The organism is Streptomyces sp. TOM-9, from assembly GCF_056858595.1.
The window spans coordinates 3504555-3962136 of the sequence record NZ_JBXEQB010000001.1 but is presented as its reverse complement, the minus strand read 5'-3'; the positions used below and the strand labels follow the sequence as shown (position 1 = coordinate 3962136).

General features: G+C 72.7%; 388 protein-coding genes, 14 tRNA genes and 4 pseudogenes (1 of these 406 running past the window's edge). 213 read left to right on the top strand and 193 right to left on the bottom strand.

The genetic code is table 11. The features are described from left to right. The 3 genes from AC1VWI_RS18465 to AC1VWI_RS18455 all read left to right on the top strand — a co-directional run. A protein-coding gene (locus tag AC1VWI_RS18465) for a UvrD-helicase domain-containing protein (RefSeq protein WP_499512118.1) crosses the window boundary here: on the top strand, nt 1-1770 show its 3' portion. The gene continues 504 nt to the left of window position 1, outside the view; the window shows 1770 of its 2274 coding nt (coding positions 505-2274); its start codon lies off the left edge, out of view; it ends in the stop codon at nt 1768-1770. Between the two features lie 354 nt (nt 1771-2124). Next, nucleotides 2125-3546, top strand: coding sequence for an NAD-dependent malic enzyme (locus AC1VWI_RS18460; RefSeq protein WP_499512117.1), 1422 nt, complete (start codon nt 2125-2127; stop codon nt 3544-3546). A 198-nt stretch (nt 3547-3744) separates the two neighbouring features. Further along, the gene (locus AC1VWI_RS18455) at nt 3745-4026 is read left to right on the top strand and encodes an HU family DNA-binding protein (RefSeq protein ID WP_018564081.1); all 282 of its coding nucleotides are present in this window, start codon (nt 3745-3747) and stop codon (nt 4024-4026) included. 88 nt (nt 4027-4114) lie between these two features. Here the strand turns inward: AC1VWI_RS18455 and murA are convergent, their stop codons facing one another. Beyond that, on the bottom strand, nt 4115-5449 hold the full coding sequence (gene murA, locus AC1VWI_RS18450; RefSeq protein WP_499512116.1) for a UDP-N-acetylglucosamine 1-carboxyvinyltransferase: 1335 nt from the start codon (nt 5447-5449) through the stop codon (nt 4115-4117). A gap of 252 nt (nt 5450-5701) precedes the next feature. Between murA and AC1VWI_RS18445 the strand changes: the two genes are divergently transcribed. The 8 genes from AC1VWI_RS18445 (at nt 5702) to AC1VWI_RS18410 (ending at nt 15182) form a co-directional block, all read left to right on the top strand. Next, nucleotides 5702-6280 carry a YqgE/AlgH family protein gene (locus tag AC1VWI_RS18445; RefSeq protein WP_499512115.1) on the top strand — a complete coding sequence of 193 codons (579 nt, stop codon included), beginning with the start codon at nt 5702-5704 and terminating at the stop codon, nt 6278-6280. An 11-nt stretch (nt 6281-6291) separates the two neighbouring features. Next, complete coding sequence (locus AC1VWI_RS18440; RefSeq protein WP_499512114.1) at nt 6292-6579, top strand: DUF3039 domain-containing protein; 288 nt, start codon at nt 6292-6294, stop codon at nt 6577-6579. 67 nt (nt 6580-6646) lie between these two features. Beyond that, complete coding sequence (locus AC1VWI_RS18435; protein WP_499512113.1) at nt 6647-7810, top strand: hypothetical protein; 1164 nt, start codon at nt 6647-6649, stop codon at nt 7808-7810. Between the two features lie 83 nt (nt 7811-7893). Beyond that, nucleotides 7894-9525: a beta-N-acetylhexosaminidase gene (locus AC1VWI_RS18430; RefSeq protein ID WP_499512112.1), complete on the top strand. Its 1632-nt coding sequence runs from the start codon at nt 7894-7896 to the stop codon at nt 9523-9525. Between the two features lie 261 nt (nt 9526-9786). Continuing rightward, complete coding sequence (locus tag AC1VWI_RS18425) at nt 9787-10680, top strand: FAD binding domain-containing protein (protein WP_499512111.1); 894 nt, start codon at nt 9787-9789, stop codon at nt 10678-10680. Next, complete coding sequence (locus AC1VWI_RS18420; protein WP_499512110.1) at nt 10677-12005, top strand: (2Fe-2S)-binding protein; 1329 nt, start codon at nt 10677-10679, stop codon at nt 12003-12005. Before AC1VWI_RS18425 ends, AC1VWI_RS18420 begins: the two co-directional genes overlap by 4 nt. A 61-nt stretch (nt 12006-12066) precedes the next feature. Next, entirely contained in the window at nt 12067-14403 is a 2337-nt protein-coding gene (locus AC1VWI_RS18415) for a xanthine dehydrogenase family protein molybdopterin-binding subunit (protein ID WP_499512109.1), read from the top strand. Between the two features lie 197 nt (nt 14404-14600). Further along, a complete protein-coding gene (locus AC1VWI_RS18410; RefSeq protein ID WP_499512108.1) occupies nt 14601-15182 on the top strand; it encodes a dihydrofolate reductase family protein in 582 nt (193 codons plus the stop codon). 29 nt (nt 15183-15211) lie between these two features. Here the strand turns inward: AC1VWI_RS18410 and AC1VWI_RS18405 are convergent. Then, nucleotides 15212-15283: transfer RNA gene (locus tag AC1VWI_RS18405), tRNA-Cys, on the bottom strand. A 91-nt stretch (nt 15284-15374) separates the two neighbouring features. Next, the gene (locus tag AC1VWI_RS18400; RefSeq protein WP_499512107.1) at nt 15375-16235 is read right to left on the bottom strand and encodes an alpha/beta fold hydrolase; all 861 of its coding nucleotides are present in this window, start codon (nt 16233-16235) and stop codon (nt 15375-15377) included. A gap of 145 nt (nt 16236-16380) precedes the next feature. Between AC1VWI_RS18400 and AC1VWI_RS18395 the strand changes: the two genes are divergently transcribed. The 5 genes from AC1VWI_RS18395 to AC1VWI_RS18375 all read left to right on the top strand — a co-directional run bounded on the left by AC1VWI_RS18395 (nt 16381) and on the right by AC1VWI_RS18375 (nt 22375). Beyond that, nucleotides 16381-17748 carry an MFS transporter gene (locus tag AC1VWI_RS18395; RefSeq protein WP_499516846.1) on the top strand — a complete coding sequence of 456 codons (1368 nt, stop codon included), beginning with the start codon at nt 16381-16383 and terminating at the stop codon, nt 17746-17748. Between the two features lie 31 nt (nt 17749-17779). Next, nucleotides 17780-17980: a hypothetical protein gene (locus tag AC1VWI_RS18390; RefSeq protein WP_499512106.1), complete on the top strand. Its 201-nt coding sequence runs from the start codon at nt 17780-17782 to the stop codon at nt 17978-17980. Between the two features lie 736 nt (nt 17981-18716). Further along, nucleotides 18717-20525 (top strand): DEAD/DEAH box helicase, encoded by a 1809-nt coding sequence (locus tag AC1VWI_RS18385; protein WP_499512105.1) that lies wholly within the window; start codon nt 18717-18719, stop codon nt 20523-20525. A gap of 328 nt (nt 20526-20853) precedes the next feature. Then, complete coding sequence (locus tag AC1VWI_RS18380; RefSeq protein ID WP_499512104.1) at nt 20854-21519, top strand: IclR family transcriptional regulator; 666 nt, start codon at nt 20854-20856, stop codon at nt 21517-21519. Between the two features lie 67 nt (nt 21520-21586). Beyond that, nucleotides 21587-22375: a S16 family serine protease gene (locus tag AC1VWI_RS18375; protein ID WP_499512103.1), complete on the top strand. Its 789-nt coding sequence runs from the start codon at nt 21587-21589 to the stop codon at nt 22373-22375. Nucleotides 22376-22382: 7 nt separating this feature from the next. On the opposite strand, the gene AC1VWI_RS18370 is transcribed toward AC1VWI_RS18375, so the two are convergent. From AC1VWI_RS18370 to AC1VWI_RS18340, 7 genes are all read right to left on the bottom strand, one after another. Beyond that, entirely contained in the window at nt 22383-23672 is a 1290-nt protein-coding gene (locus AC1VWI_RS18370; RefSeq protein WP_499512102.1) for an MFS transporter, read from the bottom strand. A gap of 24 nt (nt 23673-23696) precedes the next feature. After that, on the bottom strand, nt 23697-24314 hold the full coding sequence (locus tag AC1VWI_RS18365) for an ArsR/SmtB family transcription factor (RefSeq protein WP_499512101.1): 618 nt from the start codon (nt 24312-24314) through the stop codon (nt 23697-23699). 79 nt (nt 24315-24393) lie between these two features. Next, complete coding sequence (locus AC1VWI_RS18360) at nt 24394-25368, bottom strand: glycine betaine ABC transporter substrate-binding protein (RefSeq protein WP_499512100.1); 975 nt, start codon at nt 25366-25368, stop codon at nt 24394-24396. Beyond that, nucleotides 25368-26279 (bottom strand): ABC transporter permease, encoded by a 912-nt coding sequence (locus AC1VWI_RS18355; protein ID WP_499512099.1) that lies wholly within the window; start codon nt 26277-26279, stop codon nt 25368-25370. Before AC1VWI_RS18355 ends, AC1VWI_RS18360 begins: the two co-directional genes overlap by 1 nt. Continuing rightward, nucleotides 26276-27517: a betaine/proline/choline family ABC transporter ATP-binding protein gene (locus AC1VWI_RS18350; protein ID WP_499512098.1), complete on the bottom strand. Its 1242-nt coding sequence runs from the start codon at nt 27515-27517 to the stop codon at nt 26276-26278. Before AC1VWI_RS18350 ends, AC1VWI_RS18355 begins: the two co-directional genes overlap by 4 nt. Next, on the bottom strand, nt 27510-28157 hold the full coding sequence (locus AC1VWI_RS18345; RefSeq protein ID WP_499512097.1) for an ABC transporter permease: 648 nt from the start codon (nt 28155-28157) through the stop codon (nt 27510-27512). Before AC1VWI_RS18345 ends, AC1VWI_RS18350 begins: the two co-directional genes overlap by 8 nt. 26 nt (nt 28158-28183) lie before the next feature. Further along, a complete protein-coding gene (locus AC1VWI_RS18340; protein ID WP_499512096.1) occupies nt 28184-28660 on the bottom strand; it encodes an Lrp/AsnC family transcriptional regulator in 477 nt (158 codons plus the stop codon). A gap of 133 nt (nt 28661-28793) precedes the next feature. Between AC1VWI_RS18340 and hppD the strand changes: the two genes are divergently transcribed. Further along, entirely contained in the window at nt 28794-29939 is a 1146-nt protein-coding gene (hppD, locus tag AC1VWI_RS18335; protein WP_326575744.1) for a 4-hydroxyphenylpyruvate dioxygenase, read from the top strand. Between the two features lie 71 nt (nt 29940-30010). Here hppD and AC1VWI_RS18330 read toward each other — a convergent pair whose 3' ends face one another. Beyond that, nucleotides 30011-30400, bottom strand: a complete 390-nt coding sequence (locus AC1VWI_RS18330; protein ID WP_499512095.1) for a hypothetical protein — start codon at nt 30398-30400, stop codon at nt 30011-30013. A 118-nt stretch (nt 30401-30518) separates the two neighbouring features. On the opposite strand from AC1VWI_RS18330, the gene AC1VWI_RS18325 reads away from it, so the two are divergent. Further along, complete coding sequence (locus AC1VWI_RS18325; RefSeq protein ID WP_499512094.1) at nt 30519-31886, top strand: FAD-binding oxidoreductase; 1368 nt, start codon at nt 30519-30521, stop codon at nt 31884-31886. A gap of 38 nt (nt 31887-31924) precedes the next feature. Here AC1VWI_RS18325 and AC1VWI_RS18320 read toward each other — a convergent pair whose 3' ends face one another. Next, nucleotides 31925-32410 (bottom strand): SsgA family sporulation/cell division regulator, encoded by a 486-nt coding sequence (locus tag AC1VWI_RS18320; RefSeq protein ID WP_499512093.1) that lies wholly within the window; start codon nt 32408-32410, stop codon nt 31925-31927. Nucleotides 32411-32869: 459 nt separating this feature from the next. On the opposite strand from AC1VWI_RS18320, the gene AC1VWI_RS18315 reads away from it, so the two are divergent. From AC1VWI_RS18315 to AC1VWI_RS18305, 3 genes are all read left to right on the top strand, one after another. Further along, the gene (locus tag AC1VWI_RS18315; protein WP_499512092.1) at nt 32870-34168 is read left to right on the top strand and encodes an RDD family protein; all 1299 of its coding nucleotides are present in this window, start codon (nt 32870-32872) and stop codon (nt 34166-34168) included. A 56-nt stretch (nt 34169-34224) separates the two neighbouring features. After that, nucleotides 34225-34911: an RDD family protein gene (locus AC1VWI_RS18310; RefSeq protein ID WP_499512091.1), complete on the top strand. Its 687-nt coding sequence runs from the start codon at nt 34225-34227 to the stop codon at nt 34909-34911. 80 nt (nt 34912-34991) lie between these two features. Continuing rightward, nucleotides 34992-35627 carry an RDD family protein gene (locus AC1VWI_RS18305; protein ID WP_499512090.1) on the top strand — a complete coding sequence of 212 codons (636 nt, stop codon included), beginning with the start codon at nt 34992-34994 and terminating at the stop codon, nt 35625-35627. 75 nt (nt 35628-35702) lie between these two features. Here the strand turns inward: AC1VWI_RS18305 and AC1VWI_RS18300 are convergent, their stop codons facing one another. After that, nucleotides 35703-35984, bottom strand: a complete 282-nt coding sequence (locus AC1VWI_RS18300; protein ID WP_499512089.1) for a hypothetical protein — start codon at nt 35982-35984, stop codon at nt 35703-35705. A 356-nt stretch (nt 35985-36340) separates the two neighbouring features. On the opposite strand from AC1VWI_RS18300, the gene AC1VWI_RS18295 reads away from it, so the two are divergent. Beyond that, the gene (locus AC1VWI_RS18295) at nt 36341-38662 is read left to right on the top strand and encodes an immune inhibitor A domain-containing protein (protein WP_499512088.1); all 2322 of its coding nucleotides are present in this window, start codon (nt 36341-36343) and stop codon (nt 38660-38662) included. Between the two features lie 75 nt (nt 38663-38737). After that, complete coding sequence (locus tag AC1VWI_RS18290) at nt 38738-39055, top strand: hypothetical protein (RefSeq protein ID WP_499512087.1); 318 nt, start codon at nt 38738-38740, stop codon at nt 39053-39055. A gap of 43 nt (nt 39056-39098) precedes the next feature. On the opposite strand, the gene AC1VWI_RS18285 is transcribed toward AC1VWI_RS18290, so the two are convergent. Beyond that, nucleotides 39099-39695 carry an isochorismatase family protein gene (locus AC1VWI_RS18285; RefSeq protein ID WP_499512086.1) on the bottom strand — a complete coding sequence of 199 codons (597 nt, stop codon included), beginning with the start codon at nt 39693-39695 and terminating at the stop codon, nt 39099-39101. Nucleotides 39696-39773: 78 nt separating this feature from the next. Beyond that, nucleotides 39774-41108 carry a nicotinate phosphoribosyltransferase gene (locus tag AC1VWI_RS18280; protein ID WP_499512085.1) on the bottom strand — a complete coding sequence of 445 codons (1335 nt, stop codon included), beginning with the start codon at nt 41106-41108 and terminating at the stop codon, nt 39774-39776. Between the two features lie 84 nt (nt 41109-41192). Between AC1VWI_RS18280 and clpS the strand changes: the two genes are divergently transcribed. From clpS to AC1VWI_RS18240, 8 genes are all read left to right on the top strand, one after another. Then, the gene (gene clpS / locus AC1VWI_RS18275; protein WP_499512084.1) at nt 41193-41504 is read left to right on the top strand and encodes an ATP-dependent Clp protease adapter ClpS; all 312 of its coding nucleotides are present in this window, start codon (nt 41193-41195) and stop codon (nt 41502-41504) included. Between the two features lie 55 nt (nt 41505-41559). Further along, nucleotides 41560-42126 (top strand): DUF2017 domain-containing protein, encoded by a 567-nt coding sequence (locus AC1VWI_RS18270; RefSeq protein WP_499512083.1) that lies wholly within the window; start codon nt 41560-41562, stop codon nt 42124-42126. Between the two features lie 303 nt (nt 42127-42429). Continuing rightward, a complete protein-coding gene (locus tag AC1VWI_RS18265) occupies nt 42430-43866 on the top strand; it encodes an amino acid permease (RefSeq protein ID WP_499512082.1) in 1437 nt (478 codons plus the stop codon). A 72-nt stretch (nt 43867-43938) separates the two neighbouring features. Next, nucleotides 43939-44364: a M67 family metallopeptidase gene (locus AC1VWI_RS18260; RefSeq protein WP_499512081.1), complete on the top strand. Its 426-nt coding sequence runs from the start codon at nt 43939-43941 to the stop codon at nt 44362-44364. Nucleotides 44365-44430: 66 nt separating this feature from the next. Further along, nucleotides 44431-44535 carry a putative leader peptide gene (locus tag AC1VWI_RS18255; RefSeq protein ID WP_499512080.1) on the top strand — a complete coding sequence of 35 codons (105 nt, stop codon included), beginning with the start codon at nt 44431-44433 and terminating at the stop codon, nt 44533-44535. 61 nt (nt 44536-44596) lie between these two features. After that, nucleotides 44597-44902 carry a MoaD/ThiS family protein gene (locus tag AC1VWI_RS18250; protein WP_499512079.1) on the top strand — a complete coding sequence of 102 codons (306 nt, stop codon included), beginning with the start codon at nt 44597-44599 and terminating at the stop codon, nt 44900-44902. Next, nucleotides 44902-45852 (top strand): PLP-dependent cysteine synthase family protein, encoded by a 951-nt coding sequence (locus AC1VWI_RS18245; protein ID WP_499512078.1) that lies wholly within the window; start codon nt 44902-44904, stop codon nt 45850-45852. Before AC1VWI_RS18250 ends, AC1VWI_RS18245 begins: the two co-directional genes overlap by 1 nt. Nucleotides 45853-46080: 228 nt before the next feature. Continuing rightward, the gene (locus AC1VWI_RS18240; RefSeq protein WP_499512077.1) at nt 46081-46833 is read left to right on the top strand and encodes an MBL fold metallo-hydrolase; all 753 of its coding nucleotides are present in this window, start codon (nt 46081-46083) and stop codon (nt 46831-46833) included. 80 nt (nt 46834-46913) lie between these two features. Here the strand turns inward: AC1VWI_RS18240 and AC1VWI_RS18235 are convergent, their stop codons facing one another. Together AC1VWI_RS18235 and AC1VWI_RS18230 are read right to left on the bottom strand one after the other, a co-directional pair. Then, entirely contained in the window at nt 46914-48167 is a 1254-nt protein-coding gene (locus AC1VWI_RS18235) for a PTS transporter subunit EIIC (RefSeq protein ID WP_499512076.1), read from the bottom strand. Nucleotides 48168-48287: 120 nt separating this feature from the next. Next, entirely contained in the window at nt 48288-49619 is a 1332-nt protein-coding gene (locus AC1VWI_RS18230; RefSeq protein WP_499512075.1) for a PTS transporter subunit EIIC, read from the bottom strand. 139 nt (nt 49620-49758) lie between these two features. Between AC1VWI_RS18230 and AC1VWI_RS18225 the strand changes: the two genes are divergently transcribed. From AC1VWI_RS18225 to rdgB, 4 genes are all read left to right on the top strand, one after another. Next, the gene (locus AC1VWI_RS18225; protein ID WP_499512074.1) at nt 49759-49992 is read left to right on the top strand and encodes a PTS sugar transporter subunit IIB; all 234 of its coding nucleotides are present in this window, start codon (nt 49759-49761) and stop codon (nt 49990-49992) included. A 99-nt stretch (nt 49993-50091) separates the two neighbouring features. Next, nucleotides 50092-50838 carry a ribonuclease PH gene (gene rph / locus AC1VWI_RS18220; protein ID WP_499512073.1) on the top strand — a complete coding sequence of 249 codons (747 nt, stop codon included), beginning with the start codon at nt 50092-50094 and terminating at the stop codon, nt 50836-50838. Between the two features lie 56 nt (nt 50839-50894). Continuing rightward, nucleotides 50895-51290, top strand: coding sequence for a hypothetical protein (locus tag AC1VWI_RS18215; protein WP_499512072.1), 396 nt, complete (start codon nt 50895-50897; stop codon nt 51288-51290). A 15-nt stretch (nt 51291-51305) separates the two neighbouring features. After that, complete coding sequence (rdgB, locus tag AC1VWI_RS18210) at nt 51306-51914, top strand: RdgB/HAM1 family non-canonical purine NTP pyrophosphatase (protein WP_499512071.1); 609 nt, start codon at nt 51306-51308, stop codon at nt 51912-51914. A 48-nt stretch (nt 51915-51962) separates the two neighbouring features. Here the strand turns inward: rdgB and AC1VWI_RS18205 are convergent. The 8 genes from AC1VWI_RS18205 to AC1VWI_RS18170 all read right to left on the bottom strand — a co-directional run bounded on the left by AC1VWI_RS18205 (nt 51963) and on the right by AC1VWI_RS18170 (nt 57949). Then, nucleotides 51963-52045 (bottom strand) — tRNA-Leu (locus AC1VWI_RS18205). Between the two features lie 51 nt (nt 52046-52096). Further along, a complete protein-coding gene (locus AC1VWI_RS18200; protein WP_499512070.1) occupies nt 52097-52900 on the bottom strand; it encodes an HNH endonuclease signature motif containing protein in 804 nt (267 codons plus the stop codon). Between the two features lie 81 nt (nt 52901-52981). Then, entirely contained in the window at nt 52982-53614 is a 633-nt protein-coding gene (locus tag AC1VWI_RS18195) for an HNH endonuclease (RefSeq protein ID WP_499512069.1), read from the bottom strand. A gap of 132 nt (nt 53615-53746) precedes the next feature. Continuing rightward, entirely contained in the window at nt 53747-54604 is an 858-nt protein-coding gene (locus AC1VWI_RS18190) for a fumarylacetoacetate hydrolase family protein (protein WP_499512068.1), read from the bottom strand. A 69-nt stretch (nt 54605-54673) separates the two neighbouring features. Next, nucleotides 54674-55345: a YidC/Oxa1 family membrane protein insertase gene (locus tag AC1VWI_RS18185; protein WP_499512067.1), complete on the bottom strand. Its 672-nt coding sequence runs from the start codon at nt 55343-55345 to the stop codon at nt 54674-54676. A gap of 101 nt (nt 55346-55446) precedes the next feature. After that, on the bottom strand, nt 55447-55755 hold the full coding sequence (locus AC1VWI_RS18180) for a DUF6412 domain-containing protein (protein WP_499516845.1): 309 nt from the start codon (nt 55753-55755) through the stop codon (nt 55447-55449). 50 nt (nt 55756-55805) lie between these two features. Next, entirely contained in the window at nt 55806-56567 is a 762-nt protein-coding gene (locus AC1VWI_RS18175; RefSeq protein ID WP_499512066.1) for a class E sortase, read from the bottom strand. Between the two features lie 74 nt (nt 56568-56641). Then, on the bottom strand, nt 56642-57949 hold the full coding sequence (locus AC1VWI_RS18170; RefSeq protein WP_499512065.1) for a DUF445 domain-containing protein: 1308 nt from the start codon (nt 57947-57949) through the stop codon (nt 56642-56644). A 173-nt stretch (nt 57950-58122) separates the two neighbouring features. Between AC1VWI_RS18170 and AC1VWI_RS18165 the strand changes: the two genes are divergently transcribed. The 3 genes from AC1VWI_RS18165 (at nt 58123) to AC1VWI_RS18155 (ending at nt 63343) form a co-directional block, all read left to right on the top strand. Next, entirely contained in the window at nt 58123-59448 is a 1326-nt protein-coding gene (locus AC1VWI_RS18165; protein WP_499512064.1) for an SGNH/GDSL hydrolase family protein, read from the top strand. A 25-nt stretch (nt 59449-59473) separates the two neighbouring features. Further along, the gene (locus tag AC1VWI_RS18160; protein WP_499512063.1) at nt 59474-60586 is read left to right on the top strand and encodes an aminotransferase class V-fold PLP-dependent enzyme; all 1113 of its coding nucleotides are present in this window, start codon (nt 59474-59476) and stop codon (nt 60584-60586) included. A 525-nt stretch (nt 60587-61111) separates the two neighbouring features. Continuing rightward, the gene (locus AC1VWI_RS18155; RefSeq protein ID WP_499512062.1) at nt 61112-63343 is read left to right on the top strand and encodes a transglycosylase domain-containing protein; all 2232 of its coding nucleotides are present in this window, start codon (nt 61112-61114) and stop codon (nt 63341-63343) included. A gap of 75 nt (nt 63344-63418) precedes the next feature. Here the strand turns inward: AC1VWI_RS18155 and AC1VWI_RS18150 are convergent, their stop codons facing one another. The 3 genes from AC1VWI_RS18150 to AC1VWI_RS18140 all read right to left on the bottom strand — a co-directional run bounded on the left by AC1VWI_RS18150 (nt 63419) and on the right by AC1VWI_RS18140 (nt 64512). After that, the gene (locus AC1VWI_RS18150) at nt 63419-63739 is read right to left on the bottom strand and encodes a DMT family transporter (RefSeq protein WP_089225959.1); all 321 of its coding nucleotides are present in this window, start codon (nt 63737-63739) and stop codon (nt 63419-63421) included. Nucleotides 63740-63839: 100 nt separating this feature from the next. After that, the gene (locus tag AC1VWI_RS18145) at nt 63840-64178 is read right to left on the bottom strand and encodes a GroES family chaperonin (protein ID WP_026251892.1); all 339 of its coding nucleotides are present in this window, start codon (nt 64176-64178) and stop codon (nt 63840-63842) included. A 10-nt stretch (nt 64179-64188) separates the two neighbouring features. Beyond that, nucleotides 64189-64512, bottom strand: coding sequence for a DUF3618 domain-containing protein (locus AC1VWI_RS18140; protein WP_361801395.1), 324 nt, complete (start codon nt 64510-64512; stop codon nt 64189-64191). Between the two features lie 100 nt (nt 64513-64612). Here AC1VWI_RS18140 and bcp point away from each other — a divergent pair, with 100 nt between their 5' ends. Beyond that, nucleotides 64613-65080 carry a thioredoxin-dependent thiol peroxidase gene (bcp, locus tag AC1VWI_RS18135; RefSeq protein WP_499512061.1) on the top strand — a complete coding sequence of 156 codons (468 nt, stop codon included), beginning with the start codon at nt 64613-64615 and terminating at the stop codon, nt 65078-65080. A gap of 22 nt (nt 65081-65102) precedes the next feature. Here bcp and AC1VWI_RS18130 read toward each other — a convergent pair whose 3' ends face one another. Beyond that, a complete protein-coding gene (locus AC1VWI_RS18130; protein WP_499512060.1) occupies nt 65103-65750 on the bottom strand; it encodes a class F sortase in 648 nt (215 codons plus the stop codon). 4 nt (nt 65751-65754) lie between these two features. Then, nucleotides 65755-66753 (bottom strand): hypothetical protein, encoded by a 999-nt coding sequence (locus AC1VWI_RS18125; RefSeq protein ID WP_499512059.1) that lies wholly within the window; start codon nt 66751-66753, stop codon nt 65755-65757. Nucleotides 66754-66945: 192 nt separating this feature from the next. Between AC1VWI_RS18125 and AC1VWI_RS18120 the strand changes: the two genes are divergently transcribed. Further along, complete coding sequence (locus AC1VWI_RS18120) at nt 66946-67725, top strand: HAD-IIA family hydrolase (protein ID WP_499512058.1); 780 nt, start codon at nt 66946-66948, stop codon at nt 67723-67725. A 197-nt stretch (nt 67726-67922) separates the two neighbouring features. Then, a complete protein-coding gene (locus AC1VWI_RS18115; protein WP_499512057.1) occupies nt 67923-69329 on the top strand; it encodes a hypothetical protein in 1407 nt (468 codons plus the stop codon). Here AC1VWI_RS18115 and AC1VWI_RS18110 read toward each other — a convergent pair. Then, entirely contained in the window at nt 69313-70278 is a 966-nt protein-coding gene (locus AC1VWI_RS18110; RefSeq protein ID WP_499512056.1) for a hypothetical protein, read from the bottom strand. The genes AC1VWI_RS18115 and AC1VWI_RS18110 overlap by 17 nt on opposite strands. A 56-nt stretch (nt 70279-70334) precedes the next feature. Then, a complete protein-coding gene (locus AC1VWI_RS18105; RefSeq protein WP_499512055.1) occupies nt 70335-71495 on the bottom strand; it encodes an ROK family transcriptional regulator in 1161 nt (386 codons plus the stop codon). Between the two features lie 47 nt (nt 71496-71542). Here AC1VWI_RS18105 and AC1VWI_RS18100 point away from each other — a divergent pair, with 47 nt between their 5' ends. Beyond that, on the top strand, nt 71543-72613 hold the full coding sequence (locus AC1VWI_RS18100) for a Gfo/Idh/MocA family oxidoreductase (protein WP_499512054.1): 1071 nt from the start codon (nt 71543-71545) through the stop codon (nt 72611-72613). 488 nt (nt 72614-73101) lie between these two features. Here AC1VWI_RS18100 and AC1VWI_RS18095 read toward each other — a convergent pair whose 3' ends face one another. Both AC1VWI_RS18095 and AC1VWI_RS18090 read right to left on the bottom strand, forming a co-directional pair. Further along, nucleotides 73102-73455 carry an STAS domain-containing protein gene (locus AC1VWI_RS18095; RefSeq protein ID WP_499512053.1) on the bottom strand — a complete coding sequence of 118 codons (354 nt, stop codon included), beginning with the start codon at nt 73453-73455 and terminating at the stop codon, nt 73102-73104. Between the two features lie 150 nt (nt 73456-73605). Then, nucleotides 73606-74346, bottom strand: a complete 741-nt coding sequence (locus AC1VWI_RS18090; protein WP_499512052.1) for a GAF and ANTAR domain-containing protein — start codon at nt 74344-74346, stop codon at nt 73606-73608. 172 nt (nt 74347-74518) lie between these two features. On the opposite strand from AC1VWI_RS18090, the gene AC1VWI_RS18085 reads away from it, so the two are divergent. Further along, nucleotides 74519-75550 carry a glycoside hydrolase family 6 protein gene (locus tag AC1VWI_RS18085; protein ID WP_499512051.1) on the top strand — a complete coding sequence of 344 codons (1032 nt, stop codon included), beginning with the start codon at nt 74519-74521 and terminating at the stop codon, nt 75548-75550. A 21-nt stretch (nt 75551-75571) separates the two neighbouring features. Here AC1VWI_RS18085 and glxA read toward each other — a convergent pair whose 3' ends face one another. The 5 genes from glxA to AC1VWI_RS18060 all read right to left on the bottom strand — a co-directional run bounded on the left by glxA (nt 75572) and on the right by AC1VWI_RS18060 (nt 82197). Next, nucleotides 75572-77500 (bottom strand): radical copper oxidase GlxA, encoded by a 1929-nt coding sequence (gene glxA / locus AC1VWI_RS18080; protein ID WP_499512050.1) that lies wholly within the window; start codon nt 77498-77500, stop codon nt 75572-75574. Next, nucleotides 77497-79299, bottom strand: a complete 1803-nt coding sequence (locus AC1VWI_RS18075) for a glycosyltransferase family 2 protein (RefSeq protein WP_499512049.1) — start codon at nt 79297-79299, stop codon at nt 77497-77499. The genes glxA and AC1VWI_RS18075 overlap by 4 nt, the downstream gene beginning before the upstream one ends. Nucleotides 79300-79675: 376 nt before the next feature. After that, nucleotides 79676-81790, bottom strand: coding sequence for a SpoIIE family protein phosphatase (locus AC1VWI_RS18070; protein WP_499512048.1), 2115 nt, complete (start codon nt 81788-81790; stop codon nt 79676-79678). A 135-nt stretch (nt 81791-81925) separates the two neighbouring features. Further along, nucleotides 81926-81998, bottom strand: a tRNA-Lys gene (locus tag AC1VWI_RS18065). Continuing rightward, on the bottom strand, nt 81961-82197 hold the full coding sequence (locus AC1VWI_RS18060; RefSeq protein ID WP_499516844.1) for a hypothetical protein: 237 nt from the start codon (nt 82195-82197) through the stop codon (nt 81961-81963). The genes AC1VWI_RS18065 and AC1VWI_RS18060 overlap by 38 nt, the downstream gene beginning before the upstream one ends. Here AC1VWI_RS18060 and AC1VWI_RS18055 point away from each other — a divergent pair. From AC1VWI_RS18055 to AC1VWI_RS18040, 4 genes are all read left to right on the top strand, one after another. Then, a complete protein-coding gene (locus AC1VWI_RS18055; protein ID WP_499512047.1) occupies nt 82196-82546 on the top strand; it encodes a hypothetical protein in 351 nt (116 codons plus the stop codon). The genes AC1VWI_RS18060 and AC1VWI_RS18055 overlap by 2 nt on opposite strands. Further along, on the top strand, nt 82504-82953 hold the full coding sequence (locus tag AC1VWI_RS18050) for a hypothetical protein (protein WP_499512046.1): 450 nt from the start codon (nt 82504-82506) through the stop codon (nt 82951-82953). Before AC1VWI_RS18055 ends, AC1VWI_RS18050 begins: the two co-directional genes overlap by 43 nt. A gap of 713 nt (nt 82954-83666) precedes the next feature. After that, entirely contained in the window at nt 83667-87356 is a 3690-nt protein-coding gene (locus AC1VWI_RS18045; protein WP_499512045.1) for a S8 family peptidase, read from the top strand. Between the two features lie 70 nt (nt 87357-87426). After that, a tRNA-Lys gene (locus AC1VWI_RS18040) sits at nt 87427-87499 on the top strand. A gap of 88 nt (nt 87500-87587) precedes the next feature. Here AC1VWI_RS18040 and AC1VWI_RS18035 read toward each other — a convergent pair. The 5 genes from AC1VWI_RS18035 to ehuB form a co-directional block, all read right to left on the bottom strand. Then, complete coding sequence (locus AC1VWI_RS18035; protein ID WP_499512044.1) at nt 87588-88343, bottom strand: IclR family transcriptional regulator; 756 nt, start codon at nt 88341-88343, stop codon at nt 87588-87590. A 213-nt stretch (nt 88344-88556) separates the two neighbouring features. Next, entirely contained in the window at nt 88557-89366 is an 810-nt protein-coding gene (ehuA, locus tag AC1VWI_RS18030; RefSeq protein ID WP_499512043.1) for an ectoine/hydroxyectoine ABC transporter ATP-binding protein EhuA, read from the bottom strand. Further along, nucleotides 89356-89991 (bottom strand): ectoine/hydroxyectoine ABC transporter permease subunit EhuD, encoded by a 636-nt coding sequence (gene ehuD / locus AC1VWI_RS18025; protein WP_499512042.1) that lies wholly within the window; start codon nt 89989-89991, stop codon nt 89356-89358. Before ehuD ends, ehuA begins: the two co-directional genes overlap by 11 nt. Further along, on the bottom strand, nt 89991-90668 hold the full coding sequence (ehuC, locus tag AC1VWI_RS18020) for an ectoine/hydroxyectoine ABC transporter permease subunit EhuC (RefSeq protein ID WP_499516843.1): 678 nt from the start codon (nt 90666-90668) through the stop codon (nt 89991-89993). Before ehuC ends, ehuD begins: the two co-directional genes overlap by 1 nt. A 54-nt stretch (nt 90669-90722) precedes the next feature. After that, nucleotides 90723-91640 carry an ectoine/hydroxyectoine ABC transporter substrate-binding protein EhuB gene (ehuB, locus tag AC1VWI_RS18015; protein ID WP_499512041.1) on the bottom strand — a complete coding sequence of 306 codons (918 nt, stop codon included), beginning with the start codon at nt 91638-91640 and terminating at the stop codon, nt 90723-90725. Nucleotides 91641-91781: 141 nt separating this feature from the next. Here ehuB and AC1VWI_RS18010 point away from each other — a divergent pair, with 141 nt between their 5' ends. After that, the gene (locus tag AC1VWI_RS18010) at nt 91782-93266 is read left to right on the top strand and encodes an NAD-dependent succinate-semialdehyde dehydrogenase (RefSeq protein WP_499512040.1); all 1485 of its coding nucleotides are present in this window, start codon (nt 91782-91784) and stop codon (nt 93264-93266) included. Nucleotides 93267-93284: 18 nt separating this feature from the next. On the opposite strand, the gene AC1VWI_RS18005 is transcribed toward AC1VWI_RS18010, so the two are convergent. Both AC1VWI_RS18005 and AC1VWI_RS18000 read right to left on the bottom strand, forming a co-directional pair. Beyond that, nucleotides 93285-94379, bottom strand: a complete 1095-nt coding sequence (locus tag AC1VWI_RS18005) for an LLM class flavin-dependent oxidoreductase (protein ID WP_499512039.1) — start codon at nt 94377-94379, stop codon at nt 93285-93287. 67 nt (nt 94380-94446) lie between these two features. Then, complete coding sequence (locus AC1VWI_RS18000; RefSeq protein WP_499512038.1) at nt 94447-96321, bottom strand: putative bifunctional diguanylate cyclase/phosphodiesterase; 1875 nt, start codon at nt 96319-96321, stop codon at nt 94447-94449. 315 nt (nt 96322-96636) lie between these two features. On the opposite strand from AC1VWI_RS18000, the gene AC1VWI_RS17995 reads away from it, so the two are divergent. Both AC1VWI_RS17995 and AC1VWI_RS17990 read left to right on the top strand, forming a co-directional pair. Beyond that, nucleotides 96637-97887, top strand: coding sequence for a M6 family metalloprotease domain-containing protein (locus tag AC1VWI_RS17995; RefSeq protein ID WP_499516842.1), 1251 nt, complete (start codon nt 96637-96639; stop codon nt 97885-97887). Nucleotides 97888-97891: 4 nt separating this feature from the next. Further along, nucleotides 97892-99124 carry a M6 family metalloprotease domain-containing protein gene (locus tag AC1VWI_RS17990; protein WP_499512037.1) on the top strand — a complete coding sequence of 411 codons (1233 nt, stop codon included), beginning with the start codon at nt 97892-97894 and terminating at the stop codon, nt 99122-99124. Between the two features lie 71 nt (nt 99125-99195). On the opposite strand, the gene AC1VWI_RS17985 is transcribed toward AC1VWI_RS17990, so the two are convergent. The 7 genes from AC1VWI_RS17985 to AC1VWI_RS17955 form a co-directional block, all read right to left on the bottom strand. Continuing rightward, nucleotides 99196-99268 (bottom strand) — tRNA-Lys (locus tag AC1VWI_RS17985). Nucleotides 99269-99321: 53 nt separating this feature from the next. Next, entirely contained in the window at nt 99322-99870 is a 549-nt protein-coding gene (locus AC1VWI_RS17980) for a bifunctional DNA primase/polymerase (protein WP_499512036.1), read from the bottom strand. Nucleotides 99871-99982: 112 nt separating this feature from the next. Then, on the bottom strand, nt 99983-100354 hold the full coding sequence (locus AC1VWI_RS17975; protein WP_499512035.1) for a DUF8844 domain-containing protein: 372 nt from the start codon (nt 100352-100354) through the stop codon (nt 99983-99985). A 76-nt stretch (nt 100355-100430) separates the two neighbouring features. After that, on the bottom strand, nt 100431-101756 hold the full coding sequence (locus AC1VWI_RS17970; RefSeq protein WP_499512034.1) for an AAA domain-containing protein: 1326 nt from the start codon (nt 101754-101756) through the stop codon (nt 100431-100433). Next, nucleotides 101753-103342, bottom strand: a complete 1590-nt coding sequence (locus AC1VWI_RS17965; RefSeq protein ID WP_499512033.1) for a hypothetical protein — start codon at nt 103340-103342, stop codon at nt 101753-101755. The genes AC1VWI_RS17970 and AC1VWI_RS17965 overlap by 4 nt, the downstream gene beginning before the upstream one ends. Beyond that, nucleotides 103333-104427: a hypothetical protein gene (locus AC1VWI_RS17960; RefSeq protein ID WP_499512032.1), complete on the bottom strand. Its 1095-nt coding sequence runs from the start codon at nt 104425-104427 to the stop codon at nt 103333-103335. The genes AC1VWI_RS17965 and AC1VWI_RS17960 overlap by 10 nt, the downstream gene beginning before the upstream one ends. Nucleotides 104428-104505: 78 nt before the next feature. Continuing rightward, nucleotides 104506-105390: a phosphatase PAP2 family protein gene (locus AC1VWI_RS17955; protein WP_499512031.1), complete on the bottom strand. Its 885-nt coding sequence runs from the start codon at nt 105388-105390 to the stop codon at nt 104506-104508. A 259-nt stretch (nt 105391-105649) separates the two neighbouring features. Between AC1VWI_RS17955 and AC1VWI_RS17950 the strand changes: the two genes are divergently transcribed. After that, nucleotides 105650-106333, top strand: a complete 684-nt coding sequence (locus tag AC1VWI_RS17950; protein ID WP_499512030.1) for a TetR/AcrR family transcriptional regulator — start codon at nt 105650-105652, stop codon at nt 106331-106333. A gap of 94 nt (nt 106334-106427) precedes the next feature. Here AC1VWI_RS17950 and AC1VWI_RS17945 read toward each other — a convergent pair whose 3' ends face one another. Next, a complete protein-coding gene (locus AC1VWI_RS17945; RefSeq protein WP_499512029.1) occupies nt 106428-107930 on the bottom strand; it encodes a cellulose binding domain-containing protein in 1503 nt (500 codons plus the stop codon). A 338-nt stretch (nt 107931-108268) separates the two neighbouring features. On the opposite strand from AC1VWI_RS17945, the gene AC1VWI_RS17940 reads away from it, so the two are divergent. Next, entirely contained in the window at nt 108269-108508 is a 240-nt protein-coding gene (locus tag AC1VWI_RS17940) for a hypothetical protein (RefSeq protein WP_499512028.1), read from the top strand. Nucleotides 108509-108577: 69 nt separating this feature from the next. Here AC1VWI_RS17940 and AC1VWI_RS17935 read toward each other — a convergent pair whose 3' ends face one another. Both AC1VWI_RS17935 and AC1VWI_RS17930 read right to left on the bottom strand, forming a co-directional pair. Next, nucleotides 108578-109966, bottom strand: a complete 1389-nt coding sequence (locus AC1VWI_RS17935) for a sensor histidine kinase (RefSeq protein ID WP_499512027.1) — start codon at nt 109964-109966, stop codon at nt 108578-108580. Next, entirely contained in the window at nt 109963-110640 is a 678-nt protein-coding gene (locus AC1VWI_RS17930) for a response regulator transcription factor (RefSeq protein WP_499512026.1), read from the bottom strand. Before AC1VWI_RS17930 ends, AC1VWI_RS17935 begins: the two co-directional genes overlap by 4 nt. A gap of 108 nt (nt 110641-110748) precedes the next feature. On the opposite strand from AC1VWI_RS17930, the gene AC1VWI_RS17925 reads away from it, so the two are divergent. After that, entirely contained in the window at nt 110749-111303 is a 555-nt protein-coding gene (locus AC1VWI_RS17925) for a hypothetical protein (protein ID WP_499512025.1), read from the top strand. Here AC1VWI_RS17925 and AC1VWI_RS17920 read toward each other — a convergent pair. Together AC1VWI_RS17920 and AC1VWI_RS17915 are read right to left on the bottom strand one after the other, a co-directional pair. After that, complete coding sequence (locus AC1VWI_RS17920) at nt 111300-112163, bottom strand: spermidine synthase (protein WP_499512024.1); 864 nt, start codon at nt 112161-112163, stop codon at nt 111300-111302. The two genes, AC1VWI_RS17925 and AC1VWI_RS17920, sit on opposite strands and share 4 nt — an antisense overlap. 33 nt (nt 112164-112196) lie before the next feature. Continuing rightward, nucleotides 112197-112595 (bottom strand): hypothetical protein, encoded by a 399-nt coding sequence (locus tag AC1VWI_RS17915; RefSeq protein WP_499512023.1) that lies wholly within the window; start codon nt 112593-112595, stop codon nt 112197-112199. A gap of 177 nt (nt 112596-112772) precedes the next feature. Here AC1VWI_RS17915 and AC1VWI_RS17910 point away from each other — a divergent pair, with 177 nt between their 5' ends. Further along, nucleotides 112773-114095, top strand: coding sequence for an NsdA family TPR-like regulatory protein (locus AC1VWI_RS17910; protein WP_499512022.1), 1323 nt, complete (start codon nt 112773-112775; stop codon nt 114093-114095). A gap of 31 nt (nt 114096-114126) precedes the next feature. Here AC1VWI_RS17910 and AC1VWI_RS17905 read toward each other — a convergent pair whose 3' ends face one another. The 6 genes from AC1VWI_RS17905 to AC1VWI_RS17880 form a co-directional block, all read right to left on the bottom strand. After that, entirely contained in the window at nt 114127-114645 is a 519-nt protein-coding gene (locus AC1VWI_RS17905) for an SUKH-3 domain-containing protein (protein ID WP_499512021.1), read from the bottom strand. A gap of 2 nt (nt 114646-114647) precedes the next feature. Then, a complete protein-coding gene (locus AC1VWI_RS17900; protein ID WP_499512020.1) occupies nt 114648-116618 on the bottom strand; it encodes a hypothetical protein in 1971 nt (656 codons plus the stop codon). Between the two features lie 5 nt (nt 116619-116623). Beyond that, nucleotides 116624-117436: a nucleic acid/nucleotide deaminase domain-containing protein gene (locus AC1VWI_RS17895; RefSeq protein ID WP_499512019.1), complete on the bottom strand. Its 813-nt coding sequence runs from the start codon at nt 117434-117436 to the stop codon at nt 116624-116626. 43 nt (nt 117437-117479) lie between these two features. Next, nucleotides 117480-118043, bottom strand: a complete 564-nt coding sequence (locus AC1VWI_RS17890; RefSeq protein ID WP_499512018.1) for an SUKH-4 family immunity protein — start codon at nt 118041-118043, stop codon at nt 117480-117482. Nucleotides 118044-118118: 75 nt separating this feature from the next. Next, entirely contained in the window at nt 118119-119819 is a 1701-nt protein-coding gene (locus tag AC1VWI_RS17885) for a nucleic acid/nucleotide deaminase domain-containing protein (RefSeq protein WP_499512017.1), read from the bottom strand. 72 nt (nt 119820-119891) lie between these two features. Beyond that, complete coding sequence (locus AC1VWI_RS17880; protein WP_499512016.1) at nt 119892-120644, bottom strand: hypothetical protein; 753 nt, start codon at nt 120642-120644, stop codon at nt 119892-119894. 37 nt (nt 120645-120681) lie between these two features. Here AC1VWI_RS17880 and AC1VWI_RS17875 point away from each other — a divergent pair, with 37 nt between their 5' ends. The 3 genes from AC1VWI_RS17875 to AC1VWI_RS17865 are packed head-to-tail and all read left to right on the top strand — an operon-like array spanning nt 120682 to nt 122507. After that, entirely contained in the window at nt 120682-121443 is a 762-nt protein-coding gene (locus AC1VWI_RS17875) for a GNAT family N-acetyltransferase (RefSeq protein ID WP_499512015.1), read from the top strand. A 51-nt stretch (nt 121444-121494) separates the two neighbouring features. Beyond that, the gene (locus AC1VWI_RS17870) at nt 121495-122310 is read left to right on the top strand and encodes a helix-turn-helix domain-containing protein (protein WP_499512014.1); all 816 of its coding nucleotides are present in this window, start codon (nt 121495-121497) and stop codon (nt 122308-122310) included. After that, nucleotides 122307-122507, top strand: a complete 201-nt coding sequence (locus AC1VWI_RS17865; RefSeq protein WP_499512013.1) for a DUF397 domain-containing protein — start codon at nt 122307-122309, stop codon at nt 122505-122507. Before AC1VWI_RS17870 ends, AC1VWI_RS17865 begins: the two co-directional genes overlap by 4 nt. 22 nt (nt 122508-122529) lie before the next feature. Here the strand turns inward: AC1VWI_RS17865 and AC1VWI_RS17860 are convergent, their stop codons facing one another. From AC1VWI_RS17860 to AC1VWI_RS17845, 4 genes are all read right to left on the bottom strand, one after another. Further along, nucleotides 122530-124002 carry a GH1 family beta-glucosidase gene (locus tag AC1VWI_RS17860; RefSeq protein WP_499512012.1) on the bottom strand — a complete coding sequence of 491 codons (1473 nt, stop codon included), beginning with the start codon at nt 124000-124002 and terminating at the stop codon, nt 122530-122532. A gap of 76 nt (nt 124003-124078) precedes the next feature. Beyond that, the gene (locus tag AC1VWI_RS17855) at nt 124079-124996 is read right to left on the bottom strand and encodes a carbohydrate ABC transporter permease (RefSeq protein ID WP_499512011.1); all 918 of its coding nucleotides are present in this window, start codon (nt 124994-124996) and stop codon (nt 124079-124081) included. Between the two features lie 5 nt (nt 124997-125001). Further along, nucleotides 125002-126033: a carbohydrate ABC transporter permease gene (locus AC1VWI_RS17850; RefSeq protein ID WP_499512010.1), complete on the bottom strand. Its 1032-nt coding sequence runs from the start codon at nt 126031-126033 to the stop codon at nt 125002-125004. A 5-nt stretch (nt 126034-126038) separates the two neighbouring features. Further along, nucleotides 126039-127385, bottom strand: coding sequence for an ABC transporter substrate-binding protein (locus AC1VWI_RS17845; RefSeq protein ID WP_499512009.1), 1347 nt, complete (start codon nt 127383-127385; stop codon nt 126039-126041). Between the two features lie 158 nt (nt 127386-127543). On the opposite strand from AC1VWI_RS17845, the gene AC1VWI_RS17840 reads away from it, so the two are divergent. The 3 genes from AC1VWI_RS17840 (at nt 127544) to AC1VWI_RS17830 (ending at nt 129484) form a co-directional block, all read left to right on the top strand. After that, a complete protein-coding gene (locus tag AC1VWI_RS17840; protein WP_499512008.1) occupies nt 127544-128572 on the top strand; it encodes a LacI family DNA-binding transcriptional regulator in 1029 nt (342 codons plus the stop codon). Between the two features lie 164 nt (nt 128573-128736). Then, complete coding sequence (locus AC1VWI_RS17835; RefSeq protein ID WP_499512007.1) at nt 128737-128925, top strand: hypothetical protein; 189 nt, start codon at nt 128737-128739, stop codon at nt 128923-128925. 55 nt (nt 128926-128980) lie between these two features. Beyond that, nucleotides 128981-129484 carry a pyridoxamine 5'-phosphate oxidase family protein gene (locus tag AC1VWI_RS17830; protein WP_499512006.1) on the top strand — a complete coding sequence of 168 codons (504 nt, stop codon included), beginning with the start codon at nt 128981-128983 and terminating at the stop codon, nt 129482-129484. Nucleotides 129485-129491: 7 nt separating this feature from the next. Here the strand turns inward: AC1VWI_RS17830 and AC1VWI_RS17825 are convergent, their stop codons facing one another. Then, nucleotides 129492-130268 carry an isocitrate lyase/PEP mutase family protein gene (locus AC1VWI_RS17825; protein ID WP_499512005.1) on the bottom strand — a complete coding sequence of 259 codons (777 nt, stop codon included), beginning with the start codon at nt 130266-130268 and terminating at the stop codon, nt 129492-129494. A gap of 108 nt (nt 130269-130376) precedes the next feature. Here AC1VWI_RS17825 and AC1VWI_RS17820 point away from each other — a divergent pair, with 108 nt between their 5' ends. Both AC1VWI_RS17820 and AC1VWI_RS17815 read left to right on the top strand, forming a co-directional pair. After that, nucleotides 130377-130586, top strand: a complete 210-nt coding sequence (locus AC1VWI_RS17820; RefSeq protein ID WP_499512004.1) for a hypothetical protein — start codon at nt 130377-130379, stop codon at nt 130584-130586. Nucleotides 130587-130653: 67 nt separating this feature from the next. Further along, nucleotides 130654-131163, top strand: a complete 510-nt coding sequence (locus AC1VWI_RS17815) for a flavoprotein (protein ID WP_499512003.1) — start codon at nt 130654-130656, stop codon at nt 131161-131163. A gap of 78 nt (nt 131164-131241) precedes the next feature. On the opposite strand, the gene AC1VWI_RS17810 is transcribed toward AC1VWI_RS17815, so the two are convergent. The 3 genes from AC1VWI_RS17810 to AC1VWI_RS17800 all read right to left on the bottom strand — a co-directional run bounded on the left by AC1VWI_RS17810 (nt 131242) and on the right by AC1VWI_RS17800 (nt 133549). Further along, nucleotides 131242-131314, bottom strand: a tRNA-His gene (locus AC1VWI_RS17810). A gap of 91 nt (nt 131315-131405) precedes the next feature. Beyond that, a complete protein-coding gene (orn, locus tag AC1VWI_RS17805; RefSeq protein WP_499512002.1) occupies nt 131406-132017 on the bottom strand; it encodes an oligoribonuclease in 612 nt (203 codons plus the stop codon). A 5-nt stretch (nt 132018-132022) separates the two neighbouring features. Continuing rightward, nucleotides 132023-133549, bottom strand: coding sequence for a helix-turn-helix domain-containing protein (locus AC1VWI_RS17800; protein WP_499512001.1), 1527 nt, complete (start codon nt 133547-133549; stop codon nt 132023-132025). Nucleotides 133550-134263: 714 nt separating this feature from the next. On the opposite strand from AC1VWI_RS17800, the gene AC1VWI_RS17795 reads away from it, so the two are divergent. Together AC1VWI_RS17795 and AC1VWI_RS17790 are read left to right on the top strand one after the other, a co-directional pair. Beyond that, on the top strand, nt 134264-134785 hold the full coding sequence (locus AC1VWI_RS17795; RefSeq protein ID WP_499512000.1) for a universal stress protein: 522 nt from the start codon (nt 134264-134266) through the stop codon (nt 134783-134785). A gap of 107 nt (nt 134786-134892) precedes the next feature. Next, nucleotides 134893-135489 (top strand): acetate uptake transporter, encoded by a 597-nt coding sequence (locus tag AC1VWI_RS17790; protein WP_499511999.1) that lies wholly within the window; start codon nt 134893-134895, stop codon nt 135487-135489. Nucleotides 135490-135562: 73 nt separating this feature from the next. Here the strand turns inward: AC1VWI_RS17790 and glmS are convergent, their stop codons facing one another. From glmS to AC1VWI_RS17760, 6 genes are all read right to left on the bottom strand, one after another. After that, the gene (glmS, locus tag AC1VWI_RS17785) at nt 135563-137377 is read right to left on the bottom strand and encodes a glutamine--fructose-6-phosphate transaminase (isomerizing) (protein WP_499511998.1); all 1815 of its coding nucleotides are present in this window, start codon (nt 137375-137377) and stop codon (nt 135563-135565) included. A gap of 43 nt (nt 137378-137420) precedes the next feature. Next, nucleotides 137421-137696: a hypothetical protein gene (locus AC1VWI_RS17780; protein ID WP_499511997.1), complete on the bottom strand. Its 276-nt coding sequence runs from the start codon at nt 137694-137696 to the stop codon at nt 137421-137423. A gap of 73 nt (nt 137697-137769) precedes the next feature. Further along, on the bottom strand, nt 137770-138936 hold the full coding sequence (locus AC1VWI_RS17775; RefSeq protein WP_499511996.1) for an acyl-CoA dehydrogenase family protein: 1167 nt from the start codon (nt 138934-138936) through the stop codon (nt 137770-137772). A gap of 8 nt (nt 138937-138944) precedes the next feature. Beyond that, nucleotides 138945-139898 carry a hydroxymethylglutaryl-CoA lyase gene (locus tag AC1VWI_RS17770; RefSeq protein WP_499511995.1) on the bottom strand — a complete coding sequence of 318 codons (954 nt, stop codon included), beginning with the start codon at nt 139896-139898 and terminating at the stop codon, nt 138945-138947. Beyond that, nucleotides 139898-141898, bottom strand: coding sequence for an acetyl/propionyl/methylcrotonyl-CoA carboxylase subunit alpha (locus AC1VWI_RS17765; protein WP_499516841.1), 2001 nt, complete (start codon nt 141896-141898; stop codon nt 139898-139900). Before AC1VWI_RS17765 ends, AC1VWI_RS17770 begins: the two co-directional genes overlap by 1 nt. 22 nt (nt 141899-141920) lie before the next feature. Beyond that, nucleotides 141921-143549: a carboxyl transferase domain-containing protein gene (locus tag AC1VWI_RS17760; protein WP_499511994.1), complete on the bottom strand. Its 1629-nt coding sequence runs from the start codon at nt 143547-143549 to the stop codon at nt 141921-141923. A 141-nt stretch (nt 143550-143690) separates the two neighbouring features. Here AC1VWI_RS17760 and AC1VWI_RS17755 point away from each other — a divergent pair, with 141 nt between their 5' ends. From AC1VWI_RS17755 to AC1VWI_RS17745, 3 genes are read left to right on the top strand one after another with little or no spacing between them, the layout of a single operon-like run. Then, the gene (locus AC1VWI_RS17755) at nt 143691-144314 is read left to right on the top strand and encodes an SACE_7040 family transcriptional regulator (RefSeq protein ID WP_499511993.1); all 624 of its coding nucleotides are present in this window, start codon (nt 143691-143693) and stop codon (nt 144312-144314) included. 38 nt (nt 144315-144352) lie between these two features. Then, a complete protein-coding gene (locus AC1VWI_RS17750) occupies nt 144353-145510 on the top strand; it encodes an acyl-CoA dehydrogenase family protein (protein WP_499511992.1) in 1158 nt (385 codons plus the stop codon). A 31-nt stretch (nt 145511-145541) separates the two neighbouring features. Continuing rightward, on the top strand, nt 145542-146423 hold the full coding sequence (locus AC1VWI_RS17745) for an acyl-CoA thioesterase (RefSeq protein ID WP_499511991.1): 882 nt from the start codon (nt 145542-145544) through the stop codon (nt 146421-146423). Between the two features lie 17 nt (nt 146424-146440). Here the strand turns inward: AC1VWI_RS17745 and AC1VWI_RS17740 are convergent, their stop codons facing one another. The 4 genes from AC1VWI_RS17740 to AC1VWI_RS17725 all read right to left on the bottom strand — a co-directional run bounded on the left by AC1VWI_RS17740 (nt 146441) and on the right by AC1VWI_RS17725 (nt 151044). Beyond that, entirely contained in the window at nt 146441-147625 is a 1185-nt protein-coding gene (locus tag AC1VWI_RS17740; protein ID WP_499511990.1) for a sensor histidine kinase, read from the bottom strand. Then, entirely contained in the window at nt 147622-148284 is a 663-nt protein-coding gene (locus tag AC1VWI_RS17735; RefSeq protein ID WP_499511989.1) for a response regulator, read from the bottom strand. Before AC1VWI_RS17735 ends, AC1VWI_RS17740 begins: the two co-directional genes overlap by 4 nt. Nucleotides 148285-148634: 350 nt before the next feature. Further along, nucleotides 148635-149444, bottom strand: a complete 810-nt coding sequence (locus tag AC1VWI_RS17730; RefSeq protein WP_499511988.1) for a phosphatase — start codon at nt 149442-149444, stop codon at nt 148635-148637. Nucleotides 149445-149547: 103 nt separating this feature from the next. Then, on the bottom strand, nt 149548-151044 hold the full coding sequence (locus AC1VWI_RS17725; RefSeq protein ID WP_499511987.1) for a PucR family transcriptional regulator: 1497 nt from the start codon (nt 151042-151044) through the stop codon (nt 149548-149550). Between the two features lie 128 nt (nt 151045-151172). Between AC1VWI_RS17725 and AC1VWI_RS17720 the strand changes: the two genes are divergently transcribed. The 5 genes from AC1VWI_RS17720 to AC1VWI_RS17700 all read left to right on the top strand — a co-directional run bounded on the left by AC1VWI_RS17720 (nt 151173) and on the right by AC1VWI_RS17700 (nt 160975). Beyond that, nucleotides 151173-152645 carry a sodium:solute symporter family protein gene (locus AC1VWI_RS17720; RefSeq protein ID WP_499511986.1) on the top strand — a complete coding sequence of 491 codons (1473 nt, stop codon included), beginning with the start codon at nt 151173-151175 and terminating at the stop codon, nt 152643-152645. A 52-nt stretch (nt 152646-152697) separates the two neighbouring features. Further along, nucleotides 152698-153660, top strand: a complete 963-nt coding sequence (speB, locus tag AC1VWI_RS17715; RefSeq protein ID WP_499511985.1) for an agmatinase — start codon at nt 152698-152700, stop codon at nt 153658-153660. Beyond that, nucleotides 153657-155264 (top strand): thiamine pyrophosphate-binding protein, encoded by a 1608-nt coding sequence (locus tag AC1VWI_RS17710; protein ID WP_499511984.1) that lies wholly within the window; start codon nt 153657-153659, stop codon nt 155262-155264. Before speB ends, AC1VWI_RS17710 begins: the two co-directional genes overlap by 4 nt. A 257-nt stretch (nt 155265-155521) precedes the next feature. After that, nucleotides 155522-159301: an ABC transporter ATP-binding protein gene (locus tag AC1VWI_RS17705; RefSeq protein ID WP_499516840.1), complete on the top strand. Its 3780-nt coding sequence runs from the start codon at nt 155522-155524 to the stop codon at nt 159299-159301. Nucleotides 159302-159436: 135 nt separating this feature from the next. Then, nucleotides 159437-160975 carry a S28 family serine protease gene (locus AC1VWI_RS17700; protein WP_499511983.1) on the top strand — a complete coding sequence of 513 codons (1539 nt, stop codon included), beginning with the start codon at nt 159437-159439 and terminating at the stop codon, nt 160973-160975. Nucleotides 160976-161516: 541 nt separating this feature from the next. Here the strand turns inward: AC1VWI_RS17700 and AC1VWI_RS17695 are convergent. The 3 genes from AC1VWI_RS17695 to AC1VWI_RS17685 all read right to left on the bottom strand — a co-directional run bounded on the left by AC1VWI_RS17695 (nt 161517) and on the right by AC1VWI_RS17685 (nt 165349). Then, complete coding sequence (locus AC1VWI_RS17695) at nt 161517-163310, bottom strand: glycoside hydrolase family 3 protein (protein ID WP_499511982.1); 1794 nt, start codon at nt 163308-163310, stop codon at nt 161517-161519. A 79-nt stretch (nt 163311-163389) separates the two neighbouring features. After that, nucleotides 163390-164382 carry a hypothetical protein gene (locus AC1VWI_RS17690; RefSeq protein WP_499511981.1) on the bottom strand — a complete coding sequence of 331 codons (993 nt, stop codon included), beginning with the start codon at nt 164380-164382 and terminating at the stop codon, nt 163390-163392. 61 nt (nt 164383-164443) lie between these two features. Continuing rightward, complete coding sequence (locus AC1VWI_RS17685; protein ID WP_499511980.1) at nt 164444-165349, bottom strand: LysR family transcriptional regulator; 906 nt, start codon at nt 165347-165349, stop codon at nt 164444-164446. Between the two features lie 111 nt (nt 165350-165460). On the opposite strand from AC1VWI_RS17685, the gene AC1VWI_RS17680 reads away from it, so the two are divergent. Further along, a complete protein-coding gene (locus AC1VWI_RS17680) occupies nt 165461-166471 on the top strand; it encodes an EamA family transporter (protein WP_499511979.1) in 1011 nt (336 codons plus the stop codon). Between the two features lie 13 nt (nt 166472-166484). Here AC1VWI_RS17680 and AC1VWI_RS17675 read toward each other — a convergent pair. The 3 genes and pseudogenes from AC1VWI_RS17675 to AC1VWI_RS17665 all read right to left on the bottom strand — a co-directional run. Further along, nucleotides 166485-167048: pseudogene (locus tag AC1VWI_RS17675) on the bottom strand (sugar phosphate isomerase/epimerase family protein); the annotation flags it as partial. A 97-nt stretch (nt 167049-167145) separates the two neighbouring features. After that, on the bottom strand, nt 167146-168057 hold the full coding sequence (locus AC1VWI_RS17670) for a bifunctional helix-turn-helix transcriptional regulator/GNAT family N-acetyltransferase (RefSeq protein ID WP_499511978.1): 912 nt from the start codon (nt 168055-168057) through the stop codon (nt 167146-167148). A gap of 105 nt (nt 168058-168162) precedes the next feature. Further along, nucleotides 168163-169269, bottom strand: coding sequence for a LacI family DNA-binding transcriptional regulator (locus tag AC1VWI_RS17665; protein ID WP_499511977.1), 1107 nt, complete (start codon nt 169267-169269; stop codon nt 168163-168165). A gap of 608 nt (nt 169270-169877) precedes the next feature. Between AC1VWI_RS17665 and AC1VWI_RS17660 the strand changes: the two genes are divergently transcribed. The 3 genes from AC1VWI_RS17660 to AC1VWI_RS17650 are packed head-to-tail and all read left to right on the top strand — an operon-like array spanning nt 169878 to nt 173094. Further along, nucleotides 169878-171035: a Gfo/Idh/MocA family protein gene (locus AC1VWI_RS17660; RefSeq protein WP_499511976.1), complete on the top strand. Its 1158-nt coding sequence runs from the start codon at nt 169878-169880 to the stop codon at nt 171033-171035. Nucleotides 171036-171037: 2 nt separating this feature from the next. Beyond that, a complete protein-coding gene (locus tag AC1VWI_RS17655; RefSeq protein WP_499511975.1) occupies nt 171038-172240 on the top strand; it encodes a dihydrodipicolinate synthase family protein in 1203 nt (400 codons plus the stop codon). Nucleotides 172241-172242: 2 nt separating this feature from the next. Continuing rightward, on the top strand, nt 172243-173094 hold the full coding sequence (locus AC1VWI_RS17650) for a sugar phosphate isomerase/epimerase family protein (RefSeq protein WP_499511974.1): 852 nt from the start codon (nt 172243-172245) through the stop codon (nt 173092-173094). Between the two features lie 254 nt (nt 173095-173348). Here the strand turns inward: AC1VWI_RS17650 and AC1VWI_RS17645 are convergent, their stop codons facing one another. From AC1VWI_RS17645 to AC1VWI_RS17615, 7 genes and pseudogenes are all read right to left on the bottom strand, one after another. Then, on the bottom strand, nt 173349-173792 hold the full coding sequence (locus tag AC1VWI_RS17645) for a DUF937 domain-containing protein (protein ID WP_499511973.1): 444 nt from the start codon (nt 173790-173792) through the stop codon (nt 173349-173351). 64 nt (nt 173793-173856) lie between these two features. Continuing rightward, on the bottom strand, nt 173857-174246 hold the full coding sequence (gene rbsD / locus AC1VWI_RS17640) for a D-ribose pyranase (RefSeq protein ID WP_499511972.1): 390 nt from the start codon (nt 174244-174246) through the stop codon (nt 173857-173859). Continuing rightward, nucleotides 174243-175145 carry a ribokinase gene (gene rbsK / locus AC1VWI_RS17635; protein ID WP_499511971.1) on the bottom strand — a complete coding sequence of 301 codons (903 nt, stop codon included), beginning with the start codon at nt 175143-175145 and terminating at the stop codon, nt 174243-174245. The genes rbsD and rbsK overlap by 4 nt, the downstream gene beginning before the upstream one ends. 43 nt (nt 175146-175188) lie before the next feature. Beyond that, nucleotides 175189-176055 (bottom strand): annotated as a pseudogene (locus AC1VWI_RS17630) (D-ribose ABC transporter substrate-binding protein); the annotation flags it as partial. Between the two features lie 131 nt (nt 176056-176186). Next, nucleotides 176187-177158 (bottom strand): annotated as a pseudogene (locus AC1VWI_RS17625) (ABC transporter permease); the annotation flags it as partial. Next, entirely contained in the window at nt 177148-178668 is a 1521-nt protein-coding gene (locus tag AC1VWI_RS17620) for a sugar ABC transporter ATP-binding protein (RefSeq protein ID WP_499516839.1), read from the bottom strand. The pseudogene AC1VWI_RS17625 and the gene AC1VWI_RS17620, both read right to left, overlap by 11 nt. 26 nt (nt 178669-178694) lie before the next feature. Further along, nucleotides 178695-179708 (bottom strand): LacI family DNA-binding transcriptional regulator, encoded by a 1014-nt coding sequence (locus tag AC1VWI_RS17615; RefSeq protein ID WP_499511970.1) that lies wholly within the window; start codon nt 179706-179708, stop codon nt 178695-178697. Between the two features lie 192 nt (nt 179709-179900). On the opposite strand from AC1VWI_RS17615, the gene recD2 reads away from it, so the two are divergent. The 4 genes from recD2 to AC1VWI_RS17595 all read left to right on the top strand — a co-directional run bounded on the left by recD2 (nt 179901) and on the right by AC1VWI_RS17595 (nt 185670). Continuing rightward, the gene (gene recD2 / locus AC1VWI_RS17610) at nt 179901-182120 is read left to right on the top strand and encodes an SF1B family DNA helicase RecD2 (RefSeq protein WP_499511969.1); all 2220 of its coding nucleotides are present in this window, start codon (nt 179901-179903) and stop codon (nt 182118-182120) included. Nucleotides 182121-182251: 131 nt separating this feature from the next. Beyond that, entirely contained in the window at nt 182252-183541 is a 1290-nt protein-coding gene (locus AC1VWI_RS17605) for a citrate synthase (protein ID WP_499511968.1), read from the top strand. 424 nt (nt 183542-183965) lie between these two features. Continuing rightward, nucleotides 183966-184712: an SDR family NAD(P)-dependent oxidoreductase gene (locus tag AC1VWI_RS17600; RefSeq protein WP_499511967.1), complete on the top strand. Its 747-nt coding sequence runs from the start codon at nt 183966-183968 to the stop codon at nt 184710-184712. 220 nt (nt 184713-184932) lie between these two features. Next, the gene (locus AC1VWI_RS17595; protein WP_499511966.1) at nt 184933-185670 is read left to right on the top strand and encodes a DedA family protein; all 738 of its coding nucleotides are present in this window, start codon (nt 184933-184935) and stop codon (nt 185668-185670) included. 47 nt (nt 185671-185717) lie between these two features. Here the strand turns inward: AC1VWI_RS17595 and AC1VWI_RS17590 are convergent, their stop codons facing one another. Further along, the gene (locus tag AC1VWI_RS17590) at nt 185718-186380 is read right to left on the bottom strand and encodes a TetR/AcrR family transcriptional regulator (protein WP_499511965.1); all 663 of its coding nucleotides are present in this window, start codon (nt 186378-186380) and stop codon (nt 185718-185720) included. Nucleotides 186381-186499: 119 nt separating this feature from the next. Here AC1VWI_RS17590 and AC1VWI_RS17585 point away from each other — a divergent pair, with 119 nt between their 5' ends. Next, entirely contained in the window at nt 186500-188779 is a 2280-nt protein-coding gene (locus tag AC1VWI_RS17585) for an MMPL family transporter (RefSeq protein ID WP_499511964.1), read from the top strand. Nucleotides 188780-188797: 18 nt separating this feature from the next. Here the strand turns inward: AC1VWI_RS17585 and AC1VWI_RS17580 are convergent, their stop codons facing one another. Together AC1VWI_RS17580 and AC1VWI_RS17575 are read right to left on the bottom strand one after the other, a co-directional pair. Further along, nucleotides 188798-189001: a MarR family transcriptional regulator gene (locus AC1VWI_RS17580; protein WP_499511963.1), complete on the bottom strand. Its 204-nt coding sequence runs from the start codon at nt 188999-189001 to the stop codon at nt 188798-188800. A gap of 192 nt (nt 189002-189193) precedes the next feature. Further along, the gene (locus AC1VWI_RS17575; protein ID WP_499511962.1) at nt 189194-189862 is read right to left on the bottom strand and encodes a TetR/AcrR family transcriptional regulator; all 669 of its coding nucleotides are present in this window, start codon (nt 189860-189862) and stop codon (nt 189194-189196) included. A gap of 59 nt (nt 189863-189921) precedes the next feature. On the opposite strand from AC1VWI_RS17575, the gene AC1VWI_RS17570 reads away from it, so the two are divergent. The 15 genes from AC1VWI_RS17570 to AC1VWI_RS17500 all read left to right on the top strand — a co-directional run bounded on the left by AC1VWI_RS17570 (nt 189922) and on the right by AC1VWI_RS17500 (nt 210034). Then, a complete protein-coding gene (locus tag AC1VWI_RS17570) occupies nt 189922-191943 on the top strand; it encodes a M3 family metallopeptidase (RefSeq protein ID WP_499511961.1) in 2022 nt (673 codons plus the stop codon). 348 nt (nt 191944-192291) lie between these two features. Beyond that, nucleotides 192292-192810, top strand: a complete 519-nt coding sequence (locus AC1VWI_RS17565) for an FxLYD domain-containing protein (protein WP_499511960.1) — start codon at nt 192292-192294, stop codon at nt 192808-192810. A gap of 651 nt (nt 192811-193461) precedes the next feature. Continuing rightward, entirely contained in the window at nt 193462-194181 is a 720-nt protein-coding gene (locus tag AC1VWI_RS17560) for a hypothetical protein (protein ID WP_499511959.1), read from the top strand. Next, on the top strand, nt 194178-195206 hold the full coding sequence (pstC, locus tag AC1VWI_RS17555) for a phosphate ABC transporter permease subunit PstC (protein ID WP_499511958.1): 1029 nt from the start codon (nt 194178-194180) through the stop codon (nt 195204-195206). The genes AC1VWI_RS17560 and pstC overlap by 4 nt, the downstream gene beginning before the upstream one ends. Nucleotides 195207-195538: 332 nt before the next feature. Further along, nucleotides 195539-196423, top strand: a complete 885-nt coding sequence (gene pstA, locus AC1VWI_RS17550) for a phosphate ABC transporter permease PstA (RefSeq protein WP_499511957.1) — start codon at nt 195539-195541, stop codon at nt 196421-196423. A 56-nt stretch (nt 196424-196479) separates the two neighbouring features. Continuing rightward, nucleotides 196480-198171, top strand: a complete 1692-nt coding sequence (gene pstS / locus AC1VWI_RS17545) for a phosphate ABC transporter substrate-binding protein PstS (RefSeq protein ID WP_499511956.1) — start codon at nt 196480-196482, stop codon at nt 198169-198171. Then, nucleotides 198168-200645: a hypothetical protein gene (locus AC1VWI_RS17540; protein WP_499511955.1), complete on the top strand. Its 2478-nt coding sequence runs from the start codon at nt 198168-198170 to the stop codon at nt 200643-200645. The genes pstS and AC1VWI_RS17540 overlap by 4 nt, the downstream gene beginning before the upstream one ends. 100 nt (nt 200646-200745) lie before the next feature. Next, entirely contained in the window at nt 200746-201735 is a 990-nt protein-coding gene (locus AC1VWI_RS17535; protein ID WP_499511954.1) for a hypothetical protein, read from the top strand. Between the two features lie 56 nt (nt 201736-201791). After that, the gene (locus AC1VWI_RS17530) at nt 201792-203366 is read left to right on the top strand and encodes an Ig-like domain-containing protein (protein ID WP_499511953.1); all 1575 of its coding nucleotides are present in this window, start codon (nt 201792-201794) and stop codon (nt 203364-203366) included. Between the two features lie 128 nt (nt 203367-203494). After that, nucleotides 203495-205399 carry a hypothetical protein gene (locus AC1VWI_RS17525; protein ID WP_499511952.1) on the top strand — a complete coding sequence of 635 codons (1905 nt, stop codon included), beginning with the start codon at nt 203495-203497 and terminating at the stop codon, nt 205397-205399. A 49-nt stretch (nt 205400-205448) separates the two neighbouring features. Then, nucleotides 205449-206306, top strand: coding sequence for a hypothetical protein (locus AC1VWI_RS17520; protein ID WP_499511951.1), 858 nt, complete (start codon nt 205449-205451; stop codon nt 206304-206306). Nucleotides 206307-206323: 17 nt separating this feature from the next. After that, a complete protein-coding gene (locus AC1VWI_RS17515) occupies nt 206324-207631 on the top strand; it encodes an Ig-like domain-containing protein (protein WP_499511950.1) in 1308 nt (435 codons plus the stop codon). Continuing rightward, on the top strand, nt 207628-208602 hold the full coding sequence (locus tag AC1VWI_RS17510; RefSeq protein WP_499511949.1) for a sortase domain-containing protein: 975 nt from the start codon (nt 207628-207630) through the stop codon (nt 208600-208602). Before AC1VWI_RS17515 ends, AC1VWI_RS17510 begins: the two co-directional genes overlap by 4 nt. Before the next feature lie 70 nt (nt 208603-208672). After that, nucleotides 208673-209437 (top strand): phosphate ABC transporter ATP-binding protein, encoded by a 765-nt coding sequence (locus AC1VWI_RS17505; protein ID WP_499516838.1) that lies wholly within the window; start codon nt 208673-208675, stop codon nt 209435-209437. A gap of 9 nt (nt 209438-209446) precedes the next feature. Beyond that, nucleotides 209447-210034: a flavoprotein gene (locus AC1VWI_RS17500; protein WP_499511948.1), complete on the top strand. Its 588-nt coding sequence runs from the start codon at nt 209447-209449 to the stop codon at nt 210032-210034. 305 nt (nt 210035-210339) lie between these two features. On the opposite strand, the gene AC1VWI_RS17495 is transcribed toward AC1VWI_RS17500, so the two are convergent. After that, nucleotides 210340-210412 (bottom strand) — tRNA-Arg (locus AC1VWI_RS17495). A 304-nt stretch (nt 210413-210716) separates the two neighbouring features. Between AC1VWI_RS17495 and AC1VWI_RS17490 the strand changes: the two genes are divergently transcribed. The 4 genes from AC1VWI_RS17490 (at nt 210717) to AC1VWI_RS17475 (ending at nt 216192) form a co-directional block, all read left to right on the top strand. Further along, nucleotides 210717-212384, top strand: coding sequence for a dynamin family protein (locus AC1VWI_RS17490; protein ID WP_499511947.1), 1668 nt, complete (start codon nt 210717-210719; stop codon nt 212382-212384). A 4-nt stretch (nt 212385-212388) separates the two neighbouring features. Beyond that, entirely contained in the window at nt 212389-213987 is a 1599-nt protein-coding gene (locus tag AC1VWI_RS17485; protein ID WP_499511946.1) for a GTPase, read from the top strand. A 115-nt stretch (nt 213988-214102) separates the two neighbouring features. Beyond that, a complete protein-coding gene (gene ssb, locus AC1VWI_RS17480; protein ID WP_499511945.1) occupies nt 214103-214546 on the top strand; it encodes a single-stranded DNA-binding protein in 444 nt (147 codons plus the stop codon). A gap of 233 nt (nt 214547-214779) precedes the next feature. Then, nucleotides 214780-216192 carry an LAETG motif-containing sortase-dependent surface protein gene (locus AC1VWI_RS17475; RefSeq protein WP_499511944.1) on the top strand — a complete coding sequence of 471 codons (1413 nt, stop codon included), beginning with the start codon at nt 214780-214782 and terminating at the stop codon, nt 216190-216192. Between the two features lie 191 nt (nt 216193-216383). On the opposite strand, the gene AC1VWI_RS17470 is transcribed toward AC1VWI_RS17475, so the two are convergent. After that, nucleotides 216384-217400: a DNA-directed RNA polymerase subunit alpha gene (locus AC1VWI_RS17470; protein WP_499511943.1), complete on the bottom strand. Its 1017-nt coding sequence runs from the start codon at nt 217398-217400 to the stop codon at nt 216384-216386. A gap of 206 nt (nt 217401-217606) precedes the next feature. Here AC1VWI_RS17470 and AC1VWI_RS17465 point away from each other — a divergent pair, with 206 nt between their 5' ends. Together AC1VWI_RS17465 and AC1VWI_RS17460 are read left to right on the top strand one after the other, a co-directional pair. Then, nucleotides 217607-217828, top strand: coding sequence for a hypothetical protein (locus AC1VWI_RS17465; RefSeq protein ID WP_499511942.1), 222 nt, complete (start codon nt 217607-217609; stop codon nt 217826-217828). 125 nt (nt 217829-217953) lie between these two features. Beyond that, the gene (locus tag AC1VWI_RS17460) at nt 217954-218079 is read left to right on the top strand and encodes a hypothetical protein (RefSeq protein WP_499511941.1); all 126 of its coding nucleotides are present in this window, start codon (nt 217954-217956) and stop codon (nt 218077-218079) included. A 63-nt stretch (nt 218080-218142) separates the two neighbouring features. Here the strand turns inward: AC1VWI_RS17460 and AC1VWI_RS17455 are convergent, their stop codons facing one another. Then, nucleotides 218143-218943, bottom strand: a complete 801-nt coding sequence (locus AC1VWI_RS17455) for an SDR family NAD(P)-dependent oxidoreductase (RefSeq protein ID WP_499511940.1) — start codon at nt 218941-218943, stop codon at nt 218143-218145. 210 nt (nt 218944-219153) lie between these two features. Here AC1VWI_RS17455 and ettA point away from each other — a divergent pair, with 210 nt between their 5' ends. Genes ettA through AC1VWI_RS17440 form a run of 3 tightly spaced genes read left to right on the top strand, consistent with a single transcriptional unit; the run spans nt 219154 to nt 221967 of the window. Continuing rightward, entirely contained in the window at nt 219154-220818 is a 1665-nt protein-coding gene (gene ettA, locus AC1VWI_RS17450; protein WP_499511939.1) for an energy-dependent translational throttle protein EttA, read from the top strand. Between the two features lie 7 nt (nt 220819-220825). Beyond that, the gene (locus AC1VWI_RS17445; protein WP_499511938.1) at nt 220826-221278 is read left to right on the top strand and encodes an acyl-CoA thioesterase; all 453 of its coding nucleotides are present in this window, start codon (nt 220826-220828) and stop codon (nt 221276-221278) included. Continuing rightward, nucleotides 221275-221967: a DUF8010 domain-containing protein gene (locus AC1VWI_RS17440; protein ID WP_499511937.1), complete on the top strand. Its 693-nt coding sequence runs from the start codon at nt 221275-221277 to the stop codon at nt 221965-221967. The genes AC1VWI_RS17445 and AC1VWI_RS17440 overlap by 4 nt, the downstream gene beginning before the upstream one ends. Here the strand turns inward: AC1VWI_RS17440 and AC1VWI_RS17435 are convergent, their stop codons facing one another. Further along, on the bottom strand, nt 221968-222372 hold the full coding sequence (locus tag AC1VWI_RS17435) for a globin (protein WP_499511936.1): 405 nt from the start codon (nt 222370-222372) through the stop codon (nt 221968-221970). It abuts the gene before it with no gap. 62 nt (nt 222373-222434) lie between these two features. Between AC1VWI_RS17435 and AC1VWI_RS17430 the strand changes: the two genes are divergently transcribed. Next, nucleotides 222435-223586: a methyltransferase domain-containing protein gene (locus AC1VWI_RS17430; protein WP_499511935.1), complete on the top strand. Its 1152-nt coding sequence runs from the start codon at nt 222435-222437 to the stop codon at nt 223584-223586. On the opposite strand, the gene AC1VWI_RS17425 is transcribed toward AC1VWI_RS17430, so the two are convergent. The 14 genes from AC1VWI_RS17425 to AC1VWI_RS17360 all read right to left on the bottom strand — a co-directional run bounded on the left by AC1VWI_RS17425 (nt 223567) and on the right by AC1VWI_RS17360 (nt 241888). Next, nucleotides 223567-224535 (bottom strand): FHA domain-containing protein, encoded by a 969-nt coding sequence (locus tag AC1VWI_RS17425; protein WP_499511934.1) that lies wholly within the window; start codon nt 224533-224535, stop codon nt 223567-223569. The two genes, AC1VWI_RS17430 and AC1VWI_RS17425, sit on opposite strands and share 20 nt — an antisense overlap. A gap of 39 nt (nt 224536-224574) precedes the next feature. Further along, nucleotides 224575-225924, bottom strand: a complete 1350-nt coding sequence (locus AC1VWI_RS17420) for a vWA domain-containing protein (protein WP_499511933.1) — start codon at nt 225922-225924, stop codon at nt 224575-224577. Nucleotides 225925-225977: 53 nt separating this feature from the next. After that, nucleotides 225978-227165: a protein phosphatase 2C domain-containing protein gene (locus AC1VWI_RS17415; protein WP_499511932.1), complete on the bottom strand. Its 1188-nt coding sequence runs from the start codon at nt 227163-227165 to the stop codon at nt 225978-225980. A gap of 5 nt (nt 227166-227170) precedes the next feature. Continuing rightward, entirely contained in the window at nt 227171-229789 is a 2619-nt protein-coding gene (locus tag AC1VWI_RS17410) for a serine/threonine-protein kinase (protein ID WP_499511931.1), read from the bottom strand. Further along, a complete protein-coding gene (locus AC1VWI_RS17405; protein ID WP_499511930.1) occupies nt 229786-231072 on the bottom strand; it encodes a hypothetical protein in 1287 nt (428 codons plus the stop codon). Before AC1VWI_RS17405 ends, AC1VWI_RS17410 begins: the two co-directional genes overlap by 4 nt. A gap of 39 nt (nt 231073-231111) precedes the next feature. After that, a complete protein-coding gene (locus tag AC1VWI_RS17400) occupies nt 231112-232134 on the bottom strand; it encodes a glutamate ABC transporter substrate-binding protein (protein ID WP_499511929.1) in 1023 nt (340 codons plus the stop codon). A gap of 17 nt (nt 232135-232151) precedes the next feature. Beyond that, nucleotides 232152-233540 carry a GlnX family signal transduction membrane protein gene (locus tag AC1VWI_RS17395; RefSeq protein WP_499516837.1) on the bottom strand — a complete coding sequence of 463 codons (1389 nt, stop codon included), beginning with the start codon at nt 233538-233540 and terminating at the stop codon, nt 232152-232154. Nucleotides 233541-233769: 229 nt separating this feature from the next. After that, nucleotides 233770-234786 (bottom strand): N-acetylglucosamine kinase, encoded by a 1017-nt coding sequence (locus tag AC1VWI_RS17390; RefSeq protein WP_499511928.1) that lies wholly within the window; start codon nt 234784-234786, stop codon nt 233770-233772. Beyond that, entirely contained in the window at nt 234777-236039 is a 1263-nt protein-coding gene (locus AC1VWI_RS17385) for a 6-phospho-beta-glucosidase (protein WP_499511927.1), read from the bottom strand. The genes AC1VWI_RS17390 and AC1VWI_RS17385 overlap by 10 nt, the downstream gene beginning before the upstream one ends. Beyond that, the gene (locus AC1VWI_RS17380; protein WP_499511926.1) at nt 236036-236941 is read right to left on the bottom strand and encodes a carbohydrate ABC transporter permease; all 906 of its coding nucleotides are present in this window, start codon (nt 236939-236941) and stop codon (nt 236036-236038) included. The genes AC1VWI_RS17385 and AC1VWI_RS17380 overlap by 4 nt, the downstream gene beginning before the upstream one ends. A gap of 5 nt (nt 236942-236946) precedes the next feature. Continuing rightward, nucleotides 236947-237894 (bottom strand): carbohydrate ABC transporter permease, encoded by a 948-nt coding sequence (locus AC1VWI_RS17375; RefSeq protein WP_499511925.1) that lies wholly within the window; start codon nt 237892-237894, stop codon nt 236947-236949. Continuing rightward, nucleotides 237894-239231 carry an ABC transporter substrate-binding protein gene (locus AC1VWI_RS17370; protein ID WP_499511924.1) on the bottom strand — a complete coding sequence of 446 codons (1338 nt, stop codon included), beginning with the start codon at nt 239229-239231 and terminating at the stop codon, nt 237894-237896. Before AC1VWI_RS17370 ends, AC1VWI_RS17375 begins: the two co-directional genes overlap by 1 nt. Before the next feature lie 109 nt (nt 239232-239340). Next, on the bottom strand, nt 239341-240507 hold the full coding sequence (locus AC1VWI_RS17365) for an ROK family transcriptional regulator (RefSeq protein WP_499511923.1): 1167 nt from the start codon (nt 240505-240507) through the stop codon (nt 239341-239343). Nucleotides 240508-240829: 322 nt separating this feature from the next. After that, nucleotides 240830-241888 (bottom strand): mechanosensitive ion channel family protein, encoded by a 1059-nt coding sequence (locus AC1VWI_RS17360; RefSeq protein ID WP_499511922.1) that lies wholly within the window; start codon nt 241886-241888, stop codon nt 240830-240832. A 234-nt stretch (nt 241889-242122) separates the two neighbouring features. On the opposite strand from AC1VWI_RS17360, the gene AC1VWI_RS17355 reads away from it, so the two are divergent. After that, nucleotides 242123-242659: an HNH endonuclease gene (locus AC1VWI_RS17355; RefSeq protein WP_499511921.1), complete on the top strand. Its 537-nt coding sequence runs from the start codon at nt 242123-242125 to the stop codon at nt 242657-242659. Between the two features lie 102 nt (nt 242660-242761). On the opposite strand, the gene AC1VWI_RS17350 is transcribed toward AC1VWI_RS17355, so the two are convergent. The 4 genes from AC1VWI_RS17350 to AC1VWI_RS17335 form a co-directional block, all read right to left on the bottom strand. Beyond that, nucleotides 242762-244150, bottom strand: coding sequence for an FtsX-like permease family protein (locus AC1VWI_RS17350; RefSeq protein WP_499511920.1), 1389 nt, complete (start codon nt 244148-244150; stop codon nt 242762-242764). Further along, nucleotides 244147-244857 (bottom strand): ABC transporter ATP-binding protein, encoded by a 711-nt coding sequence (locus AC1VWI_RS17345; RefSeq protein WP_499511919.1) that lies wholly within the window; start codon nt 244855-244857, stop codon nt 244147-244149. The genes AC1VWI_RS17350 and AC1VWI_RS17345 overlap by 4 nt, the downstream gene beginning before the upstream one ends. After that, entirely contained in the window at nt 244854-245393 is a 540-nt protein-coding gene (locus tag AC1VWI_RS17340) for a PadR family transcriptional regulator (RefSeq protein ID WP_499511918.1), read from the bottom strand. Before AC1VWI_RS17340 ends, AC1VWI_RS17345 begins: the two co-directional genes overlap by 4 nt. Nucleotides 245394-245531: 138 nt before the next feature. Further along, nucleotides 245532-248942, bottom strand: a complete 3411-nt coding sequence (locus AC1VWI_RS17335) for a beta-N-acetylglucosaminidase domain-containing protein (protein WP_499511917.1) — start codon at nt 248940-248942, stop codon at nt 245532-245534. A 195-nt stretch (nt 248943-249137) separates the two neighbouring features. Between AC1VWI_RS17335 and pepN (AC1VWI_RS17330) the strand changes: the two genes are divergently transcribed. After that, complete coding sequence (pepN, locus tag AC1VWI_RS17330; protein ID WP_499511916.1) at nt 249138-251708, top strand: aminopeptidase N; 2571 nt, start codon at nt 249138-249140, stop codon at nt 251706-251708. 336 nt (nt 251709-252044) lie between these two features. Here pepN (AC1VWI_RS17330) and AC1VWI_RS17325 read toward each other — a convergent pair whose 3' ends face one another. From AC1VWI_RS17325 to AC1VWI_RS17315, 3 genes are all read right to left on the bottom strand, one after another. Continuing rightward, complete coding sequence (locus AC1VWI_RS17325; RefSeq protein ID WP_499517072.1) at nt 252045-252281, bottom strand: hypothetical protein; 237 nt, start codon at nt 252279-252281, stop codon at nt 252045-252047. Between the two features lie 48 nt (nt 252282-252329). After that, nucleotides 252330-254414, bottom strand: coding sequence for a 4-alpha-glucanotransferase (malQ, locus tag AC1VWI_RS17320; protein ID WP_499511915.1), 2085 nt, complete (start codon nt 254412-254414; stop codon nt 252330-252332). Nucleotides 254415-254854: 440 nt separating this feature from the next. Beyond that, nucleotides 254855-256279 (bottom strand): amidase, encoded by a 1425-nt coding sequence (locus AC1VWI_RS17315; protein WP_499511914.1) that lies wholly within the window; start codon nt 256277-256279, stop codon nt 254855-254857. A 116-nt stretch (nt 256280-256395) separates the two neighbouring features. Here AC1VWI_RS17315 and AC1VWI_RS17310 point away from each other — a divergent pair, with 116 nt between their 5' ends. The 3 genes from AC1VWI_RS17310 to AC1VWI_RS17300 are packed head-to-tail and all read left to right on the top strand — an operon-like array spanning nt 256396 to nt 258103. Next, a complete protein-coding gene (locus tag AC1VWI_RS17310; RefSeq protein WP_499516836.1) occupies nt 256396-256920 on the top strand; it encodes a sigma-70 family RNA polymerase sigma factor in 525 nt (174 codons plus the stop codon). Continuing rightward, nucleotides 256917-257633 (top strand): hypothetical protein, encoded by a 717-nt coding sequence (locus tag AC1VWI_RS17305; protein WP_499511913.1) that lies wholly within the window; start codon nt 256917-256919, stop codon nt 257631-257633. Before AC1VWI_RS17310 ends, AC1VWI_RS17305 begins: the two co-directional genes overlap by 4 nt. Before the next feature lie 14 nt (nt 257634-257647). Beyond that, a complete protein-coding gene (locus AC1VWI_RS17300; RefSeq protein ID WP_499511912.1) occupies nt 257648-258103 on the top strand; it encodes a hypothetical protein in 456 nt (151 codons plus the stop codon). A gap of 61 nt (nt 258104-258164) precedes the next feature. On the opposite strand, the gene AC1VWI_RS17295 is transcribed toward AC1VWI_RS17300, so the two are convergent. Next, nucleotides 258165-261476, bottom strand: coding sequence for a S8 family serine peptidase (locus tag AC1VWI_RS17295; RefSeq protein WP_499511911.1), 3312 nt, complete (start codon nt 261474-261476; stop codon nt 258165-258167). 405 nt (nt 261477-261881) lie between these two features. Between AC1VWI_RS17295 and AC1VWI_RS17290 the strand changes: the two genes are divergently transcribed. Then, nucleotides 261882-263624 (top strand): TIGR03767 family metallophosphoesterase, encoded by a 1743-nt coding sequence (locus tag AC1VWI_RS17290; protein WP_499511910.1) that lies wholly within the window; start codon nt 261882-261884, stop codon nt 263622-263624. 9 nt (nt 263625-263633) lie between these two features. Here AC1VWI_RS17290 and AC1VWI_RS17285 read toward each other — a convergent pair whose 3' ends face one another. Further along, nucleotides 263634-264608, bottom strand: a complete 975-nt coding sequence (locus AC1VWI_RS17285; RefSeq protein ID WP_499511909.1) for a hypothetical protein — start codon at nt 264606-264608, stop codon at nt 263634-263636. Between the two features lie 247 nt (nt 264609-264855). Beyond that, on the bottom strand, nt 264856-267435 hold the full coding sequence (pepN, locus tag AC1VWI_RS17280) for an aminopeptidase N (RefSeq protein WP_499511908.1): 2580 nt from the start codon (nt 267433-267435) through the stop codon (nt 264856-264858). Between the two features lie 160 nt (nt 267436-267595). Between pepN (AC1VWI_RS17280) and AC1VWI_RS17275 the strand changes: the two genes are divergently transcribed. Beyond that, nucleotides 267596-268237: a mycothiol-dependent nitroreductase Rv2466c family protein gene (locus tag AC1VWI_RS17275; protein WP_499511907.1), complete on the top strand. Its 642-nt coding sequence runs from the start codon at nt 267596-267598 to the stop codon at nt 268235-268237. Between the two features lie 15 nt (nt 268238-268252). Here AC1VWI_RS17275 and AC1VWI_RS17270 read toward each other — a convergent pair whose 3' ends face one another. Continuing rightward, a complete protein-coding gene (locus AC1VWI_RS17270; protein ID WP_499511906.1) occupies nt 268253-268954 on the bottom strand; it encodes an HAD family hydrolase in 702 nt (233 codons plus the stop codon). 51 nt (nt 268955-269005) lie between these two features. Then, complete coding sequence (locus tag AC1VWI_RS17265; protein WP_499511905.1) at nt 269006-269935, bottom strand: carbohydrate kinase family protein; 930 nt, start codon at nt 269933-269935, stop codon at nt 269006-269008. Nucleotides 269936-270198: 263 nt separating this feature from the next. Here AC1VWI_RS17265 and AC1VWI_RS17260 point away from each other — a divergent pair, with 263 nt between their 5' ends. Next, on the top strand, nt 270199-270792 hold the full coding sequence (locus AC1VWI_RS17260; protein WP_499511904.1) for a biotin transporter BioY: 594 nt from the start codon (nt 270199-270201) through the stop codon (nt 270790-270792). Nucleotides 270793-270858: 66 nt separating this feature from the next. Here the strand turns inward: AC1VWI_RS17260 and AC1VWI_RS17255 are convergent, their stop codons facing one another. Beyond that, the gene (locus AC1VWI_RS17255) at nt 270859-271449 is read right to left on the bottom strand and encodes a hypothetical protein (protein WP_499511903.1); all 591 of its coding nucleotides are present in this window, start codon (nt 271447-271449) and stop codon (nt 270859-270861) included. A 336-nt stretch (nt 271450-271785) separates the two neighbouring features. Here AC1VWI_RS17255 and AC1VWI_RS17250 point away from each other — a divergent pair, with 336 nt between their 5' ends. After that, entirely contained in the window at nt 271786-273501 is a 1716-nt protein-coding gene (locus AC1VWI_RS17250; RefSeq protein WP_499511902.1) for a serine/threonine-protein kinase, read from the top strand. Here AC1VWI_RS17250 and AC1VWI_RS17245 read toward each other — a convergent pair. Further along, nucleotides 273465-274928, bottom strand: a complete 1464-nt coding sequence (locus tag AC1VWI_RS17245) for an amino acid permease (protein ID WP_499511901.1) — start codon at nt 274926-274928, stop codon at nt 273465-273467. The genes AC1VWI_RS17250 and AC1VWI_RS17245 overlap by 37 nt on opposite strands. Before the next feature lie 141 nt (nt 274929-275069). On the opposite strand from AC1VWI_RS17245, the gene AC1VWI_RS17240 reads away from it, so the two are divergent. Together AC1VWI_RS17240 and AC1VWI_RS17235 are read left to right on the top strand one after the other, a co-directional pair. Continuing rightward, on the top strand, nt 275070-275558 hold the full coding sequence (locus AC1VWI_RS17240; protein ID WP_499511900.1) for a ribose-5-phosphate isomerase: 489 nt from the start codon (nt 275070-275072) through the stop codon (nt 275556-275558). Nucleotides 275559-275565: 7 nt separating this feature from the next. Continuing rightward, nucleotides 275566-276381 (top strand): Fpg/Nei family DNA glycosylase, encoded by an 816-nt coding sequence (locus AC1VWI_RS17235; RefSeq protein WP_499511899.1) that lies wholly within the window; start codon nt 275566-275568, stop codon nt 276379-276381. Between the two features lie 80 nt (nt 276382-276461). Here the strand turns inward: AC1VWI_RS17235 and AC1VWI_RS17230 are convergent, their stop codons facing one another. Next, on the bottom strand, nt 276462-277691 hold the full coding sequence (locus tag AC1VWI_RS17230; RefSeq protein ID WP_499511898.1) for a GNAT family N-acetyltransferase: 1230 nt from the start codon (nt 277689-277691) through the stop codon (nt 276462-276464). Between the two features lie 128 nt (nt 277692-277819). On the opposite strand from AC1VWI_RS17230, the gene AC1VWI_RS17225 reads away from it, so the two are divergent. After that, on the top strand, nt 277820-278962 hold the full coding sequence (locus AC1VWI_RS17225; protein ID WP_499511897.1) for a PP2C family protein-serine/threonine phosphatase: 1143 nt from the start codon (nt 277820-277822) through the stop codon (nt 278960-278962). Here the strand turns inward: AC1VWI_RS17225 and AC1VWI_RS17220 are convergent. Next, complete coding sequence (locus tag AC1VWI_RS17220) at nt 278943-280109, bottom strand: acyltransferase family protein (RefSeq protein WP_499511896.1); 1167 nt, start codon at nt 280107-280109, stop codon at nt 278943-278945. The genes AC1VWI_RS17225 and AC1VWI_RS17220 overlap by 20 nt on opposite strands. A gap of 450 nt (nt 280110-280559) precedes the next feature. Here AC1VWI_RS17220 and AC1VWI_RS17215 point away from each other — a divergent pair, with 450 nt between their 5' ends. Continuing rightward, entirely contained in the window at nt 280560-280754 is a 195-nt protein-coding gene (locus tag AC1VWI_RS17215; protein WP_361795409.1) for a hypothetical protein, read from the top strand. 67 nt (nt 280755-280821) lie between these two features. Here AC1VWI_RS17215 and AC1VWI_RS17210 read toward each other — a convergent pair whose 3' ends face one another. After that, nucleotides 280822-281826 (bottom strand): asparaginase, encoded by a 1005-nt coding sequence (locus tag AC1VWI_RS17210; RefSeq protein ID WP_499511895.1) that lies wholly within the window; start codon nt 281824-281826, stop codon nt 280822-280824. Nucleotides 281827-281943: 117 nt separating this feature from the next. On the opposite strand from AC1VWI_RS17210, the gene AC1VWI_RS17205 reads away from it, so the two are divergent. Together AC1VWI_RS17205 and AC1VWI_RS17200 are read left to right on the top strand one after the other, a co-directional pair. Continuing rightward, entirely contained in the window at nt 281944-282396 is a 453-nt protein-coding gene (locus AC1VWI_RS17205; protein ID WP_499511894.1) for an Lrp/AsnC family transcriptional regulator, read from the top strand. Nucleotides 282397-282477: 81 nt separating this feature from the next. Continuing rightward, the gene (locus AC1VWI_RS17200; protein WP_499511893.1) at nt 282478-283389 is read left to right on the top strand and encodes a glutaminase; all 912 of its coding nucleotides are present in this window, start codon (nt 282478-282480) and stop codon (nt 283387-283389) included. On the opposite strand, the gene AC1VWI_RS17195 is transcribed toward AC1VWI_RS17200, so the two are convergent. Then, entirely contained in the window at nt 283386-283760 is a 375-nt protein-coding gene (locus tag AC1VWI_RS17195) for an arsenate reductase family protein (RefSeq protein ID WP_499511892.1), read from the bottom strand. The genes AC1VWI_RS17200 and AC1VWI_RS17195 overlap by 4 nt on opposite strands. Before the next feature lie 21 nt (nt 283761-283781). Continuing rightward, the gene (locus AC1VWI_RS17190) at nt 283782-284747 is read right to left on the bottom strand and encodes a magnesium transporter CorA family protein (RefSeq protein ID WP_499511891.1); all 966 of its coding nucleotides are present in this window, start codon (nt 284745-284747) and stop codon (nt 283782-283784) included. A 323-nt stretch (nt 284748-285070) separates the two neighbouring features. On the opposite strand from AC1VWI_RS17190, the gene AC1VWI_RS17185 reads away from it, so the two are divergent. Then, entirely contained in the window at nt 285071-285433 is a 363-nt protein-coding gene (locus tag AC1VWI_RS17185) for a hypothetical protein (protein ID WP_499511890.1), read from the top strand. 543 nt (nt 285434-285976) lie between these two features. On the opposite strand, the gene AC1VWI_RS17180 is transcribed toward AC1VWI_RS17185, so the two are convergent. The 4 genes from AC1VWI_RS17180 to AC1VWI_RS17165 all read right to left on the bottom strand — a co-directional run bounded on the left by AC1VWI_RS17180 (nt 285977) and on the right by AC1VWI_RS17165 (nt 289781). Continuing rightward, complete coding sequence (locus tag AC1VWI_RS17180; protein WP_499511889.1) at nt 285977-287461, bottom strand: FG-GAP and VCBS repeat-containing protein; 1485 nt, start codon at nt 287459-287461, stop codon at nt 285977-285979. A 59-nt stretch (nt 287462-287520) separates the two neighbouring features. Next, a complete protein-coding gene (locus AC1VWI_RS17175) occupies nt 287521-287670 on the bottom strand; it encodes a hypothetical protein (RefSeq protein WP_499511888.1) in 150 nt (49 codons plus the stop codon). A gap of 661 nt (nt 287671-288331) precedes the next feature. After that, nucleotides 288332-288904 (bottom strand): hypothetical protein, encoded by a 573-nt coding sequence (locus AC1VWI_RS17170; RefSeq protein WP_499511887.1) that lies wholly within the window; start codon nt 288902-288904, stop codon nt 288332-288334. Nucleotides 288905-289013: 109 nt separating this feature from the next. Further along, complete coding sequence (locus AC1VWI_RS17165; protein ID WP_499511886.1) at nt 289014-289781, bottom strand: GntR family transcriptional regulator; 768 nt, start codon at nt 289779-289781, stop codon at nt 289014-289016. Nucleotides 289782-290014: 233 nt separating this feature from the next. On the opposite strand from AC1VWI_RS17165, the gene AC1VWI_RS17160 reads away from it, so the two are divergent. The 4 genes from AC1VWI_RS17160 to AC1VWI_RS17145 are packed head-to-tail and all read left to right on the top strand — an operon-like array spanning nt 290015 to nt 293089. Then, the gene (locus AC1VWI_RS17160) at nt 290015-290344 is read left to right on the top strand and encodes a hypothetical protein (protein WP_499511885.1); all 330 of its coding nucleotides are present in this window, start codon (nt 290015-290017) and stop codon (nt 290342-290344) included. Between the two features lie 26 nt (nt 290345-290370). After that, complete coding sequence (gene repSA, locus AC1VWI_RS17155; RefSeq protein ID WP_499511884.1) at nt 290371-291768, top strand: replication initiator protein RepSA; 1398 nt, start codon at nt 290371-290373, stop codon at nt 291766-291768. After that, complete coding sequence (locus AC1VWI_RS17150) at nt 291762-291977, top strand: helix-turn-helix domain-containing protein (protein ID WP_499511883.1); 216 nt, start codon at nt 291762-291764, stop codon at nt 291975-291977. Before repSA ends, AC1VWI_RS17150 begins: the two co-directional genes overlap by 7 nt. Beyond that, complete coding sequence (locus AC1VWI_RS17145; RefSeq protein ID WP_499511882.1) at nt 291977-293089, top strand: tyrosine-type recombinase/integrase; 1113 nt, start codon at nt 291977-291979, stop codon at nt 293087-293089. Before AC1VWI_RS17150 ends, AC1VWI_RS17145 begins: the two co-directional genes overlap by 1 nt. Nucleotides 293090-293190: 101 nt before the next feature. On the opposite strand, the gene AC1VWI_RS17140 is transcribed toward AC1VWI_RS17145, so the two are convergent. Then, nucleotides 293191-293261: transfer RNA gene (locus tag AC1VWI_RS17140), tRNA-Gly, on the bottom strand. Nucleotides 293262-293372: 111 nt separating this feature from the next. Between AC1VWI_RS17140 and AC1VWI_RS17135 the strand changes: the two genes are divergently transcribed. The 5 genes from AC1VWI_RS17135 to clpX all read left to right on the top strand — a co-directional run bounded on the left by AC1VWI_RS17135 (nt 293373) and on the right by clpX (nt 298049). After that, a tRNA-Pro gene (locus tag AC1VWI_RS17135) sits at nt 293373-293449 on the top strand. A gap of 165 nt (nt 293450-293614) precedes the next feature. Then, complete coding sequence (gene tig / locus AC1VWI_RS17130) at nt 293615-295009, top strand: trigger factor (protein ID WP_499511881.1); 1395 nt, start codon at nt 293615-293617, stop codon at nt 295007-295009. A gap of 241 nt (nt 295010-295250) precedes the next feature. Continuing rightward, nucleotides 295251-295853 (top strand): ATP-dependent Clp protease proteolytic subunit, encoded by a 603-nt coding sequence (locus AC1VWI_RS17125; RefSeq protein ID WP_319156002.1) that lies wholly within the window; start codon nt 295251-295253, stop codon nt 295851-295853. A gap of 99 nt (nt 295854-295952) precedes the next feature. After that, nucleotides 295953-296588, top strand: coding sequence for an ATP-dependent Clp protease proteolytic subunit (locus AC1VWI_RS17120; protein WP_499516835.1), 636 nt, complete (start codon nt 295953-295955; stop codon nt 296586-296588). Nucleotides 296589-296762: 174 nt separating this feature from the next. Beyond that, nucleotides 296763-298049 (top strand): ATP-dependent Clp protease ATP-binding subunit ClpX, encoded by a 1287-nt coding sequence (gene clpX, locus AC1VWI_RS17115; RefSeq protein WP_329187895.1) that lies wholly within the window; start codon nt 296763-296765, stop codon nt 298047-298049. A gap of 67 nt (nt 298050-298116) precedes the next feature. On the opposite strand, the gene AC1VWI_RS17110 is transcribed toward clpX, so the two are convergent. Continuing rightward, the gene (locus AC1VWI_RS17110) at nt 298117-298989 is read right to left on the bottom strand and encodes a hypothetical protein (protein ID WP_499511880.1); all 873 of its coding nucleotides are present in this window, start codon (nt 298987-298989) and stop codon (nt 298117-298119) included. Nucleotides 298990-299396: 407 nt separating this feature from the next. On the opposite strand from AC1VWI_RS17110, the gene AC1VWI_RS17105 reads away from it, so the two are divergent. From AC1VWI_RS17105 to obgE, 17 genes are all read left to right on the top strand, one after another. Next, the gene (locus AC1VWI_RS17105) at nt 299397-302033 is read left to right on the top strand and encodes a valine--tRNA ligase (protein WP_499511879.1); all 2637 of its coding nucleotides are present in this window, start codon (nt 299397-299399) and stop codon (nt 302031-302033) included. A 127-nt stretch (nt 302034-302160) separates the two neighbouring features. Continuing rightward, on the top strand, nt 302161-303645 hold the full coding sequence (folC, locus tag AC1VWI_RS17100) for a bifunctional tetrahydrofolate synthase/dihydrofolate synthase (RefSeq protein WP_499516834.1): 1485 nt from the start codon (nt 302161-302163) through the stop codon (nt 303643-303645). A 24-nt stretch (nt 303646-303669) separates the two neighbouring features. Then, nucleotides 303670-304005, top strand: a complete 336-nt coding sequence (locus AC1VWI_RS17095) for a DUF4233 domain-containing protein (protein WP_499511878.1) — start codon at nt 303670-303672, stop codon at nt 304003-304005. A gap of 95 nt (nt 304006-304100) precedes the next feature. After that, on the top strand, nt 304101-304514 hold the full coding sequence (ndk, locus tag AC1VWI_RS17090) for a nucleoside-diphosphate kinase (RefSeq protein ID WP_499511877.1): 414 nt from the start codon (nt 304101-304103) through the stop codon (nt 304512-304514). A 315-nt stretch (nt 304515-304829) separates the two neighbouring features. Continuing rightward, on the top strand, nt 304830-305849 hold the full coding sequence (locus AC1VWI_RS17085) for a rod shape-determining protein (protein ID WP_499516833.1): 1020 nt from the start codon (nt 304830-304832) through the stop codon (nt 305847-305849). A gap of 122 nt (nt 305850-305971) precedes the next feature. Beyond that, the gene (mreC, locus tag AC1VWI_RS17080; protein ID WP_499511876.1) at nt 305972-306919 is read left to right on the top strand and encodes a rod shape-determining protein MreC; all 948 of its coding nucleotides are present in this window, start codon (nt 305972-305974) and stop codon (nt 306917-306919) included. After that, the gene (gene mreD, locus AC1VWI_RS17075; RefSeq protein WP_499511875.1) at nt 306916-307524 is read left to right on the top strand and encodes a rod shape-determining protein MreD; all 609 of its coding nucleotides are present in this window, start codon (nt 306916-306918) and stop codon (nt 307522-307524) included. Before mreC ends, mreD begins: the two co-directional genes overlap by 4 nt. A gap of 85 nt (nt 307525-307609) precedes the next feature. After that, nucleotides 307610-309820: a penicillin-binding protein 2 gene (gene mrdA, locus AC1VWI_RS17070; protein WP_499511874.1), complete on the top strand. Its 2211-nt coding sequence runs from the start codon at nt 307610-307612 to the stop codon at nt 309818-309820. Next, complete coding sequence (gene rodA / locus AC1VWI_RS17065) at nt 309817-311013, top strand: rod shape-determining protein RodA (RefSeq protein ID WP_499511873.1); 1197 nt, start codon at nt 309817-309819, stop codon at nt 311011-311013. The genes mrdA and rodA overlap by 4 nt, the downstream gene beginning before the upstream one ends. A gap of 60 nt (nt 311014-311073) precedes the next feature. Continuing rightward, entirely contained in the window at nt 311074-312609 is a 1536-nt protein-coding gene (locus tag AC1VWI_RS17060) for a CYTH and CHAD domain-containing protein (protein ID WP_499511872.1), read from the top strand. A 148-nt stretch (nt 312610-312757) separates the two neighbouring features. Continuing rightward, on the top strand, nt 312758-314683 hold the full coding sequence (locus AC1VWI_RS17055) for a TIGR03960 family B12-binding radical SAM protein (RefSeq protein WP_499511871.1): 1926 nt from the start codon (nt 312758-312760) through the stop codon (nt 314681-314683). A 155-nt stretch (nt 314684-314838) separates the two neighbouring features. Continuing rightward, nucleotides 314839-315315 (top strand): hypothetical protein, encoded by a 477-nt coding sequence (locus tag AC1VWI_RS17050; protein ID WP_499511870.1) that lies wholly within the window; start codon nt 314839-314841, stop codon nt 315313-315315. Between the two features lie 529 nt (nt 315316-315844). Continuing rightward, nucleotides 315845-316618, top strand: a complete 774-nt coding sequence (locus AC1VWI_RS17045) for a TIGR03936 family radical SAM-associated protein (RefSeq protein ID WP_499511869.1) — start codon at nt 315845-315847, stop codon at nt 316616-316618. A gap of 218 nt (nt 316619-316836) precedes the next feature. Next, nucleotides 316837-320958 carry an Rne/Rng family ribonuclease gene (locus AC1VWI_RS17040; protein ID WP_499511868.1) on the top strand — a complete coding sequence of 1374 codons (4122 nt, stop codon included), beginning with the start codon at nt 316837-316839 and terminating at the stop codon, nt 320956-320958. 232 nt (nt 320959-321190) lie between these two features. After that, nucleotides 321191-321511, top strand: coding sequence for a 50S ribosomal protein L21 (gene rplU / locus AC1VWI_RS17035; protein WP_018556584.1), 321 nt, complete (start codon nt 321191-321193; stop codon nt 321509-321511). A 14-nt stretch (nt 321512-321525) separates the two neighbouring features. Continuing rightward, the gene (gene rpmA, locus AC1VWI_RS17030) at nt 321526-321780 is read left to right on the top strand and encodes a 50S ribosomal protein L27 (protein ID WP_449706282.1); all 255 of its coding nucleotides are present in this window, start codon (nt 321526-321528) and stop codon (nt 321778-321780) included. A gap of 115 nt (nt 321781-321895) precedes the next feature. After that, nucleotides 321896-323335 (top strand): GTPase ObgE, encoded by a 1440-nt coding sequence (gene obgE / locus AC1VWI_RS17025; protein ID WP_499511867.1) that lies wholly within the window; start codon nt 321896-321898, stop codon nt 323333-323335. Between the two features lie 98 nt (nt 323336-323433). Here the strand turns inward: obgE and AC1VWI_RS17020 are convergent, their stop codons facing one another. Further along, a complete protein-coding gene (locus tag AC1VWI_RS17020) occupies nt 323434-324450 on the bottom strand; it encodes a CDP-alcohol phosphatidyltransferase family protein (protein ID WP_499511866.1) in 1017 nt (338 codons plus the stop codon). Nucleotides 324451-324910: 460 nt separating this feature from the next. Between AC1VWI_RS17020 and AC1VWI_RS17015 the strand changes: the two genes are divergently transcribed. After that, entirely contained in the window at nt 324911-326557 is a 1647-nt protein-coding gene (locus AC1VWI_RS17015) for a glycosyltransferase family 2 protein (protein WP_499511865.1), read from the top strand. A gap of 116 nt (nt 326558-326673) precedes the next feature. On the opposite strand, the gene AC1VWI_RS17010 is transcribed toward AC1VWI_RS17015, so the two are convergent. Continuing rightward, complete coding sequence (locus tag AC1VWI_RS17010) at nt 326674-330237, bottom strand: bifunctional glycosyltransferase/CDP-glycerol:glycerophosphate glycerophosphotransferase (protein ID WP_499511864.1); 3564 nt, start codon at nt 330235-330237, stop codon at nt 326674-326676. 120 nt (nt 330238-330357) lie between these two features. Between AC1VWI_RS17010 and galE the strand changes: the two genes are divergently transcribed. Further along, nucleotides 330358-331341, top strand: a complete 984-nt coding sequence (gene galE, locus AC1VWI_RS17005; RefSeq protein ID WP_499511863.1) for a UDP-glucose 4-epimerase GalE — start codon at nt 330358-330360, stop codon at nt 331339-331341. Between the two features lie 85 nt (nt 331342-331426). On the opposite strand, the gene AC1VWI_RS17000 is transcribed toward galE, so the two are convergent. Further along, nucleotides 331427-333460 (bottom strand): hypothetical protein, encoded by a 2034-nt coding sequence (locus AC1VWI_RS17000; protein ID WP_499511862.1) that lies wholly within the window; start codon nt 333458-333460, stop codon nt 331427-331429. 373 nt (nt 333461-333833) lie between these two features. Between AC1VWI_RS17000 and proB the strand changes: the two genes are divergently transcribed. The 5 genes from proB to AC1VWI_RS16975 all read left to right on the top strand — a co-directional run bounded on the left by proB (nt 333834) and on the right by AC1VWI_RS16975 (nt 338709). After that, nucleotides 333834-334952 (top strand): glutamate 5-kinase, encoded by a 1119-nt coding sequence (proB, locus tag AC1VWI_RS16995; RefSeq protein ID WP_499516832.1) that lies wholly within the window; start codon nt 333834-333836, stop codon nt 334950-334952. 126 nt (nt 334953-335078) lie between these two features. Beyond that, nucleotides 335079-335525 (top strand): DUF8830 family protein, encoded by a 447-nt coding sequence (locus AC1VWI_RS16990; RefSeq protein WP_499511861.1) that lies wholly within the window; start codon nt 335079-335081, stop codon nt 335523-335525. A gap of 90 nt (nt 335526-335615) precedes the next feature. Further along, the gene (locus AC1VWI_RS16985) at nt 335616-336941 is read left to right on the top strand and encodes a glutamate-5-semialdehyde dehydrogenase (protein ID WP_499511860.1); all 1326 of its coding nucleotides are present in this window, start codon (nt 335616-335618) and stop codon (nt 336939-336941) included. Nucleotides 336942-337012: 71 nt separating this feature from the next. Continuing rightward, nucleotides 337013-337501 (top strand): SCO2584 family spore wall biosynthesis protein, encoded by a 489-nt coding sequence (locus tag AC1VWI_RS16980; protein ID WP_499511859.1) that lies wholly within the window; start codon nt 337013-337015, stop codon nt 337499-337501. A gap of 65 nt (nt 337502-337566) precedes the next feature. After that, the gene (locus AC1VWI_RS16975) at nt 337567-338709 is read left to right on the top strand and encodes an SCO2583 family membrane protein (RefSeq protein ID WP_499511858.1); all 1143 of its coding nucleotides are present in this window, start codon (nt 337567-337569) and stop codon (nt 338707-338709) included. On the opposite strand, the gene AC1VWI_RS16970 is transcribed toward AC1VWI_RS16975, so the two are convergent. After that, nucleotides 338630-339751 (bottom strand): M48 family metallopeptidase, encoded by a 1122-nt coding sequence (locus AC1VWI_RS16970; RefSeq protein WP_499511857.1) that lies wholly within the window; start codon nt 339749-339751, stop codon nt 338630-338632. The genes AC1VWI_RS16975 and AC1VWI_RS16970 overlap by 80 nt on opposite strands. A gap of 141 nt (nt 339752-339892) precedes the next feature. On the opposite strand from AC1VWI_RS16970, the gene AC1VWI_RS16965 reads away from it, so the two are divergent. From AC1VWI_RS16965 to AC1VWI_RS16935, 7 genes are all read left to right on the top strand, one after another. Then, nucleotides 339893-340051, top strand: a complete 159-nt coding sequence (locus tag AC1VWI_RS16965) for a hypothetical protein (RefSeq protein ID WP_018556595.1) — start codon at nt 339893-339895, stop codon at nt 340049-340051. A 34-nt stretch (nt 340052-340085) separates the two neighbouring features. Beyond that, the gene (nadD, locus tag AC1VWI_RS16960; protein WP_499511856.1) at nt 340086-340667 is read left to right on the top strand and encodes a nicotinate-nucleotide adenylyltransferase; all 582 of its coding nucleotides are present in this window, start codon (nt 340086-340088) and stop codon (nt 340665-340667) included. Between the two features lie 37 nt (nt 340668-340704). Further along, entirely contained in the window at nt 340705-342471 is a 1767-nt protein-coding gene (locus tag AC1VWI_RS16955) for an LCP family protein (RefSeq protein ID WP_499511855.1), read from the top strand. Nucleotides 342472-342557: 86 nt separating this feature from the next. Continuing rightward, nucleotides 342558-342995 (top strand): ribosome silencing factor, encoded by a 438-nt coding sequence (rsfS, locus tag AC1VWI_RS16950; protein WP_499511854.1) that lies wholly within the window; start codon nt 342558-342560, stop codon nt 342993-342995. Next, a complete protein-coding gene (locus AC1VWI_RS16945) occupies nt 342992-343645 on the top strand; it encodes a histidine phosphatase family protein (protein WP_499516831.1) in 654 nt (217 codons plus the stop codon). The genes rsfS and AC1VWI_RS16945 overlap by 4 nt, the downstream gene beginning before the upstream one ends. A 105-nt stretch (nt 343646-343750) precedes the next feature. Beyond that, nucleotides 343751-343823 (top strand) — tRNA-Ala (locus AC1VWI_RS16940). A gap of 34 nt (nt 343824-343857) precedes the next feature. Then, the gene (locus AC1VWI_RS16935; RefSeq protein ID WP_499511853.1) at nt 343858-345327 is read left to right on the top strand and encodes an MFS transporter; all 1470 of its coding nucleotides are present in this window, start codon (nt 343858-343860) and stop codon (nt 345325-345327) included. Nucleotides 345328-345334: 7 nt separating this feature from the next. Here AC1VWI_RS16935 and AC1VWI_RS16930 read toward each other — a convergent pair whose 3' ends face one another. Next, nucleotides 345335-346618, bottom strand: a complete 1284-nt coding sequence (locus tag AC1VWI_RS16930; RefSeq protein ID WP_499511852.1) for a glycosyltransferase 87 family protein — start codon at nt 346616-346618, stop codon at nt 345335-345337. A gap of 147 nt (nt 346619-346765) precedes the next feature. On the opposite strand from AC1VWI_RS16930, the gene AC1VWI_RS16925 reads away from it, so the two are divergent. Then, nucleotides 346766-346838 (top strand) — tRNA-Ala (locus AC1VWI_RS16925). A gap of 134 nt (nt 346839-346972) precedes the next feature. Here the strand turns inward: AC1VWI_RS16925 and AC1VWI_RS16920 are convergent. Both AC1VWI_RS16920 and AC1VWI_RS16915 read right to left on the bottom strand, forming a co-directional pair. Further along, a complete protein-coding gene (locus AC1VWI_RS16920; RefSeq protein ID WP_499511851.1) occupies nt 346973-348553 on the bottom strand; it encodes an NADH-ubiquinone oxidoreductase-F iron-sulfur binding region domain-containing protein in 1581 nt (526 codons plus the stop codon). Further along, nucleotides 348550-349698 carry a hypothetical protein gene (locus AC1VWI_RS16915; RefSeq protein ID WP_499511850.1) on the bottom strand — a complete coding sequence of 383 codons (1149 nt, stop codon included), beginning with the start codon at nt 349696-349698 and terminating at the stop codon, nt 348550-348552. Before AC1VWI_RS16915 ends, AC1VWI_RS16920 begins: the two co-directional genes overlap by 4 nt. Before the next feature lie 336 nt (nt 349699-350034). Here AC1VWI_RS16915 and AC1VWI_RS16910 point away from each other — a divergent pair, with 336 nt between their 5' ends. The 6 genes from AC1VWI_RS16910 to AC1VWI_RS16885 all read left to right on the top strand — a co-directional run bounded on the left by AC1VWI_RS16910 (nt 350035) and on the right by AC1VWI_RS16885 (nt 360616). Next, nucleotides 350035-351996 carry a S53 family peptidase gene (locus AC1VWI_RS16910; RefSeq protein ID WP_499511849.1) on the top strand — a complete coding sequence of 654 codons (1962 nt, stop codon included), beginning with the start codon at nt 350035-350037 and terminating at the stop codon, nt 351994-351996. A 266-nt stretch (nt 351997-352262) separates the two neighbouring features. Further along, entirely contained in the window at nt 352263-355118 is a 2856-nt protein-coding gene (gene leuS, locus AC1VWI_RS16905) for a leucine--tRNA ligase (RefSeq protein WP_499511848.1), read from the top strand. 212 nt (nt 355119-355330) lie between these two features. Continuing rightward, on the top strand, nt 355331-355975 hold the full coding sequence (locus AC1VWI_RS16900) for a hypothetical protein (RefSeq protein WP_499511847.1): 645 nt from the start codon (nt 355331-355333) through the stop codon (nt 355973-355975). A gap of 102 nt (nt 355976-356077) precedes the next feature. Continuing rightward, nucleotides 356078-356923, top strand: coding sequence for a DegV family protein (locus AC1VWI_RS16895; RefSeq protein WP_499511846.1), 846 nt, complete (start codon nt 356078-356080; stop codon nt 356921-356923). A gap of 316 nt (nt 356924-357239) precedes the next feature. Further along, a complete protein-coding gene (locus AC1VWI_RS16890) occupies nt 357240-358001 on the top strand; it encodes a ComEA family DNA-binding protein (RefSeq protein ID WP_499511845.1) in 762 nt (253 codons plus the stop codon). Continuing rightward, entirely contained in the window at nt 357998-360616 is a 2619-nt protein-coding gene (locus tag AC1VWI_RS16885) for a ComEC/Rec2 family competence protein (RefSeq protein ID WP_499511844.1), read from the top strand. The genes AC1VWI_RS16890 and AC1VWI_RS16885 overlap by 4 nt, the downstream gene beginning before the upstream one ends. Here the strand turns inward: AC1VWI_RS16885 and AC1VWI_RS16880 are convergent. Together AC1VWI_RS16880 and AC1VWI_RS16875 are read right to left on the bottom strand one after the other, a co-directional pair. Beyond that, nucleotides 360541-361962 carry an APC family permease gene (locus AC1VWI_RS16880; RefSeq protein WP_499511843.1) on the bottom strand — a complete coding sequence of 474 codons (1422 nt, stop codon included), beginning with the start codon at nt 361960-361962 and terminating at the stop codon, nt 360541-360543. The two genes, AC1VWI_RS16885 and AC1VWI_RS16880, sit on opposite strands and share 76 nt — an antisense overlap. Nucleotides 361963-362177: 215 nt before the next feature. Further along, entirely contained in the window at nt 362178-362621 is a 444-nt protein-coding gene (locus tag AC1VWI_RS16875) for a pyridoxamine 5'-phosphate oxidase family protein (RefSeq protein ID WP_499511842.1), read from the bottom strand. Between the two features lie 56 nt (nt 362622-362677). Here AC1VWI_RS16875 and AC1VWI_RS16870 point away from each other — a divergent pair, with 56 nt between their 5' ends. After that, on the top strand, nt 362678-363454 hold the full coding sequence (locus AC1VWI_RS16870; protein WP_499511841.1) for an arylamine N-acetyltransferase family protein: 777 nt from the start codon (nt 362678-362680) through the stop codon (nt 363452-363454). Between the two features lie 70 nt (nt 363455-363524). Next, nucleotides 363525-364961 carry an ATP-binding protein gene (locus tag AC1VWI_RS16865; protein ID WP_499511840.1) on the top strand — a complete coding sequence of 479 codons (1437 nt, stop codon included), beginning with the start codon at nt 363525-363527 and terminating at the stop codon, nt 364959-364961. Between the two features lie 15 nt (nt 364962-364976). On the opposite strand, the gene AC1VWI_RS16860 is transcribed toward AC1VWI_RS16865, so the two are convergent. Next, nucleotides 364977-365375, bottom strand: a complete 399-nt coding sequence (locus AC1VWI_RS16860; protein ID WP_499511839.1) for a RidA family protein — start codon at nt 365373-365375, stop codon at nt 364977-364979. 201 nt (nt 365376-365576) lie between these two features. Here AC1VWI_RS16860 and AC1VWI_RS16855 point away from each other — a divergent pair, with 201 nt between their 5' ends. Continuing rightward, the gene (locus tag AC1VWI_RS16855) at nt 365577-365843 is read left to right on the top strand and encodes a GlsB/YeaQ/YmgE family stress response membrane protein (RefSeq protein WP_499511838.1); all 267 of its coding nucleotides are present in this window, start codon (nt 365577-365579) and stop codon (nt 365841-365843) included. On the opposite strand, the gene AC1VWI_RS16850 is transcribed toward AC1VWI_RS16855, so the two are convergent. Further along, a complete protein-coding gene (locus AC1VWI_RS16850; RefSeq protein ID WP_499511837.1) occupies nt 365806-367242 on the bottom strand; it encodes a hypothetical protein in 1437 nt (478 codons plus the stop codon). The genes AC1VWI_RS16855 and AC1VWI_RS16850 overlap by 38 nt on opposite strands. Before the next feature lie 3 nt (nt 367243-367245). Then, nucleotides 367246-367491: a hypothetical protein gene (locus AC1VWI_RS16845; protein ID WP_499511836.1), complete on the bottom strand. Its 246-nt coding sequence runs from the start codon at nt 367489-367491 to the stop codon at nt 367246-367248. Between the two features lie 40 nt (nt 367492-367531). Between AC1VWI_RS16845 and holA the strand changes: the two genes are divergently transcribed. Next, the gene (holA, locus tag AC1VWI_RS16840) at nt 367532-368515 is read left to right on the top strand and encodes a DNA polymerase III subunit delta (protein WP_499511835.1); all 984 of its coding nucleotides are present in this window, start codon (nt 367532-367534) and stop codon (nt 368513-368515) included. A 181-nt stretch (nt 368516-368696) separates the two neighbouring features. Here holA and rpsT read toward each other — a convergent pair whose 3' ends face one another. Further along, nucleotides 368697-368963, bottom strand: coding sequence for a 30S ribosomal protein S20 (gene rpsT / locus AC1VWI_RS16835; RefSeq protein ID WP_018556617.1), 267 nt, complete (start codon nt 368961-368963; stop codon nt 368697-368699). A 237-nt stretch (nt 368964-369200) separates the two neighbouring features. Here rpsT and lepA point away from each other — a divergent pair, with 237 nt between their 5' ends. The 3 genes from lepA (at nt 369201) to AC1VWI_RS16820 (ending at nt 373637) form a co-directional block, all read left to right on the top strand. Further along, complete coding sequence (lepA, locus tag AC1VWI_RS16830) at nt 369201-371066, top strand: translation elongation factor 4 (protein ID WP_499511834.1); 1866 nt, start codon at nt 369201-369203, stop codon at nt 371064-371066. A gap of 201 nt (nt 371067-371267) precedes the next feature. Continuing rightward, complete coding sequence (locus tag AC1VWI_RS16825; RefSeq protein WP_361797151.1) at nt 371268-371525, top strand: hypothetical protein; 258 nt, start codon at nt 371268-371270, stop codon at nt 371523-371525. Nucleotides 371526-371759: 234 nt separating this feature from the next. Then, nucleotides 371760-373637 (top strand): AMP-dependent synthetase/ligase, encoded by a 1878-nt coding sequence (locus tag AC1VWI_RS16820; RefSeq protein WP_499511833.1) that lies wholly within the window; start codon nt 371760-371762, stop codon nt 373635-373637. A 5-nt stretch (nt 373638-373642) separates the two neighbouring features. Here AC1VWI_RS16820 and AC1VWI_RS16815 read toward each other — a convergent pair whose 3' ends face one another. Continuing rightward, entirely contained in the window at nt 373643-374182 is a 540-nt protein-coding gene (locus AC1VWI_RS16815; RefSeq protein WP_499516830.1) for a response regulator, read from the bottom strand. A gap of 56 nt (nt 374183-374238) precedes the next feature. Continuing rightward, a complete protein-coding gene (locus AC1VWI_RS16810) occupies nt 374239-378300 on the bottom strand; it encodes a hybrid sensor histidine kinase/response regulator (RefSeq protein ID WP_499516829.1) in 4062 nt (1353 codons plus the stop codon). Nucleotides 378301-378539: 239 nt separating this feature from the next. On the opposite strand from AC1VWI_RS16810, the gene AC1VWI_RS16805 reads away from it, so the two are divergent. Beyond that, a complete protein-coding gene (locus AC1VWI_RS16805; RefSeq protein ID WP_499511832.1) occupies nt 378540-380417 on the top strand; it encodes a SpoIIE family protein phosphatase in 1878 nt (625 codons plus the stop codon). Between the two features lie 412 nt (nt 380418-380829). Next, a complete protein-coding gene (gene hemW, locus AC1VWI_RS16800; RefSeq protein ID WP_499511831.1) occupies nt 380830-382062 on the top strand; it encodes a radical SAM family heme chaperone HemW in 1233 nt (410 codons plus the stop codon). Between the two features lies 1 nt (nt 382063). On the opposite strand, the gene AC1VWI_RS16795 is transcribed toward hemW, so the two are convergent. After that, nucleotides 382064-382894, bottom strand: a complete 831-nt coding sequence (locus AC1VWI_RS16795; protein ID WP_499511830.1) for a DUF3097 domain-containing protein — start codon at nt 382892-382894, stop codon at nt 382064-382066. Between the two features lie 30 nt (nt 382895-382924). Further along, nucleotides 382925-383659: an MBL fold metallo-hydrolase gene (locus tag AC1VWI_RS16790; protein ID WP_499511829.1), complete on the bottom strand. Its 735-nt coding sequence runs from the start codon at nt 383657-383659 to the stop codon at nt 382925-382927. Nucleotides 383660-383866: 207 nt separating this feature from the next. Between AC1VWI_RS16790 and hrcA the strand changes: the two genes are divergently transcribed. From hrcA to AC1VWI_RS16750, 8 genes are all read left to right on the top strand, one after another. Beyond that, a complete protein-coding gene (gene hrcA / locus AC1VWI_RS16785; protein ID WP_499511828.1) occupies nt 383867-384883 on the top strand; it encodes a heat-inducible transcriptional repressor HrcA in 1017 nt (338 codons plus the stop codon). After that, nucleotides 384883-386022, top strand: coding sequence for a molecular chaperone DnaJ (gene dnaJ, locus AC1VWI_RS16780; RefSeq protein ID WP_499511827.1), 1140 nt, complete (start codon nt 384883-384885; stop codon nt 386020-386022). The genes hrcA and dnaJ overlap by 1 nt, the downstream gene beginning before the upstream one ends. A gap of 140 nt (nt 386023-386162) precedes the next feature. After that, on the top strand, nt 386163-386900 hold the full coding sequence (locus AC1VWI_RS16775) for a 16S rRNA (uracil(1498)-N(3))-methyltransferase (RefSeq protein WP_499511826.1): 738 nt from the start codon (nt 386163-386165) through the stop codon (nt 386898-386900). Nucleotides 386901-386986: 86 nt separating this feature from the next. Further along, nucleotides 386987-390262 carry a S41 family peptidase gene (locus tag AC1VWI_RS16770; RefSeq protein ID WP_499511825.1) on the top strand — a complete coding sequence of 1092 codons (3276 nt, stop codon included), beginning with the start codon at nt 386987-386989 and terminating at the stop codon, nt 390260-390262. A gap of 113 nt (nt 390263-390375) precedes the next feature. After that, complete coding sequence (locus tag AC1VWI_RS16765; RefSeq protein WP_499511824.1) at nt 390376-390735, top strand: histidine triad nucleotide-binding protein; 360 nt, start codon at nt 390376-390378, stop codon at nt 390733-390735. A gap of 6 nt (nt 390736-390741) precedes the next feature. Beyond that, the gene (locus AC1VWI_RS16760; RefSeq protein ID WP_499511823.1) at nt 390742-391656 is read left to right on the top strand and encodes a ribonuclease Z; all 915 of its coding nucleotides are present in this window, start codon (nt 390742-390744) and stop codon (nt 391654-391656) included. Nucleotides 391657-391696: 40 nt separating this feature from the next. Continuing rightward, nucleotides 391697-392686, top strand: a complete 990-nt coding sequence (locus tag AC1VWI_RS16755; protein ID WP_499511822.1) for an adenosine deaminase — start codon at nt 391697-391699, stop codon at nt 392684-392686. Between the two features lie 104 nt (nt 392687-392790). Continuing rightward, nucleotides 392791-393285: a hypothetical protein gene (locus AC1VWI_RS16750; protein WP_499511821.1), complete on the top strand. Its 495-nt coding sequence runs from the start codon at nt 392791-392793 to the stop codon at nt 393283-393285. Here the strand turns inward: AC1VWI_RS16750 and AC1VWI_RS16745 are convergent. Together AC1VWI_RS16745 and AC1VWI_RS16740 are read right to left on the bottom strand one after the other, a co-directional pair. After that, nucleotides 393273-394088, bottom strand: coding sequence for an HAD family acid phosphatase (locus AC1VWI_RS16745; RefSeq protein ID WP_499511820.1), 816 nt, complete (start codon nt 394086-394088; stop codon nt 393273-393275). The two genes, AC1VWI_RS16750 and AC1VWI_RS16745, sit on opposite strands and share 13 nt — an antisense overlap. Before the next feature lie 264 nt (nt 394089-394352). Further along, nucleotides 394353-395225, bottom strand: a complete 873-nt coding sequence (locus AC1VWI_RS16740; RefSeq protein ID WP_499511819.1) for an FHA domain-containing protein — start codon at nt 395223-395225, stop codon at nt 394353-394355. Between the two features lie 127 nt (nt 395226-395352). Between AC1VWI_RS16740 and AC1VWI_RS16735 the strand changes: the two genes are divergently transcribed. Further along, entirely contained in the window at nt 395353-396450 is a 1098-nt protein-coding gene (locus AC1VWI_RS16735; RefSeq protein WP_499511818.1) for a carbohydrate kinase family protein, read from the top strand. Between the two features lie 11 nt (nt 396451-396461). Here the strand turns inward: AC1VWI_RS16735 and AC1VWI_RS16730 are convergent, their stop codons facing one another. Continuing rightward, the gene (locus AC1VWI_RS16730) at nt 396462-396689 is read right to left on the bottom strand and encodes a FitA-like ribbon-helix-helix domain-containing protein (RefSeq protein ID WP_499511817.1); all 228 of its coding nucleotides are present in this window, start codon (nt 396687-396689) and stop codon (nt 396462-396464) included. A gap of 29 nt (nt 396690-396718) precedes the next feature. Further along, complete coding sequence (locus AC1VWI_RS16725) at nt 396719-397234, bottom strand: GNAT family N-acetyltransferase (RefSeq protein WP_499511816.1); 516 nt, start codon at nt 397232-397234, stop codon at nt 396719-396721. 136 nt (nt 397235-397370) lie between these two features. Here AC1VWI_RS16725 and AC1VWI_RS16720 point away from each other — a divergent pair, with 136 nt between their 5' ends. From AC1VWI_RS16720 to AC1VWI_RS16710, 3 genes are read left to right on the top strand one after another with little or no spacing between them, the layout of a single operon-like run. Continuing rightward, complete coding sequence (locus tag AC1VWI_RS16720) at nt 397371-398384, top strand: PhoH family protein (protein WP_499511815.1); 1014 nt, start codon at nt 397371-397373, stop codon at nt 398382-398384. Between the two features lie 13 nt (nt 398385-398397). After that, a complete protein-coding gene (gene ybeY, locus AC1VWI_RS16715; RefSeq protein WP_499511814.1) occupies nt 398398-398895 on the top strand; it encodes an rRNA maturation RNase YbeY in 498 nt (165 codons plus the stop codon). A gap of 5 nt (nt 398896-398900) precedes the next feature. Then, on the top strand, nt 398901-400232 hold the full coding sequence (locus AC1VWI_RS16710) for a hemolysin family protein (protein WP_499511813.1): 1332 nt from the start codon (nt 398901-398903) through the stop codon (nt 400230-400232). A 6-nt stretch (nt 400233-400238) separates the two neighbouring features. Here AC1VWI_RS16710 and AC1VWI_RS16705 read toward each other — a convergent pair whose 3' ends face one another. Further along, nucleotides 400239-400796 (bottom strand): hypothetical protein, encoded by a 558-nt coding sequence (locus AC1VWI_RS16705; protein ID WP_499511812.1) that lies wholly within the window; start codon nt 400794-400796, stop codon nt 400239-400241. Between the two features lie 62 nt (nt 400797-400858). Between AC1VWI_RS16705 and AC1VWI_RS16700 the strand changes: the two genes are divergently transcribed. Beyond that, nucleotides 400859-401206 (top strand): cytidine deaminase-like protein, encoded by a 348-nt coding sequence (locus AC1VWI_RS16700; RefSeq protein WP_499511811.1) that lies wholly within the window; start codon nt 400859-400861, stop codon nt 401204-401206. A 21-nt stretch (nt 401207-401227) separates the two neighbouring features. On the opposite strand, the pseudogene AC1VWI_RS16695 reads toward AC1VWI_RS16700, so the two are convergent. Then, nucleotides 401228-401494: pseudogene (locus AC1VWI_RS16695) on the bottom strand (LysR family transcriptional regulator); the annotation flags it as partial. 141 nt (nt 401495-401635) lie between these two features. Between AC1VWI_RS16695 and era the strand changes: the two are divergent. Further along, nucleotides 401636-402589, top strand: a complete 954-nt coding sequence (gene era, locus AC1VWI_RS16690) for a GTPase Era (protein ID WP_499511810.1) — start codon at nt 401636-401638, stop codon at nt 402587-402589. 25 nt (nt 402590-402614) lie between these two features. Here era and AC1VWI_RS16685 read toward each other — a convergent pair whose 3' ends face one another. The 3 genes from AC1VWI_RS16685 to AC1VWI_RS16675 are packed head-to-tail and all read right to left on the bottom strand — an operon-like array spanning nt 402615 to nt 405440. Further along, nucleotides 402615-404042: a carotenoid oxygenase family protein gene (locus tag AC1VWI_RS16685; RefSeq protein WP_499511809.1), complete on the bottom strand. Its 1428-nt coding sequence runs from the start codon at nt 404040-404042 to the stop codon at nt 402615-402617. Nucleotides 404043-404045: 3 nt separating this feature from the next. Beyond that, nucleotides 404046-404312, bottom strand: a complete 267-nt coding sequence (locus tag AC1VWI_RS16680; protein ID WP_499511808.1) for a protealysin inhibitor emfourin — start codon at nt 404310-404312, stop codon at nt 404046-404048. A 9-nt stretch (nt 404313-404321) separates the two neighbouring features. Beyond that, entirely contained in the window at nt 404322-405440 is a 1119-nt protein-coding gene (locus AC1VWI_RS16675; protein ID WP_499511807.1) for a M4 family metallopeptidase, read from the bottom strand. Nucleotides 405441-405746: 306 nt separating this feature from the next. On the opposite strand from AC1VWI_RS16675, the gene leuA reads away from it, so the two are divergent. The 5 genes from leuA (at nt 405747) to AC1VWI_RS16650 (ending at nt 412722) form a co-directional block, all read left to right on the top strand. Then, nucleotides 405747-407516, top strand: a complete 1770-nt coding sequence (gene leuA, locus AC1VWI_RS16670) for a 2-isopropylmalate synthase (RefSeq protein ID WP_499511806.1) — start codon at nt 405747-405749, stop codon at nt 407514-407516. Between the two features lie 180 nt (nt 407517-407696). Then, nucleotides 407697-408434 carry a TerB family tellurite resistance protein gene (locus AC1VWI_RS16665; RefSeq protein WP_499511805.1) on the top strand — a complete coding sequence of 246 codons (738 nt, stop codon included), beginning with the start codon at nt 407697-407699 and terminating at the stop codon, nt 408432-408434. Nucleotides 408435-408600: 166 nt separating this feature from the next. Then, nucleotides 408601-410700, top strand: a complete 2100-nt coding sequence (locus AC1VWI_RS16660) for an MMPL family transporter (RefSeq protein WP_499516828.1) — start codon at nt 408601-408603, stop codon at nt 410698-410700. Between the two features lie 55 nt (nt 410701-410755). Continuing rightward, the gene (locus AC1VWI_RS16655) at nt 410756-412036 is read left to right on the top strand and encodes a sensor histidine kinase (protein ID WP_499511804.1); all 1281 of its coding nucleotides are present in this window, start codon (nt 410756-410758) and stop codon (nt 412034-412036) included. After that, nucleotides 412033-412722 (top strand): response regulator transcription factor, encoded by a 690-nt coding sequence (locus AC1VWI_RS16650; protein ID WP_499511803.1) that lies wholly within the window; start codon nt 412033-412035, stop codon nt 412720-412722. The genes AC1VWI_RS16655 and AC1VWI_RS16650 overlap by 4 nt, the downstream gene beginning before the upstream one ends. Here AC1VWI_RS16650 and AC1VWI_RS16645 read toward each other — a convergent pair. Together AC1VWI_RS16645 and AC1VWI_RS16640 are read right to left on the bottom strand one after the other, a co-directional pair. Continuing rightward, the gene (locus AC1VWI_RS16645; RefSeq protein WP_499511802.1) at nt 412712-412882 is read right to left on the bottom strand and encodes a hypothetical protein; all 171 of its coding nucleotides are present in this window, start codon (nt 412880-412882) and stop codon (nt 412712-412714) included. The genes AC1VWI_RS16650 and AC1VWI_RS16645 overlap by 11 nt on opposite strands. Then, nucleotides 412882-413244, bottom strand: coding sequence for a DUF1304 domain-containing protein (locus AC1VWI_RS16640; protein WP_499511801.1), 363 nt, complete (start codon nt 413242-413244; stop codon nt 412882-412884). Before AC1VWI_RS16640 ends, AC1VWI_RS16645 begins: the two co-directional genes overlap by 1 nt. Nucleotides 413245-413300: 56 nt before the next feature. Between AC1VWI_RS16640 and recO the strand changes: the two genes are divergently transcribed. Together recO and AC1VWI_RS16630 are read left to right on the top strand one after the other, a co-directional pair. Beyond that, nucleotides 413301-414047 carry a DNA repair protein RecO gene (recO, locus tag AC1VWI_RS16635; RefSeq protein ID WP_499511800.1) on the top strand — a complete coding sequence of 249 codons (747 nt, stop codon included), beginning with the start codon at nt 413301-413303 and terminating at the stop codon, nt 414045-414047. A gap of 60 nt (nt 414048-414107) precedes the next feature. Then, nucleotides 414108-414947 carry an isoprenyl transferase gene (locus AC1VWI_RS16630; RefSeq protein WP_499511799.1) on the top strand — a complete coding sequence of 280 codons (840 nt, stop codon included), beginning with the start codon at nt 414108-414110 and terminating at the stop codon, nt 414945-414947. A 72-nt stretch (nt 414948-415019) separates the two neighbouring features. Here the strand turns inward: AC1VWI_RS16630 and AC1VWI_RS16625 are convergent, their stop codons facing one another. The 4 genes from AC1VWI_RS16625 to AC1VWI_RS16610 are packed head-to-tail and all read right to left on the bottom strand — an operon-like array spanning nt 415020 to nt 418140. After that, nucleotides 415020-415445: a Fur family transcriptional regulator gene (locus tag AC1VWI_RS16625; RefSeq protein ID WP_499511798.1), complete on the bottom strand. Its 426-nt coding sequence runs from the start codon at nt 415443-415445 to the stop codon at nt 415020-415022. 52 nt (nt 415446-415497) lie between these two features. Further along, a complete protein-coding gene (locus AC1VWI_RS16620; protein WP_499511797.1) occupies nt 415498-416391 on the bottom strand; it encodes a metal ABC transporter permease in 894 nt (297 codons plus the stop codon). Further along, nucleotides 416391-417152, bottom strand: a complete 762-nt coding sequence (locus AC1VWI_RS16615; RefSeq protein ID WP_499511796.1) for a metal ABC transporter ATP-binding protein — start codon at nt 417150-417152, stop codon at nt 416391-416393. The genes AC1VWI_RS16620 and AC1VWI_RS16615 overlap by 1 nt, the downstream gene beginning before the upstream one ends. A gap of 34 nt (nt 417153-417186) precedes the next feature. Beyond that, the gene (locus AC1VWI_RS16610; RefSeq protein ID WP_499511795.1) at nt 417187-418140 is read right to left on the bottom strand and encodes a metal ABC transporter solute-binding protein, Zn/Mn family; all 954 of its coding nucleotides are present in this window, start codon (nt 418138-418140) and stop codon (nt 417187-417189) included. Between the two features lie 185 nt (nt 418141-418325). On the opposite strand from AC1VWI_RS16610, the gene AC1VWI_RS16605 reads away from it, so the two are divergent. Then, nucleotides 418326-419708: a glycine--tRNA ligase gene (locus tag AC1VWI_RS16605; protein WP_499511794.1), complete on the top strand. Its 1383-nt coding sequence runs from the start codon at nt 418326-418328 to the stop codon at nt 419706-419708. Between the two features lie 85 nt (nt 419709-419793). Here the strand turns inward: AC1VWI_RS16605 and AC1VWI_RS16600 are convergent, their stop codons facing one another. The 3 genes from AC1VWI_RS16600 to AC1VWI_RS16590 form a co-directional block, all read right to left on the bottom strand. Then, nucleotides 419794-420378, bottom strand: a complete 585-nt coding sequence (locus AC1VWI_RS16600) for a TetR/AcrR family transcriptional regulator (protein WP_499511793.1) — start codon at nt 420376-420378, stop codon at nt 419794-419796. Nucleotides 420379-420412: 34 nt separating this feature from the next. After that, nucleotides 420413-421423 carry an aldo/keto reductase gene (locus tag AC1VWI_RS16595; RefSeq protein WP_499511792.1) on the bottom strand — a complete coding sequence of 337 codons (1011 nt, stop codon included), beginning with the start codon at nt 421421-421423 and terminating at the stop codon, nt 420413-420415. A 139-nt stretch (nt 421424-421562) separates the two neighbouring features. Beyond that, nucleotides 421563-422915 (bottom strand): MFS transporter, encoded by a 1353-nt coding sequence (locus AC1VWI_RS16590; RefSeq protein ID WP_499516827.1) that lies wholly within the window; start codon nt 422913-422915, stop codon nt 421563-421565. Between the two features lie 281 nt (nt 422916-423196). On the opposite strand from AC1VWI_RS16590, the gene AC1VWI_RS16585 reads away from it, so the two are divergent. Then, on the top strand, nt 423197-424063 hold the full coding sequence (locus AC1VWI_RS16585) for a helix-turn-helix transcriptional regulator (protein WP_499511791.1): 867 nt from the start codon (nt 423197-423199) through the stop codon (nt 424061-424063). On the opposite strand, the gene ybiA is transcribed toward AC1VWI_RS16585, so the two are convergent. Genes ybiA through AC1VWI_RS16570 form a run of 3 tightly spaced genes read right to left on the bottom strand, consistent with a single transcriptional unit; the run spans nt 424044 to nt 426513 of the window. Further along, complete coding sequence (gene ybiA / locus AC1VWI_RS16580; protein ID WP_499511790.1) at nt 424044-424631, bottom strand: riboflavin biosynthesis intermediates N-glycosidase; 588 nt, start codon at nt 424629-424631, stop codon at nt 424044-424046. The two genes, AC1VWI_RS16585 and ybiA, sit on opposite strands and share 20 nt — an antisense overlap. 50 nt (nt 424632-424681) lie before the next feature. Beyond that, the gene (locus AC1VWI_RS16575; RefSeq protein ID WP_499511789.1) at nt 424682-425104 is read right to left on the bottom strand and encodes a MarR family winged helix-turn-helix transcriptional regulator; all 423 of its coding nucleotides are present in this window, start codon (nt 425102-425104) and stop codon (nt 424682-424684) included. Continuing rightward, entirely contained in the window at nt 425101-426513 is a 1413-nt protein-coding gene (locus AC1VWI_RS16570) for an MFS transporter (protein WP_499511788.1), read from the bottom strand. Before AC1VWI_RS16570 ends, AC1VWI_RS16575 begins: the two co-directional genes overlap by 4 nt. Before the next feature lie 108 nt (nt 426514-426621). Here AC1VWI_RS16570 and dusB point away from each other — a divergent pair, with 108 nt between their 5' ends. Then, nucleotides 426622-427770 (top strand): tRNA dihydrouridine synthase DusB, encoded by a 1149-nt coding sequence (gene dusB / locus AC1VWI_RS16565; RefSeq protein ID WP_499511787.1) that lies wholly within the window; start codon nt 426622-426624, stop codon nt 427768-427770. 349 nt (nt 427771-428119) lie between these two features. Next, nucleotides 428120-430885, top strand: a complete 2766-nt coding sequence (ppdK, locus tag AC1VWI_RS16560; RefSeq protein ID WP_499511786.1) for a pyruvate, phosphate dikinase — start codon at nt 428120-428122, stop codon at nt 430883-430885. An 83-nt stretch (nt 430886-430968) separates the two neighbouring features. Here the strand turns inward: ppdK and AC1VWI_RS16555 are convergent, their stop codons facing one another. The 10 genes from AC1VWI_RS16555 to AC1VWI_RS16510 all read right to left on the bottom strand — a co-directional run bounded on the left by AC1VWI_RS16555 (nt 430969) and on the right by AC1VWI_RS16510 (nt 443182). Further along, nucleotides 430969-432126: an alkaline phosphatase PhoX gene (locus AC1VWI_RS16555; protein ID WP_499511785.1), complete on the bottom strand. Its 1158-nt coding sequence runs from the start codon at nt 432124-432126 to the stop codon at nt 430969-430971. 167 nt (nt 432127-432293) lie between these two features. Continuing rightward, nucleotides 432294-433220, bottom strand: coding sequence for an oxidoreductase (locus AC1VWI_RS16550; RefSeq protein ID WP_499511784.1), 927 nt, complete (start codon nt 433218-433220; stop codon nt 432294-432296). Nucleotides 433221-433280: 60 nt separating this feature from the next. Next, complete coding sequence (locus AC1VWI_RS16545; protein ID WP_499511783.1) at nt 433281-433487, bottom strand: antitoxin; 207 nt, start codon at nt 433485-433487, stop codon at nt 433281-433283. 818 nt (nt 433488-434305) lie between these two features. Beyond that, on the bottom strand, nt 434306-434953 hold the full coding sequence (locus AC1VWI_RS16540; RefSeq protein ID WP_499511782.1) for a PhzF family phenazine biosynthesis protein: 648 nt from the start codon (nt 434951-434953) through the stop codon (nt 434306-434308). A gap of 28 nt (nt 434954-434981) precedes the next feature. Next, nucleotides 434982-435314, bottom strand: a complete 333-nt coding sequence (gene nirD, locus AC1VWI_RS16535) for a nitrite reductase small subunit NirD (protein ID WP_499511781.1) — start codon at nt 435312-435314, stop codon at nt 434982-434984. Beyond that, nucleotides 435311-437896 carry a nitrite reductase large subunit NirB gene (gene nirB, locus AC1VWI_RS16530; RefSeq protein WP_499511780.1) on the bottom strand — a complete coding sequence of 862 codons (2586 nt, stop codon included), beginning with the start codon at nt 437894-437896 and terminating at the stop codon, nt 435311-435313. Before nirB ends, nirD begins: the two co-directional genes overlap by 4 nt. A 1-nt stretch (nt 437897) precedes the next feature. After that, entirely contained in the window at nt 437898-439142 is a 1245-nt protein-coding gene (locus AC1VWI_RS16525; RefSeq protein ID WP_499516826.1) for an NAD(P)/FAD-dependent oxidoreductase, read from the bottom strand. 137 nt (nt 439143-439279) lie between these two features. Further along, nucleotides 439280-439453 (bottom strand): hypothetical protein, encoded by a 174-nt coding sequence (locus tag AC1VWI_RS16520; protein ID WP_499516825.1) that lies wholly within the window; start codon nt 439451-439453, stop codon nt 439280-439282. A gap of 95 nt (nt 439454-439548) precedes the next feature. Next, on the bottom strand, nt 439549-441666 hold the full coding sequence (locus AC1VWI_RS16515) for a molybdopterin oxidoreductase family protein (protein WP_499511779.1): 2118 nt from the start codon (nt 441664-441666) through the stop codon (nt 439549-439551). A gap of 811 nt (nt 441667-442477) precedes the next feature. Then, the gene (locus AC1VWI_RS16510; protein ID WP_499511778.1) at nt 442478-443182 is read right to left on the bottom strand and encodes a SanA/YdcF family protein; all 705 of its coding nucleotides are present in this window, start codon (nt 443180-443182) and stop codon (nt 442478-442480) included. A gap of 83 nt (nt 443183-443265) precedes the next feature. Between AC1VWI_RS16510 and AC1VWI_RS16505 the strand changes: the two genes are divergently transcribed. From AC1VWI_RS16505 to AC1VWI_RS16475, 7 genes are all read left to right on the top strand, one after another. Further along, the gene (locus tag AC1VWI_RS16505; RefSeq protein ID WP_499511777.1) at nt 443266-443688 is read left to right on the top strand and encodes a gamma-glutamylcyclotransferase family protein; all 423 of its coding nucleotides are present in this window, start codon (nt 443266-443268) and stop codon (nt 443686-443688) included. Nucleotides 443689-443800: 112 nt separating this feature from the next. Next, nucleotides 443801-444679 (top strand): sirohydrochlorin chelatase, encoded by an 879-nt coding sequence (locus tag AC1VWI_RS16500; RefSeq protein WP_499511776.1) that lies wholly within the window; start codon nt 443801-443803, stop codon nt 444677-444679. A 36-nt stretch (nt 444680-444715) separates the two neighbouring features. After that, nucleotides 444716-446023 (top strand): deoxyguanosinetriphosphate triphosphohydrolase, encoded by a 1308-nt coding sequence (locus AC1VWI_RS16495; protein ID WP_499511775.1) that lies wholly within the window; start codon nt 444716-444718, stop codon nt 446021-446023. 160 nt (nt 446024-446183) lie between these two features. Continuing rightward, nucleotides 446184-447446 carry an NAD(P)/FAD-dependent oxidoreductase gene (locus tag AC1VWI_RS16490; RefSeq protein WP_499511774.1) on the top strand — a complete coding sequence of 421 codons (1263 nt, stop codon included), beginning with the start codon at nt 446184-446186 and terminating at the stop codon, nt 447444-447446. Nucleotides 447447-447476: 30 nt separating this feature from the next. Further along, a complete protein-coding gene (locus AC1VWI_RS16485; RefSeq protein ID WP_499511773.1) occupies nt 447477-447926 on the top strand; it encodes a GNAT family N-acetyltransferase in 450 nt (149 codons plus the stop codon). A 31-nt stretch (nt 447927-447957) separates the two neighbouring features. Then, nucleotides 447958-449874: a DNA primase gene (gene dnaG / locus AC1VWI_RS16480; RefSeq protein ID WP_499511772.1), complete on the top strand. Its 1917-nt coding sequence runs from the start codon at nt 447958-447960 to the stop codon at nt 449872-449874. A 131-nt stretch (nt 449875-450005) separates the two neighbouring features. Continuing rightward, entirely contained in the window at nt 450006-451301 is a 1296-nt protein-coding gene (locus AC1VWI_RS16475) for an RNA polymerase sigma factor (RefSeq protein WP_499511771.1), read from the top strand. A 90-nt stretch (nt 451302-451391) separates the two neighbouring features. On the opposite strand, the gene AC1VWI_RS16470 is transcribed toward AC1VWI_RS16475, so the two are convergent. From AC1VWI_RS16470 to AC1VWI_RS16455, 4 genes are all read right to left on the bottom strand, one after another. After that, nucleotides 451392-453347: an ABC transporter ATP-binding protein gene (locus AC1VWI_RS16470; RefSeq protein WP_499511770.1), complete on the bottom strand. Its 1956-nt coding sequence runs from the start codon at nt 453345-453347 to the stop codon at nt 451392-451394. Further along, on the bottom strand, nt 453344-455092 hold the full coding sequence (locus AC1VWI_RS16465) for an ABC transporter ATP-binding protein (protein ID WP_499511769.1): 1749 nt from the start codon (nt 455090-455092) through the stop codon (nt 453344-453346). The genes AC1VWI_RS16470 and AC1VWI_RS16465 overlap by 4 nt, the downstream gene beginning before the upstream one ends. A gap of 69 nt (nt 455093-455161) precedes the next feature. After that, the gene (locus AC1VWI_RS16460) at nt 455162-456616 is read right to left on the bottom strand and encodes an FGGY family carbohydrate kinase (protein WP_499511768.1); all 1455 of its coding nucleotides are present in this window, start codon (nt 456614-456616) and stop codon (nt 455162-455164) included. 81 nt (nt 456617-456697) lie between these two features. Then, nucleotides 456698-456997 carry a YtxH domain-containing protein gene (locus AC1VWI_RS16455; protein ID WP_499511767.1) on the bottom strand — a complete coding sequence of 100 codons (300 nt, stop codon included), beginning with the start codon at nt 456995-456997 and terminating at the stop codon, nt 456698-456700. A gap of 177 nt (nt 456998-457174) precedes the next feature. Here AC1VWI_RS16455 and AC1VWI_RS16450 point away from each other — a divergent pair. The 3 genes from AC1VWI_RS16450 to AC1VWI_RS16440 all read left to right on the top strand — a co-directional run bounded on the left by AC1VWI_RS16450 (nt 457175) and on the right by AC1VWI_RS16440 (nt 457579). Further along, a tRNA-Asn gene (locus AC1VWI_RS16450) sits at nt 457175-457247 on the top strand. A gap of 14 nt (nt 457248-457261) precedes the next feature. Beyond that, nucleotides 457262-457334 (top strand) — tRNA-Asn (locus AC1VWI_RS16445). Nucleotides 457335-457502: 168 nt separating this feature from the next. Further along, a tRNA-Ile gene (locus AC1VWI_RS16440) sits at nt 457503-457579 on the top strand. Nucleotides 457580-457582 lie beyond the last annotated feature (3 nt).

Here is a 457582-nt window from a genome sequence, read left to right as displayed (position 1 = left end):
GGCGTCGAGGACGACCTGCTGCGCCCGGAGCTGAGGACGGGGCTGCCGGTGGTGGGCGACGGCGCGCTGATGGCCGCGCTGGGCCAGGCGCGCAGCCACACGATGCGGGACATCGTCTCCAGCATCCAGGCGGAGCAGGACGTGGTGATCAGGGCCCCCGCAGCCTCCGTCACGGAGGTGACCGGCGGGCCCGGCACGGGGAAGACGGCCGTGGCCCTGCACCGGGCGGCGTACCTGCTGTACCAGGACCGGCGCCGGTACGCGGGCGGGATCCTGGTGGTCAGCCCGACGCCGCTGCTGGTGGCGTACACCGAGGGCGTGCTGCCCTCGCTGGGCGAGGAGGGGCAGGTCGCGATCCGCGCTGTGGGCTCGCTCGTGGACGGTGCCGAGGCGACCACGTACGACGATCCGGCGGTCGCCCGGATCAAGGGCTCGCTGCGGATGCTGAGGGTGCTGCGCAAGGCGGCCCGGGGCGTGCTGGAGCACGGGTCCGGGCAGGGGCGGTGCCCGGACCGGCTGCGGGTGGTGGCGTTCGGGCGGCGGCTGGAGCTGGACGCCGAGGAGCTGTCCGGGATCCGGCACGCCGTGCTGAGCGGCACGGCGCCGGTGAACCTGCTGCGGCCCCGGGCCCGCCGTCTGCTGCTGGACGCGCTGTGGCGCAAGGCCGGGCGCCGGTTCGAGGACCCGGAGCTGGCCGCCGAGGAGCGGCAGGGCTTCGACGAGGACGTCTCCACCGAGCAGGAGTTCGTGGACTTCCTGGCCGCCTGGTGGCCGGTGCTGACCCCGCGCGGGGTGCTGGCGGCGCTCTCCGACGAGAAGCGGCTGGGACGCTGGGCGCGGCGGGTCCTGACGCCGCCCGAGGTGCGCCGGGTGGCGCGCTCGCTGCGCCGGCTGGACCTCGCGGGCAACGGGGCGCTGTCCGTGCACGACGTCGCGATGCTGGACGAGCTGGAGGCCTTGCTGGGCCCGCCGCCGAAGGTGCGCACCCGGGAGGCGGACCCGCTGGACCAGCTGACCGGTCTGGAGGAGGTCACCACCTTCGCCGACCGGATGGCGGCCGGGCGGCGCAGCCGGCAGGACCGGCTGGACGCGGAGCGCACGGAGTACGCGCACGTGATCGTCGACGAGGCGCAGGACCTCACCCCGATGCAGTGGCGCATGGTGGGCCGCCGGGGCCGTGCCGCGACCTGGACGGTGGTCGGCGACCCCGCGCAGAGTTCGTGGACCGACCCGGACGAGGCGGCCCTGGCCCGTGACGAGGCCCTGGGGACGCGTCCGCGCCGCCGTTTCACCCTCACCGTGAACTACCGCAACCCGGCCGAGATCGCGGACCTGGCGGCGAAGGTGCTGGCGCTGGCCATGCCGGGCAGCGAGTCGCCGCGCGCGGTGCGTTCGACGGGGCTGGTGCCCCGGTTCGCGGTGACCGCCGACGGCGGCACGGGCGAGGCGGTGCGCGCGGAGGCGGAGCGGCTGCTGGACGAGGTCGAGGGCACGGTGGGCGTGGTCGTGGCCATGGGCCGCCGTGAGGAGGCCCGGGGCTGGCTGGCGGGGCTGGGCGAGCGCGTCGTGGCGCTGGGCAGCCTGGAGGCCAAGGGGCTGGAGTACGACGCGACGCTGGTCGTCTCGCCCGCGGAGATCGCAGACGAGTCCCCGGCGGGGCTGCGGGTGCTGTACGTGGCGCTGACCCGGGCCACGCAGCGGCTGACGGTGCTCTCCGGCGCCCGCGACCTGCCGGACGGCGCCGGCGTCCCGGACCTGCTGCGGGACTGAACCGTCCTCATGACGACGGCGGGGCGCCCCTCTCGGAGGGGCGCCCCGCCGGACGCATGTGACACCGACCCGCCATGCTCGCCTCGCGGCAAGTGGGCGCTCGAAGCGCCTATGGTTGGGCCCGGGGGCTTGGATCGAGCCGGTGCCTCACCCAGGCTAACAAACGATCCGGGATTGTCATTCCGTCCGTGTGCGCCGTTCCGGTGGCGGGTGGGGGAACATTAAGCACACAAGCTTCCGTTGACCCCCCTCGCTACTCGACATTCTGTTGTGGGGCCCCCGGGTTTACGCGTACCCACCAGTAGGTGGCAGCATCGAGGGCGCACAACCAGCGACAGCGGAGGAACAGCGGCCATGGCAACGGCGCCGAGCGTCTCGTACTCAATCACGGTGCGGCTGGAGGTACCCGCGAGCGGATCCGCGGTCAGCCAGCTCACCACGGCCGTGGAAGCCTCTGGTGGCGCAGTCCACGGCCTCGACGTGACCGCTTCCGGCCACGAGAAGCTGCGGATCGACGTGACCATCGCGGCCACCTCGACGGCCCACGCGGACGAGATCGTCGCCAAGCTGGCGCAGATCGAGGGCGTCGCGATCGGCAAGGTCTCCGACCGCACGTTCCTGATGCACCTCGGCGGCAAGATCGAGATGGCGTCGAAGCACCCCATCCGCAACCGTGACGACCTCTCCATGGTCTACACCCCCGGTGTGGCCCGGGTCTGCATGGCGATCGCCAAGAACCCCGAGGACGCCCGCCGGCTGACCATCAAGCGCAACAGCGTCGCGGTGGTCACCGACGGCTCGGCCGTGCTGGGCCTGGGCAACATCGGGCCGAAGGCCGCGCTGCCGGTCATGGAGGGCAAGGCGGCCCTGTTCAAGCGCTTCGCGGGCATCGACGCCTGGCCGATCTGCCTGGACACCCAGGACACCGACGCGATCGTGGAGATCGTCAAGGCGATCGCCCCCGGCTTCGCCGGCATCAACCTGGAGGACATCTCGGCGCCCCGCTGCTTCGAGATCGAGGCCCGGCTGCGCGAGGCCCTGGACATCCCGGTCTTCCACGACGACCAGCACGGCACCGCCATCGTGGTGCTCGCGGCGCTGACCAACGCGCTGCGCGTGGTCGGCAAGCAGATCGGCGACGTACGGGTCGTCATGTCGGGTGCGGGCGCCGCCGGCACGGCCATCCTCAAGCTGCTGCTCGCGGCGGGCGTCAAGCACGCCGTCGTGGCGGACATCCACGGCGTCGTGCACAGCGGCCGGGAGGACCTGGTCGCCGCCGGCCCCGGGACGGCGCTGCGCTGGATCGCCGACAACACCAACCCGGAGGAGATCACCGGGACCCTGAAGGAGGCCGTGCGCGGCGCGGACGTCTTCATCGGCGTCTCCGCCCCCAACGTCCTGGACGGCGGGGACGTCGCGGCCATGGCCGACGGCGCCATCGTCTTCGCCCTGGCCAACCCCGACCCCGAGGTGGACCCGGCGGTCGCCCGGGAGACCGCCTCGGTGGTCGCCACGGGCCGCAGCGACTTCCCGAACCAGATCAACAACGTGCTGGTCTTCCCGGGCGTCTTCCGCGGCCTGCTGGACGCCCAGAGCCGCACGGTGAACACCGAGATGATGCTCGCGGCGGCGACCGCCCTCGCGGACGTCGTCACCGAGGACGAGCTCAACCCGAACTACATCATCCCGAGCGTCTTCAACGACAAGGTCGCGGGCGCCGTCGCCGGTGCCGTCCGCGAGGCCGCCAAGTCGCAGGGCCTCACCGCGACGCCGTAACGACGGAGCGTCATCGAGCCGCACACGTCCCGCTTTTTGTGTGACTCTCCCGGGTGCCGGATTGGCGTTTCCCCCAGAAATAGGGGCAGGATGCGTACCTGGGCGGTGAGGGCCGCACCGCAGAAGCGCGATGAGCGTCTTCACAATGCGTCTTCCCCGACGGTCGACGTTGGGGGTTTCCATGCAAGGAGTACTTAGATGAACCGCAGTGAGCTGGTGGCCGCGCTGTCCGAGCGCGCCGAGGTGACCCGCAAGGACGCCGACGCCGTTCTGGCCGCGTTCGCCGAGGTCGTCGGCGAGATCGTCGCCAAGGGCGACGAGAAGGTCACCATCCCCGGCTTCCTCACCTTCGAGCGCAGCCACCGCGCCGCGCGCACCGCGCGCAACCCGCAGACCGGTGACCCGATCCAGATCCCGGCCGGCTACAGCGTGAAGGTCTCCGCGGGCTCGAAGCTCAAGGAAGCCGCCAAGGGCAAGTAGTTCCGCGCCTACCGCGACAACCGAAAGGGCGGCCTCCCCGCGGGGAGGCCGCCCTTCGTGTGTTCCGGGCGGTGGGCCGGGCGCCGGGTCAGTCCGCGGCGGGCAGCTCGACCTTCGCGCCGAGCTTCTCCAGCTTGCCCATGAAGTTCTCGTAGCCGCGGTTGATCAGGTCGATGCCGTGCACCCGGGAGGTGCCCTGCGCCGCCAGGGCCGCGATGAGGTACGAGAAGCCGCCTCGCAGGTCGGGGATGACCAGGTCGGCGCCCTGCAGCCGGGTGGGGCCGCTGACGACCGCGGAGTGCAGGAAGTTGCGCTGTCCGAAGCGGCAGGGGGTGCCGCCCAGGCACTCGCGGTAGAGCTGGATGTGGGCGCCCATCTGGTTGAGCGCCGAGGTGAAGCCCAGCCGGGACTCGTACACCGTCTCGTGGACGATGGACAGGCCCGAGGCCTGCGTGAGGGCCACGACCAGGGGCTGCTGCCAGTCGGTCTGGAAGCCGGGGTGGACGTCGGTCTCCAGGGCGATGGCGTTCAGCGGGCCGCCGGGGTGCCAGAAGCGGATGCCGTGGTCGTCGACCTCGAAGGCCCCGCCCACCTTGCGGAAGACGTTGAGGAAGGTCATCATCTCGCGCTGGCTGGCGCCGCGGACGTAGACGTTGCCCTCGGTGGCCAGGGCCGCGCAGGCCCAGGAGGCGGCCTCCAGGCGGTCCGGGAGGGCGCGGTGGTTGTAGCCGCCGAGCTTGTCCACGCCGGTGATGTGGATGGTCCGGTTGGTGCCCATCGTGATGATGGCGCCCATCTTCTGCAGGACGCAGATGAGGTCCTCGATCTCCGGCTCGATCGCGGCGTTGCTCAGCTCGGTGACGCCCTCGGCCAGGACGGCCGTCAGCAGCACCTGCTCGGTCGCGCCGACCGACGGGTACGGGAGCTCGATCTTGCAGCCGCGCAGCCGCTGCGGGGCCTCCAGGTACTGGCCCTCGGGGCGCTTCTCGATGACGGCGCCGAACTTGCGCAGCACGTCGAAGTGGAAGTCGATCGGCCGGCCGCCGATGTCGCAGCCGCCCAGGCCCGGGATGAAGGCGTGGCCGAGGCGGTGCAGCAGGGGGCCGCAGAACAGGATCGGGATCCGCGAGGAGCCCGCGTGCGCGTCGATGTCGGCGACGTTCGCGCTCTCCACCTTGGACGGGTCGAGCACCAGTTCCCCGGGCTCCTCACCGGCCTGCACCGTCACCCCGTGCAGCTGGAGCAGGCCCCGCACCACGCGCACGTCGCGGATGTCGGGCACGTTGCGCAGCCGGCTGGGTTCGCTGCCCAGCAGCGCGGCCACCATCGCCTTCGGCACGAGGTTCTTCGCGCCGCGGACATGGATCTCCCCCTCGAGGGGGGTGCCGCCGTGGACGAGCAGTACGTCGTTAAGGCCGGTCATTGCTCTCGCGTTCCTGGAGACGGGCAGAAAGGAAGCTAGGTCCCCGCAGGCACCAAGGGGAAATGGTAATCGGCCTTCCGGCGCCGGGGAGAGGCCTGTGAGGTCCCACTCATGTAATGGCTTCGCTACAGCACCCTGTGCGGTCGCGCGCCTCCGGAGGGTCGCCGGCGGGGCGCCCCGTGCGCCGGGCCCGGTCCGGAAAGGGCGCCGTTGCCACCCCGCGCGGCGGCGGAATGCGGGATCATGTTGACCATGACCGAAGTGTCATCGCTCACCGGCAGACTGCTCGTCGCGACGCCCGCGCTCGCGGACCCGAACTTCGACCGGGCGGTGGTGCTCCTCCTCGACCACGACGAGGAGGGGTCCCTCGGCGTCGTCCTCAACCGCCCCACGCCCGTCGGGGTCGGCGACGTCCTGGAGACCTGGGCCGGTCTGGCGGGCGCGCCCCCGGTCGTCTTCCAGGGAGGGCCGGTCTCGCTGGACTCCGCGCTGGGCCTGGCCGTGGTGCCCGGGGAGCCGCGGGACGGCGAGGACGGGGAGCCGCTCGGCTGGCGCCGGGTGTACGGCGCGATCGGCCTGGTCGACCTGGAGGCGCCGCCGGAGCTCCTCGCGGCCGAGCTGGGTTCCCTGCGTATCTTCGCCGGGTACGCCGGATGGGGGCCCGGACAGCTGGAGGACGAGCTCGTCGAGGGCGCCTGGTACGTGGTGGAGTCCGAACCGGGGGACGTCTTCTCCCCGGACCCCGAGCAGCTGTGGCGCTCCGTGCTGCGCAGGCAGCGCAGCGAACTCGCGATGGTCGCGACGTATCCGGACGATCCGTCTCTGAATTAGGCTTGCGTGCCATGAGCACTCTCGAGCCCGAGCGCGGGGCGGGCACCGGCACCCTCGTCGAACCGACCCCGCAGGTGTCGAACGGCGATGGCGACCACGAGCGCTTCGCGCACTACGTTCAGAAGGACAAGATCATGGAGAGCGCGCTCTCCGGATCGCCGGTGGTCGCGCTCTGCGGCAAGGTCTGGGTGCCCGGCCGGGACCCCAAGAAGTACCCGGTCTGCCCGATGTGCAAGGAGATCTTCGAATCCATGCCCACCGGTGGCGGGGACAAGGACAAGGACAAGAGCGGCAAGTAGCGGCCGCCACGGCACCCGGCAGGTACGGCCGCGGCACGGCGGCCGTACTTCGCGCGTTCGGGGGGACATGGCGCAGGACGACGCCGTCACGGCGGACCGGGTCTTCGGGCTGTGCGAGCGGGGGCGCTTCGAGATGGCGCACTCGCTCGTCGACGACGCCTTCGTCGCCCGCAACGGCAGCTTCGGCTACCTCGTACGGGCCAGGGTCTTCGCGTACGAGCGGCGGGCCGACCGGGCCCGGGAGGCCGTCGACTGGGCGCTGGCGCACGCGGAGCGCGGCGACCCCGACCCGCCGCTGCTGGCCGGGCTCGTCCTGCTGATGCTCGGCGACGCGCACGCCGCCCTCGGGCTCGGGAGGCGGGTCGTCGCCGCCGACCCCCGCGAATGGCGTGCCCAGGTGCTGGTGGCCGACTCCTGCCGGATGCTCTCCCGTGGCCCCGAGGCGGTCGCCGCCGCCCGGCGGGCGGTCCTGATCGCGCCCCGCGAGGCCGAGGCCCAGGTCGCGCTCGCACGGGCGCTGGACCTCTCCGTCCGCCCCGCCGCCCAGGCCGAACGCCGCACCGTGGTGGCCCGCGCCCTGGAGCTCGGTGCCGCGCCCGCGGACGTGGCGGGGCGGCGCCGGTGGCCGCGGCTCGTGCCCGTGCTGCTGGTGGCCGCGCTGGTGCTGTTCGCCGAACCGGAGGTGCTGGCCGGCGGGGTGGGCGTGCTGGCGGCGCTGGCGGGCGCGCTGTGGCTGCTGCAGGCCCGTCGTTCCGGCAGCACCGGCCTGGGGCGGTTGCAGACCGTACGTGCTTTGGCCCGCGCCGAGTTGAACGGGGACCCGGCCCGCGCCCGGGCCGTGGCCCTGACCGTGGCGGCCCACCTGGCCGTGCTGCCCATCGCCGCCACCGGCCTGGCGGCGGCCGCCGCAGCCGACGGCACCCCGTGGCCGCTTCCGGCCGTCCTGGGCGTCGCGGCGGGCGCCGTGGTGGTGCTGCTGGGGGCCGCCCGCGCGGTGCGCTGGTGGTACGGCGACACCTTCCTGCAGCGCGACGTGCTGCCCAGCCGGCACGTCGTCCTCCAACTGACCGCCGTCGTCGCCCTCATCGGCACCGTCGTGGCCCTCTCCGTGGCGCAGGCGACCTCCGCGGCGCTGTGGTCCGCGGTGACCGTGAGCCACCTCCTGTGGTGCGTCGTCGGCATGCTGATCCCCGTCCTCGCGCTGAACCGGGACCGCCGGGCCCGCGGCTGACGGCTCCCCGCGTCCGGCCGGAGCGGGCCGGGAATCGGCGATTGGTCTATTCCAGTTGCCGCGGGCGCGGCAGGATGGGCGCCATGGACCTCATCCCGGCGCCCGTCGAGGCGCACCGGCACGCCGACGGCGGTCACGTCGACCTGGGCCCCGGCACCACCCTGGACGCCGGCCCCGGCACGGAAGGGACCGCGCACTGGCTGCGCGCCACGGTCGGCGCCGCCACCGGGCTCCCGCTGCCGCCGCCGCCCGCGGGCACGCCCGGCACCATCACGCTCCGCCTCGACCCCGACGTGACCGGGCGCCTCGGCGCGGAGGGCCACCGCCTGACGGTGTCCGCCGGGGACGGCGTCCGCATCGCCGGCGGGGGAGCGGCGGGGGTGTTCTGGGGCGCCCAGACCGTACGGCAGCTGCTCGGGGCCGACGCCTTCCGCCGCGCGCCGCTGCCGGGGCGCGACTGGCGCCTGCCGCACTGCACGGTCGAGGACGCCCCGCGGTTCGCGTGGCGCGGCGTACTGCTGGACGTGGCACGGCACTTCATGCCCAAGGACGTCGTCCTGCGCTACGTCGACCTGCTGGCAGCGCACAAGCTGAACGTGCTCCACCTGCACCTGACCGACGACCAGGGCTGGCGGGTGGAGATCCGCCGCCACCCGCGCCTGACCGAGGTCGGTGCCTGGCGCGGCCGGACCAAGGTGGGGCTGCGGGAGTCCCCGTTGTGGGACGAACGCCCGCACGGCGGTTACTACACGCAGGACGACCTCCGCGAGATCGTGGCGTACGCGGCCGAGCGGCACGTGACGGTCGTGCCGGAGATCGACGTCCCCGGCCACTCGCAGGCCGCCATCGCCGCCTACCCGGAACTCGGCAACACCGACGTGGTGGACACCGGCGCCCTGCCGGTGCTGACCAGTTGGGGCATCAACCCGAACGTGCTGGCGCCCACCGAGGCCACCGTGCGCTTCTACGAGGACGTGCTCACCGAGCTCCTGGAGGTCTTCCCCTCGGAGTTCGTCCACATCGGCGGCGACGAGTGCCCCAAGGACCAGTGGCGCGCCTCCGCCACCGTCCAGGCCCGCATCAAGGAGCTGGGGCTGCGCGACGAGGACGAGTTGCAGAGCTGGTTCGTCCGGCACTTCGACACCTGGCTGAGCGCGCGCGGCCGCCGGCTGATCGGCTGGGACGAGATCCTGGAGGGCGGACTGGCCGAGGGCGCCGCCGTCTCCTCCTGGCGCGGCTACGCGGGCGGGATCGCGGCGGCCCGGGCCGGCCACGACGTCGTGATGTGCCCGGAGAGCCAGGTCTACCTGGACTGGCGGCAGTCGGACGGCGAGGACGAGCCGGTGCCCATCGCGCACGTCCGCACCCTGGAGGACGTCTACCGCTTCGAGCCCGTCCCGGACGGCCTCACCGCCGGGGAGGCCGCCCACGTCATCGGCGCGCAGGCCAACATCTGGACGGAGACGATGGATTCGGTCCGCGCGGTGGACTACATGGCCTTCCCGCGGCTCGCCGCCTTCGCCGAGACGGTCTGGAGCCGGCTGCCCCGGCCCGCCGCCCGCGACCACGAGGGCTTCGCCGCGCGAATGACCACCCACTACGGGCGACTTGACGCACTGGGGGTCGAATACCGTCCGCCGGGCGGTCCGCTGCCGTGGCAGCGGCGTCCGGGCGTCATCGGACGCCCGATCGAGGGGCCGCCCCCGATCGTGTGAGGCCTGCCACAACCCGGGGCCGGTCGACGCGGGAAATGGCAAGGTGGTCTGGCCAATCACGGCAAGGCGCATGAAGGAGGCCATTCCCGTCGCAACCTGGAGAAAGACGCATACCGGACGGGGTGCCATCCGGAAGGCGGGTTCTCCTTTGCGACCCTCGCGTTGATCACCCCGGAAGATGTGCCAGAGTTGCCACGTCCGGGCTGTCAGCACGTACCGTACGGCTACCGCACCGCGGACAGCCGGGGAAGGGGCAGCTGCGTGAGCACGTACGCACGGCAGGCAGCGCGCAATGTGGCGTTGCCGACCTCGCTCGACGAGGCCGTGGCGGCCTTGGCCGCCACGCCCACAGCCGTGCCCGTCGCCGGAGGCACCGACCTCATGGCGGCCGTGAACTCCGGGCTGCTGCGCCCCGCGGGACTGGTCGGGCTCGGGCGGATCAGCGAGATCCGCGGGTGGCAGTACGCGGACGGCGCGGCGCTGCTCGGCGCCGGCCTCACCCACGCCCGCATGGGCCGCCCGGACTTCGCCGCGCTCATCCCCGCCCTGGCCGCCGCCGCCCGCGCCGCCGGACCCCCGCAGATCCGCAACGCGGGCACGCTCGGCGGCAACATCGCCGGCGCCGCCCCCACCGGCGACTCGCTGCCCGTGCTGGCCGCCCTGGAGGCTTCCGTCCTCGTCGCCGGCCCGGACGGCAACCGCGAGCTGCCGGTCAGCCACCTGCTCACCGCCATGGACCCGCTGCGGCCGGGCGAGGTCCTGGCGTACGTCCGGGTCCCGCTGCTGCACGCGCCGCAGACGTTCCTCAAGGCCACCGGCCGCACCGGGCCGGGCCGCGCCATCGCGTCCGTCGCCGTCGTCCTCGACCCCGCCCGCCGGGGCGTACGCTGCGCGGTGGGAGCTGTCGCACCGGTGCCGCTGCGGCCGCTCGAGGCCGAACGCTGGGTCGCCGGGCTGATCGACTGGGACGGCGAGCGGACGCTGGCACCGGAGGCCCTCACGGCCTTCGGCGAGTACGTCGCCGCCGCCTGCATCCCCGACCCCCTGCCGGCCCCGGACGGCACCACGGCCCCCGAACTGCCCCCCGCGGCCGTCCAGCTGCGGCGTACGGTGGCCGCACTGGCCCGCCGCGCGCTGGGGAGGGCACTGGCATGAGTGACGACGTGTACGACGACAGGACACCGGACGGGCGCATGACCGACCAGCCGCAGGCGGGGTCCCCCCTGCCGCACGGCGGGGGATTCACCCCTGGGCACGGGGTGTGGGAGCCCCTGCCCCACGGCGAGTACGACGCCGACCAGACCATGCAGGTGTCCTTCGCGGCGCAGCTGTCCATGACCGAGCCCGGAGCCGACCCGCTCGCCGCCCCGGGCCACGGCTACGCGCCCGAGCCGACCGGCGTGCCGATAACGGTCGCCCCCGCGGAGGCGCCCGGCGGCCCGGCCGCCGGCGAGGACGCGGCCACCACGTGGGCGATCCCCGTCGTGCGCGAGGACGCCACCGCCGACGACTCCGGCGAGTACTCGGTGGGCGCCTTCGTGCCCACCCCCGACCCGTCGCGGCCCTGGACCGCCCCCGCCGCCCCGCACGCGCCTCCGCTGCCGCGCCCCGGCGTCGCAGCGGACGGCGGCTGGGCGCTCCCCGCGGACGCCACGGGCCAGTGGACGCTGCCCCTCACCCCGGACGGCGCCGCCGGCGAGTCCGGTGAGTACGGCTTCCCGCCCGTCTCCGCCCCCGCGCCGGACGGCGCCGCCGAGGAGTTCCGGTCCGAGCCCGCCCCCGGCGAGGACACCGCGCACCCGCAGGAGCCCGCGGCCGACCTCGGCGCGGACCTCGCCGCCGAAGAGCCCCCGGCGGGGGAGGAGGCGGCCGAGGAGCCCGGCGACGGGCCCGACGCCGACGCGCACAGCGAGCACCCGGTGGACTCCTACGTCCTCAACGTCAACGGCACCGACCGGCCCGTCACCGACGCCTGGCTCGGCGAGTCCCTGCTGTACGTGCTGCGCGAGCGCCTCGGCCTCGCCGGTGCCAAGGACGGCTGCGAGCAGGGCGAGTGCGGCGCGTGCTCGGTCAAGGTCGACGGCCGCCTCGTCGCCTCCTGCCTCGTGCCCGCCGCGACCGCCGCGGGCAGCGACATCCGCACCGTCGAGGGGCTGTCCGCCGACGGCGGGCCCTCGGACGTCCAGCGCGCGCTGGCCGAGTGCGGGGCCGTGCAGTGCGGTTTCTGCATCCCCGGCATGGCGATGACCGTGCACGACCTGCTCGAGGGCAACCACAGCCCGACCGAGCTGGAGACCCGGCAGGCCATCAGCGGCAACCTCTGCCGCTGCTCCGGGTACCAGGGCGTCCTGGAGGCCGTGCGCCAGGTCGTGGCCGAGCGCGAGGAGACCGCGGAGGGCGCCGCGGACGACACCGCCGGCGACCCGGCAGACGGCATCCGCGTCCCGCACCCGCGCCCCTCCTCCGGAGGCCCGGCGTGAGCACCCCGGACCTCCTGAACCGGCACCACCTCCCCCCTCGCGGCAGCGAAAGGTACGCGCGATGACGGGCCCCGACGCCGCGACGGCCACCCCGGCCGTGGGCACCCCCGCGACGGTCGCGACCGGCGCCGCCGAACAGCAGTCCCCACCGCAGGGCATCGGCGCGTCCCTGCCCGCCACCGACGGGATGGCCAAGGCCCAGGGGACGTACCCCTACGCCGCCGACCTGTGGGCCGAGGGCCTGCTGTGGGCGGCCGTGCTGCGCTCCCCGCACCCGCACGCCCGCATCCTGTCCATCGACACCTCCGAGGCCGTCGCGCTGCCCGGCGTACGGGCCGTGGTGACCCACGAGGACGTCCCCGGCGACGCGATGCACGGCCGGCGGGTCGCCGACCGTCCGGTCTTCGCCAAGGACACCGTCCGGCACCACGGCGAGGCCATCGCCGCCGTGGCCGCCGACCACCCCGACACCGCCCGGCTGGCCGCCGCCGCCATCCAGGTCGAGTACGAGGTCCTGGAGCCCGTCATCGACCCCGAGCGGGCCTTCTCGGCGCCCCCGCTGCACCCCGACGGCAATCTGATCCGGCACATCCCGCTGCAGTTCGGCGACCCGGACGCGGTCGGCGAGGTCGTCGTCGAGGGCCTGTACCGGGTCGGCCGCCAGGACCCGGCCCCGGTCGGCGCCGAGGCCGGACTCGCCGTGCCCCGCCCCGACGGCGGCGTCGAGCTGTACGTCGCCTCCACCGACCCGCACACCGACCGCGACCTGGCCGCCGCCTGCTTCGGCCTGGAGCAGGACCGCGTCAAGGTCGTCGTCACCGGCGTGCCCGGTGCGATGGGCGACCGCGAGGACTCCGGCGTGCAGATCCCGCTCGGGCTGCTGGCGCTGAAGACCGGCTGCCCGGTGAAGTTCGTGGCCACCCGCGAGGAGTCCTTCCTCAGCCACAGCCACCGCCACCCCACGCTGCTGCGCTACCGCCACCACGCGGACGCCGAGGGACGGCTGGTCAAGGTCGAGGCCCAGGTGCTGCTGGACGCCGGCGCGTACGCCGACACCTCCGCCGACGCCCTGGCCGCGGCCGTCGCCTTCGCCGCCGGCCCCTACGTCGTGCCGCACGTCTTCGTCGAGGGCTGGGCGGTGCGCACCAACAACCCGCCCTCGGGCCACGTCCGGGGCGAGGGGGCGATGCAGGTCTGCGCGGCCTACGAGGGCCAGATGGACAAGCTCGCCGCCAAACTCGGCCTGGACCCGGCCGAGATCCGCATGCGCAACGTCATGGCCACCGGCGACCTGCTGCCCACCGGCCAGACGGTCACCTGCCCGGCGCCCGTCGGCGAACTGCTCAAGGCCGTGCGCGACACCGACCTGCCGCCGCTGCCCATGGACGACGACGAGTCCGAATGGCTGCTCCCCGGCGGCCTGGAGGGCGCCGGCGAGCCGGGCGCGGTGCGCCGCGGCGTGGGCTACGCGCTCGGCATGGTCCACATGCTCGGCGCCGAGGGCACCGACGAGGTCTCCACCGCCACCGTGCGCGTCCACGACGGCGCCGCCACCGTCATCTGCGCCGCCGTCGACACCGGCCAGGGCTTCGCCACCCTCGCCCGGCAGATCGTGCAGGAGGTGCTCGGCGTCGAGGACGTCCGCGTCCTGCCGTCCGACACCGACCAGCCCCCGGCCGGCGCCGCCGCGCGCGGCCGCCACACCTGGGTCTCCGGCGGCGCCGTCGAGCGCGCCGCCAAGATGGTGCGCACCCAGCTGCTGCAGCCGCTCGCCGGGAAGTTCGGCATGTCGGCGGAGCTGCTCTCCATCGCCGACGGCAAGATCACCTCGTACGACGGGGTGCTCTCCACCACCGTCGAGGAGGAGCTGGCCGGCAAGGAGCTGTGGGCCACCGCCCAGTGCCGCCCGCACCCCACCGAGGGGCTCGACGACACCGGCCAGGGCGACGCCTTCGTGGGCCTCGCCTTCTGCGCCGTGCGCGCCGTGGTCGACGTCGACATCGAACTCGGCGCGATCCGGGTCGTGGAGATGGCCGTCGCCCAGGACGTCGGCCGGATCCTCAACCCCGCGCAGCTGTTGGCCCGCATCGAGGCCGGGGTCACCCAGGGCGTCGGCATGGCCCTCATGGAGGACCTCCGCGCGCCGCGCGGCGTCATCAAGCGGCCCAGCCTGACCGGCTATTCGCTGCCCACGGCGCTCGACGCGCCCGCGATCCGCGTGGTCCGGCTCGTCGAGGAACGCGACGTGCTCGCCCCCTTCGGCGCCAAGGCCGCCAGTGCGGTCCCCGTCGTCGTCTCCCCGGCCGCCGTCGCCTCAGCCGTCCGCGCGGCCACCGGCCGCCCGGTCAGCCGGCTGCCCATCCGCCCCCAGCACGCGGTGGCCCGCCCCCTGGGCTGACGCCCCGCCATCCACGATCAAGGGCCCGGTCCGTGCGGACCGGGCCCTTCATGTGGAGGTCGTGGCCGTTCTCGGAGCGGGGTGTGCAGTGGCTCGTGGACGAGTGCGAACCACGGTGTGGGCAAAGTGCCCCGGCCACGCGAGCGACAGCTCACAACACGCTAATTTGGGGCACCCCCAAGGCAGAGGAGAGCCCCGTGGGCAAGGTGGTCATGTACAGCTCGGTGTCGGTGGACGGCTTCGTCGCGGACGAGAATGACCAGCCCGGACCGCTGTTCGACTGGCTGTCCAGCGGTGACGTCCCGTTGGACGAGAGCGGCGTGCTGAAGGTGTCGCAGACGTCCTACGACTACACCCGGCCGTACTGGGACCGGATCGGAGTCACGATCGTCGGCCGCCACGTCTTCGACCTGACGGACGGCTGGGACGGGAAGCCGCCGGGCGGGATCGACCACGTGGTCGTCGTGACGCACCGGCCGGCGCCCGAGGGCTGGGACCCCGAGGCACCGTTTCACTTCGTCGACGGCGTCGGGGCAGCCGTGGCCAAGGCGCAGGAGCTTGCGGGTGACCGCATGGTCGAGGTCGCCGCCGGCGACGTCGGTGGCCAGGTGCTTGCCGCGGGCCTGATCGACGAGGTGCGCATGGACGTCGTACCCGTCGTGTTCGGGTCCGGCAAGCGCTACTTCGGGTCGGTCCACGCGCAGCACCTGTTGGAGGATCCTGACGTGGCGATCCAGGGCAACCGGGTGCTTCACCTGCGCTATCGGGTGCGCCGTTGACCGTTTCCTTTCCCTGGTCAAGGCAGAAGAGGCCGTGGCGGGAATCGAACCCACGTAACTCGATTTGCAGTCGAGCCCCTGAACCACTCGGGCACACGGCCTTGCGTCGTCGACGTGACTCGACCATAGACGCGGCCCCCGGGAAGGGGTCAACGGTTCCCGGGGGCCTGCAACAGGACTGCCACACGCCGTTCACGAACCGCCGGGCGACGCGAGGAACTCCTCCACCACCGGGCGGAACAGCCCGGGTTCGTCCACCCACGGGAAGTGCCCGACGGCGTGCAGCGGACGCAGGCGGGCGTGCGGGAAGCAGGCCGCGACGACCTCGCCCGCGCGCATCCCGGTGATGGCGTCACGGTCGCCGGTGAGGACCAGCACCGGGCAGGTCACCTCGCGCAGCCGGGCCAGGACAGCGAGCCGGGCCGGTTCGTCGATGCCCTGCCAGAAACCGGCGCGGGGGACCGGGTGCAACTGGCCGCCCTCGGCGGCGGCGTGGACGCGCTGGGGCTCGTCCCAGTGGCCGTACGCCATCGGCGCGACCTGCAGAAGCAGCGTACGGACCCGGTCGAGGTCGTCGGCGGTCTCCAGCTCGGCGAGGGCGGCGACCGCCTCCGGCCACCAGGGTTCGCGCACGCGGCTCTCGAAGATCTCGCGGGCGTCGTCGGGCAGCTCGCCCTGCAGCCGGGAGCCCGGGGTGACCAGCACGAGGTGCGTCAGCCGCTCCGGGTAGGCGGCGGCGTACACCTGCGCGGTCGCGGCGGCCGCGTCGTGCGCGAGCAGCGCGAAGCGCTCCAGGCCCAGGTGCGCGCGGAGCGCCTCCAGGTCCTGGGCGAGCCGAGGGAAGGAGTAGGCGAGCGGGTCGCCGGCCGGCGGGCTGCCGCCGGTGCCCCGGCTGTCCGGGACCACCAGGCGCCTGCCCCGGTCCAGGCCGCCCAGGTCGCCCAGGTAGGCGGCGTCCCGCCCCGGGCCGCCGGCGAGCGCGAGCAGTACGGGCCCCTCGCCCCGGTCCTGGTAGGCGAGCTCGGTTCCGTCGTACGAGGTGTAGTGCGGCATGGCCTACGCCTTCCCGGCCCGGGCCCGCTTCTCCCGGCCCTAGGCCGAAAGGCCGACCCGGGTGCCAGGGGCAACGAGCCGGTTGACCCCTTACCCTGTCGTGGTGACCACCGCAGACACCGAGCCGGTATCCGGCCACGCAGGCATGCCCCTCGCCGGGCCGGACACCGGGGCCGACACCGTCCTGGGCAGCCGCTACCGCGCGCTGACCCTCGCGATGGTCTCCGTCGTCCTGCTCATCGCCTTCGAGGCCACCGCCATCGGCACCGCCATGCCCATCGCCGCCCGCGAGCTGGACGGGCTGCCGCTGTACGCGTTCGCCTTCTCCGGCTACTTCACCACCTCGCTCTTCGCGATGGTCGTCAGCGGCCAGTGGTGCGACCGCACCGGGCCGCTGGCGCCGCTCGTCACCGGCATCGGCGCCTTCGCGGCCGGCCTGGTCGTCTCCGGCACCGCCCAGTCCATGTGGCCGTTCGTGCTCGGCCGCGCCGTGCAGGGCATCGGCGGCGGGCTCGTCATCGTCGCCCTGTACGTCGTCGTCGGCCTCGCCTACCCCGAACGCCTGCGGCCCGCGGTGATGGCGGCCTTCGCCGCGTCCTGGGTGCTGCCCTCCATCGTCGGCCCGCTCGTGGCCGGCACGGTCACCGAGCAGTTCGGCTGGCGCTGGGTCTTCCTCGCCATCCCCCTGCTCGTCGTGCTCCCGCTCCTCACCGGCCTGCCCGCGCTGCGCCGCGCCTCCCTCCAGCGGCCCCCGGACGACCGCGCGGCCCCCGACGGCCGCCGGCTGCGCCTCGCGCTCGCCGTCTCCGCCGGCGCCGGGCTGCTCCAGTACGCCGGGCAGGACCTGAGGCCGCTGTCGCTGCTCTTCGCCGTGGCGGGCGCCGCGCTCGTCGTCCCGGCCGCGCTGCGGCTGCTGCCCCGCGGCACCTTCCGCGCGGCCCGCGGACTGCCGTCCGTGGTGCTGCTGCGCGGTGTGGCGTCCGGCACGTTCCTCGGCGCCGAGAGCTTCGTCCCGCTCATGCTCGTCACGCAGCGGCACATGTCCCCGACCCTCGCCGGGCTCTCCCTGGCCAGCGGCGGCGTCACCTGGGGCATCGGCTCCTGGATCCAGGGCCGCCCCCGCCTCGAACCCCACCGCGAACGCCTCGTCGTCCTCGGCATGTTCCTCATGGCCGCCGCGATCGCCGGCGCCGCCCTGCCGCTCCTGGACGCCGCCCCCGCCTGGAGCGCCGCCGCCGCGTGGGGCGTGGGCGGCCTCGGCGCGGGCCTGGTCATCTCGTCCCTGAGCGTCATCCTCTTCAAGCTCTCGCCCCCCTCCGAGGCCGGCGCGAACTCCGCCGCCCTCCAGGTCTCCGACGCGCTCTCCAGCGTCGTCCTGGTCGCCGCCGCGGGCACCGTCTTCGCCGCCCTCGGCGGGGCGGCGGGCGCCTTCACGGCCGTCCTCCTCCCCATGTCCGTCCTCGCCCTCGCGGGCGTCGCCGTCGCGGTCCGCCTCCGCCCGAAAACCGGGTGAGACGGGCGCGCCCGGGGATTACCGTCCCGGTGTGGAAAAGCTGACCCTCGTCTTCACCGACGCCGAGTGGGAGTCCCTGGGCGACCTCGCCGACGCGCACGGCGTGCCCGTCGCGGAGGGCGTGCGCACGGCGGTGCGGGCGTACGAGGCGGCCGAGGCCGCGCGCGTCCGCACCACGGGGGAGGCGTACGCCGCCGCCCACGCGGACCTGCTGCGCAGGCCGGGGGAGTGACGTGAGCGTGCGCCAGCTCACACTCGCCGAGGTCACCGACCTCGCCCGCCTCGCCTGCGGCGGCCAACCGCCCGCGGGCGCGGATGCGGGTGCCCCTTGAGGCCGGTGGTTGCGTGCGGGTGCGTTGCGCCCGCGGGGGGCATCCCCCGCCCTCCCGCCCTCCCCCAGCCTTCGGCCGGGGGGACCCCCATCCGGCGCGGTCAGTGACCGCCTCGCTGCGTTCGTTGTGGGGTCGGTGCCGCGCCGGGGTACGCCCCCAGCCTTCGGCCGGGGGCGTACCCCGCCACACCCCCTTCGGTCGTGTGGGCGACTAACGGCCGGATGGGGTGAGAAGGCGGTCCGGGGTTGCCGGAAGTGCCTTACTTACCCCCACCGGCCGTCAGTCGCCCCAACACACGGGAGGGGGTGTGGCGGGGTGCGCCCATGGGGGTCCCCCCGGCCGAAGGCTGGGGGGAGACGAGCGGCGGACCCGGGCGCCGAACGATGTGGACGTACACCGCGAGCGCTGTGGGGGTCCCCCCGGCCGAAGGCTGGGGGAGGGCGCCGGCGCGGCCCCGACCCCAACCCAACGGAGCGCAGGCCCGCACTGACCGCGCCGGGCCATCGGGAGGGTGGCGGGGAAACCCCCAACCGCAACCACAGCCGCGCCGCACACGACAACGGGCCGCAACCACGAGCCCGCGCCGCGCGCCAGTAGGCTGTGACGGTTGTCGTACCCGACCCGTCACCGGAGACCGTGACTACCACCGCCCCGCACAGCGCAAGCAGCTCGCACTCGCACCACCTGTCGCCCGCCTTCCCCGGCCGCGCCCCCTGGGGCACGGCCGGCAAGCTGCGCGCCTGGCAGCAAGGTGCCCTGGACCGTTACGTCGCGACGCAGCCGCGTGACTTCCTGGCCGTCGCGACGCCCGGCGCAGGCAAGACGACGTTCGCGCTCACCCTGGCTTCGTACCTGCTGCACAACCACCTCGTGCAGCAGATCACCGTCGTCGCCCCCACCGAGCACCTGAAGAAGCAGTGGGCGGAGGCGGCGGCCCGGATAGGCATCAAGCTGGACCCGGAGTACAGCGCGGGGCCGGTCGGCAAGGAGTACCACGGGGTCGCGGTGACCTACGCGGGCGTCGGCGTGCGCCCGATGCTGCACCGCAACCGCTGTGAGCAGCGCAAGACGCTGGTGATCCTGGACGAGATCCACCACGCGGGCGACAGCCGGTCCTGGGGCGAGGCGTGCCTGGAGGCGTTCGAGCCGGCGGCCAGGCGGCTGGCGCTGACCGGGACGCCGTTCCGGTCGGACACGAACCCGATCCCGTTCGTGACGTACGAGGAGGGCAACGACGGCATCCGCCGGTCCTCCGCCGACTACACCTACGGCTACGGCAACGCGCTCGCCGACCACGTCGTGCGCCCTGTGATCTTCCTCTCCTACAGCGGCAACATGCGCTGGCGCACGAAGGCCGGCGACGAGATCTCCGCGCGGCTCGGCGAGCCGATGACCAGGGACGCGATCGGCCAGGCCTGGCGGACCGCGCTGGCGCCGACCGGCGAGTGGATCCCGAACGTGCTGCGCGCCGCCGACCAGCGGCTGACGGAGGTCCGCAAGTCCATCCCGGACGCCGGCGCCCTGGTGATCGCCACCGACCAGGACTCGGCCCGCGCGTACGCCAAGCTGATCCGGGAGATCACCGGGCACAAGGCGACCGTGGTGCTCTCCGACGACACCGGGGCGTCCTCACGGATCGAGGAGTTCAGCGCGAGCGACGACCGCTGGATGGTGGCGGTCCGCATGGTGTCGGAGGGCGTGGACGTCCCGCGGCTGGCCGTCGGGGTCTACGCGACGACGATCTCCACCCCGTTGTTCTTCGCACAGGCGGTGGGCCGCTTCGTGCGGTCGCGCCGGCGCGGCGAGACGGCCTCGGTCTTCCTGCCGACCATCCCCATGCTGCTGGAATTCGCGGGCGAGATGGAGGTGGAGCGGGACCACGCCCTCGACAAGCCCAAGAAGGAGGGCGAGGAGGACCCGTACGCGGAGTCCGAGAAGGAGCTGGAGGAGGCCGAGAAGCAACAGGACGAGGACACCGGCGAGCAGGACATGCTGCCCTTCGAGGCGCTGGAGTCCGACGCCGTCTTCGACCGGGTGCTGTACGACGGCGCCGAGTTCGGCATGCAGGCGCACCCGGGCAGCGAGGAGGAGCAGGACTACCTGGGCATTCCGGGCCTCCTCGAGCCGGACCAGGTGGAGTTGCTGCTGCAGAAGCGGCAGGCCCGGCAGATCGCGCACAGCCGGAAGAAGCCGGACAGCGAGGCGGACCTGCTGGAACTGCCCGCCGAGCGGCGGCCGATCGTCACGCACAAGGAGCTGCTGGAGCTGCGGAAGCGGCTGAACACGATGGTCGCCGCGTACAACCACCAGAGCGGCAAGCCGCACGGCGTCATCCACAACGAGCTGCGCCGGGTGTGCGGCGGACCGCCGAGCGCGGAGGCGACGGCGGGGCAGCTCAACGAACGCATCAAGAAGGTCCAGGAGTGGGCGACGCGGATGCGCTGAGCGGCGGTCGTCCGCTCATCCGCGGTGCCCGCGCCGGGTGCTGATGGTACGTCAGTGGCGCTGTGAATCTTGCGGTGCGAGAGGTGATTCAACGGAAGATTTACGTCGTGCGCCCCCGCTACCCCCGTCACGTGACCGGATTGTGGACGAAGTCTTCCGCTGAGCGGTACGCATCGCTACCGTTCCGGTCACGCAACGCGCCGTGGCAGAGCAGCCTCGGGGCGCCAGCCGGTACCGCCAGACCGGTGGCCTCTCCGCGCTCTGCCGCGGGACCGGCAGTGCTCCCGCCGTGAGAGATGAGCCGCCACTCACACGAGAAGGGGGCGTCGTGACCGCGGAGACCTCTCAGACGCTCGATCGGGGCCTGCGGGTCCTGAAGCTGTTGGCCGACACCGACCACGGACTGACCGTCACGGAGCTGGCGGTGAAGCTGGGCGTCAACCGTACGGTGGTCTACCGCCTCCTGGCCACGCTGGAGCAGCACTCCCTGGTCCGCCGGGACCTCGGCGGCCGCGCCCGGGTCGGGCTCGGCGTGCTGCGGCTGGCGCACCAGGTGCACCCGCTGCTGCGCGAGGCCGCGCTCCCCGCCCTGCGCTCCCTCGCCGAGGACATCGGCGCCACCGCCCACCTCACGCTGGTCGACGGCACCGAGGCGCTGGCCGTGGCCGTCGTCGAGCCGAGCTGGACCGACTACCACGTCGCCTACCGCACCGGTTTCCGGCACTCCCTCGACCGCGGCGCCGCGGGCCGGGCGATCCTCGCCGGACGCAGCGTGCAGCCGTACGAGCCCGATCCACGGTGTTCCGAGGGTCCCGGGTACGTGCTGACCCACGGCGAGCTGGAGGCCGGGGCGAGCGGTGCGGCGGCCCCGCTGGTGGGCGTGCCGGGCATCGAGGGCAGCGTGGGCGTGGTGATGCTCGCCGACGCGATACCCGAACGGGTGGGTCCCCGGGTCGTCGAGGCGGCGCTGGAGGTCGCCGACGCCCTGCGCTAGCGGCCCCGGCGCCCCGGCGCCCCGGGCCCCGGCACGCCGGGCCGCCGCCGTGAACTACATTCACCCCATGCCTTTCGTCTCCGCCCGGAACCGGATCCTCGCCGTCTGCGCCGCGCTCGTGGCCGCGCTGCTGGCGGTGGCCCTGTTCGCGCCGCTGCCGATCTCGATCGTCGTGCCGGGGCTGACGGCCGACGTCCTCGGCGACGACCAGGGCAAGCCGGTGATCACGATCTCCGGGACCGGGACCCGCGACACCTCGGGGCAGCTGCGGATGACGACCATCGGCGCGACGAACCCGGACGCGGCCGTCCGCTTCGGTGACGTCCTCAAGGCCTGGTTCGCCACGGACCAGGCCGTGATGCCGCGCGACGCGGTCTACCCGACCGGCGGCACCGTCAAGGAGATCGAGCGGCACAACCAGGCGGAGATGACCGAGTCCCAGCAGGACGCCACCGCCGCGGCCCTGCGGCAGCTGCGGCTGTCCCCCTCGGACGTCAAGGTCACCCTCCACCTCGCGGACGTCGGCGGGCCCAGCGCGGGGCTGATGTTCAGCCTGGGCATCATCGACAAGATCGAGGGCAACGGCCGCGGCGGCGACCTCACCGGCGGCCGCAGGATCGCCGGTACGGGGACGATCACCGCCGGCGGCAAGGTCGGCCCGGTCGGCGGCGTCCCGCTCAAGGAGCAGGCCGCCCGGCGTGACGGCGCGACCGTCTTCCTCGTCCCGAAGGCCGAGTGCGCCGACGCCAGGGCCGAACTCCCCAAGGGGCTGCGCCTGGTGCCCGTCACCACCCTGGACGGCGCGATCGACGCCCTGGACGCCCTCGACAGCGGCGGCAAGGTCCCCAGCTGTTAGTGCGAGGTCATGTGCCCCGCCGGGTGTCCATGTGGCGCCAGGAGGGGAAGACCAGCGGGCACAGCGTCGCCAGGAAGTACGCCCCGCCGGTCAGCAGCAGCGCGCCGGCCAGGCCGATGCCGTCCACCAGGTAGCCCGCGGCGAGGCCGCCCACGGGGGTGGTGAGCAGCACCCCGGCGCCCAGGGTGCCCAGGGCGCGGGTGCGCAGCTCGTCCGGGATGTTCTCGAAGGTCACCGTCGCCAGGATCGGGTTGAGCGCCCCCGCCGCGATGCCGCCGGCCACCATGGTCACCGCCAGGGCACCCCATCCGGGTACCCACGCGGCGACCAGGAACCGGGGCGCGCCGCACAGCAGGAAGCACACCGTGTAGACCGGCCATCGCGGCAGGCGGTGGCCCACCGCTCCGTACAGCAGCGCACCGGCGAGCGCGCCGGCCCCGAAGAGCCCCGACAACAGGCCGAGTTGGACGGAGCCGCCGAGTTCCCGGTCGGCGTGCACGGGCAGCAGCACCGAACTCCAGCCCGCGTCCAGGCCGTTGGTGACCATGACCATCAAGGTGATGGCGAGCAGCAGCCGGGTGCGGATCAGGAAGGCGTAGCCCTCGCGCAGTTCGGCCCGGTACGTGCGCAGGGAGACCGGTGCCGCGTCCTTGGCGGGTTCGGCGCCGGGCAGTCCGCGGACGCCGAAGGCGATCAGCAGCGCGGAGACGGCGAAGGTCGCCGCGTCCAGCAGCAGCACCGCCTCCGCGCCCAGGACGGCGATGAGCACGCCGCCGGCCGAGGCGCCGAGCATTCGGGCGCCGCGTGAGGCGCCGTCGAAGTAGCCCGCGGCGCGCCCCAGTGGCGTCCCGGCCCGCTCGGCCAGCACGGGCAGCAGGACCTCGCGCGCGGTCTCGCCGGGGGCGTGGAAGAGCCCGCTGACGGCCATCAGCGCGCACAGCTGCCAGAAGCGCAGCACGCCCGCGAAGTGGAGCAGCGGGATCGCCACGACGGCCACCGCGCACACCGCGTCCGACAGGACCGAGGACCTGCGCCGTCCGAAGCGGTCGATGACCGGCCCGCCGACGAGCGCGGAGACCACGACCGGCAGGGTCGCGCAGAAGGCCGCCAGGCCCGCGCGGGCGGCGCTGCCGGTGGTCTGCAGCACGAACCACGGTACGGCGAGCACGGTGAGCGAATTGCCGCTGATCGACACGACGTTGGCGGCCAGCACGAGCCGCAGCGGCCGCGGATCGGGTGCCGGCACAGGCCCGGTGGCCCGCTCGGTGCCGTCGGATATGCCGGTGCCGGTCTCCATGTGTGTCCCCCGTGGTCGGTGCGGTCAGTCCGCGGTGCGCGGAAAGGTGTGCAGGTGGACGCGGACGGGCACGGCGTCCCCGGTGTCCTCGCGGTCCGAGGGGTGCTGCCCTTCCGAGGTGCGGTAGCGCTCCAGCACGGCGTGGAGTTCGTCGCGCAGGGCGCGGGCCCCGGCCGGGGTGAGCCGCAGGGCGAAGTCGCTGAGGTCGAAGCTGCGGCGCCACTCCGCGGGCCAGTCGCCGACGGTGGCGAGCCAGGTCTCCAGCTCCGCGGCGTGGTGCGCGGCGACCTCGCGCCCGAACAGCCCGATGGCGGCGCGCACTTCGGGGTCGGCGTGGCCGAGGAAGCCCCCGGCGTCGAAGTGCGTGCCGCGGTGCGCGGCCCTCCACCAGCGCTCGCGCGCGGTGCCGCGGTCCGGTTCCTCCTCGACGAAGCCGTACGCCGCCAGTTGCCGCAGGTGGTAGCTGGTGGCGCCGCTGGACTCGCCGAGCCGGGCCGCCAGGCCGGAGGCGGTGGCGGGGCCGTACTCGCGCAGCGCGGCGAGCAGCCGGATGCGCAGCGGGTGCGCGAGGCCGCGCAGGGTGCGCGGGTCGAGGCGGATGACGCCGGGGTCGGTCGCGTCGGCGGTGGGGTCGTCTGGCACGGTCCCACCGTAGAGGTTGCAAAGACTCCTTTGCAATGCTTTCTTTGCATGCATCGTCCGACGCACGCGGCCCGCGCGCTCACCCCGCCCTGATGAAGCCCTCCTTCACCAGCCACTCCTTGGCGACCTCGTGCGGGTCCTCGCCCTCCACGTCCACCTTGGCGTTGAGCTCGCGGCCGACGTCGGTGGTCAGCTTCTCCGACAGCGGGTCGAGCAGGGAGCGGATGGCCGGCCAGCGCTCCAGGGCCTCGCTGTTGACGACGGGGGCGGCGTCGTAGTTGGGGAAGAAGCGTTTGTCGTCCTCCATGACCTGCAGGTCCAGGGAGGCGATCCGGCCGTCGGTCGTGTAGACCTCGCCGAGCAGGCAGGAGCCGGGCTTGGCGATCTGGGTGTAGATGATCCCGGTGTCCATCTTGCGGATGTTGGCGGAGGGCAGGTCCATGCCGTACGCCTTCTCCATGCCGGGCAGGCCGTCGTCCCGCGAGGCGAACTCGTTCTCCACGCAGAGGGTGACCGCCTTGGGGTCCCTCCGCGACAGTGCGGCGACGTCGGACAGGGTCCGCAGCCCGTACGGACGGTTCTTGTCCCGGCTGATGGCGAGGGCGTAGGTGTTGTCCAGGGTGGACGGCCGTAGCCAGGTGATGCCGTTGCGCAGGTCGGCGTCGCGGACGGCCCGCCACTGCTCCATGGGGTCGGCGATGGGCTCGTCGTGGCCGAGGTAGGTGATCCAGGCGGTGCCCGTGTACTCGTACATGGCGTCCGCGGCACCGGACTTGACCGCCTCCCGCGCCCCGATGGAGCCCTGGATGTTGGTGCGGTCCAGCACCTCGGCGCCAGCCGCCTTGAAGACCAGGCCGATCATCGAGCCCAGGATGATCTGCTCGCTGAAGCTCTTGGACGTCACCGTCAGGGAGGCGCCCTTGAGCGGGAGCCCCTGTCCCAGGGAGCCGGGGCGCACGTCGTCGACGAGCGGGCTGCCGCTCTTGAGCCCGCAGCCCGGGGCGCAGGCGAGCAGCACCAGGAGGCCCGCGGCGGCCAGGGCCCGGCGGCGCATCAGCCCGTGTCCAGACCGTGCGGCCGCAGCAGCTGCTCGGCCAGCGACGCCAGCCAGTCCACCAGCAGGGCCAGCACCACGGTGAGCACCGAACCCAGCACGAGCACCGGCATGCGCTGGGTGACGATCCCGGTGGTGATGATGTCGCCGAGGCCGCCGCCGCCGACGAAGGTGGCGAGCGTGGCGGTGCCCACGTTGAGCACGAGCGCGGTGCGGACGCCGGCCAGGATCAGCGGTACCGCCAGCGGCAGTTCGATCCGGGACAGCGTCCCGGCCGCCGACATCCCGATGCCGCGCGAGGCCTCGATCAGAGTGGGGTCGATGGCCCTCAGCCCCGCCATGGTGTTGGACAGCACCGGCAGCACCGCGTAGACCACCATGCCGATCAGCGCCGTGCGCGGCCCGATGCCCAGCCAGATGACCAGCAGCGCCAGCATCCCGATGGCGGGCGTCGCCTGCCCGATGTTGGCGATCGCCGTGACCACCGGCGCGGCGGGGCGCAGCCGCCGCCGGGTCAGTGCGATGCCGAGCGGGACGGCGATGACCAGCACCCAGAAGGTGGAGATCGCGGTCAGCTTGACGTGCTGCCACAGCCGCACCCTGACGGTGTCGCCGACGAGGGCGTTCTCGGCGATGGAGTCGAGGGTGATGCCGGTGATCCACAGATAGGTGGCGAGCAGGACGAGGGCCAGCACGAACGGGGTGACCAGCAGTCTCCGCCAGGTCAGCCGCCGGGCCGGCGGTCGGGCGGCGGGCCCGGGGGGCCGGTCGCCGAGGCCCTCGCCGCCCGTGGGTTCCTCCGGACCGGCCGGGCCCTGCCCGGCCCCGGGAGCCGTCGCGGGCCCGCCCGGCCCGCCCGGTCCTCCCGTCCCGTCCGTCCCGCCCGGCGGTACGCCGGTGGCGGGGCTCATGCCCGCGCCCCCGGTTCGTGGTCGGCGCCCTCCTGCTCCGCCCGGGTCTGCGGGGCGCGCAGCTCCTCCAGTTCGTGACGGTGTTCCAGGGCCGCCAGCCGGTCCTCCTCCAGCAGCTCGTGCACGGAGTTGAGCAGCGTCTCCATGTCCACCACCCCGGTGAACTCGCCGCGCCGGCCGGTCACCGCGACCCGTCCGCTGCTGTCGGTGAGCACCGCCTCCAGGGCGTCCCGCAGGGTCGCGTCCCGGGTCACCGTGTCGCCCACCAGCGTCCCGGCGCGGGCGAGCGAGCCCTTGGCGCGCAGCAGGTCGCCGCGCCGCAGCCACTTGTAGGGGCGGCCCCTGCGGTCCAGCAGCAGCAGTTCGTTGGTCGTGGTCACCTCCCGCAGCCGGTCGAAGATCGACTGGAGGGGGTCGTCCAGGCGCACCGTCGGGAAGTCGGCGACGCCCACGTCCCGCACCCGGGTCAGGTTGAGCCGCTTCAGGGCGGCCCCGGCGCCCACGAACCCGGAGACGAAGTCGTCGGCCGGATTGGTCAGGATCGCCTCAGGGGTGTCGAACTGGGCGATGTGCGAGCGCTCCCGCAGCACCGCGATGCGGTCCCCGAGCTTGATCGCCTCGTCGAAGTCATGGGTGACGAAGACGATCGTCTTGTGCAGTTCGTGCTGCAGCCTGATCAGTTCGTCCTGGAGGTGGTCACGGGTGATCGGGTCGACGGCGCCGAAGGGCTCGTCCATCAGCAGCACCGGGGGATCGGCCGCCAGCGCCCGCGCCACCCCGACGCGCTGCTGCTGACCGCCCGACAGCTGGCGCGGGTAGCGGCTGCGGAACTCCCTCGGGTCCAGCCCGACCAGGTCCAGCATCTCCTCGACGCGGTCCCGGACCCGCGCCCTGGACCAGCCCACCATCCGGGGGACGAGCCCGATGTTCTCGGCCACCGTCATGTGCGGGAACAGCCCGGAGGACTGGATCGCGTAGCCGATCTTGCGGCGCAGCTTCACCGGGTCCATGTGGGTGACGTCCTCGCCGCCGATGCGGATGCGGCCCGAGGTCGGCTCGATCAGCCGGTTGATCATCTTCAGGGTGGTGGACTTCCCGCACCCGGAGGGCCCGACGAAGATCACCGTCTCGCCGGCCCCGATCTCCATGCTCACGCCGTCCACGGCCGGCTCCGCGCTGCCCGGGTACCGCTTGGTCAGCTGCTCCAGCTCGATGGTCGCGCCCGACGCCTCAGCCACGGATCCCCCGGGGGACGGTGAGCCGCCCGAGCAGCACGTAGCAGGCGTCGAAGAGCAGCGCCAGGACGACGATGCCGACCGTCCCGGCCAGCACCTGGTTGAGGGCGTTGGCGCCGCCCAGGGAGGCGATCCCGCGGAAGATCTCGTTGCCGAGCCCCGGTCCGGAGGCGTACGCCGCGATCGCCGCGATGCCCATCAGCATCTGCGTCGCCACCCTGATGCCGGTCAGGATCGGCGGCCACGCCAGCGGCAGCTCGACCCGCGCCAGGGCGGCCGTTCGCGACATACCGATGCCGCGGGCCGCGTCGACCAGCGCCGGGTCGACCCCGCGCAGCCCCACGATCGCGTTGCGGACCACCGGCAGCAGCCCGTACAGCGTCAGGGCCGTCACCGTCGGGGGGACGCCGAGCCCCAGCCAGGGGATCAGCAGGCCGATCAGGGCCAGGGAGGGGATGGTGAGGATCGTCGCGGTGGAGGTGACGGCCAGGGCCGCGGCCCAGTCGCGCCGGTAGGACAGGACCCCGATCGCCACCCCGATCGCGGTCGCCAGCACCATGCACTGGAAGACCAGGCTGGCCTGCTGGTACGCGTCGATCAGCAGCTGCTCGTGACGGCTGGCGAGGTACTCCCAGAAGCTCACCGGGCATCACCCCTGCCGTCCCTCGGCTACGTGTCCGCGTCCTGTGCCGCCTGCTCGACCAGCGGGATGATCCGCAACGGGACCGGGTTCTCCATGACGATCGCCGTGGAGGCCCGCACGATGCCATCAAAGCCCACAACCCGGTCGATCACACGTTGGAGATCGGCGTTCGAGCGGGCCACCAGCCGGCACAGCATGTCCCCCTGCCCGGTCGTGGTGTGCAGCTCCAGGACCTCCGGGACGCCGGCCAAATGCGCCCGCACGTCCGGGCCTTGCCCCTGCTTGATCTCCAGCGTGGCGAACGCCGTCACCGGATAGCCCAGCGCGGCCGGGTCGACCTGCGGTCCGAAGCCGCGGATCACCCCATTGGCCTGAAGGCGGTCCAGCCGTGCCTGCACGGTCCCGCGCGCCACTCCCAGGCGCCGCGAGGCCTCCAGCACGCCGATCCGCGGTTCCTCGGCGAGCAGCTTGATCAGCCGTCCGTCCAGCCGGTCGATCCCCATGACACCCCAGTCCCTCCTGTGACGGTGGTCACCGTGCACAGAATGCCGCCCGATTTCCGTCGACCGCTGTACAGCTTGTCCAGTCGTTCTGCGAACTATTGCGCACCTTGAGGTGCCGGGCGAGGCTGCTGCCATGACTGAGACCCTGGATCACACTTCCCCCACCCCCGGCGACGCGGACCCGTTCCCGGTCAAGGGAATGGACGCGGTCGTCTTCGCGGTGGGCAACGCCAAGCAGGCCGCCCACTACTACTCGACCGCGTTCGGCATGAAGCGCGTGGCCTACTCCGGACCGGAGAACGGCAGCCGCGAGACCGCGTCCTACGTCCTGGAGTCCGGCAGCGCCCGCTTCGTCTTCACCTCCGTCGTCAGGGCCGCCACCGACCACGGCCGCTTCCTGGAGGAGCACGTCGCAGCCCACGGTGACGGCGTCGTGGACCTGGCCCTGGAGGTGCCGGACGTCCGCGCCGCCTACGACTACGCCCTCGCCCACGGCGCCACCGGCCTGGAGGAGCCCCACGAGGCCGGCGACGAGTACGGCACCGTGGTGCTGGCCGCCATCGCCACCTACGGCCAGACCCGCCACACCCTGGTCGAGCGCGGCGCCTACAAGGGCCCGTACCTGCCCGGCTACGTCGCCGCCGAGCCGATCGTGGAGCCGCCGGCCAAGCGGTTCTTCCAGGCGATCGACCACTGCGTCGGCAACGTCGAGCTCGGCAGGATGAACGACTGGGTGACCTTCTACAACCGCGTCATGGGCTTCACCAACATGAAGGAGTTCGTCGGTGACGACATCGCCACCGAGTACTCGGCCCTGATGTCCAAGGTCGTCGCGGACGGCACGCTGAAGGTCAAGTTCCCCATCAACGAGCCCGCGATCGCCAAGAAGAAGTCCCAGATCGACGAGTACCTGGAGTTCTACGGCGGCCCGGGCGTCCAGCACATCGCCCTCGCCACCAACGACATCGTCGCCTCGGTCCGCGCCATGCGCGCCGCGGGCGTCGAATTCCTCGACACGCCCGACTCCTACTACGACACCCTCGGCGAGTGGGTCGGCGACACCCGCGTCCCGATCGACACCCTGCGGGAGTTGAAGATCCTGGCAGACCGGGACGAAGACGGCTACCTGCTGCAGATCTTCACCAAGCCTGTCCAGGATCGCCCGACCGTCTTCTTCGAAATGATCGAGCGACACGGTTCGATGGGCTTCGGCAAGGGCAACTTCAAGGCGCTCTTCGAAGCGATCGAGCGCGAGCAGGAGCGCCGCGGCAACCTCTGATCGCCACCGCCGCCGACTCCGGCGCCGGACCGTGCCCCCGCGGGGGAGGGCGCGGCCGGCGCCGGTCGCCGTCAGAAGACGATCGTGAAGTGGCGCAGGGCCGACAGGAACGCGTACGCGCCGAACCCCCACAACGCCAGCGCCCCCAGCACCGCCCCCGTCGCGGCCCACAGCCCCGTGCGCGGCGGCCGCCGCAGCGCCCCGGCGAGGGCACCGACCACCACCCCGGCGGCCGGCAGGCCCGCGATGAGCAGGGCGGCGTTCTCCAGGGCGACCTTGGCGCGGTGGTTGCCCACCCAGTCCGTGGGGCTCTGGTGCTGCGCCGCGTCCGCCGCGCCCATGATCCACAGCACCACCGGCGGGGCGAGCAGCACGACCGCCCACACGCAGCGCACCGCGATCCTCCGCCCGTGGCGTCGCCGCGCCTGTGCCGTGCCCCCGGGGTCCGTCGTATCCGTCACGGCGGTCATCCTCGCCGCGCCCCCGCCCGCGCCACCATCCGTACGGATACTCAGAAAGCCGTGAGCCGCGCGGTGACGTGATCTTCCCCGGGCGGCGGCGCGGTGCGAAGCTGGACGCATGGGCGATCTCATCGACCGGCTGCGCGCCGGACTCCCCGACGGGGCCATCCTCGCCGATCCCGACGTCACCGCCTCGTACGCCAACGACATGGCCAGCTTCTGCCCGGCCGGGGCGCCCGCGGTGGTCGTCCTGCCGCGCACCGTGGAGCAGGTCCAGCACGTCATGCGGACCGCCACGGCGCTGCGGGTGCCCGTCGTGCCGCAGGGGGCCCGCACCGGCCTGTCGGGCGCCGCCAACGCCTCCGACGGCTGCATCGTGCTCTCCCTGACCAGGATGGACCGCATCCTGGAGATCGACCCCGTCGACCGGGTCGCCGTCGTCGAGCCGGGCGTCGTCAACGCCGCCCTCTCCCGTGCCGTGGCCGAGCGGGGCCTGTACTACCCGCCGGACCCCTCCAGCTGGGAGCAGTGCACCATCGGCGGCAACATCGGCACCGGCTCCGGCGGCCTGTGCTGCGTGAAGTACGGGGTCACCGCCGAGTACGTGCTCGGCCTGGAGGTCGTCCTGGCCGACGGACGGCTGCTGCGCACCGGCCGGCGCACCGCCAAGGGCGTCGCCGGCTACGACCTGACCCGGCTGTTCGTCGGCTCCGAGGGCAGCCTCGGCGTCGTCGTGCGGGCCGTGCTGGCCCTCAAGCCCGCGCCGCCCGCCCAGTTGGCGCTGGTGGCCGAGTTCCCCTCGGCCGAGGCGGCCTGCGCGGCGGTCTGCGACATCATGACCGGCGGCCACGTGCCCTCGCTGCTGGAGCTGATGGACGGTACGACCGTGCGCGCGGTCAACGACATGACCAGCATGGGGTTGCCCGAGTCGACCGAGGCATTGCTGCTCGCCGCCTTCGACACCCCCGACCCGGCCGCCGACCTGGCCGCGGTGGGGGCGCTGTGCGCGGCCGCCGGGGCGACGCAGGTGGTGCCCGCCGAGGACGCGGCGGAGTCCGAAATGCTGCTGCAGGCACGGCGGATGGCGCTGCCCGCACTGGAGCGGGTCTCCACGGCCACGATGATCGACGACGTGTGCGTGCCGCGCGGCAGGCTCGCCGCGATGCTCGACGGGGTCGCGGCGATCGCCCGCAAGCACGACCTGACGATCGGCGTGTGCGCGCACGCCGGGGACGGCAACACCCACCCCGTGGTGTGCTTCGACGCCGCCGATCCCGAGGAGTCCGGCCGGGCCCGCGAGTCCTTCGACGAGATCATGGCGCTCGGCCTGGAGCTCGGCGGCACGATCACCGGGGAGCACGGCGTCGGCGTCCTGAAGAAGGAGTGGCTGGCCCGCGAACTCGGCCCGGTGGGCGTGGAGATGCAACGCGGCGTCAAGGCCGTCTTCGACCCGCTCGGCATCCTCAACCCCGGCAAGGTGTTCTGAGCCCACGGCCGCGGCCACCCGGCCCGCGGGCCGTCGCCCTACGCGTCCGGCGGTTCGTCGGCGCCGTGCCAGGGGTCGGGCGTGCGGCGCTCGTCGCGCGTGCCCTCCCCGGCGGCCGGGGCCAGCAGCTCGTCCAGCCGCTCGTCCATGGCCAGGTGGTCCAGCTCCGTCCCCGGCGGCACCGCCCGCAGCGTGCGCTCCAGCCACGCCGCCACCGGGTGCGAGGACGCCTCCAGCAGGGCGGTGCCGTCCGGCGAGCTGAGGGCCATGCAGATCACGCTCCGCCCGTCCGTCTTGGTCGGCCAGATCCGTACGTCACCGTGTCCGCTCGGCCGGAACACCCCCTCGACCAGCAGCTCCCGGGCGAAGGTCCAGTTGACGGGGCAGTCGGAGCCGATGTGGAAGGTGATATGCACGGCGAAGGGATCCTCCGCCCGGTAGGACAGCTTGGCCGGGACGGCGATGCTGCGCTCGGGCGACAGCACCAGGTGCATCTCCAGTTCCCGTTCGACCACGGTGTGCATCTCGTCGTCCTTTCCTCGGCGCGAAGGCCCCTGGCGGTGCTGCGCGGCGGATGCTGCGCGGGGCCCGCACCGGGAGAGAGCGCATACGGCCTTCACCATTACGCGGGTTCCGGGGATCGGGAGGACTTTCCCCGAAGGCCCGGCAGACGCGAGATGGATGCGGTACACACGGAACGTCGCCGTCCGCACCGTCCCGGGTGCGTCCGGCCGTACGACGGCCCTCCCGTTACCGCCCCCGCCGCGCCCACGGCTCCGCGGCGCGCACGTCCCCGTCCGTCCGAGGCGGTGTCAGTTCGGAAGCGTATCGGTTCGGTCGACGGGATTTGCCCCGGAATACCGATCCTCGCCCAAGGATCGTTTCTTTCGTCCGCCCGCCGCGTTCTTCGTTAGTGTCGTCCCTTGCACGCCGGGGACGGCGGGCTGGTCCGAGCGTGTCGGTCGTGAGGGGAGTTGTCTCGGATGACCTCCGGTAGCAGCGGCGGGAGTCTGCCCGGTCCCGGGTACTACCCGGACCCGTCCATCCCGGGATACATCCGGTACTGGAACGGGTCCTCCTGGGTGCCCGGTACGAGCCGCCCCGCCCCGCAGCCCGGGGAGGACCTCGCGCCGCCGTCCGGTGCGGCCGTGGCAGCGGCCGGCCCCGCGCTGGCACCGCCGCCCGCGCCCCCGGTGCCGCAGACCCCGGCGGCGACGCCGTGGACCCCCGCGCTGGAGGAGTCCGGGCCGATGTTCCTGGACGAGGACCCGCTGGCGCCGAGGGTCGAACGCGGACCCGGCACCGGCACCTTCACCGGGCTGCAGGCACAGGCGCAGCCGCAGCCGCGCCCCGCGGAGCAGCCGCGGCGGGAGTCCCGTCCGGAACCCGCCCCGGAGCGGGCGTGGGCCGCCGACCCGGCCCGGCAGGACCCCGTGCCCCGCGTGTCGTGGGGCACCCCCGAGCGTGCGGAGCAGCCCGCCGCACCCGACCGGGTCCAGGCCCCCGCCCCGGCCCCCCTGCGGACCCCCGCCCCCGCCCCCGCCCCCGCCCCGGCCGCGCCTTCGCCGGCCCCGGCTCCCGCGCCCGCGGCCGCACGGGCGGCCGCGGGCGCGGCCGGGGCCACGGCGTCCGCTCCGACCGAGAGCGCCGTGCCCGGGCAGCAGGTGCCCGCTCCCGTCCCGTGGGCGCAGCAGGTGCACGACCTGGCCCGTCAGGTCCCGCCGCAGGGCGGGGAGGCCGCCCCCGCGTCATGGCGGCCGGGGGCCGACGACCCGTCGGCCCCCGCGCGGCGGCAGGCGCGCCCCGCGTCGCCGGGGAGGCGCCTGGTGGCCCGGCTGATCGACAGCGCGGTGGTGGGCGCGGTCGTCGCGGCCGCCGCTCTGCCGCTGGGCACGGCGGCGTACGAGCACCTGCGCGACAAGGTGGACGCCGCCCGGCTGACCGGCGAGGAGGCGACGGTCTGGCTGATCGACGGCACGACGGGCGTGCAACTGGGCGTCCTCGCCGCCGTCGCGCTTGTCACCGGACTGCTGTACGAGGTGCTGCCCACCGCCAAGTGGGGCCGCACCCTGGGCAAGAAGCTGCTCGGCCTGCGCGTGGTGGACGTCGAGAGCCGGTACGAGCCCGGCTTCGGGCAGGCGCTGCTGCGCTGGCTCACCCACACGGTGCTGGACGCGCTCGTGATCGGCTTCCTCGGGCTGGCGTGGTGCCTGTTCGACCGGCCGTGGCGGCAGTGCTGGCACGACAAGGCGGCACGTACCTTCGTGGCCCGCGACAGCTGACACCCGAACGGCCCCCGCCGGAGGCGCGGCCGAATCGTCCGGGTTTCACTCGGGGCATGAGCACCGACCAGCCCGAGGACCCGTTCGCCAAGCCGCCCCGGGAGCCGTCCGGGCCCGCGCAGCCGCCGCCCGGGCAGTCACCGCCGCCCGCGGAGCAGTCGCCGCCCGGGCAGCAGCCTTACCCGCCGCCCCCGTACCAGCCCCCGCCCGGTGGCGGCTCGCCCTACGACCAGCCGCCCCCGGGCTACGGCGGCGGCGACCCCTACGCCGGTGGCCCGTACGGCGCGGGCGAGCCCGATCCCCTGGCCGGGATGCCCCCGCTGGCGCACCGGGGGCGCAGGCTGCTCGCGCGCATCGTCGACGGGCTGATCATCGGCATCCCGGTCTACGGCCTCACCGGGCTGATCTGGGACTACGACTACAACGCCACCGGCGCGGTGTTCTCCCAGGGCGTCATCTACGCCGTGATCTACCTGGCCTACCAGGTGTTCATGCTCGCCAGGTCCGGGCAGAGCCTCGGCAAGAAGCTGCTCAAGGTGCGCGTGGGCATGCTCGCCGACGGCACCAATCCGACGACCCCGGCGGCGCTGAAGCGGGAGTCGGTCTACTCCCTGGTGCCGATCATCCCGTGCTGTGGTGAGATCTTCTGGATCATCGAAGTGCTCTGGTGCACCTGGGACAAGCCGTACCGTCAGTGCCTGCACGACAAAGCGGGGCAAACCGTGGTGGTTTCGGTGGAGTAAGGCACGCTGTGGGGTGATCGTCGCAGGGCCGTGACCATCACCGTCTATGCGCCGTCATGCCCGGCTGATTTACTCACTGCATGAGTTCGAATCAACCGCCCGGCTACGGTTACCCGCAGGGCGGCTCGGGGGGCCAGGACCCGTACGGGCAGAACCCGTACGGACAGCAGCCGCACCCCCAGGGCCAGAACCCTTACGACCAGCAGCCGTTCCCGCAGCAGCAGTCGCCCTACGCCTATCCGCAGCAGGGGCCCGGTTACGGCCAGATGCCGACGGACCCGGCCCTGGCGGGCATGCCCCCGCTGGCCGGCAGCGGCCAGCGCTTCCTCGCCCGGCTCATCGACGGCGGCATCTTCCTCGTCGCGCTCATCATCCTGATGGTCGCCACGAGCACCTCCTTCACGGACACCGGCGCGTTCCTCGGCATCGAGCTGCTCGTCTTCGCGGGCGCGTTCGCGTACGAGGGCCTGATGCTCCAGTCGACGGGTCAGACCATCGGCAAGAAGGTCATGAAGATCCGCGTCGCCAAGCTGGCCGACGGCAGCCCGCCCGGCAGTGCCGCCTGGGGCCGCGCGGCGGTCTACTCCTTCATCGGCATCGTGCCGTGCGTGGGCTCCATCCTGTCGCTGCTCAACGTCCTGTGGCACCTGTGGGACAAGCCGTACCGCCAGTGCTGGCACGACAAGGCGGCCAAGACCGTCGTCGTCCAGGCCTGACACCCGCACTGACGAAGACGACGGCCCCGGAGCGGATGCTCCGGGGCCGTCGGCGTGATCTGCGGGGGTGCGGGTTCAGCGCCGCAGCGAGTGCTCCCCCAGCCGGGGTTCGGCGGCGCCGCGGACGCGGGGTCGTGGCACCGGCTGCTGTACGGCGGGCAGTTCGCGCCTCGTGCGGCGCGTGCCGGCCGGGATCGCCGCCGTCACGGCGACCAGGACACCGAGCGTCAGTCCTGCCGCGGCGATGACCGCCACCGCGACGCCCGATCTCGCCTCGGAGAGCAGCAGCATCGCGAGGGTGGAGAGCACCACGGTCGCGGAACCGTAGGTCAGCTGGGCGGGGGTGGGACGTGGCATGGCTGATCCGTCCTCATATACGACGATTGTGGCGGAGCGTCGGCCAGGGCCGTCTTCCCGGTGGTTCAGACGTGGCACGCCAACCACCGACTCTACGGTGCGAGATGCCCGCACGGAACGCCCGGTAAGCGTGACCTAACCCACGGTGCGGAAGCACGGGGGGCGCACGGGGTCGCATCGCGATCTTCCCCGGGACGCAACGAACCTGCGGCGAAATGGAGTTGCGCAGGCCGATGTGTCCGCTATGCGCAACGGATCGGTCGCTCACCGTACTTGTCGGTCATGGCCAAGTCAAGATCTGTCTTTTCATCCGTCACTCCGGTGCAATGGCTTCACCCTAGGGAGGTCAATACATCGTGATAAGCCAACGACGGACCATCAGATCCGCCGCTCTGGCCGTGGCGATCGCCGCAATAGGCGCCACCGCCTTCCCCGTCGCGGCAGCCCAGGCCGACCCGCAGGCCGGTCGCGTCGTGCGGCACGACCCGGCGAAGGCGGAGCGCGTCGAGCACGATCTGAAGGGCCCGCTGAGCGAGCGCCAGTCCGCCCAGCGCCAGCAGGCGATCGAGCAGGTCATCTCGGGCAAGTCCAAGGTCGAGGACCGCGGTGCCTCGGACGTGGTCAAGCTCGGCAAGAACAAGTACGTCGAACTCGGGCGCGAGAAGACCGACAAGATCTTCGTGATCCTCGCCGAGTTCGGGACCAAGACCGACCCGCAGTACGGCGGTACGACCGGTCCCGCGCACAACCAGATAGCCAAGCCCGACCGCCGCAAGGACAACAGCACGGCGTGGCAGGCGGACTACAACAAGCAGCACTTCCAGGACCTGTACTTCTCCAAGGCCTCCGGCAAGGAGTCGATGGCGAAGTACTACGAGAAGCAGTCCTCCGGCCGCTACTCGGTCGCCGGCGAGGTCGCCGACTGGGTCAAGGTCGACTGGAACGAGGCCCGGTACGGCAGCAACAAGTGCGACACCTGCACCTGGAACCTCGTCGCGGACGCGGTGAACAAGTGGGTCGACGCGCGCAAGGCCGCCGGTGACTCCGCCGCCACGATCAAGGCGAAGCTGGCCGAGTACGACCAGTGGGACCGCTACGACTACGACGGCGACGGCAACTTCAACGAGTCCGACGGCTACATCGACCACTTCCAGATCGTGCACGCCGGTGAGGACGAGTCCGCCGGCGGCGGCGCCCAGGGCGAGGACGCGATCTGGGCCCACCGCTGGTACGCGTTCGGCACGGACGCCGGCGCCACCGGCCCGGCGGGCAACCTGCTCGGTGGTACCCAGATCGGCGACACCGGCGTCTGGGTCGGCGACTACACCGTCCAGCCGGAGAACGGCGGCCTCGGGGTCTTCGCCCACGAGTTCGGTCACGACCTCGGTCTGCCGGACCACTACGACACCACCAACACCGCCGAGAACTCCACCGGCTTCTGGACGCTGATGTCGTCCGGTTCCTGGCTCGGCACCGGCAAGGACACCATCGGCGACCTGCCCGGCGACATGACCGCCTGGGACAAGCTGCAGCTGGGCTGGCTGAACTACAGCACCGCCAAGGCCGGCAAGGTCGGGATCAGCACCCTCGGCGTCGCGGAGTACAACACCGCGAGGAAGCAGGGCCTGGTCGTCACGCTGCCGAAGAAGACCGTGACCACCGAGCTGGCGACCCCGGCCGAGGGCGCGAAGCAGTGGTGGAGCGGCAGCGGTGACAACCTGAGCAACACCCTCACCCGTGACGTCGACCTCACGGGCAAGACCTCGGCGAGCCTGTCCCTCAAGGGCTGGTACGACATCGAGGAGAACTACGACTACCTCTACACCGAGGTGTCCACCGACGGCGGCGCCAACTGGACCGCGATCGACGGCACCATCGGCGGCGCCCCGCTCCCGCGCGACGCCAGCGACAAGCCGGCCCTGACCGGCACCGCGGCCTCCTACCAGGACATGGTGCTCCCGCTGGACGCCTACGCGGGCACGTCGGTCAAGCTCCGCTTCCGCTACCAGTCCGACGGTGGCGTGGCCCAGAAGGGCTTCCTCGCCGACGCGATCACCCTGACCGCCGACGGGGCGACCCTGCTCAGCGACGGCGCCGAAGCCGGTGACAACGGCTGGACCGCGAACGGCTTCACGGTCAAGGGCTCCACGTTCTCCGAGGACTACGCGCAGTACTACATCGCGGAGAACCGGCAGTACGTCTCGTACGACACGACCCTGAAGGTCGGCCCCTACAACTTCGGCTGGGGCACCACCAAGGAGAACTGGGTCGAGCACTACGCGTACCAGAACGGCCTGCTGATCTGGCTGTGGGACACCTCGATGAACGACAACAACGTCAGCGCGCACCCGGGCGCCGGTCGGATCCTGCCGATCGACGCCCACCCCAAGGCGCTGAAGTGGAGCGACGGCACGCTGCAGCGCAACCGCGTGCAGTCCTACGACTCCACGTTCACCAAGGCCCGCACCGACGCCATCACCCTGCACAAGAACGGCGTCGCCACCAAGCTCCCGAGCCTGCCCGGCAACACGGTCTTCGACGACAAGAACTCCTACTGGTCCTCGGAGAACCCCACGGGCAGCGTGAAGGTGGCCCCGAGCAACACCAGCATCACGATCCTCCACGAGGCCCGGGACGGCAGCACCATCACCGTCCGGGTGGGTCCCTCCAAGAAGTGATCACGCTCCGCACGAAGTGACCTGATCGGCCCCCGTCCCCTGGTGGACGGGGGCCGATCTGCCGATCATGTGCTTATGGCCAGCGGCGGTTTCACCAGGCTTCCGAGCGGCGACGTCGTCGTGGCCCTCCGGTTGCCCTCGCCCGGCGGGGCCCCGGACGAGTACATCAGGGTCCTCGTCGTCTCGGCCAACCGCCAGCGCGCACTGACCCGCCTGCGGAACCTGGGCTTCCGGACCGTCCGTCTCGTCGGCAACATGGAGCCCCCCACGTCCGACGAGATCAACGCCGTCCTCCACCACCCCGACGGCCTCGTCTGGCGCCGCATCCCCTCGGCCCCCGCCGCCCCCTGGCAGTCCATCGCGGCGCTGCTGGGCCCGACGGTGCGCCGCTGAACCCGGGGTGCGGCCCCGGGGGCCGTCCTCCCGCCACCGGCCGTCAGGCCTGTCCGCGGACGACCGGCTTTCCGGACAGTTCGGCGCCGGCGGCGCGCAGCTCGTCCAGCGCCGACTCGGTCGTCCTCGCCATGACGCCCGCCGTCAGGTCGAGCAGCACCCGGGTGCGGAAGCCCTCCCGCACGGCGTCCAGCGCGGTCGCCCGCACGCAGTGGTCGGTGGCGATGCCGACCACGTCGACCTCCGCCACCCCGCGCTCGCGCAGCCACCGGGCCAGCCCGGTGCCGTTCTCGTCGGCACCCTCGAAGCCGCTGTACGCACCCGCGTACGCGCCCTTGTCGAAGACCGCCTCCACCGCGCCCGAGGCGACCGCCGGAGCGAAGTTGGGGTGGAAGCCGACGCCCTCGGTGCCGGCGGCGCAGTGCACCGGCCAGGTGTGGACGTAGTCGGGGTGGTCGGAGAAGTGGCCGCCGGGGGAGACGTGGTGGTCGCGAGTGGCCACGACGTGCCGGTAGCCGGCCGTGGCGTCCCCGATGAGGTCGGTGATGGCGGCGGCGACCTCGGAGCCGCCGGCGACCGCCAGGCTGCCGCCCTCGCAGAAGTCGTTCTGCACGTCCACGACGATCAGTGCGCGGTGCATGGTGGTCGGTCCCTTCCGGTCGCTGTCGCTTCGACTGTAGTGAGCGGCGGCCCTGCCGCGGCAGGGTGCCCCGGCCGATCAGTGGGTGATGTACTCGGTGTGCAGCGCCGGCTCGCCGCGCGACAGCTGGGTCGCGGACAGCGGCAGGGCGGCGCGCGCCTCGATGTGGCGGGTGCGGGCCGCGTCCAGCGGCTCCCGGTGCACGGTCTCGCCGCCCAGCACCAGCGGCACCAGCAACTGCCGGTCCGCCAGCGGTCCCGGGACCGGTCCGGTGCCGATCACCTCGGCCTCGGCGACCCCGTCGGCGTCCAGCCGCCGGGCCGCCCACTTGCGTCCGCCGATGCTGGTCTTGCCGCCCATGGACTTCTTGGCGACGGGCACCAGGGGCGCGCCCGGGTCGTCGGAGGTGGCCCGGGCGACCAGCTTGTAGACCATCGAGCAGGTCGGCTGCCCGCTGCCGGTCACCAGGGAGGTGCCGACCCCGTACGCGTCGACCGGCGCCGCGGCCAGCGAGGCGATCGCGTACTCGTCCAGGTCCGAGGTCACCACGATCCGGGTGTCCTTCGCCCCCAGGTCGTCCAGCTGCTGCCGCACCCGGTGGGCGAGCAGCAGCAGGTCCCCGGAGTCGATGCGCACCGCGCCGAGCTCGGGCCCGGCGATCTCCACGGCGGCCCGGACGGCCGTCGCCACGTCGAAGGTGTCGACCAGCAAGGTGGTGCCCCGGCCGAGCGACTCGACCTGGGCGGTGAAGGCGTCCCGCTCGTCGTCGTGGAGCAGGGTGAAGGCGTGCGCGCTGGTGCCGATGGTCGGCAGGCCGTAGCGGAACCCTGCGGCGAGGTTGCTGGAGGAGGCGAAGCCCCCGACGTAGGCGGCGCGGGAGGCCGCCACCGCCGCCAGTTCGTGGGTGCGGCGGGCGCCCATCTCCATCAGCGGGCGGCCCCCGGCGGCCACGGCCATCCGGGAGGCGGCGGCCGCGATCGCGGAGTCGTGGTTGAGGATCGACAGCACCACCGTCTCCAGCAGCACCGCCTCGGCGAAGGTGCCCTCGATCCGCATGACCGGCGAGCCGGGGAAGTACACCTCGCCCTCGGGGTAGCCGAGGACGTCGCCGCGGAAGCGGTAGCCGGCCAGCCATTCCAGGGTGGGCGCGTCCACGACGCGCTCCCGTTCCAGGAAGGCCAGGATGCGGTCGTCGAAGCGGAAGTTCTCCACGGCGTCCAGTACCCGTCCGGTGCCGCACACCACCCCGTACCGGCGCCCCTCGGGCAGCCGGCGGGTGAACACCTCGAACACCGAACGACGGTGGGCGGCGCCGCTGCGCAGCGCGGCCTGCAGCATGGTCAGCTCGTACCGGTCGGTGAACAGCGCGGTGGAGGGGACGGTGACGGGCAGCCCCAGGTCTGCAGTGCTCATGTCCGAGGATGCTACCCCCAACTCTCGTCAGAGTGACGATTTCTCGGAGGGCCGGTTTCCCTGTCGGCACGGTCTGGTGACAGCATGGGTCCCGTGAGTGTCGCCCCCGCAGAGATCGAACGGACCGAGTCGAGCGAGGCCCCCTTCGAGGTGCCGTCCCCGGACGTTCCCTGGGTGACTGTCGTCCACAACGACCCGGTCAATCTGATGAGCTACGTGACCTACGTCTTCCAGGCGTACTTCGGTTATCCGAAGGACAAGGCCACCAAACTCATGCTCGACGTGCACCACAAGGGCCGCGCCGTGGTCTCCAGCGGCACCCGCGAGGAGATGGAGCGCGACGTGCAGGCCATGCACGGCTACGGGCTGTGGGCCACCCTGACGCAGGACCGCTGAGGCCGCGAGACCACCGAGAAGACCACCGAGCCCCTGAGGGACGGCTGATACCGACATGCCCGGCTACTTCCAGACCGCTGCCGCAGGCGGCGCCGCCGTCGCGCTCGACGAGGTCGAGATCTCCATCCTGCGCAGCCTGGCCGTGCAGCTCCTGGAGCTGATCGGCCCCGGCGACGCCGCCGACGGCGCCGAACCGGCCGACCCGCTGGCCGAGCTGTTCGCCGAGGGCCCCACCCGGCCCCCGCAGGACCCGGCGCTCGCCCGGCTCTTCCCCGACGCCTACGAGGAGGAGGCGGACTCCTCGGACTTCCGCCGCTACACCGAGAACGACCTGCGCACCCGCAAGCGCGGCGACGCGCTCGCCGTCGTCCGCAGCCTCGACGCGCTGACCCCCGGCGGCGACGGGGGAGCGGTGCTCAGCCTCGACGCGGAGCAGGCGCGCCGGTGGCTCGGCACCCTCAACGACCTGCGGCTGACCATGGGGACCCGGCTGGAGGTCAGCGAGGACGAGGACAGCGAGCTGTACCGGCTGCCCGACTCCGACCCGCGCAAGCCGCTCGTCATGGCCTACCTCTGGCTCGGGGCGCTCCAGGAGAGCCTCGTGGAGACCCTCATGCCGTGATCCGGGCGGCGTCCGTTCGCTCAGACGACGCTCAATTCCGGATAACGATCACGTCACCGCAGCGGACCGCATTCCCATTCGGCGCACCTTTTGTCCGCTTCTTCCTGTGCCATGTGCCACATTTGCGCTGCGTGCCCGGCGCACACCCCGTGATACGAATCCTCGACCACCGGCCGTGACGCCACCCCTGTCACGGTCGGTCGCGTGGCCGGCTGACCCCGGCGTGCACCTCCACCATCCGGGGGGATCGGAACCCGATCCGGGCCGTCGCGGCCGGACGGGCATGGAGAAAGGCACAGCACCATGACCTCGACGCAGGTCGAGCAGTACGAATCCGGCGGCGGCGCCACGGGGGCCGCGCCGGAAGAGGGCTACAAGCGGGGACTCAGCGCCCGTCAGGTCCAGATGATCGCCATCGGCGGCGCCATCGGCACCGGCCTGTTCTACGGCTCCAGCAAGGGCATCGCCGCCATCGGGCCCAGCCTGATCGCCTGTTACACGGCCGCCGGCATCGTGATCTTCTTCATCATGCGGGCCCTCGGCGAGCTCCTCACCTACCGCCCCACCTCCGGCAGCTTCGCCGACTACGCCCGTGAGTTCTTCGGGCCGTTCGCCGGCTTCGCCACCGGCTGGTCGTACTGGGCCCTGTGGGTCACCGCCTGCATGTCCGAGGTCACCGTCGCGGGCGCCTACATCAACTTCTGGTGGCCGTCGGTCCCCGTCTGGTCCACCGCCGCGGTCGCCCTCGTGGTGCTCTTCGTCGGCAACCTCGTCTCGGTCAAGATCTTCGGCGAGCTGGAGTTCTGGTTCTCCACGATCAAGGTCACCGCGATCGTCGCGATGATCGTCATCGGCGTCGGCATCCTGACCTTCGGCTTCTCCTCCGCCGGCGACACCGCGTCCGTCACCCACCTGTGGGCCGACGGCGGCTTCGCCCCCAACGGCGCCTGGCAGGCCATGCTCGCCATGCAGGGCGTGATCTTCGCCTACCTCGGCGTCGAACTGGTCGGCATCACCGCGGGCGAGGCCGAGAACCCCAAGCAGACCCTGCGCAAGGCGATCAACACCCTGCCGGTCCGCATCGGCATCTTCTACGTCGGCACGCTGATCGTGCTGCTGTCGGTCTTCTCCTGGACCAAGTACACCTCGGGCGTCAGCCCCTTCGTCCAGGTCTTCGCCCAGGTGGGCATCCCCGGCGCCGCCGGGATCATGAACTTCGTGGTCCTCACCGCCGCCCTGTCCTCCTGCAACTCCGGCATCTACTCCACCGGCCGCATGCTGCGCGGCCTGGCCGTCAACGGCGAGGCGCCCAAGGCCGTGGCCAAGCTCAGCGACCGGCAACTCCCGCTGCCCGCGCTCGTGATGTCCACCCTCTTCATGGGCATCGGCGTCATCGTCAACGTCGTCTCCCCGGACAAGGCGTTCGTCTACATCACCTCCGTCGCGACCTGCGCCGGCCTGTGGACCTGGATCGTGATCCTCGCCGCGCACCTGCGCTACCGCGCCAAGGTCCGCGCCGGGCTGCTGCCCGCCGCCGACTTCCGGATGCCGGGCGCCCCGGTCACCAACTGGATCGCCATCGTGGCACTGCTCTCCGTCGTCGTCCTCATGGCGACCGACGCCGACACCCGCCTCGGCCTGTACGTCTGGCTCGTCTGGTCGGCCCTGCTCGGCATCGGCTACGTGGCCCTCAAGCGGCGCATCCCCCGCGACCCCGCCCTGGCCCTCGCCCAGGAGTAGTCCCGGGCCCGGCGTCTCAGCAGGTGGCCGCCGTACAGCCGTACGGCGGCCACCTTCTCTATCCTGACGACCATGCTGACCATCACCCGTGCCCTGCACGACGCACTCGTCGCCCACGCCCGCGCCGACCACCCCGACGAGGCCTGCGGCGTGATCGCGGGTCCGGCCGGCAGCGGCCGGCCCGAGCGGCACATCCCGATGCTCAACGCGGCCCGCTCGCCCACGTTCTACGAGTTCGACTCCACCGACCTGCTCAAGCTCTACCGGGAACTCGACGACCGCGACGAGGAGCCGGTGGTCATCTACCACTCCCACACCGCCACCGAGGCCTACCCCTCGCGCACCGACATCTCCTACGCCAACGAGCCCGGCGCCCACTACGTGCTGGTCTCCACCGCCGACACCGACGGCGCCGGCCCCTTCCAGTTCCGCTCGTTCCGCATCGTGGACGGCGAGGTCAGCGAGGAGCCGGTCGAGATCGTCGACCCCTCCGTCTGAGACGCGACGGTCCGCATCCTGGGACACCCGTCTCTGGGGCCCGGGGGGAATCGATACGATGAGCCCATGGTTTCCCACGACGTGAGCGACACGGCGCCGGGCACGCTGCTCGTGGCGCGGCTGCACGTCGACCTGTGCCGCCTCGCCAGCGCGGCATGTACGTGCGCCTGAGCGCCGTCAGCCCGCGCAACCCCGCTTCCCGCCGTACTCACGCACCCACTGGAGCCGACGCATGGCCATCGAGGTCCGCATCCCGACCATCCTCCGCACGTACACCGACGGCGCCAAGGCCGTCGAAGGCAGCGGCAGCACCGTCGACGAACTCCTCGCCGACCTCGACACCCGCCACACCGGCATCCGCGAGCGCATCGTCGACGGCGGCGAGCTGCGGCGCTTCGTCAACGTCTACCTCAACGACGAGGACGTCCGCTTCCTGGACGGCATCGCCACCAAGCTCACCGACGGCGACAGCGTGACGATCCTCCCCGCGGTCGCCGGCGGCAGCGGCCTGCCGGCCGACCGCGTCGGCGGGCGCTGATGCGGTACGACAGCCCGCTGGCAGCCGTCGGCAACACCCCGCTGGTACGACTGCCGCGCCTGTCCCCCTCCGGCGAGGTCTCCGTCTGGGCCAAGCTGGAGGACCGCAACCCCACCGGCTCGGTCAAGGACCGCCCGGCACTGCACATGATCGAGCAGGCCGAGCGCGCCGGCCGGCTCACCCCCGGCTGCACGATCCTCGAACCCACCTCCGGCAACACCGGCATCTCGCTCGCCATGGCGGCCCGGCTCAAGGGCTACCGCATGGTCTGCGTCATGCCCGAGAACACCTCGTCCGAGCGGCGCGAACTGCTCACGATGTGGGGCGCCGAGATCATCCCCTCCCCGGCCGCCGGCGGCTCCAACACCGCCGTCCGCGTCGCCAAGGAACTGGCCGCCGAGCACCCCGACTGGGTGATGCTCTACCAGTACGGCAACCCGGACAACGCCGGCGCCCACTACGCCACGACCGGCCCGGAGATCCTGACCGACCTCCCCTCCGTCACCCACTTCGTCGCCGGGCTCGGCACCACCGGCACCCTCATGGGCGTCGGCCGCTACCTGCGCGAGAAGGTCCCCGGCGTGCAGATCGTCGCCGCCGAGCCCCGCTACGACGACCTCGTCTACGGACTGCGCAACCTCGACGAGGGCTTCATCCCCGAGCTCTACGACGAGTCCGTCCTCACCACCCGCTTCTCCGTTGGCTCCGAGGACGCCGTCCGCCGCACCCGCGAACTGCTCCAGCAGGAGGGCATCTTCGCCGGCGTCTCCACCGGAGCCGCCCTCCACGCCGCCCTCGGCGTGGCCCGCAAGGCCGAACGCGCCGGGGAGCGCGCCGACATCGTGTTCGTCGTCGCCGACGGCGGCTGGAAGTACCTGTCGACCGGCATCTACACCGCCGCGTCCACCGAGGCGGCCGTCGCCGCCCTGCACGGCCAGCTCTGGGCCTGATCCTCCCCCCACGGCGCCCTCGCCCCGCCGGACTTCCGGCGACGAGGGCGCCGTACTGGTGATTCCGCCCACAACGGGGCTCCGCAGAGGAGCACGCGCACGCCGTGCGCCTTACGCTCAAGAGCACATGGCGGGTCGCTCCCGCCCCTCCCCCCTCCCCCTGCGGAGCGGGGGCGTCGTGGCGCGCCAACGCAAGACCCCCGGAACAATCCACGGAGGTTTCTGCACATGAAGCTCACCGTCGTCGGCTGCTCGGGGTCGTTCCCGTCCGCGGAATCGGCCTGCTCGAGCTACCTCATCGAGGCCGACGGCTTCCGGCTGCTCCTCGACATGGGCAACGGCGCCCTCGGCGAGCTGCAGCGCCACTGCGGTCTGTACGACCTCGACGCCATCCTGCTGAGCCATCTGCACGCCGACCACTGCATCGACATGTGCGCCTACTTCGTCGCGCGCTACTACCGCCACGAGGGCGGCCCCGCCCACGCCATCCCCGTCTACGGGCCCGAGGGCACCGAACGGCGGCTGGCCAGCGCGTACGGGGACGTGCCAGACGAGAAGTGCATGAGCGAGGTCTTCGACTTCCGCACCCTCGAACCCGGCACCTTCCGCCTCGGCCCCTTCACCATCACCGCGGACGTCGTCAGCCACCCCGTCGAGGCGTACGGCTTCCGTGTCGAGCACGCCGGTCGCACCATCACCTATTCGGGGGACACCGGTCCCTGCGACGCGCTGCTGACCCTCAGCGAGGGCACCGACCTCCTCCTGTGCGAGGCCTCCTTCACGCACGGCAAGGAGGACATCCCCGACCTGCACCTCAACGGCCGCGAGGCCGGCCAGTACGCGGACCGCGCGGGGGCCGGGCGACTGCTGCTCACCCACATCCCGCCGTGGACCGACCCGCGGACCAACCTCGAGCACGCCCGCGAGGTCTACGACGGCCCGGTCGAGGTGGCGAAGGCCGGCGCGGTCTACGAGGTCTGAGCGCCCCCGCCCGAAGCAGCACGAAGCCCCCGGAACCAGACCTTCGGTTCCGGGGGCTTCGTCGTGTGCCGCGCCGGGCGCTACGCCTTGACGAGGTCCTCGTTCTCCTCCTCGGGCTCGCGGCCCGGGGTGGGGAGGTTGAACTTGGTGATCGCGAAGCGGAAGACCACGTAGTAGATCACCGAGAAGACGAGTCCGATCGGGATGATCAGCCACGGCTTGGTCGACAGGTTCCAGTTGAGCAGGTAGTCGATGGCGCCGGCCGAGAACGTGAAGCCCGCATGGACACCGAAGGCCCAGGTCACGGCCATGGACAGCGCGGTGAGCACCGCGTGGATCGCGTAGAGCAGCGGTGCGATGAACATGAAGGAGAACTCGATCGGCTCGGTGACACCGGTGACGAAGGAGGTCAGCGCGAGCGAGATCATCATGCCCATGACGGCCTTGCGGCGCTCCGGACGGGCCGTGTGCGCGATGGCCAGGGCGGCGGCCGGGAGGCCGAACATCATGATCGGGAAGAAGCCGGTCATGAACTGCCCGGCACCGGGGTCGCCGGCGAAGAAGCGGCTCAGGTCGCCGTGGACGACGGTGCCCGCGGAGTTGGTGAAGTCACCCAGCTGGAACCAGGCCACCGAGTTCACGAACTGGTGCATGCCGATCGGGATCAGCGCACGGTTGATCAGACCGAACAGCGCGGCGCCGACCGAGCCGAGACCGGTCATCCACTCGCCGAAGTTGCTGATGACCTCGCCGATGGGCTCCCAGACCAGACCGAAGAACACACCGACCAGGACGCCGACGAAGGCCATGATGATGGGCACGAGGCGGCGGCCGTTGAAGAAGCCGAGCCAGTCCACCAGCTTCTTGCGGTGGTAGCGCTGCCACAGGACGGCAGCGAGCAGACCCATGATGATGCCGCCGAGCACACCGGGGTTGTTGTAGGTGGCGGGGATGTCCGCGCCGGCCTGGATCTTGGCCTCGGTGACCGGGAAGGCCTTCAGGACGTTGCTGTAGACCAGGAAGCCGACCAGTGCGGCGAGGGCGGTCGAGCCGTCGGCCTTCTTGGCGAAGCCGATGGCGACGCCGATGCAGAACAGCAGCGGCAGGTTGTCGAACACGGCGCCGCCGGCGGTGGCGAACACCGAGGCGACCTTGTCCCAGCCGAGGCCGTCCGCGCCGAAGACGTCGGGCTGGCCGAGACGGAGCAGAATGCCCGCCGCCGGCAGGACGGCGATCGGCAGCTGCAGGCTGCGGCCGACCTTCTGCAGGCCTTGGAAAAGGCCGGAGCCCCGCTTCTTCGCTGCGGGGGCCGCCGATGCGGTGGCGGTTGTCATGGGGGGTCCTCCTGGTCTAAACCACCGAATGGTGTAGACCAGTATTAACATGTAAGCGACGCGTCAAGGAAAGGCTCCTCCGGTGTGGTCTAGACCACACTCCTGAGCGTGGTGCCCCCGCTACGCCTTGACGTTGCCCTGCTCCATCTCCTCCGCGACCTCCTCAGGCTCACGCCCCGGCGTCGCCAGGTCGAACCTGGTGATCACGAAGCGGAAGAGCACGTAGTACACCGCCGCGAAGACCAGCCCGATCGGGACGATCAACCAGGGCTTCGTCGCCAGGTGCCAGTTGATGACGTAGTCGATCAGCCCCGCCGAGAAGCTGAAGCCGTCGTGCACGCCCAGCGCCCACGTCACCGCCATCGACACCCCCGTCAGCACCGCGTGGACCGCGTACAGCGCCGGCGCGATGAAGAGGAACGAGTACTCGATCGGCTCGGTGATGCCCGTCACGAACGAGGTCAGCGCCACCGACAGCATCAGGCCCCCGACCTCCTTGCGGCGGCCCGGGCGGGCGCAGTGCGTGATCGCCAGCGCGGCGGCCGGCAGGGCGAACATCATGATCGGGAAGAAGCCCGAGGTGAACTGCCCGGCCGTCGGGTCACCCGCCAGGAAACGCGTGATGTCCCCGTGCACCACCGTCCCGTCCGGCTTGGTGAAACTGCCGAACTGGAACCACACGAAGACGTTGAGGAACTGGTGCAGCCCCACCGTCAGCAGCGCCCGGTTCGCCACGCCGAAGATCCCCGCCCCGTACGAGCCCAGGTCCGTGAGCCACTGGCTGAAGGCGGTGAGCCCGGCACCGACCGGCGGCCAGACGAACACGCACAGCACCGCGAAGACGATCGCGACGAACGCCATGACGATCGGCACCAGCCGGCGCCCGTTGAAGAAGCCCAGCCAGTCCACCAGCCTCGTGCGGTGGTAGCGCTGCCAGAAGAACGCCGTCAGCAGCCCGATCACGATCCCGCCGAACACCCCCGGGTTCTGGTACGCCGCCGGAGCCGCCGCCGACGGCGTCCCCGGGGGGATGCACGCCCCGCTGATGGTGCTCGTCGCCAGGAACTCCGTCCCCGGCGGGCAGTCCTGCGGGAACTGGTGCAGCACCCCGTAGTAGACGAGGAAACCCGCGACCGCCGCCAGCGCCGTCGAACCGTCCGACTTCTTCGCCATCCCGATCGCGACACCCACCGCGAACAGCAGCGGCAGCCCCAGCGAACCGTCCAGCAGCGCCCCGCCCGCGCCGTCGAAGACCCTCGCCACGTTGTCCCAGCCCAGGCCCTTCGGGCCGAAGACGTCGTCCTGGCCCAGCCGGTTCAGGATGCCCGCCGCCGGCAGCACCGCGATCGGCAGCTGCAGACTCCGTCCCATCTTCTGCAGGCCCTGGAACAGGACACCGCTCCACTTCCGGCTCGGACGCGGGGCGGCTGCGGCGGCGGCGTCCGGACCCATGGGACTACCTCCCGGCAGGTAATGTGGTGTAGACCAGTTGCGGCACGGCTGCGTCACCCATGCATCCCCGCAAAAGCGGTCCGCCACTGCATTACGGTGTGAAATCGGACCGAACGGCCGAGACCAACCAGGAGTACAGATGGCCAGCAAGGCAGAGAAGATCGTCGCCGGGCTCGGCGGACTCGACAACATCGAAGAAGTCGAGGGCTGCATCACCCGTCTCCGCACCGAGGTCAAGGACGCCTCGCTCGTCGACGACGCCGCGCTCAAGGCCGCCGGAGCGCACGGCGTCGTCAAGATGGGCAACGCGATCCAGGTCGTCATCGGCACCGACGCCGACCCCATCGCCGCCGACATCGAGGACATGATGTGACCCGGCGCTGACCGCCGGGGCCACCCCCACCTCACCCGCAAGGGGCCCGTTCCCGGACCGGCACGGGCCCCGGGCCGCGCTACGACTAGGCTCGACGCCATGTCTCGTATCGACGGCCGCACCCCCGAAGAGCTCCGCCCCGTCACCATCCAGCGCGGCTGGAGCAAGCACGCCGAAGGATCCGTCCTCGTCTCCTTCGGCGACACCAAGGTCCTCTGCACCGCATCCGTCACCGAGGGCGTCCCCCGCTGGCGCAAGGGCAGCGGCGAAGGCTGGGTCACCGCCGAGTACGCCATGCTGCCCCGCGCCACCAACACCCGAGGCGACCGCGAGTCCGTCCGCGGCAAGATCGGCGGCCGCACCCACGAGATCTCCCGCCTCATCGGCCGCTCCCTGCGCGCCGTCATCGACTACAAGGCGCTCGGAGAGAACACCGTCGTCCTCGACTGCGACGTCCTCCAGGCCGACGGCGGCACCCGCACCGCCGCCATCACCGGCGCCTACGTCGCCCTCGCCGACGCCGTCACCTGGATGCACGGCCGCAAGATCCTCCGCGCCAAGGCCCAGCCCCTCAACGGCACCGTCAGCGCCGTCAGCGTCGGCATCATCGACGGCGTCCCCATGCTCGACCTCTGCTACGAGGAGGACGTCCGAGCCGAGACCGACATGAACGTCGTCTGCACCGGCGACGGCCGCTTCGTCGAGGTCCAGGGCACCGCCGAAGGCCAGCCCTTCGACCGCAAGGAACTCAACAGCCTCCTCGACCTCGCCGTCGCCGGCTGCGCCGAACTCGACGCGCTCCAGCGCGCCGCCCTCGCCGACCTCGAACAGATCACCAAGAACTGACAAAGAGCACGTCTGCAAAACGCAACCCGAGGACGGCGCGGTGCGTATGTAAAGGTATGCACCCACGCACCCGCCGCCTCGCGGCGCTCGCCACCGCGGCCGCCCTCGGCACCACCGTCCTCATCGGCTGCAGCGCCGTCGACGCCGTCGACAAGGCGCTCGACTGCGCCAACGTCGCAGCCCAGGTCGCCACCGACGTCCAGAACCTGCAGAACGCCGTCAGCAACGCCGGCAACAGCCCACAGGACGCCGCCAACGCCCTCGACCAGATCGCCGACGACCTCGCCGACCTCGGCGACAAGACCGGCAACGCCGACGTCAACACCGCCGTGGGCAACCTCCAGCAGGCCGTCGAGAACGCACAGAAGGCCGCCGAGAACGGAGACGTCCCCGACATCACCCCCGTCGCCGACGCCGCATCCGAACTCTCCAAGGTCTGCACCCCCGGCTGACGGGATAATCGGACCATGCCGCACACCCGCCTGGTCCTCGCCACCCGCAACGCCCACAAGGTCGCCGAACTCCACGCCATCCTGGCCGACGCCGGACTCGGCGTGGAGCTCGTCGGCGCCGACGCCTACCCCGAGATCCCCGACGTCCGCGAAACCGGCGTCACCTTCGCCGAGAACGCCCTCCTCAAGGCCCACGCCCTCGCCCAGGCCACCGGCCTCCCCGCCGTCGCCGACGACTCCGGCCTCTGCGTCGACGTCCTCGGCGGCGCCCCCGGCATCTTCTCCGCCCGCTGGGCCGGCAAGCACGGCGACGACCGCGCCAACCTCGAACTCCTCCTCGCCCAGCTCTCCGACATCGACACCCCCCACCGCGCCGCCCACTTCATGTGCGCCGCCGCCCTCGCCCTCCCCGACGGCACCGAACGCGTCGTCGAGGGCCGCCTCCTCGGCACGCTGCGCTTCGAACCCCACGGCGCGAACGGCTTCGGCTACGACCCGATCCTCCAGCCGCTCGGCGAGTCCCGGACCTGCGCCGAACTCACCGCGGAGGAGAAGAACGCCATCAGTCACCGCGGCCTGGCCTTCCGGGGCCTGGTGCCGGTGGTGCGGGAGCTGGTGGGGTGACATGACGAAGGGGCCACGCCGGGATGACCGACGTGGCCCCTCGGGAGGTGTGGCCGGTGGGATTCGAACCCACACGAGCGAAGCTCACCCGGATCTAAACCGGCGCGCGTCTGCCATTCCGCCACGGCCACTGGACGCCTACATCGTACTGTCTCGGCGTCCCCGCGAACGTGCCCTTGACCTCACACCTGCCGGTCGGCCTGCGCCGGTAAGGCGGCCCGGATGTCCCGGCCGGCGAAGGTGCCGGTCTGGCTATGGCACGAGGGGCACAGATACCGGAGATTGCCGATCCGGTTGTCGAGCCGGTCGCCGTTGATGTGATCGATCTCGAGCGTGATTGGCAGCCCTTGCCACACTGGCCCCGTGCCGCAGGCGCCGCACAAGTAGGGCATGCCCTTCTCCTGGAGCGCCCGGTGCAGCATACGACGACTGCTTCGCGGACTGCCGGGGGCGAGGATGCGCAAGATCTCGTCCGCCGTCTTGCGCCTGGGGGACGGAGCGCCACGGGCGTGTGCCTGCCCGGTGAAATGTCCGGTGGACAGCCCTTGTTCGGCGACAGCCCGCACGATCCGCCGTCTGGACGTCCCGTTGTCAGGCATCCCGAGGCACCGAATGACCCCCGCCAGGCTCGTCGACCGGTCCACTGCGGCCCGGAGTTCCCGTGCGTCGACGGTCCGGGGCCTGCCGGTGACGCTGGTAACCGGCTCGGTGAAATGGGAGGTGTCCACGCCGAAATGGGCCAGCCTGCGGGCGATGTGCCGGTAGGCGCTGTCGTACGGCGGCACGTCCAGGTGCTCCAGGATCTCCCGGACGGAGCCACAACGGGATGCGGCGTCCTCCAGGGTCTCCTTGGTGTACCTCCGGGGTGACCTGCGCGGCAGCGGATCCTCGACGAAGTGGCCCGTGTCGATGCCGTAGTGCTTCAGTCGCTCCTTCAAATAGCCCAGCGGGCCGCTGCCAAGGGGCTGGCCGAGGCGCGCGAGCATGTCCACGAGACTGCGGGACTGGGCAGCGCAGGCCGTGAGGGATGCCCGGGTGTACCCCGGGCTGTCGTAGAGACGGGACATCTAGCGCACCGCCCCGCGGCGTTTGCGGCCCCGGTACGTGTCGGTGGCCGCGTGGCAGTTCGGACAGAACAGCCGCAGGTTTTCGGGGCGGTTGTCCCACCAGTCCCCGTTGATGTGGTCGACCTCCAGGCGCAGTGGCGCACCGTTCCACACCGGTCCGGTGCCGCACATAGCGCACAGGTCCCGGATCCCTTGGCGGAGCAGATGCCTGCGCAGCCGGTCGCTCGGGATCCGCCCGTCGTCGGGTGTGCCGAGTACCAGTCGGTCGTTCAGGGACCGCCTGGGGCGGTGCGAGACGGTGTTGGGCGCGAAATGCGAGATGTCGATGCCCAGTCGCGCGATGCGGCGGCCGATGTGCGCCTGGTTACCGCCGACCGGGTTGATGCCCAGCCGACGTACGACCTCCGCGATGCTGGTCGACTCGCGAACGACGGCACGCAACCGGCGTTCGGTGTGACGGATTCCCTCCCGCTCGAAGTGCGAGCAGTCGACGCCCCAGGCGCTGATGAGCTTGCGCAGGTAGGCGCGGCTGCCGTTGGTGGGCGTACCCCCGAGCCTGGTGATCACGTCGGAGAGCGACGTGCACTGGGCGGCGGCCTCTTCGACGAGTTCGCGCGTGTATCTCGCGGTCACATATCCCCCATGCGATCGTGTGTTGCACTTTCGCACGTTTTAACGACCCGCTTGTACGACGGTTACGCCGACCGGGATACGCCGAAGGGCGCCCGGAACGACACGTCGGGCGCCCTTCGGCGGGGAGGTGGGCTACGCGTCCTTGAGGACCTGGCGCTGGTGGCCGAGGCCGTCGATCTCGAGCTCGACGACGTCGCCGGCCCGGAGGTAGGGCTTGGGCTCGGGGCGGCCGAGGGCGACGCCGGCAGGAGTGCCGGTGTTGATGACGTCGCCGGGGTAGAGGGTCATGAACTGGCTGACGTAGCGGACGACTTCGGCGACCGGGAAGATCTGGTCGGCGGTGCTGCCGTCCTGCTTGAGGTCGCCGTTGACCCACAGCCGCAGGCCCAGGGCCTGGGGGTCGGGGATCTCGTCGGCGGTGACGAGCCAGGGGCCGAGGGGGTTGAAGGTCTCGCAGTTCTTGCCCTTGTCCCACTGGCCGCCGCGTTCGATCTGGAAGGCGCGTTCGGAGACGTCGTGGGCGACCGCGTAGCCCGCGACGGCGGCGAGGGCTTCGGTGCCGTCGGCCGCGTAGCGCAGTTCGCGGCCGATGACGACGGCGAGTTCGACCTCCCAGTCGGCCTTGAGGCTGCCGCGGGGGACGAGGACGGTGTCGTCGGGGCCGACGACGGTGTCGGGGGCCTTCATGAACAGGATGGGCTCGTCGGGGACGGCGGCGCCGGTCTCGCGGGCGTGGTCGTGGTAGTTGAGGCCGATGCAGACGATCTTGCCGATGCGGCTGAGCGGGGGGCCGACGCGCAGGTCCTCGGGGTCGAGGGCGGGGAGGGTGGCGTCGGCGGCCGCGGTGCGGATGCGGGCGAGGGCGTCCGCGTCGGCGAGCAGGGGGCCGTCGATGTCGGGGGTGAGGGAGGACAGGTCGCGCAGGGTGCCGTCCTGGTCGAGCAGGGCCGGGCGTTCGGCTCCGGCGGGGCCGACTCGCAGCAGCTTCACAAGACTCTCCGGGTGTGGTCGGGGGGTGGTGGTCGTGGCCGAAGGTCGTGGCCGAGGTCATGTCCGGGGTCATGTCCGATGGGGGCGGTCATCGGAGGTCTTGGTTGATCCTCCAGCGGCGGGGGTGGCGTCCGCAACCCCTTGACCACGGTGTGGACGGTGCAGCCAGGCGCGTTCGGCGGCGGTCCAGGCGGTCGAGGTGGCGATGTAGAGCCCGGCGGCCGGGGGGACGATCGCGGCGGTGACGAGGGTGCCGAAGGAGAGCAGCGGCAGGTGCTTGGCGAGGCCCTGGGCGTCGGGGGCGGCCTTGCGGGCGCGGCGGTAGGACCAGTAGGCGACGGCGGCGACCACGAGGAGGATCGCGGCGTGGAGGGCGCCGGCGCGGTCGTCGCCGATCCGGGCGGCGGAGGAGGCGTGGTAGAGCACGAAGAAGGCGGGGAGTTGGAGGAGCGTGGGGAGCATGCCGGCGAAGGGGGAGGAGCCCTCGTCCGCGTAGAGGTCGGTCAGTGCGCGCCGGAGTTTCTGCGGGTCGCGCCCGTGCTTGTGGCGCAGTTCGGCGACGCGTGGGGCGAGGGCGGCGCGGGTCTTCTCGCCGCGGGCGGCGGCGCGGGCGAGCGGGTGGAGGGCGAGCCTGACGAGGACGGTGAACAGGACGATCGCGGCGGCTGGTGCGGCGGCGGGTCCGGTGAGGGGGGTGAGGGCGTGGGTGAGGCTGAGCAGGAGGTGCGTGAACACGGACATGGGGGTGGGACCCTCCGCGGGTGTCGTCGTGCCGGTCGGGGTGGGCGCGGCGTGACGGGGCGCGGTGGGGCAGCGGGTGCCGGGGTGCGGTGGCGTTGCCCCTAGGCGGCCGTCGGGAGGGGGCGGCCGGGGGCCCTGGGGCGTGGGCGGCCGGAGGCGTCGGGGTCGCGCTGGGGGAGGAAGGCGGTGCGGTGTTGCCGGTCGCGCAGCGCGGTGCGGACGCGTCCGCGGGGTACGGGTGGTGCCGTGGCCGTGAGGCGGAGGGCGCTGCGGAGCAGGAGGGCGACGGCGGCGGTGGTCGCGGCGGCGGCGACGGTGGCGGTGAGGCCGGTGTGGGTGAGCAGCAGTGCGGTGAGGAGGAGCAGGAGTGCGGCGCCGTGCAGGCGTGCGGCCGCGGCGGTCCTGCGGATCACGTGGGCTGCTCCTTCCGTTCGTTTCGCAGGGGATGACGAACGGGGGGTCAGCGTGGTTCCGCGGCGGCGAGTCCGCCCCAGACGACGAGGCGGTAGGCGGAGGTGAACTCGGGGGTGCAGGTGGTGAGGGTGATGTAGCGGCCGGGTCCGGTCATGTGCCGGCGGGGGTGGACGGTGCTGTGGGGGACGGGGGCGATGACGGTGCCGTCGGAGGGGGTGGTGCGGGGGACGGTCTGCTGGACGACGTAGGTGTAGCGGGTGGTGGCGGTCTCGACGAGGAGGGTGTCGCCGGGGCGGAGCCGGTCGATGCGGCGGAAGGGTTCGCCGTGGGTGTTGCGGTGGCCGGCGAGGGCGAAGTTGCCGGGCTGTCCGGGCCCGGCGGTGTGCGGGTAGTGGCCGGCGTATCCGTGGTTGAGGACCTTGGCGCGGCTGATGCCTTCGGCGATGGGGGCGGTGACGCCGATGCGGGGGATGCGGAGGACGGCGTAGGCCTGGGAGGGGCGCGGGCCGGCGGTGGGGTTGCCGGTGCGGGTGGCGGTGCCGTTGCTCAGGGAGCGGCTTGTGGGTGCGGTGCCGGCGGCGACGGAGGCGGTGGATTCCTCCGATGTATCGGAGGTGTGGGCGTCGTCCCACTGCCGTTCCAGGGCGGTCACCCGGTGTGCGGCGGCGGATTGCGCCCGCAGGTTGGTCCACCACAGTTGGTGGGCGACGAGCAGCAGGAGGACGGCGCCGAGGGTGAGGGCGGCTTCGCCGGCGCCCCACAGCGCGCGTCCCTGCCAGCGCAGCGGGGCGTGGGCGCGGGTGGGCATGCGGGCACCGTAGATGACGTCGCGTCAGATTCCCAGGGTCGCGGCCCTGCCCGCTGCCCCGCCCGCGGGCCTCGTCACCCGGCCAGGAGCCGGGACACGCTGTAGATGGCCAGGCCCGCCAGGGCGCCCACGACGGTGCCGTTGATCCGGATGAACTGCAGGTCGCGCCCGACGTTGGCCTCGATCTTGCGGGTGGTCTGCTCGGGGTCCCAGCCGGCGATGGTGTCGGTGATCAGTGCGGTGATCTCGTCGCGGTAGGTGGTGACCACGTACGTGGCGGCGTCCTCCAGCCAGCCGTCGATCTTGGCGGTCAGCCGGGGGTCCTCGGTCATCCGCGCACCCAGCGACAGCAGTGAGGCCCGGGCGCGCAGCCGCAGCTCGCTGCGCTCGTCCTCGGCGGCGGCGACGATCATGCCGCGGACCGAGCCCCACGCGGACTCGATGAGGTCCTGGACCTCGTTGCGGGCGATCAGGTCCTTCTTGAGCCGTTCGACGCGGGCCCGGGTGTCCGGGTCGGACTGCAGCTCGAAGGCGAAGTCGGCCAGGAAGCGGTCGATGGCGCCGCGGGCGGGGTGCTCGGGCATGTCCCGCATCTCGGCGGTGAAGCGCACGAGTTCCTTGTAGACGCGTTCACCGACGCGGCGGTCCACGAAGCGCGGTGTCCAGCCGGGGGCGCCCTCCTGGACCGCGTGCATCACCGAGTCGGAGTGCTCGACCAGCCAGTCGTGGGCCCGGACGCAGACCAGGTCGACCACCCGCCGGTGCCCGCCGTCGGCGACGACGCGCTCCAGCATCTTCCCTATCCCCGGGGCGATCTCCTGGGCATCGGCGCGGCGGGTGATGGCCTCGCCGACCACCGCCTGGACGTCGGAGTCGCGCAGCACGGTGAGGGCGCCGCGCAGCGCCGCGGCGCCCTGCTCGGTGACGCGGTCGGCGTGTTCGGGGTGCTCCAGCCAGGCGCCGAGCCGCCGTGCGATGCCGACCTTGCGCAGCCGGGTGCGGACGACCTGCGGGGACAGGAAGTTCTCACCGACGAAGTCGCCGAGGGTGCGGCCGAGCGCGTCCTTCTTGGTGGGGATGATCGCGGTGTGCGGGATGGGCAGGCCGAGCGGCCTGCGGAAGAGCGCGGTCACCGCGAACCAGTCGGCGAGGGCACCGACCATGCCGGCCTCGGCGGCGGCCGCGACGTAGCCGGACCATCCGCCGGCTCCCGCCGACTCCGCCCACTTGGCCAGCGCGTAGACCGCGGTGGCCACCAGCAGCAGGCCGGTGGCGATCACCTTCATGCGTCGTACGCCCCGCCGCCGGCCCTCGTCGGCGGGGCTGTATGAGAACGCCGGAGTCGGGTCTTGGTCCGATCCGGTCACCGGGGCCGTTTCCATCCGTCGTATCCACTCCTTCCGCGTATCGTCCACACCACACTCTTCGAGTGGAACGAACAACGAGTTCCCGGCGTCCGACAATGCAGACGGGCAGGCCCGACGTCTCCATGGGATCATGGCGGCAGCGGATCGCGCCGGTTTCCCGCCCTTTGATCCCAGGAGTGAAGCACCGCATGGCCAGATCGACGGGTTATGCACTGCTCGCCGGAATTGTCGCGCTGGTCGCGGTCATCTCCGCCGCGATCTTCGTCACCGTCAGCCGTGCCGACGGCTCCGGCCGCTCCGGGCAGGACACGGTGGGGGCCGGACTCCCGGGTGTCCCCAACCAGGCCGCGCCCGCGGCGTCGGGTGCGTGGGTGGGCACCTGGTCGACGTCTCCCGTCGGGGGCGAGCCGAACAGGCCTGACGGCTACGCCGGGTGGTCGATCCGCAACGTCGTGCACACCAGTGTCGGCGGCACCTCGGCGCGCGTCCACCTCTCCAACCTCTTCGGCCGGTCGCCGCTGCTGATCGGCCGGTCGACGGTCGCCGTCGCGGCGGACCCGGGGTCGCCTGCCGCGGCGGACGGCACGATGCGGTCGCTGACCTTCGGCGGGCGGACGTCGGTGCGGATCCCCGCGGGGGGCGAGGTCGTCAGCGATCCCGTCCAACTGGCCGTGCCGCACGCGGCGGACCTGCTCGTCACGACGTACACGCCGAAGGCCTCTGGCCCGGTGACGTACCACCCGCGGGCGCAGCAGACCTCGTTCATGGCGGCCGGTGAGCGCACCGCGCGGACCGACGGTTCCGGGTACACCACCTTGACCCCGTACTGGCGCTACGTCACGGGGGTCGACGTTTTCACGCGGCAGGCGGCCGGGTCGGTGGTGCTGTTCGGCGACTCGATCACCGACGGCATCACCTCCACCTCCGGCGCGAACCACCGCTGGCCGGACCGCCTTGCGACGCGGCTGCGCGGCTCCGGAGACCGGGGGCTGCGGCTGGGCGTCCTCAACCAGGGGATCAGCGGCAACCGGGTGCTGCGCGACGGCGAGAACGGCGGCAATCCCAGCGGCCTGAGCCGCCTCGACCGCGACGCGCTCTCCCAGACCGGCGTCCGCACGCTCGTCGTCGAGCTGGGCATCAACGACGTCATGCGACCGCCGCAGCGGACCGGCGCGGAGGAGATCCTCTCCGGGCTGCGGGAGATCGTGGCGCGCGGTCATGAGCGCGGGCTGCGGGTGCTGGGTGCGACGCTGACCCCGTGCGGTGGCCACCCCGGCTCCAACACGCACACCGAGGCGGTGCGGCAGCAGGTGAACGCCGCGATCCGGGCGGGCACGGTCTTCGACGAGGTGATCGACTTCGACCGGGCGCTGCGCGACCCCGACCGTCCCTCCGCGCTGCTGCCCGCCTACGACTCCGGCGACCATCTGCACCCCAGTGACGCCGGCTACCTGCGCATGGCGGAAACTGTGGAGTTGTCGCTGCTCAAGGGCGGCGCGGCGGCCAAGGTGTGACGAGTACGGACGGACGGCGACACCCATGACGGAGCACGCGGGCGGTCTGCCCGGCTACGCGGAGCACTTCAGCGAGCCCGAGGGCTACCTGGACTTCGCCCGCTACGGTCCGCCCTCGCGGGACGTCCTCGACGCCACGGCGGCCGCGCTGGCGGCCTCCGCCGAGGCCGACCACACCACCGTCAACGACCTGATGCGGGCCGAGCCGCGCGCCCGGGCCGCGGCGGCCCGGCTGGCGGGTACGGACACCGGGCACGTGGCGCTGCTGCCCAACGCCTCCATCGGGATCTTCCACGCCGCCTTCGGCGTGCCCGGCGGCGCCGTCCTGGTGCCCTCGGCCGACTTCCCGGCCAACCACTACCCGTGGCGGCGCACGGCCGCCCTCGGCCGGGCGGTGCCGCGCTGGCTGGACGGCGCGCCGACCCCGGACGCGGTGCGCGAGGCGCTGACGGACGACGTGGTGGCGGTCTCGATCAGCGCCGTGGACTTCCGCACCGGCTACCGGGCCGACCTCGCGGCGCTGCGCGAGGTGATCGGCGACCGGCTGCTCGTGGTGGACGCGATGCAGGCGTTCGGCGTCGTCGAGCAGCCGTGGCAGGCGGCGGACGTGGTTGTGGCGGGCGGCCAGAAGTGGCTGCGGGCCAGCTGGGCGACCGGGTTCGCGGCGCTGTCGGACCGGGCCCTGGAGCGGCTTGAGCCCACGCTGACGGGGTGGACCGGGGTCGAGGACGTCGCCGTCTTCGACGACACCGAGCACCCGGTCGCGCCGGACGCGCTGCGCTGGAGCATCACCAATCTGAGCCCGGTGACGGCCGCGGCCTTCGCTGCGGCGCTGGAGCTGGTCGAGGGCGTGGGGGTGGCCGCCGTCGAGGCGCACGTCGCGCGCCGGGTCGACGAGCTGATCGACGTGGTCCGCTCGGCCGGCGGGAAGGTGCTGTCCCCGGTGGCCCGCGCCGAGCGGGCGGGCATCGTGTCCTTCGCGCTGCCCGACGTGGACCCGGAGCGGATCGCCAAGGCGCTGCACGCGCACGGGGTCACCCCTTCGGTGCGGGCGGACTCCGTCCGGCTGTCGGCCCACGCGTCGACCACGACGGGCGCCGTGGAGCGCGTGCGCGCCGCGCTGGCCTCGCTGCGCTGACCGGCCGCGCCGCGGTGGGGCGGGGCAGGTGAGGGCGGACCTCGCGAACAGTGCCTGGCCGGTGCGGACGTACGTCAACGTCATGGACCGGTCGTAGCCCCCCTGGTGGGGGCGTTCGTGCCGGAGGGCGCGGTAGGTGTATGCGGTGATGGAGCCGAAGGCGGTGTGTCGGTGAGGACGCCGGCCGCGGGGGCCACCCAGTAGGTGGCGTGGCGCCGGAGGCCGCTCGCCGCCACGGTCGCGTACCGGTGCGTGGTCCCTCCTCCCGGTGCGGGGAACGGCTCCACCCGTTCGCGCGCAAGCGCCCGGCCTTGCTCGTGGTGACCGCCGGGTGCCGCGGAGTTTCACCCGCCGGGGTGGTGGGCGTCACGCTTTCGGCCTGTCACAGGCTTGTCACGGATGCGCCGCGATGACCCCATTTGTCCCGATGGTGGGAGAGTGTCCGGCGGGTCGTACGGCACGATTGACCCAAGATGTTCCGCCGGCGGCACAACCCTCGGCGGCCGCGGAGGAGTCAGTACAGACATGAGCAGCAGCAACGCTTCCCCCGGCGGCTGGGAGAACCGGCCTTCCGGCAAGAAGCCGAAGCGCACCGGTGCCCGCAGACTGATCCCGAGCTGGCGCGCGGTGCTCGGCGCGTTCCTGTTGGTCGTGCTGGCGTGCGCGGGGGCGTTCATCATCGGCTACCAGCTGGTCGACATCCCCAAGGCGAACGCGGGTGCGGTCGCGCAGAGCAACGTCTACCTGTACTCCGACGGCACCCAGCTCGCCCGGGACGGTGCGGTCAACCGCGAGAACGTGGGCCTGGACCAGGTGTCCGAGGTCGCCCAGCACGCCACGCTGGCCGCCGAGGACCGCAACTTCTACCACGAGTCCGCGATCAGTCCGAAGGCGATGCTGCGCGCGGCGTGGAACACCGTCACCGGCAAGGGCAAGCAGTCCGGTTCGACCATCACCCAGCAGTACGTCAAGAACTACTACCTCAACCAGGAGCAGACGGCGGTCCGCAAGGCCAAGGAGTTCTTCATCGCGATCAAGCTGGACCGCGAGAAGACCAAGGAGGAGATCCTCGAGGGCTACCTCAACACCAGCTACTACGGCCGCAACGCCTACGGCATCCAGGCCGCCGCCCAGGCCTACTTCGGCAAGGACGCCGACGAACTCGACGCCGCCGAGGGCGCGTACCTGGCGACCCTGCTCAACGCGCCCAGCGAGTACGACATCGTGGCCCACCCGGAGAACAAGGCCAAGGCTCAGGCGCGCTGGGACTACGTGCTGGACGGCATGGTCAAGGAGGGCTGGCTGAGCGAGGGCGAGCGCGCCGGGCTGAAGTTCCCGACCCCGCAGAAGGCCAAGGCCGCCACCGGGATGTCCGGTCAGCGCGGCTACCTGGTCGAGGCCGTCAAGGACTACCTGTACGGGGCCGGGATCCTGGACGAGGAGACGCTGCGCTCCGGCGGTTACCGCATCACCACCACCATCGACCGCAAGAAGGAGAAGGCCTTCGTCAAGGCGGCCGAGGAGCAACTCCTGGACAAGCTCGACCCGAAGAAGCACCCGGTGGACAAGTTCGTGCGGGTCGGCGGCGCGTCCATCGACCCGGCCACGGGCAAGGTCGTCGCGATGTACGGCGGCGTCGACTACACCAAGCAGTTCGTCAACAACGCGACCCGCGCCGACTACCAGGTGGGCTCCACCTTCAAGCCGTTCATCTTCGCCTCCGCCGTCCAGAACGACTCCACCACCCAGAGCGGCCGGCGCATCACCCCGTACACCGTGTACGACGGCCGGAACAAGCGCGAGGTCATCGGGCCGGACGGCCCCACCGGCTACGCCCCGGGGAACGAGGACGGCGTCTCCTACGGGCCGATCACCGTCACCAATGCCATGGACAAGTCCGTGAACTCGGTTTACGCCCAGATGGCGCAGGACGTCGGCCCGGGCAAGGTCAACGACACGGTGCGGGCGCTGGGCATGCCGGAGAAGGTGAAGCTGGTGACCACCCCGGCGATGGCGCTCGGCACGATGACGGCGAGCCCGCTGGACATGGCGCAGACCTACGCGACGCTCGCCAACCACGGCCGCTACGTCCCGTACACCATGGTGGTGAAGATCACCAAGAACGGGCACGACGTCCAGCTGCCCACGCGCCGGCCCACGCAGGCCGTCCACCGCGAGGCCGCCGACACCACGACCTCCATCCTGCGTTCGGTGGTCCGGGGCGGCACCGCCACCGCGGCGCAGGCCGCGGGCCGGCCCGCCGCGGGCAAGACCGGCACGGCGGAGGAGGACAGGGCCGCCTGGTTCGCCGGCTACACCCCGGACCTGGCCACCGTCGTCGCCGTGATGGGCCAGGACTCCCAGACCGGCGCCCAGAAGAAGCTCTACAACGTCACGGGACTGCCCCGGGTCAATGGCGGCGGCTACCCCACGCAGATCTGGGCCCAATACACGGCCGACGCGCTGGAGGGGACGCCGGAGAAGAGCTTCAAGCTGCGGCTGGAGCCCGGGGCCCAGGCCCCGCCGACCTCCGCCCCGCCGGCCACCTCCGCCCCGCCCACCACTTCGGCCCCGCCGACGGCCTCGGCCCCGCCGGAGCCCTCCGAGCCGCCCGGCACGGAGGAACCGCCCACCAGCGAGACGCCGACCGAGCCCAGCGGCCCGGCCAGCCCCGGCGAGGACGGCGGCACCGAGGGCGGCGGACTGCCCATCGGCGGCCTGGACGGCGACCCCGGCGGCGGGGACGATTTCGGGTAGGCACAGGGCCGGGCGCCGCCGGGGTTCCCCCGACGGCGCCCGGTGCGGCCCAGCGCGGGCCTGGGTCAGCGCAGGTCAGTGCCCCGAGGTCGCCTTCAGGCCGACCACGGACACCAGCAGCAGGCAGATGAAGAAGATCCGGGCGGCGGTCGCCGGCTCACCCAGCACGACGATGCCGAGCACCGCCGCGCCGGCCGCCCCGATCCCGACCCACACCCCGTAGGCGGTGCCGATCGGCAGCGTCCTGGCCGCGTACGACAGCAGCAGCATGCTCGCCACGATGCCGAGCCCCGTGCCGACGCTGGGCCACAGCCGGGTGAAGCCGTCGGTGTACTTCATGCCGATCGACCAGCCGACCTCGAGCAGGCCGGCGGCACACAACAGGACCCATGCCACGACGGGCACCTCCACGATCCTCAAGGGGTCAGGGGGCGTCGTCTTTGCATGGGCCCTGGTACGGCGCGTCTCGTCAGGGGACGAACACGACGATAACAAATCAGAGGTAGAGGCCGGTGGAGTCCTCCGAGCCCTGCAGCCGCTCCGCCGCCACGGCGTGCAGGTCCCGCTCACGCATCAGCACGTACGCCGTGCCGCGCACCTCGACCTCGGCCCGGTCCTCCGGGTCGAAGAGCACCCGGTCGCCGACCTCCACGGTCCGTACGTTCTGTCCCACCGCGACCACCTCGGCCCAGGCGAGCCGCTTGCCGACGGCCGCCGTGGCGGGGATCAGGATGCCGCCGCCGGAGCGCCGCTCACCCTCGGGGACGTCGGAGCGCACCAGCACGCGGTCGTGCAGCATGCGGATGGGCAGCTTGTCATGCGTATTCGAACTCACAGGTACGACGTTACCGGCGTCGCCGGCGCAGTGAGAGCCCGGCCACCACGGCGACCAGCGCCACCGCCGCCACCGCGACCGGCACGATGCGCTCCACGCGCGGCGCGCCGTCCTCCGCCACGAAGTGGCCCCGCAGCTCCGTCACACCCCGGTTGACCGCCACGTACGCACGGCCCGCGGTGCGGTCCACCGCGGAGGCGACCTTCGCCTTGGCGTCCGCCGCGATCGTGCTGGGGTGCACCCGCACCGCGATCTCGTCCAGCGTCGCGGCGAGCGCCTGCCGCTTGAGGGCGATGTCCGCCTCGATCTGAGCAGGGCTCCTGCCATCCGACACTGCTCCGCCTCCATCGTCCTTGTCGACCGGTACCGTGCAGACAGTCTGTCAGCCCGTCCGTGCCGATGCCCGTCGGCACCCCGAATCGGAGAACTGCACCATGAGCGAGCGCCTCCAGCCCGGCGACACCGCCCCCGCCTTCACCCTTCCCGACGCCGACGGCAACGAGGTCTCCCTCGCCGGCCACGCGGGCCGCAAGGTCGTCGTGTACTTCTACCCGGCCGCCCTCACGCCCGGTTGCACCAAGCAGGCCTGCGACTTCACCGACAACCTCGACCTGCTCGCGGGCGCCGGCTACGACGTCATCGGGATCTCGCCCGACAAGCCGGAGAAGCTGGCCAAGTTCCGCGAGAAGGAGTCCCTGAAGGTCACCCTGCTCGCCGACCCCGACAAGTCGGTGCTGGAGGCGTACGGCGCCTTCGGCGAGAAGAAGCTGTACGGCAAGGTGGTGACCGGGGTGATCCGCTCCACCGTCGTCGTCGACGAGCAGGGCAAGGTCGAGCACGCCTGGTACAACGTCAAGGCCACCGGCCACGTCGCCAAGCTCATCCGCGACCTGGGCATCTGACGCCCCGTCGGGCCGGGGCCGGTCACGCCCGGGTGTGCGAGCCGGTCAGCGCCGCGTACACCACGACGTTCGCCGAGTAGGACTGGGTGGCGTGGTCGAAGGTGCCGCCGCAGGTGATCAGCCGCAGTTCGGGGCGGACCCCGGAGCCGTACACCCGGTCCGGGCGGAAGCCCGTCTTGTCGACGATCTCCACGCCCTCGACGGCGAACTCGGCGACCGAGCCGTCCGAGCGGGTGACCTCCACCAGGTCGCCCTGGGTGACCGTGCTCAGGGCGTAGAAGACCGCCGCCTTGGTGCGGGTGTCGACGTGCCCGACGATCAGCGCCGCCCCCGCGTCCCCGGGGGCGGGACCGCGCCCGTACCAGCCGGCCACGTTCGGCGTGGTGAACGGCGGCGGGTCCACCGCGCCGTCGGCGGTGAGCCCCCGTTCCACCAGCTTGGCGTGGATGCCGGCCGAGGGGATGTCGATCCGCAGGGGGCGCGCCGGGGACAGCGGCGTGTGCGCCGCGTAGACCTGGGCGGGCCGCCCCGCGGCTCCGGCGTCCGCGGTCGCGGCGGGCGCGGGGGCGCCCGACCCGGAGCCCGGCAGGCCCGGGTGGACGTACCCCCTCAGCCACGCCGCGCCGAGCACCACGATGGTCGCGAGGGTCGCGACCGTACGTCCCTGCACCGGGTCAGTCCCGGGTGCGGCGACGGTGCACGACCAGTCCCGCGGCCCCTGCCACGGCCAGGACCCCGGCCGCCACGATGCCGGGCACGCCCGGCTGCTGCTGCTGCTGCTCCGCCGCGGCCGGGTGCGCCGCCATGGCGCCGCCGCCCGCGGGGACCGGAGCGGACGGGAAGCCGGAGGCGGCCTCGGTGACCTCCAGCGTGCCCTCGTGGGATTTGCCGTCGCAGGTGATGGAGACCCGGTAGGAGCCCGGGGTCAGCCCGGAGCGGACCACGGCGGAGGCGTACATCCCGCCGTCGCTGGCCGGGGCGAGTGTGACCGGGGTGACGAACGCGGAGGAGCTGACGGTGCCGGTCTTGGCGCGGTCGCACTGGTCGGTGCGGACGTCGACGTCGCCGCCGGGGCCGGCCGTACCGGGGGTGATCTTCACCGGGCCGCTGGCGACGCCCCCGACGCCCCCGACACCGCCGACGCCCCCAGTGCCGCCGGTCCCGCCGATGCCTCCAGTGCCGCCGATCCCGCCGATCCCGCCGGTGCCGCCGGTGCCGCCGTCGTTGTCCGGGCCGTTGTCCGAGCCGTTGTCCCCGCGGTCGTTGTCCTCCTGGCCGGAGTCGTCGCGTCCGGAGTCGTCCCGGCCGCCGTTGTCGCGGCCCGAGTCCTCGTGGTCGTTGTCGCTGTTGTTGTCGCCGTTGCCGCGCCCGCTGTCGTCGTCATCGTCATCGTCGTTGTTGTTGTTGTTGTTCTGCCGGCCGTTGTCCTGGCCGTCGTCGTCGCCCTTGTTGCCGAACTGCAGGAGGGGGTTGTTGCTGCCGCCGTCCTGGTCCCCGTCACCCCCGCCTCCGCCACCTCCGCCACCTCCGCCGCCTCCGCCGAACTGGAACGAGGTCCCGCTGGAGTCGTCCGGTCCGTCGTCGGCCACGGCGGCGGGACCGCACAGCGCGATCAGCGTCGCCGCCGCGGCGGCACACAAGGGAACGCGGGCGGCTCCCATGACAGAGCCCATGATCACAACCTCCACTCAACCGGGCTCACGTCGTCGGATTGGTCGGCCCCGGTGTTTCGAAGGTCCCTTCCCGCGCGGGCCCCCGCATGCGGTGGTGGTCCGGACGGGTCGGGGGGTCGCCCGGACCGGGGACAAGGGGCGGACGCCGCGCGCATGTGCACAGGTCACCCGGCCGGACTAGAGTCCGCAGCCATGACAGCGCGCAAGCCCATCGAATCCTGGCTCACCGACATGGACGGCGTCCTGATGCACGAGGGCATCCCGGTGCCCGGCGCGGACGCCTTTATCAAGCGGCTGCGGGACTCGGGCCGCCCGTTCCTCGTCCTGACGAACAACTCGATCTACACCCCCCGCGACCTGGCGGCGCGGCTCAGCCGCATCGGCCTGGACGTGCCGGCCGAGAACATCTGGACCTCCGCGCTGGCCACGGCCCGCTTCCTGGACGACCAGCACCCCGGCGGGACGGCGTACGTCATCGGCGAGGCCGGCCTCACCACGGCCCTGCACGACGCGGGCTACGTGCTGACCGACCACGAACCCGACTTCGTGATCCTCGGCGAGACGCGGACCTACTCCTTCGAGGCCCTCACCAAGGCCATCCGCCTGATCAACGCGGGGTCCCGGTTCATCGCCACCAACCCCGACAACACCGGACCCTCGCCCGAGGGGGCGCTGCCCGCCACCGGCTCGGTCGCCGCCCTGATCACCAAGGCGACGGGGAAGGACCCGTACTTCGTCGGCAAGCCGAACCCGCTGATGATGCGCACCGGCCTCAACACCATCGGCGCGCACTCGGAGACCTCCGCCATGATCGGCGACCGCATGGACACCGACGTGCTGGCGGGCCTGGAGGCCGGGATGCAGACCTTCCTGGTGCTGACCGGCCTGACCAAGGCGGGCGACATCGACCGCTTCCCCTACCGGCCGACCACCGTCGTGGACTCCATCGCGGACCTCGTCGACCTCGTCTGACCTCGGCTGACGACGGCACCGCCCCCGGCCGCGACCGGCCGGGGGCGGGTGGCACCCTCCACGATCCGGGGCGGCCGCACGGTGACGCCGCGCCGCGGGACGTTCACCGGATGATCATCCGCCGGGCGGCGGGAGTTGGGGGCGGCGGAGCATGCTCTCCCCGCATTTCCCCAGCGATCTTGGAAGGGCGTCCACCGATGCTGTCCCGCACCCGCACGGCCACCCTCGTCCCCGGCGCGGTCGCCACCGTGCTCGCCGCCACGATGGTGCCACTCCTCGGCACCCCGGCGGGCGCCGCCTCGTACGGCACCCCGACGATCTCCCTGTCCGCCTCGTACCTCTCCGGCGCGGTCGGTGCCACCGCCGACCCGACCGTCACGGTCACCGTCGCGCAGAGCGGCGCGGACGCCTCGGCGCTCACCGTCGCCGCCTCCGCCAGCACCAAGACCTCGGTCGCCGGCACCGGCGACGTGACCGTCACCGGCACGGGCGGCAGCCGCACCCTGGCGGTCGCCCCCCGCGCCCGCGGCTACGCCGACCTGACGGTCAAGGTGACCGGCCTCGGCGGCAAGACCGCCACCAAGACGCTGCACTTCGCCGCCTCCGCCGCCGTCACCCACGCCGCCGACACCCGGTACACCACCGGCTCCAGCGACGCCTCCGCCGCCGTGGACGTCGGCGGCGGCTACATGGTCGTCGCCGACGACGAGAGCAACGTGCTGCGGCTGTACCGGCGCGACGGCTCCGGCGCCCCCGTGCGCACCTGGGACGTCGGCTCCAAGGCCGGCGCCTCCTCCGAGATCGACATCGAGGCCGGCACCCGGGCGGGCGACACCATCTACTGGACCGGCTCCATGGGCAACAACAAGGACGGCGAGGTGAAGGCCGACCGCTCCACGCTCTTCGCCACCACCGTCACCGGCAGCGGCGCCGACACCCAGCTGACCGTCTCCGGCTACTACGAGGGCCTGCGCGCCGACCTGATCGCCTGGGACAAGGCGGCCGGCAACCGCTACGGCTTCGCCGCGGGCGCCGCCTCCGGTGAGATACCCAAGGCCATCGACGGCTTCAACGCCGAGGGCATGGAGTTCGCCCCCGGCTCGACCAGCACCGCGTACATCGGTTTCCGCGCCCCGCTGGTGCCCCCGGCCTCCGGCGGGAATGCGCTGCTGGTGCCGGTCACCAACCTCGACAAGCTGGTCGGCGGCAAGCCCAACACCTCCGTCCACGCCGCCTTCGGCACCCCGGTCACGCTCGACCTCGGCGGCCTCAGCGTCCGTGACATCCGCCGCAACGCCGCCGGGCAGTACCTGATCCTGGCCGGTTCCTGGGCCGCCGACGACAACAGCGACCCGTACGCCCTCTACTCCTGGGACGGCAACGCCGGCAGCGCGCCCGTCAAGCTGCTCGACCTGCCCACCTCCGACCCGGGCGCCTGGGAGGCCATCGTGGACGTCCCGGACCTGACCGCGGCCGGTGCCCGGGCGCAGCTGATGACCGACAACGGCGCCGCCGACCTCTACGGGGACGGCAAGGAGGCCAAGGACCTCAGCCACCCCGAGTGGCAGAAGTCCCGCAGCAGCTGGTTCACCCTCGGCGGCTGAACCGCAGGGCCGCACCGCCCATGACCAGCAGCACCCCGGCGCCCGTGAGCATCAGCGCGGGCGCCCGGTGCTGTTCGCCCGTGGCGGCCAGACGCGGTGGGGTGTCCGGTGCGCTGCCCGGGGCGGTCTCGTCGCCCTTGCCCGGTACGGGTGCCGGCCCGGATCCCGTACCGGGACCCGTACCCGGTCCGGTGCCGGGACCGGGGCCCGGTCCGGCGCCCACGGAGGGATCCGGTGCCGGGGACCCGCCCGGGCGCGTGCCCGGCCCGTCACCCGGTCCGGTGTCCTCGCCGCCGTCCCCGCCTTCGCCGCCGTCCGGCTGCCCCTCTTCTCCCGGCCGGCCGGGGCGCGGGGACTGCGGCCCGGCCGTGGCGTCCCGGTGGGGGACGACGTCGAAGTCGTAGCCGGCGGACTCCCCGACCCAGTCGCCGTCCGTGCCCCGGCGCTCCATGATCGTGGCCGACGCCGTGACCGGTCCCGCGGGCGTGGGCGCGGTGAAGCGCAGCCGCAGTGCGATCGCCACCTTGCGGCGCGACGGCAGTGTGGTGCCCGGCCCGTCCTTGCCGCCCACCACGGCGATGTTCTCGTCGTTGTCCGTGCGCTCGACGGCCACCGGCCGCCACGAGCGGTCCCGTGCGCTCCCCGGTCCCGCGACGGGGGCCGGCGCCCGGTACTCCAGGCGGATCTGATCGGGCGCCAGCTTCCGTCCGCGGTCGACGAAGACGAGGACCGGGTGCACGTCGCGCAGCGGCCCGTTCGACGTGTTCTCCAGTTCCACCCGGAACTCCTCGGGCCCGGCCCCCGCCGTGTAGGTGTGGGGACCGCCCAGCAGCCGGGCGGTGACCGGGAAGGGCTCCGCGGCCGACTGGGGGGCCGCCGCCACGACCGCTGCCGCCGCGACGGCCAGAGCGCTGCACCACCTCATGGGCAGCGAAGCTCTCACGGTCATCCGCTGATATCACCGCGCGACGCGGCGACGGCCCGCCCCCGCACCCGTACGGGCGGCTAGCCGACCGCCGTCTGGCCGAAGAGCGGCGCCAGCGCCAGCAGCGCGGCCCCTTCGGCGACCACGCGCCGCCCGGCCGCGGCGACGGTGACGGGCACCGTGCGGCCGGCCGCCCGCAGGGTGCGCGGATCCATGGCGGCGGCCACCTCGCGCGCGAAGAGCACGGGGTCCGCCAGCACGGTGCGGCCGCCGAGCACGACCCGGTCGATGTCCAGCAGGGAGACCAGGTTGGCGGCGCCCACGCCGAGCAGCCGCGCGGCCTGCGCCGTGTCGCCGCAGCCGACGGCGGCCAGGCACAGCGCCTCCAGGCAGCCCCGGTTGCCGCAGGCGCACACCGGCCCGTCCAGGGCGACCGCCTGGTGGCCGAACTCTCCCGCGCCGGTGCGGGCGCCGCGGTGCAGGGTGCCGTCGAGCACGAGGCCGGCACCGAGGCCGGTCCCCAGGTGCAGATAGCCGAACGAGTCCCCGGCACCCAGGCCCGCCCCCGCGCCGTCCCCGTCCCCGTTCCCGTTCCCGCCGGGCGGGAGCACGGCGAGGGCCGCCGCGTTGGTGTCCTTGTCCAGCACGACGGGCAGCCCGAGGCGTTCGGCCAGCGCGTCGCGCAGCGGGTAGCCGTCCCATCCCGGCAGGCCCGTGACGCGGTGCAGCACCCCCGCGGTGTGGTCGAGGGGGCCCGGGCAGGCGAGCCCGGCGCCGAGCACCGCCCCGTCCGCGCCGGGCGTGGCGCCGACGGTCTCCCTGACCAGTCCCGCCACCGCCTCCAGCACCTCCCCGGCCGGGCGGCGCAGGTCCAGGGGGACGGTCCTGGCATCCACCACGCCGCCCGCCAGGTCGGCGAGCACCACCGTCAACTCGTCGCGGTCCAGGTGCACCCCCACGGCGTACCGGGCGCGGCGCGCCAGCCGCAGCAGGGTGCGCGGCTTGCCGCCGGTGGGGGCGCCGCGCCCCGCCTCGTCGACCAGGCCGTCGGCCCGCAGCCGTGCGGTGATCTTGCTGACGGCCTGGGGGGTGAGCCCGGTGCGCTCGGCCAGTTCCAGGCGGCTGATGCCGGCGCCCTCGCCCACGGTCGCCGTCCGCAGCAGGCCCAGGACGAGGGCGGCGTTGTGACTGCGCAGCGCGGGCAGGTTGGCCCCGGAGATTCCCCTGTTCACATCTCCCATTGTCAGGTTCGCTTGCGCTTTGGCAACAGCGTTGCTTAAGTGGTGCCATGGCTCCCGCACCTCTTCGCGTCGGGCTGGTCGGCTACGGTCTGGCCGGCTCGGTCTTCCACGCCCCGCTGATCTCCACCACCGACGGCCTCGTCCTGGACACCGTCGTCACCGGCAACCCGGAGCGCCAGGCGCAGGCGCGCGCCGAGCACCCGGACGTCCGCATCGCCGGCCACCCGGACGAGCTGTGGAAGCGCGCCGGCGAGCTCGACCTGATCGTCCTGGCCTCGCCGAACAAGACCCACGTCCCGTTCGCGACCGCCGCACTGGAGGCCTCACTCGCGGTCGTCGTCGACAAGCCGGTCGCCGGCACCGCGGCCGAGGCGCGCGCCCTCGCGGACCTCGCCGACGAGCGCGGCCTGCTGCTCTCGGTCTTCCAGAACCGCCGCTGGGACAACGACTTCCTCACCCTGCGCGGGCTGCTGGAGCGCGGTGAACTGGGCGAGGTGTGGCGCTTCGAGTCCCGCTTCGAGCGGTGGCGGCCGAGCCTGAAGGGCGGCTGGCGCGAGTCCGGCGACCCCGCCGAGATCGGCGGCCTGCTCTACGACCTCGGCAGCCACCTCGTCGACCAGGCGCTGACCCTCTTCGGGCCCGCCGTCAGTGTGTACGGCGAGCTGGACGTGCGCCGGCCCGGCGCCCAGGTGGACGACGACGCCTTCGTGGCCCTGACCCACGCCGGGGGCGTCCGCTCCCATCTGTGGATGAGCGCCACCACCGCGCAGCTCGGCCCCCGCTTCCGGGTGCTCGGCAGCGCCGCCGGATACGTCAAGCACGGCCTGGACCCGCAGGAGGCCGCGCTGCGCGACGGTGCCCGCCCCGCCCCCGGCGCCGTGTGGGGCACCGAACCGGAGGCCGAGTGGGGCACGCTGGGCGCCGGTGACGAGGTGCGCCCCGTGCCGACCGTGCCGGGCGACTACCCGGCGTACTACGCCGCCGTCGCCGCCGCCCTGCGGGACGGCACCGCGCCGCCGGTCACCGCCCGCGAGGCCGCCGACGCGCTCACGGTCATCGAGGCGGCCGCCGTCTCGGCCCGCGAGGGACGGACCGTGCAGCTCACGCCGAAGGCCTGACCCCAGGCTCTTCCCCGGGGCGTACAGCGCCCGGCCCGCGGTCCGCTCCTCCCGGAGCCGCCGGCCGGGCGCTCCTCACCCTCGGGCGCCGGGACCGCGGGAGTGGTCCGGTGCGTCAGGGGAGAGACGGCGCACCCGCACCCCGTCCGGCGGCTCCGGAGGCACGCCGGCGGACACGGTGGGCGCGAGGACGCAGCAGCGGGCGACCCCGACCGCCGCGGCCACCCGTGTCGCCGATGTGCCGTACGGCAGGACTTCCAGCACCGCCGCACGCCCCAGGGACAAGGTCCATGAGGCGTCGGGTGCGGATCTTCGCGGATCGGACAGGGACAGTCGTGAGGAGGCCGCGAGCTTGGCCATGGCCGGACCACGTCCTGGAGGCGTAGGAAACACTTCCGGCGACCGGGGTCCTGGGCCGTCCTGTCAGGCTAGAACACCTGAATGCGGCCGGGCTAGGGCGTGTTGGGGGCGCGCGTACGGGACGCGTGTCAGTTCGTGGGCTCCGGCCAGTCCGGCAGGATCGTGAAGCACCGGGTCAGCCGGGTCGCCCGCAGCGTGCGCAGCGTGAACTCGTCCCGGCACACCAGCCGTACCCGCCCGGAGTGCTCCTCGGCGCGGCGCCGGGCGCGCACCAGTGCCGACAGGCCGCTGCAGTCGATGAACTCCACCGGCCGCAGGTCCACCACGATGTCCGGGCGGTCGGCCCCGGTCAGCGCGTCGAGGGCGGCGGACACCCCGGGCGCGGTGAGCGCGTCCACCTCGCCGCCGAGCGTCACCAGGGTGCTGGACCCGTCGGTGCGCCGGTCGATCCGGGGCATGGTGTTCGTGGCGTCGTCGGACATGGGACGTCTCCGGGGACGGGAGCCTGGCGCCTGCGGCACGGGGACGGGAACGGGACGCCACCGGGGTCCGGGGTGGTGGGCCCAGCCTATGCCCGACGCGCCGTCACCGGCCCGGCCGAGGGCGAACCCGTGACGTCCCCCGCCGGTGGGTCAGTCGCCGGCCCTCCGCAGCGCGTCGGAGTCCGCCGTGCCCGTCACGACACCCCGGGCCAGTTCCGCGAGCCGCACCCGGTGCGTCCGCGCGTACCGCCGCAGCGCCGTGAACGCCTCGTCGACGCCGACGCCCCAGCGCTCCGCCAGCACGCCCTTGGCCTGTTCCAGGACGACCCGGCTGTCCAGCGCGGCCTGCAACTGGGCGGCCAGCGCCTCCTGCCGCTGCCGGGCCCGTTCCTGGAGTATCCCGATGGCGGCGGCGTCCGCGAAGGCCCGGGCCAGCGCCACGTCACCGCCCGGGGGATCGCCGGGCACCCCGCGGAACAGGTTCAGCGCGCCGATCACCTCGGCCCGGCGCCGCAGCGGCACGGCGTACGTCGCGTGGAAGCCCCGGTCGCGGGCGAGCGGGGCGAAGCGCGGCCAGCGGTCGTCGCAGCGCGCGAGGTCCGGGGCGGTGACCACGTCCGAACCCCGGTAGCAGTCCAGACAGGGTCCCTCCTCCCGCTGCCGGCGCAGGAGTTCGCCCGCGCCGCCGCAGCCGGCCGCGGTCCGCAGCTCGCCGCGCCCGTCGTCCAGCAGCAGTCCGGCCGCCGTGACGTCCAGCAGCTCCACGCAGCGGTCGGCCACCCGCTCCAGGAAGACGCCCACGTCGAAGTCGCCGTCCAGGGTGTCGGCGAGGTCCACGAAGACCTCGGCGAGCCGCAGCTCGCGCACACGGTGCGTCGGGTGCTCTGTCACGTCCGGCTCCAGCCCTCGGCGGACACGGCTTCGCCGGGGGATTCTGCCATGGGGAGCAGACGCGGCATTCGACGGGAAAGGCACCGACTGCCCTGATCTGAGGGCCCCTTGACGGTTCGGTATGTCAGGATTGGCGGCGACCGGTCTCGTCCCGCCATCCAAGGGGGAGTGGATGTTCGGCACCAACACCGGCCCGCTGCGCAGGGCGGCCTGCGCCGTGTCCGCCGCCGGACTGCTCTCCATGGCGCTGGGCGGCTGCTTCGGCACCGGCAAGCCCGGGGGGAACCAGGACAAGGGCGGCGGCAGCAGCCCCGGGAGCACCGCCGGGGCGCCGTTCTGGGTCAACCCGGACACGGCCGCGGCCCGTCAGGCGGCGCAGTGGCGCCAGGAAGGCCGGGAGGCCGACGCCGCACTGCTGGAACGGATCGCGGGCCGGCCCGTCGCCGAGTGGATCGGCCAGGACGACGCACAGGACCGGGCCAGGGGCTACACCGAGGCCGCCGCCCGCGACGGCCGGACACCCGTGCTCGTGCTCTACAACATCCCGCACCGCGACTGCGGTCAGTACTCCCAGGGGGGCGCCGCCGACGGCGCCGCCTACCGCGCCTGGGTCGACGCGGTCGCCGCCGGCATCGGTGAGCGCGAGGCGCTGGTGGTGCTCGAACCGGACGCCCTCACCCACATCGTCGACGGCTGCACGCCCCGCGAGTTCCAGAAGGAGCGCTACGCCCTGCTGACCCACGCCGTGGACACCCTGGGCGCGCTGCCCCGCGTGCGGGTCTACCTCGACGCCGGCAACGCCGGCTGGGTCAGCGACCCCGCCCGCCTGGCCGGCCCGCTGCGGGCGGCCGGCGTCGCCGCGGCGGACGGCTTCGCCCTCAACACCTCGAACTTCTACAGCACCGCCGCGAACACCGCGTACGGCAGGAAGCTGTCCGCGCGGCTCGGCGGCAAGCACTTCGTCATCGACACCAGCCGCAACGGCCGTGGCCCCCTCGACGGCGCCCACGACGAGGCCTGGTGCAACCCGCCCGGCCGCGGCCTGGGCACCCCGCCCACCACCGACACCGGTGACGAACTCGTCGACGCCTACCTGTGGATCAAGCGTCCCGGCGACTCCGACGGCACCTGCAAGGGCGGCCCGCGGGCGGGTGACTGGTGGCCCGAGTACGCCCTGGGACTGGCCCGGCGCGCGGCCTCCTGACCGCCCGCCGGGCCCCTCCCGTCAGGTCACCCGCACCCAGCGCGCCTGCGACGGCGTGCCCTCGTCGTCGGTGACGACCAGCATGTACCAGCCTGGCGGCACGATCGACGGGTCCTCGGGGACGGTCACGCTCACCGACCCCTCGCCGCGCTCCACGTCCAGCGCGATCGACCGCTGCTCCACGTCGGTGGCGTGGGTGACCGCGCTCGGCCGCATCAGCCGTGCCGCCTCGATGCGCTCCGCGTGCGCGGCCCGGAAGGTGGCCGTGCCGCCGCGCCGGAGGGCTTGCGGGCCCGCGCCGAGCGAGGGCCGGGAGCCCCGGTAGCGGTACGCCGGGGTGTAGACCTCGATCCTCTGCTCGAAGAAGCCCGGCTTGGTGTCGGCCGGGTCCCCGAAGAGCGGGTTGGACCCGAAGACCGCCACCCGGCCGTCGGGCAGCAGCAGCGCCTCGGAGTGGTAGTTGCGGCCCACCGACGGGTCGGCGGCCTCCCGGAAGGTGTCGTCCGCCGGGTCGTAGATCTGCGCCCGCAGGACGTCGCTGCCGCCGCGGCCCCGGTAGTCACGGGAGCCGCCGGTGGTGAACACGGTGTCGTCCGGCAGGATCACCGTGTTCAGGTAGCGGGTGGGCTCGGGCAGGTCGGGGCCCGTCGTGTACCGCGGGTCCGCGGCGTCCAGGTCCACCACGGCGGTGCGGGTGGTCGAGGAGTGCGACTCGCCGACCCCGCCGCCGCCCAGCACCATCACCTTCTGGTCCTGCGCGGGCGGCAGCAGCACCGAGCCGGCCGTCTCCAGGTCCTCGGCGTCCTCCAGCCCGGGGACCTCGGTGAAGCGGTTGGTGCGCAGGTCCCACACGCCCGGGACACGGCCCTCGTCCGCCGGCCCGTACCCCGCGTTGGCGCCCGAGTAGAAGATCTTCCCGCCCTTCATCAGGAAGAGCGCGGGGTAGGTGGGGAAGTAGCGCTCGCCGGTGTACGCCCACGTCCGGGTCTTCGGGTCGTAGACCTCGTTCTTGCCCGGGACGACCTGGCCGATGTCGTCCAGCCCCGAGACGGAGAGCACCCGCCCGTCGGCGAGGGTGACCAGCGTCGGGTACCAGCGGGCCTCGTTCATCGGGTCGACCGGGACGTAGGCCTCGGCCACCGGGTCGAACTCGTACGCGTTCTTGATCCCCTGGAAGTCCTTCTTGTCCAGGCCGAGCTTGGTGGCCAGCCCGTAGAAGTTCTCCCGGTCCTCGCCCTCCAGGCCACGGATCCCGTACTGCGCCGCGGTGTTGACGATGCCCTTCTCGCCCTTGACCAGCGACTGCACGAACACCCGTGCCTCGCTCGCGGTCACGGTGACCTTGCCGGTCCTGGCGTCGACGGTCTTCTTGGCGCGGGGCACGTTGACGGGGAACTCCGACCGGAAGGCCCGGCCGTTCTCGTCGTTGACGAAGACCGTGCCCTCGGGGAAGGTCCGCGGCTTGTCCGGGTCCTCGTTCTTGATGAGCATCGCGCCGCCCGCCCGGTCCACGGCCTCCTTGAGCTTCTCGTAGCGGGCGGTGCCGCCGGCCACCAGCAGCGTGCCGTCGGCCAGCTGGGTGTGCCCGGCGCAGAACATGTCCTTGGGGGTGCCGATCTCCTTGAAGGTGTTCTCCACCGGGTCCCAGAGCACGCTCTTGAAGGACTTGGCCTTGAAGTTCCGCTCGTCGTTGCCGGAACCGGCGATCAGCAGCACCTTCCCGGTGTGCAGCAGCGCCGCGTGGATGGCGTTGACGCGGAACTCCTCGGGCACCTCGACCATGTCCCAGTGGCCGTACGCGGCCTTGTACCCGGGCTGGTTGATCTTGTAGTCGTGGTACTTCTCCGCCGAGTAGCCGTAGATCGCGGGCGCGTTCATCCCGGCGAGCACCCCCACGGCCGTGCTCCCGACGGCGATCTTCCGCAGTCTGCGGCTGGGTCGGTAGCTCATCGGGCGGCGCTCCTGGAACGGACGAGGGACAGGGACCAGACGGCGATCGGTGCCAGGGTCAGGACGAGGGCCAGCGTTGCCCACGTGCGCATCGCCACGTGGGTGTGGCCGTTGAAGAAGCTGGCGGCGAGCGAGCCGCCGAAGACGAGCAGCCAGAACAGGTGGACGCGGAAGGTGGACAGCAGCCGGTCCGGGCTCGCGGAGTCCCCCTTGGGGGTGACCACGAACCTGCTCTTGCGCCGCAGCACCGCGTCCATCAGCGAGCGGGCGTAGATCGGCGCGGACAGCGCCGACATCACCATGCCCGCCGCGCCCGAGGAGCCCTCCGGCTCGTGGGGGCTGACGTTGTGCCGCCGGTTCCACACGTACAGGCCGATCTGGAGCGCGGCGGCGTCGCTGTAGAGCATCATCCAGACCTCGGAGTCGATCTGGATGCCCGAGGCGCCGAGCCCGAGGAACAGCGCGCAGCTGAGGCCGCCCAGGAGCCAGTTGACCGCCGTCATCGGGTAGTAGACGACCATCAGCGTGTAGTTGAGCAGGCGGCCGGGGGAGAGGGTGAACGGCACCTTCCAGAACTGCTTGATGAGCGTCTCGTAGGTGCCGCGGCTCCAGCGCAGCTGCTGGGTGAAGAAGTCGGTCCAGGAGGACGGTCCCTCGCCGACGGCGAGGACGTCCGGGGTGTAGACCGAGCGCCACTTGCGGCCGGTGGCGGGGTTGCGGTGCCGGTGCAGTTCCAGGCCGGTGGCCATGTCCTCGGTGATGGAGTCGTACAGCCCGCCGATGCTTCTGATGGCGCTGATGCGCACCGCGTTGTTGGTCCCGACGAACATGGGGGAGCCGTAGGCGTTGCCGGCCCGCTGGATGAGCGCGTGGAAGAGGAACTGCTGGCTCTCGGCGGCCTTGGTCACCGCGCTGTCGTAGTTGCCGTAGACCTGCGGGCCGACGACGAAGGCGACGTCCGGGTCCCGGAAGTAACCGAGCATGCGCTCCAGGAAGTTGGGGAGCGGGACGTGGTCGGTGTCGACGGAGGCGAAGACGTCGTAGTCGTCGCCGTGGGCGTCGAGCCAGGCGTTGTAGTTGCCGTGCTTGGTGCGGGCGCGGAAGGGGCCGGTGGGCCGGTTCCACCGCTCCACGCCCTTGCGGGTGAAGTGGCGTACGTTCAGGCGCTCGCACAGGCTCTTGACGTCGGGGTCGTCGCCCTCGTCCAGGAGCCAGATGTGCAACGTGCCGCGGTGGCGCAGGCGGACCGCGGCCTCCAGGGTCGCCCGCACCATCGCCAGGGGCTCCTTGCCCGGGACGAAGGTGGTCACGAAGGCGACCTTGCTGCCCTTCTCGGGTACGACGGGTACCGGATCGCGCGCGACGAGCGTCGCATGGGCGTTGGACGTCACGTTGATCAGCCGGAAGAGCTCGATCAGGCCGATGGATATGAGCATCACGGCGTCGGCGGCGACCAGCCAGCCCGGCGCGTGTTCCCGGCGGGTCCAGTGGGCCGGCTGCATCAGCCAGGCGAGCAGCACCGCCGAGAGCACCGGGGCCGCGCCGAGCAGCAGCGCCGCGCGGATCCGGTGGGGTTCCTCCGCGAGCAGGCTGCGGTACTTCACCCGGTACGGGACTCCGGGTTCCGGCTCGGTGAGCGGGCCGGCGAGCCTGCTGTAGTGCTCGTAGTCGTACCGGGGCGCCGCTGCGCCGGATTCCGGCCGGGACGGGCCGGGGCGGGAGCGCCGGGGTATGACGGGCACGGGCGTGCCGGCCCGAGGGTCGGTCGTGTACTGCTGGGCGCCGGATGTCGGCGGCATGTGGATGCTCCCCCCGAAGCATGTCGCGCCGCTGTCGCGGCGGTGTTGGCGCCCCGGGCGCTGCGGCCCCCCGCCCCCGGGGCATGCGTGGGCGTTCTGTGGCCTCCGGGTCGCGTGAGGCCGGCTATGACTCGTCAACGACCGGACCACCGTGAGGTAACGCCTGAATCCACCCCTCTCGCCCCGGGGCCCTCCCCTGGGCCCGTACACGGAAAAGCCGCCGGAATCCGACCCGTTGGCTCACCGGTGAGGGCGCATGTGTCCGGTTGGCGCATGGATGTCCCGCGGATCCAGCGTCCCGGAATGCCCGTCTTGATGGCAAGGCGCGAAACGAGTTGTTAACAGGTCGTATGAGCGATTTGGTCCGGTTGTCGGCTCACAGCTCGACGGAGGCCTCGTCCTCGGTCACGTGCGTCCCCATCCGGGCCAGCAGCAGGGCGACGTCGTCGTCGGGGGACTGCAGCTGCGCGCCCAGCACGACGTCGCAGGTGTCCTCCAGCGAGCGGCGGCGGCTCTTGAGCTTGAGGACGCGCATCAGGGTGCGCAGCCCCACGTCGATCGACTGCCGCCGGTCCTCGACCAGCCCGTCGGTGAACAGCGCCAGCAAGGTGCCCTCGGCGAGCTTCCGCTCCACCGTGTGGAAACGGATCCCTCCGACGCCCAGCGGCACCGCGTTGGGCAGGTCGATCAGCTCGGCGCGGCCGCCGGGCGGCACCAGCACCGGCGGCAGGTGCCCGGCGGTGGAGAACTGGCAGCGGCCCGTCGCGGGGTCGCAGACGGCGTAGACGCAGGTGGCGATGAAGTCGCCCTCGGCGCTGCCGGTGATGTTGTCGAGGTGCGCCAGCACCTCGTCCGGCGGCAGGTCGAGCCGGGCGAAGGCCCGGGTCGCCGTGCGCAGCTGGCCCATGATCGCCGCCGCGTGCAGGCCCTTGCCCATCACGTCCCCGACGATCAGCCCGACCTTGCCGTCCCGCAGCTGCAGGACGTCGTACCAGTCCCCGCCGACCTCCCGGACGGCGGGGATGTAGCGGGCGGAGATCTCCATCCCGTCCACGCGTGGCGGCTCGTGCGGCAGCAGGCTGCGCTGGAGGGTGAGCGCGGCGTTGCGCTCACCCGCGTAGAGCCGCGCGTTGTCGATGGATATCGCGGCCCGGGCGGCCAGCTCCACCGCCAGCGTGCGGTCCTCGTCGTCGAAGGGCTTCTGGTTGCGGGTGCGGAACATCCCGACCGCCCCCAGCACCTCGCCGCGGGCGATGAGCGGCGCGGCGAGGTACGAGTGCGCGCCCGCCCGCTTCAGCTGGGCGGCGGCCCGGTCGTCGCGGGCTATGCGGCGCAGCATGCGGCTGCTCACCCGGTGCACGACCACCGGCTGGCCCTCCCGCACGGCCTTGGTGATCAGCCGGTCGTCGGCGTACCGGGCCAGCTCCCCGACCGGGTCGACGGCGCCGATCGCCTCGCTGGACTCGGCGGCCGCGACCGCCAGCGCCCGGAACTCGGCCGACTGCTGGGCGCGCACCTTGGGCACCGGGCCGCCGCGCAGCACCTCGTCCAGGACGTCGACGGTGGCGATGTCGGCGAGCGTGGGCACCACCACCGAGGCCAGTTCCCGGGCGGTCTGCTGCAGGTCCAGCGTGGTGCCGATCCGGGTCCCTGCCTCGGCGATCACCGCGAGCCGGCCGCGGGCCTCGGCGATCTCCTCGGCCGCCTGGTGGCGCTCGGTGAAGTCCGCGATCGACGCGGCCAGGCCCAGCACCCGCCCGGTGGGGTCCTGGATCCGGTAGTACGAGATCGACCAGGCGTGGTCGTGCTCCTGGTCGGCGTACGTCCTGACCACGGTGTCCAGGTCCAGCAGCGGCTCCCCGGTCTCCAGCACCTGCCGCATCCGGGCCTCGATCGCCCGGAACTCCGCCCCTGGCGAGATCTCGCGCACCCGGCGCCCCAGCATGGCCGCTGCGGGCAGGCCGTGCAACTCCTCCATGGCCCGGTTGACGCGCACGATCCGCAGGTCCGTGTCGAAGACGGCCAGCCCGATCGGGGACTGGTCGACGAGGCTGCTGGACAGCGCCATGTCCGTCTCCACGCGCCGCACGGTGGACAGGTCGGCGCCCAGGCCCAGCGCGTAGACGCCGCCGTCCACGTCGTGCATCCGCATGTTGCGGAACTCCACGTCACGGGTCGTGCCGTCGGCGTGCACGATCGGGAACACGCCCTGCCAGATGGCACCCGCCCTGACCTGCTTGAACAGCTCGGTGACCAGCTCCAGCTTGTCGGGCGCGACCAGCAGCAGGCCGGCGTTCTGGCCCAGGGCCTCTTCCGCCGAGTAGCCGAACAGGCGTTCGGCCTCCGGGCTCCACAGCACGATGTGACCGGTGCGGTCCAGCACCATCGCCGCCACCTGCAGCAGGTCGAGCAGGCCTCCGGGCGAGGCGGCCCCTGGACTCGGCCGGGCCTCCCTGCCCGTGCCGGGCGGCGGCGGATCGTGCTCGCGCATGGCCTCCTCGTGAGCCCCCGTAGAGCTCTCACATCATCGTTAGGGGATATTTTCGCACTGAGTCACCCTGGGCGCCGCCCTTCCCCCACAAACGAGCGAGGGCGCCCTTCCCGAAGGAAGGACGCCCTCACATTGTGCGCCGCCAGGGACTCGAACCCCGAACCCGCTGATTAAGAGTCAGCTGCTCTGCCAGTTGAGCTAGCGGCGCTCACCGACAGAGAGGATCCTACCTGACCAGTGGCGGTGCTCCCGACCACCTCGTCCAGGAGCGCGGGGTCGTCGTCCAGCCAGCCGAGGCGGACCATCTTCACCCCCGCCTGGAACCGGCTGTCGGCCCCTATCTGCTGCATCAGCTCGGCCACTATCCGCCGCACCGTCCGGTCGGACAGGCCCAGCTTGCGGCCGATGGCCTCGTCCGTCAGCCCCGAGGCGAGCAGCCGGACGACCTCCCGGTGCCGTGCGGCGGGCGCGGCGCCGACGTCGTCGGTGAACAGGTCCGAGGCGGCCGCCCAGCAGTGCTCGAACATCTGGCGCAGCACGGCCACCATGGCGGGGCTGCGCAGGACCATGGCGGAGCCGGAGCCGCCCTCGCCGGCGCCCTCGTCGAGCCCCAGCGCCGGCACGACGGCGAGGGTGTGGTCCACGATGATCATCTTCATGGGCAGCGTCGCGGTCGTGCGCACCTCGCCGCCGTCGTTGACGAAGGTCCTCAGATGCGTGCGGATGTTCGGAACGGCCGCCGCGGTCGCCAGGTAGATGGACCGCTGGCGGACCCCGCGGCCGAGGGCCTCGCGATTGCGGGTGTCGCCGAGGTGCTCCTCCTGCACGCTGGCGTGCATCGAGAGGATCTCGGTGGTGACGGTGCTGGCCGCCTCGTCCAGGATGGCCGCGATCTGCGCGGGCTGTGCCGCCACCTCGATGCGCGCCTCGGCGAGCTGACGCATGTGCACGGGCTGGAACTCGGCCGCCACGCGGCTCAGCGCGGTGTGGGCGTTCGTGATCGTCTGGACCAGTTCCTCGGTGCGTCGCCGGCTGCCCTCGATCAGCTGGGCCATCGCCGTCGCGGGGGAGTGGACCGACCAGCCGCTGCGGGAGGAGGGGAACTGCGCGGCAAGACCCAGATCCGCCAGGCAGCGCACCGCCGCGTCCAGTTCCCCGTGTGACCATCCGGTGAGGGCACAGACGCTTTCGGGCGCCCAGTCGGCGTCGGCGAGCGCCAGGGCGTAGAGTTCCTGCGCCCGGGCGCGCAGAAGGTCGTCGGTCACTGCTCGCACCCCCAATGCTTCACGTCACCCCCGGCTTCGATCAGGTTAAGGGGCGGGGCTCGTGTATGGACCCTTCGGGGCCCATCCGGTCCCATGTGTCCGCATAGGGCCATGTCCGAATCCGGAACGCGAAAACTACAGACCAGCGGCTTGGCGTCCGACAGAATTCAGTCAGTCGTACGGTTCCCCCAGACCGGACCGGCACCCCCGAACAGCAACACCCCAGCTCACACCCCCAGGACAGGTCTGCCATGTCATCGATTCGTCGCAACGCCCTCCGTGTAGTTCTGGGCGTCGTCGCCGCCATCTCGTTGGGGCTGATCGGCGCGACCACTGCTTCTGCGCAGCCCGCTGCGCAAGGCGACATCGTCTGGGCGGCTCCCAACGACATCGTCTGGTAGCCAACCGGCGGGCAGTACCCCCAAAGACAACAGCACCCCCCAAATAGCCACACCCCCTCCCCCCACGCTGATGGGCCCGGCATACCTCCCCCCTCTTGCCGGGCCCCTCAGCATGCCCGCGTGCAGGAGGAGGCGGGTATCCGCCACGGCGGATTCACGCCGCACGGAAGCGGTGCGCAAGCGGTTGCGGCACCGGTAGACCTCCTGTGCATGACATTCGCCCACCCCCCAAGTGCCCGAGACGCACGACCCGTTCGGGCTGCCCGTCATGCCCTGCTGACCGCGACCGCCACCGCGTGCGCGCTGGTCGGCGGCACCCTCGTGCTGCCCGCCACGACCGCCGCGGCGGCCCCGGTCAAGGACCCGGCCGCGTCCGTGCCGCGCGCCACCGCCCACGACATCACCCTCGTCACCGGTGACGTCGTGCACTTCACCGACCGGCCCGGTACCGCGCAGGACACCGTCACCGTGGACCGCCCCGAGGGCGCGACCGGGGGCGTGAAGATCCAGCAGAGCGGCGGCCGCCTCTCGGTGGTCCCCGACGAGGCCGAGGCCCTGCTGACCGCGGGCCGGCTCGACCGCCGGCTGTTCGACGTGACCGCGCTGGTGGCGATGGGGTACGACGACACCCGCACCGGCGGGGTCCCGCTGATCGCCACCTACCGGGGCGGCGTGACGGCACCCGCGGGCAGCACGGTCGAGCGCCGGCTGCCCAGCATCGACGGTGCCGCGCTGCGGGCCGCCAAGGCCACCGCCCGCACCTTCTGGAAGGACGTGGCCGGTACCGCGCCCCGGGCCCGGTCGCTGGACGGGGGCGTCGAGAAGCTGTGGCTGGACGGCCGGGTGGAGGCCGACCTCGCCGAGTCCGTGCCGCAGATCAACGCCCCGCAGGCGTGGGCGGAGGGCTACGACGGCACCGGGCGGAAGGTCGCCGTGCTCGACACCGGCGTGGACGACACCCACCCGGACCTCAAGGGGCGGATAGCCGCCGAGCGGAGCTTCGTACCGGACCAGGCGGTCGCCGACGGCAACGGCCACGGCACGCACGTCGCGTCCACGGTCGCGGGCGACGGCGCGACCTACCGGGGCGTCGCGCCCGGCGCCGAACTGCTGGTGGGCAAGGTGCTCTCCGACGAGGGCTACGGCGAGGACTCCTGGATCATCGCGGGCATGGAGTGGGCGAAGGCCCAGGGCGCCGACGTGGTGAGCATGAGCCTCGGCTCCCAGGTGCCGGACGACGGGACCAGCCCCATGGCCCGGGCAGTCGACACGCTGTCCGCCGACGGCGGGCCGCTCTTCGTCATCGCGGCGGGCAACTCCTACGGGGAGTTCACCATCGGGGCGCCCGGCTCGGCCGCGTCCGCCCTGACGGTCGCCTCCGTCACCAAGTCCGACGAGCGCTCGGACTTCTCCAGCATGGGCCCGCTGACCGGCAGTTACGGACTCAAGCCGGACATCTCCGCGCCCGGTTCCGACATCACCGCCGCCAAGCCCGGCGGCGGCTACCAGACGATGTCCGGGACCTCCATGGCCACCCCGCACGTCGCCGGGGCGGCGGCCGTCCTCAAGCAGCGCCACCCCGACTGGTCCGGGCGGCAGCTGAAGGACGCGCTGATGAGCTCGTCCACGCCGCTCACCGGCTACACCCCCTACCAGCAGGGCACCGGCCGGGTGGACGTGCTGAAGGCCGTCGACGGCACGGTCCAGGCCACCGGTTCCGTCGCGACCGCCTTCTACGACTGGCCGCACGGCGCCGACGACCCGGTCGCCACCCGCACCGTCACCTACCGCAACACCGGCACGGAGGGCGTCACCCTCGACCTGGCGACCGACGCCGACGCGGCCGCCTACACGCTCTCGTCGCCGTCCGTCACCGTTCCCGCCGGGGGTACCGCCGACGTCACGCTGCGCCTCGACCCGTCCGCGGTGGAGCCCGCCACGACCTTCTCCGGCCAGGTCCTGGCCACCGACCGGGCCACCGGGACCCTCGTGGCGCACACCGGTTTCGCCCTGGTCAAGGAGCAGGAACTCTACGACTACACGGTCGAGCTGAAGGACCGGGACGGCAAGCCCGCCTCCGGCACGGTGTACCTGGGCGTCGAGAACGACTTCTACCAGTACCAGTACGCCGTCGACGGCCGGCGCACCCTGCGCCTGCCCCCGGGCACGTACACCGCGTACACCTACATGGACGTCCCCGGCGACGAGCCGGACTCGCTGGGCCTGGCCTTCCTGTCCGCGCCGCGTACGGTGCTGGACGAGCCGGCCACCGTCTCGCTCGATGCGAGCAGGGCGCGGAGGATCAGCGCGTCCGTGCCCAAGGACACGGCGGACACGCAGCGGCAGATGGACTTCGCGGTGGTCTCCGCCGCCGGCGGGGTCGTCCGCAGCGGCTACCAGGTGCCCCTGAAGTACGACACGCTGTGGGCCCAGCCGACCGGCAAGGTCACCGGCGCCTCCATGAGCTTCTCCACCCGCTGGCGGCTGGCCGAGAAGGAGGTCGCCGTCGACTCCGTGGACGACCTCGTCGTCCAGGCCGGCAGCACCCTGCGGGAGGGGAGAAGCGAGCTCGCCACGGTGTACGCGGGCCACGGCGCGGCCGCCGACTACGCCGGTCTGGGCGCGAAGGGCAAGGCCGTCGTGGTGGACCGCTCCGACGCCGTCGCCCCGGCCGACCGCGCGGCCGCGGCGGTGGCCGCCGGTGCCGCCCTGCTGATCGTCGTCAACGACGGCGACGGCAGGCTCAGCGAGTACTACGGCGAGGGCGCCGGGCTGCCCGTCGTCTCCGCCATGCGCCGCGACCGCGAGCGCGTCCTGCGAAAGAGGGTCACCGTCACCCAGCGCGCCCAAGGCCGCTTCCTGTACGACCTGGTCTCCCAGCACGACGGCGCCATCCCGGACCGCTCCCTGGCCTACGCCCCGGACCCGGACCGCGACCTCGCCCGGGTCGACGCCACCTACTACGGCCGGACGAAGGCCCCGGGCGGCGGCTTCCGCTACAACATCCCCGCCTACGGCCCCGGCTTCGGCTTCGGCGAGCGTGAGAGCTACCCCTCACTGCGCACCGAGTGGCTGACCCCGCTGCGCGGCGCGGCCTTCTGGTACGAGGACCACTCCGTCCTCGGCCCGCAGGACGAGACCCTGCAGGAGATGCGCAGCGGCAACGACCGCGTGACGGCCGGCCGTCACTACCGCACCGAGTGGTTCGCCCCCGTCCAGCGTCCGCGCCTCGGCCAGGGCTTCTGGGGCCCCAGCCGTGACGCCGCCGGTGGCCTGCAGTTCAACATCACGCCGTGGACGGACTCGGGCGCCGGACACTCCGGCTCCATGCCCAACGACGAGTACGACACCGGCACCATCGCGCTCTACCAGGGCGGCACGCTGCTGCGGAAGTCCGCCGGCCGGGCGCTGTACCTCTTCGACCCGGTCCCGGCGCAGACCCTGCCGTACCGCCTCGTCCTGGACGCATCGCGCGACGCCGACCGCTGGCGCACCTCGGTGCGCAGCCGTACGGAGTGGGGCTTCCGCTCCGGCGCGGTCCCGGACGGCGTCTGGCAGCAGGACATCGAGCTGCTCCAGCTGGACTACGACGTCACCACGGACCTCGCCGGCGACGTGCCGGCCGGCGCCAAGGTGCCGCTCGGCCTGTCCGCCGCCACCCAGGAGTGGCTCGACGACGTGACGCGGGCCACGTCCGCGACGCTGTCCGTGTCGTACGACGACGGGAGGACCTGGCGGCCCGTGCCCCTGCGGCGTGCCGCCGGCGGCACCGGCCACTGGTCGGCCGAGCTGCGGACTCCCCGCACCCCGGGCGGGTTCGTGTCCCTGCGGGCCACGGCCTCCGACGGCCGGGGCGGCACGGTGGAGCAGGAGGTCGTCCGGGCGTTCGGCCTGAGCTGATCCGGTCCGGTACGGGGTCGGAGGGAGCGGTCATGAGCACCCCCTCCGACCCCGTATGATTGTCCTGCACGCGCCGCTAGCTCAACTGGCAGAGCAGCTGACTCTTAATCAGCGGGTTCGGGGTTCGAGTCCCTGGCGGCGCACAGCGAGAGGGCGCCCCTCCTTCGGGAGGGGCGCCCTTCGTCGTCTTCCGGTGGGCGTCGTGCGTCGTGCGCCGGACGGCCTCGGGCCTCAGATGGCCAGTGACAGCAGCACCGGCGCCGCGCGTTCGTTGAGGGTGTCGGCCGCGCCCTTGAGGCGGTGGGCCTGGGTGACGGGGAGGGAGAGGGCGAGGCAGCCGACCGTCCTGCCGACGGTGATCGGGATGGCGGCGCAGACCGTGCCGATCGCGTACTCCTGCAGGTCCAGGGTGGGGACGCTGGCCGGCTGGCTCTCCAGCTTGGTCAGCAGCACCTTCTCGCTGATCGTGGTCTTGGACGTGAGCCGTACCGTCTTGTGCCGGGACAGGTGGTCGCGGCGCCCGTTGTGGTCGAGCTGGGTGAGCAGGCACTTGCCGACCGCGCTGGCGTGGGCGGCGAAGCGGAAGTCCACCCACTCGTTGACCTTGGGTGCTTCCGGGCCGTCCGCGAAGTCGACGATCTTGACCTCGCCGTCGTCGTAACGGCTGAAGTAGACGGCGGCGCCGACCTCGTCGCGCAGCGCCGTCAGGATCTTCTTGATCTTCTCGCCGAGCGCCAGGTCGCGACTGGCGCTGCCGAGCAGGACCAGCGACTCGCCGACGGCGTAGCCGCCGCCGGGCAGGGCGTTGAGGTAGCGCTCGCGGTTGAGCATGGCGAGGAGTTGACCGAGATAGCCGATGGGCACTCCGATCTCACGGGCGAGCTGCTCGGCGGTGACGCCGTTCCTGTGCTTGTCCACGGTCTCCAGCACGCGCAGCGCGTGCTGGACCGCGTAGACCGGCGCGACCTGTCGGTGCTCAAGCGCCACGGTGTCCCCCTACAGGTGTGACCGTTTGCGTCCTTGCTGTAGCTACTGGTCACGGCTGCCGGGCACGACAGCAGCCCGGCAGCTGGGCCGGATTCCACGATAGCCTCAATGCGGTTTGCAGTAGAGCCCGTTGAAGCTTTATGTGGGCGGCCGCAGGCGTATACGCAGGAACGGGCCACTCTGGCATATGCCAACGGCACGGCCCACTTTTCCTCAGAGCACCGCACCGAGGAATTCCCGGGTCCTGTGGTGCTCCGGGGAGCCGAAAATGCGCTCCGGCGGACCCGACTCGACGACCCGTCCGCCGTCGAACATCAGTACGCGGTCCGAGACGTCCCGGGCGAACCCCATCTCGTGGGTGACGCAGAGCAGGGTGATGTCCGTGCTGCGGGCGACGTCCCTGAGCACGTCCAGCACCCCGGCCACCAGTTCGGGGTCGAGCGCCGAGGTCACCTCGTCCAGCAGCAGGATGTCGGGCCGCATCGCCAGCGCGCGGGCGATGGCCACCCGCTGCTGCTGGCCGCCGGAGAGCCGGGTTGGGTGGGCGTCCTGCTTGTCGGCCAGGCCCACCAGCTCCAGCAGCCCGCGGGCGCGCTCGGCGGCCTCGTCGCGGTCCAGGCCGAGGACGTGCACCGGGGCCTCGGTGACGTTGTCCAGCACCTTCATGTTCGGGAAGAGGTTGAAGTGCTGGAACACCATGCCGATCCGGCGGCGCGTGCCGCGCAGGTGCCTCTCGTCGGCCGGCACGAGCCGGCCGCCGCGGCCCGGCATGTGCGAGAAGGGCTCGCCGTCCACGTGGATGACGCCCTCGGTGGGCCGCTCCAGGGTCATCAGCAGCCGCAGGATGGTCGTCTTGCCCGAACCGCTCGGGCCGATCAGGGTGACGCGCTCACCGCGCCGGACCTCCAGGTCGAGGTGGTCCAGCACGGTGTTGTCCCCGTACCGCTTGACCACCTGGTCGAAGCGGACGGCGGGCGCCGCCGGGCCGGACTTGGCGGGGGTGGGGGACTCGTCAGTGAGCAAGGCGCTTCTCCAGCTTCCGCATGAGGACCGAGGTGGGGCAGCTCGCGACCAGGAAGATCATGGCGGCGATGGTGAACGCCTCCAGGTAGGCGAAGTGGTCACTGCCGAAACGGTTCGCCTCGTGCACCATCTCGTCGACGGTGATGACCGACAGGAACGGTGTCTCCTTGAACATCGAGATCACGTAGTTGCCGAGGGCCGGCACGATCTTCCGCACCGCCTGCGGCAGCACCACGGCGCACCAGGTGCGCGCCCGCGGCAGCGACAGCGCGACCGCAGCCTCCCACTGCCCCCTCGGCACCGCCTCGATGCCCGCCCGGTACACCTCCGAGGTGTACGTCGCGTAGTGCACGCCCAGCACGGTGATGCCGATCACCAGCGGGTCCAGTCCCGGGACCAGCACCCACACCGCGAAGAGCTGGATCATCACCGGAGTGGAGCGCACGAACTCCACGGCCGCCCGCAGCGGCAGCGTCACCCAGCGGCTGGGCGTGCGCCGCAGCACCGCGATGCCCAGGCCCAGCGTGACGGCGAGCAGCGAACCGAGCAGCGTGGCCAGCAGGGTGATCCCGAAACCGTGCAGGATCAGCGGCAGGCCCTCGCGGGCCGTCTCCCAGTCCCACATCAGGCCCGACCTCCCGCCGGCTGTCCGAGCCGCGCCTTGGCCACGGCCTCCAGGCCGTTCATGGCCAGTGTCAGCGCGTACGCGAGGACGAAGTAGATCGCCAGGAGCAGCAGGTATGCCGTCGCGGTGTCGCCCGTCGTCGAACGGAGCTGGTCCATCTGGAAGGTGACGTCCGAAATGGTGATCAGCGACATCAGCGGGGTGCACTTCAGCAGCTGGATCAGCAGGTTGTTGAACGGCGGGATCATCTGCGGCCAGGCCTGCGGCAGGACGACCAGGCGCATCCGCTGCCACGGCGTCATGCTCAGCGCGACGGCCGCCTCCCGCTGCCCGCGGGGCACGGCGTCCAGGGCGCCCCGGACGACCTCCGAGCCGTACGCCCCGTAGTTGAGCCCGAAGGCGACCACGGCGCAGGCGAGCGGCACGAGCTTGAAGCCGAGGATCGGCAGCGCGAAGAACAGCCAGAACAGCTGGACGTACAGCGAGGTGCCGCGGAAGAACTCCACGACCACCCGGGAGGTCCCGCGCACGGGCATCCGCCGTGAGCGCGCCATGAAGCCGAGGACGAAGGCGATCAGCAGCGCGAGCGCCGCGCCGAGGACGGTGGCCTGCACGGTGACCCACAGACCCGCGCCCACACCGGGCAGCGAGTGCGTGAACTCCGTGAAGCCGGACATGGATTCACCGGCGAGGTCGCCGGCGCCGATGGGGTACGAGGACAAGGCGCCGCCTCACGCCGCGCACAGCTGCGCCGTGCGCAGCGTCGCCGGCGGGACCTCCGCCTTGGTGAAGCCGTACTTCCCGATGAGGGACGTGTAGCGGCCGGGGTCGGTGGTGATCTTCTTGAGTTCCTTGTTGAACGCGTCGCGCAGGCCCGTCGCGTCCTGCCGGAACACCGCGCCGCCCGGGCTGTACTGCTTGCGGCCGCCGACCACCGGCAGGAAGGGGTCGAGCACCTCCACCGCGGCGCCCTTGTTGGTGCGGGCCAGCCAGCGCAGCGAGATCCCGGTCAGTGCGAAGGCGTCGATCCGGCCGGCGAGCAGCGCGTCCACCCCGTCCTGCTGCTTGGCCAGGGACTTCACCGAGGTCAGCGGCACCCCTGCGGCATCCGCGTAGTCCGCCTCGACCGCCGCGCTCAGCACGCCGACGGTGACCTTCCCGCGGGCGCAGGACACCAGGTCGCTCAGCCCCTCGGGGTTGCCCGCGCGGACCATCAGGGCGGTCGGCGAGACGAACTCGGGCTCCGAGAAGATCACCTTCTGGCAGCGGTCGGGCGTGATCGCCATCCCGGCGCTGACCACGTCGAAGCGGTCGGCCGTCAGGCCCGGTATGAGCGCGCCGAAGTCGGTGAGCGTGGGCCGCAGTTCCGGCACCCCGAGCGCCGTGAAGATCTCCCGGTGGAGGGTGGGCGCCTCGCCGGCCAGCTCGTCGCCGTCCCGGTACCCGTACGGCGCCTCGCCCGCGAAGCCGACCCGCACGTACCCCTGCTTCCTCAGCTTGGCCAGCAGGTCCCCGTCGCCGGTGGGCGCGCCGGTGCCGGCCTGCGTACGGCTGCACGCCGCCAGCAGCCCGGGGACCGCCACGAGACCGCCGACGCCTGCGGTACGGGAGAGGAAACCCCTGCGGGACAGGGGACTGCGCTCGGACATGGACCAGACCTCCGGTAGTTCGCTTCCGTGCGGTGCGGTGACCACACGAGGGCCGCGCCTACCCCGGCGCACAGGGGGCATTCATGCGAATCTGGTGGGGTACCCGATGTACGGAACGTCCGCGGGAGGCAGGGAGCTGCCATGAGCGACAGCACCGAAGGGAACGGCAAGCGCGAGCAACTGGTCGTGGAGCGGGTGCCGAAGGCACTGCTCGTCGGCGGCCGCTGGCGGCCGGCGAGCGACGGGCGCGAGTACGAGGTGGAGGACCCGTCCACCGCGCGACCGCTGTGCGCCGTGCCGGACGCCGGGGCCGAGGACGCCAAGGCCGCGATGGACGCCGCGGCCGCCGCGCAGGAGGGATGGGCGGCCACGGCGCCGCGTGAGCGCGGGGAGATCCTGCGGCGGGCCTTCGAGCTCATCGTGGAGCGGCAGCAGGAACTCGCCCTCCTGATGACCCTGGAGATGGGCAAGCCGGTCGCCGAGTCCCGCAGCGAGATCCTCTACGCCGCCGAGTTCTTCCGCTGGTTCTCCGAGGAGGCGGTGCGCATCGAGGGCGGCTGGCGCACCGCGCCCGACGGCAACGGCCGGATCTGGGTGATGCGCCAGCCCGTGGGCCCGGCGCTGCTGATCACCCCGTGGAACTTCCCCATGGCGATGGGCACCCGCAAGATCGGCCCCGCCGTCGCCGCCGGCTGCACCATGATCGTCAAGCCGGCCCACCAGACGCCGCTGTCCATGCTCGCCCTCGCCGAGATCCTCGGCCAGGCCGGGCTGCCGGACGGCGTGCTCAACGTCCTCACCACCGCGCACCCCGCGGAGATCAGCGGCCCCCTGACGGAGGACCCGCGGCTGCGCAAGCTCTCGTTCACCGGTTCCACGGGCGTCGGGCAGAAGCTCATCGAGCTCAGCGCGCGGCAGGTGCTGCGGACCTCCATGGAGCTGGGCGGCAACGCCCCCCTCGTCGTCTGCCGGGACGCGGACCTGGAGAAGGCCGTGGAGGGCGCGGCCGTCGCCAAGATGCGCAACATCGGGGAGGCCTGCACGGCGGCCAACCGGATCTACGTCCACCGCGACCTGGCCGAGGCCTTCACCGGGCGCCTCGCCGAGAAGCTGGGCTCCATGGTCGTCGGCCGCGGCACCGAGCCCGGCACCCAGGTCGGCCCGCTCATCGACGGCGCGGGCCTGGACAAGGTGGACCGCCTGGTGCAGGACGCCGTCTCGGCCGGGGCCCGCGCGGTCACCGGCGGCGCCCCGCTCTCGGACCGCCCCGGGTACTTCTACCCGCCCACCGTGCTGGCCGACGTGCCGCCGGACGCGGCGATGCTCCGGGAGGAGATCTTCGGGCCGGTCGCGCCGGTCGTCACCTTCGAGGACGACGACGAGGCGATCCGGCTGGCCAACGACACCGTGTACGGCCTGGTCGGCTACGTCTTCACGGAGAGCCTGCGGCGCGGCATCCGCTACGCCGAGGAACTGGAGACGGGCATGCTCGGCCTGAACAAGGGCGTCGTCTCCACCCCCGCGGCGCCCTTCGGCGGCGTCAAGCAGTCCGGGACCGGCCGCGAGGGCGGCGCCGTGGGGATCGAGGAGTACCTGGAGATGAAGTACGTGGCGGTGGACGTCTAGGGCCCGGACCCCGCGGGGTCAGGCGCCGCCGGGCAGGCCGTACGCGTCGGCGATGAGCTCGTAGGACCGCAGCCGCGCGGCGGGGGTGTGGGCGTTGGCCGTGATCATCAGCTCCTGCGCACCCGTGCGGTGCACCAGCGCGTCCAGGCCGTCCCGGACCGCGTCCGGCGTGCCGTGCACCACGTTGCCGAGCCAGGCGTCCACGAAGTCCCGCTCGGCCGGGCTGAACTCGTACGCCTCCGCCTCCTCCGGGGTGGGCACCAGGCCGGGGCGTCCCATGCGCAGCCGCAGCATGGCCAGGGCGCCGCTGAGGACCTGCCGGCGGGCGTCCTTCTCCTCGTTCGCCGCCAGCGCCGCGACGCCGATCAGCGCGTACGGCTCGTCCAGCACCTCCGAGGGCCGGAAGGACCTGCGGTACAGCTCCAGCGCCGGTTCGGTGTTCGCCGCGGAGAAGTGGTGCGCGAAGGCGAAGGGCAGCCCGAGGACCGCGGCCATCCGGGCGCTGAAGGTGCTGGAGCCGAGCAGCCAGATCGACGGCCGCGCGGCGGACTGCACGCCGCCCGGGACGGTGCCCTGCACGGGACCGGGGATGGCGTGGATCCGGGCGTAGGGGTGGCCGTCGGGGAAGTCGTCGTCCAGGAAGCGGATGAGCTCGGACAGCTGCTGCGGGAACTCGTCGGCGCCCTCGTTCAGCCGGTCGGTGCGGCGCAGCGCGGCGGCGGTGGCGCCGTCCGTGCCCGGGGCGCGGCCGAGGCCGAGGTCGATCCGGCCCGGCGCCAGGGCCTCCAGGGTGCCGAACTGCTCGGCGATGACCAGCGGCGCGTGGTTGGGCAGCATGACGCCGCCGGAGCCGAGGCGTATGCGCTCGGTGTGCGCGGCGAGGTGGGCGAGGATCACGGCGGGGGAGGAGGACGCGACCCCGGGCATCGAATGGTGCTCGGCGACCCAGTAGCGGTGGTAGCCGCGGGCCTCGGCGAGCCGGGCCAGCGCGACACCGGCGGCGAGGGCGTCCCTCGCGGTCAGTCCGCTGCCGACGCCCGCCAGGTCGAGGACGGAGAGCGGGACGGGTGCGCTGCCGAGGGTGGTGCCTCGTACCGGGTCGTTCGTGTCCACGTTCCTGCGTCGCCTCCTGCGGCCGGTTCCTCGTCTACGGCAACGAGCAACCGGAGACCGGCTGCGGCTATTCCCCGGGGCCGGCGCCGGGGGCGGCGGCCGGCCCGTAGCCGCGCAGCGCGGCGATCCCCTCGGGTGGCACGGGCCGCGAGTACAGCCAGCCCTGCCCGGTGTCGCAGCCGATCCGGCGCAGCCGCTCCGCCTGCTCGGCGTTCTCCACGCACTCGGCGGTGACCGTCAGGCCGAGCCGGTGGGCGAGCTGCACCAGCGCCTCGACGATCGTCTCGTCGGCCGGGTTGGGGTGCAGGCCGTCGCGGAAGCCGTGCACGAAGCTGCCGTCGAGCTTGAGCGCGGAGACCGGCAGCCGGCTGAGGTAGGCGAGGTTGGAGTAGCCGGTGCCGAAGTCGTCGATGGCGATGCGCACGCCCATCTCCTGCAGGGCGTGCAGCGCCTGCAGGGGCCGTCCGGCCGAGCCCATCACCGCCGACTCGGTCAGCTCCAGTTGCAGCAGCCCGGCCGGCAGCCCGGTGTCGTCGAGGATCTCCGCGACGTCGGCGACCAGGTCGGAGTCCCAGACCTGGCGCACGGCGACGTTGACGCTGACGAAGATCGGGTCGTCGGGCCAGTCCTTCTGCCACTGCCGCGCCTGGCGGCACGATTCGGCGAGCACCCAGCGGCCGAGCTGGACGATGGAGCCGTTCTCCTCCGCCAGCGGGATGAACCGGTTCGGCCCGAGCAGCCCGAAGTGCGGGTGCTGCCAGCGCACCAGGGCCTCCACCCCGCGCAGGCTGCCGCTGCCGAGTTCCACCAGGGGCTGGTACTCCAGCGTGAACTCCCCGCGCTCCACGGCCTGCCGCAGGGTGCTGGACAGCGCCTGCTTGGTCATCCGGTGGGCGTTGCGCTCGGGGTCGAAGAGCGTCCAGCGGGCCTTGCCGTCCGCCTTGGCCCAGTACAGCGTGGTGTCGGCGGCCTGCATGATGCCCGTGGCGGTGGCCCCGGCGGCCTCGCGCTCGACGACGCCGATGCTCGCCGAGACCGCCAGCCGCTGCCCGGCGAGGTCGAACGGCAGCTGCAGCGCGGTGAGTACGGATTCGGCGAGCCCGGTGGCCTGCCCGGTGCCGGTGGAGTCCTCGACGAGGACGGCGAACTCGTCGCCGCCCAGCCGGGCGACGAGCGTCCCGCTGCGCCCGAGCCGGCCCGCGCAGTCCGACAGCCGGGCGGCGACGGCCTTGAGCAGCCGGTCGCCGACCCGGTGGCCGAGGGTGTCGTTGATGGCCTTGAAGCCGTCGAGGTCGAGGTAGCACAGGCCGATCCGGCCGGTGCGGCTGTCGGCGCCCTCCAGCGCGGTGGCGAGGCGCTCGAAGAACAACTGCCGGTTGGGGAGCCGGGTGACCGGGTCGTGCATCCGCAAGTGGCGCAGCTGCTCGCGCAGTTCGCGGGTCTCGCCCAGGTCCTCGACGGACATCAGGACTCCGCCGGGCACGGGCACCACGACGACCTCGGCCCAGACCGTGCTCCCGTCCGGTCCGCGGACGGGTCTGGTGCGGCGCAACTCCCCGCGCCGGCCGGTCAGCACGTCCTCGTACTCGGCGTACTCCGGGCTCTCCCCGAGCGGGGGGACCTCGCCGCCGGAGCCGGTGAGGCCGACCAGCTCCGCCGCGGTGCGGGCGGTGAGCAGCACCGGGTCCGCGCCGAGCAGCGCGCCGAGCGCCGGATTGGCCTCGCGCACCCGGCCGTCGGGACCGACCAGTGCCATCGGCAGCCGGGCGACGTTGAAGGCGGCGCGGTAGTCGCGCACCTCCGACGCCGGACGTTCCGAGGCCGGACGTTCCGGGGCTGACCGTTCCGGGGCCGGAGCGTGACGTTGAGTGACCGTCGTGGCCGCCGCCTCGGGCTCGAGGTCCGGGCTTCCCGAGGGTCCGCCCACCGCTGGCTCCCGCATAGGTGTCGTCTCGCACACATGGTCGTGGAGGAATCGAATGACCGCCAAGAGGCGGCGTTCGGCCTGGAAATGTGCCGATCATAGACGTTGGGGAATTGCCGCGGCCACCGCCGTCGTGGTGATTCTCGGCACGTGGGATGCGATCTTGATCATTTGTGATTGGCCCCTGAATTCCATTGATCGATTTTCGTCACTCATTACGCACTGTAGTGATCGGACGGTAACCCGGGCGGCGCAGCACAACAGGGCAAAACATAGCAAACCGTAGCAGCGTGATGTGGGTGTCCCGACCCCGTACGGGAGGTCCACGTGCCGCTGTCAGGGCTACCCATACGTGCGCATCGGCGCCTCCGCCGGAGCGTCCGCGGGCATGCCCCCGACGGGCTCCGGGCGGCCATCGCCGCCGTCAGCGTCTTCGCGGCCGTCGTCGCGTGGACGCTGGTCACCGGCCCCGCGGCCGGGGGCTCCGACTCCTCGCTGTGCGCCCTGCCGCGGACCAGGGCACACCACTCCGAGGGCGTCAGCGCCTGGAACACCGCCTACCCGCGGGCCCGTGGCGACGTTGACGCGCTGATGGTGTTCCTGGCGTTCCCGGACGCCGCCCCCACCATCAGCCCCGGCGAACTGGCGGCCGATCACTTCCCGGCCACCGCCGACTTCTTCGCCCGGGCCTCGTACGGCACCTTCCGGCTGCGGCCGCGCATCCTGCCGCACTGGCTGCGCATGCCCGCGGCGTCCACGGCGTACGGCATCGGCCGGGACTGGAGCCCCGCCCTGCGCGCCCGCTACCTGCGGGACGCCGTGGTGGCGGCCGACCGGGAGGTGGACTTCTCCCGGTACGGCGTCGTCTACCTGGTGGCCGACCCCGACGCGCCCGGCGTCGACCCGGACGCCACCAAGGTGGTCAACCTGGGCAGCCCGGTCCGTGTCGACGGTGCGGACCTGCACCGCTTCGTCACCGTCTTCGAGGGCCACCCGCCGGACGTCAACGTGCTCGCCCACGAGACCGGGCACGCCTTCGACCTGCCCGACCTCTACTACCGGCCGCCCCAGGGCAGCAACGCCGACTGGGACACCCACGTCGGCGACTGGGACCTCATGGGCAGTCAGTTCGGCCTGGCCCCGGACTTCTTCGCCTGGCACAAGTGGAAGCTGGGCTGGCTCGGGCGCTCGCAGGTCCGCTGCGTCACCGAGGGCGGCACCCACACCTTCCGCCTGAGCCCCGTCGAGCAGCGCGGCGGCACCAAGCTGCTGGTGCTGCCCGCGGGCCTGGACGGAGCCGTCGCCATCGAGGCCCGCGCCGCCCTCGGTAACGACCGCCTCACCTGCGGCCAGGGCGTCCTGATGTACCGCGTCCGGGCCGACGTGTCGTCAGGCGACGGCCCCGTGGACGTCATCGACGGCCACCCGGGCAGCGGCGACTGCTGGGAGTCCTCGGTGTACCCGCCGCTCGCCGACGCGCCACTGCGCAGCGGGGAGACGTACGCCCTCGGCCGCTCGGCGCACATCCGCGTCGCCGACCGGCACTCCGACGGGTCCTGGACCGTCCAGGTCACCCAGGGCTGAGCCGATGCGAGGACCCCGGGCGCTCGCGGTCCTGGCATCGGTGCTCCTCTTCGCGGCCGGCAGCACCGTCGCCACCGGGGGCGCACCCGCCGCGGCGCCGCCGGCCGACCGTCCCTGCGCGCTGCGCGCCGCGCCGGGCGTCACGATGTCCGAGGGGTTCGGGGGCGCGGACGGCCGCGAGTTCGCCCGCGCCACCGGCGAGGTGCGGGCGCTCACCCTGCTCGTCGACTTCCCGGACAAGCCCGCCCCGTACAGCGCCGCCGAGCGCTACCGCGAATTCTTCCCCGCCGTGCGGCACTGGTTCTACCGCGCCTCGTACGGGAAGCTGCGCTACGTCTCCACGCCCGTGCTGCGCTACATCCGCATGCCGAAGCCCTTCACGTCGTACGGGATAGGGCGCGGCTACGGCTGGCGCACGCACACGGCCATGATGCGGGACCTGCTGCGCGTCGCCGACCGGAAGATCGACTTCTCCGGGTACGACCTGGTCAACGTCCTCGTCACGCCCAACGCCGGGCCGCCCGCCGAACAGGCCGTCCTCTCGGTGACCTGGACCGGCGCCTCGGCCGCCACCACCGACGACGGCACGAGCCTGGACCGGGTCTCCCTGGTCTACGGCCACGACCAGTCCGGCGCGCGGGTGCTCAGCCACGAGAACGGCCATGCCTTCGGGCTGCCCGACCTGTACTCCGTCGAGGACTTCGGGCACACCGACACCCTCGCGGGCCAGTGGGACGGCATGTCCCTGGACTGGGGGCTGCAGGGCGACCTCTTCGCCTGGCACAAGTGGCGCCTGGGCTGGCTCGACGACTGGCAGGTCGTCTGCGTCCGCGACCCGGGCGCGCGCTCGGTGCACCTCACGCCGGTCGAGGTGCCCGGCGGCCGCAAGGTGGCCGTCATCCCCCTCGGCCGGACCCGCGCGTACGTCATCGAGGCGCGCGCCGCCCGCGGCAACGACAGCGAGGCCTGCCGCGAAGGGGTGCTGATCTACCAGGTGCGCACCGACGTCGACTCGGGACACGGACCCGTCACCGTCGAGGACGCCCATCCGCGCACCACCGCCTGCGAGTACAGCAGCGCCACCTTCAACGCGCTCAACGACGCGCCGTTCTCCTCCGGCGGACGCTTCACCGACCGCGGCCGCGGCCTCACCGTCGAGGTCCTCGGCCGGGACCCGGACGACGAGGGCTGGACCGTGCGGATCACCACCTCGCGCCCCCTGTGGGACGGCCCCTAGGGCCACGGCCCGACATGACAAAAGGCGCCCTCCCGATGGGAGAGCGCCCAGGTCAACGGCTGTGCCGTGAGTGCGCCGCCAGGGACTCGAACCCCGAACCCGCTGATTAAGAGTCAGCTGCTCTGCCAGTTGAGCTAGCGGCGCTCGCTGACGTCGTAGAGATTAGCATCCGCTTGCGGGCGGGTGAAAATCGATAATCAACCGGCCTCCGCGCGGGCTGCCCGGACGCAGGCCCACAGCAGGACGTCGGCCCCGGGGAGCCAGGGGCGGCGCGTGTCGGGGGCGACCAGCCAGCGGGAGCGCCCGTGGCCGGTGTCGCCGTACGGCGGGGGCAGCGCCACCGAGTCCCCCTCGCCGTGACAGAACACCGGCGGCACCCTCAGCCCCCACTCCTCCCAGGTCAGCAGCCCGGGGAGGCGTGCGGCGGTGCCCGGCTCGGCGAGCAGCAGCACCCTGCCGCGGAGCGTGGCGGCCGGGCCCGAGCCGGGGCCCGAGGACCACAGCTGCTCCAGGACCCGGCGTCCGAACAGGGCCGGCAGGTTCACCGCGTCGAAGGCCGTCCCGCAGGGCAGCACGCTGGGCGCCGTGGGCCGTGCGGACCACAGCGCCCGCACGCTGCGCGGGAAGGCGCTGGCGGAGGCCAGCCAGTCGGCCCCGTCGGGGGTGGGGTACTGCGCGTCCGGATATGGGTGGGAGGCGGACTCCGGCACGCCCCCCGGCCATGTGTGCCACTGCCAATCACTCATGACCCATACAACTACCGTGAGTGAACGTTTCGCTACGCGACATCGCCCGAAGGCCGGACACGCCCGCCATGTGTCGGGTACCTTGCCCCGAACGCATATGCCAGGTGCGTCGTCAGGACAGCGCTGCGTCCCCGCCCCGCATCAGGCCCTCGCCGAACTCGATCATCCGCTTGGCGTAGTCCTCCGACCAGCCCGCCTGCGCACCGATGGCGGCGGGGGTCAGCCGGTCGAACCGCTTGGGGTCGGCGAGCTGGGCCGCTGCTATGGCCTGGAACTCCGTCGCCCGGTCCGCGGCCGCGCGGAAGGCGAGGGTGAGCTCCGTGGAACGGGCCAGCAGCTCCCGGGGGTCCTCGATGGACTCCAGGTCGAAGAAGTGCTCCTCGTCCTCGGCCAGGGCGGCGGGCTCGAACAGCAGCTGGGCGGGTTTCAGACGGGGTGCGGGCTGCTTGCCCGCCGCGCTGTGAGCCGACTGCGGCTCGGACATGAACGTACCTCCAGGATCGTCAGCGCCTTCCATTGTCCCGCCCCGCGCAAGAGTGCCCCGGGCGACGGCCGGCGCGCTACGGCCGCCAGGCCACGCGGTGCTCGGACAGGTGGGCCAGCACGGCGTGGTTGGCCTCCCAGCCGTCCGGGAACTTCACGGTCACCCCGAGCTGGACCGGCTCCGTCGAGGGGTGCTCGTCCAGCAGCTCCGAGACCCCGGCGCGGCACACCACGATGCACGCGTGCCGGTGGCGCGAGGCCAGCACGCACAGCCGCCCCGTCTCCAGGTGGAACGCGGTCGCGTCGGGACGCCCCGACAGCGGATGGAGCACCACGGTGACGTCGAACTCGCGGCCCTGCAGCCGGTTGGCGGTGTCCACGGTGACCCCGGTCACGCCCAGGTCCGCCAGCGCCGCGCGGACCGCCGCCGCCTGGTCGCGGTGGGCGGTGCCCACGGCGATCCGGTCCGGGCCCACCGGGGCGGTGCCCCGCTCGGAGACCGCCACGCCGCCGCGGTCCAGCAGCCGCCGTACGACCACTGCGACCGCGCGGACCGCCTCGGGGTCGGTCCGCGGGGTGCGCCGCGCGGGCAGCTCCAGCAGGCCCCAGCCGGACGCCGCGGCCTCGTCCACCACCCGGTCGGGGCCCGAGCCGTCACCGGGCACGCCGAAGGAGAGCCGCCGGTCACCGTGGTCGGTGCCGCTGCGGAACGGGGTGTACGGGTAGAAGGCGTCGGAGACCAGCGGCGCGGCGGAGGCCGGCAGCCGCCAGGAGACCGGCAGCCGGTGCTGCGGCAGCCCCGGGTTGTGGGCCAGCAGGGTGACCACCGCGCTCGCCGACGGGTCGTAGCTCAGCCCCGCCCACTGCTCGGCGCCGACCACGCTGAACGGATCCAGCTGACCCGGGTCGCCGACGAACAGCGCCCGCTCGAACAACCCCGCCACCTGCAGCAGCGCGTCCGAGCGCATCTGGTAGGCCTCGTCGACGATGGCGTGCCGCCAGGGCTCGGTGTCCTTCACGAAGGCCCACTTCGCGGCGGTCGCGATCACCACCTTGGCCCCGGTGAGGTCGGCCGCCTTGCTCGACTTGAGCACGGCCTCGTGGCGGTCGAGCACCGGGTCCGGGGGAGAGTCGCTGCCGTGCAGCCGGCCGATCGGCAGTCCGGGTTCGGCGGTGGCCAGCCGGTCCACCAGGTCGTCCACCTGGGCGTTCGTCTGGGCGACCACCATCAGGGTCTCGCCCGCCGCGACCAGCTCACGGGCGGCACGCACCACCAGCGTGGACTTGCCCGCGCCGGGCGGCGAGTCCACCACGACGCCGCGGTGCGTCCCGTGCAGGGTGTCGTGCAGGATCCGCTCGGTCGCGGTGCCGGCCGCCCGGGCGGCGTCGCTCACCGGGCTCACAGATAGTCCTCCGTGGTCGCGGGGTCAGGGCTCTCGGCGACGGCGGCCGCGGTCGGGCCCGCGGTCGTGCCGGCGGTCACGCTCGCGGCCGCGGTGCCCGGGGGCCCGCCGTGCGTCCACGGGGTGTCCTCGCGCTCCGGCAGCCCCGCGCCGCCACGCGGCGCGTGTTCGAACAACGTCCAGCACACCTCGTCCCCTTCCTCCGGCACCGTGCCGGGCTCGGGGACCTTGCCGCGGCCCATGCCGTTCACCACCCGCAGGAGCACCGCGCCGGGCCCGGCCCACTCCACGAACTGCGCCTGCTGCGTACGGCCGTCCGGCAGCGCCCGGTAGAGCTTCGCGTCCTCGTCCAGATGCGGCCGGTCCTGTGTGAGGACCGTCACCAGCGGGCGCGGCTTGGGCACCTTGCCCTCGCTCATCGTCATCTCCACCCGGTCCACCCGGCCCGCGAAGGCCTCCCCGGCCAGTCGCCGCCCGGCCATCACCAGCGGGTCGTCCAGCGCTTCCTGGGCTTCCAGCCGCACCTGGGCGGTCTCCCGGCCGGCGAGCTTCTGCGCCGCCGACACGGCGTCGTCACGGCGGGGCTGCGGCGGCTCCCCGGCGCGCACGCGGTCCCGGTGGGAGGTGTACGACCAGCGGTCCCGTTTCCAGCGGTCCGCGACGCGGGCGCCCTCGGGCAGCTCGCGCAGCAGGTCCAGTGACCGCCACACCGCGTCCCAGGTGGGGCGCATCTGGCCGGCCAGCAGGCGGGCGATGTCCTCGCCGGCCCCGGTGATCCCGGCGTCGTAGCGGGCGGTGGCCGGGGCGAGCACCGTGTTGTCGAAGACCGGGTCCGTCGCGGGGCCGGCCGGCGGGAACGTCAGCAGGCCGTCCGGGCCGCGGTGGGACTCCGCGCGGCGGGCCGCATCCATGCCCGTCATGCCGTCGGTGGGTTCGATCCAGGCCAGCAGGGCGCCCAGGTGCTGGTCCTCGAGGTTGCTCTGGCCGGTCGCCCAGTGCCGGGTGAGCAGTTCGGTCGCGGACAGCAGCAGCGCGGAGCCGGGGGTGCGGGCGCGTTCCCCGTAGTGGGTGAGCCAGCGGCCGAGCAGCGGCACCCGGGCGGGGACCGGGTGCGGCTCGTCGGGGTCGTCCTCGGCGGTGCGGCGGAAGCGGGTGGAGCGGCCGAGCAGACGCACGTACTCCACCGCGGGGGTGTTCGCGACCACGATCTGGGGTGCGTCGGTGCAGACCTCCGACTCTCCCCCGGCCTGGTGGCCGGGTGATGCGCCCGCCCGGTTGCGGGTCGCCGGCTCGGTCTCCGTGTCGTCCGCGTAGGACTCCAGGTAGGGCAGCACGACCTGCGCCAGCTCGGCCAGGAAGGCGAAGCGCAGATCGCGGTCGCGCGGCTGCGGCACCGCCAGCAGCCGGGGCTCGTCCCGGTCCGTGCCGACCAGGGCGCCCAGCGGGGCGCCGACCTCGCCCGCGGTGGTCAGCGGGACGAGGACCAGCGGCCGGTCCGACAGATGGCGGTGGCGCACCGTCGCGAGCGGGGTCGCCCGGCCGGTCGCCATGGCCTCCGCACGGGCCAGCACCGAGATCAGCGACATCCCAGCGCCTCCGCCCGCAGGGCCTGCGCCCGCCGCAGCGCGGCGACCGCGGGATCCGCCGGATCGCCCTCGGTGCCCAGCGCGGCCGCCAGCACCTGCTCCACTTCGGTCAGGGCGCCCAGTTCACCGCGCACGCCGCGGCCGAGGACCTCCACCGCGCCGCAGGCCCGGGCCTGGTCGCGGCAGTGGAAGGACAGCTCGCAACTGGCCAGGCACTCGGGCGCGTACGCCGCGGGCAGCCGGTCCACCGCATCGGAGAGCTCCGCGGCGGGGCGGGTCGCCGTCCGTCCGTCGTCGGTGAGCCTCAGGTCGAAGGTCGTGCCCTCGGGGAGGGCGGCGGCGATCTCCTCGATCCGGGTCAGCCGGGCCAGCTGCCGCCGGGTGACCGACAGTTGCTTGCGCACGTCGACGAACTCGGCGGCGGGCAGGTTGGAGAAGTCCTTCGGGCACACCAGCAGCACCCGGTGCTCCGGGGTGCCGAACCCCAGCCGCTCCAGCGCCAGGACGTACACCGCGGCCTGGCGGGCCGCCGCGCCGACCTTCACGGCGTCCGCGGAACCGTCAAGGATCGGGAAGGACTTGACCTCCACCACCGTCCACGAGCCGTCCGGCCGCACGGCGATGGCGTCCGGTTCGAGGTAGACCGGGGCGTCGGCGACCTCGAGCACGAGCAGGGGGTGGTCGAGCAGCGTCCACCGGCCCGCCGCGGTCGCCTCCTTGAGCGCGAGGCGGGTACGGGCCACCCGGCCCTCGGGGCCCGGGGCGGACAGATCGGGCAGCACGGCGTCCGCGGTCTCGGGCGCGCCCAGCAGGCGCAGCAGCTCGGCGCACCCCGCGGCCTTCACCCGGGCCTCGAAGGCATGGCCCCGTACGAACGCGAACTGCGACTGCCCGAAGGGCGCGGGATTGCCCAGGACGCGCGCCACCGCCGCCTTGTCCACCCCGGCGGCGTCCAGCAGCGCCCGGCGGCGGCATCCGGGGTTCGCGGCGAGCGCCGCCAGGGCGCGCGCGTCCATCGGGCGCGGCACGGTCGTGGGGCCGCGCAACGCGGCCAGCCGCTCTCGCAGATCGTGCGTAGTGCTCACCCGGGCAAGTCTCGCACCCCCCACCGACAACGCGGGCCACAATGCGGAGGCCGCGGGTCCGCGGCCTCCGCCGGAGCGTCAGCGCCGCGGTTCCACCGTGGTTCCCGGCAGGAACCCCACGTCCGCCGGGGCGACGTCGCGGGAGGTCGCGACGACGGTGGAGGAGGCGGGCCGCGGCGTCGCGAACCGGGTGCGCGCCCCGGCGCGTATGAGGTCCACCACACGCAGCGCGGGCCGCGCCAGCAGGAAGCCGATCCCCATCACGGCGATCCCGGCGAGGGCGTCCAGCAGGTAGTGGTTGGCGGTGCCCATGACCACGAGGGTCGTGCCGAGGGGGTAGAGGACGCCCAGGGCGCGGACGAAGGGCGTGCGGCCGTGGCGCCAGAGCATGATGCCGCACCACAGGGACCAGCCGACGTGCAGGCTCGGCATGGCCGCGTACTGGTTGGTCATCCCGCCCAGCCCGCGCGGCGCGCTCGCCTCCGCGCCCCACCAGCCGTACGAACCGTACTGCGCCATGGTGTCGACGAAGCCGTGACCTGCGGCCAGCAGCCGCGGCGGCGCGGTGGGCATGAGCGTGAAGCCGATCAGCCCGACGAGGGTGGACATCAGCAGCCATGTGCGCGCGAAGCGGTAGACGGTCGGCCGCCGGCGCCACAGCCAGACCAGCACCAGCGGTGTGACCAGGTAGTGGAGCGAGGCGTACCAGAAGTCGGCGGGAACACCGAGCGACCGGTAGCGGCTGAAGAGGGAGTTGAGCGAGCGCTCGGGGTCGATGCTGAGCGCGCGTTCCAGGTGGAGTATGGCGATGCCGTGGTCGACTGCCCGGCCCACGTCGCCGCGTACGAGGAGGCGGCCCGCGGTGTAGAGGCCGTAGACCACCGCGATCAGCGGCAGCTCGGTCCACCAGCGGAGCCCGCCCCGGTAGGCGGACGCCCGTGGGGCGGTGGTGCTCATCGTCATCCGGCCGTTCTCCCCCCATCTCTCCCTGTGAGAGTCGCTTCGATCTACCGTACGACGTACGCTAGGCAACCCGGGCAGCGCCCCCGACTATTCCCTTCACCACCGATTCGTCCTGGATTCACGGAGCCGTGCTCGGGAAGACGTGCGAAAAGACGCCCCGCTTCCTCCCCGGGTTGCCCGGGAACGCGGGAGAATCAAGGAAACCGCTCGACCTTCCGACCGCTCGCGCACGATTCCCCCGACCGGACACGCATCCCTCATGACTGTCACCCCGCCGGCCCGCTCCCCACGGCGCCGCGTCCCCCGCAACACCCTCAACCCCGACCGCATCCTCGACGCCGCGGTCGGGCTCCTCGACCGCCACGGGCCCGAGGCCTTCACCATGCGCGTGCTCGCCCAGGAGCTCGGCGTCGCGACCATGGCCGTCTACTCCCACTTCAAGGGCAAGGACGAGATCATCGACGCGGTCAACGAACGGCTGCTCGCCGAGATCGAGATGCCCCCCGGCTCCGGCGTGCCGCGCGAGCAGCTTATTGAACTCTGTGTCGGTGTGTACCGGCTTTTCAGTGAGCATCCCTCCGCGCTCCAACTGCTGACGAGCCGCCCGCTCCGCGGCGACGAGGCCATCGCCGTCATCGACCGGATGCTCTGCCTGCTGATCACGGCGGGACTGGACCCGCCCGCCGCCGCGCGCGCCCAGGTGGCGCTGATGCAGTACACGGTCGGCGCCGCGCTGTGGGTGGTGCGGCGCAAACGCGCGGAGTGCGAGGAGGCCGAGGCCGGGCTGCGCGAGAGGATCCGCAGCCGGCTCGCGGACCTGCCGCCGGACAGCTACCCCTCGCTCGTGGGGCTGGCCCCCGAACTCGTCGCGGCGCAGCAGTCCGGCCGCGCGCAGTACGAGGCCGGGCTGTCCGCGCTGCTGGACGGTCTGCTCCGCTCCTGAGCGCGGCGCACACGGGAGCGCCCCGGCCGGGGCGGGGTGCTGAACTGCCGGCCGGGGCGCCCGTGTGGGGGGAGGGGGATGGTCGCGTGCGGCCTCAGCCGCCGTAGGCCGCGAGGGCCTTGGAGAAGGCGCCCGCCTCCTGGAGGATCGAACTGCACGTCGCGTCGGCGACGTTCTTGGCACCCCCGGGGCACTGCTTGTCCCGCGTGCCCGACCACATCGACAGCCAGCCCAGGCCCTTGGACCGGGCGAAGGTCACCAGCTGCGTCGCGTCGTCGACCCTGAAGACCTCCGTGGTGACGTCGTTCACGCCGATCATCGGGGTGACCGCGACGGTCTTCCAGGCCGCGGCGTCCGACAGCCCCAGCACGCCCCGCAGCTGTCCCTGGGTGGCGGTGGCGGCGTCGATCGCGTAGCCGCCCATGTCGCCGCTGAAGGAGGCGCCGTAGTCCATCGCCATGATGTTGACCGCGGTGATCCGCACACCGTGGGACCTGGCGTCCGCCAGCAGGCCGACACCGTCCTGGGTGAGGCCGGTCGGCATCACCGGCAGGGTGTAGGAGACCTCCAGGCCGCTGTGGCTCGCCTGGAGCTGCGAGATGGCCTGCGCCCGGCGGGTGTTGGCGGCCGTGTCGGCGATGGCGCCGCCCTCGACGTCGAAGTCCACCTTGGTGAGCTTGTAGGTGTCGACGACCTTGGCGTACGCCGCGGTCAGCGCGGGGACCGAGGAGCAGGTCGTCGCCAGCTCCGAGCCGGACGCGCCGCCGAAGGAGACCCGGACGTCACCGCCCGCCTTGCGCAGGTCGCCGATCTGGGCCGCGACGCCGTCGTTCGCCAGGTCGCTGACCCCGCCCCACTTGGGCGTGCAGCCGCCGCCGTCGGTGACGAAGGCCAGGTTGTACTGCTTGACGCCGGTCGCCCGGGAGTGGGCGAGCAGGTCGAAGGCCGGGTAGAGCGAGGTGTCGACGTACGGCGCGAAGCCCGCGGAGGACGGTGAGCCGGTGCCCGAGGTCGGACTCGCGGTCGCGGTCGGGACCGGGGTCGCGGTGGCCGTGGGCGAGGAGGTCTTCGTGGGGGTGGCGGTCGGCGTCCTGGTGGGGGTGGCGGTCGCCGTCGGGCTCACGGTGGTGGTGGGGCGCCCGCTGGGGGAGGCGGTCGCGCCGTCGTCGACGGAGCACTTCACGTCGTTGATCCGGCAGTTGACCGGATCGCCCGCCTTCGCCGCGGACTTCGTCACGAAGCCGACCTCGGCCGTCTTCCCCGCGGCGATGTCCTTGTTCCAGCTCGCGGGGCGCACGGTCACGTGCTGCCCGGACGCCGTGTAAGTGGCGTCCCAGAGCGAGCTGATGCTCGTGCCCGCGGGCAGGTCGAACGTCAGAGTCCAGTCGGACAGTGTCCCGTTCGAGGAATTGGTGATCTCGTACCGGCCGGTGTACCCGGTGCTCCAGTCGCTGGTCTTGCTGTACGCGGCACCGACGGTGGCGGCCTGGGCCGAGCCCGCGAGCGCGAAGGCTCCGGCCGCGACGACCGCGCCCGCGGTCACGCCCCCGAGGAGGGCGACCTTGCGGGTGGGACGACGACGATGTGAGTTCCTCATGAGGCCGCACGCTAGCGATGCCGATTCGGACAAATGCCCAGATCCGTGCGGGCGTTCGACTTCTTATGGCGCGCTTAAGGGAGCCATCGGGGCCGGTTAAAGGTTCAGACCTCTGCGGGCGGCGCGGTGCTGCCCGTGGCGGGTCGGTCGGCCGGTCCCCGCCGCCCGGGGCCGGCGGCCATTGTCAAGCCCCGAAATCCAGGGGCATGACGCGGGGCACGTGGCCGGGGTTAATGGAGACATGGGTTCACGCAGGGCCGGGAATTCGCAGTGAAATTCCGGACAGGACCGTTCGCCGTACATACCTCCCCGTAATTCCTCACGCAAGGAGAACCCCGATGACTCGCACACGACGTCTGGTAGTCCTCACCGCTTCCGCCGCGCTGGCCGCGGGAGGTGCCCTGATCCCGACCACGGCGTTCGCCGCCCCGGCCTCGGCGCAGGCCGGCTCCGCGGTGACGCAGACCTCCCAGCAGCGGGCCGGCGCCGTCAGCGGCTACGTCAGTGACGACTACTGCTATTCCGGGGAGGACGCATACTATTACTACTACGAGGCCTGCGACATTTATTGGGGTTGAACGGACCGGATATCGCGGGATCCGATCCGAATACCGGCCGGGTGGCGAGAGCCATCCGGCCTCGGTCGTTCAGGGCCCCGTGGCCGCGGCGGTCCGCTTCAGCCGCCTGCGGCGCACCACGCGGTGGTTCCGCTTGCCGCCCGCGGCGAGCGGCCGCAGCGCGATCCACACCCGGATCTCCGCGCCGCCCAGCATCGAGGAGCCGAGCCGGACGTCGCCCCCGGTGGATTCCGCGAGGCGCCGTACGATGTCCAGCCCGAGGCCCGTGGAACCGTCGCCGCCCGCGCCCTGGCCGCGTCGCAGTGCGGCCGCCGGGTCCTTGATGCCCGGGCCTGCGTCGGAGACCAGCACGATCACCGCCTCCTGGCTGCTGTGCACGTCCACCGCGAAGGCCGTGCCCTCGGGGGTGTGCCGGAAGACGTTGCCGAGCATAGCGTCCAGCGACGCCACCAGTTCGGCCCGCGCCACCGGTACCCGCACCGGGCGTTCGACGCCCGCGGTGCTCACCTCGCGGCCCTGGTCCTCGGCGAGCGCCGACCAGAAGGCCATCCGCTCCCGGATCACCTCGGCCGCGTCGCAGCCCACCGCGACCGGCTGGCTCTGCGCCTGCTGGGCCCGTGCGGTGCGGATGATCTGGTCCACCTCGCGCTCCAGCTGCGCCACCGCGTGCCGGGTCTGCTCCCCGGCGGGGCCGTCGCCGAGCGAGGCCGCGTTGAGCCGCAGCACGGTCAGCGGGGTCCGCAGCCGGTGTGACAGGTCGGCGGCCAGCTCCCGCTCGTTGGCGAGCAGTTGCACCACCTGGTCCGCCATCGCGTTGAACGCCACGGCGGCGGAGCGCAGTTCGGCCGGGCCGTCCTCCGGGACGCGTACGGTCAGGTCCCCGCGCCCCAGGCCGTGCGCGGCCTCCGCGAGCCGCTCGGCCGGACGCACCAGGCGCGTGCCGAGCCGGTCCGCCACGGCCACCGCGCCGACGATCAGGCCCACGCCGACCAGCGCCAGCACCGCCCAGGCGGCGGTGACCCCGCGGCTGACCTCGCCGTCCGGCACGAACACCTCGACCACCGCAACCGAGCCAGAACCGACCGCGGTCGGCTGGAGCAGGGCGTAGCCCCCGGTCACCGGGACGGTGGAGGCCCGGCCCAGTTCCGACGCCCGGTCCAGGTCGGCGTCCGGGGCGTGCGGGTCGCCGATCTCCACCCCCGCCGTGCCCTCCGTCGCCGGCACCCGCACCGCGATCCGGCCGTCTGCGCCCGCCTGCGTCGAGGCCACCGCCCGCTCCAGCTGGGTGCGGTCGGTGGTGATCGCCAGCGCCGGCCCTATGGCCGCGGCCTGCCGCTCCGCGTTGCCGAGCGCCCGGTCCCGGGCCATCTCCTTGACAGTGAGCGCCAGCGGCACCGCGAAGGCGACGACGACCATGGCCGTCACCGCGACGCAGACCTTGACCAGCGCCCACCTCACCGCGGTGGCTCCAGCTTCACGCCCACCCCGCGCAGGGTGTGCAGGTAGCGCGGCCGGGCCGCCGTCTCCCCCAGCTTGCGCCGCAGCCACGACAGATGGACGTCGATGGTCTGGTCGTCGCCGTACGACTGCTGCCACACCTCCGACAGCAGCTCGCGCCGTGCCACCACCACGCCCGGCCGGGCCGCCAGGAAGGACAGCAGGTCGAACTCACGGCGGGTCAGGTCCAGCGGCGCCCCGTCCAGGAGGGCCTGGCGGCGCAGGACGTCGATCTGCAGCCCGCCCACCCGCAGCACGCGGTCCGCCTCCGCCGACCGCGAGCGGCGCAGCACCGCCGCCATGCGCGCCGACAGGTGCTCGACCGAGAACGGCTTGATGAGGTAGTCGTCGGCACCCGCGTTGAGCAGCCGCACGATCTCCGACTCGTCGTCCCGCGCCGTCGCGATGATCACCGGCACGTCCGTGATGCCGCGCAGCATCTTCAGCGCCTCGGCCCCGTCCAGGTCCGGCAGGCCGAGGTCCAGGATCACCACGTCGAAGCCGACCTGCGCGACCTCCCGCAGCGCCTCCAGGGCCGTGCCCACGCTCCGTACGGTGTGCGCGGCCTCGGTGAGGTGCCGGATGAGGGCGGAGCGCACGAACTGGTCGTCCTCGACCACGAGCACACTTGCCATGGCCCGCAACTTAGCCCATGAGGGGGATGCCGGGTGGGCGCGAGCACGTCAGAACGTGAAGCGCAACCCCCGGCTCCTTCCGGCGGGTGCGTCCGGCACTATGGGCGGATGCGAAAAGGACTGGCGCACGCCGGAGCGTGGACGCTCGCCACGAGCGCCGCCGTCGCACTGTCGTGGTTCGGCGTCCACCACGTGCTGGCGGGCACGGCCTACGACCCGCCGCGGGCCCTGCCGATCTCCGAGCCGGTCTCCGACAAGGTCCCCGCCCCCACGCAGTCCCCGGACGGCGGAGCCACCCACCGCGCGGCCGGGCCCACGGCCACCGGCCCGGCCAGGACCGCCCCCGCCACGCCGCGCACCCCCGCCTCCGCCCCGGCCCGGCCGCCCGGTTCGGCCACCCCCGCCACCACCTCCTCCGCCGACACCGGCAACGTGCACGGCTACACGGTCGAGGGCGGACGGGTCGTGCTCGACCTGGGCGAGACCTCCGCGACCCTGGTCTCGGCGACGCCCGACTCCGGCTGGGAGATGAAGGTCTGGAAGCAACCGGAGTGGATCCGCGTCGACTTCGTCTCGGCCACCACGACCTCGTCGCTCTTCTGCACCTGGAACGGGCATCCGCCCACGGTCGACACGTACAAGGCGCAGAACACGGGCGGTTAGCGGAACACCGACTCCGGGGGAGCGGGCGAGGCCGCCGCCGTGGCGTCGGTGACCGGCGCCGCGCCGCCCGCGAAGGCGTCCAGCTCCCGGCCGTGCTCGACCCGTCCCGGATGCGGGTCCGAGGCCACCCGCCGGGTGAACTCCGCCACGGGCAGTTCGCCGTCCGCGGCCACCAGGATGACGTTGCCGAAGCGCCGCCCCCGCAGGACCGCGGGATCCGCCGCCAGGCACGCGTGCGGGAAGCAGGCCCGCACCGTCGCGATCTGCGTCCGCAGGAACTCCAGCCGTCCGCCGTCCGCCACATTGGCGGCGTAGAGCCCCCCGGGCGTCAGCGTGCGCCGCACCTGCGCGAGGAACTCCGTACTGGTCAGGTGGGCGGGCGTACGGGCCCCGCCGAAGACGTCCGTGATGACCAGGTCCGCCCAGCCCTCCGGGACCTTCGCCAGGCCCTCGCGGGCGTCGCCGCCGCGCACCTTGATGCGCCAGGTGCGGTCCCAGGGCAGTTCCCGCCGCACCAGCTCGACCAGCGCGGTGTCCAGCTCCACCACCTGCTGCGTCGAGCGCGGCCGGGTCGCCGCGGTGTAGCGGGCCAGGGTCAGCGCGCCGCCGCCCAGGTGCAGCACGCGCAGCGGGCGGCCGGGCGGCGCGGCGAGGTCGACGACGTGGCCGAGCCTGCGCTGGTAGGAGAAGTCCAGGTACTCCGGGTCGCCGAGGTCGACGTGCGACTGCGGCGCCCCGTCGATCAGCAGCGACCAGCCCCGCGGCCGGTCCCGGTCCGGCACGAGCTCGGCGAGACCCCCGCCGACCTGCTCGCGTATGCCGTCCGGTGCCTTCGTCGTCCTCGTCCTGCGCGGTGCCATGCACCCCAGTATGGGCGGCAGGCGTCGCGGGGCTCAGAGCCGGTCGGCCAGCTCGATCATCCGGGCGGCCTCGCCCAGCGCGTCACGCAGCACCGCCGGGTCCGTCACGGCGCTGTCGTCGTGCGGGGGCACCAGCCAGCCGGTGCCCGCCACCGGCGGCTCCCGCAGCTCGCCGGGGACGGTGAAGCCGCCGCCCTCGGTCTGCGTGCAGGCGCTGCCCGGCATGTCCCAGCCGTCGGCCGTGCCCGGCGGCACCAGGAAGCCGAGGCTGTGACCGGAGCTGTCGTGCAGCACGGGTCCGAGACCGGTCCGCATGCGCAGGATGTCCACGGCCTCCAGTCCCTGCCGGGCCGGGACGGTGACCAGATCCCATGGTTCGTCCAACAAGGCGAATCCTCCTTGGGGTCGGACGGTGGGTTGCACGGTGTCCAACGCGCGCGGACGTCAACGGCTACGCCCGCTTGACGCCGACAGGGGTGGCGTTTCATGGCGAATGGAGGGTGAGATATCCCTTTTGTAGCCAAACCCACGGTACTCGGGCTCTCACAGCGAGTACGGTCGTCGCGCCGCCAACCGGCACCGCACCGACCGTCCAACGGGAGCCCGGCGATGCATTCGTCACCTTCCACCCCCAACACAGCCTTCCGGCGCCTGCGCGGAGACCGGTCCCCCGGTGAGTTCGCCGCCGCCGTGCGCCGCGCGGGGCGGGACATCGGCGAACAGGTCAGCTGCGACGCCCGCTACATCGGCCGCGTGGAGTCGGGGGAGATCCGCTGCCCCAACTACGCCTACGAGCGGGTCTTCCGGCACATGTTCCCCGGCCGCGACCTCGCCGACATGGGCTTCGAGCCGCGTGAGCTGGTCCGCGGCCGGCGCGGCACGGCGGTCCCGGCCCCCCGGCCGGCCCCGTACGAGACCGAGACCGACGAGGAGAGCGACGTGCTGCGTCGCGCGTTCATGACCGGCGGCCCGGCCGCCATCGCCACGACCCTGATGCTGGGGCCCGCCGCCGCGGCGGAGCCGGTGCACAAGGTCGGCAGACCCCAGGCCCGGGCCGTCCGCGCGGCCGTCCGCGAGATCCGCCTGCACGACGACCGGCACGGCGCCGGCGCGCTCTACCGCCAGGCCGGCCACTCCCTCGGGGCCGCCTACCGCCTCCTCGACGAGGGCACCTACAGCCAGGCCGTCGCCGAGGACCTGATGGGCGGCGCCGGTGAACTCGCCATCTCCGTGGGCTGGCTGGCCCACGACTCCGGGCGCCTCGCCGACGCCCGCTCCTTCTACGGCGAGGCCCTCGCCACCGCCCGCATGGCCGGCGACCGCGCCCTGGAGGCGCACGCCTTCTGCAACGCCTCCTTCCTCGCCCGCGATGCCGGGCGCCCCCGCGAGGCCGTCCGCGCGGCCCAGGCCGCCCAGCAGGCCGCCCGCCACCTCGGCTCGCCGCGCCTGCTCTCGCTGCTCGCCCTCCGCGAGGCGGGCGGGTGGGCCGGTCTCGGCGACCGCCCCGGCTGTGAACGCGCCCTCGCCCGTGCCCAGACCCTGTTCGGCAGCGGCCCCCGCGCCGCGGACCCCGAGTGGATGACCTTCTACGGCGAGGCCGAACTCGCCGGGCTGGAGGCCCAGTCCTGGTCCGCCCTCGGCGACCACCACCGCGCCGTCGAGCACGCGCGGCGCGCGGTCGGCCTGCAGGCGCCGCACTTCACGCGCAACGCCGCGCTGTACACCGCGGAACTCGCCGACAACCTCGCCTCCGCCCGCCTCGTCGACGAGGCCACGGACGCCGGCATCCGCGTCCTGGACCTCCTGGGCCGCGTCCAGTCCCCGCGCGTGCGGGGCATGCTCTCCTCCACCGCCCAGACCCTCCAGCCGTACTCCCGGCGCAAGGACGTCGCCGAATTCCTGCGCAGGCAGGCGCAGTCGCGGCCGGCGTGAACCGGCGCGCTCCGCGGTGCCGGTGGCCGCGTCAGACGTGGAAGTCCTCCGCGTCCGGCAGAACGCTCCCGGAAAGGCGGCGGGCGAAGGCCTCGTAGGCGTCGTGGCCCAGGAAGTACGGCCCGGTGGGGTGCTGGCAGAACACCCGGCCCAGGTCGTCGACCAGCACGATCCCGCCTTCCGAGGTCTCGTACCCGACGGGGAGCACCGGCCGGCGCAGGTTGCCGCCGAGCTCGGCGAAATCCTCGGCGTCGCCCTCGTAACCGACGTCCGGGCGGACGACGAGAGCGATCTCTGGTGCCTTCGGGTACGGCAGGCGGAGCAGCCCGTACGTGTGCAGGAAGCGCAGTGCGGCGGCGGACGCGGTGAGCGGGAAGCCCTGGCGCTCGGCGTCACGCAGCCGGAAGGCGAGGTGACCGGCGATCGGGTCCCGAACGTCCCGCCCGGCGTACCAGCCGTGCTCTTCCAGCCACCGCCGGACGGTCCCCTCGTGCGTCGAACCGCCGCTGCCCTCGTGGCGTCGAGCAGATGGGTCTCCTGCTCCTCGCACCGCTACGCCCACAGCCGGTCGAGGTGGAGCCGGAGGCCGTACGTACCGCCGGGGCCGGTGACCGTGAGGGCGCCGTCGGGGGCGAGGGCGATGGCGTCCGCGCGGTGCAGCAGCGGAAGAGGGTGGACGCGGGCGTCGAGCAGGTTCCAGACGCTCGCGCGGCCGTCGGCCCAGGCGGCGACGGCGACCGGGCCGTGGGCGGGGGTGTCCGCGGCGGCCAGGGCGGTGATGACGGAGTCGCGCCGCTCCACGGGGTCCGGCATCGGTTCGTCCGAGGTCGCCCACAGGCGCAGGGTGCCGTCCAGCCCGCCGCTGAGGCAGAACGACAGGTCGTGCAGGGCCGAGTGGACGTGCGCGACCGCGGAGACGGGGGCCTGGTGCAGGGGGCGGCTCACGGGCCCGGGGTCGTATGCGGGGGAGCGCCACACGTGGACGCGGCCCTCGGCGTCACCGACGACCAGGAGACCGGAGGAGGGCACCGAGGCCAGGGCCGAGGGGACGTCCGGGTTGTGGCGGTGGGCGGCCTCACCGAAGGCGACCGTGCCGGGCGGGAAGGCGTGCAGAAGCTGGTCGCGGTCGAGGAGCAGCAGGCCGTCGCCGAGGGCCGCCAGGGCTACGGGCCGTACCTCGGTGGGGGAGGGCACCCTGCGCAGGTCCGCACCCGTGACGGGGTCGAGGGAGTGCAGCCGGCCGAGGGGATCGGCCGCGAGCAGCTCCCCCTCGACCGTGCCGGGGCCGAGGGCGGTGAAGGACTCGCCGGGGCGGAACCACTCGGCGGTCCAGGTGTGCCGGTCGGCGATGGGGCGCAGCAGCGCGGCCATCTGGGGTGCGTCGGCGAGCGCGGCGGCGTGCAGGACGGCGGCGCGCTCGGGGTCGCTCATGCCGGGGGTCGTCAGCACGGGCGCCGCGCGGCGCCACACGGGGGCCAGCACCGCGGGGGCCGCGGCCGCGGTGTCCGGGTCGGAGAGGGCCGCCGTCACGGCCGTCGCGGAGCCGTGGACGAGGAAGCCCGCGTCGCGCAGCAGCCGGTCCGCCGTACCGGCGGCGACGGCGTGGCCGAGCACGTGCTCGCGGGCGTAGGAGCTGGTCAGGGCACGGGACTTGAGGACGTCGACGATGCGTTCGTCCAGGCCCGCGGCGACGGGCCCGCCGGGCGGCACCTCGTACCCGGACCCCTCGGGCAGGCGCTCCACGGCGGCAGCGACGGCCTCCGACGCCGACGGGTCGCCCGTCAGGTGCGCGTGCAGCAACTCCCACACGTCCCGGGGGACCGGGCCGTGCAGCGCGGCCAGCGTGTGCAGCGCGGGGCGGGCCGCCTCGGGCAGCCGCACCCACCACACGGCCGGTACGGCCCCTTCGGCGGGCGGCCCGGGCACCGTCGCGGCCAGGCGGGCCGTCGCCGGGTGCGGGAACACCTGGTCCGCGGTGAAGGCGGCGCCGGCGGGGGCCAGACCGGCGTACCAGGCGGCGAACTCCGCGCGATCGGTCAGTGCGGGGTCGTCCAGGTCGACCACGAAGGCGCCGTCGGGAACGCTCCCGACGTCTCCCGCTTCGAGCAGCACGCGCACGTGCGGGAAGCCCAGCAGGGGGTCCACGAGGCCCTCCCGGCAGCCCGGCCCGGCGCGGTGCAGGTCGGCGAAGCCCACGGTCAGCGGCCGCGGGTCGGCCAGGATCCGTCCCAGCAGGTCATCCGGGGAGAGCGGCCCGTAGCCCAGTTGCCGCCCCAGTTCCCAGGACACGGCGTCCACGGTCAGACCGCGGGCGGGGGCGAGCCCGTGCACCATGGTGCCGGGGGCCTCGTGCGCGCCGGCCACGAACCACGCCAGCAGATGGCTCTTGCCGGCACCGGGGGAACCGGTCACCGCCAGCGGTGCCTTGGTGCCCGACGTCGCCCACTCCAGGACCCGCCGGCCCGCGGGCCCCCGGCCGGCCCCGAGAGCGGGCCGGTCCGCCGTCCCCAGTTCGCCGTCCATGTTCCTCAGCCTTCCTGTGCCGCCGCCTCGCGCAGCTTCCGGATGCCGGCGGCCCGGGACTCGGCCGTCTCCCCGTAGGGGAAGTTGTGCGTCAGCCCGGCTTCCGGGAAGAGGTCCGCGAGCATCATCGAGCAGTAGTGCCCCGGCATGAAGCACGACTCCAGTTCGGTGTGGATGCGCCTGACCTGCTCCGGTTCCACCCCGGCCGCCCGCAGGTTCGCCCACAGCCGCTCCTCGGGGTGCACGCAGATCCCGCCCGAGGAGGTCAGGATCTTCGCCTCCCCGTCGGCGTCGACGACCTCGAACGCCGCGAACCACTCCGCGCTCGCGGTGTCCCGGAGGTCGTCCAGCACCTGCGGCCACCAGTCCTCGCGGTCCGCGAACGCCGTCCCGTCCAGTTCCCGCAGCCGCGTCTCCAGCGCCGCGAACGCCTGCGACGCCGTCTCGGGCCGGTTGGTGGCCGCGATCGCCGTGAGGGCCTCGTCCAGTGCCAGCAGGCTCCGGGCGAACGCCTCCAGGGTGCCGTTCACATGCCGCTCGGGCTCGTCGTACTCCACGAGGACGCCGCGTACGGCGCCGTCGGGGGCCAGGCAGATCTCGTACCCGCGGTCGTTGCCGAGCCGTACGTACTCGCGCGCCCGTTCGGGAACTCCCACCTCAAGGGTCGCCGCGTACTCGACCAGCGACTCCGGATCCTCCGGCGCGGTCGCGAAATACGGTCCCACCTGGAGCGGCACCACCACGCCCGGAGCGCTCGCGAAGCGGCGGACGCCGCCCTCGCCGAACCGCGCGACCACGGGTTGCCCAAGGTCGGTCACTTGCCCTCTTCCTCCTCGACGGGCGCTCCGTCGCGTCGGTCCGTCAGTAATGCTCGGCGATGCTTTCCAGGAGGCGCGTGTACGTGCCCTCCTCGTCGGCCAGCGCGCCGGGGTCGACGGAGCGGAAGCGCGCCGTGATCCGCTCCACGGTCTCCTCACGGAGTCGTCGGTCCGTGCCGTCGGCGTAGTTGGCCCGCTCCTCGTACAGAACGGTCAGGAACTCCGCGAGTTCGGCGAGACCCGGGTGAAGCGGCTCGGAGAGGGACTCGCCCTGGGGGAGTGCGTGGACGGAACCGTCGACGCCGTCCACGACCAGACCGTCGTCGTAGCCGATCCAGCCGATGAAGACCCAGCTGTCCGATGTCCGCGGGAGGTCCTCCATGTCGCCGAAGAATTCGTACACCTCACCCGCGAGCCTCATGCCGCCGGCGACGCCCGGTTCCAGTCCGAACAGGAAGTCCTTGGGATCCGGAAGGCCCGCCCCGGCGAGGAAACGCCTGGTCTCCCTATGCGTGATGGCCGGGTTGAGGGAGTCCTCGGGTACACGGACGACGGCCTCGGGCCCGAAGACCTCAACGAGATGTGCGTGCGTCTGCTCGAGCGACATTCACCGGTCCTTCCTGCTCCTCGCCATGACGCCGCACTACCTGTCGGTGGGCGTCGGACCAGCGGAGTCTACTCATCACGCCCGACCGTGACGTTGCTTGAGCCGCTCCATGTAGCGCTGGTGCTCCTCGTTGCCGGCGTCCTCGCTCGCCTTGGTGGGCCCGTACTGGAACGTGTGTTCCACCGAGGCGTTGGGGAAGTAGTGCTGCAGCCATGCGGCGCACACGGGTGACCTGCGTTCGCAGGGTGCTCTCTCCGTGTAGAGCTCCGTGATGTGGTCCCGGTTCCCGGTGTTCATGATGGGGACGCCGAGCACCCGCTCGGAGTGCGCGTAGATGGCGCGGTTGCTCCGCCCGACGAGGATGAACTCACCTCCCCGGTCGTCCTTGTAGCGGACCGCGGCGTAGTTGTTGTCGCCGTAGTCGCCCGTGCCGTTGTGCGCCTGGCGCGCCAGTTGGGTGGCTCGCGCCAGTTCCGACCCGCCCTCGGGAATCTGGCGCGAGTCCACCTTGGTCCGGATGTCGCCCTTCTTCTTCGGCGGAAGCGGGTAGTCACCCTTCTTGATGGGGGTCGTGGAGGACTTGCCGCCCGTGATGTTGTGGATCCCCGACGTGTCCAGGGGGTGCACGTCGCTCGTCGAGGCGTTGGGATGGACCCGCTGGACCCTGCCGTCGTCGTGCAGCAGGTAGACCGGGGTCGGGTTGTTGGGATCGCGGTTCCGGGCCCCGTGAATGGTGTTCAGTTCGGTCGCGATGTGGTCGTCGTTGTCGCGGTGGTTCTGGTGCATCTGCTTGAGGCCCTTGCGCATGTCGCCGCGCAGATGGCCCACGGCCTTCTCGGCCGCCTCGCCGATGCCGTCCACGATCTTCGTGGCGATCGGCATGACGTGCTCGGCGATCTCGCCGCGGCCGCCGGTGCGGCTCTTGGCGTTGCGGGCCCGGCCCAGGTGCCCCTTCGACTTGCCGTGCAGGGAGCCGGTGATGCCGTCGAGCTGGGTGTCGATCCGGTCGAAGCTGTCCCCGTCGCTCTGGAAGTGACTGCCGCCGCCGCCCCCGCCACCGGTGCCCCCGCCCCCGCCCCCGCCGCCTCCGGCGCTGGCGAGGGTGAAGCTGTCGGCCTGCTTCTTGGCGCCGTCGACGCCCTCGCCGAAGCCCTCCTTGCCGGCGTCGGCGGTCCGGCCGAGGTCGACGCCCTTCTGCAGGCCGAGGGCGTTGGAACCGACCTGGATGATCAGGTCGGCCGCCATCGACTCCAAGGCGGCGTAGATCGGGGCGGTGGCGATGGACATCAGCTGGTCGACGACCTGGTTGATGACCTCGCGGAAGATCTTCTTCACGATCATCCGGGTCGCCTGGGTCGCGGCGGCCCCGGCGAAGCTCGACAGCCCGAGCGTGAAGGGGGCGGAGGCGATGGTCGCGACGATCTCGGCTGCCAGGATGCCGAGTTGGACGATCGCCGCGACCTTGGCGACTTCGATCGCGATCGCCACCCCGTCGAGCGCCATCGCCCCCATCCGCGCGGCCTCGGCGAGATTGGCCAGATGCGTGCCCTTGACCTTGCCCCAGTGCGCCTCGAAGGCGTCCATCGCGGCGCCCGCGTTCGCGCCCAGCAGCTCCTGCACGGCGGTGTGGGCGTCCATGGCACCGCCGTCGATGTCGTCCGCGAAGTCCCGCAGCGACGTGGCCATCTCGCGGTAGTCGTCCTCGTCGACGTTCGGCCATGCGATGCCGATCAGGTCGAGCACGTACGCCAGCTCGTCGGGCAGTACGACACCCACCGCGGACACCCCCGTGTCTTCTCTTGACTGCAGCTGCAGAAATTTTGACGCTACGTGAGCGGCTCCAGTTCCTCAACTGCCTTGGGAATGAAGGACCGTGTCTCGGACGGGTCGCCTGGGGGCGCCGTCGCCGCGCACATCACCCGGCTCAAGCAGCACCGGGCCGTGGCCACCGGGTACGGCACGTGATCGCCCGGACCGGTCCTGGCGCCGCGGCCGGACGGCGACGCCAGCGCGGCGGTATGCGCCGTACGACATGGCGTCGTTCCCGTCGAGGAGGATCACGTACGCGTCGCCCCGCGACCAGCGGACGTGCCGAATGGCGTCGATGTCCTCGTAGGGCCAGGGGCCCGCGGGTTCCGGCTCGCCGAGCCGGTCGCGCAGCAGCGCGGCCACCCGCTGGTACTCGGCGTCGTGGTCCTCCGCCGTCGCCTCGTGCCGCACGTCGGGGCGGCTGTGCCAGGGCCCGAACTCGTTGTCCCACTCGGCCGGGTCGTCGGGGTCGGCGAAGTACGCGAAGGGGTGCAGGACGTAGCTCCCCGCACCGCATCCGGCGTGGGCGCACACGGCGTCGGGGGACCCGTCGTCCATGCAGCCGGGCCGTTCGCCCAGCTCCAGCCACCAGTCGTCGACGCCCTCCTCACGCCCGGGGAGGAACTGGACCTCCCACCAGCCGATGACCGGCCCCTCCTCCTCGTTCTCCGGGACCTCCCAGCCGTTGGCCACGAACGCGTCCTCGACCGCCCGGCTGCTCCACGGCAGGTCCGCCAGAGCGATCATCCGGTCCACGAAAGCCGCGTCGGCGCCGAAGAGTTGTATCGCCATGGCACGCGACCCTAGCGGCCCGGCCTAGGCTGCCCCCATGTCAGGACCGCAAATGCCGCAGATCCGCGCCTTCGTCACCGCCTTCGCCCGCCGCCAGGCCGCGCGCACCGTCGACCTCCCCGGTGGCTTCGCCGTCCTCGACGACGCCTACGCGTACTCGCACGGCAACAACCACGTGGTCGTGGACGGCGCCGTGGATCCCGAGGCGCTGCCGGCCCTCGCCGACGAGGCGCTGGGCCACCTGAAGCACCGCGCGATCACCGTCCTGGACGACGCCACGGGCACCGCCTGCGCCGCGCCCCTGATCCGCGCCGGCTACCACCACTGCGCCGAGCTCGTCATGCTGCACACCGGCCCGGTACCGGACGGCGGCCCCGCGGCGGAAGTGGACCTCGACGCCTTCCGCGCCCCCCTCGCCCGGCGCTGGCGCGGCTTCCTCCCGGAGGCCGACGACGAGGTCATCCGCCAGCTCGTCGACCGCCGCGAGGTCCGCCGACGCGGTGCGGACGTCGTCCGTTTCATCGGCGCGCGGACGCCCGAGGGCGACGTCGCCTCCTGGGCGGACCTCTACATCGACCCCGCCTCCGGCACCGCCCAGATCGAGGACCTCATCACCTCCGAGGCCCACCTCGGCCGCGGCCACGCCGACGCCGTCCTGTCCACGGCGCTGCGCGAGGCCGTCGACGCCGGGTGCGCCACCCGCTTCCTCGTCGCCGACGCGGACGACTGGCCCCGGCAGTGGTACGCGCGCCGCGGCTTCACGGCCATCGGCCGCTTCCACAGCTTCGGACGCGGCTGACAGCGCCGTTCCGTAGTCTTGTGACCACGGGGAGTGCGGGGGTGGGTGCGTATGACCGGCGAGGTGACCCAGCCGCCGATGGCGTGGCGGTACTGCGGCAACCAGGTCAAGCTCTGGCGTGAGCAAGCGGGCGTCACGCGCGAGCAGTTGGCGCGCGAGGCGGCGTACGGCTACGAGACCGTGAAGTCCATGGAGCAGGGCCGACGCCGGCCCAGTTCCCGCTTCCTGCAGATCGCGGATCATCTGTGCGGGGCCCAGGGGAAGCTGGCCGCAGCGGAGGCGTACCTCAAGCCGGAGAAGTTTCCGGCGAGGTCCCAGGACTTCTTCCGCTACGAAGCGGAGGCGGTGAGCCTCTGGTCGTACGAACCGCTGCTGATCCCCGGGCTGCTCCAGATCGAGGCCACCGTGCGCGCGCTGCTCGGAGCGCACCGGCCGCCGCTTGACGACGCGGTCCTGGAAGAACGGGTCCGGGCACGGCTGGAACGCCAGTCACTGCTGCGGCGCAGTCCACCCGTCGAGTTCAGCTTCGTGGTGTACGAGGCGGCCCTGCGCTGTCCCGTGGGTGGCACGGACACGGCGAAGCGGCAGCTCGTGCACCTGCTGGAGGTGGCCGAGCTGCGCAACGTCTCCTTGCAGGTGCTGCCCTTCGCCGCCGGTGCTCACCCCGGACTCAACGGGCCCATCGTGCTGCTGGAGACCCGGGAGCACGAACGCCTCGCCCTCACGGAGGGGCAGTCCCTCAGTCTGCTGACAGCGGACCCCGAACAGGTGGGTGCGCTGACGCAACGGCATGGCATGATCCGGACGGAGGCCCTCGGCGCCGACGAATCGGCGCGGTTCATCAAGCGGATGGCGGGTGAGGCATGAGCGGCGAACTGTCCTGGCGCAAGTCGACGTACAGCGACACCGAAGGCAGCAACTGCGTCGAGGTCGCCACCACCCCCCACCGCGTGCACGTCCGGGACAGCAAGGACCCGGACGGCCCCTCCCTCTCCTTCACCCCCGCCGCGTGGACGGAGTTCCTCCGCGGCGTGGGACGGGACGCGGCACCCCCCTCCGAGTAGTGCGCCGCGTCCCGCCGGTCCGTCAGGACGCGGTGTCCGCCTCCGCCGCGTCGGGGAGCGCGCCCGTGCGGGCGACGCCCGCGTACCAGAGTGCGCTGGACTTCGGGATGCGCTCCTGCGTCTCGTAGTCGACGTAGACCGCGCCGAAGCGCTTGTCGTACCCGTACGCCCACTCGAAGTTGTCCATCAGGGACCACAGGAAGTAGCCCCGCACGTCGGCGCCGTCGCGCATCGCGCGGTGGACCGCCTCCAGGTGGACGCGCAGGTACTCCACGCGCTCGGGGTCGTGCACGGCACCGTCGGGGCCCACGGAGTCCTCGTAGGCCGCGCCGTTCTCGGTGATGAGCAGCGGCAGGTCGGGGAACTCGCGGTTCATCCGCATCAGCAGGTCGTACAGGCCCGTGGGGTCGACGGACCAGCCCATCGCCGTCCGCTCGCCAGGGGGCTGGTGGAAGGCGACGTCGTCCGCGCCCGGCCAGGGGGAGAACGCGCTGGAGCCGTGGCCGTCGCTGCGCGGCCCGTCGACGGAAGCGCCGTCCGACACCAGGGTGGGCGTGTAGTAGTTGATGCCGAGCACGTCCAGCGGGTGGCGCTTGATCGCGGCGAGGTCGCCGTCCTGGACGAAGGACCAGTCGGTCAGGCCGCGGGTGTCCTCCAGCAGGTCCTGCGGGTACGCGCCCTTGAGCAGGGGGCCGGTGAAGACCCGGTTGCCGACGGCGTCGATGCGGCGCGCGGCGTCCACGTCGGCGGCGGAGCCGGTGAGCGCGCGGACCTGGTGCAGGTTGAGCGTGATGCCGAGCTGGGCGCGGGCCGGGAGGACCGAGCGCAGCGCCTCGGCGGCGCGGCCGTGGCCGAGGTTGAGGTGGTGGGCGGCGCGCAGGGCGGCGACCGGGTCGGTGCGGCCCGGGGCGTGGACGCCGGAGCCGTAGCCGAGGAAGGCGCTGCACCAGGGCTCGTTGAGGGTGGTCCACAGCTGGACGCGGTCGCCGAGGGCCTCGGCGACGATCCGCGCGTACTCGCCGAAGCGCTCCGCGGTGTCGCGGGCGGGCCAGCCGCCGGCGTCCTCGAGCTCCTGCGGCAGGTCCCAGTGGTAAAGGGTGACGGCCGGCTGGATGCCGTGCTCCAGCAGCTCGTCGGTGAGCGCGCGGTAGAAGTCGAGGCCGCGCTCCACCGCCGGCCCGCGGCCGGTGGGCTGGACGCGGGACCAGGAGACGGAGAACCGGTAGGCGCTCAGGCCGAGGTCGGCCATGAGGCGCACGTCGTCACGGAACCGGTGGTAGTGGTCCGCGGCGACGTCGCCGGTGTGGCCCTCGAAGACCTTGCCGGGGGTGTGGCTGAAGGTGTCCCAGATCGACGGGGTGCGCCCGTCCTCTGCAGCGGCGCCCTCGATCTGGTACGCGGCGGTGGCCGCACCCCACAGGAAGCCGGGCGGGAACTGGTGGCCGCCTACTGCGGCGGTGCCGCTCGCTGCGGGACGAATGTCGGACGCTGTCATACGGGAGCGCTCCCATCGGAACGAGTGAACAAGAGGGGTAAGTGGGGAGGGGCGCGGCCGCGGCCGGGGGAGGGGATCAGCCCTTGACCGCGCCCTGCATGATGCCGCCGACGATCTGCTTGCCGAAGATCACGAAGACCAGCAGCAGCGGGAGCGTGCCGAGCAGCGCGCCGGCCATGATGACGGACTCGTCGGGGATGTAGCCGCGGCCGAGGCTGGTGAGCGCGACCTGCACGGTCGGGTTCTCCTGGGTCAGCGCGATGATCGGCCAGAAGAAGTCGTTCCAGGCCGCGACGAAGGTCAGCATGCCCAGGACCGCCATCGCGGGCCGGGCGGCCGGGAAGACCACGTGCCAGACGATCCGCAGGCTGCTGGCGCCGTCGACGCGGGCGGCCTCGATGATCTCGGTGGGCAGGGCCTGGGAGAGGTACTGCCGCATGAAGAAGACACCGAAGGCGCTGACGAAGGTCGGCAGGATGACCGCCTGGAGGTGGTTCGTCCAGTCGAGGTCCGCGATCCACAGGAACAGCGGCACCACGCTCAGCTGCGGCGGCACCATCATGGTGCCGATGGTCAGCATCAGCAGGAAGTTCTTCATCTTGAACTGCAGTTTGGCGAAGGCGAAGCCGGCGATGGTCGAGAACAGCACCGTGCCGATGGTGATGCTGCCGGCGACGATGGCCGTGTTCAGCAGCGCCGTGCTGAGGTTGGCCTCGGTCCACGCGGTCTGCAGGTTGCTGAAGAGGTTCGAGCCGAACCAGAACGGTGGCGGGGTCTGTGCCAGCCGCGAGTTCGTCCGGGAGGCGGCGATCGCGGTCCACACCAGGGGGAAGAGGGATATCGCCGTGAAGATGATCAGCACGATGTAGGTGAACGGGCCCGCGTGGAGCTGCCGTCCGGCCTTGGGCGCCCCGGGGGTGCGGCGCTTCGCCTTGCGGGGCGCGTCCGCTGCGCCGGCCGCCTGATCCGCCGGGTTGGTCGAGATGGTGGCCATCGTCGTCACCCCTCGTGGTTCTTGCGCAGCCAGCGGGCGACCAGCCCGTTGGCGGCGGCGATCAGCAGCAGGAGCAGGAACATCGCCCAGGCGATGGCCGAGGCCCGCCCGAGGTGGTAGTTCGTCCAGCCCTGCTCGTACAGGTACAGGCCCAGCGTCTGGAACTGGTGGGACGATCCGCCCTTCTCGCCGCCGGGGCCGCCGAAGAGGAACGGCTCACCGAACAGCTGGGTGGCGCCGATCGTCGAGACCACGATCGTGAAGAGGATCGTCGGCCGCAGCATGGGGATCGTCACGTGGCGGAACTGCTGCCAGCGCGAGGCGCCGTCCAGCGCGGCGGACTCGTACAGATCGTGCGGCACGGCCTGCATCGCGGCCAGGTAGATCAAGGTGTTGTAACCGGTCCAGCGCCAGATCACGATCGACGAGACGGCGATCTGGGAGGACCAGGTGCCCGCCCGCCAGTCGATGTGGTGGCTGAAACCGAGGTGCTCCAGCACCCAGTTGATCATGCCGTAGTCGGTGCCGAACATCAGCGTGAAGACCAGCGTGGCGGCGGCCACCGACGTGGCGTACGGGGTGAGCATCGCGACCCGGAAGAAGGTCGAGCCGCGCAGCTTGTAGTTGAGCAGGTGGGCCAGGCCCAGTGCGATGAGCAGCTGCGGGACGGTCGAGATCACACCGATGGTGAACGTGTTCTTCAGGGCGTTCCAGAAGAACTCGTCCTCCAGCAGGCGGGTGTAGTTGTGGAAGCCGACGAACTCCCGCGCGTCGAGGTTGGTCAGCTCCACCCGGTAGAAGGAGGACCAGCCCGTGTAGATCAGCGGGAAGAGGCCGAAGGCGGCGAAGAACAGGAAGAAGGGCGAGACGAAGGCGTACGGCATCGCCTTGACGTCCCACCGGTAGCGGCGGCTGCGCCAGCGGCCGCGTCGCTCGTCACGTGCGTCGCGCGGTCGGCCGGAGCCGCCGCGCGGGGCCGCGCCCCCCTCGGAGGGGGGCGCGGTCACTGCGGTCATGTCGGAGATCTCCGAAGCCATGCGGGTCACTGGTCCAGTGCGTTGTCGATTTCCTTCTCGGCAGCCGCCCAGCCCTGAGCAGGGGTCTTGCCCTGCTGCTCGACCTGCAGGATGCCGACGTCGGTGATGGCCGTGTAGATCTGCTGGTCCTTCGGACCGATCACCAGGGTCGGGATGCTCTTGGCCGCGTCGGCGAAGATCTGGCCGATCGGCGCGTTGCTGAAGTACTCGTGCTTGGCGTCCTTGACCTCGGGCAGGTCATAGGCGCCCGGGGCGCTCGGGAAGCTCGCCTGCTTGGCGAAGACCTTGGCCTGCTGCGCCGGGGCGGTCAGCCACGCGGCCAGCTTGACGGCCTCTTCCTTGTTCTTGCCGGCCGAGGGCACGCCGACGAAGGAGCCGCCCCAGTTGGCGGGCTTCGGCGCGGCGGCGACGTCCCACTTGCCCTTGCCGGCGTCGCCGGACTTCTCCTGGATGTAGCCGAGCATCCACGACGGGCAGGGGAGCGAGGCGAAGCGGCCGTTGGCGAAGCCCTGGTCCCAGGCCTTGTCGAACAGCTTCAGCTTGGCGGTCATCTTGCCGGTGGTGGCCTCCATGGCCAGGTCCCAGGCCTCCTTCACGGAGGGGCTGGTCTTGTAGATGACCTTGCCGCTGCTGTCGTAGTAGCGCTCGGAGGCGCCGTTGCTGATCGCCTGGTAGAGGCCCGCGGCGGAGTCCAGGAACGTGGTGCCCTTGGGCGCGTTCTCGGTGTAGGTCTTGCCCGCGTCCAGGTACTTGTTCCAGTCGCCGGCCCAGAGCTTGGCGACCTCGGCGCGGTCGGTGGGCAGACCCGCCTTCTTGAACAGGTCGGTGCGGTAGCAGATGGCCATCGGGCCGATGTCGGTGCCGAGGCCGACGGTCTTGCCGTCGGAGGTGCTGGCCTGGGCCCACTTCCAGTCGAGGTAGTTCGACTTCTCGACGCCCTCGGCCTTGGAGAGGTCCTCGAACTTCGCCGCCTGGGTGGTGACGATCTCGTTGATGTTGCCGACCTCGATGGCCTGGATGTCGCTCAGGCCGCTGCCGGCGGCGAGGTGGGTGAGGAGCTGCGGGTAGTAGGCGTCGTTCCGCTCGATCACGTTCTCCTTGATCGTGATGTTCGGATGCGCCTTCTCGTACTCCTCGTACAGACCGGCCTGCTTGTAGCCGAAGACACCGAAGGTGCCGACCGTGAGGGTGATCTTGCCCTTGCCGTCACCCTCCGAGCCACCGGCCTTCGCGGGCTCGTCGCTGTCCTTGGAGCAGCCGGCGAGCAGGCTCACTCCGAGCGCGGCCACTGCGGTTATCGCTACGGCAGCGGTACGGCCTCGTGGCCGGGACGACTTCCTTGTCGTGCGCATTCGGGTCCTCCGGGATACGTGCGGGAAGTGTACGTGTTCGCTAGTGTGGGAGCGCTCCCACATGTGATGTGTTGAAGAGTCTCCGTTCCCCGATGAGGTGTCAAGGGAGCAGACGCTCTAAGTTGGCGCAGTTACCACCTCGTGATTGGGAGGCCGCAATGGTGATCGGCGGACGGCGCAGCGGCAGGCCGACGCTCGAAGAGGTCGCCGCGCGGGCCGGAGTGGGCCGGGGCACCGTCTCCCGGGTGATCAACGGATCACCTCGGGTGAGCGACCACGCCAAGGCCGCGGTCGAGGCCGCCATCGCCGAGCTCGGCTACGTCCCCAACCGCGCGGCGCGCGCCCTGGCGGGCAACCGGACGGACGCGATCGCCCTGGTCATCCCGGAGGCGGAGACCAGGCTCTTCGCCGAGCCGTACTTCTCCGACATCATCCGGGGCGTGGGCGCGGAGCTGGCCGACACCGACATGCAGCTGCTGCTCACGCTGCTGCGGACGCCCAAGGAACGGCAGCGCTTCGCCCAGTACCTCACCGCCCACCGGGTCGACGGCGTCCTGCTGGCCTCGGTGCACGAGGACGACCCGCTGCCCGACCTGCTGGAGCAGCTGGAGATGCCGACGGTGCTCAGCGGCCGCCGCTCCGACCTGGAGTCGGTGTCGTACGTCGATTCCGACAACGTCGGCGGCGCCCGTTCGGCGGTCGCGCACCTGCTGGGGCTCGGGCGCAGGAGCGTCGCGACCATCACCGGGCCGCTGGACATGTACGTCGCCCGCTGCCGCCTCGACGGGTACCGCCAGGCGGTCGAGGGCGCCGGGCTGGTCCACGACAACGCGCTGGTCGCGGCCGGCGACTTCACCGAGGAGGGCGGCCGCGCCGCGATGCGGGCGCTGCTGGAGCGCCGCCCCGACGTCGACGCGGTCTTCGCGGCCTCGGACGTCATGGCCGGCGGCGCGCTGCAGGTGCTGCGCGAGCGGGGCCGACGGGTGCCCGACGACGTGGCGCTGATCGGCTTCGACGACTCCGCCATCGCGCGCCACACCGACCCGCCCCTGACCAGCGTGCGGCAGCCGATCGAGGAGATGGGCCGCACCATGGCGCGGGTGCTGCTGGAGGAGATCGCGGCGAGCACCGCCACCCGCCGGCACGTCGTGCTGTCGACCGAACTGGTGCGCCGCGAGTCCGCGTGACCGCCGCCCCGGCGGACCGCAGTGCCAAGTGACCCGTGCGCCCGGAGGAGTTGGCCCGGATACCGGGGGGTGAGCCCCGTCACGTGAGGAGGCTCACGGTGTGACATGGGCCCACGGGGCGCCATCGGCGGCTCTTTGTCACACCCCTCTCCTAAAATCAAGACATGCCACCGACCGTTCTGGACCGCCGCTCCGTCGAAGCCGCCAATGAGGCCATACGGCGGTACGTCGCGGGCCGGCGCACCTGGTCGCGCGCCGAACTGGCCGAGCTGGACCGCCTCCGCGGGATCTGGCAGGCCGCCCGCCAGGGCCAGGGCGACGACCCGGCCCGCCGCCTTCCGGGCGAGGACTGACACCGCCCCGGCAATGCCGACAGAGGATGTCGGGTATGCCGGGGAGCATGGCGGCATGACGACCAGCTGGACAGACTTCCAGGAAGCACAGCCCGGCCTCGCCGAGGCCGTGCGCACCCGATTCGGCGGCTACAAGCACCACGTCCTCGGCACCCTCCGCGCCGACGGCTCACCCCGGCTCAGCGGCATCGAGGCCGAGTTCCGGCTCGGCGAGCTGTGGCTCGGCATGATGCCCGGCTCCCGCAAGGCCCTCGACCTGCGCCGCGACCCGCGCTTCGCGCTCCACGTCAACCCCGGTCCCGACACCTCCATGGACGGGGGCGACGTACGGATCTCCGGACGCGCCGTCGAGGTCACCGACCCGGCGGCGATCGCCCGCTTCACCGGCGAGGTGACGGTGCCCGAGGGGCCCTTCCACCTCTTCCGCGCCGACATCGCCGAGGTCGTGCGCACCTACGTCGAGGACCCCGACCTCGTCCTGCAGGTGTGGCGGCCCGGCGGTCCGCTGCGCACCGTGCGCCGCGGCAACGACGAGTCGCCCCCGCGCACGGACGGCTGAGGTGCCGTCAGTTCTCGGGGAAGGGGCTGTCCCCGCGCGCCACGGTCGCGAGGAGCCCGGAGAAGTACCGCTGGACCATCTGGTGGAGCTGGTGGCCGAAGCTGATCCGCGCCACCCCCAGCTCCGCCAGACGGGCCGGTGAGGGCCCGCCCGGCCGGGACAGCACGTTGACCGGGCGGCCGTCCACGGCCTCGACGACGGCCCGGACGGTGGCCTCGTCCAGCGCCCCGATCGGGTAGACGCAGTCCGCGCCCGCCTCCAGGTACGCCCGTGCCCGGCCCGCCGCGTCCGCCAGCCGCTGCGCGGGGGCGCCGCCGCCGCGGAGGAAGCAGTCCGTCCGGGCGTTGATCACCAGCTCCGGGGCCGCCGCGCGCAGGGCGGCGATGTACGCCGCCTGCTCCCCGGGGTCGGCCAGCAGCCCCGTGCGGTGGTCGGTGTCCTCCAGGTTGCAGCCCACGGCGCCGGTCGCGGCCAGCCGCTCCGCCAGTTCCGCGGGCGGCAGCCCGTAGCCGCGCTCCATGTCGGCGGTCACCGGCACGGGGACGGCACGGGCGATGCGGGCGACCGCGGCGCACATCTCGTCCGCGGGCGTGCCCTCCTGGTCCTGGTAGCCCAGGGCGGGCGCCACGGCCGCGCTCCCGGTGGCGACCGCCGGGAAGCCCGCGTCGGCCACGGCACGCGCCGAGGCGGCGTCCCAGACGTTCGGCAGGACCAGCGGGTCGCCCGGCACGTGCAGGGCGCGGAGTCGAGAGGCGAGGGCCGTACGGGAAGGCTCGGTGCTCATGCCCTCCACGCTACGAGCGCGGGCCCGGACTCGCCGAGGGCCATTCACCCGTCGTGCGGCAGGGCCACTTCGGGTGCGCCGGGCGCCGGGGTGCCGCAAGCTGGACGGGTGAGCACCACCCCGATCGTCGTGTCCCCCGTCCAGGCAGGGGATCCGCCCTTCCGCATCGTGCAGATCGACGGGGAACCCGTCGGCATCGCCCATGACCTGCTCGACGTCGTCCGCATCGCCCTCGACGCCGGGCGGGAGCACGTCGACTTCGACGACCCCCAGGCCGTGCGCTGGCTCGGCGGGGGCAAGTACCACTGGGCCCCGTGAGGCCCTCCGGACGTCCGGTCCTCCGTACGGTTGCGTAAGATCCACTTCCCGCGATTGGGTGGTCCGCATGACTCGGACCCTCTACCTCTTCGCCGGTGCCGCCCCCTCCGTCTTCGACGTCGCGCGCGTCATCGAGGACGCCCAGGTGCGCGGCTGGGACGTCTGCCTCGGCCTGACGCCCACCGCGGCCCGCTGGCTGGAGCCGAGCCTGGACGGACTGGCCGCGCTGACCGGCCGCCCGGTGCGCCACGAGTACCCGCTGCCCGGCCGGCCCGAGGTCTGGCCCCCGGCCGACGTGATCCTGGTGGCCCCGGCCACCTTCAACACGATCAACGGGTGGGCACTGGGCCTGACGGAGACGTTCGTGGCCGGCACCCTCGCCGAGGGCATCGGCAAGCGCGTCCCGATGGTGGCGATGCCGTCCGTGAACGCGGCGCTCATGCAGCACCCGCAGTACGAGCGCTCGCTGGAGACCCTGCGCGCCGCCGGGGTCACGGTGCTCTTCGGCGACGCCGGATCCGGCCCGGAGTACCCCTGGCAGCCGGCGCTCGCCGCCGCCGAGGCGGTCGCGGGCTGACCCGCCGCCCGGGGTCACGAGCGCCCGGGGACGAGGAAGGCCCGGTCCGCTTCCGCAGACCGGGCGTTCCCTGGTGAGGGTGAGTGACGGGACTCGAACCCGCGGCATCCTGGACCACAACCAGGTGCTCTACCAGCTGAGCTACACCCACCATGACCGGTGATTCCTACTGCTTCCCACCGGCCGAGAAAAAGTGTACAGGGTCCGGAGGGGTGCTCGCTGCCACGTTTTCCGTGGGTCGCTCAGTCCGAGGTTTCCGCAGGCAGGACGTACTTCGCGGCGATCGAACGCGCCGTGTCGGTGTCCGGCCCGGGCTGGGGCACGAAGACCGCCTCGCGGTAGTAGCGCAACTCCGCGATGGACTCGCGAATGTCGGCGAGGGCGCGGTGGTTGCCGTTCTTCTCGGGGCTGGCGAAGTAGGCGCGCGGGTACCAGCGCCGGGACAGCTCCTTGATGGAGGAGACGTCCACGATGCGGTAGTGCAGGTGCTGCTCGAGCGTGGGCATGTCCCGGGCGAGGAAACCGCGGTCGGTGGAGACCGAGTTCCCGCACAGCGGCGCCTTGCGGGGCTCGGCCACGTACTGGCGGACGTAGTCCAGGACCAGCTTCTCCGCCTCCTCCAGCGTCACCCCGCCGTCGAGCTCCTCCAGCAGGCCGGAGGTGGTGTGCATCGTGCGGACGATCTCCGGCATGCTCTCCAGTGACTCGGCCGGCGGACGGATGACGATGTCCACCCCCTCGCCGAGCACGTTGAGCTCCGAGTCGGTGACGAGCGCCGCCACCTCGATCAGAGCGTCCTGGGCCAGGGAGAGCCCGGTCATCTCGCAGTCGATCCACACCATCCGGTCGTTCATACGTCTCACCCTACGGGGCGATCCCGCGGAGCAGGCATAGTCGCGCTGCGGCTGCGTCCGTCACGGCCGTCCCGGTCACCGCGCGGCCGCCGGGCGCCGTGCGGCTCGCGGGCGTCGAAACGGCTGCCGGGCTGCTCCGGGATGCGCGTCGCGTAGGGCGGCTCGGCGTCGGTCTTCGCCGTGCCCGGGCCACCGCCGGGACCGGCCTGTCCCGCGATCTGCAGCACCCCGCCGTGACCGCGGTCCGCGGTGGCGGTGGGCACGGGGCTGCGGCGCGGGGCCGGCACCGGGCCGCCGGCCGCCTCGCCGCCGCGTGGTTCCCGGGCGGCGGCGAGCGAGGGGTCCGGGTCGTCCTGCGGGCGCCGGGCCCGGTAGGCCGCCCGGTACGAGGCGGGGGAGGAACCGAGCTGGCGGCGGAAGTGACCGCGCAGCGCGACGGGCGAGCGGAAGCCGCAGCGCGCGGCGACCTCGTCCACGGAGTAGTCGGAGGTCTCCAGCAGCCGCTGGGCCTGCAGGACGCGCTGGGTGATCAGCCACTGCAGGGGCGCGCTGCCGGTCAGCGTGCGGAAGCGGCGGTCGAAGGTGCGGCGGCTCATGTAGGCGCGGGCGGCGAGGGTCTCCACGTCGAACTGCTCGTGCAGGTGCTCCAGCGCCCAGGCGACGACCTCGGCGAGCGGATCGCCGCCGATCTCCTCCGGTAAAGAGCGGTCGAGGTGCCGGGGCTGGCCGCCCCAGTCGCCGCGCCGCGGCGGCACGACCAGCCGGCGGGCGAGCGCGTTGGCGGCCTCGCCGCCGTGGTCGCTGCGTACGACGTGCAGGCACAGGTCGATGCCGGCGGCGGTGCCCGCGCTGGTGAGGACGTCGCCGTCGTCGACGAACAGCTCGCGCGGGTCGACGTGGACGGAGGGGTAGCGCTTGGCGAGGGTCGGCGCGTACATCCAGTGCGTGGTGGCCGGGCGGCCGTCCAGCAGCCCCGCGGCGGCGAGCACGAAGGCGCCGGTGCACAGCCCGATGATGCGCGCGCCCTCCTCGTGGGCGCGGCGCAGAGCGTCCAGCGCCTCGGCGGGCGGCGGCTGCGAGATCGAGCGCCAGGCGGGCACGACGACCGTGCCGGCCCGCGACAGCGCCTCCAGCCCGTACGGGGCCGACAACTCCAGCCCGCCGGTGGTGCGCAGCGGGCCGTCCTCACCGGCGCAGACCAGCAGCCGGTAGCGCGGCACACCCGCGTCCTGGCGGTCGATGCCGAACACGGAGAGCGGGATCGAGCTCTCGAAGATGGGGCCGCCGCTGAACAGCAGTACGGCGACGACCTCCTGACGGCGTCGAGCCGACAACTTGCGCGGTCCACGGCCCTGTTGGGTGGTGGCGGACGGGCCGGCCGGGCCTGACGGAACGGAGGTGCTCACCGGGACGCCGGACGCTCCCGGGACGTGCGGGACGCCCGGTGCCCCCGTCGACGCGGACGGTGCGGTGGACATGCCGGCGGCCGACTGGATCTCCGCCATGGTGCCGGTCCTGGACTCCTGTGTCATGGAGCTCAAGCCCCCCTCGGTCGTCTGGTCCTCTCGGTCCTGCACGGGTCCCCCGCCGTTGTCACTCAAGATCGAATCTACTGGTTCCGCTGTACCCGCAGTGGCAAGTTCACCACCTGCCGGTATGTCGACATGACCACGTGGCGTGAAGCATTCGATCACGAAGCGTTCCCCTCGTGAAGTGTGCCTTCCGCGAGGGGGACCGGCGCACAACGCCCGTGCGCCCCCTCATTCCGCTTCCGCCCTGGTGGCGGCGGGGGTTGTGGCACATGATCCCAAGTCCCCCTGCCCATAGGGAAGTTGGCCGAAAATGATGGGAAGTCCTGTACGCACCCCTGGTCAGCGCTCCGTCGTACGCCCCTTGTGTGGCCGGAGAACGAGTGCGCCCCCTGTGCCTCGCACGGCCGGGAGGACGATTCCGGATATGGCCGGAGGCGGACAGCGGGAGAGGGCCGGGCGCGAGGTGACTTGTCCGATTGGCGGCGGGGCGTTGCGCTCGGCGGCCGGCTCCGGCATTCTCCTGGAAACTCCGGGGTAGGGGGACGCTGTGAGGGTGTCTGCGCATCTGTGCAGGGGCCCACAGTCGCCGTACTCTGGAGTCAGCGGGAAGGGCAGCCCCTTACCGGTCGAAATCAGGCCGGTCCCGCGGCCCCCGCACTGTTGTTGTCCGCCCACTCGGCGCTCCCGGCGCCGACCTTGCCGAGAAACCGCATCATGGCCGGTTACGAGCTCCCCGAGCCCGCCGACGGAAAGCCGCTCGCCGAATCGGCGGCGGTCCCGGAGGCGGCCTGCGAGCCGCGCACTTCCTGTGATCCCGCCTTCCGGCACGGCGTGGTCGTCGGTTTCGACGGCTCCGTGTCGAGTGAACGGGCCCTCGCGTACGCCATCGGCATGGCACGCCGGTCCGGTTCGGCGCTGATCATCGTGCACGTCGCCAACCGGCTCCCGGCGACCGTGTGGGCGGGCTGCGAGCCGCCCGTCTTCGTCGACGTCCCCGACCACCGCACCGAGGTGCTCGGCCTGGAACTCGCCTGCGCCGACCACCTGTCGGAGGTCCCGTGGATCCTGGTCGAGCGCGGCGGCGACATCTGCCACGAGCTGGAGGAGGTCGGCCGGGAGTACGAGGCCGACGCCATCGTGGTGGGTGGGACGCACGGGATCATCGGCAAGATCTTCGGGTCGGTCGCCGGACGGCTCGCGCGGCGTGCCCAGCGGCCTGTCGTGGTCATTCCATAACGATTCGGTGCACGCCGCCGTGAATACGGCCTCCGCAGGATTGCTTGTGCCCTTGTGAAGGGTATCTCATCAGCAGTTTCTTCCCTCGTACACGAAGGGGGCCCGCGGTGGACAACGACGTCTCCACGGCGCGCACGGCAGGAGCCGGTGCTACGGCTCTGGGATATCTGACACTCGGCCTGACGCTGATCGCCTACGGGCTGCTCAGCACCGGCGTATTCGACAACACCGCGGCGGCGGACGCCGCGCGGCTCGCGCTGGTCGTCGGCGGCGTCACGCAATTCGTCGCCGGCATGTGGGAGTTCTACGGTGGCAACGGCTTCACCGGCACCGCCTTCGCCTCACTGGGCGCCTTCTGGGTGACCTGGTCGGCGGGGTCCGGCGCGGGCGCGAGCAAGGAGGCCGCCGGGCTCTTCATGCTCCTGTGGGCGCTGCTGGCGCTCAGCCTGACCATGGCCGCGTGGCAGATGGGCGGTGTGGCACAGGCGGTCTTCGGGCTGCTGACCGTGGCCACGGCCCTGTCCGGCATCGCGGCGCTCGCCTCCAACAGCGGCCTCGGCAAGGCGGCCGGCTGGGTCGGCCTCGCGGCCGGCGCGGTCGCCTGGTACGGCGGGACCGCACTGCTCACCAACGCCACGTGGGGCAGGCGCGCCCTCGCCGACGGCTGGCGGCTGGCCATGCCGCACCGCGGGCACGCGGCCTGACGTCCGGGGAGGCAACGGCGAGGCCCCCCGCGCCCTTCGGCGCGGGGGGCCTCGTGCGTGCCGGGGCCGTCGGCTACTCGACCGTCACGGACTTCGCGAGGTTGCGCGGCTTGTCGATGTCCCGGCCCAGGGCCAGCGCCGTGTGGTAGGCCAGCAGCTGGAGCGGGATGCCCATCAGGATCGGGTCGAGCTCGTCCTCGTTCTTCGGGACGACGATCGTGTGGTCCGCCTTCGCCTGCTCCTGGTGCGCGACCGCCAGGATCCGGCCGCTGCGGGCCTTGATCTCCTCCATCGCGGCGCGGTTCTTCTCCAGCAGCGAGTCGTCCGGGATGATCGCGACCGTCGGCATCGCGGGCTCGATCAGGGCCAGCGGGCCGTGCTTGAGCTCGGAGGCCGGGTAGGCCTCGGCGTGGATGTAGGAGATCTCCTTCAGCTTCAAGGACGCCTCCAGCGCCACCGGGTAGCCGCGCACCCGGCCGATGAACATCATCGACTTGGCCTCCGCGTATTCGGCCGCCAGCTTCTTGATGTCCTCCTCCTGCGTGAGGATCTCCTGGATCTGCTCGGGCAGCCTGCGCAGGCCCTCGATGATCCGTTTGCCGTCGGCCACCGACAGGTCGCGGATGCGGCCCAGGTGCAGGGCGAGCAGCGCGAAGGCGACGACGGTGTTGGTGAAGCACTTGGTGGAGACGACGCAGACCTCGGGGCCGGCGTGGACGTACATGCCGCCGTCGGTCTCACGGGCGATCGCGGAACCCACCACGTTCACCACGCCGAGGACGCGGGCGCCCTTGCGCTTGAGCTCCTGGACGGCCGCCAGCACGTCGTACGTCTCACCGGACTGCGAGACGGCGATGTAGAGGGTGTCGGGGTCCACGACCGGGTTGCGGTAGCGGAACTCGGAGGCCGGCTCGGAGTCGGCGGGGATGCGGGCCAGGCCCTCGATCAGCGAGGCACCGATCATCCCGGCGTGGTACGAGGTGCCGCAGCCGAGGATCTTCACGCGGCGGATGCCGCGGGCCTCGCGGGCGTCGAGGTTCAGGCCGCCCAGGTGCACGGTGGAGAACTTGTCGTCGATCCGGCCGCGCAGCACGCGGTCGACCGCGTCGGGCTGCTCGCTGATCTCCTTGTGCATGTACGTGTCGTGACCGCCCATGTCGTAGGAGGCGGCCTCCCACTCCACGGTCTCGGGGGTGGCCGTGGTGCGGGTGCCCGAGGTCGTGTAGGTGCGGAAGTCGTCGGCCTTCAAGGTGGCCATCTCGCCGTCGTCGAGGGTGACGACCTGGCGGGTGTGGGAGATCAGCGCGGCGACGTCGGAGGCGACGAACATCTCCTTCTCGCCGATGCCGAGGACCACCGGCGAGCCGTTGCGGGCCACGACGATCCGGTCGGGGAAGTCGGCGTGCATGACGGCGATGCCGTACGTGCCCTCGATGACCTTCAGCGCCTCGCGGACCTTCTCCTCCAGGGACTCGGCCTGGGAGCGGGCGACGAGGTGGGTGATCACCTCGGTGTCGGTCTCGGAGGCGAAGACCACACCGTCGGCCTCCAGCTTGGCGCGCAGCTCGGCGGCGTTGTCGACGATCCCGTTGTGGACGACGGCGACCTTGCCCTCGGTGTCGAGGTGGGGGTGCGCGTTCTCGTCGCTGGGGGCGCCGTGGGTGGCCCAGCGGGTGTGGGCTATGCCGGTGGTGCCGGCGAAGCGCTTGGGGACCCGTGCCTCCAGCTCACGGACCCGGCCCTTGGCCTTGACGGCCTTGAGCCCGCCGGACTTGCCGGCGACCACGATGCCCGCGGAGTCGTAACCGCGGTACTCCAGCCGCTGCAGGCCCTCCAGCAGCAGCGGGGCGACATCACGCTTCCCGATGTAGCCGACGATTCCACACATGTTTCCGTCCCTCCCGGTCGCTCGAGGCGGCCCGGTCTCGCTGTCAGCCGTAGACGATGCGGCGCAGCTGCCGCAGTGAGTACCCGGGCGGGGTGACCGCCCGGTACGGCAGCTCGGCCGTGATCTGTTCGAAGATCTCCGCGTTCTGCAGACCCTTGGCCTGCAGCTCCCGGTGGCGGCGCCGTACGAAGTCCTCGGCCGTCTCGTCGAAGTACGCCAGGATGTCGAGGACCACCCGGGCGGCCTCACCGCGTTGCAGCGGCGTGGTCCGCACCAGGTGGTCGACGAGGTCGTCATGTGTCGTCCGGCGTTCGAGCACCGGTCGATAGTGAGGGAAGGAGGAGGCTGATCGCAAGATTTCTGCCCGATATCGGGCAGGGAAGTGGCGAAAACTACGCCGGAAGGCCGAGCTCGCGCGCGATCAGCATGCGCTGCACCTCGCTGGTGCCCTCGCCGATCTCCAGGATCTTGGAGTCCCGCCACATGCGCGCGACCGGGTACTCGTTCATGAAGCCGTAGCCGCCGTGCACCTGGGTGGCCTCGCGGGCGTTGGTGACCGCGATCTCCGAGGAGTAGAGCTTGGCCATCGCCGCCTCCTTCTTGAAGGGCTCCCCTGCGACCAGCCGGGACGCCGCGTCCCGCCAGGCCAGCCGGGCGGTGTGGGCGCGCATCTCCATGTCGGCGAGCTTGAAGGCGACCGCCTGGTTGCTCCCGATCGGGCGGCCGAAGGCGGTGCGCTCCTTGGCGTACGCCACCGACTCGTCCACACAGCCCTGGGCCAGACCGGTGGCCAGCGCCGCGATGGCGATCCGGCCCTCGTCCAGGATGCGCAGGAACTGGGCGTAGCCCCGGCCCCGCTCGCCCAGCAGGTTGGCGGCCGGCACGCGGCAGTCGGAGAAGGACAGCTCGCGGGTGTCGGAGGCGTTCCAGCCGACCTTGCTGTACTTCTTCGACACGGTGAAGCCCGGGGTGCCGGAGGGCACGATGATCGAGGAGATCTCCGGGCGGCCGTCCTCCTTGCGGCCGGTGACGGCCGTGACCGTGACCAGCGAGGTGATGTCGGTGCCCGAGTTGGTGATGAAGCTCTTGGTGCCGTTGATCACCCACTCGCCGGTCGCCTCGTCCAGCCGGGCCGTGGTGCGGGTGCCGCCGGCGTCGGAGCCGCAGTCCGGCTCGGTCAGCCCGAAGGCGCCCAGCTGCTCGCCGGAGGTCAGCTGGGGCAGCCACTGCCGCTTCTGCTCCTCGGTGCCGAAGCGGAAGACCGGCATGGCGCCGAGCGAGACCCCCGCCTCCAGGGTGATCGCCACGGAGGAGTCCACCCGGGCGAGCTCCTCCAGGGCGATGCAGAGGGCGAAGTAGTCGCCGCCCATGCCGCCGTACTCCTCGGGGAAGGGCAGGCCGAACAGGCCCATGCGGCCCATCTCGCGGATGATCTCGTAGGGGAACTCGTCGTGCTCGTAGAACTCGCCGATCTTCGGCGCGACGACGTCGTGCGCGAACTCCTCCACCGTGCGGCGGAGTTCCTCGTACTCGGCGGGGAGCCGGTGGGCGGTCGTCATGGCTGTGGTCACTCCTGGTGGGAGAGGGCGCGGACGGTACGGGACGGGCTCGGTCGGCCCAATTGCTCCGCCATCCACACGCTGGTGGCGGTGAGGCGGCTGAGGTCGACCCCGGTCTCGACGCCGAGGCCGTCGAGCATCCAGACCAGGTCTTCGGTGGCGAGGTTCCCGGTGGCGCTCTTGGCGTACGGGCAGCCGCCGAGGCCGCCGGCGGAGGCGTCGACGACGCCCACGCCGTGCCGGAGGGCGGCCAGGGTGTTGGACAGTGCCTGGCCGTAGGTGTCGTGGAAGTGGACGGCGAGCCGCTCGACGGGCACGTCCAGGCCGGTCAGGGCGTCGAGCAGCGCCACGACGTGGCCGGGGGTGGCGACGCCGATGGTGTCGCCGAGGCTCAGCTCGTCGCAGCCCAGGTCGTGGAGCCGGCGGGCCACCGCGGCCACCTGCGGGACGGGCACGGGGCCCTCCCACGGGTCGCCGAAGCACATCGACAGGTAGCCGCGCACCCTCGCCCCCGCCTCCTTGGCGGCGGCGACGACGGGAGCGAACATCTCCAGCGACTCGTCGACCGTGCGGTTGAGGTTGGCCTTCGCGAAGGACTCGGTCGCGCTGCCGAAGACGGCGACCTCGCGCACCCCCAGGGCCAGGGCCCGCTCCAGCCCGCGCTGGTTGGGCACCAGCACGGGCAGCCGGATCCCGTCGCCCAGGTCGTCCAGCAGCGGCATCAGCTGCTCGGCGTCGGCGAGCTGGGGCACCCACTTGGGGTGCACGAAGCTGGTCGCCTCGATGGTGGTCAGCCCGGCGTCGGCCAGGCGGTGCACGAACTCCGCCTTGACCTCCGTGGGCACCGTGGCCTTCTCGTTCTGCAGCCCGTCGCGTGCGCCGACCTCGTGGATGCGCACCCGCCGCGGGAGCCCGTCCAGCGGCACGGACATGGGCAGCCCGGGAGTTCGCTCGACGGCCATCACCCGGCCTCCTCCTGGTGCGGGGCGACGACCGCGAGCACCTGGTCCATCGCGACGGTGCTGCCCGGGGTCACGTCGATCTCGGTGACGGTGCCGTTGTGCGGGGCGGTGATGACGTGCTCCATCTTCATCGCCTCCACCACGAGCAGGCTCTGGCCGGCGGTGACCTCGTCGCCCTTGGCGACCTTGACCACGGTCACCGTGCCCGGCATGGGCGCGGCCAGGGTGTCCACCCCGCCCGCCCCGGCCGCGCCGCGCAGCGCGGCCTCGACCGGGTCGTACGGCTGCAGGCGCCAGCCGTCGCCGTCCCTGCCCAGCCAGTCGCCGGCGTGGTCGAAGGCGTGCGTGACGCCGTCCCACTCGACGGTGATCCGCTGCCCGGAGCCGGGGAGCAGCCGGGCGCGCACCGCGGGGGCCTCGCCGATCCGCACCTCGGCCTGCGGGGCGCCGCCGCGGACGCGGACCCGCACGGCCTCGCCCCCGGGTACCCGCAGCCAGTGGTCGGTCCAGGCGGGCTCCCCGCCGAGCCGCCAGCCGCTCGGCACGGAGAAGGGGTCCCGCCAGGCTCCGTCGGCCGCCACCGGTTCCAGGGCGGCGTGGCGCAGCAGCGCGGCCGCCGCGTACACCTCGACGGGAACCTCGGAGGGCACCAGGCCCGCCAGCTCCCGGTCGATCAGGCCGGTGTCCATCTCGCCGGAGACGACGTCGGGGTGGGCCAGGAGGCGGCGCAGGAAACCGGTGTTGGTCTCCAGGCCCAGCACGGTCGTCCCGGCGAGGGCGGCCCGCAGCCGGCGCAGCGCCGTCGGGCGGTCGGGGCCGTACGCGATGACCTTGGCGAGCATCGGGTCGTAGGACGTGCCGATCTCGCTGCCCGCACTGAGCCCGGAGTCGACGCGCACGCCCTCGCCGACGGGCTCGTCCAGCGCCAGCACGGTGCCCGCCGACGGCAGGAAGTTGCGCGAGGGCACCTCGGCGCAGATCCGGGCCTCGACGGCGTGCCCGGTCAGGGCGACCTCGTCCTGTCCGAAGGACAGCCGCTCGCCCGCGGCGATCCGCAGCTGCCACTCCACCAGGTCCAGCCCGGTCACCAGTTCCGTGACGGGGTGCTCGACCTGGAGGCGGGTGTTCATCTCCATGAAGCAGTAGGCGGACGGGTCGGCGCCCGGGACGATGAACTCCACGGTGCCCGCGCCGACGTAGCCGCAGGACAGCGCGGCCTGCACGGCGGCGGCGCCCATGGCCGCCCGGGTCGCCTCGTCCAGCAGGACCGAGGGGGCCTCCTCGATCACCTTCTGGTGGCGGCGCTGCAGGGAGCACTCGCGCTCGCCGAGGTGCACCACGTTGCCGTGGCCGTCGGCCAGCACCTGGATCTCGATGTGCCGGGGACGGTCGATCCACCGTTCCACCAGCAGGGTGTCGTCCCCGAAGGAGCCGCGCGCCTCGCGGCGGGCGGCCGCGATCTCCTCGGGGAGCAGCGTCGTGTCGCGCACCAGGCGCATGCCCTTGCCGCCGCCGCCCGCGGAGGGCTTCAGCAGCACGGGGGTGCCGATCTCCAGGGCGGCGGCCGTCAGCTGCTCGTCGGTGAGCCCGCTGCCGCTGCTGCCCGGCACCACCGGGACCCCGGCCTCGCGGACGGTCTCCTTGGCGCGGATCTTGTCGCCCATGAGCTCGATGGCCCGGGCGGGCGGCCCGATGAAGGCGAGCCCCGCATCCGCGCAGGCACGGGCGAAGGCGGCGTTCTCGGCGAGGAACCCGTAGCCGGGGTGGACGGCCTGGGCGCCGGTGCGGGCGGCCGCCTCCAGCAGCCGCTCGATCGACAGGTAGCTCTCGGACGCCGCCGCCGGGCCGATGCGCACGGCGGTGTCGGCCTCGCGCACATGGCGGGCCCCGGCGTCGGCATCGCTGAAGACGGCGACCGAACGGATCCCGAGCCGCCGCAGGGTGCGGATGACGCGGACCGCGATCTCGCCGCGGTTGGCCACCAGGACGGTGTCGAACATCGCTGACATCTGAGTGCTCCCCCTACATCCGGAAGACGCCGAAGCCCGGCGCCTGCGGATCGCGTTGCGGAATCGGCGCGTTGGCGCACGCGGTCAGGGCCAGTCCCAGCACCTGGCGGGTCTGCAGGGGGTCGATGACCCCGTCGTCCCACAGCCGGGCCGTCGCGTAGTAGGCGTTGCCCTGCTCCTCGTACTGGGCGCGGATGGGGGCCTTGAAGCCCTCCTCGTCCTCCGCCGCCCAGGTGTCGCCGGCTGCCTCGATCTGGTCGCGCTTGACGGTGGCCAGCACCGAGGCGGCCTGCTCGCCGCCCATGACGGAGATCTTGGCGTTGGGCCACATCCACAGGAAGCGCGGCGAATAGGCGCGGCCGCACATCGAGTAGTTGCCCGCGCCGTAGGAGCCGCCGATGACCACGGTCAGCTTGGGCACCCGGGTCGTGGCCACCGCGGTGACCATCTTGGCGCCGTGCTTGGCAATGCCGCCCGCCTCGTACTGACGGCCCACCATGAAGCCCGAGATGTTCTGCAGGAAGAGCAGCGGGATGCCGCGCTGGTCGCACAGCTCGATGAAGTGCGCGCCCTTCTGGGCCGATTCGGAGAACAGGATGCCGTTGTTGGCGACGATCCCGACCGGGTGGCCGTGGATCCGGGCGAAGCCGGTGACCAGCGTCGTGCCGTACTCGGCCTTGAACTCCGCGAAGCGGCTGCCGTCGACGAGGCGGGCGATGACCTCGCGGACGTCGTAGGGGGTGCGCGAGTCGACCGGGACCGCGCCGTAGAGCCCGGCCGGGTCGACGGCGGGCTCCTCGACGGGTCCGACCGTCCACGGCAGCGCGCCGCGGGCGGGCAGGGTCGCCACGATGTTCCGCACGATGCGCAGCGCGTGGGCGTCGTCCTCGGCCAGGTGGTCGGTGACGCCGGAGGTGCGGGAGTGCACCTCGCCGCCGCCGAGCTCCTCGGCCGTGACCACCTCGCCGGTGGCGGCCTTCACCAGCGGCGGGCCGCCCAGGAAGATCGTGCCCTGGCCGCGGACGATCACCGCCTCGTCGCTCATCGCGGGGACGTAGGCGCCGCCCGCCGTGCAGGAGCCGAGGACGGCGGCGACCTGCGGGATGCCGCGCGCGGACAGGGTGGCCTGGTTGAAGAAGATCCGCCCGAAGTGGTCGCGGTCGGGGAAGACCTCGTCCTGCTTCGGCAGGAAGGCGCCGCCGGAGTCGACCAGGTAGACGCAGGGCAGCCGGTTGTCCAGGGCGATCTCCTGGGCGCGCAGGTGCTTCTTGACCGTCATCGGGTAGTACGTGCCGCCCTTGACGGTGGCGTCGTTGGCGACGATCACGACCTCGCGGCCGGCGACCCGGCCGATCCCGGCGACGACGCCGGCGGCCGGGGCCTGGCCGTCGTACATGCCGTCGGCGGCCAGCGGGGCGAGCTCCAGGAAGGGCGATCCGGGGTCGAGCAGCCCGTCCACGCGGTCGCGGGGGAGCAGCTTGCCGCGCGCGGTGTGCCGGGCGCGGGCCTTCTCGCCGCCGCCGAGCGCGGCGGCGGCGAGCTTCTCGCGCAGCCGCGCGGACAGCTCGGCGTGCGCCTTCTCGTTGGCGCGGTAGGCCTCGCTCGCCGGATCCGCGGCGCTGGCGAGGACGGGTGCTTCCATGTCACGGGCCCCCGGAGGAGTTAGCGGTCGTTAACGTGTTGTCGACCACGTTAGCGGTCGTTAACACGGCTGTCTAGAATGGTAGGACGATGAGATGGCGGGGGGCATCCGCAGACCGGACGCCTCGCGGAAAGGTGCGGTGTGGAGCCCACGAGGACGGCGGCCAAGGCGGCCAGCGGCAGGCGCGACCAGATCCTGAGGGAGGCCGCGCGGCTCTTCGCCGAGCGCGGGTTCCACGGGGTCGGCGTGGACGAGATAGGGGCGGCCGTCGGCATCAGCGGCCCCGGGCTGTACCGGCACTTCGCGGGCAAGGACGCGATGCTCGCCGAGCTGCTCGTCGGGATCAGCGGCCGGCTGCACTCCGCGGGCCGCATGCGGGTGGCCGAGGCCGACGGCGCGGCCGCCGCGCTGGACGCCCTGGTCCGCGGGCACATCGACTTCGCGCTGGACGACCGGGCGCTGATCACCCTCCACGACCGCGAACTGGACCGGCTCCGCGACTCCGACCGCAAGCTCGTGCGCCAACTGCAGCGGCAGTACGTCGAGCAGTGGGTCACGGTCGTCCGCGAGGTCCACCCGGGGGCGGCCGAGCCCGAGGTCCGCGCGGCCGTGCACGCCGTCTTCGGCCTGCTCAACTCCACCCCGCACCTCGGCCCGCACGGGGGGCTGCCCGGCCGCGCGGCGACCGCCGTGCTGCTGCACCGGCTGGCCCTGGGCGCCTTTGCCGCTCTGGACAGCGCGCACAACCGGGAAGTAACTTACTGAGCGCTTGCTTATCGCCCAGTGTGCAGAGGAGGCGCCAAGTGCGTCGCACGGTATTCAACGAGGACCACGAGGCCTTCCGGGAGACGATCCGGGACTTCATCGCCAACGAGGTCGTGCCCGTCTACCCCGAGTGGGAGGAGGCGGGGTACCCGCCCCGCGACTTCTACCGGCGCCTGGGCGAGCTGGGCATCTTCGGCATCGAGGTGCCCGAGGAGTACGGCGGCGCCGGCATCACGGGCTGGAAGTTCAGTGCGGTGGTGACCGAGGAGTGCGCCCGCGCCGGCGTCAGCTTCGGCAGCAGCGGCGTGCACACCGGCCTGGTGCTCCCGTACCTCCTGGAGTTCGCCAACGAGGAGCAGAAGAAGCGCTGGCTGCCCGACTTCATCAGCGGCGACATGATGACCGCCATCGCCATGACCGAGCCCGGCACCGGCTCCGACCTGGCCGGCATGACCACCACCGCGAAGCTCTCCGAGGACGGCACCCACTACGTCCTCAACGGCGCCAAGACCTTCATCACCGGCGGCGTGGTCGCCGACCGCGTGCTCGTCGTCTGCCGCACCTCGCCGGCCACCCCGGAGGACCGCCGCCGCGGTCTGTCGATCCTCGCGGTCGACACCACGAGCGAGGGCTACGCCGTCGGCCGCAAGCTGGAGAAGATCGGCCTGCGCACCTCCGACACCGCGGAGCTGTCCTTCACCGACGTCAAGGTCCCCGTCGAGGACCTGCTCGGCGAGGAGGGCAAGGCCTTCTCCTACCTCGCCCACAACCTGCCGGTCGAGCGCCTCGCGATCGCCTTCGGTTCCTACGCCCAGGCCGACGCCGCCGTCCGCTTCGCGGCCCAGTACGTGCGCGACCGCAAGGTCTTCGGCAAGAGCGTCGCGGAGTTCCAGAACACCAAGTTCGTGCTCGCCGAGTGCGCCTCCGACGTCGACGCCATGCAGGCCGTCGTCGACCGCGCCCTGGAGGCCCACGAGCTCGGCGACTTCACCGCCGCCGACGCCGCGCGCGCCAAGCTCTTCTGCACCGAGACCGCGGCCAAGGTCATCGACCGCTGCCTCCAGCTGCACGGTGGCTACGGCTACATGCTGGAGTACCCGATCGCCCGCCTGTACGCGGACAACCGCGTGCACCGCATCTACGGCGGCACCAGCGAGGTCATGAAGTCGATCATCGCCAAGTCGATGGGGCTGTGACCGGACGGTCCGCCGACCCCGAGAGACACACGTGACCAACCACGCACTGCAGTCCCTGCTCGATCTCCTCGACCTCGAGCGGATCGAGCAGGACATCTTCCGCGGCGCCAGCCGCCCCGCCGTCGTCCCCCGCGTCTTCGGGGGCCAGGTCGCCGCACAGGCGCTGGTCGCGGCGGGGCGCACGGTCCCGGAAGGACGCGACGCCCACTCCCTGCACGCCTACTTCCTGCGCATGGGCGACCCGGGCGCGCCGATCGTCTACCAGGTCGACCGCATCCGCGACGGCCGCTCCTTCACCACCCGCCGGGTGGTCGCGGTGCAGCACGGGCAGCCGATCTTCCACCTGTCCGCGTCCTTCCAGACGTACGAGGACGGGCTGGAGCACCAGGAGCCGATGCCGCCGGCGCCCGACCCGGAGAGCCTGCCCACCGGCGAGGAGCTGTTGCGGCCGCACAGGGACCGGTTCCCCGACCCCTCGGTCGTGGACCGCCTCCTGGAGGCGCGCGCCGCCGTCGACCTGCGCTACGTCGACGCCCCGCCCTTCCTCGCCGCCGGGGCCGGGCCGCGTGAGCCCCGCTCCCAGGTGTGGTTCCGCACCAACGGGAAGCTCGCCGACGACCCGTTGCTCCACGTCTGCCTCGCCACCTACGTGTCGGACATGACGCTGCTGGACTCCGTGCTGCTCGCCCACGGGCGCGGCGGCTGGGCGGTCGGCGACGTGGTGGGCGCCAGCCTGGACCACGCCATGTGGTTCCACCGGCCGTTCCGCGCCGACGAGTGGCTGCTGTACGACCAGCAGAGCCCCTCGGCCTCCGGCGGGCGCGGGCTCGGCACGGCGCGCATCTACACCCAGGACGGGCGGCTCGCCGTCTCCGTCATCCAGGAGGGCGTGGTCCGCGTACCGCGGGACTGAGCCGCCGGGTCACCGGGTCACCGGTCCGCGGCCAGCGGCAGTGTCGCCCGCACCAGGAAGCCGCCGTCCGGCTCCGGACCCGCGTCCAGGGTGCCGCCCAGCTGGGCGGCGCGCTCGCGCAGCCCGGTCAGGCCGTGGCCGCCGGACGGCAGCGCCGGGCCGGGCGCGCCCCCGCCGCACGGCGCGTTGCGCACCGCGACGTGCAGCGCGTCGGCGGCCAGCCGTACGGTCACCTCGGTGCGCGCGCCGGGAGCGTGCTTGCGCACGTTGGTCAGGGCCTCCTGCACGGTGCGGTACGCCGCGTGCTGCACCGGCGGCGGGCACCCGGGCCGGCCCAGGCCGGGCAGGTCGCCGTGCACCTGCGGCCCGGCCGCGGCGAGCAGCGTGGGCAGCTCCGCGAGGCCCGGGCCGGCGTCCTCGCCGCCCACCGCCACCGGCATCCGCAACAGCCCCACCATGTGCCGCAGTTCGTCCAGGGCGTCGCGGCTGAGCTGCCGCACCGTACCGGCCGCGGCCCGTGCCTCCTCGTCCCGGGCGGTCACCTCCAGCGCGCCCGACTGCACGGCGATCAGGCTGATGTGGTGGGCCACGGTGTCGTGCATCTCCCGCGCGAGCCGGGTGCGCTCCCGCACCACCGCCCGTTCCGCGGCCAGCCGCCGTTCCCGCTCCCGGCTCTCCGCCAGTTCGGCGAGCCGCGCCGCGAGTTCACGGCGTGACGCGGCGAGCAGCCCCAGCGCCGTCGGGGCCACGGCGAGCAGCGCCGACAGCAGCACCGCGAGCACGGTCGCCGCGGGGGCCCAGTCGACCTCCCCGATCCACGGCCAGGGGAAGAACGACACAAAGGCGACGGCCGCTGCGCTGCCCAGCGTCACCACCATGGGCGGCGGGATCCGCCTCCGGCCGGGGAGCGGCTGCGGCCCCCGCCGCAGCAGCCGCCGGGCGCGGGCCACGGTGAGGGCGCCGCCGTCGGCGGCGATCGTGTACAGCGCGGCCATGGGGGCCAGCCACACATAGCCCAGCGACAGGGCGGGCAGCGTCGCCAGCAGCACCGTCAGCGGCAGCCGGCGGCGCAGCACGAGGGCGCCGGCGGCCACGTACGCCGCCGACAGCGCGAGGGGACCGCCCAGGGAACGGGTCGCCCAGGCCTCGGTCGCCGCGACGGCGACCAGGCACCCGTCGACGGCGGCCCGGGGGAGTCTCACGCGGCGCTCCCCGGCGAGAGCCCGGCCCGGTGCGCCAGGATCGCCAGTGACACCCGGTTCGGCGCGTCGAGCTTGCGCAGCAGGGCGCGGACGTGGTCCTTCACCGTGGCGACGGTGATGTGCAGCCGCTCGGCGATCTCCAGGTTCGACAGGCCCCCGGCGACCAGCAGCAGCACCTCCCGCTCCCGTCCGGTCAGCCGGTCCAGGGGCGCCCCGGCGGGGTCGGCCTCCTGGGCGTCGGCCGTGCCCAGGAAGCCGTCGACCACGGCGCGGCTGACGGTGGGCGTGAAGACCGTCCCGCCGGAGGCGAGCACGCGGACGGCGTCGATGAGGGTGGCGACCGCCGTGTCCTTGAGCAGGAAGCCGGTCGCGCCCGCGCGCATGGCGGCGGTGATGTGGGCGCTGGTGTCGAATCCGGTGAGCATCGCGACGGCCGGCGGATCGGGCAGCGCACGTACGGCCCGCAGCACGGTCAGCCCGTCGGGTTCCGGCATCACCGTGTCCAGGAGCACCAGGTCGGGCCTGCGCGCGCGGACGGCGGCCAGTGCCGTGCGGCTGTCGCAGTCCGCGACCACCCCGATGTCGCCCGCGGACTCCAGGATGCGCCGCAGGGCGGTCCTGACCAGTGTCTCGTCGTCGACGATCACGACCCGTATCACGATCCCGCGCCTTTCTCCGGACGGCCTTCCACTCCACCCGAGGGTGGACTGCGAACTCCATCCCGGGGCTGATCCACCGGCGGCGCCGGACCGGAAGAATCGACGGCGATCGTAACGAGCACGCCGCCGGGTCGCATGTCCGGGCGGCCGTGCCCGTCGGTCGACGGGGGAAACGGGGGCCTACGGGGGAAAACGGGGGCCCACGGGGAACGGGGGTTCTCATGTCGCGGACCAAGGGCGGGGGCGAAGGTCCCGGCCTGTCGACATCGGGCCCCGGGTCGCCGGAAGGACGGCGGCCCGGGGCCCGTCGGGAGTGGCGGGCCGCGCCCCCTCGGGGGCGCGGCCCGCTGTCATGCGGAGCCGGTCAGGCCCGCCGCGTCCAGCAGGTAGGCGGTCATCGCGTCGTAGTGGCGCGGGTCGGTGACGTGGTCGTCCAGCGGGACGGTCACCGAGACCGTGCCCTCCGCCTCGGCGAGGAAGAGGGCCGGGTCGTTGCAGTCCGCGAAGCCGATCGCGTCGATGCCGCGCTGTCCGGCGCACCCCGCCCAGCCGTGGTCGGCGACGACCAGGTCGGGCAGCGGCCGGCCCTGCGCGGCCAGCGCGTCGAGGACCGCCGCCATCGGGCCGGGGGAGTGGGTGTGCCACAGCGTGGCGCCGCGCTCCAGCATGGCCACGTCGCAGAACTGGAAGACGCCGCCCTCGTCGGTGGACAGCCCGCCGGGGATCGCGACGACCTCGGCGCCGGCGGCCCGCACGGCCGCGGCCAGGGTGCGGTGGACGTCCAGCAGGCCGCCGGGGTGGCCGGTGGCGAACAGCACCCGCTGCCCGCCCTCCACGGCCTTGCAGAGCATCCGGGCGGCCCGGTCCAGGGCGCTGATCGTCAGCTCGGGGTCGATGGTGTCCTGCCCCATGAGGTACCCGGGGTCGGCCACGACCCCGCAGCGCTCGGCCATGACCGCCAGCACCGCCTCCTCGTCCGTCCAGCGCTCGCCGAACTCCAGACCGAACCAGTAGTGGCGGTCGCCCTCGGCGAGTCTGCGGTAGTGGGAGCGGTTGTTCTCGCGGGGGGTGGCGACGTCGCCCGCGATGCGCGTGCGTACGAGGTGGTCGGCGAGGGCCTTGCGGGACGGCACGGTGACATGGGGCAGCATGACCCCCATTGTCGCCTGCTGTCGGACGTGCGTGCGGGGGGCCGCCGATCGACGCCGGTCCGTTACCTCCTGTCGGGACGTCAGAAAGCCCGCCGCGGCGGGGTGCACGGGTTCACAGCCAGCGCAGCGCGAACCACAGCTCCATGCGTACGTCCGGGTCGTCCAGGTCCGCCTCCAGCAGGGCCGCCGCGCGCCCGATGCGCTGGCGCACGGTGTTGCGGTGCACCTCCAGGGCGACGGCCGTACGGTCCCAGCTCCCGTGCAGGCCGATCCAGGTGCGCAGCGTCTCCACCAGGGCGGGCGAGTCCGCCACCGCCGCCAGCAGCTCCCGCGCCCTGGACCGGGCGTCGTCCGGGGTGACCAGTCCGCTCATGCCGGGGCCGGCTCCGCGATGGATCACCAGCGGCGCACGGGTGGCGACCGCCCGGCGCAGCGCGCCCGCGGCCTGGCCGTCCCCGGTGACGAGGGCGGCCACCGCGACCGGGCCGCTCACCCCGAGGGTCCACCCCGGCTGGGCGGTCACCTCGCGGCCGGCCGGCAGGAGCAGGCGTACGACGGTGTCGCCCGGCTCGATCAGCGCGGTGCCCAGCGCCGTGCCGAGCGCGGCGGCCGCCAGCGGTCCGGCCGGGCCGCCGCGCTTGCGGGCGTGCACGACGGCCCAGCGGGACTCCGGCCCCAGCAGCGGGGCCGCCTCCTGCGGCTCCGCGCCCAGCAGCAGCCGCACCAGCGCCGCCGACCGGCCCGCCTCCGCGCTGCCCAGGTGCGGGCCGGTGAGCAGGGAGAGCAGGACCGCGGCGACGTTGGCGACCGCGTGGTCGCCCGGATCCGGGTGGCCCGTGACCAGGACGAGCGCCGGCCGCTCGCTCGGGGTGCCGCCGGCCAGCGCGTACGCCGACAGGCGTGTCCCGCCGTGGGTGTCGGTCGCCGAGGAGGGCGCGTGCGCGTCCGGCGCCGGCAGGACCACCCCGGCCAGCCGTACCGCCGCCGCACGCGCCTGCGGGTCCGGGGCGGTGCCCGCCGCGTACACCTCGGAACCGTCCGGGGCGATCAGCGCGGCCCACGCGCCCAGGCGGCCGGCGAGCCTGCGCAGCACCGAGGGCACGGGGTCCGGGCGTCCGGCGGCCGCGGCGAGGGCCTGCTGTGCCTCGGTGACGTGCCGCAGCTCACGGACCCGCGCCTCGCCCATGGCCTGCCAGACGGCCCGCGCGACGGCGGTGAAGGGGGTCCGGGGCGGCACCTCCACCAGCGGCAGGCCGTGCCGGTCGCAGGCGGCGACCAGCGCCGCCGGGGTCTGGTCGTGCACCGGGGCGAGACCGAAACCGAGCGCCGCCGCCCCCGCCTCGACCGTGCGGGCCACGTAGCGGTCCAGGTAGGCGCCGGCGCCCACCGCCGACGCGAAGTGCACCCCCGCGGTCAGCAGCAGCTCCCCGCCGAGCAGGTACGGGAAGGGGTCCTCCATCTCGCTGGTGTGCACCCACTGGACGCGGACGTCCCGGTCGGCCGCGGACGGTCCCGCGACCTGGCGCAGCCCGAGGTCGGGCAGGGCGAGCAGGGTGGCGAGCGGGATCGGCGGCGTGGGCGGCGCCAGGTCCTGACGCGGGGGAGTCATGTGCGTTTCCTCCATGCGGACCGGGTGCGATGGATGAAACGTACACTTCAGCGCTTCTTCCCGGCCACCTATCGTCACCGCAAAGGAAAGCCCGCGGCTCCGCCCGCGCGACCGATGGAGGAGGGCTCATGGCCGTCGACTACGCCGTGATCATCGGCTATCTGGCCGGCATGCTCGCCGTGGGCTGGTGGGGCATGCGCCGTGCCAGGTCCAAGAGCGAGTTCCTGGTCGCCGGCCGCAGGCTGGGCCCGTCGATGTACTCCGGCACCATGGCCGCGATCGTCCTCGGCGGCGCCTCCACCATCGGCGGCGTCGGCCTCGGCTACCAGTACGGCCTGTCCGGTGCCTGGATGGTCTTCACCATCGGCCTCGGCCTGCTGGCGCTGAGCGTCTTCTTCTCGGCCCGCATCGCCCGCCTGAAGGTCTACACCGTCTCCGAGATGCTCGACCTGCGCTACGGCGGCTCGGCCGGCGTCATCTCCGGCGTCGTCATGTGGGCGTACACCCTGATGCTCGCGGTGACCTCGACGATCGCCTACGCGACGATCTTCGACGTCCTGTTCGGGATGGACCGCACCCTGGCGATCGTCCTGGGCGGCGCCGTCGTGGTGGCGTACTCCACGCTGGGCGGCATGTGGTCGATCACGCTCACCGACATGGTGCAGTTCGTGGTCAAGACCCTCGGCGTGCTGGTCCTGCTGCTGCCGATCGCGGTGATCAAGGCGGGCGGCTTCGCGGAGATGAAGGCGCAGCTGCCGAGCGAGTACTTCGCGCCCCTGGGTATCGGCGGGCAGACGATCTTCACCTACGTGCTGATCTACACCTTCGGCATGCTCATCGGCCAGGACATCTGGCAGCGCGTGTTCACCGCCCGCAGCGACAGGATCGCCAAGCTCGGCGGCACCGTCGCCGGTGTCTACTGCCTGGTCTACGCGATCGCCGGCGCCGTCATCGGCACCGCCGCCAAGGTGCTGTACCCGAACCTGGCCGCGGCCGACGACGCCTTCGCCACCATCGTCAAGGACGCGCTGCCGGTGGGCGTGCGCGGCCTGGTGCTGGCCGCCGCGCTCTCCGCGGTGATGTCCACCTCCTCCGGCGCGCTGATCGCCTGCGCCACCGTGGCCAACAACGACATCTGGTCGCGGCTGCGCGGCGTGGTCGGCCGCGGGCGGGACGGCGAAGAGGGTGCGCACGACGAGGTCTCGGGCAACCGCGTCTTCATCCTGGTCATGGGCGTGGTCGTCATCGTCACCGCCATCGCGCTGAACAACGTCGTCGAGGCGCTGACCGTGGCGTACAACCTGCTCGTCGGCGGGCTGCTGGTGCCGATCCTCGGCGGTCTGCTGTGGCGGCGCGGCACCGCGGCGGGCGCCCTCGCCTCGGTGGCCGTCGGCGGCCTGGCCGTCGTGGGCCTGATGGTCTGGAAGGGCGTCCTGGCCAACGAGCCGGTCTACTACGGCCTGCTGGCCTCCCTCGTCGTCTACGTCGCGGTGAGCCTCGCCACCAAGCCGACCGACGCCGCCGTGCTGGCGGCCTGGCGGGAGCGGCTGGCCGGCCGGACCCCCGTCCCGGCCGCCGAGGGGACCGTTCCGGTCGGATAAAGTCACAAAGCGAGCAGAGCGCAACGAAGCGTACGAAAGAAGGCAGTTACCCATGAGCAGCACCGAACCGCGCGGCCCCATCGACTCCTCCCGCACCCCGCGGTACGCCGGTCCCGCCACGTTCGCGCGGCTCCCGCGCCTCGACGAGGTCGGCACCACCGACGTCGCCGTGGTCGGCGTGCCCTTCGACGCGGGCGTCTCCTACCGCCCCGGCGCCCGCTTCGGCGGCAACGCGATCCGCGAGGCCTCCCGTCTGCTGCGCCCGTACAACCCTGCGCAGGACGCCTCGCCCTTCGCGCTCGCCCAGGTCGCGGACGCCGGTGATATCGCCGCCAACCCGTTCAACATCAACGAGGCCGTCGAGACCATCCAGGCCGCCGCCGACGACCTGCTCGACACCGGCGCCCGCCTGATGACCCTCGGCGGCGACCACACCATCTCGCTGCCCCTGCTGCGCGCCATGGCCCGCAAGCACGGCCCGGTCGCCCTGCTCCACTTCGACGCCCACCTCGACACCTGGGACACCTACTTCGGGGCCGAGTACACCCACGGCACCCCGTTCCGCCGGGCCGTGGAGGAGGGCGTCCTCGACACCTCCGCGCTCTCCCACGTCGGCACCCGCGGCCCGCTGTACGGCAAGCAGGACCTCACCGACGACGAGAAGATGGGCTTCGGCATCGTCACGTCCGCCGACGTCTACCGGCGCGGCGCCGACGAGGTCGCCCAGCAGCTGCGCGAGCGCATCGGCGACCGCCCGCTGTACATCTCCATCGACATCGACGTCCTCGACCCGGCCCACGCCCCCGGCACCGGCACCCCCGAGGCCGGCGGCATCACCTCCCGCGAGCTGCTGGAGATCCTGCGGGGCCTGGCCTCCTGCCACCTGATCTCCGCCGACGTCGTCGAGGTCGCCCCCGCCTACGACCACGCCGAGATCACCAGCGTCGCGGCCTCCCACACCGCGTACGAGCTGACCACGATCATGACCCGGCAGATCGCGGCCGGCCGCGCATGAGCGGGCGCAACGGCGGCGACCTGGTCGTCGAATCCCTGACGGCGCTCGGCGCGACGACGGTCTTCGGCCTGCCCGGGCAGCACGCGCTGGGCGCCTTCGACGCGCTGCGGCGCTCGAAGCTGGAGTACGTGGGCCTGCGCGTGGAGAACAACGCGGGCTTCGCCGCCGACGCCTACGCCCGCGTCACGGGCGGCGCCGCGCCGCTGCTGGTCTCCACCGGCCCCGGCGCGCTGATGACGCTCGCCGCGCTGCAGGAGTCGGCAGCCGCCTCGGCGCCGGTCGTCGCCATCGGCAGCCAGGTGCCGGTCGCCGGGCTCGGCGGTGGCCGCCACGGCTACCTGCACGAACTCGCCGACCAGAAGGCGTCGTTCCGCGACATCGTCAAGTCGGTGCACACCGTCCGCACCGCTTCCCAGATCCCCTCGGCCCTCGCCGCCGCCTGGGAGTCGGCGCTGACCGCCCCGTACGGGCCGGTCTGGGTGGAGATCCCGCAGGACGTGCTGCTCGCCCCCGTCACGGTGCCGCCGGTCGGGGAGCTGGCGGCCGGGCCCCGGCCGCTGCGCCCTCGCGCCGAGCTGATCGCCGAGGCGGCGGCACTGCTGTCCCGCGCCGAGCGGCCGGTCGTGCTGGCCGGCGGCGGCGTCGTGCGCTCGGGGGCCGAGGCCGAACTGCGCGCCCTCGCCGAGCGGCTCGACGCCCCGGTGGCCTGCACCTTCGGCGGCAAGGGTGCCTTCCCGTGGGAGCACCCGCTGTCGCTGCGGAGCTGGCTGGAGGACCGGCACACCACCGAGTTCCTGGAGGAGGCCGACGTCCTGCTGGTCGTCGGCTCCGGGCTGGGCGAGCTCTCCTCGAACTACCACACCTTCCGCCCACGTGGCCGGGTGATCCAGGTCGAGGCCGACCTCGGCAAGCTGGAGTCCAACCACCCGGCGCTCGGCATCCACGCCGACGCCCGGCTCGCGCTCGGCGCGCTCGCCGCGGCCGTGGACGAGCGCCGCGACGCGGGCGCGCCCGAGGCGGTGGCCGCACTGCTGGAGCGGATCCGGGAGCGCCTCGACGGCCAGGACCTCGGCCTGGAGCAGCGCGTCCTCGCCGCCGTGCGGGACGCCCTCCCCGAGGACGCCCCCAGCTTCTGGGACATGACGATCCTCGCCTACTGGGCCTGGTCCGCCTGGCCCGGCCCGATGCACTCCGCCCAGGGCGCCGGCGGCCTCGGCTACGGCTTCCCCGCCGCGCTGGGCGCGGCCGCCGCGGACCGCACCCGGCCCGTGCTGGCCGTCTCGGGCGACGGCGGCGCGATGTACTCGATCGCCGAGCTCGCCACGGCCCGGCAGTACGGCCTGCCCGTCACCTGGCTGATCGTCGACGACGGCGGCTACGGCATCCTGCGCGAGTACATGACGGACGCCTTCGGCGAGGCCACCGGCACCGAGCTGGCCCGGCCGGACTTCGTCGCACTCGCCGGGGCCTTCGGCGTCCCGGCGGTCCGCACGAGCCCCGAGCGGCTCCGGGACGACCTCGCGGACGCCCTCGCGGCGCCCGGCCCCTGCGTGGTCGTGCTCCCCGCGCTGCTGCGGATGTTCGCGCCGACACACCTGGGGTGAAGCCGACGCACCTGGGGTGAACCGGCGCCCGGTCCCGGCCGAGGGGAAAACGTTTCGTCGGGTTTTGTCCCGGGACCTCCGCCCGGGCGCTGTCGGACCCTCGTCGTAGTTTTGTTGCGGGAGGATGAAATCCGCACTCCAGGGCGTTGTGATCCTCCGGCGAAAAGGACGGGACGGGAGGACACCGGGTGGCGGCGAAGGACGACGAAGCGAAGGCCGGCGAGGCCGTGAGGGCCGAGGGCTGGCTGCGGCGGCTGATGGGGTACTGCTGGCGCTACCGGGGGAACGTGGGCCTCGCGCTCGGTTCCTCGCTCGCCGGCATGGCCGTGATGGCCCTCGTGCCGCTCGTCCCCAAGCTGATCATCGACGACGTCATCGTCAAGCACGACAAGCCGCTCGCCCCCTGGGCGGCCGTGCTGATCGCCGCCGCGGTCGTGGTCTACCTGATGACGTTCCTGCGGCGCTTCTACGGCGGCAGGCTCGCCCTCGACGTGCAGCACGACATGCGCACGGACATGTTCCACTCGCTCACCCGGCTGGACGGCGCGCGCCAGGACGAGCTCAACACCGGCCAGGTCGTCGGCCGGGCCACCAGCGACCTGCAGCTCATCCAGGGCCTGCTCTTCATGGCGCCCATGATGATCGGCAACGTCCTGCTCTTCGTCCTGTCGATCGTCGTGATGTTCGTGCTCTCGCCGATGCTGACCCTGATCGCCCTCGCCGTCGCGCCCGCCCTGTGGTTCCTGGCCGACCGCAGCCGCAAGCGGCTCTTCCCCGCCACCTGGTACGCCCAGGGCCAGGCCGCCGCCGTCGCCGGGATCGTGGACGGCTCGGTGACCGGCGTCCGCGTCGTGAAGGGCTTCGGCCAGGAGCAGCAGGAGATGTCCAAGCTGCGCTCGGTCAGCGAGCGGCTCTTCGCCGGACGGCTGCGCACCATCAGGTTCAACGCGCGCTACGGTCCCGCGCTCCAGGCGGTGCCCTCGCTCGGGCAGGTCGGCATGCTGGCGCTCGGCGGCTGGATGGCCGTGAAGGGCCAGATCACCCTGGGCACCTTCGTCGCGTTCTCGACCTACCTCGCCCAGCTGACCGGCCCGGTGCGCATGCTCACGATGATGCTCACCGTCGGCCAGCAGGCCAGGGCCGGAGTCGAGCGCGTCACCGAGCTCATCGACACCCGGCCCAGCCTGGAGGAGGGCACCGGGCAGCTGCCCCGCGAGGCCCCGGCCACCGTCGAGTTCGACCACGTCAGCTTCGGCTACGACCGCACCCGTCCCGTGCTGGACGACTTCTCGCTCACCGTCGAGCCCGGCGAGACCGTCGCCGTCGTCGGCGCCTCCGGCAGCGGCAAGTCGACTGTCTCGCTGCTGCTGCCCCGCTTCTACGACGTGACCGGCGGCGCCGTCCGCGTCGGCGGCCGCGACGTGCGCGACCTCACCTTCGACTCCCTGCGCGACGCCATAGGGCTCGTCCCGGAGGACAGCTTCCTGTTCTCCGACACCGTCCGCGCCAACATCGCCTACGGCCACCCCGACGCCACCGACGAGCAGATCCTCACCGCGACCCGGCACGCCCAGGCGGACGAGTTCATCAGCGCCCTGCCCGAGGGGTACGCAACCGTCGTCGGCGAGCAGGGACTGACCCTCTCCGGCGGCCAGCGCCAGCGCGTCGCCCTGGCCCGCGCCATCCTCACCGACCCGCGGCTGCTCGTCCTCGACGACGCGACCTCCGCCGTGGACGCCCGCGTCGAGGCCGAGATCCACGACGCGCTGCGCGAGGTGATGGCCGGCCGCACGACCCTGCTCATCGCCCACCGGCGCTCCACCCTCGCCCTCGCCGACCGGATCGCCGTGCTGGAGGCCGGCCGGCTGGTCGACGTGGGGACGCACGAGGAGCTGGAGGCCCGCTGCCCGCTGTACCGGCGGCTGCTCACCGACCCCGACGAGCTCGGCTCGGACGTCGTCACGCACGACCCCGCGGGCGAGGTCGTGCCGCTGACCGAGTGGCCCGGCGAGGGCGCGATCGCGGCCCCGGCGGCACGTCCCGCCGCCGCCGAGGCTCCCGCGGAGGGCGGCGTGACGGCGGCCCTGTGGCCGCAGGACCGCCGGCACCGCGACGAGGACACCGGGCGGACGCGGTCGGCGCCCTCCCCGGCCGCCGCGCGCGGCGGCCCGGGCGGCATGGCCTCGGCCATGGCCGGGATGCCCGCCACCCCCGAGCTGCTCGCGCAGGTGGCGGCGCTGCCCCCGGCCCTGGACACCCCGGACGTCGACGAGGACCAGGCGGCCTCCGTCGAGAAGGACTTCGGCCTGCGCAGTCTGCTGCGCGGCTTCCGCGGCCCCCTGCTGCTCAGCCTGCTGTTCGTCGCCGTCGACGCGCTGGCCGGGCTGCTGCTGCCGGTCCTGATCCGGCACGGCATCGACTCCGGTGTGCGGCAGGCCGCGCTCGGCGCCGTCTGGGCCGCCTCGCTGCTGGGACTGGCCGTGGTCGCCGCGCAGTGGGGCGCGCAGTGGGGCTCCACGCGCCTGACCGGCCGTACCGGCGAGCGCGTGCTCTACACGCTCCGGGTGAAGATCTTCTCCCATCTGCACCGGCTCGGGCTCGACTACTACGAGCGCGAGCTGAGCGGCCGCATCATGACCCGGATGACGACCGACGTCGACGCCCTGTCGACGTTCCTGCAGACCGGACTGGTCACCGCGCTGGTCAGCGTGCTCACCTTCCTCGGCATCCTGGTCGCGCTGCTGGTGATCGACGTCCAGCTGGCGCTGATCGTCTTCGCCACCCTGCCGGTGCTCTTCGTCGCCACCTGGGTCTTCCGCCGCAAGTCCGTGAAGGCCTACGAGCTGGCCCGGGAGCGGGTCAGCGTCGTCAACGCCGACCTGCAGGAGCACGTCGCCGGACTCCGCGTCGTGCAGGCCTTCCGGGGCGAGCGCGGCGGCGCCGAGCGCTTCGCCGACCGCAGCGACGCCTACCGGCAGGCGCGTGTGCGCGGGCAGTGGCTGATCTCGGTGTACTTCCCCTTCGTGCAGCTGCTGTCCAGCGTCGCCGCCGCCCTGGTGCTGATCGTCGGCGCCCACCGCGTCGGCGCGGGCACGCTCACCGCAGGCGCCCTGGTGGCCTACCTGCTCTACATCGACCTGTTCTTCTCACCCGTGCAGCAGCTCTCCCAGGTATTCGACGGCTACCAGCAGGCGTCGGTGTCCCTGGGCCGCATCCGCGAACTGCTGCGCACGCCGACCGCCACCCCGCCCGCCGGGTCCCCGCGCGGCGTCGGCCGGCTGCGCGGCGAGATCGCCTTCCGCGACGTGCACTTCCGCTACACCGAGGAGGGCGCCGAGGCGCTGTCCGGGATCGACCTGCGGATCCCGGCGGGCCAGACGGTGGCTTTCGTCGGCGAGACGGGCGCGGGCAAGTCGACCCTGGTCAAGATGGTGGCCCGGTTCTACGACCCGACCTCGGGCGCGGTCCTCGTCGACGGCCAGGACATCCGCGAGCTGGACCTGACCGGCTACCGGCAGCGGCTCGGCGTCGTCCCGCAGGAGGCGTACCTCTTCGAGGGGACGGTCCGCGACGCCATCGCCTACGGGCGGATGGACGCCACCGACGCCGAGGTCGAGGCCGCGGCCCGGGCCGTCGGCGCCCACGACATGATCGCCACGCTGGACGGCGGCTACCTGCACGCGGTCGCCGAGCGGGGCCGCAACCTCTCCGCCGGACAGCGGCAGTTGATCGCCCTGGCCCGCGCCGAGCTGGTCGACCCCGACGTCCTGCTGCTCGACGAGGCGACGGCCGCCCTGGACCTGGCCACCGAGGCCCTGGTCAACCGGGCCGCCGACCGGCTCGCCGTACGCCGCACCACGCTGGTCGTCGCCCACCGGCTGACCACCGCCGCCCGCGCCGACCGGGTCGTCCTCCTCGACCACGGCCGGGTCGTCGAGGACGGCACGCACGAGCAGCTCCTCGCCGCCGACGGCCGCTACGCCGAGCTGTGGCGCACCTTCGTCGGCGAGGACGAGAGCAGCGAGGCCGTCGCCTAGGCGCCGCCTTCGCGCTTGTGCGGCCCGGACCCCGGTGGTCCGGGCCGCCGCTCTTTGCCCAACGCCCCCTGGCGGCGGGCCACTTCCTCCTCATAGGTTCACGGGCGACGCCCGTCGAACCCCGAAGGAGGGGGCATGCGCAACGCGCTCAGATGGCTGCTGGCGCTGGTGTTGCTCATAGGCACCGCCGGCGGTGGAGCCGCCACCGCGACCGCTGACGAGCCGGACATCAAGGACCGCATCCTGGCGATACCCGGGATGAGCCTGATCGAGGAGAAGCCGGTCACCGGATACCGCTTCTTCGTCCTCAACTACACGCAGCCGGTGGACCACCGGCACCCGTCCAAGGGGACGTTCCAGCAGCGGATCACCGTGCTGCACAAGGGGACCGACCGGCCCACCGTCTTCTACACCTCCGGCTACGGCCTCTCCACGACCCCCTCCCGCCGCGAGCCGACGCAGATCGTGGACGGCAACCAGGTCTCCATGGAGTACCGCTTCTTCACCCCGTCCCGTCCCGCCCCCGCCGACTGGTCGAAGCTCGACATCTGGCAGGCCGCCAGCGACCAGCACCGCATCCACCGGGCACTGAGCCGGATCTACGCCGAGAACTGGCTCGCCACCGGAGCCAGCAAGGGCGGCATGACGGCCACGTACTACCGCCGTTTCTACCCGCACGACATGGCCGGCACCGTCGCCTACGTCGCCCCCAACGACGTGGTCAACGACGAGGACTCCGCCTACACCCGCTTCTTCCGCACCGTCGGCACCGCCGACTGCCGCGCGCGGCTGAACGCCGTGCAGCGCGAGGCACTTCTCCGCCGCGGCGAGATCGTCGCCCGCTACCAGCAGTACGCCGCCGACAACGGGCTGACCTTCACCACCGTCGGCAGCGCGGACAAGGCGTACGAGAACGTGGTGCTGGACCTGGTGTGGGCCTTCTGGCAGTACCACCAGCAGTCGGAATGCGCGGACGTGCCCGCGGCGACCGCCACCACGGACGCCCTCTACTCCTTCGTCGACTCCGTCTCCGGCTTCGACTTCTACACCGACCAGGGCCTGGAGTACTACACGCCGTACTACTACCAGGCGGGCACGCAGCTCGGCGCTCCGACCTTCGCGACCCCGCACCTGAAGGGCCTGCTGCGCTACCCCGGGATCTACCAGCCGCGTTCCTACGTGCCGCGTTCCATCCCGATGCGCTTCCAGCCCCGCGCGATGCACGACGTCGACACCTGGGTGCGCCACCACGCCGAGCGCATGCTCTTCGTCTACGGGCAGAACGACCCGTGGGGGGCCGAGCCGTTCCGCCTCTCGCGGGGGGCGCACGACTCGTACGTGATGTGGGCGCCCGGCGCCAACCACGGCGCGGTCATCGGCGCGCTGGGCGCGGCCGACAAGGCGAAGGCCACCGCCGAGGTGCTGGAGTGGGCCGGTGTCGCCCCCGCGGCCGTACGTGCCGATCCCGAGGCGGCCAAGCCGCTGGCGGCCTACGACGCCAAGCTCGACCGGAGCACCGAGGCCGCCGGCCCGCCGCCCACCCCGACGTACAGCGCCGTCCCCTGGGGGCAGGACCGGCGCTCGCGGGCCAGCTCCACGACCCGGAACTGCGGGGCGTGCGGCCCGGACCCGTCGCAGGGCGTCTCCTTCACCTGTCCCTTCCGGGAGCCGTAGAGGCAGTCGCCCGCGATCGTCCGGGGCCCGCCGCCCCCGCCGGGATCCCCTGGGTGCGGGGCCTTCAGGTTGCGCATGCAGGCGTATCCCTGGGGACGGGCGGCGGTGACGGTGAGCAGGAAGTCCGTGGTCGGCGGGCAGCGGTCGCCGACCCGCGTGGTGGGCGGGGGAGCGGGCGACGGCGACGCGGGCAGCAGCCCGTACAGCCGGCCGACGACCCGGCCCCGGGCGCCCGGGTCCGAGCACGCCACCTCCCGGTAGGAGCCCACGGGGTCGCCGGCCGCGCACTCCCCCTGGTCCAGGAAGACCGCGTCGAGCGTGGCGGGCGGGACGTCCGGGCCGGCGGCGCTGCTGCCCGTGCCGCCCGCGCCCGGCGAGCAGGCGGCGAGCAGCACGGCGACCAGCCATGCCGCACCCAGGAGCTGCCCGGACAACACGCGCATGGCGGCCCCCCACCCGTCCCCCCGGGCGAGTCGCCCGTTTTCGGCAGGATAGGTGGCGTGGCCCGTTGCCGGGAGGGGCCGCCCCGCGCGCGGCGGGTTCAGTACCGCAGGCCCCAGCCGACGGGGTAGAGCGTCCGCGCCGGGTCGTCCGCCGCAGGAACGGCCACCGGCAGCTTGCCGCTCGGCCGTACCTTGCCCGCCAGCACCCGCGCGGCCGCACGCATCGACACGTCCGTCCAGCCGTAGGTGGCCAGCGCGGCTGCCACCCCGTCCAGCCGGGCGACGTCGTAGGGGTTGCGGATCGCGATCTGCACCACCGGCACGCCCGTCGCGACGAGCGCGGCCACCAGCGCGATCTGACCCGTCGACGCCCCGGTGACGTTGTACGTGGCCACCACCACGGCGTCCTTGTCCCGCGCGGCGGCGACCGCCTGGTCGATCGCGGCCCGGCCCGGTGCGGTCCCGGTCGACAGGACCTGCGCGGTGTGCCCGAGGCCGGCCAGGGCCGCGCCGAGCACCGCGGTGGGCGGCCCGCCGGTGCCCGAGGGCGCGGCGGGGTCGGCGCCGACGACCAGCAGCCGGCGGTGCGCGGGCAGCGGCAGCGCCCCCTGGTTCGCCAGCAGGGTGACGGTGCGTTCGGTGATCCGGTCGGCCTCCGCCAGGTGGCCGCGGGTGCCGACCACCCGGTCCACGCCGCGGTGGGTGACGTACGGGTCGTCGAGCAGCCCGCGCCGCGCCTTGAGCATGAGGACCCGGGTAAGGGACTCGTCGAGGCGTTCCTCGGTGAGTTCTCCGGACTTCACGGCGGCCAGGACGCCCTGCCAGGCGGTCTCCAGGACCGGCGGGTTGAGCAGCTGGTCGGCGCCGGCCTTCAGGGCGAGCACCGGGACACGGTCGTCGCCGTACTTCTGGCGCACGCCCTCCATGCCGAGGGAGTCGGTGACGACCACGCCGTCGTAACCGAGTTCCTCGCGCAGGATGCCGGTGAGGATGGGCCGGGACAGCGTGGCGGGGTCACCGGAGTCGTCGAGTGCGGGCACCAGGATGTGCGCGGTCATGATCGAGTCGATGCCGGCAGCGATCGCCGCGCGGAAGGGCGGCGCGTCCAGACGCCGCCACTCCTCGAGCGAGTGCGTGATGACCGGCAGTTCGAAGTGGCTGTCGGTGCCGGTGTCGCCGTGACCGGGGAAGTGCTTGGCGGTGGCGACGATCCCGGCCCGCTGGTAACCCTCCACCTGGGCGGCGACGAGCGCGGCGACGGCCTTCGGGTCGGCACCGAAGGAGCGCACCCCGATGACGGGGTTGGCGGGGTTGACGTTGACGTCGGCGACCGGCGCGTAGTCCTGGGTGATGCCCATCGCCGCCAGTTCGGCCCCGGCGACGGCCGCGGCCCGCCGGGCGTCCCCGGTGCTGCCGCCCGCACCGAGCGCCATCCCGCCGGGGAAGAGCGTGGCGGGGGAGCCGACCCGGGCGACGGCGCCGTGCTCCTGGTCGGTGGAGATCAGCAGGGGGATCCTGGAGGCCCGCTGTATGCCGTTGGACAGGTCGGCGATCTGGTGCGGATCGCGGGTGTTGTGGGCCCACGCGAAGTAGATGATGCCGCCGACGTGGTACTTGGCGATCAGCTCGGCCGCGTTGGAGACCCCGATCTCGGCCTGGTTCGCGGCGACGTCGGCCGGATCGGGGGCGGTGGCCGAATGGCCGTACACGCGCATGACGAAGAGCTGGCCGATCTTCTCCTCGATGCTCATGCGGTCGATGAGCGCACGGACGCGTCTGCGGTCCGTCGCGGCCGCGTTCGCGGTGCCCGGGACGCCGAGGGCGAGGGCGGTGGAGGCGGCCGCGGCGGCACCGAGCACCGTACGGCGGGACGGATGGGGACTGCTGTGCATGACGGACTCCTTCCGGCAGGAGGTGGGGGGCGTGCTGAAAGAAACCTTCAAGCAGACACGCTTAGCCGGAAAGTTATTGTCAGTCAATGAGTTGGGCACGTGCCGGGACGAGCCGGGACGGCACCGCGAGCACCGCCGCGTAGCGCTGGGTCTGGATACAGCGGATGGTCTCGTCCCCGGTGGGGGACGCCGACAGTTCCCGCCGGCCGATGGTCAGGACGGCTCCGGTGGGCCGGCAGCCCGTCAGTACGAAGCCGAAGCGCCGCTCGTCACCGCGCCGCGGATGCCGTGCCAGTTGCTCGCGCAGAGCGGCGGCCCCCTTGCGGGGCAGACCGGCGAGGAAGGCGTCGAGCTGCCGGGACGAGGTGACCTCGGTGCTGCGGCGGCCGCCGGGCTCCCGGGTGTCCTCGAGACCGCCGAACGCCAGCGTGTTCCCCGGGGCGGGCGGATCGGCCCGCGGGTCCGTCTCCTGCGCGAAGCGCGGCCGCTTCGGCATCCGGTCGCGCGGCACCTCGAACACGGCGACCACCTGGTTGGCGACCAGGCACTGGCCCATCGGGGTCTGCGCGAGGCCGAGCACCAGCCGGTCGCCGCTGCGGAAGAGGATCGCGTCCTTCGTGCTGTTGCAGCCGGTGGTGCGGCTCCAGGCGACCAGGACCGATCGCGAGAAGTCGGTCCGTGCGGCGCGCTGGGCGATGGCGTCGGCGATCTGCGGCGCCGACTTCATGAAGTAGCCGGGGAAACGGCCCAGGTCGCGCTCGCCGTCGAGGACCGTGTGCACCGCGGGCACCCCGCGCGTGGTCTCGGTGAAGTACACGCGCCGGGTGGAGACCGCCCCGTTGCCCGGCGGGGACGCCGCGGTGGACGGTGCCGGGTCCGCGGGGCCGGAGGTCGCCGAGCCCGGGCCGGCGGGCACGGTGGTGATCGCGGAGGGGGCGGGGCCGCCACCGGCGCCGTCGGAGGGGGGCAGACCGGTGGCGGGCTGCTGCCGGCCGCATGCGGCGGAGAGGGTCGTCAGTGACGCAGCCAGCAGCGCGACCGACACCGCTTTGCGGAGGCTTCCCAGCAGCACGCCGGTTGGACGGGATCGGTACGGAAACGGTTCCCTGCGGGTGGATGACATCCGCCCATGGTCAGGCAACGACCCGGGGGTAGTGGTCGCGCAACGCCCGAACCGTCTCCGTGATGGCCGGACGTCGCGACGCCCCCGTCCGCCACAAGGCGTACAGCCGCCGCACGGGCGCCGGCTCCAGCGCCACCACGACCACGCCGTCCGGCACCGGCCCGCGCCCCAGCCGCGGCACCAGCGCGATCCCCAGCCCGGCCGCCACCAGCGCCAGTTGCGTCTGGTACTCGGCGACCTGGAACGCCAGGTCAGGCTCGGTGCCCGCCTCCCGCAGGGTCCGCACCAGCCAGTCGTGGCACACGTGTCCGGGCGGCTGGCAGATCCACCGCTGGTCGACGACGTCCTCGCGGACCAGCGCCGCGCGGGCCGCCAGCGGATGCCCGGCGGGGACGAGCACGTCGCAGCGGTCCTCGCCGATCACCACCCGCTCCAGGCCCTTGGGCGCGGGCAGCGGGGCGATGTCCCAGTCGTGCACCACGGCCAGGTCGACGACGCCGCGGGAGACCAGGTCGACCGACAGGTGCGCGCCCTCCTCCACCAGCCGCAGCTCCAGCGACGGGTGGGCGGCCGTCAGCCCGGCCAGCACCTGCGGGAGCAGACCTCGCGCGGCGGTCGGGAAGGCGGCCATGGTCAGCCGCCCGGTGGGGCGGCCGCGCCGCTCCTCCAGCGCCACCTCGGCCCGCTCCACGATCGCCATCAGCTCCTGTGCGGTCTCCGCCAGCAAGTGGGCGGCCTCGGTGAGCGCCACGCCGCGGCCCTGCCGCTCCAGGAGCGTCGTACGGGTCTCCCGCTCCAGCTTCGCGATCTGCTGGGACACCGCGGACGCGGTGTAGCCGAGGGCCGTGGCCGCCGCCCCCACCGATCCGTGCACATGCACGGCGTGCAGCGCCCGCAGCCGGGCCAGGTCCAGCATCCGTTCACCTCGTCATCCCGTGCGCCCGAGGCGCACCATTCAGCAACGCTGAAGCCGACAGTGCAGTAATGCTCGCTGGTGCTTAAGGGTACGGTGCCCGATGCTGGAGCGATGCGACCGGTACACCTCGCCCTCGCGGTCCTCGTCGCCGCGGTCTGGGGCGTCAACTTCGTGGTCATCGAGGTCGGGCTGGGCCACTTCCCGCCGCTGCTCTTCTGCGCCCTGCGCTTCCTGGTAGCCGCCGTGCCCGCGGTCTTCTTCGTCCGCCGGCCCGGCGTCGCGCTGCGCTGGATCGTGGCCGTCGGACTCGTCCTCGGCGTCGCCAAGTTCGGCCTGCTCTTCATCGGCATGGACCAGGGCATGCCCGCCGGGCTGTCCTCCCTGGTGCTACAGGTACAGGCGGTCTTCACCGCCCTCCTCGCGGTCGCGCTGCTGGGCGAGCGGCCCGGCCGGCTGCGGATCGCGGGCATGGGCGTCGCGTTCGCGGGGATCGGCGTCGCCGCGTACGACGAGGGCGCCTCGGGGCCGCTCGGCGCGTTCGTGCTGGTCGTCGCGGCCGCCGCCCTCTGGGGGCTGTCCAACGTCCTCACCCGGCGCGCCGCCCCGCCGGACGCGCTGAGCTGGATGGTCTGGGTCAGCCTCGTCCCGCCGCTGCCGCTGCTCGCCCTCTCCCTGGTCTTCGAGGGCCCCGCCGCGGACGCCGCCGCGCTGCGCGGTCTCGACTGGAGCGGCGCCGGCGCGATCGTCTACGTCGCCTGGGTCACCACCGTCTTCGGCTTCGGCGCCTGGGGGTTCCTGCTGCGGACGTACGACGCCTCCGCGGTGGCCCCGTTCTCCCTGCTCGTCCCGGTCTTCGGCATGACCTCGGCCGCCCTGCTGCTGGACGAGGGCGTCGGCCCGCTGCGCTGGGCGGCCGCCGTGCTGCTGGTGGGCGGCGTCGCCGTGACGTCGCTGGGCTCGCTGGGCTCGCTCCGGGCGGGCGCCGGGCTCAGGCCGACTCGCCGAGCAGCCGCAGCAGGTGCGAACGCCCCCGCGACAGCAACTCCGGCAGCGTCCGGACCTGCGGGTACCAGAGCTTCTCGTACTCCCAGCACAGCCAGCCGTCCCAGCCCGCGCGGCTGAGCACCTCCACCGTGCCGGCCAGCGGCAGCGCCCCGTGACCGAGCGGCAGCGGGGTGGTGTCCTGTGCCGAGGACACGTCCTTGACCTGCACGTAGCCCAGGTAGGGGGCGAGCACCGGGTAGGTGTGCTCGGGCTGTTCGCCGCCCAGCCAGGGGTGCATCACGTCCCACAACGCGCCCGCGTGGTGATGGCCCACCAGACCCAGGATCCGCGCGACGTCCGCGCCGGTCCGGTGCGAGTCGTGGGTCTCCACCAGCACCCGCACGCCCGCGTCCGCCGCCTCCGGGGCCACCGCCGCCAGCCGGCGGGCCGCCCGGGTGTCGGCGGCGTCCCCGTCGTCGTCACCGGCGCCGGGGAACACCCGTACGTAGGGGGCGCCGAGGTCCGCGGCGAGGCGTACGTGGTCGCGCAGGCCGCGCAGCGCCGGAGCGTCCTCACCAGGCGCTGCCACCTGCACGTAGGAGGCGACCGCCAGCACCGCGACGCCGGAGCCCCGGAACTCCCCGGCCACGTCCGCGCGCTGCCGCTCCGTCAGGCCGCTGTGCACCGGCTCCTCGTGGCCCGCCCGCAGTTCCACGCCGTGGTAACCGTGCTCCGCGGCGAGCCGGACCACGTCCGGCACGGGGAGCCCCGGCACGCCGAGGGTCGAGAACGCGAGCTTCACTTTTCGGACGTTACAGCACCAGCCGCCAGTCCTGCCCGACGAGATCGCGGCCGAAACTGCGGTGCGGCTCCTCCCCGACGAGCTCGAAACCGGCCGCCTCGTAGATCCGCCGGGCGGAGACCAGCACGTCGTTCGTCCACAGCACCAGCTCGCGGTGACCGGTCGCGCGGGCGTGCCCGACGCAGGCGTCGACCAGCCGCCGGCCGATGCCGTGGCCCCGGGCGGCCGGGTCCACCAGCAGCAGGCGCAGCCGCGCCGTGCCGGGCTCGTCGGTGCGTACGCAGAAGACGCAGCCGGCGCGCTCGCCGTCGAGTTCGGCGATCCACGCCCGCTCGTGGCCGTCCGCGACGATCCGGGCGACGAGGGTCTCGTACTCGGCGTCCCAGCCGTACTCCTCGGCGTAGACCTCGGCATTGCGCTGGACCACCCAGCCGAGGTCACCGGGCCGCGGCTCGCGCAGCCGGACCCGCGGCCCGGGAGGTGTCCCCGTCGCGGCGGTACCGCCGAGGACGTCGCGGACGGTGCGCATGGCCTCCGTCAGGCGTTCGCGGTCGCCCGGGGCGAGCCCGCCGACCATGGTCGCGACGGCTTCCCGCGACCGGTCCTCCAGGAGCCGGGCGGCCTCGCGGCCGTCGGGGGTCAACTCCACGCGCTGCCGCCGGGCGTCCCGTGGTGACGGCGCGCGGGTCACCAGTCCCCGCTCCCCGAAGGCCGCCAGCATCCGGCTGAGTTGCCCGGCGTCCACGGACAGGGCCGTGCGCAGGTCGGCGGCGTCCAGCCCGCCGCCGGCGGCGTGGGCGAGCTCGTACAGAACGCGGGCCTCGGTGAGGGTGTACGGGGTGTGCAGATGGCGGCTGTAGTCGAGCGCGCCGATGAGGTTGGTGTAGAAGCGGTTGAACGCCCGGATCTCCTGGACGGCCACGGCGGGTTCCCCTCGCGGAAATTCTTTGACTGCGTCAAAGGTATCCGTGCGGGGCGGTTCTGGACAGGCGCCGGCGCGCTGGGTGTCCCGCCGACCCGCGTGCCTTCATGTGCCGCTTCGCGGTGCCGCCGTCGAGGCCCGCACCATCAGCTCCGTCCGTACGGTCGCGAGCCCGCCGGGAGGCGGTGCCTGGCGGCCCATGACCAGGCGGCCGGCGCGGGCGCCCGCCTCCTGCAGCGGTATGCGCACCGTCGTGAGCGCGGGCGCGGCGTCCACGCTGAAGGGCAGGTCGTCGAAACCGGCGACCGAGACGTCCTCGGGGATGCGCAGCCCGCGCTCGCGCAGCGCCGCGCAGACGCCGAGCGCCACCGTGTCGTTGGCGGCGACGACCGCGGTCAGCCCCGGCTCCCGGCGCAGCAGTTCCAGCGCCGCGTCGTACCCGGAGGAGCGGTCGTAGTAGCCGTGCACGGTGAGGCGGTCGAGCTCGGCGGGGGAGCCCGCGAGCCCGGCCTCGGCCAGGGCGGCACGGTGGCCCTCCAGGCGGTGCCGGGTGGTGCTGCGCTCCGCGGGGCCCGCGACGTAGCCGATGGTGCGGTGGCCGAGGGCCAGCAGGTGCTCGGTGAGGCGCTGCGCGCCGCCGCGGTTGTCGAAGGCGACGGTCATCACGGCGTCCGCGGCGGGGCCGGGCAGTTCGGCGAGTTCCGGCAGGGGCGGGCGGCCGCACAGGACGATCCGGGTGCCGGAGGCGGCGAGCCGGGCGAGGCGGGCGGCGACGGCGGCGCTGTGCCCGGTGCCTTCCACCGCGCCCCCGGTGAGCACCACGCCCGCGGCCCGCTGCCGCTCCAGCAGGGTCAGGTAGTTGAGCTCGGCCTCGGGGGAGCCCCCGGTGTTGCAGACCACGGCGAGTTTCCCGGCGCCCGCGGGCAGCCCGGGCGGATGCTCGGTGCCGCCGCTGATCTCGCTCTGCACGGCGCTGGCGATGAGCCCGAAGAAGGGGTCGGCGACGTCGTTGACGAGTACCCCGACCAGGTCGGAGGTGGCGGCGGCCAGTGCGCGGGCGTGCCCGTTCACGACGTAGTCGAGGTCGTCGACGGCCCGCAGGACCCGCTCGCGCGTACTGCCCGCGACCGGGTAGTTGCCGTTCAGGACACGCGACACGGTTGCGGCGGACACTCCGGCGCGCGCCGCCACGTCGGCCAGGGTCACTGCCATCTTGTCTGTTTCCTCCGGGTCGGTCCTCCCCGGGCCGTCCGCCCGTAGCCGCACATGCTCTCACCTCGGGGGCCGGTGGGGGAGCGGAGTCGCACAGCACCTTGCACAGGGCGTTCCACCGCCCCGGGACCACTCTACGGGAAAGCGCTTTCTGCCGTCATTCGGGAGCCGTGAGGTGCGGCCGCGGGCGGGGGCCGGCCCCCGCCCGCGAGCCCGGTCCCGGCTTCTCTGCCGCGCGTGATGCGGTCGCGCCGAAGACCCCGGCCTGGGAGGCGTGTTGGCGCTCGGGAGCGGTGGCCGCCGCCGAGCGCCCGTGCGGCGCCCTGCCGGCGACCCTCGCCGAGGGCGCCCCGGGGGCGTCCGGTGCCCGCCCGCGTCGCGGCCGCGGCTCCCGCTGTCGCGTGCCGGGGCGCGTGGGGCCGCAGGGGCGAGGGCGCCCCGGACGTGGCGGCGTCCCCGCAACCAGGACGATGACTCCACGTCAGGCGGTGGGCAAGCGCTTTCTTTCCGGGCCCTCTCCCCTTGTCGGAGGTGTTCGCCGGCGGTTAGCGTAAGCCGGGGAAAGCGCTTGCTTCCGTTCGGCGCCCCGCCGGAGAGAGGAACCCCACGTGACACGCAGGACCGTGCGGATCGCCATGAACGGCGTCACCGGCCGTATGGGCTACCGCCAGCACCTCGTCCGCTCGATCCTCGCCCTGCGCGAGCAGGGCGGGCTCGACCTCGGCGACGGCACCGTGCTGTGGCCCGAGCCCGTCCTCGTCGGCCGCCGCGAGCACGCGCTGCGCGCCCTCGCCGACCGCCACGGCCTGGACCCCGCCCTGGTCTCCACCGACCTGGACGCCGTGCTCGCCGACCCCGCCACCGAGATCTACTTCGACGCCCAGGTCACCGGCGCCCGCGAGGAGGCGATCACCAAGGCGATCGCCGCCGGCAAGCACATCTACACCGAGAAACCCACCGCGACGGGTCTGGACGGGGCGCTGCGGCTGGCCCGCCTCGCCACCGCCGCCGGCGTCCGCCACGGCGTCGTCCAGGACAAGCTCTTCCTCCCCGGCCTGCTCAAGCTCCGGCGGCTGGTCGACGGCGGCTTCTTCGGGCGGATCCTCTCCGTCCGCGGCGAGTTCGGCTACTGGGTCTTCGAGGGCGACTGGCAGTCCGCCCAGCGCCCCTCCTGGAACTACCGCGCCGAGGACGGCGGCGGCATCGTCGTCGACATGTTCCCGCACTGGGAGTACGTCCTGCACGAGCTGTTCGGCCGCGTGCTGTCCGTGCAGGCGCTCGCCACCACGCACGTGCCGCAGCGCTGGGACGAGCAGCACAAGCCTTACGACGCCACGGCCGACGACGCCGCCTACGGGATCTTCGAGCTCGAGGGCGGAGTGGTCGCCCAGGTCAACTCCTCCTGGGCCGTGCGCGTCAACCGGGACGAGCTGGTGGAGTTCCAGGTCGACGGCACCGAGGGCTCGGCCGTCGCGGGGCTGCGCAACTGCCGTGCCCAGCACCGCTCCGCCACCCCCAGGCCGGTCTGGAACCCCGACCTGCCCGCCACCGAGGTCTTCCGCGACCAGTGGCAGGAGGTCCCGGACAACGGCGAGTTCGCCAACGGCTTCAAGGCCCAGTGGGAGCTGTTCCTGCGCCACGTCCACCTCGACGAGCCCTACACCTGGGACCTGCTGGCCGGTGCCCGCGGTGTCCAACTGGCGGAACTGGGCCTGAGGTCCTCCGCCGAGGGCCGCCGTCTCGACGTACCGGAGCTGACCCTGTGACCGTGACGCTCCTTCACCTCCCCACCGAGACGGGCGAGCTGTACGCCTACCGGCCGCGCACCGAGCCCGCGGCCCACGCCGGCACCCCCGCGACGGCGGACGAGCCGCGCAGCCGCGTCGTCTATGCGGCGGCCCACGTCGTCGCCGACCCCTTCCGCACCGCGGCCGACCGGCCCGCCGCGCTGGACTGGGAGGCCACGCTGGCCTTCCGCCGCCACCTGTGGTCGCACGGACTCGGCGTCGCCGAGGCCATGGACACCGCCCAGCGCGGCATGGGCCTGGACTGGGCCGGGGCCGCCGAACTGATCCGCCGCTCCTCGGCCGAGGCCCGTGCCGAGGGCGGCCGCATCGCCTGCGGCGTGGGCACCGACCAACTGGCGCCCACCGAATTCGGCCACCCCTACGGCCTCACGGAGATCCGGGCCGCCTACGAGGAGCAGCTCGCCGTCGTCGAGGACGCCGGCTCGCGGGCCGTCCTCATGGCCTCCCGTGCACTGGCCGCCGTCGCCAAGGGGCCCGACGACTACCTGGAGGTGTACGGCCACCTCCTGCGCCAGGCCGCCGGGCCCGTCGTACTGCACTGGCTGGGCCCGATGTTCGACCCCGCACTGGAGGGTTACTGGGGCAGCACGGACCTCGACGCGGCCACGAGCACCTTCCTCGAGGCGGTCGCCGCCCACCCCGGCAAGGTCGACGGCGTGAAGATCTCCCTGCTCGACGCCGGGCGCGAGGTCGAGCTGCGCCGCCGCCTCCCCGACGGCGTGCGCTGCTACACCGGCGACGACTTCCACTATCCCGAGCTGATCGCCGGCGACGACCGGGGCTTCAGCCACGCCCTGCTCGGCGTCTTCGATCCGCTCGCGCCGCTCGCCGCCCGGGCCGTGCGCCTGCTGGACGACGGCGACCCCGGCGACCCCGGTGGCACCGGTGGCACCGCGGGCTTCCGGTCGCTGCTCGACCCCACCGTCGAGCTGTCCCGCCACCTCTTCGGCGCCCCGACCCGCCACTACAAGACGGGTGTCGTCCTCCTCGCCTGGCTGGCCGGCCACCAGTCGCACTTCACGATGGTCGGTGGTCTCCACTCGGCACGCTCCCTCCCCCATCTGGCCCGCGCCTACGAACTGGCCGACCGGATCGGACTGTTCCCCGACCCGGCGCTCGCCGCGTCCCGCATGAGCCGGCTTCTTTCCGTGTACGGAGTGTGACATTGCGTACTGACAACCGGACCTCCGGCGACCTCGCCCGGCTCAGCATCAACCAGGAGACCGTGCGGCAACTGCCCCTCCCCGAGCTGATCGAGGGGCTGGTGACGCTCGGTGTCCCCGGCGTCGGACTGTGGCGCGGTCCGGTCCGGGAGTACGGCGTCGAGGCGACCGCGAAGCTGGTGCGCGAAGCCGGGCTCACGGTCACCACGCTCTGCCGCGGCGGCTTCTTCACCGCCTCCGACCCGGACGAGCGCGCCGCAGCGCTCGCCGACAACCGGGCGGCCCTGGACGAGGCGGCGGCCCTGGGCACCGGCACGCTCGTCCTGGTCTCCGGCGGCCTCCCGGCCGGGGACCGCGACATCGCCGGCGCCCGTGAACGCGTCGCCGACGCGGTCGCCGAGCTCGCCCCGTACGCGCAGGAACGCGGAGTGCGCCTGGCGATCGAGCCGCTGCACCCGATGTACGCCTCCGACCGCTGTGTCGTGTCGACCCTCGGCCAGGCCCTGGCCATCGCCGAACGCTTCCCCGCGGAGCAGGTCGGCGTCGTCGTGGACACCTACCACCTGTGGTGGGACGACCGGGCGGCCGCCGGCATCGCCCGGGCCGGCGCCGGCGGCCGGATCGCCTCGTTCCAGCTCGCCGACTGGGTCACCCCGCTCCCCGAGGGGGTGCTCCTGGGCCGCGGCCAGCTCGGTGACGGCTGCGTCGACCTGCGCGGGTTCCGCGAGCGGGTGGACGCGGCCGGCTACGCGGGAGCCGTCGAGGTGGAGATCTTCAACCCCGCGCTGTGGGCACGCGACGGGGCCGAGGTGCTGGCCGAAACGGCGGGCAGGTACCGCCGGCACGTGCTCTGAGAAATCTCTGGAAATTTCTTCCGGAAGCCGTGCAACCATCCCCCGGGCCGGTGTGTCTATGTAGCGTCAAGACCCAGAGGGGGGCCTCACAAGGGTCTTGAGTGGGGGAGAGCGCGGCACCCGGAGGGGGCTCGGGGTCTCGCGCAGAGGGAGGGGAACGCCAAAGGGGTCCGGCTCAGCCGGACCCCTTTCGCCATGTCCGACCACGTGCCGCCACCCGGCCCGGTCCGCGTCTCCGCCGCTCCGCGGCCGGTTCAGCGTTTCTCGCGGGCCCGCCGGGCCAGCACGGACGCCATCACCGGGATCAGCGTCTCCAGCGCCGCCGTGACCGCCTCGACCGGGAGGCCGGTCCGCTTGGCCACCGCCCGCGCCGCCGGGGCGGCCACCTTGGCCAGGACGGCCGCCAGCACCCCACGGCCCGGTTCCGGTCCCGTACCGCCCTGCACCCCGGCGAAGCCGACGGCGGCCGCGGGCAGCGGCTCGGGCTCGTTGGCGGCCTGCTCCATGGCCTGGCACAGCTCCGCGGTGCCGCCGGGCGTCACCGCGTCGTCGGTCAGCACCCCCGTGATCGAGGCCACCGCGCTCCCTACGACCCGCTGCGCCTGTCCGGCGTCGGTCCCGAGCAGCTCGGTGATCTCCCGGAGCCGGTCGTCCCCCAGCTCCTCCAGCACCTCGTCCTTCAGCGGTCGGTCGCTCATGGTCGGGACGCTACGCGGGAATCGCCCGCCAGGCCCGCCGACCGCAGCCGGACGGATGTACGCGCTAGAAGGGCACGCCGCAGCGCAGGATGACGTTGGCGTACGGCCGGGACTCGCCGGTGCGGACGACCAGGCGGGCCTGCCGGGTGCGGGCCTTGAACTCCTCGTGCGGCACGAGTTCCAGGTCCGGGAAGGCACCGTCGAGCTGGGCGGTCACCTCGGGATTGTGCTCGCGGACCTCCTTGGCCGCGATCGCCCCCTCCACCACGAGCTCCTCCAGCAGGCCGTCGAGGACCTCGGAGAAGGACGGCGTGCCGGCCCGGAAGGCGAGGTCGACGACGATCGGCCCGGGAGGGATCGGGAGCCCCGCGTCGCAGACCACGACCAGGTCGGTGTGGCCCAGCACGGCGAGGGCGCCCGCGAGATGGCGGTTGAGGATTCCGGACTTCTTCACAGCTGACCCACTTCTTCGAGGGTGGGGAAGGATTCCTGCGCACCCGGCTTCGTGACGGCGGCGGCGCCCACCCGCACCGCGAACCGCACGGCGGTCACCAGGTCGTCGCCCGCGCCGAGCCGCCAGGCCAGCGCCCCCGTGAAGGAGTCGCCGGCGCCGGTGGTGTCGACGGCCACCACTCGCGGGCTCGGTATGCGCACGGTGCCGTCAGGCGTCGCGGCGAGCGCGCCCGCCCCACCGAGGGTGACGACCACCGAGCGCGGGCCGAGGGCGAGCAGCCCCGCCGCCCACGCCTCAGGGGTGTCCCCGGCGTCCGCGCCCAGCAGGACACGGGCCTCGTGCTCGTTGACCACGAGCGGGTCGCAGCCGGCGAGCACCTCCCGGGGCAGCGCCGCGGGCGGCGAGGGGTTCAGTACGACCCGCGTCCCGGACTCCGTGGCCGCCGCCACCGCGGCGGCCACGGACTCCAGAGGGATCTCCAGTTGCAGCGAGACCACCCGGGCGGCGGCCAGCAGCTCGCGCGCCCCGGTCACGTCCGCCGCGGTGAGCCGGGCGTTGGCGCCCGGCGACACCACGATGCTGTTGTCGCCCGAGGGGTCCACGGTGATCAGCGCGACCCCCGTGGGGGTGTCGCCGCCGAGGACGCCGGTGGTGTCGACGCCGGCCGACCTCAGCGAGCCGGTGAGCAGCCGCCCGTGGGCGTCGTCGCCGACCCGCGCGAGGAGCGCCGTGCGCGCGCCCAGGCGGGCCGCGGCGACGGCCTGGTTGGCCCCCTTGCCACCCGGGTGGGTCGCGAGGTCGGAGCCGAGGACCGTCTCGCCGGCCGCCGGGCGGCGGTCGACATGGATCACCAGGTCGGCGTTGGCCGACCCTACGACCAGCAGGTCGTAGCCGTGCATCTGCGTGTTCCCTTCGGGGGTCCTGCCGTACCGGTGCGGTCTGTCAGGAGGAGAAGTCGGCGACGTTCTTCTCGGTGACGACCTTGACCGGAACCTTCACCAGGCTGCCGAGCTTCTCGCCCTTGGCGGCCTTCACGGCGTTCTGCACGGCCAGCTTGCCGAGCTCCTTCGGCTGCTGCGCCACGGACGCCGTCAGGGTGCCGGCCTTGACCGCGGTGAGGCCGTCGGGGGTGCCGTCGAAGCCGACGACCTTGACCGACTTGCCGGCCTTGTCGCCGAGCGCCTTGATCGCGCCGAGGGCCATCTCGTCGTTCTGGGCGAAGACGCCGGTGACGTCGGAGTGGGCCTGCAGCAGGTTGGTCATGACGTCCAGGCCCTTGGTGCGGTCGAAGTCGGCGGCCTGCTGGGCTACGACCTTGATGCCCGGGTAGGCCTTGATGCCCTCGTTGAAGCCCTGGCCGCGCTCGTTGGCCGCGGAGGTGCCTGCGGTGCCCTGGAGGACGACGACGGTGCCCTTGCCGCCCAGCGAATCGGCCAGGGTCTTGGCGGCGAGCCGGCCGCCCTCGACGTTGTCGGAGGCGACGGTGGTGGCGAGCTCGGCCTTGTTGACGCCGCGGTCGGCGGCGACGACGGGGATGCCGGCCTTGTTGGCTGCCTTCACCGAGGGACCGGCCGCGTCGGAGTCCACCGGGTTGACGATGATCGACTTCACGTTCTGGCTGGTGAAGTTCTGCAGCTGGTTGGCCTGCTGCGACGCGTCGTTCTGCGCGTCGGTGACGGTCAGGTCGACGCCCTCCTTCTTCGCCTCGGCCTGCGCGCCCTCCTTCAGCTGCACGAAGAACGGGTTGTTGAGGGTGGAGACCGACAGGCCCACCTTCACGTCGGAGGACGAGCCGGAGCCGGAGTTGCAGGCGGTCGCGGTGAGCGCCAGGGCGGCGACGGCGACGGTGGTGGCGGAGATGAGCTTGGTGCGCATGGTGGTTCCTTGCTGGTGCGGTGCGGAGAAGAAGAGGGAGGTCTGTGGTGCGCGCGGCGCGGTCAGGCGCGGCGGCGCAGGGTGTCGAGCAGGACGGCCAGCGCGATGACCGCGCCGATGACGACCTGCTGCCAGAAGGCGGAGACCGACAGCAGGTTGAGGCCGTTGCGGAGGACGGCGAGGATCAGCGCGCCGATCAGGGTGCCGGACGCCTTGCCGACGCCGCCGGAGAGGCTGGCGCCGCCGATGACGACCGCCGCGATGGCGTCCAGCTCGTAGCCGTAGGCGGCCTGCGGCTGCGCCGAGGCGAGACGGGAGGCGAGCACGATGCCCGCGACCGCCGCGAAGAGGCCGGACAGCGCGTAGATGATGATCTTCTGGCGCTTGACGCGGATGCCGGAGAGGCGGGCCGCCTCCTCGTTGCCGCCGATCGCGTACATGGCGCGGCCTATGTAGGTGCGGCCGAGGATGATCGCCGTGGCGGCGCCCGCGACGATCATCACCAGGACGGGGACGGGCAGCCAGCCGCCGATGGTGTCGCCCAGGTGGGAGACGGAGTCGGGGAAGGCGATGGGGCTGCCCTGGGAGATGACCAGGGTGAGGCCGCGGCCGATCGACAGCATCGCGAGGGTCGCGATGAACGGCGGCAGCTTGCCGAAGGAGATCAGCAGGCCGCTCAGCAGACCGCTGGCGACACCCGTGGCGACGGACAGCACGACCGCCAGCCACACCGGCAGGCCCGCCGAACTCGCGCTCCAGGCCAGCACCGTCGCGGAGAGCGCCGCGACCGAGCCCACCGACAGGTCGATGCCGGCCGCCACGATCACGAAGGTGGAGCCGAAGGCGAGGATGGCGACGACGGCCGCCTGGACGCCGACGTTGAGCAGGTTCTGGGTGGACAGGAAGTCGCCCGACAGGAACGACAGTGCCACCAGCAGGACCACCAGGGCGCTGAGCGCGCCGTTGTTGAGGAGCACACGGCGCGCCGCGGCGACGCCGCCCGTGTCCGTACCGCTTTTGATCGTGTCAGTGGCCACGGGAGCCCTCCACATCCTTCGTTGCTGTTGTGTTGCCGCCCTCGGCGGGCGCTGTGCCGACGGCCAGGGCCATGACGGAGTCCTGGGTGGCCTCGTGCGCGGGGAGTTCACCGGCGATCCGGCCCTGGGACATCACCAGGACGCGGTCGCTCATGCCCAGCACCTCGGGGAGGTCGCTGGAGATCATCAGCACCGCGTGGCCGGAGGCCGTGAGCTGGTTGACGAGTTGGTAGATCTCGACCTTGGCGCCGACGTCGATGCCCCGGGTCGGCTCGTCGAGGATGAGCACCTTGGTGTCGGCCAGCAGCCACTTGCCGATGACGATCTTCTGCTGGTTGCCGCCCGACAGGGTGCGCACGTGCTGGTGGAGCCCGGCCATGCGCACCTTGAGCTGCCCCGAGATCCGGTCGGCCGCCTTGCGCTGCCCGGCCCGGTCGACGAACCCGGCGCGGGTGGAGCGGCCGAGCGTGACCAGCCCCAGGTTCTCCTGGATGGTGGCGTCCAGCACCAGGCCCTGGCCCTTGCGGTCCTCCGGCACCAGGCCGATGCCCGCGTCCATGGCGGCGTTGACGTCGTGGCGGCGCAGCCGCTTGCCCAGCACCTCGACCGTTCCGGAGTCGTACGGGTCGGCGCCGAAGACCGCGCGGACGACCTCGGTGCGCCCGGCGCCGACGAGCCCGGCCAGGCCGACGACCTCGCCGGCCCGCACCTCGAAGCTCACGTCGTGGAAGACGCCGCCCCGGGTGAGGCCCTCGACCCGCAGCAGGGGCGCGCCCGCTTCGGCGCGCTCGCGCGGGTACTGCTGCTCGATGCTGCGGCCCACCATCAGCCGGACCAGTTCGTCCTCGGGGGTGCTCGCGGGCACCTGCGAGACGCTGCGGCCGTCACGCAGGACGGTCACGCGGTCGCCGAGCGCGGCGATCTCCTCCAGGTGGTGGGTGATGAAGACGATGCCGACGCCGTCCTCGCGCAGCTTGCGCACGATCCGGAAGAGCTTGTCGACCTCCTCGCTGGTGAGCACCGCGGTCGGCTCGTCCATGATCAGGACGCGCGTCTCCAGGCTGAGCGCCTTGGCGATCTCCACCATCTGCAGGCGGGCGATGCCCAGTTCGGAGACCGGGGTGCGCGGGTCGACGTCGACGCCGACCCGGGCCAGCAGGGCGGCGGCGTCCGCGTTCATCTGCTTGCGGTTCACCAGGCCGAGTCGGCGCGGCTGGCGGCCCAGGAAGATGTTCTCGGCGACGCTCAGCGCCGGGACGAGGTTGAACTCCTGGTAGATGGTCGCGATGCCCAGCTTCTCGGCATCCTGCGCACCATGGATGCGCACCTCCGCGCCGTCGACGAGGATCCGGCCCCCGTCGGGGCGGTTGGCGCCGGAGAGCATCTTGATCAGGGTGCTCTTGCCCGCGCCGTTCTCGCCGAGCAGGACGTGCACCTCGCCCCCGCGCAGGTCGAAGTCGACGCCGTCGAGGGCCACCACACCGGGGAAGACCTTGCGGACGCCCTCCATGCGGAGGAGCTCGGGGCTGCTCGTGCTCAACGGGAACTCCCTTCGGACGCGCCGCAGGAGCGGCGGACAACGAGACGGGCGGACACGGTGACCGACGGCGCCGGCCTGCCCTCCACCCGGTCGATCAGCGAGCGCACGGCCGCGCGGCCGAGCTCGCCGGTGGGCTGGGCGATGGCGGTGATCGGCGGATCGGTGTGGAGGAACCACGGGATGTCGTCGAAGGCGGCGAGCGCGATGTCGTCGGGCACGCGCAGGCCGCGGGCGCGGATCTCGTCCATGGCGCCGAGCGCCATCAGGTTGTCCGCGGCGAAGACCACGTCGGGCGGGACCGGCAGGTCCAGGAAGCGGGCGGTGGCCCTGCGGCCGCTGTCCGCCTGGAAGTCGCCCTGGCCTATGTACTCGTCGGGCAGCTGCAGACCGAAGGCGGCCAGCGCCTCACGGAAGGCCTGCACCCGCTCGCGGCCCGTGGTGGTCGCGGCGGGGCCCGCGATGATCGCCAGCCGGCGGTGGCCCAGGCCGTGGAGGTGGGCGACCAGGTCGCGCACCGCGTCGCAGCCGTCGGTGCGGATCACCGGGACGTCGTTGCCGACGCCGGGGATCCAGCGGTCGACGAAGACCATCGGGGTGCCGGAGAGCACCGCGTCCAGGATCAGTGGGGAACCGCCGTCGGTGGGGCTGACCAGCAGCCCGTCGATGCGGCGGTCCAGCAGCGTGCGGATGTGGTGGTCCTGCTGCTCCGGCCGCTCGTCGGCGTTGCCGATGATCACGCTGTAGCCCAGTGCCCTGGCCTCGTCCTCCACCGAGCGGGCGAGCTCGGTGAAGAAGGGGTTCAGCACGTCGCTGATGACCAGGCCGAGGGTCCGGGTCTGGTCGGTGCGCAGCGAGCGCGCCACCGCGTTGGGCCGGTAGCCGAGCTCGGCCACCGCTTCCAGCACCCGGGTGCGGGTGCCCGGGCGGACCGCCGGGTGGTCGTTGAGCACGCGGGAGACCGTCGCGACGGAGACACCCGCGCGTGATGCCACGTCCTTGATGCTCGCCACCCGTCCCACCTCCTCGTGGAATCGATTACAAAGAGGATTGGAATCGATTACATGCTCCAGGGCAAGAGCATGAAACCGGATCGTTACATTCCGGGGCCCCGTCGGGCGGAGTTGTCCACAGCCCTCGGCGGCCTGTCGGGGCCGGGCGGTACCGTCGGATCACATCGCAGATCCGGGGAGGTGGCCCGCGCCGTGGGGGAGTTGAGACTGGCCGTCGTCGAGGGCGTCCTCGAGCGGATCACGTACGCCAACGAGGAGAACGGGTACACGGTCGCCCGGGTCGACACCGGCCGCGGCGCCGGCGACCTGCTGACCGTGGTCGGCTCGCTGCTCGGCGCCCAGCCGGGCGAGTCGCTGCGCATGGAGGGCCGTTGGGGCTCCCATCCGCAGTACGGCAAGCAGTTCACCGTGGAGAACTACACCACCGTCCTCCCGGCCACGATCCAGGGCATACGGCGCTACCTCGGCTCCGGGCTGATCAAGGGCATCGGCCCGCGGATCGCCGAGCGGATCGTGGAGCACTTCGGCACCGACACCCTGGAGGTCATCGAGCGGGAGCCCGCGCGGCTGGTGGAGGTCCCGGGCCTGGGCCCCAAGCGCACCAAGCTGATCGGCGCCGCCTGGGAGGAGCAGAAGGCCATCAAGGAGGTCATGGTCTTCCTCCAGGGCGTCGGCGTGTCCACCTCGATCGCGGTGCGGATCTACAAGGAGTACGGGGACTCCTCGATCTCCGTGGTGAAGAACCAGCCCTACCGGCTGGCGGCCGACGTCTGGGGCATCGGCTTCCTCACCGCCGACCGCATCGCGCGGGCGGTCGGCATCCCGCACGACAGCCCCGAGCGCGTCAAGGCCGGTCTCCAGTACGCCCTGTCGCAGGCGACCGACAGCGGCAACTGCTTCCTGCCCGAGGAGCAACTGCTGTCGGACGCCGTGAAACTGCTCCAGGTGGACACCGGGCTGGTCATCGACTGCCTCGCGGAGCTGGCCGGCGAGGAGGGCGTGGTCATCGAGCCCGTGCCCGCCCCCGACGGCGGTGGCGACCCGGTGCGCGCGGTGTACCTGGTGCCCTTCCACCGGGCGGAGATCTCCCTGGCCGGCTCGCTGCTGCGGCTGCTGCGCGGCACGGAGGACCGGATGCCCGGCTTCCGTGACGTGGACTGGGGCAAGGCGCTGGCCTGGCTCGCCGAGCGGACGGGCGCGGACCTCGCCCCCGAGCAGCAGCAGGCGGTGCGGCTGGCGCTCACCGAGAAGGTCGCCGTGCTGACCGGCGGCCCGGGCTGCGGCAAGTCCTTCACCGTCAAGTCCGTGGTGGCCCTGGCGCGGGCGAAGAAGGCCAAGGTCGTACTGGCCGCGCCCACCGGCAGGGCGGCCAAGCGGCTGGCCGAGCTCACCGGGGCCGAGGCCTCGACGGTCCACCGGCTGCTGGAGCTCAAGCCGGGCGGAGACGCCGCGTACGACCGGGAGCGGCCCCTGGACGCCGACCTGGTCGTCGTCGACGAGGCCTCGATGCTCGACCTGCTGCTGGCGAACAAGCTGGTCAAGGCCGTGCCGCCGGGGGCCCACCTGCTCTTCGTCGGTGACGTGGACCAGCTGCCCAGCGTCGGTGCCGGCGAGGTGCTGCGCGATCTGCTGGCCGAGGGCGGCCCGGTCCCGTCGGTCCGGCTGACCCGCATCTTCCGGCAGGCCCAGGAGTCCGGCGTGGTGACCAACGCGCACCGGATCAACTCCGGAGCGCACCCGGTCACCCAGGGGCTGGACGACTTCTTCCTCTTCGTGGAGGAGGACGGCGAGGAGACGGCCCGGCTCACGGTGGACGTGGCGGCCCGCCGCATCCCGCGCCGGTTCGGGCTCGACCCGCGCCGTGACGTCCAGGTGCTCGCCCCCATGCACCGCGGCCCCGCGGGCGCCGGCGTGCTGAACGGGCTGCTGCAGCAGGCCGTGACCCCGGCCCGCCCCGACCTGCCGGAGCGGCGTTTCGGCGGCCGCACCTTCCGTGTGGGCGACAAGGTGACGCAGATCAGGAACAACTATGAAAAAGGCGCCAATGGCGTCTTCAATGGAACGGTGGGGGTCGTCACCTCCCTGGACGCCGTGGAGCAGCGGCTCACCGTACTGACCGACGAGGACGAGGAGATTCCTTACGACTTCGACGAGCTGGACGAGCTGGCGCACGCCTACGCGGTGACGATCCACCGGTCACAGGGCAGCGAGTATCCCGCCGTGGTGATCCCTGTCACCACCGGGGCGTGGATGATGCTCCAGCGGAACCTGCTGTATACCGCCGTTACCCGGGCAAAGCGATTGGTCGTGCTCGTGGGTTCGCGCAAGGCGATCGGCCAGGCGGTGCGCACCGTCTCCGCAGGCAGACGCTTCACGGCACTCGACCACCGGCTGGCGCGGGCGGCAAAATAGGCACTGGGTGCCATCATTCGGCTCCTCGACCGACCCCGAGTGCACGTGGCCACGCCAAATGGGGGACAGTAGGGGTAGTCAGGGCACCTACCAACCTCGAAGAAGAGGCACGACGTCGGTGAGGGAATGACGTGAGCGACAACTCTGTAGTACTGCGGTACGGGGACAGCGAGTACAGCTACCCGGTGATCGAGGGCACCGTTGGGGACAACGGCTTCGACATCGGCAAGCTGCGCGCCAACACCGGCCTGGTCACCCTGGACAGCGGCTACGGCAACACCGCGGCCTACAAGTCCGCGATCACCTACCTCGACGGCGAGCAGGGAATCCTCCGCTACCGCGGCTACCCCATCGAGCAGATCGCCGAGCGCGGCACCTTCCTGGAGACCGCGTACCTTCTCATCAACGGTGAGCTCCCCACCGTCGACGAGCTCGCCGCCTTCCGCGGCGACATCACGCAGCACACGCTCCTCCACGAGGACGTCAAACGGTTCTTCCAGGGCTTCCCGCGGGACGCCCACCCGATGGCGATGCTCTCCTCCGTGGTCAGCGCGCTGTCGACCTTCTACCAGGACAGCCACAACCCGTTCGACGAGAAGCAGCGCTACCTCTCGACGATCCGGCTCATCGCCAAGCTGCCGACGATCGCCGCGTACGCCTTCAAGAAGTCGGTCGGCCACCCCTTCGTCTACCCGCGCAACGACCTCGGCTACGTCGAGAACTTCCTGCGGATGACCTTCGCGGTGCCCGCCGAGGAGTACGAGCTCAACCCGGTCGTGGTCGACGCGCTGGACAAGCTGCTCATCCTGCACGCGGACCACGAGCAGAACTGCTCCACCTCCACCGTGCGCCTGGTCGGCTCCTCGCAGGCCAACCTGTTCGCGTCGATCTCCGCGGGCATCAACGCCCTGTGGGGCCCGTTGCACGGCGGCGCCAACCAGAGCGTGCTGGAGATGCTGGAGTCCATCCAGGCCGACGGCGGCGACGTGGACGCCTTCATCCGCAAGGTGAAGAACAAGGAGGACGGCGTCCGTCTGATGGGCTTCGGCCACCGGGTCTACAAGAGCTTCGACCCCCGGGCCAAGATCATCAAGTCCGCGGCGCACGACGTGCTCTCCGCCCTCGGCAAGTCCGACGAGCTGCTGGACATCGCGCTGAAGCTCGAGGAGCACGCGCTCAGCGACGACTACTTCGTCTCGCGCAACCTCTACCCGAACGTCGACTTCTACACCGGTCTGATCTACCGGGCCATGGGCTTCCCGAGCACGATGTTCACGGTGCTGTTCGCGCTCGGCCGGCTCCCCGGCTGGATCGCCCAGTGGCACGAGATGATCACCGAGCCGGGTTCCCGGATCGGCCGTCCGCGCCAGGTCTACACGGGCATCGTCGAGCGGGACTACGTCCCGGTCGAGGCCCGCTGACGCGAGCGCCCCGCACGCAGAGAAACGCCCCGCGCCGAATCCCCCCACGGGTTCGGCACGGGGCGCTCCTGTTTCCCGGAGCGGATCCCCCCACGGGTCCGTACCGGGCGTTCTTTGGGTGCGCTCGCCCAGCCGGGACCAAGCACCCGGGAGGGCCGCTCAAAGCTCTCCGGGCAGTTCGCCCCGGCATGGCGACCGGGCTGTCCCCCAAAGACAACCCGCTCATCATCTCACCGAGTCCGCCGGGAGCCCGGTGTCTTCGCCGGGTTAGACCCCCTCGTAAACCAAAAGGTTACGTTCCAGCCAGTGTGATCTCGGTCTCGGCTACGCATCTCCTACGCCATCCGCATCATGGCAGACCCCCGTGCCGGTCGCGAAGCCCCCGTCCCGTAACGTGCTGTTCCTCCTCGAGGAGCGGAGCGTGATGTCGCAGAACGCAAGTGTGGGCCGGCACGTCGTGGTGACCGGCGGGGGAACGGGAATCGGCCGGTCGGTGGCCACCCTCTTCGCCGAGGCCGGCGACCATGTGACCATCGTCGGCCGGCGCCGCGAGGTGCTGCGCGCCACCGCCGACGAGCTGCGCTCCCAGCACGGTTACGACGTCACCCCGGTCGTCTGCGACCTCGCCGACCCCGACGACGTGGAGGCGACCCTCGAGCGGCTGCCCCGGCGCATCGACGTCCTGGTCAACAACGCGGGCAGCCGGGAACTCGCGATCGGGGCCGGCCCGCACGGGGTGCTGGCCCGCTGGCGCGGCGACTTCGAACGCAACGTCCTCACCGCCGTCCTGGTGACCGAATCCGTACGTGACCGGCTCCCCGAGGGCGGCCGGGTCATCACCGTCACCTCGGTGGCCGCGCTGCGTGGCGGGGGCTCCTACGGGGCCTCCAAGGCCGCCCTGCACGCCTGGAACCACTCCCTGGCGGCCCAGCTCGGCCCGCGCGGCGTGACCTGCAACATCGTCGCCCCGGGCACCGTGGCGGGCACCGAGTTCTTCGGCGCCCGGCTCGACGCAGCCGAGCTGACCCGCAGGGCCGGCCGGACCCTGGTCGGCCGGGTCGGGACGCCCGAGGACGTCGCCTCCGCGGTGGTCTTCCTCGCCTCCCCCGGGGCGGGTTTCATCACCGGGGAGATCCTGCAGTGCAACGGCGGCGAACTGCTCGGCCGCTGAGCTGACGCACGCGCGTCCCGCGGGGAGTACGCCGGGCGTACTCCCCGCGCCACAGCCGGTCGCTGCGGCCCCGTACCTGAGGATGAGGCGCCCCCGGGAAAACCCTGGGAATGCCCCGATCCCGGCGAAATCGCCTTGCCCCCTCCGTCGCGGCCCTGCCAGCGTTGAGACCTGGGACGGGAGACGGGGGACGGGCCGGGGCGGGAAGAGGGGCGGCCGGATGGACGTTGCACGGATCGTGTCGGCCCTGGACTTCACCGCGGGCCTCGAGGGGTACCTGCGGGACGGCCACGTCATCTGGGCGTACGCGGTGCTCGCTGCCACCACCGCGCCGCCTCTGGTGCCCAACGCGGCGCTCCTGGTCACAGGGGGCGTGCTGGCCGCCCAGGGACGGCTGGACATCGCCCTGGTCCTGCTGGTCGTCGCCGGCAGCGCGCTCCTGGGCGACCTGCTGATCCACCGCACCGGCCGCGCCGTCAGCGGCCGGGTCCTGACCCGGCTCTACCGGCGGCCGCGGCGCCGTGCGCTGCTGGAGTGGGCCAGCGTCCGGATACAGCGGCACGGGATTCCCTTCGTCATCGGCGTCCGCTTCCTGCCCAGCGGGCGGGTCGTCGGCGGCCTCTCGGCGGGCATCGTGCGCTACCCGGCCCGCCGTTACCTGATCGGCGCGGGTGTGGCCGAGGCGGTCTGGGCGACGTACTCGGTGGGTCTGGGCTACTTCGGCGGCCTCGCCATGTCCAACTCGCTGTACGCCGTCGCGCTGGGCCTCGGGGTCTCCCTGGCCGTGGCCGGAATCGGCGGCGTGGCGCAGATGCTCTCCGGGCGCCGTTCGGCCCCGGCGGGTACGGCGTCCTCCGGACGCGTGGTGGCCTCGGGAGGCGCCGCGTCCCCCGGGGCGGACGAACCGGAGGGGGGCGCCCCGCAGGGGAAGCCGGCGGACCGGGCGCTGCGGAGCTGAGGCGCTGAGGCGCGGCGCCGGGGGAGCGGGCCGTGCCGGTCCCGGTGTCAGGGGGTCGCGGCGGGGGCGCCGGCGGCTTCCGTGATGGCGACGGCCCCGGTGCCGACGTGCGGGGCGAGGTAGCCGTACAGCGCGGCCTTGACCTCGCCGACGTACGCGTCCCGCTCGGCGCCCTCGTGCGCCAGGACCAGGGCCAGGCCCGCCTTGAACAGGCCGAAGGCCATCGCGGCCACCCGCGCCCGCTCGGCGGCCGAAAGGGCGGGCGCGCGCAGGCCGAGGAGGGTCTCCACGCGCTCCAGCAGGGAGGCGTGCAGGGTGTCGTGCTCCATGACGACCGTGCCGGGGATGTCGCTGTCGTGGACCAGGGCGAGGAAGGCGGGGTTCTGGCAGTTGAACTCGATCATCGGGGCGACGATGACCTCGAGCATCTCGCGCAGCGGCAGCGAGGCGTTCTCGGGGGTGAACAGCTCCCCGTGCCCCTCGCGCATCCGCTGGTTGAGGATGCCGCCCAGCTCGATGGCGATGGCCTCCTTGTTCGGGAAGAACTGGTAGAGCGTGCCCGGGGACACGCCCGCCTCGCGGGCGATCGCGTTCGTGGTGGCCGCGGTGTAGCCCACCTTGCAGAACACGTCGGCCGCCGCCTCCAGCAGCTGCGCCACGCGCCGTTCGCCGCGGGCCTGCCGGCGTCGAGGCTTCTGCTCCTCAGGCACGTGTAATCCCCAATCATGTTTGACAAACGCGAGTGGTCGCTCACATTCTGAAGAAACGCGAGTGATCGCTCGTGTTCGCCATTTTACGGCGGTTCCTCAGGGGAGGGGACACCTCTGTCATGTCGGATGTCAACCGTGAGCACCCGCCGGGGGGCTGGACCCGGGCGATGACCGCCCGTCCTCGCCTCACCCTGCTGCTGGCGCTGCTGTTCACCGCCCTCGCCGTGGTCGCGGGCAGCGGCGTCGCGGACCGGCTGCGCAGCGGCGGATGGGAAGCCCCCGGCTCGGAGTCCGCCTACGCGGCGGACGCGCTGGAGAGGTACTTCCCGGACTCGCAGCCCAATCTGATCCTCCTCGTCGACGGCCGTGGCGCCGGTGTGGACTCCCCGGAGGTGGCGGCCGAGGGACGGGAGCTCGGTCGCCGGCTCGCGGCGGACGAGGACATCGCCGGCGTCACCTCGTACTGGACGACCCGGGCCTCCGCGCTGCGCGCCGAGGACGGCCGCGAGGCCATGATCGTCGCGCGGATCGGCGGCGACGACGACGCCGTCGCCGCTGCCGTCGAGCGCATCGCCCCCGCATACCGGGGACGGCACGGCGCGGTGGAGGTCAAGGTCGGCGGCATGGCCGCGTTCCGGCACGACCTGCAGACCACGATCCAGGAGGACCTGGCCCGCGCCGAGCTCATCGCGCTGCCGATCACCCTCCTGCTGCTCATCATGGTGTTCGGCAGCGCCGTCGCGGCGGTACTGCCGCTGGGCGTCGGCGTCGTGGCGATCCTGGGCACCAACGCCGTGCTGCGGGGCATCACGACGTTCACGGACGTCTCGATCTTCGCGCAGAACCTCACCACGGCCCTCGGCCTCGGACTCGCCATCGACTACGCCCTGTTCATCGTGCGGCGCTTCCGGGAGGAGCTGGACACCGGGGCCGACCCGCTGACCGCCGTGGGCGCCACGCTGCGCACGGCCGGGCGCACGGTGCTCTTCTCGGCCCTCACCGTGGCCGCCGCGCTCTCCGCGATGTTCCTGTTCCCGCAGTACTTCCTGCGCTCGTTCGCGTACGCGGGCATCGCCGTGGTGCTGCTGGCGGCCGCCGCAGCGCTGGTGATCCTGCCCGCCGCGCTGGTGGTGCTCGGTCACCGGGTCAACTCCCTGGATCTGCGCCGTCTCCTGTCGCGCCGGCGGAGCGGGAAGGCCGGACGGGAGCCGGGCGCGGGCTACGCGCGGCTCGCCCGCCTGGTGATGCGCCGTGCCCCGCTGTTCGCGATCGGCACGGCCGCCGGGCTGGTCCTGCTCGGGCTGCCCTTCCTGCAGGTGCAGTTCGGCACCGCCGACGACCGCCAGCTGCCCGCGACGGCCGAGGCGCACGTCGTGCAGCAGCACATACGCGACGGGTTCCCCGGCAACCCTGGCGGAGAGATCACCGTGCTCGCCGAGGACCGTCCCACCGAGGCCCAGCTCGGCGACTACAGCGGCAGGCTGTCCGCGCTGCCCGGAGTGGTCGTCGTCGACGGCCCGGCCGGCCAGTACGCGCAGGGCCGGCGGACCGCCGCGCCCGGCCCGGCCGAGGCGGCCAGGGCCACCGACGGCGCGGCGTACCTCACCGTGCTGCCCGAGGCGGAGTCCGTGGACGAGGCGAGCCAGGACCTCGTCGGCAGGATCCGGGCGGTCGACGCCCCCTTCAAGGTCTCCGCCACCGGCACCGCGGCCCAGCTGGTCGACACCAAGGAGGTCATAGCCGACCGCCTGCCGTGGGCGGCCGCCCTGATCGCCGCGGTGACCTTGTTGCTGGTCTTCCTCCTCACCGGCAGCGCGGTCATCCCGCTGCAGGCCGTGCTGCTCAACGCGCTGAGCCTCACCGCCATGTTCGGGGCGGTGGTGTGGGTGTTCCAGGACGGTCACCTGTCCGGTCTGCTCGACTTCACCGCGACGGGCAGCATCGAGACCACACTGCCGGTGCTGATGTTCTGCGTCGCCTTCGGACTCTCGATGGACTACGGCGTCTTCCTCCTGTCGCGCATCAAGGAGGAGCACGACCGGACCGGTGACCACCGTGCGGCGGTCGTCTTCGGGGTGCGCCGCACGGGCGGGCTCATCACGGCTGCCGCGGTGATCCTGGCGGTGGTGATGGTGGCCATCGGCACCTCGCGGATCGCCAACACCAAGATGCTGGGCCTCGGGATCGCGCTCGCCGTCCTCATGGACGCGATGGTGGTGCGCACCCTGCTCGTGCCCGCCGTGATGCGGCTGACCGGACGGGCCACCTGGTGGGCGCCGCGGCCGCTGAGGGCGCTGCACGACCGGTTCGGGCTGAGTGAGGGCGAGGGCCCCGGCCGGGCCCCTGTGCGGGAGGAGCCCGTACCGGACCCGGAGCCGGAGCCGGCCCGCTCGGGCTGAGCGGCGGCCGGGCCGACGTCAGCCGAACTCCTGGCGTCCGCGGTTCCCGGGGCGCCGGGAGCTCCACAGGCGGATGGTGTCCGCGTACCAGAACGGCTTGCCGCCCTCCACGATGTCGGGGGGCGGCAAGTGCCCGTGCTTGCGGTACGAGCGCACGGTGTCGACCTGCACCCGGATGTGAGCGGCGATCTCGGCGTACGACCAGAGGGTCCGGTCCGTCATCTCCCACGCACCTCCCATGCGCCGGCCTCGGGGGTGGCCGGCCTCGCCGGGACAACGACATGCGATCAAGGGCGGAAGGGGCTGTTGATCATCTGTGACGCGAAGCCCGCGTAACGGTGACAAACGTGGCGGATGCATGACCGGCCTCCCCGATTGTCGGAGAAACCGTCCGGGTGCGGGAAGCCGCGCCCCTCAGCCCTCGAACCGGGCGGGCAGCGGGGGGACTTCCCCCTCGGCCGCGTCCCCGTCGGCCACGGCCCTCAGGCGATTGAGGATGGCGGTGCCCGCCCGGGTGTAGGCCGCGACGTCGTCGAAGAGCACCGACTGCAGGTTGCCGGTGTCCAGCAGGGCGATCAGCTCGAAGGCGAGCAACGGGATGTCGGCGTCGGCGCACAGCTGTCCCGTCCGCCGGGCCTTCTCGAGGGTGATCTCGACGTAGGTCGTCCACTCCAGCCGGGCTTGGGCGACCACGTCGTGCACCGGCCCGCTGCGCGCGTCGTACTCCGCCGACACCGCCAGCAGGAAGCAGCCGCCCGGGAACACCCGCCGCCGCGAGTAGTCCAGCCACGACTCGCACAGCCGCCACACCCGGGCCAGCCCCGCCGGCAGCTCCCGCGACGGCTCCACCACCTGCCGGATGTACACCTCGCGGGCGGCCCGCACGGTGGCGAGCTGCAGCTCCTCCTTCGACCCGAACAGGGCGAACACCCCGCTCTTGCTGAGCCCGAGTTCGGTCGCCAGCCGGCCCAGCGACAGACCTTCCAGACCCTCCACCGAGGCGATCGCCATGGTGCGGTCCAGCACCAGCCGGCGGGTCTGGTTGCCGCGCTCCACCCGGCCGTCCGTACGCGTAGCTGCCATCCGGGCATCCTAGGGAAGGCCACGTCCGGGCGGCAGGCACCGGGCGTAAGGTCGGTGGCGTGACCTCGACGAATCCCTTCCTCAGCCCGAGCACCCTCCCGTACGAGCTGCCGCCCTTCGCCGACATCCGCGAGGAGCACTACCTCCCCGCCTTCGAACAGGGGATGGCCGAGCAGCTCGCCGAGACCGAGGCCGTCGCCGCGAACCCCGAACCACCGGGCTTCGAGAACACGATCGTCGCCCTGGAGCGCTCCGGAGACCTGCTGGACCGCGTGTCGAAGGTCTTCTTCAACCGCGCGAGCGCCGACACCGGTCCTGGCATCCAGGAGATCGAGGCCAGGATCAACCCCGCCCTCGCCGCCCACGCCGACGCCATCCACCTCGACCCCGTCCTCTACGGCCGCGTCAAGGCGCTGTACGAGACCCGCCGGGAACTCGGCCTGGACGCCGAGGCGCTGCGGCTGCTGGAGCGCTACCACACCCGTTTCGTCCGCGCGGGCGCCGAACTCACCGAGGAGGGCCGCGAGCGCCTGAGGGCGCTCAACGCGGAGATCGCGGAAGCCTCCACGGCCTTCGAGCAGAACCTGTTCGCCGACACCAAGGCCGCCGCCCTCGTCCTCGACGGCGCCGACGAACTGGCCGGGCTCTCCGCCGACGCCGTCGCCGCCGCGGCCGCCAACGCCACGGCCCTCGGCCACGACGGCCGGTATGTCCTCAGCCTGAAGAACTTCTCCAACCAGTCGGAACTCGCCTCGCTCGACGACCGTGCCCTGCGCCGCCGTCTGCTGGAGGCCTCGCTCGGCCGCGGCCTGACCTCCAACCGCGAACTCACCGCCCGCCTCGCCCGGCTGCGCGCCGAGCGCGCCGCCCTGCTCGGCTACGAGAACCACGCCGCGTACGTCGTCGCCGACCAGACCGCCGGCACCCCCGAGGCCGTGACCTCGCTGCTCGCCCGTCTGGTCCCGCCCGCCGTCGCCAACGCCGAGCGCGAGGCCGCCGCCCTGACCGCCGCCTCAGGGCTGGAGGACTTCTCCGCCTGGGACTGGACGTACTGGTCGGAGAAGGTCCGCAAGGCGGAGTACGACATCGACACCGCCGTCATGCGCCCCTACTTCGAGCTGGACCGGGTCCTCCAGGACGGCGTCTTCTTCGCCGCCGGCCAGGTCTACGGTCTGAGCTTCACCGAGCGCCCCGACCTCGCCGGCTACCACCCCGACGTCCGGGTCTTCGAGGTCTTCAACGCCGACGGCTCGCCCCTCGGCCTCTACCTGGGCGACTACTTCGCCCGCGCCTCCAAGCGCGGCGGCGCCTGGATGAACAGCCTGGTCGACCAGTCCGCGCTCTACGGCCGCAAGCCCGTCGTGGTCAACAACCTCAACGTCGCCAAGCCCGCCGACGGCGAGCCCGCGCTGCTCACCTACGACGAGGTCAACACCCTCTTCCACGAGTTCGGGCACGCCCTGCACGGCCTGTTCTCCGACGTCCGCCACCCCTTCTTCTCCGGTACGGCCGTCCCGCGCGACTTCGTCGAGTACCCCTCCCAGGTCAACGAGATGTGGGTGACCTGGCCGCAGGTGCTGGCCCACTACGCCCGCCACCACGAGACCGGCGAGCCCATGCCCGCCGAACTGGTGGCCCGGATGGAGGCCGCGGAGCGGTTCGGGCAGGGCTTCCGCACGGTGGAGTACCTGGCCGCCGCCGTCCTCGACTGGGCCTGGCACACCATCCCGGCCGGCCACGACCCCGGCGACGCGGAGGAGTTCGAGGCCGCCGCCCTGAAGGAGGCCGGGCTCGCGCTGCCCGCGATCCCGCCGCGCTACCGCAGCACCTACTTCGCGCACATCTTCGCCCACGGCTACAGCGCTGGGTACTACTCGTACATCTGGAGCGAGGTGCTCGACGCGGACACCGTGGAGTGGTTCAAGGAGAACGGCGGCCTGCGGCGCGAGAACGGCGACACCTTCCGCCGCGAACTGCTCTCCCGCGGGGGCAGCGTCGACCCGATGGCGGCGTTCGAGGGCTTCCGGGGCCGTGCGCCGCGCATCGAGCCGCTGTTGACGCGCCGCGGTCTGGCCGGCTGACCGCCGGACCGCCCGACCGGCTGACCGGCTGACCTCTCGGGGTCCTTCCCCGGCCGAAGGACGGCGACGGCGTCCGTTCCGTCGTCACGCTGCTTCCCGCCGCTTCCCACCGAGCCGGTGGCCGGCGAGGCCCAACGCCTCGTCGGCCAACCGGCGGTGGGGCCCGGCGGGGCGGGACCGGGGATCCCCTGGGGCACTCCGGGCCGCCCGATCAGACCCTTGGCGCAGACCTATCAGGAATGATCTATACCGGATCGGTCACGGCAACATTACAGACAGCTTTTGTCTCTGCGCGCATGGTGAAGCTCTGTCACGGTGTCTTCACAACCGAGCCTCAGGGGGTTCACCATGTCTCAGCCGTCGCACGCATCGCCACCGGGCCACTACCCGCCGCCGCAGGAGCCGGACTGGAGCCGGCCGCCGAAGAAGACGGGGGCGGGGAAGATAATCGGTTTCGGGATCGTCGCCATCGTCATCGTCGTGGGGGGCAGCGTCGCCTTCGCCCTCAAGACCGGGGACGACAAGGGCGGTTCGGGGGGTGACTCCTCCGCGGTCAGCGCGTCCCCGGCCGCGGGCAGCGGCGGGAAGCCGGCCCCGGGTGACGCGAAGGTCACCTCGTGCGGCCTCGCCGACTTCAGCAAGTTGCCCACTGCCGAGGTGACCCTCACCAACCACAGCTCGCAGACCTCCGACTACGAGGTGCACATCGAGTTCGTGGACGGCGGCGGAACACGCATCGCCCAGGCCGTCGCGACCACGACCGGCCTGACCGCGGGGGACGAGGCGCAGACGAGGGCCCAGGGCAGCGACCCGGCCTCCGGCGAGATCGACTGCAAGGTCACCGAGGTCCTGCGCAAGGCGAGTTGACCCCTCGCCCGCCCTGCCGCCGAGGGTGTGTGCGTGGCACGCTCCGCCTCCCCTCCGGCGACCGGTGACTCCGTTTCGCCTTCCGGACCCCGCGGCATGCGACCGCGGGGTCCGTCCGGCGGGACGGCGCGCGGTGCCCGCAAGCGCCCGGCCGGGACCCGTGGTACCAGGTGACGAGCCTGCCCGCGGGCGGCGAACGACGGTGCGCACGGGAGCGCTTCTCGCCGGGGCCGTCGCCGTGCGGGCGGGAGTCGGATTCCGTGAAGGTTCCGCATACGGCCCCGACACCCGCCAGGTCGCGGCGAAATGGCGGAAAAGCGTCATGGACGTGCGGTAACCCCGGGTGGATCCCCTCATCTGACGGACCGTCCCGGTCGCCCTGGGCTGTTGTGCGAGGACGGTCCGTGTCGGACCACCCGCGATGGGCCGCCGTTCAGGTGCGGAGCGTCACCGATGCCCTGATCCCGATTACCTTGCGTGGACCTGCACGTCTCGTTCATCTTCTCTCCGTTCGGCCTTCACTCTTCCTTGAGCGCAGCCCCCTCATGGGCCGCGACTGTCAGTGCCGCCTGAGGACGTATTTCGGCCTGGGGCACAACAGCGCGAAGGGGAGGGAGGTCGGCCGCCATGGTCCGGCCACGCGTTCTGTACATGTCGGCTCACGATGGTGGCAGGTACCTGCCACAGGCCTCATCGCCTGCGGGACCGGGGAGCCCGGAGGATCCCGGGCCCTCCTCGGAGGGCTCGTCGCGTACGGCGAGACCCGACAGGGGAGCCAGACCCGACGGCCAGGACCGCCGCGGTCGTGACGACCGCGGTGACCGGCACGACCGGGCCGGGGCGCCGGTCACCGCGGTCGGATGGCGGCTGGTCGGCGCCAACAACCGCGAACTGGGCCGCAGCGCGGGCACCTACGCCTCCCTCGCGGAGTGCCAGGCCGCCGTGCTCCTGCTCCGCGAGCACATCGGCCAGGTCCGGGCACAGCTGTCCATGGCGGACGCGGGCGGCACCTGGACGTGGCGCGTCGAACTCGGCGGCAGGAACGTCGCCGTGTCGGGGCGGACGTACCACCGCCTGCGCGAGTGCCAGCAGAACCTCGGCCTCTTCCTGGCCGCGGTCACGGTCGCCGAGATGACCGAGGGCACGGCCCACCGCCCGCGGCTGCGCGGCCTGCGCGCATCGGCGTCCGCGCGGTCTACGCGAGAAGAACCGGACGAACCCCGCAGCGGGCGGGCCCGGCGGGAGACCGCCGTGCAGGCTCCGCCGGTCGCACCCTCCGCGGTCACCGCGCCCACCCCGGTCACCCCGGTCACCGCGGTCACCGCACCCACCGTGCCCGCCGGACCCCGGATCGGGGCGGTGGCGCGATGACCTCCCTCGTTCCCGGCCTCACCGGCACGGAGCCCGGTCCCGCCGCCGAGGACGTGCCGCGCGACATCCGGGCGTCCGCCGAGCCGGCCGACCGCGTCTTCCGCTCCGTCGCCCGGGGCAGCGGTGCCGCGGTGCTCGCGATCATGCTGCTGGTCGGCTTCTTCCTCACCTACCGCGCCTGGGAGGCGCTGAGCGTCGCCGGCTTCTCGTTCCTCACCACCACCGTCTGGGAGCCCGACTCCCACCACTTCGGCATCGCGGCGGTGCTCACCGGCACGGTGCTGATCGGCCTGGTCGCCATCTGCTTCGCGCTGCCCCTGGCGCTGGGCACGGCGCTGTACATCTCGGAGTACGCCCCGCGGCGGCTGAAGCGGTTCCTGGTCAGCCTCGTCGACCTCATGGCGGCGGTGCCGAGCGTGGTCTACGGCCTGTGGGGTGCGTTCTTCCTGCAGGGGCACGTCGTCGGACTCTCCCGCTGGATCTCCACCTACTTCGGCTGGATCCCGATCTTCAAGGTGAACGGGGCCGAACCCGACAACCCGCTCGCGAGCATGACCGTCTACACGTCCTCCACCTTCATCGCCGCCATGGTCGTGGCGCTCATGGTCACCCCGATCGCCTGCTCCGTCATGCGTGAGGCGTTCTCCCAGGCACCGCCCGGCGAGCGCGAGGGCGCGTTCGCCCTCGGCGCCACCAAGTGGGGCATGATCCGCTCCGTCGTCCTGCCCTTCGGGCTCGGCGGCGTGATCGGCGGGACGATGCTCGGCCTCGGCCGGGCACTGGGCGAGACCATCGCGGTCTACATGATCATCTCGCCGGTCTTCGAGATCCAGCCGCACATCCTGCAGAACGGCGCCATCTCCGTGTCGTCGCTGATCGCCCTCCGCTACGGATCCGCGAGCGAACTCGGCATGTCGGCCCTCATGGCCGCGGGTCTCGCCCTCTTCGTCATGACCCTCATCGTCAACTTCATCGCCTCCTCGATCGTGGCGCGCAGCCGCTCGGGCGCGGGGGCGGAGGCCTGAAATGACCGATCTCCTCAAGACACCGCGGACGACGACGCCGACCCGCGAGGACGACGCGGTGCCGGAGGTGCGCCGCAACACCTCGCCCGTGACGGCGGAGGACCGGCTGGCACTGGCCGGCGCACTGGCCGGCTCCGTGGCCCTGACGTTCGTGCTGTTCGGCTGGATCGCCCCGTTCGACTCGCTGCTGGGCTTCGTGGTCGTCGCCTACGTCCTGTTCATCGGCCTGTACGCGGTGCTGGTCTCCCTCGACCAGAACCGCGTCGCGGTGCGCGACCGGGTCGCCGCCGTGATCTGGCAGAGCCTGGCGACGGTGCTCCTGCCTGCTCTTCGTGGTCGGATACGCCCTGTACCGCGGCAGACCCGCGCTGACGCACCTCAACTTCTTCACCGAGAACATGGGGGGCACGGGCCCTCTGGCGTCGCTCAGCGAGGGCGGTGTGCTGCACGCGATGGTCGGCACCCTGGAGCAGATCGGCATCGCGCTGGCGATCACCGTGCCGCTGGGCCTGATGTGCGCGGTGTTCCTCAACGAGGTTCCGGGCACCTACGCCCGCTTCGTGCGGACCGTCGTCGAGGCGATGACCGCGCTGCCGTCCATCGTGGCGGGCCTGTTCATCTACGCGACCTTGATCCTCATCCTCCACTTCGAGAAGTCCGGCCTCGCCGCCGGGCTCGCGCTGAGCGTGATGATGCTGCCCATCATCATCCGCGCCGCCGACGTGGTCATCCGCCTGGTGCCGAGCTCCCTGCGCGAGGCCTCCTACGCGCTCGGTTCGGGACAGTGGCGCACGATCTGGACGGTGGTGCTGCCGACCTCCCGCTCCGGTCTCACGACCGCGGTCATCCTGGGCACCGCCCGCGGTATCGGTGAGACCTCCCCGGTGCTGCTCACCGCCGGAGCCAACCCCTCGCTCAACGCCGACCCGCTGAGCGGGCCCCAGGTCTCGCTGCCGCTGGCCACCTTCCAGTTGGTGGCCTCTCCCCAGCCCAACATGATCGCCCGCGGGTTCGGATGCGCCGCGCTGCTGATGGCACTCGTGCTGCTGCTGTTCCTGCTGGCCCGCGTCCTCGGCGGCCGCGGCCCGGGCGAGCTGTCCCGCGGCCAGCAGCACCGGCGGGTGCTGGCCTCCCGCCGCGACGCGGAACGCATGAGCCGCCGTCCGGATCCGCTCGCGCAGGCCGCAGCCGCAGCCGCGACCGGGACCCGGCCGTGACCGTCCATCCCGCCCGCACGCAGGGCACCGACCGCACCGATCAGGAGTCACCCGTCATGCCCGGAGCACGTCCGGCATCTTCCGAACGTCCCCGCGTCAGAGTCCTGACCGCCCTCGCCCTGATGCTGGCGGCGCTGCTGTTCGGCGCCTCGCTGCCCGTCGCCGAGGAGGCGTCCGCCGCGACGTACGTCCCGATCGCGGGCGCCGGCTCCACATGGAGCCAGAACGCGATGGACCAGTGGACGGCCAACGTCCAGCAGTACAACATGAAGGTCACCTACAACGGCACCGGTTCCTCCGACGGCCGCAACCAGTACCGCAACGGCACCGTCGACTTCGCCGTCTCCGAGATCCCCTACGGCATCAAGGACTCGGGTGTCGTCGACACCCCGCCGCGCCGCAAGTACGCGTACATGCCGATCGTGGCCGGCGGCACGTCGTTCATGTACAACCTCAAGATCGGCAACCGGCAGGTGACCAACCTGCGGCTGTCCGGTGAGGTCATCACCAAGATCTTCACCGGTGTCATCAAGACCTGGAACGACCCGGCGATCAAGAAGGACAACCCGGCGCTCGCGGCGTCGCTGCCGGCGCGTCCGGTCATCCCCGTGGTCCGCTCGGACGGCTCCGGCACCACCGCGCAGTTCACGACCTGGATGGCCAAGCAGTACGGCGGGCTGTGGGACGACTACTGCCGCAAGGCCGGCCGCACCACGCCGTGCGGCACGACGTCCATCTACCCCAAGATCTCCGGATCCCCCGTCGTCGCCCAGGCGGGCTCCAACGGCGTCTCCGGCTACGTCGCCGCGCAGCGCAACGTCGGCACGATCACCTACGTCGAGTACTCCTACGCGAAGGTCACCACGCACTTCCCGGTGGTCAAGGTGCTCAACAAGGCGGGCTACTACGTCGAGCCGACCGACAAGAACGTGGCGGTGGCGCTGCTGAAGGCGCAGATCGACGACAAGACGCTCACCCAGAAGCTGGACGGCGTCTACAACGACACGGACCGCCGGACCTACCCCCTGTCCAGCTACAGCTACATGATCATTCCCACCAAGGTCGAGAACAACTTCAGCGAGCTGAAGGGCAGGACCCTCGGCGCCTTCGCGTACTACTTCCTGTGCGAGGGCCAGAAGAGCGTCGGCAAACTCGGGTTCTCGCCCCTGCCGATCAACCTGGTGCAGGCCGGGCTCGACCAGGTGCGCCGCATCCCCGGGGTCGACGTCGAGTCGATCGACGTCAAGAACTGCCAGAACCCCACCTTCTCCACCGACGGCACCAACACCCTCGCCAAGAACGCGCCCTACCCGAAGGACTGCGACAAGCAGGGAAGCAGCCAGTGCGCCACGGGCACCGGCGGCAACACGGCCTCGACCACGGTCAAGGGCGGCTCCGGTTCGTCGGGCGGTTCGGGCTCCGGCGGTTCCGGCAGCGGTACGTCCGGCAGCGGGGGCGGTTCCTCCACGGGCGCGAGCGGTGGGAGTCAGGGCGGCACGACGTCCGGCGGCGCCGACGCGAGCGCCTCGCCCTCGGTCGACCCGGACACGGGACAGGTGATCGCGAACGACGGTTCGGCCACCGGCGGCGACGACGGGGCGTACGCCACGCCGGTCACCACCGCCGGCAGCATCGGCGGCGGCACGCGCACCGCCCTGATGGTGCTCGCCGCGGTGCTGCTGCTGACGCTCACGGTCGCGCCGCCGCTGCTCACGTCGCTGCTGAACACGAAGCGGAGGCGGTCGTGATCCCCTCGCGCTTCCGCCGGGCGGCACATCGCGCCGTGCTCGTCGCCTGCGCCCTGGTGATGGCCGCGGCGGCCGCGCCGGCCACCGTGTCGCAGGCCGACTCAGGCTCCGCGATGACCGTCTCCGGCAAGGGGGAATTCGCCGACCTCAAGGTGACCGTCGACCAGACGAGCAGCCTGGTCAACCAGGTCGTGAAGATCACCTGGAAGGACGCGGTCCCCACCGTCGACGACAGCAAGTACCCCGCCGACTACCTGCAGATCATGCAGTGCTGGGGCGACGACCCCTCGGGCCCGAGCCCCGAGCAGTGCCAGTTCGGCGGTTCGGCCGACCTCGGCGCGGGCACGGGCGGGCAGGCGGCCGGCGCCTGGACCAACACCCGGCAGCTCAGCTACGGCGGCCTCAAGGACCCCGCGCAGACGCTGCCGCCGCCCGCCACGGGCAGCAACATCTCGTTCGCGCCCTTCCGCGCCGTGAGCGGCGACGTGTTCGACAGCGGCAACACCAACGACTTCTTCGACTCGAACACCACCAACGAGGTGCCCTACGCGCGCACCGGTTCCAGCGGCACCGGGGAGGTGTACTTCGAGGTCCAGACCGCGGCGGAGGCTCCCGGTCTCGGCTGCGGGGACGTCCCGAAGGGGAAGTCCGGCGCGCGCTCGTGCTGGCTCGTCGTCGTCCCCCGTGGTGAGACGGAGGTAGACGGGACCTCGTACCGGGCGCAGTCGGACGGCCTGCTCCAGTCCTCGCCGCTGTCGGCGACCAACTGGAAGGAGCGCCTGGTCTTCCCGCTGCGCTTCGAGCGGGCCGGCACCTACTGCCCGATCGGGGCCGCCGAGCGTCCCACCCTCGGCACCGAGATGGCCGCCGAGGCCGTGCACCGCTGGCAGCCCACCCTCTGCCAGACCGGCAACAAGACCATCTACGGCTTCGCGCAGGCCGGCGACGTCGGCGCTCGCGAGAACCTGACCGTGGACGAGCCGGGCATGGTGTTCCTCAACCGTGCGGCGGATCCGGCCACCTTGCCCCCGGACACCAAGCCTGTCTACGCGCCGGTGACCCTGTCCGGGCTGACCCTCGGGTTCTTCATCGAGAGCCACGCGGCGTCCTCCGCCTCCGATGAGATCCACGCACGCAACGGCAACCGGCTGACCTCGCTCAACCTCACCCCGCGACTGGTCGCCAAACTGCTCACCGAGTCGTACCAGGACGGCAACTCGCGCTTCGCCGAGAGCACCGCGAAGAACCCGTACAACCTGGGGCACGACCCGGAGTTCATCAAGTACAACCCCCGCTACGAGGACCTGGACTTCCTCGGCGCCCTCGGCGACGCGCTGGTGCCGCAGCCGCTCTCCGACGCGGCCTCGCAGCTGTGGAGCTGGGTCGACAGCGACCCCGCCGCGCGGGAGTTCCTCGACGGCACGCCCGACAACGAGGGCAGCCACGGCGATCCGGGCTTCTCGGGCATGACGGTCAACCCGAACTACAAGGACCTGGACCTGCCCGTCGACGGCTTCCCGAAGAGCGACCCGTACTGCCAGCAGTTCCCGGACCACCCGGACCAGCCGCTGTGCATCCTGGACAAGCACCCCTACGCGACCGACATGAAGAACGCGGCCCGCTCCGCCGCCCGCGGCGACACCCTGGCCCGCGGCAACTGGGACCCGACCAGCCAGCCGCCCGCGTACAAGAAGGATCCCCCGCAGCCGGCGGGCCGGCGGGCCATCCTCGCGGTGACCGACACCGCGACCGCCCGGCGTTACGGACTGGTGACGGCCAAGCTGCAGAACGCCTCGGGCGCGTTCGTGGCGCCCACCGACGCGGCCATGCTCGCCGCGCAGAAGGCGATGAAGCCCGGCCCGGTCAGCGGGGTCCTGGTGGGCGACCCCAAGGCCGGGGCCAAGGACGCCTACCCGCTCACGCTCCTCACCTACGCCGCCACCATCCCGGAGAAGCTGTCCAAGCAGGAGGGCCGCGACTACGCCGCGCTGCTGCGGTACGCCGCCGGGAAGGGCCAGGTGCCCGGAGTGACCGCCGGCACCCTGCCCGACGGGTACGCCCCGCTGCCGGCGTCGCTGCGCAAGCAGACCGAGTCGGCCGCCGACGCCATCGTGTCCCGGTCGGGCCCCTCCGCGCCCGAGGAGGAGAGCGAGAACACCTCCGGCGGCACGGGCGGCGGTGGCGGCAGTCAGACCGTCGGCACCGCGCCGTCCTCCACGCCGTCCCCCTCGGACCCGCCGGCGGCCCCGGTGACCGCCTCGCCGCCGCCGGTCCCCGTGGCCGCCGACGTCCCGCTGTCCCGCACGCCCGAGTGGGTGCTGGGCGCCGTGCGCTACGTCCTCCTGATCGCCCTGGTCGCCGGGCTCGTCGCGGCCGTCTGCGGCCCCCTCCTGCCGAGGGTGGCGCCGCGACTCGCTGCAGGTCTGCAGACCTGGCGTGCCAAGGGCACGTCCGGCCGAGAGCCGAGGGGGTGATGCCCGAACCCGAGACCACGACAGGTCCGCGCCAACGAACTGTCTGAAACAACCGTGCCGGGCACCACCCGGCGCAAGCCTATCCGAGAGGTAAACGCAAGTGAACATACGCAAGTTCGCGGTGGCCGCCGTCGGCGTCGCCGGTCTGCTCACCGGCACCGTCTGCGCCAGCGTCGCCGTCGCCGACCCTTCCGGCGCCCCGGCCTTCCGCCAGCTGTCCGGTGTGGGCTCCGACACCACCCAGGACGTCATGAACGGCATGGCCCAGTCGATCACGATCGGCGGCCAGAAGGTGATCGGCTCCTACGACGCCACCGGTTCGGCGAAGATCACCACCAAGAGCGGCACGACCTGCACCATCGACCGCCCGAACGGCTCGGGTGCCGGCCGCAACGCGCTGGTCGCCTCCCTGCAGGCGAATGACAACTGCCTGGACTTCGCCCGGTCCTCCAGCCTCAGCCTGGGCGCCGTCGACCCGGACCTCACCTACGTCCCGTTCGCCGTGGACGGCGTGACCTACGCGATCACCGGCTCCAGCCAGATCCCGCGCAAGCTCACGCTGAACGACCTGAAGCAGATCTACACCTGCAACAAGGACTACGTGGGCACCGCTCCCAACTTCACCATGACGGCGTACCTCCCGCAGGCGGGCTCCGGCACGCGCAGCTTCTGGGAGTCCACCGTCGGCATCTCGGACACCGACGTGAAGAACGGCGTCTACCCCTGCATCAAGGACGCCAAGGGCGGCAACCCGGTGCAGGAGCACGACGGCCGCATCCTCGACGACAAGTCGATCGTGCCGTTCTCCATCGCCCAGTACAACTCGCAGTCCACGCAGACCATCGCGGACCTGCGCGGCAAGGCGGTCCTCGGCACCATCGACGGCATCGCGCCGACCGTGCTGAACAGCAGCTTCGGTGTGAAGCGCGACGTCTACAACGTGATCCCGACCAGCAAGGTCGGCACCGCGCCGTGGAGCACGGTCTTCGTCGGCTCCAACTCGCTGATCTGCCAGAAGACCGACGTGATCAACACCTACGGCTTCGCCGCCAACGCCAACTGCGGTGACACCAGCAAGCAGACCCCCTGATCCACGCCCTGCTGTCTCCGTCACTTCCGCAACCTCCGAAGAGGGAGAACACGACAGTGTTCAAGAACAAGCTCTCGCGGGCCCTGGCGGGCGGTCTCGCGAGCCTGGTCGCCGCCTGCGCGGCGGGCCTGATCGCGGCCCCGGCCGCGCACGCCGCCGAGATCGGCACCGTCACCTTCAACCCGGCCACCGGCACCGACACCACGGGCATCGCGCTGACCACCTCGGACGCGTGTCCCGACGAGGCGACCAACGTCATCGTGTCCGTGACCGGTTCGGGCTTCCCGGCCGAGGGCCAGACCGTCGTCGGCAACGCGTCGAAGGACATCTACCCGATCTCCGGTGACGGCGGGATGATCGTCCCGCTGACGCAGACGATGCGCGACTACGCCAAGGACGCCGGCTTCAACGAGCTGAAGGGCGAGTACTCCTTCAAGGTCACCTGCCGGCTGGCCTTCGGCTCCTCGAACTTCGGCGACTTCACCGGATCGATCTGGTTCACGTCCAACGAGACGTACCAGAACACCGACCCGAGCGTGAAGACCGACACCTCCACCGCCCTCGCGGTCAGCCCGGCCAGCCCGGTCACCGAGGGCGAGACCGTCACGCTGACCGCCAACGTGGCTCCGGCGGCCGCCGAGGGCAAGGTGCAGTTCAAGGACAACGGCACCGCGCTCGGCTCCCCGGTCGCCGTCTCCGGCGGCACCGCGGTCCTCACCACGAACGCCCTGGCCGCGGGCGACCACGACCTGACCGCCGAGTTCACCCCGACCGGCGCCGCCTACAACCCGTCAGCCTCCACCGCGGTGGCGTACAAGGTGAACGCACCGCAGGCGACCGCGACGACGACCTCGCTGGCCATCTCGCCGTCCGACACCACGCCGCAGTTCAGCCCGGTCACCATGAACGCCACGGTCACCCCCGCCGCCGCGGCCGGCTCCGTGAAGTTCCAGGACACCGTGGGCGGCGCCACCACCACGCTGGCCACCATCCCCGTCTCGGGCGGCCAGGCCTCCTACACCACCAGCAGCCTGGCGAAGGGCGAGCACAGCTTCTCCGCGACCTTCGTCCCGGCGAACAGCGCGGCCTACACCGGTTCCGACTCCGGTGCGGTCCCGTACCTGATCGGTGACTTCGCCGGCGTCTCCGCCTCGCAGGACATCACCACGACCGTCGAGTCCGGCGCCCTGGTCATCAGCGTCGACAACCCGCACGTCACGCTGCCGTCGCCGGTGCTGAACGCCGACGGCGACCTGCTGACCACCACGGGCGGGATCAACACGGTCACCCTGACCGACGCCCGCGCCGGCAACCCCGGCTGGAGCGTCAGCGGCCAGGTGACCGACTTCTCCGACGGCGGCACGCACGCCATCAACGGCCAGAACCTGGGCTGGACGCCGGACGTGGTCGACCACGCCCCGGCGCAGACCGTCACCGCCGGCTCCGCGGTCTCCGCGGCGCAGGGCGTCGCCCCCGGCGACGCCGGCCAGGGCGGCCTGAAGTCCTCCCGCTCCCTCGCCACCGGTACCGGCCTCGGTACCGCGCACCTGGGTGCGGGCCTCTCCCTGAACGTGCCGACCTCGACCGTGGCCGGCACCTACACCGCGACCCTCACCCTCACGGCGATCTGAGCCGGCGGACGGCCCGGGGGCGGTGACGCCCCCGGGTCCGGCCCGGACCGGGACGGGCAGCGATGCCCGTCCCGGCAAGCACGTCCCGCACCACCCCGTCCCACCCGCGCCCGATCGGACGACCTGACATGATCACACGATCAGCCCGCCGTATCGCCGCCGTCCTGGCCGCCTGCGTCCTCGCCGTACTCCCGGCCGCCGAAACGGCGTCGGCCGCCGCCCCGCAGGCCGCCGCCTCGCACGCGGCCGCCGCACGACCCGGCGCGGGCCCGAACGGGCGCACCACCTTCGGCGTCCAGCCGTCCACGGCCGACAAGCCCGACGGCCGGCCCAACTACTCCTACGGCGTGACCCCGGGTGCCGTCATCCGGGACCACATCGCCATCTGGAACTACAGCGCCAAGCCCCTGACGCTGAGCGTCTACGCCGCCGATGCCATCAACTCCGCCGAGGGCGGCTTCGACCTGCTCGCCCGGGCCGCCAGGTCCAGCGACGCCGGCACCTGGATCAAGCTCGGCAGGTCCCGGGTGACCGTGGCCGCCCGTTCCCGCGTCATCGTCCCCTTCACGCTGACCGTGCCGCGCACGGTCGCCCCCGGCGACCACCCCGCCGGCATCGTCGCGTCGCTGTCCGCGGTCCGCACCGGCGCCAAGGGCGACCGGGTCCAGGTCGACCAGCGCGTCGGCGCCCGGATGTACCTGCGGGTGGCCGGCCAACTCAGGCCGCTGCTCGCCGTCGAGGACCTGCACACCGACTACCACGGCACGGCCAACCCCTTCGGGACCGGCACCGCGACGGTGTCGTACACCGTGCGCAACACCGGCAACGTCCGGCTGGCCGCCGAGCAGACGGTCCGCGTCCGCGACGCGTTCGGGGGCATCGCCACGGTGAAGGGCTCGCGCGACCTCGCCGAGGTCCTCCCGGGCAACGCGCTGAGGATCAGCGTCACGGCCACCGGCGTCCTGCCGACGGTGCGGGACACCACCACCGTCTCGGTCGACGCGGTCTCGGTGCGCGGTGACGTCGCGATCGCCGACCTGCCGAGCCTGACCCGCTCCCAGGGCTTCTGGGCCGTGCCCTGGTCCCTGTTCGCCGTCCTGGCGGTCGTCGCCGCGGTGGCCGTCGCATGGTGGGTCCGCCGCCGGCGCCGCCGCCGCGGACCGCGTCCGGACGCCGCCCGCACCGCCGGGACCGCGCCGAAGAAGCCGGCCCCCGCCTCGCGTGCCTCCGCTCCCGTCGCCATGGTGCTGGCCGCTCTCTCGCTGTGGGCGGCCGCGCCCGCGGCCCACGCCGCGGCGCCCGGCGACCTCACGGTCGCGCCGCAGCACGGCAGCGCCGCCGAGCCCATCACCCTGACCGCCGCCGGGCCCTGCCCCGACGGGACGCGGAACGTCATCGCCCGGGTCAAGGGCGCCGGATTCCCCCGCGACGGCAAGATCGTCGTCGGCAACTCCGAGATCGGCACCTACCCTTCGGCACCGGGCGGCGGGCTGGTGATCCCGCTGACCTACACGATGCAGGACTACGCCCACGACGCCGGCTTCAGCACCCTGCGCGGCACCTACACCTTCACCGTCAGCTGCCTGGAGGCCCCTTTCGGCCTCAAGAGCCTGCGGGACCTCACCGGTTCGCTCCGCTTCACCTCCGGCACCACCTACACGGACGGCACCCGGGCCACCCCCGAGAAGCCCGCGGCGGGAACCTCCGCTCAGCCGGGCGGCACCGCACGTCCGGGGCAGTCGTCCACCCCCGGCGGGTCGGGCCGGACGGCCCCCGCCGACGGCCAGGGCGGTCAGGGCGGTCAGGGCCTCGTGCCCCCGGCCTCCCCGGACGCCTCCGGTGCGCCTGCCCAGGGCGGTGTCACCGGGGTCGTGAACGCCGCCTCGGCCGACCCGGCCGGGGACGCGCACGGCTCCCTCGTCGCCTGGTCGCTCGGCGGCTTCGCGGTCGCCTTCCTGGTGCTCCTGGCGGGCGCCGCCCAGTGGGTGCGGGGGCGCAGGGGACGTGCCGCGCGGGCGGACACGTCCGGCTGAGCACCCGTCACCCCGTCCATTCACCAAGCAAGACAAGAGGAGAAAGACAGTGTCCTTCACACGCCTGCACCGCTCGACCGCGGCCGCACTCGGCTCGCTCGTCCTGGCCGGCGGGGCGGTGGGCATCATGGCCGCGACCTCCGCGCACGCGGAGACCATCGGCACGCTGAAGGTGACCCCGGCCACCGGCTCGGACACCGTCGGGATGGCGTTCGACACCTCGGGGCCGTGCCCCGCGGCGGCGGCCAACGTCATCCTCAAGGTGCAGGGCGAGGGCTTCCCGGCCGAGGGCCAGAACGTGGTGGGCAACTCGGAGATCGCCATCTACCAGCCGGCGCCCGGCGGCGGCTTCTCCGTGCCGTTGATGCAGACGATGCGCGACTACGCGAAGGACGCGGGGTTCAAGGAGCTGAAGGGCCGTTACGACTTCACCCGGACCTGCCGCAACGCCTTCGGGGCCGACACGTACGGCGACTTCACCACCGCCATCTGGTTCACCACCAACACCACCTACCAGGACACCGACCCCGCGGGTGGCACCCCGACGCCCACGCCGACCCCGAGCACCACCCCGACGAACACCACCACGCCGACGGACAGCCCCACGCCGACGACGGACCCGACCGACACCGGCGAGCCGACGGACACCGACGAGCCCACGGACACCACCGGTGGTGACACCAGTGGTGACACGGGTGACGACACCACGGGCGGCGATTCGCAGGACATCTCCACCGAGGTCGACGGCGGCGCCTCGGGCGGTGACGACGACTCGCTGGCGGCCACCGGCGCCGACGCGGGCTGGCTCGCCGCCGTCGCGGCCGCCCTGGTCGGGTCCGGCACGATCGCCGTCCGGCAGGCCCGCCGCCGCGGTCTGCTGTCCTTCACCGACTCCTCGAACGACTGAGACGGCGGGAGACGACCATGAAGATCACCACCGTACGCCGGCGACTGTCGCTCGTGCTCGCCTCGGCGATCGCCGCGGGCGGCATCGCCGTCGCCGCCGCCGGGACCGCCAGGGCCGAGGTCATCGGCTCCATGGAGGTCGCCCCGGCCACCGGCACGGACGTGTCGGGGATGTCGCTCACCACCTCGGGGCCCTGTCCCGAGGACGCGACCAACCTGATCGTCAAGGTGAAGGGCGCCGGCTTCCCGGCCGAGGGCCAGAACGTGGTGGGCAACTCGGAGATCGCCATCTACCCGGCGGTGCCCGGCGGCGGGTTCACCGTGCCGCTGATGCAGACGATGCGCGACTACGCGAAGGATGCGGGCTTCACCGAGCTGAAGGGCCGCTACGACTTCACCCTGACCTGCCGCAAGGCCTTCGGGGCCGACACCTTCGGCGACTTCACCTCGGCCATCTGGTTCACCACCAACACCACGTACCAGAGCACCCCGCCCCCCACCCAGGTCGCCACCACGACCACCCTCGCCGCATCCCCGGCGAGCCCGGTGGTCCAGGGCACTTCGGTGAAGCTCACCGCGACGGTGGCCCCCGCCGCGGCCGCGGGCTCGGTCCGCTTCCTCGACGGCGCGACCCAGATCGGCTCCCCGGTCGCGGTGTCGAACGGCGCGGCGTCGCTGACCACCACCGCCCTGGGCGTCGGCACCCACGCGCTGAGCGCGGCGTTCACCCCGGCCGACGCGGCGGCGTACAAGCCGTCGGCTTCCGGGGCGCTCCCGTACACCGTCAAGGTCAAGCCCCCGGTCGTCGTCACGGCCCCGAAGGTGACCGGCACCGTGAAGGTCGCCTCGACGGTGACCTGCTCCGCCACGTTCGGCGGGGCGACCTCGTACGCGTACGCCTGGCTGCGCGACAACAAGGTCGTCAGCGGCGCGACCGCGAAGACCTGGGGCCTGACCTCCGGCGACTACAAGCACAAGGTCGCCTGCCGGGTGACCGCCAAGAACACCACCGGCAGCACCGCGGCGACGAGCCCCGCGGTGACCGTGGGCGTCGGCCCGGCCCTGAAGAACACCAAGCTGCCGACGATCAGCGGCACCGCCAGGACCGGCAAGCGGCTCACCGCCAAGGCCGGCAGCTGGAAGCCCTCGGCCACGTCCTACAGCTACGAGTGGCGGCGCGACGGCAAGGCGATCCGCGGTGCCACGCACTCCACGTACGTGCTGACCAAGGCCGACCGCGGGCACCGCGTCGCGCTCAAGATCACCGCGAAGCGGTCGGGCTACACCAACGGCAGCGCCACCTCCAAGTCGGTGAGGGTGGGATGACCCCGGTCGGCACCCCGGTCCGCGTGGCTCCCGCCCACGACCGGCCCGCCCCCTCGGGGAACGGGCCGGCGGACCTCACCCCGCCGGGGCCGGAGGCCGGCCGGACGCGCACCACGCGTCCGGCCGGCCCCGGCCTGCGGGTCGCCGGGGCGGCCCTGAGCATCCTGGCGGCCCTGCTCCTCGGCTTCGTCGTGGACGTGGGCCTGCTCGGCCAGGTCCGCCACGCCCGCGACCAGCAGGTCGACTACGCCGCGCTGCGCAATGACCTCGCCAACGGGGTGGCACCCGTGGGCGGTTCGGGCGACGGCGTCAAGCCGCTCACCACCGGTACCCCGGTGGCGGTGCTCTCCGTCCCCGGGCTCGGACTGCGCGAGGTCGTCGGCGAGGGCACCACCTCGGAGGTCCTGACCCGCGGCCCGGGCCACCGCCGTGACACGCCGCTGCCCGGCCAGGCCGGCACCAGCGTCATCATGGGGCGCCAGGCCACCTACGGAGGCCCCTTCCGGCACCTGGGCGGCCTCCACCCGGGCGAGCAGCTCACCGTGACCACCGGCCAGGGCGTGCACCGCTACCGCGTCGTCGCGGTCCGCCGCGCCGGTGACCCCCAGCCCGCGCCGCCCGCGGCCGGCAAGGGCCGCCTGACGCTGATCACCGCCGAGGGCACCGCCTTCATGCCGCGCGGCATCCTGCGGGTGGACGCCGACCTGATGTCCGACGTCCAGCCCGCCTCCGCCCCCGCCGTCCTGCCCGGCGCGCTGCCGGCCGACGAGACCGCCATGGCCGTCCAGGAGACCGCCTGGCTGCCCGTCGTCCTGTGGGGCCAGGGCCTGCTCCTCGCCGCCGCCGGCCTCGCCTGGGCGCACGCCCGCTGGGGACGGCGGCACGCCTGGGTCGTCGGCGTCCCCGTGCTCGGCCTGCTCGGCCTCCTCGTCGCGGACCACGCGGCCCTGCTCCTGCCCAACCTGATGTGAGGACCCGTTCGTGACCGAGACCACCATCCCGCTCCCGCCGATCACGCAGGACGCCAGCCCCGGCGCCACCCTGGAGGCCCGCCGCATCTCGTGCTGGTTCGGCGACCACAAGGTCCTCGAACGGGTCTCCCTGACCATGCCCGCCGGGGAGGTCACCGCCCTCATCGGCCCCTCGGGCTGCGGCAAGTCCACCTTCCTGCGGACCCTCAACCGGATGCACGAACTCGTGCCGTCCGCCGCCCTGGCGGGCGAAGTCCTGCTGGACGGCGAGGACATCTACGCCCGCGGGCGCCGCCTCACCGAGGCCCGCCGCCGCATCGGCATGGTCTTCCAGAAGCCCAACCCCTTCCCGGCGATGTCGATCTACGACAACGTCACCGCGGGCCTGAAGCTCACCGGGCAGCGGGTCCGCGACGCCGCGAAGGACGCGCTCGTCGAGGAGTGTCTGACCAAGGCCGGCCTCTGGAAGGAGGTCCGGGCCCGGCTGCGCCAGCCCGGCGGGGCCCTCTCCGGCGGTCAGCAGCAACGCCTGTGCATCGCCCGCTCGCTGGCCGTACGGCCCAAGGTGCTGCTCATGGACGAGCCCTGCTCGGCCCTGGACCCCACCTCGACCCGGCGCATCGAGGAGACGATCCGCGAACTGGCCCACGAGGTCACGATCGTGATCGTCACCCACAACATGCAGCAGGCCGCCCGCGTCTCGGACCAGTGCGCCTTCTTCCTCGCCGAACAGGGCACCCCCGGCGGCATCGTGGAGCACGGGCCCACCCCCGCCATGTTCGGCAGCCCGACCGACCCGCGGACGGCCGACTACGTGGAGGGCCGGTTCGGGTAAGGGGTGTCCATGCCTCCTCACACCTCCCCACCCCAGGTGCGGCCGGGCCGCGGGGTCCTCGCCGTCGTCGGCTCGGCCGCCGACGGCGTCGAGACCCTGCGCGAGGGCCTCGTCCTGCCCGCGCTCGCCCGCGGCTGGCGCGTCGCCGTCACGCTCACCCCGACCGCCGCACGCTGGCTCGGGGAACAGGGCGAGACCGGGCGGCTGCGCGACGTGACCGGCCTCCCCGTGCGCGACCGGTCGCGGCTCCCCGGCGAGCCGCGGCCCCATCCGGCCGCCGACTGCTGCGTGCTGGCCCCGGCCACCGCCAACACCCTGGCCAAACTCGCCCTCGGCATCGCCGACAACCAGGCCCTCACCCTGCTCGCGGAGGTCCTCGGCACCCCGCACGTGCCGCTGGTCGCCGTCCCGGCCGTCAACGCGGCCCACGCCCGCCACCCGGCCTGGCCCCGCCACCTCGCCACCCTCCGCGCGGCCGGCGTCCACCTCCTCCACGACCCGGACGCCCGGCCCCTCCCGGAACCGGGCGAGGCCCCCGACGGCCGCGGTCTCCCGTGGGCCGACGTCCTGGACGCGGTCGACCGTACGACGCGATGACGGCGGCGGTCCGTCCGTCGCGAGGCAGAGGCGGAGACCGGCCAATCGTGAACGGCCGATTCAGGCGCGGCGTGGGTTGCGGGAAAGCCGCTCCCGGGCTGCCGCCGGGCGTCGCCCCGACGGCCCTCCTACGGCACCGGACGCCCCGCCCGCGGGCCCCACTGACCGCCGCCGCCCCGGCCGTTGCGACCCCGCCCCCACCCCGCGACCCGCACGCCGTGCGCACCCCCGGCACGCCCGCGCGACCGCCGTCGTACCCGTGGTGACCAGCAAAAAAGCCCCTCCATAGGGAGGGGCGCAGTGGGTGCCCCCGGCAGGACTCGAACCTGCGGCCAAGCGCTTAGAAGGCGCCTGCTCTATCCACTGAGCTACGGGGGCCGGACGTTGGCCGCGACCGAACCCGCCCCTTGTGTCGACGGTTCCGTGACCTTGCCGGGGACAAGGATAGGGCGCGGCTGATGTGCGGCCGGTTGCTTCGCCTTCATGACACGTTGTGTAGGTTCGGTGAAGCGGTCTGATAATCGCAGGCAGGTGCGAATGTCGCACCAGTTTTGGCGCCTCAGCCGACGGCTGTTGTGCACTCGTTATGCCGGTGTCTCTTCCGGCCCTTCTGTCCCGTTCCGGTCTTCTTGCGGGCCGAAAGACGTGAACTAGGCGGAATACGCTTCAAAAACCCACCAAAATGGGGCATTCTGCCACTGTGGCGATCTTGGATGTACGGCCCGAACTCCTCGACGCGCTGTCGGCGCTGCGCGATCGCGTCGCGGACGCGCGCTTTCCCCTCCCCCTTCCCGGAGCCGAGCGGGCCCGCCGCACACGTCAAGAGCTGCTGGCGCAGCTCGACGACTATCTGGTGCCCCGGCTGAAGGCGCCCGAAGCGCCGCTGCTGGCCGTGGTGGGCGGTTCGACGGGAGCGGGGAAGTCCACGCTCGTGAACTCGCTGATCGGGCGGCGGGTCAGTGACGCGGGCGTGCTGCGCCCCACGACGCGCACACCGGTGCTGGTGTGCCACCCCCAGGACCGCGCGTGGTTCGCCGATCCGCGGGTGCTGCCGGGCCTGGCCCGTGCCTGGGCACCGCGACCCAGGACCGCGGCAGACGCCGACGGGGAGGAGAGGCCGGACGGGAACGACGAGGAGCGCGAGGCGGAGGAGACCAGGCTGTGGCTGCGCCTGGAGACCGACGACACGCTGCCGCGCGGACTCGCCCTGCTGGACGCGCCCGACATCGACTCCCTCGTCTCCCGCAACCGCGAGCTCGCCGCCGAACTGCTCTGCGCGGCCGACATCTGGATCCTGGTGACCACCGCGTCGCGCTACGCCGACGCCGTGCCGTGGCACCTGCTGCGTACGGCCAAGGAGTACGACGTCACCCTGGCCACCGTCCTGGACCGGGTGCCGCACCAGATCGCCGAGGACGTCTCGCAGCACTACGCGGCGCTGCTGACCCGGGCCGGGCTCGGGGACGTACCGCGGTTCACCGTCCCGGAGCTGCCCGAGTCCGCGGGGGCGGGCGGGCTGCTGCCGCACACCGCGGTGGCGGCGCTCGGCAGCTGGCTCGCGCACTGCGCCGAGGACCCGGCCGCGCGGCACCAGGCGGCACGGCGCACCGTGACCGGGGTGCTGGGCTCGCTCGGCAACCGGCTCCCGGAGCTGGCCGGCGCCTCGGCCGCGCAGCACGCCGCCGCGGTACGTCTGACCCGCCATGTGGACAACGCCTACGACGAGGCCGAGTCGCGCGTGCAGGAGGCCGTCGGCGCCGGGGCGCTGCTCGCCGGGGACGCCCTGGCCAGCTGGCGCGGCTACCCCGACTGCGGTCCGGCGGCCCTGCTGTGCGCCCTCGCCGAGAGCCTGGCGGTCCAGCTGCGCACCGAGGTCGCGGCGGCGGACGAGCGGACCCTCGACGCCTGGCGCGGCGACCGTGCGGGCGCCGTCCTGACGGAGGACGCCGACCCGGAGGCGGCCGCCGATGACGCCGCCGAGCGGATCGAGGACGCCGTCGACACCTGGGGGTTCACGGTGAACCGCCTCGCGCACCAGTCGGTGCGCGGCAGCGCGGAAGGCGTCGACCCGCAGCACGCGGCGGCACTGATCGCGGTCGCCGTGCTCGGCGGCCGCAAGGGCACGGTCGCGGGCGAGCGGCTCGCCTCGCTCGTCGGCGCGCAGGCGGCGCTGCGGGCGGGCGACCGGGCGCGCGAGGAGCTGGACCGGCTCGTCGGCGACGTGCTCGACGCGGAGCGGGAACTGCGGGTGCTCCCGGTCGACGCGCTGGATGTGACGGCGGCCCAGCAGGCGTCGCTGATCGCGGAGCTTTCGGTCGTGCAGAAGTCGTACGGACTCCAGGAGAGGTGATCAGGTGCTCACAGAGCGGGTGGACGCCCTGTCGGAGCTGCTCGGGCTGTCGCGCACCCGCGTGAGCCACGAGGCGCTCGACGGGGCCGGGGAACTGCTGGAACGGGTCGGCGACCGGCGCCGGCTCTCCGCGGACCACACGGTGGTGGCGCTGGCGGGGGCGACGGGCAGCGGGAAGTCGTCCCTGTTCAACGCGCTGACCGGCCTGGAACTGTCGCGGATCGGCGTCCGCCGGCCCACCACCTCGGCGCCGGTCGCCTGTGCCTGGGACCCCCGGGGCGCCTCCGGGCTGCTGGACCGGCTCGGCATCGGGCCCAAGGCGCGGTTCGCCCGGCACAGCGTCCTGGACGAGGGGGCGGAACGGACGGACGACGGGCCCGCCGGCCTGGTCCTGCTCGACCTGCCGGACCACGACTCGGCGGCGACCGCCCACCGCGACCAGGTGGACCGGGTGCTGAAGCTCGTCGACGTGATCGTGTGGGTGCTCGACCCGGAGAAGTACGCGGACGCGGCGCTGCACGAGCGCTACCTGCGGCCGCTGGCCGGGCACGCCGACGTGACCGTCGTCGTCCTCAACCAGATCGACCGGCTCCCGGAGGAGGCCGTCGAGCAGGTCCTGGACGACCTGCGGCGGCTGCTCGACGACGACGGGCTCGCCGTCGGCGAGCACGGCGAGGACGGCGCCATGGTGCTGGCCACCTCGGCGCTGAACGGTGACGGCGTGCCGGAGCTGCGGGCGGCCATCGGCCAGGTCGTGGCGGAGCGCGCGGCCGCGAGCCGGCGGCTGTCCGCGGACGTGGACGGGCTCGCCGAGCGGCTGCGCCCGCTGTACGTCGCCGAGGGGATGACGGGGCTCACCGACCGGTCCCGCGAGGACTTCACGGCGAGCCTCGCCCACGCCGTGGGCGCCGCGGCGGCGGGCCGGGCGGCGGAGCGCACCTGGGCCAGGGCCGCCGAGGAGGCGTGCGGCACCCCGTGGCGGCGGCTGCGCCGCGGACGTGGCGCCGATCTGCGCGACGGCATCCTCGACGGCCGCCGTCCGGCGCTGTCGGCGTCCCGCGCGTCGGTCGACGAGGCGGTGCGCGCGGTCGCGGCGGAGGCGGTCGAGGGGTTGCCCGCTCCCTGGGCGCAGGCGGTACGGGAAGCCGCGCGCCGCGGTGGCCGCACGCTCCCGGAGGCGCTGGACGCGACGGTGGAGCGGGTGGCGCCGGACGAGCCGCTGCGTCCCCGGTGGTGGACGGTGGTCGGTACGGCGCAGTGGCTGCTGGCGCTGCTCGCGACGGTGGCGCTGGCGTCGGGGATCGTGACGGCGGCGGGTGCGTTGCGGCTGCCGTGGTGGCTGCCGCCCGTGCTGCTGGCCGTGGGCGCGCTGGGCGGTCCGCTGCTCACCCGGGTGAGCCGGTTCGCGGCCCGGGGCCCGGCCCGGCGGCACGGCCAGGCCGCGGAGCGGCGGATGGCCGACGCGGCGGCCGACTGCGGGCGGGCGCGGGTGCTGGAGCCGCTGGCGGCGGAATTGCTGCGCTACCGGGAAGTGCGGGAGCAGTACGGGGTGCTCTCCGGAAACCACTTCCGGGTGACGGAGTTGTCCACAACAGGCCAGTAATCCACAGGTTGAATCCCATTTCTCCACGGGGGGCGCGGCGGGCGCACCATGGAGCCATCGCGGGGCCGGCGGCAGGGGGCCGCCGGCCGGCGACGGCAACGGGGGAGCAACGGCAATGAACGAGACACTGGTCACCGTCGTGGGGAATGTCGCGACCAGGCCGGAATTCCGGAAGACGCCCACGGGCGTGCCGGTCGCCAGGTTCCGGCTGGCGACGACCGCGCGCCGCTGGGACCGGGAGCGTGGCGGCTGGTCCGACGGGCACACGAGCTTCTACACGGTGTGGGCCTGGCGGCAACTGGGGGAGAACGTGGTGGCGTCGGTCGGGGTCGGCGAACCGCTGCTCGTCCAGGGACGCCTGAGAGTGCGTGAGGAGGAGCGCGACGGCCAGCGCTGGATCTCCGCCGACGTCGACGCGATCGCCTGCGGCCATGATCTGACGCGCGGCACCTCGGCGTTCCGGCGGGTGTCCGTGGGCCGCCCGGAACTGGTGGTTCCGAATTCCGCCGCGGGCGCCGGGGAGCCGCTCGCCGATCCGCTGGCCGCCCTGTCCGGATAAGCCGGACAGCTGAGCATTCGCCCGGTGGTAAAACGCCGATGATTTATCGACAATTTCATGTCTATGCCTACGCGCGGGTAACGATTGCGATTCGAATTCCCGGGCGGCCGTGAATCCTGGTGGCTTTGGTGCGGTTGGTTCCTAGGATTCTGCGGAACCCCGGCTTTCCGCGGGGATCCACAGCTGTCGGCGAGGCGTGCCCCCACGACCAGCCTCGCCCGGAGGGGAAATTCATGTTCACTGTACGGAGGCGGGGAGCTGCCCGTCTTGCCGTAGCGATGGTGGCCTCAGGCCTCCTCGCCGCGGGTTCCATAGCCGTTGCCGGGTCCGCCATCGCGGACGACGCGACCCCCACCGCGCCCGGTGCGACGGCGACGCTCGGCGGTTTGAAGACCTTCGACGCGGCCGTCATCAACGACGGCGGCAAGAAGGACCCGGTCAGCGCCGGACTCTTCGAGATGTCCGTCGACGGCGGTGGCACGATCCAGACGTACTGCATCGACCTGCACAACCCGACCCAGGGCAACGCCGCCTACAAGGAGGTCTCCTGGGACGAGTCGAGCCTCCACGACAACGCGGACGCCGGCAAGATCAACTGGATTCTGCAGAACTCCTACCCGCAGGTGAACGACCTCGCGGCGCTGCAGAAGACCGCGGCCCTGTCCGGCCCGCTGACCGAGAAGCTCGCCGCCGCGGGTACCCAGGTGGCCATCTGGCGCTTCTCCGACAAGGCCGACGTGACGGCGGTCGACCCGGTCGCCGAGGAGCTCGCGGACTGGCTGCAGGACCACGCCAAGGACCTCCGGGAGCCCGCGGCGTCGCTGACCCTCGACCCGCCGGCGGTCTCCGGCAAGGCCGGTGACCTGCTCGGTCCGATCACCGTCCACACCAACGCCTCCACCGTCCAGGTGAGCCCCGCGCCCAGCAACCCCTCCGGCGTCAAGGTCACCGACAAGAACGGCACCGCGGTCACCTCCGCCAAGGACGGCGACGAGGTCTACTTCGACGTCGAGGCCGGCACCCCCGACGGCACGACCTCGCTGACCGCCACCGCGAACACCAAGCTCCCGGTCGGCCGCGCGTTCACGGGTGTCAACAGCACCACGCAGGTCCAGATCCTCGCCGGCTCCAGCGACAGTTCCGTCTCCGCGACGACCACCGGCACCTGGGCCGCCAAGGGCCCGATCCCGGCGGTCTCCGCCGAGGTCAACTGCGCCAAGAACGGCCTGGACGTGACGGCCGCCAACGAGGGTGACAAGCCGTTCACCTTCACGCTGGCCGACAAGGAGTACACGGTCGAGGCCGGGAAGTCCGAGACCATCACCGTGCCGGTGGCCGAGGACCAGCACTACAAGGTCACCATCACCGGCCCCGAGGGCTTCGAGAAGACCTTCGAGGGCGTCCTCGACTGCGAGACCGCCGGCAACGGCGGTGACACCCCGTCCTCCTCGCCCAGCCCGGCCTCGGCCGGCGGCTCCTCCGAGGGCACCGGTGACACCGGCTCCACCACCGGCGGCGACCTCGCCGAGACCGGTTCGAGCAGCGCCACCCCGGTGATCGCCGGCATCGCGATCGTCCTGGTCGTCCTCGGTGGCGGCGCGGTCTTCTTCCTCCGCAAGAAGAAGGCGGCCCCGTCCGCCGAGTGAGCTGACACCACTGGCCGCTCCTGAGCGAAGGGGGCGGAGGTCGACAGACCTCCGCCCCCTTCGCCGTTCCGCGGCACGCACGGACGCCCGGAACAGGTCTGCGGTCCACCCCGACCGGCGGACAGCGGCCTGGCGGCGCCGCAGCGTTCCCCTCGGAGTGATCTCCGAGGGGAACGCCATGTGGCACGGGCTCAGTACTGCTCGGTCTCCACGAAACCGGCGTCCGCGCCGTCGTCCGCGCCGAAGGCGGCGGCGGTCGGGTCGAATCCGGGCGGGCTGTCCTTCAGGGCCAGGCCCAGGCCGGCCAGCTTCGCCTTGACCTCGTCGATCGACTTCGCACCGAAGTTGCGGATGTCGAGCAGGTCGGCCTCGGAGCGCGCCAGCAGCTCACCCACCGAGTGAACGCCCTCACGCTTGAGGCAGTTGTAGGAACGGACGGTGAGCTCGAGCTCCTCGATCGGCAGCGCCATGTCGGCGGCGAGCGCGGCGTCCGTGGGGGACGGGCCCATGTCGATGCCCTCGGCGTCGACGTTGAGCTCGCGGGCGAGCCCGAACAGCTCGACCAGGGTCTTGCCGGCCGAGGCCATCGCGTCGCGGGGACGCATGGCCTGCTTGGTCTCGACGTCGACGATCAGCTTGTCGAAGTCGGTGCGCTGCTCGACACGGGTCGCCTCGACCTTGTAGGTGACCTTGAGCACCGGGCTGTAGATGGAGTCGACCGGGATGCGGCCGATCTCCTGGCCCTGCTGCTTGTTCTGGACGGCCGAGACGTAGCCGCGACCGCGCTCGACGGTCAGCTCCACCTCCAGCTTGCCCTTGCCGTTCAGGGTGGCCAGGACGAGGTCGGGGTTGTGCACCTCGACGCCGGCCGGGGGCGCGATGTCGGCGGCAGTGACGACGCCGGGGCCCTGCTTGCGCAGGTACATCACGACGGGCTCGTCGTGCTCCGAGGAGACGACGAGCTGCTTGATGTTGAGGATGAGGTCGGTGACGTCCTCCTTGACGCCCGGCACGGTGGTGAACTCGTGCAGGACGCCGTCGACCCGGATCGAGGTGACGGCGGCGCCGGGGATCGACGACAGGAGGGTGCGGCGGAGCGAGTTGCCGAGGGTGTAGCCGAAGCCCGGCTCCAGCGGCTCGATCACGAACCGGGAACGGAACTCGTCGACGACCTCTTCGGTCAGTGAGGGACGCTGAGCAATCAGCACGGGGTATTGCCTCCAGTGTTTGGCGCCCGCTATGTGACGCCGTAGACACCATGAAGGGTACGGGTGGTACGGCCCCCCGCGTGGCTGACCCGCCCGTCCGCCGGTCGGCCGGCGGCCCGGCGCCTGCCGGAGCGAGTACAACGATCAGCTATCCGTGCCCCCGAGAGTCAGCCACTGGGGCATTTCGTGGGTGCATACTGGGGGCAATGACTAAGCCTGCTGCACCGAAGCGTCATTTGCCCACCAGCCCCTTCAAGGCCCCGGTCGCGCCCGCTCCCAAGCACTTCGCGGTCGGCGACCAGGTCACGCACGACATCCACGGTCTCGGGCGGGTAGTCGACGTCGACGAGGGAACCGCGGTCGTCGTGGATTTCGGCTCGGCGCAAATGCGGATCTTGAGCCCGTACAGCAAGATGACCAAGCTGTAGGACCGCTGTGCCGGGTCACGGCACGCCAGGGTCCTTCAGGGGGTCCTGTTACGAAAGGGAAACCTCTCATCGATGTGACGTCGCTGTTCTCCGCCCCGGAAGGGCAACCCCGCGGTACCACCGCAGTGTCGCCGTCTCCGACGACGAACCCCTTCCAGGCCCCGGACTTCGGGGAGGACGAGACCTTCGCTCCCGAGGACGTGCAGGAGCCCGCCTCCGGCACGCGCGCCCCGCGGCCCAAGCGCACGTAGCCCCCACGGGTGCCGGCGGTTCCGTCGGCACGCAGAGGGACGACCACGGAACCAGGCCCGTACTCAGCCGCTGACGGATCCGCAGCTGAGGTTCACCACGGTTCCCGTGATGGCGCCCGCCCGGTCGGACGCCATGAAAGCGGCCGTCTCCGCCACTTCGGCCAGCCTCGGCAGCCGGCGCAGAGCGGTGCCCCGTTCCATGTAGGCCTTCACCGTGGGGCTGTCCTCGGGATCGGGCTCGGCGTCGTCGATCATGCCCCAGGACACCCAGGCTTCCGGGATGCCGTCCGGGCGCAGGCAGACGACGCGTACGCCGCGCGGTCCGACCTCACCGGCCAGGTGCCGGGAGAGCAGTTCCACGGCGCCGCAGGCGACGCCGAAGCCCCCGGTCGCATGGAAGCCCTGGTCCCGGCCGGAGAGGTGGGCCGCGGTCGTGGAGAAGGTCACGATCACCCCCGAGCCCTGTTCGGCCATGTAGCGGGCCGCCGTCGTCGCGGTGACGAAGTTGGCGGTGGCCGCGGTGGTGATCGGCGTCAGGAAGTCGTCCACGGACATCCCGGTCAGCGGCGTGCCCTGCAGGTCACCGCGGATGCTGACCGCGTTCACGGAGACGTCGAGCCGGCCCGTCGTGCGGACCACCTCGGCGGCGTGCCGCTCGACCGCCTCCCGGTCGAGCGCGTCGACCTCGGCGACGTCGGCCCGGCCGCCGGCGGACTCGATCTCCCCGGCCAGCTCCTCCAGCCCGGCGAGCCTGCGACCGGTGAGGAAGACCCGTGCCCCCTCGCGGCCGAAGGTCCGGGCCACGGTCCGCCCGACCGCACCGCCCGCGCCGTAGACGACCGCGGTCTTGTTCTCCAGCAGCATGTCCGGTCCCCCTGATCAGAGTCTTTGTCGATCGTGCGGGCACCCTAGACGCCGGTACCGACAGACGGACTCCCGTGTGCGGTTCCGGCGCGCCTGCGGAGCCGGCCGGAAGCGTGAGGGACGTCGCCCGGGTACTCGTTTCCGCCCAGGGGTGGACGGCTGGCAAGATGGGGTGTATCTGCCCACACATCGAACGCCGGACGGTTTCTCTTGGCTGAGTTCATCTACACCATGCGCAAGACGCGCAAGGCGCACGGCGACAAGGTGATCCTGGACGACGTCACCCTGAGCTTCCTGCCCGGTGCGAAGATCGGTGTCGTGGGGCCCAACGGCGCCGGCAAGTCCACCGTGCTCAAGATCATGGCGGGACTGGAGCAGCCGTCCAACGGCGACGCGTTCCTCTCGCCCGGCTACTCGGTCGGCATCCTGCTGCAGGAGCCGCCGCTGGACGAGTCCAAGACCGTGCTGGAGAACGTCCAGGACGGTGTGGGCCCGGTCAAGGCCAAGCTGGACCGGTTCAACGAGATCGCCGAGCTGATGGCGACCGACTACTCCGACGCGCTGCTCGACGAGATGGGCAAGCTGCAGGAGGAGCTGGACCACGCCAACGCCTGGGACCTGGACGCCCAGCTGGAGCAGGCGATGGACGCCCTCGGCTGCCCGCCCGGCGACTGGCCGGTGGTCAACCTCTCCGGTGGTGAGAAGCGCCGCGTCGCGCTCTGCAAGCTGCTGCTGGAGGCCCCCGACCTGCTGCTGCTCGACGAGCCCACCAACCACCTGGACGCCGAGTCCGTGCAGTGGCTGGAGCAGCACCTGGCCAAGTACGCGGGCACCGTCGTGGCGATCACCCACGACCGGTACTTCCTGGACAACGTCGCCGAGTGGATCCTCGAGCTCGACCGCGGCCGCGCCTACCCGTACGAGGGCAACTACTCCACGTACCTGGAGACCAAGCAGTCCCGTCTCAAGGTCGAGGGCCAGAAGGACGCCAAGCGCGCCAAGCGGCTCAAGGAAGAGCTGGAGTGGGTCCGCTCCAACGCCAAGGGCCGCCAGGCCAAGTCCAAGGCCCGCCTCGCCCGGTACGAGGAGATGGCCGCCGAAGCCGAGAAGATGCGCAAGCTCGACTTCGAGGAGATCCAGATCCCGCCGGGCCCGCGTCTGGGCAGCATCGTGGTCGAGGTCAACAACCTCTCCAAGGCGTTCGGCGACAAGGTTCTCATCGACGACCTGTCCTTCACGCTGCCGCGCAACGGCATCGTGGGCATCATCGGCCCCAACGGTGCCGGCAAGACCACGCTGTTCAAGATGATCCAGGGCCTGGAGGCCCCGGACGCCGGCACGATCAAGGTCGGCGAGACGGTCAAGATCTCCTACGTCGACCAGACCCGCGCCAACATCGACCCCAAGAAGACCCTCTGGGCGGTCGTGTCGGACGAGCTGGACTACATCAACGTCGGCCAGGTCGAGATGCCGTCCCGCGCGTACGTCAGCGCCTTCGGCTTCAAGGGCCCGGACCAGCAGAAGCCGGCCGGCATCCTGTCCGGCGGTGAGCGCAACCGCCTCAACCTGGCGCTCACCCTCAAGCAGGGCGGCAACCTGCTGCTCCTCGACGAGCCGACCAACGACCTCGACGTAGAGACCCTGTCCTCGCTGGAGAACGCGCTGCTGGACTTCCCCGGCTGCGCCGTGGTCGTCTCCCACGACCGATGGTTCCTGGACCGGGTGGCCACCCACATCCTCGCCTACGAGGGCGAGTCCAAGTGGTTCTGGTTCGAGGGCAACTTCGAGTCGTACGAGAAGAACAAGATCGAGCGGCTCGGCGCCGACGCGGCCCGGCCGCACCGCGCCACCTACAAGAAGCTCACCCGGGGCTGAGCGGGAGATGGCCCGGCACATCTACCGCTGCCCGCTGCGCTGGTCGGACATGGACGCCTTCGGGCACGTCAACAACGTGGTCTTCCTCCGCTACCTGGAGGAGGCCCGGATCGACTTCATGTTCCGGCTGGCGCCCGGGGAGGGCAGCGAGTCGTTCACGGGCGGGTCGGTCGTCGCCCGCCACGAGATCGACTACCTGCGCCCGCTGGTCCACCGGCACGAGCCGGTGACGGTGGAGACGTGGGTGACCAAGGTGGGGGCCGCCTCACTGACCGTCGCGTACGAGGTCAAGGACGCGGAGGCGGTCTACGTGCGCGCCTCCACGATCGTGGTGCCGTACGACCTCGAGAAGGGCCGGCCGCGCCGGATCACGGCGGAGGAGCGGTCCTTCCTCGAGGGGTACTTCGACGACAGCGCGGGCTCGCCCGGTGACGCCGGCAAGGGGGCCGTCGCCGCATGACGGCACCCCTGCGACTGGCCGATGCCAGGGAGGCGGACGGTTTCGCCGCCTTCCTGGCCCGGCTGCTGCGCTGGGACAAGGCCGCCGTCGTCCGGCTGCGCGCCTCGGGCACGGTGCTCGCCGTGTTCGGGCAGCCGCCGTTCGGCGGCGGGGTCCTGGCCGTCCGCACGGCCGAGCTGGACGGGGCCGCCGGCGACCTGGACTCGACCGTCTCGGCCGGGCAGTTGCTCGACGGCATCGACGAGGTGACGGGCACGGTCGCCGTGCCCGCGGCCGTCACCGGGCCGGCCTGGGCCGGCCTGCTCCCGCCGCGCGGCGGCTGGGAGCGGGTGCGGGGCCTGCCGTCCGTGGAGGACGTGCGCGCCGTGGCCGCCGCCGCGGTGACCGAGTTCCGCGACCGCAGCGAGGCACTGCGGCCGGAGAGCCGCACCCGCGCGGAGCTGGACGCCATCGCCGACGACATCTGGTCCCGGCAGCTCGGCGTCACCGGCCTGCCGCTGCGGGTGGTCCACGCCGCCCACGCGCTGGGCTTCCTCCGCCCGGTGCGCACCCCCGTCCCGGCACCGCGTACGGGCGGCCGGCCGGCGGTGGAGCTGCTCACGGTGGGGCCGTGGCTGCGGCTGCGCACGCCGTACGGCTCGGTCGCCGTCCGGCGCGGGGCGCCGGGGCTGTCGGTCAGCCCGGTGTGATCATCCCGCGGTGTTCACCATCGACGCCGCCGCGTAGACCAGGTAGTCCCACAGCTGCCGCTCGTGGTCGGGCTCCAGTTCCAGCTCGTCCACCGCGGTCCGCATGCGCCGCAGCCAGGCGTCGTGGGCGGCCTGGTCGACCCGGAAGGGCGCGTGGCGCATCCGCAGCCGGGGGTGTCCGCGGTTCTCGCTGTACGTGCGGGGACCGCCCCAGTACTGCATGAGGAAGAGCCTCATGCGCTCCTCGGCGGGCCCGAGGTCCTCCTCCGGGTACATGGGGCGCAGGATCGGGTCCTCGGCGACACCTTCGTAGAAGCGGCGGACGAGCCGCCGGAAGGTCGGCTCGCCGCCGACCGACTCGAAGAACGTCTGCTGCTCGACGGTGCCCCGCGGGATCTCATTCACGCCTCCCATGCTCTCAGACGGCCCGCGTTGTCCGGAGGGGGTCACCGCCGCAGAGTGGTCGTATGACGGATGGCGACCGGTACGCCGCGGCGGCGGTGCCGTTGCGGGCCCGGCTGGTGCGCCGGATCACCGCGGGCGGGGGGCTGGCGGACCCGCGGTGGCGGGCCGCGTTCGAGGAGGTGCCGCGCCATCTGTTCGTCCCCGTCTACCACCGGCCCCGCTCCGGCGGAGGGTTCACCCGGCTGTCGGCGGACGACGCCGACCCGCGCGGCCGGTCCCGCTGGCTGTCCGGCGCCTACGCGGACGTACCGCTGATCACCCTGGTCCGGGGCGGGGAGCTGGTCTCCTCCAGCAGCCAGCCCTCGCTGATGGCCGCCATGCTGGAGGCCCTGCGGGTCGAGGACGGGCAGCGGGTGCTGGAGATCGGCGCCGGGACCGGGTACAACGCCGCGCTGCTCGCGCACCGCCTCGGTACCGGGGCGGTGACCAGCGTGGACCTCGACGCGGAGATCACCGAGGCCGCCCGCGCGCACCTGGCCGCGGCGGGGCGCCGGGCGACGGTGGTCACCGGGGACGGGGCGCTGGGCTGCCCGGACCGTGCGCCGTACGACCGGATCGTCGCCACCTGCGAGCTGCCGTCGGTGCCGCAGGCGTGGCCCCGGCAGTGCCGGCCCGGCGGGCTGATCCTCGCGCCCTTCGCGGGCGGGCTGATCGCGCTGCGCGTGACGGGCCCGGAGCGGGCCGAGGGGCGCTTCCTGCACACCCCCGCGTACTTCGTCTCGCTGCGGGGCGCCGGCGCGGCCCCGCGCCGGGCGGCCGCCGGCACCGACGGCACCCCCGGGCGCAGCCGTGCCAGCGACACCCCGCCGCGGGTGCTGGAGGACGAGCTGTTCCGCTTCCTGCTCGGCCTGTACGCCGGGGACGCCGAGGTCCACTGGACCCCCGGCGGCCCCACCGTCACCGCCGCCGACGGCTCCGCCGCGCACGCCGCCCGGGACGGCACGGTCCGGCTCACCGGGCCGCGGGACCTGTGGGCCGCCGTCGAGGAGGCGTACGCCCTGTGGCGCGGCCAGGGGCGGCCGCCCCGGGACCGCTTCGGCATGAGCGTGGCGGAGGGCCGCCAGTGGACCTGGCTGGACCGCCCGGACGGGCCGCACCGCTGGGAGCTGCGGCCCGCGCCGGGAACGGCCGGGGTCAGTCGCGGACGATCGTGATCGTCGTCCAGGCTCCGACGTGGACGCGGTCGCCGTCCGCCAGCGGGACGGGCACGAAGGGGTCGATGGGGTCCTCGCCGCCGTTGACGGTGGTCCCGTTGGTGGAGCCCTGGTCCACCACCGACCAGCTGCCGTCGGGCTGCTCCACCAGCACGGCGTGCTTGTGGGAGACGCCCGGGTCCTCGGGAGCCCGGGACAGGTCGATGTCGGGGGCCACGCCCGTGCTGTGCCGGCGTCGGCCGACGGTGACCTGGGGGCCCGTCAGCGGCATCCGCTGCTCGGGGGAGTAGGAGGGGAAGTACAGGCCGCGTGCCTCGGGGCCGCTGCGGGCCATCATGTCGGTGAAGTAGTCCCGGTCGGCGGCGATCACGGCGGTCCAGGTGCGCGGGCCCGCCTGCGGGGGCCCGGGGTCCGGCGGGCTCGGCGGGGTCAGCAGGAAGTCGCCCGAGCCGGAGGTCACCGACTCCGGGGCCAGCGGCTCGGCCGGGCGGTTGATCTGCGACGGGCGGGACCGCTGCGACTCGTAGCGCTGGTACGGCGGCCCGTCCGGCGGGTAGCCGGGGGAGGCGGGCGGTGCCTGCGGGACGAAGGTCGTCCCGGCCTGGGTGACGAAGTTGTAGCGGCACTCCTCGCAGAACTGGGCGTACCCCTCGCGCGGGGTGCCGCAGTTGGGGCAGGGCTCGGCGGCGGCGGTGGCGTCCGGGTCGTAGCCGAACCCGCCCTGGCCGTACCCGGGGTCGTACGCCGGTTCGTAGGCGGGCTCGTAACCGGGCGTGTGGCCCGGGGAGTAGCCGCCGGAGTACGGGGGCGCCGGCGCCGGAGCCGCGTACGTGGGCGGCGGGGACGACGGGCCGGGGACGGAGGGGGACGGTGGCGCGGACATGCGCATCCCGCACACCTCGCACCAGTCGTCCGTCGTGGACTGGTGACCGTTCGGACAAGTCGACATGTCGCGCTCTCCCCCTCTGCCCCGCCCTGTCCCGCTGCTCTATTTCTTCACGCGGACGGTCTTCGTCGAACGTGTCTCGAGGGTCATCTCGTCCGCGTCGGCGACCCGGGCCTTCAGCCGCACAGTACCCGTCGCCGCGTCCACCACGTCCACGACCTTGGCCAGCAGCTTGGCGGTGTCCTCGTTGCCGGAGTCGCTGGCCAGCTGCACCGCCCGGCCGAGCTTGGCGGTCGCTGAGTCGAGGTCGCCCTGCTTGCGGGCCTCCAGGCCCTGCTGGATGACCTGGGCCAGCTCCGCCTGCCCGGTGTAGTGGGCGACCTGCGGGTTGATCCGCGTCGAGGCCGCCATGTCGTCCGTCCACACCGCACGCACCAGCCCCTGGCCGAGCACGCGCGTGGTGCCGTCCGGCTGGGGCAGGACGAGGGAGATCCGGGCCGCGAGCATCTCCTGGCCGACGCCGGCCGCCGGCACCACCACGTTGACGTGGTAGTCGCGCGACTCGTCGCCCCAGGAGCCCGTCGGGTAGTCGCCCGCGCGCGGACCGGCCTCGGTGCGGCGGGCGGTGAGGTCCTCCACCGTCGGTGCGACCTGCTTGACGTACCGGATCTCCGCGCCCTGCGGGGTCCACAGGCGCAGGGCCACGTCCGCGACCTCCTTGCCCATCGCGGCCTCCATCATCTGCCGGAAGTCCGCCTCGAGCCCGGACGGGTCGGCGACGATGTCCACCGTGCCGAGCAGCGCGGAGGCGATCCCGGTCAGCTCCTTGACCTCCCAGTCGGTGCCGACGCCACGCGCGTCGCAGGTGAAGCGGCCCGCGCAGGCGTCCAGCGCGGCACGCAGCACCTCCGGCTTCTCGTGCTCGTTGCGGCCGTCGGTGAGCAGGATGCCGTGCCGTATCGACACGTCGGAGGTGGCCAGCAGCCGGTCGGCCAGCCGCAGCCAGGTGCCGATCGCGGTGCCGCCGCCCGAACTGAGGCGGCGCAGCGCCTCCTTGGCCTGGTGCCGGGTGGCCGGGTCGGCGACGGCCAGACCGCCGTTCGCCGGGTAGACCTCCTTGGCCTGGTGGGTGCCGGCGACCACGGCGAAGGCGACGCCGTCGCGGATGGTGTCGATGGCGGCGGCGGTCGCCTCGCGGGCGCTGCGCATCTTGGTCGGCGGGTAGTCCATGGAGCCCGAGCAGTCCACCATGATCACCACGGCCGCACCGGGCGCGGAGCCCGGCACGTCGCCGGGCGCGTGGGTGGCCAGCGGCAGCCCGCCGGTGGTGCCGCCGCCTGTCGAGGTCACGGTGACGATCGCGTTGACCTCGCGCCCGCCCTCCGGGAGGAACTCGTTCTGGTAGATGTCGACGGAGAACTGCGGCACGTTCGACTTGGAGAAGTTGGCCATCGGGTGCGCTCCTTGCGCTTGTTCAACCTTCGGAAGAGAGCATCAGGGAGAGGTCACGCGGCCGGGAACGGCAGCACGGCGACGGTGATGTTGTCGTGGCCGCCACCGTCGATGGCGACCCCGACCAGCGTGCGGGCGCAAGCCAGCGGCCGGGTGCGGGCGTCCTCGGGCACCACGGAGGCCAGCTCCGCGGCCGACTCCGCGTAGTTCCACAGTCCGTCGGTGCACACCACCACTACACCCGGTTCGTCCGGTTCGAAGGAAGCGGTGTGCGGGTCCAGTTCCACGGCGTCCGCGCCGAGCCAGCCGGTGATGGCGTGGGCCCGCTCGTCCGCGTACGCCTCGGCCTGGGTCATCAGGCCCATCGCCACCATACGTTCGGCCCACGAGTCGTCCTCGGTGAGCCGGGAGGCGGGGGCGGAGCGGTCGTCGGGGATCCAGTAGGCACGGCTGTCCCCGATCCAGCCCACGGTGAAGGTCTTGCCGGAGGTGATCGCGCTGACGCAGGTGCACGCGGGCGCGTTGTGGTGGCGCCGGGCCTCCTCCTCGGGGGTCTCGGCCGCCAGGTCCGTCACCGCCTGGGCGGCGACGAGCAGCGCGTCGCGCATCGCCTCCTCGGGATGGGTGCCGCGGGAGAGGGCCCGCACGAGAGAGGTGCTCGCGGTGCCCGCGGCGGTCTCCGAGGCGTCGTCGGGACGGTACGCGGAGGACACCCCGTCGCACACCACGGCGACGACGGCGGGCGTGCCGTCGGGCAGCGCGGTCGTCGCCAGCGCGAAGGCGTCCTCGTTGCGGTGGTGCCGCAAGCCCCGGTCGGTCACGGCGGCCACGCCGTCGCACTCCTGCTCCTGGTGGTCGCGGGGCCGGGGCTGCGCGTGCCCGCAGTGCTCGCAGTAGCCGTCCCCGTCGACGTCGCCCATGCCGCAGGCGACGCACCGCGGCGAGGCCGCGGACGTCCCGCCCGGGGACGGGTCCAGCCGCGGGTCGGTGATCCGCGCCCGGGGCAGGTCGGCGGTGCCCAGGCCGAAGGCGAGGGTGTCGGTGTCCCTCCCCGGCGGGGCCAGCTCGTACGACTCCGGCTCACCGCCCGGCGGTCCGGGGGCGGCGGCGGGGTCGGGCGGCGCCAGTTCGTACGCGTCCGGTTGCCGGGGCGCGGACAGGTCGGCGCCGCAGACGCCGCAGAACTTGTCGTCGGGTTCCAGAGGCTCGCTGCACTCCGGGCAAACGGTCTCGTGCGGCATGGCGGTTACACCCACGTCCGGGGGCGGAGGCGGTTGGCCCGCTCCACCAGATCGATCCTTGTGCGGCCCTGGTCGGCGAGCCGGGCCAGTACCCGGTACGAGTGTTCCAGGCCGAAGCGCAGCCCCCGTTCGTCCAGGTCCCGGCCCAGGAGCCCGGGCGTGGCGGATCCGGCGGACGGGACGCCGGCCGCGCCCTGCTGCCCGGCCAGCACCCAGTCCAGCGCGCTGCCCAGCACCTCGGTGGACAGCTGCTCGCGCAACCGCGTGTCAAGACCGAGCCGTTGCAGGTCCTCGACCTGCCGGGCCGCGGCGCGCAGGTCGTCCAGGAGCGGCTCCTGCGGGGCGCGTCCGCGCAGCCGCGCGCGGACGGCCGCCACCCGCGCGGCCGTGTAGTGGATCGAGGACTCGGGGACCGACTCCAGGGCGTCCACCGCCCCCGCCCGGTCGCCCGCGGCGAGCCGGACGCGGGCCAGGCCGAAGGCCGCGCTCACGTAGCTCTGGTCGGTGGTCCACACCAGCCGGTAGTACTCGGCGGCGTTGTCCAGCTGGCCCAGCAGCTCGGCGCAGACGCCGAGCGCCAGCTTCGGGGCGGGCTCGCCGGGGAAGGCGTCGTAGACCGCGTCGAAGGACAGCGCGGCGGTGCCGTCGTCACGGGTGACGAGCGCGGCCAGACCGCGGTGCCACACCACGCGCCAGTCGTCGGGATGCTCCTCCTGCAGTCTGCGCAACTCCTCGACGGCCGCGGGCGCGTCGTCGTTGTCGAGCCGGGCGCGTACGGTGCGCAGCCTCAGCTCCGGGGACCGCACCGGCGCCGCCTGCAGCGCGGCCACCAGCTCGGACGGCGCGGCGGCCGCGAGTCCGGCCAGGAAACCGGCGTTGGGGTCGGCGGGGTCGACGTGCGGAACGGGCAGCGAGAGCGCCGCGGCCCGTACGTCGAGCGACGAGACGGCGGGCCCGGCCGCCAGGGCCGGCGGGGCGGTCCGCTGGGCGGGCACGGTGAACGGGGTGCCCGGCACGGTCGCGGCGTACCCGCCGGGGCCGGGCACCGGTGCCGGCGACGGGGGCAGGGCAGGAGCGGCGGCCGTCGCGGCGGGCAGGGCGGGCACGGCGCCCCTGCGGTCGCCGTTCGCGCCGCGGTCGCCCAGGGTGGAGGCGTCCTCGGCGGCCGCCAGCAACTCGGTGTCGACCACTCGCAGTTCCGGACCGAACAGGGTGGACAGCGCGGGCCGCGGCTTGCCGGTGCCGAGCGCGACGACCTCGCGCAGCACGCCCAGCAGCTGCTCGCTCATCTCCTCCGCCGAGGCGAAGCGCCGGCCCGGGTCGGGGTCGGTGGCACGGACCAGCAGCCGGTAGAAGGACTCGTAGCGGGAGAAGACCTCGATGCCGTCCGGGTCCGGCAGGCTGTCCGCGAACACGTTCGTGTAGCCCTGGAAGTCGAAGGTGAGCACGGCCAGCGTCCGCGCCACCGTGTACAGGTCCGAGGCGACGGACGGGCCGACCTCGGGCACCTCGGGGGCCTGGTAGCCGACCGTCCCGTAGATCGGGCTGTCCTGGTCGTCCATCCTGCGGACGGCGCCCATGTCGATGAGTTCCAGCCGGTCCTCGGTCTGGATGGCGTTGTCGACCTTGAAGTCGCAGTAGAGCAGGTTGCGGCTGTGCAGGTGGCCGAGGGCGTCCAGCGCCTCGATCGCGTAGGCGATGGCCTGGTCGACGGGGAGCGGCTCGCGTCTTCCGTCGGCGCTGCGGCGCTCGTTGGCGATCTCCTTGAGGGACTTCCCGCCGACGTACTCCATGACGATGTAGCCGTCGAGGGTGCCGCCCCGCGGGTCGAGGTGCTCGACGAAGTTGTAGATCCGCACGATGTTGGGATGCTCGATCTCGGCGAGGAAGCGGCGCTCGGAGACCGCCGCGGCCAGCGCGTCCTCGTCACCGGTGTCGAGCAGGCCCTTGAGCACCACCCAGCGGTCGCTGACCGCCCGGTCCACGGCCAGGTAGATCCAGCCCAGGCCGCCGTGCGCCAGGCAGCCCACGACCTCGTACTGGCCGTGCACCACGTCGCCCGCCCGCAGCTTGGGCGTGAACGAGTACGGGTGACCGCACTTGGTGCAGAATCCCTCGGTGCGCCCGGCCCGGTCGCCGCGGCTGCGCCCGACCGGCGCCCCGCAGTCGCCCTTGCTGCAGAACCGCTTCCGCTCGGGGACCTGCGGGTCGTGCAGCACCGCGGCGGCCGGGTCCGGCCGGGGGATGGGCGGTACGGTCACCAGGCCGGCGCCCAGCTTGCCGCGGGTCGGCCCGCTGGAGCCGGAGCGCGAACTGCGCACGGAGACGGAGGCGGCACCGCTCGTGGTGCCGCTGAGCGAACGGGACAGCCGTCCCGACACCGAACGGCGCGAGGAGCGGGACGAGCCCGAGGTCCGCGACGAGCGCGAGGAGGCTCCGGAACCCGGTCCGGTCCCCGCGGCCCGTGACGGCTGCGACGGCTTCGACGAGCCCCCGCCCCCGCCCGGACCGGCGGCCGTGCCCGCCGCCGCGGCGAGCGGCGCCAGCCCGCACGTGTCGCAGAACAGCTCACCGCCGCCGACGTCCTCGATCGTCCCGTCGCAGCCCGGACGCTGGCAGTTCATCGTGCATCCCCCCTGTGGTCGGCAGGTCCCGCCTGCCCCGGCACCAGCAGCTCGGCAACGGCCTGCTGATAGCGCAGCACCGCGTGCTCCGCGGCGCGCAGGTCGCACGGCGCGCTCCACAGGAGACGCCGTGCGTGGTCGTACCGCTCCATCAGGAGCGGGTCCTCCGCCATTCCGTGACGCGCCACCTTCGCCCGGTACGCGTCGAGGCGGCCGCGGAGCTCGGCGCGGACGGCCAGCGGCGCGGTGACCGCGGTCAGCGACTCGCGGGCGCGCAGCAGTTCGTCGTCCGCGCGCTGTTCGAGGCCGTCCAGCAGCGGGGAGAGACGGTGCCACTGGCCGGTCCTGCGGAAGTCGACCGCGGCGGAGAGCTGATCGTGCAGCGCGACCGGTGCCCCGCTCACCGCGGGCACCTCCGAGGCCGCGATCTTGGCGAGCACCTCGACCCGGGCGCTGCGCGCCTCGGTGAGGGTGCGGTCGGCGCGCGACAGGACGTCCCGCAGCCGCATCAGCCGGTGATCAGCGTCGTCGCGGACGTGCAGCACGGCCTCGACCTCTCGCCGTATGTCCTCCAGGGTCCGCCCGGCCCGGTCGTAGCGCCCGGTGTCGGGCCGGCCGCCGGACCAGAAGGCGAGCGGGTCGGAGAGCACCTCGGCGCGCAGCGCCGCCAGCGAGTCCAGCATCCCCGCCAGGTCGTCGCCCGAGGGGTGGGTGCCGGGGCGCACCCCGACGGACTCGGCGAGCGAACGGACCCGCTGCGCCTCCGCGATCAGCAGGTCGATGCGCGCAGGCAGCGCCGACCACACCGCGTCGGCGGCGGACACCACGTCCATCACCTGCGCGTACCACTCGTTCATCCGCGCCAGCAGCTGCTCCAGGCTGACCCGTTCGCTCAGCCGGGCCGGACCCGTCAGGCCCCGCGCCGCCTCCGGCACGGCGCCGCCGGAGACGGTGACGCCGGAGCCGCGCAGCAGCTCGGTCAGTTCCCGCAGTTCGCTCTGGGTGGGCCAGCGGCGCCGGCCGCGCAGGGCCCGGGCGGTGACGAGGGCCTCCGTGTACGTGTCGAAGTGCGCCCACAGCAGGGCGACGGCCTGCTCGGCCGCGGCCCAGCGCTCCTTGGTGGCACCGCTCAGCGCCGCGCCCTCCAGCAGCCTGCGGCCGGAGTGGTCCTGCAGCGCGAGCAGGGACGCCTCGATCGCGTCCCGCTCGTCACCGAGCCGTGCCAGGGCACGGTCGGCGTCCTCACGGCTCATCGCCGGTCCGGATGGTCCCGCGACCGCCATCGCACCTTCCTTCTCTCCCGCCGGTCCCCGTGCTTCGCGTCAGTCCTTGTAGAGCGGTTCCGGCGGCCCCTCGATGCCGGGAAGGTCCGCCTCCAGCCAGGTACGGTACGCCTGCATCCAAGGACTGTCCGGGCCACCGCTGCGGTAGTCCTCCAGCACCCTGTTGACCCGGCGCACCAGGTCGGTGTCCTTCTCGTTCATCGCCACGCCGTAGTACTCGGTGGTGACCGGGGTGCCCACCAGCCGCACCGCCGGGTCCTGGGCGGCCTGGCCGGCGGCCAGCGCGTTGTCGGTGAAGACGGCGTCCGCCTCGCCGAGTTGCAGCATCACCAGGCAGTCCAGCTGGTTCGCCACGAGCAGGACGCGGGGCTGCAGCCGCTCCTTCTCCTTCTCCAGCTCGGCCTGCCCGGTGCTCCCCTGGGCGACGCAGATCCGTTTCCCCTTCACGGAGGAGTCGAACCCCTTGATGGTGGACCCCTGGCGGGGGACCAGCAGTTGCTGCCCCGCCTCGAAGTAGGCGGTGGAGAAGGCGATGTGCTTCTCCTTGATCCGTTCGCAGGTGATGCTCACGGTGCGCACCAGCAGGTCCACGTCACGGTTGTTGACGGCGTCGAAGCGCTTGGCGGTCGGCACGGTCTTGTAGAGGATGGCGTCCTCGCTGCCGAGGATGTCCTTGGCGATGGCCTTGGCCAGGTCGATGTCGAAGCCGACGATCTTCCGGGAGACCGGGTCGCGGTAGCTCCAGCGGTAGCCGTTCTGGTCGACGCCGATGACCAGTTTGCCGCGCTTCTTGATCCGTTCGATCGCCGGTCCGCTCGCGGAGGACGGCCGCAGACTCGCCTCCGGGTGGCCGCCGCAGTCGTCGGCCGTGGCCTTCCCCGGCGCGGCGGCCGGCGACCCGGTGGCCGCCGTCCGTGCCTCGGGCCGGTCCCGGCCCCCGTCCCCGAACCTGCCGTCCTGCAGCGGCAGCACGGCGCCGGCGGCCGCGGCCGCGCACAACGCGGCCGCCGAGACCACGGCCGCCCAGCCCCGCACGCGCCGTCCACGCTCCTGGCGTCCCATCAGCCGCCTCCCCCCGCTCACCGGTACTCCGACAGCCGGCGCCCGATGCCGAGCACCGCGCCCGCGGCGCCGAGCACCGCCAGCAGCGCGGCACCCGCCACCAGCCCGTCCAGCGCGCCGCGCCCGTCGGCGGCCGCCCGTTCGAACTCCTGCTGCTCGTGGTCGACGGCGTCGGCTAGTTTGTTGTCGACCTCGTCGAAGCAGAAGCCGGTGAACTGCTCGGGCCGTTGCCCGTTCTCGTACGTGCCGCCGATCGTCTGGGCCACGGCGTCCAGGTAGTTGCCCGCGTCGTCCTTCTCGCGGGCCTCGCCGTGCAGTCCCCACCAGGCCTTCGCGGCCTCCATCGCGGACGTGATGCTCTTGCGGCCCTGGTCGTCGTCGGCGAGGGCGAGCGCCCGTGCCAGCAGGCCCGTCCGCCCGTCGGCGTCCGTGCCCGCCAGGCCCTGCAGTTGCTTGTCGTACGCCGTGCTGTAGGCGTCCCCGCCGCCGCGGGCCACGAGCGTCAGGTTCTCGTTGCCTCGGGCCTGCAGGGTCTGGATCCGGGCCTCGTTGAGGACCTGCAGCGAGCGCGCGCCGTGCGCGTAGGAGTCGTCCAGCTGGGCACGGGCGACGCCGTGCCCGGCGACCAGCCACAGCAGCACCACGGCGGTGGCCACCGTGCCGGCGAGCATGCCCGGGTTGAACACCCGGTGGGTCCGCCGGTAGGAGCGCCGCTGCACCCATACCAGCGCGCCCAGCGCGACGAGGCCGAGGCCCCAGGCGGCCAGCGGCAGGGCCTTGGCGTCCTGGTAGTCCTCGCCCAGCCGTGCGGTCTCGATCGTCCACAGCTGCTTGGCGTCCGGGAGGATCTCCTCGCTCATCATCTTGTTGGCGCGCCGCAGGTACGCCCCGCCGACCGGGAAGCCCTGGCGGTTGTTGGCGCGGGCCCGTTCGACCAGGCCGGTGTAGACCGACAGCCGCTGGTTCAGCCGCTCCAGGCGGGCCTGCGCCTGGGCGGAGTCCTCGGAACTGGCCGCGGCGTCGGCGATGTTCCGCGAGGCGATCTCGATGTCCCGGGTGTACCGCTCGCGGTCCTGCGCGGGGTCGTCGCCGCCGGCGAGGAAGCCGCCGGCGGCGGTGGCGTCCGCGTCGGCGAGCGAGCGGTAGATGTCCGCGGCCCGGGCGCTCAGCGGCTCGCTGTGGTGGATCACGTCGTCGGCCGCGGCGGCGCGATCGGTGATCTGCCACGCCGTCACCGCGCCGAAGGCGACGACCAGCAGGGCCAGCAGCGCCCCGATGATCCGCAGCCGTCCCGGTTCCGTGGTGGCCGCGGCGCGCCACACGCGTAGTTGCTCCACCCATGCCCGTGGTCGCCTGCCGCCGGGTGCGGGCGTGTCCGCCCGCACGGTCGGCGACTTCGTCTCCATCGGCGTCTGTGTCACCTGCCGGCCCTCCCCCCGACCCGTTCGCCCGCGCGTACGCGCGACGAGCCCATGACCAGCAGTATGGCCGTCGTCACCGGCATCCACCCAGGGATTGCGTGGATCTTGCCGTCCGTACAGCCCGTCCGCCGCCCGCCTGGTCCCCTCGCGCGCCGCCCCCTCGCAGCTCACCACGCACGGGGGGTGCGTTCGGTTCCCCCGGCGTGCGCGCCGGTTATGACACGGAGCCCAGCGATGCGTAGTGCGCCCGCAGCCGGGCGTGCGCCTGCGCCGCCGCGCCGGTGGCGTCCAGGCCCAGCAGGGCGGCGCCCAACACCGGCGGGGAGGTCACCACCTTGGGGACGGCCTTGGGCGCCGCGGCGGCCAGCAGGGAGGTCACGGAGTCCATCAGCAAGGGGTGGCGGGCGGCCAGCACTCCGCCGCCGAGGACGACGTCGGCCTCCTCGTCGAGCAGGTCGAGCCGGCGCAGCGCGACCGTGGCCATGACCACGATCTCCTCGGCCTGCCGCTCCACGATGGCCCGGGCGACCGGGTCGCCGGCCTGCGCGGTCGCGAAGAGGACGGGGGTCAGCTCGTGCTTGCGGGAGATCGCGAGGTGGCCCAGGTGCAGGGCCTCGATCAGGGCGTGCATCGAGGTCAGCCCGAAGTGCCCGGGGAGCGCGGCGGCGAGCGCGGTGGCGCCGCCGCGGCCGTCCTCGGCGCGCGCCGCCCACCACAGGGCCTCGTCGGCCAGGCCCGCCCCGCCGCCCCAGTCGCCGGACAGGTGGCCGATGGCCGGGAAGCGGGCCGTGCGCCCGTCCGGGAGCATGCCCGCGCAGTTGATGCCGGCGCCGCACACCACGGCGACCCCGCGCGGCCCGTCGACGCCCGCACGCAGGAGGGCGAAGGTGTCGTTGGCGACACGGGTGGTCCCGCCCCAGCCTTGGGCGTGGACGGCGCGTTCGAGCAGCTGCTCCTCCACGGGCAGGTCGGCGTTGGCCAGGCACGCGGAGACGTGCCGCACCAGCGGTTCCCCGGGTCGCGGGGCGAGGCCGGCGGCGTCGGCGGCCCGCTCGACGATGCGCGCGATCACCTCGACCGCCGCCTCGGTGCCGACGATCTGCGGCTGGAACCCGCCGCCGCGGGCGGTGCCCAGCACCGTCCCGTCGGCGGCGACGAGGGCGACGTCGGTCTTGCTGTTGCCCGCGTCGACGGCGAGCACCCCGTCGACGACGAGAGGGTTCAGGCCCACGCGAGGTGCTCCCGGTTGTGCGCGATCAGACGGTCGGTCAGGGCCTCGGCGTACTCGTACTGGCCGACCAGCGGGTGCGAGAGCAGGGCTTTGAAGACCCGGTCGCGTCCGCCGTGCACGGCGGCGGTCAGCGCCAGGTCCTCGTAGGCGGTGACGTTCGCGACCAGACCGGCGTACAGCGGGTCCAGGGGCGGGACGGGCAGCGGGTGCGTCCCGTGCGCGTCCACGGTGGCCGGGACCTCGATGACGGCGTCGTCGGGGAGGAAGGGGAGGGTGCCGTTGTTGAGGGTGTTGACGACCTGGACGTCGCCGGTGTCCCGCAGGAGGGAGGAGGCCAGGGCCACGGCGGCCTCGGAGTAGTAGGCCCCCCCGCGCCGGGAGAGCAGCTCCGGCTTCTCGTCGAGGGTCTCGTCCCCGTACATCCCCAGCAGTTCCGCCTCGATGGCGGCCACCTCGGCGGCCCGGGACGGCTTGGTCCGCATCTCCCGCACGACCTCGTCGTGGGCGTAGTAGTAGCGCAGGTAGTACGAGGGCACCACGCCCAGCCGGTCCAGCACCGGGCGGGGCAGGTGGAGGTCGGCGGCGATGGCGTCGGCGTGCTCGGCGAGCAGCTTCGGCAGGACGTCCTCGCCGGCGGGGCCGCCGAGCCGGACGCCGCGTTCCCAGGTGAGGTGGTTGAGACCCACGTGGTCCAGGTGGACGTCCTCGGGCGCCACGCCGAGCAGCCCGGCGAACTTCCGCTGGAAGCCGATGGCGACGTTGCACAGTCCGACGGCCTTGTGACCGGCCTGCAGCAGGGCGCGGGTGACGATGCCGACCGGGTTGGTGAAGTCGATGATCCAGGCACCGGGGGCCGCCCGGCGGACCCGCTCGGCGATGTCCAGCACCACCGGCACCGTGCGCAGCGCCTTGGCCAGCCCGCCCGCGCCGGTGGTCTCCTGGCCGACGCAGCCGCACTCCAGCGGCCACGCCTCGTCCTGCGCCCGGGCGGCCTGGCCGCCCACGCGCAGTTGCAGCAGCACGGCGTCGGCCCCGGCCACGCCCGCGTCCAGGTCCGAGGTGGTGGTCACGGTGCCGGGGTGGCCCTGCCTGGCGAAGATCCGCCGGGCGAGCCCGCCGACCAGCCGCAGCCGGTCCTCGGCGGGGTCGACCAGGACCAGCTCCTCGACCGGCAGGGTCTCCCGCAACCGGGCGAAACCGTCGATGAGTTCCGGGGTGTACGTGGACCCGCCGCCCACGACCGCCAGCTTCATCCTTTGACTCCCGTCAACGTCACGCCTTCGATGAAGGCCCTTTGTGCGAAGAAGAAGACGACGATCACGGGTGCCATGACCAGCACCGTGGCGGCCATCGTCAGGTTCCAGTTGGTGTGGTGGGCGCCCTTGAAGGACTCCAGGCCGTAGCTCAGGGTCCAGGCGGCCGGGTTCTCGCTCGCGTAGATCTGCGGGCCGAAGTAATCGTTCCAGCAGTAGAAGAACTGGAACAGCGCCACCGCGGCGATGGCGGGCTTGGCCATCGGGAGCACGACGCGCAGCATCGTGCGCAGTTCGCCGCAGCCGTCGACCTTCGCCGCGTCCGTGTACTCCTTGGGGATGGTGAGCAGGAACTGCCGCAGCAGGAAGATGGTGAACGCGTCGCCGAAGGCCATCGGGATGATCAGCGGCCACAGCGTGCCCGACAGGTGCAGCTGCTTCGCCCAGAACAGGTACATGGGCACGACGACGACCTGCGGGGGCAGCATCATCGTGGAGATCACGAGCATCATCGACAGATTCCGCCCGCGGAAGCGGAACTTGGCCAGCGCGTAGGCGACCGGCGTGCTGGAGACGACGGTCAGCACGGTTCCGAGGCCCGCGTACAGCAGGGTGTTGCGCCACCAGGTGAGGAAGCCCGGGGCGTCCCAGACGGTGCCGAAGTTGCCCCACTCCCAGGTCCTGGGCCACAGGTCGCGGGTGAGGGCCTGGTTGTCGCTCATCACCGCGGTGAGGAAGACGAAGACGAACGGCAGGACGAAGAAGAGCGCGGCCGCGATGCCGAGGGCGTGCACCGCGATCCAGTGCAGCGCCGCCTTGCGGGCCGCGGTGCGCCGCGCACCGGAGGGGAGTCCGGTGGCGGACGCCGGGGCCGAGGGGGCGAGGGTCGCGTGGGTCGTCATGGGTGTCAGTCCTCCGCCGTCAGGAAGCCGCTGCGGCGGCGCATCAGGAGCGCGGTGAAGGCCATGGAGAGCGCGAAGAGCACGAGGGCGATCACACAGGCCGAGCCGGTGTCGAAGCGCTGGAAGCCGAGGTTGTAGACCAGTTGCGGCAGGGTCAGCGTGGACTTCTCCGGGTAGCCGGGTTCGAACTGCTGGCCGGAGCCGCCGATGATGCCGCTGGCGACCTTCCCGGCGACCAGGGGCTGTGTGTAGTACTGCATCGTCTGGATCACCCCGGTCACGACGGCGAAGATCACGATGGGCGAGATGTTCGGCAGCGTGACGTAGCGGAACCGCGACCAGGGGCCGGCGCCGTCCAGCTCGGCGGCCTCGTACTGCTCCTTGGGCACGTCGAGCAGCGCCGCCATGAAGATGACCATGAGGTCGCCGATGCCCCACAGGGCCAGCAGCGTGAGGGCGGGCTTGGACCAGGACGGGTCGTTGAACCAGCCGGGCGTCGGCAGCCCGACGCTGCCCAGCAGGTGGTTGACCGGCCCGGTGCCGGGGTTGAGCAGGAAGGCGAAGGCCATGGTCGCGGCCACCGGCGGGGCCAGGTAGGGCAGGTAGAAGGCGGTGCGGAACAGCCCCGCGCCCGTCTTGATCTTCGTGATCAGCAGCCCGATCCCGAGCCCGAACACGACCCGCAGGCTGACCATGACGACGACCAGCCACAGGGTGTTGCGCAGCGCCGGCCAGAAGAACGGGTAGTCGTTGAAGACGTACGACCAGTTCTTGAGGCCGTTCCAGGTGGGGGCGGTGAAGCCGTCGTACTTCATGAAGGAGAAGTAGACGGTCGAGACCAGCGGGTAGGCGAAGAAGACGCTGAAGCCGATCAACCAGGGCGAGAGGAAGGCGAGGGTGCGAAGCGCCTCGCGGCGGCGCTTCGCCCTCAGCATCGGGTGGACGGTGCTCATCAGCGGGCCTGCGCGATGTCCTTGTCGACCTGCTCGTCGACGCCCTTGAGGCCGGCGGCCAGGTCGGTCTGCTTGCCCGCCTCGTAGGCGTAGCCGAAGTCCTGCAGCGTCAGCTGGTAGGTGCCGCCGTTGACGCTGGCGGGGGTGGTGGTGCTGTTGGGGTTCTGCGCGATCTCCACGAAGGTGCGGAAGAGGGGATCGGCGTCCAGCTCCGGGGACTTCAGCGCGGCCAGCGTGGAGGGCACGTTGTGGATGGCGTTGGCGAAGCTCACCACCGCGTGGGTGTCGGTGGTCATGTACTTCACCAGCTCCCAGGCGGCGTTCTTCTTGGCGCTGGTGTTGGCGACGCCGATGATCGTGCCCGACAGGTAGCCCTTGCCGTAGGTGTCGGCCTGGTGGTCCGGCACGGGGAAGGGGGCGACGCCGATCTCGAACTTCGTGCCCGCCTCCGCGGCCATGCCGGCCCGCCACTCGCCGTCGATGGCCATGGCCACCTGGCCGGTGTGGAAGGGGTTCTTGGCGCCCCACTCGTCACCGAAGCCCGACCGGTACTTCTCCAGCTTCGTGAAGCCGCCGAGCGCCTTCACCATGTCCTGCTGCCAGGTGAACATGGCCGCGAAGCCCGGGTCCTTGGCGACGCCGGACTTGCCGTCGGCGTCGAAGTACTTCGCGCCCCACTGCGCGGCCAGGTGGGTGGTGGTGGACTCGTAGCCGTGGAAGTTCGGCATGAATCCGAGCTGGGAGTAGGAGTCGCCCTTGCTCTTGGTGAGCTTGACCGCGTCGGCCTTGAACTCCGAGAGGGTCTTCGGCGGGGAGGTGATCCCGGCGGCCTTGAAGGCGTCCTTGTTGTAGTACAGCCCGTAGGCGTCGCCGAGCAGCGGCAGCGTGCAGCGCTTCCCCTCGAACTGGGTGTACTCCAGCATCGGCTTGGGGAAGGTGGCGGCCGGGTCGATGCCGGACTTCTTCAGGAACGGGTCCAGGTCGGCGAAGGCGTTGGACGAGCAGAACTTGCCGACGTTGTCGGTGGTGAAGGAGGAGACGACGTCCGGGGCGTTGGGGCCGCCGGCCCGCAGCGCCTGGTTGATCTTGTCGTCGGTGATGTTGCCCTGCACCTTGACGTGGATGTTGGGGTGGGCCTTCTCGAACGCCTTGACGTTGGCGTCGATCGACTTCACCTCGCTCGGCGCGGACCAGCCGTGCCAGAAGGTGATGGTCACGTCCTTGCTGGGGTCGTCGCCTGCGGTGTTGTTGCCGGAGCCCGTGCACGCGCTCGTCAGCAGGGTTATCGCGGCGGCGGCTGCGACGGCGGCCGCGGCCGTCTTGGTGGAACCGGACACTTCGCTTCCTCCGGGGGACTTCGGGCGGTTCGAGGGTGTGCGAGACCGGCGGAGGGACCCGCGGGGGTCCGTCCGCTGCGTGTGCGGGTGGGTGGGTGGGCCGGTGCGTTCAGCGCGAGGTGTCGAACACCTCGTCGCGGGTGGTGGCGAGGGCGCTCTGCAGCGCCCCGGACAGGACGGGGTCGTTCGGTACGCCGCCGAGCACCAGCCGGGGCCGGGGCACGGCCAGGTCGGCCAGTTCGGACTGGACCAGGGAGCGCAGCGGCTCCCCGCCCGCGGCGATCACCCCGCCGGCCAGGACGATCAGTCCGGGGTCGAGGACGGTCACCAGCGAGGCCAGCCCGATGGCGAGCCCGGTGGCGAAGCGCCGCAGCAGCTCCGCGTGCGCGTCGTCGCCGGTCCCCGCCGCCGCGGCGAGCAGCGCCGAGGCGCCCTCGGCCTGGGTGCCCCGTGGCACGGTGAGTCCCAGTTCCCGCGCGATGCGCAGCACCGCGTTGCAGCCGGCCAGTTCCTGGAAGCCGCCGGCGTTGGCCTTGGCGACGTGCCGGACCAGGGGGGTCCCCGGCACCGGCATGAAGCCGACCTCGCCGGCGCCGCCGGTCCAGCCGCGGTGCAGCCGGCCGCCGATCACGATGGCCGCGCCGATGCCCTCCTCGTTCCACAGCAGGACGAAGTCGTCGTGGTCCCGGGCCGCGCCGAGCCGTTGCTCGGCGACGGCGGCGAGGTTCACGTCGTTGTCGTACTCCAGGGGGACGGGCAGGGCGGCGGCCAGCTCGTCCAGGAGGGTGGGGGAGTGCCAGCCGGGGAGGTGGCTGGCGTAGCGCAGCCGGCCGGTGCTGGGGTCGAAGGCGCCGGGGGTGCCGACGACGATCCGGTGCAGGTCGGTGCGGTGCAGCCCGGCCGCCTTCACCGCGCCGTCGACGGCCTGGACGACCTGCTCGACGGCGCCGCCCTGGCCGCGCCGGCCGCGGCCAGGGGCGGCGAGCTCGAACACGCCGGTCACCCGGCCGGTGATGTCGGCGACGGCGGCGCGGATGCGCTCGGTCGTCACGTCGAGGCCGGCGACGTGCGCGGCCGCGGGGTTGACCGCGTACAGCTGGGCGTTGGGCCCGGGGCGCCCGGCCGTCGTGCCGGTGGCGAGGACCAGCCCGGCCGCTTCGAGACGGGCGAGCAACTGGGAGGCGGTGGGCTTCGACAGGCCGGTGAGCTTGCCGATCCGGGTACGGGAGAGCGGGCCGTGTTCGATGAGCAGGTCGAGCGCGGCGCGGTCGTTCATCGCCCGCAGTACGCGCGGTGTGCCGGGGGTGCCAGGTGTGCCTGGGCTTCCGGGGGTAGCGGCCACGGTCTCGTCCTCCCTCGTCGTGACGGCTCGCGCCGCAGGCTACGGCACGGGGCTGATGGGCTGGGTGGGGTCAGGGGGGCTGGTGTGCCCGGTGTTGGTAGTTAGGAAACTTTCCTGTTGGTGAAAGGCAAGGTAGGCGCCCGTGGCCGGAGCGTCAAGGGCGGTTCGCGAGGTCGGCGCCAAAGCGTTACCGGCCGCACCGCGGCACGCAAAAGGGGCGCCGGGCGGTGCCCGGCGCCCCTGGTGGGCGGTGTCGCTACTTGACGGTGCTCGGCTGGGACGGCCCCGGCGCCGGGGCCAGCGGCTGGGCCGCCAGGGCCTGCGGGGAGGCGGGGTTGGCCAGTGCGGACGGCGGGGCGACGGCGGACGAGGGGTCGGCCGGCTCGGCCTCCTCCACCGCCTGCGGGGTTCCGCCGACGATCGCGATCCCGGCCGCGTCGAAGGCCCGCTTGATCCTCCAGCGCAGCTCCCGGGCGACCGCCGCCGACTTGCCCGGCATCGTCTTGACCTGCGCCTGGATCAGCACCGAGTCCGAGGTCACCGACTCCAGGCCCAGCACCTCGACGGGCTCCCAGAGCACCTCGTCCCACGGCTGGTCCTTGGCCATGGCGGCGGCGGCCTCCTCGATCACCGTGCGGGCCCGGTCCAGGTCCTCCCCGTAGCCGACCTGGACGTCCACCACGGCCGTCGCCCAGCCCTGGCTGAGGTTGCCGATCCGCTTGACCTCGCCGTTGCGGATGTACCAGATCTCGCCGTTGTCGCCGCGCAGCTTGGTCACCCGCAGTCCGACCTCGACCACGGTGCCGCTGGCGACGCCTGCGTCGATGACGTCGCCGACGCCGTACTGGTCCTCCAGGATCATGAAGACCCCGGAGAGGAAGTCGGTCACCAGGTTCCGCGCGCCGAAGCCGATAGCCACACCTGCCACACCCGCGCTGGCCAGCAGCGGAGCCAGGTTGATCTTCAGCACGGACAGCACCGTCAGTGCCGCCGTCCCCATGATCACGAACGAGGCCACGCTGCGCAGCACCGAGCCGATCGCCTCACTGCGCTGCCGCCGCCGCTCGGCGTTGACCAGCAGCCCGCCCAGTGCGCTCGTCGCCGCGACCTCGGCACCGCGGTTCATGCGTTCGATGAACTTGGTGATCATGCGGCGGACGACGGTCCTCAGCACCAGCGCGATCACCAGGATCAGCAGGATGCGCAGCCCGGCGGAGAGCCAGTCCGCCCAGTTCTGGCTGATGTAGTCGGCGGCGTCGGTCGCGCTCTTCTGGGCGTCGTCGATCGTCGTGACGGTGGACGGCGAGGGGGACACGGGCGGAAACCTCCGGGGTTGGGCAGGCTTCCCACACTAACGGGGGAGGCGAAGTGTCCCGTTGTGTTGTTCGAGCGCGACGTGCGGTGATTCAGGGCATGTAAAAGGGGTGTGGTTGAAAACACCCTCGCTCCGTTACCCGGTCATGGTGGCGCCGTGACCGGGCTTCCGGAGAGACTGTGGGCAGATCGTCCCGGCGCGAGCCACGCGCCGCCGGCGTAAAAGGAGGCACCCGTGCCGCATGTCCTGGTCCTCAACGCGTCGTACGAGCCGCTCGGCGTCGTACCGCTCCGCCGCGCGCTCATCCTCGTGCTGAACAAGAAGGCCGTGTGCCTCGAGGAGTCCGGCGCCTATATGCACAGCGCGACCTGTACTGTCCCCGCTCCGAGTGTCGTCAAGCTCACCAAATTCGTCCGAGTCCCCTTTCGCGGCCCCGTGCCCCTGACCCGGCGGGCGCTGTTCGCGCGGGACGGCGGCCGGTGCGCGTACTGCGGAGGCGTCGCAACCAGCGTCGACCACGTGATCCCGCGCAGCCGCGGAGGCCAGCACACGTGGGACAACGTGGTCGCGGCATGCCGCCGGTGCAACCACCTCAAGGCCGACCGCCATGTCGCCGAGCTCGGCTGGCGGATGCGCAACCAGCCCGCCCCGCCGTCCGGCCTCGCCTGGCGGATCATCGGGACGGGGCATAGGGACCCGCGCTGGCTGCCATACCTGCAGCCATTCGGCGCGGAGGACGCCATGGCCCGGATCGACGGCATATCCGCCTGAGACCGGGCCTTCGTGTTGTCCTGAACCGTCCCGGACCGGGCTCAGGGCCCCGGACCGCACCCCCGTGCCGGTCCGGGGCCCCTTCCCGCGCCCGCCCGCCCCCTACTCGTGCCGCAACTGCGCCGGGTGCACGGTGCGGCGCAGCAGCGGCAGGCAGGCGGCGGTCGCCAGCAGGGCGGCGGCCAGCAGGCCGCCCGTGAGCAGCGCCGGCTCCAGCAGCGGCAGAGCGCGCCGCCCGTCGTGGAGCACGACGGGGAGGACGAGCGCCAGGCCGCAGCCGGCGCCGAGCAGCAGCGCCGGGACGAGGGGCAGCGCCGTCTCCAGCAGCGTGGCGCGCCACAGCACCTTCCGGGGCGTGCCCGCCGCGGCCAGGGCGGCCAGGGTCCGGCGGCGGGACATGAGCGACTCCACGACGCCCACCGCGACGCCGCTCACGGTGACCGCACTGCCGATCAGGACGGCGAGCCCCGCCAGGTTCCAGCCGCCCACGTAGAAGGCCAGGTCGTCCGCGCTGTAGCCCGGATCCGCGCGCAGTCCGTCCACCGTCACCCGGCGCATGGCCACCCAGCCCGCCCCCACCAGCGCCGCGAGCATCAGCACCGAGTGGGCCCGGGCCGCGGCCCAGGGGTCGTTCCGCAGCCGTTCCCCGGCGATCAGCAGCACCGGACGGCCCGACCGGGCGGCGAGCCGTCCGGTGAGCAGTGCCAGCCCCGCGCTGCTGTGGAGGAGCCCGTAGACGTACAGGACCAGGAACGCCGGCACGACCACTGCGGCCGGCGCACGGTTCAGCGCCACCCGCGTCCCCGCCAGCATCAGCGCGGTCCCCGCGAGCAGCGCCACCGGGCCCAGCAGCCAGCGGATCGCCCCGCCGCGCGGCGGCCGTCGCTTCGCGACCACGCCCAGCGGGTCGCGCGCCGACCGGCGGAGGGCGAACCGTGCCTCCAGGGTGGCCAGCACCGGCACCGCCAGGACGACCAGGGCGGCGGGAAGCCACGGCACCGGCACGTCGGTGGGCCAGGTCGGTGTCCTGCGGTCGTCCTGCACCGCCGCGAGCACGGCCCGCAGCGCGAGGAAGCCCACCAGCCCGGCCACCGCTCCCAGGACGCCGGCGGCGCCCGCCTCCAGCGCGGCGATCCGCCGGACCTGCCGGGGGGCGGCCCCGGACAGGCGGAGCGCGGCCAGCCGGTGCTCACGTCGCAGCGCGCCGATCCGGGTGCACTGGCCGAGGAAGGCGATCACCGGGACCAGGAGCAGCAGGAGCACGGCGACGACGCCCGGCCGCAGCCCGGCGAGGTTGAGCAGGTCGTTGGTGTACCGGGGCGTCCCGTCCGCGTACCGGGTGCCGATCACGGCCACGACGGCGGCCGCCAGGGCGAAGCCCGTGCCGAGGGCCGCGCCGAGCGCGGTGAGGGCCAGGCGCCACCACTCGCTGCGCGGGGAGCCCCGCAGCAGTGCCCAGGCCAGCAGGGCGTCCCCCCGAAGCCCTCTCACCGGGTCACCTCGGCGGCGGGCTCGTCCTCCGACTCGACGACGCCGTCCCGCACCGTCGCCTCGCGGTCCGCGTACGCCGCGACCTGGGCGTCGTGCGTGATCAGGAGCACGGCGGTACCGGACTCGCGGGCGGCGTGGACCAGGGCGGTCATGACCTGCTCACCGGCGAGGGAGTCCAGGGCCCCGGTCGGCTCGTCCGCGAAGACCGCCTTCGGGCCGGTGACCATCGCACGGGCCAGGGCGACGCGTTGTGCCTGCCCGCCCGACATCTCGCCCGGGCGCAGGGCGGCCTGACCACGCACGCCGATGCGCTCCAGCCAGGTGCCCGCACGGTCATGGGCGGCGGCGCGGGAGGTCCCGGCCAGCAGCAGGGGCAGGGCCACGTTGTCCAGGGCGGTCAGTTCGCCGACCAGTTGGCCGAACTGGAAGACGACGCCGAAGTCGGTGCGCCGCAGCGTGGAGCGGCGGGTCTCCCCGGCCTGGTCGAGCCGCTCCGCGCCGGCCACGCCGCCCGTGTACCGGACCTCGCCCTCGTCCGGCCGGACGATGCCCGACATGCAGTGCAGCAGCGTGGACTTCCCGCTGCCGCTCGGGCCGGTGACGGCCAGGACCTCCCCGGGCAGCAGGCGCAGCGAGGCGCCGCGCAGGGCGTCGGTGGTGCCGTACCGCTTGACGAGGCCGCGGGCCTCGATCAGGGGTGTGGTCATGCTGAGGTGACCTCCTCGGCCAGGGCGCCGAGGCGCTGCGCGGCGTTGTCGATCCAGCGCAGGTCGGCGTCGAGATGGGTGAGGGCGTAGTCGGCGGAGAGCACGGCCGACAGCGGGGCGCCGGGCGCGGTCTTCACCGCGGTGAGCTCGCGCATCCGGGCGAGGTGGGCGGCGCGCTGCAGGCGCAGGAACGCGGCGGGGTCGCCGTGGCCGGAGGCCATGATCGCCGTGACCTTGGCGAAGATCTCGTTGGCCGCGCTGACGGGCGCGGGCGGTACGGGCTCCCCGAGCCAGCTCCGCAGTGCCAGCGAGCCCTGTTCGGTGAGCCGGTAGGTGGTGCGCTCCGGGCCGCCGTCGCTCTCGGTGGCGTCGACCTCGGCGAGGCCGTCGCGCACCAGGCGCTGCAGGCTCGTGTAGACCTGGCCGTAGGCGAGGGGGCGGGCCTGGGGGAAGCGTTCGTCGTGCCGCCGCTTCAGGTCGTAGCCGTGGCCGGGACCGGCGGCGAGCAGTCCCAGCAGGACGTTGCCGGTGCTCATGCGACGCCCCCCTCTCTTCACTCAATACATGTACTCAGTGAATAGTGACAGCCCTGCGACCACCCCGCAACGGTCCGCAACGGTCCGCGGGCGCACGGCGGGCGGCGGGGGTGGGCTGCGGGGGCAGGTGGCGCCGGGTCAGTCGGTGACGGCGTACGCCTGCAACGAGTACAGCGAGTAGCCGTACTTCGTGCCGCGCTCCAGCCCCTGCACGCGCAGGAAGCGCGTGTCGGAGGGGGCGTCCAGCCGTACGGACTCGGTGCCGCCGCGGCCGTCGGAGATCACCGCCGCGGTGTGCCAGCTCTGCCCGTCGGCCGAGGTCAGGATCGTGTAGCGGGCGGCGTACGCGTCCTGCCAGCGCAGCACCACCCGGCCGATCCTGGCGGCCCGCGGGAGCTCGGCCTGCACCCAGGCGTCGTCCCGCACGGGGGAGGACCAGCGGGTCGCGGGGTCACCGTCGGTCAGCGCCGAGGCCGGGAAGTCGGCGGTCTCGTCACCGGAGGAGGCGGCCGGGGCGCCCGCGGCGAGGTCGGGGCCGCCGGTGCGCGGATAGGCGTGCACCGTGACGGTCTGCCGCACGGTGCGGCCCTCGGCGCGGAACGCCAGCGGCACCTCGTACACGCCGGGCACACCGTCCGCGGGCAGGGACAACCGCACCGGCACCACGACCTTGCCGCCGCGCGGCAGTTCCACCTCACCGGGCGTAACGGCCTCGACGCCCTCCGGGGCCTCGGCGGTCAGCGACACCCTGGCGGCGGCGGGCGAGGCGTCGGTCAGCTCCGCGGTGACGGTCGCGGGGGCGCCGCCGAGTTCCAGGTCGGTCTCGGTACGGTCCAGGGTCATCCGGGCCGCGGGCCGGTCGGCGTACCAGGGCACGATCTCGTGGACGACCGGCGGATGGGCCCCCGCCGACGGGGTGACCCGCACCGCGTCCACCCGCAGGCCCTGCGCCGGCAGTTCGGTCCAGCCGCCGCCCAGCGAACCGAGCCGGTGCCAGCCCTGGCCGGGCACCCGCACCTCCACCGACCCGGCGGTCCCCGGCCCGGTGTCGGTGAGCACGGTCAGCGCCTCCAGCGGGCGGGCCGAGCCGTACTCCAGGGTCAGCCCCCCGGCGGGCACGCGGACGGTGGTCGTGGCGTCGCCGTCGGAGGCCGCCAGGGACGCGGGGTCGGCGGCGAGGACGCCGGAGGCACCGTCGTCCTCCGTGCCGACGGTGAACTCCCGCACCGTCACGGCGTTCTCCTGCGCGGCGGTCGCGCGCAGCCGCACGTACCGCGCCCGGGTGCCCTCGGGCAGCCGCACGGTCACGGTCCGGTCGTCGTGCACCGTGGCGGCGGTCCGCCAGCCGCCCTCGTCGCCCGCGGAGTACTCCAGCACCGCCTCGCGCAGGTAGTCGTCCCGCTCGGGGCCCCGCTGCGCGGTCCCCATGGCGACGCGCACGCTGCGGATCGTCCGGGTGCCGCCCAGGTCGACCCCGAAGGCGTCGTCCTGCCGGGGAGGGGCGTCGCTGGCCCAGGCGGTGCCGTCCTTGCCGTCGGTCATCAGCGACGGGTCGGTGGACCGGGCCGAGCCCAGGGTGGCGGTGGCCTTGCGGCCCGCGGTGCGCACGCCGGTCCACGCGTCCGCCGTGGCCAGCGTCTTCGCCAGGAACGGGTCGAGCACCCCGTGGCCCACGGTGGCCGGGCTGTTCGCTATCCGCCGGCGGGCCCGCTCCAGCGCCAGCCGGTCCCGCCACGCGCCGGTGCCGTCACCCGCGCGCAGCGCCACCAGCATGTCGACGGCGTGCTCGCCCGCCGAACCGTACCGGGCCAGCTGGCTCAGCCACGGCCGCACCTCGCCGCCGAAGGAGCCGTCCGCCAGTCCGTCAAGGCGTTCCGGGGCGCCGCGCATCGTGGTGAACGCCGCGCGCAGCCGGCCGGCCGCCTTTTCCAGCCGCTCCCGGCCGCCGTTCGCGTAGGCGTCCAGGAACTCCGCGATGAGCGGCCGCAGATACGCCGACTCGCCCTCGTCCAGCGCCGAGGAGGCCTCGTTGCCCGCGAGGGCCCGCAGTGCGTCGCGGGCTCCGGGATCGCGGCCCGCCAGGTCGTCGACGGCCGCGCGCCAGGAGGCCGCACGGTCGTACCCACGCGGGTTCCACGCGTAGTCGGCCACCGTGAACAGCGCGATCCGGGAGGCGGCGGGCTGGCGCATCGCCGTCGCCAGCAGTCCCGCGGACGCCGTCGCGACCGCGGGCTCGCGTCCGGTGTAGGGGCCGAGGAAGATCCGGTCCTCGGCGAAGTCGTTGACCGGGTAGTCGTCCATCGTCAGCAGCGGGTGCTGCAGCGCCGCCCGGGCATCGGCGATCTGCCGCCCGGTGATCTCCCCCGGGACGACGCCGACACCCGTCCACGCCACCTCCACGCCCCGGTCGAGCACCCGGGCCAGTTCGCCCCGGAAGTCCGTGGCGCCGTCCTGGTAGTACTCCGTCGGCAGCAGCGACAGCGGTACGGCGGCCCCGTGGCGCTCCGCCAGGTGGGCGGCGAGCGCGTTGGCCACGTCGGCCTGCGCCCGGGCCGCCGCCTCGGGGCCGTCGCCGTACGCGTCCGCGTCGGCCTCGCAGTGCCACTCGCTGTAGCTCACGTCCTGGAACTGCAGCTGGAAGCCGCGCACGCCCAGCGCCCACATCGCGTCGGCCTTGCGCAGCAGCGCCCTGCGGTCCTCCTGCGAGGAGAAGCACAGCGCCTGGCCCGGCGACACCGCCCACGCCAGCGTCACGTGGTTGGCCCGGGCCCGCTCGGCGAGCGCGCGGAACTCCGCGCGGCGCGGGGCGGGGTAGGGCTCGCGCCACCGCTCCTGGCGGTAGGGGTCGTCGCCGGGGGCGTACAGGTAGCGGTTCTGCTTGGTGCGGCCGAGGAAGTCCAGCTGGGCGAGCCGCTGCTCCTGGGTCCACGGCTCGCCGTAGAAGCTCTCGGTGACGCCGCGCGTCGCCGCCGCGGGCCAGTCGCGGACGACGACGCCCGCCAGGCCGCGCGCGGTCGTCAACTGGCGCAGCGTCTGCGCCGCGTGGAACAGGCCGTCCTCGCCCGCCCCGTCCAGCGCCACGACGGCGCGGCCGCCGGTGCGTCCCACGGCGAGCCGGTAGCCGCCGGAGGGCAGGTCCCCGGTGGGCGCGGCACCCAGGGCGCGCAGCGCGGTGTCGGCGCGCGCGCCGCCGGCGTAGACCACCAGCCCCCGAGGGTCCGCCGCCCCCTCGTGGAGCGTGGTCACGCCCGCGCCGCGCAGGATCGCGCGGAGGGCGTCCAGGGCGTAGGGGTCGGCCCCGGGCCCGGCGACCAGGGTCGCCGTGTCCGGTACGGCGACGGTGCCGCCGCGACTGCGCAGCGACTGCGGCTCGGGGTGGACGGCGGGCGCGGCGTCTGCCGTCACGGTGCCGTCCGTGGTGCCGGGCGCCGTCGTCGGGGCGACGGGTGGAGCGGCCAGGGCGGCCGGCGTGGTCCCGAGCACCCCGCCGACGACGGCGGCGACGAGCGCTGCCGTGTGGGTCGCGGCGGTTCTCCTGCCCGGGGTCATGGTCCGACAGCCCATCACCCGCACGGAGGGCGTGTCAACGCGACGACGCGCCCCTTCCGGCCCGTGCCCGCGGGCCGTACCGCCGGTAGCCGGCGGCGCCCGGGGACACGACCGGCCGGTCGAGGGAAAACCCCCGGCCGTCCCACCCCTGCCGCGTGCGAGGATGGCCGAAAACCCGACGAAGGAGACGGACACGTGCCCGGCACCAACCTCACCCGTGAGGAGGCGCGGCAGCGAGCGCGCCTGCTCACCGTGGACGCGTACGACATCGAGCTCGACCTGAGCGGGGCCCAGGAGGGCGGCACCTTCCGGTCGGTGACCACGGTGCGCTTCGACTCCGCCGAGGCGGGTGCCTCGACCTTCATCGACCTGGTCGCCCCCGCGGTCCACGAGGTGGTGCTCAACGGCACCGCGCTGGACCCGGCCGAGGTCTTCGCGGACAGCCGCATCGCCCTGCCGTCGCTGCAGGCCGGCGCCAACGAGCTGCGGGTCGTCGCGGACGCGGCGTACACCAACACCGGCGAGGGCCTGCACCGCTTCGTCGACCCGGTCGACAAGCAGGCGTACCTCTACACCCAGTTCGAGGTGCCGGACGCCCGCCGGGTCTTCGCCAACTTCGAGCAGCCCGACCTCAAGGCGAGCTTCACCTTCACCGTGAAGGCCCCGGCCGGCTGGACGGTCATCTCCAACTCCCCGACGCCCGAGCCGGTCGACAACACGTGGAGCTTCGCGGCCACCCCGCGCATCTCCACGTACATCACCGCGCTGATCGCCGGCCCCTACCACGCCGTGCACAGCACCTGGGAGGGCGAGGGCGGCCGCAGCGTGCCGCTGGGCCTGTACTGCCGTCCCTCGCTGACGGAGTTCCTCGACGCCGACGCCATCTTCGAGGTCACCCGGCAGGGCTTCGACTGGTTCGAGGAGAAGTTCGACTTCCCCTACCCCTTCGCCAAGTACGACCAGCTCTTCGTGCCGGAGTTCAACGCCGGCGCGATGGAGAACGCGGGCGCGGTCACCATCCGCGACCAGTACGTCTTCCGCTCCAAGGTGACCGACGCGGCCTACGAGGTGCGCGCCGAGACGATCCTCCACGAGCTGGCCCACATGTGGTTCGGCGACCTGGTCACCATGGAGTGGTGGAACGACCTGTGGCTGAACGAGTCGTTCGCCACCTACACCTCCATCGCCTGCCAGGCCTACGCGCCCGGCAGCAAGTGGCCGCACTCCTGGACCACCTTCGCCAACTCCATGAAGACCTGGGCGTACCGGCAGGACCAGCTGCCGTCCACCCACCCGATCATGGCGGAGATCAACGACCTGCAGGACGTCCAGGTCAACTTCGACGGCATCACCTACGCCAAGGGCGCCTCCGTCCTCAAGCAGCTGGTGGCCTACGTCGGCATGGACGAGTTCTTCACCGGCGTCCAGGCGTACTTCAAGCGCCACGCCTGGAAGAACACCCGTCTGGCCGACCTGCTGTCCGCCCTGGAGGAGACCTCCGGCCGCGACCTGAAGACCTGGTCGAAGAAGTGGCTGGAGACCGCCGGCATCAACATCCTGCGCCCGGAGATCGAGACCGCCGCCGACGGCACCATCACCTCCTTCGCCGTGCGCCAGGAGGCCCCGGCGCTGCCGGCCGGCGCCAAGGGCGAGTCGATCCTGCGGCCGCACCGCATCGCGATCGGCGCCTACGAGCTCCAGGACGGCAAGCTGGTCCGCGTCCAGCGCGTCGAGCTCGACGTCGACGGCGAGCTGACCGCGGTGCCCGAGTTCGTCGGCGTCACGCGCCCGGCGGTCGTGCTGCTCAACGACGACGACCTGTCGTACGCCAAGGTGCGGCTCGACGAGGTCTCGCTGGACACCGTCCGCGAGCACCTCGGCGACTTCACCGAGTCGCTGCCGCGCGCCCTGGTGTGGGCCTCGGCGTGGGACATGACCCGCGACGGCGAACTCGCCACCCGTGACTACCTGGAGCTGGTGCTCTCCGGCATCGGCAAGGAGTCCGACATCGGCGTGGTGCAGTCCCTGCACCGCCAGGTGAAGACGGCGCTGGAGCTGTACGCCGCGCCCGAGTGGCGCGAGACCGGCCTGGCCCGCTGGACCGAGGCGACGCTGGAGCACCTGCGCGCGGCCGCCCCCGGCAGCGACCACCAGCTCGCCTGGGCCCGCGCGTTCACCGCGACGGCCCGCACCAAGGACCAGCTGGACCTGATCGCCGGGCTGCTCGGCGGCACGGAGACGATCGAGGGCCTGGCCGTCGACACCGAGCTGCGCTGGTCCCTCCTGGAGCGGCTGGCCGCCACGGGCCGCGCCGACGAGGAGGCCATCGCGGCCGAGCTCGGCCGGGACGCCACGGCGGCCGGTGAGCGGCACGCGGCGACCGCGCGCGCCGCGCGTCCCACGGCGGAGGCGAAGGCCGGGGCGTGGGCCTCGGTCGTCGAGGCGGAGACGCTCACCAACGCCGTCCAGGAGGCGGTCATCGCCGGCTTCTACGAGCCGGACCAGCGCGAGCTGCTGGCGCCGTACACGCAGCGGTACTTCGCGGCGGTCTCGGACGTCTTCGCCTCCCGGAGCCACGAGATGGCCCAGCAGATCATCGTCGGGCTCTACCCGGCGCTCCAGGTCTCCCAGGACACCCTGGACGCCACCGACGCCTGGCTGGCGGCGGCCGATCCGGCGCCGGCGCTGCGGCGCATGGTGACGGAGTGCCGTGCCGGGGTCGAGCGCGCGCTCAAGGCCCAGGCCGCGGACGCGGCGGCCGGCTGACCGGCGGGCACAGCCCTGTGAGGGCCCCCGCGGCGCACCGCCGCGGGGGCCCTCGGGTCTTCCGGGAGTCCTCCGCGCCAGGACACGGGGGCGCGTGGGGCGCCGCGGGGGCTGCCGCCTCGCGACGTGCCGAGGAACGCTGGGCCGTTCGGGGAGTGCCGCGCGCCGTCGCGGGGCCGGTCGCCGGCGATGCGGATGCCTGACGACGGGGGCGCGCCGGGACCGCCGGACGGGCCGGAACGCTCCCGCGGGCGGTACGACCGGCACGAGGTACCGGGGAACACCTGAAGCCGGGCCGCGGTGCTCCGCGGCCCGGTCAGCGAGGTGGGAAGGGGATCAGCCCTGGGCCTTGCGGGACTTGTCGGTCGCGACGACCAGACCCGCGATGACGAGGAACAGGGCGATCGGCAGGGCGACGTACAGGCCCAGCGTCTGGAGCACGCTCAGACCGGAACCCGGGTCGTCGCCGTCGTCGCGGGTGTTCGCGAACGCGGGGGACGACATCAGCAGCATCAGCGCCGTACCGGCCGTGACGGCACCGGCGCGCAGGGCGTTCTTGTTGAGCTTGTCCACGCTCTCAAAGTAGCGAACGCTCCGGCGGCCCGCGCGTCCGGGGTGGTGTTACGGCCCGTCGGGCGCCGCCATCGCGGTCCGCACCTCGTGCGCCAGCGCGTGCAGCCGGGGCGAGGCGGTCAGCTGCTCCAGGGTGAGCGGCCGGCCCTCGGCGTCCGCCACCGGCAGCCGCCAGTTGGGGTACTGGTCCCAGGTGCCCGGCAGGTTCTGCGGGCGGCGGTCGCCGACCCCGTCCGGCAGCCAGACGCCGACCATGCGGGCCGGCGTCCGCGCCAGGAAGCGGTGGACGGCCTTGACGACCGCCTCCTCGTCGCGGGTGCCCTCCGGCAGCATCCCCAGCCGGCCGAGCAGCGCCAGCCACTCTGCGACCTCCACGGCGTCCTCGGCCTGCTCCACCTCCAGCGGCCGGGTCAGCAGGCCCAGCCGGTGCCGCAGCCCGACGTGCTCCCCGGTCAGCCGGGCCGCCGTCGTCGGCAGGTCGTGGGTGGTCACCGTCGCCAGCGCGTCCGCCCGCCAGGCCGCGGGCGGCAGCGGACGGGCGTGCGCGGAGCCGTGCGCCCCCTCCCAGTCGCGCTCGAACCAGAGCACCGACGTGCCGAGGATGCCCCGGTCGGCCAGCTCCTCGCGGACGCCCGGCTCGACCGTGCCGAGGTCCTCCCCTATGACGACGGCACCTGCGCGCTGCGCCTCCAGCGCGAGGACGCCGAGCATCGCCTCGGCGTCGTAACGGACGTACGCGCCCCGCGTCGGCGGCTCGCCCTCGGGCACCCACCACAGGCGGAAGAGCCCCATCACATGGTCGATGCGCAGGCCCCCCGCGTGCCGCAGCACGTTGCGCAGCAGGTCGCGGTAGGGCGCGTACCCCGTGGCGGCCAGGGCGTCCGGGCGCCACGGCGGCAGGCCCCAGTCCTGGCCGTGGGCGTTGAAGGCGTCCGGCGGCGCGCCGACCGACATCCCGTGGGCGAGGGCGTCCTGCAGCGCCCAGGCGTCGGAACCGGAGGGGTGCACGCCGACCGCGAGGTCGTGGACGATGCCGACCGCCATGCCGGCGTCCCGCGCCGAACGCTGGGCCGCGGCCAGTTGGGCGTCCGTCAGCCAGGCCAGCCAGCAGTGGAAGTCGACCTGGTCCAGCCGTTCGCCGCGGAGCCGCGCGACCTGCCCCGAGCGCGGGTCGCGCAGCCCCGCCGGCCAGCCGCGCCACTGCGGGCCGTGCAGCTCGGCCAGCATCGACCAGGTGGCGTGGTCGTCCAGTGCCTGCCCCTGGTCCGCGAGGAAGTCGCAGTACGCGGCCCGCCGTCCCGGCGACAGCGGCACCTTGCGGACCAGCGCCAGCGCCTCGCGCTTCAGCTCCCACACCGCGTCACGGTCGATCAGGGCGTCCTTCAGCAGGACCGAGTCGCGCAGCACGGCCGCCTTGCGCAGCAGGTCCGCGGCCCGCTCGCGGTCGTCGGGGCCGAGGTAGGCGTACTCCGGGATCTCCTCCACCCGCAGGTACACCGGATCGGGGAAGCGCCGAGAGGACGGACGGTACGGCGACGGGTCCGTGGGATGCCCCGGCACGGCCACGTGCAACGGGTTGACCTGCAGGAAGCCCGCGTGCAGCGCCCGGCCCGTCCAGGCCGCGAGGTCCGCGAGGTCGCCGAGGTCGCCCATGCCCCAGGACCGCGAGGACAGCACGGAGTACAGCTGCGCCATGAAGCCCAGGACGCGCTCCGGGGGCCCGGGCAGCCGTTCCGGCGCCACGACGAGCTGCGCCTGCGCCGTGCGCCCGTCGGGGGCCTGCGCGCGCAGCACGTGCCGCCCCACGGGCAGCGGCGTGCCGCCGTCCCAGGTGGCCTCGCCGCCGTCCTCCGTCGTCAGCCGCAGCCCGGTGCCCTCGGGCAGCCGGTGCCGGAGCGGACGTCCCCTGCGCATCACGACGCTGCGGGGGAGCAGCCGCCGCCCCGCACGGTGATCGTGCTCCGCCAGCGCGTTCCGCACCGCCGCCGGGGTCGAGGCGTCGACGCCCAGCGCGGCCAGCACCGCCACGACCGTCCCGTCCGGCACGCGCACCTCGCGGTCCGGCGACGGACGGTAGGTGACGTCCACGCCGTGCAGCGCGGCGAGTCTGTCCCGGTCGGCGGCTTCGGTCATGGGGTGCCCTCCTGGGGCGTCATCGCGGGTGCGCTTTCTCCGGACAGCCTCAGCCATACCCACTGCGTGGCCGCACAGTCGCATTCCGTGCACGCGCTCCACCCAGGAGTGGCAGCCCGTCGTGGTCCCGGGTCGTGCCGCGAAGCGGCCCGCCCTCCCCCAGCCTTCGGCCGGGGTTGCCCCCACCTCCCCCACCCCCTCCGCGGGCCGTCATGCGGCCATACGACGGGAGGGGGTGTGGCGGGGTGCGCCCATGGAGGTCCCCCCGGCCGGAGGCTGGGGGAGTGCGCCGGCGCGGTCCCGACTCAGGCACACGGTGCGAGACCCGCACTGACCGACCGGGGCCATGGGAGGGCGGGCGGGGAAACCGCCCGCCGCAGGCGCAAGGCCCGTACACGAACAACCGGCCCGCACCCGAACGCACCCCGGGCCGCCGATGCTCAGGCGAACGGCAGGTCGAACGCGCGAGCGGTACGCGCCCGCCAGGGGGACGCGGCCTCCAGCTGGGCGGCGAGTGCGAGCAGGGGGCCCTCCTCGCCGTGCCGGGCGCCGAGCATCATGCCGATGGGCAGCCCCGCCGGGGACCACTCCAGCGGCAGCGACACCGCGGGCAGCCCGGCGATGTTCCAGGGCGCGGTGAACGGCGTGAACGCCAGCTGCGCCGCGAAGTCGGCCTCCGGGTCGGCGTCGTCGCGCAGGGCGCCCACGGGGGCGGGGAGCTGCGCCAGCGTCGGGGTGAGCACCGCGTCGTACGGCTCGGCGGCCTCGGCCAGTTTGCGGCCCACGCCCTGCATCACCCCCAGCGTGCGGGCGTAGTCGAGGCCGCCCACGTCCTGCCCCTGGGCACGCAGCCAGCGGGTGAGCGGCAGCAGGTCCCGCTCCCGTTCCGGTGACACGGGCGTCAGCGCCGCCAGCACGGCCCACACCGGGGTGAACGCGTCGCGGTCGCCCGGGGCGAGCGGCTGCGGCACGTCCACGACCTCGTGCCCGAGCCCGGCCAGCAGTGCCGAGGTGCGTTCGTACGCGGCCAGCACCTGCGGGTCGACCCGTACGCCCGCGACGTCCGGCACCGCCCAGCGGGCGATCCGCAGCCGGCGCGGCTCCTGCTCGCACCACTGCAGGAACGACCGCTCCGGCGGCGGCAGCCGGAAGGGGTCTCCGGGCGCGGGCACCGCCAGCACGTCGAGCAGGGCGGCGGTGTCGCGGACTGTGCGCGCGAGGGGCCCGTTGACCGCCAGTCCGCTCCCGTCGCCCCACGGCGCGGGGCTGACCCGGCCCCGGCTGGGCTTCAGCCCGACGACCCCGCAGCAGCTCGCCGGGATGCGGATCGAGCCGCCCCCGTCGCTGCCGTGCGCCGCCGCCGCGAGCCCGGCCGCCACGGCCGCGGCCGCGCCGCCGCTGCTGCCGCCGGCGCCGCGCGCGAGGTCGTACGGGGTACGGGCGGGCGGGCCCACGGTGCCCTCGGTGTAGGCGGGCAGCCCGAATTCGGGGGTGCTGGTCTTCCCGGTCAGGGCGGTCCCCGCGTCCCGCAGCAGACGCACGAGGTGGGCGTCCTGGTCGGCGACCCGGTCGGCGAAGACCGCCGATCCGGAGGTGAAGCGCACCCCGGCGACCGGCGTCAGGTCCTTCACCGGCACCGGCACGCCGAGCAGCGGAGGCAGCCGCCCGCCCTCCTTGAGCACGCGTTCGGCGTGCCGCGCGTCCTCCAGGGCGCGTTCGGGCGTGACGGTCAGGTAGGCCCCGAGGACGGGGTCGAGCCGCTCGATCCGGTCGAGGTAGTGGGCCGTCAGCTCCACGGGCGACAGAGCACCCGCCCGGATGGCCGCGGCCTGCTCCAGCATCGTCAGTTCATGAGGGGCGGACACCCCGCCAGGTTAGGGCCTGCCCCGGGACCGGACGTGAGGTGAACGGTGAGGTGAACGTTTTCCGCCGCTGCCGCGTCATAGGGGAAATCGCGGAAGGGGAGGGGCGGGGCGTGGCGCTGCTGAGACGGAGGTCCCGGCCGGGGGAGGGGGAGGACCCCCTCGCGCCGGAGCACCTCGATCGCGTACGGGCGGTCCTGGCGCTCGGCGGGGTGCCGGCGGGGGACCTGCAGGACGGGGTGCAGCAGGTGCGGCTGAAGCTGCTGGAGCACCGGGCGGGCGGCCGCGAGCCGCTGCGGGACCCGGGGGCGTGGGCGGCCGTCGCCGCCTCCAACGTGGCGATGGACTGGCACCGTTCGCGCCGCCGTCAGCAGCGGCTCGGCGAACGCCTGGCGGCCCTGACGCCCCGGGACGAGGCCCGGCACGGCGGGGGAGAGGCGCATGTGCTGGCCCTGGCGGTCGCCGACGGCCTGCAGGAACTCCCGCCGCAGCAGCGGCAGGTGCTGACGCTGCGCTTCTACGCGGACCTGCCAGTGGCGCAGATCGCCACGGCGCTCGGTGTCCCGGAGGGCACGGTCAAGAGCCGTTTGCACGCCGCCGTCCGCGCGCTGCGCGGCCGGCTGCACACCAAGGAGGTGGTGTGACGATGAACGGGAACGAGCACAGGGCAGACGCAGCGGATCAGACGGACGAGGCGGACGCGACGGACGAGGCACTGTCTGCCGCCCTCGCGGACGTGCCGCCGGAGGTGCCCGGCGACAGCGAGGCGTACCGGGCGTACGACGCCGCGCGCGCCGACGTGGCCCTGCTGCGCACGCACGTGCGGCTGATCGGCGACGCGCTTGCCGCACGGCCGGCACCGGCCGTGGAACGACGCCCCCGCGGGCGCAGGGCGCTCGCGCTGTGCCTGGCCGCGGTCGTGGCGGGCGTGGTGGGGGTCACCGGGGTCGTCCTGGCGAGGAACGCCGCCCTGGGCGACGGCTCGGCGGCGGGCGACGCGAAGTCCACGCCGGAGGGCATCGTCGCCTGCGCGCGCGACATCGCCGAGGGCACCGTGCGCGAGGTGACGCCCACCGGGGGGCCGGGGGACCTGCGGGTGGTGATGGACGTCGACCGCCGCCTCAAGCCCGCCGTGGGCGACCCCCGGCTGACGTTCACGATCCACGTCGACGACGACCACGACGACGTGGCCCCGCCCCCCGGACCCGGCTCCCGGGTCCTGGTGATGGTCTCCGTCCTCCCCGGCGAGCCGGTGGACCTGTACGAGGGCGCCGCGGACATCGCCTCCGCCCGTGCCTGGATGGAGAAGGCACTTGGGGCCTCCCGGGGCCTGCCGTGCGAGAGCGACACCGGATGAGAGGAGTGAAGGACATGGGACGCAGGACGGGACCGGCCCTCACCGCGGCCGCGCTGCTCGCGCTCGCCGGCTGCGGGACCGGCACCGGCGAGACCGACTCCGAGTCGGTCCGCAGCACCGACGCGGAAGTGCTGGCCTGCACCGAACTCGTCGCCGAGGGGACGGTGCTGCGGGTGACGCCCGGGGAGGGACCGGACCGGGTGTCGGTGCGGATGGAGGTGGACCGCTACCTCAAGGGGGAGCGAGCAGACCGCCGGCTGACCTTCCCCGTCGACCGCGACGAGGAGGGGGAGCCCGAGATGGCCGTGGGGAGCCGGCTGCTCGTCAGCGTGATGCTGCGGCCCGCGGGCTACACCTTCGTCCGCCAGGGCGAGGACATCGCCCCTGCGCGGGAGTGGATGGAGCGGGCGCTGCCCCGCTCGCGCACGCTGCGCTGCGGGGAGCAGGAGTACGAGTGGCGGCAGAGCTGAAGGGGCGGGCGCTCCGGGGAGCGCCCGCCCCTTCAGGCGGTGATCAGGCCGTGGCCGCGGTTCAGCCCGCGTTGACCTTGTTGATCAGCACGCTGCCGGTGCCGGCGGCGGTGCCGTCGGCGTTGAGCAGCTGGACCTCGCCGAAGAACTGACGTCCCTCGGGAGCCGGGGCCGCGACCAGGACGTTCGCCGCGACGTTCGCGGAGGCGCCGTTGGCCAGCGGCACGGTCGCCGCCTCGTCCACGGACACCGAGCCCAGCGTCGTCGAGTAGAAGACGTCGCGGTAGTCGTACTCGGTGGTGCCGGCCGGGACCGAGTACCCGTCCACCGTGATGGTGTACGTGCCGGCCGCCGGGTTGGCGATGCTCACGGCCTCCTCCGAGTCGCCGTCCGCGGACTGGCCGACCACCGCGCCGTTGAGGGACACGGTCAGGTCGAGGTCCGCGGAGGTGTCGGAGGTGCCGCCGATGGCGACGTCCAGGCGGGACGCGCCCGCGGGGACGACGACCGTGCTGGTGACGCTGTCACCGTCGGCGATCGTCTTGCGCGCCGCCGCGGCGGAGCCGAGCGCGCCGCCCTTCAGCTTGCCCTGCACCGGGGCGTAGCCGTTGGTGACCTTCCACGACACCGGGGCGGCGGTGCCGACCGTGGCCTCCTCGACGGTCTGGACCTCGGGGTCGAAGGAGACGCCGAGCGCGGTCGCGGTCAGGTTGTACGGGTTGTTCAGCACCGGCGAGGTACGGCGCGCCTCGACCTCGATCTCCCACACGCCCGGGATCGGGTTGGCGTAGGAGCGCAGGTCGGGACGGCACCCGTTGGTGGTGGTGTAGTTCGGGTAGCAGAACGTCGTCGTGGTGTTGTCCGCCGGGACGCCCCACGGGGTGATCGCGATGAAGCGCGTCTGGCTGCCGGTGGCCAGGCCGCCCATCTTGACCTCGAGCGTCTTGGCGCCCTCGGGGACGGTCACGAAGTAGGACGTGGTGCCGTTGCGCTGCACCGAGCCCGACGCCTTGACCGCGAACGACGGCTTGGCCTGCGCGGAGGCCACGACCACGGTGTTGAGGATCTGCTGGTCGGTGCCGCGCGTCGAGGGGTCGTCGACCGTCAGGATCGCGCTGTGCAGACCGGTGGAACCGGGCTTGGCCTTGACGCGCACGGTCACCGGCTTGTTCAGCGGCAGCCGCACGTCGTCGCCGTCGGCGAAGCGGAAGGTGCCGTCGTTGTTCACCCAGTCCAGGTCGTGCCGGATGGAGCGGTCCGGACCGGTGGTGCGGGTGATGGTGACGTCGTACGTCTTGCTCTGACCGGCCTTCAGGCCGCCCTCGCGGTCGTAGATGCCGGTGCCGTAGCCCGGGGTCGCCAGGAACTGCGACAGGGCCGTGGAGACCGGGGCCTTGACCGTGTAGGTGTGGGCGCCGGCACCGGCCCTGATCAGGCGCCAGGCGTCCTCGATGTCGATCAGGCCGGAGCCCTGGGCATACGCCGGGACGTCCTTGATCTTGTGCGCCGTGCTGGTCAGCGCGGTGCGCAGGGCCGCCGGGGTCAGCGCGATGCGGGCCTGCTTGGCCGCGGACAGCAGCAGCGCGGAGGCGCCGGCCGCCTGCGGGGAGGCCATCGACGTGCCCTGCAGCATGGCGTAGCCGGGCGGCAGGGTGTAGCCCGCCTCGGCGACCGGGCCGCCGGGCTCCCAGGTCGGGATGGTGTTGATGGAGGCACCCGGCGCGGAGATGATCGGCGCGAAGCCGCCGTCCTCACGCGGACCGCGCGAGGAGAAGGGCATCATGTCGTACGCCTTGGTCACCTGCGAGCCGTAGTTGGCCGCCCAGGTCTCCTTGGAGATGGTGGCGCCGACGCTCAGGACCTTGTCGGCCAGGCCGGGGTCGCCGATGGTGTTGGCGCCGGGGCCGCTGTTGCCGGCCGAGATGACCAGCTGCACGCCGAAGTCGTCGATGAGGCGGGTGTACAGCTGCGCGCGGACGTTGTTGCCGTCGTTCAGCGCGGGCAGGCCGCCGATGGACATGTTGACGATGTCCACACCGCGGTTGACCACCAGGTCGATCATGCCTTCGGTCAGCGCCACGTTGGTGCAGCCGCCGGACCAGGTGCAGGCGCGCGACGAGACGATCTTCGCGCCCGGCGCCGCGCCGTTCATCTTGCCGCCGAACAGGCCGTTGGCGGAGGTGATGCCCGCGACGTGGGTGCCGTGCTCGGACTCGATGACGCCGATGTTGACGAAGTCGGCCTTCTTGCCGACCCAGGTGCCGCCGTACGGGTCCGTGGGGACGTCCTTGCGGACCTGCACCACGAAGGGGATACGCTCGGAGATGGCGGTGGCGGGGTTGTCGGTGCCGAAGTAGCCGATCTGGAAGCCGTCCTTGTACGGCTTCATCTCGGCGTCGTCGGCGAAGTCCCCGTTGTCGTTCAGGTCGAGGCGGACGGTGCCCTTCGCCGGGTCGTACAGCACGCCCCAGTAGTCGGCGGTGTCGCCGTCGCGGTTGAGGTCACCGGCCATGTCGCCACCGACGGTGGCGGACTCGAAGAAGACCGTGACCTGCTGCGTCGCCTCGGGGGCGGTCCAGGTGCGGCCCTGGTAGGTGACGCGCGGACCGTTGGTCATGCGGCGCCAGGTGGCGTCGCCGTCGGTGATCGGGTCGGTCGCGGTGACCCAGTCGACGATCTTGCGCTCGCCGGTCGTGGTCTTCTGCAGCGCCGGGTGGCCGAGGTCGACGCCCGAGTCGAGGATGCCGATGGTGACGCCGCGGCCGTCGGCCTTCGGGTTGTCCTTGACGAAGTCCACCGCGCCGGTCTCGAAGGCCGGCTGGTAGGGGTTCGTCGCCGGGGTCTTCGCGTCGGGACCCGGGTAGGTGGTGGAGCCGTGGCCGTGGCCGTGGCCCTTCGAGGACCCCTTGCCGCCGTCGGCCGACGGGGACGGGTCGTCGAGGACGATCTCCTGCTTGAGGTCGATCGCCTGCACCGACGAGAGCTTCTGCGCCGCCGTGATCGCCGCGTCCGCCTTGCCCGTCGGGACCGTGGCGCGGACGTAGCCGAGGTTGTCGTAGGTCCGGTCCACCGACGCGCCCTTGAGCGCGCCGAGCTCGTCCGAGACCTGCTCGGTGGAGCCCTTCTTGGTGGCGATCATGAGGGTGACGTTCTTGTCGCCACCGGCCTTGGCCTCGGCGAGCAGTTCGGCGTCGGCCGTTCCGAGCTTGTCGTGCGCGGTCTTGACCGCCGCGTCCGCCGGGTCGCCGGTCGTGTCGGCGAAAGCGGTGGAGGCGGAGATTCCGGTCGTCGTCAGCGCGGCCACCAGGCCCGCCGCGAGCGCGACACGGACCACGCGTCTCTTCCCGCGTATGTGATCGAGAGACATGGGCATCCTGTTCAAGATTTGGGCGCCAGTTGACCGACACATTGCGCCATCCGCGGGGTTGTTGGGGAGTGCCGTAGATGGCGTAAGACCGACATGACGCGAATACGTCAAGAAGCCGGGACCCGTCACGGGGCGCGAAGCATCCCGAACCGGCCCATTGCGTCCGGCCGTCCGGTGATCCGCGGCTCGCGAGGGCGCGCGGCGCCGGGGCGGTCGGTGAACACCGGATGAGCGTCCGGCCGCCTGCGGACCGGCCGCCGGTGACCGGCGGGAGGACTGCTGATCCATGTCCGGAGATGGGTGCCGGACGTTCCGTTTCCGTTGCACCGCAGGCCATCCCGGGTGCCAACGATCCGGTGAGGAGCGGCACCGCGGTGCCGCCGCAGCCACCGTCAACCGGGGGAACCCGCCATGCCTGGTCCCGTGTCCGCTGCCGTCCTCAGCCGCCGCAATGTCCTGATCGCCTCGGGTGTGACCGCCCTGGGCGCGGGGCTCGGTTTCGCCCTCGTCCCCGGTTCGGGCGACGCGAAGGCGCAGCCGCCCGGCACCGAACCCGGCGCCGAACCCGCCTCCGGTGCCGCCCCGTCGGCACCGTCCGCTCCGGCCGCCGCCGAGCCCTTCACCGCCGGCACGACCCTCCAGTCCGTCGCCTCGCCGCGCGGCAGCGGGGGCTATCGCCGGCTCGCCGACGGCCCGGGGTGGAAGCGGGTCGTCCGCACCGAACTGGGCGCCGCCAAGAGCGGCCGCACCGGGCGCCGTACGCCCCTGTCCTGCTTCGTGCACTTCACCGACCTGCACCTCACGGACGTGCAGAACCCGCAGCGTTACGAGTTCCTGCGCTCCGCCGCCTCCACGGGCTGGCGTCCCCAGGAGGCGCTCACCAACACCGGCGCCGTCTCCCTGGTCGAGCGGGTCAACGCCCTGCGGCACGGGCCCGCCACCGGCACGCCCATCGGTTTCGTCATGACCACCGGCGACAACACCGACAACAACTCGCGGATCGAACTGGACTGGTTCCTCACGGTGATGAGCGGTGGCCGCTTCACCCCCGACTCCGGCGACCCGGGCCACTACGAGGGCGTCCAGGACTCCGGGCTGAAGGGCTTCTGGCAGCCGGACGCCGCCCTGCGCGACGTCGACAAGGCGCTCGGCTACCCCCGCCTGCCCGGTTTCCTGGCCGCGGCGGTCCGCGAGCTCAACAGCCCCGGGCTGAACGTCCCCTGGTACTCCACCATCGGCAACCACGACCAGCTGTACGGGGGTTCGTACGCCGCCTCGTCCTTCTTCCACGACCTCGCGCTCGGCTCACGCAAGTTGTTCTCGCTGCCTGCGGCCGAGGCCGAAGCCGTCAACGCGTTCCTGCGCGAGGGGCCAGACCCCCAGGGCGCCCGCTTCCGCCAGGCATGGAACCGCTACAAGTCCGGCGCCCGCACCGTCACCCCCGACGAACGCCGGGCACCGGTCACCCCGCGCGAGTACATCGCCGCCCACCTGGACCCGGCGCACGCCGGCGCCGGTCCCGTCGGCCACGGCTACACGACGGCCGAACTCGACTCCGGCCTGCTCCACTACACGTTCCGGATCTCCGACGGCGTGCTCGGCGTCAGCCTCGACACCACCGACCGGGGCGGCGACTACCGCGGTTCCCTCGGCACGGCCCAGATGGACTGGCTGGACCGGACGCTCACCACGCACGCCGACGACACGGTCCTGGTCTTCAGCCACCACGCCAGCTGGTCGATGACCAACCTGATCCGCGACCCCGCCCGCCCCAGCGAGCGGCGGCACGGTGGCGACGAGGTGCTCGCGCTGCTCGGCAGGCACCGCAACGTCGCCGCCTGGATCAACGGGCACAGCCACAAGAACAAGATCGTCCCGCACGGCACCTTCTGGGAGGTCTCCACCGCCTCCCACGTCGACCACCCGCAGCTGGCCCGGATCGTCGAGCTGACCGACAACCACGACGGCACGCTCTCGCTGCTCTGCACGCTCGTGGAGTCCGCGGCCCCCTACCGCACCGACTTCACCGACCTGTCGCAGACCGGACTCGCCGCCCTCTACCGCGAGCTCGCGTTCAACTCCCCGGGAGCCCGCGCGACGCTCTCCGGAGAGCCGGGCGACCGCAACGTGGAGCTGCTGCTGAAGAAGCGCTGACCGCCGCGCTCACCGCGGGAGCACCACCACCCACGACGCGGGGTCGCGGTCGGTCGCGGCCATCAGGGCCGTACGGACGACGGTGGCCTGCTGCTCCAGGGACTCCCGCAGCTTGCGCGGCGTGATGTGCACGACCGAGATGCCGAGCCGCTCCAGGTGCTCGCGCTTGCGGGCGTACTCGCCCCACAGGGCGTCGTCCTCCTGCCGGGGCACGCGGGCGTCGAGCTCCACCGCGACCGCGTGCTCCGGCCAGTACGCGTCCACGCCGCCCAGGTGCGGGCCGCCCGGCAGCCGCAGGTCGACGTTCCACAGCGGATCGGGCAGCCCGAAGCAGCGCACCATCGTGTACAGCCGGCTCTCGGCGATCGCCCGGCCCTCGGCCACCAGCGCGTCGACCGCCTCGACCACGTGCGGCCGGGACAGCAGACGGGCCCGGCTCAGCTCCCCGACCAGCGCGGTCGCCTCGCAGTGGCCGCCGCGCACCGCCTCGGTCAGCACCTGGCGGACCGCCCGGGCGTCGTCCAGCTCCTCCACCGCGTCCGCCAGCGCCCGGGGCAGCGGCGCGCACGGCATGCCCTGCACCTCCCGCGGCCGGGGCAGCGCGGTGGTGCGCACCAGCCCCACGTCACCCACGGCGCGCAGCCTGCGCTGCCGGGTCACCAGCAGGTCGATCCGGTCCAGGCCGACCAGCGGCGGCACCGAGGAGAAGCGGTGCAGGGCGAGCGCCGCGAGGCCCGTGACCATCGCCTCGCGGCCCGCGTAGAGCAGAGCCGCCCGGACCCGCTCGTCGCCGGTGGGCCGCCCGCGGTGCAGGACGTACACCCGGGGCAGCACCTCCTGCCAGGGGCCGCCGGGACGGCAGCGCTCGGCCAGCGTCTCGGGGGTGACGCCGTGCTCCCGCAACTGCCGGGCCGACAGCACCGTCGGCCGGGTACGGGAGAGGTGGTCGAGGGGGCGGGGGCTGAGGGGGATGTTGTGGTTCATGCCGGGTGGATTCCCGCATCCCTCAGCGAGCCTAACGGCTGTTACCGTACCGTCGACAAATGCGGACATCCCCGCACTAAAGTTCAGACGTTCGGTTGCCGAGTGCCATTTTTCACCTATCCGGGTGACCGGCCTTGCCTCACCTGCTCCCCGGCCCTGGCGATGCTGCCGCACCACCGGGGCCGGGCGGTACCCCACGTACGCCATTGGGGTGACCGGTCACCTGTTCCCTTCCGGGAGGGAGGCCTCAGACCGCCCCCGCCGCCGCGTCCCGCTCCTGGGCCCGCAGCGCCCGCGCGAGGTCGTCACGGCACTCGGCGACCAGCCGGCGCAGCGCCGGCGGCGCGTCCGCGTGCCCGTCCAGCCAGGCGTCGGCGGCGTCGAGGGTGGCGGGCCGGTCCTGGTGGTGCGGGAAGAGCCCGCGGACGACCGCCATGCCGATCTCGATCGAGCGCTCCTTCCAGACCCGCCCGATCACGTCGAAGTAGCGGTCCGCGTAGGGGGCGAGCAGCTCGCGCTGGCCCGCCTGGTCGAAGCCCGCGATGGTGGCCTCGACGAGCGCGTTGGACAGCGCGTCGGACTCCACGACCGACGCCCAGCACTGCTCCTTGACGGCCACGGAGGGCCGCGCCGCCAGGCAGCGCACCTGGTGCCGCTTGCCGGAGGCGGTGTCGTCCCGGGCGAGTTCCGCCGCGACGGCGGCCTCGTCGGCAGCGCCGGCGGCGGCCAGCGCTTCCAGGAAGGTCCAGCGCAGCTCCTGGTCCACCTCGAGCCCGTCGATCTTCTCGGTGCCGTCGAGCAGCCCACGCAGCACGTCCGCCCCGGCGTCCCCGGAGGCGACGGCCGCGTAGAAGCGGGCCCAGGCCAGCTGGTGGCCGCTGCCCGGGGCCGCCGCGCGCAGCTCGCGCAGCGCGCCGTCCGCCAGCTCGCGCCCGCCCTGCCCGCGCCAGGCGGGTGCCGCGTAGTCGTGCAGGGCCGTACGGGCCTGCATGTGCAGCCCCTGCAGGACGCCGATGTCGGTCTCGGCGCCGGCGAAGCGCAGCACCAGGCCGAGGTAGTCGCGGGCGGGCATCAGGCCGTCGCGGGTCATGTTCCACACCGCGGACCAGGCCAGGGCGCGGGCCATGGGGTCGGTGAGCGAGCCCAGGTGCCCCCGGACCGTGGCCAGGGAGTCCTCGTCGAAGCGGATCTTGCAGTAGGTCAGGTCGTCGTCGTTGACCAGCACCAGGTCGGGCCGCTCCGCCCCGGCCAGCTCGCCCACCACCGTGCGCGGGCCCGCGACGTCGGTCTCGGCGCGCGCGTAGCGTTCCACGGTGCCGTCCGCGGTGTGCCGGTAGAGCCCCACCACGACCCGGTGCGGGCGCAGCTCGGGGTGCGAGCGCGCGGCCTGCTGCACCACGGCCAGCTCGGCGATCCGTCCGTCGGCGTCATACGTCACCTGCGGGGTCAGCGAGTTGACGCCCGCGGTCTGCAGCCAGGACCGGGACCACCCGGCCATGTCGCGCCCCGAGGTCTCCGCCAGCACCGACAGCAGGTCGCCCAGCTCGGTGTTGCCGTAGGCGTGGCGCTGGAAGTAGCGGCGCGCGCCCTCCAGGAAGGCGTCCCGCCCGACGTAGGCGACCAGCTGCTTGAGCACGCTGGCGCCCTTGGCGTAGGTGATGCCGTCGAAGTTGAGCTTGGCGTCCTCCAGGTCGCGGATGTCGGCCGTGACCGGGTGGGTGGAGGGCAGCTGGTCGGCGCGGTAGGCCCAGGCCTTGCGGCGGTTGGCGAAGGTGATCCAGCCCTCCTTGTAGCGGGTGGCCTCCACCAGCGAGAACGCGCCCATGAAGTCGGCGAAGGACTCCTTCAGCCACAGGTCGTCCCACCACCGCATGGTGACCAGGTCGCCGAACCACATGTGCGCCATCTCGTGCAGGATGACGTTCGCCCTGCCCTCGTAGGACGCCTGGGTGACCTTGCCGCGGAAGACGTACTCCTCGCGGAAGGTGACCAGCCCCGGGTTCTCCATCGCGCCGATGTTGTACTCGGGCACGAAGGCCTGGTCGTACTTCCCGAAGGGGTACGGGTAGCCGAAGTGGTCGTGGAAGAAGTCCAGGCCCTGCTTGGTGACGGTGAAGATCTCCTCGGCGTCGAAGTGCCGGGCGAGGCCCCTGCGGCACAGCGCCCCCAGCGGGATCTCCAGTTCGGAACCGTCCGGCAGCGCGCGCCGGTAGGTGTCGTGGACCATGTGGTACGGCCCGGCGACGACGGCCGTGATGTACGTGGAGATCGGGCGGGTCGGCGCGAAGCGCCGGGTCTCGCCGCCGTCGGAGACCCCGGTGACACGCTCGTTGCCCAGCACCACCCAGGACTCGGGCGCGGTGACGGAGAAGGTGAACGGCGCCTTCAGGTCGGGCTGCTCGAAGTCGGCGAAGACCCGGCGGGCGTCGGCCGGCTCGTACTGCGTGTAGAGGTAGACCTCGCCGTCCTCGGGGTCGGTGAAGCGGTGCATGCCCTCGCCCGTCCGGCTGTAGGCGCACTGCGCGTCCACGACCAGGACGTTCTCGGCGGCCAGGTCGTCCAGCGCGATCCGCGTCCCGTCGAAGACCACCGCGGGGTCCAGTTCCCGGCCGTTGAGCGTCACCGACGTGACGGAGGGCGCCAGCAGGTCCGCGAAGCTGGACGCGCCGGGCTCCGTGCAGCGGAACCTGACGGTGGTCACGGACCGGAACGTCGGCTCCTGCGGACGCAGCGCCGACCGCAGGTCGAGGGCGACCTCGTAACCGTCCACGGCCAGCAGCCGTGCCCGCTCTCGGGCCTCGTCACGCGTGAGGTTCTCACCGGGCACGGGGTCTCCATCCTTCGCACGCCGTCGTGGGATCTGTCTTGTGGACGCCACGCATCTTCGCACGTCGGCCCTGACGACGGCGCACGGGAATGGGGATGGCACCGGGGGCGTTGCGCGTTGCGGACCACGTGTCACCGCATCATGCCCAGAGGAGAGAACCGTGACCGAGACCACGACCACCCCCACCCCGGTGGACTTCTGGTTCGACCCCGCCTGCCCTTGGGCGTGGATGACCTCACGCTGGATGCTGGAGGTGGAGAAGGTGCGCCCCGTCGAGGTGCGCTGGCACGTGATGAGCCTCGCGGTGCTCAACGAGAACCGTGACGAGCTGCCCGAGCAGTACCGGGAGTTCCTGACCACGGCCTGGGGCCCGGTCCGCGTCTGCATCGCCGCCGAGCAGAAGTACGGCAGCAAGGTGCTCGGCCCCCTCTACACCGCGCTGGGCACCCGTATCCACAACCAGGGCCTGGGACACAAGGACCACGACGTCATCGTCGCCGCCCTGGAGGAGGCGGGCCTGCCCGCCGACCTCGCCGACTTCGCCCGCAGCGACGCCTACGACGAGGAGCTGCGCGCCTCCCACCAGGAGGGCATCTCCAAGGTCGGCCAGGACGTCGGCACCCCGGTCATCGCGGTGCCCGGCGCCGACGGCGAGCAGATCGCCTTCTTCGGTCCGGTCGTCACCCCGGCGCCCAAGGGCGAGGCCGCGGCCCGCCTGTGGGACGGTACCCTGCTCGTCGCGTCGACCCCCGGCTTCTACGAGATCAAGCGGACCCGCGACCAGGGCCCCGTCTTCGACTGAGGCGGCCAGTCCGGTTCAAAAGTGCCGGAGCAGTTCGGGGAAGGCCGTCAGCCGCAGCACCCGCCCGTCGGCCGGGTCGAGCTCGGACTGCTCCAGCACCCAGGTGTTCTCGTTGGGGATGAACACCGCGCTCATCCCCGCCTCGCGCGCGGGCAGGATGTCCGACTTCGGGGAGTTCCCGATCATCCAGCTCCTGCCCGGCGCGTAGCCGTACTCCGCCAGCAGGGCGCGGTAGGTGTCCGCGGCCTTCTCCGGCACGATGTGCACCCCGCGGAAGCGGTCCGCCAGCCCCGAGGCGGCCACCTTGCGCGCCTGCTCCTCCTCGTCGCCCTTGGTGAGCAGCAGCAGCTCGTGGCGGGTGCCCAGCTCCTCCAGCGTGCTCGCCACACCGGGCATCAGCTCCACCCGGTGCTCCACGAAGGCCACCGCCAGCTCGTCCACCCGCCGGAGCTCGGCCTGCGTGACGGGCCGCTCCCGCAGCCGCTCCAGGAGCTCGCCGAGGCTGCGCAGGAAGACCTTGCTGCCGTAGCCGTGGACGACCGCGTTCGCCGCCTCGATCTCGTTGAGCAGCGCCCTGATCTGCGCGCGGTCCAGGACGGGATGGTCCACCCAGTCCAGGAAGTCCTCTATGACCCGCTCGAAGACCACGTTGTTCTCCCACAACGTGTCGTCCGCGTCGAAGACCAGTACCTGTCCGGTCAGCCGTGCCTCGTCCATCCCGCGAGGGTATCCAGCACCTGCCGCCGGAGGCCGCGCATTTTCCGCGCGCTACGCGTGCCGTCCGGCGAGGGCCGCGTCCAGCTCCGCGCGGGACGGCGGATCGGCGCCCACCCGCGTGCAGTTGAGCGCCGCGGCCGTGACGCAGCGCTCCAGTACCGCGGCGAGCCCCTCCCGCGAGGCCGGGACGCCCTCGCCGGCGATCGCGTCGAGCAGCGCCGCCTGGAAGGCGTCGCCCGCGCCGATGGTGTCGACGACGTCGACCTCGGGCGCGGCCACCCGTACGAGGGCGCCGTCGGTCACCGCGAACGCGCCGTCCGGACCCAGCGTGACGACCGCGAGCCGCGGCCCCTCGGCGAGCAGCGCCCGGGCGGCCTCCTCCGGGGCGAGCCGCGGGAAGAGCCACGCCAGGTCGGCGTCACTGGCCTTGACCACGTCCGTGACCCCGGCCAGCCGCAGGCACGCCCGGCGGTAGGCGAGCCGGTCGGGCTGGACGGCCGGCCGCACGTTGAGGTCGGCGACGACGGTGCGCCCCGGCAGGGCGTGCAGGTCGCGGCAGAGTTCCAGCACCCGCGTCGCACCCGGTTCGACCACCGCGGCCAGCGAACCGGTGTGCAGCACCGCGGTGTCCGCGGGCAGCGGCAGCCGCTCCGGGTCCCACGCGGCCAGGAAGTCGTAGGAGGCGGAGCCGTCCCGGTCCAGGTAGGCCATCGCCAGTGTGGTGCGCCCGGCCGGGCTCGTGGCGCGGACGACCTCGACCCCGGTGGACTCCAGGTGCGCCCGCACCAGCTCGCCGGGCGGGTCGTCGCCCCACGTGGTGACCAGGGTGGTGGGCCGCCCGAGCCGGTGCAGGCCGACCGCGACGTTGGCCGGGCTGCCGCCCGGCACGGGGGTGACCTGCCGCTCCCCGGAACGCCACAGCAGGTCGACGAGGACCTCGCCGACGACGCCGACGCGGGAGGGGGAGGACGGAGCGCTCATGCGGGCAGCATAGGAGGCCGTCGTACGGGCGCCGGAGCGGTGTCCGAGCGGTGCCGGACCCGGCCGGTGGCGCCGCTCCGGCGGCGATTGGAGAAACCCCACTAAGGCCCGGGTGACGAAGCTCACGCCCGGCGCCGCATCCTTGTAGGAAGCCGACCAACGCCGTGATCAGGCCTTTGTGATCGGCGGACGATGATCGGCGGGGGCGACGCGGGTTAACGTCACGGTGTCCCGAACCGACCCTCACCCCGCGGAGTCACCCGATGGCCAGCGCAGTTCCCGCCGCTTCCGCCGTACGGACCCACCCGGTCCTCGCCGACCTCATCCCCGCGTCGCGGTTGCGCGACGTGGCACTCGTCACCGGTGGCGCCGTACTGACCGGTCTGGCCGCGCAGTTGTCGGTCCCGGTCCCCGGGTCGCCGGTGCCCGTGACGGGCCAGACCTTCGCCGCGCTGCTGGTGGGCACCGCCCTCGGGGCTCGCCGCGGCTTCCTGGCGCTCGCGCTGTACGCGGTCGCCGGTGTCGCCGGCGTGCCGTGGTTCGCGGAGGGTTCGTCGGGCGCGGCGGCGCCGAGCTTCGGCTACATCCTCGGCATGGCGCTGGCGTCGGCGCTCGTGGGCGCGCTGGCCCGGCGGGGCGCGGACCGCAGCGTGTGGCGGATGGCCGGCGTCATGGTGGCCGGCAGCGCCGTCACCTACGCCGTGGGTGTCCCCTACCTCGCGCTGGCCGCGCACCTGACGCTGGGCCAGGCCGTGGCGCTGGGCCTGACCCCGTACCTGATCGGCGACGCGGTGAAGGCCGCCCTCGCCATGGGCGCGCTGCCCGCCGCCTGGAAGCTGGTCGGCCGGCGCGACTGACCGGTCACGACCTGCGACGCACCCGGGTGGGGGCGGGGCGAAGGCCCCGCCCCCACCCGTTCTCCTTCAGTGCCGCGGCGCCGGCCCGCGCCGGGTCAGCCACAGGCCCGCGCCGCCCGCGGCCAGCAACAGGCCGCCGCCCAGCAGGAGGACGGCCGTGCGGCCGGGAGCGCCGGTGTCCGGCAGCGTGCCGGGTGCGGAGGGACTGGCGCCCGCGGAGGTGTCGGGGCCGAAGGGCACGTTGTCGGTGCCCAGCAGCAGCGGGGTGTCGGGTGCGTTCGGAGTGGGCTTGCTGGTGCCGAACGGGACCGGTCCCTGCTGCCACAGCAGGGTGCCGGTGTCGCCGAGCATCACGGGCAGGCAGATCTTGCCCTTGCCCTGGAGGTCGTAGGTCGCGGACACGGTGTAGGTCTTGCTCTTCCCCGCGGCCAGTTTCCCGACGGCGCAGCTGAATCCGCTGTTGGAACCGTCCGGGAGCTGCGCCTTCGGAATCGGGTTGCAGCCCTGCACGGCGGTCACCGCGAGGGCGTCGAAACCGACCACCAGGAGCCTGAGCCGAGGGGACTGCGCGTCACCCTTGTTGACCACCCGGGCCGTGATCGAGGTCTTTCCGGTCGTGTTGTCGACGGAGATCCTGGACGGCAGTTCCGTGCTCACCTTCACCCCGGCCGGGGCGCTCGGACCAGGCGTACCCCCCTGGCCGCTGCCCGGCACGGGCTCGGCACCGTACACCGGTCCGGCGAACGCCAGCGCCAGCACCGCGGCCGCCGCGGCCGATTTCCGAACATGAATTCGCCGATTGAAAAGGCGCATTGTTCTTCCCCCTTCTGCCCCGCATCAGCGGTATCTGAAGAGAGGTACCACAAGATTCCGGGCAACTATGCTGTCATGGTGGCAAGTTCATACTTCTGTCCCGGTCCCCGCGTGAATTGCGGGCCACCGGACAGGAATTGAGGGGCATGGGGAATTCTTCCCGCAGTGGGGAGTCCGGGCATGGTGGGAAATGCGGGTGGTGAGGTGCGCGGCCGGCTGGTGGCCGGCCGCTACCGACTGGGGGAGCCGATCGGCCAGGGCGGCATGGGCCGCGTCTGGCGGGCGGTCGACGAGGTGCTGGACCGGCAGGTCGCGGTCAAGGAGATGCGACTGGACGACATGGAGGCGGAGGACGCCCGGGTCCGTCGCGAGCGCAGCCTGCGGGAGGCGCGCGCCACGGCCCGGATCGACCACCCGAACGTGGTCCGGATCTACGACGTGGTCCAGGAGGACCACCGGCTCTGGATCGTGATGGAACTGGTCGACTGCCGGTCCCTGGAACAGATGCTGGCGCAGGACGGCCCGGTGGACGTGGCCGAGGCCGTGACGATCGGAACCGGGCTGGCCCGCGCGCTGCGCGAGGTGCACGCGGTCGGCGTGCTGCACCGCGACATCAAGCCCGGCAACGTGCTGATCGACACCCGGGGACGGGTCGTCCTCACCGATTTCGGCATCGCGGCGATCCAGGACGCCACGGCGCTGACGATGGCCGGGATGCTGGTCGGCTCGCCCGACTACATGGCCCCCGAGCGCGTGGAGGGCCGTCACCAGGGCCCGCCCTCGGACCTGTGGTCCCTGGGCGCGACCCTCTGCGCCGCCCTCGAGGGCAGGTCCCCGTTCTCCCGGGCCACCACCCTGGCCACTCTCCACGCGGTGCTCTACGAGGAGCCCCTGCTGCCGGCCGGCGCCGGGCCGCTCCACGGCGCCCTGGCGGCCCTGCTGCGCAAGGACCCGGCGGAGCGGATGACCCTGGACGGCCTGGACGAGGCGCTCGCGGCCCTCGCCGCGCCCCCGGGCGGGCCGACCGTCGTCACCCGGCAGGCGCCGCCGCCCCCGGAGGAGGGGCACACCCCGACGCTTGCCGTCGGACGGGCCGCGCGGGAGCCGGCCGCCGGGCCGGAAGCGGCGCCGGAGCCGCAGGACGCCGTCCCGCCGGGCTGGGAGCGCCGCGTCACGGAGGCATCACCGGCGCCAGGACCGGAACCGGCGCCAGGACCGGAACAGGGCCCCGGACCGGAACAGGGCCCCGCGGTGCCGCCGGTGCCCCCGGGCCCCTCGCGCCCCCCGGCCTCCTCACGCCTCCGCCGGGTGGCCCTGCTGACCGCCGCGGGAGCGGCCGCCGCGGCCGTCGCCGTCACCGTCGTCCTGCTCACCGCGCCGCGCACCGGCCATCGGGAGGGCCCCGTCGTCGCGGGCACCAGCCGTCCCCCGTCCACCGGAGCCACCTCGTCCACCGGCACCTCGACCGGCACGCCCGCCCCCGGGGAGCGCAACGAGACCGGCTTCGCCTGGGAGCCGCCGCGGGGCTGGACGCGCAGCGCCAAGAGCCCGTCCAACGTCCACTACCACGCCCCGGACGGACAGCAGGAGATCGCCGCCTCGTACGCACTCGCGCGGGGCGGCGATCTCCTGGAGCAGTGGCGCGCCTTCGAGGCCGGTTCCCACGACGTGCCCGGCTACCGGAAGACCCGGCTGGAGCGGACGTCGTTCCGCGGTCGGCCCGCCGTCGTGTGGGAGTACGCCTTCACCCAGGCCGGCGCGCCCTGGCGGGCGCGGCAGCTCGGCTTCACCGAAGGAGGCAAGTCGTACCAGCTGAACGTCTGGTACGCGGCTTCGGCCGGGTCCGCCGCGCTGGCCGCCTACGACCGGGTGGGGGAGTCCTTCCGGCCCTTGTGAAGCAGTTGGCGCACCACCGCGACGGCGACCACGCCGAGCCCCACCAGCACCGAGACGACCACCTGGTCCCGGCCGCCGCCGTCGGCGGTGTCGGTGAGCATGTAGCCGAGCACGAACACGATCATGGCGATCGTCGCCCAGGTCAGGTACGGGTACAGCCACATCCGCACCCGCAGCCGCTCCGGGGCCTCCTTCAGGATGATCTTCCGCATGCGCAGTTGCGAGAAGCAGATCACCAGCCACACGAACAGCGCGATCGCACCGGAGGCGTTGAGCAGGAAGAGGAAGACGGTGTCGGGGTACTTGTAGTTGAAGAAGACCGCGACGAAGCCGAAGACGACCGAGCCCAGGATCGCCGCCTGCGGCACACCGCGCCTGGTGGTGCGGGCGAACGCCTTCGGCGCGTCACCGCGCCGGCCCAGCGAGAAGGCCGTGCGCGAGGCCGTGTAGAGGCCGGAGTTGAGGCAGGACAGCACGGCCGTGAGTACGATCACGTTCATGATCTGGCCGGCGTGCGCGATGCCGATCGAGTTCAGCGCGGCGACGTAGGAGCCGTCCTTGGCGATCGACGGGTCGTTCCACGGCAGCAGCGACACCACGATGAAGATCGAGCCCAGGTAGAAGACGCCGATCCGCCAGATCACGCTGTTGGTGGCCTTGGTGACCGCGCGCTCGGGGTCGGCGGACTCGCCGGCGGCCAGTGTGACGATCTCGCTGCCCATGAAGGAGAACACGACCAGCAGCACACCGGTGAGGATCTTGCCGGGGCCGTTGGGGAGGAAGCCGCCGTGCGCGGTGAGGTTGCCCAGCCCCGCGGCGTCGTCGTGGCTGCCGGGCAGCACGCCGAAGACCGCGAGCGCGCCGAGCACGATGAAGCCGGCGATGGCCACGACCTTGATCCCGGCGAACCAGAACTCGAACTCGCCGTAGGAGGCCACCGAGGCCAGGTTGGTCGCGGTGAGCACGACCATCACGATCAGCGCCCAGCCCCACTGGGGCACGGCCGGGACCCAGCCCTCCAGGATCTTGGCCCCGGCGGTCGCCTCGACCGCCAGCACCACGACCCAGAAGAACCAGTACAGCCAGCCGATGGAGAAGCCGGCCCAGCGGCCCAGCGCACGGTCGGCGTAGGCGGAGAAGGAGCCGGAGGTGGGGTTCGCGGCCGCCATCTCGCCCAGCATGCGCATGACGAAGACGACCATGGTGCCGACGAGGGCGTACGACAGGAGGATGCCGGGGCCGGCGGCGGCGATGCCGGAGGCGGAGCCGACGAAGAGGCCGGCACCGATCACACCGCCGATCGCGATCATCGACAGGTGGCGGTTCTTGAGCCCGGCCTTCAGGCCCGAGCCGTCCTGCTGTTCCGTCGTGGCCTCGTGGGCCGCAGCGGTGGAGTCGGCCACTGGGGTGGGGGGACGTGTACTCATGGGGTGGCATGAAACACGGCCCGGCGCGGCCGTGGGAACCTTTGATTCCGTTTTGTTGTCCCATCCTCAAGCCACCCTCAAATCCCCCTCACGCATCACCCACGGCATGTCGCCCAGCGTGCCCGTGCGACACTCGTCCGTATGCGCGTGTACCTCGGTTCCGACCATGCCGGCTTTGAACTCAAGAACCACCTCGTGGAGTGGCTCGAGGCCAACGGGCACGAGCCCGTCGACTGCGGCCCGCACATCTACGACGCCCAGGACGACTACCCGCCGTTCTGCCTGCGCGCCGCGGAGCGCACCGCCGCGGACCCCGGCTCCCTCGGCATCGTGATCGGCGGCTCGGGCAACGGCGAGGCCATCGCGGCCAACAAGGTCAAGGGCGTCCGGGCCGCGCTCGCCTGGAGCCAGGAGACCGCGACCCTCGGCCGCGAGCACAACGACGCCAACGTCATCAGCGTCGGCGCCCGCATGCACACCACCGACGAGGCCACCAAGTTCGTCGAGGTCTTCCTCGGCACGCCCTACTCGGGTGAGCCGCGCCACACCCGCCGCATCGACATGCTCTCCGCGTACGAGACCACCGGCGAGCTGCCCCCGATCCCGCCGCACCACCCGCAGGAGGGCTGATCCGGGCATGCCCGAGGGGCATACGATCCACCGCCTCGCCGCGGACCACGAGGCACGCTTCGCCGGCCGGGTGGTCCGCGCGAGCAGTCCGCAGGGCAAGTTCTCCGACGGCGCCGCCCTCCTGGACGGCGCCGTGATGGAGTCCGCGGAGGCCCACGGCAAGCACCTCTTCCTGGGGTTCGGCCCGGTCGGCTGGGTCCACGTCCACCTCGGGCTGTACGGGAAGTCGGGCTTCGGCACCGGGCCGGGCGGGGCCCCCGTCGGCCAGGTCAGGCTGCGCCTGGCCACCGACGAGCACCACGCCGACCTGCGCGGGCCGACCGCCTGCGAGCTGATCACCGGGGCCGAGAAGCAGGCGATACACGACCGGCTCGGCCCCGACCCGCTGCGGCCCGCCGACACCGGGGAACGCGCCTGGGCCCGCGTGGCGCGCAGCCGCACCAGCGTCGCCGCGCTGCTCATGGACCAGAAGGTCGTCGCCGGCGTCGGCAACGTCTACCGCGCCGAGGTCCTCTTCCGCCACGGCGTCGACCCGTACCTGGCGGGACGCGACCTGGACCGCGCGCGGTGGGACGCGATCTGGGCCGATCTGGTGGCCCTGATGCGCGAGGGCGTGCGGAACAACCGCATCGACACCGTCCGCCCCGAGCACACCCCCGAGGCCATGGGCCGTGCGCCGCGCGTCGACGACCACGGCGGCGAGGTCTACGTCTACCGCCGTGCGGGGATGCCGTGCCACGTCTGCGGCACCGAGGTGCGCACCGCCTCCCTGGTGGCGCGCAACCTCTTCTGGTGCCCCGCCTGCCAGCCCGTCCGGGGCTGACTCCCCGCTCGGACCCGCGGCCGGCCGGGGACACGCCCAAGGGAGCGCCCCAGCCGGTGGACATGGCCCCGAGCGGGGACCTAGAAGCCGTGCGGCAGCCAGGGGGCGACGTCGCCGCCGAAAGCCACCGCGGCCTCCCGCAGCGCGCCCTGCCGAAGCTCCCGCACGCGTCCGGCCCGCGCCAGCGCGGTCAGCGAGACGTCGCCCAGGTAGGCCGCGCCCAGCTCGCGCACCGACAGCGCCAGGTCCGCGGCGTCCGTCGTCCGCTCGCACATGGCGCCCTTGGCGTCGCCGCCGAGCCGCCAGCGGCCCTCGTTCCAGGGGCAGAACGGGTCCGAGACCTCCAGTACGACGTCCAGCGGGGCAGCGTAGGTACGGGCCGACAGGGCCGCGCCCACCTCGACCGGGCGCAGCAGCAGCCCTTCCCTGACGCGCACGCCGCAGCGGCGCACGTCGTCGACCAGGTGCAGGACCGGGTCGTCGGCGGGACGGTTGCGCGCGGTGATGCGGCAGGTGAGGTCGATGCCGAACAGGTAGTGCCACAGGGCGGCGTATGTGTCCGGATCCAGTGCCTCCAGGTCGCGCAGCACCACCGTTCCGTCCGGTCCGGCTGCGTTCCAGGCGGACTTCACCGCGTAGCGCGTGTAGCCCCGCACCTCCCCGTCGCGCTCGGCGACCACGCAGAGCAGTTTCGACGCGCCGTCCCGGAACGCCTCCGGGTCGAGCACGCCCTTGCGCTCCCAGTTCGGCCGCCGCTCCAGCATGCCCGGCCGGGTGGGCACCCGCCGCGCGTAGACCTCCTCGCAGGCCGCCAGGGACTTCTCCGGGTCGGCGAAGCGCAGGGTGACCCCGTCGGCGCCCGCGGGCACGGTGAGGCCGGCGCGCAGGGTGTCGACCTCCAGGGTCGTCTGGCGGGTGGCGACCTCGTAGCCGTACCGGCCGTAGATCGCCGGCTCGGAGGCCGTGAGCACCGCCAGGGGCTCGCCCCGTTCGCGCACCTCGTCCAGTTGCCGCCGCATCATCGAGGTCAGCAGCCCGCGGCGGCGGTGCGTCGAGGCGACGCTGACCATGGTGACGCCGGCCGCCGGGACCACGGCGCCGCCCGGCACCGCCATGCGGAAGGAGAACGCCCCCGCGGTGCCGACGACCTCCGCGCCGTCCCAGGCCGCGATCGACCGGGAGAACTCGGTCACCCCGCGGTCGAACTCCCGCTCCTCCGTCGGCCAGACCGCGCTGCCGAACGCGCGTTCCAGCGTGCTGAACCACTCGTCCCACTGTTCGGACTCGAGAACCCGCAATTCCACCGTCATGTGCCCTGCCTACCAGTCGCCCCAAGGGCGGGCGAACGGTTTTCGCCGGTCATGGCGGCGAATCGGCGCACCATGAGGGGCACCTCCGATGCGGAGAACGGGTGAGGGTGGATAGGGTCGCCGGGAACATGGCACGACGCCCGGTAGGAGACGGATTCGGGGCCCGGTGGCGCAGGACGGTCCACCGGGCCCGCGTAGGCCTGCGCAAATCCGCCGTGGACTACTTCCGCGGCGACGCGGCCGACTGGCTCGCCCTGACCGTCCTGACGATCAGCGTCCCGCTGATCGCCTGGGCCACGGTGCTGGCGCCGCAATGGTGCCCGCCCACCACCCTGGTGCTGCCCGTCCTTGTCGGCGGCCTGCTGCTGCGCCCCTCCAGCCTCCTGCTGCTGTACGGGGCGAGCGCCGCCGCGATGGTGGTGGAGTCCGCCGTCCTCGGCCCGTACCGCGACGGCGTCGGCCGGGTGACCCCGGGCACCGTGCTGGTGGTGGCGGCCGTGGCGCTGGCCGGGCTGATCGTCGCGCAGTTCCGCGCCCGGGTCGGCGTGCCCTGGATGCGCGGCGGCACGATGCTCTTCGACCTGCGCGAGCGCATCCGGGTGCAGAGCAGGCTGCCGCGACTGCCCGACGGCTGGCACGCCGAGATGGCGCTGCGGCCGGCCGGCGGCCAGTCCTTCTCCGGCGACTTCGTGGTGGCCACCCGCACCTCGGGCGGGCGGATCCTGGAAGCCGTCCTCACCGATGTGTCGGGCAAGGGCATGGACGCCGGCTCCCGCGCCCTGCTGCTCTCCGGCGCCTTCGGCGGCCTGCTCGGCTCACTGCCGCCGCACGCCTTCCTCACCGCCGCCAACGGCTACCTGCTCCGGCAGAACTGGGACGAGGGCTTCGCCACCTCCGTCCACCTGGTGCTGGACGTGGAGACCGGCGACTACGAGCTGCTCTCCGCGGGCCACCTGCCGGGCATGCAGCTCAGCGCGGGCACCGGCCGCTGGGAGGAGAAGGCGGCCGAGGGGCCGCTGCTGGGGGTGTACGACGGCGCCGAGTTCAACAGCGTGAAGGGCACGCTGCGCTCCGGCGACGTCCTGCTGCTCTTCACCGACGGCCTGGTCGAGGCCGCCGGCCGCGACATCACCGAAGGCATCGACCGGCTCGTCGGCGAGGCCGACCGGTACGTCGCGCACGGCTTCCGCGGCGCGGCCTGGCAGCTGATCGAGGCGGTCGCCAAGGACGTCAACGACGACCGCGCCCTGCTCATCGTGTGCCGGGACTAGCCGCCGGCCGGAACGCCCAGGACATCTTCGGCTCCATCGCGAAGCGGAACAGCCGCTGCACCGGAGGGGTGCACAGCGCGGTGACCACCACGACGGCGATCGCGGTGACCGCGACCTGGCCCAGCGGGGTGTGGATCCAGTCGTGGTCGTACCAGCTGCCGAAGCGGGAGCCCTTGGCGAGGAAGCCGTGCAGCAGGTATCCGTAGAGCGTGCCGGCGCCGAGGGCCGTGAACCACATGCGGCGGCGCGGCACCCAGGCGAAGAAGCACACCGTCAGCGCCAGGGAGCAGCAGAACAGCGCCAGCGTCATGACCGGCCCCGTCCACCAGGGCGCGCCCAGCTCCTGGGCGCTCGTGCGGTGGTAGAGCCAGGCCCGGTCCATCCGGGGCACCACCCAGTAGGAGACGACCAGCGCGCCGAGCCCCGCCGGAACGGACAGCACGCGCACCACCCGGCGCCGGGCGAGGTGGAAGTGCTCCGCCTTCAGGCACATGCCGAGCACGAAGAAGGGCAGGAACTGCAGGACGCGCTGGAGTTCCAGGTCGTCGCCGATGGTCGGGGTGACGGACGCCAGGGCCGCGATCACCAGGGCGACCGCGACCGGCTGCCGGACGATGCGCCAGATGGGGGCGGTGAGACGCCAGATGAAGAGGGCGGCGAGGAACCAGGTGAGGTACCAGGGGTCGAGCAGGCTGAGCGGTTGCGGCGCCGCGTCGTCGGCCCAGTTCCTGAAGAGCGAGTAGGCGGCCTCGAAGAGCAGGTACGGGACGGCGATGCCGGTGATCAGTCTCCTGACGCGGTCCGGACGGGCGTCGAAACTCTTCGAGAAGTAGCCGGAGATGACGATGAACGCCGGCATGTGGAACGCGTACACGAGGATGTAGAGCGCACCGGCGGCCCTGCTGTGCCCGGTGAGCGGTTCCCAGGCGTGGCCCATCGCGACCAGGACGATCGCGAGGTACTTGGCGTTGTCGAAGAACGGGTCGCGCCCGGCGGAGGGCGCGGAGGCGGTGGCGGGGGCGGCGGACCCCGCGGGGGCGGCCGGCCCGGGGGCGGGGGCGGCTTCCGTGCGGGGAGCGGGGAGAACGGAATTCCCGGTCTGGGTCCTGCCGGGGGACAGGGTGTTCGTGCGGTGGGGCTGGAACATTTGATGCACCATAGCGGGCGCCTCTGCCTGAGTAAATTCTCGATCGGAATGGCGGTAGCGGCGCTGCTACCCCGGAATGCCTGTGTCATGCCACTGCCCGTTCCATGACGCTATGGGCAGTCATATAAGGGTTGAACGGGGCATATCGGCAGACGGGTTGACGTCTGTGCAGGTTTTTTGATGATCGTTTGTGTGGCAAGTGCATGTGCGGGGAAATAGTTTGGGGGAAATTCACTCGAACGTGCCGTGCAATTGCGAGATTGTCCTCATCCGAAGTGATCAGAAGTGATCGCGATGTCCTGCGTCACAGGTGTGCGACCCCGGCGCGCGGGGAAGGGGTGTCCCGCGGGGTCACGGTGTCGGTGGCAGGTGGCACGATGGACGTCGCGGGGGTGCGGCTGCGTTGCTCCCCCGGAACGGTGAGGCGTCAGACCGAGGATGTGATCCCCAGTGGCCATCTCCCTGTCCGTGGTGCTGTTGTTGGCGATCATCATGATCGTCCTGATAAGGGGCAAGACGCTCAAGGTCGGTCCGGCCATCGTCGCCGCGCTCTTCGGCTTCTTCCTTGCCTCCACGGGCATGGCGCCGGCGATCAACAAGTTCCTCGACTCGTTGGCGGACACCATCAACCAGATAAACCTCTGAGCGGTCCCCGTCACATGTCACAGGTCACCCGTCACCCGGCGCGGTGGCCGCGCCGGGTGACGGGGAGTCAGGCGACGGCCGGTGTGCGGTCCTCGGCCGTCCCGATGATGCGGCGCAGTGCGGCGGCCCGCTCCTGCGGGCCCCGGGCGGACAGCAGCGCCGCCAGTACGGCGATGCGGGCCTGCCCCGCGCGCAGCGTCCCGGCCAGCACACCGCCGGCCGCGACGAGGTCCACCGCGCCGCCCCCGGTGTACATCGGCGCCACCGGCCCGGCCGCCACCCGGGTGCTCACGGCGACCAGCACCCCGGCGTCGACCGCGCGGCGGACCGCCGCCACGAAATCGGGCGTCGCGTTGCCCGCGCCGGTGCCGACCAGCACGATGCCCTGGGCCCCCGCACCCAGCGCGGCTTCGAAGAGCACGGGGTCGGCGTCCACGTGGTGCATGACGACGTCGACGCGCGGAGCCGTGACGTGTGCGTCCGGCAGCGGCAGCGCCGCGGCACGCGGCCGCGGGGCGCCCCAGGCGATCTCGCCGAACTTCACCCGTCCCAGCGGCCGGCCCGAGGGGTCGGCGAAGGCCTGGACGTCCAGGGTGTGCGCCTTGACCGTGCCCCGGGCGGCGTGCACGAAGCCGCCGAAGGCGATGACCACGCCGATGTCCTCGCCGGTCGCGGCGGTCAGCAGCGCGTCGTAGAGGTTGCCCGCCGCGTCCCCGTCCACGGCGTCCAGCGGGAGCTGGGCGCCGGTGAGGACCACCGGGCGCCGGTCGCCGTGGTGGAGGTCCAGGAGGAAGGCGGACTCCTCCATGGTGTCGGTGCCGTGGGTCACCACGACGCCGTCCACGCCCGGGTCCGCCAGCACCTCGTGGACCGTCCGCAGCAGTTCCAGCTGGTGGGCGGAGGTCAGCCGCGAGCTGTTCACCGTGAACAGGTCGCGCACCGTCACCTCGACCCCCTCGGGGACCGCGCCCGCCGCCAGCACCTCGTGGCCGGCGGCCTCGGCCGCGTACCCGGCCCCCTGCCACCGGCTGGCGATCGTGCCGCCGGTGCCGATCACGACGATGTGCTTCACGTGTCCCTCACTCGCGTGTTCGCCTGACTCCTCCGCGGCAAGGATATGCGGTGAACCCCGGCACCGGATTGCCAATCAGCCCGCGTAGATCGGCCAGGCGTGGTATCTATCGCCCCCATGGACGCCATCGACAGAAGAATCTTGCGCGAGCTCCAGGCCGACGGCCGGCTCACCAACCAGGAACTGGCCGCCCGCGTCGGCCTCACCCCCTCCCCGTGCCTGCGCAGGGTGCGCCAGCTGGAGGAGGACGGGGTGATCCAGAGCTACCGGGCCGTCGTGGACCCGGCCGCCGTCGGCCGCGGCTTCGAGGTCTTCGCCTCCGTCGAGGTACGGCGGGACCGCGAGTCCGTCGCCGCCTTCGAGGAGCAGGTGCAGGCCATCCCCGACATCGTCGAGGCCTACCGGCTCTACGGCGCGCCCGGCTGCCTGCTGCGGATCGCGGTGGCCGACAGCGACGCCTACGAGCGCTTCTGGACCGAGAAGCTGATCGCCCTGCCGGGCGTGAGCGAGGTGAACTCGCAGATGATCATGAAGCGGATCAAGGGCCCGCAGGGCGTGCCGGTCGGCTAGGGCCAGCGTTCGCCGGGGTCCGGGTTCAATGTGCCGGTCGGCTAGGGCCAGCGTTCGCCGGGGTCCGGGTTCAATGGGCCGGTGGACTACCAGCGTTTCCTCGAGCAGGCCATGGCCGCGGCCCTTCCGGAGCTCGGCCGCGGCAAGGTCGCCGACTACATCCCCGCCCTCGCGGCCGCCGACGCCGGCGCCTTCGGCATGGCCCTGGCCACCGTCGGGGGCGAGGTCCACGGCGTCGGGGACTTCGCCGAGCCGTTCTCCGTCCAGAGCGTCTCCAAGCTCTTCACGCTCGCCCTGGCGCTCCACCACGGCGGCGACGCCCTGTGGCGCCGCGTCGGCCGCGAGCCCTCCGGCAACCCCTTCAACTCGCTCATCCAGCTGGAGACCGAGCAGGGCATCCCGCGCAATCCCTTCATCAACGCCGGAGCCCTGGTCGTCACCGACGCCCTGCTGACCCTCACCGGCGACGCCTCGGGCGCCGTACGCGAACTGCTGCGCGCCGAGTCGGGCAACCCTGCCCTCGCCACCGCCCCCGCCGTCGCCGCCTCCGAGGCCGCCCACGGCCACCGGAACGCCGCCCTGGCGCACTTCCTCGCGCACTTCGGCAACCTGCACAACCCCGTGGACACCGTCCTGGAGCACTACTACGCCCACTGCGCCCTCGAGGCCTCCTGCCGCGACCTCGCCCTCGCGGGCGGCTTCCTCGCCCGGCCCGGACTGCGCGCCGACGGCAGCCGGCTGCTGTCCCGCACCGACGCCAAACGCCTCAACGCCGTGCTGCTCACCTGCGGCACCTACGACGCCGCGGGGGAGTTCGCCTACCGCGTGGGCCTGCCCGGCAAGAGCGGCGTCGGCGGGGCCATCCTCGCCGTCCTCCCGGGCCGGGGCGCCCTGTGCGCCTGGAGCCCCGGCCTCGACCCGGCCGGCAACTCCGTCGGCGCCATGGCGGCCCTCGACGCGTTCACCACCGCCACCGGGCTGTCGGTGTTCTAGACGGAGCCCGGGGCGCGTCCCAGCGCGTCCCGCACCGCCTCCTCGGAGCGCGCGACCACCGCCGTGCCGTCCTCGGCGGTGATGATGGGGCGCTGGATCAGCCGCGGGTGCGCCGCCAGCGCCCCGATCCAGCGGTCCCGCTCACCCGGCTCGCGCGGCCACTCCTTCAGTCCCAGTTTCTTCGCCTCGGCCTCCTGGGTCCGCACGATGTCCCACGGCTCCAGCCCGAGCCGCTCCAGCACCGCCCGGATCTCGTCCGCGTCGGGCGGATCCTCCAGGTAGCGCCGCACGGTGTACTGCGCGCCCTCCTCGTCCAGCAGGTGCAGCGCGGAGCGGCACTTCGAGCACGCGGGGTTGATCCAGATCTCCATGCCGCCAATGTAGTGAGGCGCTCAGCGGTCGTCGCGCCCGTCGTCGCGCAGTCTGCGCCAGATGCGGGTGCGGTGGAGCACGTAGACGGCGACCGACAGGACGAGCGCCTGCAGTCCCACGGCGAGCAGCCAGAAGACGACCTTGCTCTCCAACTCGTCGGTCATGTACGTGAAGTTCATGCCGAAGAAGCCGGTCAGGAAGGTCAGCGGAAGGAAGATCGTCGACACGATGGCCAACCGGTTGATCACACCGTTCTGCTCGCCGGACACCAGGGAGGAGTAGCTGGCGAACGCCCGCCGGGCGGCGTCCTGGAGCGACTCGATGCTGGAGAGCACCATCCGCGCGGCCCGCTGGTACGAGGTGGCCAGCCGCTGCCGCTCCTCCGGGAAGCTGCCGCTCATCATCCGCCGGGTGATGGTCTCGTCGGTCGCCTGCAGGTACGGCAGCAGGGAGTGGTGCAGCAGCGCCGCGCGCCGCCGCAGCTGCGCCAGCCGGTACACCTGCTGCGGGTTCCGGCTCTCGAACATCTCGTCCTCGAGGTCCTCCACCTGCAGCAGCGCTTCCACGGCGGACTTGCGGAAGGTCTCCAGGGCGTCCTCCAGCAGCAGGAAGAGCGCGGCGGTGGTGTCCGCGGGCCGTTCGTGCGGCAGCCGGGTGACGAACCGCCCGACGACCGTGTTCGGACCTCGGTGGACCGTGACCAGGTACCGCCCGGTCACGAAGACGTGGAGGTGGGCGACCTCGTCGTCCTCGATGACCGGTACGACGAACCGGGCGTTGTCCCCGTGGAACTCCGCCCGCGCGCTCTCGCCCTCCCTGCCCAGCCACGCCAGGTCCTCGGCCTCCAAGCCGAGTTCGTGGGCGATCGGCGCCTCGTCGGGCCGTCCTTCCCCGGGCACCTCGATGTCCACGAGCAGGAAGCGCGACGCCGCGAGCCGCTCCCGCGCCTCCGACACGGCGGCGCGGGCGACGGTGCCCTCGGGCATCGACACCACCGTAACGATCATCGTTTCTCACCGTGGATCACCGGCACACCACCCAGCCTGCGCAGACTCCGGCGTCCACGCATGCGGAGGTGCCCGGTCCAGGGGATCCGCGTACCGGCGGGCCGTCTTTTAACCAGCCCCCGGTCGCATGTCAAGCCCCGAAATGCAGCGACGTGACGCGGGCGGAACGCCGGGGCTTACTGGAGTCAAGAGGTCGCGCAATACCGACCGAAAGGAACCACCGGGACATTCCCCCCGGTGCCGGAATACCCGAAAAGGGGTCATCCGGAATCCCCGCCCCGCATCGCCTGAGGAGAACTGTCATGTCCCGCACCCGCAAGATCGTCATGCTGACCGCCGCCACCACCCTCGCCGCCGGTGGCGCCCTGCTCCCGACCAGCGCGTTCGCGGCCGCCCCCGCCCACGTCAGCGCCGTCCAGGCGGCACCCCAGCAGCACAGCCTTCACGTCGCTGACGGCGGCGGGGTGAACAACAACATCCCCCTCTTCAACAACACCGGTGGCTTCTTCGGGGGCCAGGTGAACAACAACATCCCGGTCTTCAACAACGGCGGCGGTGGTTTCTTCGGGGGTGGGGTGAACAACAACATCCCGGTCTTCAACAACGGGGGTGGCGGTTTCTTCGGGGGTGGGGTGAACAACAACATCCCGGTCTTCAACAACTGATCCCCCAGCCCACCACCCGGGCGCGGCCGGCCCCCACCCCGGTCGCGCCACCCCGTCGGGGTGGTCCGCCAGGTGGCCCGCACGTCCACGGGCTTCGTGGGGCGGGGAACGGACGAGGCCCCAGGCCGACGAACACGTCGCTGACCTGGGGCCTCGTCCTGCAGAGCGGGCGACGGGAATCGAACCCGCGTAGCCAGTTTGGAAGACTGAGGCTGCGGTCCCCGCTCACCTGGGCGGACGCTGACCTGCGGCAACGCGGCGCTTTCACTGCTGTTCCCCGTGGCTCCCCGTTTGGCACCGCCTCACCTGGCACGGCTATGGCACGCCCGATCCCCTCGATGCGAACTATGGGCGCGACGGTCGCTGGGGTCTGCCGGGCATGGTCGCCGGTTCCCGGTCGCGTTTCGGCGCCCTTCGTTGCGCCGGAGCACCCGGCGATCTCCGCGAGCAGCGCCAGTGCGGTGGCCGTGGCGCAGAGGGCGGTGCGTCTCCGGGCTCGCATCGAGCGCTCCTTCAGGTGTGTGCGGTGTCCCGCCCCGGCGGTCAGCCGGCGAGGCGGGTGCCGAGGCGGTAGGCCTTGGCGGCGCCGAAGGCCGCGGGGGCGAACAGGCGGACGTCGTCGGTGCTCAGGCCCGTGGTCGTGCCGCGGAACGTCAGGACGCTCCCGGTGTCCTTGTTCTCCCCGGGGGCGGAGACGACGAGGTCGGTCCTGCCGTCGTTGTCGACGTCGCTGAGGAGCAGGCGCTCGCCGAAGCGGTCGCGGGTCTCGCTGCGGCCGGGGACGCCGGGTGTGTCCTGGTTGAGGACCTGACCGCGTGTGGTCACCAGGCCCTTGCCGGAGCCGGGCAGGAGCAGCACCCTGCCGGCGTTGGTGGCAGGGTCCGCGGTGTATCCGGGGAAGCCGATGGCCAGGTCGGCGTAGCCGTCGCCGTTGGTGTCGCCGAGGGCGATGGTTCGGGGGGCGAATCCGGACTTCCCGTACGAGCGGATGCCGGGGGACTGCGCGTTGACGATCTGGTCGCGGCGCCCCTTGCCCGGGCCGTCGGGGCTGCCGTAGGTGACGCTCACTCGCAGGCCAGGGTCGGGGGAACGGAACTCGGAGTCCCCGACGGCGATGTCCACGTAGCCGTCGTGATCGATGTCCCCGAGCACAACGGAGTCACCGGTGGAGATCACGCCGGTCTTCCGCAAACCCTGCCTGGTGCCTTCGTACAGCAGGACGGGTGCCAGCGGCCGGTCGTTCGTCGCGCCCTCCCGAGGTTGGGGGTTGATCAGCAGGTCTGCGATGTCGTCCCCCGTCGCGTCGCCCGCGGTGAGGACCATGTTGTGGAGGCCTCCCATGTCGCCGGGGATGTCGGGGTCGTGCGGGAGCCGGTGGATGCCGGGCCGGGGGCCCTTGCGGGTGAAGCCGTTCACGTAGATCCACACGTCGGGGACCTCGACGCCCCACCACGCCACGGCGAGCTCGTCGCGGCTGTCGCCGTTGAAGTCGCCGATCGCCAGGCTGATGACGTTGTGCGCCGCGAGACCGGGCCGCGTGGGTCTTCCGAACACCGTGCCGCTGGTGACGCCGTCGGGTCCGCCCCAGTAGACGGTCCTGGAGATGGCGAGGTCGGTGTAGCCGTCGTCGTCGAGGTCGCCCCAGGCGATGTCCGGCCCGGACGAGGCGAGGCCGAAGCGCGACTGGCCCGCAACGTGGGGGCTGCCGTGGGTGAGGACGGTGCGGTGGCGGCCGTCCAGGCCGTCCTCGTTGCCGTACATCACCACGACCGTCGGCCCACCGGCTCCGCCGCCGCTGCCCCCGGGCGTGTCGACAGCCACGTCGTTGTAGCCGTCGCCGTTGAAGTCGGCGCGGGGCAAGCGGTTGGTCACCCTGGGGCCCGAGGGCGGGGCGTTGTCGAGGGCACGGGTGGTGGCCGTGGCCCGGGGCTTGCCGGACGGAGGTCCCCCGGAGCACGCCGCCACCCCGCACAGGAGCGCCGCCACCACCGTGAGGAACGGGACCACGCCAGATCTGCGGGACCGCATCAAGTCTCCCCTCCGTCCAGTCACTTGCCTCTCCGCCCCTGCCGGGAGACGCAAGTGACCTACTCGACCGCCGAGCCCCCGGTTTGGTTGTGCGGATCATGCGTCGGGCCGTGGCGCGAGAAGTGGTCGGTCAGCGCGTCGAGGACGGCCCGGACCGCCGGGGAGGTCCAGCGTCCGCGGCGGCGGAGTTGCCGGTCGCCCTCGGTCACGGTGGTTGCTGACTCCGCTGCTGTACAGCCCCAGCTGCAGACTGCTTCGGTCTATGGACGCTATACGAGGGACGTCTCGTGGACTGCCTCACACCGACCGCTACCTCGTCCCAGGGCACACGGTCACCGGCGTCTTTACGCAGACCGACCGGCCCCGTCATTCGTAGCCGACTGCCTGTGCCGGTCAGGACCCACCGCCTGCTGGCCATCGAACCGAGGGCGACGTAGCGGCTTTGGGCGGGAGCTGCCATGGGGCGAGAGATCGGGGCCCGTAAGCTTGCCGCGACTCGGGCAGTCTCTGGACCTGCCCGCAATAGCCCGATGTGGGCCCCGATCTTCGAGGCTCGCCCCATGGCGGCTGCGTAAAGCCGCGGAGCCGACCGCCCCAGCCGCAGCGGGTTTCCACTCAGCACCCCTTCGCCGTCTGGCGGGCGGCCGGCGGCTGGGCCAGAGCGGGACGAAGGCAGGAGCGTCGGCCCGAGGCGCCGGGCCGCGCGCCGCCGCGCTGTGCGCGGCGGGAGCGCCTTGATGAGGTAGAGAAACCTGTAACAGGCCTGGTCAGGCGGCCATGTGTGGCTTCACCTGATGCTTGACGCTGCGGCGGCTCCAGTGCTTGCGCCCATCCTCACCTCGGCTGGGCTGACATCGCTGACCATCGTCGTCAGCCTTCTGTACTTCCCGGAGAGAGACCGACGGCGGTAGCGGCCTCGTGCGTGAACACGGTCATTACGTCGTCGGTTCCGAGCCAGAAACGCCCGTCTGGCGGCCACTGGACCGAACGGCCAGAGACAAGCCACGCTGTGGTAGCAGGTGCACGAAGCTCGACAGCAACCGGCAGCCGGAGTCCGGAGTCGCCCTCGGACCAGAGGATGTAGGCGCCCACCAGCGGAACTCCGATGAGCCCTGACCAAGAGGGATGGTCAGTTACAACCACGGCTGGCGTCCCTCCGGGCTGTCCGATCATGCCCAGGTGGCTGGACATGGGCTCTCGGAAGACCTCCAAACCGTAGTAGTCAAAACTATGGCCCCACACTGCCGAATAGCACGTGCCGTTCTCGGCGAGCAAGCCGACGCCCATCGTGGGCTCGTGCCACACTCCGAAGTCCCACTCCTCGACCTCGGTGCCATCGTCACCGCAGCTCAGCGGGTAGTAGGTCACTTCTACAAGGCGTGCACCGCGCAGACTTTCGACCGATCTCTCATATTCATCCTCAGTGAGCTTGGGCGACCGCATCTCACGATTGTCGTGGCCCTTCACCGGCCCAGGCATCCGAGATTGTTTGAATGCCGAACGGAGCCAACGCCGTCTCCCTCGCTGTTGAGCAGCCAATCATCAGGGCTGGTCAGGCCTCGTCGGCTGGTGGCACCGGCACGTTGTAGGTCAGCGTGTAGCGATCGGCTGCGACGATGATGTCGGCGGTCTCGACCGGGCGTTCTCCGGCGAAGTAGGTCCTGGTGATCGCCATGACGGGCACGCCGGGCGCGATCTGCAAGGACTCGCTCTCGTATGGGCGCGGAGATCGGGCGTTCACGTCCTCGGTCACGTGGGTGATGTGCAGCCCAATCGCGTCCATGCGGGGGACCACGCCGGTGATCGCACCGCCTTCCGGCTGCTCGACGGGCGTCCCCTCGGTGGTGGCGAGTGCTTCGTATGAGGTGGACAGCATGATGGGCTCGTCGTCTGCGAAGAACCGGTAGTTGGTCCGCGTCACCGGGTCGCCCGGCTCGATGCCGAGACGCTCGGCGATCGCCTTCGTCGCCGTGGTGCGGCGGCTCTGGTACTCCCATTCGGAGCGGCGGCCCTCGGCTTCGGTGGCGCGCTTCATAGGTGAGCTGGTCGGTCTCTTGCCGTAGAGGTCGCCGAGGACCCGCCGGCGCATGGGGCGTTGCTCGCGGACGAAGGTGCCCCGGCCCTGCTGCTTGAGGACCAAGCCTTCGTTCTGCAGGACTTCCACCGCGTTGCGGATCACGATGCGCGATACGCCGTAGTCGCTCATCAGTTCGGACTCGGACGGCAGCTTGTCTCCGGCGCGCAGGGTGTCGCCGGTGATCTGCTGTCGGATGTCGTCGGCGATCTGCAAGTACGCCGGTCGCCCCTGGAATGTGGCCATCGCGCTGGTCTCTCCGTCTACTCGATAGAACAAGTAGACCATGCGTCCCCTAAGAGCCGATAGATAGACCTCAGCGCACCCTTGGTAAGTCGTCCTACTCGTTATAACCTTTCCTTTAGTAGATGCTTCACGCCTGAGAGTGATCATCGGCCGTTCGGTCAACGAGAAGGAGCGACGCCCCTACCGCCAAGCAGATGCGTCGCTCCCTGATCCCACAAAGGGGAGTTCCCATCATGCCTGAATCTGCTCTCACTGTCCGGTCTGGTTCCGGGCGCGGTTGCGCGGCCTGCGGCGAGACCCGGTGTGCCGTCCCGGCCGACTGCCTGTACTGGCTGACCTCCCGTCCCTGGGGTCCCTGCGCGGACTGCGAGGGGACCGGTTGGGCCGGGGAGTTGTCTCCGTGCATCTTCTGCGAGACGTGCGTCGGTTCGGGCCTGGAGGAGTACACCCCGGCCAGCCTGCCCGCGCAGGGCCTCAGCGACCGGACGCAGGCCCGCTTCACCGCCCACATCGAACGGCTGCGCGCCCTGGTCCCGGATGCCGTGATGGCGGTGGTCGCGTGACCTTGACGCAGGTTGCCCCGGCGGCCGTGGCTGATGTTGCGGCCGCCTGCGGCACTGAGCCGCTGACCCTGGCCGACGCGCTGCGGGTCGCCAACGATCCGGGGTTCGAGCGCTGGCGCGAACAGATCCAGCGCACCGGAGGCTGCGCCGACCCGATCCACCTGCAAGGACTGACCGTCACCCGTGACGCCAAGTCCGGGGAAGTCCTGTACTCGTATTCGACCGAGGGGGAGCCCGGGGGCCGGTTACGGGTGGCGTGCGGCAACCGCCGTGCTTCTCGCTGCCCCTCGTGCGCCTGGACCTACGCGGGCGACACCTTCCACCTCATCCGCGCGGGGCTCACCGGGGATGAGCGCAAGGACGTGCCGGTCTCGGTCCGCACCCATCCCAAGGTCTTCGCCACCCTGACGGCTCCCTCGTTCGGGCCGGTCCACAACCGCCCCGACACCGGCCGCTGCCGCTGCGGTGTCGCCCATGGTGAGCATGACCCGGCGATCGGCACCCCGCTGGATCCCGAGCGGTACGACTACGCGGGCGCGGTGCTGTGGAACAACCACGCGGGCGACCTATGGCGGCGCTTCACCATCTACCTGCGCCGAGAGATTGCCGCCCGCGCCGGACTCTCCCAGACGGCCATGCAGGAGGCGTGCCGGGTCTCCTTCGGCAAGGTCGCCGAGTACCAGAAGCGTGGCGCCGTGCACTTCCACGCCATCGTCCGCCTCGACGGCCCTGCCGGACCCGACGACGCCCCGCCGCCATGGGCGACTGTGGCGCTGCTGGATGCCGCGATCCGCGCCGCTGCCGGACGGGTCTCCGTCCCGCTGCCCTCGGTGGCCGGCACCCACCCGGCCCGCGTCCTGCGCTGGGGCAAGCAGGTCGACGTCCGCCCCATCGGTGCCGACGACGGCCAGGAGCTGACGGAACAGGCCGTCGCCGCTTACGTGGCCAAGTACGCCACCAAAGCAGCCGAGACCACCGGCACCGTGGACCGCCGCATTGGGGAACTGGCGGAGCTGGACAACCTGACCGACCTGCCCGCGCACACACGCCGCCTGATCGAAGCCTGCTTCGACCTCGACCCGCACTACCCGGACCGCAAGCTCGCGCAGTGGGCCCACATGCTCGGCTTCCGCGGCCACTTCTCCACCAAGTCCCGCCGCTACTCCACCACCCTCACCGCGTTGCGCCAGGTCCGCGCCGACTACCGCGCCCGCCAGGAACGCCAGCAGCGCGGCTTACCCGACCCCGACGACACCTTGGAGGGTTCCACGCTCGTGCTCGCCCACTGGACCTACGCCGGACACGGCCACACGCCGGGAGAGTCCTGGCTCGCCGCCTCGATCGCCCGGGACATCGGCACCAACCGCGACACTGCCCGCGAAGCACTCGCCGACCTGCCCGACGATGAGCCGGGGGAGTGGTGAGCGTGGATCGACTCCTGACCGTGCAGGAAGTTGCGGAACTGCTGGGGACCAGCGTCCGTTTCCCCCGCCGCCTGATCGAGGAACGCCGGATCGCCTTCGTCAAGGTCGGCCGCCACGTCCGCATCCCCGAGAGCGCCGTGTCCGCGTTCATCGCGTCGAACACGGTACGCCCGGCCGCTGCGGCTCCAGGTCTGCGGGTGGTGGCGTAATGGCTGGGAAGAAACGGCAGTTCGGCAGTGTGCGCAAGCTCGCCTCCGGCCGCTATCAGGCTCGCTATCGGGGCCCGGACGGTCAGATGCGTCCTGCGCCCAACACCTTCCGGCTGAAGCGGGAGGCGGACGACTGGCTGGCCGACAAGCAGACCGAGGTGCGCCGAGGTGAGTGGATCGATCCTGACGTAGGCGCGGTGCGGTTTGGCGTGTACGCCCGAACCTGGATCGCTGAGCGGGGTGTGAGCCCGCGGACGGCGGAGCTGTACGGGTCACTGCTCCGCCTGCACTTGGGGCCGACCTTCGAGGCGGTCCCCGTCGCCGACATCACCCCCGCCGGCGTGCGGGCCTGGCGGGCTGACCGGCTGGATGCGGGCGTCGGCCCGTCTACCGTTGCGAAAGCGTATGCCCTGCTCAGGGCCATCCTGACTACGGCTGCCGAGGACCGGGTCATCCGCCGCAATCCGTGCCGGATCAAGGGCGCGAGCAAGGCGCCAACCCCTGAGCGCCCGACTGCGACCGTGGCGGAGGTCTACGCCGTGGCGGGAGCGATCCAGCCGCGCTACCGCGTTCTGGTGTTGATCGCGGCTTTGTGTGGCCTCCGTTGGGGTGAGCTGGTGGGCCTGCGTCGGCGGGACATCGACATCGACGCGGGGACGATCCGCGTGCGCCGGGCAGTCGCCGAGTTGCAGAGTGGCCAAAGGCTGATCAAGCAGCCGAAGAGCGAAGCGGGCGCCCGCACCGTGGGCATTCCCGCCGTGATCCACGCCGAGGTGGTCAGTCATCTGCGCATTTATGCCGAGACCGGGCCGGACGGGCGTGTCTTCAAAGGGCCCAAGGGCGCTACGCCCCGGCGGAACCACTTCAACAGGTTGTGGCGCAAGGCGTGCGCGGCGGTGAACGTCAAGGGCCTGCACTTCCACGACCTCCGCCACACCGGCAACACCCTGGCGGCCTCGACGGGCGCGAGCACGAAGGAACTCATGACCCGGATGGGGCACAGCTCGCCTCGTGCCGCGTTGATCTATCAGCACGCCAGCGCCCAGCGAGAACGCGTGATCGCGGACGCCGTGAGTGCCCTCATCGAGTCCGCTCGCCAACGGCCGACGTGACCCGTGTGGCACGTGTGTGGCACGGCGGCCCGGATCGGGCCGGGAACGACGAAGGCCCAGGCCGGGGAAAAGCTCCCCTGACCTGGGCCTTCGTCCTGCAGAGCGGGCGACGGGAATCGAACCCGCGTAGCCAGTTTGGAAGACTGGGGCTCTACCATTGAGCTACGCCCGCAACGGCCAGTCATTCTGGCACATCAGATCGTAGCCGATCGACCCGGCTCCCGCGCACGGCACATATGGCCGTCAGGGTGTGCGGAGGCATGTACTCTACGTGTCGCACCGACGGGGTGTGGCGCAGCTTGGTAGCGCGTCCGCTTTGGGAGCGGAAGGTCGTCGGTTCGAATCCGGCCACCCCGACCAGTGCTCGGCCGCCCTGTGCCGAGCAGGGCCCGGCCGCAGGATTGTGGTACCGGTAGGATGGGTCGTCGGCCACTGAAACGCGGAAAAGCCAGGTCGAACACCAGCCGCCCCGCACGATCGCCGAGCGGCCGCCCATCAACGTAAAGCCCCCAAGGAGACCCAACCGTGAAGAGCGCCGTCGAGACTCTGAACCCGACCCGGGTTCGACTCACTGTCGAGGTGCCCTTCGAGGAGCTCAAGCCCAGCCTCGACGCGGCGTACAAGAAGATCAACCAGCAGGTCACGGTGCCGGGCTTCCGTAAGGGCAAGATCCCCGCGCGCGTCATCGACCAGCGGTTCGGCCGTGGCGCGGTCCTCGAAGAGGCCATCAACGACGCACTGCCGAAGTTCTACACGGAGGCGGTCAACGAGGGCGAGCTCAACGTCCTCGGCCAGCCCGAGGTGGACATCACCGAGTTCAACGACGGCCAGGAGCTGAAGTTCACCGCCGAGGTGGACATCCGCCCGGTCATCGAGATCCCGGACTACTCCGGCATCGAGGTCACCGTCGACGCCGTCGAGGTGTCCGACGAGGACGTCGACAAGGCCCTGGAGCAGCTGCGGGAGCGCTTCGCCTCCACCACCGTCGTGGAGCGTGCCGCCGCCGACGGCGACGTCGTCGTCGTCGACCTGGAGGCCTCGGTCGAGGGCGAGGTGCTGGAGGACGGCGTCGCCAGCGGCGTCACCTACACCATCGGCTCCGGCCAGCTGCTCGACGGCATCGACGAGGCCGTGACCGGCCTGGAGGCCGGCGGTTCGGCCACCTTCACCTCCGAGCTCAAGGGCGGCTCCGCCGCCGGCAAGGAGGCCCAGGTCAAGGTGGACGTCACCACCGTCCAGGCCCGTGAGCTGCCCGAGCTGGACGACGACTTCGCCCAGCTGGCGAGCGAGTTCGACACCCTCGAGGAGCTCCGCGCCGACGCCGTGAAGCGCCAGGAGCGCATCAAGCAGTACGACCAGGCCACCCAGGCCCAGGAGAAGGTGCTGGACGCCCTCCTGGAGCTGGTCGACATCCCGCTGCCGGAGAAGCTGCTCAAGGACGAGATCGAGACCCGCGTCCACAACCTGGAGCACCACCAGTTCCCGGCCATGGGCCTGGACTGGGACTCCTTCCTGGAGAACGAGGGCAAGACCCGCGAGGAGTACGACCAGGAGATCGAGGGGCAGGCGAAGAAGGGCATCAAGACCCAGTTCGTCCTGGACGAGCTCGTCTCCACCGAGAAGCTCTCGGTCAACCAGGAGGAGCTCACCGAGCACCTCATGCGCCGTGCCGCCTCCTCCGGCATGAGCCCGGACCAGTTCGCCCAGGCGGTCGTCGAGGGCGGCCAGGTGCCGCTGCTCGTCGGCGAGGTCGCCCGCGGCAAGGCGCTGGCCCTGGTCGTCGAGGCCGCCACGGTCAAGGACACCAACGGCGAGGTCGTCGACCTGGAGGACGAGGAGGACGAGACCGGCGAGACGGTCGAGGCCACCTCCGAGGACACGGACGCCGAGACCGCCAAGGGTGAGGGCTCCGAGGCCTGAGCCTCGCCCCGCAGGACCATCCGACGGGCCCGGACGACCAGTTCGTCCGGGCCCGTTCTGTTCGGTTTCGCTCTCCGCTTACACCCTGCCTGCGCTGACAGCGAACAGTTCCGCGTGGGGGATTGCTGGGCCCCACCTGCGCGTTAGGGTCCGTAAGTACGAGGGCCCGTGCCCTACGAGAAGACCCTGTGACGGCGTCCGCGCCGTCCGACAACGAGCAGGTGGATACGTGACGACTCCGATGCCTTCCGCCGCCGGCGAGCCGACCATCGGTGGCCTCGGCGACCAGGTCTACAACCGGCTGCTCGGCGAGCGGATCATCTTCCTCGGCCAGCCGGTGGACGACGACATCGCCAACAAGATCACCGCGCAGCTGCTCCTCCTTGCCGCCGAGCCGGACAAGGACATCTACCTCTACATCAACAGCCCCGGCGGTTCCGTGACGGCCGGCATGGCGATCTACGACACCATGCAGTTCATCAAGAACGACGTGGTCACCATCGCCATGGGCCTCGCGGCCTCCATGGGCCAGTTCCTGCTGACGGCCGGTACCCCCGGCAAGCGCTTCTCGCTGCCGAACACCGACATCCTGATGCACCAGCCCTCCGCCGGCCTCGCCGGCTCGGCCTCGGACATCAAGATCCACGCCGAGCAGCTGCTGCGCACGAAGAAGCGCATGGCCGAGCTCATCGCGGAGCACTCCGGCCAGAGCGTCGAGGCGATCACCCGTGACTCCGACCGCGACCGCTGGTTCTCCGCCGAGGCGGCCAAGGAGTACGGCCTGATCGACGACGTCATCACGCACGCCGTGAACGTGCCGGGCGGCGGCGGCACCGGGGCCTGACCGGGCCTGACGCCCGTACTGCCCCGCAGGACCGACCCCAGCCCACTGCTCATCTTCAGGACGGTGAACGTGACCACCCAGAACTTCCCCGGCAGCGGCATGTACGACCGCACGAACGCCGCCGAGGCCCGCTACGTGGTGCCGCGCTTCGTGGAACGCACCTCGCAGGGCATCCGCGAGTACGACCCGTACGCGAAGCTCTTCGAGGAGCGCGTGATCTTCCTCGGGGTGCAGATCGACGACGCCTCCGCCAACGACGTCATGGCGCAGCTGCTGTGCCTGGAGTCGATGGACCCGGACCGCGACATCTCGGTCTACATCAACAGCCCCGGCGGCTCCTTCACGGCGCTGACGGCCATCTACGACACGATGCAGTTCGTGAAGCCCGACATCCAGACGGTCTGCATGGGCCAGGCGGCCTCCGCCGCGGCCGTGCTGCTCGCCGCCGGCACGCCCGGCAAGCGGATGGCGCTGCCGAACGCCCGCATCCTGATCCACCAGCCGTACAGCGAGACCGGCCGCGGCCAGGTCTCGGACCTGGAGATCGCCGCCAACGAGATCCTGCGGATGCGGGCCCAGCTGGAGGAGATGCTGGCCAAGCACTCCAGCACCCCGATCGAGAAGATCCGCGACGACATCGAGCGCGACAAGATCCTCACGGCCGAGGAGGCCCTCTCCTACGGTCTGGTCGACCAGATCGTCTCGACCCGCAAGGGTTCGGCGGTCGCGGTCTGACGCCCGGCAGGGCATTCTGCGACAAGAAGTCCCCTCTTGGAGCCGCGGGGTTGTGCAGGTCACGGCCCAGTAGCTCCAAGGGGGGCCCGCACTGGGGGCGCGGCAAGGTACCGTCGATAGGCAAGCACCAGGACTCGTCGAACTGACGGGACCCAGGCGAAGGGGAAGCACCTCGTGGCACGCATCGGTGACGGCGGCGATCTGCTCAAGTGCTCGTTCTGCGGAAAGAGCCAGAAGCAGGTGAAGAAGCTCATCGCAGGACCCGGTGTGTACATCTGCGACGAGTGCATCGACCTCTGCAACGAGATCATCGAGGAGGAGCTCGCCGAGTCCTCCGAGGTGCGGTGGGAGGACCTGCCGAAGCCGCGCGAGATCTACGAGTTCCTCGAGAGCTACGTCGTCGGCCAGGAGCCCGCGAAGAAGGCGCTCTCCGTGGCGGTCTACAACCACTACAAGCGGGTGCAGGCCGGTGAGAACGGCGGCGGCCGCGGCCACGACGACGGCATCGAGCTCGCCAAGTCCAACATCCTGCTGCTCGGTCCCACGGGCTCCGGCAAGACCCTGCTCGCCCAGACCCTGGCCCGGATGCTGAACGTGCCGTTCGCCATCGCGGACGCCACCGCGCTGACCGAGGCCGGGTACGTCGGCGAGGACGTCGAGAACATCCTGCTCAAGCTGATCCAGGCGGCCGACTACGACGTCAAGAAGGCCGAGACGGGGATCATCTACATCGACGAGATCGACAAGGTCGCCCGCAAGAGCGAGAACCCGTCGATCACCCGCGACGTCTCCGGCGAGGGCGTGCAGCAGGCGCTGCTGAAGATCCTGGAGGGCACCACCGCCTCGGTGCCGCCGCAGGGCGGGCGCAAGCACCCGCACCAGGAGTTCATCCAGATCGACACCACCAACGTGCTCTTCATCGTCGGCGGTGCCTTCGCCGGACTGGAGAAGATCATCGAGTCGCGGGCCGGCGCCAAGGGCATCGGTTTCGGCGCGACCATCCGCTCCAAGCGGGAGATCGACTCCGCCGACCAGTTCTCCGAGGTCATGCCGGAGGACCTGGTGAAGTTCGGCATGATCCCCGAGTTCATCGGCCGTCTGCCGGTCATCACCAGCGTGCACAACCTCGACCGTGAGGCGCTGCTGCAGATCCTGGTGGAGCCGCGCAACGCCCTGGTCAAGCAGTACCAGCGGCTCTTCGAGCTCGACGGCGTCGAGCTCGAGTTCGAGCGCGGCGCCCTGGAGGCCATCGCCGACCAGGCCATCCTCCGCCAGACCGGCGCGCGCGGCCTGCGCGCCATCATGGAGGAGGTGCTGATGTCGGTGATGTACGAGGTGCCCTCGCGCAAGGACGTCGCCCGCGTCGTCATCAGCGAGGACGTCGTCCACTCCAACGTGAACCCGACCCTGGTCCCGCGCGAGCCCCGCATCATCGGCAAGGGCGAGCAGAAGAGCGCGTAGCGCACCCCGGCACACGAAAGGGGGCGCCCGGCAGCTGCCGGGCGCCCCCTTCGCCGTACGGGGCGGGTCACTTCTTGACGCGGACCTCGTCGCGGATCTTCACGGTGCTGTCCGCCCACTCCGTGAGGGAGGGGGGCTCGGTGGCGCCGGTGATGTCGACGTTCATGTCCATGGCCATGGCGACCGTGCTGTCGTCGGCCCATGCGCAGTACGGGAAGCTGACCCCGGCCGAGCCGATCGTGCCGCACTTCATGATGTCGCCGTCGAAGCCCGTGGGGTGGACCTCCTTCGGGGCCTCGCCGCCGGAGCTGCCGGCCTTGGAGGTGAAGGCGGCGAGCATCTTGTCCAGCACGCTGCCCGGGTCGCTGACGTCACCGTAGGCGCCGGTGACGATCAGCTGCTCGGTGGCGCCCTTCTTGTAGTTTCCGGAGACCGTGGTGGCGTCGTCGATGCCGGTGTCGTCCCCGGTCTCGCCGTTGCTGAGTCCGGGGTCGTTGCCGGACTTGGCGTACTGGCCGTCCAGCAGCGTGGCCGGCATGGCGAGCTTGTGGTCACCGCCGCTGCCGCCGCTGCCCGTGAGGGCGAGGATGCCGCCGCCTATGACCGCGACGGCGACCACGACGCCGACCACGATGCCGATGATCTTGCCCTTGCCCCCGGACGGCGGCGGCGGGGCACCCCAGGCGCCCGGCTGCTGGCCGTAGGGGCCCGGCTGCTGGGCGTACGGGCCGGGCTGCTGACCGTACGGGCCGGGCTGCTGCGGGTAGCCGTAGCCGGGGGCCGGCTGCGGGGCCGTGGGCTGCTGCGGGTAGCCGTAGCCCGGTGCGGGCTGCTGGGGCGGGCCGGGCGGGACCGGTGGCTGCTGGGGGTGGCCGGGCTGGCCCCCGTAGCCAGGCTGGCCGCCGTAACCCGGCTGCGGCGGCGGCTGGTTGAAGCTCATCGGTGAGTCCCCTCGTTGAACTGCTGTCTCCTCGTACTCATCCTTGCGGATTGTTTAGGCCGTCTTTACACCGGCGTCGTCAGGACTTGGTAACAAGACGGTGCAGATGCCCGGTTGATCACCCCGACCACCGGTGCGGACCGGTACCGCCGACCCGTCCCATCTGCCGGTTTCCCGTCAGGAGTCACTCGTCCGCCGGTGGTTCGGAGGCGGCGGGCCGGCCCCCGGGGACCGGCGGGGGCCTCCCGCCCCCGGCTCCCGGCACCACGCGCCCCCCGGATCCGGACCGCGAGCGCCCCCGCCGGGCCCCGCGGAGGGCGTGCGTCCTCGGGGCCCCGTCCCCGCGCCTCGCGCCCGGGCACCGGTGGATTCGTAACGGGGCCCGCCCCGCCCGTAAACTGAGCGCCGTGACCGACAACACTCAGCAGGCCGCCGAGAGCGGACCGAACAGCGCGACCCCCGAACTGCCGACCCAGTACGCGCCGGCCGAGGTAGAGGGGCCCCTGTACGAGCGCTGGGTAGAGCGCGGTTACTTCGAGGCCGACGCCAAGAGCGACAAGAAGCCGTACACCATCGTCATCCCGCCGCCGAACGTCACCGGCAGCCTCCACCTGGGCCACGCCTTCGAGCACACGCTGATCGACGCCCTCACCCGCCGCAAGCGGATGCAGGGGTACGAGACGCTGTGGCAGCCCGGCATGGACCACGCCGGCATCGCCACGCAGAACGTCGTCGAGCGCGAGCTCGCCAAGGAGGGCAAGTCCCGCCACGACCTCGGCCGCGAGGCGTTCATCGAGCGCGTCTGGCAGTGGAAGGCGGAGTCCGGCGGGCAGATCTCCGGGCAGATGCGGCGCCTCGGTGACGGCGTCGCCTGGTCGCGTGAGCGCTTCACCATGGACGAGGGCCTGTCCAAGGCCGTCCAGACCATCTTCAAGAAGCTCTACGACGACGAGCTCATCTACCGTGCCGAGCGCATCATCAACTGGTGCCCGCGCTGTCTGACGGCCATCTCGGACATCGAGGTCGAGTACCAGGACGACGACGGCGAGCTGGTCTCGATCCGCTACGGCGAGGGCGAGGACTCCATCGTCGTCGCGACGACCCGCGCCGAGACGATGCTCGGCGACACCGCCGTCGCCGTCCACCCGGAGGACGAGCGCTACCGGCACCTCGTCGGCCGCGAGATCGAGCTGCCGCTCACCGGCCGCCGCATCCCGGTCGTCGCCGACGAGCACGTCGACCCGCAGTTCGGCACGGGCGCCGTCAAGGTGACGCCCGCGCACGACCCGAACGACTTCGAGATCGGCCAGCGCCACGGTCTGCCGAACCTCGCCGTCATGGACGAGCGCGCGGTCATCACCGCGCACGGCCCCTTCCAGGGACTGGACCGCCTGGAGGCCCGCTCCGCCATCGTCGCCGCGCTGCGCGCCGAGGGCCGGATCGTCGCCGAGAAGCGCCCGTACGTCCACTCCGTCGGCCACTGCTCGCGCTGCAAGACCACCATCGAGCCGCGGTTGTCCATGCAGTGGTGGGTCAAGGTCGGCCCGCTGGCGAAGGCCGCGGGTGACGCCGTCCGCGACGGCAAGGTCAAGATCCACCCCCAGGAGATGGAGAAGAGGTACTTCGACTGGGTCGACAACCTCCACGACTGGTGCATCTCGCGCCAGCTGTGGTGGGGTCACCGCATCCCCGTCTGGTACGGACCGGACGGCGAGATCGTCTGCGTCGGTCCCGACGAGCAGCCCCCTGGCGGCGAGGGGTGGACCCAGGAGACCGATGTCCTCGACACCTGGTTCTCCTCCGGTCTGTGGCCGTTCTCCACGCTCGGCTGGCCCGAGCAGACCGAGAGCCTCGCGAAGTTCTATCCGAACTCCGTCCTGGTCACCGGGTACGACATCCTCTTCTTCTGGGTCGCCCGGATGATGATGTTCGGTCTCTACGCGATGGACGGCACCCCGCCGTTCCACACCATCGCCCTGCACGGCATGGTCCGCGACCAGTTCGGCAAGAAGATGTCGAAGTCCTTCGGCAACGCGGTCAACCCGCTGGACTGGATGGACACCTACGGCTCCGACGCGCTGCGCTTCACGCTCGCGCGCGGTGCCAACCCCGGCACCGACGTGCCGATCGGCGAGGACTGGGTCCAGGGCTCCCGCAACTTCACCAACAAGATCTGGAACGCCACGCGCTTCGCGCTGATGAACGGCGCCACGGTCGAGGGCGACCTGCCCGCACCCGAGGAGATGTCGGCCACCGACCGCTGGATCCTGTCCCGGCTGGACGCCACGGTCGCCGAGGCCGACGCGCTCTACGACGACTACCAGTTCGCCAAGCTCAGCGACGTCCTGTTCCACTTCGCGTGGGACGAGGTCTTCGACTGGTACGTCGAGCTGTCCAAGACCACCTTCCTGGCGGGCGGCCGCCCGGCCGAGGTCTCCCGGCGGGTGCTGGGCGAGGTCCTGGACAAGCTGCTGCGGCTGCTCCACCCGGTGGTCCCCTTCGTGACCGAGACGCTGTGGACCACGCTCACCGGGCGCGAGTCGGTCGTCATCGCCGACTGGCCGGCCGACTCCGGCTTCCGCGACGCGGCCGCCGAGAAGGAGATCGCGGCGGTGCAGTCGCTGGTCACCGAGGTCCGGCGGTTCCGCGCCGACCAGGGCCTGCAGCCGGGCCAGAAGGTCCCGGCCCGGCTCGACCTCGGCTCCACCGGCCTGGAGGCCCACGAGGCGGCGGTCCGCCAGCTGCTGCGCCTGCAGCCGGAGGGAGAGGGCTTCACCGCGACGGCGACCCTGCCGGTCGCCGGCGCGACGGTCGCGCTGGACCTCTCCGGGGCGATCGACGTCGACGCCGAGCGCAAGCGGCTCGCGAAGGACCTGGCCGCCGCCGAGAAGGAGAAGGCGCAGGCCACGGCGAAGCTGGGCAACGAGGCGTTCCTCGCGAAGGCACCGGAGCCCGTCGTCGCCAAGATCCGCACCCGCCTGGCGGCAGCCGAGGCGGACATGGCCCGCATCACCGCGCAGCTGTCCTCGCTGCCGCAGGGCTGACGCAGCCGGGGTGGGCAGGCGGAAACGCCTGCCCACAACCCGGATCCACCTGGCCGCTTCGTACAATGTGGTCGTGAGCAACCCGCGCCCCGAGAACGACGAGCCCCTTTCCGACCCGCTGGCCGCGATGGGTCTGGGCGGCGACGAGGACGAAGCCGACACCGACCCCGGCCGCGAGGCCGACCTGGCGGTGATCGAGGCGGGCAGCCGTACCCTCCGGGCCGGAGGACCGGTGCCGCAGGACGACGGCGTCCCGGCCCGCCCCGCCGACCCGGAGGTCGACAAGGCCCTCCGTGAGGTCGAGGCGGAGCTGGCCGGCCGCTGGCCGGAGACGAAGCTGGAGCCGTCCCTGGACCGGATGACAGCGCTGATGGACATCCTGGGCGAGCCGCAGCGCTCCTACCCCTCGATCCACATCACCGGCACCAACGGCAAGACCAGCACCGCCCGCATGATCGAGCGGCTGCTGCTCGCCTTCGACCTGCGCACCGGCCGCTACACCAGCCCGCACGTGCAGTCCGTCACCGAGCGGATCAGCCTCGACGGCCGTCCGATCGCGCCGGAGAGCTTCATCGAGACGTACCGCGACCTCGAGCCGTACGTGCAGATGGTGGATGCCTCGCAGCCGTACCGGATGTCGTTCTTCGAGGTGCTGACCGGCATGGCGTACGCCGCCTTCGCCGACGCCCCGGTGGACGTGGCCGTCGTCGAGGTCGGCATGGGCGGCAGCTGGGACGCGACCAACGTGGTGGACGGCACGGTCGCCGTCGTGACCCCGATCGACCTGGACCACACCGACCGCCTGGGCGAGACGGCCGGCGAGATCGCCGTGGAGAAGAGCGGGATCGTCAAGAAGGACGCCACCGCCGTGCTGGCCCAGCAGCCCGTGGAGGCGGCCCAGGTGCTGCTGAAGCGGGCCGTCGAGGTGGACGCGACGGTCGCCCGGGAGGGCATGGAGTTCGGCGTCACGCACCGCGAGGTGGCCGTCGGCGGGCAGATGCTGACCCTGCGCGGTCTGGGCGGGGAGTACGAGCAGGTCTTCCTGCCGCTGCACGGTGAGCACCAGGCCCACAACGCGGCGGTGGCGCTCGCCGCGGTGGAGGCCTTCTTCGGCATCGGCACCCTGCACGCCCGCACCCTGGACGTCGACACCGTCCGCACCGCCTTCGCGGGCGTCACCTCGCCGGGCCGGCTGGAGGTCGTGCGCCGCAGCCCCGCCGTGGTGCTGGACGCGGCGCACAACCCGGCGGGGGCCCGGGCGGCGGCCGCCGCGCTGGGCGAGGCCTTCGGTTTCACCCACCTGGTGGGCGTGGTCGGGCCGAGCGGCGACAAGGACGTACGGGGGCTGCTGGAGGCCTTCGAGCCGGTCTTCACCGAGGTCGTGGTGACCCAGAACTCCACCCACCGCGCCATGGACGTGGACGAGCTGGCCGCGCTCGCGGTCGAGGTCTTCGGCGACGAGCGTGTGCAGGTCGAGCCGCGGCTGGACGACGCGATCGAGGCGGCCGTGACGCTCGCCGAGGATCAGGGCGAGTACTCCGGCGCCGGGGTGCTGATCACCGGTTCGGTGATCACCGTGGGAGAGGCCCGGCTGCTGCTGGGCCGGAAGTGACGAGCGGGAAGCGGAACCAAGCGGATGCGGACCCTGTGCGCGAGCACCCTGATCGGTGAGTTCTTCGTGATCGGCTTCGCCGGTCTGGTGGCGATGAAGCAGCCGGAGCTGACGGCCGGCACGGTATGGACGGTCAGCGGCATCGCCATGGCCCTGTGCGTGCTGCTGTGCGGCATGCTCGGGCGGCGCGGCGGGCTGGCCGTCGGCTGGCTGCTGCAGGCCGGGTTGATCGTGAGCGGCTTCGCCGTCCCGGTGATGTTCTTCCTCGGCGCGGTCTTCGCCGCCCTGTGGTGGGCCGCCGTCCACTTCGGCCGGAAGGTCGACGAGGCCAAGGCGGCGCGGGCCGCGCAGCCGGCCTGATCGCACGTCCCGTGCCCCGGACCCAGGGGGTGCCGTGGGTCGTGGGGATCCCCGGTAATGTCGTCGTACCCGCACCCGCACATAGGAGTCACACCGTGTCCCAGCGCACCCTCGTCCTTCTCAAGCCGGACGCCGTACGTCGCGGCCTGGTCGGCGAGATCCTCGGCCGCATCGAGCGCAAGGCGGACTGGAGCATCACCGCGCTGGAACTGCGCACGCTCGACCGCGCGATCCTCGAACAGCACTACGCCGAGCACGTCGGCCGGCCCTTCTACGAGCCGCTGGTGGAGTTCATGGCCTCCGGCCCGGCCGTCGCCCTCGTCGTCGAGGGCGAGCGGGTCATCGAGGGACTGCGCGCGCTGGCCGGCCCGACCGACCCGATCGCCGCCGCCCCCGGTTCGATCCGCGGCGACTTCGGCACGATCGTCCGGGAGAACCTGATCCACGCCTCGGACTCCGAGGAGTCCGCCGAGCGCGAGATCAAGATCTTCTTCCCCGGCCTGGCCTGATCCTCCGCGACGATTCGCCCCGAATTCACAGCTGACGCCCGATCAGCTCAACGGGCGGCCGGAAATTTCCCGGCCGCCCGCAGGCATATGCCGGGGGTTCGGGGGAACCAATTCCGCCGACACGGCGTCACCATTGCAGAGGACAGCTGTGTGTTCTGATGACAATGGCGGCGGAACCCTGACCCCGTGCCCCGTCGGGCGCGACTACCATGGAATCTCCGCACCTCCGGCTCGGCGCACAGCAGCGCATCCGCCGTGCTCACCCCCACATCGCTCCAGCTCGGGAAGGCCAGACGTATCCTCATGGCGAACAACATGTCGTTCATCGGCCGTGACATGGCTGTCGACCTCGGCACCGCCAACACGCTGGTGTACGTCAGGGGTCGCGGGATCGTCCTCAACGAGCCATCCGTCGTCGCCATCAACACCAATACGGGCGGCATCCTGGCGGTCGGCTCCGAAGCGAAGAAGATGATCGGCCGGACCCCCGGCAACATCGTCGCGGTCCGTCCTCTCAAGGACGGGGTGATCGCGGACTTCGAGATCACCGAGCGCATGCTGCGCTACTTCATCCTCAAGATCCACAAGCGCCGCTACCTGGCGCGCCCCCGCGTCGTGGTCTGCGTGCCCTCCGGCATCACCGGCGTCGAGCGCCGCGCCGTCATCGAGGCCGCCACCCAGGCCGGTGCGCGCCAGGTGCACATCATCGAGGAGCCCATGGCCGCCGCGATCGGCGCCGGGCTCCCGGTCCACGAGGCGACCGGCAACATGGTCGTCGACATCGGCGGCGGCACCACCGAGGTCGCCGTCATCTCGCTCGGCGGCATCGTCACCGCGCAGTCCATCCGGGTGGCGGGTGACGAGCTGGACAACGCGATCATCCAGCACATCAAGAAGGAGTACAGCCTCCTGCTGGGCGAGCGCACCGCGGAATCGATCAAGCTCACCATCGGCTCGGCCTTCGCGGTAGAGAACGAGGAGCACACCGAGATCCGCGGCCGCGACCTGGTCTCCGGCCTGCCCAAGACGGTGGTCATCTCCGCAGCCGAGGTGCGCAAGGCGATCGAGGAGCCGGTCAACGCCATCGTCGACGCGGTCAAGACGACCCTCGACAAGTGCCCGCCCGAGCTGTCCGGCGACATCATGGACCGCGGCATCGTCCTGGCCGGCGGCGGTGCGATGCTGCGCGGCCTGGACGAACGGCTGCGCCACGAGACCGGCATGCCGATCCACATCGCCGAGTCCCCGCTGGACTGCGTGGCCCTCGGCGCCGGCAAGTGCGTCGAGGAGTTCGAGGCGCTGCAGCAGGTCCTGGACGCGCAGCCGCGCAGATGAGTCCTCACGATCCGTCGTACGGGTGAAGTCCTGCCCGTACGCCGGATCGTTCTACCTCCCGGCACGGCCCATCGGGCCCACGGGCTCACACGCTCTGACGAGGAAGGCACGGACTGGCCCCCGTGAGGGACACACGAGAGAGCCGGCTTCTGCTGGTACTGCTGGTGGCGATCGCTTTCGCGCTGATCACCGTCGACATCCGCGGCGGTGAGGACTCACCGCTCGACGGCACCCGGTCCGCCGCGGCCGCCGTCTTCGGCCCCGTCGAGGACGGGGTCGCGGCCGCGGTCGACCCGGTGGACAACGCGGTGGACGCGGTACGCGACTCCGGCGACCGCAGCAGCCGCATCAGCGAACTGGAGCGGGAGAACGCCGAGCTGAAGCAGCAGCTCGGCAGCAAGGACGTCACGCGCGAGCGCGCCCGCGAACTCGACAAGCTGCTCAAGCTCGCCGGAGCCGGTCAGTACCGGGTCAAGGGCGCGCAGGTCATCGCGATAGGAGCCGCCCAGGGCTTCTCCTGGACGGTCACCATCGACTCCGGCGCCAACGACGGCATCCAGCGCGACATGACGGTCGTCAACGGTGACGGCCTGGTCGGCCGGGTCACCACCGTCGGCCCCTCCACCTCGACCGTCCTGCTCGCCTGCGACCCGGACTTCACGGTCGGCACCCGGCTGGAGAAGTCCTCCGAGCTCGGCTTCGCCACCGGCCAGGGCAACCGGCCGATGCGGGTGCAGCTCCTCAACGGCAAGGCCCACGTGAAGAAGGGCTCCCGGCTGGTCACCTTCGGCTCGCAGGCGGACAAGCCCTTCGTCCCCGGCGTGCCGGTCGGCACGGTCGCCAAGGTCGACCCCGCGGGCGGCGGCCTCACCCGCACGGTCGAGGTCACCCCGTTCGTCGGCTTCACCAAGCTCGACATCGTCGGCGTCGTCGTCCAGGGCCCGCGCAAGGACCCGCGTGACTCGGTGCTGCCGGCCGGGCCGAAGCCGGTCCCGACGGTCACCGTCACGGCGACGCCCAGTGTGAGCCCCTCTCAGTCCTCGCTCTACGGACAGGAGGAGGTCCGATGAAGCGCGCGCTGCTCGCCACCGGCCTCGTCGTCGCCGGCATGGTCGTCCAGGTGTGTGTCCTGGCCCGCCTCCACCTGCCCGGCGCCGTCCCCGACCTGCTGCTGCTCGTCGTCCTCGGCCTCGCACTGACGTACGGCCACGTGGCCGGCTGCCTCATCGGCTTCGGCGCCGGCCTGCTCGCCGACCTCGCCCCGCCCGCCGACCATGCCGCGGGCCGCTACGCCCTCGTGCTGTGCGTCGTCGGCTACATCGCGGGCCTGGTCAGGCCCGACGGCGGCCAGCTGCGGTCGGCCACCCGGCCGATGCTGGTCGTGGTGGGCGCCGCCATCGGTTCCACGGTGCTGTACGCGGCCGTGGGCGCCCTCGTGGGCGACACCGCGGCGCAGCACGTCGGCCTGGGCAAGCTGCTGTTCACCGCCGCCCTGTACGACCTGCTGCTCGCGCCGTTCACCGTGCCGTGGATCATGGCACTGGCCCGCCGGTTCCAGGGCGACCCGCTCGGGGAGGACGCCTCCGGTCCCGGCTTCGGCGCACGCATCGGCGGCCAGCGTTCGAGCCTTCTGGGCAGGGTGGGGAGCGTCGCCAAGGGAGGGCGGCGCTTGTGAGCGACGCACGCGAGGCCGCCGGGCCGCGGCCGACGACGAAGCGCGCGGTGTCGTGCCGAGCGGGCGGAGAAGCGGGAGTGGCGGCGTGAGCAACATCCCTGAGACGGGGCGGACGCCGCGGGTCACGATCCGGCTGGTGGTCCTGCAGATCCTCGTCCTGTCCCTGCTGTTCACCCTCGGCGGGCGGCTGTGGTTCCTGCAGATCCGCAACGGCCAGGAGTACACGGCGCAGGCCAACAGCAACAACGTCCAGGAGGTCGTCGCGCCCGCCGTCCGCGGGTCGATCCTGGACGACAAGGGCGTGGCGCTCGCCGACAACGAGACCCGGCTGGTGGTCTCGGCGAGCCGCACCGACCTGCTGAAGCAGAAGGACGACGGCAAGGCGGTGCTGACCCGGCTCGCCGACGTGCTGCACATGAAGCCGGAAGAGGTCCTGGGCAAGGTGCGGCTCTGCGACTCGCAGACCCCCAAGCCGTGCTGGAACGGCTCGCCGTACCAGCCGATCCCGATCACCGACGAGGCCACCACCCAGCAGGCGCTGCAGATCATGGAGCGCCGTGAGGACTTCCCCGGCATCACCGCCGAGCCCACCGCGGTGCGCCGCTACACCTCCCCCTTCGGGTCCAACACCTCCCAGGTCCTCGGCTACCTCTCGCCCGTCACGGACGACGAGCTGACCGCCGCGGAGAAGAAGGGCCAGTCCCTGCTGCGTTCGGACCAGATCGGCCGTTCCGGCCTGGAGCGCACCTACGACAGCGAGCTGCGCGGCAAGGCCGGCGTCACCCGCTACGAGGTGGACAACCTCGGCCGGGTCATCGGCAAGGCGGGCGAGACCGCCGCGGAGCCCGGCAGCCACCTGGTCACCAGCATCGACGCCCGCGTCCAGAGGGTCGCCGAGAAGGAGCTCGACGAGGCGATGAAGGTCGCCCGGAAGACCTTCGACAAGGTCACCGGCAGCCTCTACAAGGCGGACTCCGGCGCGGTCGTCGTCATGGACGTGCACACCGGCCAGGTCATCGCCATGGCCAGCGCGCCCACCTACGACCCGAACGTCTGGGTCGGCGGCATCTCCGCCAAGGACTACGCCAAGCTGACGGGCAAGAAGTCCAACTTCCCCCTGCTCAACAGGGCCATACAGGGTCAGTCGGCCCCCGGCTCGACCTTCAAGGCGATCTCCACCTCGGCCGCCGTGAAGGCCGGCTACGACATCAACGGGCGCTACCCCTGCCCGTCGTCGATGACCATCGGCGGCCGGGTCTTCAACAACTTCGAAGGGGAGAGCGCGGGCTCCATCACCCTCGCCCACGCCCTGGAGATCTCCTGCGACACCGTCTTCTACGGCCTGTCGTACGACCAGTGGCTGAAGGACGGCGGCACCAAGCCCAAGAAGCACCCCAAGGACTGGTTCTACAAGACCGCCAAGGAGTACGGCCTCGGCTCGGTGACCGGCATCGACCTGCCCTCCGAGGTGACCGGCCGGATCCCGGACCGGCAGTGGAAGCGGGACTACTACGAGGCCAACAAGAACTACTGGTGCAAGGTCGCCAAGAGCGACAAGCAGGACTACGCGAGCCAGATCGCGCGCGAGAACTGCGTCGACGGCTACGTGATGCGCGCCGGTGACTCGGTCAACTACGCCATCGGCCAGGGCGACACGCTCGTCACGCCGATCCAGATGGCCAACATCTACTCGGCCATCTCCAACGGGGGCACGCTCTACCAGCCCACCATCGGCAAGGCGATCATCAGCGCCGACGGCAAGAAGGTCACCCGGATCAAGCCGAAGGTCAACGGGCACGCGCCGGCCACCAAGAACACGCTGAAGTACATCAACGAGGCCCTGGAGGGCGTCGTCACGCACGGTACGGCCGCGTGGCGGTTCGGCGGCTGGCCGCAGGACAAGATCGCCCTGCACGCCAAGACGGGTACCGCGGAGGTCGCCGGCAAGCAGACCACGTCGTGGTTCACGACGTACAGCAAGGACTACGCGATCGTCATGACGATCTCCCAGGGTGGTACCGGTTCCGGTGGTTCCGGTCCGGCCGTCCGCAAGATCTACGAGGCCATGTACGGCGTCCAGAAGGACGGGTCGATCGACAACAAGAAGGCGCTGCTCCCGCACCCCTCGAGCAAGCTCCCGAAGATCGACTCCGACGGCACGATCAAGATCACCAAGGCCTCCTGGGCCGACGTGCCGCAGGCGCCCGCCGCGCCGCGGGACACGGCGCTGGCCGCCGCCGCGCTGCCCCCGGAGCGCACCGAGAAGCTCCTGCTGGGCAGGAGGTACTGGTCATGAGCGCGCACGGCTACGCGATGCGTCGCTTCACCCCGGAACGCGGCACCCTGGGCAAGCTCCTGGCCCGGGACTCGATACTGCGCCGGATGGACTGGCTGCTGCTCGGCGCCGCCCTCGCGCTGTCCCTGATCGGTACGGCGCTGGTGTTCTCCGCGACGCGCAACCGCACCGAGCTCACCCACGGGGACCCGTACTACTTCCTGCTGCGGCACATGCTCAACACCGCGATCGGCTTCGCCCTCGCCGCCGGCACCGTGGCGCTGGGCCACCGCCGGCTGCGGGGCGCGGTGCCGGTGCTCTACGCCATCTCGGTGCTGCTGGTGACCGCGGTCCTCACCCCGCTGGGGTCCACGGTCAACGGCGCGCACGCCTGGATCGTGCTGGGTGGCGGCTTCTCCCTGCAGCCGTCCGAGTTCACCAAGATCACCATCATTCTGGGCATGGCGATGATGCTGTCCGCCCGCGTCGACGCGGGCGACCGGCTCTTCCCCGACCACCGCACGGTCGCCCAGTCGCTCGGCTTCGCCATACTGCCGATGGCGATCGTCATGCTGATGCCCGACCTCGGCTCCGTCATGGTGATGGCGGTCATCGTGCTCGGCGTGCTGCTGGCCTCCGGCGCATCCAACCGCTGGGTCCTCGGCCTGATCACGGCGGGCGCCGGCGGCGCCATCGCGGTCTGGCAGCTCGGCGTCCTGGACCAGTACCAGATCGACCGCTTCGCCGCCTTCGCCAACCCCGCCCTCGACCCCGCGGGCGTCGGCTACAACACCAACCAGGCGCGCATCGCCATCGGCTCCGGCGGGCTGCTCGGCAAGGGCCTGTTCGACGGCAGCCAGACCACCGGGCAGTTCGTGCCCGAGCAGCAGACCGACTTCGTCTTCACCGTGGCGGGGGAGGAGCTCGGCTTCGTCGGGGCGGCCCTGATCATCGTGCTGCTGGGCGTCATCATGTGGCGCGGCTGCCGCGTCGCCCGGAACGCCACCGACCTGTACGGAACGATCATCGCTGCCGGCATCGTCGCCTGGTTCGCCTTCCAGTCCTTCGAGAACATCGGCATGACCCTCGGCATCATGCCCGTGGCGGGTCTGCCGCTGCCGTTCGTCTCGTACGGCGGATCGTCGATGTTCGCGGTCTGGATCGCCATCGGGCTGCTGCAGGCCATCCACATGAAGCGGCCCATGTCGGCCTGATCCCGCCCACCGGGTGAACGCACCATTGCGGCCGGGCGAACCCGCGATTAGGTTCCTGACATGGGGAAGCGTGTCGCGGAGACCGAGCGCAAGTACGAGGCCGCCGAGCAGACCGGTGAGCCCGATCTCGAAGGCCTGCCCGGGGTCGCGGCGGTGCGCGTCCTGGAACCGGCCGAACTGGACGCCGTCTACGTCGACACCGCCGACCTGCGGCTGGCCACCCACAAGATCACGCTGCGGCGCCGCACCGGCGGCGACGACGCGGGCTGGCACCTGAAACTGCCGAGCTCACAGGCCGACACCCGCACCGAGGTGCACGCGCCCCTCGGCAAGCAGGGCCGCAAGGGCGGCCCCCGGGTCCCCAAGTCCCTGCTCGCCGAGGTCGCCGCGATCGTCCGCGACCGCGAGCTCGTCCCGGTCGTCCGGCTGCGCAACACCCGCAAGCGGGTGCACCTCGTCGACGCCGGGGGCGCACCCCTGGTGGAGATCGCCCACGACCACGTCCGGGCCACCCTCCTCGACCACGGCGACGGTGCGGAGACCGCCTGGACCGAGGTCGAGACCGAACTCATCGACGGCGACACCGCCCTCCTCGACGCCGTCGAGAAGCGGCTCCGCGCGGCGGGCCTGCGGCGCTCGAAGTCCCCCTCGAAGCTCGCCCGCGCCCTCGGGAAGCGCCTGGCCGACGCACCCGGGCCGCCGCAGCCGCCGTCCTCCACCGACACCGCCGGGGACGTCGCCCTGGCCTACGTGCACGAGCAGGTCGCCGCCATCATCGGCTGGGACCCGGAGGTCCGCCGCGACGAGCCGGACTCCGTCCACCAGATGCGGGTCTCCACCCGGCGGCTGCGCAGCGCCTTCAAGTCCTTCCGCCGCGAACTCGACCGCGAGGCGACCGACCCCGTCGGCGACGAGCTGAAGTGGCTCGCCGGGGTGCTGGGCCTGGAACGCGACCGCGAGGTCCTCGCCGACCGCCTCCGCGACCGCGAGGCCGAACTGCCGGAGGAACTCGTCACGGAGGTCCTCACCGCCCGCATCGGCGGCGACGCCCCCGTCCACGAGGGCGCCCGCAAGGAACTCCTGCGCGAACTCGGCGGCAGGCGCTACTTCCGGCTCCTGGACACCCTGGAGTCACTGCTCGCCGATCCGCCCCTGCTCGACGCGGCCGCGGCCCCCGCGGCCGACGCCGTCCCCAAGGCCGTGCGCCGCGACCACCGGCGGCTGCGCACCCGTGTCGAGTCGGCCCTGGAGATGGAACCCGGCCACGAGCGCGACCTCGTCCTCCACGACGCCCGCAAGGCCGCCAAGCGGGCCCGCTACAGCAGTGAGGCGGCCCAGGCCGTCCCGGCGCTGCGCAAGCCCGCCAAGAAGCACACCCAGCGCATGAAGGCCGTCCAGCAGCTCCTCGGCGAGCACCAGGACAGCGTCATCTGCCGCGACGCCGTGCTGCGCCTCGCCTCGGACGCCCGCGAGGCCGGCGAGGACACCTTCGCGTACGGCGTGCTCTACCAGCTCGAACGCGACCGCGCCGCCGCCGCCGAGCGGCAGCTCCCGCAGGAGTGGCCCCGGGCCGACCGCGGCACGCTGGCCGGCTGAGCCGGCTGAGCCGGCCCGGGACGGCCACCACCGCGCCGCCGCGTCCCGGAGCGCCCGGGCCCGGGCGTCGCGTGGACGCGGCCGGGAAGCCCTCTGTGACGCGTTACGCTGAATGGTCACCCTTGCCAGCTCACGAAAGACACCTCTGATGCCTGTCGAGTCGGTCTTCCCCCAGCTCGAGGCCCTGCTGCCGCATGTGCAGAAGCCGATCCAGTACGTCGGCGGGGAACTGAACTCCACCGTCAAGCCCTGGGACGAGTGCGACGTCCGTTGGTCCCTGATGTACCCGGACGCCTACGAGGTCGGGCTGCCCAACCAGGGCGTCATGATCCTCTACGAGGTGCTGAACGAGCGCGAGGGGGTCCTCGCCGAGCGCACCTACAGCGTGTGGCCGGACCTCGAGGCGCTGATGCGCGAGCACGGCGTGCCCCAGTTCACCGTGGACGCGCACCGCCCGGTCAAGGCCTTCGACGTCTTCGGCCTCAGCTTCTCCACGGAGCTCGGCTACACCAACATGCTCACGGCCCTGGACCTCGCGGGCATCCCGCTGGAGGCCCGGGACCGGACCGAGGACGACCCGATCGTGCTCGCCGGCGGCCACGCGGCCTTCAACCCGGAGCCCATCGCGGACTTCCTGGACGCCGCCGTGATCGGCGACGGCGAGCAGGCCGTCCTGGAGATCACCGACGTGATCCGCGCCTGGAAGGCCGAGGGCCGCCCCGGCGGCCGCGACGAGCTGCTGTTCCGGCTGGCCCGCACCGGCGGGGTGTACGTGCCGAAGTTCTACGACGTGGAGTACCTGGCCGACGGCCGGATCGCCCGCGTCGTCCCCAACCGCTCGGGCGTGCCGTGGCGGGTGTCCAAGCACACCGTCATGGACCTCGACGAGTGGCCGTACCCCAAGCAGCCGCTGGTCCCGCTGGCGGAGACGGTCCACGAGCGCATGTCCGTGGAGATCTTCCGCGGCTGCACCCGCGGCTGCCGCTTCTGCCAGGCCGGCATGATCACCCGCCCGGTGCGGGAGCGCAGCATCACCGGCATCGGCGAGATGGTCGACAAGGGCCTGAAGGCGACCGGTTTCGAGGAGGTCGGCCTGCTGTCGCTCTCCTCCGCCGACCACACCGAGATCGCCGAGGTGGCCAAGGGCCTCGCCGACCGGTACGAGGAGGACAAGATCGGCCTGTCCCTCCCCTCCACCCGCGTCGACGCCTTCAACATCGACCTGGCCAACGAGCTGACCCGCAACGGCCGCCGCTCCGGTCTGACCTTCGCCCCCGAGGGCGGCTCCGAGCGCATCCGCAAGGTCATCAACAAGATGGTCTCGGAGGAGGACCTGATCCGCACCGTCGCCACCGCCTACGGCAACGGCTGGCGCCAGGTGAAGCTGTACTTCATGTGCGGGCTGCCCACCGAGACCGACGAGGACGTCCTGCAGATCGCCGACATGGCGAAGAACGTCATCCAGAAGGGCCGCGAGGTCACCGGCCAGAACGACATCCGCTGCACGGTGTCGATCGGCGGGTTCGTGCCCAAGCCGCACACCCCGTTCCAGTGGGCCCCGCAGCTCGGCGTCGAGGAGACCGACGCCCGCCTGGAGAAGCTGCGCGACGCCATCCGCGGCGACCGCAAGTACGGCCGCAACATCGGCTTCCGCTACCACGACGGCAAGCCCGGCATCATCGAGGGCCTGCTCTCCCGCGGCGACCGCCGCGTCGGCGCCGTCATCCGCGCCGTCTACGAGGACGGCGGCCGCTTCGACGGCTGGCGCGAGCACTTCTCCTACGACCGCTGGGCCCGCATGTGCGAGAAGGCGCTCCCTGAGCAGGGCGTCGACCTCGACTGGTACACCACCCGGGAGCGCACCTACGAGGAGGTCCTGCCCTGGGACCACCTGGACTCCGGTCTGGACAAGGACTGGCTCTGGGAGGACTGGCAGGACGCCCTCGACGAGACCGAGGTCGACGACTGCCGCTGGACGCCGTGCTTCGATTGCGGGGTGTGTCCCCAGATGGACACCCACATCCAGATCGGCCCGACGGGGAAGAAGCTGCTCCCGTTGACCGTCGTGAAGTAGCCCGTCGTGGAGACGAGGCCCCCCGCCGGACGGCGGGGGGCCTTCGTGCGTACGGGGGAGCGGAACGGCCGTCAGACCGGCGTCGCCGCGCGGCGGTTGACCCCCACGTCGGCGGGCGGGAGGGGAAGATGCGCTTCCGGGCGTACCGTTCGGGCATGCAGGAACGGGGGAATGCCGGTGGGTACGGCGAGAGCGGGGACGGCTGCCTGGCGGTGGCGATCAGGATGCCGGTGCGGATCGTCGCGCTGGTGGTGGTCCTTCCGCTGCGCATGGCGTGGGACGCCCTGACGGTTGCGGGCCGGGCGCTGGGCCGCGCCGGGGGATGGCTGGGCCGGGTGCTGGTGGTCGCCCCCGCGCCGGCGCTGTGGCGGTATGTGCTGGTGCCGGCCGGGCGGGCCGTGCCGTGGCGTGGGTGGTCGCCGTGCTGGTCGTGTTGCCGGTGGTGGCGCTGTGGCGGTACGTGCTCGTCCCGCTGGGGCGGGCGGGGGGCGGTGTGGGCGGTCCGGGTGCTGCTGGTGGTGCCCTTGGCGGCGCTGTACGCCCGTGTCCTGGTGCCGCTGGCCGCCGGGGTGGCGTGGCTGGCCCGGTGGGCGGTCGGGGTCCTCGTGGTGGTTCCGGTGGTCGCGGTGTAGCGCCACGTCCTGGTGCCGCTGGCGGTGGCGGTGGCGTGGCTGGTGCGGTCGGTGGTCGTGGCCCCGTTGCGCTTCCTGTGGGGCAGGGTGCTCGTGCCGGTCGCCCGGGAGGTGCGGGACGCACTGTTGGTGGGCTGGCGCGTGGCGGGGTACGTGTCAAGGGTCGTGGGGCGGGCGCTGAAGTGGCTGGTCACCGCGGTTCTGGTGGTTCACGCCGGTTGGGTGTGGCGCACCCTCGTGCTGCCCGTGTGGCGACCGGTGCGGCGGGTGGCGGCCGAGGCGGGCCGGGCGGTGCGCGACGCGCTGGCCACCGTGCGGGAGACCGTGCGCGGGATGCGCGCCGATCTGCGGAGGGCGTTGACCGGCGCGCCGCGGCCGGTGGAGCGCGGCGGCGCCGTGGGGAACCGGAAGGCCGGAACCCCCAGTAACCTGGAAGGCACAAGCAACCCCGTCCGGGGTGACCAGACGTACGAAGGACTGAACGACACTGGGCAAGCGACAGCCCGAAGGCCCGCCGCCCGCACCCGCGGTGCAGCGCATTCGACTGCGCTACACCAAGCGCGGCCGCCTCCGGTTCACCAGCCACCGCGACTTCCAGCGCGCATTCGAGCGGGCTCTGCGCCGCGCCGGGGTGCCCATGGCCTACTCGGCGGGTTTCACCCCGCACCCCAAGGTGTCGTACGCCAACGCCGCACCCACCGGCGTCGGAAGCGAGGCCGAGTACCTGGAGATCGCGCTCGCGGAGGCACGTGAGCCGGAGAAGCTGCGCCTGCTGCTGGACGAGTCACTGCCGGCCGGTCTCGACGTGGTCGAGGCCGTCGAGGCCCGCACGTCGGGGCTCGCCGAGCGGCTGGAAGCGTCCGTGTGGCAGCTGCGGCTGGACGGTGTGGAGCACGCCGAGGCCGAGCGGGCCGTGGCCGCGTTCCTCGCCGCCGGGACCGTCGAGGTCCAGCGGATGACGAAGAACGGCGTGCGGACTTTCGACGCGCGCGAGGCAGTGACCCGGCTCGAAGCGGTCGATCCGCAGGTGGCCGGGGCCCAGGACGGCATTCTCGAACGGGATGCCGATAGGCCGACACCAGGAGCTTGTGCGATACTGCGGCTGGTTGTTCGGCATGTGACACCTGCTGTACGACCCGACGACGTCCTGTCCGGCCTCCGCGCGGTGGCCGACCTCGCGCCGCCGGTCCCCGCTGCGGTGACCAGGCTGGCGCAGGGGCCGCTCGATGAGGAGACCGGCACGGTGAACGATCCGCTCGCGCCTGACCGCGATGTCGCGGCGGCGCCGGAGGGATCCGCCTAGGACCGTCGTCGTTGTGCGGCCGACGCATCCGGGGAAACCCGGGTCCGGCAGCACACATCAGACGAGACTTTCGTCGGTCCGTCATTGCGGTGCCGACGAGCTACACGACAGTTCCCGTGTGGCGCCCGCGCCCCCGGGCGGCGGCCCCGCTGAGACGCGGGCCGCCGCGTACCGGACCAGGACGCGGCGCCCGGGAACGCGACGGGAGAAATGCCCGCATGCTCGAGACCAACGAGCCGAACGAGGCGCCCGAGAACGGCGCCACCGAAGCCGCCTCCGGCGGCACCGACACCGAGGCGACGGTCGCCCCGCGCCGCCGTCGCCGCGCGGCCAGCCGCCCCGCGGGACCGCCCGCGGCCGGCGAGGCCGGTCAGGACGTGACGTCCGGCGCCCCCGCTGGGGCCGCCGAGCCGCCGGCCATACCGGCCGAGGCCCCATCCGCCGATTCCGAGACCGAACCCGCCCCCGCGCGCACCCGGCGCCGGGCGACCCGCAAGTCCTCCGCCCCGGAGCCGGCCCCGGCCGGGTCCGCCGAGGAGGCGGCCGAGGCCGCCCCCGCCCCGGCCCGTCGCCGCGCGACGCGCAAGGCCACCGCTCCTGCGGCCGCCCCCGAGGCCCCCGCCGCGGTGACCCCTGCCGAGGAGACCCCTTCGACCGAGACCTCCGGGGCCGAGCAGGCCGAGCAGCCTGCGGCTCCGGCGCGTACCCGGCGCCGTGCCACGCGCAAGGTGACCAGCCCCGAGCCGGTCCAGGCCGAGGCGGAGTCCGGTCCCGCGGCCGCCGCCGACACGCAGGCGAAGGAACTCCAGGCCGACCTGCCGCTGCACGCCGAGGCCGCCCCGGAGGCGGAGCAGGCCGAGCAGCCTGCGGCTCCGGCCCGTAGCCGGCGCCGTGCGACGCGCAAGGTGACCAGCCCCGAGCCGGCCCCGGCCCCGGCCGAGGACGTGCCCGCGGCCGCGGCCGCCGCCGACGCACCCGCGAAGGCCCTGCAGGAGGAGCCCGCGGAGAAGCCGAAGCGGGGCAGGGCCGAGAAGCCCCAGGCCGAGAAGTCCAGGACGACCCGCTCGCGGCGGCGTACCGCTCCGGCCGCATCCTTCCTCGCCGCCGACGACGGCTCCCGCCGTCTGAAGCCGGGCGCTCTCGCGCCGCGTGACGAGGCGGGGGCCCAGGCCGGGGGCGAGGCCGCCGAGGGCGCCGCCCCTGAGCAGCGCGCCTACACCGCCAAGGCCGTCCCGGACGGCTCCGGCTGGGCCGTCGAGGTCGAGGACGCCTACGAGATCCGCGGCTACGGCGACACCGTCGAGGAGGCCCGCGTCGCCGCGGTCGCGGCCGTCGCGGAGGCGTTCGGCGTCCCCGCGGACACGATCGTCATCGAGGTCCAGGAGGCGCAGGGCGCCGAGCCCGCCGCGGTCCCCGAGGCCGAGGCCGCCCCTGAGGCCGAGCCCGAGGCGGAGCCCGCCCCCGCGCGCGGCCGCCGCCGGGTCGTACGGCCGCCCATGGCCGTGTTCCAGGCTCCGGTGTTCCAGGCCCCCGGTGTGGTGCAGGCGGAGCAGCCCGCCGAGCGCGAGGAGCAGGAGGAGCCCGAGGCGGACGAGTACGCCGCCGAGACCGGTGGGCGCCGTCGCCGTCGCCGCCGGCGCGGGGAGGCCGTGGAGGCCGCGGAGGCCGCGGAGGCGGTCGTGACCGAGCACGCCCCCGAGGAGCCCGAGGCCGCGCAGGAGGACGAGGCGGAGGCCGAAGGCGAGGAGTTCGAGGCCGACGAGCACGAGGGTGAGGGCGGCGAGCGGCCGTCCCGCCGTCGCCGCCGCGGTGGCCGCCGCCGTCGTCGCGGCGAGGCCCTCGACGGCGAGGAGGGCACGGTCGGCGAGGACGAGGAGGGCGAGGACGCCGGGGACGAGTCCGAGGAGGACGAGGAGTCGGCCGAGAGCAGCACCAGCCGCCGCCGTCGCCGTCGCCGCCGCCGTGGTGGCGAGGGGACGGCCGAGGAGAGCCTGGGCGAGGACGCACCGGAGCGCACGGTCGTCAAGATCCGTGAGCCGCGCAAGACGGCCGAGCCGGTCGACGAGGTGCAGTCCATCAAGGGCTCCACCCGTCTGGAGGCCAAGAAGCAGCGGCGCCGCGAGGGCCGCGAGCAGGGCCGCCGGCGTGTGCCGATCATCACCGAGGCCGAGTTCCTGGCCCGCCGTGAGGCGGTCGAGCGCGTCATGGTCGTCCGTGAGAACGGCGACCGGACGCAGATCGGCGTGCTGGAGGACGGCGTCCTCGTCGAGCACTACGTCAACAAGGAGCAGGCCACCTCCTACGTCGGCAACGTCTACCTGGGCAAGGTCCAGAACGTGCTGCCGTCCATGGAGGCCGCGTTCGTCGACATCGGCAAGGGCCGCAACGCGGTGCTGTACGCCGGTGAGGTCAACTTCGAGGCGCTGGGCATGGGCAACGGCCCGCGGCGCATCGAGGCGGCCCTCAAGTCCGGCCAGTCGGTGCTGGTCCAGGTCACGAAGGACCCGATCGGCCACAAGGGCGCCCGCCTGACCAGCCAGGTCTCGCTGCCCGGCCGCTACCTGGTCTACGTGCCCGAGGGCTCGATGACCGGTATCAGCCGCAAGCTGCCCGACACCGAGCGCGCCCGGCTGAAGCAGATCCTCAAGAAGATCGTCCCCGAGGACGCGGGCGTCATCGTGCGCACCGCCGCCGAGGGTGCGAGCGAGGACGAGTTGCGCCGTGACGTCGAGCGGCTGCAGTCGCAGTGGGAGGACATCCAGAAGAAGGCCAAGAGCGGCAACGCCCCGTCGCTGCTCTACGGCGAGCCGGACATGACCGTCCGGGTCGTCCGCGACATCTTCAACGAGGACTTCGGCAAGGTCATCGTCAGCGGCGACACCGCCTGGGAGACCATCCACGGCTACGTCTCGCACGTCGCGCCGGACCTGGCCGAGCGGCTGGGCCGCTGGACCTCCGAGGTCGACGTCTTCGCCACGTACCGGATCGACGAGCAGCTGCTGAAGGCGCTGGACCGCAAGGTCTGGCTGCCGAGCGGCGGTTCGCTGGTGATCGACCGGACCGAGGCGATGGTCGTCATCGACGTCAACACCGGCAAGTTCACCGGCCAGGGCGGCAACCTGGAGGAGACGGTCACCAGGAACAACCTGGAGGCGGCCGAGGAGATCGTGCGCCAGCTGCGGCTGCGCGACCTGGGCGGCATCATCGTGATCGACTTCATCGACATGGTGCTGGAGTCCAACCGCGACCTGGTCATGCGCCGGCTGCTGGAGTGCCTGGGCCGGGACCGCACCAAGCACCAGGTGGCCGAGGTCACCTCGCTGGGCCTGGTCCAGATGACCCGCAAGCGGGTCGGCCAGGGCCTGCTGGAGTCCTTCTCCGAGACCTGCGTGCACTGCAACGGCCGCGGCGTCATCGTCCACATGGACCAGGCCACGGCGGCCGGTGGCGGCGGCAAGCGCAAGCGCCGTCGTGGCGGCGCGGCGGAGGAGCCGGCGGTCGCGGAGACCGCCGCCCTGACCGAGGCCGAGGAGGCCGCGGAGGAGGTTCCCGAGCTGGAGCCGGTCGCGGTCACCGAGGCCGAGCTGGTGCCCGCCATCGGCGGGGACGAGGACTGGTACGGCAGCCCGGCCGAGGCCGAGGCGGCGGCGGGCCGGCGTTCCCGGCGGCGCGCCTCGCGGCGGGTCACCGCCCCGGTGAGCTCGCCGGACGCCACGGCCGAGATCGTCACCGTCGTCCCGTCGGTCGCCCCGGTCACCGAGCCCCAGGCGGCGGAGGCCGCGACGGCCACCGCCCCCGAGGCGCCCGCCGTCGTGGGCATCGCCGAGGCGGTGCAGGAGCCCGCCGCACCGGTCCGTGGTCGGCGCCGGGCGACCCGCAAGGCCACCGCGCCGAGCGCCCCCGCCGGTGAGGCCGCCACCGTGGTCGTCCCCGCGGCGGAGCCGGCCGTTCCGGCCCCGGCCCCCGAGCCGGAGCCGGTGGCGAAGGTCCAGGCGCCGGCCGCGCCGGTGCGCCGTCGCGCCACGCGCAGGGTGTCCGCCCCCGCGGGCGCGCCGTCCGCCGGCGAGGAGGCCGCGGTCGTGGTCGTCCCCGGCACCGAGGCGCAGCCGGAGGAGACCCCGGCGGCCGAGGCGGGGACGGAGGCCGTCGAGGCCGGGCAGGCGGAGCCGAAGAAGCGGGCCGCGCGCAAGACGGCCGCGAAGAAGGCTCCGGCGAAGAAGGCCGCCGCGAAGAAGACGGTCGCCAAGAAGACCGCCACCAAGAAGACGGTGGCCAAGAAGACGACGGCGAAGAAGGCCGCCGCCAAGGCCACGGCCGAGGCGCCCACCGAGGCGTCCTGACCCGGGGTCACCGTCCGCGGGCCGTTCCCCACCGGGGGACGGCCCGCGGTGCGTACGGGGTCGCGCAGGCGCCGGTTTGACCCCATCGGGGACGCCCCGTAACCTTGACCTTCGGCGTTTTGACGCCCATTCCTGAGCATCTTCCTACCGGCCACGGCCGGCAGAGGCCCCCCAGCACCGCAGGGACGGCTGGCGTCAGGAGTGACGATCCGAGCGAGAGAGTGAGTTCCGCGTGTACGCAATCGTGCGCAGCGGTGGCCGCCAGCACAAGGTGGCCGTCGGCGACATCGTCGAGGTTGACAAGATTTCCACTGGCAAGGTTGGCGATGCGGTCGAGCTCTCGACGCTCCTCGTCGTCGACGGCGACGCCGTCACCAGCGACCCGTGGGTGCTGGCCGGGATCAAGGTCCAGGCCGAGATCGTGGACCACCACAAGGGCCAGAAGATCGACATCCTGCGGTACAAGAACAAGACCGGCTACCGCCGTCGTCAGGGTCACCGTCAGCAGTACACGGCCCTGAAGATCACCGGCATCCCCGCCGCTGCGAAGTAAGGGACTGAGGAGAGATGGCACACAAGAAGGGCGCATCGTCCACCCGGAACGGTCGCGACTCCAACGCCCAGCGGCTCGGCGTCAAGCGCTTCGGCGGCCAGGTCGTGAACGCCGGTGAGATCATCGTCCGCCAGCGCGGCACCCACTTCCACCCCGGCTCGGGCGTCGGCCGTGGCAAGGACGACACGCTGTTCGCCCTCGCCGCCGGTGCGGTCGAGTTCGGCACCAGCCGTGGTCGCAAGGTCGTGAACATCGTCCCGGTCGCCTGATCGGCCGCGATACGACTTCACCGAGGGCGGACCCTGTTTCCCGGACCGGGAAGCAGGTCCGCCCTCGGCGCGTTAACCCACAGACATTCCCGTACGCATCTGGAGGAACATCCGCATGACCACCTTCGTGGACCGCGTCGAGCTGCACGTCGCCGCGGGTAACGGGGGCCATGGCTGCGCCTCCGTGCACCGGGAGAAGTTCAAGCCGCTGGGCGGCCCGGACGGCGGCAACGGCGGCCGTGGCGGCGATGTGACGCTGGTCGTCGACCAGTCGGTCACCACGCTCATCGAGTACCACCACCACCCGCACCGCAAGGCCACCAACGGCAAGCCCGGCGAGGGCGGCAACCGTTCCGGCAAGGAGGGCACGGACCTGGTCCTGCCCGTCCCGGACGGCACCGTCGTCATGGACGGGCACGGCAACGTGCTCGCGGACCTCGTCGGCCACGGCACCACCTTCATCGCCGGCCAGGGCGGCCGCGGCGGCCTCGGCAACGCGGCGCTGGCCTCGGCGCGCCGCAAGGCGCCGGGGTTCGCGCTGCTGGGTGAGCCCGGTCAGAGCCGGGACCTCGTCCTGGAGCTGAAGACGGTCGCCGACGTGGCGCTGGTCGGTTACCCGAGCGCGGGCAAGTCCTCGCTCATCTCCGTGCTCTCGGCGGCCAAGCCGAAGATCGCGGACTACCCCTTCACCACGCTCGTCCCCAACCTGGGTGTGGTCACGGCCGGTTCGACGGTCTTCACCGTCGCCGACGTCCCCGGGCTCATCCCGGGCGCCAGCGAGGGACGCGGCCTGGGCCTGGAGTTCCTGCGGCACGTCGAGCGCTGCAGCGTCCTGGTGCACGTCCTGGACACCGCCACCCTGGAGTCCGAGCGCGACCCGCTGAGCGACCTCGACATCATCGAGGCGGAACTGCGGGCGTACGGCGGTCTCGAGGACCGTCCGCGGATCGTCGTCCTCAACAAGGTCGACATCCCCGACGGCCAGGACCTCGCCGACATGGTCCGCCCCGACCTCGAGGCGCGCGGCTACCGGGTCTTCGAGGTGTCGGCGGTGGCCCACAAGGGCCTCAACGAACTGTCCTACGCCCTCGCCGGCATCGTGGCCGAGGCGCGCGCCGCCCAGCCGGTCCAGGAGGCCACCCGTATCGTCATCCGGCCCAAGGCCGTGGACGACGCCGGCTTCACCGTCACTGCCGAGGACGGCTTCTACCGCGTCCGCGGTGAGAAGCCCGAACGCTGGGTGCGCCAGACCGACTTCGCCAACGACGAGGCCGTCGGCTACCTCGCCGACCGGCTCGCCCGCCTCGGTGTCGAGGAGCAGCTGGTCAAGGCCGGCGCCCGGGAGGGCGACGAGGTCGTCATCGGCGCCGAGGACGACGCCGTGGTCTTCGACTGGGAGCCGTCGGTGGCGGCCGGCGCGGAGATGCTCGGACGCCGCGGCGAGGACCACCGCTTCGACGAGCCCCGGCCGGCTGCGCAGCGCCGCAAGGACCGGGACGCCGAACGGGACGACGTCCAGAAGGAGTTCGAGGGTTTCGACCCGTTCGATTCCTGAGCCGCGGCGACAACGCACAAGGGCCGGCCCCCCTCGATGAGGGGGGCCGGCCCTTGTCGTGCGCGTTCGGCCTCCGAGGGGGCCGTCCGGCGGATGGGTCAGCTCATGGACGCGTGCAGGGGTGCGGTGCCGTCGTTCCCGGCGTTCGACCGGTCGTCCTCGCCGAGGCGGGCCATCACACGCTCGAAGTCGCGGGTGGAGAGCAGCAGCTTGTAGATGATGGCGAACTCGAAGAGCAGCAGCAGCACGGCCGCGGCGATGGTGGTGCCGATGACGGCGCCGGTCAGTGGCGCGATGATGAACACCGCCATCTGGAACTCGATGCCGCTGATGAGGTGCGGCCGCACACGGTGCCGGATCAGGAAGTCGCGGAAGGCCCCGTAGGAGGCGAAGCGCTTCTTGAAGCTCTGCTGGAGGTCGATGACCGGTGCCTGACCGCCGGCGGGCTCGCCCTGGGCACCGGCCTCGGCCGTCACGGTCTGGGTGGTGGCGGGCACGGCATCGCGCTGGGCGGGGACGAGGCCCTTCGGCGTCTCGTCGCCGGCCTCCTCCTCGCGGAGCAGGTCCTCCATGAACCGCAGGGACTGGTTCGAGCGCACCTCGGACTGGCGCTGCTGGAGCTTCTTCCGCATGCCGGCGCGGACCTTGAAGATCTGCAGTGCGTCGAGGTACCGCAGGGCGTCGAGGAAGATGACGGCGAGGGCGAGCCACATGTAGATGGAGTCACCGGTGCGGTAGAACTGACCGCCCATGAGGGCTCCGGCGCAGCACACCACGCGCACGCGGTCGAAGATGTAGTCCAGCCAGCCGCCGAACTCCGAACCCTTGCCGGTGAGGCGGGCCAGCTTCCCGTCCATGCAGTCGAGGATGAAGCTGAAGTGGTAGAGGACCGCGCCCAGGATCAGCCACTTCCAGTCGGCCAGCGCGAAGCAGGCCGCCGCCCCGAGGCCCAGCAGGAGCGCGCCCCAGGTGATCTGGTTCGGGGTGAGACGGGTCCGCATGGCCGTCCAGCGCACCAAGGGCGTCGCCACCGGGTCGACCAGGAATACGGTCCACCAGGCGTCCCGCTTTTTCTCGGTGAGGCGACGTACTTCCGCGAGGGGCGGTATTTCCATGAAAGAGGACCCTTTCGAGGCGAATGGTGCATCCAGGCGCCACGGCCTGATCAAATGGACGGTGGGCGGGCGCGTGCCGACGGCACCGGCGCGGCAGGGCTCGCCCCTGTTCCGGCGGACCGCGACGGGTCCGCTCGTAATACCATACAGGGTTTGACCAAAGAGATCTGCTGTGGATTCCCGGTCGTCACCGGCGGATGTGCGTCGGGTTCGCCTGTCAAGATGGCGGAAGTCGGAAGGATGTGTGGCGTGGGCCACAGCCGCGATGTCGCGATATGGAGGCGCTCTCGGGACTCCGCTGCGCCAGGCTATCCTGGGTGATTCGGGCCTCGCCTCCCATCAGGTACGGGCGGGGCCGTCGTGAACGCCGGTGTGAACGCGTCTTCAGGGACGACGGGAACGGTTCCGCGCATGCGGGCGGCGGCGGTTCCGCAGATGAGTTCCCTGCCCTGGAGGTTTGATGTCCCGGCGTGCCGACGCTGATCCCTCGATCACCGTGGTCGTGCCCGCGTACAACGCGGCGGAGACAGTGGCCAGAACACTCGATTCGCTCGTGGCGCAGACCTTTCGAGATTTCGAGGTCGTCGTCGTGGACGACGCCTCGAACGACACGACCTGCGATGTGGCGCAGAATTACGCGGACCGCCTTCCGGGGTTGCGTTTCGTGCGGCGCGAGAAGAACAGTGGCGGCGTGGGCGCGCCGCGCAACGACGGTGTCCGGGCGGCGCGCGGCACGTACGTGATGTTCCTGGACTCCGACGACGAGCTGCCGGCCGAGGCCTGCGAAGTCCTGGTCGAGGGTGCCCGGAAGGCCGGTGCGGACATCACGTCCGGCCAGACCCTGCGGGTCAACCACGGACGGGGCAGCGTCAAGCCCTGGCAGCCCGAGCTGTACGCCGCCGAGCGGAGCGTGGCCGGCATCGGCGAATGGGTGGAGTTGCTGAACGACCCGATCGCGGCGGCGAAGCTCTATAAACGCGACTTCCTGGTCGACAATGACATCTTCTTCCCCGAGGGTCTCTTCTACGAGGACACCTATTTCTCGGTCAAGGCCTACCACCTGGCCCGAGGGATATCCGTTCTGCCCGTGCCGGTCTATCACTGGATCTGGGAGGATCGCCAGGGAGCGGGTGCATCCATCACCAATCGGCGCAATGAGATCAGAAGCGTCAGGGACCGGATAGCGGTGCACCGTCTCGCGGACGCCTATCTACGCGAAAGCGGCGCCCTGGAACTCAAACTGCACAAAGACCTCAAATTCCTCAGACATGACACGCGGCTGTACATGAAGGAACTCCGTCACGCGGACGCCGAGTACCGAGCGGAATTCTCGGACCTCGTCTCCGGATACCTGGCGGCGGAGGTGGAGGAGGCGGCTTTTTCCCGTAGTGCCCCTCTCGACCGGGTCAGGTCCTTCTACCTGCGGCACGGGCTGATCGACGCGGCCCTGACCGTGGCCGACTTCGAGCAGCGGCGCGGCGTGCTGTCGACCGATCTCCTCCTCGAGGACGGCCGGGTGTACTGGTCCGCGGCGCACCTGGACCTCCCGCAGGCGCGGGTGTTCCTGGACGTGACCGAGCTCGGGCTCCACGGCGAGACCTTCGAGAATTCACGGATGTTCAACCGGGCCACCTCGGTGGAGGTGGTGGGCAGGCAACTGCGGATCACCGGTGAGATCCCGAACCAGTTCGGCCACATCGGATCGGCGGACCGTCTGGACCTGATCGCCCTTACACGCTCCAAGGGGCGCGGACGGCGGGACGCGGGGCGGATCTCCGAGGTCCGGGTGAGCTCCGGCGTCATCACGTACGAGGGGACGCTGGGCTTGCGCGGGCTGTTCGCCGACTTCCCCGACGATGAGGCGCTGAACCTCCAGGTGCGCCTGGAGTGGCAGGGCCGCAAGCACACCACCGCCGTGAGCGTCCGCGGCCTCGACCTCGGCGGGCTGAACGCGGCGCTGCGTGCGACGGCGGTCGAGGCTTACGGGACGGCCAGCGGGAACCTGGCCTTCCGGCGGGCGGCCGTCGCAGGCGGCAAGCGTCCGGCGCGGTCGGGATGGCGCGGCGTGAAGGATCGGCTGCTGGGCTCCGGCCACCGGGAGGGGTGACCCCAGGCGGGGCGCTCCGCGGATCGCCGCCGGGGCGGCGCTCGCGGCGAAGGAAGGGGCCTCCGGGACACCCAAGGTGTCCCGGAGGCCCCTTCCTCATGTGCCGGGGTGGCGTGTCAGGACTCCTGCGTCAGCTGCTTCATCCGCTCGATGACCCGGCCCGCGGCGTTGCCGTCGTCCAGGTCGCAGAAGGTCTCCTGGAACTTCTTGTACGCGTCGCGGTACCGCTCGGTGATCGCGTCCAGGTCGCCCAGGGCGGAGATCAGTTCGTCCGACGTCGCGATCAGTGGCCCAGGGGCCTCGTTCTCGAAGTCGAAGTAGAAGCCCCGCAGCTGGTCGCGGTAGTGCTCGAGGTCGTAGGTGAAGAAGAGCATCGGACGGCCGGTGTTCGCGTAGTCGAACATCAGCGAGGAGTAGTCCGTGATCAACACGTCCGCGGCCAGGAACAGTTCGGCGATCTCCGGGTACTCGGAGACGTCCCAGACGACACCCTCGCCGGCGCCGGGCACCGTGTCCACCACGTTGGGGTGGCGGCGGATCATCAGGGCGTACTCGTCGCCGAGCGCCTCGCGGAACCTGTTCAGGTCGACCCGCAGGTCCAGCTTGTACCGGCCGGGGCCGTAGAACTGGTCATCCCGCCAGGTCGGCGCGTACAGCACGACCTTCTTGTGCTGCGGGACGCCGAGGTGCTCCTTGACCTGCCGTGCGATCTCATCGGCCTGCGGGGAGTACAGCATGTCGTTGCGCGGGTAGCCGGCCTCGAGCATCTCGCCGCCGAAGTCGAAGGCGCGCTTGAGGATGGGGGTGCTGAAGCGGTTGGGGGAGACCAGGAAGCTCCAGCTCAAGGACTCCTCGGCGACATTCTCCAGGTAGCGGGCGTTCGCGAACTGCACGTCCTCGATGTCGTGGCCGATCTTCTTCAGCGGAGTGCCGTGCCACGCCTGGACGATCACCTGGCCCTCGCGGCGCTTGATCCAGTGCGGCAGGTGCGCGTTGGTGACGATGTAGCGGCAGCGCGCCATCGCCTCGAACCACTCCCGGCCGTGCATGCGGACCGCCGTGGCGCCCTCGGGCAGCTCCACCTGGTGGTCACGGACGACCCACAGGTGCTCCAGGTCGTCACCGCGGCGGACCAGCTCCTCGTAGACGGCGCGCGGAGAGTCCGAGTACTGCTTGCCGGTGTAGCTGTCGTACAGCACCGCCTCGCGCAGCGGGAGGCGGCGTGCCTCGGCGTAGACCTCGGTGCGCAGCTTGGCCTGCCAGTACGGGCCGCGTTCGTCCTCGTCGAGGGCGGACGTCACTTCGAGGACGAGCTCGTTGTACGCGTGCGTGACGGCCTCGTAGCCACGGCCGTCGACCGACGTCCGCGCGGGGAGCCGCTCGATGAGCCGGGGCGCGACCACGACGGGCGACAGCACCTCCTCGCCCGGCGCGTTCACGACCATGACGCTCCACCGCCCGGCGCGGATCGGCAGCGTTCCCGCCAGCGACTCCACGGACGTGGGGGTCAGCCGGGCCGTGAAGCGGCCGTCGGCGGCGGTTCCGGAGAACCACTTCAGCTCGTGGTGGCCGCGGTGGGCCAGCACGATGTCGATCGGGCCGTTCGCGAAGGGGTACGCACCCGCCAGGACCAGACCGCCGTCGTGCTCCCAGGACAGGGTGTCCACGGTCGGGCTCAGCAAGCGGTCGCTGAGCCGCAGGTACCCGGCGGCGTTGGTGTGCAGCGCCAACTCACGGGGCAGCCCGGACTCGGAGCCCTCGATCGGGTGGAGCCCGGTGGCGGCGTCGTCGTCGGCGATGATCTGCCTCGGCTTGTCCTCACCGGGGACGACGATCGTGGTGCGCCACATCTCGGCCGGTACAGGCTCGGCCAGCGAGGGGAGGGCGTTCGTGGTGCGTCCGGTCACGATGTCCGAGACCGGGACGCGCACGGTGAAGGGAGTGCGGCCGTCGGCGTACGCACCCGGCTCCAGCGGGTACGCGTACTCGGTGGGCGTCTTGTGGTGGCTGACGACCAGCTGCGTTCCCTTGCGGAACTTCCCCGTGAGGAAGCCGTCGAGGACGAGCGTGCCGTCGCCCATCCCGTGGCCGGTGAGCCGCGCCTTGACCTTCTCGACCCGCACGTGCAGCCGCTTGCGGATGAACGTGGGGACGATCCGCGTCTCGTCGTCGACGTACCGCACCGGCGGATTGGCCCCGGAGCCGAAGGGCCCGGGGGTGAGGGCGCCGCGACGCAGCAGCCCGCTGCTGAGGTTGCCGATGGCGAACCGCCAGATGCCCTCGGTCCAGCGGCCCTTGGTCTTCAGGCGGTTGACGTCCAGCGAGACCTCGAAGCCGGACCAGTCGTAGGAGTGCCGGGCCTGGCGGGACGACGCGGTGGCACCGGGGCTGTGGACGGTGCGGGCGGGCAGGATCAGCCGGCGCTTGGTCTTGCTGTTGCTCAGGCTCAGCATCTTCAGCGACATGTGGCGCCGGTGGACGCTGACGTTGCTGACGTAGGAGTGACCGACGATCTTGATCTTCTCGCCGTCCCAGGCGACGCTCTCCACCTTGGTGCGCAGGGAGAGCTCCTGCTTCAGGCGGTACACGTGCCGGGGGACGCCGACCGTCGTGTCCTTGAAGAACGGGTACTCCGCGTAGCGGCGCAGGCGCCGGACCACCGGGATGGAACCGCCGGTGCCCTTCTTCTCGTAGGCCAGCACCTCCAGCAGCTCGTCCAGCTTCCGCTCGCTGATGAGGTGCCACTTGAGGCGCATGATCGAGGGCAGCGACTCCAGGACCTCGGGCTCGACGCGGCTGAGGAAGTCGGAGGCGATGTCGACGAAGAGCTCGCGGAACTCCTCGTCGGCCTCCGGCAGCACGTTGATGAAGATGCGGATGTCGCTGCCGATGGCGGACTTGTCGTACCACCGCTTGTAGCGGCGGTACTCCGCGCCGGGCTGCGCGGCCAGGAAGCGGCTCACGGAGTCGACTGCGGCGACGCGGTCGCGGACGGCGTTCAGCTCGGTGCGGCGCTGGGTGATGGAAGGGCCCGCGCCGGCCTCGCGCTGCCGCCAGTAGTAGATCGGGGTGTTGAGGATGTCCACGGAGCGGGCACGGAAGTGCGCCGGAATGGTCAGGGGGATGTCCTCGTAGAGGACACCCTCCGGGAACGCCATCTCGTGCTTGTCCCAGAAGTCCTTGCGGAAGACCTTGTTCGGGGCGAGGCGATCGTAGATCAGCATCTCGTCCCGGGATATGTGCGTCTTGAGCCGCGTGGTGGCCATCGGCTTCTTGTGCATGGGGGACGGGGAGGTGCCGCCGATGCGCAGCAGCATCACGTTGCCCGACAGCAGGTCCGACCCGGTCTCGTCCAGGGTGCGGACGCACAGGTCGTAGGCGTAGTCGGGGATGATGTCGTCGCTGTCGACGAAGGTGACGTACTCCACGCCCGGGGTGCAGTGCTTCACACCCGTGTTGCGGGCGTTCCCCAAGCCGCCGTTGGGCTGCTGGACGAGCCGGAAGCGGGAGTCCTGCGCCGCGAAGGCGCGTGCGATGTCGCCGCTGGAGTCCGTCGACCCGTCGTCCACCATGATCACTTCGAGCTCACGGAAGGTTTGCCCGGCGAGCGACTCGAGACATTCCTGGAGGTACGTCTCGACGTTGTAGATCGGTACGACCACCGAAAGCCGAGGGAGCATGGGGCGGAACAACCTTTCCGTCGCTTACTGGGCTGAACCGGGGCCGTGCTCCAGGTGAACCGGGCACCCAAGGTTCACCCGCAGTTTATCGCACGGCATCCTGCGGCTTAGACTGTCGGAATGACCTGGATGATCACCGGCGGTGCCGGATACATCGGCTCGCACGTCGTCAGGGCGATGGTCGAAATCGGTGAGGAAGTCGTCGTCGTGGACGACCTGAGCACCGGCGACCCGCAGCGGCTGCCCGCCGGGGTGCACCTGGAGAAGGGCTCTGTGCTGGACGCGGAGCTGCTGGACCGGGTACTGCGCGATCACTCGGTGCGCGGGATCGTGCACATCGCGGCGAAGAAGCAGGTCGGGGAGTCGGTGGAGCTTCCGCTCCACTACTACCGGGAGAACGTCCAGGGCCTGCAGACCGTCCTGGAGGCCGCGGTGCGCGCCGGGGTGACCAGCTTCCTGTTCTCGTCCTCCGCCGCGGTCTACGGAATGCCCGACGTCGACCTGGTGACCGAGGAGACCCCGTGCGCGCCCATGAGCCCGTACGGGGAGACCAAGCTCGTCGGCGAGTGGATGGTCCGGGCGACGGGTGCTGCCCACGGCATCGCCACCGCCTGCCTGCGCTACTTCAACGTGGCCGGCGCGGCCACGCCCGAGCTGGGTGACGCGGGGATCTTCAACCTCGTGCCGATGGTCTTCGAACGGCTCTCCCAGGGGAAGCCCCCGCTGATCTTCGGCGACGACTACGAGACCCCCGACGGCACCTGCGTGCGCGACTTCATCCACGTCGAGGACATCGCCTCCGCCCACGTCGCCGCCGCGCGCCGGCTGGCGCAGGACCCGAACGCCGCCCTGGTGCTGAACATCGGCCGCGGCGAGGGCGTCTCGGTCGCCGAGATGGTGGGCATCATCGGCTCGGTCACCGGCCGCACCGACGCCACGGCGCAGGTCATCGAGCGCCGCCCCGGCGACCCCGCCCGGGTCGTCGCCTCCGCCTCGCGGATCGAGGAGGAACTGGGCTGGACCGCCCGCCACGAGGTGCGCGAGATGGTCGCCTCCGCCTGGGCCGGCTGGTGCCTGCGCCACCCGGAGCAGGTCCGGCACTGAGTTCCGTACCGAAGACCGCGGGAGGGGGGCTGCGACGGAACGAAATCGTTCCGTCGCAGCCCCCCTCCCGCGTCCGTGGCGCCGGTCACGCGACCCCGGCGCGCTGCCGTGGGACGGCCTGGGGGGGTCTCCGCGCCGCCGTCCTGGCCCGCCGCTCGTCCACCCGGGCCGCCAGGGCGTGCACGGCCTCCTGGAAGCGCTCCGCGGCGGACGGCGCCGCCGGGCCCAGCAGGTGTTCCTTGAGGTTCGCACGCGCGGTGGCCAGCGTGTCCTCGGCCGTGCCGCGCACCACGGCCAGCAGCTCGCCCAGGCCCGCCGCGTCAGGGGTGAGCACCGTCCCGGCCCGCACGGTGGGGAAGGACGCGCGGAATCCCGCCTCGCTCCGGTCGGTGGTGTTCGTCACCGCGTAGGGCTTGCCGCTCACCAGGAACTCGGAGATCACGCTGGACACGTCGGTGATCAGCAGGTCGCAGTGGTCGAAACAGGAGTAGAGGCCGGGACGCTCCTCGACGATCACCAGGTGCTCGTCCGCGGGATGCGCCGCCCAGTACGCGGCCTCCCACGCCGCGGTCGCCCGTCGTACGGCGGCTGCCACGCTCCCGTCCCCCGTCGTGCCGCGGTCGGCCATGCGCTCCAGGTCGTCGGCGTCGGGCAGCGACCAGGCGGCGGTCAGCCGGGCCAGTTCGCGCTCGCTGTGCCGGAGGAGGTCACGCTGCCCGGGGAGGGCGGAGTCCGTACGGCGCCGTTTGGCGTCCTCGATCAGTTCGACGATCCGCCGGTGGGCGGCACCGGCCCGCGGGTCGACGCTGCCGGTGAGCGGGTGCGGGCGGTAGAGCACGCGGACGGCGGGCTCGGCGAGCAACCGGCGGACGATGGCCTCACCGGCCACCGTGATCGAGGTGTTGCCGGGGTCGTCGGTCCACCCCTCCCAGGTGGGCGCGTAGAGCACCGTGAGGGTGCTCCCGGGCGCCGGTGGGCCCGAATGCGGCCGGATCCCGCCCAGTTGCGGACGGCCGACCTCCACGACGTCCTCGTCGGCCACGCCCACCTCGGCCAGCGCGTAACGCTCCCGGGCCGCGGGGCCCGCCACCCAGACCTCGTCGTACGCCTTCGCGTACGGGTTGCAGCTGGACAGCTTGTCGCTCTCGCCGTGGTTGACGAAGGCGTGCATGATCGACGGGATGCGCAGCACCTGTGAGGTCTTCGGCGCGTTGGCCGGGTGGAGCAGCACCTTGAGGCTGGAGTCGCCGAGCCGCATGAGGTCGGCGACCTTCGGCAGGCACACGATGGGGAGATCGGTGGGGCCGATGCGCGGCACCATCCCGCGCTCGCGCAGCAGGATCACCGGCCGCCCGTCGAGCTCGGCCAGGGGGGCCAGCCACATGTTCGCCTGGTAAGCGGAACTCGCGCCCCCGGAGAAGTACATGCCGACCGTGGGCTGGTAGCGGTCGAGCCAGCGGTCGAACCACTCGAGGACCTCCTCCGCGCCCGGTGGCCGCCTGCCGGGCATGAAGGACCGGGCGAGCAGGGCCAGCGCCACGGTGGCCAGCAGCGCGGACAGGGCGACGCCGTCGGCGGCGTACGCCGTGGCCCCGGTCGCCGCGGCCACGCTCAGCCCGAAGGTCGCCGGGCTCCCCACCAGCAGCAGCCGCAGGCCCGGCTGACGGGTAATCAGGGGTGGTGGCGGGGCGGGCAGCGGCAGTTCGGACGTGTCGATGTTGCGTGTGACGACGGGGAGCCGGCGTGCCCGTTGCACCAGCGCGGCCCCGCCCTGGAGGGCGATGTGCGCCCCGTGGACGTACAACAGGCCGCCGAGGCACACGAGGTGGAACAGCACGGACTCCCGTTGGTCCAGGCGCAGCAGTCCGACGATCAGCAGCAGGTCGCGCAGGGACTGCCGGGTGACCGCCTCCGCCTGGAGCAGGCCGAGGGCCTTGGGCGGCGGGCGCTTGCCTGCGTGCAGGCAGACGTCGGCGGCGCAACCGGCGAGGGCGGCGCCCGCCATCAGGGCCCCGTTGGGCAGGGCCACGCCCACCACCTGCGCGATCAGGGCGCACATCTGGGCCAGAAGGAGGCCGAAGTGGTGGACTCCCGGCCGTTTCCCCACGGCACGTTTCACAGCGGCAACTTCCCATCGTCGTACGTTCGGCGGCCCGGCGGAACCGCCCGGACGCGCGAGCGTGCGCTGGGCCGCCCGGGGTGCCGGTTCGCCGTACCCGTGCACGCTGCCCCGTGTTCGAATCCGCAGGCAAATCGTTCCCATTGGGATGGTTCTCTTGTGACTTTTTTGCTTACGGAGCGAAGCGTCCCTTATATGAATTTCACATCTTGTCAAGGGGTGTTCGGGCGCGGGCTTCACGGCGCGTCTGCCCCGTAAGGCCGTCCCAGTCGCCGTCCGGTGGGTGGAAGGCGGCGGCGCCCGGTCGACCGACTGCCGTAGATTGCGAAGCCGGGAGAGGGAAGGGACGGACGTGGCGAGCGCGAGGCAGGACGTGGCGGAGGCCCGGCGGGTCGTGGTCAAGGTCGGGTCGTCGTCGCTGACGACGGCGGCCGGGGGCCTGGACGCCGACCGGGTGGACGCCCTCGTGGACGTGCTGGCCAAGGCGTGCGGGACCCAGGAGGGCGCGGCCGCCAAGGAGGTCGTCCTGGTCTCCTCCGGCGCCATCGCCGCCGGCCTGGCACCGCTCGGGCTCACCCGGCGGCCCCGGGACCTGGCGCGGCAGCAGGCCGCCGCCAGCGTCGGCCAGGGCCTGCTCGTCGCCCGCTACACGGCCTCCTTCGCCCGGTACGGCGTTCGGGTCGGCCAGGTGCTGCTCACCTCCGACGACATGAGCCGCCGGGCGCACTACCGCAACGCCTACCGCACGCTGGACAAGCTGCTCGCCATGGGCGCCATGCCGATCGTGAACGAGAACGACACGGTGGCCACCGACGAGATCCGCTTCGGCGACAACGACCGCCTCGCCGCCCTCGTCGCCCACCTGGTCCGCGCCGACCTGCTCGTCCTGCTCTCCGACGTCGACGGGCTCTACGACGGCGACCCCGCCCTCCCGGGCACCTCGCGCATCGAGGAGGTCCACGGGCCGCGGGACCTGGAGGGCGTCTCCATCGGCAGCGCGGGCAAGGCCGGCGTGGGCACCGGGGGCATGGTCACCAAGGTCGAGGCCGCCCGGATCGCCGCCGGCGCCGGCATCCCGGTCGTCCTCACCTCCGCCGCGCAGGCCGCGGACGCCCTGGCCGGACGGCGGACCGGCACCCTCTTCCACGCCACGGGCAAGCGCTCCGCCGACCGGCTGCTGTGGCTGGCCCACGCCTCCACCCCGCTCGGCGCGCTGATCCTGGACGACGGCGCCGTGCAGGCGGTCGTCAAGCGCCGCACCTCGCTGCTGCCGGCCGGCATCGCGGCGGTCGAGGGCCACTTCACCGCCGGCGACCCGGTCGAACTGCGCGACACCTCCGGCCACGCCGTCGCGCGGGGCCTGGTGAACTTCGACGCCAAGGAGCTGCCCCGGCTGCTCGGGCGCTCCACCCGCGAACTGGCGCGGGAGCTCGGCCCCGCCTACGAGCGCGAGGTCGTGCACCGGGACGACCTCGTACTCCTGCACCACTGAGGCGGACCTCCTTCGTGGTTACTTCGTGAAAACCGCCCCGCGCCCGCTTCCGGGCTGCTGGACTTTGAGGGCGGAGCACGGAATCAGGCCAGGGACGCGACGACAGGGACGACAGGGAGGCCGCCGGTGAGACGAGGGCGCCCAGGGGCATCGTCGTCCCGAGGGACGGCGGAGCGGACACTGGTGAGCGTGACGAGCGACGACACCGCCCCGCCCGCGCGAGAGCGCCCCGTGTCCCGGCTCTGGCACGTGACGCTCAGCGTCTGCGGGCCCGAGGCCCCGCTCGCCGAGGTGCGACGCGCGCTGGAGCAGCTCGCCAACGACCACCCCTTCCTGCTGACCAGCCGGTACGCGGCCGACCACGCCGAGATCCGGTACTGGGAGGAGGCCCGCGACCTGCACGACGCCGCCGCGATCGCGCTGCGGCTGTGGGGCGAGCACCGCTCCTCCGCCAACCTGCCGCCCTGGGAGACGGTGGGCCTGGAGGTCATCGACCGCGACACCTACCACCAGCGCCTGGCGGAGGGTTACGGACCGCCCCCGGCGGCGCCCCTCGGTGTGCATCCCTACTGAGCCGCACCGGCCCGGCAGCCGTGCGCGGCACGGTCTCACCCGCCGGAAAGCCGTCCCGCCGTCCGGCGCCCACGCCGTACCCTGGCCGCTATGAGCAGCCGCAGCCACAGCAACGACGACCTCGCCGCCTCCCTGCCCTCGCCGTGGCCGAAGAGCCCGGTGCTGCAGGCCGCCTACCGCGCCCGTGCGGCCGCCGAAGACCTCGCGCCGTTGCCGCGCTCGGTGAAGGACGACGCGCTGCTGGCCATCGCCGACGCCCTGGTCGTCCGCACGCGGGAGATCGTCGAGGCCAACGCCAAGGACGTCGCCCGCGCGCGTGAGGCGGGCACCGACGAGGCGATCGTGGACCGGCTGACGCTGACCCCCGAGCGGGTCCGCGCCATCGCCTCCGACGTGCGGGACGTGGCCGGCCTGCCCGACCCGGTCGGCGAGGTGGTGCGCGGCTCCACGCTGCCCAACGGGCTGGACCTGCGCCAGATCCGCGTGCCGCTGGGCGTGGTCGGCATCATCTACGAGGCCCGGCCCAACGTCACCGTGGACGCGGCCTCGCTGTGCCTGAAGTCCGGCAACGCGGTGCTGCTGCGCGGCTCCTCCTCCGCGTTCCACTCCAACACCGCGCTGGTGACGGTGGTGCGCGACGCGGTCGGCGGCGCCGGACTGCCCGCCGACGCCGTCCAGTTGGTGCCGGGAGAGAGCCGGGAGTCGGTGCGCGAGCTGATGCGCGCCCGCGGCATGGTCGACGTACTCATCCCGCGCGGCGGCGCCTCCCTCATCAAGACGGTGGTCGAGGAGTCCATCGTCCCGGTGATCGAGACCGGCACCGGCAACTGCCATGTGTACGTGGATGCGCAGGCCGACCTCGACACGGCCGTCGCGGTCCTGCTCAACTCCAAGGCGCAGCGCCCGAGCGTGTGCAACGCCGCCGAGACGCTGCTGGTGCACCGGGACATCGCCGCCGACTTCCTGCCGCGCGCCCTGGACGCGCTGGCCGGGGCCGGGGTCACCGTGCACGCCGACGAGCGGGTGCGGGAACTGGCCGAGAAGAGCGGCACCAAGGCCACCGTCGTCCCGGCCACCGCCGAGGACTGGGAGACGGAGTACCTGAGCCACGACATCGCCGCAGCCGTGGTGGACTCGCTGGACGCCGCCGTGCAGCACATCCGTCTGTGGTCCTCCGGGCACACCGAGGCCATCGTCACCACCTCGCAGCCGGCCGCCCGGCGGTTCACCCGGTTGGTGGATTCCGCGGCCGTCGCCGTCAACGCCTCGACCCGGTTCACCGACGGCGGGCAGTTCGGCTTCGGCGCGGAGATCGGCATCTCCACCCAGAAGCTGCACGCCCGGGGGCCGATGGGCCTTCCGGAGCTGACCTCGACCAAGTACGTCTACACCGGGGACGGCCACGTCCGCGGCTGACCGGCCCCGGCGGACGGACGGAGTTTCCGAGCGGCCTGCCCAATCCGCGTCATCGGCCCTATTCTGGACGGGTGCCGGACGAACTGGGGGGCAAGCCGTTCCCGGACGGCGAGGACCACGGTGGCGCGGATGACGAATTCGCGTCCGTGGTGCTCGACGAGGCCTTCATACGGGCGGCCGCCTTCCACGAACCGAGCGCCCACGAGCGCATGCTCGCCGCCGCCACGGCCCAGGCCGAGGCCGAGGCGTCCCGTGCGCGTGTGCTGGGCGGGGAGGACGGCAGCGGTCCGTACGACCAGGAGGAGGCCGAGCACTCCGCGCAGGACGAGGAGTACGAGGACCTCTACGCCCAGCGCCGCCCGTACCGGGGGCACGGCCGCTGGCACCGGACCGTGGCGTGGGTGCTCGCCGTGGTGATGGGCATCGGCGTCGTCGCCCTGACCTTCGCGGCGGTCTACCGGGGTGCCGGAGGGGCCCGCCAGCCCTCCGTACCGCCCTCCCCGACGGGCCGGATCGGAGCCCCGTCGCTACCCCCGGTGGCGGTCAGCCACACCCCCTGAGCGCCTCGCGAACTTGTCCCGTACCAGGACGTTTTAAAGGGCCCTGACAGACCTACGCTTGTTGTATGGCCGGGCCTGGAGACCCACCGGAGGGGAACCCCGAGGGCTCCCCGGGAGGTGGTGAGGACGAGTACCGATCCGTCGTCTTCGACGAATCGTTCGTCCGGGCTGCCCGGATACAGGAGTTCTCCGCGCGGGAGCGGCTGGACGGATCGGCCCGCTCGGTGCGCACCCGCCGGCTCTGGGCCCGCGGCGGCGCCCCGCGCCAGGCCCTGGTCCTCGTCCTCCTGATCGCCGTGGCCTTCGGCACCGCCGTCTACCTGGGCATACGCAATCCCTACGACCAGCCCGCCCCTCCCGTGGCGCAGTCGCTGCAGATCACCCTGCTGCCGCTCGCCCCCACGGCCGCGGTGGCCGCCGTGGACCGGTCCCGGCCGTTCGCCGGGCAGCGCGCCGAGCACTACCGGGCCGGCGGGACCGGATACGCGCTGCCCCCGGCGCGCCGCACCGCGCACTTCAGCGAGAGCCAGGTCATGCAGGCCCTGGTCTCCGCCAAGGAGTACCTGGTCGCCTCCTCCGCCGATCCCGACGCGCTGACCGGCGGGGACATCCGCACGGTGCGCACCATGCTGGACCCCGGACAGCTCGACCAGTTCGACCGCAGCCTGGAGCGGCCCGCCGACGACGGGCGCCACGCGGCGACCGGCTGGCTGGTGCGCTTCGACCCCGCCCGCGTCGCCCTCGCCGACGACGAGGTCAAGGTGCGCGGCAGCATGACCGTGTCCGAGGCGGGGGAGGAGGCCCTGGAGGTCGTCACGGACCACACCCTGGTCTACGCCGTGCAGGCCGCCACCGGGGGCAGCGGCCAGGCCTCGCTGTTCACCGTGCGGCGCGAGCTGCGGCTGCGCTTCGACCGCGCGGACCTGCGCGACAAGCACGTGGAACTGCTGCAGGCCGCCGTCGAGGCCGGGCCGCTGTCCTGCGTGACCGCCCCCGTGGCGCACTTCCTGCCGCTGCTGGCCGGGCAGCGGCCGCCGGTGCAGCCCGGGGTCGACCCCCACGACCACCGCCACGAGATCAGCTCGGTGTGCGGCGTGCTCGCCCCGGCCCCGGCGGCCGGACCCGGGATCAGCCCTCCGGCGGCGGGTCCTGCGAGTCCTTCGGCGGGCGCCCCGACGGGCCGGAGCCCGAGCCCGGCGTCCCGGTGAAGCGGTCGCGCAGCCGGCCGCCGACGTCGCCGGCCCCCGCCCCGATGTCGGAGAGCAGCTTCATGAGCGGGTCCTTGCTCGTCTTCACCGTTTCGGCGTAGTGGCTCGCGGATTCCTTGAACGAGTCGTAGACCGAGGTGTCCTTGTCCTCGCTGCGCCGCGGGTAGTGGCCGTCCATGATGCGCTGGTGGTCGCGGCTCGCCGCCCACTTCTTCAGCTCCGCGGCCCGCACCGTGGTGAACGGGTGGCTGCGCGGCAGGACGTTGAGGATCTTCAGCACGGAGTCGCGCAGGTCGCCGGACTCCTCGTACTCCTCGGCCTGCTTCAGGAAGGCGTCCACGTTCATCTCGTGCAGGTGGTTGCCGCCGGCGATCTTCATCAGGCCGCGCATAGAGGCCTGCAGGTCCTGGCCGACCAGGAGTCCGGCACGGTCCGCGGAGAGCTCCGACTTGCGGAACCACTCGCGCAGCGCGGTGACGATCGCCATGATCGCGAGGTTGCCGAGCGGAATCCACGCCACCCGCAGCGCCAGGCTGGTCAGGAAGAGCAGGATCGTGCGGTAGACGGAGTGGCCGGACAGCGCGTGGCCGACCTCGTGGCCCACGACGGCCCGCATCTCCTCCTCGTCCAGCAGCTCCACCAGCCCGGTGGTCACGACGATGATGGGCTCGTCCAGCCCGATGCACATCGCGTTGGGCTGCGGGTCCTGGGTGACGTACATCGCCGGGACCTTGGGCAGGTCGAGGATGTAGCAGGCGTCCCGCAGCATGTCGTTGAGGTGCGCGAACTGCTGGTCGCCGACGCGCACAGAGTCCGAGAGGAACAGCAGCCGCAGCGAGCGCTCCGGCAGCAGGCCGCTGAGCGCCTTGAAGACGGTGTCGAAGCCGCTCAGCTTGCGCAGTGCCACCAGCGCGGAACGGTCCGCCGGGTGCTCGTACGCGCGCGAGGAGATGCCCTCGAAGCGCCGCCGGTTGCGTCCGGGAAGCCGCCCTCCGTCGTTCGCGCCGCCGCTCGCACCACTCGAATCGTTCGGACCGGACATATGTCCCCGCCCCCCTGTTCGGCCGTTGGGTACCTAGTGAGGACGCGCGGAGCCACCGCGAAGTTCCACCCCGGCCGCCCGTACGATGTTGCCGAGTCCTCCGCCCGTCGACAGACCCCGAAGCCACCAAGGGACAGCCGAATGACCTCCTACGCGACCGCCGCCGTTCTGACCACGCTCGCCGAGGGCGAGGGCGGCGGCAACCACGAGAGCCTGAGCCCCTACCTCACGGGCGGTGGCGCGCTGTTCGCGCTGCTGCTGCTGCTCTTCATCACCACCCGCTTCAACCGCGACCGCTGAGCTCGATCAGGCGATGCGGGTAGGGTCTATCCGCATGAAGGAGCGAATCGGTGTGATGGGTGGGACGTTCGATCCCATCCACCACGGTCACCTCGTGGCGGCCAGCGAGGTGGCGCACCTTTTCCAGCTGGACGAAGTGGTCTTCGTGCCCACCGGCCGGCCCTGGCAGAAGAGCGAGCAGAAGGTGTCGGCGGCCGAGGACCGCTACCTGATGACGGTGATCGCCACCGCGTCGAACCCGCAGTTCTCGGTCAGCCGCAGTGACATCGAGCGCGGTGGCCGCACCTACACCATCGACACGCTCCGCGACCTGCGGGCCGAGCACCCCGAGGCGGAGCTGTTCTTCATCACGGGTGCGGACGCGCTGGCCCAGATCTTCTCCTGGCGCAAGGCCGAGGAGCTGTTCTCGCTGGCGCACTTCATCGGCGTCACCCGCCCCGGGCACACCCTGTCCGACCCCGGCTTCCCGGCCGGCGGGGTCTCCCTGGTGGAGGTGCCCGCCCTGGCGATCTCCTCGACCGACTGCCGTCAGCGGGTCGCCAAGGGGGAGCCGGTCTGGTACCTCGTGCCCGACGGCGTCGTCCGCTACATCGACAAACGCAGGCTGTACCGGTAAGTGATCAGCGGCTGATCGGCAACTGGAGGGGTCCCCAGTGAACGACTACCCCCGATGGCAATACGCCGAGGGAACACCCGAGCGGGGCGGTCAGGAGCCCTACGGAGAAGACCCCTACGCACAGCAGCAGGGCGACTACGCAAACGGTTACGGCGACGAGTACGGGCAGTACGACCCGTACGCCCAGCAGACCGGCGAGCAGACCGGTCAGCAGCCCTCGTACCAGGGCCAGCAGGGGTACCCCGGGCAGCCGTACTACCCGCAGGAGCAGCAGCAGTACCAGCAACCGCAGCCGCCGCAGCAGCAACCCCAGCACCCCCAACAGTCCCAGCAGACGCAGCAGTACCAGGGGTGGATCCCGCAGCAGCCGCAGTACCAGGAGCCGTACTACGAGCAGCAGCAGTACGGACAGCAGCCGCCGGCACCCCCGCAGCCCCCGTCGCAGACCCCGCCGCAGGCCCCTCCGGCCCAGCGGCAGCCCGCCTACGAGGAGTCGCCGGCCCGGCCCGCCGCCGGCCGCTCCGCCGGGGCCGAAGCCGACTACCACACCGGCCAGTTCTCCTTCGTCGACGAGGAGACCGAGGAGTCGGAAGAGGTCATCGACTGGCTGAAGTTCACCGAGTCCCGCACCGAACGGCGCGAGGAGGCCAGGCGCCGCGGCCGCAACCGCGTGGTCGCCGCGGTCGTCGTCCTGGTGCTGGCCGCCGTCGGCGGCGTCGGCTACCTGTGGAAGGCCGGCAAGATCCCCGGCCTCGGCGGGGACTCCGGGACCGCCCAGCAGGCCGCGGGCGGCCAGAAGCGCGACGTCATCGTGCTGCACCTGCGCCCGGTCGGCAGCGAGGCGACCTCGACCGCGCTGCTGGTCAGCAACTCGACCACCAAGAAGGGCACCACCGTCCTGCTGCCGAACTCGCTCGCCGTGAGCAGCGACGACGGCGGCAGCACCACGCTCGGCAAGTCCGTCGTGGAGAACGGTTCCGCCCCCACCCGCGAGGCGCTGGAAGGCCTGCTCGGCACCAAGATCAGCGGCACCTGGCGGCTGGACACCCCGTACCTGGACAACCTCGTCGAGTCCCTCGGCGGAGTCCTCGTCGACACCGACGCCACGGTGAAGGCAGGCAAGAAGCAGGACGGCAAGACCCTCGTCAAGCCCGGAAAGCAGCAGGAGCTGGGCGGCCAGGCCGCCGTCGCGTACGCCGTCTACCGGGGACCGGGCGAGGGGGCCGACAAGCAGCTGGCCCGCTTCGGGCAGGTCGTCCAGGCCGTGCTGAAGAAGATGTACAGCGACCCGGACCTGGCGACCAAGACCGTCGAGGGGCTCAACCAGGTCATCGAGCCCCCGCTGACCGAGAAGGACCTCGGCAGCAGCCTCGCGGCCCTGTCGGAGGAGGCCAAGGGCGGCGACTACACCACCGAGACGCTGCCGGTGGAGCCCGACGGCACGCTGAGCGAGAAGGCCACCGAGGACGTGGTCAAGAAGGTGCTCGGCGGCACCGTCACCAACACCGACTCCGACGGCATCCCCCGGGTCACCCTGCGCAACGCCACCGGCGTGGCCGCCAACACCGGCGAGGCCCAGGTGCAGATCGTCGGCGGCGGCTACACCTTCGTCTCCGGCGCCACCGCGGACACCCGGGCCACCTCGCAGGTCCTGTACGCCGACGCCGACCAGAAGACGAACGCGGAGGAGCTGGCCAAGACGCTGGGCCTGTCCGCCAAGGCCGCCAAGAAGGGCGGCGTGGCCTCCAACGCCGACATCACGGTCGTCCTGGGCCAGGACTACAGCCCGCCGGAGAAGAGCTGACCGGGGGCGGTCCATAACCGGTCGGGGACCGAGCGCGGTCCGTGAGACCCTGGACGTACGACGTCCCCGACCGGAAAGCCTTACCTGTGACCGCCACGGACCGCTCCATCGAGCTCATTCAGACCGCCGCCCAGGCGGCCGCCGACAAGCTCGCGCACGACATCATCGCCTACGACGTCAGCGACGTCCTCTCCATCACCGACGCGTTCCTGCTGGCCTCCGCGCCCAACGACCGCCAGGTGAAGGCCATCGTCGACGAGGTCGAGGAGCGGCTGCAGGAGGAGCTCGGCGTCAAGCCGGTGCGCCGTGAGGGCGAGCGCGAGGGCCGCTGGGTCCTGCTCGACTACGTCGACATCGTGGTGCACGTCCAGCACTCGGAGGAGCGGGTCTTCTACGCGCTGGAGCGGCTCTGGAAGGACTGCCCCGAGCTCGAGCTCCCCAAGGACGCCGTCGCCACCCGTGGCAAGGCCGAGGAGCACGCCCGCGCCACCGCGGCCGCCGACGAGGACGGAGAGCTGATCTGAACGGCCACACGCGGGGTCGCGGCCGCCGCGTCGTCTTCTGGCGGCACGGACAGACCTCCTGGAACGTGGAGGGCCGCTTCCAGGGCTCCACGGACATCCCGCTGACCTCGACCGGTGTCGCGCAGGCCAAGCGCGCCGCCCGGTTGCTGGCCGCTCTGCAGCCGGACGCGATCGTCTCCTCCGACCTGCAGCGCGCCGCCGACACCGCCGCCGAGCTGGCCGCGGTCACGGAGCTGGACATCTCGTACGACGAGGGCCTGCGGGAGACCTACGCCGGCGTGTGGCAGGGCCTGACCCACGAGGAGATCACCGAGCGGTACGGCGAGGAGTACGCGGCCTGGAAGCGCGGCGAGCCCGTGCGGCGCGGCGGCGGCGAGCTGGAGACCGAGGTCGCCGACCGGGCCGCCCCGGTGGTGCTCGCGGCGGCCGACAAGCTGCCCGACGGCGGTGTCCTGGTCGTCGTCAGCCACGGCGGCGCCATCCGCACCACCATCGGCCGGCTCCTCGGGCTTGACCCGCGCAGCTGGGAGGCGCTCGGCGGGCTGTCCAACACCTGCTGGTCGGTCCTCGGCGAGGGCGCCCGCGGCTGGCGGCTGCTGGAGCACAACGCCGGGACCCTGCCCGAGCCGGTGCTCGGCGACGACGACTGACGGGGCCGGGAGCCGGGGCGGGGCCGGGCCGCAGCCGATTTCAGGAATCCGGCCCTGACCGGCTAAGCTTCTTCTCGTTCGCAGGGCGGAAAGCCCGAGGACAGCGGGGCTATAGCTCAGTTGGTAGAGCGCTTGCATGGCATGCAAGAGGTCCGGGGTTCGAATCCCCGTAGCTCCACAGCGGTATCGGATCCCGTCTCCCCCCAGGGGAGGTGGGATCTTCGCGTTTCACCCGGTCCGTTCCGCGGCCGGCCCCTGTTCCGCGGCGAGCGCCGAGAGCGGGCGCGCGTGCCGGGGGCAGCCCACCAGCGGGTCGTCCAGTTCCCGCAGCCGCGCCGTCAGCTCCCGGCTCTCCGCGTCGGCCGGCGTGTAGACCACGATCCGGTGCTCCGGCATCGCCTGGACCGCCAGCCTCGGGTGCCGGGCTGCAGATGATCGTGGCCGGCTACACCATCTCCTACGCCGTCCTGCTCATCACCGGTGCCAGGACCGGCGACCTGTGGGGCCACCGCAGGGCGTTCCTGGCCGGGCTCACCGTCTTCACCGCCGCCTCCCTGGCCTGCGGACTGGCCGGGTCGACGGGGCAGTTGACCGCGTTCAGGCTGGTGCAGGGGGCCGGGTCCGCCCTGATGATCCCGCAGGTGCTCAGCCTCATCCAGCGCAACTTCTCCGGCGAGCGGCGGGTGCGCGCCCTCGGCGTCTACGCGGCCGTCCTGGCCACCGGTGCCGCCGCCGGGCAGTCCCTGGGCGGGCTGCTGGTCAGCGCCGACCTGTTCGGTACCGGGTGGCGCCCGGCCTTCCTGGTGAACGTCCCCATCGGGCTCGTCCTGCTCGTCCTGGTCCCATGGGTCGTCCCGCGCGACCCGGAGGGCGCCGCCGAGCGCCGCCGCGGTCTCGACCTGCCGGGGCTGGTCACCCTCGGCGCGGCCGTGACCCTGCTCACCGTGCCCCTGGTGCTCGGGCAGGAGGAGGGCTGGCCGGCGTGGGGCTGGGTCTGCCTCGGCCTCAGCGTCGTGCTGTGCGTGGCCTTCGCCCTGCTGGAGACCCGGCTCGCCCGGCGCGGTGGCGCGCCGCTGGTCTCCTCGCGGGTCCTGCGGGCGCCCGGCATGCTCCGTTCCGTCGCCGTCATCGGGGTCGCCATGGCCCTCAACGCCGGGTTCCTGTTCGCCATCGCGCTCCACCTGCAGAGCGGGCTGGGCCTCAGCGCCCTGCATACCGGGCTCACCTTCAGCGCCGCGGCCGTCTCTTTCGGCGGCACCGGGCTCACCTGGCGCCGGCTTCCCGCGCGTGCCCGCGCCTGGCTGGCGCCGGGCGGACTGATCGTGGCCGGCGCGTCCTTCGCGGGGGTCGGCCTGCTGCTGCGCGACGGGCAGCAGCACGAACCGGCCTTCCTGGTGGCCCTGTTCGGTGTCGGCCTGGGGCTGGGCGCCTCCTTCAGCCCCACCTTGACCCTCGCTCTCGGACAGGTCCGTCCCGAGGACGCCGCGGACGCCAGCGGCCTGCTGGCCACCGTCACCCAGCTCGGTCAGCTGATCGGGGTGGCCTCCTTCGGCACGCTGTTCCTGGGCCGGCTGAGCGCCGCCCACTCCTCGGCGCACGCTGTCGCGGTCACCTCCGCCGCCCTGGCGGCCACCGCGGCGGCCGGGGCGCTCGTGGCGGTGCTGCGGCGGCGCAGGGCCTGAGCGCCGCTCAGGCGGCCGCCACGGGGGTCCTGCGCGGTGCGCGAGGGCGGCGCCGAGCGACGGCGACGGCCGCCGACAGGCACAAGAACGCGGCCCCGGCGGCCGGGTAGACCGCCGAGAGGGCCATCTCCCCGGCGGACTGGTGGAGTTCGGGACGCGCGACGCCGTCGCCGTGCGGGGTGAGCCAGAGCGCGTACGAGCAGAAGAGGACGGCGGACGCGGCGGTGCCGGCCCACCAGTGTGCGGGGCGGCTTTGCCGCAGGGCCTGGCCGGCCAGCAGGACGACCAGGGGGACCGCCCACACCCAGTGGTGCGACCAGGAGACGGGGCTGACCAGCAGCGCCGTGACGGCGCAGGACAGGACGGCCCAGGCGCGTTCCCCGGCCGCCAGGTGGGCCGTGGCGACGGCCAGGCCCACGGCGGCCACGAGCAGTGCCGCGACGAGCCACCAGGTGCCGGGGTCGCCGGTGTGCAGGGCGCGGGCGAGGACGCCCCGCAACGACTGGTTGGCGGTGTCCTCGCCGTTGCCGGCGCGGTCGGCGGAGAGGACGACCTCCGTCCAGAAGCGCCGGGAGTCGCGTGGCAGGACGAGCGCGGAAAGGCCGATGGTCGCGGCGAAGGTGACGGACGCCACGACAGCCGTCCGCAGCCAGGTGTTCCAGCGCTCCCGCCGCCGCCAGGCGATCACCGCCCCGCCGACGGCCAGGAAGGCGACGAACAGCAGCGGTGTCAGCTTGATGCCCGCCGCGATGCCGATGCCGATCCCCGCGACCCGGCCCCGGCGCCCGGCGAGGTCCCCCAGCACGAGCACCGCGAGCAGCAGGTTGATCTGCCCGTACCGCAGCGTCGTCCAGACCGGCTCGCACCACACCGCGCCCGCCGCGACGCCCAGCGCGGCTGCCGCCGCGGGCAGTCGCCGCGGCAGCCCGGCCAGCCGGAGCGACAGATGGGCCAGGGCGACCAGCAGGCCGAGGTTGACCGCGGTCGCCGCGATCCGCGCGGCACCCGGGCCCAGCAGCGTCAGGGACGTGAAGAGCAGCGCCGCGAACGGCGGATAGGTGTTGGGCAGCTGCGCGTGGGTGACCCGCATCGCGTACAGGTCGTCCCCGCCCCGCACCGACCAGCCCTCGGCCCGGTAGACGGTGAGGTCGATCATCGAGACGTGTGCCGCGCGTTGGGCGGCACAGAACGCCGCGAAGGACACCAGGCACACCAGCGCCGCGACGAGGGTGGGCCTGCGGACCCGGGAGCTGCGCGCCGCGGTGTCGGCGATCGGCTGCGTCGCGGTCACTGCGGCCTTCTCCAGATTCTTCCGGGGCGGGGTCAGCCGACAGTACCGGGCGCCGTGCCCGCGGGCCAGGAATCGATTTGGCGTACCGGCCCCGGGGCCGTGTAATGTATCCCAGGTCGCCGGGGGAACCCGGGAGAACGGCATCGCGGGGCTATAGCTCAGTTGGTAGAGCGCTTGCATGGCATGCAAGAGGTCCGGGGTTCGAATCCCCGTAGCTCCACTTCCCACTGCGGACACTACCCGTCCGGTCGCGACGACCGGGCGGGTTCTTCGTGTGCCCCGGCGCACCGCGGTCCGTACGCCGGAGGGGCCCGGCACCGCGACGGTGCCGGGCCCTGCTGCGTGCGGCCGGGGTCAGCGGCGGCCGCCCTCCTCCATGCGCAGGGCCAGTGCGGGGCAGCGGGCCACCGCGCGCTGCGCGGCCGCGTCCAGGTGCGGCGGGACGGGCGTGCCGGCGATGTCGGGGTAGCCGTCCCGGTCCAGCCGTACGATCTCCGGGAGGACGCCGGCGCACAGGCCGTGCCCCTTGCACAGCGTCCAGTCGACGTTCAGCCGCTTGTTGCTGGTCTGCGCGGCGGCGCCGGCGGGAGCGCCGCCCCGCGGCGCCGGCGGGTCGGACTTCAGCAGCGGCAGCACGCCCACGGTGGGGCGGCCGCAGCCGCCGCCGAGGACGTGGGCGGCGAGGTCGTCGGTGAAGGCGTTGATGGTGGACATCACGAAGCGCATCGAGCCGTCGGGGTGCTTGCACACCCCGCGCCCCTTCACCGCGACCGCGGTCTGCCGCAGTTGCTCCAGCGCGGCCTGCCCGCCGCCGTTGAGCACGTCCTGCAGCAGTCCGGCCATACGCGGCAGCCCGAGGCGGCACGGCCCGCACTGGCCGGCCGTCTCGGCGGCCAGCCACTGCGCGACCCGCAGCGACTCGCCCAGCGGGCACAGGCCCGGGTCCAGCGGGAGCAGGGCGCCCGCGCCCAGGGTGGCCTTGTGGGCCTCCAGGCTCTCGCGGGCGATGGTCACCATCGAGGCGACGCTGGGGTCGATCCAGTTGCCGTGGTAGCCGCCGACGAGCACGCCCTGCCCCGGGTTCCCGCCGCACATCTGCAGGATGTACGACATCGGCACACCCGTCGGGGTCTCCACGACCGTCTGCCGGGGCACCGAGCCGGACACCGTCAGCATGGCCGTACCGGGCTCGCCCGGGGCGCCCGCGGAGCCGAAGCGGATCGCCCCCATGCGGGCGCCGATGGCCAGTTGGGTGAAGGTCTCGGTGTTGGAGAAGAGCGTCGGCATGCCGCCGAGGCCGGACTCGCTCGCGCTCACCTTCTTGCCGGGCGGCAGGGGGAGGCCGCCGTTGGCCGCCGAGATGATGCCCGAGGACTCGCCCGACACGAAGCGCTCCGGCATGCGCACGATCCGGGCCCTCAGCTGGCGGCCCCGCTTGGTGCCCAGGCCCCGCTCGGCCAGGGCGTCGCGCACGGACTGCTCGTTGGTGTCGCGCGTGACGCTGATGACCAGTTCGCGGGCGCCGAGGATCTCGGCGCACAGCAGGGCCCCGTCCAGCATGAGGTGCGGGGCGCGGCGCAGGATGACGGCGTCCTTGCGGCAGGCCGGTTCGCCCTCGCAGCCGTTGACCATCACCGCGGTCGGTGAGCCGCGCCGGCGTGCGGCCTCACCGACGGCCTTGAGCTTCTTGTAGAAGGGGAAGCCCGCCCCGCCACGGCCGCGCAGGCCCATCAGCTCGGCGAGGTCGAGCAGTTCGCCCTCGGTCATGCTCGGCATGGAACCGTGCACGTTGAGGTGGGTCACCCGGTCCAGGCGCTCCACCTCGTCGAACCCCGCGGTGATCCGGGGCAGCCCGACGGTACGCACGTCGGGGAGCACATCACCCGCCCCCGGGCGAGGGGCGGGTGACCGGTCCGGTATGGCGGGAACGCTCATCGTTGTCCTTCATAGGGTCCGGGCGTGGACTGCTGCCAGGCGATCGGCTGGAGCCTGTCGGCTCCCAGCGGATCCGCGCCCTGCCTGCCGTCCGGCACCGGGGTGCCCCATGCGGGAGTGCCGTCCCAGCCGGTCTGCTGGGGTTGCTGCTGGTACGGCACCTGCGGTTGCTGCTGGTACGTCGCCTGGGGGTCGGCGGGCACCTGCGGCAATTGCATCGTGGCGGCCGCGGGATCCATGCCGAGGGTACGGTCCGGGGCCGGGGGAGGAACAGCCGTGTACTGCTGGGCGGTGGGGAAGTTGGGCAGCGGCGGCAGCGGTTCGCTGTAGGCGCTGGCCAGGCTGGGCCCGTTCTCCTCCCGGGGCACGGCACGCCGGCGGCCGGAACCGCCCCGGGACGCGGCCCGTTCGCCGCCGAGCTTGCGGTAGGAGGCCGAGCGCTCCCGCGTCTCGGGGAAGAGCGCCTCGCCACGGGTCCTGCGGAGCCGGTAGACCAGCCCGATGGCGACACCCACCAGGCAGATCCCGTAGGCGACGATGATCCAGGTCTTGGCGGAGCGGCCGGACTGCAGACCGTGGATCAGCGCCATGCACCAGGACGCGTAGGCGGTGCTGTGCAGGATGCGCCACCGCACGGGGTGCCGGTTGGCGGCGAAGACGCTGCGCATGGCGCCCGTGGCGGCGGCGAGGATCATCAGGTAGGCGGCGAGCACGCCGAGGGCGATGAGGCCGTCCCGGCCGGTCACGCCGAGGGGGAGGAAGGCGCCGGCGGTGGTGACCCGTGTCTCGACGACCTTCGTCGTCACGTGCAGGATCAGGAATCCGATCGCGGCGACGCCCAGACCGCGGTGGATGCCCTGGGTGAGCAGGCGTTCGCGGGGCCCGAGGAAGACGGTGTCGGTGGATACCAGGCCCCAGATGACGGTGCAGCTCAGGGAGACGAGGGTGAGGACGCCGGCGCCGAAGTCCAGGAACGCCCGCAGGTACGGACCCGCGGTGACGGCGAGGACGAGCAGGGCGGCGGCGGTGCCGGCGATCGCCCAGGCGCGGGGCGACCGTGCGGCGCGAAGGGCCCCGGACAGGATGTCGCTCGCCGGTATCGGGGGGGTCCGGCGACCGTCCGGGGACTGTCGGTTGGTGCGCATGCGGCAGACGCTAACCCGTACGGGTGGCCTGAACGATCGTCTTTCGACAACCCGGGATGAGGATCATTACGAACTGCTAACGTTGGTTTGTTCGGGCTCCGTTCGGCAAGGATGATCGGTCCTTCACCGGAGCGTCCGTTCTCCGGCACCATATGTCCGCATTCCGGATCGGATTGCCATCCCAATTGCCCTTTCGTGGGCCTTCCTTGAGTCCTTCTTGGCGAACACATGTCCCTGGCATGAGCTGTTCACCGCGAGAGTGGCGTGGCGGTCCACGCGCGCTGCCGTCTCCGGCGCGCCGCCACTCCGCGCGAACTTCACACAGCAGGGGGTTTCATGAGCTCAACCCGCTCGAGAAGGCGGGCCGGCCTGGCCCTGGCAGCGACACTGCCTCTGGTCGCCGGTGCGCTGGCGATGGGCATACCCACCGCCCAGGCCGACGCACCGCACGGACGTCACAGCCTCGCCGGCAGCAAGCCGGCCTGGGCCACCGCCAAGGCCGACAAGGGCGCCACCGCCGACTCGGCCGAGGTCACCCTCCGGGTGTACCTGGCCGGCCGTGACGCCCAGGGCCTGGCCGCCTACGCCCAGGCCGTGTCCGACCCCGGTTCCGTCTCGTATGGCACGTTCCTCTCGGCGAAGCAGGCCAAGGCCCGCTTCGGCGCCTCCGCGCAGCAGATCGCGCAGACGCGGCAGTGGCTGGAGTCCTCCGGGCTGAAGGTCACCGGCGTCGACGAGCACTACCTGACCGTGACCGGCGACGTCGCCGACGCGGAGCAGGCGTTCGGCACCCAGCTCCACAACTACGCGAAGGGCGCCAAGACCTACCACGCCCCGACCGGGACCGCCTCCGTCCCCGCCTCCCTGGGTGGCGCGGTGCTCACCGTCACCGGCCTGGACAACTCCCCGCGGCGCGCCCAGCACCAGGACACGCTGCCGCCGCCCGGCGCCGTCTTCAAGAACTCCGGCCCCTTCTCCACCTACTACGGGTCGAACACGAACAAGAAGCTGCCGGTCGCCTACGGCACGCGCGCCCCCTACGCCGTCAAGGGCTACACGGGCAAGCAGCTGCGCGCCGCCTACGGCGCGGGCTCGTACAACGGCAAGGGCGTCACCGTCGCCATCACCGACGCGTTCGCCTCCCCGACGATCGTCGCCGACGCCAAGAAGTACGCCGCCCGCAACGGCGACGCGGCCTACAAGCGCGGCCAGCTCTCCCAGGTGCTGCCGGCCGACTACCGCTACACGAGCCCCGACGAGTGCGACGCCTCCGGCTGGTACGGCGAGGAGACCCTGGACGTCGAGGCGGTGCACGCGGTCGCCCCGGCTGCCGACATCACCTACGTCGGCGCCTCCTCCTGCACCGACGACGACCTGCTCGACGCGCTCGGCAAGATCGTCGACCACCGGCTCGCCGACATCGTCTCCAACTCCTGGGGCGACATCGAGAGCAACGAGACCCCGGACATCGCGGCCGCCTACGACCAGATCTTCCAGATCGGCGCGGTCGAGGGCATCGGCTTCTACTTCTCCTCCGGCGACGCGGGCGACAACGTCGCGGCGCACGGCGCGAAGCAGGTCGACACCCCGGCGAACTCCCCCTGGGTCACCTCCGTCGGCGGCACCTCGCTCGCCGTCGGCAAGGGCGACAAGTACCAGTGGGAGACCGGCTGGGGCACCCTGAAGGCCACGCTGGCCGAGGACGGCTCGAGCTGGACGGCCTTCCCCGGCGCCTACACCTCCGGCGCCGGCGGCGGCACCAGCAAGCTCTACGCGCAGCCCTTCTACCAGCGCGGCGTGGTTCCCAACTCGCTCGCGCTGGCCAACGGCGGCACGGTCAAGCAGCGCGTCGAGCCGGACATCTCGGCCGTCGCCGACCCGAACACCGGCTTCCTGGTCGGCCAGACCCAGGCCTTCCCGGACGGGTCCTTCCAGTACAGCGAGTACCGGATCGGCGGCACCTCGCTCGCCGCACCGGTGATCGCGGGCGTCCAGGCGCTGGCGCAGCAGGCCCGGCACGGCGTGCCGATCGGCTTCGCCAACCCGCTGATCTACGACCGCTACGGCACCGGCGCGTACCACGACGTGACCGACCACCCGCTGGGCCGCGGCAAGGACCTCGCGGTCGTCCGCGTGGACTACGCCAACGGCTTCGACGCGGCGGACGGCACGATCACCTCGCTCCGCAGCCTCGGCAAGGACAGCTCGCTGTCCGCGGTCGTCGGCTACGACGACGTGACCGGCGTCGGCACCCCGGCGCGCGGCTACCTCGACTCGTACCGGCCGCACCACCGCTGAGCCGCACCACCGCTGATCAGCGCCGGAAACGGCTGGGCAGGGCCCGCACCGGGGGGAACCTCGGTGCGGGCCCTTCCCGCTCTGCGGTACCCTGACCGCATGCGTGCCGTACGCCTTCTGCTTAGCAAGCCGCGCTGACCACGATCGATGTCAGTGCGGCGCCCCTCCTGTGCGAGGGGCTTTTTCGTTTCCGCAGTAGCGCAGGCAGATGTCCGTACGGCGGCCGGGCCGCAGGCCGTCATGACAGCGATGGAGTACGAAGGACGATGAGCGAGACCACCCCCGCCGCGGAGGCGGCTGCGCCCCACCGCTACACGGCCGCCCTGGCCGCCGACATCGAGAGCCGCTGGCAGGACTTCTGGGACGAGCACCAGACCTTCGCCGCGCCCAACCCCACCGGTGACCTGGCCGGGGACGGCGAGCTGGCCAAGCCCAAGAAGTTCATCATGGACATGTTCCCGTACCCCTCGGGCGCGGGACTGCACGTCGGCCACCCCCTGGGCTACATCGCCACCGACGTCTTCGCCCGCTTCCAGCGGATGACCGGGCACAACGTGCTGCACACCCTGGGCTTCGACGCCTTCGGCCTGCCCGCCGAGCAGCATGCCGTGCAGACCGGCGAGCACCCTCGGGTCACCACCGAGGCGGCCATGAACAACATGAAGTCCCAGCTGCGCCGGCTGGGCCTGGGCCACGACAAGCGCCGGTCGTTCGCCACGATCGACCCGGACTACTACAAGTGGACCCAGTGGATCTTCCTGCAGATCTTCAACTCCTGGTACGACCCCCAGGCCGACCGCGCCCGCCCCATCGCCGAGCTGGTCGAGCAGTTCGAGAAGGGCGAGCGCGCCACGCCCGACCGGCGTGCCTGGGCGGAGCTGAGCCCCGCCGAGCGTGACGCCGTGCTGGGCGAGTACCGCCTGGCCTACGCCTCGGAGTCCCCGGTCAACTGGTGCCCCGGCCTGGGCACCGTGCTGGCCAACGAGGAGGTCACCGCCGACGGCCGCTCCGAGCGCGGGAACTTCCCCGTCTTCAAGGCCAAGCTGCGCCAGTGGATGATGCGCATCACCGCCTACGCCGACCGCCTGCTGGCCGACCTGGACGCCCTGGACTGGCCCGAGGCGATCAAGCTGCAGCAGCGCAACTGGATCGGGCGCTCCGAGGGCGCCAAGGTCGACTTCGCGGTCGAGGGCCACGGCGAGAGCCCGATCACCGTCTTCACCACGCGTCCGGACACCCTGTTCGGCGCCACCTACATGGTGCTGGCCCCCGAGCACCCGCTGGTCGACACCGTGGTGCCGGCCGCGTGGCCGGAGGGCACCAAGGACGCCTGGACCGGCGGCGCGGCCACCCCGGCCGAGGCCGTCGCGGAGTACCGCAAGCAGGCCCAGTCCAAGTCGGACGTCGAGCGGCAGACCGAAGGCAAGAACAAGACCGGCGTCTTCAGCGGCGCGTACGCCGTGAACCCGCTGACCGGCACCCGCGTCCCGGTCTTCGTCGCCGACTACGTCCTGATGGGCTACGGCACCGGCGCGATCATGGCCGTCCCCGGCCAGGACGAGCGCGACTGGGAGTTCGCCACCGTCTTCGACCTGCCCATCATCCGCACCGTCCGGCCGCCCGAGGGCTGGGAGGGCGAGGCGTACACCGGCCAGGGCCCGGCGATCAACTCCGCCAACGACGAGATCGACCTGAACGGCCTGGAGGTCGCCGACGCCAAGCGCAAGGTCATCGCGTACCTGGAGCAGCGCGGCATCGGCGAGGGCACCATCAACTTCCGCCTGCGCGACTGGCTGTTCAGCCGCCAGCGGTACTGGGGCGAGCCCTTCCCGATCGTCTACGACGAGGACGGCGTCGCCCACCCGCTGCCCGAGTCGATGCTGCCGCTGGAGCTGCCCGAGGTCGAGGACTACTCCCCGCGCACCTTCGAACCGGACGACGCGGACACCGAGCCCGAGACCCCGCTGTCCCGCAACGCGGAGTGGGTCCACGTCGAGCTGGACCTGGGCGACGGCCGCGGCGTGCGCCCGTACCGCCGCGAGACCAACACCATGCCCAACTGGGCCGGTTCCTGCTGGTACGAGCTGCGCTACCTGGACCCGCACAACGACCGGCAGCTGGTCGGCCCCGAGATCGAGCGGTACTGGATGGGTCCGCGCGAGGGGCAGCCGCACGGCGGCGTCGACCTGTACGTCGGTGGCGCCGAGCATGCGGTGCTGCACCTGCTGTACGCGCGCTTCTGGTCCAAGGTGCTGTTCGACCTGGGCCACGTGTCGTCGGTGGAGCCGTTCCACAAGCTGTTCAACCAGGGCATGATCCAGGCCTACGTCTACCGCGACGGCCGCGGCTTCCCCGTTCCGGCGGCCGAGGTCGAGGAGCGCGACGGCAGCTGGTGGTACGGCGGCGAGCAGGTCAAGCGCGAGCTGGGCAAGATGGGCAAGTCCCTGAAGAACGCCGTCACCCCGGACGAGATCGCCGCCGAGTACGGCGCCGACACCCTGCGCCTGTACGAGATGGCGATGGGCCCGCTGGACGTCTCCCGGCCCTGGGACACCCGTGCGGTCGTCGGCCAGTACCGGCTGCTGCAGCGGCTGTGGCGCAACGTGGTGGACGAGACGACCGGCGAGGTCACGGTGACCGGCGCCGAGCCGGACGAGGACACCCTGCGCGCCCTGCACAAGGCGATCGACGGCGTCCGCCAGGACCTGGAGGGCCTGCGCTTCAACACCGCCATCGCCAAGATCACCGAGCTGAACAACCACCTGACCAAGGCGGGCGGCCCGGTGCCGCGCTCGGTCGCCGAGCCGCTGGTGCTGCTGATCGCGCCGCTGGCCCCGCACATCGCCGAGGAGCTGTGGCGGCGGCTGGGGCACGAGGGGTCCCTGGCGCACGAGGACCTGCCGGTGGCCGACCCTGCGTACGTGGTGGACGAGACCGTCACCTGCGTCGTCCAGATCAAGGGCAAGATCAAGGCCCGTCTGGAGGTGCCGCCGACGATCTCCGACGCCGACCTGGAGGCCCAGGCCCTGGCCGACCCGGCGGTCGTGGCCGCGCTGGACGGCGCGGGGGTCCGCAAGGTGATCGTGCGGGCGCCGAAGCTGGTGAACATCGTCCCCGCGTGATGGCCTGAGTACCTGAGTGCCTGATGCGCGGCTGATCGCCCGGCCGGAGCAGGTCGGCGCAGGTCGGTGCCGGCGGTGCAGGTCGGTGCAAGGGGCGGGTAGGGGTTCTCCCGGAACCCTCGCCCGCCCCCGTCCGTTTACGGTGGGCATACAACTGATCGAGCAGATCGGGCCGGTCGGACGGACCGGGCCGACCGGGCAGAGGAGCCGCCGTGGATGTCGCCGTCGCCGTGATCCTGCTCCTCTTCGCCTCCTTCGTGGCGCTCGGTGTCGTCGCCGCGGTCAAGACGGCGCGGGCGGTCAAGCGCGGGGTGGAGCGCACCAGCATCGAGGCCCGCCGCGTGGTCGAGGACACCGGTCTGAAGGCCCGCCGCTACAGCAGGCCCGGGCCCGCCGGGAAGCTCGCCGAGCTGCGCCTGGCGCTGCGTACGTCCGTCACGAGCACGGAAGCGGCGCTGGAAGGGCAGGCCGCCGTCGACCCGTCGCTGAGCGAGGCCGTCGCGCTGCTCGCCAGGCTGAGCTCCCACGCCCGGGAGCTCGACGCGGAGCTGCGGCTGCTGGAGCGCGAGCCCAACCGCACCCGCATCGCGGCCCGGATCGGCGAGCTGGAGGAGCGCACGCGGCGCATCACCCACTCCGCGGACTCGCTGCGCTGGGCCGCCCAGGACCGGGCCCGCCGCTTCGCCGACGACGACCTCGCTGCGCTGGGCCGCGACATCGACCTGGAGGCCGGGGCGTTGCGGCACTGGGCGCCCTCGGCGCTGCCGGAGCCGGAACCGGAACCGCGCACTCAGCCGGGGACGCGGCGCGAGCGGATGCCCGAGCCGGGCACCGGACAGCCGCCCAAGGCGCTGTGAGGGGCCGGGCGCGGCCGGGACGGGCCGCGGGGACGTTCACCGGGGTTCACCTCGGCGGAGCCGTACTGTCGCCCGGCCTTCGGCGCGGGTAACCTCCCGCACATGTCGTCCCATGTCGCTATCGTCACCGATTCCACGGCCTACCTGCCGCAGGAGGCCCTGACCCGGCACCGGATCACCGTGGTGCCCCTGGCGGTGGTGATCGGCGACGAAGCGCTGGAAGAGGGCACCGAGGTGTCGGCGCCCGCGGTCGCCCGCGCCCTGCAACGCCGCAAGCCCGTCACCACATCGCGGCCGAGCCCGGAGGAATTCGCCGCCGCCTACCGCGCGGTGGCGGAGTCGGGCGCGACCGAGATCGTCTCCCTGCACCTGTCGGCGGAGTTCTCCGGCACCTACGACGCCGCGCTGCTCGCGGGGGCGGACGCGCCCGTGCCGGTGCGCGTCGTGGACACCGCGATGGTCGCCATGGCCCTCGGGTTCCCGGTGCTGAGCGCCGCCGAGGCGGCGGAGGCGGGCGGCTCCGCGGACGAGATCGTGGCGGCGGCGGAGAAGCGGGCGTCGGACACGTCGGCCTACTTCTACGTGGACACCCTGGACTACCTGCGCCGGGGCGGACGCATCGGCGCGGCGCAGGCGCTGCTCGGGTCGGCGCTCGCGGTGAAGCCGCTGCTGCAGCTGGACGAGGGCCGCATCCAGCTGCTGGAGAAGGTGCGTACGGCCTCCAAGGCGCTGGCGCGGCTCGAGGAGATCGTCGTCGAGCGGGCGGGCACCCGTCCGGTGGACATCGCCGTCCACCACCTGGCCGCCGCGGACCGCGCGTCCGCGCTGGCGGAGCGGCTGCGGGCGCGGGTCCCCGGGCTCAACACCCTCGTCCTCAGCGAGGTCGGCGCGGTGATCGGTGCCCACACGGGGCCCGGGCTGCTGGGAGCGGTCGTCTCCCCGCTGTGATCCCTTCCGGGTGACGGGGTTATCCACAACCTCTGGACGATCCACAGGACTTGAGCAAGATCATCTCGTTGGTGCCGGTCCGTTTACCGTCCCTGACATGGGATCGACCACCGCAACTCCTCGCCACCGCAGGCACCCGTCCGCCCGCGTGCCCGTACCCGGGCCCGCCGCCGGCGCGGTCCGGGAACGGGCCGCCGCCCTCTTCGACCGTCCGCCGAGCCGTCCCGCGCCACGGGGTGGGGCGGGCGCGGCGGCACCGGATCCACCGGAACGACCGGAACGACCGGAACGACCCGATGTGCCGGAGCGGTTGGCCGTGCCGGAACGACCGGCGCTGCCGGAACGACAGGCTGCGCCGGGGGCGCCGGATCCGCCGGGGCGCCGCGCCGCGGGTGCCTGGCGGCTGGCCCTCACCGAGCGCCTCCCCACCTGGCTCTCCGTCCGCTGCGGCATCGAGGCGAAGACGGCGGCCGCCCTGGCCGTCGTCCTCCTCGTCGCCCTCGCCTTCGCGGTGCACCACTTCTGGACCGGCCGGCCGCGCACCGTGGCGGTGCCGCCGGTCGCCGCGGCGCTGCCCGCCGCGGCCGGGGCCCCGGCCGGCGCGCGGGCTTCCGCGGCGGCCGGGCCACGGGCGCCGGGCCCCGCGCCGGGGGCGAAACCGGTGCTGGTCGTGGACGTCGCCGGCAAGGTCAGGAGGCCGGGGTTGCGCCGGCTGCCCGCGGGGTCCCGCGTGGCGGACGCCGTGGACGCCGCCGGGGGAGCGCTGCCCGGCACGGACACCAGCGCCCTGAACCTGGCCCGCCTGCTGGCCGACGGGGAGCAGATCGTCGTGGGCCGCCCCGCCCCGCAACCGGCCACCGGGGTCCAGGGGACCGCCGCGGCGAGCGGGCCGGTCAGCCTCAGCGCCGCCACGGCCGAGCAGTTGGACGCCCTGCCCGGTGTGGGGCCGGTGCTCGCCCGGCACATCATCGAGTACCGCGGCCGGCACGGCGGCTTCACCTCCGTCGAGCAGCTGCGGGACGTCAACGGCATCGGGGACCGCCGGTTCTCCGATCTCAAGCCACTGGTCACCCCGTGAGCGCGCCCCGCCCGGCGGTGCATGCGGCGGCCGCCTCACCCCGGGGCGCGTCGAACCCGCGCCAGGAGGGCCCGCCGGACCTCCGTCTGGTGGCCCCGGCCCTCGCGGCCTGGCTCGCCGCGGGCCTCGCCCTCGCGGCGCCCGGGCGAGCCGTGGTGGGGGCGTGCGCGCTGGTCGTCCTGGTGGCGCTCGCGTCGTTCGTACGCCGGTGGACGTCGGTCGCCACCGTGGCGCTCTGCGCTGCGGCGTCCGCGGCCGTGGCGGGACTGCACTCCGCTGACCTGCACCGTGGCCCGGTGCCCGCCCTGGCGGCCGAACGCGCGCATGCGAGCGTGGAGTTGAGGCTGACGGCGGATCCCCGGCTGATCCGCCCGCAGGTGCGTGGGGCCGTCCGGGCGCCGGAAGCGGTGCTGGTGGAGGCCGAGGCCGTACGCGTGACGGCGAGCGGCACGAGGACCGCCGTCCGCACACCGGTCCTGCTCATCGCCCGGCAACCCGCCCGTGCCTGGCTGACGTTGCTGCCCGGCACGCACGTCGAGGCGGAGGCCCGGCTCGCCCCGGCGGCGGGGCCGGGCGACCGGATCGCCGCGGTGCTGTCGGTACGAGGGCCGCCGCGCGTCGTGGCGCCGCCCGGCCGTGCGCAACGTGTGGCCGGCGGACTCCGCGCGGGGCTGCGCGAGGCCACCGAGGGCCTGCCGTCCGACGCCCGTGCCCTCCTTCCCGGGCTGGTCGTCGGGGACACCTCCCGTATCCCGGTGGAGTTGCACGACGCGTTCGAGGCCACCGACCTGACCCATCTGACCGCGGTCAGCGGTTCCAACCTCTCGCTGGTGCTGATCCTGCTGATCGGTCCGCCCGGTCTCGCGCTGCGCGCCGAGCGCGGCGGCCTGGCACCGCGGCTGGCCCTTCCGCTCCGTGTGACGGCCGTGCTCGGGGGCGTGCTCACCGTGGCCTTCGTCGTCGTGTGCCGGCCCGACCCGAGCGTGCTGCGCGCGGCCGCCTGCGGGCTGATCACCCTGCTGGCCATCGGCACGGGCCGCCGCCGCAGCCTGCTGCCCGCGCTGTGCGGGGCCGCCCTGCTGCTGCTCCTCCACGATCCCTGGCTCGCCCGCTCGTACGGCTTCGCCCTGTCCGTGCTGGCCACCGGCGCGCTCTTGGTCCTCGCCCCGCGCTGGAGCACCGCCCTGCGGCACCGGCGGGTGCCACCGCGCCTCGCAGAGGTCCTGGCCGCGGCGGCCGCAGCGCAGGCGGTGTGCGCCCCGGTGGTGGCGGTGCTGGCCGCCCACGTCAGCCTGGTCGCCGTCCCCTGCAACCTGCTGGCGGAACTCGCGGTGGGCCCCGCCACCGTCCTCGGCTTCGCCGCCCTGGCCGCGGCGCCCTTCGCCATGCCCGTCGCCAAGGCACTCGCCTGGGTCGCGGGCTGGCCCGCCGGCTGGATCGCGGCGGTGGCCCGGCGCGGTGCCGCCCTGCCGGGGGCGACGCTCGACTGGCCCGGCACCTGGGCGGGCGCCCTGCTGCTGGCGGCCGTCACCGTGGTGGTGGTCGCGGCGGGGCGCCGCCTCCTGCGCCGTCCCTGGCTGTGTGCCGCCGCCGCGCTGCTGCTCGTGCTCGCCGTCGTACGTCCCGCGCCGCTGCCCCGCTCGGTGACCGGCTGGCCGCCGCCGGCCTGGCGGCTGGTGGCCTGCGACGTCGGCCAGGGCGACGCCCTGGTGCTCTCCGCGGGCGACGGCGCCGCCGTCGTGGTGGACACCGGCCCGGAGCCCCGCCTCGTCGACCGCTGCCTGCGCTCGCTCGGGGTCACCGCGATCCCGCTGCTCGTCCTCACGCACTTCCACGCCGACCATGCCGCCGGCCTCCCCGGGGTCCTGCGCGGCCGTTCCGTGGGCGCCATCGAGACCACCACCCTCGACGAACCCTCCGACCAGGCCGCCTTCGTACGCCGTCAGGCGGCCGCGGCCCGCGTTCCCCTGCTGCGCGCGAGGCCCGGGGAGCGCCGCCGCCTGGGCCCCCTCGACTGGCGTGTGCTGTGGCCCGCCGCGCCCTCCCTCCTCGCGGGCGCCGAGGGTGCCGATCTGGGCGGCACCAATCCCAACGACGCCAGCGTCACCTTGCTGGTCCGCACCGCAGGGCTCACCGTGCTCCTCCTCGGCGACCTGGAGCCCGCGGCCCAGCACGCGCTCCTGACCGCCGTCCCGGACCTCCCGCGCGTCGACGTCCTGAAGGTCGCCCACCACGGCTCCGCCTACCAGGACCCGGCGCTGCTGGCCCGCATCCGGCCCCGTCTCGCGCTCGTCAGCTGCGGGGCCGGGAACCCGTACGGACATCCGTCGCCCCGGACCCTCGCCGCGCTGCGCGCCCAGGGCACCACGGTCCTGCGCACCGACCGGGACGGCCCGGTCGCCGTCCTGGGCGACCGGGAGGACCTGCGGGCCGCCGCGACCGGTCGCTCGCCCGCCGCCGAGCGGGCCGTCCGGGGACGGCGAAGGGCCCGCACCGGTGCACGACCGGTACGGGCCCCCGGGTGCCGGGGACGGGCGGCTCAGGCGCCCTCCAGGCCCATCTCCTCCTCGGGCACGGAGATCACCCAGCGGGTGCTCTGCCGCGGCCGGAGGTAGAAGAGCCAGTAGGCCAGCGAGGCGGCGACGATCACACCGGTGATCACCAGGTCCTGCGCGGTCTGCTGGGTCAGCACGTACGCCAGCACGACGACCAGCAGCAGCGGCACCGCGGGCCACAGCGGCATGCGCCAGGCCGCACGCTCCTTGTGCCCGGCGCGGCGCGAGCCGAGGGCCGCGAGGGCGACGACGATGTACATCGCGGCGACCGCCACGCCGGTGACGCCGCTCAGCGTCTCCACCGGCACGAAGCACAGCACCGCGCCCGGCACGCCCACCGCGAGCGTCGCGATCCACGGGGCGCCGAACCGCTTGCTCAGCGTGCCGAAGGCCTTGTTGACCGGGGCCGGCCAGGCGCGGTCGCGCGCGGAGGCGTAGAGCACCCGGGAGTTCTGGATGACCATCACGATGCCCGCGTTGATGATGGCCAGCGCGATGCAGAGGCTGATGAAGGTGCCGACCGCCGAGTTGCTCCAGCCCCGCACGAGCGCCGAGAGGTCGCCCGCCATCAGGGAGTTCATGTCGGGTGCGCCCAGCGTGATCGCGATCGTCGGCACGATCACCACCAGGGCGCCGATGCCGAGCGTCCACAGCACGGTCCGGGAGACCGTGCGCCGCGGGTTCTCCATCTCCTCGGACAGGTACACGGCCGTGCTGAAGCCCTGCAGCACGAAGAGCGCGATCGCCAGCCCCGCGATGATCGTCCCTGCCGTGACCGCCGACCCCACCCCGTGCCCGGCCTCCGTCACCGGGTGGATCAGCACCGAGGCCGACCGCGAGGTGTGGGAGAAGCCGAGGAAGGCCACGACCGCCGCCGCGACGACCTCCAGGACCAGGAAGACGCCGGTGATCCAGGCATTGGCCCGCAGGTCCAGCAGACCCATGACGGTGGCCAGCAGCATGACGGCGGCGCCCGCGATCTTCGGGTCGATCTGCATGATCGGCGCCAGGTACTCGCCGGTGCCGAGCGCGATGATCGGCGGCACGATCATCACGACGATCAGGGACAGCACGAACACGATCCACCCGGCCAGCCGCCCGATGAGCGTGCCGACCATCGCGTACTCGCCGCCCGCGCTCGGTATCAGCGTCCCGAGTTCCGAATAGCAGAAGGCCACCGCGATGCAGAGGACCGCCGCGATCACGATGGTCAGCGCCGTCCCGGTTCCCAGGTCGGCGAAGAGCGGGGGCACGATGACGAACAGCGAGGAGGCCGGGGTCAGGCACGACAGCGTCAGAAGCGTTCCGCCGACCACGCCGATCGACCTCTTGAGCGACTTCGGGGCCTCGATGGGCGGGGCCGTCGGCGAGTGCGGGGCCGTCGGCGGGTGGAGCGTGTCGGTCATGCGCGCATCCGATCGGGTCGGGCTCGAGGGGGCTACCGCCTCCGGTCCAGGGAAACATGAAACGGAATATTCATCTCCGCTTCCGAGGATGAAACCGCGCGCGTCAAGCCCCCGTCAAGAGTCTCCGGACAACGAAATCCGAAGATCAACCAGCCCATGTCCGACGTAAAACCGGCAACTTAAGGCCTGTCACTGTGTATATCGCCGATCGGCGATCAGAACAGCCACACCCCTTCCTTCATCAGCTCCCGGTCCCGCATCTCCGGCAGCGTCCCCCAGGCTTGCACCCATTGCGGCCGGATCGCGTAGAACGCGTACGAAGGTCCGTCACCTCGGGGATCCCACCCGGCCTTCGCCGCGAAGGCGTCACCGGCACCGTCCGGCAGCCGCGCGAAGTCGACGACCCGTGCCGTGCCGTCGATGAGCACCAGATCCCTGGTGTGACCCAGGCTCAGCCGCACCCGTCCCGAGGACTCCAGGTTCCTCCCGGTGGGATTCGTCCTGCGCGTGGCGAGCCACAGCTCCTCCCCGTCCCACCAGAACGACAGCGGGACGAGGCACGGCACCCCGCGCGCGTCCGCCGTCGCCACCCACACGTCCTCGTCGTCCCTGAGCCGGCCCATCGCCGCGGCGTGCCGCTCGTGCAGTGTTCGCGTCATGCCGTGAAGCTAGCCGGGTCTGGCGTGATCGTCGCCGGTTCCCCAAGACTGACGCCATGGACGCTTCCCAGGCCGACGCCTACCTCCGCCGCATCGGCGCCACGCGCCCCGAACGCCCTGACGCGGCGGCCCTGCGCGAGCTGCACGTGCGCCATCTGGTCGCCGTGCCCTTCGAGAACCTCTCCATCCACCTCGGGGAAGGCGTCCTTCTGGACCCCGAGGTCCTCCACGACAAGATCGTGACCGCTCGCCGCGGCGGCTTCTGCTACGAGGTCAACGGCGCCTTCGGCGCCCTGCTCGCCGCCCTGGGGTACGACGTCACGCTCTACGCGGCCCGTTCCGTCAACGGCCCGCGCCTCGGCATCCCCTTCGACCACATGGCGCTCCGCGTCCGCACCTGCGACGGTGTCACCCTCCTCGCGGACGTCGGCTTCGGCCGCCATGCGCACCTCCCCCTCGACCTCACCCCCGGTGTCGACCAGAAGGACCCCGGCGGCGTCTTCCGCTTCACTCCGGCCCCGTACGGAGACCTCGACCTCCACCACGACGGCGAGCCGGTCTTCCGCCTCGAACCCCGCCCCCGGGAACTCGCCGACTTCGAGGCCGGCTCCTGGTACCAGCAGACCTCGCCGCACTCCCATTTCACGCGGTCCCTGGTCTGCTCCCGTCTGACCGAGGAAGGCGGGAGGCTGACGCTCTCCGGCCGCACGCTCATCACCACCGCCCCGGACGGCATCCGCCGGGAAGAGGCCCTGGACGGCGACGCCGCCGTCCTCGCCGCCTACCGCGAGCGCTTCGGTCTCGTCCTGGATCGGGTTCCCGAGATAAAGTAAGACTCAATCTACGTAAGATCGGGTCTACCTTTCCAGTCACCTTCCCAGCCAGCCACGGGGGCCGACGCCGATGGAGTTCACCGGCCGCACAGCCGACCTCGAGCACCTCACCGACCTGCTGCGCCGGGTCACCGACGGCACGGCCGCCACCCGCGGCCAAGCCGTGATCGTGACGGGCCGGCGCCGGGTCGGGAAGTCCCGCCTGGTCCAGGAGTTCTGCGACCGCTCCGGGGTGCCGTACGTCGTCTTCCAGGCCACCCGCGGGCGGAACCCCGCGGCGGAACGGGCGGATTTCGCCACGGCCCTCGCCCACTCCGGCCTGCCCGGCGCCGACCTCGTCGCCGGCCTCCAGACCGGCGACTGGAACCAGGCGCTGCGCTCGCTCGCCCTCGCCGTCCCCGACAGCACACCGAGCATCGCCGTGATCGACGAGGTGCCCTGGCTGGTGGAGCAGGACCCCGAGTTCGAGGGCGCCCTGCAGACCGTCTGGGACCGCCACCTGTCCGCCAAGCCCGTCCTGCTGGTGCTGGTCGGCAGCGACATGTCGGTGATGGAGGCGCTCCAGACCTACGGCCGCCCCTTCTACGGCCGCGGCACCAAGATGACCGTCCGCCCGCTCCACCTCGCCGACGTGCAGTCCATGACCGGTCTCGGCGCCGCCGACGCGGTGGACGCCCTCCTGATCACCGGCGGCTTCCCGGAGATCGTCCAGTCGTGGCGGCCCGGCACCTCCCGCACCGCGTTCCTGCGCGAGGCCTTCTCCACCCCGCTCTCCCCGCTCCTCGTCGCGGGGGAGCTCTCCCTGCTCGGCGAGTTCCCCGAGGCCTCCCACTCCCGTGCCGTCCTGGAGGCCGTCGGCAGCGGCGAACGCACCTTCTCCTCCATCGCGGCCCGCACCGGGGGCGCCCACCCGCTCCCCTCGGGCACCCTGTCACCCCTGCTCGGCACCCTCCTGACCAAGCGCGTGCTCGCCGCCGACCTCCCCCTGTCGGCCAAGGCCGACACCAAGAACAAGCGCTACCGCATCGCCGACCCCTACCTGCGCTTCTGGCTCGCCTTCGTGGACCGCGCCCTCCCCCTGATCGAACGCGGCCGGGGCGACCTCGCCCTGGAACGCTTCGAGCGGTCCTGGTCCACCTGGCGCGGCCGCGCGGTCGAGCCCGTCGTCCGCGCGTCCCTGCTCAGGCTGCTACCCGACGAGGCCTGGCCCCGCACCGAGGCCGTCGGCGGCTGGTGGAACCGCCAGAACAACCCCGAGGTCGACCTCGTCGGCGCCGACCGCGAACCGGTGGCCACGGAGGTCCACTTCGTGGGCTCCGTCAAGTGGTTCGACACCCACCCCTTCGGCCGCCACGAATACGAAGCCCTCGTCCGCGACGTGACCGCCGTCCCCGGTGCGACGCCCGCCACCCCGCTCGTCGCCGTCTCGCGCTGCGGCGTCGCTCCCGGCCTCCCCCTGGCCGCCCACTGGGGCCCCGAGGACCTGGTCCGCGCCTGGCGCGGCTGAACCGTCCGCCGCGGCTCAGGGCACCACCGCCGTCGCCGTAACCTCCACCAGCTGGCCGGCGTACCCGAGGCAGCCGACCCCGAGCAGCGTCGACGTGTGGGGCCCCTCGCCCAGCCCCGAGGCCCGGACGACCTCCCAGACCCGCGACAGTTCGGCGGGTTCGGTGCCCACGACGTACACGGTGGAGGCGACCACGTGCTCCAGGCCGCTGCCCACGGCCCGCAGCGCCTCGTCGAGATTGGCGACGACCTGGCGCGCCTGGGCGACGGGATCGCCGGGCCCCACCAGGGCGCCCTCCGGGTCGAGCGGTACGGAACCCGCCATGAAGGCGAGCCGCTGCCCGGCCTCGACGACCGCGGCGTGCGCGTAACCGGGCGGCGGGAACAAGGTCGGGACGATCGTGCGGTGCACCACGGGACCTCCTGGCTGGGAGCGGCTGACCCGGCGATCCTGCAGAACCGCGGGCACGGACGTCACCCGGTTTTCCCGCACCCCGTGCCACCCGCCCGCCGCCGGGCTGAGAGTTCCCTGAGAAGTGCAACCGCCGTGTCACGGCTTGCCCATGGCTCCGTCCCGGCGCGCATGAAGGGGCGGGGGCCGTGGCAGGTTGACGGCATGACCATCATCGGCTGGATCGTACTGGGCCTGATCGCGGGCGCCATCGCGAAGATACTGCTGCCCGGGAAGGACCCGGGCGGACTGGTCGGGACGACGCTGATCGGCATCGCGGGCGCGGTGGTGGGCGGCTGGATCTCGGCGAAGTTCCTCGACCACCCCATCACCAAGGACTTCTACGACCTGCCCACGTGGGGTGCGGCCATAGGCGGCGCGCTCGCCCTCCTGATCATCTACCGCATCCTGTTCGGGGACTCCCGCCGCTGACCGCGGGCGCGGGGAGCAGCTGCACGTCCTCCCGGCGCACCGACAGGGCCTGCGAACGGCGCGGGTCCCACAGCCAGATCCAGTCCCCGGAGGCGCCGAAGGACAGGACGGCGTGGTCGTCCGGCACCGGGCCGTTCTCCACGGGGACGGGGCCCTCGCCGACGGGCACCACGCACATCAAGGTGCCGTGCAGCCCGAAGTACCTCGCCGGGACGTGCCCCCGTCCGGCGGCGGACGCCGCGTCGCGGGCGGCCCGGTCCGCGTCGTGGGCGCCGGCGGCGAGCGTGGTGGCCGCGAAGGCCGCCGACAGCAGCACGGTCACGGTGACCAGGGCGAGGCGGTTGTCGCCCTTGGCGATGTGCACGTGCCGCAGCCAGCCCGCGACCGCCGTGAAGAACAGCACGAACCCCAGGGCGAGGCCCAGCGGTTCGGCGGCTGCCGCGTACGGCCACAGGTCCCCGGCGGAGCGGACCGAGCCGGACGGGATGCCGAACCGGTCGAGGTAGAACGCCTGCATCAGCCGCCCGAGCCAGGTCACCAGCGACCACCCGACGGGCAGGGCGAGCGGCACCAGCCAGACCGCGTTCCGTGAGAACCACGAGTCGCGCAGGGCGAAGTGGATTCCCGGCGCGCACAGGAGGGCCACCGCCGCCAGGGGCCACCACAGGGGTTCCGCGTCCGCCCCGGAGGCCGCCCAGCCCAGCAGCGCCGCCGCGGCGGCGGCGCCGGCCACGCCGGGCAGCGTCCGCACCCGCAGCGCGGCACGGTGCGTCCCGGTGGCCGCCGGGACGTCCGTCTCGGGCGGTGCGGGCCGCAGTTCGTGGGCGTCCGGCGTGAACGCGGCTCCGCCGAGGGGACGTTCCGAAAGCTCCCGCTCGACGGCCTCCCGGGTGAGCCCGGACGGCAGCCGCAGCAGCCGGTGCGCGCCACGCCCGCCGCACGCGGCCCACCACCGTGCGAGCCGGTCGCGCCCTTCGCCGCCCGCGCCGGGACGGCGGATCACGCGGTACTCGGTCCGCAGGTCGTCCGGCCGCAGCAGCAGCGCCGCGTCCCGGACCCACAGGCCGAGCTGATGGGTCCTCGCCAGGCGTTCCACGGCCCCGCACGCCGCCTTCTCGGCCCGCCAGCGGGAGCCGTTCAGCCGTACCTCGACGACGAGCGCGACGCGGCTGCCGCCCGCGGTGGCTGGGGCGTCCTCACGGCCTGCGCGGCGCACCGCCCAGCCCCGCGCCTCCATCAGTCCCTGGGCGAGGGCGAGCTCGTCGGGCTCGTCGACGGCCTCGACCAGGAGACGTACGCGCTGGTTGAACGGGACCGCGGGGAGCGCCCCGGCCACCCCGGGGCGCTCCGCCCCCGGCTCCTGCGAGCGGCGGCGCTGGGCGGGAACGCGCAGCGGCACGGCCTAGTCCTCCTCCAGCCAGCCCTCGAACTCCTCCGCCAGTTCGTTCAGCGCGGCGGGGTCGAGTTCCTCGTCCTCGTCGTTGATGAGCAGGAGCCACTGGGCGTCCTCGGCGTCGTCCTCGCCGGCGAGGGCGTCACGCAGGAGCTGGGGGCGGGCGGGCAGGTCGAAGCGCTCGGTGGCTTCGTCGGCGGCCTCCTCCGCGGCATCGCGGTCGGGGAGGACGAGCACATGTCTGACGTCGGTCACCGGGACATTGTGTCGGACCCGCGTGGGATGCTGGACGGCGATGGCCAGGAACAGTACGACAGACAGCCCGCTCGCCCCGGTGACGATCGCGGTGGGGCAGGAGGACCTGCTCCTCGACCGCGCGGTACGGGAGGTCGTGCTGGCGGCGCGGGCCGCCGACGCCGACACCGATGTGCGCGACCTCACCCCGGACGCGCTCCAGCCGGGCACGCTGGCGGAGCTCACCAGCCCCTCGCTCTTCGCCGAGCGCAAGGTCGTGGTCGTACGGAACGCGCACGACCTGTCCGCGGACACCATCAAGGACGTCAAGGCCTATCTGGACGCCCCCGCCGAGGAGATCACGCTCGTCCTGCTGCACGCGGGCGGCGCCAAGGGCAAGGGTCTGCTCGACGCGGCCCGCAAGGCCGGGGCGCGCGAGGTGGCCTGTCCGAAGATGACCAAGCCGGCCGACCGGCTGGCCTTCGTCCGGCAGGAGTTCCGCGCGCTGGGGCGGTCCGCGACCCCCGAGGCCTGCCAGGCCCTGGTGGACGCCATCGGCAGCGACCTGCGGGAGTTGGCGAGCGCCTGCGCCCAGCTCGCCGCCGACGTGGAGGGCGCGATCGACGCGGCCGTGGTCGCCCGCTACTACACGGGCCGGGCCGAGGCCACCGGCTTCGAGGTCGCCGACCTCGCGGTGACCGGCCGCGCCGCCGAGGCACTGGAGCGGCTGCGCTGGGCGATAGCGGTCGGCCAGCCGCTGCCCGGCATCACGTTCGCGCTCGCCTCGGGCGTCCGGGCCATCGGCAAGCTCGCCTCCGCCCCGCGCGGGGCGCGCCCCGCGGACCTGGCGCGGGAGCTGGGCATGCCGCCGTGGAAGATCGACCGCGTCCGGCAGCAGATGCGCGGCTGGTCGGGGGACGGTGTCTCCGCCGCCCTGCGCGCGGTCGCCGAGGCCGACGCCGCGGTCAAGGGCGGCGGCGCGGACCCGGCCTACGCCCTGGAGAAGGCGGTCGTCGCCGTGGCCCGGGCCGCGCGGGCCCGCTGAGGGCCGCGGGCGGAGTCGGACATGCCGAAGGGCCCCGTACCGGGAGGTACGGGGCCCTTCGGGGGCCGCACCCGCGTGGCGAACGCAGGCCGCGTGCGGCCGGGACATCAAGGGTGCCGGTGGAGGAGCGGGTGAGAGGGACCGCTGTGTCCGTCACCGACGGGTACTGCTGCGGGAAGGCTCAGCCCTGGAGGCCGGCCACCTTGAGAGCCAGCGCCGACTTCTTGTTGGCGGCCTGGTTCTTGTGGATGACGCCCTTGCTCACGGCCTTGTCGAGCTTCTTGGAGGCGAGGCGCGCGGCCTCGGTCGCCTTCTCGACGTCGCCGGTGGCCACGGCCTCACGGGTGCGACGGATGGCGGTCTTGAGCTCGGACTTGACGGCCTTGTTGCGCAGGCGCGCCTTCTCGTTGGTCTTGTTGCGCTTGATCTGGGACTTGATGTTCGCCACGAAAGAGCCTTTTCAGGTTTGGTCTGATGGGGTCCGCGCCTCGGGTAAGAGGGCACGAGGCGCGACTGCCCAGGTTAGCAGTCGGCCGCCGCGCCGCCCAAACCGGTGGCCCGTGGCGGGTCCCGCGGCTCCTCCCGCACCGCCCGGCACGGCCGTGGGCCCCGGCCATGGGACTATGGGAGCCATACGTATCGATCCGACCAGAGGCGACAGGCGCCTCAAGAGACAGGACCCTGCGTGCCCGCGACCCCTTCGAACGTGCCGGAGCCGAGCCGTACCGACCCGGCGCTGATCCGCAATTTCTGCATCATCGCGCACATCGACCACGGCAAGTCGACCCTTGCCGACCGGATGCTCCAGCTGACCGGTGTGGTGGATCAGCGGCAGATGCGCGCCCAATACCTCGACCGCATGGACATCGAGCGCGAGCGCGGCATCACGATCAAGTCCCAGGCGGTCCGTCTGCCCTGGGCGCCCACCGCGGGCGCCGATGAGGGGAAGACCCACATCCTGAACATGATCGACACCCCGGGGCACGTGGACTTCACCTATGAGGTCTCCCGGTCGCTCGCGGCCTGTGAGGGCACCATCCTGCTGGTCGACGCCGCCCAGGGCATCGAGGCGCAGACGCTGGCCAACCTGTACCTCGCGATGGAGAACGACCTCACCATCGTCCCGGTGCTGAACAAGATCGACCTGCCGGCCGCGCAGCCCGAGAAGTTCGCCGAGGAGCTGGCCAACCTCATCGGCTGCGACCCCTCCGACGTGCTGCGGGTCTCCGCCAAGACCGGACTGGGCGTCGAGGCGCTGCTGGACCGCGTCGTGGAGACCGTCCCGGCCCCGGTCGGCGTCGCCGACGCGCCCGCCCGCGCGATGATCTTCGACTCCGTGTACGACTCCTACCGCGGCGTCGTCACCTACGTCCGGGTTGTCGACGGCCAGCTCGGCAAGCGCGAGCGCATCAGGATGATGTCCACCGGCGCGACCCACGAGCTGCTGGAGATCGGCACCAACTCGCCCGAGATGCTGTCGGCCGACGGCCTCGGCGTCGGTGAGGTGGGCTACCTGATCACGGGTGTGAAGGACGTCCGCCAGTCCAAGGTGGGTGACACGATCACCCAGCAGTCCAAGGGCGCCACCGAGGCGCTGGGCGGTTACAAGGACCCCAAGCCCATGGTGTTCTCCGGCCTGTACCCGCTGGACGGCTCCGACTACCCGGAGCTGCGCGACGCGCTGGACAAGCTGCAGCTCAACGACGCCGCGCTGGTCTACGAGCCGGAGACCTCCGCGGCCCTCGGCTTCGGTTTCCGCGTGGGCTTCCTCGGCCTGCTGCACCTCGACGTGATCCGCGAGCGCCTGGAGCGCGAGTTCGGGCTCGACCTGATCGCCACCGCGCCCAACGTGGTCTACCGGGTGGTGATGGAGGACGGCGCCGAACACGTCGTCACCAACCCCAGCGAGTTCCCCGAGGGCAAGATCTCCGAGGTGTACGAGCCGGTGGTGCGGGCCACGATCCTGGCGCCCACGGAGTTCATCGGCGCGATCATGGAGCTCTGCCAGACCCGGCGCGGCTCGCTGCTCGGCATGGACTACCTCTCCGAGGACCGGGTGGAGATCCGCTACACCCTCCCGCTCGCCGAGATCGTCTTCGACTTCTTCGACCAGTTGAAGTCCAAGACCCGCGGCTATGCCTCGCTGGACTACGAGCCCACCGGCGAGCAGACCTCCAGCCTGGTCAAGGTCGACATCCTGCTGCACGGCGACAAGGTGGACGCCTTCTCGGCGATCACGCACAAGGACGCGGCGTACGCGTACGGGGTGCGCCTGGTCGCCAAGCTGCGCGAGCTCATCCCGCGGCAGGCCTTCGAGGTGCCCATCCAGGCCGCCATCGGCTCCCGGGTCATCGCCCGCGAGACCATCCGCGCCATCCGCAAGGACGTCCTCGCCAAGTGCTACGGCGGTGACATCTCCCGTAAGCGGAAGCTGCTGGAGAAGCAGAAGGAGGGCAAGAAGCGGATGAAGATGGTCGGTTCCGTGGAGGTGCCGCAGGAGGCCTTCATCGCGGTGCTCTCCAGCGACGAGGGCGCGGCCAAGAAGAAGTAGCCGCGGCGGCTCGCCGGCGTGGTCCGACGCACCGCACAGGAAGGGCGCTTGTCCGATGACCGGGCAGGCGCCCTTTCGTATGAGCGGACCGGCATTCGGGTGATTGGCAAAAACCCCGGGCCGCGCGGTTTCTGGCGGGGATCGAGGACGTTACTCATCGTGACAGCGGCGAAAGGCGTCGCTGCGGAAGGGGAATGTGAAGTGAAGTACTCGAAGGCCGCGGCCGTCGTCGCCGGTTCCGTGATCGCGCTGGGCGCCGCCGGTGCCGCCGCGTCCCCCGCCTTCGCCGGGGAGGCCCTCCCGCTCGGCAACGGGCCGATGAAGATCCTGGACGCCAAGGACGAGGTCGCCAAGACCGGTCTGAAGGCGGTCACGGGCAAGACGAACGAGCTGCTCGGCGGTGCCGGCAAGACGGGGGGCACCAAGGGCATGATCGGCGGTCTGCCCATCGGCGGCTGAGCGCCGTACTCCCCGCGGTGCCGCCGACGGGTGGCCGGAGCGGCGGCCGGAAGGCGGGCTCCCCGGATTCCGGGCGGGCCCGCCATTATGTGTACGTACCATGTATCCGGTCGTCACGGTTGCATCGCGGTGGCCGCGGCCCCTTACCAAGCGGGCGCCGATTCCCTACTCTGATCACCACTCGTTAGTTACTCACGAGTCACCCAGCAAAGAGGCGGGCCCCCGGAGGTTGTCGTGACCGACACGCAGACTTTGATCGAGAACCGGCCGCCCTCCGTGGCGAACCTGTTCCTGGAGCGCGTCGAGGCGACGCCCGATGCCGAGGCGTACCGCTTCCCGGTGCCGTCGGCCGACGGCGGTCCGGAAGAATGGAGGTCGCTCACCTGGAAGCAGGCCGCGGACCGGGTCCATGCCATCGCCGCGGGCCTGATGGACCTGGGGGTGCGCCCCGAGGAGCGGGTGGCCATCGCCTCCGCCACCCGGGTCGAGTGGATCCTGGCGGACCTCGGCGTGCTCTGCGCCGGCGCCGCGACCACCACCGTCTACCCGAGCACCAACGCCGACGAGACGGCCTTCATCCTGGCCGACTCCGGCAGCCGGGTGCTGATCGCCGAGAACGCCGTGCAGCTGGCCAAGGCCGTCGAGCGCCGCGCCGAGCTGCCCGAACTGGCCCACGTCGTGGTCGTGGACGCCGAGGGCGCCGACCTCGGGGAGGACGGGTGGGCGCTCTCGCTGGCCCAGCTGGAGCAGCGCGGCAAGGTCTACCTGGAGAAGAACCCCGAGGCCGTCCGCAAGACCGTGGGCGACATCACCAAGGACCAGCTGGCCACCCTCATCTACACCTCCGGCACGACCGGCCGCCCCAAGGGCGTGCGGCTGCCGCACGACTGCTGGGCGTACATGGCCCGCGCGATCCAGGCGAACGGCCTGCTGGAGGCGGACGACGTCCAGTACCTCTGGCTGCCGCTGGCGCACGTCTTCGGCAAGGTGCTCACCGCCGGGCACATCACCATCGGTCACGTGACCGCGGTCGACGGCCGCGTGGACAAGATCATCGAGAACCTGCCGGTCGTGCAGCCCACCTACATGGCCGCCGTCCCGCGCATCTTCGAGAAGGTCTACAACGGCGTCGCCGCCAAGGCCCGCGCAGGCGGCGCGGCGAAGTACCGGATCTTCAAGTGGGCCGTCGAGGTCGCCCGCGAGTACGCCAAGGTCACCCAGGACAACCGCCGCCGCACCGGCAACGCCGGCGCCCCCTTCGGGCTCTCCGCCAAGCACGCCGTCGCCGACCGCCTGGTGTACGCCAAGCTCCGCGACGCCTTCGGCGGCAAGCTGCGCGCCTGCGTCTCCGGCTCCGCCGCCCTGTCCCCGGAGATCGGCTACTTCTTCTCCGGCGCCGGCATCCACATCCTGGAGGGCTACGGCCTGACCGAGTCCAGTGCCGCCAGCTTCGTCAACCCCGGCGAGGCCTACCGGACCGGCACCGTCGGCAAGCCGCTGCCCGGCACCGAGGTCCGCATCGCGGAGGACGGCGAGATCCTGCTGCGCGGCCCCGGCATCATGCAGGGCTACCACGGGCTGCCCGAGAAGACGGCCGAAGTGCTGGAGTCGGACGGCTGGTTCCACACCGGTGACATCGGGGAGCTCTCCGCGGACGGCTACCTCACCATCACCGACCGCAAGAAGGACATCATCAAGAACTCCAACGGCAAGTACATCGCGCCGGCCGCGGTCGAGGGCCAGTTCAAGGCCGCCTGTCCGTTCATCAGCAACGTTCTGGTGATCGGCGCCGACCGCAACTTCTGCACCGCCCTGTTCGCCCTCGACGAGCCCACGATCCTCGGCTGGGCGAAGGAGAACGGCCTGGAGGGCAGGCCCTACGCGGAGGTCGTCGGCTCGGAGCAGGTGCGGGTCCTGATGGACGGCTACGTGCAGCGGGTCAACGCGGACCTGCAGCGCTGGCAGCAGATCAAGACCTTCCGCGTGCTGCCGCGCGACCTGGACGTCGAGCACGGTGACCTCACGCCGAGCCTGAAGCTCAAGCGGCCGGTCGTGGAGCGGGAGTTCAAGGACCTGATCGAGGACATGTACGCCGGCACGCGGGAGGACTGAGCGTCTCAGTCACCCACCCGGGGGCCCGGCAGGTCCACGTCGCGCAGCGCGTGTTCCAGCCGGGCCACGCGGCGGGCGAGCGCGGTGACGTCCGGACGGCCGTCGGCGGCGAGCTGCCGCTCGACGGCCGCGAGGCGCTGCTCGATCGCCTCCAGCCGGTCCCGGTCGCGCTCCAGAAGGCCCCGCAACTGGCGGGTCTTGTGGTGCAGTTCCAGGAAGACGGTCACCTTGGCGCGCAGCACCCAGGGGTCGAAGGGCTTGGTGAGGTAGTCCGCCGCGCCGGTGGCGTAGCCGCGGAAGGCGAAGGTGGTGTCCAGGTCGTTCCCGGTCAGGAAGATGATCGGGATGTCCTTGGTCTGGTCGAGGCGCTTGATGTTCGCGGCGGTCTCGAAGCCGTCCATGCCCGGCATCAGGACGTCGAGCAGCACCACCGCGAACTCCTGGCGCAGCAGCGCCTTCATCGCCTCCTCCCCGGAACGGGCGCGCACCAGCGGCTGGTCGAGCGTGCCGAGGATGGCCTCCAGGGCGATCAGGTTGTCCTCCATGTCGTCGACGAGGAGGATGCCGGCCTTCCCCGTGACCGTGGCGGTGCCGCCCGGGGTCACGAGGTGGGCCTCGCGGGGCCGTCGGGGCCGCCGGGGCAGGACCGTTCGCCGTCCCGGCCCGCGTCGGGGTCGAGCAGCAGGTGCGCCGCGTGCAGCAACCGGTCCACGTCCACCGGTTTGGGCACGTAGTCGTTGGCGCCGCAGGCGATCGAGCGCTCCCGGTCGCCCGGCATCGCCTTCGCCGTGAGGGCGATGATCGGCAGCTCGGCGAAGCGCGGGGTGCGGCGGATGGCCTCGATCGTCTCGTACCCGTCCATCTCGGGCATCATGATGTCCATCAGCACGAGGGCGACGTCGGGGTTCCGCTCCAGGGTCTCGATGCCCTCGCGGCCGTTCTCCGCGTACAGGACGGGCATCCCGATCCGGCCCAGGACGTGGGTGAGGGCGAAGACGTTGCGGATGTCGTCGTCGACGATGAGCACGCGGTTGCCGGCCAGGACCCGGCCGGTGCGGCCGTCCCGCCACTCGTCGATCCGGTTCGAGGTGGGCCAGGTGTCCCCCGGCGCGACCGGGCCGGACGTCCGGCGCTCGGCGTCGTACGCCGCGGCCACGGGCACCGGGCCGCCTCCGGCCTCCGCTCCGCCGCCCGCGGGGCCGTGCTGCGGCTCGGGCTCGCCGGCGCCGCCGTGGCCCGCGTACACCGCCGGGACGTACAGCGTGAAGGTGCTGCCCCGGCCGGGCTCGCTCTCCGCGACGATGCGGCCGCCGAGCAGCCCGGCGATCTCCCGGCTGATGGACAGGCCCAGGCCGGTGCCGCCGTACTTGCGGTTGGTGGTGCCGTCGGCCTGCTGGAAGGCCTCGAAGATCACCGGGAGTTTCTCGCCGGGGATGCCGATGCCGGTGTCCCGCACGGCGAAGGCGATCAGGTCGTCGGCGCCCTCGCAGCGCGCCACCCGCAGTTCCACCCGGCCCTGGGAGGTGAACTTGATCGCGTTGGAGAGCAGGTTGCGCAGCACCTGCTGCAGCCGCTGCTCGTCCGAGAACATCTCGCGGGGCACGTCCTCGCTCACGGCGACGTCGAAGGTGAGCCCGCGGTCGAGGGTGACCGGGCGGAAGGTGGCGTGCACGTAGTCCAGCAGCTTGATCAGCGGCAGCTTCTTGGGACGGACGTCCATGCGGCCCGCCTCGATCTTCGACAGGTCCAGGATGTCGTTGATCAGCTGCAGCAGGTCCGAGCCGGAGCGGTGGATCGTGGTGGCGAAGTGCACCTCCTGCTCCGACAGATGACCGTCCGGGTTGTCCGCGAGCAGCCGGGCCAGGATCAGCAGCGAGTTGAGCGGGGTGCGCAGCTCGTGCGACATGTTGGCCAGGAACTCCGACTTGTACTGCGAGGAGGTGGCCAGCAGGGCCGCCTTCTCCTCCAGTTCGGCGTTGGAGCGCTGCAGCTCGGCCTGCTGCCGCTGGAGTTCGTCCGACCGCTCCTGCAACTGCTGGGCGAGCCGCTGGGACTCCGACAGCAGCGACTCCGTGCGGGAGTTGGCGATGATGGTGTTGATCGCCACGCCGATGGTGCTGACGAACTGGTCGAAGAAGGCCAGGTGGACGTCGGAGAAGCGGGAGAAGGAGGCCAGTTCGATGACGCCGAGCAGTTCGTCCTCGAAGAGGATGGGGATGATCACGACACTGGTCGGGGCGGCCTCGCCGAGACCCGAGGTGATGGTGATGTAGTCGGGTGGCGCCTCCTCCACGAGGATGCGTTTCTTCTCCAGCGCCGCCTGCCGCACCAGCCCGTGTCCGGGCATGCCGGGGGTGTCCACCGTGGCGCCCTGCGCCGAGCCGTACCCGGCGATGAAGGCCAGCCCGCGGGGGGCCCGGGGCTGGGCGGTGCCGCTCCGGCCGGCGTCGGTCTGGGCCAGGAAGAACGCCCCGTACTGGGCGTTCACCAGCGGGGTCAGCTCGCGCAGGATGAGGTCGGCGACCTCCATCAGGTCGCGGTGGCCCTGCATCAGGCCGGCCAGGCGGGCCAGGTTGGACTCCAGCCAGTCCTTGGCGCGGGTGGTCTCGCGGAGGTTGGCCACCATCAGGTTGACGTTGTTCTTCAGCTCGGCGACCTCGCCCTGCGCCTCGACCGCGATGCTGCGCGACATGTCGCCCTGGGCGACCGCGGAGGCCACCTCGGCGATGGCCCGCACCTGGGTGGTCAGGTTGGACGCCAGCTCGTTCACACCCGTCGTCAGGCGCTTCCACGTGCCGTACACGCCCTCCACCCGGGCCTGGCCGCCCAGCTGGCCCTCGCTGCCGACCTCACGGGCGACCCGGGTCACCTCGGAGGAGAAGGACGACAGCGTGTCCACCATCGTGTTGATGGTCGTCTTCAGCTCCAGGATCTCGCCGCGCGCGTCCACGTCGATCTTCTTCGACAGGTCGCCCTGGGCAACGGCGGTGGCGACCTGGGCGATGTTCCTGACCTGCGAGGTCAGGTTGTCGGCCATGAAGTTGACGTTGTCGGTGAGGTCCTTCCAGACGCCCGAGACGCCGCGGACCTGGGCGCGGCCGCCGAGCCGGCCCTCGGTGCCGACCTCGCGGGCGACCCGGGTCACCTCGTCCGCGAAGCCGCGGAGCTGGTCGACCATCGTGTTGATGGTGTCCTTGAGCTCCAGGATCTCGCCGCGGGCGTCGACCGTGATCTTCTTCGACAGGTCGCCGTTCGCCACCGACGTGGTCACCTGGGCGATGTTGCGGACCTGCGAGGTGAGGTTGGACGCCATGAAGTTGACGTTGTCGGTGAGGTCCTTCCAGACGCCGGAGACGCCGCGGACCTGGGCCTGACCGCCGAGGTTGCCCTCGGTGCCGACCTCGCGGGCGACGCGGGTCACCTCGTCGGCGAAGGCGGAGAGCTGGTCGACCATCGTGTTGATGGTCGACTTGAGCTCCAGGATCTCGCCCTTGGCCTCCACGGTGATGGTCTTGCCGAGGTCGCCCTGGGCGACGGCGGTGGCGACCTGGGCGATGTTCCTGACCTGGGAGGTCAGGTTGTCGGCCATGAAGTTGACGTTGTCGGTGAGGTCCTTCCAGACGCCCGAGACGCCGCGGACCTGGGCGCGGCCGCCCAGCTGGCCCTCGGTGCCGACCTCGCGGGCCACCCGGGTCACCTCGTCGGCGAAGGCGGAGAGCTGGCCCACCATCGTGTTGATCGTCGACTTCAGCTGCAGGATCTCGCCCTGCGCGTCGACCGTGATCTTCTGCGAGAGGTCGCCGTTGGCGACCGCCGTGGTCACCTGGGCGATGTTGCGGACCTGCGAGGTGAGGTTGGACGCCATGAAGTTGACGTTGTCGGTGAGGTCCTTCCAGACGCCGAAGACGCCGCGGACCTGGGCGCGGCCGCCGAGGTTGCCCTCGGTGCCGACCTCGCGGGCGACGCGGGTCACCTCGTCGGCGAAGGCGGAGAGCTGGTCGACCATCGTGTTGACGGTGAGCTTGAGTTCCAGCAGCTCACCCGTCGCCTCGACCGTCACCTCGCGGGTCAGGTCGCCCCGCGCCACCGCCGTCGTCACCAGCGCGATGTCGCGGACCTGGGCGGTCAGCCGGGCGGCCATCGTGTTGACCGCCTCGGTCACGTCCCGCCAACTGCCCGAGAGCCCACGCACCTTGGCCCGGCCGCCGAGCCGGCCCTCGGTGCCGACCTCGCGGGCGACCCGGGTCACCTCACCGGTGAACAGCGACAGCTGGTCCACCATGCGGTTGACCGCCCGGCCGAGCCTGCGCAGGTCCCCGCGGAGCGGCCGGCTGCCGTCGTGCAGGTCCACCCGCTGCGTCAAGTCGCCGTCCGCCACGGCGTCCAGCACCCGGGTGGCGTTGGCCGCCGGGATGACCAGCGCGTCGATCAGGGAGTTCGCCGCCTGCACGCTCATCGCCCAGGAACCCTGGCCCGGGCTGTCCGCGAGCCGCTCGTCCAGCCTGCCCCGGCGTACGACCTCCCGCTTGACCCGGCCCAGTTCGACGGAGAAGTGCTGCTCCCGCGCGACGATCCGGTTGAACGTTCCGGCGAGTTCGGCCAGTACCCCTTCGGCACCGTCACCCAGCCGCACCCGGAAGTCGCCGTCGCACAGGGAGCGCATCGCCGTGAGCAGCGGCCGCAGTTCCGCCGTGCGTATCCACTCACCGTCCGGCGGCGGGTCGACGACACGCGGACGCGCAGGAGTCGCGGTTTTCGGGGCGGGAACAGCCGATTTAAGAGCCATGACGGCCTTCTTCGGTGACTCGGCGCTTATGAGCGCGCTCAGTCTGTCACGCTGTGCGTGCCGTTAAGGGCGCAATGCCGGATCTGCTCGGGAGCCGCACAGTGGGGCCAGATTCCATGCCACGGGAGTTCGTTTCCCGTACCAGCCTGCCCGGCAACCAGCTGGCGGCCTCCGCGGCACGGAAGTTCGTCCGCGCCGCGCTGGCCGAGTGGACCACGGAGGAGCCGTGGCCGGCCGAGAGCATCGGTGACCACCTCGTGGACGACGCGGTGCTGCTCGTGAGCGAACTCGTGACGAACGCGGTCATCCACGCCGGCACCACGGTCGAGCTGCTCTGCCGGCTGGAGAGCGCGGCACCGGGCGCACGCGAGGACGGCGGCCTGGTCGTCGAGGTCTCCGACCACCACCCCGCCCGGGTCGTCCGCGACCGGGCCGAACTCGCCCGCGAGGGCCGCGACGGCGGGCGCGGCCTGCAGCTCGTCTCCGCGCTCTCCGAGGAGTGGGGCATCACCTACCGGCGCGACCTCAAGACCATCTGGTGCCGGCTGACCGCCGCCCGCGAACGCGGGGAGACGCTGCCTCCGGCGCCCGAGGCCGAGCGCGCCCTGCTGCGCGGACTGCGCGCCACCGAGATCCTCGCGCCCATGGCGCACCGCCTCCCGCGGCGGCACGACAGCGAGTGGATCAACCGCGGCTCGCTCTCCTTCCTCGCCGAGGCCTCCGACCTGCTCGCCGGGCAGCTCGACGAGGACATGGTCGCCTCCCTCGCCGGGCAGCTGCTGGTGCCCCGGCTCGCCGACTGGTGCGCCGTCTGGCTCACCGGGGACGGGCCCGAGGGCTCCGAGCCGCGCCTGGCACGCGTCTGGCACGCGGTGGAGGGCCGCATCGACGGGCTCCGCATGGTGCTGGAGAAGGAACCGCCGCCGCCCGGCTCCCGCCCCGGCGCCGTGCCCTGGCCGTGGCCCGCCGTCGCCCACGGCACGGAAGCGGTCGGCGCGGCACTCGCCTGCCCCCTGGTCACCGGCGGCCGCCGGCACGGCACGCTGCTCCTCGGGCGCACGGGGCTGATGCGCTTCCCCGACGAGGTCATCGGCCTCATCGAGGACTTCGCGCGTCGCGTCGCGCTCGCGGTGGGCACCGCCCGCCAGTACACACGGCAGGCCATGATCAGCCGGGTCCTGCAGCGCGGCCTGCTGCCCGCGGGGCTCGGCGCGGTGCCGGGCGTCGACACGGCCGTCGTCTACGAGCCCACGCGTGCCGACGTCGTCGGCGGCGACTTCTACGACCTCTTCCCTGCGGGCGGCGGCCGCTGGTGCTTCGCCCTCGGCGACGTCCAGGGCCACGGCCCGGAGGCCGCCGCGGTCACCGGCCTCGCCCGGCCCGTCATGCGGCTCCTCGCGCGCGAGGGGTACGGCGTCGCGGAGGTCCTCGACCGGCTCAACCGCGCCCTGTCGGACGAGGCCGCGGCAGCCACGCTCGGCGACGCGCTCGGGCCGGGGTGGGACGCGGGGCCGCGCTTCCTGTCCCTGCTGTACGGGGAGATCGTCCCGGAGGCGCCGGATGGGCCGCAGGGGCCGCAGGGGCCGCAGGGGGCGGGGGAGGGCGCGGCGGGCGGTGGTGGTGCGGGTGGTGGTGCCTTGTGCACGTTGGCCAGCGCCGGGCACCCCCTTCCGCTGCTCCTCACGGGAGGCGGCGCGGTACGGCCCGCGGCGGCGCCGCAGATACTGCTCGGGATCACGGACGACGCGCGGTACCGCAGCGAATCGTTCCGGCTGGCCCCCGGGGACACGCTGCTGTGCGTCACGGACGGGGTGACGGAGCGGCGCAACGGGAGCCGTCAGTTCGACGACGACGACGGGCTCGCGGCCGTGCTTGCGGCGTGCGCCGGGCTGGGGGCGGCGGGGGTGGCGGAGCGGGTCCGGCGGGCGGTGCACGAGTACGACGTGGCGCCGCCGGATGATGATCTCGCGGTGCTTGTGCTTCAGGCCCAGTGAGGGTGCGTTCGCTGTGTGCGGGGGGTGCCCCTTGCGGCCCGGTGGTTGTGTGCGGGTGCGTTGCGGTTGCGGCGGGCGTCCACCCGCCCTCCCTCCCTCCCCCAGCCTTCGGCCGGGGGGACCCCCATCCGGCGCGGTCAGTGCGGGCCTGCGCAACGTGTGCCTGGGTCGGGGCCGCGCCGGCGCACTCCCCCAGCCTTCGGCCGGGGGGACCCCCACAGCGCTCGCGGTTTACGCCTACATCGTTCGGCGCCCGGGTCCGCCGCTCGTCTCCCCCCGGCCGGAGGCTGGGGGAGGGAGGGCGGCGGGGAAACCCCGAACCGCAACCACGACGCGCACCCGCACACGCCCACCGGGCCGCACACGAGGGGACCGGAACCGCCCTCGGAGGGGATGGCGGACAATGGGACGCATGCCATCCGTACTGCCCGACGGGGAGCCCATGCCTGAGGACGGCGCGCTCCCGCCGACCGCCCTGCGCGGGGCGGAGTCCCGCCCGCTGGGGTTCTACCTGCACGTCCCGTACTGCGCGACCCGCTGCGGCTACTGCGACTTCAACACCTACACCGCCGCCGAGCTGCGCGGCACCGGCGGCGTGCTCGCCTCCCGGGAGAACTACGCGGACACCTTGGTCGACGAGATCCGGCTGGCCCGCAAGGTGCTGGGCGACGACCCCCGCCGCGTGGAGACCGTGTTCGTGGGCGGCGGGACGCCCACCCTGTTGCCGGCCGCGGACCTGGCCCGGATGCTGGGGGCCATCCGTGACGAGTTCGGCCTGGCGGAGGGCGCGGAGGTCACGACGGAGGCGAACCCGGAGTCCGTGGACCCGGCGTACCTGGAGGAGCTGCGGGCCGGGGGGTACACGCGGGTCTCGTTCGGGATGCAGAGCGCCCGGCCGCACGTGCTGCAGGTGCTGGACCGGCGGCACACGCCCGGCCGCCCGGAGCAGTGCGTGGCGGAGGCGCGGGCGGCGGGGTTCGAGCACGTCAACCTGGACCTGATCTACGGCACGCCCGGGGAGTTGGACGAGGACTGGCGGGCGTCGCTGGACGCCGCGATCGGCGCGGGGCCGGACCACGTGTCGGCGTACGCGCTGATCGTGGAGGAGGGCACGCAGCTGGCGCGCAGGATCCGGCGCGGCGAGGTGCCGATGACGGACGACGACGTGCACGCGGACCGCTACCTGATCGCGGAGGAGCGCCTGGCGGCGGCCGGCTACGGCTGGTACGAGGTGTCGAACTGGGCGACCTCGGACGCGGCCCGGTGCCGCCACAACGAGCTGTACTGGACCGGCGCGGACTGGTGGGGCGCCGGGCCGGGCGCGCACAGCCACGTGGGCGGGGTGCGGTGGTGGAACGTGAAGCACCCGGCGGCGTACGCGGCGGCGCTCGCGGAGGGCCGCAGTCCCGGGGCGGGCCGTGAGGTGCTGGCGGCGGAGGACCGCCGTGTGGAGCGGATCCTGCTGGAGCTGAGGCTGTCCGACGGCTGCCCGCTCGACCTGCTGGCCCCGGCGGGTGCCGAGGCCGCGGAGCTGGCCGTAAGGGACGGCCTCCTGGAGACCGGTCCTTACCGCGAGGGCCGTGCCGTCCTCACCCTGCGCGGTCGCCTACTCGCCGACGCCGTCGTCAGGGACCTGGTCGACTGACTCAGCCCGGGGCCGTGACGAAGTCGATCAGCTCCTCCACGCGGCCCAGCAGTTCCGGCTGCAGGTCCCGGTAGGAGTGGACGGCGCCCAGGATGCGCTGCCAGGCGGCGCCGGTGTTCTCCGGCCAGCCCAGGGCGCGGCACACGCCGGTCTTCCAGTCCTGGCCGCGGGGGACGGCCGGCCAGGCGGGGATGCCGACGGAGGAGGGCTTCACGGCCTCCCAGACGTCGATGTAGGGGTGGCCGGCGACCAGGACGTGCTCGCCGGTGACCTCCGCGGCGATGCGGGACTCCTTGCTGCCCGGGACGAGGTGGTCCACGAGGACGCCGAGGCGGGCGTCCGGGCCGGGGGCGAAGGAGGCGACGATGGCCGGGAGGTCGTCGACGCCGTCCAGGTACTCGACGACGACGCCCTCGACGCGCAGGTCGTCGCCCCAGACGCGTTCGACCAGTTCCGCGTCGTGGCGGCCCTCGACGTAGATCCGGCCGGCGCGGGCGACCCGGGCGCGGGCACCGGGGACGGCGAGGGAGCCGGAGGCGGTCAGCCGGGGGCCGGCCGCCCTGGCGGCGGCGGAGGGGCGTACGAGGGTGACCACGCGGCCCTCCAGGAGGAAGCCGCGGGGCGTCATCGGGAACACGCGGTGCTTGCCGAAGCGGTCCTCGAGGGTGACCGTGGGGCCCTCGGCGGTCTTCTCGCAGCGGACGACCGCGCCGCAGTAGCCGGTGGACACCTCCTCCACCACCAGGTCCCGTTCGGCCGCGACCTCGGGCGCGGGCGTGGCGGGACGCTTCCACGGCGGGGTGAGGTCGGGGTCGTAGTCGCGGCTGCGCATGCCAGGGATCGTATCCGCGCGGCGCACCGCTCAAGCGGATCCGAACCGGGCGGCGAGCGCGTCCCGTTGGGTGCGGACGAAGCGGGCGTCGACGACGGCGCCGTGGCCCGGCACGTACAGCGCGGTCCCGCCGCCCAGCCGCAGCAGCCGGTCCAGGGTCGCGGGCCAGGAGTGCGGGGCGGCGTCGGGCCCGGCCTGGGGTTCGCCGGACTCCTCGACGAGGTCCCCGCAGAAGACCACGGCCGGCGTGCCCGGCACGACCACCACCAGGTCGTGGGTGGTGTGGCCCTCACCCGGGTGGACCAGCAGGACCTGGCGGTCACCGCCGAGGTCGAGCTCGTAGGAGCCGTCCACGAGGTGGCCGGGGCGTACGAGGGCGTCCGCGGCCCGTGCGGACTCGGCCTCGCCGGCGCCGTGCTTGACCGCGTCAAGGCCCAGCGAGAAGCGCTCGCGGTCGAGGTAGGCGTCGAGGGTCATCTCCCCGAAGACCTGGACGCCCTCGAAGGCGGCGGCGCCGAAGACGTGGTCGAAGTGGCCGTGGGTGAATGCGATGTGCGTCACGTCCCGTCCGGTCAGTTCGCGTACCTCCCGGCGCAGTCCGGCACCCTCGGGGACCGAGGAACCCGTGTCGATCAGCAGCACGCCCTCGTCGCCGACGACGACCCCGACGGTCACGTCGAGGAAGGGCAGCCGCCGCCGCGCCACCCCCGGTGCGAGCTGCTCCCAGCCGCCGGGGGAGTCCGGTGCGGTCGGTGTGGTCTCCACAACGCGACGGTATCCCCGCGGGACGCCTCGCGCCCGCTACGGTGGCCGGTCAAGGACGCCCCCGGGCCGGACCCGTGGACGGCCCTTGCCGAGGTCTTGCCACCCCGCCGTACACTGACTTGGGGAAAACTGGCACTCAGGGAAGAGGAGTGCCAGGCCACGGGGGCGACACGACCCGCACGGTGACCGAGCGACTGGAGGTGCGCGATGCTCAGCGAACGACGGCTCGAAGTGCTGCGTGCCATCGTCCAGGACTACGTGGGCACCGAGGAGCCGGTCGGCTCGAAGGCGCTCACCGAGCGGCACGCCCTCGGCGTCTCCCCGGCCACCGTCCGCAACGACATGGCCGTGCTGGAGGACGAGGGCTACATCCAGCAGCCCCACACCAGCGCGGGCCGCGTGCCGACCGACAAGGGCTACCGGCTCTTCGTCGACCGGCTCACCAGCGTCAAGCCCTTGTCCGGCGCCGAGCGCCGGGCCATCCAGAACTTCCTGGACGGCGCCGTCGACCTCGACGACGTGGTGGCCCGCACGGTCCGGCTGCTGGCGCAGCTGACGCGGCAGGTCGCGATCGTCCAGTACCCGTCGCTCACCCGCTCGACCGTGCGCCACGTCGAGCTGCTCGCGCTCGCCCCGGCCCGGATCATGCTCGTGCTGATCACGGACACCGGACGGGTGGAGCAGCGGCTGGTGGACGCCCCGGCGCCGGTCGGCGAGACCGTGCTGGCCGACCTGCGCGCCCGGCTGAACAGCCGGGTGGTGGGACGCCGGTTCAGCGACGTCCCGCCGCTGGTGCAGGAGCTTCCCGAGGGCTTCGAGCCCGACGACCGGCCCTCCGTCCAGGTGGTCCTCGCCACACTGCTGGAGACCCTGGTCGAGGAGACCGAGGAGCGGATCATGCTCGGCGGCACGGCCAACCTGACCCGCTTCGGGCACGACTTCCCGCTGACGATCCGCCCGGTGCTGGAGGCGCTCGAGGAGCAGGTGGTGCTCCTCAAGCTGCTGGGCGAGGCCAAGGACTCGGGCGTGACGGTGAGAATCGGTCACGAGAACTTCCATGAGGGCCTGAACTCCACATCGGTCGTCTCCGTCGGCTACGGTTCGGGCGACGAGGCGGTGGCGAAACTCGGCGTGGTCGGACCGACCCGCATGGACTACCCCGGAACGATGGGAGCGGTACGCGCAGTGGCACGTTACGTCGGACAGATCCTGGCGGAGTCGTAGTGGCCACGGACTATTACGCCGTGCTCGGCGTACGCCGCGACGCAAGCCCGGACGAGATCAAGAAGGCCTTCCGCCGTCTTGCGCGCGAGCTGCACCCGGACGTCAATCCGGATCCGAAGACCCAGGAGCGGTTCAAGGAGATCAACGCCGCCTACGAGGTGCTCTCGGACCCGCAGAAGAAGCAGGTCTACGACCTCGGCGGCGACCCGCTGTCGGCCAACGGCGGCGGCGCGGGCGCAGGCGCGGGCTTCGGCCAGGGCTTCGGCAACTTCAGCGACATCATGGACGCCTTCTTCGGCACGGCGTCCCAGCGCGGTCCGCGCTCGCGCACGCGGCGCGGCCAGGACGCGATGATCCGGCTGGAGATCGAGCTGGACGAGGCGGCCTTCGGCACGACCAAGGACATCCAGGTCGACACGGCCATCATCTGCAACACCTGCCACGGCGAGGGCGCGGCCCCGGGCACGACCGCGCAGACGTGTGACATGTGCCGCGGCCGCGGTGAGGTCTCGCAGGTCACGCGGTCCTTCCTGGGCCAGGTCATGACCTCCCGGCCGTGCCCCCAGTGCCAGGGCTTCGGCACCGTCGTCCCCACCCCGTGCCCGGAGTGCGCGGGCGACGGCCGGATCCGGTCGCGGCGCACGCTCACGGTCAAGATCCCGGCCGGTGTCGACAACGGCACCCGCATCCAGCTCGCGGGCGAGGGCGAGGTCGGCCCCGGCGGCGGCCCCGCCGGCGACCTGTACGTCGAGATCCGCGAGCTGCCGCACCAGGTCTTCCAGCGGCGCGGCGACGACCTGCACTGCACCGTCACCATCCCGATGACGGCCGCGGCGCTGGGCACCAAGGTCCCGCTGGAGACCCTGGACGGGCTGGAGGAGATCGACATCAGGCCCGGGACGCAGTCCGGCCAGTCGATCCCGCTCCACCAGCGCGGCATCACCCACCTGCGGGGCGGCGGCCGGGGTGACCTCATCGTGCACGTCGAGGTCCAGACCCCGGGCAAGCTCGACCCCGAGCAGGAGGAGCTGGTGCGCCGCCTGGCGAAGCTGCGCGGCGAGGAACGGCCCATGGGGCAGTTCCAGCCGGGCCAGCAGGGCCTGTTCTCCCGCCTGAAGGACGCGTTCAACGGGCGCTAGCGCGACACGGCCGGGCCGACGGAGCCCGGCCGCCCACCGGCCCGCGGTCCGGGGTGGACACCCTGGACCGCGGGCCGTCGCGTGCCGTGAAACGATGGGCGCATGGCCGCCCTGACCCACCGCTCCCCGAGGACCGCGCCGTGACCGCACCCGTCTTCGTCGTCGAACCCGGAGCGCTGGGCCCGGACCGCATCACGCTCCGCGGCCCCGAGGGGCGGCACGCGGTGTCCGTGCGCCGGCTGCGGGTCGGCGAGGAGATCGTGCTCACCGACGGCCTGGGACGCGGCGCGTACGGCACGGTGGCGGCCGTCGACGGCAAGGACACGCTCGAGGTCGCCGTCGCCGACGTCCGCGAGGAGGCCGAGCCCCGCCCGCGGATCACCGTCGTCCAGGCGCTGCCCAAGGGCGACCGCGGGGAACTCGCCGTCGAGACCATGACCGAGGTCGGCGTCGACGCGGTCGTGCCGTGGGCCGCCGCGCGCTGCATCACCCAGTGGAAGGGCGAGCGCGGCGCCAAGTCCCTGGCCAAGTGGCGTTCCACCGCCCGCGAGGCCGCCAAGCAGGCCCGGCGCCTGAGGTTCCCCGAGGTCGCCGAGATGATGACGACCCGTCAGCTCGCCGGGCTGCTGTCCGGTGCGGCGTTCGCCGCGGTCCTCCACGAGGAGGGCTCCGAGCCGCTCGCCGCCGCCCCGCTGCCGCCCGAGGGTGACATCGTGCTCGTTGTCGGCCCCGAGGGCGGGGTCTCCCCGGAGGAGCTCGACGCCTTCGCCGAGGCCGGCGCCAAGCCGTACCGACTCGGCGCCAGTGTCCTGCGCACCTCCACCGCCGGCGTCGCCGCGACCGCCCTCCTGCTCGGCCGCACCGGTCGCTGGGGCTGAGGCGGCGGCCGGGCCGGAATCCCCCCGGCGGGCAATGAGATCGAAAACCCCTGACCAGCAGGGCGCCGGGTGGTTAGTGTGACGACGTGACGCAGCCGCAGCCTTCGCACCCCGCGTACCTCCGCTTCCCGCACCTGCACGGTGACCTGATCACCTTCACCGCCGAGGACGACGTCTGGGCCGCCCCGCTGGACGGCGCCGGCCGGGCCTGGCGGGTCAGCGCGGACAACATGCCCGTCGGCCATCCGCGGTTCTCCCCCGACGGGGCGCTCATCGCGTGGACCTCCACGCGGGACGGCGCACCCGAGGTGCACGTCGCGGCCACCGACGGCGGGCCGTCGAAACGCCTGACGTACTGGGGCAGCGGCCGCACCTCCGTGCGCGGCTGGACGCCCGGGGGCGACGTACTGGCGATCAGCACGTCCGGGCAGGCGTCGCTGCGCCGCAGCTGGGCGCGGGCGATCCCGGTCGACGGCGGTCCCGCGTCCACGCTGCCGTACGGGCCGGTCGGCGACGTCGCCCACGGGCCGGACGGGGCCGTGCTGTTGCTGTCGGCCACGATGGGCCGCGAGGCCGCGGCCTGGAAGCGCTACCGGGGCGGCACCGCGGGCAAGCTGTGGATCGACCGCACCGGCGACGGGGAGTTCGAGCGGATCCACGCCGGCCTGGACGGCAACCTGGAGTGCGCGATGTGGGTGGGGGAGAGGATCGCCTTCCTCTCCGACCACGAGGGCGTCGGCGCGCTCTACTCCAGCCTTCCCGACGGCAGCGACCTGCGCCGCCACACCGCCGTGGAGGACGGCGCCTTCTACGCGCGGCAGGCCGCCACCGACGGCACCCGCGTCGTCTACACCAGCACCGGCCGGCTGTTCCTGCTGGACGACCTCGACGGCGCGCAGGCCCGTCCGGTCGAGGTACGCCTCGGCGGCCAGCGTGCCGACCTGCAGCCGCACCCGGTCCACGCGGCCCACCACCTCGGCGACGCCCGGCCCGACCACACCGGCCGCGGCAGCGCGGTGGAGATCCGCGGCACCACGCACTGGGTCACCCACCGCGGCGGCCCGGCGCGGGCGTTGTCCGCCGAGCCGGGGGTGCGCACGCGGCTGCCGCGGGTGTTCGGCGGCGAGGGCGACCAGCAGGTCGTCTGGGTCACCGACGCCGAGGGCGAGGACGCGCTGGAGATCGCCCCCGCGGCGGGCTCCGGCACGGCCGCGCCCCGCCGGCTGGCCGCGGGGCGGCTCGGCCGGGTCCTGTCCATGAGCGTCTCCCCGGACGGCCACCGGATCGCCGTCGCCTCGCACGACGGCCGGGTGCTGCTCGTCGAGGCCCAGACCGGCGAGGTCCGCACCGTCGTCGAGGGCGAGCACGGCCACGCGAGCGGCCTCGCCTTCTCGCCCGACTCGGGCTGGCTCGCCTGGTCGCACGCCGGCCCCGATCCGCTGCGCCAGCTCAAGCTCGCCTCGACCGCCGACCTCACCGTCGTCGACGCGACCCCGCTGCGCTTCCGGGACTTCTCGCCCGCCTTCACCGCCGACGGCAAGCACCTGGCGTTCCTGTCCGAGCGCTCCTTCGACCCGGTCTACGACGAGCACGTCTTCGACCTCGCCTTCCTCGGTTCCTGCCGCCCCCACCTGATCACGCTCGCCGCCACCACCCCCTCGCCCTTCGGCCCGCAGCGCCACGGGCGGCCGGTCGACTCCTCGTCCGAGGACAAGGACGGCGACGACCGCGGCCAGGACGAGGGCAAGAAGGACTCCCGCAAGGAGGACGGCGAGGACCGGCACCGCACCCCCGTCACCAAGGTGGACGCCGAGGGCCTGGCCGACCGCATCGTGCCCTTCCCGGTGGAGGCTGCCCGCTACTCCACGCTGCGCGCGGCCAAGGACGGCGTCCTGTGGCTCCGTCACCCCGTGCGCGGCGTCCTGGGGGCGAGCCTGGCCTCGCCCGAGGCCGAGCCGCCGTCCACCGCGCTGGAGCGGTACGACCTCAAGCAGCTGCGCGTGGAGGACATCGCCGACGACGCCGACGACTACGCCGTCAGCGGGGACGGCAACAAGGTGCTGGTGACGTCCGGTCACCGGCTGCGGGTGGCCGCGGCCGACCACAAGTCGGCGCCGTCCGACGACGAGACCGACAGCAACGTGACCGTCGACCTCTCCCGGGTCCGCGTCACCGTGGACCCGCAGGCCGAGTGGCGTCAGATGTACGACGAGTCGCACCGGCTGATGCGGGACAACTTCTGGCGCGCCGACATGGGCGGCGTCGACTGGGACGGCGTGCGCGAGCGCTACCGGCCCGTCCTGGACCGGGTCGCCACCCACGACGACCTCGTCGACCTGCTGTGGGAGGTGGCGGGCGAGCTCGGCACCTCGCACGCCTACGTCACCCCGCCCGGCGGCCGCGGTGACGCGCTGAACCGCCAGGGCCTGCTCGGCGCGGACCTCGCCCGCGACGCGGACGGCGTGTGGCGCGTGGAGCGGGTGCTGCCCTCGGAGACCTCCGACCCCCGGGCCGGGTCCCCGCTGGCCGCGCCGGGCGTCGCGGTCCGCGCCGGCGACGCGATCCTCGCGGTGTACGGACGGCCCGTGGACCCGCTGGCCGGCCCCGGCCCGCTGCTGCTCGGCACCGTGCGCAAGCCGGTGGAGCTCACCGTCGGCCCGGCCGACGGCGGGGCGGTGCGCCATGTCGTCGTCGTGCCCATCGGGGACGAGGAGCCGCTGCGCTACCACGACTGGGTGGCCGGGCGCCGGGCGTACGTGCGCGAGCTGTCCGGCGGGCGGCTGGGGTACCTGCACGTGCCCGACATGGTCGGCTCCGGCTGGGCCCAGATCCACCGCGACCTGCGCGTGGAGGTCACCCGGGAGGGTCTGGTCGTGGACGTGCGGGAGAACCGCGGCGGCCACACCTCCCAACTGGTCGTGGAGAAGCTGGCGCGGCGGATCGTGGGCTGGGACCTGCCGCGCGGGCTGCCCGCCTTCAGCTACCCGCTGGACGCGCCGCGCGGGCCCGTCGTGGCCGTCGCGAACGAGTTCTCCGGCTCGGACGGCGACATCGTCAACGCGGCGATCAAGGCGCTGGGGATCGGGCCCGTGGTGGGCACCAGGACCTGGGGCGGCGTCATCGGCATCGACTCCCGCTACCACCTGGTCGACGGGACGCTGGTCACCCAGCCCAAGTACGCCACGTGGCTGGAGGGCGTGGGCTGGGACGTGGAGAACCACGGTGTCGACCCGGACGTGGAGGTCGTCCACACCCCGCAGGACTCGGCCGCAGGGCGCGACCCGCAGCTGGACGAGGCCGTGCGCATCGCCCTGGAGGCGCTGGAGGCCAACCCGGCCCGTACCGCGCCCCCGTTGCCGTAGCGGTGTGGGCGGGGCGGGGCCCGGCGCGACCCGGCCCTCGCGACGGCGCGCCGCCGCGAGGGGCACCGGTAGCATGCGGGACGTACTGATCAACCCCTGGACGGAGGCGTCAGGTGGCGGGAGAACCGCAGGCGGACTGCCTGTTCTGCAAGATCGTCGCGGGGAGCATCCCCGCGACCGTCGTGCGGGAGACCGAGACGACGGTCGCGTTCCGCGACATAAACCCCCAGGCACCGACGCACGTCCTGGTCATCCCCAAGGCGCACTACCCGGACGCCGCCTCACTGGCCGCCCAGGCGCCCCAGCTCGCCGCGGACGTGCTGCGGGAGGCGGGCGAGGTCGCGGCCGGGGACAAGGTGGACGGCACCGGCTACCGGGTCGTCTTCAACACCGGCGCGGGGGCGGGCCAGACCGTCTTCCACGCGCACGCCCACGTGCTGGGCGGCCGTGGCCTCGAGTGGCCTCCCGGATAACCACCGGTGTCCGCACGTGAATTGGTCGTGCTCGGCACGGCCAGCCAGGTCCCGACCCGGCACCGCAACCACAACGGCTACTTCCTGCGCTGGGACGCCGAGGGCATCCTCTTCGACCCGGGCGAGGGCACCCAGCGTCAGATGCTGCGGGCCGGTGTGGCGGCGCACGACCTCACCAGGCTGTGCGTGAGCCACTTCCACGGGGACCACAGCCTGGGCCTGGCCGGGGTGATCCAGCGGATCAACCTCGACCGGGTGCCCCACCCGATCACCGCCCACTACCCCGAGTCGGGCAGGCGGTTCTTCGACCGGCTGAGGTACGCCACCGCCTACCGCGAGACCGTGCGGCTGCGCGAGGAACCGGTGGCGGGCGAGGCCGCGGTGCTGGTCGACTCCGAGGCCTTCCTGCTGGAGGCGCGCCGGCTGTCGCACCCGGTGGAGGCGTACGGCTACCGGCTCGTCGAGCCCGACGGGCGCCGCATGCTGCCGGAGCGTCTGGCCGCGCACGGCATCACCGGCCCGGCGGTGGGCCGGCTGCAGCGCGAGGGCGAGGCGGACGGGGTGACGCTCGCCGAGGTGAGCGAGACGCGCCCGGGTCAGCGCTTCGCCTTCGTGATGGACACCCGGCTGTGCGACGCGGTGTACGCCCTCGCCGACGGCTGCGACCTGCTCGTCATCGAGTCGACCTTCCTGGACGAGGACGCCGCGCTCGCCGAGGAGCACGGCCACCTGACGGCCGGCCAGGCAGCCCGGGTGGCGGCCGAATCGGGCGTACGGCACCTGGTGCTCACGCACTTCTCGCAGCGCTACACCGACCCGGCGGACTTCGAGCGCCAGGCCCGGGACGCGGGTTTCCAGGGCGAGCTGACGGTCGCCCAGGACCTCGGCCGGGTCGCCGTGCCGAAGCGCCGCCAGGCCTAGCCGGAGCCGTCCGTACGCCTGTGACCTGTACGGTTGCGGGGTGAGTATCCCGAAGGCCGAACTCCATCTGCACATCGAAGGCACCCTCGAACCCGAGCTCGCCTTCACCCTCGCCGAGCGCAACGGGGTCGACCTGCCCCACGCCTCGACCGAGGAGCTGCGGCAGGCCTACTCCTTCAGCGACCTGCAGTCCTTCCTGGACCTGTACTACGCGCTCATGGCCGTGCTCCGCACCGAGCAGGACTTCGCGGACCTCGCCGACGCCTACCTCGCCCGGGCCGCCGCGCAGGGCGTGCGGCACGCCGAGGTCTTCTTCGACCCGCAGGCGCACACCGCGCGCGGCGTCCCGATCGGCACCGTCGTCGAGGGCCTGGCGCGGGCCCTGGACGGCAGCCGGGAGCGGCACGGCGTGAGCACGCGGCTGATCATGTGCTTCCTGCGGGACGAGCCGGCCGAGTCCGCGCTGGAGACCTTCGAGGCCGCCCGGCCCCACCTGCACCGGATCAGCGCCGTCGGCCTGGACTCCGCCGAGGTCGGCCACCCGCCGTCGAAGTTCCGCGCGGTCTACGAGGCCGCCGCCGCGGCGGGCCTGCGCCGGGTCGCGCACGCGGGTGAGGAGGGCCCTCCGGCGTACGTGTGGGAGGCGCTGGACGTGCTCGGCGTCGACCGGATCGACCACGGCATCCGCAGCATGGAGGACCCGGAGCTGGTGGCCCGGCTGGTCCGCGACCAGGTGCCGCTGACCGTCTGCCCGCTGTCCAACGTGCGGCTGCGCTGCGTGGACACCCTCGCCGACCATCCGCTGCCCGCCATGCTCGACGCGGGGCTGCTGGTCACCCTGAACTCCGACGACCCCGCCTACTTCGGCGGCTACGCGGGCGACACCTTCGACGCCGTGGCCGGTGCGCTCCCGCTCGGCGAGGACGCCCTGCGGCGGATGGCCCGCAACTCCTTCCTGGCCGCCTTCCTCGACGACGACGAGGAACTGCGCGCCCGGTACCTCGCCGAGGTGGACGCACACATCTTCTGAGCGCGTTCTGAGCGCGTTCTGAGCGCGTTCTGAGTGCGTGCGCGCGTGCCGGCATGAGTACGCGCACTCATGCGGGCCGCACCGCGCGGGCGGAGCATGGAGTCATGCGAAGGCACCTGATACGGCCCGCTGCGGCCGTCACGCTGATCGTGACCACGCCCGTCGCCACCTGGGGGCTCATGGGCCGGCAGGACGCGGCCGGCTTCGAACCCGCCGAACTGGACTACCTGGTACGGCCCTTCGCCATCCCGGAGGGGGCGGAGACCGCGATCGGCGTGGCCGCGGCCGTGCTGCTGGGCCGGGCCTCCCGTCCCGGGCCGGACCGCTTCGACGGCCGGTGGTGGGAGGTCATCGGGCCGCTGCTCGCGGCCGGACTGCTGGCCGGAGCGATCTGGCGGACGGTGACCGCCGGGGTCATCGGCGCCAACATCGGCGCCGGGCTGGCGATCCTGCTCGGCGGGCCGGTGGTCGCCGGGCTGGTGCTGTGGTCGCTGGGCCGGGGCCTGTGGCTGGCCCGCTCGCGGCGCCGCGGCACCCGCCCCCCGCGCGGGGGGACGGGCACCGCGGGCTGGCGGCCCGCCGCCGGTCAGGGCACGTAGTACATCGGGTTGGGGAGCTTGAACGACTTGTCGGCGTGCCCGCCGTTCAGGTCGCTGTACTGGTCGCCGAAGTTGGCGACGATGTCGTACCCCTGCGCCTCGATGTGGGCCCGGGTGCCCGCCTTGTAGTCGACGGTGGAGCAGGTCCACGTCGGGGCGGAGCAGGGCAGGTAGCCGGTCGCGACCTTGTTCTTGAGGAAGAAGTGGGCCGGGTCGGCGGTGGAGGTGTAGCCGGCGGTCCCGAGGTTGCGGACGCTCGCGGCGCGCTGCGTCTCCGGGCGGCCGGTGATCCAGAAGACCGTCACGCCGTGGTCGGCGGCCCAGTTGGCCAGCTGGGGCATGCCGAAGACCGGGGCCATGTCCTTGTTCTGGATGTAGGCGTCGTTCGAGGCCGGCGTGTAGTTGAAGCCCACCTCGAGCTCGTAGTTGTACGTCAGCAGGGACGTGTCGTCGACGTCCAGGACGATCGCGGGCTTGCCGTGGCGGTGGTGCGCGGACTTCGCGAGGGCGTCCCGCAGGTAGTCCTGGGCCTTCTTCTCGATGCCGGCGACCTGCTTGGCGTAGTTGCCGTCGGTCGCGGCCTGGTGCTCACCGGAGGCGTCGACGGTGTCGCCGTAGTACGCCTTGATGTCGTTGACCACGTCGGTCAGGTTGGGGATCTGCTTGTCGCTGCGCGGCACGGAGGTGTCCGCGGTCGCCGCGCCGACCCCGTAGAGGGTGGCGGCCGCCGCCACCGCGGCGACGGCGGCGGCGAGGGTGCGGGTGCGCCCGCGGGTGAACACGGACGGTCTGGCAGCGGGCATCTGGGGGGCTCCTTCGATCCGGCCGGAGGGCACGCACGGCCGGGCCCACGCGCTTGGGGGGAACGCCCGGCCCTGCGGGGCTCGTTGACGCGGCGACGCTAAGGGCCCCGATCATGCTGGTCAAGGGCTGTCTACGCGCGATGACCCCGAATCGCCGCCCGAGGACGGATCAGCCCAGGTCGCCACGTGCGGAAAGGACCGGCAAAGCTTTGGTATGCCGCCGCGACCGGGCCCCGCGCCGCCGTGCCCGTACCCGTCCGAGGGTCAGTGGCGGTGCCGTCCCGGACGCCGCCGCCCCGACGTGGCGCCCCTCCTGCGGGTAGCCCTCGACAGGGCCGCGCCGCCCGCGAAGAGCACGACGCCCACCGCGAACGCGGTGAAGCCCAGCGGTGCCTTCGGCAGCCCCCACAGGGTCTCCGCGAAGGGGTCCGGCGGGGCCTGTGCGCTGCCCACGCCGCCCAGCAGGCTGAGGATCAGGGAGACCCAGACGGCGAACCCGGCGAGCGCCACCAGCACCCCGGCGGCCATGAGCACCCGGCCCGGCCCGCGCACCCGGAACAGCCCGCTGAAGGCCTCCTCGGCGGCCCCGGGGTCGTCCGCCTCCCGCCGGTCGCCGCCGGCCGCGTAGTGCCGGCGCCCGGCGAGGTACTGCGCGCGCCCGGACGGGTAGCGGCGGGTGGGGCCGGGCCCGGACCGGCCCCGGGTGTCCCCGAGGTCGTGGAGCACGGTCAGCGGCGGGGGAGTGCCACCCGTGGCATCCGCGGCTTCCGCGGCCTCTCCGGCTTCCGGGGGGTCCGCCCCGTGCCCGGGGTCCGCCTGCCGGGCCGACTCCACCGACAGCCGCAGCTCGACGTGGCCGATGCGGAGCAGATCACCGTCGTGGAGGGGGCGCGGTGCGTCGAGCAGGGTCCCGTTGAGGTAGGTGCCGTTGGTCGAGCCGAGGTCGCTGAGCACCACGTGGCTCCCGGCGCGGTTCATCGCGGCGTGCCGCCGGCTCACGCCCTCCGCGTCGAGCCGGATCCCGCTGCCGGCGAGCCTGCCGATCTCGCAGTAGCCGGCCGGTACGGGGTAGGCCCGTCCGGTGTCCGGCCCCGTGGTCACGATCAGTTGTGGCGGTGCGGCCGAGTGTCCGGGCATCTCCAGCCCCTGGGGGTCATCCGCTTTCCCTCAGGATCCGTCCGCGTCCCCGTGCGGACAAACGCTGGTCACGGCCCCGGGCGCGCGTACGATCGGTCGGAACGACACCAGGTCGGGAGGAGCCCGGGTGGAAGACCAGCCCGTCCTCGATCCGCTCGCGGCGGTGCGCGGGCCGGACGACCCGGAGACCGATGTGTACCTGACCGGCACGGTCTTCCTGGACATCATCTTCACCGGTCTCGACAGCGCGCCCGTGCGCGGCACCGAGTCCTGGGCACGCGGCATGGGATCGAGTCCCGGCGGCGTGGCCAACATGGCGACCGCCCTCGCCCGGCTGGGGCTGCGCACCTCGCTCGCGGCCGCCTTCGGCGACGACGTGTACGGGGACTACTGCTGGGACGCCCTCGCCGCGGGGGAGGGCATCGAGCTGGGGCTGTCCCGCAAGATCCCCGGCTGGCACTCGCCGGTCACGGTCTCCATGGCGTACGAGGGCGAGCGCACCATGGTCAGCCACGGCCACGAGGCGCCGCCGCCGGAGGAGCCCGCGCCGCCCTGCCCGCCGCCGAGCCGGGCGTGCGTGGCCTCGCTGGTGCCCGGGGTCCCGCAGCAGGAGTGGATCGGCACCGCCGCCGGGCGGGGCAGCCGGATCTTCGCCGACGTCGGCTGGGACGACAGCGGCCGCTGGGACATCGCGGACCTGGCGGACCTGGCGCACTGCGAGGCCTTCCTGCCGAACGCCGCCGAGGCCATGCGCTACACCCGCACCGACTGCCCCCGGGCCGCCGCCCGCAAGCTCGCCGAGCTGGTCCCGCTGGCGGTGGTGACGCTCGGCGCCGAGGGCGCGTACGCGGTCGACTCCGCCGCCGGCCAGGCCGCCGAGGTGCCGGCGCTCTCGGTGGAGGCCCTGGACCCCACGGGCGCCGGGGACGTCTTCGTCGCGGGCTTCCTGACCGGCACCCTGGCCGGCTGGTCGCTCGCCGACCGGCTGGCCTTCGCGTGCCTCACGGCCGCGCTGTCGGTGCAGGAGTTCGGGGGTTCGCTCTCGGCGCCCGGCTGGATCGAGATCGCGGCCTGGTGGCAGCACGCCAAGGCCTACGACGACCAGGACCGCTCGGCGCTGCGCCGCTACGCCTTCCTGGACGACCTGCTGCCCACCGGCACCCGCCGCTGGCCCCTGCGCCGCGCCGTGCCGACGATCGGCTTCCGTCCGCCGCCCTTCCGCTGACGCGGTGGCGCTCAGGAGGCCGGCGGTACGCCGTCGCGAACGGTGAGGTGCTCCACGGAGAACTCCGCCGGCGCCGGACGGCCCGTGCGGTCCCGGATGTCGTCCGCGGTCGGCGTGCGTGCCTCCTCGGTCAGCTGCCGCAACAGGTAGGCGTCGAGGGACAGGCCGGCTGCGGCCGCACGGCGCCGGAGCGTGCGGTCCACGTCATCGGGGACGTTCCGGATGCGGATGGAGGGCATGCCCCCGGCATGCCTCCGGCGTGCCGTCGTCAGACCCGGCGCTCCAGGATCCGGCCCGGCCAGGGGGCGCCCTCGGCCTGGGGCACGGTGAAGGGCTGGGCGAGGGTGAAGCCCAGGGCCTCGTACTGCCGGACGAGCCGGCCCTCGCCGCCCGCGTAGCAGTCGACCCGCAGCAGCGGGATGCCGCGGCGCCGCGTCTCGGCGACGGCGTCGTCCACCAGGGCCGCGCCGATGCCGCTGCCGGACAGCGCCCGGTCGGTGACGAGCAGCCGCAGGTACAGCTCGCGCCCGTCCACGGGCGGGGCGTAGTCGGGCTTCTCCTCGGCCAGCACGCACACGCCCACCACCCGGCCGTCGGCCACGGCCGCGCGCAGCAGGTACTCCTTCGCGTACCGGGCCACGCGCTCCACCGCCGGGGGCCGGGAGGACCAGGGGCGGGTGCCCCACTGGCCGGTGTGGCCGCGGGCGGTGAGCCAGGCGACGGCTCCGTCCAGCAGGGCGAGCGTCGCGGGCAGGTCCTCGGGTCCTCCGGTACGGATCTCCATCCCGCAGTTCTACCCGGTGCGTGACGCAGCGTAAAACCCCTCGGCACCCCAGCCGCACCGACGTACCCTTGAACCCCAAGCCCAGTGGCATGTCGAACAGCAGAAGGCGGGATGAGCAGGCCGTCGAGCCTGGCCCATGACTCAGACACCGACAACGCAGCAACCGCAGGCGAGCGCCCACTTCGTCGTACCGGCCAAGCACCCCATGGTGACGGTCCTGGGGTCCGGTGACTCGCTCCTGCGCGTGATAGAGCAGGCGTTCCCGGCCGTCGACATCCATGTACGAGGCAATGAGGTCAGCGCGAGCGGTGAATCCGCGGACGTCGCGCTGGTCCAGCGCCTTTTCGACGAGATGATGCTGGTACTGCGCACAGGCCAGCCGATGACGGAGGACGCAGTGGAGCGGTCGATCGCCATGCTCCGCCAGGACAGCGGAGCCGACGGCCTGGAGGAGACCCCCTCCCAGGTGCTCACCCAGAACATCCTGTCCAGCCGGGGCCGCACCATCCGCCCCAAGACCCTCAACCAGAAGCGCTACGTCGACGCGATCGACAAGCACACGATCGTGTTCGGCATCGGCCCTGCCGGTACCGGCAAGACCTACCTGGCCATGGCCAAGGCCGTCCAGGCGCTGCAGTCCAAGCAGGTCAACCGGATCATCCTGACCCGCCCCGCCGTCGAGGCGGGCGAGCGGCTCGGCTTCCTGCCGGGCACGCTCTACGAGAAGATCGACCCCTACCTGCGTCCGCTGTACGACGCGCTGCACGACATGATCGACCCCGACTCGATCCCGCGCCTCATGGCGAGCGGGACGATCGAGGTCGCTCCTCTGGCGTACATGCGCGGCCGCACGCTCAACGACGCCTTCATCATCCTCGACGAGGCGCAGAACACCAGCGCCGAGCAGATGAAGATGTTCCTCACCCGGCTCGGCTTCGACTCCAAGATCGTCATCACCGGTGACGTCACCCAGGTCGACCTCCCCGGTGGCACGAAGAGCGGACTGCGGCAGGTCGTGGACATCCTGGACGGCGTCGAGGACGTGCACTTCTCGCGCCTGACGAGCACGGATGTCGTACGCCATAAGCTGGTCGGGCGCATCGTGGACGCCTACGAGCGCTACGACGACCTCAACGGCAACCGAAAGTAGCCTCCGAAGCACTATGGCGATCGACGTCAACAACGAATCCGGCTGGGATTTCGACGAGGCGGCGGTGCTCGACATCAGCCGCTACGCCCTGCAGCACATGCGCATCCACCCGCTGTCCGAGCTCTCGGTCATCGCGGTCGACGCCGACGCCATGGAGCAGCTGCACATCCAGTGGATGGACGAACCGGGCCCCACCGACGTCATGTCCTTCCCGATGGACGAGCTGCGTCCCGGGAAGGAGGACGAGGAGCCCCCGCAGGGACTGCTCGGGGACATCGTCCTCTGCCCCGAGGTGGCGAAGAAGCAGGGCGACGAGGCCGTGACCAAGCACTCCATGGACGAGGAGCTGCAGCTGCTCACCGTCCACGGGGTGCTGCACCTGCTCGGTTACGACCACGAGGAGGCCGACGAGAAGGCCGAGATGTTCGGTCTGCAGAAGGCCATCCTCGACGGCTGGCGCGCCGAGCGCGGCATCCAGGGCCCGTCGCCGGCCCCGACGACCACCCACTGATCGCGATGGTGGTCTTCGCCGTCCTGCTGGTCGTCGTCGCCTGGCTCGCCGCCTGCGCCGAGGCCGGCATCGCCCGTACCTCGCGCTTCCGGGCGGAGGCCGCGGTGCGGGCCGGCCGGCGCGGCGCGGACAAGCTGCTGGCGGTGTCCTCGGACCCGACCCGCTACCTCAACGTCGCGCTGCTGGTCCGGGTGGCCTGCGAGATGGCGGCGGCGGTGCTGGTCACCGTCGTGTGCGTCCGGCACTTCGAGGAGACCTGGCAGGCGGTCCTGGTGGCGGTCGCCGTCATGATCGTGGTCTCGTACGTCGCGGTGGGCGTGTCGCCCCGCACCATCGGCCGCCAGCACCCGCTGAACACGGCCACCGCGGCGGCGTACGTGCTGCTGCCGCTGGCCCGGGTCATGGGGCCGATCCCGGCGCTGCTGATCCTGCTCGGCAACGCCCTCACCCCCGGCAAGGGCTTCCGCCAGGGCCCGTTCGCCTCCGAGGCGGAGCTGCGCGCGCTGGTGGACCTCGCGGAGAGCGAGTCCCTGATCGAGGACGAGGAGCGCCGCATGGTGCACTCCGTCTTCGAACTCGGCGACACCCTGGTGCGCGAGGTGATGGTGCCGCGCACCGAGCTCGTCGCCATCGAGCGCTTCAAGACGATCCGCCAGGCCATGACCCTCGCCCTGCGCAGCGGGTTCTCGCGCATCCCGGTCACGGGCGAGAGCGAGGACGACATCGTCGGCATCGTCTACCTCAAGGACCTCGCCCGCCGGGTGCACATCAACCGGGACGCCGAGACCGACCCGGTCTCCTCGCTGATGCGCCCGGCCTTCTTCGTCCCCGACACCAAGAACGCCGGCGACCTGCTGCGCGAGATGCAGCGCGAGCGCAACCACGTCGCCGTCGTCATCGACGAGTACGGCGGCACGGCCGGCGTCGTCACCATCGAGGACATCCTGGAGGAGATCGTCGGCGAGATCACCGACGAGTACGACCGCGAGGTGCCGCCCGTGGAGGAGCTGGGCGGGGGGCGTTACCGCGTCACCTCCCGCCTCGACCTCGGAGACCTGGGCGAGCTCTACGGCGTGGACCTGGACGACGAGGACGTCGAGACCGTCGGCGGCCTGCTCGCCAAGACCCTCGGCCGGGTGCCGATCCCCGGCGCCTCCGCCGTCGTCGGGCTCCCCGAAACCGCCTCGGCCCCGCACGCCCCCGCCGCGCTCCGGCTCACCGCGGAGGCCCCGTCGGGCCGCCGCAACCGCATCGGGGCGGTCCTCGTCGAGCCGGTCCCGGTCGTCGCGGAGGACCCCTCGGGCCCGGAGCCGGACGGGGCGATGCACGGCGGGTAGCGCCGGTCAGCCCTGGTCGACGAGTGGGACGCCGGGGGCGAAGTGTTCCAGCGCGGCGGCCAGGCGTCGCCGGTCGAGCCGCCAGCCGTTCACCTGGCGGGACGCCATGAGCAGGTCGAACGGTACGGGGGCCAGGGCCCCCGCGGCGGCGCGTGCCAGCGCGCCCTGCCCGGCACCGGGCAGGGGTGGAGCGCCCTCGCGGCGCGTCACCCCGATCCAGGGCAGCCGGTGGCCGTGAGGGACCGGCTGCTTCCACAGCACCACGGCGGTGACGTCCTCCCACGGCACGTGCACGGTGGTGGCCCGGTGGCGCAGGGGTGTCCCGCCGAGGAGCACGCCCGTCGCGTCGACGCGCAGGGCGACCTTGCGGGTCAGCGAGTTCGCGGCGATGAGGAGCCCGCCGCCGCCGAAGAGGACGCCTCCCGCGATCCGCATCGCGGGCGGGGCACCCGTGCCCGGCATCACGAGGACCGAGGTGAACACGACCGCCGCCAGCAGCACGGCGACCGTTCGGCGGTCGAAGCCGTAGCGCGCCTCGTAGGCCGGCGCCGCGTTGTCATCCATGCCGAGATCATGACAATGCCCTGCCCCGGAGGGGAACCATCGAGGACGGATACGCTGACCGCATGAGCGACGAGCTGCACCCGGAAGACCGCAAGATCATCACCCTGGCCCGCTCCGCCCGCGCCCGCAACGGCGTCGCCGAGGGGGCGGCCGTGCGCGACGAGACGGGGCGCACCTACGTGGCGGGGACCGTGGCCCTTCGGTCGTTGTCGCTCAGCGCGCTGCGGACGGCGGTGGCCATGGCGGTCGCCAGCGGTGCCACGTCCCTGGAGGCGGCGGCCGTGGTCTCCGAGGCGGACGCGGTGCCGGACGAGGACCGTGCGGCCGTGCGCGACCTGGGCGGCGCGGACACGCCGGTGCTGCTGGCCGGCCCCGACGGCGTCGTCCGGGCGACGGTCGAAGCGGGCTGATCCGGCGCCGGCTCAGCCGCCGGGCCCCGCAGAACGGGCCGCGCGCAGGGCGTGCTCCCAGTCACCGACCAGGGCGCGTGCGGCGGGCAGCAGCGCCTCGCCCTGCACGGTGAGGCCGACGCCGCGCGGCCCGCGGTCGAAGAGGCGGAAGCCGAGCTGCCGTTCCAGGGCGCGGATCTGCTTGGAGAGCGCGGGCTGGGAGATGCGCAGCCGCTCGGCGGCCCGGGTGAAGTGCAGCTCGTCCGCGACCGTGACGAAGTAGCGGAGGTCACGCACGTGGACGTCCATATCCATCGGTTATAGCAGCGGATCGTGGCCTGCGCCGTGCCCGCGGGGGAACACCGGGCGACACCCGGGGGAACGGCCGCTCCGGTCCCCCGGGCGGCGCCGCCGCCCGGGGCGTCAGCGGGGCCCGGTGGATCAGGGACAATGGTCGCCATGAGCGTTCGCACCGAGACGACCCCCGCCCCCGCCCACCGGGCCGGCTTCGCCTGCTTCGTGGGCCGCCCCAACGCGGGCAAGTCCACCCTGACCAACGCTCTGGTCGGCACGAAGGTGGCCATCACCTCCAACCGGCCGCAGACCACCCGGCACACCGTGCGCGGCATCGTGCACCGCCCGGAGGCCCAGCTGGTCCTGGTCGACACCCCCGGTCTGCACAAGCCGCGCACCCTGCTCGGCGAGCGGCTCAACGACGTCGTCCGCACCACCTGGGCCGAGGTCGACGTGATCGGCTTCTGCCTGCCCGCCGACCAGAAGCTCGGCCCCGGTGACCGCTACATCGCCAAGGAGCTGGCCGAGGTCCGCAAGACCCCCAAGGTCGCCATCGTCACCAAGACCGACCTGGTGGACTCCAAGCGCCTCGCCGAGCAGTTGGTCGCCATCGACCTGCTCGGCACCGAACTGGGCATCGAGTGGGCCGAGATCATCCCGGTCTCCGCCGTCGGCGACAAGCAGGTCTCGCTCCTGGCCGACCTCCTCGTCCCGCTGCTCCCGGAGGGTCCGGCCCTCTACCCGGAGGGCGACCTCACCGACGAGCCCGAGCAGGTCATGGTCGCCGAGCTGATCCGCGAGGCCGCTCTCGAGGGCGTACGGGACGAGCTGCCGCACTCCATCGCCGTCGTGGTCGAGGAGATGCTGCCGCGCGAGGGGCGCCCGGCGGAGAAGCCGCTGCTGGACGTGCACGCCAACATCTACATCGAGCGCCCCAGCCAGAAGGGCATCATCATCGGCCCCAAGGGCTCCCGCCTGAAGGAGGTCGGCACCAAGTCCCGCCGCCACATCGAGGCGCTGCTCGGGACGCCGGTCTTCCTCGACCTGCACGTGAAGGTCGCCAAGGACTGGCAGCGCGACCCCAAGCAGCTGCGCAAGCTCGGCTTCTAGGCCGACACGGCCCGGGCGACCGGGCCTAGGCCGTCGCACCCCCGGCGGCCCCGCCGCTGAAGATCCCGTGGAAGCCGAACGGCACCGCGTGCGGGACCTCGGCGCGGGCCAGCTCGCGGAACGTGACGGCGTCCAGGACCAGCAGGAAGGACGAGCCGGCCGCGGCGTCGAGGACGACGGAGAGCACCACGCCCTCGCCCTCCGCCCCGGCCTCCGGGGCCGCGACGAAGACGGGCTCCCCGGGATAGCAGTCCTCCTGCGACCAGGTCACGGTGCCGCCGTCGGCCGTGTCGAGCCGCACCAGCTGGTCGGTGAAGTGCTCGCCCCGCCCGTCGCGGCTGCCGACGCCGTACGCGAAGCGGTAGGGGCGTCCGTTGCACCGCCCGTAGTCGATGCGGGGGAGCTCCATCGGCTCCTCGCCGAGCCGCTCGCCCGTCACCGCGCCGTCCCCGCCGATCCGGTACCGCGTGGGCCGGGCCTGCGGGACGCCGCCGCCGTCGCGCAGCCGGTCGAGGTAGAGGGCGTCGATGACGGACGGGTCCTCGTAGGCGCACAGGTCCAGCACCAGCGCGTCGCCGTCCTCGAAGGCGTTGACGTGGTGGAAGGCGAAGAAGGCCGGGCCCTTGGCGACGCGGCGGACGGTGCCGTCCCTGCGGTCCATGACGATGAAGCGGGTGCCGCGCTCCGGGCGCCAGCGGTAGTTCTCGATGAAGGGCCGGCCGCTGAGCAGCAGTGCCGGCGGGTTGACGACGAGCGGGAACTCCACGAGCACCACATGGCGGTCGGTGATCGCGAAGCTGTGCATGTAGCCGGGCCGGGTGACGGGCAGGCTGCCCAGGAGCCTGCGGCGGGCCGTGCCGTCGGAGGACTGGCGGTAGACGCGGTACTCGCTGCGCCGCGCGAAGTGCGCCACGAAGTTGACCAGTTCGCCGGTGACCGGGTCCTGGTGCGGGTGCGCCGTGGTCCACTGACCGGCCAGCGCGTCCTCGTAGCCGACGACGCCGACCGTCTCCAGCGTCCTCGGGTCGAACTCCACCGGCATCGGGGTCTCGGTCAGCGCGACGAAGCGTTCGCCGAAGCGGGCGACGCTGACGTTGGCGTTCCCCGAGGGCTTGCGGAGGAACGGGGTGAGCACCCGGGCGAAGAGCGAGCGGCAGGGGTCGGTGGCGAACTCCTGGTAGCCGATGCGGCCCTCGTGCCGGGCGGTACGGCTGCTCGGCACGTCCAGGAAGCGGTTGGCGTAGGAGACCCGGCCGTCCTCGATCGCGAACCGGTGGAGCATCGCCTGGCCGTCGAACCAGTGCCGGTAGCGGCGCTCCCCGGCCTCGAAGAGGGCGGGGCCGTTGCGCAGCAGGACCCCGTCGAGCCACCGCGGCAGCCGTCCCCGCACCGGCAGTTCGGGGACGGTCACCTCGTCGGTCAGGCTGCGCAGCCCGGTCGTGTGCCCGCTCATCGGCTACGCGCCCTCCTTCAGCACCAGTTGGACCAGTTCGCGCTGTTCCTCCGTCAGCCGCGGGTCGGCGCAGTGCACCGTGCGGCCGTCCACCGTGATCTCGTACCGGAAACCGTCCGGTACGCCCTGCGGGGGCGCGGCCGGGCCCGCGGCGAGGACGTCGCGGGCCAGGGCGTGCAGACGGAAGGCGTCGGGCCGGCCGGCGGTCTCCAGCACGGCCCGGCGCTCGATCCCCGCGAAACCGCCGGAGCGGATCACCTGTATGCGCATGGCGGACGTCTACCCCTGTGCGGGCGGTCGCGCACCTTCCGGGACCGGCGACTGGCGCGGCACGTCGGTGCCGTTCACGGCGGTCGGGATGCCGACCTCCGACCACGCCTTCACCACCGCCGCGTGTTCCTCGCCCTCACCGAAGCGCCCGGCGGCCGAGGCGACCGTCGCCTGGGCGAACTCGGCGAACGTCGCCCTGGGCGACAGCGCGCCGCCGGTCAGCACGTCGTACCAGATCAGCCCGGCCCGCTCCCAGGCGTTGCCGCCCAGCGCGACGGCCAGCAGGTGGAACGCCCGGTTGGGGATACCGGAGTTGATGTGCACGCCCCCGTTGTCCCGCGAGGTGCGGACGTAGGCGTCCATGTGGCCGGGCTGCGGGTCCTTGCCGAGGACGTCGTCGTCGTAGGCCGTGCCGGGGGCCTTCATGGAGCGCAGCGCCATGCCCGTGACGCGAGGGGCGAGCAGTCCGGCGCCGATCAGCCAGTCGGCCTGCTCGGCGGTCTGGCCGAGCGCGTGCTGCTTGATGAGCGAGCCGAAGACGTCCGACATCGACTCGTTGAGGGCGCCGGACTGGCCGAAGTAGTCGAGGTTGGCGGTGTACTGGGTGACGCCGTGGGTCAGTTCGTGGCCGATGACGTCGAGGGGGAGCGTGAAGTCGAGGAAGATCTCCCCGTCGCCGTCCCCGAAGACCATCTGCTCGCCGTTCCAGAAGGCGTTGTTGTAGTCGCGGTCGTAGTGGACGGTGGCGTCCAGCGGCAGCCCGGCGTCGTCGATGGAGTGGCGGCCGTACGCCGTCAGGAAGAGCTCGAAGGTCGCCCCCAGTCCGTCGTAGGCCCGGTTGACGGTGTCGTCGGCCGTGGCGGGGTCGCCCTCGCCGCGGACCTTCCGCCCCGGCAGGTCCGTGCGGTGCTGCGCGTCGCTGATCGTGCGGCGCGGCCGGTCCGACGGCTCCGCCCCGATCACCGGGAGGGCTCCGATGACGGTGGTCAGCCGGCGGCGGGTGCGCTCCGCGGCGTCGCGTTCCAGGGTGCGGCGGGCGGGCTCGGCGAGTGCGCGGTCCTCGTTGCGGGCGACCTTGTCGAGGACGTGCGGCGGCACGATCGTGCAGAAAACAGGTGTCTGCTCCATGCAGGGCAATGTGGCACGGTGCTCACTGTCTGTCACTAGGTGTGACCATGATCCACGAAAAGGGGGGAAGATGTACGTTTTTCATGTCATCACGGGCGGTCTTGCATACTGAGAAGAACGCCGCAGCGGCTGCAGGGTCCCCGGGGGCTCGGTTATGGTCGACAGCATCATGCGTTTCGGGCTGCTTCTTCTTAGCTGCCGCGGCGAGGGCCTGTAGTCCAGGTCGACTCCCTCCCCGCGGGGTTTGGCGTTGCACCAGCGCCGGTCGGCCGCCTCCACAGCCGCAACCGAGGAGCACCCCCGCAGATGTCCACCCCGAACGCCGTCGGCCGCCCCACGCCCATCACCGCCGCGACGGTGCGCCAGCGCCCGACCGCGATGCCGGTCCACAAGTACAAGCCGTACGAGGCCGTGGAGATCCCGGACCGCACCTGGCCGGACCGGCGGATCACCAAGGCCCCCCGCTGGCTGTCGACCGACCTGCGGGACGGCAACCAGGCGCTGATCGACCCGATGTCACCGGCCCGCAAGCGCGCGATGTTCGACCTGCTGGTGACGATGGGCTACAAGGAGATCGAGGTCGGCTTCCCCGCCTCGGGCGAGACCGACTTCGCCTTCGTGCGCTCCATCATCGAAGAGGGCGCGATCCCCGACGACGTCACCATCTCCGTACTGACCCAGGCCCGCGAGGAACTGATCGAGCGGACCGTGGAGTCCCTGCGCGGCGCGGCGCGCGCGACCGTGCACCTGTACAACGCGACCGCCCCGACCTTCCGCCGGGTGGTCTTCCGCGGCTCCAAGGAGCAGATCCGGCAGATCGCCGTGGACGGCACGCGGCTGGTCATGGAGTACGCGGACAAGATCCTGGGCGACGAGACCGTCTTCGGCTACCAGTACAGCCCGGAGATCTTCACCGACACCGAGCTGGACTTCGCGCTGGAGGTCTGCGAGTCGGTGATGGACGTCTGGCAGCCCGAGGAGGGCCGCGAGATCATCCTGAACCTGCCCGCGACCGTGGAGCGCTCCACGCCCTCCACCCACGCGGACCGCTTCGAGTGGATGTCGCGGAACCTGTCGCGCCGCGAGTACGTGTGCCTGTCGGTCCACCCGCACAACGACCGCGGCACGGCCGTGGCCGCCGCCGAACTGGCGCTGATGGCCGGCGCCGACCGCATCGAGGGCTGCCTGTTCGGCCAGGGCGAGCGCACCGGCAACGTCGACCTGGTCACCCTGGGCATGAACCTGTTCAGCCAGGGCGTGGACCCGATGATCGACTTCTCCCAGATCGACGAGGTCCGCCGCACCGCCGAGTACTGCAACCAGATGGAGGTCCACCCGCGCCACCCGTACGTGGGCGACCTGGTCTACACGTCCTTCTCCGGCTCCCACCAGGACGCCATCAAGAAGGGGTTCGACGCCATGGAGGCCGACGCGGCCGCCCAGGGCCCGGGTGTGACAGTCGACGATCTGGAGTGGGCGGTCCCGTACCTGCCGATCGACCCCAAGGACGTCGGCCGCTCCTACGAGGCCGTCATCCGCGTGAACTCGCAGTCCGGCAAGGGCGGCGTCGCGTACGTCCTGAAGAACGACCACAAGCTGGACCTGCCGCGCCGCATGCAGATCGAGTTCTCGAAGATCATCCAGGCGAAGACCGACGCCGAGGGCGGCGAGGTCACCCCGAAGGAGATCTGGGCGATCTTCGAGGACGAGTACCTGCCCACCCCGGAGAACGCCTGGGGCCGCGTCGCGCTGCGCTCGGCGCAGACCTCGACCAGCAGCGACGGCACCGACACCCTGACCGTCGAGGCGGTCGTGGACGGCGCGGAGACGGTCCTGACCGGTACCGGCAACGGCCCGATCTCCGCGTTCTTCGACGCGCTGGCCTCGGTCGGGGTCGACGCCCGCCTGCTGGACTACACCGAGCACACCATGAGCGAGGGCGCCAGCGCCCAGGCCGCCTCGTACATCGAGTGCGCCATCGACGGCCAGGTCCTGTGGGGCATCGGCATCGACGGCAACACCACCCGCGCCTCGCTGAAGGCGGTCGTCTCCGCCGTCAACCGCGCGGCCCGCTAGTCACAGCACGTGAACCGGCCACGGCGCCCGAGCGGGCGCCGTGGCCGGTTCTCGTATTCGGCCCTCACGTGGTACTGACTACGCGCCGCTCATGTGGCTAACATCACGTCATTACGGCGCCGTTGCCGGAGCGTTACCCACGCGTACGGCGCGTAAAGGGACGAACCGGTGTAAATCGGAATGGCGGCCGGAGGGTGCGAAGTGCTCCACATCAAGGGCTTGTGCATCTTGGGCGTGCGGACGGTCTGGCACACCGAAGGTGACGGGGAGTTCTTCTGCGCCGGCTGCGGCGGCGACCGCGGCTACCGGCGGCGCACCGGCACCCGGCGGCTGACCCTGCTGGGCCTGCCCCTCCTGCCGCGCGGCTCGGCCGGCACGGTCGTGGAGTGCGTGGTGTGCCGCGCCCACCGCGGGCCCGAGGCCCTGGAGCAGCCCACCACCACCGTCTTCTCCGCCATGCTCCGCGACGCCGTCCACACCGTCGCCCTCGCCGTGCTCACCGCGGGCGGCGCCATGGGGCGCGGCGCCCGCGAGGCCGCCGTCGGCGCGGTCCGTTCGGCCGGGTTCACCGACTGCACCGAGGACCAGCTGCTCGGCCTGCTCGCGGCCATCGTCGCCGACGAGGGCCGCTTCCCCGGCGCCTCCGACGCCCTGGACGCCGACGGGCTCGCGGACGCCCTCGACGGCTGCGGCAGCTGGCTGTCCATCGAGCTCCACGAGGCCCTGGGCCCCCTCTCCCGCCACCTCGCCCCCCAGGGCCGCGAGCACATCCTGGTCCAGGGCGCCCTCATCGCCCTCGCCGACGGCCCCTACCTGCCCGCCGAGCGGGAGGTCCTCGGCGCCGTCGGCCGCTGCCTCGGCCTCGTCGGCGAGGACACCGAACGCATCCTGGAGGCCGCGGCCCGCACGCCGTCCTGACGGGCCGCCCCTGACCGCCACCGCCGGGCGTACTCCCCGGGGAGTAACGGGGCCCGCACCGCACCCCGGGCAGTAACGCCGGGCTCGGTCCCGGGCCCGACGAAAAGGCGCCCCCGCGCCGGAAGTCTGGAAAGGACCAGACCACCGGCCCGGAGGGAGGCCCATGATGGGGGCCCCGACCACTGAGACCACACCGGCCGCCGCGCCGCCGCCGACCCGAGGACGGGGGCGGAGCCGGGGCGCCCGCGCGCTCCCCTGGGCGGTGCTCGCGCTGTGGATCGCCGTACTGGCGCTGGCCGGCCCGCTGGCCGGCAAGCTCGCCGACGCGCAGCAGAACCGGGCGGTGGACTACCTCCCGGTCAGCGCCGACTCCACGCAGGTCGCCCGGCTCCAGGACGCGCTGCCCGGCGGCGAGGCCACCGAACTCGTGGTCGTCTACCACCGCGACGGCGGGCTGACCGCCGCCGACCGCGACAAGGCGGCCGCCCAGATCGCCGGCATCGCGCGGGCGCACCGGCTCACGGGTGGCACGCCGCACGCCGTCCTGTCGCACGGCGACACGCTGATGTACCCCGTGGCGAGCACCGGGCCGGGCCAGGACGACGCGGCCAGGAACGCCTTCGTCACCGACGTCCGCGACCGGGCCGAGGGCGGCGACGGGCTGACCGCCCACGTGGGCGGCCCCGGCGCGCTCAACACCGACATGAAGGAGGTGTACTCCTCCCTCGACGGGCCGCTGCTCTACACCACGGTGGCCGTCGTCGCCGTCCTGCTGATCCTCATCTACCGCAGCCCGCTGCTGTGGCTGCTGCCCCTGCTCGTCGCGGGCGTGGCCGACGCCGCCGCGATGGCCGGGGTCTACGGACTCCACCAGGCCTTCGGCGTCACCGTCACCGGCCAGAGCCAGGGCGTGATGACCATCCTGGTCTTCGGCGCCGGCACCGACTACGCGCTGCTGCTCGTCTCCCGCTACCGCGAGGAACTGCGGCGCGTGCCGCGCCCGTACGACGCCATGCGCGCCGCGCTGCGCGGCTGCGGGCCCGCGATCCTGGCCTCCTCCGGGACCGTCGCCGCGGGGCTGCTGTGCCTGCTCGCCGCCGACCTCAACAGCAGCCGGGGCATGGGCCCGATCGCCGCGGTCGGGGTGCTGTGCGCGCTCCTGGCGATGACGACCCTGCTGCCCGCGCTGCTGGTGCTGCTGGGCCGCCGGGTCTTCTGGCCGCTGGTCCCGGCGTACGGCAGTGAAGTGCCGCGTCCGCGCGGCCTGTTCGCGGCGATGGGCGGCTCGGCCGCACGCCGTCCGCTGGCCGTGCTCGCGGGTGGCGCGGTGCTGCTCGGGGCGCTGGCGCTCGGGACCCTGGCCCTGCCCGGCAGCCTGAAGAACGACGACGCCTTCACCAGCGCCCCGGAGTCGGTCGCCGCCATGCGCATCCTCGCCGAGGCCGACCCCGGCCGCTCCGCCCAGCCGATCACCGTCATGGCACCCACCGGCCGGGCCGGCGAGGTGCTGGCCGCGGTCCGGGGCACCGAAGGGGTCGCGTCCGCCGAACGCGGGCGCAGCGGCGGCGGCTGGACGGAGGTGTCGGTGACCGCGCAGGCGCCGCCCGAGTCGCCCGGCGAGACCGCGACCATCCACGCCCTGCGCGCGGAGCTGGACGGCCCCTACGGCGCCCACGTCGGCGGGCCCGGTGCCCAGCAGGCCGACCTGGCCGCCACCAGTTCCCGCGACCGCCGGGTCGTCGTGCCGCTCGTCCTGGCGGCCGTGCTGCTGATCCTTGTGGTGCTGCTGCGCAGCCTGGTCGGGCCGCTGCTGCTCGTGGTGGCCGTGATCGCGGTGTGGGGCGCCGCGCTGGGCATCGGCGGGCTGGTCTTCGGGCCGCTGTTCGGCTTCGAGGGCACGGACCCGGGGCTGCCGCTGCTGTCGTTCGTCTTCCTCGTGGCGCTCGGCGTCGACTACGGCATCTTCCTCATGCACCGGATGCGCGAGGAGTCGCTGGCGGGGGCCGCGCCGGCCGCCGCGGCCGTCACCGCGCTGCGCACCACGGGCGGGGTGATCGCCTCGGCCGGGCTGGTGCTGGCGGCCACGTTCTCGGTCCTGGTCAACATGCCGCTGGTGTCGCTGGTCGAGATGGGCTTCGTCATCGCCGTGGGCGTCCTGCTGGACACCTTCCTCGTCCGCACCTACCTGGTGACCTCCGCGAGCGTGGCGCTGCGCGAGCGGCTCTGGTGGCCGGGCCGGCTGAGCCGGCCGCGTACGGGCCCGTGAGCCGGCCCGTGAACCGGTCTGTCACGCCGCCGACCCCGTAACGGAAGATGGAGCCGTGCCGAAGCCGCCGCCCCTCCCGCCCGCCGTCCGTGCGCACAAGGACGCCGCCCTCGCCGGGGGCGTGCTCGCGCTCCAGAGCGCCATGGGCGCCCTCCTGCCGTCCGGGCAGGGGCACCGCCCGGACGCGGCGGGCTGGGCGCTGCTGGTGGTCACCGCGCTGGTGCTGGCCGTCCGGCGGCGGTGGCCGATGACCGTGATGCTCGTCACGGTCGCGGCCGTCGCCCCGTACCACGCCATGGACAACCTCCACCTGGCCGTGGTCCCGGCGAGCATGGTGGCGATCTACTCGCTGGCGGTCGCCGGGCCGCCGCCGCGGACGTACCTCACCGTGGCGGCGGTCGTCGCGATCATGGTCGGGGTGATGTCGGCGACACCCGACCGGCACGCGGCGACCGACATGCTGCGCAGCGGCGGCTGGGTGGTGGCGGTGGCGCTGACCGGCGAGGCGGTGCGCATCCACCGCAAGTACGTGGCCGCCATCGTCGGGCGCGCCGAACGCGCCGAACGCACCCGCGAGGAGGAGGCGGCCCGGCGCGTCGCCGAGGAGCGGCTGCGGATCGCCCGCGACCTGCACGACCTGCTCGCTCACAGCATCACCCTCATCGGCGTGCAGACCTCGGTCGCCGCGCACGTCCTGCTCGCCGACCCCGACCGGCTGGACCGCACGGCCGTCGCCGGCGCCCTCGACAGCATCGCCGGCACCTGCCGCGACGCCCGCGCCGAACTGCGCGCCACCCTCCAGGTGCTGCGCGGCGACGACGACCGCGGCCCGCTGCCGGGCCTGGCGGCCGTGGCCGACCTGGCCCGCTCCGCCGAGGCCGCCGGCGCCCGGGTGGAACTGGCCGTCGCGGCCGGCGCGGACGGGGTGCCCCCGGCGATCGGGGCGGCCGCCTACCGCATCGTGCAGGAGGCCCTCACCAACGCCGTACGGCACGCCGGGGGCACCTCGGTCCGGGTCGGGGTGGAACTCGGCACCGACCCGGACCGCGGCGCCGCCCTGCGGATCGCCGTCACCGACGACGGCCCCTGCCCGGGGACGGAGGCCGAGCACGAACCGGACCGCCCCGACGCCCGATGGCGGCCCTGGCGCGCCGTGGCACCTCCGAGGCCCCCCGCGGACGCCGGCCCGGCGGAGACCGTGCCCGCCGCCGGCTACGGCCTCATCGGCATGCGCGAGCGCGCCCGCAGCGTCGGCGGCACGCTGACCGCCGGGCCCCGGCCCGAGGGCGGTTTCCGGGTGGCCGCCGTTCTGCCGTTCGCGGGGGGCACGGCATGATCCGCGTCCTGCTCGCCGACGACCAGACCCTGGTCCGTGAGGCCTTCGCGATGCTCGTCGAGTCCGCCCCCGACATGCAGGTCGTCGGGCACGCGGCCACCGGGCGGGAAGCCGTGGCGGCGGCCCGCGCCGGCCGCGCCGACGTGGTGATCATGGACATCCGCATGCCCGACCTCGACGGCATCGAGGCGACCCGGCTGATCGCCGCCGACGACGACCTGGCCGGGGTCCGGGTGCTGGTGCTCACCACCTACGACAGCGACGACCACGTCGTCCCCGCACTGCGCGCCGGGGCCAGTGGCTTCCTCGTCAAGGACACCCGTCCCGCCGACCTCCTCGACGCCATCCGCACGGTCGCCGCGGGCGAGGCGCTGCTCTCGCCGGGGCCGACCGCGCGGCTCATCGCCCGGGTGCTGCGCCTCCCGGAGGGCCCGCCGCCGGGCGGGCCGGCCCCGGAACGTCTCGCCGCGCTGTCCGCACGGGAGCGGCAGGTGCTCACCCTCGTCGCGCGGGGCCTGAACAACACGGAGGTCGCCGAGGCGCTGGGCCTCAGCCCGCTCACCGCCAAGACGCACGTCAGCCGGATCATGGGCAAGCTCGGCGCCCGCGACCGCGCCCAGTTGGTGATTACGGCCTACGAGTCGGGGCTGGTCGCGCCCGGCGGGGCGGCGGGGCTCAGCGGCTGACCGCCCGGACCAGGATCGCGGCGGCGACGGCGAAGCAGGCGAGCACGGTCCGCACCGTCGCGCCCAGCATCCGCCGCCCGCGGTCCGCGTAGCCGTGCAGCACCTCCAGGGCGGTGCCGTCGGGGCCGGCCGCGGTGATGCGGTGGGTGACGGAGTCCATCAGCGGGCCACCAGCACCAGGGCCAGGGCGACGAGGGCCGGCACGGTCTGCACGAAGAGGATGCGGCGGCTCGCGGTCGCGGCGCCGTACAGCCCGGCGACCGCCACGCAGACGAGGAAGAACACCGTGGCCTGGAAGCCCACCGGGTCGGCGGCCACGGCGCCCCACACCAGCCCGGCGGCCAGGAAACCGTTGTAGAGCCCCTGGTTGGCCGCGAGTGCCTTGCTCGCCTGCGCGAACTCCGCGGTGGTCCCGAAGGCCCCCCTGGCGCGGGGGGTGGTCCACAGGAACATCTCCAGGACCAGGATGTAGAGGTGGAGGGCCGCTATGAGCAGCACGGCGACGGTGGCTGTGATCGACATGGGCCGTAGCGTACGACCCGGGCCGGTCCGGTCGCCGCGTACGGAACAATGGGCGCATGAGTCTGTTCCGCGACGACGGCATCGTGCTGCGCACCCAGAAGCTGGGCGAGGCGGACCGGATCATCACCCTGCTCACCCGCCGGCACGGCCGGGTGCGGGCGGTGGCCCGCGGCGTGCGGCGGACGAAGTCCAAGTTCGGCGCGCGGCTGGAACCGTTCTCCCACGTGGACGTGCAGCTCTTCGCGCGCGGGGGCGAACTGATCGGCCGCGGCCTGCCGCTGTGCACCCAGGGCGAGACGATCGCCCCCTACGGCAGCCGCATCGTCACCGACTACGCCCGCTACACCGCGGGCACGGCGATGCTGGAGACCGCCGAGCGCTTCACCGACCACGAGGGCGAACCGGCGGTGCAGCAGTACCTGCTGCTGGTCGGCGGCCTGCGCACGCTCGCCGACGGTGAGCACGACCCGCGTCTGGTGCTCGACGCCTTCCTGCTGCGCTCGCTGGCGGTCAACGGCTACGCGCCCAGCTTCGGGGACTGCGCGAAGTGCGGGATGCCGGGCCCGAATCGGTTCTTTTCGGTCGGTGCGGGAGGAGTCGTATGCGGCGAGTGCCGCCCGGCCGGAAGCGTCGTACCCTCACTGGAGTCACTGGAACTCCTCGGCGCGTTGCTCGGAGGGGACTGGGAGACCGCCGACGCGTGCGAACCGCGCCACTGCCGGGAGGGCAGCGGACTGGTCGCGGCGTATCTGCAGTGGCATCTGGAGCGCGGCTTGCGCAGTCTGCGTTTCATCGAGAAGTAGCGGTACCCGGCGGGCCCGGCAGCACCAACTCGTGAGGCACAGGAAGTGGAGAGCAAGGTCATGGCAGTACGCGGGATTCTGAGCCGTCCCCGGCGCGAGTACCGGGCTCCCGACCCGCACCCGTCCGGCGCGCAGCCCCCCAAGATCCCAGGTGAGCTGGTCCCCCAGCACGTGGCCATCGTGATGGACGGCAACGGCCGCTGGGCCAAGGAGCGCGGCCTGCCCCGCACCGAGGGGCACAAGGTCGGCGAGACCGTCGTGCTGGACGTCCTCAAGGGCTGCCTGGAGCTGGGGGTCAAGAACCTCTCCCTGTACGCCTTCTCGACCGAGAACTGGAAGCGCTCGCCCGACGAGGTCCGCTTCCTGATGAACTTCAACCGGGACGTCATCCACCGCCGCCGCGACGAGATGCACGAGATGGGCATCCGGATCCGCTGGGCCGGGCGCATGCCCCGGCTGTGGAAGTCGGTCGTCAAGGAGCTCCAGGTCGCGGAGGAGATGACCCGCGACAACGACGCGATGACGCTGTACATGTGCGTCAACTACGGCGGCCGCGCCGAGATCGCCGACGCGGCGGCGCGCCTGGCCGAGGACATAAAGGCGGGTCGCCTCGATCCCTCCAAGGTCAACGAGAAGACCCTCGCCAAGTACATGTACCACCCGGACATGCCGGACGTGGACCTGTTCGTCCGCCCCTCCGGCGAGCAGCGCACCTCCAACTTCCTGATCTGGCAGTCCGCCTACGCCGAGATGGTCTTCCAGGACGTCCTCTGGCCGGACTTCGACCGCCGCGACCTGTGGCGCGCGTGCCTGGAGTACGCCTCCCGCGACCGCCGTTTCGGCGGCGCGCTGCCCAACGAGCAGCCGCCGGCGGCGGCGGGCGACGCGGACACGGAGTAGTCGGCAGTCACCCCGCGGTCGTCCACGGACGACCGCGGGGCGGGAGGAGCACGACGGCGGGCGGGGCCCGGTTCAGTTCGCGGCGGGGCCGCCGCAGCCGGCGCAGTCGGCGCAGGTCCCGAAGATCTCCACGGTGTGGGCGACGTCGACGAAGCCGTGCTCCTCGGCGATGGTGTCGGCCCACTTCTCGACCGCGGGACCCTCGACCTCGACCGCCTTGCCGCACACGCGGCAGACCAGGTGGTGGTGGTGGCCGCTGCTGCAGCGCCGGTAGACGGACTCGCCCTCCCCGGTGCGCAGGACGTCGATCTCGCCGGCGTCGGCGAGGGACTGCAGCGTGCGGTAGACCGTGGTGAGGCCGACCGAGTCACCCCGGTGCTTGAGGAGGTCGTGCAGTTCCTGGGCGCTGCGGAACTCGTCGACCTCGGCGAGGGCCGCGGCGACGGCGGCACGCTGCCGGGTCGATCGTCCGCGGACGGGGGGCTTGGCGGTCGTCACCGGTGGCCTCCTACTCGGTCGGTTCGGTCGGTCATTCTGCCAGGCCTGGAGCTCATACCCGGACGTCGTCCTCGGTGGGACGCGCCGCGGGTACCTCCAGGGTGCACCGTGTCCCGTCCTCCGCGGCACGGCGTGCACGCTTTTTCGCCAGCGGCGCGGCCAGCAGCGTCAGCGTGACGAAGACACCGATGGCCAGCAGCACGATGGTCGCTCCGGAGGGCACGTCGGCGTAGTACGAGGTGACCGTGCCGGAGAAGGCGACCGCCACGCCGATCACGACCGACAGCGCGAAGGCCGTGGCGAAGCTGCGGGCGATCTGCTGGGAGGCGGCGACCGGGATCACCATCAGCGCGCTGACCAGCAGCAGTCCGACGACCCGCATGGCGACCGTGACCGTGACCGCCGCGGTGACGGCGACCAGCAGGTTGAGCAGCCGCACCGGCAGACCGGTCACCCGGGCGAACTCCTCGTCCTGGGAGACCGCGAACAGCTGCCGTCGCAGGCCCACGGTGACCAGCACCACGAAGCCGGCCAGCAGGCAGATCGCGGTGATGTCCTCGGGGGAGACGGTGGTGATGGAGCCGAACAGGTAGGTGAGCAGGTTGGCGTTGGAGCCGTTCGGCGCGAGCGAGGTGAACAGCACGCCGGCCGCCATGCCGCCGTAGAAGAGCATGGCGAGCGCGATGTCGCCGCGCGTCCTGCCGTACCAGCGGATGAGTTCCATGACGATCGCGCCCGCGACCGACACGGCCGTCGCCATCCACACCGGGTTGGTGCTGAGCAGGAAGCCGAGGCCGACACCGGTGAGGGCGACGTGGCCGATGCCGTCGCCCATGAGGGCCTGGCGGCGCTGGACGAGGTAGATGCCGATCGCGGGGGCGGTGATGCCGACGAGGACGGCGGCGATCAGCGCCCGCTGCATGAAGGCGTAGGAGAACAGCTCCATCAGAACAGCCCCGTCCGGATCGGCTCGGCCACGTGGCCGGCGTGCGGGTGGACATGGTCGTGGCCGGGCAGCGCGTGCTGCCCCTGGGCCTTCGGCGGGGGCCCGTCGTGGACGACGCAGCCGTCGCGCAGCACCACCGCGCGGTCGATCAGCGGCTCCAGCGGTCCCAGTTCGTGCAGGACCAGGAGCACGGTGGTGCCCACCGAGACCTGTTCGCGCAGCGTCCCGGCGAGCACCTCCTGGCTGGCGAGGTCGACGCCCGCCATCGGCTCGTCCATGATCAGCAGTTCGGGCTCGACGGACAGCGCGCGGGCGATGAGCACCCGCTGGTGCTGGCCGCCGGAGAGCGCCTCGACCGGATCTCCGGCCCGGTCGGCCATCCCGACCAGCTCCAGGGCGCGCTCCACGGCCCGGCGGTCCGCCTTGCGGGGCAGGCCCAGCCTCGTTCGGGCCAGCCGCCCGGCGGAGACGACCTCGCGCACGGTGGCGGGGACGCCGGAGGCCGCCGTGGTGCGCTGCGGCACGTAGCCGATCCGGGCCCAGTCGCGGAACCGGTTCAGCGGGGTGCCGAAGAGCTCCAGACCGCCCGCGGTGAGCGGCACCTGGCCGACCACGGCGCGGATCGCGGTGGACTTGCCCGAGCCGTTGGCGCCGAGCAGCGCGACGACCTCCCCGCGCCGCACGGTCAGGTCGACGCCGCGCAGCACCGGCCGTGAGCCGAGGGTGGCGGTCGCCCCCCGCATCGATATGACCGTGTCCATTCCAGCCTCCGTACCGGGCTCCGTCATCGTTGCCTCACTTCGCGCCGAGCGCCGAGCGCAGGGCCTGAAGGTTGCTGTGCTGGACCTCGAAGTAGTCGCGGCCCGCGGACCTGTCGGTGATGCCCTCGATGGGGTCGAGCACCGCGGTCTTCAGGCCGAGGTCGCCCGCGAGGGTCCTGGCGGTCCGGTCGCTGGCGAGCGTCTCGAAGAATACGGTGCTGACGCCCTTGTCCTCGGCGAGGGTGTGCAGCGTCTTCATCCGGGCGGCGCTGGGCTCGGACTCCGGGTCGATGCCGCTGATCGCCTCCTCGACCAGCCCGTAGCGCTCGGCGAGGTAGCCGAAGGCCGCGTGGGTGGTGATGAAGGTGTCCGAGGTGCGGTTCCCCAGCCCGTCCTGGAAGTCGGTGTTCAGCGCGTCGAGCTTCTTCACCAGCGCGGCGGTGTTCTTCCCGTAGGTCGCCTCGTGGTCCGGGTCGGCCTTGGCGAGGGCCTTGCCGACGCCTTCGGCGACCTGGGCGTAGCGGACCGGGTCGAGCCAGACGTGCGGGTCGGCGCCCGCGTCCTCTCCGTCCTCGTGCCCGGTGTGGTTGTCCCCGGTGCTGTGGTCGTGGCCGTCGACCTCGGTGCCGTGGTCCTCCAGCGGGGTCAGCGCGGCGGCGTCGACGGTGTTCGCCACGCCGGACTGGGCTATCGCGTCGTCGACGGCGGGCTGCAGGCCCTTGAGGTAGACGATGACGTCCGACTCGCCCAGCTCGCCGGTCTGCCGGGGGGTGAGCTCCAGGTCGTGCGGTTCGGTCCCGGGCTTGGTCAGTCCGGTCACGTCGACGTGCCCGCCGCCGATCTGCTCGGCCAGGAACTGCATCGGGTAGAAGGAGGCGGTGACCTTGACCCTGCCGTCGGCCCCGCCCCCACCCGCGGTGGAACAGGCGGAGAGGGCGACCAGCCCGGCGACGGCGGCGAGGGGGACCAGAGCACGACCTATGTTCATGACACCCATTTTCAACAAAATTGGAAACGATTGTCAATTGGCTCAGTAGTGACCTGACCCGGCGCCCCCGGACTGCGGAACCGATTTGATACGGGCCCCGCACCCGCCGGTAATCTGAGGTATTCGCCGGACCGCACGCGACCCGGCGGATCCCACCGACCGCTTCGTCGTCTGAAGAGAGCACCGTGGCCGCCGACAAGATCGACACCATCGTCAGCCTGAGCAAGCGCCGTGGCTTCATTTTCCCCTGCAGCGAGATCTACGGCGGCCAGAAGGCCGCCTGGGACTACGGGCCGCTGGGCGTCGAACTGAAGGAGAACATCAAGCGCCAGTGGTGGCGTGCGATGGTCACCTCCCGGGAGGACGTGGTCGGCCTGGACTCCTCGGTGATCCTGGCCCGCGAGGTCTGGGAGGCCTCCGGTCACGTCGCCACGTTCACCGACCCGCTCACCGAGTGCACCTCCTGTCACAAGCGTTACCGTGCCGACCACCTGGAGGAGGCGTACGAGGCCAAGCACGGCCACCTGCCGGCCAACGGCCTGACCGACCTCAACTGCCCCAACTGCGGCAACAAGGGCACCTTCACCGAGCCCAAGCAGTTCTCCGGGCTGCTCTCCACCCACCTGGGCCCGACCCAGGACTCGGGCGCCGTGGCCTACCTGCGCCCGGAGACGGCACAGGGCATCTTCACCAACTTCTCCCAGGTGCAGACGACCTCGCGCCGCAAGCCGCCGTTCGGCATCGCCCAGACCGGCAAGTCCTTCCGCAACGAGATCACGCCCGGCAACTTCATCTTCCGGACCCGCGAGTTCGAGCAGATGGAGATGGAGTTCTTCGTCAAGCCGGGCGAGGACGAGACCTGGCACGAGTACTGGATGCAGCAGCGCTGGGACTGGTACCGGGGCCTCGGCATGCGCGAGGAGAACATGCGCTGGTACGAGCACGCCAAGGAGAAGCTGTCCCACTACTCCAAGCGCACCGTCGACATCGAGTACCGCTTCAACTTCGGCGGCACCGAATACTCCGAGCTCGAGGGCATCGCCAACCGCACGGACTACGACCTCAAGGCCCACAGCCAGGCCAGCGGCCAGGACCTGTCGTACTTCGACCAGGAGGCCGGTGAGCGCTACTTCCCGTACGTCATCGAGCCCGCGGCGGGTCTCAACCGCGCCATGCTCGCCTTCATGCTCGACGCGTACAACGAGGACGAGGCCCCGAACGCCAAGGGCGTGATGGAGAAGCGCACCGTCATGCGCCTCGACCCGCGCCTGGCGCCGGTCAAGGTCGCCGTCCTGCCGCTGTCGCGCAACCCGCAGCTCTCGCCGAAGGCCAAGGGCCTCGCGGCCGACCTGCGCCGCCACTGGAACATCGAGTTCGACGACGCCGGCGCCATCGGCCGCCGCTACCGCCGCCAGGACGAGATCGGCACCCCGTTCTGCGTGACCGTCGACTTCGACACCCTCGAGGACAACGCGGTCACCGTGCGCGAGCGCGACACCATGAAGCAGGAGCGCGTCTCGCTCGACCAGGTCGAGGCCTACCTCGGCGGCCGGCTGCTCGGCTGCTAGGTCCGGACCCGGACGTACGCGAAAGGCGCCCGGTCACCCCCAGAGGGGTGGCCGGGCGCCTTCGTGCGTCCGCGCGGCGGGGCGCTCAGGCCTCCAGGCCGCGCAGGATCAGGTCGTTGACCGCGGAGAACGCGGCGTCGATGCCCGGGGCGAACCACTCGGCGGCGTACGCCGGGTCGTGGAAGCGGACGGTGGCGTCCCACACCGCCTGCGCGGCGGCGTCGGGGTCACCGGCGGCGAACTCGCCGGCGGTCACACCGTCCCGGACGATCCGCGCGAGGAGCCCGACCATGACGGCGACGTGCTGGGCGACCACCGAGCTGTGCTCGACGGTGAGCGCCATGTACGTGGCGAACAGCTCGGGATCGCCGCCCGCCTTGCGCCGTTTGGCCGCGAACAGCGCCTCCAGCCAGGCGCGCAGCCGCTGCGGCCCAGGGCGGCCGTCGTCCTGCGCTATCGCCGTCAGCTCCGCGTGCGCCTGGTCCAGCCACCGCTGGGTGACCGCCTCCCGCAGCGCGGCCTTGGTGCGGAAGTGCCGGTAGACGCTGCCGTGGCTGACCCCGAGGGCCCGCGCCACGTCGACCACGGTCGCCTTGGCCGGGCCGTAACGGCGCAGCACCTCCTCCGTGGTCTCCAGGATGCGTTCGGCGGTCAGCGTCTCGGGTGGCATGGTCGTCATTCTCCCAGGGCCGGGCGGGTGCCGGTCAGTGCCGCTGCTCACTGTCCAGGTGTGCCATCTGGGACTCCGGGTAGCGCTCGCCCGCGGCCGCGTCGGCCGGGACCGCGGTCTCGATCGCCGCCAGGTCGGCCGCGTCGAGGGTCACGTCCAGCGCGCCCAGGGCCTCGGCCAGCCGCTCGCGGGTGCGGGCGCCGACCAGCGGGACGATGTCCTCGCCGCGGGCCAGCACCCAGGCGATGGCGGTCTGGGCGACGGTGACGCCCTTCTGCTCCGCGATCTTGCGCAGCGCCTCCACCAGCCCGAGGTTGTGCTCCAGGTTCTCGCCCCGGAAGCGGGGGCTCATCGCGCGGAAGTCGTTGCCGGCCAGCTGCCGGTCACGGGTGAAGTGGCCGCTGATCAGACCGCGGGACAGCACGCCGTACGCCGTGACGCCGATGCCCAGCTCGCGGGCGGTGGGCAGGATCTCGTCCTCGATGCCGCGGGAGATCAGCGAGTACTCGATCTGCAGGTCACTGATCGGGGCCACGGCCGCGGCCCGGCGCAGGGTGGCGGCGCCGACCTCGGACAGGCCGATGTGGCGCACGTAACCGGCCTGGACGAGCTCCGCGATGGCGCCGACGGTCTCCTCGATCGGGACGGCGGGGTCGACCCGGGCGATGCGGTAGACGTCGATGTGGTCGGTGCCCAGGCGCTGCAGCGAGTACGAGGCGAAGTTCCTGACGGCCTGGGGGCGGCCGTCGTAGCCCAGCCACGTGCCGTCGGGGCCGCGCAGGGCGCCGAACTTGACGCTGATCAGCGCCTTCTCGCGGTCGGCAGGGGAGGCCGCGCGCAGGGCCTCGCCGATGAGCATCTCGTTGTGGCCCATGCCGTAGAAGTCGCCGGTGTCGATCAGCGTGACGCCCGCGTCGAGGGCGGCGTGGATCGTGGCGATCGACTCGCCGCGGTCGGCGTCGCCGTACAGGGCGGACATGCCCATGGCGCCGAGGCCGAGCGCGGAGACGGAGGGGCCGGTGGAACCGAGGGTGCGGTTCTGCAAGGGGACTCCTTGGTCGGGATGAGGAGGTCGTGCGGGGATGCTGACAACAGTGACACATGCACTGACAGATTTCAATATCTGTCAGTGCATGGCTGTCATGCGGTCTCCTCGGTACGGGCCGGTCCGGCCCCGCGGCCCCTCAGGCCACCTGGCGCGGCAGCCGCAGGCTGGCGAGCGCCGTCACGACCACTGCGGCGAGCTGCACGACCAGCACCGTGACCAGTGCCTCCCGCGTCCCGTGCGAGGGGACCAGGGCGAGGAAGAGCGTGCCGAGGGTGGCCACGCCCAGGGCCAGCGCCGACTGCTGGGTGGTGACCATGACCCCGCTGCCCACGCCGGCCCGCTCGGCCGGTACGTCCGCGAGCACCAGCCGGAACAGCACCGGCAGTTGCAACCCCTGGCCGAGGCCGGCGATCGCCACACCCGGCAGCAGGGCCCACGCCGTCATCCCGGGTTCCCAGCTGCGGGCCACGGTCAGCGCCAGCACCGCGACGCCGACGCCCTGCAGCACGCCTCCCGCGGTGACCACGCGCCCGCCGTACCGGCCCACCAGGCGTGGCCCGGCCAGCGAGGCCAGGAAGAACGCCACGGCCATCGGCACGAGCGTGGTGCCCGCCTCCACCGGTCCGTACCGCAGGCCCTGCTGCAGGGCGACCGCGATCACGAACATGAAGCCGCCGAAGCCGATGGAGAACGGCACCAGCAGCGGCAGCGCCCGGCGCATCCCGGTGAGCGCGAACAGGCTCGGCGGCACGAGCGGGATCCGCCCGGCCCGGTCGGCCCGCCGCTCGACCAGGAAGAACGCCAGGGCCGCGAACGGGAAGACGGCCAGCGACACCCACGTCCACGCCGGCCAGCCGGCCGCCCGGCCCTCGGTCAGCGGCACCAGCAGGGTCACCAGCGACACCGCCAGCAGCAGGGTGCCCGGCCGGTCGACCGGCGCGGGGCGGTCGGAACGGGTCTCCGGCACCGAGCGCACCGCGAGCAGCAGCCCGGCCGCCGCGACCGGCACGTTGACCAGGAAGACCGCGCGCCAGCCGGTGCCCGCGATGTCCGCGGCGACCAGGACGCCGCCGAGGATCTGGCCCGCGACCATGGACAGGCCCGCGGTCGCGCCGTACAGGCTCAGCGCCTTGGCCCTGCGGTGGCCGGTGGTCGCGGAGTGGATGGTGGCCAGCACCTGGGGCAGCATCAGCGCGGCCGCCGCGCCCTGCGCGACGCGGGCGCCCACCAGCACCCAGGCGTCGGGCGCCAGGCCGCAGGCGAGCGAGGTCAGGCCGAAGGCCGCCATGCCGGCGAGGAAGAGCCGGCGGCGGCCGAAGGAGTCGCCGAGCCGGCCGCCGAGCACCAGCAGCACGGCGTACGCCACGCCGTAGCCGGCCACGACCAGCTCCAGCACGGCGGCCCCCGCGTCGAGGTCGGTCTCGATGGCGGGCAGGGCGACGTTGACGATGAAGAAGTCGATGAGCGGCAGTGCCGCGCCCAGCAGCACGGTGAACAGGCCCAGCGGGCCGAGCGCCGGCGCGGTGGGGCCGGGCGGTGCCTCGGCGGCCGGTGGCGTGGTTCTCGCGGCCGGTGCCGGGTCGCCGGTGCCGACCCGGATGACGCGGGGTCGCACCTGGGCGCGGGAACGGAGGTCGGCGGAGACGGGGGCTTCGATGTGATCGGTCACGTATGCCACGATGACCTTGTTCCCAGGGGGGTACCAGAGAGCGTTTATCCAGGTATCGCGACCACCTGGCAATGGTTTGGGACGTCAGGCACCCTGGAGGTATGACGTCTCCCAGCGCCGCCGCGCGGAGCGAGCTCGCTTCCTTCCTCCGCAGCCGCCGTGAACGGATCTCCCCCGAGCAGGTCGGACTCCCGCCCGGCCGCCGCCGCCGCACCCCCGGGCTGCGGCGCGAGGAGGTGGCGCAGCTCGCCGCGGTAGGGGTGACCTGGTACACCTGGCTCGAGCAGGCCCGGGAGATCCAGATCTCCGCGCAGGTGGCCGACTCCATCGCCCGGGCCCTGATGCTGGACCCGAACGAGCGCACCCACCTCTTCCTGCTCGCCGGGGTGCCGGACCCCAACCCGCGCGCCCAGTGCCCGGGGATGTCGGACCAGATCCGGGAGATGCTGGCGAAGCTGGAGCCGCTGCCGGCCGCGGTCCTCAACAGCCGTACCGACGTCATCGCCCACAACCGCACCTACGCGCGGCTGGTCGACGACCTCGACCGGCTCCCCTTCGAGGACCGCAACATCATGTGGCTGGTCTTCACCGACCCCGCCTGGCGCGAGGGCCTGCCGGACTGGCACGAGACCAGCCGGCAACTGGTCGCCAAGTACCGTGCGGCGATGGCCGAGCATCTCGCGGAGCCCGCGTGGAAGTCCCTGGTCAAGCGGCTGGAGCAGGCCTCCCCGGAGTTCTGCGAGCTGTGGGAGCGGCATGAGGTGCAGGAACCGGAGAACCGCACCAAGCGCTTCCTCAACCCCCGGGTCGGCCTGCTGACCTTCCACTTCACGCACCTGTGGCTCGGTCCCAGCCAGGGCCCCCGGCTGGTCACCTACTCCCCGGCGGACGCCGCCACCCGCGAACGGCTGGACCGGCTGTACGAGATCGCCGGTTCCGCGCCCAGCGCTATGCCGATGCCGGTGTGAGCAGCCGCTGCCGCGCCTCCATCAGGGCGAAGCCCAGCAGGTTCAGGCCACGCCACCGCACGGGATGGGCGGCGTGCTCGTCGTCGGCGGCCAGGCCGATGCCCCATATCCGGTCCACGGGGCTGGCCTCCACCAGCACGCGCGAGCCGGTGCCCAGCAGGTAGTCCCGCAGGGCCGGGTCCTGGCCGAACTTGGCGACGTTGCCCGCCACGACCAGTTCCTCGCGGTGCCGCTCCCAGGTCGCGTTGTCGAAGCCGCGCACCTGCCGTCCCAGCTTCTTCGCGGCGTGCGGGTGCGGGGCGGCGAGGATCCCGGCGAGGGTCCGGTCGTCGTCGAAGAGCCGGGCCTTGCCGGCCATCATCCAGTGCTCCGCCGTGGCGTAGCCGATGCCGTCGACGGTGAACTCCGAGGGCCACCACTGGCTCAGGCAGCCCGCGCCCACGCTGCCGTCGCGCTGCGGCTGATGGCCCCAGAAGAACAGGTACTTCGGCCGGACGCCACGCGCGGTCAGTGCCGTCAGCGCAGCCCGGGAACGGGCGTCGCGGGGCTCGGTGATCTGCGTCGTCATGTCACCGACCGTAGCGCCGGGCACCGACAACGGCCCCCGGTTTTCCCGGCTCACCCCGGGGCCGACCCCAGCAGCTTGGTCACCACCCGGTCCAGCGCCGCGAGCTCCTCCGCGTCCAGCTCCACCAGGCCCGGTGGGGGAGTGCCCAGGATGCGGTCGGCCTCCTGCGCCGCCGCGGCGCCGTCGGGTGTGAGGCTCAGGAGCTTGCGGCGCCGGTCCCGCGGGTGCGGTGTGCGTTCCACCAGCCCGCGCCGGACGAGGTCGTCGACGACCAGGGTGACGTACGGGCGGTCCGTCATGAGGTCGGCGGCGAGGTCGCCCGGCGTCACGGGGGCCGCCGCGATCCGGCGCAGCGCCTTGACGCGGAAGAAGCTCATGCCGAGGGCGTCTGCGACCTCGCGGCGCCGTTCGTTGCGTTCGAGGACGAGCGTGCGCAGGTCGCGCCACACCCGGGTGGCCGTGGCCTCGTTCACCGGGCGCCCACCGGCTCGCGGGCGGCGTCCTTGCCGAGCCGCTTCGCGGCGCGTTCCGCGGTGCCCGCCGCCCAGTGGCCCGAGGTCAGCCAGCCCAGCGCCAGGATCGCCACACCGCAGCCCGTGATGATCCACCACGCCGTGAGGTCGAGCCCGGCGGCGAGCGCGGCGCCGATGACGGCCACGCCCAGGGACTGCCCGACCTGCCGGCTGGTGGAGGCCACCGCCGCGGCGACCCCGGCCTGGGTCCGCGGCATGCCGGAGACGGCGGTGTTGGTGATCGGGGCGTTGACGAAGCCGAAGCCGATGCCGAACAGGACGTACGCGGTGAACAGCTTCGCGTCCGAGGCGGTCGCGTCCAGCGCGGCGAACATCACGCCGCTCGCCGTGGTGGCCAGGCCCGCCAGCAGCAGCGGCAACCGTGGGCCGCGGCTGCCGACCATGCGCCCGGACAGCGGGGCGCAGACCAGGGCCATGGCCGCCATCGGCAGCAGGTGCAGACCGGCGTCCAGGGCGGACATGCCGCGCTGGTCCTGCAGGTACAGGGTGTTGAGGAAGAGGAAGCCGGCGAGGGCCGCGAAGGCGCTCACCGCTATCACCGTCGCCCCGCTGAAGGGCGCGCTGCGGAAGAAGCGCGGATCGATCAGCGGTTCCGTGCGCCGCCGTTCGTAGGGGACCAGGGCCACCGCGGAGCACAGGGCGAGCACGAGGCAGCCGACGATGACCGGGGAGCCCCAGCCCGCCGCGGGCGCCTCGATGATGGCGTACGTCAGCGAGCCGAGCAGCGCGATGACCATCAGCTGTCCGACCGGGTCGATCCGGCGTGGCCGGGGGGCACGGGACTCGGGCACGTACAGCGCGGTGAGCACCAGGGCGAGCAGGCCGATGGGCAGGTTGATCCAGAACACCGAGCGCCAGCCGACCGACTCCACCAGCGCGCCGCCGATGATCGGCCCGGCGGCCATGCTGATGCCGACGACACCGCCCCACGCCCCGATCGCCCGCGCGCGCTCGCGCGGATCGGTGAAGACGTTGGTGATGATCGACATCGCGACGGGGTTGAGCATCGAGCCGCCGACCGCCTGCAGCATGCGGAAGACCACCAGCCACTCCAGGCTGGGGGCGATGCTGCACAGCCCGGAGGCCACGGTGAAGATCACCAGGCCGACGCGGAAGATCCGGCGGCGGCCGATCCGGTCGGCGGTCGAGCCGGAGAGCATGAGCAGCGAGGCCAGCACGAGCGTGTAGGCGTCGATGGTCCACTGCAGTCCGGAGATGGAGGTGTGCAGGTCCCGGCGCATGGCGGGCAGCGCGACGTTGAGGATGGTGTTGTCGAGGCTGACGATCAGCAGGCTCATGCAGCAGACGGCCAGCACCAGCAGACGTCTGCGCCGGCTCAGCTCGGGCATCGGCCGTTCCCGTCTCCGTGGTCGGTGCTATCGGTGGATTGATTGTACCTGTGTAACCATTTCACGCTACACCCAGTCCCTCCCGGGTGATACGGGAGAATGGTCCGCATGACTGCTGACGCCACCGCTCCCGCACTCCGCATCGGCCCGCACACCGTGTGGCCCCCGGTGGTGCTGGCACCGATGGCCGGGATCACCAACGCGCCGTTCCGCACGCTGTGCCGCGAGTTCTCCGGCGGCAAGGGGCTCTTCGTCTCGGAGATGATCACCACCCGGGCCCTGGTCGAGCGCAACGACAAGACCATGCAGCTGATCCACTTCGACGGCACCGAGAAGCCGCGTTCGATCCAGCTGTACGGGGTGGACCCGGTCACCGTCGGCAAGGCGGTCCGGATGATCGTCGACGAGGACCTCGCCGACCACATCGACCTGAACTTCGGCTGCCCGGTCCCCAAGGTGACCCGCAAGGGCGGCGGCTCGGCCCTGCCCTACAAGCGCAACCTGCTCCGCTCGATCCTGCGCGAGGCGGTCGGCAACGCGGGCGACCTGCCGGTCACCATCAAGATGCGCAAGGGCATCGACGACGACCACACCACCTACCTGGACGCCGGCCGGATCGCCGTAGAGGAGGGTGTCACCGCCGTCGCGCTGCACGGCAGGACCGCCGCCCAGCACTACGGCGGCACGGCCGACTGGGAGGCGATCGCCCGCCTCAAGGAGCACGTCCCGGAGATCCCGGTGCTGGGCAACGGCGACATCTGGAGCGCCGCGGACGCGGTCCGGATGATGAGGGAGACCGGTTGCGACGGTGTCGTCGTCGGCCGCGGCTGCCTCGGCCGCCCGTGGCTCTTCGGCGACCTCGTGGCCGCCTTCGAGGGCGGCGGCGCCCCCGCCGCCCCGACGCTGCGCGAGGTCGCCGGCGTCATGCGGCGGCACGCCGGGCTGCTGGGGGAGTGGCTGGGCGACGAGGAGCGCGGCGTCATCGACTTCCGCAAGCACGTCGCCTGGTACACCAAGGGCTTCTCGGTCGGCTCGGAGATGCGCCGCAAGCTCGCGATGGCCTCCTCCCTCGCCGAGCTCGACGCCCACCTCGCCGACCTCGACCTGGACCAGGAATGGCCGGATGGCGCCGAGGGGCCGCGCGGCCGGACGGCCGGGAGCAAGCGCGTGGTGCTCCCGGACGGCTGGCTGGAGGACCCGTACGACTGCTCGGTGGTCGTCGGCGCCGACGCCGAGCTGGACACTTCGGGCGGCTGAGGACGTTTCGGCGGTCCGCGGGGACGTCCGGACTGTAAGACGAACCGCGGCCAGGGCGAGTGATTCTCGCCACGCCTGATAGGGGCGTCGCTCAAATGAGCAGCCCGAGTGTCACCACACCTCTCCAATGAGTGGCACTGAGTGTCATCGTTGTCGTGGCCACATGGTCAAGTCATCCCTCACGTGGAGTGACCGGCTCCGACCGTGGCGATCACGTGGCGAGAGCATGTGTTCGACGGTTGAACGCATCGCCCGTTCACCCGGAGGGACGCCATGACTTTCGATCTCTCGGCGGATGGGTGGTTACGACCGTGTGACCTGGTGATTGACGTACTGCAGCGCCTTCGAGATGGGTACGCTCCCCGCCGTCAGGGCATCCCGGCCGCGAGGAGCGAGTCCCGTGTCGGAAGAACAAGTAATCCAGAAGTTCGTCTACGACTTCACTGAGGGCAACAAGGACCTCAAGGACCTGCTCGGCGGCAAGGGCGCGAACCTCGCCGAGATGACCAACCTCGGCCTGCCCGTCCCTCCGGGCTTCACGATCACCACCGAGGCGTGCAAGGTCTACCTGGAGTCGGGCGCCGCACCCGCGGCGCTGCGCGACGAGGTGAGTGCGCACCTCGAGGCGCTCGAGCAGAAGATGGGCAAGAAGCTCGGTCAGGCGGACGACCCGTTGCTCGTCTCCGTCCGCTCGGGGGCGAAGTTCAGCATGCCGGGCATGATGGACACGGTCCTCAACATCGGCCTGTCCGACGCCTCGGTCGCGGGCCTGGCCGCGCAGGCCGGCAACGAGCGCTTCGCGTGGGACTCCTACCGGCGCCTCATCCAGATGTTCGGCAAGACCGTGCTGGGTGTCGACGGCGAACTCTTCGAGGACGCGCTGGAGGACGCCAAGCGGGCCAAGGGCACCCACGACGACCTTGACCTGGACGCGGCCGACCTGCAGGGCCTGGTCGAGCAGTTCAAGGCCGTCGTGGCCAAGGAGACCGGGCGGGACTTCCCCCAGGAGCCGCGCGAGCAGATGGACCTGGCCGTCCGCGCCGTCTTCGACTCGTGGAACGGCGAGCGCGCCAAGCTCTACCGCCGCCAGGAGCGCATCCCCGGCGACCTCGGCACGGCCGTCAACGTCTGCTCCATGGTCTTCGGCAACCTCGGCTCCGACTCCGGCACCGGCGTCGCCTTCACCCGCGACCCGGCCACCGGCCACCAGGGCGTGTACGGCGACTACCTGAGCAACGCGCAGGGCGAGGATGTCGTGGCGGGCATCCGCAACACCGTGCCGCTCGCCGAGCTGGAGCAGCTGGACAAGACCTCCTACGACCAGCTGATGCAGATCATGGAGACCCTCGAGACGCACTACAAGGACCTGTGCGACATCGAGTTCACCATCGAGCGCGGCAAGCTGTGGATGCTGCAGACCCGCGTCGGCAAGCGCACCGCCGCCGCCGCCTTCCGCATCGCCACCCAGCTGGTCGACCAGGGCCTGATCGACGAGGCCGAGGCGCTGCAGCGGGTCAACGGCGCGCAACTGGCGCAGCTGATGTTCCCCCGCTTCGACGAGAAGGCGAAGGCCGAGCGGATCGGCTGGGGCATCGCCGCCTCCCCGGGCGCGGCCGTCGGCAAGGCCGTCTTCGACTCGTACACCGCCGTGAAGTGGTCGCGCTCCGGCGAGAAGGTCATCCTCATCCGCCGCGAGACCAACCCCGACGACCTCAACGGCATGATCGCGGCCGAGGGCATCCTCACCTCGCGCGGCGGCAAGACCTCGCACGCGGCCGTCGTCGCCCGCGGCATGGGCAAGACCTGCGTCTGCGGCGCCGAGGAGCTCGAGGTCGACACCAAACGGCGCCGGATGACCGCGCCCGGCGGGATCGTCGTCGAGGAGGGCGACGTCCTGTCCATCGACGGCTCCTCCGGCAAGGTCTACCTCGGCAAGGTGCCGGTCGTGCCGTCCCCGGTCGTGGAGTACTTCGAGGGCCGCATGCACGCCGGCGCCGACGACGCCGACGAGCTGGTGCGGGCCGTGCACCGGATCATGGCGTACGCGGACCGGGTCCGCCGGCTGCGGGTGCGCGCCAACGCCGACAACGCCGAGGACGCCTCCCGCGCCCGCCGCTTCGGCGCCCAGGGCATCGGCCTGTGCCGCACCGAGCACATGTTCCTCGGCGAGCGCCGCGAGATGGTGGAGCGGCTGATCCTCGCCGACACCGACTCCGAACGCGACAAGGCGCTCTCCGCGCTGCTGCCGCTGCAGCGGTCCGACTTCATCGAGCTCTTCGAGGCGATGGACGGGCTGCCGGTGACCGTGCGCCTGCTGGACCCGCCGCTGCACGAGTTCCTGCCCGACATCACCGAACTGTCGGTGCGGGTCGCGCTCGCCGAGTCCCGCAAGGACGCCAACGAGAACGACCTGCGCCTGCTGCAGGCCGTCCACAAGCTCCACGAGCAGAACCCGATGCTCGGCCTGCGCGGTGTCCGCCTCGGCCTGGTCATCCCCGGTCTGTTCGCGATGCAGGTACGGGCGATCGCCGAGGCCGCCGCGGAGCGCAGGAACGCCAAGGGCGACCCGCGGGCCGAGATCATGATCCCGCTGGTGGGCACCGTCCAGGAGCTGGAGATCGTCCGCGAGGAGGCCGAGGGCGTCATCGCCGAGGTCGAGGCCGCCACGGGCACCGAGCTCAGCCTCACCCTGGGCACGATGATCGAGCTGCCCCGCGCCGCCCTGACGGCCGGTCAGATCGCGGAGGCCGCCGAGTTCTTCTCCTTCGGCACGAACGACCTGACCCAGACGGTCTGGGGCTTCAGCCGCGACGACGTCGAGGCGAGCTTCTTCACCGCCTACCTGGAGAAGGGCATCTTCGGCGTCTCCCCGTTCGAGACCATCGACAAGGAGGGCGTCGGCGCCCTCGTCCGCTCCGCCGCCGAGGCCGGCCGCGCCACCCGGCCCGACCTCAAGCTCGGCGTGTGCGGCGAGCACGGCGGCGACCCCGAGTCCGTCCACTTCTTCCACGAGGTGGGCCTGGACTACGTCTCCTGCTCCCCGTTCCGCATCCCCGTCGCCCGCCTGGAGGCGGGCCGCGCGGCGGCGCAGAGCAAGGGCAGCGACTGCCGGTAGCCCGGCCCGGAAGACCATCTCCCACCCTCACCGGGGGCGGCACCTTTGTGCGAAGGTGCCGCCCCCGCTTCCGTTCCGCCCGGCTACGAACGGAACGGGCCGCGCACCTCGTAGGTGATGCCGCCCGACGAACTGCCGCTCGTGCCGCGCTGCGAGGAGAAGTACAGCCGGGTGCCGTCGGGGGAGAAGGCGGGACCGGTGATCTCGGAGGCGGACTGGCCGCTGACCCGCAGGAACGGCGAGACGACGTCGTCCGGGGTGATCAGGCAGATCTCCATGGTGCCGCCGTCCTCGGCGACGTAGAGGTCACCCGAGGAACTGCCGGTGACGTTGTCCACGCCCGTCAGCGGGGCGCTGCCGGAGACGAGGGAGTCGTCGTACGCCAGCGCGTAGGTGCCGGCGGCCAGGTCGAGCCGCCAGACGCGGTTGTCGCCCTTGGTGGTGAACCAGACGGTGTCGTCGGCGTAGTGGCAGCCCTCGCCGCCGTTGAACCTCTTCGCGCCGGACACCTGGCTGCGGGTGGCGGTCGGGGAGCCATCGGGGTCGGGCACGTCCGCCCAGGTGAAGGAGCCCGCGGCGGCGGTGCCGGCGACCAGCACCTGCAGGGCCCCGGCCGACAGGTCGCCCCAGGTGGCCGGGACGAACCGGTAGAAGCAGCCGTTGGTCTCGTCCTCGGTCAGGTAGACCACCTTGCGCACGGGGTCGGCGGCGGCCGCCTCGTGCTTGAACCTGCCCATGGCGGCGCGGCGGACGGCCGCCTCCACGCCCCGGGGGTCGGTCTCGTACACGTGGCCGAGGCTGACCTCCTCGCAGGACAGCCAGCTGTTCCAGGGCGTCCTGCCGCCCGCGCAGTTCTGCCGGGTGCCGGAGAGGATGCGGTAGGCGCCCGTGACGCTGCCCGAGGCGTCGAACCGCACCGCGCTCGCACCACCGTTCGGGTCGATCTCCGAGTTGGAGACGTAGATCCAGCCGCTGCCGTCGGCGAAGCACGCGCCGCCGTCGGGCGCGCTGTGCCAGGTGTACGACGTGCCCGCGACCTTCTGGCCGGAGCGGGCGACGACACGGCTGGTGAAACCGCCGGGCAGGGCGATGCCGTTGGCGTCGGGCGCCTGCAGCGCGCCGTAGGGGCCGGTACCGGGCTGGGCGGGTGCGGCGTGGACCGCCCCGCGCATGAGGGTGCTGCCGAAGGCGGCCGCCGAGCTGCCGACCACCGCTCCGCGCAGGAAGGTTCGACGTTCCACGATCACTCCAGGGACGACGGGGTGGCCCGCCCGGACCCATCGCCGCGGGCGGGTCGCGCACCGGAAGGCTAGGGTGCGCCCCTCGACGTCTTCGCCAACACAGCGTGAACCCCCTGCCACGGTCTGCCGGATTCACCGTCATGGCAGAGGGCGCGGAACGCGGCGGCTCACCCCGCCGCGGGCAGCTCGTAGCGGACGCCCGTCAGTTGTTCGGAGGCCGCCCACAGCAGCTCGCCCGCCCGGTCGTCGCGGGTCCACGGGGCACGCCAGGAGGGGGCCGGGGAGCCGCGCCAGCCCTGGAAGCGAGGGCCGGTGAAGGAGTCGGGGAGCACGCCGGGGGCCGTGGCGGCGTACAGCAGCGGGAGCGCGCCGGCGTCCGCGGACTGGGCGATCACCCGGTTGCCGAGGTTCACCACGCGTTCGACGGTCCGGCGGTTCTCCATGCGTGCGGCGCGGGTCTGCAAACCGGTGCTCGCGTAGCCGGGGTGCGCCGCCGCGACGACGGTGCCGGCGCCCGCGGCCGCCAGCCGCCGGGACAGCTCGTGGACGAAGAGCAGGTTGGCGCTCTTGGAACGGGCGTAGGCGACCCAACGGCGGTAGCGCCGCTCGCTGTTGAGGTCACCGGGGTCGATGGTGGCGACCGCGTGCATGCTGCTGGAGACGGAGACGACCCGCGCTCCGGGGGTGGCCAGCAGGCGCGGCAGCAGCAGCCCGGTGAGGGCGAAGTGGCCGAGGTGGTTCACGCCCATCTGGGTCTCGAAGCCGTCGGCGGTGGTGCCGTGCGGCAAGGCCATCACACCGGCGTTGTTGACCAGCAGGTCCAGCCCGGTGCCGTCGTACCCGGCGGCGAAGGCGCGCACCGAGGACAGGTCGCCCAGGTCGAGGTGGCGGTATCCGGCGCGGGCGTCGGGCACCTCGGCCTTCAGGCGGTCGACGGCTTCCTTGCCGCGCGTCTCGCTGCGGCAGGCGAGCAGCACCCTGGCGCCCCTGCGGGCGAGCTCGCGGGCGGTGCAGTAGCCGATGCCGCTGTTCGCACCGGTGACGACGGCCGTGCGGCCGCTCTGGTCGGGGATGTCGTGCGCGCTCCAAGCCATGCGGGCCAGCGTAGGGCCGCCGCGCCGCCCTCCACACGGGTGCGCGACGGCCCGTCGGCGTCAGGAGTGCGGGGGACGGTCCTCGCCGGTGCCGCCGGTGCCGCCGGTGCCGAACTCGTCGCCCAGCTTGTCCTGAGCGGTGTCGACCTGGCGCTGGTACTTCCCGCCGGTCTTCTCGTCCAGCATGTCGCCGCCCTTGTCGATGCCCTTCTGGGACTGGCTCTCGTGGCCCTTCAGCTTGGCCTTGATCTTGTCGAACATGGACATCGCTGTCCTCCTCGCCGTGAGTGGCACTTCTCTCAGCATCACCGCCCCGCCGAAGATCCGCATCCGGAACCCGTGAGTGGTCGAAGCCGCAGGTCAGGGCGGTGAAGCGAGGTGCGGCGCGCGGCGTGACCGGGGCCTGGCGCCGTGCCCGGACCCTGGGGGCCCCGGCCACGGGGACCACCGGCCGGCGCGTCCCGTGGCGGCGGCGCACCGGCGGCTCAGGCGCCGTCCTGCGTACGGTCGTTGCCGCCGCGTCCGTCTGGAGCCGCGGGGCTGCGGGCCCCGGGCGGCCGACGCGAGGTGCGGCGGTGCCCGGACCCCGGGGTGCCGACCACGGGGACCACCGGCCTGGGGCCTCCCGTGCGGCGGCGCACCGGCGGCGCGGCCCGCCGTCCGAAGCCCCCGGGCGGGGGTGGCGGGGTGGTGGCACACGCGCCGTCCAGCGCACGGTGGTTGCCGCCGGGGCCACGGGCCGCGGGCGGCCGACGCGAGGTGCGGCCGCGGTGGGAGCTCGTGCGGTTGCGCATGCCTGCGGGCTGGGCCGCGGTGCGAGAGGCGGATTGCGGGCGCTCGCGTGGTGGTCTCTGCCGGGGTGCGGGTCGGCAGCGATCCGGGGTGACCCGCATGCCGGTGCGGCCGCCTGCCCCGACGGGGGGCCTCGCGGGTCCGCCGTTTCGCTCCGGGAGGGGGGACGCGGCAGTGGCGACGGAGGGCGACCGGAATCCGGGTCTGGGTGCGGGGCGTCGCGCAAGGCGGGGCGACCGGCGGGTTCGCCGTCGCGCCGGACCCATCGGGACGCGTGCCGGATGGGTGGCCGGTCAGGGGGCGAGGGACACCCGGCCGCCGATGTCGACGGTGCCGTCGGGGTGGACCCGGGTCAGGATCTGCGAGCCCACGCCCTGGCGGACGTCCAGCGGGCGTCCCAGCTCGCGGGTGAGCACGAGCGCCGCGGCGCCCGTCGCCTCGTCCTCCACGATCCCGTCGCCGCGTCGCGGGAAGGCCCGTGCGCGGACGCGTCCGGCCGCCTCGTCCGCCCAGGCCCAGGCGTAGAGCCAGCCCTCCCCGGGCGGTGGCGCGGGCAGCGCGTCCACCTCCTCGGGTGAGCCGAACCGCTGGGTGCGACGCCCCGACGCCCACTCCGCTCGCCCGCGCACCCAGGTGAAGGCGCCCTCCGTCCAGGCCTTCACCTCGCCGGCCGGCGGCCGCAGCACCTCGGCCCCGAGCAGCCACGCCGTCCCCACCGTCGGATGGCCCGCGAAGGGCAGCCGCACGCTCGGCGTCCAGATGTCGACGACGCCGCGCGCGGTGTCGTCGACGAACACGGTCTCGCTGTAGCCGAGCCCCGCGGCGAACCGCTGCCGCGCCTGCGTCCCGGGCACGGACGCGCCGTCGCGTACCACCCCGAGCAGGTTCCCGCCCCGCCCCTCGGGACCGATGAACACGCGCAGCACCTCGACCTCGGCCATGGACCGATTCAAGCAGGCGCCCGGCCCGTCACCGCACCCGCACCGGGAAGGCCGGCACCGAGACCGCCTCGTCGTCGAGGCAGCGGCCGTTCTCCAGGTCGAAGCGCTGCTTGAGCAGCGGGGAGGCGACGAAGGCCCGGCCCTCGGCGGTGGAGCCGAGCAGGCCGCGGGACAGGACGTAGGCGCCGGTGAAGGGGTCGCGGTTGTCGATGGCGTACGGGCGCCCGTGCCGGTCGGTGAAGAGGGCTGCCTGCCGGCCGTCGGGGAGGAGGGCGGCGACGCCGCGGCCGGGGGTGAGGGCGTCGTGGTCGCAGACGGCGAACCAGCCCGCGGTGCCGGGGAGGAGGACTTCGACGGTCATGCGGTGGTGGTCCCTTCGAGGGTGCGTACGGGGAGCACGGGGCCGGCGAGCAGGTCGAGGTCGGGCTTGACCTGGTCGCGCTCGGGGACGAAGCGGACCGAGGGGTCGGGCACACCGGGGGCGTTGACGAAGGAGACGAAGCGCCGCAGCCGCTCCGGGTCCCCCAGCGTCTGCGCCCACTCGTCGCGGTAGTGGGCGACGTGGTCGGCCATCAGCCGCTCCAGCTCCCCGCAGATGCCGAGCGAGTCGTGGACGACGACGTCCCGTACGTGGCCGAGCCCGCCCTCGATCCGCTCCAGCCAGGCGGAGGTGCGCTCCAGGCGGTCGGCGGTGCGGATGTAGAACATCAGGAAGCGGTCGACCAGCCGGACCAGTTCGGTGTCGCTCAGGTCCTGGGCGAGCAGGTCCGCGTGACGCGGGGTGGCGCCGCCGTTGCCGCCGACGTACAGGTTCCAGCCGCTCGCGGTGGCGATGACGCCGAAGTCCTTGCTCCGCGCCTCCGCGCACTCGCGCTGGCAGCCGGAGACGGCGGACTTGAGCTTGTGCGGGGACCGCAGGCCCCGGTAGCGCAGTTCCAGGTCGATGGCCATGCGGACGCTGTCCTGCACGCCGTAGCGGCACCAGGTCTGCCCGACGCAGGACTTCACGGTGCGCAGCGCCTTGCCGTACGCGTGCCCGGACTCGAAGCCGGCGTCCACCAGCCGGGTCCAGATCATCGGGAGCTGGTCGACCCGGGCGCCGAACAGGTCGATCCGCTGCCCCCCGGTGATCTTGGTGTAGAGGCCGAAGTCGCGGGCCACCTCGCCGATGACGATCAGCTTCTCCGGGGTGATCTCCCCGCCCGGGATGCGGGGCACGATCGAGTACGACCCGTTCCTCTGCAGGTTGGCCAGGAAGTGGTCGTTGGTGTCCTGCAGCGCGGCCTGCTCGCCGTCCAGGACGTAGCCGGAGGCGCCGATCGCCGGGGCGAGCGAGGCGATGATCGAGCCGACGGCCGGCTTGCAGACCTCGCAGCCTTCGCCGCCGCGGGCGCCGTCGCGGCCGTGCCGGTCGAGCAGCTCGCGGAAGCCGGTGATCCGCAGCGCCCGCACGATCTCGTAGAGCTCCTGGCGGGTCTGGGCGAAGCAACCGCACAGCCCCTTGTCGACCTCGACGCCCGAGGCCTCCAGCTCCGCGGTGACCAACTGGCCCAGCACCTTCACGCAACTGCCGCAGCCGGTACCGGCCTTGGTGCACTTCTTCACCTCGGGGACCGTCGTGCAGCCGTGCTCGGTGACCGCGCCGCGGATCGTGCCCTTGGTGACGTTGTGGCAGGAGCAGATCACCGCCTCGTCCGGCAGCGCCGACGGGCCCAGTGCCACGGGGGCGCCCGCACCCGCCGGGAGCACCAGCTGCTCCGCGGGGACGGGGGGCACCGAGCCGGTGAGCGGGCGCAGCATGCCGTACTGCTCGGCGTCGCCGACGAGGATGCCGCCCAGCAGCACGCCGTCCGGCGAGACGACCAGCTTCTTGTAGACCCCGGAGCGGGAGTCGGAGTAGACCACGTCGAGGCAGCCCGCGGTCGCGCCGTGGGCGTCGCCGAAGGAGGCCACGTCCACGCCGAGCAGCTTCAGCTTGGTGGAGGTGTCGGCGCCGGTGAAGGAGCCCTCCTGGCCGGCGATGGCCTTCGCCGCGGTCTCCGCCATGTCGTAGCCCGGCGCCACCAGGCCGTAGACCCGGCCGTCCGGGGCCAGGGCGCACTCGCCGATCGCGTAGACCCGCGGGTCCTCGGTGCGGCAGGTCGCGTCGACGACGATCCCGCCGCGCTCGCCGACCGGCAGTCCGCACTCACGGGCCAGCTGGTCGCGCGGCCGTACGCCCGCGGAGAAGACCACCAGGTCGACGTCGAGCGACGAGCCGTCCGACAGCGCCATGGCCCGGACCGAGCCGTCGGCGGTCGTGACGACCTCCTGCGTGCCCACCCCCGTGTGGACGGTCACGCCCATGCCCTCGACCGTGCGCCGCAGCGCCTCGCCACCGCCCTCGTCGACCTGCACCGGCATCAGCCGGGGCGCGAACTCCACGACGTGCGTGTCCAGTCCGAGCCCCTTGAGCGCGCCTGCCGCCTCCAGCCCGAGCAGCCCCCCGCCGACGACCGCGCCGGTGCGCGAGGTCATCGCGTACTCCTCGATCGCCAGCAGGTCCTCGATGGTGCGGTAGACGAAGCACCCCGTCGCGTCCTTGCCGGGGACCGGCGGCACGAAGGGGTACGAGCCGGTGGCGAGCACCAGGGTGTCGTAGCCGACCGTGAGCCCGGAGCGGGCGGTGACGGTCCGGGCCGGGCGGTCCACGGCGACCGCCGGGTCGCCCAGGTGGAGTTCGATGCCGTGCTCCGCCATGAAGCCGGCCTCCACCAGGGACAGCCCCTCCGGGCCGGTGCCGGCGAAGTACGAGCTGAGGTGGACGCGGTCGTACGCCGGGCGGGGCTCCTCGCAGAGCACCACCACCCGGGCACGGGAGGTCAGGCCGCGGTCGGCCAGCGCCTCCAGGAACCGCTGTCCGACCATCCCGTGGCCGACGAGCACGATGGTAGGCGTGGTCATGTCAGGACCCTCCGTTGTCGGTGAGCAGGTGGAGCGGGGCGACGGGCAGCGGCTCGTCGCCCTCCCAGGTGCGGGCGAGCGCGCCCACGGTGCCGAGGTCGCCGAGGAGGATGCCGCCGACGAGGCGGTCACCGCGCAGGACGACCTTCCGGTACGCGCCGCGCGTGGCGTCTGCGAGGCGGAGCACGTCGTCTCCCGGGGCGGGCGTGGTCTCGCCGAAGGAGGCGATGTCCAGGGCCACCGGGCCGTTGAGGGTGAGCCGGGTCAGCGAACGGGTGCCGCCGTACCGGGGCGCGGGGCCGGCCGTCAGGACGTCCGCCAGCGCGTCCGCCTGCTCGGTGGCCGCGCCCGCGAGGCCGTAGACGACGCCGCCGTGCTGGGCGCAGTCGCCGATCGCGTGGACCGACGGGTCCGAGGTGCGCAGCGCGTCGTCCACCACCACCCCCTTGGCGACCGCCAGCCCCGCCGCCTGGGCGAGCCCGACGCGCGGCCGCACGCCGCAGGCCAGCACGACCAGGTCGGTGCCGAGGCAGTAGCCGTCGGCGAGTTCGACCGCGGTGACCACGGACGGCCGCGGCCGCCGGGAGGGCCGCGCGACCCCGGCCCCGTCTTCGTCCCGGGTCAGCAGACCACGCACCCGGCACTGGGTGTGCACCTCGACGCCCAGCCCCTCCAGGTGCACGCGCAGCAACTCCGAGGCGGCCTCGTCGAGATGGCGCTCCATCAGATGCTCGCCCTGGGTGGCGACCACCACCTGCGCCCCGCGCGCCGCCAGCGCCCGCGCCGCCGACACCCCGAGCAGCCCGCCGCCGACGACCACCGCACGCGCCCCGGGACGCACCGCCGCCGAGAGCGCCAGGCAGTCGTCCATCGTGCGGAAGGCGTGCACCCCCTCCGGGAACGTGCCGCCGTCCTGCGTGAACAGCCCGCGCAGCGGCGGCAGCACCGGATTGGAGCCGGTCGCCAGCACCAGCCGGTCGTACCGGGCCACGCCACCGTCGTCGCAGACCACGGCCCGCTCGTCGCGGTCGATCCGCACTGCCCGGACACCCCGGCGCACCACCGCACCGGGCACCCCCGGCAGCGCGACCACCTCCGGCGCGTACCGGCCCGCCAGCACCTCCGCGAGCAGCACCCGGTTGTACGGGGCGTGCTGCTCCTCGCCGATCACCGTGACGTCCGCGCCGGAGGGCGCCAGACGCTGCGCGAGGCGCGCCCCCGCCATTCCGCCGCCGACCACCACCATCCTCATGGCACGAGCCTGCGGCGCCGCTGTTACCCGGCCGCATCCCCGTCGTTTCCCCCGGGGAACAGTGCCCTCAGCGCCCGCCCGGCCCCACTGTGAGCCCGAAGCGGCCTCCGGCTACGACCGGTCGACCCTGATCACGGCGATCCCGGGCCGGACCTCGGCCACCGACGCGAAGTCCTCGACGCGCTCCTGCTCCGCCAGGTAGCCGAAGTCCAGGACGTCCTCGGCGTGCTCCTGGAGCCCACCGTCAGGTCGATCGTCTCGCGCTTCGTCCTGGTGCCGAGCTGCCGCCGGGCGAGGGCGAGCATCGCGTCGTCCAGATCGATGACCGTGCGTTTCCATGACGGCCTCCCGGTTGACATGAGACAGCATCAGGCAGGATGCCAGCACATCAACAGCGATATCAGGCCTCGATGTACCGCGGCTGCGCCCGCTCGACGCGGACCGCGCACACCTTGAACTCCGGCATGCGGGACGTCGGGTCGAGCGCCGGGTTGGTGAGGGTGTTCGCCCGGCCCTCGCCCGCCCAGTGGAAGGGCATGAACACCGTGTCCGGACGGATGGAGCGGTCCACCCGGGCCGGTGCCACCGCGCGGCCGCGGCGCGACGTGACGGCGACCGGGTCGCCCTCGGCGACACCGATGCGCTCGGCGAGGCGCGGATGGAGCTGCACGAACGGACCGGGCGCGGCGGCGTTCAGCTCCGCCACCCGCCGGGTCTGGGCGCCCGACTGGTACTGCGCCAGCACCCGTCCGGTCGTCAGGTACAGCGGGAAGTCCCCGTCCGGCTCCTCGGCCGCCGGACGGTGCAGCACCGGCACGAACCTGGCCCGGCCGTCCGGCGTCGCGAACCGGTCGAGGAACAACCGGGGCGTGCCCGGGTGCGCCCCGGCGTCCCCGGCCGGGACGTCCGGGCACGGCCAGAACACCCCGTCCTCCGCCTCGATGCGGCGGTAGGTGATCCCCGAGTAGTCCGCGGGCCCGCCCGCCGACGCACGGCGCAGTTCCTCGAAGACCTCCTCCGGGTCGGCAGGGAAGCCCTTCTCCCGGCCCAGGCGTGCGGCCAGCCCGTTCAGCACGTACAGGTCGCTGCGCACGCCCTCCGGCGGGTCCAGGGCCTTGCGCCGCAGCAGCACCCTGCCCTCCAGGTTCGTCGTGGTCCCCGTCTCCTCGGCCCACTGCGTCACGGGCAGCACCACGTCGGCCATCGCCGCCGTCTCCGACAGCACCACGTCGCACACGGCGAGGAAGTCCAGCGCCGCGATGCGCTCCGTGACGTGCGCCGCCCGCGGCGCGGAGACCACCGGGTTGGAGCCCATCAGCAGCAGGCCCTTCACGTCCCGGCCCAGCGCGTCCAGCAGCTCGTACGCGCTGCGCCCCGGCCCCGGCAGGTCGTCCGGGTCGACCCCCCACACCCGGGCCACGTGGGCGCGCGCCGCCGGGTCGTCCAGCTTGCGGTAGCCGGGCAGCTGGTCGGCCTTCTGGCCGTGCTCCCGGCCGCCCTGGCCGTTGCCCTGCCCGGTGAGACAGCCGTACCCCGACAGCGGGCGCCCCGCGCGCCCCGTCGCCAGGCACAGGTTGATCCACGCGCTCACCGTGTCCGTGCCCTTCGACTGCTGCTCCGGGCCGCGCGCGGTCAGCACCATCGCCTCCGGCACGCCGCAGAAGAGTTCCACCGCCTCCCGGAGCCTGGGCACCGGCACCCCGGTGATCCGCTCGACCAGCTCCGGCCAGAGCGCCATCGCCGAGGCCCGCGCCTCCGGCCAGCCGGTCGTCCGCTCCGCGACGAAGTCCTCGTCCACGCGGCCCTCCGCGACCACCAGGTGCAGCAGGCCGAGCGCCAGCGCGAGGTCGGTGCCGGGGCGCGGCTGCAGGTGCAGGTCGGCGTGCTCGGCGGTGCGCGTACGGCGCGGGTCAACGACGATCAGACGGCCGCCGTTCTCCTTCAGCTCCGTGAAGTAGCGCAGCGCGGGCGGCATCGTCTCGGCGAGGTTCGAGCCGACCAGGATCACGCAGCCCGTCCGCGCGACGTCCGCCAGCGGGAACGGCAGGCCCCGGTCCAGGCCGAAGGCCCTGGTGTGGGCGGCCGCGGCGGAGGACATGCAGAAGCGGCCGTTGTAGTCGATCTGGGACGTCCGCAGCACGACCCGGGCGAACTTGCCGAGGGCGTACGCCTTCTCGTTGGTCAGGCCCCCGCCGCCGAACACACCGACCGCGTCGGGGCCGTGGGCGGCCCGCACCCGCAACAGGCCTTCCGCGACCCGGTCCAGGGCCTCCTCCCAGGGGGCCGGCTCCAGCCTCCCCGAGGCGCGGTCCCTGACCAGGGGCCCGGTCAGCCGTGCCTCCGGGGCCAGCACGGCGGGCGCGGTGCGGCCCTTGCCGCACAGGGCGCCCTTGTTCACGGGGAAGTCGCGCTCCACCACGTCCGGGATGCGGCTGCCTCCGGCGGTGCGGCGGAGGCCCATTCCGCACTGCAGGGCGCAGTAGGGGCAGTGGGTGTCGACCGTTCCGCTGGCGCTCATGCCGCCCACGATGCGGCGCCGGTGTTTCGCCCCCCGGGCGGGGGCGTTACGCCCGGCGTACGGTGCGCTCCCTGCGGGGCTGTGCCGGGTGTGAGGGTGCGGGTCGTTTGTCGTGTGCGGGTTGTTTGCGCCTGCGGCGGGGCGGTCACCCCGCCGCCCGCCCTCCCCCAGCCTTCGGCCGGGGGGACCCCCATCCGGCGCGGTTGGTGCGGGCTTCGCGCGTGCGTCGTGGGCCGGGGGCGGGGCCTCCGGGGCTGGGCATTCTGGACCGCATATTTATGTGCATGGCGGGCGGTCCAGGTCGGACCCCGGATGCCGCACAACACATACACGTCAGCGTCCAGAACGCCCACCCTCCCCCAGCCTTGTGCCGGGGGTGCCCCCAACTCCCCCGCCCCCTCCCTATCGCGGGCGACCAACGGCCGGTGGGGGTTCAGTGAGCGGTCCGGGGTCGCCGCAAGTGCCTCACTCCGCCCACCGGCCGTCATGCGCCCGCACAGCGGGAGGGGGTGTGGCGGGGTGCGCCCATGGGGGTCCCCCCGGCCGAAGGCTGGGGGAGACGAGCGGCGAACCCGGCGCGGAATGATGTGGGGGTAAACCGCGAGCGCTGTGGGGGTCCCCCCGGCCGAAGGCTGGGAGAGTGCGCCGGCGCGGCCCCGACCCAGGCACACGGTGCGCAGGCCCGCACTGACCGCGCCGGATGGGGGTCCCCCGGCCGAAGGCCGGGGGGAGGGCGGGCGGCGGGGCAACCGCCCTCCGCAACCACAACGCACCCGCACGCGGCGACACGGTCACCCCGGTCCGGGCCGGGTCACCCCAGGGCGCGCTGGACGCCGGCCTCGCGGGGGCCGAGGAAACGGGGGGCCGGGGTGAACGCGGCGTCGAACGCGGCTTTCACGGCTCCGGCGACCTCGCGGGTCCCCCCGTAGTACCAGGTCGCGTCGTGCCGCTCGTCGACCCCGATCCCGTACGCCTCGATCCCGGCCGCCCCGCACAGCGCCAGCGCCCGCCGTATGTGGAAGCCCTGGCTCACCAGCAGCGCCCGGTCGACGCCGAAGACGCGCCGGGCCCGGGCGCAGGAGTCCCACGTGTCGAAGCCGGCGTAGTCGAGGACGACCTTGTCGCGGGGCACGCCGTGCGCGGCCAGGTAGTCCCGCATCGCGGTCGGCTCGTCGTAGTCGGTGCGGCTGTTGTCGCCCGTGACGAGGACCGCCCGCACCTTGTGCGCCGCCCACAGTTCGGCGGCCGCGTCGAGGCGGTGGGCCAGGTAGGGGGAGGGCTCGCCGTTCCACAGGCCCGCGCCGAAGACGACGGCGACGGGCTCCGCGGGGGCGTCCGCCACCGTACGGACCCGGTCGTCCGCGGTGACCTGGAGCCACGTCGCGGGCAGCAGCGCGAGCACGCCCAGGGCCACGGCGGCCCGCAGCAGGTGCCGCCGCCCCCGCCTGGACCGCGGGAGCCGTGGCAGCCGCCGCAGCCGCGCGAGCCGCCGCAGACGCGGCAGCACGGCCCCCACGCGTACCCCTGGCGTCTTCCGGTTCGGGCTTCGTTCCACGTCCGAGTCGACGTCCCGTACGTCCCTGCGGTTCCATGAGGGTGATGCGTGACGACCATTCCCGCCTCCCGTTCTTCGTGTACGGGACCCTGCGGCCCGGCGAGATCAACCACTCCTGGCTGCTGCGCGGCCGGACGACGTCCGAGACGCCCGCCGTGCTGCACGGGGCGCTGCTCTTCGACGGTCCGGGCTACCCGTACGCCGTGGGCGACGACCGCGGCCGCATCCACGGCGACGTCATCCATCCGGTCGAAGACCTGTACCAGGAGGTGCTCGCGGACCTGGACCGCCTGGAGGAGTACAGCCCGGGCGCCGCCGGGAACCTGTACGAGCGGGTGGTCCGCGACGTGCGCACCTACGCCGGGCGGACGCTGCCCGCATGGGTGTACCTGGCGGCCGCGGACCACGAACGGGAGCTGCGCGAGAAGGGGCGCCCCATCGAGGGCGGGGACTGGAAGCGCCGCTGACGCGCGCTCCGCGGGCGCCCCTCACACCCGCCCGCACGGAGTGTGAAGTGGCGGAAACCAGTCGTCATCTCGGTGCAACGGCGTGGCAACCCCCGCTCGCCACACTCGGTGCATGACGGCCGAGGAACCCGCGCCGCACGGCGTGCCAGGACCGGACCACTTCGACAGCACGGCGCAGCTCATGTCCCGGATCACCACGCAGCTCAGCAGCCAGCTCTCGCGGGTGACGCTGCGCTCCGCGGCCCCCCGCCGCCCGGTCCTGGTCGCCGTCGCGCACGGCAGCCGCGACCCGGAGGCGCTGCGCACCGCGCACGCCCTGCTGGAACGGATCAGGGACCTGCGCCCGGGGTTGTCGGTGCGGCTCGGCCACATCGAGATCGACGAGCCGTCGCTGGACGACACCCTCGCGGCCCTGCGCGGCGAGGCCGTCCTGGTGCCGCTGATGCTGACCCGCGGCCACCACGTCAAGCGCGACGTCCCCGGGGCGCTGGCCAGCGCCCCGCACCTGCGGGGGCGGGTCGCGGCGCCGCTCGGCCCGCACCCGCTGCTCGCCGAGGCGCTGTACGACCGCCTGGCCGAGGCGGGCTGGCGCACCGGCCCCCCACGGGCCGCCCGGCGGGCCGGGATCGTGCTGGCCGCCGCAGGGTCCCGGGACCCGCAGTCGGCCCGGGACACCGAGGCGACGGCCGCGCTGCTGCAGGCCCGGCTGGGCGGCGGGGTGCCGGTGGTGCCCGCGTACGCGTCGGCGGGGCCGGACGTCGCCGCGGCGGTGCGGCAGCTGTCGGCCGACGGCCGGGACCGGGTCGCGGTGGCCTCCTGCTTCGCGGCGCCGGGCCGCTTCGCGACGGCGACGGCAGCCGCGGCGCCGTGGATCGCCGCAGCCCCGCTCGGCGCGCATCCGGCGATGGCGGCGCTGGTGCTGCACCGCTACGACCGGGCGCTGGCCGGCACGGCGGGTCCCGCCGCCGCGGCGCAGCTGGCCACGGCGTAGCCGCCGGGACCGGGGCGCGCCCGCTACCGTCGCGGTATGGACGCGAACCACCCTGCGGCGACCGAATACGCCCCCTACAGCGAAGCCGACACCGAGCGCTACGTGCCCGAGCCCGACAAGCGGCCCGGCCGCACGTCGTTCCAGCGGGACCGGGCCCGCATGCTGCACTCCGCGGGGCTGCGCAGGCTGGCCGGGAAGACGCAGGTGGTGGACCCGGTCGACGACGCCCGGGCGCTCAACAGCAGCCCGCGGACGCGGCTGACGCACAGCCTGGAGTGCGCCCAGGTCGGCCGGGAGCTCGGGGCGGCCCTCGGCTGCGACCCGGACCTGGTGGAGACCGCCTGCCTGGCCCACGACATCGGCCATCCGCCCTTCGGGCACAACGGGGAGATGGTGCTCGCCGAGGTCGCGGCCGGCTGCGGCGGCTTCGAGGGCAACGCCCAGAGCCTGCGCATCCTGACGCGGCTGGAGCCGAAGCGTTTCGCCCACGCCGACGACGGCACCCTGACCAGCGTGGGCCTCAACCTGACCCGGGCGGCGCTGGACGCGGCGACGAAGTACCCCTGGCCGCGCGGCGGGCACCCCACCGACCCCACCAGCCCCAAGTTCGGTGTGTACGAGGACGACCTGCCGGTCTTCGCGTGGCTGCGCCGCACCGCCCCCGCCGACCGCCCGTACGTGCAGTGCTTCGAGGCTCAGGTCATGGACTGGGCCGACGACGTGGCGTACTCCGTCCACGACGTCGAGGACGGGCTGCACGCCGGCCATCTGGACCCGGCGGTGCTGCTCGCCGAGCCCGAGCGCCGCGAGATCTTCGCCGTCGCCGCCGGCCGCTACGCCCCCGGGGCGGCCGAGGACGAGCTGGCGCAGGCCCTGGACCGGCTGCTGGACATGGAGTGGTGGCCGCACGGCTACGACGGTTCCGCCATCGCCCAGGCCCGGCTGAAGGACGCCACCTCGCAGCTGATCGGCCGCTTCTGCCTGGCCGCCGAGCGCGCCACCCGGGACGCCTACGGCACCGGCCGGCTCACCCGTCACCGCGCCCAGCTGGTCGTCCCGCGCGACCAGCGGCTGGAGTGCGCCGTCCTGAAGGCGGTCGCCGACCGGTACGTGATGCAGCGCGAGGCGCAGGAGCGGCGGCGTGCCCAGCAGCGCGTGGTCATCGGGGAGCTCGCCGAGGCCCTGCTGGCCCGGGCGCCGGAGGGGCTGGACCCGCAGTTCCGCGGCATCTTCGACGAGGCCAAGGACGACCGGGCCCGGCAGCGGGCCGTCGTCGACCAGATCGCCTCGCTCACCGACGCGGCCGCGACCGCCCTGCACGCCCGGCTCACCGCCCCCCGGTGAGCCCCCGGCGGGCCCCCGGCCGCCCCCGTGCGCCGCGCCGCCCCCGTTCCCGGTCGGCGCGGCACTCTTCACGTCGGCCCTGCCGTGCGGGACGCTCACATGACTGGCAATTGCCAGAGGGAGGGCCGCCGGGCACCCGAGGACACCAGGGAGGCGCACAGTGGTGGACGCAGACCACACATTCGTCATCGTCGGGGCGGGGCTCGCCGGGGCGAAAGCGGCGGAGACGCTGCGCTCCGAGGGTTTCACCGGCCGCGTGATACTGATCGGGGACGAACGCGACCACCCCTACGAACGACCCGCGCTCTCCAAGGGCTTCCTGCTGGGCAACGAGGAGCGCGACTCGGTCTTCGTCCATCCCGCCGCCTGGTACGCCGAGCACGACGTCGAACTCCACCTCGGCCAGCCGGTCACCGGCCTGGACCGGACCGGCAAGCGGATCACCCTGGGCGACGGCACCTCCATCCCGTACGACAGGCTGCTGCTGACCACCGGCGCCGAGCCGCGCCGGCTGGACATCCCCGGCACCGACCTGGCCGGGGTGCACCACCTGCGCCGTCTCGCGCACGCCGAGCGGCTGAAGAACGTGCTGACCTCGCTCGGCCGCGAGAACGGCCACCTGGTGATCGCCGGAGCGGGCTGGATCGGCCTGGAGGTGGCGGCCGCCGCCCGCGGCTACGGCGTCGAGGTCACGGTCGTCGAGCCGCAGCCGTGCCCGCTGCACTCGGTCCTCGGCCCGGAGCTCGGCGAGGTCTTCGCCGACCTGCACCGCGAGCACGGGGTGCGGTTCCACTTCGGCGCGCGGCTCACCGGGATCACCGGCCAGGACGGCATGGTGATGTCGGTGCTCACCGACGACGGCGAGGAGCACCCCGCCCACCACGTGCTCGCCGCGATCGGCGCCGCCCCGCGCACCGCGCTCGCCGAGGCCGCCGGGCTCGCGCTGGCCGACCGCGCCGCGGGCGGCGGCATCGCCGTGGACGCCTCGCTGCGCACCTCCGACCCGGACGTCTTCGCCGCCGGAGACGTCGCCAACGCCGAACACCCCCTGCTGGGCGGTCGGTTGCGGGTCGAGCACTGGGCGAACGCCCTCAACAGCGGGCCCGTGGCGGCCCGTGCGATGCTCGGCGCGGACGTGGTGTACGACCGGGTCCCGTACTTCTTCACCGACCAGTACGACCTGGGCATGGAGTTCTCCGGGCACGCCGCCCCCGGCACCTACGACCAGGTGCTGGCCCGGGGCGACGTGGGCAAGCGGCAGTTCATCGCCTTCTGGCTGCGCGACGGCAGGGTGCTGGCCGGGATGAACGTCAACGTGTGGGACGTGACCGACACCGTCCAGAAGCTCATCCGCTCCGGCCGCCGGGTCGACACCGACGCGCTGGCCGACCCCGCGGTGCCCCTGGCATCCCTCCTGGAGTGAGCCCGGAGGCGGTCACCTAGCATGGCTGTCATGGAGCCCAGGACCGCCGTCGTACCCGTCGAGGAGATCTTCGAACTGCGCTGGAGGGTGCTGCGGCCCGGGCTCCCGCGGACGTCGGCGATCTTCCTGGAGGACGGTCATCCGCTCGCCTTCCACATGGCGGCCTACGACGGCGACGGCGGCGACGAGGTCGTGGCGTGCGTCACGCTCTTCCCGGAGCAGCTGCCCGGCGACAGCGCGATCGCGTACCGCATCCGCGGCATGGCCAGCGCCCCGGAGGTCCGCGGCCGCGGCTACGGCGCGGCGCTGCTGCACGCCGCGCTGGAGCAGGCCCGGCAGCGCGGGGCCGAGCTGGTGTGGTGCAACGGCCGTACCTCGGCGCGCGGCTTCTGGGAGGGGCAGGGCTTCATGCCGGTGGGGGAGGAGTTCGTGCTGGAGCCGGCCGGGCCGCACTTCCTCTTCGTCGCCAAGCTGGTCTGACCTTCCCCGGGCCGCGCCGTAGAATCCTTCCGTGGCTGGGCGGATCAGGGACGAGGACGTCAAGGCGGTACGGGACGCGGTCCCGATCGACGCCGTCGTGTCCGAGTACCTGCAGCTCAGGAACGCGGGCGGCGGCAACCTGAAGGGCCTGTGCCCCTTCCACGACGAGAAGTCGCCCTCCTTCCACGTGAGCCCGAGCAAGGGGCTCTACCACTGTTTCGGCTGCCAGGAGGGCGGCGACACCCTCGACTTCGTGATGAAGGTCGACCACCTGTCCTTCTCGGAGGCGGTCGAGCGGCTCGCCGCCGTGGCGGGCATCACGCTGCGGTACGAGGAGGGCGGCTACACCCCGGGCCGGCAGCAGGGCGAGCGGATCCGGCTGGTCGAGGCGCACAAGGCGGCCGCGCAGTTCTACGTCGAGCAGCTGGGCGGCGCCGAGGCCGAGATCGGCCGGAAGTTCCTCACCGAGCGGGGCTTCGACCAGGCCGCCGCCGAGCACTTCGGCGTCGGCTACGCCCCGGCGGGCTGGGACCACCTCGTCCGCTTCCTGCGCGGCAAGGGCTTCACCGACCGCGAGCTGATCGTCTCGGGACTGGCCAGCGAGAGCCGCCGCGGCGGTGCCATCGACCGCTTCCGGGGCCGGCTGATCTGGCCGATCCGCGACATCACCGGCGAGGTGATCGGCTTCGGCGCGCGCAAGCTGCGCGAGGACGACCAGGGCCCGAAGTACCTCAACACCCCCGAGACGCCGATCTACAAGAAGTCCCAGGTCCTGTACGGCATCGACCTGGCGAAGAAGGAGATCGCCCGCACCAGCCGGGCCGTCGTCGTCGAGGGCTACACCGACGTCATGGCGTGCCACCTCGCGGGCGTCACCACCGCCATCGCGACCTGCGGCACCGCCTTCGGCGGCGATCACATCAAGATCCTCCGCCGGCTGCTGATGGACAACTCGGGCGCCGAGGTCGTCTTCACCTTCGACGGCGACGAGGCCGGCCAGAAGGCCGCCCTGCGCGCCTTCGAGGACGACCAGAAGTTCGCCGCCGAGACCTCCATCGCCATCACCCCCGGCGGCATGGACCCCTGCGACCTGCGCCTCGCCGAGGGCGACGCCGCCGTACAGCGGCTGGTCGACACCCGCACCCCGCTGTTCGCCTTCGCCCTGACGTCGGTCGTCGCCCGCTACAACCTCGACACCGCCGAGGGCCGGGCCTCCGCGCTGGAGGCGGGCGCACCCATCGTCGCGGGCATCAAGAACGCGTCCATCCAGCACGAGTACGCGGTGCAACTGGCCGGCATGCTCGGCATCCTCGACTCGCAGTTCGTGGTGCGCCGTGTCTCGCAGCTCGCCCGCTGGCAGCGCGAACGCCGCCAGTCCGGCGGCGCCGCCCAGCCGGGCCGGGGCGCCGCGGCGCGCCCCGACGCGGCCCCGGGCCCCGCCGCTCCGGCCGGTCCGCGCGGGCCGCGGCTGGACATGCGCAGCCCCGCCCACCGGGTCGAGCGCGAACTGCTCAAGCTCGCCCTCCAGCACCCGGAACTGGTCTCCCCGGCCTTCGACGCCTACGGCGAGGACGAGTTCACCGCACCGCCGTACGCCGCCGTGCGCCGCGCCATCGCCGAGGCGGGCGGTGCCGAGGCCGCCGACGCCGAGTTCCTCGTCCGGGTCCGCGACGTGGCACCGGACGACACCGTGCGCTCGCTGGTGACCGAACTCGCCGTCGAGCCGGTCCAGCACAAGGCGCCGGACATCTACGCCGGCAAGATCCTGGTCGACGTACGCCGTCAGGCGGTCGCCCGCCGCATCGCCCAGCTCAACACCGACCACACCCGGCTGAGCGCCCAGGGCCCGCGCGCCGACGAGGCCCAGCTCGCCGCCGTCCAGGGCGAGCTGTGGGCGCTCCAGCAGTACGGCCAGCGCCTGCGCGAACAGGGCGTCGCCGCCCTCTGAGCCGGGCGCGGACGGCCGTCCCGCCCGGGAACGGACGGGGACGCGGGCGTGACGAGGGGGTTGCCCTCCGTCACAAAAAAGCGGCGCACGACCCTCGTGGGCATGGTGTGCCGTAGGCCACACTGGGGGCGGTGCAAGAGTCCTCGGAGCGCGGACTGCCGAGCGGTGTCGATGGTGACGCCACCGGAGTGCCGCTGACGGCGAACTCCCGGACGGGCCGTGGCGAGGACGCCGCGACCGTTCCGTCGCGGCGCGTCTCCGAGTCCGTGGCTGCGCTCACCGTGGAGGTCTCTCCCGTGCACATCCAGACACTGACGCCCCTGACGGCCCCGGCCGACGACCTGCTGGAGCGCGTGCCGGAGCAGAACCACGCGGCCGTGCACCCCGAGGAACCGGCCGGCGGACCCGACGAGGCGCAGGCGCAGGCGCGTGCGGAGGCCGCGGCGGAGACGGGGTCCGACCCCGAGTCCGATGCCGACCCGGGCCCCGTACGGCGGTCCGGCGACGAGGTCTCCGGCCCGTCCGCGGACCTGTTCCGCCAGTACCTGCGCGAGATCGGCCGGATACCCCTGCTCACCGCCGAGGAAGAGGTCGAGCTCGCCCGCCGGGTCGAGGCCGGCCTCTTCGCCGAGGAGAAGCTGAACGGCACTCCGGACCCCGACTCCCGGCTCGCCGTCGACCTCGACCGGCTGGTCGTGCTCGGCCGGATGGCCAAGCGCCGTCTGATCGAGGCCAACCTGCGCCTGGTCGTCTCCGTCGCCAAGCGGTACGTGGGCCGCGGCCTGACCATGCTCGACCTGGTCCAGGAGGGCAACCTCGGGCTGATCCGCGCCGTGGAGAAGTTCGACTACGCCCGCGGCTACAAGTTCTCCACTTACGCGACCTGGTGGATCCGCCAGGCCATGAGCCGCGCCCTGGCCGACCAGGCCCGCACCATCCGGGTCCCGGTCCACGTGGTGGAGCTGATCAACCGCGTCGTGCGCGTCCAGCGCCGCCTGCTGCAGGAACGCGGCTACGAGCCCTCCACCGAAGAGGTCGGCGCCCACCTGGAGATCCCCCCGGAGCGGGTGAGCGAGGTGCTGCGCCTGGCGCAGGAGCCGGTGAGCCTGCACGCCCCGGTCGGCGAGGAGGAGGACGTCGCCCTCGGTGACCTCATCGAGGACGGCGACGCCACCTCGCCCGTGGAGTCCGCCGCCTTCCTGCTGCTGCGCGAGCACCTGGAGGCGGTGCTGTCCACCCTCGGCGAGCGCGAGCGCAAGGTCGTCCAGCTGCGGTACGGCCTGGCCGACGGGCGCCCGCGCACCCTGGAGGAGATCGGCCGGATCTTCGGCGTCACCCGCGAGCGCATCCGGCAGATCGAGTCCAAGACCCTCAACAAGCTGCGCGACCATGCCTTCGCCGACCAGTTGCGCGGCTACCTGGACTGAGCACGCCCGAGCACGCCCGAGCACGCCCGAGCGCGCCCGAGCCCCCGCCGGCCCGGCCGGCGGGGGCTCGCGTCGCGGCGTCGCGGCCGGTCAGTCGACCTCCGCCACCGCCTGCGCGAACTGCGCCGCGTACAGCCGGGCGTAGGCACCGTCCTTGGCCAGCAGCTCCTCGTGGGTGCCCTGTTCGACGATGGCGCCGCTCTCCATCACCAAGATGACGTCCGCGTCGCGGATCGTGGACAGCCGGTGCGCGATGACGAAGCTGGTCCGCCCGTGGCTGAGCTGCGCCATGGCCCGCTGGATCAGCACCTCGGTACGGGTGTCGACCGAGCTGGTGGCCTCGTCGAGGACGAGGATCACCGGGTCGGACAGGAACGCCCGCGCGATGGTGATCAGCTGCTTCTCGCCGGCGCTGACGCCCGTGCCCTCGTCGTCGATGACGGTGTCGTACCCGTCCGGGAGGGTGCGGACGAAGCGGTCCGCGTGCGCGGCGCGCGCGGCCTCCTCGACCTGCTCGCGGGTCGCGCCCTCGGTGCCGTACGCGATGTTCTCCGCGATCGTGCCGCCGAACAGCCACGTGTCCTGCAGCACCATGCCGATGCCGGAGCGCAGTTCCTCCCGCGGCAGGGACGCGATGTCGGTGCCGTCGACGGTGATCCGTCCGCCGGTGACCTCGTAGAAGCGCATGAGCAGGTTGACCAGCGTGGTCTTGCCCGCGCCGGTCGGGCCGACGATGGCGACCGTGTGGCCCGGTTCGACGGTCAGCGACAGGTCCTCGATGAGCGGCTTCTCCGGCTCGTAGCGGAACGCCACGTCCTCGAAGCGGACCTCGCCGTGCTGCTCCTTGCGCAGCCCGAGCGTCTTCGGCTCGGGGCTCTGCTCCTGCGCGTCGAGCAGCTCGAAGACCCGCTCGGCGGAGGCGACGCCGGACTGCACCAGGTTGGACATGCTCGCCACCTGGGTCAGCGGCTGGCTGAACTGCCGGCTGTACTGGATGAAGGCCTGGACGTCGCCGATGGACAGCGCGCCGCCGGCCACCCGCAGCCCGCCCACGACGGCCACCAGGATGTAGTTGACGTTCCCGATGAACATCATCGCGGGCTGGATGACGCCCGAGATGAACTGCGCCCGGAAGCCCGACTGGTAGAGCGCCTCGTTCTGCTCGCGGAAGGCCTCCGCGGACTCCTCCTGGCGGCCGAAGACCTTCACCAGGGTGTGCCCGGTGTACATCTCCTCGATGTGGGCGTTGAGCTTGCCGGTGGTCCGCCACTGCTGCACGAACTGCGGCTGGGCCCGCTTGCCGACCGCCGTGGCGACGAACACCGACAGCGGCACGGTCACCAGCGCCACCAGCGCCAGCAGCCAGGAGATCGAGAACATCATCACCAGCACGCCCACGATCGACAGCAGCGCGAAGATGATCTGCCCCATCGTCTGCTGCAGCGTCTGGCCGATGTTGTCGATGTCGTTGGTGGCCCGGCTCAGCACCTCGCCGCGCGGCTGCCGGTCGAAGTACGACAGCGGCAGCCGGGTCAGCTTCGCCTCGACGTCCTGGCGCAGCCGGAACACGGTGCGCTGGATGACCGTCGTGGCCAGCCGGCCCTGGACGACCGCGAAGACCGCGGCGGCCGCGTAGATCGCGAGGGCGGTCAGCAGCACGTGGCCCACGGCGTCGAAGTCGATCCCGGCGCCCGGGGTGAAGTCCGCGGACTGCAGCAGGTCGGCGAGGGTGTCGCTGCCCTGCTGCCGCAGGTGCTCGATCGCCCCGGCCTTGTCGGTGCCCGCGGGCAGTGAACGGCCGAGGACCCCGGCGAAGATCAGGTCGGTGGCCTTGCCCAGGATCCTCGGGCCGATGACGTTGAGGGCGACGCCCAGCGTCGTGCAGGCCAGCATGGCGACGACCAGGGTGCGCTCGGGGCGCATCAGCCCCAGCAGCCGCTTGCCGGAGCCCTTGAAGTCCATGGACCGCTCGGTGGGCTGGCCGCCCATGAACCGCATCGGCCCCGCCGTGGGTGCGGGCCCCCTCCGGGGCGCGGGGACGCTCATGCCGCCTCCTGCTCGGTGAGCTGGGAGAGCACGATCTCCCGGTACGTGGGATTGCCGTCCATCAGTTCGTGGTGGGTGCCCGTGCCGACCACACGGCCCTCGTCGAGGACCACGATCCGGTCGGCGTCGCGGATGGTGCTGACCCGCTGCGCCACGATCACGACCGTCGCGTCCGCCGTCTCCCGGGCCAGCGCCCGGCGCAGCGCGGCGTCGGTGGCGTAGTCCAGCGCGGAGAAGGAGTCGTCGAAGAGGTAGACGCTGGGCTTGCGCACCAGGGCCCGCGCGATGGCGAGGCGCTGGCGCTGGCCGCCGGAGACGTTGGTGCCGCCCTGGGCGATCGGGGCGTCGAGTCCGGAGCCGCCGCCCTCCTGCGCGAGCCGCTCCACGAAGTCCCGGGCCTGCGCGATCCCCAGGGCGTGCCAGAGCTCCTCGTCGGTGGCCTCGGGGTTGCCGTAGCGCAGGTTGGAGGCGACCGTCCCGGTGAACAGGTACGGCTTCTGCGGGACCAGGGCGACCGTCTCGGCCAGGTGCGCCGCGTCCAGTTCGCGCACGTCGGTGCCGTCGATCAGCACCTGGCCGCCGGTGGCGTCGAACAGCCGCGGCACCAGACCCAGCAGGGTCGTCTTGCCGCTGCCGGTGGAGCCGATCACCGCCGTGGTCTCCCCGGGCCGGGCGACCAGGTCGATGCCGCGCAGCACCTCGGCCTCGGCGCCGGGGTACGCGAAGTCCGCGGCGCGCAGCTCCAGCTCGCCGCGCCGTACCGCGAGCCGCACCGGATCGGCGGGCGGGGTGACGCTGGGGTCGGTGCCCAGCACCTCCTCGATGCGCTCGGCGCAGACCTCGGCACGCGGCACCATCATCACCATGAAGGTGGCCATCATGATCGACATGAGGATCTGCATCAGGTAGCTGATGAAGGCGGTGAGCGCGCCGATCTGCATGCCGCCGCTGTCGATCCGGTGGGCGCCGAACCACAGCACGGCCACGCTCGTGACGTTCACGACGGCCATCGCGACCGGGAACATCAGCGTCATCATCCGCCCGGCGCGCAGCGCGACGTCCGTCAGGTCGTCGTTGGCCTTGCGGAAGCGGGCCTGCTCGAAGTCGTCCTTGACGAAGGCGCGGATGACCCGGATGCCGGTGATCTGCTCCCGCAGCACCCGGTTCACCGTGTCGAGCCGTTCCTGCATGGTGCGGAAGAGCGGACGCAGCTTCCGCACCAGCAGCAGCACCAGCACGCCCAGCACCGGCACCACCGCCAGCAGCAGCGAGGACAGCGGCACGTCCTGGCCGAGCGCCATGATGATGCCGCCGAAGCACATGATCGGTGCCGAGACCATCAGCGTGAAGGTCATCAGCACCAGCATCTGCACCTGCTGGACGTCGTTGGTCGTCCGGGTGATCAGCGAGGGGGCGCCGAACTGCCCGACCTCGCGGGAGGAGAAGCGCTGCACCCGGTCGAAGACGGAGGCGCGGATGTCCCGGCCGACCGCCATCGAGGTGCGGGCGCCGTGGTAGACGGCGCCCACCGAGCAGGCGAGCTGGACGAGGGTCACGGCGAGCATGATGGCGCCGACCCGGAGGATGTAGCCCGTGTCCCCCTTGACGACGCCGTCGTCGATGATGTCGGCGTTGAGGGTGGGCAGGTAGAGCATGGCGAGGGTCGCCACGAGCTGCAGTACGACGAGCACGGAGACGGCACGCCTGTAGGGCAGGAGATGGGACCGGAGGAGACGGATCAGCACGACGGATGACCCTATAGTCCGATGGTTGCCGCAGGCACACGGTTTACCGGCTCATGGCCGACACCGGGATCAACCCGGGAACGCCCCCGGATGCGTCTGCTCACGCACCGCGACGTACTGCTGCCGCACCGAGTGCCCGATCGGCCCGTCGTCCGGGCCCGGTTCGGCCACGGCGTAGTCCGCGGGGTGCCAGTACGGCGGCTGCTCCGGCGAGGCCGTGCCGTTCACCACCCCCAGTGACCAGGCCGCCTGCCGGGCCGCGCCCAGCGCCGCGTACTCGCCCGGCGGCGGCACGACGACCTGCGCGCCCAGCAGCGCCGGGGCCATCGACCGTACGGCGGGGAGGTCACCCGCCGGGCCCAGCAGGAAGATCCGGCGCACCTCCACCCCGCGCGCCCGCAGCACGTCCAGCGCGTCCGCCAGCCCGCACAGCATCCCCTCGAACGCCGCCCGCGCCAGGTGCTCCGGCTTCATGCTCTCGCGCCGCAGCCCGTGCAGCGTCCCCGCGGTGTGCGGCAGGTCAGGTGTGCGCTCGCCCTCCAGGTACGGCAGCAGCACCAGGCCGTATGCACCCGGGGTGGAGCGCATCGCCAGCTCCGACAGCCCGGCCAGGTCGGTGCCGAGGAGATCGGCGGTGCCGCGCAGCACCCGTACCGCATTGCGTGTGTGGACGACCGGCAGATGGCGGCCGGTCGCGTCGGCGAAGGAGGTGATCAGGCCGGTCGGGTCGCTCAGCGCGTGGTGGTGGACCGCGAAGACCGTCCCCGCCGCACCCAGCGACACCACCGCGTCCCCCGGGCCGACGCCCAGCCCGAGGGCGGCCGCCATGTTGTCCCCGGTACCGGCCGAGATCAGCAGCCCCTCCGGGGTCCGGCCGGCCGGCTCGGCGGGGGCCAGCACGTCGGGCAGCTGCACCGGATGGCCGAGCGCCAGCTCCACGATGTCCGTGCGCCACTGTCCGGTCGCCGCCGACCAGTAGCCCGTGCCCGAGGCGTCGCCCCGGTCCGTCGTGCGGCGCCGGGGGCGGCCCATGAGCTGCCACACCAGCCAGTCGTGCGGCAGCAGCACCTGCGCGGTGCGCTGCGCCGAGGCGGGTTCGTGCCGGGCCAGCCAGCGCAGCTTGGCCACCGGGTACGCGGCCTGCGGCACCGCCCCGACCGCCTCGGCCCAGGCGCCGGGACCGCCCAGCTCCTCGGTCAGGTCGGCGGCCTGGATCTGCGCCCGCTTGTCGTTCCAGAGCAGTGCGGGCCGCACGAGCGCCCCGCCGGCGTCCAGCGCCAGCATCCCGTGCTGCTGTCCGGAGACCCCGATGGCCTCGACGCCCTCGAGCATCCCGCCCTTGGCGGCCTCGCCCAGCGACAGCAGCCAGGCCTCGGGGTCGATCTCGGTCGGCGTCCCGGCGCCCTCGCCGCCCGGCAGGGGGTGCGGGGCGTGCGTCTGCCGGAGCACTGCTCCGCTGCCGGTGTCGCACACGACGACCGTCGTGCCGCTGCCCGAGCTGTCGATCCCCGCCACAATCCCCATGCGGGCATCATGCCGCACCCGGCGCGTACGGCGGAAAACCGGGCACCTTCACCCGCATCCGCCCGCGCCGGACCGGCGTCGTCAGGTGTTGCTGGTGCCCCAGTCGTCCTCGACCGCCGAGCCGTTGCCGCGCACGCGGCGCAGCCGCTCCGCGACCGCCGGTGGCAGCCGGTCCCCGACCTTGGCGGTCACCGCGTCCACGGCCTTCACGGCCGCCCCGCGGCCCGCCTGGCCCGCGGACTCCACGGTGTTCCGCAGCGCCGGGTTCTGCGCGATGCGCCGGGCGCTCTTGCGCAGCTGCTCGTAACGGTCGCGGCCGGCCCGCGCCCCGAGCACGTACCCGACGGCGACCCCGCTGATGAACGTCAGCCGGTAGCGCATGGCTCCACCCTCTCCTCGTCTCGGGGCTGTGCTTCGCGCCTACCCGTCGTGGCCTGCGGACAACCACGGAGATACCGGTTGGCGGAGCACCCCCCACCTTGCGCTAATGTATGTGTCGCAGCGAGCGCACGCCGTCCGGGATGCCGGAAACGGGTGCATTCGGTGCAAGCGGAGCGATCCCCTGTAGCTCAATTGGCAGAGCAGCCGGCTGTTAACCGGCAGGTTACTGGTTCGAGTCCAGTCGGGGGAGCTCGCGCTCCTCTATCCCCTGTAGCTCAATTGGCAGAGCAGCCGGCTGTTAACCGGCAGGTTACTGGTTCGAGTCCAGTCGGGGGAGCAGCGGTCAAGGACCCCCGCGGGGGTCCTTTTTCGTGTCCCCGGGAACCGATCGTCCGGTGAGCGCAGTCCACCAGGTGGTGCGTCTGTGACCCGCGAGGGCGACAGATCGTATGAGCAGCTATGCTGCGGCAGACGGCGTGCACGGGATGGTGACGGCACGCCGTACGGGGCGGTAGCTCAGCCGGTTAGAGCAGCGGACTCATAATCCGTCGGTCGTGGGTTCGAGTCCCACCCGCCCCACCAGTG

What these genes read in the sequence shown, in the direction of transcription:
- AC1VWI_RS17870 (WP_499512014.1), top strand. Translation starts at nt 121,495, where the DNA reads ATGACCGGCGAGGTGACCCAGCCGCCGATGGCGTGGCGGTACTGCGGC.
- AC1VWI_RS18125 (WP_499512059.1), bottom strand. Translation starts at nt 66,753, where the DNA reads ATGGGCTCTGTCATGGGAGCCGCCCGCGTTCCCTTGTGTGCCGCCGCG.
- AC1VWI_RS16680 (WP_499511808.1), bottom strand. Translation starts at nt 404,312, where the DNA reads ATGCGCATACAGGTGATCCGCTCCGGCGGTTTCGCGGGGATCGAGCGC.
- AC1VWI_RS18045 (WP_499512045.1), top strand. Translation starts at nt 83,667, where the DNA reads ATGACATTCGCCCACCCCCCAAGTGCCCGAGACGCACGACCCGTTCGG.
- AC1VWI_RS17645 (WP_499511973.1), bottom strand. Translation starts at nt 173,792, where the DNA reads ATGAGCGACCGACCGCTGAAGGACGAGGTGCTGGAGGAGCTGGGGGAC.
- AC1VWI_RS17510 (WP_499511949.1), top strand. Translation starts at nt 207,628, where the DNA reads ATGACCCCGGTCGGCACCCCGGTCCGCGTGGCTCCCGCCCACGACCGG.
- AC1VWI_RS16910 (WP_499511849.1), top strand. Translation starts at nt 350,035, where the DNA reads ATGAGCTCAACCCGCTCGAGAAGGCGGGCCGGCCTGGCCCTGGCAGCG.
- AC1VWI_RS17720 (WP_499511986.1), top strand. Translation starts at nt 151,173, where the DNA reads ATGGCCGTCGACTACGCCGTGATCATCGGCTATCTGGCCGGCATGCTC.
- AC1VWI_RS18110 (WP_499512056.1), bottom strand. Translation starts at nt 70,278, where the DNA reads ATGACCGTGAGAGCTTCGCTGCCCATGAGGTGGTGCAGCGCTCTGGCC.
- AC1VWI_RS16700 (WP_499511811.1), top strand. Translation starts at nt 400,859, where the DNA reads ATGAGCGACGAGCTGCACCCGGAAGACCGCAAGATCATCACCCTGGCC.
- AC1VWI_RS18050 (WP_499512046.1), top strand. Translation starts at nt 82,504, where the DNA reads ATGCGTGCGGATGTTCGGAACGGCCGCCGCGGTCGCCAGGTAGATGGA.
- AC1VWI_RS18370 (WP_499512102.1), bottom strand. Translation starts at nt 23,672, where the DNA reads ATGGAGACCGGCACCGGCATATCCGACGGCACCGAGCGGGCCACCGGG.
- holA (WP_499511835.1), top strand. Translation starts at nt 367,532, where the DNA reads ATGGCCAGGAACAGTACGACAGACAGCCCGCTCGCCCCGGTGACGATC.
- pstC (WP_499511958.1), top strand. Translation starts at nt 194,178, where the DNA reads ATGACCTCCCTCGTTCCCGGCCTCACCGGCACGGAGCCCGGTCCCGCC.
- AC1VWI_RS16630 (WP_499511799.1), top strand. Translation starts at nt 414,108, where the DNA reads ATGGCAGTACGCGGGATTCTGAGCCGTCCCCGGCGCGAGTACCGGGCT.
- AC1VWI_RS16570 (WP_499511788.1), bottom strand. Translation starts at nt 426,513, where the DNA reads ATGCCCGAGCTGAGCCGGCGCAGACGTCTGCTGGTGCTGGCCGTCTGC.
- AC1VWI_RS17085 (WP_499516833.1), top strand. Translation starts at nt 304,830, where the DNA reads ATGTCGTTCATCGGCCGTGACATGGCTGTCGACCTCGGCACCGCCAAC.
- AC1VWI_RS17965 (WP_499512033.1), bottom strand. Translation starts at nt 103,342, where the DNA reads ATGTCGCTGATCTCGGTGCTGGCCCGTGCGGAGGCCATGGCGACCGGC.
- AC1VWI_RS16915 (WP_499511850.1), bottom strand. Translation starts at nt 349,698, where the DNA reads ATGCGCACCAACCGACAGTCCCCGGACGGTCGCCGGACCCCCCCGATA.
- AC1VWI_RS18100 (WP_499512054.1), top strand. Translation starts at nt 71,543, where the DNA reads ATGGCTCCCGCACCTCTTCGCGTCGGGCTGGTCGGCTACGGTCTGGCC.
- AC1VWI_RS17925 (WP_499512025.1), top strand. Translation starts at nt 110,749, where the DNA reads ATGCGAAAAGGACTGGCGCACGCCGGAGCGTGGACGCTCGCCACGAGC.
- AC1VWI_RS16730 (WP_499511817.1), bottom strand. Translation starts at nt 396,689, where the DNA reads ATGCCCTCCATCCGCATCCGGAACGTCCCCGATGACGTGGACCGCACG.
- AC1VWI_RS16545 (WP_499511783.1), bottom strand. Translation starts at nt 433,487, where the DNA reads ATGTCCATGTTCGACAAGATCAAGGCCAAGCTGAAGGGCCACGAGAGC.
- leuA (WP_499511806.1), top strand. Translation starts at nt 405,747, where the DNA reads ATGTCCACCCCGAACGCCGTCGGCCGCCCCACGCCCATCACCGCCGCG.
- AC1VWI_RS17705 (WP_499516840.1), top strand. Translation starts at nt 155,522, where the DNA reads ATGGGGTACTGCTGGCGCTACCGGGGGAACGTGGGCCTCGCGCTCGGT.
- AC1VWI_RS17055 (WP_499511871.1), top strand. Translation starts at nt 312,758, where the DNA reads ATGCCTGTCGAGTCGGTCTTCCCCCAGCTCGAGGCCCTGCTGCCGCAT.
- AC1VWI_RS17250 (WP_499511902.1), top strand. Translation starts at nt 271,786, where the DNA reads ATGGTGGGAAATGCGGGTGGTGAGGTGCGCGGCCGGCTGGTGGCCGGC.
- recO (WP_499511800.1), top strand. Translation starts at nt 413,301, where the DNA reads ATGAGTCTGTTCCGCGACGACGGCATCGTGCTGCGCACCCAGAAGCTG.
- AC1VWI_RS16705 (WP_499511812.1), bottom strand. Translation starts at nt 400,796, where the DNA reads ATGGATGACAACGCGGCGCCGGCCTACGAGGCGCGCTACGGCTTCGAC.
- AC1VWI_RS17840 (WP_499512008.1), top strand. Translation starts at nt 127,544, where the DNA reads ATGGTGATCGGCGGACGGCGCAGCGGCAGGCCGACGCTCGAAGAGGTC.
- AC1VWI_RS17565 (WP_499511960.1), top strand. Translation starts at nt 192,292, where the DNA reads ATGTCTCAGCCGTCGCACGCATCGCCACCGGGCCACTACCCGCCGCCG.
- AC1VWI_RS18285 (WP_499512086.1), bottom strand. Translation starts at nt 39,695, where the DNA reads ATGCACCGCGCACTGATCGTCGTGGACGTGCAGAACGACTTCTGCGAG.
- AC1VWI_RS16865 (WP_499511840.1), top strand. Translation starts at nt 363,525, where the DNA reads ATGGAGTTCACCGGCCGCACAGCCGACCTCGAGCACCTCACCGACCTG.
- AC1VWI_RS18175 (WP_499512066.1), bottom strand. Translation starts at nt 56,567, where the DNA reads ATGCCCACCCGCGCCCACGCCCCGCTGCGCTGGCAGGGACGCGCGCTG.
- AC1VWI_RS17770 (WP_499511995.1), bottom strand. Translation starts at nt 139,898, where the DNA reads ATGGCCGTCGAGCGAACTCCCGGGCTGCCCATGTCCGTGCCGCTGGAC.
- AC1VWI_RS18240 (WP_499512077.1), top strand. Translation starts at nt 46,081, where the DNA reads ATGAAGCTCACCGTCGTCGGCTGCTCGGGGTCGTTCCCGTCCGCGGAA.
- AC1VWI_RS16965 (WP_018556595.1), top strand. Translation starts at nt 339,893, where the DNA reads ATGACCTCCTACGCGACCGCCGCCGTTCTGACCACGCTCGCCGAGGGC.
- AC1VWI_RS17195 (WP_499511892.1), bottom strand. Translation starts at nt 283,760, where the DNA reads ATGGAGATCTGGATCAACCCCGCGTGCTCGAAGTGCCGCTCCGCGCTG.
- AC1VWI_RS18430 (WP_499512112.1), top strand. Translation starts at nt 7,894, where the DNA reads ATGGACCTCATCCCGGCGCCCGTCGAGGCGCACCGGCACGCCGACGGC.
- AC1VWI_RS17680 (WP_499511979.1), top strand. Translation starts at nt 165,461, where the DNA reads ATGCGACCGGTACACCTCGCCCTCGCGGTCCTCGTCGCCGCGGTCTGG.
- era (WP_499511810.1), top strand. Translation starts at nt 401,636, where the DNA reads ATGGTCGCCATGAGCGTTCGCACCGAGACGACCCCCGCCCCCGCCCAC.
- AC1VWI_RS18435 (WP_499512113.1), top strand. Translation starts at nt 6,647, where the DNA reads ATGGCGCAGGACGACGCCGTCACGGCGGACCGGGTCTTCGGGCTGTGC.
- AC1VWI_RS18000 (WP_499512038.1), bottom strand. Translation starts at nt 96,321, where the DNA reads ATGCGGGAGCCAGCGGTGGGCGGACCCTCGGGAAGCCCGGACCTCGAG.
- nirB (WP_499511780.1), bottom strand. Translation starts at nt 437,896, where the DNA reads ATGACCACGCCTACCATCGTGCTCGTCGGCCACGGGATGGTCGGACAG.
- AC1VWI_RS17395 (WP_499516837.1), bottom strand. Translation starts at nt 233,540, where the DNA reads ATGGAGACGAAGTCGCCGACCGTGCGGGCGGACACGCCCGCACCCGGC.
- AC1VWI_RS17190 (WP_499511891.1), bottom strand. Translation starts at nt 284,747, where the DNA reads ATGCCCGAGGGCACCGTCGCCCGCGCCGCCGTGTCGGAGGCGCGGGAG.
- AC1VWI_RS17945 (WP_499512029.1), bottom strand. Translation starts at nt 107,930, where the DNA reads ATGAGGAACTCACATCGTCGTCGTCCCACCCGCAAGGTCGCCCTCCTC.
- rodA (WP_499511873.1), top strand. Translation starts at nt 309,817, where the DNA reads ATGAGCGCGCACGGCTACGCGATGCGTCGCTTCACCCCGGAACGCGGC.
- clpS (WP_499512084.1), top strand. Translation starts at nt 41,193, where the DNA reads ATGGGTCCCGTGAGTGTCGCCCCCGCAGAGATCGAACGGACCGAGTCG.
- AC1VWI_RS17725 (WP_499511987.1), bottom strand. Translation starts at nt 151,044, where the DNA reads ATGACTCCCCCGCGTCAGGACCTGGCGCCGCCCACGCCGCCGATCCCG.
- AC1VWI_RS17285 (WP_499511909.1), bottom strand. Translation starts at nt 264,608, where the DNA reads ATGAACCACAACATCCCCCTCAGCCCCCGCCCCCTCGACCACCTCTCC.
- AC1VWI_RS18250 (WP_499512079.1), top strand. Translation starts at nt 44,597, where the DNA reads ATGGCCATCGAGGTCCGCATCCCGACCATCCTCCGCACGTACACCGAC.
- AC1VWI_RS17980 (WP_499512036.1), bottom strand. Translation starts at nt 99,870, where the DNA reads ATGAGTGATTGGCAGTGGCACACATGGCCGGGGGGCGTGCCGGAGTCC.
- AC1VWI_RS17060 (WP_499511872.1), top strand. Translation starts at nt 311,074, where the DNA reads ATGGGGAAGCGTGTCGCGGAGACCGAGCGCAAGTACGAGGCCGCCGAG.
- AC1VWI_RS17595 (WP_499511966.1), top strand. Translation starts at nt 184,933, where the DNA reads ATGGACGTTGCACGGATCGTGTCGGCCCTGGACTTCACCGCGGGCCTC.
- AC1VWI_RS18310 (WP_499512091.1), top strand. Translation starts at nt 34,225, where the DNA reads ATGAGCACCGACCAGCCCGAGGACCCGTTCGCCAAGCCGCCCCGGGAG.
- AC1VWI_RS17490 (WP_499511947.1), top strand. Translation starts at nt 210,717, where the DNA reads ATGGGGCATTCTGCCACTGTGGCGATCTTGGATGTACGGCCCGAACTC.
- AC1VWI_RS17525 (WP_499511952.1), top strand. Translation starts at nt 203,495, where the DNA reads ATGATCACACGATCAGCCCGCCGTATCGCCGCCGTCCTGGCCGCCTGC.
- AC1VWI_RS17855 (WP_499512011.1), bottom strand. Translation starts at nt 124,996, where the DNA reads ATGGCCACCATCTCGACCAACCCGGCGGATCAGGCGGCCGGCGCAGCG.
- AC1VWI_RS18305 (WP_499512090.1), top strand. Translation starts at nt 34,992, where the DNA reads ATGAGTTCGAATCAACCGCCCGGCTACGGTTACCCGCAGGGCGGCTCG.
- AC1VWI_RS17225 (WP_499511897.1), top strand. Translation starts at nt 277,820, where the DNA reads ATGGCACGACGCCCGGTAGGAGACGGATTCGGGGCCCGGTGGCGCAGG.
- AC1VWI_RS18075 (WP_499512049.1), bottom strand. Translation starts at nt 79,299, where the DNA reads ATGCCGCCGACATCCGGCGCCCAGCAGTACACGACCGACCCTCGGGCC.
- AC1VWI_RS18325 (WP_499512094.1), top strand. Translation starts at nt 30,519, where the DNA reads ATGGGCGATCTCATCGACCGGCTGCGCGCCGGACTCCCCGACGGGGCC.
- AC1VWI_RS16585 (WP_499511791.1), top strand. Translation starts at nt 423,197, where the DNA reads ATGACGTCTCCCAGCGCCGCCGCGCGGAGCGAGCTCGCTTCCTTCCTC.
- AC1VWI_RS17185 (WP_499511890.1), top strand. Translation starts at nt 285,071, where the DNA reads ATGTCCCGCACCCGCAAGATCGTCATGCTGACCGCCGCCACCACCCTC.
- AC1VWI_RS18010 (WP_499512040.1), top strand. Translation starts at nt 91,782, where the DNA reads ATGAGCGACAGCACCGAAGGGAACGGCAAGCGCGAGCAACTGGTCGTG.
- ppdK (WP_499511786.1), top strand. Translation starts at nt 428,120, where the DNA reads ATGGGTACGCTCCCCGCCGTCAGGGCATCCCGGCCGCGAGGAGCGAGT.
- AC1VWI_RS18215 (WP_499512072.1), top strand. Translation starts at nt 50,895, where the DNA reads ATGCACCCACGCACCCGCCGCCTCGCGGCGCTCGCCACCGCGGCCGCC.
- murA (WP_499512116.1), bottom strand. Translation starts at nt 5,449, where the DNA reads ATGACCGGCCTTAACGACGTACTGCTCGTCCACGGCGGCACCCCCCTC.
- glmS (WP_499511998.1), bottom strand. Translation starts at nt 137,377, where the DNA reads ATGTGTGGAATCGTCGGCTACATCGGGAAGCGTGATGTCGCCCCGCTG.
- AC1VWI_RS18120 (WP_499512058.1), top strand. Translation starts at nt 66,946, where the DNA reads ATGACAGCGCGCAAGCCCATCGAATCCTGGCTCACCGACATGGACGGC.
- AC1VWI_RS17335 (WP_499511917.1), bottom strand. Translation starts at nt 248,942, where the DNA reads ATGACCCCGGGCAGGAGAACCGCCGCGACCCACACGGCAGCGCTCGTC.
- AC1VWI_RS17685 (WP_499511980.1), bottom strand. Translation starts at nt 165,349, where the DNA reads ATGCTGGACCTGGCCCGGCTGCGGGCGCTGCACGCCGTGCATGTGCAC.
- AC1VWI_RS17445 (WP_499511938.1), top strand. Translation starts at nt 220,826, where the DNA reads ATGGCCCGGCACATCTACCGCTGCCCGCTGCGCTGGTCGGACATGGAC.
- AC1VWI_RS16640 (WP_499511801.1), bottom strand. Translation starts at nt 413,244, where the DNA reads ATGTCGATCACAGCCACCGTCGCCGTGCTGCTCATAGCGGCCCTCCAC.
- galE (WP_499511863.1), top strand. Translation starts at nt 330,358, where the DNA reads ATGACCTGGATGATCACCGGCGGTGCCGGATACATCGGCTCGCACGTC.
- AC1VWI_RS17910 (WP_499512022.1), top strand. Translation starts at nt 112,773, where the DNA reads ATGCATTCGTCACCTTCCACCCCCAACACAGCCTTCCGGCGCCTGCGC.
- AC1VWI_RS17700 (WP_499511983.1), top strand. Translation starts at nt 159,437, where the DNA reads ATGCGCAACGCGCTCAGATGGCTGCTGGCGCTGGTGTTGCTCATAGGC.
- AC1VWI_RS16725 (WP_499511816.1), bottom strand. Translation starts at nt 397,234, where the DNA reads ATGGAGATCCGTACCGGAGGACCCGAGGACCTGCCCGCGACGCTCGCC.
- AC1VWI_RS17015 (WP_499511865.1), top strand. Translation starts at nt 324,911, where the DNA reads ATGTCCCGGCGTGCCGACGCTGATCCCTCGATCACCGTGGTCGTGCCC.
- AC1VWI_RS18400 (WP_499512107.1), bottom strand. Translation starts at nt 16,235, where the DNA reads ATGCCGCACTACACCTCGTACGACGGAACCGAGCTCGCCTACCAGGAC.
- AC1VWI_RS16550 (WP_499511784.1), bottom strand. Translation starts at nt 433,220, where the DNA reads ATGGCTTGGAGCGCGCACGACATCCCCGACCAGAGCGGCCGCACGGCC.
- AC1VWI_RS17270 (WP_499511906.1), bottom strand. Translation starts at nt 268,954, where the DNA reads ATGGACGAGGCACGGCTGACCGGACAGGTACTGGTCTTCGACGCGGAC.
- AC1VWI_RS17515 (WP_499511950.1), top strand. Translation starts at nt 206,324, where the DNA reads ATGAAGATCACCACCGTACGCCGGCGACTGTCGCTCGTGCTCGCCTCG.
- AC1VWI_RS17235 (WP_499511899.1), top strand. Translation starts at nt 275,566, where the DNA reads ATGCCCGAGGGGCATACGATCCACCGCCTCGCCGCGGACCACGAGGCA.
- AC1VWI_RS16970 (WP_499511857.1), bottom strand. Translation starts at nt 339,751, where the DNA reads ATGTCCGGTCCGAACGATTCGAGTGGTGCGAGCGGCGGCGCGAACGAC.
- AC1VWI_RS17930 (WP_499512026.1), bottom strand. Translation starts at nt 110,640, where the DNA reads ATGGCAAGTGTGCTCGTGGTCGAGGACGACCAGTTCGTGCGCTCCGCC.
- obgE (WP_499511867.1), top strand. Translation starts at nt 321,896, where the DNA reads ATGACCACCTTCGTGGACCGCGTCGAGCTGCACGTCGCCGCGGGTAAC.
- AC1VWI_RS17575 (WP_499511962.1), bottom strand. Translation starts at nt 189,862, where the DNA reads ATGGCAGCTACGCGTACGGACGGCCGGGTGGAGCGCGGCAACCAGACC.
- AC1VWI_RS17900 (WP_499512020.1), bottom strand. Translation starts at nt 116,618, where the DNA reads ATGGACGGCGAACTGGGGACGGCGGACCGGCCCGCTCTCGGGGCCGGC.
- AC1VWI_RS17455 (WP_499511940.1), bottom strand. Translation starts at nt 218,943, where the DNA reads ATGCTGCTGGAGAACAAGACCGCGGTCGTCTACGGCGCGGGCGGTGCG.
- AC1VWI_RS18415 (WP_499512109.1), top strand. Translation starts at nt 12,067, where the DNA reads ATGACGGGCCCCGACGCCGCGACGGCCACCCCGGCCGTGGGCACCCCC.
- AC1VWI_RS17220 (WP_499511896.1), bottom strand. Translation starts at nt 280,109, where the DNA reads ATGTTCCAGCCCCACCGCACGAACACCCTGTCCCCCGGCAGGACCCAG.
- AC1VWI_RS16805 (WP_499511832.1), top strand. Translation starts at nt 378,540, where the DNA reads ATGCCACGGGAGTTCGTTTCCCGTACCAGCCTGCCCGGCAACCAGCTG.
- AC1VWI_RS16520 (WP_499516825.1), bottom strand. Translation starts at nt 439,453, where the DNA reads ATGCTCGCCCTCGCCCGGCGGCAGCTCGGCACCAGGACGAAGCGCGAG.
- AC1VWI_RS17875 (WP_499512015.1), top strand. Translation starts at nt 120,682, where the DNA reads ATGTCAGGACCGCAAATGCCGCAGATCCGCGCCTTCGTCACCGCCTTC.
- dusB (WP_499511787.1), top strand. Translation starts at nt 426,622, where the DNA reads ATGACTGCTGACGCCACCGCTCCCGCACTCCGCATCGGCCCGCACACC.
- AC1VWI_RS18395 (WP_499516846.1), top strand. Translation starts at nt 16,381, where the DNA reads ATGCCCCTCGCCGGGCCGGACACCGGGGCCGACACCGTCCTGGGCAGC.
- AC1VWI_RS17290 (WP_499511910.1), top strand. Translation starts at nt 261,882, where the DNA reads ATGCCTGGTCCCGTGTCCGCTGCCGTCCTCAGCCGCCGCAATGTCCTG.
- AC1VWI_RS18320 (WP_499512093.1), bottom strand. Translation starts at nt 32,410, where the DNA reads ATGCACACCGTGGTCGAACGGGAACTGGAGATGCACCTGGTGCTGTCG.
- AC1VWI_RS17665 (WP_499511977.1), bottom strand. Translation starts at nt 169,269, where the DNA reads ATGGCAGTGACCCTGGCCGACGTGGCGGCGCGCGCCGGAGTGTCCGCC.
- AC1VWI_RS16810 (WP_499516829.1), bottom strand. Translation starts at nt 378,300, where the DNA reads ATGCGCTCCCTGTGCGACGGCGACTTCCGGGTGCGGCTGGGTGACGGT.
- AC1VWI_RS17465 (WP_499511942.1), top strand. Translation starts at nt 217,607, where the DNA reads ATGACTAAGCCTGCTGCACCGAAGCGTCATTTGCCCACCAGCCCCTTC.
- AC1VWI_RS17940 (WP_499512028.1), top strand. Translation starts at nt 108,269, where the DNA reads ATGACTCGCACACGACGTCTGGTAGTCCTCACCGCTTCCGCCGCGCTG.
- AC1VWI_RS16505 (WP_499511777.1), top strand. Translation starts at nt 443,266, where the DNA reads ATGCGTGACGACCATTCCCGCCTCCCGTTCTTCGTGTACGGGACCCTG.
- AC1VWI_RS18245 (WP_499512078.1), top strand. Translation starts at nt 44,902, where the DNA reads ATGCGGTACGACAGCCCGCTGGCAGCCGTCGGCAACACCCCGCTGGTA.
- AC1VWI_RS17230 (WP_499511898.1), bottom strand. Translation starts at nt 277,691, where the DNA reads ATGACGGTGGAATTGCGGGTTCTCGAGTCCGAACAGTGGGACGAGTGG.
- AC1VWI_RS17890 (WP_499512018.1), bottom strand. Translation starts at nt 118,043, where the DNA reads ATGTCGCTCGAGCAGACGCACGCACATCTCGTTGAGGTCTTCGGGCCC.
- ybeY (WP_499511814.1), top strand. Translation starts at nt 398,398, where the DNA reads ATGGCGATCGACGTCAACAACGAATCCGGCTGGGATTTCGACGAGGCG.
- AC1VWI_RS17955 (WP_499512031.1), bottom strand. Translation starts at nt 105,390, where the DNA reads ATGACGATGAGCACCACCGCCCCACGGGCGTCCGCCTACCGGGGCGGG.
- AC1VWI_RS18375 (WP_499512103.1), top strand. Translation starts at nt 21,587, where the DNA reads ATGCCTTTCGTCTCCGCCCGGAACCGGATCCTCGCCGTCTGCGCCGCG.
- ehuB (WP_499512041.1), bottom strand. Translation starts at nt 91,640, where the DNA reads ATGTCCGAGCGCAGTCCCCTGTCCCGCAGGGGTTTCCTCTCCCGTACC.
- AC1VWI_RS18255 (WP_499512080.1), top strand. Translation starts at nt 44,431, where the DNA reads ATGGTTTCCCACGACGTGAGCGACACGGCGCCGGGCACGCTGCTCGTG.
- AC1VWI_RS17620 (WP_499516839.1), bottom strand. Translation starts at nt 178,668, where the DNA reads ATGGAGGGCGTCCGCAAGGTCTTCCCCGGTGTGGTGGCCCTCGACGGC.
- AC1VWI_RS17560 (WP_499511959.1), top strand. Translation starts at nt 193,462, where the DNA reads ATGTCGGCTCACGATGGTGGCAGGTACCTGCCACAGGCCTCATCGCCT.
- malQ (WP_499511915.1), bottom strand. Translation starts at nt 254,414, where the DNA reads ATGACCGAAGCCGCCGACCGGGACAGACTCGCCGCGCTGCACGGCGTG.
- AC1VWI_RS16895 (WP_499511846.1), top strand. Translation starts at nt 356,078, where the DNA reads ATGTCGTCCCATGTCGCTATCGTCACCGATTCCACGGCCTACCTGCCG.
- AC1VWI_RS16495 (WP_499511775.1), top strand. Translation starts at nt 444,716, where the DNA reads ATGGACGCGAACCACCCTGCGGCGACCGAATACGCCCCCTACAGCGAA.
- AC1VWI_RS17400 (WP_499511929.1), bottom strand. Translation starts at nt 232,134, where the DNA reads ATGGGACGCCAGGAGCGTGGACGGCGCGTGCGGGGCTGGGCGGCCGTG.
- AC1VWI_RS18445 (WP_499512115.1), top strand. Translation starts at nt 5,702, where the DNA reads ATGACCGAAGTGTCATCGCTCACCGGCAGACTGCTCGTCGCGACGCCC.
- AC1VWI_RS16740 (WP_499511819.1), bottom strand. Translation starts at nt 395,225, where the DNA reads ATGCCCGGACACTCGGCCGCACCGCCACAACTGATCGTGACCACGGGG.
- hppD (WP_326575744.1), top strand. Translation starts at nt 28,794, where the DNA reads ATGACTGAGACCCTGGATCACACTTCCCCCACCCCCGGCGACGCGGAC.
- AC1VWI_RS18070 (WP_499512048.1), bottom strand. Translation starts at nt 81,790, where the DNA reads ATGCGCGAGCACGATCCGCCGCCGCCCGGCACGGGCAGGGAGGCCCGG.
- AC1VWI_RS18280 (WP_499512085.1), bottom strand. Translation starts at nt 41,108, where the DNA reads ATGAGCACTGCAGACCTGGGGCTGCCCGTCACCGTCCCCTCCACCGCG.
- AC1VWI_RS16855 (WP_499511838.1), top strand. Translation starts at nt 365,577, where the DNA reads ATGACCATCATCGGCTGGATCGTACTGGGCCTGATCGCGGGCGCCATC.
- AC1VWI_RS16600 (WP_499511793.1), bottom strand. Translation starts at nt 420,378, where the DNA reads ATGCCACCCGAGACGCTGACCGCCGAACGCATCCTGGAGACCACGGAG.
- AC1VWI_RS17845 (WP_499512009.1), bottom strand. Translation starts at nt 127,385, where the DNA reads ATGCGCACGACAAGGAAGTCGTCCCGGCCACGAGGCCGTACCGCTGCC.
- AC1VWI_RS18230 (WP_499512075.1), bottom strand. Translation starts at nt 49,619, where the DNA reads ATGGGTCCGGACGCCGCCGCCGCAGCCGCCCCGCGTCCGAGCCGGAAG.
- AC1VWI_RS18235 (WP_499512076.1), bottom strand. Translation starts at nt 48,167, where the DNA reads ATGACAACCGCCACCGCATCGGCGGCCCCCGCAGCGAAGAAGCGGGGC.
- AC1VWI_RS17695 (WP_499511982.1), bottom strand. Translation starts at nt 163,310, where the DNA reads ATGCACAGCAGTCCCCATCCGTCCCGCCGTACGGTGCTCGGTGCCGCC.
- AC1VWI_RS18300 (WP_499512089.1), bottom strand. Translation starts at nt 35,984, where the DNA reads ATGCCACGTCCCACCCCCGCCCAGCTGACCTACGGTTCCGCGACCGTG.
- AC1VWI_RS16645 (WP_499511802.1), bottom strand. Translation starts at nt 412,882, where the DNA reads ATGGACTCCGTCACCCACCGCATCACCGCGGCCGGCCCCGACGGCACC.
- AC1VWI_RS17860 (WP_499512012.1), bottom strand. Translation starts at nt 124,002, where the DNA reads ATGACAGCGTCCGACATTCGTCCCGCAGCGAGCGGCACCGCCGCAGTA.
- AC1VWI_RS17160 (WP_499511885.1), top strand. Translation starts at nt 290,015, where the DNA reads ATGCCTGAATCTGCTCTCACTGTCCGGTCTGGTTCCGGGCGCGGTTGC.
- AC1VWI_RS17260 (WP_499511904.1), top strand. Translation starts at nt 270,199, where the DNA reads ATGGCCAGCGCAGTTCCCGCCGCTTCCGCCGTACGGACCCACCCGGTC.
- leuS (WP_499511848.1), top strand. Translation starts at nt 352,263, where the DNA reads ATGAGCGAGACCACCCCCGCCGCGGAGGCGGCTGCGCCCCACCGCTAC.
- AC1VWI_RS17405 (WP_499511930.1), bottom strand. Translation starts at nt 231,072, where the DNA reads ATGGCGGTCGCGGGACCATCCGGACCGGCGATGAGCCGTGAGGACGCC.
- AC1VWI_RS17145 (WP_499511882.1), top strand. Translation starts at nt 291,977, where the DNA reads ATGGCTGGGAAGAAACGGCAGTTCGGCAGTGTGCGCAAGCTCGCCTCC.
- AC1VWI_RS18200 (WP_499512070.1), bottom strand. Translation starts at nt 52,900, where the DNA reads ATGCTCGCGCGCCTCGGCCAGCCCCTTGGCAGCGGCCCGCTGGGCTAT.
- AC1VWI_RS18115 (WP_499512057.1), top strand. Translation starts at nt 67,923, where the DNA reads ATGCTGTCCCGCACCCGCACGGCCACCCTCGTCCCCGGCGCGGTCGCC.
- AC1VWI_RS17990 (WP_499512037.1), top strand. Translation starts at nt 97,892, where the DNA reads ATGCGAGGACCCCGGGCGCTCGCGGTCCTGGCATCGGTGCTCCTCTTC.
- AC1VWI_RS16795 (WP_499511830.1), bottom strand. Translation starts at nt 382,894, where the DNA reads ATGCGCAGCCGCGACTACGACCCCGACCTCACCCCGCCGTGGAAGCGT.
- AC1VWI_RS17380 (WP_499511926.1), bottom strand. Translation starts at nt 236,941, where the DNA reads ATGACGACCCACGCGACCCTCGCCCCCTCGGCCCCGGCGTCCGCCACC.
- nirD (WP_499511781.1), bottom strand. Translation starts at nt 435,314, where the DNA reads ATGACCGTCGAAGTCCTCCTCCCCGGCACCGCGGGCTGGTTCGCCGTC.
- AC1VWI_RS16815 (WP_499516830.1), bottom strand. Translation starts at nt 374,182, where the DNA reads ATGGAGGACAACCTGATCGCCCTGGAGGCCATCCTCGGCACGCTCGAC.
- AC1VWI_RS17800 (WP_499512001.1), bottom strand. Translation starts at nt 133,549, where the DNA reads ATGACACAGGAGTCCAGGACCGGCACCATGGCGGAGATCCAGTCGGCC.
- AC1VWI_RS16470 (WP_499511770.1), bottom strand. Translation starts at nt 453,347, where the DNA reads ATGAGCGTCCCCGCGCCCCGGAGGGGGCCCGCACCCACGGCGGGGCCG.
- AC1VWI_RS17850 (WP_499512010.1), bottom strand. Translation starts at nt 126,033, where the DNA reads ATGGCTTCGGAGATCTCCGACATGACCGCAGTGACCGCGCCCCCCTCC.
- AC1VWI_RS17440 (WP_499511937.1), top strand. Translation starts at nt 221,275, where the DNA reads ATGACGGCACCCCTGCGACTGGCCGATGCCAGGGAGGCGGACGGTTTC.
- folC (WP_499516834.1), top strand. Translation starts at nt 302,161, where the DNA reads ATGGGTCTGGGCGGCGACGAGGACGAAGCCGACACCGACCCCGGCCGC.
- AC1VWI_RS16615 (WP_499511796.1), bottom strand. Translation starts at nt 417,152, where the DNA reads ATGGACACGGTCATATCGATGCGGGGGGCGACCGCCACCCTCGGCTCA.
- AC1VWI_RS18440 (WP_499512114.1), top strand. Translation starts at nt 6,292, where the DNA reads ATGAGCACTCTCGAGCCCGAGCGCGGGGCGGGCACCGGCACCCTCGTC.
- AC1VWI_RS17825 (WP_499512005.1), bottom strand. Translation starts at nt 130,268, where the DNA reads ATGAGCACCGAGCCTTCCCGTACGGCCCTCGCCTCTCGACTCCGCGCC.
- AC1VWI_RS16650 (WP_499511803.1), top strand. Translation starts at nt 412,033, where the DNA reads ATGATCCGCGTCCTGCTCGCCGACGACCAGACCCTGGTCCGTGAGGCC.
- AC1VWI_RS18455 (WP_018564081.1), top strand. Translation starts at nt 3,745, where the DNA reads ATGAACCGCAGTGAGCTGGTGGCCGCGCTGTCCGAGCGCGCCGAGGTG.
- AC1VWI_RS17165 (WP_499511886.1), bottom strand. Translation starts at nt 289,781, where the DNA reads ATGGCCACATTCCAGGGGCGACCGGCGTACTTGCAGATCGCCGACGAC.
- rdgB (WP_499512071.1), top strand. Translation starts at nt 51,306, where the DNA reads ATGCCGCACACCCGCCTGGTCCTCGCCACCCGCAACGCCCACAAGGTC.
- AC1VWI_RS17475 (WP_499511944.1), top strand. Translation starts at nt 214,780, where the DNA reads ATGTTCACTGTACGGAGGCGGGGAGCTGCCCGTCTTGCCGTAGCGATG.
- rph (WP_499512073.1), top strand. Translation starts at nt 50,092, where the DNA reads ATGTCTCGTATCGACGGCCGCACCCCCGAAGAGCTCCGCCCCGTCACC.
- nadD (WP_499511856.1), top strand. Translation starts at nt 340,086, where the DNA reads ATGAAGGAGCGAATCGGTGTGATGGGTGGGACGTTCGATCCCATCCAC.
- AC1VWI_RS16620 (WP_499511797.1), bottom strand. Translation starts at nt 416,391, where the DNA reads ATGGAGCTGTTCTCCTACGCCTTCATGCAGCGGGCGCTGATCGCCGCC.
- AC1VWI_RS17585 (WP_499511964.1), top strand. Translation starts at nt 186,500, where the DNA reads ATGTCGGATGTCAACCGTGAGCACCCGCCGGGGGGCTGGACCCGGGCG.
- AC1VWI_RS17830 (WP_499512006.1), top strand. Translation starts at nt 128,981, where the DNA reads ATGACGACCAGCTGGACAGACTTCCAGGAAGCACAGCCCGGCCTCGCC.
- AC1VWI_RS16870 (WP_499511841.1), top strand. Translation starts at nt 362,678, where the DNA reads ATGGACGCTTCCCAGGCCGACGCCTACCTCCGCCGCATCGGCGCCACG.
- AC1VWI_RS17125 (WP_319156002.1), top strand. Translation starts at nt 295,251, where the DNA reads ATGCCTTCCGCCGCCGGCGAGCCGACCATCGGTGGCCTCGGCGACCAG.
- AC1VWI_RS17865 (WP_499512013.1), top strand. Translation starts at nt 122,307, where the DNA reads ATGAGCGGCGAACTGTCCTGGCGCAAGTCGACGTACAGCGACACCGAA.
- AC1VWI_RS18290 (WP_499512087.1), top strand. Translation starts at nt 38,738, where the DNA reads ATGGCCAGCGGCGGTTTCACCAGGCTTCCGAGCGGCGACGTCGTCGTG.
- orn (WP_499512002.1), bottom strand. Translation starts at nt 132,017, where the DNA reads ATGAACGACCGGATGGTGTGGATCGACTGCGAGATGACCGGGCTCTCC.
- AC1VWI_RS17425 (WP_499511934.1), bottom strand. Translation starts at nt 224,535, where the DNA reads ATGTCGACTTGTCCGAACGGTCACCAGTCCACGACGGACGACTGGTGC.
- AC1VWI_RS17835 (WP_499512007.1), top strand. Translation starts at nt 128,737, where the DNA reads ATGCCACCGACCGTTCTGGACCGCCGCTCCGTCGAAGCCGCCAATGAG.
- ehuC (WP_499516843.1), bottom strand. Translation starts at nt 90,668, where the DNA reads ATGTCCGGCTTCACGGAGTTCACGCACTCGCTGCCCGGTGTGGGCGCG.
- pstS (WP_499511956.1), top strand. Translation starts at nt 196,480, where the DNA reads ATGCCCGGAGCACGTCCGGCATCTTCCGAACGTCCCCGCGTCAGAGTC.
- AC1VWI_RS18155 (WP_499512062.1), top strand. Translation starts at nt 61,112, where the DNA reads ATGAGCAGCAGCAACGCTTCCCCCGGCGGCTGGGAGAACCGGCCTTCC.
- AC1VWI_RS18265 (WP_499512082.1), top strand. Translation starts at nt 42,430, where the DNA reads ATGACCTCGACGCAGGTCGAGCAGTACGAATCCGGCGGCGGCGCCACG.
- AC1VWI_RS17365 (WP_499511923.1), bottom strand. Translation starts at nt 240,507, where the DNA reads ATGAACGACCGCGCCGCGCTCGACCTGCTCATCGAACACGGCCCGCTC.
- AC1VWI_RS17600 (WP_499511967.1), top strand. Translation starts at nt 183,966, where the DNA reads ATGTCGCAGAACGCAAGTGTGGGCCGGCACGTCGTGGTGACCGGCGGG.
- rpmA (WP_449706282.1), top strand. Translation starts at nt 321,526, where the DNA reads ATGGCACACAAGAAGGGCGCATCGTCCACCCGGAACGGTCGCGACTCC.
- hrcA (WP_499511828.1), top strand. Translation starts at nt 383,867, where the DNA reads ATGCTCAGCGAACGACGGCTCGAAGTGCTGCGTGCCATCGTCCAGGAC.
- AC1VWI_RS18085 (WP_499512051.1), top strand. Translation starts at nt 74,519, where the DNA reads ATGTTCGGCACCAACACCGGCCCGCTGCGCAGGGCGGCCTGCGCCGTG.
- AC1VWI_RS17730 (WP_499511988.1), bottom strand. Translation starts at nt 149,444, where the DNA reads ATGGGGGTCATGCTGCCCCATGTCACCGTGCCGTCCCGCAAGGCCCTC.
- AC1VWI_RS18360 (WP_499512100.1), bottom strand. Translation starts at nt 25,368, where the DNA reads ATGCGCCGCCGGGCCCTGGCCGCCGCGGGCCTCCTGGTGCTGCTCGCC.
- AC1VWI_RS17110 (WP_499511880.1), bottom strand. Translation starts at nt 298,989, where the DNA reads ATGAGCTTCAACCAGCCGCCGCCGCAGCCGGGTTACGGCGGCCAGCCT.
- AC1VWI_RS16750 (WP_499511821.1), top strand. Translation starts at nt 392,791, where the DNA reads ATGCGAAGGCACCTGATACGGCCCGCTGCGGCCGTCACGCTGATCGTG.
- AC1VWI_RS18055 (WP_499512047.1), top strand. Translation starts at nt 82,196, where the DNA reads ATGGCCTCGTCCGTCAGCCCCGAGGCGAGCAGCCGGACGACCTCCCGG.
- AC1VWI_RS17340 (WP_499511918.1), bottom strand. Translation starts at nt 245,393, where the DNA reads ATGAGCACCGGCAACGTCCTGCTGGGACTGCTCGCCGCCGGTCCCGGC.
- AC1VWI_RS18260 (WP_499512081.1), top strand. Translation starts at nt 43,939, where the DNA reads ATGCTGACCATCACCCGTGCCCTGCACGACGCACTCGTCGCCCACGCC.
- AC1VWI_RS17760 (WP_499511994.1), bottom strand. Translation starts at nt 143,549, where the DNA reads ATGGAAGCACCCGTCCTCGCCAGCGCCGCGGATCCGGCGAGCGAGGCC.
- AC1VWI_RS18460 (WP_499512117.1), top strand. Translation starts at nt 2,125, where the DNA reads ATGGCAACGGCGCCGAGCGTCTCGTACTCAATCACGGTGCGGCTGGAG.
- AC1VWI_RS17265 (WP_499511905.1), bottom strand. Translation starts at nt 269,935, where the DNA reads ATGAGCGCTCCGTCCTCCCCCTCCCGCGTCGGCGTCGTCGGCGAGGTC.
- AC1VWI_RS18225 (WP_499512074.1), top strand. Translation starts at nt 49,759, where the DNA reads ATGGCCAGCAAGGCAGAGAAGATCGTCGCCGGGCTCGGCGGACTCGAC.
- AC1VWI_RS17410 (WP_499511931.1), bottom strand. Translation starts at nt 229,789, where the DNA reads ATGAACTGCCAGCGTCCGGGCTGCGACGGGACGATCGAGGACGTCGGC.
- AC1VWI_RS17880 (WP_499512016.1), bottom strand. Translation starts at nt 120,644, where the DNA reads ATGGCGATACAACTCTTCGGCGCCGACGCGGCTTTCGTGGACCGGATG.
- AC1VWI_RS18095 (WP_499512053.1), bottom strand. Translation starts at nt 73,455, where the DNA reads ATGTCCGACGACGCCACGAACACCATGCCCCGGATCGACCGGCGCACC.
- AC1VWI_RS16875 (WP_499511842.1), bottom strand. Translation starts at nt 362,621, where the DNA reads ATGACGCGAACACTGCACGAGCGGCACGCCGCGGCGATGGGCCGGCTC.
- AC1VWI_RS17430 (WP_499511935.1), top strand. Translation starts at nt 222,435, where the DNA reads ATGACGGATGGCGACCGGTACGCCGCGGCGGCGGTGCCGTTGCGGGCC.
- AC1VWI_RS17950 (WP_499512030.1), top strand. Translation starts at nt 105,650, where the DNA reads ATGACTGTCACCCCGCCGGCCCGCTCCCCACGGCGCCGCGTCCCCCGC.
- AC1VWI_RS16665 (WP_499511805.1), top strand. Translation starts at nt 407,697, where the DNA reads ATGGCGGCCGGAGGGTGCGAAGTGCTCCACATCAAGGGCTTGTGCATC.
- AC1VWI_RS16880 (WP_499511843.1), bottom strand. Translation starts at nt 361,962, where the DNA reads ATGACCGACACGCTCCACCCGCCGACGGCCCCGCACTCGCCGACGGCC.
- AC1VWI_RS16485 (WP_499511773.1), top strand. Translation starts at nt 447,477, where the DNA reads ATGGAGCCCAGGACCGCCGTCGTACCCGTCGAGGAGATCTTCGAACTG.
- AC1VWI_RS17580 (WP_499511963.1), bottom strand. Translation starts at nt 189,001, where the DNA reads ATGACGGACCGGACCCTCTGGTCGTACGCCGAGATCGCCGCTCACATC.
- AC1VWI_RS18160 (WP_499512063.1), top strand. Translation starts at nt 59,474, where the DNA reads ATGACGGAGCACGCGGGCGGTCTGCCCGGCTACGCGGAGCACTTCAGC.
- AC1VWI_RS17385 (WP_499511927.1), bottom strand. Translation starts at nt 236,039, where the DNA reads ATGAAGCTGGCGGTCGTGGGCGGCGGGTCCACGTACACCCCGGAACTC.
- AC1VWI_RS16500 (WP_499511776.1), top strand. Translation starts at nt 443,801, where the DNA reads ATGACGGCCGAGGAACCCGCGCCGCACGGCGTGCCAGGACCGGACCAC.
- AC1VWI_RS17050 (WP_499511870.1), top strand. Translation starts at nt 314,839, where the DNA reads ATGCAGGAACGGGGGAATGCCGGTGGGTACGGCGAGAGCGGGGACGGC.
- AC1VWI_RS18340 (WP_499512096.1), bottom strand. Translation starts at nt 28,660, where the DNA reads ATGGGGATCGACCGGCTGGACGGACGGCTGATCAAGCTGCTCGCCGAG.
- AC1VWI_RS17710 (WP_499511984.1), top strand. Translation starts at nt 153,657, where the DNA reads ATGAGCGGGCGCAACGGCGGCGACCTGGTCGTCGAATCCCTGACGGCG.
- AC1VWI_RS17415 (WP_499511932.1), bottom strand. Translation starts at nt 227,165, where the DNA reads ATGCCGCACGAGACCGTTTGCCCGGAGTGCAGCGAGCCTCTGGAACCC.
- AC1VWI_RS18165 (WP_499512064.1), top strand. Translation starts at nt 58,123, where the DNA reads ATGGCCAGATCGACGGGTTATGCACTGCTCGCCGGAATTGTCGCGCTG.
- AC1VWI_RS17120 (WP_499516835.1), top strand. Translation starts at nt 295,953, where the DNA reads ATGTACGACCGCACGAACGCCGCCGAGGCCCGCTACGTGGTGCCGCGC.
- bcp (WP_499512061.1), top strand. Translation starts at nt 64,613, where the DNA reads ATGAGCGAGCGCCTCCAGCCCGGCGACACCGCCCCCGCCTTCACCCTT.
- AC1VWI_RS16710 (WP_499511813.1), top strand. Translation starts at nt 398,901, where the DNA reads ATGGTGGTCTTCGCCGTCCTGCTGGTCGTCGTCGCCTGGCTCGCCGCC.
- hemW (WP_499511831.1), top strand. Translation starts at nt 380,830, where the DNA reads ATGCCATCCGTACTGCCCGACGGGGAGCCCATGCCTGAGGACGGCGCG.
- AC1VWI_RS16745 (WP_499511820.1), bottom strand. Translation starts at nt 394,088, where the DNA reads ATGCCCGCTGCCAGACCGTCCGTGTTCACCCGCGGGCGCACCCGCACC.
- AC1VWI_RS18420 (WP_499512110.1), top strand. Translation starts at nt 10,677, where the DNA reads ATGAGTGACGACGTGTACGACGACAGGACACCGGACGGGCGCATGACC.
- AC1VWI_RS16660 (WP_499516828.1), top strand. Translation starts at nt 408,601, where the DNA reads ATGGGGGCCCCGACCACTGAGACCACACCGGCCGCCGCGCCGCCGCCG.
- AC1VWI_RS16675 (WP_499511807.1), bottom strand. Translation starts at nt 405,440, where the DNA reads ATGGAGCAGACACCTGTTTTCTGCACGATCGTGCCGCCGCACGTCCTC.
- AC1VWI_RS17795 (WP_499512000.1), top strand. Translation starts at nt 134,264, where the DNA reads ATGGCCGGTTACGAGCTCCCCGAGCCCGCCGACGGAAAGCCGCTCGCC.
- AC1VWI_RS16720 (WP_499511815.1), top strand. Translation starts at nt 397,371, where the DNA reads ATGACTCAGACACCGACAACGCAGCAACCGCAGGCGAGCGCCCACTTC.
- glxA (WP_499512050.1), bottom strand. Translation starts at nt 77,500, where the DNA reads ATGAGCTACCGACCCAGCCGCAGACTGCGGAAGATCGCCGTCGGGAGC.
- AC1VWI_RS17920 (WP_499512024.1), bottom strand. Translation starts at nt 112,163, where the DNA reads ATGGCACCGCGCAGGACGAGGACGACGAAGGCACCGGACGGCATACGC.
- AC1VWI_RS16540 (WP_499511782.1), bottom strand. Translation starts at nt 434,953, where the DNA reads ATGGCCGAGGTCGAGGTGCTGCGCGTGTTCATCGGTCCCGAGGGGCGG.
- AC1VWI_RS17095 (WP_499511878.1), top strand. Translation starts at nt 303,670, where the DNA reads ATGCGGACCCTGTGCGCGAGCACCCTGATCGGTGAGTTCTTCGTGATC.
- AC1VWI_RS17345 (WP_499511919.1), bottom strand. Translation starts at nt 244,857, where the DNA reads ATGACCACACCCCTGATCGAGGCCCGCGGCCTCGTCAAGCGGTACGGC.
- AC1VWI_RS17245 (WP_499511901.1), bottom strand. Translation starts at nt 274,928, where the DNA reads ATGAGTACACGTCCCCCCACCCCAGTGGCCGACTCCACCGCTGCGGCC.
- AC1VWI_RS17170 (WP_499511887.1), bottom strand. Translation starts at nt 288,904, where the DNA reads ATGCGGTCGCCCAAGCTCACTGAGGATGAATATGAGAGATCGGTCGAA.
- AC1VWI_RS16610 (WP_499511795.1), bottom strand. Translation starts at nt 418,140, where the DNA reads ATGAACATAGGTCGTGCTCTGGTCCCCCTCGCCGCCGTCGCCGGGCTG.
- AC1VWI_RS17010 (WP_499511864.1), bottom strand. Translation starts at nt 330,237, where the DNA reads ATGCTCCCTCGGCTTTCGGTGGTCGTACCGATCTACAACGTCGAGACG.
- AC1VWI_RS18105 (WP_499512055.1), bottom strand. Translation starts at nt 71,495, where the DNA reads ATGGGAGATGTGAACAGGGGAATCTCCGGGGCCAACCTGCCCGCGCTG.
- AC1VWI_RS16920 (WP_499511851.1), bottom strand. Translation starts at nt 348,553, where the DNA reads ATGAGCGTTCCCGCCATACCGGACCGGTCACCCGCCCCTCGCCCGGGG.
- speB (WP_499511985.1), top strand. Translation starts at nt 152,698, where the DNA reads ATGAGCAGCACCGAACCGCGCGGCCCCATCGACTCCTCCCGCACCCCG.
- AC1VWI_RS16975 (WP_499511858.1), top strand. Translation starts at nt 337,567, where the DNA reads ATGGCCGGGCCTGGAGACCCACCGGAGGGGAACCCCGAGGGCTCCCCG.
- AC1VWI_RS18185 (WP_499512067.1), bottom strand. Translation starts at nt 55,345, where the DNA reads ATGTCCGTGTTCACGCACCTCCTGCTCAGCCTCACCCACGCCCTCACC.
- rbsK (WP_499511971.1), bottom strand. Translation starts at nt 175,145, where the DNA reads ATGCACGGCTACGACCTGCTGGTCGTAGGGTCGGCCAACGCCGACCTG.
- AC1VWI_RS17500 (WP_499511948.1), top strand. Translation starts at nt 209,447, where the DNA reads ATGCCTCCTCACACCTCCCCACCCCAGGTGCGGCCGGGCCGCGGGGTC.
- AC1VWI_RS16685 (WP_499511809.1), bottom strand. Translation starts at nt 404,042, where the DNA reads ATGAGCGGGCACACGACCGGGCTGCGCAGCCTGACCGACGAGGTGACC.
- AC1VWI_RS16460 (WP_499511768.1), bottom strand. Translation starts at nt 456,616, where the DNA reads ATGGGGATTGTGGCGGGGATCGACAGCTCGGGCAGCGGCACGACGGTC.
- AC1VWI_RS17420 (WP_499511933.1), bottom strand. Translation starts at nt 225,924, where the DNA reads ATGGCCAACTTCTCCAAGTCGAACGTGCCGCAGTTCTCCGTCGACATC.
- AC1VWI_RS16525 (WP_499516826.1), bottom strand. Translation starts at nt 439,142, where the DNA reads ATGGTGGTGGTCGGCGGCGGAATGGCGGGGGCGCGCCTCGCGCAGCGT.
- AC1VWI_RS17180 (WP_499511889.1), bottom strand. Translation starts at nt 287,461, where the DNA reads ATGCGGTCCCGCAGATCTGGCGTGGTCCCGTTCCTCACGGTGGTGGCG.
- AC1VWI_RS17205 (WP_499511894.1), top strand. Translation starts at nt 281,944, where the DNA reads ATGGACGCCATCGACAGAAGAATCTTGCGCGAGCTCCAGGCCGACGGC.
- AC1VWI_RS17775 (WP_499511996.1), bottom strand. Translation starts at nt 138,936, where the DNA reads ATGACGACCGCCCACCGGCTCCCCGCCGAGTACGAGGAACTCCGCCGC.
- AC1VWI_RS17240 (WP_499511900.1), top strand. Translation starts at nt 275,070, where the DNA reads ATGCGCGTGTACCTCGGTTCCGACCATGCCGGCTTTGAACTCAAGAAC.
- AC1VWI_RS18355 (WP_499512099.1), bottom strand. Translation starts at nt 26,279, where the DNA reads ATGAGCCCCGCCACCGGCGTACCGCCGGGCGGGACGGACGGGACGGGA.
- ssb (WP_499511945.1), top strand. Translation starts at nt 214,103, where the DNA reads ATGAACGAGACACTGGTCACCGTCGTGGGGAATGTCGCGACCAGGCCG.
- AC1VWI_RS17815 (WP_499512003.1), top strand. Translation starts at nt 130,654, where the DNA reads ATGACTCGGACCCTCTACCTCTTCGCCGGTGCCGCCCCCTCCGTCTTC.
- AC1VWI_RS18170 (WP_499512065.1), bottom strand. Translation starts at nt 57,949, where the DNA reads ATGGAAACGGCCCCGGTGACCGGATCGGACCAAGACCCGACTCCGGCG.
- AC1VWI_RS17975 (WP_499512035.1), bottom strand. Translation starts at nt 100,354, where the DNA reads ATGTCCGAGCCGCAGTCGGCTCACAGCGCGGCGGGCAAGCAGCCCGCA.
- AC1VWI_RS17040 (WP_499511868.1), top strand. Translation starts at nt 316,837, where the DNA reads ATGCTCGAGACCAACGAGCCGAACGAGGCGCCCGAGAACGGCGCCACC.
- AC1VWI_RS18270 (WP_499512083.1), top strand. Translation starts at nt 41,560, where the DNA reads ATGCCCGGCTACTTCCAGACCGCTGCCGCAGGCGGCGCCGCCGTCGCG.
- ehuD (WP_499512042.1), bottom strand. Translation starts at nt 89,991, where the DNA reads ATGTGGGACTGGGAGACGGCCCGCGAGGGCCTGCCGCTGATCCTGCAC.
- AC1VWI_RS17020 (WP_499511866.1), bottom strand. Translation starts at nt 324,450, where the DNA reads ATGGAAATACCGCCCCTCGCGGAAGTACGTCGCCTCACCGAGAAAAAG.
- AC1VWI_RS17300 (WP_499511912.1), top strand. Translation starts at nt 257,648, where the DNA reads ATGGGACGCAGGACGGGACCGGCCCTCACCGCGGCCGCGCTGCTCGCG.
- AC1VWI_RS17765 (WP_499516841.1), bottom strand. Translation starts at nt 141,898, where the DNA reads ATGTTCGACACCGTCCTGGTGGCCAACCGCGGCGAGATCGCGGTCCGC.
- AC1VWI_RS18315 (WP_499512092.1), top strand. Translation starts at nt 32,870, where the DNA reads ATGACCTCCGGTAGCAGCGGCGGGAGTCTGCCCGGTCCCGGGTACTAC.
- mreD (WP_499511875.1), top strand. Translation starts at nt 306,916, where the DNA reads ATGAAGCGCGCGCTGCTCGCCACCGGCCTCGTCGTCGCCGGCATGGTC.
- AC1VWI_RS16455 (WP_499511767.1), bottom strand. Translation starts at nt 456,997, where the DNA reads ATGCGCTACCGGCTGACGTTCATCAGCGGGGTCGCCGTCGGGTACGTG.
- AC1VWI_RS17295 (WP_499511911.1), bottom strand. Translation starts at nt 261,476, where the DNA reads ATGCCCATGTCTCTCGATCACATACGCGGGAAGAGACGCGTGGTCCGT.
- ybiA (WP_499511790.1), bottom strand. Translation starts at nt 424,631, where the DNA reads ATGACGACGCAGATCACCGAGCCCCGCGACGCCCGTTCCCGGGCTGCG.
- AC1VWI_RS16985 (WP_499511860.1), top strand. Translation starts at nt 335,616, where the DNA reads ATGAGCAGCCGCAGCCACAGCAACGACGACCTCGCCGCCTCCCTGCCC.
- AC1VWI_RS16515 (WP_499511779.1), bottom strand. Translation starts at nt 441,666, where the DNA reads ATGAGCGCCAGCGGAACGGTCGACACCCACTGCCCCTACTGCGCCCTG.
- AC1VWI_RS17375 (WP_499511925.1), bottom strand. Translation starts at nt 237,894, where the DNA reads ATGAGCACCGTCCACCCGATGCTGAGGGCGAAGCGCCGCCGCGAGGCG.